The following is a 456,154-nucleotide window of genomic DNA, read 5'->3' on the forward strand; positions in this document are numbered from 1 at the left end:
CGACCAGGGGCAGTTGCTCGCGGTGGTGGCGCCCGCGCTGGGGTGGTTCGTGCCGTTCCTGCTCTTCGGGTTCGTGCTGCTGGCCGCGATGTGGGCGGTGACCGGGTCGATGGTGAGCCGGCAGGAGGACCTGGGTTCGAGCATGGGCCTGGTGGTGCTGCTGGTGATGGGGCCGTACTTCGCGGTGTCGTTCTTCTCCGACAACGCGGCGGTGCTCGCCACGCTGTCCTACATCCCGTTCTCCGCCGCCGTCGCGATGCCGGTGCGGATGTTCACCGGGCAGGCGCAGGCGTGGGAGGCGCTGCTCTCGCTGGGGCTGCTGGCCTGCTCGGTGGTGGTGGTCGTGCTGCTGGCGGCCCGGCTGTACGAGGGGTCGCTGATGCGCACCGGCGGCAAGGTGGCGCTGGCGAAGGCGTGGGCGCGGCAGGACTGATCTTCGTGACCGGGCTCTCAAGCCCGGGCTGTTGCCCCTCTCCATTTGTTGCCGATATTTTGCAACAGCAGGAGAGGGGCAACAGTGGTGCGCGGGTTTTCGGGGTGGTTGGCCGCGGCGGTCGTCGTCGTGGTCGGTGCGGCGGGGTGCTCCGCCGGTGGTACGAGCGGTGGGCCGGCGCCCACCGAGCTGCGGTTGGCGATCGGCGGCGAGTCCGAGGAGGGCTACGACCCGACGCTGGGCTGGGGCCGTTACGGCAACCCGCTGTTCCAGTCGACGCTGCTGGCCCGGGACGCCGACCTGAACGTCGTCAACGACCTGGCCACGCGCCACGAGGTGAGCCCGGACGGTCTGGTGTGGACGGTCGACGTCCGGACCGACGCGCGGTTCAGCGACGGTCGGCCGGTCACCGCGCGCGACGTCGCCTACACCTTCACCACCGCGGCCCGCAGCGGCGGCCTCACCGACGTCACCGTGCTGGTGGAGGCCGTTGCCGTCGACCAGGACACCGTCGAGCTGCGCCTGACGAAGCCGCAGAGCACGTTCGTCAACCGGTTGGTGTCGCTGGGCATCGTGCCCGAGCACGCGCACGGCCCGGACTACGCGCGCAACCCCGTCGGCTCCGGTCCGTTCGTGCTGGAGCAGTGGGACGAGGGGCAGCAGCTCATCGTCCGGCGCAACGAGGGCTACTACGGCCGCAAGCCCGCCTTCGAGCGGGTCGTGTTCGTGTTCACCGGCGAGGACGCCTCGCTGGCGGCGGCCCGGTCCGGCCAGGTCGACGTGGCCGCGCTGCCCTCCTCGCTGGCCTCCACCGACATGCCGGGCATGAGGCTGCACCGGGTCGAGTCCGTCGACAACCGCGGCATCGCGTTCCCCTACCAGGCCGACACCGGCCGCAGGAGCGCGGCCGGCCACCCGATCGGCAACGCCGTCACCTCCGACCCGGCGGTGCGGCGGGCGGTCAACGCGGCGCTGGACCGGCGGGCGCTGGTCGACGGCGTGCTGGACGGGTACGGCCGCCCGGCCACCGGGCCCGTGGACGGCCTGCCCTGGTACGAACCCGCCGGCGCGGCGCCGGACGACGACCCGGACGCGGCGCGCCGCCTGCTCGACGAGGCGGGGTGGCGCGACGCCGACGGGGACGGCACCCGCGAGCGCGACGGCGTGCGGGCGGAGTTCACCCTGCTCTACCCGGCGACGGACTCGCTGCGGCAGGGGCTCGCGCTCGCCGTGGTCGACATGCTGGCGCCGGTCGGGATCGCGGTCACCGCCAAGGGGGAGAGCTGGGAGGTCATCCGGACCCGGATGCACGCCGACCCGGTGCTGTTCGGCTGGGGCAGCCACGACCCGACCGAGATGGTCAACCTGTACTCCTCCGCGCAGGCCGGCACCGAGCTGTGGAACCCCGGCTTCTACGTCGACGCCGAGGTGGACGCCGCCCTCGACGCGGCGATGGCCGCCACCGACCCCGAGGTGGCCACCGCGCGCTGGAAGGACGCCCAGCGCGCCTTCGCGCCCGACGCGCCGTGGGCCTGGCTGGTCAACCTCGACCACACCTACTTCGTCGACTCCTGCCTGGACGTCGGTCCGGTGCAGGTCGAGCCGCACGGCCACGGCTGGCCCATCACGTGGGCCATCACCGGCTGGCGCTGGACTTGCTGACCGCGCTGCGCGGCGCGACCCGGCTGGCGCTGCTGCTGGCCGCGGTCGCGGTGGGTTCCTTCGCGCTGGTGGTGAACTCGCCGGTCGACCCGGTCGCGGCCTACGTGGGCGCGGACGTGGCCGCGCTCGGCCCGGCGCAGCGGGCGTTGATCGCACAGCGGTGGGGGCTCGACGACCCGGCGCCCGAGCGGTTCCTGGCCTGGCTGGGCAACCTGGTGCGGGGCGACTTCGGGTTCTCCGCGACGTTCAACCGGCCGGTGCTGGAGGTCATCGGGGACAAGTTCCTCGCCAGCCTGGCGCTGATGGCCCTGGCGTGGCTGCTGTCGGGCGTGCTGGGCTTCGCACTCGGCCTGGTGGCCGGGGCCCGGCAGGGGCGCCTGTCGGACCGCGCGATCACGTGGTGGTGCTACACGCTGGCGTCCGCGCCCGCGTTCTGGGTGGGGTTGCTGCTGCTGTACGCGTTCGCGGTGTCGCTGAACTGGGCGCCGGTGTGCTGCGCGGTGCCGATCGGCGTGCCCGCGGCCGAGGTGACCCCGCTCGACCGGCTGCACCACCTGGTGCTGCCCGCGCTCACGCTGAGCGTGGTGGGCATCGCCCCGGTCGTGCTGCACACGCGGCGGGCGGTGGTGGAGACGATGGCGGCCGACCACGTGACCTTCGCCCGGGCGCAGGGCGAGCGCGGCCTCGGCCTGGTCGTGCACCGGGTGGCGCGCAACGCCGCGGCCCCGGCGCTGCTGCTGCAGTTCGGCTCGCTCGGCGAGCTGTTCGGCGGGTCGGTGCTGGCCGAGCAGGTGTTCTCCTACCCGGGCCTCGGCGCGGCCACCACGGCCGCCGCGCTCGGGCAGGACGTGCCGCTGCTGCTGGGGATCGTGCTGTTCACGGCGGTGCTGGTGTTCGCGGGCAACGCCGTAGGCGACCGCCTGCACGCCGCGCTGGACCCGCGGGCCGCGCTCGCCGACGGCCGGGGGCGCTCGTGAGGGCCGCGCTGTCGAACCGGGTGCTGCCGGACCGCCGCACCCGCACCCTGGTGCAGCTCGGGGTGTCCGGACTGGCCGTGCTGGCGGTGCTGGTCGCCGGGACCCTCGCCGAGGACGCCGCGCAGACCACCGGGCTGGGCGAGCGCAACCGGCCGCCGTCGGCCGGGCACTGGTTCGGCACCGACTGGCTGGGGCGCGACGTGCTGGCCCGGGTGCTCGCCGGGCTGCGGCTGAGCCTGCTGGTGGGCACCTCGGCGGCGGCGCTGTCGGCGGTCGTCGCGCTGGTGCTGGCCTGCGCGGCGGCGGTGGGCGGGCCGCGGGTGGACGCGCTGGTCGGCCGGCTGGTCGACCTGTTCCTGGCGCTGCCGCACCTGGTGCTGCTGATCCTGCTGGCGTTCGCCCTGGGCGGCGGCACCGGCGCCGTGGTGGTCGCGGTCGCGGCCACGCACTGGCCGACGCTGACCCGGGTGCTGCGGGGGCAGGCGCGGCAGGTCGTCGGCTCGGACTACGTCGCGGTGTCCGCCCACCTGGGCCGCGGCCGGTGGTGGGTGGCGCGGCGGCACGTGGCCGGGCACCTGGTGGGGCAGTTCCTGGTGGGCCTGGTGCTGCTGTTCCCGCACGCGGTGCTGCACGAGGCGGCGCTGTCGTTCCTGGGGCTGGGCGTCGACCCGGGCGAGCCGTCCACCGGCGTGCTGCTGGCCGAGTCGATGCGGTTCCTGTCCGCCGGCGCGTGGTGGCTCGCCGTGCTGCCCGGCCTGTGCCTGCTGCTGGTGGTCAAGGCGGTCGACGGCATCGGGGAGAACCTGCGCGCCCTGCTGGACCCGAGGAGCCACCACCTGTGAGCGCGCTGCTGGAGGTCGCCTCGCTGGCCGTGTCGTTCCACCGGTACGACCGGGGCCTGCGCCGCCGCGCGGTGGTGGCGCTGTCCGGGATGGACCTGACCGCCGACCGGGGTGAGCTGGTCGCCCTGGTCGGGGCGAGCGGCGCGGGCAAGAGCCTCCTCGCGCACGCCGTGCTCGGCATGCTGCCGCCCAACGCGCGGGAGAGCGGCGAGGTCCGCTTCGACGGCGTCGCCCTCGGCCCGGCCGCCCGTCGCGCCCGGGCCGGCCGCGGCACCGCCCTGCTGCCGCAGGCGGTGACCTTCCTGGACCCGGTCGCGCCGGTCGGGCGGCAGGTGCGGCGCTCGGCGGAGCTGGCCCGCCGCCCCGACCCGCGGGCGGCCGCGCGCGCCGCGCTGGCGGACCGCGGCCTGGGGCCCGAGGTGGGCCGCCGCCACCCGCACGAGCTGTCCGGCGGCATGGTCCGGCGCGTCCTGGCGGCCATGGCGATGATGGGGGACCCGGAGCTGGTGCTGGCCGACGAACCGACCCCGGGCCTGCCGCCGGACGCGGTGCGGGCCGTGCTGGACGGGCTGCGCCGCACCGCCGACGAGGGCCGCGCGGTCGTGCTGATCACCCACGACCTGCCCGCCGCGCTGGGCGTCGCCGACCGGGTCGTCATCTGCCACGACGGCCGCACCGTGGACGAGGCGCGCCCGGCGGACTTCCGCGGCGACGGCGCGGCGCTGTCCCACCCGTACACCCGCGCGCTGTGGCGGGCGCTGCCCGCCAACGGCTTCCACCTCCCGGAGGACCCGTGACCCTGCTGGCCGAGGACGTCTGGTTCCGCTACGGCAGGCGGGGGCCGTGGGTGGTGCGCGGCGCGTCGCTGGCCGTGGCGCCGGGGGAGGTCGTCGGGCTGCACGGGCCCAGCGGGGCGGGCAAGAGCACGCTGGGCGGGTTGCTGGCGGGGCTGGTGGCGCCCTCGCGGGGGCGGGTCACGGTGGACGGGGTGCCGCCGCGACCCGACCGGCGTGCCGGTCGGCCGAACCCGGTGCAGTTCGCGCACCAGCACGCCCACCTGGCGATGGACCCGCGGTGGTCGGTGCGGGAGGTGCTGGCCGAGGCCGGGGCCGGGGAGGTCCCGGCGGAGCTGGTGCCCGCCGCGCTGCTGGACCGCTTCCCGCACGAGATCAGCGGAGGCGAGGCGCAGCGGGTGAACGTGGCGCGCGCGTTGCTGGCGGGGCCGCGGTTCCTGGTCGCCGACGAGATCACGGCCAGCCTGGACGCGATCGGGCAGGCCCGGGTGTGGCGGCTGCTGCTGGCGCGGGTGCGGGCCCGGGGGATCGGCGTGCTGGCCATCTCCCACGACCGGCCGCTGCTGGACGTCGTGGCGGACCGGGTGGTGGCCTTCGCGGACCTGACCGCGCCGGCCGGCGCCGAGCCGGACGGGACGTCACCCGATCGGGCGATCACCGGTTCGTGGTAACCCCAGTCGGGGATCCCCAAGGTCCACCACTGGTTGGACGATTGGGCCGTCGGTCGGTGCTTTCCTCGTCCACGACCCAACCGACGGAGCAAGGGGGATGACGATGTCGGGAACGCGTCTTGCCGTGTCCATCCGGACCGAGGGGGCGGCGCAGCCCCACGGGGGCGACCTGGTCCCGGGCTGGCTGGTCGAGCCCGACCGGGTGGTGGTGCCCGACCCGCCGCCGGGCCTGCTCGACGGGGACCTGCGGGTCGAGGTCCTGCTGGCCGGCCTGGGGGAGGGCGAGGTCGAGCGGATCTCACCCGCCGGGGTGAACGCGGTGCGGGTCGGCGGGGCGCAGCTCGCCGTGCTCGACCTGGAGTCGGCGTCGCGGTACGCGCCCAACGCGGTGATGCCCGAGCTGGTCGAGCTGGCGGCCGCCATCGCCGCGCACGGCGGTGACGTGCGCAAGGCGTTCGAGTCCGCGGGCGCGCCGGGGGACGTCGGGCCGCGCAGGGTGGGCGGCGCCTGCACGGCCCACAACGTGGTCAACTGCGAGCGCTGTCAATGACACCGGGCCGCCTCAGGGCGACCGTCACGGACGTCACGCTCGCCGCGACCGCGTGCGCGATGGACGTGATCCTGTTCTCCGACGCACCGCTGCGGGTGGGGGACCGGCGGTTCTGGTCCACCATGGGCTACCTGGGGCTGGTCCTGACCGTCCTGCTGGTCCGGCGCAGGCGCCCGGCGGCGGTGTTCGCCGCGGTGCTGGTGCTGGCCGTGCTGGCCGAGCCGCTGAGCGGGTTCGACTTCCGGCCCGAGATCGTGGTCTACCTGGGGCTGTTCACCGCGGCGGTGCGCTGCCGGATCGAGGTCGCGGTCGGCGCCCTGGTCTGCATGCTGCTGTACGTGATCCGGATCGCGACCCTGCACTTCGACATCCACTCGCCCGAGGACCTGGTGGTGGAGCTGGCCGCGGCCGCCTACCTGACCATGCTGCCGGTGTCGGTGTGGGCGACCGGGCGGTGGGTGCGCACCAGCCGGGAGCACGCGCGCGACCTGGAGGCGCGCCGCGAGCTGGAGGCCCGGCAGGCGGTGGTGGAGGAGCGGGCGCGGATCGCGCGGGAGCTGCACGACGTGGTGTCGCACGCGGTGACCGTGGTGGTGCTCCAGGCGGCGGGCGGGCGGCGCGTGCTCGACCGCGACCCGGCGCGCGCCCACCGGGTGTTCGACACGATCGAGCGGGTCGGCGAGGAGGCCATGGGCGAGCTGCGCCGGATGCTGGACGTGCTGCGCACCGACGGGGTGACCGGGCCGGCCGAGCCGCGGTCCGGGGTGGCCGACCTGCCCCGCCTGCTCGACTCGGTCCGCGCCGTCGGGGTCGGCGTGGCGCTGCGGGTGACCGGCGAGCCCCGCACCGTCGCGCCGAGCGTGGACCTCGCGGTGTACCGGGTGGTGCAGGAGGGGCTGACCAACGTCACCAAGCACGCCGGCGCGGACGCCAGCGCCGAGGTCCGGCTCACCTGGGCGGGTGACCGGGTGGAGGTGGAGGTGACCGACGACGGCGGTGGTGCGGCGCCCCGGCGGGGGCTGTCCACCGGGCACGGGCTGCCCGGCCTGCGGGAGCGGTTGGCGGTGCTCGGCGGCGACCTCACCGCCGGTCAGCTGCACGGCGGCGGGTTCCGCCTGACCGCCGTGCTGCCGGTGGCGGACCGGCTCGCGCTGTCGAGCTGATCCGCCCACCCGTCCGGTGTCGGTCCTCGTGCCCCGACCGGCACCGGACGGGCCCTCGGGCGTGCCGAGGGCCCGGGTTCGGGTGTGTTCGGAGTGGGCGTACCCGGGTTCAGGCGTGCCCGGGGTCCGGGCGTACCCGGGCGCAGGCGTGCCTGAGGTCCGGGCGCGCCCGAGGCTCGGGCGCGCCCGAGGTTCAGGTGTACCCGGGTTTCAGGCGTACTGCGGCAGGGTGGCCGCGACCTCCCGCGGCGACGGCATGCCGGCCACCTCGGCGGCCAGCGCCTTCGCGGCGGCGCGCACCCCCTCGTCGGACAGCAGCCCCCGCGCCCGCGCGGTGATCGCCTCGGCGGTGACGTCCTCCCCGAGCAGCCGCTCGCCCAGCCCGTGCTCGGCCACCGCCTCGGCGTTGGCGAACTGGTCGGCGCCCTGCGGCACGACCAGCTGCGGCACCCCGGCGCCGAACGCGCCCAGGGTGGTGCCGCTGCCGCCGTGGTGGACGACCAGGTCCACATGCGCCAGCAGCTCCGCCTGCGGCACCCACGGCAGCGCGACCACGTTGTCCGGCACGTCGCCGATCGCGCCCTCCGGCACCGCCGGTCCGGTGGCCACCAGCACCCGCGCGTCCAGCGCCCCCAGGCCCTCGATCGCGGTGCGCAGCACCCCGGCGTCGCCGAAGGCGGTGCCGAGCGTCAGGTAGACCAGCGGCTCGCGGTGCTCGCGGACCCACCCGGGCAGCTCGCCGGGCTCGGCGAACGGCACGGGCCGCAGCTCGATGCGGTCCGCCAGGTCCAGGGCCCCGGGGAGCTGCACCGAGGGCGGGCAGATGTCGATGTACGGGTTGCCCATCACCATGGTCAGGGGACCGCCGGCGGGCACCTCCGCGCCCAGCTCCGCGCCCAACCGCCGGAGGTGGTCGACCACCACCTCGGACACGGCGTTGTCGCCCGCCCACACGCGGCCGAAGCCGTGGCACAGCGCGGGCACGCCGGCCACCTGCGCGGCCATGGCCGCACCGGGGTTGCCGATCTCGTGCACCACCAGGTCGGGCCGCCGCTCGGCGAGGACCGGTGCGACGTCCTGGGCGAAGGCGCGCGGCATGACGCTGCCGAACACCTCGGCGATCAGCTCGGTCGGGACCTCCTGGGGCCGCATGCCAGGGGGGAGCAGGGAGGCGAACCCCGCGCGCGTGCTGAGGCCGCCGGGGATGTGCTCGATGCCGTGCGCGGTCAGGGGCTTCTCGAAGGACTTGTCCGTGACGTAGAGGATCTCGTGCCCTAACTCGCGGGCGGCGATCGCGAGCGGGATCAGCGGGTAGGTGTGCCCGTGCGTGCCGAGGCTCGAAAACAGGATCTTCACCGGTTCGAGCCTACCCACGTTTTTCCACAGCGGGTGAATTTTGACGGGGTGTTAGCGCGGTTGTTCCGGCAGCGCTGCCCTAACGGCCACCGTAGCGTCCACGCTCACCGCGAGGAACCGGGCCACGACCTCCTTGTCCGCGTCGCTGAACCCGGCCCACGCCTCGGTGAACGCCTCGTCGAGCGGGCTGAAGAACTCCCGGCCCAGCCGCAGCGCCTTCTCGTTCACGCGCAGCTCGACCTTGCGCCGGTCCTGGGCGCTGCGGGCGCGCTGGACGTGCCCGGACGCCTCCAGGCGGTCCAGCACGGAGGTGGTCGCGGACGGGCTCAGGTTCATGGCCTCGGCCAGCCTGCCCGGCGTCATCGGCTCACCGCCCCACCGCGCGTCCATGATCAGGGCCAGGGCGTTGAGGTCCGTCCGGTGCATCCGCTGCCGCTCGCCGAAGATCTCGGCGAACCGGTCGGTTTCGACGGTGAGCTGCCGCAGCAGCCTGACCAAGGTCGAGTTGTCGACCATTCACCCTCCCGGTAAATTTCGACCGTCGAACTATCCGATGATCGAACTACGTGGTCCCGGAGGACATTCTCCCGTGCACGCGACCCGTTCCCGCACCCGCTGGTTGCTGCCCGCCCTGGTGGCGGTCGCCTGGCTCGCCCTCGGCGGCTTCTCCGGTCCCTTCGCGGGCAAGCTCAGCGAGGTCTCGGTCAACGACAGCACCGCCTTCCTGCCGTCCTCCGCCGAGGCGACCGAGGTCGCCGAGCGGGTCCGGGCCTTCGGGGACGGCCAGGGCCTGCCCGCCGTCGTGGTCGCCGAGCGCGCCTCCGGCCTCACCCCGGCCGACCGCGACTGGCTCGCCGGCCGCGAGCTGCCCGGCGAGGCGTCCCCGGTCATCCCCTCCCGGCAGGACGACCAGGCCGCCCAGCTCGTCGTCGTGGTCGACCGCGCGGACCCGGCCGGCGCGGTGGACGGGATCCGGTCGGCCCTGGCCTCGCCGCCCGACGGGCTGACCGTGCTCGTCACCGGGCCCGCCGCGCAGGTCGCCGACCTCAAGGAAGCCTTCGGCGGCATCGACGGCCTGCTGCTGCTCGTGGCGGGCGCGGTCGTCGCGGTGATCCTGGTCCTGGTCTACCGCAGCCCGCTGCTGCCGCTCGTGGTGCTGCTGTCCGGGGTGTTCGCGCTGGGCCTGGCCAGCCTCGCGGTCTACCTGCTCGCCGACGGCGGCGTGCTCGACCTCAACGGCCAGAGCCAGGGCATCCTGTTCATCCTCGTCTTCGGCGCGGCCACCGACTACGCCCTGCTGCTGGTGTCGAGGTTCCGCGAGGAGCTGCGCGACACCGAGGACCGCTACCTGGCCGTGAAGGCCGCCTGGCGCGCCACCGTCGAGCCGATCGCCGCGTCCGCGGGCACGGTCGTGCTCGGCGTGCTGTGCCTGCTGTTCAGCGACCTCAACTCCAACAAGGGCCTCGGCCCGGTCGCCGCGATCGGCATCGGCGCGGCGTTCCTGGCGTCGGTGACCTTCCTGCCCGCGGTGCTGGCGCTGCTGGGCCGCGCCGCGTTCTGGCCGCGGCGCCCCGCGCACGGCTCACCGCACCCCGAGGCGAGCGGCCGGTGGGCGCGGGTGGCCCGCCTGGTCGCCACCAGGCCGCGCGCGACGTGGGTGGTCACCACCCTGGTGCTGCTGGTCGGCGTGGCGTTCGTGCCCCAGCTCAGGGCCTCCGGCACGGCCCAGTCCGACGTCTTCCTCACCGACGTCGACTCGGTGGCCGGGCAGGAGGTGCTGTCGCGGCACTTCCCCGGCGGCAGCGGCTCGCCGGCCGTCGTGCTGGCCGACGCCGGGCAGGCGCGGGCCGTGGAGCGGGCGGCGCGGGTCGAGGGCGTGTCCGAGGTGCGGCCCGCCGGCGAGGCCGAGGGCCTGGTCCGGCTGGACGTCGTGCTCACCGACCCGGCCGACTCCGAGGCGGCCGTGGGCACCGTCGAGCGGCTGCGCGACGCCGTGCGGGCGGTGCCGGGCGCCGACGCGAAGGTCGGCGGGCCCACCGCCACGCAGCTGGACACCCAGAACACCTCCGAGCGCGATCGGCTGGTCATCATCCCGATCGTGCTCGTGGTGATCTTCCTGGTGCTGGCGCTGCTGCTGAGGTCCCTGCTCGCGCCGCTGCTGCTGATCGCCACCGTGGTGCTGTCGTTCGCGGCGACGATGGGCGTGTCCGCGCTGGTGTTCAACGGGCTGCTCGACTTCCCCGGCGCCGATCCGGTGGTGCCGCTGTTCGGGTTCGTGTTCCTGGTGGCGCTCGGGATCGACTACAACATCTTCCTGATGACGCGGGTGCGCGAGGAGGCGGTGTCGCTGGGCACCCGCGAGGGCGTGCTGCGCGGCCTGACCGTGACCGGCGGCGTGATCACCTCGGCGGGGGTGGTGCTGGCGGCGACGTTCTCGGCGCTGGCGGTGCTGCCCATCCTGTTCCTGGCGCAGATCGCGTTCATCGTGGCCTTCGGGGTGCTGCTGGACACGTTCCTGGTGCGGTCGCTGCTGGTGCCCGCGCTGGCCGTGGACGTGGGCAGGCGGATCTGGTGGCCGTCACGGCTGGGGCGCGGGAAGGACTGACCTGGCCGGCTCGGGGGTGCCGACGAGGTCGTGCACCTCGGTGGCGCGCCGTCGTGCGGCTTCGGCCGCGGGCGCGTCGCCGAGCCGGTGCAGCAGATCGGCGAGGCAGTCCAGGGCGTGGGCCTCGCAGAACACGTTCCCGACCTCCTGGTGCGCCTCGATCGCCCGGCGGAAGTGCGTCGCGGCGTCGTCGAGCCTGCCCAGCAACTCGTAGGTCGCCGCCAGGCTGTTGAGCACGAGCCCCTGACCGTGCCGGTCCCCGATCCGCTGCCGGATCTCCGACGAGCGGCCGAGGTGGTCCAGCGCCTCGTCCAGCCGCCCCAGGTCGCGGTACACCGAGCCCAGCTGGTTCAACGTGGCCGCGAGGCCGTGCTGGTCGTCGGTGCGCTCGCGGAGGGCGAGGGACTCGTGGAGGCAGTCCAGCGCCTCGGAGAAGCGGCGCAGCGAGCGGTAGACGGTGGACAGGCTGGTCAGGGTGCCGGCCTCGTTGCACCGGTCGCCGTTCTCGCGGCTGGCCGCCAACGCCTCCCGGTGCCGGGCGATGGCGCGGTCGTGCTGCCCGAGTTCCTGGTGGACGACGCCGAGGCTCCAGAGCGCGTACACCTCCGCGTGCCGGTCACCGACCGCACGGGCGCTGACCAGGCTGCTCTCGAACATCGGCAGCCAGCCGTCCCAGTACTTGCGCAGGCCGAACAGGGCCCACAGCGACATGGGGAACCGGCCGGCGAGGTCGTGCGCGCCGCTGGTGGCGGCGAGGCCGACGGAGGCCACCAGGTTGGCCCGTTCCACCTCGCACCAGTGCAACGCCGCCACCCTGTCGATGAAAGCCTGCGGTGTGACCTCGGTGGCGGGGAGGGGGTGCTGGCAGTGCGAAGGTATGAGGGTGTGGTCGGCCGCCGCCACCGTGTGCAGGTACCAGGACAGGACGCGGCGGATCGCGCCGTCGCGGCCCGGATCGTCGTTGGCCAGCTCCACCGCGTAGGCGCGGAGCAGGTCGTGCACGCGGTAGCGGTCCCTGGCGGTGCGCTGGACCAGGTGCGCGGCCACCAGGGCGTCGACCGCGCGGCGCGCCCGGCCGACCGGCGTGCCCAGCAGCGCGGCCACGGCGGGCAGCGACGCCTCGGCGGTCGGGTGCAGCCCGAAGGCGCGGAACGCCCCGGCGACCTCCTCGGACAGCGCCCGGTAGGACCAGGAGAACACGGCCCGCACCGCCGACGACTCGTCCTCCTCGTCGGACAGCAGGTCCAGCCGGTCCTCCTCCGCGACCAGCTCGGCGGTCAGGCCGGCGAGCGTGGTGAACGGGTCGGCGGCCACGCGCTCGGCCGCCACCCGCAGCGCCAGCGGCAGGTAGGCGCACTGCTCGGCCAGCCGCGCGGCACCCTCGGGGTCGGCGTCCACGCGCTCCGCGCCGGCCGTCGCCCGGAGCAGGGCCACGCACTCGGCGGACGGCAGCACGTCCAGGCCCACCCGCACCGCGCCGTCGCGGGCCACGAGCCCGGCCAGGCGGTTGCGGCTGGTCACCAGGACGGTCCCGGAAGCGGGCAGCAGCGGGCGGACCTGCTCGGCGGTGCAGGCGTTGTCCAGCAGGACCAGCAGCCTGCGGTCGTGGGTGAGCGAGCGGTACAGGGCCGCCTTGTCCTCGTCGGACACGGGGATCAGCTCGGCGGCGACGTTGAGCGAGTGCAGGAAACCCGTCAGCGCCTCACCCGGCGTCACCGGGCCGCGCGACGAGTGGCCGCGCAGGTCGACGTGGAGCTGGCCGTCGGGGAAGTCCGCCAGGTGGTGGTGGGCCCAGTGCACGGCGAGCGAGGTCTTGCCCACCCCGGCCGTGCCGGTGATCAGCACCAGGGCGCCCTTCCGCGCGTCCAGGCGGGCCAACTGCTCGCGGCGGCCGGTGAAGCAGGACGCGTCGGCGGGCAGCTGCCGGGGCACGGGACGGGTGGGCCTCGGGGCGTGCAGGTGCACGCCGCCGTGCAGGGTGCCCGCCTGGACGGCGGTCCCCTCGACCCGGCCCACCTCGTTCACCGCGCTCCACCTCTCGGCAGGGACGAGTGCACCTCACCGCCGGCGCGGGCGCACCGCAGAAGTGCGGGTCGGGTCCGGACCACCGGGTCAGGTCTGGGGCCACGTCGAGTAGACGACGTCGACCCCGTCCGAGCACACCACCTGCGGCAGCGCCGGTTCGGGCACCTGGTTGCAGGTCATCGGGCCGACCGCCAGCGGCGGCAGGCCGGGGGTCGGGTCGCGGCGCTCGGCGTAGTAGTCGAACAGCACCGCGGCGGCCTGGTCGCAGTCGAGCCGACCGGAGGGGGTCTCGACCACGACGGCCAGCATCGGCTTGCCCAGGGCGCCCGCGAACGGCTGGTCGCAGTACTGCGCGGGCGCGCCCTCGTCGATCGTCGGCAGCGGCACCGGGTCGGCGTCGGGGGTCGGCTCCGCAGGGGTGGTCTCCTCGGGGGTGGTCTCCACCGCGGTGCTCTTCTTCGCGGTGGTCCTGCCGGCCGTGGTGGTGGTCGCGGTGCCGGCACCCGAGCCCGTCACCGTGGTGGCACAGCCCGTGACCAGGACCAGCAGCAGGGCGAACATGATCTTCACGCCCGTGGACTCGCTCGAACGGGCGGTTCCGTTAGCCGCCCTGTCACAGGCGCGCCCGCCGCACCGTCCTCCAGGTGACATGGTTTCCACGGAGACTGGGACGCAGAGATGAAGATCGCGGTTGCGGGTGGCACGGGTGTCGTCGGGCGCAAGGTCGTCGAGGCGGTGGGCGCGGCCGGGCACGAGGCCGTGGTGATCGGCCGGTCCACCGGCGTCGACCTGATCACCGGCGCCGGGCTCGACGAGGCGCTGGCCGGGTGCGGTGCGGTGGTCGACGTGTCCAACGCCGCCGTCTGGACGCGCGAGGAGGCGGAGCGCTTCTTCGGCACCGTCACCACCAACCTGCTCGCCGCGGCCGGGCGCGCGGGCGTGCGGCACCTGGTGGTGCTGTCCATCGTCGGCGCCGACGTGGTCGACCTGGACTACTACTTCGGCAAGCGGCGCCAGGAGGAGCTGGTCGCCGCCGGTGACGTGCCGTGGACGGTGCTGCGCGCCACCCAGTTCTTCGAGTTCGCCGGGCAGGTGCTGGCCCAGGCGAGCGGCCCGGTCGCCCAGGTGCCCCCGATGCTGTCGCAGCCGGTGTCGACCGAGGACGTCGCGGCCAGGCTGGTCGAGCTGGCCGCGGGGGAACCGCGGGGGTTCGTGCCGCCCATCGCCGGTCCCGAGCGCCTGCGGCTGGTCGACATGGCGCGGCAGGTCGTCGCCCGGCGCGGCGACGACCTGCGGGTCGAGGAGCTGGCCGAGGGGCCCGCGGGGCTGGCCACCGGGGCCCTGACGCCGCAGGGGGAGTACACCGAGGGCCGGCGGACCTTCGCCGACTACCTGGACTCGGTGCGGTCGTGAGCCGCGTCGCGCGGCTGGCCGCCGAGTACACCGGCGTCCGGCCCCGCCTGGTGGGCATCGCCTACTCCATCGTCGGCACCCTGGCCGAGGCGCAGGACGTGGTCTCGGACTGCTGGCTGAAGCTCGTCGAGGCAGACGGCCGCGACCCCGTCCTGGACGTGGAGGGCTGGGCCGTGGTGGCGGTGGCCCGGCGGGCGGTGGACGTGCTGCGGTCGGCGCGCGTGCGGCGGGAGCGGTACGTCGGGCCGTGGCTGCCGGAGCCGCTGGTCGACACCCGCTCGCCCGACCCGGCCGAGCGCGTCACCCTGGACGACAGCGTGGGCTTCGCGCTCATGGTCGTCCTGGAAACCCTCACCCCGGCCGAGCGCACCACGTGGGTGCTGCACGAGGTGTTCGGCATGCCGTTCCCCGAGATCGCCGAGGTGGTGGGCCGCAGCCCGGCCGCGGTGCGGCAGCTCGCCGTGCGGGCCAGGGCGCACGTCACGGCCCGCGCGCCCCGGGTGGACGTGGCGGGACCGGAGCACCGCCGGGTGGTGGACGCGTTCCTCGGCGCGGTCCGGGGCGGCGACCTGGCCGCCCTGCTCGGCCTGCTGGACCCGGACGTGGTGCTCACCAGCGACGGCGGCGGCCTGCTCGGCGTGGCCCGCCGCCCGGTCCTGGGCGCCGACCGCGTGGGCCGCTTCCTGGTCGGCGTGGTCCGCAAGATCGCCGCAGGCGAGCACCTGCGACCGCTGACCGTCAACGGCGGCCCGGGGTTCGCCGTGCTGCGCGCCGACGGCAGCACCCGCTACGTCTGCTCGTTCACCCCGGTCGGCGGCCTGGTGCGGCGGGTGGACTTCGTCGTGGCGCCCGACAAGCTGCCGCGCGCCGTGGGGCCCTACCCGCCGGGGGTCACCAGGCCCGACTCGTAGGCCAGCACCACGGCCTGCGCGCGGTCCCGGGCGCCCAGCTTCGCCAGCACGCGGCTCACGTGGCTCTTGGCCGTCTGCCCGGCGATGGTCAGGGCGTCCGAGATCTCGGTGTTGGACAGGCCGCGGGCGACCAGCCGCAGCACCTCCAGCTCCCGCGGCGTCAGGTGGCGCAGGACCGCGTCGTCGGGCCGGTCCCGCGCCCGCGCGGCGAACGCCGCGACCAGCCGGGTGGTGACGGACGGCGCGAACAGCGAGTGCCCGGCCGCCACCACCCGCACCGCGTTCACCAGGTCGACCAGCGGCGCGTCCTTGAGCAGGAAGCCGCCGGCGCCCGCGCGCAGCGCGCGGTAGACGTACTCGTCGAGGTCGAACGTGGTCAGCACGAGCACCCGCGGCGGGTCGCCGGGGCGGTCGAGGATGCGGCGGGTGGCCTCCAGCCCGTCCATGACGGGCATCCGGACGTCCATCAGCACCACGTCCGGCGCCAGCCGCGAGACCAGCGACAGCGCCTCGGCGCCGGTGCCCGCCTCGCCCACCACCTCCAGGTCCGGCTGCGCGCCCAGCGCCACGTGGAAGCTCTCCCGGATCATCGCCTGGTCGTCGGCTATCAGGACCCTCGTGGTCATCCGTTCCCCCCACCCGTCAGCGGCAGCTCCACCACCACCGCGAAACCCCCGTCCGGCGTGGCCCGCGCCAGGAACGAGCCGCCCAGCACCCGCACCCGCTCCGCCATGCCCGCCAGGCCCTGGCGCGGCCGGTCGGCGCCGCCGTCGAGCGCGGGCCGGGCCGCCGCCGGGTTCGACACCGTGATCCGCAGCGCGTCCCCCGCCACCACCAGGCCGACCGCGACCGGGGCGCCCGGCGCGTGCCGCGCGCAGTTGCTCAACGCCTCCCGCACCACCCGGTAGGCCGAGGGCCCGACCCCGACCGGCAGCGGCGCGGGCCCGCACCGCACGTCCAGGTCGATCTCGGTGCCCGCCGCGCGGAACTGCCCGACCAGCTCCCGCACGTCGTCCAGGCCCGGCTGCGGCGCGGTCGCGACCTCGTCGTCGGGCGACCGCAGGGCGCCCAGCATGCGCCGCATCTCGGTGAGCCCGTCCCGCGCCAGGTCCTGGAGCAGTTGGAACTCGGCGCGGACCTCGGGCGCCAGGCCGGGCAGGCGGTAGGTCGCCGCGTCCGCGCGCAGCACGAGCACCGACATGTGGTGGCTGACCACGTCGTGCAGCTCCCGCGCGATGAGGGCGCGCTCCTCCAGCGCCACCTCCCGCGCCCGCTCCGCCACCCGGCGCCGGTCGGCCTGCCTGCGCAGGCGCGTCGAGTGGCCGAGCAGCGCCGCGCAGGCGACCAGGGCGGAGGCCAGGACGAGGTCGCGCCAGTCCGGCAGGTGCGGCGCCGCCGCCACCGCGGTCAGCGCCCAGGCGGTGACCACCACCGGGCCGCGCTCGCCCTCCGCCAGGACGTAGAAGACGAAGCCGACGGTGACCGCCAGGCCGACGGTCCAGGGCCAGCCCCAGTCGATCCTCAGCCGGCCCGAGTTGTGGGTCTGCGGCACGACCAGCAGCAGCAGCGCGGTCATCCGCCACGCGTGCAGCGGGTGGGTGGTCGACACCAGCACCGGCACGGCGGTCAGCAGGGCGCCCAGCGCGAGGCGGCCCTCGGGGCCCGCGCTCAGGTACACCGGGAACTGCACCAGCGCCAGGAACACCACCGAGACGGCCACCGCCCAGCGGAGGCGGCGCAGGCCCAGCGAGGTGACCGGCGTGCCCGGGGCGCGGAAGAGGACGAGCGCGAGGAGGCGCGTCGCGGCACGGGCGCGACGCGCCCAGACCTTTTCCCCCGAACCGGTCATCCGTCCACCGTATCGGGTGGTGCGGTCCTCCCGGGGTTCGTCGCCTGCCTGCTGCCGGGCGCCGGGAGGGGTGGCCCACCGCGCCGACCCGGCCACCGGCCCGGCGCGAACCCACTAGGGTGGTGAGCCGGACCAGCCCCGAGGAACCGCCATGTCGCACGTACCCGATCCGCCCGCGCCCGTCCGCGTGGTCCTGGTCGAGGACCACCACCTCGTGGCCGAGGCGATCCGGCTGGCCTGGGAGGACTCCGACGAGGTCGAGGTGGTCGCGACGGCGGGCTCGGTGGCCGCCGCCGTGGCGGAGGTCGGGCACCACCGGCCCGACGTGGTCCTGCTCGACCGCCGACTGCCCGACGGCGACGGCCTCGACGCGGTGCCGAGCCTCGTCGGCGCCGGGGCCCGGGTGCTCGTGCTGACCGGCGAGGCGACCGTGTCCGCGGCCTCCCGCGCCGCCGAGTCCGGCGCGGCCGGCCTGGTGCTCAAGTCGTCCCGGCTGGACGAGCTGACCGCCGCGGTGCGGCGGGTGGCGGCCGGCGAGGTGGTGTTCGACGGCGCCCTGCTCGCCGGTGTGCTGGGCCGGCTGACCGGGCGCACCGCCCCCGCGGGCGTGGCGCTGACCACGCGGGAGCGGGAAGCCCTGCTGCTGCTCGCCGAGGGCGCCAGCACCGACGAGATGGGCGAGCGGATGGGCGTGGCCCGCAACACCGTGCGCAACCACGTCCAGCGGGTGCTGGAGAAGCTGGGCGCGCGGTCGAAGCTGGAGGCGGTGGCCATCGCGCGTCGTGCCGGGTTGCTCGACTGAGGGGCTGGTGGTGGGCTCGTCCCGGGCCGGCCATCGCACCTCGGGTCGTTCGGCCGACGGGCCGGCTGGTGCACCTGCACCAGCCGCACCGGTGACGCTGCGTCTGGGCCGCCGGCCCCCCGTGCCCCATCGTGGTGACGTGGACCTCTCCTTGTCGAACCCCGTGGCGGAGTTCAGCGCGCCGATCGGGAGGGGCGCGGCCGCGCTGGCCCGCGAGTTCGTGCGCAAGACCCTGACCGACTGGAACTACCGCGGCAACCACGACGACGTCGTCCTGGTCGCCTCCGAGCTGGTCACCAACACCCTGCGCCACACCGCGGGTGCCCCGCTGCTCCGGCTGGCCGGCCTGGCCCGCGGCCTGCGGATCGAGGTCTCCGACGACAGCCCCGTGCTGCCCGCGCCGCGCGCGGTGGGCGCGTCGGGCGGGTGGGGGCTGGCGCTGGTCCAGCGGTTGACCGCGCGCTGGGGCGCGGAGCCCCGGCCGGGCGGCAAGGTCGTGTGGTGCGAGATGCCCGCGCGCTGAGCGTCGCGGCCCGGGTGACGACGCAATTCGCCGTGGTGGACAGTGTGGCCATGTCCACCGACTTCCCCCATCCGCTCGACCCCTACGGACGTCCACCGGTGGAGGCGTACCGCCTGCTCGTCGAGAGCGTCGTCGACTACGCGATCTTCCTGCTCGACCCGTCCGGTCGGGTGGTGAGCTGGAACGCGGGCGCGGAGCGGATCAAGGGCTACCGGGCCGAGGACATCGTGGGCAGGCACTTCTCCGTGTTCTACCCCGCCGAGGAGCTGGCCACCCGCAAGCCCTGGTACGAGCTGGAGGTGGCCGCCGAGGTCGGGCGGTTCGAGGACGAGGGCTGGCGGCTGCGCAAGGACGGCTCGCGGTTCTGGGCCAACGTGGTGATCACCGCCCTGGTCGACGACGCCGGGCGGCTGCGCGGGTTCGCCAAGGTCACCCGGGACCTGACCGAGCGGCGGCGCACCGAGCAGGCGCTGCACGAGCAGCGCAGGCTGGTCGGCCACCTGGTGGAGGCGCAGGAGCTGGAGCGCCGCCGCATCGCGTGGGACGTGCACGACGACTCGATCCAGGCCATGGTCGCGGTCGGCATGCGGCTGCAGCTGCTGGCCGACCGGCTGCCGGCCGAGCACGTCCCCGCGGTGCGCCGGCTCGACGAGACGGTGCAGGAGGCCATCACCCGCCTGCGCGGGCTGGTGTTCCGGCTGCGGCCCCCGGAGCTGGACCGGTACGGCCTGGTCGAGGCGCTGGACCGCTACCTCGCCGACGTGACCGCCTCCTGGGACCTCGGCTACCGGCTGCGGCACTCGCTCGACCACGAGCCGCCCGCGGACCAGGCGATCACCATCTTCCGCATCTGCCAGGAAGCCATCAGCAACGTCCACAAGCACGCCCGGGCGACCACGATCGACATCACGCTGTCCTCGGTCGACCGCGGCACGCTCGTCGAGGTCGCCGACGACGGCGTCGGGGTCGGCGCGCCGCCGGACCGCAACGCGTTCGAGCACTTCGGCACCATCGAGATGCGGGAGCGGGCGGAGACCGCGGGCGGCTGGTGGTCGCTGACCGACCGGCCCGGCGGCGGCGCCTCGGTGCAGTTCTGGCTCCCGACACCGGAGGGGGGCGACGGGTGACGCCCGACAAGCTCAGCGTGGTCATCTCCGACGACGACGCCCTGATCCGCGACGCACTGCGCGAGGTCCTGGACGCCGAACCGGACCTGGAGGTCGTCGGGGTCGCCGCCGACGCCGACGAGGCCATCGCCCTGACCAGGCGGTACGCGCCCGCGGTCGTGGTGCTCGACGTCCGCATGCCCGGCGGTGGCGGTGGCCGCGCGGCCCGCGAGATCAGCCGGTTGGCGCCGGGCACCGGCATCCTGGCGCTGTCCGCCCACGCCGACCAGGCCGCCGTGGAGGAGATCCTGCGCGCCGGGGTGGCCGAGTACGTGGTCAAGGGCGCGCCCAACCGTGACATAGTGGCTGCCGTCCGTCGGCTGGGCACTGGTAGAACGTCGGGGTGAGACCGCAGCCCACCGCGGGAGCCGCCGTGATCGAGCAGTTCGAGCCAGTGCCGTTCGACCTGGAGGTGCGCGTCGCCCGGGTGGGCACCACGCACGTCGTCACCGTTTCGGGTGAATTAGACGTGGATACCGCGCCACCGGTCCGCAACGCCGTCGACCGCGCGCTGGACGAGCGGCCGCCGTCGCTGGTCCTGGACCTGACCGGGTTGGCGTTCTTCGGCTCGCCGGGCCTGTCGCTGCTGGTGTCGGCCCGCGAGCGGGCCGAGGAGGCCGGCGGGGAGTTCGCGGTCGTGGCCACCGGCCGCGCCGTGCTGCGCCCCCTGGAGGTCACCGGCGTCCTGGGCCTGCTCGACGTGCGGGCCAGCCTGGCCGACGCCCTCTCGGGGTGACCCGGGGCCGTGTCGGCCGGATCACCCCCGTGAGGCGACGCACACGGGCCCGTTCGTCGTGCGGGTTCGTCGGTCCGCCTCGGACACTGGAGGGGTGACCGCACAGCCGCCGCTGATCTCGCCCACCCGGATCTACCTGGAGCCCGCCGCGGCGGAGCTGCCGCGCGGCCGGGAGGTGCTGGACCGGTTCCCCGACGCCGAGCTGGTCGAGGTGGCGGGCCACTGGCAGATCCCGGAGCTGCACGGCGACGAGGCCAACGCCCGCCGCTGGGTGCGCATCAAGCGGGAGGCGCTGGTGCTGGGGGTGAAGAAGTCGCTCAGCGCCCGGCCCAACGGCCGGTCGGCGCACTTCATCGCCCCGTCCACGGCCAACGGGTGCGCGATGGCGTGCGCGTACTGCTACGTGCCGCGCCGCAAGGGCTACTCCAACCCGATCACGGTGTTCGCCAACATCGAGCAGATCACCGGCTACCTGGCCCGGCACGTGGCGCGGCAGGGGGCCATGGCGCAGCCCGACCAGGTCGACGACCGGGCGTGGGTCTACGACATCGGGGAGAACTCGGACTGCTCCGTCGACGCGCTGGTCAGCGACAACGTGCGCGACCTGGTGGAGCTGTTCCGCGGCCTGCCGACGGCCAAGGCGTCGTTCGCCACCAAGTACGTCAACCGGGACCTGCTGGACTGGGACCCGCGAGGCCGGACCCGCGTGCGGTTCTCGCTGATGCCCGAGCGCACCGCCAAGCTGCTCGACATCCGCACCAGCCCGGTGGCCGAGCGGCTGGCCGCCCTGGACGACTTCCGCGCCGCGGGCTACGAGGTGCACGTCAACCTCAGCCCGGTGGTGGTGCACGACGGGTGGCTGGAGGACTGGCGGGAGCTGCTGGAGGCGCTGGGTGACGCGGCCTCGCCGGAGACCAGGGCGCAGCTGGCGGCGGAGGTGATCATGCTGACGCACAACCGGGCGCTGCACGAGGTGAACCTGCGCTGGCACCCGCGGGCGGAGGAACTGCTCTGGCGGCCGGGGCTCCAGGAGGTCAAGCGCAGCGAGGGCGGCGGGGTCAACGTCCGGTACCGGGCGGGGCTCAAGCGGGGGCTGCTCGACGAGCTGCTGGCGCTGATCGACCGGCACGCGCCTTACCTGCGGGTGCGCTACGCGTTCTGACCGACCGGCGGCTGGGTCTCGTGCAGCGGGGGTGAGGCTCGACGGGGAGGGGCATCCCTCCGTCAGGTGGGCAGGGTTGCATGGCGGAACTCACGGACCGGTCGGGAGACGAGCACCGGGGGCAGCAGCGGATCGGTGAAGTCCACCAGCACCGGACGACCCGGTTCCGGCGCGCGGTGAAGCAGTTGGCCGCTGCCGCCGGGAAGTACCCGGAGATGGTTGACGTGCGGGACCTGGTGCGGCGGATCGAGCGGACAACAGGAGCGATGACCTCCGCGTAGTCGGTCGGCCGCCCGTGCGAGCCACCAGCCGGTCCACGTCGCGTCGCCGCAACGCGACCGCGCGGTCCGGTTTGGGCGAGCAGCGGGTGGGACGTGCCCATCAGTCCTCATCGGAATCGCGGCACTCGGCCGGGTCGGCGCAGAGCGAGGCGCGGGAGGTGCCGGCCGGGCGGCGACCCTCGGTGCCGCGCCGCGCAGGGGCAGCCGAGGACTTGACCACCCGGCCGGACGGGGTGCGGGTCGGGTGGTTCAGCCCGCCCTCGGCCGGCACCCGAGGGCCGATCCCGCCCATCGCGCCACCGACCCGCCGGCTGGTCGGGTTGCCGGGCACCACGGCCTTCAACGCGGTGGGGATCGCGTCCGCTGCCATGGCGCCAAGCCCGGACGGGTGTCCGGAACGTGGACGAACAGCCCGAACCCCGGGCGAAGCGACCGCGGTGGTTTCGCCGGCAGCGGAACCCCTGCCCCGGGCCGCCGCGCAGGGGCCAGGATGGCGCCATGGCGGACATCCTCCCCTTCGACCGCGAGCGCACCCGTGAGCGCAGCCGGGAACGCGCCGCAGAGCGCACCCGCGCGCCGGAACCCCTGTGGCGCGAGGTGCTGGGCCGGAGCCTGCGGGCGGCCAGGGAGGAGCGGGGCAGCCGCCTCGTCGACGTCGCGGAGCGGGCGGGCATCTCGCCCCAGTACCTGTCGGAGATCGAGCGCGGCCGCAAGGAGCCCTCCAGCGAGATGATCGCCGCGGTCACCGGGGCGCTCGGCGTCGACCTGGCCGACCTGCTCGTCGACCTGGCGCACCACGTCCGGCGGACCCGGGGCGCGGGCACGGGTCCCGCGGTCGACCGCCGCCCCTCGGGACCCGTGCTCCTGGCCGCCTGAGCCCTCAGGCCCGGCGGTCCAGGACGTGGTCCGCGAGGCCGTAGGCGACGGCGCCCGCCGCGTCGAACACGCGGTCCCGGTCGGTGTCGTGCCGGAGCTGCCCGACGTCGCGGCCGGTGTGCCGGGACAGCACCTCCTCCAGCTGGGTGCGCACCCGCACGACCTCGTCGGCCTGCAGGATCAGGTCGGGGATGGTGCCGCGGCCCCGCGCCGCCGGCTGGTGCAGCACCACCCTGGTGTGCGGCAGCACGAAGCGGTGCCCGGCCTCGCCCGCGGCCAGCAGCACCGCGCCCGCCGCCACCGCCTGGCCCACGCACGTCGTCGTCACCGGCGCCTTGATGTAGCGCATGGTGTCGTAGAGCGCGAGCATCGCGGACGGGTCGCCGCCCTCGCTGTTGATGTAGAGGTTGATCTCCCGGTCCGGGTTGTCCGCCTCCAGGTGCAGCAGCTGGGCGATCAGCGCGTTGGCCACGCCGGAGTCGATCGCGGTGCCGAGGTAGACGATCCGCTCCGACAGCAGGTGCGAGTAGACGTCCATGATCCGCTCGCCGCCCACGCCGCGGGTGATCACGTTGGGGATGGTGTAGGTGCTCATACGCGCGCCCCCCGCGCCGAGCCCAGGCCCAGGTCGTACGTGCGCACCGGCACGATCTGGTCGAGGCGCTGCACGACGTGGTCGATGAAGCCGTACTCGCGGGCCTCCTCGGCGGTGAACCAGCGGTCGTGCAGGGAGTCGGCGAAGATCCGCTCGACCGGCTGGCCGGTGTCCTGCGCGATGAGCCCCAGCACGGTGTCGCGGGTGTGCCGCAGGTCGTCGGCCTGCACCTCCACCTCGACCGCCGACCCGCCGATGCCCGCCGAGCCCTGGTGCATCAGGACGCGGGCGTGGGGGAGGGCGAAGCGCTTGCCCCGCGTGCCCGCGGACAGCAGGAACTGCCCCGCGCTGCACGCCAGGCCCAGCGCGAGCGTGGCCACGTCGCACGGCACCAGCCGCATCGCGTCGCGGATGGCCAGCATCGCGGGCACCGAGCCGCCCGGCGAGTGGATCCACAGCGCGATGTCCCGGCCGGGGTCGTCGGCGGCCAGGGAGAGCAGCTGGGTGGCCAGCACCGTGCCGTTGTCGTCGTCGAGCGGCCCGTCGAGGACCAGCACCCGCCGGCCGAGGAACCGCTCCCGGATGCGGTGGTCGAACAGCGGCTGTTTCGGGTTGTCGTCCATGCCCGCAACGATGCCGACCGCGCGGCGCCGCGCACGGGTCCCGCTGCTGTGGGCGGATCAGCCGACGGCGGACGGATCGGCGGACGGCAGGCGGATCGGCGGACGGCGGGCGGCGGGCGGCGGACGGATCAGCCAGCGGCGGGCGGATCGGCCGGTAGCGGGCGGGGTCAGAGCCCGACCGCGCCGTCGATGCGCTCCCGCAGCAGGTCGGCGTGCCCGTTGTGCCGCGCGTACTCCTCGACCAGGTGGACCAGCACCCAGCGCAGCGACACCTTGCCGCGCCACTCGTCCTCGCCCGTCACGCCCAGGTCGGTCGCGCGGGCCGCGAACCCCTCGGCGAACGCCACCTCCTCCCGCCACGCCGCCCACGCCTCGTCGACGCCCGCGGGCGTCGCGCCGTCGAAGTCGCCGTCCGGGTCGCTCGCCGAGGAGAACCGCGGCGGCGCGTCCCGCCCGGCCAGCACCCGCCGGAACCAGCGGCGCTCCACGTCGGCCAGGTGCCGCACCAGCCCCAGCAGCGACAGCGCGGACGGCTCGGCCGACCGCCGGGCCATGGCCTCGGCGCCCAGGCCCGAGCACTTGATCTCCAGCGTGGCCCGCTGCACGGCCAGCGAGTCGACCAGCAGCGCCCGCTCGTCGCCCGTGGCGCTGCGGCCGAGCCGGGGGTCCTGCTCCTCGGGGACGAAGAACTCCGCTCTCCTGCGCGTCATACCGCCATCATCACAGCAGTTCCGGGTCCTCCCCGGTCTCCACCAGCAACCGGGCCAGCTCCCGCAGCTTGGTGTTGCGCCGCTGCGAGGCGGTGACCAGCCGGTCGAACGCGACCTGGTCGGTCAGCCGGTGCCGCTCGATCATGATGCCCACGGCCTGCCCGATGACCTGGTGGCTGCGCACGGCCTGGCGCAACTGCTGCTCGGTGTCGGCGTGCCGGGCCGCGCGGCGCGCCCGGTCCAGCGCGGTGGCCAGGTTGGCGGCCAGCACGTCGGCGAGGATGCGCTCGTCGGCGCCGACCGCGCGCGGCCGGGGGAAGTGCACCCAGAACCGCCGGTCGCCCGCTTCGAGCAGCAGGCCGGGCACGGGGGCGCGGTGCGCCTCGGCGGGCACCGCGATGTCGGGGCCCAGCGGCACCACCTCGCCGTCGAACACCTCGCCGAAACCGGCGGTCGCGGCGTCGAGCAGCGCCACCGGGTCCAGCAGCGAGGTGAACCGGGTGGCCAGCTCCACCGCGGTCGCCCGCCGGGCGCGGGCGCCGTGGTCGCGGGTGACGTCGCGGACCGTGCCGACCACCAGCTCCCGGTGCCCGCACCGGTCCGCCACCACGCTGGTGGACACCTCCACCCGCACCGCGCCGCCGTCCCGCCGGCGGAACTCCAGCTCGTCGGTCGGCCGCGCGGGTTCCCGGCCGTCGGGCAGCCACGGCAGCGGCGGGGCGTACGGGGCGTCGGCCGGGCCCCAGCCGGTGATCCGCTCGAACGCGTCGTTGACCTCCAGCACCGTCCCGAACGCGTCGGCGACGAACACCCCGTCGTGCAGGGCGCGGACCACGGCGGCCCGCCACGCGGCGTCACGGGTGCGCTCGCCCGCGCGGACCAGGTTCGCCCGCAGCCGGGCCACCAGGTCCACCGAGGAGAACGGCTTGACCAGGTAGTCGTCGGCACCCGCGGCGAAGCCCCCGGCGGCGGCCTCCTCGCCCGCGCGGGCCGACAGCAGGACCACCGGCAGGTGCCGCGTCCCCGGGTTCGCGCGCAGCTCGCGCAGCAGGCCGAAGCCGTCCAGGCGCGGCATCATCACGTCGGCCAGGACCAGGTCCGGCGGCCGGCGGCGGACCCGCGCCAGCGCGTCCTCGCCGTCGCCGGACAGCTCGACGGAGAAGTGCCCGGCGAGCAGGTCCCGCAGGTAGCGGCGCAGGTCGGCGTTGTCCTCGGCGACCAGCAGCCGCGGCAGGTCGCCGTCGACCTCCTCGAACGGGGTGTTGGTCCAGGTCGCCGCCTCCTGGAGGTAGGGGGCGACCGCGTCGGCCGCCGGGGTGGCGTGCCCCGCCGCCGGGGCGCCCTCGCCGTAGGGCAGCAGCGCGGTGAACACCGAACCGCGGCCGGGTGCGGACTCCACCTCGATCGAGCCGCCCAGCAGGTGCAGCAGCTCCCGGACCATGGCCAGGCCGATGCCGCTGCCCTCGTGCGAGCGGCCCTCGGTGCCGCGCACCCGGTGGAACCGCTCGAACAGCCGGGGCAGCTCGTCGGCCGGGATGCCCACCCCGGTGTCGGCGACGGTCAGCCGCACCCGGTCGCCCGCGTCGCGCAGCGCCAGCCGCACCTCGCCCGCCGGCGTGTACTTCACCGCGTTGGACAGCAGGTTGAGCACCACCCGGTCCCACATGTCCCGGTCCACGTGCACCGGGCGCGGCAGGTCCGGGCAGTCCGCGGTGAACGCCAGGCCGGCGCGCTCGGCGGCGGGCGCGAAGTTGACCACCAGGTCGCGGGTCACCGCGGCCAGGTCGACCGCCACCCGCTCGGGCCGCAGCCTGCCGCCCTCGATGCGGGCGAAGTCGAGCATCCCGTCGACCAGGCGGCGCAGCCGCTCGGCGTTGCGCCCGGCCACCTCCAGCCGGGCGCGCTGCGCGTCGGGCAGGGGGTGGTCCCGGTCGGCCAGCGCGTCCTGCACGGGACCGGTGATCAGGGTCAGCGGGGTGCGCAGCTCGTGGTTGACGTTGGAGAAGAACACGGTCTTGGCGGCGTCCAGCTCGGCCAGGGCCCGGGCGCGCTCGCGCTGCGCCGCGTAGGCCCGCGCGCCGCCGACCGCCGTGCCCACGTGCCCGGCGATCAGGTCCACGAACGAGCGGTAGTCGGCGTCGAACGGCCGCCGCTCGTTGACCCCCACCACCAGCACCGCGCAGGCACCCGCCGAACCGGGCTCGACCACCGGGGTCGCGCGCACCGCGCCCCGCGCGGCGGCCCGCCCGGTGGCGGCGACCTCGGCGACCAGGTCCGCCACGTCCGGCGCGGCGCCCGTGGCCGCCACCCGGCGCGGGCCGGCGCCGTCGAGGAGGTGGATCTCGGCGAACCGGACGTCCTCGGCGTGCCGGGCGAGCACCGCCGCGGCCCGCGCGCACGCCTGGTCCACGTCGGTGCTGTCGACCAGCCCGGCGGCCAGCTCGCCCAGCGCGGCCAGGCGGCGGGTGCCGACGACCTCCTGGGTGGTCTCGGTGACGGCGCAGAACACGCCCGCGACGCCGGTCCCGTCCCCGATGGGGCTGTAGGAGAAGGTGAAGTAGCACTCCTCCAGGAACCCGTTGCGGTCCAGCAGCAGGAGCTGGTCCTCGGACCAGGTGGCGCCGCCGCCGGCCAGCACCCCGTCCAGCATGGGCCCGATGAGCGGCCAGATCTCCGGCCACACCCGCTTCCCGGGCGAGCCCATCGCCGCCGGGTGCTTGGAGGTGCCGAGCACCGGGCGGTAGGCGTCGTTGTAGATCATGACCAGCTCCGGGCCCCACCAGAGCAGGATGGGGAACCGGGAGGACAGGCACAGGCCGACGGCCGTGCGCAGGTCCCGCGGCCACCCGGCCATCGGTCCGAGGGGCGTCGCGGACCAGTCGAGGTCGCGCACCAGCCGTCCCGCCTCGCCACCCGCGGCCAGGACGTCCCGGGCCCAGTCGGGTGCACTGCCGCCTGCCGTCACCGCGGCCTCCCTACGCCGATCTCCGCAGCGACGGAAAAGTCTATAGCAAGTGCCCGCGGCCCGGCAAGCGGCCACCGCCCGCGGTCACCGGGTGCCGCGGCCGATCCGGACCGTCGGGGTGAGCGGGCGCAGCAGGTCCAGCACGGAGGAGAGCCGGGGGAGCGCGCCACCGGGCCGGCGGACCCACCGCACCGGGCCGTCGGCCGTCACGCTCGGCGGCAGCGGCAGGTAGCGGCCCCCGGTGACCAACCGCGCGTACGGCGGCAGCACGGGCGCGTGCACGCCGATCACGTCGACCAGGAAGGCCCACAGGACCGGGGTGAGCGCCAGGGCGGGCAGCTCGACGGGCACCTGCGCGGCGAGCCGGGCGTCCACCACCAGGCCGGCGATGCCCCGCCCGGTGGGCAGGTGCACGTTGCCGTCGGCCAGGACCAGTGGCCACCGCCTGCCGATGGCCAGGTCCTCCACGGTGGCGTGCAGCTCGTTGGCGTAGCGGGTGGCGGTGCAGGCCGCGGTGTCCTCCATTGCTCCCCCTTCGACAGGTGCGCTCGAACGGGGTTCGCGGGCGGGGCGGTCGCGGTTCGCCGTCGGGGTGGATGGGGCCGACGGGGTGAGCGGTGCCGGGGCCACCGGTTGGCGTGCCGTGCCCGGAACGGCCGGTGGCCCGGGGCCGCGCGCGACCCCGGGCCACCGCTCGCCGGTGCTAGAACGCCTGGTTGGCGAAACCGCGGCGGGCCGCCGCGGACAGGAAGGTCTGCCACGCCGAGGTGCTGGTGTGCGGGTCGCCGGTGACGCCCAGCCGCGACTTGGCGGTGGTGAACGCGCTCGTCGTCAGCGGGCCCCAGATGCCGTCCACGGCCAGGCCGGAGTTCATGAAGTTGTTGCACAGGGACTGCACGAACTTCGTGTCGCTCTCCGAGCCGGTGACGCAGCGGGCGGGCAGCCCGCCGAAGTCGGAGTGGATGTGGTCGGCGTGGTCGGCGTTGTACCAGCCGTCCAGCACGTACCGGAACCGCCGCCGGCACACCGCGTCCACCGCCAGGTACCGGCGGCGCGTGGCCTGGGTGCCGGAGGCGTGCTCGCGGTCCAGCGGCGAGCAGGTCTGGCCGCCGCTCCACCGGACGTGGTCGAGGTCCATCGCGGTGCCCGCGCCGTGCTCGCCGGGCTTGTTCACGTAGAAGCCCGCCGACACCAGGTAGGTGATGCTGCCGTAGGCCGACGACAGGGACCGCAGGTCCCGGATCCACAGCACCAGGCTGTCGTAGAACTCCTGGGTCGCCTGCCAGTTGCGCAGCGTGGTGTCGCCGCGGCTGGAGCGCCAGTAGTAGACCGGCGTGCCGTCGATGCGCTGGAACGTGATCATCGGGTCGCCTCCGCGGTGATCAGGCGGCCACCGGCCAGCCAGGCCGAGCGGGCGCCCACGACGCCCAGCGCCTTCGCGTCCGCGGGCACGGCGGGCTGCCGCCGGTCCGCGTCGAGGAAGCCGGTCAGCGGGACCGCCTCGACCAGCTCGTTGCCGACCCAGTGCACGCCGCCGCCGAGCGCGGCCAGGCCGCGCACCGCGACGCCGTCCAGCCGGGGCCGGGCGGTCCAGTTCACGCCGTCGGCGGAGGTGTGCAGGACGGTGCCGACCCGGTCGACCGCCGCCGCGACCCAGCCGCCGGGGGTGCGGGCCACCGCGGTGGCGGCCAGGCCGTCGGTCCACTCCAGGCCGCGCACGCGCACGGTCGCCCAGCCGGAGGCGGTGCGGCGGGCCGCGATGCGGACCACCGAGGCCCGCTCCTGCTTGACCACGGAGCCGAGCGCCAGCCCGCCGCCGACGGCGGTGAACTGCGAGCCCACGCCGTGCAGGCGGCGCACCTCGTGCCAGGCGGTGCCGTCGGTGGACTCCCAGATCGCCGCGACCGGCTGGTCGCCGCCGAGCGAGCCGACCGCGACCAGCCGGTCGCCGTCGACGGTCGCGTCGACCAGGTCCGCGGTGCCGAGGCCGGTGGTGATGCGCACCGAGCCGCTCTCGTCGAGCAGCGCCCACTGGCCGTCGACCCGCGTGAGCGCGGCGGGGGTGCCGTCCGGGGCGAGCAGCGCGCCCGCGGTCTCGCCCGGTGCGGCAGCCGCCGCGCGGGCCGGTGTTGCGGTGGTGGTGACCAGGGCCGCGGTCGCCGCGGCTCCCAGCACGAACGTTCGCCGATCGAGCACGTCAGTCCTTTCGGGGCAGGGGGAAGTGCTGACGTGGCGCAGGGCCGGTTGGAAGATTTCCAACGACGAGTATTGAACCGGCCGGGAGCGAGGGCAATGGTCCGTTCCGCCCAAAACATCAACAACCGCCGGCGGTGAACGGGCGTGCGCGGAGTAGGATGGCACCCGTTCGCGACTGGCGTGCCGAGGGTGGAACCGACCACCGGGGAGCGAGGCCGGAACGCACCGCGCGCCTGGGTGCCACGGCAGCGCTCGCGCGCGCGTGGAGGCAGTCGTGCACGAACCCGCCATCCCGTCGTTGACCGGTGCCGACCCCGAGGTCGCCCGCCTGGTCCAGGCCGAGGCCCGCCGCCAGTTCGAGAAGGTCCGGCTCATCGCCTCGGAGAACTACGTCTCGACCGCCGTGCTGGAAGCCACCGGCTCGGTGCTGACCAACAAGTACTCGGAGGGCTACGCCGGTCGGCGGTACTACGAGGGCCAGCAGGTGGTCGACCCGGTGGAGGAGCTGGCCGTCACCCGGGCCAGGACCCTGTTCGGGGTGGACCACGCCAACGTCCAGCCCTACTCCGGCTCACCGGCCAACCTCGCCGTGTACCTGGCGTTCCTGGAGCCGGGCGACACCGTCATGGGCATGGCCCTGCCCGCCGGCGGCCACCTCACCCACGGCTGGGGCGTGTCGGCCACCGGCAAGTGGTTCCGCAGCGTCCAGTACGGGGTGCGCAAGGAGACCGGCGTGGTGGACCTCGACGAGGTCCGCGACCTGGCCCGCGCCGAACGCCCCAAGGTGATCTTCTGCGGCGGCACGGCCATCCCGCGCACCATCGACTTCCCGGCCTTCGCCGAGGTCGCCCGCGAGGTCGGCGCCGTGCTGGTGGCCGACATCGCGCACATCGCGGGCCTGGTCGCCGGCGGCGCGCACCCGTCACCGGTCGGCCACGCCCAGGTGATCACCACGACCACCCACAAGACCCTGCGCGGCCCGCGCGGCGCGATGATCCTCAGCGACGCCGAGCACGCCAAGGCCGTGGACAAGGCCGTGTTCCCCGGTTTGCAGGGCGGCCCGCACAACCACACCACGGCGGCGATCGCGGTGGCGCTCGGTGAGGCGCTGGACCCGGGGTTCGGGCTCTACGCGCACGCGGTGGTGCAGAACGCCAAGGCGCTGGCGGCCGCGCTGGTCGAGCGCGGGTTCGAGCTGGTGTCCGGCGGTACCGACAACCACCTGGTGCTGGTGGACCTGACGAGCAAGGGGATCGGGGGCAAGCCGGCCGCCAAGGCCATGGACCGGGCCGGGATCGAGGCGAACTACAACACGGTGCCGTTCGACCCGCGCAAGCCGTTCGACCCGTCCGGGGTGCGGCTGGGCACGGCCGCGATCACCACGCGGGGGTTGACGGTCGAGCAGATGCCGCAGGTGGCGGCGTGGATCGACCGGGCCGTGGCGGCGGTGGGGGACGAGGGTGAGCTGGACCGGATCGCCGCGGAGGTGGCGGAGCTGATGGCGGGGTACCCGATGCCGGGCTGGGCCTGAGGTTTCGGGGCGGCTGCCTGGGCTGGGGTTGAGGTGCCCGGCCCGGTGGCGGGTTGGTGCCCGGTGGCGGGTTGGTGCCCGGGGGTGGTTGGTGCCCGGTGGCGGGTGGCGGGTGGCGGGTGGCGGGTGGCGGGTGGCGGGTGGCGGGTTGGCCGGCCCGGGGTGCCGGCCTCCCCTCAGCCCAGCCCCGGCCGGGCGCAGCGGACCGCGTCGGCCAACCGCGCCACGTCCTCGCGGAACGTCTCGTGCCGGACGGTGACGCACCCGGTGCCCGGCAGCGGGTCGGCGGGCGGCTCGGCCCCGTCGACCAGCACCGGGATCACCGGCACCGACCGGGTCCGCGCCGCCTCGACGTGCCCGAGCACGGCCTCCGTCGGCGCCCAGCCCGGCCCGATCACGGCCAGCAGCACGTCGCACTGCGCCACGTCGCCCACCACCGACCGGCCGATGTCGTCGAGCCGGTCGGCGATCCGGCCCGCCAGGTGCAGGTCCTGCGGCCGGTGGCTGAGGAACAGCCGGGCGGGCCGCTCGGCGGGCGGCAGCTCGATCCCGGCCAGCACGGCGAACGCCCGGTCCCGCACGTCGGCGGTCGGCACCCCGGAGCGCGCCAGCACGTCCGGCGCCACGCCGTCGTCCTCCGCGAGCAGCCCCAGCAGCAGGTGCTCGGTGTCGACCCGGCGGTGCCCGAGCGCGAACGCCTCCCGCACCGCCGCGGCCAGCGCCCGCTTGGCGCCGGGGGTGAAGGGGAGGTGGCCGGGCACCGGCAGGCTGCCCCGGCCGTCGAGCGCCCGCACGTGCGCCCGGCAGCCGGGCAGCGACAGGCCCAGCGACCCGAGCACGGCCGCCGCCGCGCCGCCCTGGCCGAGCAGGCCCAGCAGCAGGTGCCCGGTGCTGATGGAGGTGTGGTTGAGCCCCCGCGCCTCCTGGAGCGCGAGCGCGGAGACCCGTTGCGCCCCGTCCGTGAACCGCTCCGACATCAGTCCTTCGCCACCGCTCGACCCGGCACGGGTGCTTCCAGGCGACGCACCCCGAGCGGACGCGTCGCAAGCCACCGCGTCGCAAGCCACCGCGCCCCGAGCCACCGCGCCCCCGGGCGGCGCCGCTCCCCGCCTCCGGGCCGGGGAACCGAGGTGCCCCCGGGGGTGCGTTCGGTCGATGTGTCAGGCACCCCGGCCCCCTCCGCGCTCGGCCTGTGACCAGTCCATCGCACAGAGTTTCCGGGTGTTACCGGAATTTGTCAGTAGCCAGGACGCGGGCGGCCGTCATCGCGTCGTTCCCGCCGTGGTCGGTGTCGGGGATCATGACCAGCTCGGCGTCGGGCCACGCGTGCACCAGCCGCCACGGCGTGCCGATCAGGTTGCCCAGGTCGAGCACACCTTGAACGATCACGCCCGGGATGCCCCTGAGCTTCCACGCCTCCTCGATCACGACCCCCTCGCGCAGCCACGACCCGTGGGCCCAGTAGTGGGTGACGAGCCGGGCGAACGCCAGCCGGAACCCCGGCGGGTCGAAGCGGTCGTTGCCGGGCGCCGGGGGCACGATGGCGTCCTCCCACCGGCACCACTCGTCGGCCGCCGCCTGGTGCACGGCCGGGTCGGGGTCCAGCAGCAGCTCCAGGTAGGCGGCCGACAGGTCGTCCCCGTGGGGCGCGTGGGCGCGGAACCGGGCCCACGCCTCCGGGAACAGGGGTGCCAGGCCCCTGGTCAGCAGGTCGGTCTCCTCGCGCATGCCGGTGGCCACGCCCGCGTGCACCATCTCGCTCACCCGGTGCGGGAACCGCTCGGCGTAGACCAGGCCCAGCACCGAGCCCCACGACGCGGCGAAGACCAGCCAGCGCTCGATCCCCAGGTGCTCGCGCAGCAGCTCGATGTCGGCCACCAGGTGGTCGGTGGTGTTGGTGGACAGGTCGACCGAGGGGCTGCTCGCGTGGGGCGTGCTGCGGCCGCACCCGCGCTGGTCGAACAGCACCACCCGGTAGGCCGTGGGGTCGAAGTAGCGGCGGGCCCGGGGTGTGCAGCCCGCCCCGGGCCCGCCGTGGAGCACGAGGGCCGGTTTGCCGTTCGGGTTGCCGCACACCTCCCAGTGCACGAGGTGACCACCGCCCACGTCGAGCATGCCGCTGTCGTGGGGCTCGATCTCCGGGTACAGCACGTCCGACCTCCTCGAAGAGATACAACAGTGCTGTTACATTAGCCCGGACGCCTCCGGGAGCGGAGGGAATATCGAGCGCACGTCCGCGCCGCCGACCCACAGCCCGATGGCGAACGCGGTCGTGGCCTCCAGCAGCTCGGCGCGCTCCAGCGGCCCGCCGTCCACCGGCACGCACCCGATCGAGCGCACCAGCTCGCGCACCACCCCCAGCGCCGCCGCCGAGTCCCCGCACAGCGGCACGCCCAGCGGTCGCCCCTCGAAGACCAGCGACGGCAACCGCCACACGCCCACGTGGCACAGGTTGAACGCCTTGACCACGTGCGCGCCCGTCCGCTCGGCCAGCCGCACCGCGGCCCGCGGCTCGTCGAGCGCGAAGCGCCCCGGCACCACCGAGTTGGTGCAGTCGACCACCACCCGCCCCGGCGCCGGGCCCAGCACCTCGGCCGCCACCGCCGCGGGCACCGCGAGCAGCACCGCGTCCCCGAACGCCACCGCGTCCGCGGGCGACCCGGCGACCGCCCCGACCCGCGCGGCCACCGCGCGCGACCGCTCCGGCGACCGCCCGCCGACCAGCACCTCGTGCCCCGCGGCGACCCACCGGCCACCCAGCGCCTCGGCCATCCCGCCCGAACCGAGCACCCCGATCCGCATCCGCTTCCTCCCGTGGTTGGCTGCGGACCACGTTAGGGAGCGGTACGGGCACCGAACGGTGCCCGCGAAAGGTGGATCATGGCCTTCCTCGCCGACTGCCGCGCGCGGCTGGCGTTCGACCTGCTGGGCAACACCTGGCACCCGGTCCTGCTGCACGCGCTGCGCCACGGCCCGCGGCGCCCGGCCGACCTGCGCCGCGCCATCGGCGGCATCCGGCCGAAGGTGCTCACCGAGGCGCTGCGGCGCCTGGAGGCGGCCGGCCTGGTCGACCGGCGGGTCGGGCGCGACCGGGTCGAGTACGCGCTGACCGGGCTGGGCCGCAGCCTGCTCGACCCGATCGACGCGCTCGGCCGGTGGGCGCACGAGCGCGGCGACGAGGTGCGCCTGGACGACCCCGACGACGAGGTGCTTCCGGGCGGCCCCGGGATCAGCCCTCGATCGTGATCACACCGCCCTGGTCGTCGACGTGCTGGGCGTCGCAGTCGTCAAACCACTGGCCGTCGGAGGCGAGGTAGCGGAAGCGGTGCGTGCCCGGCGGCAGCACGACCGCCACCGTGCGCGTGCCGTCGCGGCGGGGGATGAGTTCGTGCACGCCGGGCGTCCAGTCGTTGAACGACCCCACCACGCTGACCGGGCCGTCCGGCCGGTCCAGCGGCAGCGAGAAGGTCACGTGGCGCTTGCCGCCGAACAGGCGGGTGCTGCGGAGCATCGCGGTCCCTGCGGGTCGATCTTGCTCGTGGGGGTGCCCACAGCTTCCCGGTGGCGCGCTCCTGTTTCAAGTGGACGGTCACACGTCCGGGTGAGGTGGAGCGGGGACCCGGTCGGCCGAGTCGGCGGCGCGGTCCCACGTGGCACCGCGGACGAACACCCGCACCGGGACGGTCGTCCTGGCCGTTGTCGTTGCGCGTGCGACGGGAGAGGCAGGTCACAAGCTTGCAGTGCCTGCAAAGTTGCAGTGACTGCATCTTTTTCTCTACGCTGTCCCGGTGACCAAGTCGACGGGCGAGGGGCTGCGCGACCGCAAGAAGCGCCAGACCCGCAAGGCGCTCAGCCGGGCGGCCGTCGACCTGGTGGCCGAGCGCGGGCTCGACCACGTGACGGTGGAGGACATCAGCGCCGCGGCCGACGTGTCGCCGCGCACGTTCTTCAACTACTTCGCGAGCAAGGAGGACGCCGTCCTCGCGCCCGACCCGGAGGCGGGTGCCCGCCTGCGGGCCGGCGTGCTGGCCCAGCCCGCCGGGCTCTCCGCCGTCGAGGCGGTGCGCGAGGCGCTGCTGGCCGAGGTGTCGACCGAGCTCAACGAGGACCGGGAGTTCTGGGGCAGGCGGATGTGCGTGGTGCAGCGGTACCCCGTGCTGCTGGCCAAGGTGCTCGCCGGCGGCGAGCAGGTCGAGCGCGAGGTCGTGGCGGGCATCGCCGAGCGCGTGGGCGTGCCCGCCGACGCCACCCACCCGATGCTGCTGGCCGCGGCCGCGGGTGCGGCGTTCCGGGTCGCGGTCGTCCGCTGGTCGGCCACCGCCGGGGACGCGACGCTGCCCGCCCTGCTCGTCGAGGCGTTCGACCTGCTGGCCGGTGGCCTCGCCGACCCGCCGCGGTCCTGATCCACCGCGGTCCTGCGCCGCCGCACCCCTGCACCGCCGAGAGCACCTCCGCACCACCGAGAACACCCCTGCAGCAACGAAAAAACCTCTGCAGTTCGAAAACCGGGGGGACCATGACCACCGAAACCGGCACCCGTTCGCGCCGGGACGTCCTGCAAGCCATGTCCGGCCTGATGATGGGCATGTTCGTGTCCATCCTGGCCTCGACCATCGTGTCCAACGCGCTGCCGCGCATCATCGCCGACCTGCACGGCTCGCAGTCGGTCTACACGTGGGTCGTCACCACCGAGCTGCTGGCCATGACGGCGACCGTGCCGCTGTGGGGCAAGCTCGCCGACCTCTACAGCCGCAAGCTGCTCATCCAGCTCTCGCTGGGCCTGTTCGTGGTGGGTTCGCTCATCGCGGGCTTCTCGCCCAACGTCGAGGTGCTGATCGCCAGCCGCATCGTGCAGGGCCTGGGCGCGGGCGGCATGACCGCGCTGGCCACCATCGTGATGGCGGCGATGATCCCGCCCCGCGAGATGGGCCGCTACGCGGGCATCTTCGGCGCGGTGTTCGGCGTCGGCACGGTCGCCGGCCCGCTCATCGGCGGCCTCCTGGTCGACACCTCGTGGCTGGGCTGGCGCTGGTGCTTCTTCATCGGCGTGCCGTTCACCCTCGCCTCGATCTTCCTGCTCCAGCGCACGCTGAACCTGCCGGTGGTGCGCAAGGAGGTCCACATCGACTACCTGGGCGCCGCGCTGATCGTGGGCGGCGTGTCCACGCTGCTGGTGTGGTCGACGCTGGCCGGCCAGCAGTTCGAGTGGGTCTCGGGCTGGACCGCGCTGCTGGTCGGCGCGGGCGTGGTGCTGCTGGCCCTGGCGGTGTGGGTGGAGGGCCGGGTGAAGGACCCGATCGTGCCGCTGACCATCTTCGCCAACCGCACCGTCACCCTGACCACCCTGGCCAGCGCGCTGGTCGGCGTGGCGATGTTCGGCGGCACGGTGTTCCTGTCCCAGTACTTCCAGATCGGCCTGGGCAAGACGCCGACGCAGGCGGGCCTGATGAGCCTGCCGATGATCTTCGGCCTGCTGGTGTCGTCCACCGTGGCCGGCCAGCTCATCACCAAGTGGGGCAGGTGGAAGGCGTTCCTGGTCGCCGGTGGCGTGATCATGATCGGCGGCATGCTGCTGCTGGCCACCATCGACGCGAACACCAGCGTGCCCGTGGTCTCGGTGCACATGGCCGTGCTGGGCATCGGCGTGGGCATGCTGATGCAGAACCTGGTGCTGGCGGCGCAGAACGACGTGCCCGCCAAGGACCTGGGCGCGACCACGTCCACGCTCACGTTCTTCCGCTCGCTCGGCGGCGCGATCGGCGTGAGCGCGCTCGGCGCGGTGCTGGCCAACCGGGTGGAGAGCCTGTCCGCGGAGAAGTTCGGCCCGGTGCCGGGCGGGCAGAGCGGCGAGGTGCCGGACCTGGCGCTGCTGCCGGAGCCGGTGCGGGCGATCGTGCGGGACATCTACGCCACCGCCACCGCGGAGCTGTTCCTGATCGGCGCGCCGATCGCGCTGCTGGCCCTGCTGGCCGTGCTGTTCATCAAGGAGAAGCCGCTCAAGACGCTCAGCGGTGACGAGCGGCTGGCGGCCGAGAGCCAGGTGGCCGCCGCCCACTGACCGCGGCCACGGGGCAGGACACGGTGTCGCATCCGCCCGGGTTGCCCCGGGCGGATGCGACACTTCCCGCATGTCCGGGCTTCGTGAACGCAAGAAGCAGGCCACGCGCGCCGCGCTGGCCGAAGCGGCGCTGCGCCTGTGCGTGGCGCACGGCCTGGACGGGGTGACCGTCGAGCGGGTCGCCACCGAGGCGGGCGTGTCGCTGCGCACGTTCTTCAACTACTTCTCCTCCAAGGAGGAGGCGATCGTCGCCGGCGACGTGGCCACCGCCACCGCCTTCGTGCGCGCCTTCGCCGAGCGGCCCGCCGCCGAGCCGGTGCTGGAGGCCCTGCGGCGGGCGCTGGTCGAGGTGGTGCCCGAGCGGGTCGACCCCGGGAAGGTCGCCCAGGTGCGGGCGCTGCGCGGCACCCCGGCCCTGCTGGCGCACCAGGTCGCGGCGTTCAGCGCGCGCGAGCGCGAGCTGGCCGCGGCGGTGGCCGAGCGGGTCGGCCTCGACCCCGAGGCCGACCTCTACCCGGCGCTGTTCGCGGCCACCGTGATGGCCACCCTGCGGGTGGTCGTGGGCCGGTGGTTGGAGGAGCCCGAGCGGCCGCGGCCGGCCGACCTGGTCGACGGGCTGATCGACCGGCTGGCCGCGGGCTTCGCTCACGCGTCCCAGGCGACCGGGAGTTCGTGCACGCCGTAGATCAGCATGTCGGTGCGCAGCGGCACCTCGCCGGGTTCGACGGCGAGCCGCAGGCCGGGCAGGCGGCGCAGCAGTTCGGTGAACCCGACGGTCATCTCCACCCGCGCCAGCTGCTGGCCCAGGCACTGGTGCACGCCGTGCCCGAAGGACATGTGCGGCCCGCGCGGGCGGGTGACGTCGAGCGTGTCCGGTCGGTCGAACACGCGCGGGTCGTGGTTGGCCGCGGGCACCGAGATCATCACCGACGAGTCGGCCGGGATGACGTGGCCCGCGACCTCCACCTCCTCGGTGGTGACCCGGAACAGCCCCAGGTGGATGATCGACAGGTGGCGCAGCAGCTCCTCGACCGCGCCGTCGACCAGGGTCGGGTCCGCGCGCAGCCGGGCCAGCTCCTCCGGCCGCTGCAGCAGCGCGAAGGTGCCCAGCGCGAGCATGTTCGCGGTGGTCTCGTGCCCGGCGATCAGCAGCAGGTTGGCGATGCCGATCAGCTCGTCGTCGGTGAGCGTCGGGTCGGCCTGGACCAGCCCGGAGAGCAGGTCGTCGGTCGGCTCGGCCCGCTTGCGCCGGACCAGCCCGCCCATGAACGCGCGCAGCTCGTCGCGGAGCCGCCCGAACTCCTCCACGGTGGTGGTCAGGCTCAGCAGCCGCGCGCTGCGCTCCTGGAACTCGCCGCGGTCGGCGTAGTCGACCCCGAGCAGCTCGCAGATCACCAGCGAGGGCACCGGCAGGGCGAACGCCCGCACCAGGTCCGCGGGCGGTCCGGCGGCGATCATCGCGTCGATGTGCTCGGTGACGATCTGCTCGACCCGGGGTACGAGCTGCCGCATCCGCCGCACGGTGAACTGGCCGGTCAGCAGCTTGCGGTAGCGGGTGTGGTGGGGCGGGTCCATGGTGATGAACCCGCCCGCGCGGGCCCGCGGGTCCAGCACCTGCGCCCGCATCGGCTCGGGCAGCCGGGCCAGCAGGCGCGGGCTGCGGAACCGGTCGGAGCTCAGCCGCGGGTCGGTCAGCAGGGCGCGGCCCTCCTCGTGGCCGGTGACCAGCCACAGCGGGTCGTCGCCGCGCATGGCGACCTGGTGCACCGGGCCCTGCCCGGCGAGCCGGACGAGCACTTCCGGCAGGGCGAACGGGCCCTGCTCGCGCGCGGTGAACTCGGGGGGGAGGCGCAGCAGCGCCTGGTTGGTGGGTGCGGCGTCCTGCCGCTGGGAAGCGGTGGTCATGACCTGATTTCCGTTCCCGACCCGGAGCACGGCGGGTCGCTGCTCGGCTACGTGGTGTGATCCACGCTACGCAAAACATGCACGCCGTGCAGCTTTTTTTCGGGCCGGCCCGGGGCTGGACCGTTGATCTGCCGCGTCGCGTGGCACACGCTGCACGCCACGTGCGCATGGTGCGGCCCTAAGGTTGTGCGTCCTGCTCCGGTCGGCCCAGGGCCTCGGCGACCACCTCGGCGAGCGGCACGTCCGGGTGCTCCAGCCAGTGCTGGGTGGCGGCCCGCAGCGCGGCCAGGAACGTGGCCGCGAGCACCCGGGCGCGCAGCGGGTCCCCGACCTCCTGTCGGCGGGTGATCTCGGCCACCAGGTCGCGCTCGACCGCCGCGTAGGCGGTGACCACGTGCGCGGCCAGGCCGGTGTGCCGGGCGACCTCCCGGCGCCGGGTGAGCCAGCGCGGGTCCAGCACCTCGTCGACCAGCGCGGCGGCGGCGCCGACCAGCGCGGCGCGCGGCGGCCCGTCGGGCTGGGCGCGGACCAGTTCCAGCAGGCGGCGCAGGCGCACCAGGTCGCCGTAGAAGATCGCTTCCTCTTTGTTGGCGAAGTAGTTGGAGAAGGTGCGCCGCGACACCGAGGCCGCGTCCGCGATCGACTCGACCGTCACCCGGTCGGGGCCCAGCTCCAGGGCCAGCCGCAACGCCGCCTCGTGCAGCGCCATGCGCGTGGCCGACTTCTTGTGCTCCCGCAACCCGCCCATCCCGGTCGAGTCTACCGAAACTTCGCACTGGGCAAACTTGCACACTGCGCAAGTTTGGTGAATACTTGTATGTGGCAAGCAATGCGGAGAGGGGGCGACGTGGACGTCGTCACGCGTGAGCTGGAGGACCGGATCCGCGACCTGCTCAGGGTCGTGCGCCTGGTCAAGCAGCAGCGCCACGCCGGCATGCCACCCGGTCTGGTCGGCATCCTCGGGCTCATCGAGCGCGAGGGCGCCAACGCCACCGGGTGCCACGCGAAGCAGCTGGCGGTCCGCGCCGGGCTCGACCCGTCCACGGTCAGCCGGGCGGTGGGCGCGCTGGTCTCGCACGGCCTGGTGGAGCGGCGCGCCGACCCCGCCGACGGCCGGGCCAGCGTGCTGGTCGTCACCGACCGGGGCCGGACCGAGCTGGCCGACACCCGCGACTGGTACGACGCGCTGCTGGGTCGTGCCCTTGCCGACTGGACCCCTGAAGAGGTCACCGCCCTGACCACCGCGATCGGGCGCCTGGCCCAAGACGTCGAAGGAGCCATGAGCTCCACCTGGGAGGCCGCGCGATGAGCGCACCCGCCACAGCCACGCCGACAGCCGGCGCGATGAACCACCGCCAGGTGTTGGAGGCCCTCAGCGGCCTGCTGCTGGTGCTGTTCGTCGCCATGCTCAGCGGCACCGTGGTGTCCACGGCGCTGCCGCAGATCATCGGCGCGCTCGAAGGGTCGCAGACCCAGTACACCTGGGTGGTCACCGCCACCCTGCTGACCGCCACCGCGAGCACGCCGATCTGGGGCAAGCTCGCGGACCTGTTCAACAAGAAGACCCTCGTCCAGGTCGCCATCGTGGTGTTCGTGGCGGGCTCGATCGTGTCCGGCTTCGCGCAGGACGCCGGCCAGCTCATCGCCGCCCGCGCGTTCCAGGGCATCGGCGTCGGCGGCCTGCAGGCGCTGGTGCAGGTGGTGATCGCGGCGATGATCCCGCCCCGCGAGCGCGGCCGCTACAACGGCTACCTCGGCGGCGTGATGGCCGTGGCCACCGTCGGCGGCCCGCTGCTGGGCGGCCTGATCGTGGACACCTCGTGGCTGGGCTGGCGCTGGTGCTTCTTCATCGGCGTGCCGGTCGCGGTGATCGCCCTGCTGGTGCTCCAGGCCACGCTGAAGATGCCCACCACGCGCCGCGAGGACGTGAAGATCGACTACCTGGGCGCGGGCCTGATCGCGGCGGGCGTGAGCGTGCTGCTGGTCTGGATCTCGTTCGTGGACGACTCGTTCGCCTGGCTCTCGTGGCAGACCTTCGCCATGGTCGGCGCCTCGGTGGTGCTGCTGGGCCTGGCCGTCCTGGTCGAGGCGCGCGCCGCGGAGCCCGTCGTGCCGCTGGAGATCGTCAAGCGGCGCACCACGGCCCTGGCCATCCTGGCCAGCCTCGCGGTCGGCATGGCGATGTTCGGCGGCGCGGTGTTCCTCGGCCAGTACTTCCAGATCGGCCGCGGCTACACGCCCACCGAAGCCGGCCTGCTCACCATCCCGATGATGGCCGGCGTGCTCGGCGCCTCGATCATCAGCGGGCGGATGATCACCAAGTCGGGCAGGGTCAAGCCCTACATCGTGGTGGGCGCGGCCGTGCTGGTCGTCGGGTTCCTGCTGCTCGGCCAGATCGACCACGACACCTCGCTGGTGTTCGTCGGCGCCGCGATGCTGCTGGTCGGCGCCGGGGTCGGCATGAGCATGCAGAACCTGGTGCTCGCGGTGCAGAACACCGTGCCGCTCAAGGACATCGGCGCGGCCAGCTCGACCGTGGCGTTCTTCCGCTCGCTCGGCGGCACGATCGGCGTCTCGGTGCTGGGCGCGGTGCTGGCCCGGCGCGTGGAGGACGCGATCACCCGCGACCTGGCCGCGGCGGGCTTCCCGGCCGGCGGTGGCGGTGGCGGCAGCCTCAACATCGCCGCGCTGCCCGACGCCGTGCAGCACATCGTGCGCGCCGCCTACGGCGACGCCACCGGGCACATCTTCCTGATCTCGGCGGCGATCGGGGTGGTCGGCGTGGTCGCGGCCCTGCTGCTCAAGCCGATCACGCTGCGCAGCAGCCTGGACCTGTCCGAGGGCAAGCCCGGCGCCTGACGCGCCGACCGGGGGCCCGGCCGCTCACCCGAGCGGTCGGGCCCCCGGCGTGTCACCGGGTCAGAAACCCATGCGGCAGCCGGACAGGACGATCTCCTGGCCCAGCAGGGTCACCACCCGCACCGCGTACTGCGCGCGCTGGCCGTTCGGCCCGACCACGGTCTGGTTCAGGTAGACCGTGGCCACGCCGGGCACGCCGACGGTGGCGGGCCCGGTGCCGATCGGCCGGCCGTTCAGCGTGCCCACGCGCGACGAGCTGGACAGCCCCTGCTCGTTGGCGACGCAGCTGGTCTCGATGTCGGACACGGTGATCACGCCGCCCAGCAGGCTCGCGCTCGACACCTCGGCACCCGCGTCGGTGCGCCCGGTGGCGGGGTCGAGGTGGCAGTCGGCGTGCAGCGCCTGCACCGAGGCCAGGGCGGGCACCGTGATCGAGGCCGTGGTCAGGTCCGAGGACGGCGGGCAGGTCGCGTGCGGCGTCTTGGTCACGTTGATCAAGCCCGAGGCGCTGAGCGACCACGCCTCCGCGCGCACGTGGGACACGACCCGAACCACGGCGGTGGCGGACCCGCCGTCGTCGTCGGTGACCGTCACCAGCACGTTGTGCGCGCCGACGCCGGTGTAGGAGTGCGTGGCGGTGCAGGTGCCCGAACCGGCGCCCTGCGCGACCGAGCCGGTGACCACGGGCGTGCCGTCGTCGAAGTCCACCGTGCACGTGTGCGTGTCGTGCGTGGCGATGTCGGTGAACGGCGCGGTGACCGTGATCGGGGTGTTGCGCGGCACCAGGGTGTTGTTCGCGGGGGAGGAGATGCTCACCTGCGGGGCGACGTTGGTCAGCGTCAGCGTGGTCGTGGCGACGACGTCGGGGTGCAGGCCGTCGTTGGCGGTGAGCCGCAACGTCCACACGCCGTCGTCATTGCACGTGACGGTGGTGTTCAACGCCGCGGGGGCGGAGAAGGTGCACGTGGTGCCGGGGTCCACGCCGGACTGCGGCGTGATGCTCCACTGGCTGGTCAGCGACGGCCCGTCGGGGTCGGTCACCGTGCCGGCCAGGGCCACCGGGGTGCCCTCCTGGCCCGCGTAGGGGCCACCGGTCGCCACCACCGGCGGCGCGTTGACGATGACCGTGGTGCAGTCGGTGACGGTGCCCGCGCCGCCGCCGTCGGTGCCGTGCGCGGTCACGCACAGCTCGTGCGTGCCGGAGGACAGGGGAGCGGTGTCGACGGTGTAGGTCACCGAGGCGGGACCGGTGCGCGGCAGCGCCGGCGTGACGTTGGTGATCTGCGTGGCCGGCCCGTTGTCCACGCGGAGCGTGAGGTCGGTCAGCTGCGACGCGATGACGCCGGGCACGACGTTGGGGAGGTTCGCCGGGTCGGGGACCGCGGTGCAGGTGCCGCCGGTCAGGTCGGCGATGGCCTGGAGGCTGGCGTTGTAGTCGCCGCTGTTGCACGCGGAGCCGGGGCCGACCGCGAAGGTGAAGTAGTCGACGTTCGCCGGGACCGCGCCCGCGACGCCGGTGACGTCGCCGGAGGCGAAGCCGTCGGACAGGAACAGCACGATCTTGCGCGGCTGGCTCTGGGCGTTGGTCACGGTGGTGGCCGACTGCACGGCGGGCACGAACGTGGTGCCGGTGCCGACGGGCTTGCCGGTGAACAGGCCGACGCTGCCCTGGACCATCGAGCCCACGGCCTCCTCGACGTCCCGCGCGCCGTTGCCGTTGGCGTCGGTCCCGGGCTCGGTCAGCAGCTGGTCGCCCGGCGCCGGGCCCACGTCCACGGTGGCCGCGGAGCTGCCGAACGCGACCGCGCCCACGCTGCCGACCACGGTGTTCGGGGCCGCGGCGATGGCGTTGAGGTTGTTCACCGCGGTCTGCTCGCAGGTGAGGATCGTGCCGCCGGCGCAGGCGGACGCGGTGCTGCCGGACACGTCCACCACGTAGGTCAGTGCGGTGTCCCGCACCGCGACCCCGGTGCCGACGGACGCCGTGCCGGTGACGGTCACCGGGCCCGGCGGCACCACGGTGTTCGGCGCCGGGCCGGTGACGGCCACCGAGATGCTGGTGCCGCCCGGCAGGTTGCCGTCCACGGCCTGCGCCTGGATCTGGCTCGCCACGAGGACGGCGACGGCTAACGCGCCCGCCCCGGCGAGGTGCTTGGGTCTCACGTGCCCACTCCCCCTTCGACTGTGTGCTGACTACCGGGAAGTCGAGAGGTGTGAACGGAGGGTTACTGGGCCATTCCGGTGAGAACTTTCCGTCAGCGGCGTCGGCCCGAACGGCTCCGCTCCGCTGCGCCGTGGGAGGTCGGCGGGCGCGGGTGGACCGACCTGCGGTGGGCAACGACCCGAAAAGTGCTGATCCGCTCGGAGTGCCGACCCGCTACCGCACCGCGCCGGGAGAGGGCTCGCCCGGACCGGCGGTCGGGTGGACGGCACCACGCCACCGGCGCCGGGTTGACGGACCGGTGCGCGCGGGCTGGATGCCGTGAACGGGCGGGCACTAGCCTGGTCGCCGGTGCACGCGACGGCGCCGGGAGGGGCACCGGTGACGATTCCCGAACCGCGACGCGACCCCGACGAGGTCGGCAACGAGCTCGCCGCGACCTCGGTCGAGAACGCCTTCCAGATCGGGGTCGTCCACGGCGACGTGCGGGTCTCCGGGAGCGCCGGGCGCGGCGCCCCGCGGGAACGGCCCGCGCCGCGCCGCCCGCCGAACCCGGTCCGGGTCGCGGAGACCCGGCCGCGGCTGCTCGGCGTGCACGCCGCGATCCGGGTGCCGGAGGACCAGGAGCCGGACGAGCTGCCCGCGTACGTGCCGCGCGACCTCGACGGCGCGCTGCGCGCCGCCCTCGGCGCGGCCGCGCGACGGGGCGGGTTCGTGCTGCTCGTCGGCGGTTCCTCGGTCGGCAAGACCCGGTCGCTGCACGAAGCCGTCAAGGCGGTCGTGCCCGACTGGTGGCTGGTGCGCCCCCACGACGCCGACGCCGTGCGCGACTTCGCCGCGAACCCCGCCCCGCGCACCGTGGTCTGGCTCGACGAGCTCCAGCGCTACCTCGACCACCCCGGTGGCGTGCCCGCCGGGGTGCTCCGCGACGTGGTCACCGCCGGCGCGCTGGTCGTGGCGACGCTCTGGCCGGACCAGTACGGCAAGCGCACCGCGCCCGCCGCGCCGGGCAGGCACCCCGACCGCTACGACAACGACCGGGAGCTGCTGGGCATGGCGGAGGTCGTGGCCGTGCCCGACGGGTTCAGCCCGGCCGAGCGCCGGCGGGCGGAGGCGCTGGCCGCCGACCGGCGCGTCCGGCTGGCCCTGGACACCTCCGACGCGGGGTTCACCCAGGTCCTCGCCGCCGGTCCGCACCTGGTCCACCACTGGGAGCAGGCGCCCGAGGACCAGTGCTGCGGCCGGGCGGTGATCACCGCGGCGCTCGACGCCCGCCGGGTCGGCACCAGGGCGCCGCTGACGCGTGAGCACCTCGCCGCGGCGTGCCCCGGCTACCTGACCCCGGCGCAGCAGGCCACCGCACCCGCCGACTGGCTCGACCGGGCCCTGGCCTACGCCACCGCGCCGCTGCACGGCGCGACCTCCGCCCTCGTCCCGCTGCCCGCCGGCATGGGACGCGTCGCCGGCTACGAGGTAGCCGACTACCTGCACCAGCACGCCACGCGGGTGCGCCGCGGCACCCACCTGCCCGACACCGCCTGGCGCGCCCTCGTCGAGCACCACCACGCCGACGACGCGCGTGCGCTGGCCGACAACGCCGAGCGCCGGGGCAGGCACGCGGAAGCCGAGGCCGTCCACCGACGCGCGCTCGACCGCGCCGGGGACGACCCGGGTCCCGCCCGCCGGCTGGCGGACTTCCTGGTCGGTCGGGACCGGGTGGACGAGGCCGTCGCGGTGTTGGGCCCGTACGCGAACGCCGACGTGGACGTGGCCCTCGAACTCGCCCACCTGCTGACCCGGCGAAGCCGCGCCCAGGCCGTCGCCGTGTTGCGCCCGCACGCCCGCGAGCACCCCCGCGCCGCCTGGCCGCTCGCCCACCTGCTGCGCGAAACGGGGCGCGTCGACGAGGCCGTCGCCGCCCTGCGCCCGCACGGCGACACCGACGCGCCCACCCTGGAGCGGACGGCCGGTCTCCTGGCCAGGTGGGGGAGGGTCGACGAGGCCGTCGCCGCCCTGCGCCCCCGAGCCCGCACCGATGTCGAGGTCGCCTGGCGGCTCGCGCCCCTGCTGGTCCGGCTGGGGCGGCCCGACGAGGCCGTCGCCGCGTTGCGCCCGCACGCCCGGCGCGGTCGCACGGCGGTGGGGGACCTGCTGGCGGACCTGCTGGTGCAGCGGGGCCGGGTGGACGAGCTGACCCGACGGGCGGACGACGGCGAGTCCTCCGCGGCCGAACGGCTGGCCCGCCTGCTGCACGAGCGGGAACGCGTGGGCGAGCTGACCCGGCGCGCCGACGGCGGCGACGACTCGGCCGCCTACTGGTTGTCGCGCCTGCTGGTCCGACGGGGCGACGTCGGCGAGCTGACCCGGCGCGCGGACGGCGGCGACAGCGCGGCCGCCGACGGCCTGGCCCACCTGCTGATCTCGCGGGGGCGCACCGACGAGCTCGCCCGGCGGGCCGCCGCCGGCGACCGGTACGCCGCCTACCCGCTGGCGAGGCGGTTGGCGGAGGAGGGGCGCGTCGAGCAGGCCATCGCGGTGCTGCGCCCGTTCGCCCCGGGCCCCGCCACCGGGACGCGCCGCCTCCGCGCCCCCGTGGTGGACCTGCTGGTCGACCTGCTGGCCGGGCACGGGCACGTCGACGAAGCGCTCGCCCTGCTGCGCCCGCGGGCCGCCGCCGGCCACGGGCGGGCCGCCCACCGGCTGGTCGAGCTGCTGGCCGGGCACGGGCGCGTCGACGAGGCGGTCCCGCTGCTGCGCGCCCGGGCCGACGCGGGCAGCCGGCAGGCGGCCGACCACCTGGTCGACCTGCTGCGCCGCCACCACCGCACCGACGAACTCGACGCGGAGGTGGCGGCCGGGACCCACGGCGCCGTGGCCGCCCTCCACGCCGCCACCGGGAACTAGGAGCTGTTCGGGGCTCGGATCTGGGTCGGGTCCGGTGGTGTGCCGGTTGGTGCTGGTGGAACCCGGGTGTGGCGCGATGTGATCTGACCGATGCGGAGTGGGCGTTGATCGAGCCGCATGTGCCGGTGGCGGCCACGGGGCCGTTGCCGCGGCGGGTGCGCGAGCGGCTCAACGGCACCCTGTGGCGGTTCCGCACCGGATCGGGCTGGCGTGACGTGCCCGAACGGTACGGGCCCTGGTCCACGGTCTACCCCCGGTTCCACGCCTGGGCGAAGGCGGGGGTGTTCCGGAGGTTGATGGACGCGTTGATCGCCGAGGCGGCCTCCCGCGGGCAGGTCGGGTTGGAACTGGTCGGTGTGGACTCCACGATCGTGCGGGCGCACCACGAGTCGGCCGGGCTGGCGATCGCCGGGGAGACCCTGGATGCGCTGGAGCAGGCGTTGACCGAGGAAAAAGGGGCTCCGTTGCCCACCCAACAGAGTGTGCTGCGGGTGGTTCAGCGGGGTCCGCGTCGGACACGGCCGGTGCGGCCGGGTCTGCCGCTCGGGATCGTGCCGCCCTCCGGCATCGCCGGGAGGCGCGGGCCAAGGCGGCCGGGCTCGGCCGGTCCCGGGGCGGGCTGAGCAGCAGGATCCACGCCGCGGTGGAGGCGGGCGAGCTGCCGTTGGCGCAGCAACGTCGAACGCTGCTTCCAGCAGATCAAGGCATGGCGTGGGTTGGCCACCCGCCGTGACAAGTCACCGGAGAGCTGTGCGGCCGGACTGCGCCTGCGAGGAGCGATCATGTGGCTGAAGACCCCGACCCCAACCACGTGATCCGAACCTCGAACAGCTCCCAGCCGGACATCAGTGCGCGCCACCGCAGCACTCGTGCGGCGCCTCCGACTCCAGCGGCCGCAGCACGCCGCCCACCGCGGGCTCCACCAGCAGCACCAGTTCGCCGTCGCGGTGGACCGGGCGCAGGAAGCCCCGCGTCTCCACCAGGTCGGTCGGCGAGACCGGCACGCCCACCCCCACCACCCGGTCGATCGCCGACGACGCCACCACCTCGCCGACCGCGTGCGTGCCGGTCAACACCGACTGCCCCGGGAAGCGGACGCAGCGGTCCAGCACGGGCGAGGAGACCGCGGTGACCGGTCCGCCCAGCGCGGCCGACACCGCCTCCGCGTCGAACCCCCCGACGACCCGCGCGGACACGGCGGTCACCGCCACCGGCCCACCGCGCTCCACCCGGGTGAACACCAGGTCCGTCGCGACGCACGAGTCCAGCGCGGCCAGCAGCAGCGCGTCCAGGTGCGCCGCGCCGTGCCCGCCGGGCAGGGCGGGCACGGCGTCGAGCCAGGCCATCAGACGACGTCGACGAACACCGGGTTCGCGTAGAACCACAGGTCCGACCACGGGTCCGCGTCACCGACGACGTCCATCACCGGGCCGCCGTCGGAGGTGAGCCGGTTGCCGTCCGAACCGCGCAGCCGCAGGTAGAAAGCGGTGTCGACGTTGCGGAAGGTGTGCGTGAACCTGACCGTGCCGCGCGCGGTGCGGGACACCTCGAAGGTCTTGACGACCCCGGTGCCGGGCGCGGCCAGCGCGTCGCGGTCGGTCGCCGGGCCGGTGACCGGTCCCGCGATCAGGTCCACCTTGGCCAGGCGCGGCACCGCGCCGGAGAAGTTGGCGCCCCGCGCCAGGTCCACCTCGATCGCGACCTCGACGCTGTCCCCGCGCCGCACGAACGTGCGACCGCCGATGGTGACTCCCCGGTTGTCGCCCTCGCCCAGCGACCGCACCCGCAGGTTCAGGCCGTCGATGAGCCGGCCGTGCACGGCGATCACCCGACCGCCCTGCATACCGCGCATGATGTCCACGTAGGACCGCGAGTCGGCCCCCACCAGCGTGGAGCTGTAGAAGCCGGGCCAGTAGTCGCCGTAGACCTGCGGCTTGCCGGTGTCCACGGGCGCGCCGCGGCTGCCGGTGGCGTTGTGGTCGCCGCTGCCCTGCACGTGCGTGTCGAGGTGCACCTGGTGCGAGTCCGAAGTGGCCGTCACCCACCACGGCCTGCCCTCGGCGAGCAGCGAGTCCCACAGCCCGCCTACCTTGGCGGTCATCCAGTCGAACCCGCCGTAGGTGCGGTAGGGGTTCTCGGTGGCGGTGGGCGCGTAGCCGGGGAAGCTGTCCTGGTTGGGCGAACCGTCGTAGTACCCGCGCGCGGTACCGCGCCCGCCCGCCGCGGTCGGGATGCCCGCGGCCTGGTGGCCGGGCGCGCCCTCCATGCCCACGGCCACCCCCGGCGCGGCGTCGCGCCAGTTGCGGATCTCGTGGGGGCTGTCCACCCCGCGCCGCGCCGGGTGGTTGGCGAACATCAGCGCGATCTCGGTGCGGCCGGACAGCACCTGCGCCTCCAGGTAGCGCAGCGCCGCCAACGCGTACGGCTCGCCGTCGGCCGAGGTGGCGCGGGCGATCAGGCCCCGGCCGCCCTGGGCCGCCGGGGTGGACAGCACGCCGCCGTCGTAGGCCGCCTCGAACGCCCGCAGGATGTCCACCGTGGACTTGCCGGGCGGCAGGAACACGGTCGCGTGCTCGGCACCCGGGATGTTCCACTCCAGGCCCTGGTAGACGAGCACGTCGCGGTACCGGCTCCGGGCGCGCTCGATGTCCGGGGTGACCTGGTCGATGGAGAACTTCTGGTGCGCGACACCGCCGTGGTCGGTGATGACGACCCAGTCCAGGCCGTACTGGCGGGCCTTGGCGACCTGCTGGGCCACCTCGTACTGGGCGTCGGGGGAGTACTGGGTGTGGATGTGGTGGTCGCCCGCGTACCAGCGGTTGCGCCCGCTCCACGGGTTCGTCGGCCGCGCCGGCCCGCCGTCGTGGGCGTGGGCCGGGACCGCGCCGAGCGTCGTGGCCACCCCGGCCGCGCCCAGGCCCGCCAGGAACCTGCGCCGCGCCACCGACAGCGGGCGGTCGTCCTCGGCGTCGCGCCAGCCGTCCCCCACCTCCTCGTGGTGGTGCTCGTGGCTGTGGTCGTGGTGGTGGTGGTGCGACATGGCGGCGGCTCCGATCCCGTCCCGACTGCGGCAGGCCGAAGTATCGTGAGTCCGCTATGCGTTGTGGCGGGGCCGGAGATCGAACAGGAGGTGAACACTTCGCCCGGCGGGTGCTCGGCCGAGCAGCCCGTTGGCCGGGTACGCCCCCGGCTCCAGCCGCGAGCCGCCGGCCGGGCTGGTGCGCTCGACCGGGCCGGCGGGGGAGCCGGTGGACCTCGACACCCGCGGTTCGCGCGGCCCCTCGTCGGTCGGCTCGTGGTCGGCCCCCGCCGTCCTCTTCGAGCAGCGGGCCCCCGCGCAACGCCCGCCCCGGCCTCGCCGCGGGTCCTGCTCGCGTGCTCCACCCGGCCCTCGGCCGCGCGGGCGGCCGGGCACGAGCACACTGAACCCGTGAACGGCAAGCGCAAGCGCGGGGAGCTGCGGATCTACCTGGGCGCGGCGCCCGGTGTGGGCAAGACCTTCGCCATGCTCGGCGAGGCCCACCGGCGCCGCGACCGGGGCACCGACGTCGTGGTCGGCCTGGTGGAGACCCACGGGCGGGACCGGACCGCCGCCCTGCTCGACGGCCTGGAGCAACTGCCCCGCCGGCCCGCCCACCACGGCGCCGAGCCGGCGGAACTCGACGTCGACGCCCTGCTGGCCCGGCGGCCCGAGGTCGCGGTGGTGGACGAGCTGGCGCACACCAACGCGCCCGGCTCCCGCAACGCCCAGCGCTGGCAGGACGTCGAGGAGCTGCTCGACGCGGGCATCGACGTGCTGTCCACGGTCAACGTCCAGCACCTGGCGTCGCTCAACGACGTGGTCGAGCGCATCACCGGCGTGGCCCAGCGGGAAACCGTGCCCGACGAGGTCGTGCGGCGCGCCGAGCAGCTGGAGCTGGTCGACATCACCCCCGAGGCGCTGCGCCGCCGCCTGGCCCACGGCAACGTCTACGCCGCCCACAAGATCGACGCCGCCCTGGGCAACTACTTCCGCGTCGGCAACCTCACCGCCCTGCGCGAGCTGGCCCTGCTCTGGCTGGCCGACCAGGTCGACGTGGCCCTCCAGCGCTACCGCTCCGAGCAGCACATCACCGACACCTGGGAAACCCGCGAACGCGTCGTGGTGGCGATCAGCGGCGGCCCGGAGAGCGAGACCCTGATCCGCCGCGGCCGCCGGGTCGCCCTGCGCGCCGGCGCGGACCTGCTGGTCGTCCACGTCCTGCGCGGCGACGGCCTGGCCGGGGCGTCACCGCAGCTCGTGACCGGTTTCCGGCGCGTGGCCGAGGACCTGGGCGCGACCTTCCACACCGTGGTCGGCGACGACGTGCCCACCGCCCTGCTGGAGTTCGCCCGCGGCGTCAACGCCACCCAGCTCGTCCTGGGCACCTCCCGCCGCCCGCGCCTGACCAGGGTGTTCGCCGAGGGCATCGGCTCGGCCGTGACCCAGGCGTCCGGCCCCATCGACGTGCACATGGTCACCCACGAGGAGGCCCGCCGCGGCCCGCGGTGGCGGCCCGCGCACAACGCCCTGTCCCGGCACCGCAGGCTGGCGGGCTGGCTGCTGGCCCTGCTGCTGCCGGGCGCGGTGACCGGCCTCGGCCTGGTCGGGCACGCCGACATGGGCTTCTCCACCGACCTGATCGCCTTCTTGCTGGCCACGGTGCTGGTCGCCCTGGTCGGCGGCGTGGGCCCGTCCGTCGTCGCGGCCTTCCTCGGCGCCGGCCTGCTGAACTTCTTCCTCACCCCGCCCCGCTACAGCCTGGCCGTGGCCGGACCGGAGAACCTGATCGCCCTGGTCGCCATGCTCGTGGTGGCGGTGCTGGTCGCCGTGGTGGTGGACCGGGCCGCCCGGCTCGCCGTCCAGGGCGCGCGGGCGCGCACCGAGGCCGCGCTGCTCGCCTCCTACGCCCGCACCGTGCTCACCAGCCCCCACCCCGTGGCGCGGCTGCTGGAGAAGGTCCGCGAGAACTTCGGCCTGGAGTCCGTGGCGCTGCTGGAGCGGCGCGAGGGGGAGTGGACGCGGGTGGCGTGCGTGGGGCCGCGGCCGTGCGACGAGCCGGACGACGCCGACGTGGACGTCCCGGTCACCGCGGACGTGCACCTGGCGCTGCGCGGGCGGGCACTGCCCGCGGGCGACCAGCGGGCCCTGGAGGCCGCCGCCGGCCAGGCGGTGCTGGCGCTGCGCCACCAGCGGATGGCCGCCGAGGCCGCCGAGGCCCAGCGCCGGGCCGAGACCACCGAGCTGCGCACCGCGCTGCTCTCGGCCGTCGGCCACGACCTGCGCACCCCGCTGACGTCCATCAAGGCCGCCGTGGGCAGCCTGCGCGACCCGGACCTCCGGCTGTCGGCCGGCGACACCGCGGAACTGCTGGAGGCCGTGGAGGTCTCGGTCGACCGCCTCACCGGCCTGATCGACAACCTGCTGGACTCCTCCCGGCTCGCCACCGGCGCCATCGCGCCGCACCTGCGGGCCGTGACCTACGACGAGGTGGTGGCACGAGCCCTGGCCGGCATCGACGAACGCGCCGCGGTGGCCGTGGACGTGGCCGAGCACCTGCCCCCGGTGCTGGCCGACCTGGGCCTGCTGGAGCGCGTGGTGGCCAACGTGGTCGACAACGCCCTCCGCCACGGCAGGCCGACCCCGCGCCGGGCGGCCGGCGGCACCACCGCGGACGAACCGGAGGTGGCGATCCGGGCCAGCGCCTACGGCGACCGGGTCGAGCTGCGCGTGGTCGACCACGGCCAGGGCCTGCCCAAGCACGCCAACGAGACCGCGTTCGCCCCCTTCCAGCGCCTGGGCGACCGCGACGCCACCCCCGGCGTCGGCCTGGGCCTGAGCGTGGCCAAGGGCTTCATGGAGGCCATGGGCGGCACCATCGCCGCCGAGGACACCCCCGGCGGCGGCCTGACCGTGGTCCTCTCCCTGCCGGTGGCCCGGCTGGTGGTCGCATGACCACGATCCTGGTGGTGGACGACGACCCGCAGGTCTTACGCGTGCTGCGGATCAACCTCACCGCGCACGGCTACGACGTGCACACCGCCGCCGACGGCGCCGCGGCGGTGCACGAGGCGCGGAACGGGGCCGACCTGGTCCTCCTGGACCTGGGCCTGCCCGACGTGGACGGCGTGGAGGTGATCACCCTGCTGCGCCGGTCGAGCACCGTGCCGATCGTGGTGCTCTCCGCCCGCCAGGGCTCGGCGGACAAGGTGCGGGCCCTCGACGCCGGCGCCGACGACTACGTCACCAAGCCGTTCGGCATGGACGAGCTGCTGGCCCGGGTGCGCGCCGCGGTGCGCCGCAACGCCCGCCGCACCGACCGCCGCCCGGCCGCGGAACCGCCGGTGCGCACCGCCTCGTTCACCGTCGACCTGACCGCGAAGAAGATCCTCCGCGACGGCCGCGAGGTCCACCTGACCCCCACCGAGTGGGGCCTGCTGGAGGTCCTGGTCCGCGCGGGCGGCGAGGTGGTCGACCAGGTGAGCCTGCTGGAACGGGTCTGGGGCCCCGCCTACACCTCGGCCACCCACTACCTGCGCGTCTACCTGACCCAGCTGCGCCGCAAGCTCGAACCCGAGCCCTCCCGCCCCCGCCACCTGCTCACCGAACCCGGCAAGGGCTACCGCTTCCGGGCGTGACCCGCGCGAACGGGTGGACTTCCCCACGAGCACCGGCAGTTCACGACCGGCGGGAGCGGCGCGGAAGAGCCACCCGAACCGGATGGGGACCCGGCCGCTGCGACCACGTCCACCCCGTCACGAACCCACTGGACCCACGCGTCCGCGGTCGGCCACGCCGTGCGCACCAGGGCCGCGGTCGGGACGGGCCGGGTGCCGGTCGAGCACCAGCGGGGCGCGGGCCGCGACTTCGCCGCGGAACAGCGGCGAGGCCATGCCACCTCCGCGGCTTCTGCCAGGCCGATGGCTTCGACAACGGCGTGGTGGAGCACGCCGGCAGCCCGCGGCGCCACCCCTGATCGGGCGGCCGGGCGCCCCGGCGCGGACCCGCCCGCGCACCGGGCCGGACGACGCCCGCGGCCCGAACCCACCGCGGTTGTCGGCCAACCAGCGGTAGGAGCACCCCCGGTTCCTTCCCTAGCCTGATCCGTTGTGCCGATCTCACAGGGTGACGACGCGGTTACCGAATGGGCAGTGGCGGCCGGGTCCGGCGACCGGGCCGCGCTGGAGCGGTTCATCCGCGCCACCCAGCGCGACGTCTGGCGCCTGGTCGCCCACCTGACCGACCCCGGCCGGGCCGACGACCTGGCCCAGGAGGTCTACCTGCGCGTCCTGCGCAGCCTGCCGAACTTCGAGGCCCGCTCGTCCGCGCGCACCTGGCTGCTGTCCATCGCCCGGCGCACCGTGGTCGACCACCTGCGCGCGGCAGGCTCCCGCCCGGCCATCGCCTGGTCGGTGGACCACGAGCAGGCCGCCGAGCGCGCCGCCGCCCCGGGGCGGGCCGGTTTCGAGGACGTGGTCGAGCTGAACCTGATGCTCGCCGACCTGGCCCCGGAGCGGCGGGAGGCGCTGCTGCTCACCCAGGTCCTCGGCCTGTCCTACGCCGAGGCCGCCGAGGTGTGCGGTTGCCCGGTGGGCACGATCCGCTCCCGCGTCGCCCGCGCCCGCGAAGACCTCCTGCGCGACCAGGGCAACGAGGGCACCAACACCGGTTAGCGGACCGGCCCCGCCGCGGGCACGGTCCACTTCACAGCCTTGACCACGTTGGCGGAGTCGGTGCTCTCCCCGACCACCACGCCCCGGTTGTTCAGGGCCACCGGCCGGCTGCGCGTGCCGCCGAGCGAGCCGAGCCAGGTGACCTTCCCGGCACGCCACAGGAACGCGCGCGGCGAGCTCGAACCGGACCAGCCGACCACGTCGCCGAGGTCGTTGACCGCCACCGCCTCGGACGGCCCGGGCACGCCCAGGTCGACCGGCTTGCCGCCGGCGGGCCACAGCGTCGCCCGCCGCACCCCGTTCGCGTCGGCCGCCGAGCCCACCGCGTCGCCGCGCTCGTTGAGCACCTGCGACCCGTACGCCACCCGGCCGGGCGAGAGCACGGTCACCTGGTCGCCCTCCCAGCGCAGCACCCGGTCGTCGCGGTTGCCGACGACGACGCCGGCCTCGTTGATCCCCCGCACCTCGTACCCGTCGGTCCCCGGCACCTCCGCCAACCGCGTGCAGGTGGTCCCCGCGCAGCGGAACGCGTACCGGTCGCCCTCGAACATCGGCAGCTTCGACCCGACCACCACGCCCGCGTCGTTGATCGCGCTGATGAACAGGTGCGGCCCCGACACGGGCAGCGCCACGTGCGTGCCGTCGCGCCACACCGCCGCGTTCGTCTGGTGGTAGCCCGAGGGCGACGAGGAGTACGACATCGGCACCTCGCCCCTGCCGTTGATCGCGGCGGCCGAGACCCACCCGGCCCCGGACGGCCCGACGTCGACGGCCTGACCCGCCTGCCAGACCCGCGGCCGGTTGACGTAGTAGCCGCCGCTGGTGGAGGACTGCGAGATCAGCACCTGGCCCTGCTGGTTGATCGCGCCGGGGCTGCCCGCGCCGAGGTCCGCGGCAGCCCCGCCGGGTGTCCAGTGCACGGCGCGGATCGGGCCGTTGCCCTCGGCGGTGCCGATCACCTGGCCGAGGTCGTTGACGCCGGCGGCGCGGTGCGTCGGGTACCCGGGCAGGCCGGGCAGCTCCGCGATCAGCACGTCGGCCCGCGCCGCGGGCACCACCACCAGCGGCAGGGCCGCCGCCAGCACCAGCGCACCCGCGGGCACGCGTAACTTGGAGAAGACTCCGGGCATGGTTCGCTCCATTGCGAGATGTCCAGGTGGGGAAGGTTCTTCTGAACCGATTCGCACGGTAACCCGGACCGGACCGGGGCGGCGACCCCCGGACAGCCGAACCGTTGGGGGCCAACGGGTCCCGGAGGAAACCCGCGGCACGAGGCCGGGCCGGCCAAGATCCGGTACGCCACCGCGGTGACGGGGGCCGGATGACCCGCGGGACGACCGCGTTGCCGACCGCGGCCGTGCGGCACCCGGACCGCTCGCGTTCCCGGTGTGCGTGCAGCGCACCACGAGCCCGGTCGTCGGGCGTCCGCGCGGCGGTGCGGGTGCCCTACGACGACGGCGCGACCCGGCGCCCCGTGCCGCCGGTGAAGCCGGGCGACCGTCGCACACCCGGCGTCCGCGCGGTTCGTCCCGCCGCGCGCCCGGACCCGTGACGCCGCGGGCAACCCGGTGGACCAGGCGATCCTCCGGGCCCGCGCCCTGAGGTGACCCGCCCGACCCGCCCGGTCACCGACCTGCCCGGTCACCGACCCGCCCGGTCACCGGGCGGGCAGGTCCAGCGGGTTCTCCCGCACCCGCCGCGGCCAGTCCGACGCCACCAGCCCGGCCGCCGCGCACCCCGGCTTGCGCGCGGCCTGGTCGGCGAACCGCGCGGTGAACGCCTCGACGAACCCCAGCCGCGGGTACCGCTCGACCACCTCGGCCCGGAACTCCGGCGTGAACTCGCCCACCCGGCTGCCGGACACGTCGGCGCTCACCGCGACCTGGAGCAGGTGGCCCTCCGGGTCGTCCTCGGCCGGCACGTCGTCGCCCATGTGCAGCACGATGACCTCGGCCAGCCGCTTGCGCCGCGCCCGGCCCCACCCGGCACCGGCGGCGAACACCCAGGCCAGGTGCCCGCCGGCCTCCTCGAACGGCAACTCGTGGCTGTCGAACGGCGCGGTGAGCGCGAGGTCGTGCAGCAGCGCCGCGACGTACAGCAGCTCGCCGTCGTGGGCGATGTCCTCCTGGGCCGCGTACGCCTTCGCCCACGCGTGGGCGCGCAGCGAGTGGTGCAGCAGCCAGGGCTCGGTGTACTCCTGGCACACCTCCAGCGCCGCCGCGGCGGCCCGGGAGTCGGGGGCGGTGAAGAAGTCCACGCCGCGCAGGGTAGATCACCCGGGTCAGATGCCGGCCGCCAACCGCGTGCCCTGGTCGATCGCGCGCTTGGCGTCCAGCTCGGCCGCCACGTCGGCGCCGCCGATGACGTGCGGGGCGACCCCGCGCCCGACGAGCGCGTCCACCAGGTCCCGCACCGGCTCCTGGCCCGCGCACACCACGACCGCGTCGACCTCCAGCACGCGCGGCCGCTCGCGCCCCGGGCCGAAGGTGACGTGCAGGCCCGCGTCGTCGATGCGCTCGTAGTTGACGCCGGTCAGCTGCTCCACGCCCTTGGCCCTGAGCGCCGCCCGGTGCACCCACCCGGTGGTCCGGCCCAGGTCGCGGCCGATGCGGGTGGTCTTGCGCTGCAACAGGTACACCTTGCGCGCGGGCGCCGCGGGCACCGGGCCGGTGACGCCGCCGCGCACCAGCGCGGGATCGGTGACGCCCCACTCGGCGCGCCACCCGTCGAGGTCCAGCGGCCGGTGCGCCAGGAACTCGCTGACGTCCACCCCGATGCCGCCCGCGCCGATCACCGCGACCCGCTCGCCGACCTCGGCGCCGTGCCGGACGACGTCCACGTAGGACAGGGCGCGTTCGATGCCCGGGATGGCGGGCACGCGCGGCGCCACGCCCGTGGCGAGCACCACCTCGTCGAACCCGACCAGGTCGTCGACGCCCGCGCGGCGGCCCAGGTGCAGCTCGACCCCGGTCACCTCGATGCGCCGCCGGTAGTAGCGGATGGTCTCGGCGAACTCCTCCTTGCCGGGGATGCGGCGGGCGATGGCGAACTGGCCGCCGATGTCGTCCTCGGCCTCGAACAGCTCGACGGCGTGGCCGCGCTCGGCCAGCGCGGTGGCCGCGGCCAACCCCGCGGGCCCCGCGCCGACCACCGCGACCCGCTTGGCGCGGCGGGTGGGCAGCAGCCGCAGCGTGGTCTCGTTGCCCGCGCGCGGGTTGACCAGGCAGGTGGCCTTCTTCAGGGCGAAGGTGTGGTCCAGGCACGCCTGGTTGCACGCGATGCAGGTGTTGATCTCGTCCGCGCGGCCGGTCGCGGCCTTGCGCACCCACTCCGGGTCGGCCAGGAACGGGCGGGCCAGCGACACCAGGTCGGCGTCGCCGCGGGCCAGCACCTCCTCGGCCACCTGCGGCATGTTGATCCGGTTCGAGGCGACCACCGGGATGCCCACGTGCGGGCGCAGCCGGCCGGTGACCCCGGCGAACGCCGCGCGCGGCACGGAGGTGGCGATCGTGGGCACCCGCGCCTCGTGCCAGCCGATGCCGGTGTTGAGGATCGTGGCGCCGGCCTGCTCGACCTCCTGGCCCAGGCTCACCACCTCGTCCCAGCTCTGCCCGTCCTCGACCAGGTCGAGCAGCGACAGCCGGTAGACCAGGATGAAGTCCGGGCCCGCGGCCTCGCGGCAGCGGCGGACGACCTCGGTGGCGAAGCGGCGGCGGTGCTCCGGGCTGCCGCCCCAGCGGTCGGTGCGCCGGTTGGTGCGCGGCGCGAGGAACTGGTTGACCAGGTAGCCCTCGGAGCCCATGATCTCGACGCCGTCGTAACCGGCCTCGCGGGCCAGCTCGGTGGCGCGGGCGAAGGCGTCGACCTGCCGGCGCACGCCCCGGTCGGACAGGGCGCGCGGGGTGAACCGGCTGATCGGCGCCTTGAGGGCGGACGCGGACACGCTCAGCGGGTGGTGGGCGTAGCGACCGGCGTGCAGCAGCTGGAGGGCGATGCGGCCGCCGCTGTCGTGCACGGCCTGGGTGACGGCGGTGTGGCGGCGCGCCTCGCGCCGGTTGGTGAGCTTGGCGGAGAACGGGTAGAGCCAGCCCTCCCGGTTGGGGGCGAAGCCGCCGGTGACGATGAGGCCGACGCCGCCGCGGGCGCGTTCGGCGAAGTAGGCGGCGAGCTTGTCGAAGTCCTTGGCGCGGTCCTCGTTGCCGGTGTGCATGGAGCCCATGAGGACGCGGTTGGGCAGCGTGGTGAAGCCCAGGTCCAGGGGCTGGAGCAGGTTGGGGTACTCGGTCACGGCCGGGTGTCCTCCCGCAGCGCGGTCAGCACCTCGTCGCACCACTCGACCATCGCGCGCTCGGTGCGGATGCCGCCGCTCAGGACCAGGTACTGGTGCAGCGGCCGCCCGGTCAGGGTGGTCGGGTCGGGGAAGTCCTGCGCGGCCATGGCCAGGTAGGCGTCGAGCCGCTCGGCGTGCCGGGCGCGGTGCCGCCCGACCTCGGCGACCAGCGCGGCGGCGTCGCCCAGGGACGCGCCGCGCACCTTGACCGCCAGGTCGTGCCGGAAGTGCTCCGGCCCGCCGGGCTCGGCCAGCCACCGGCGCAGTTCGGCCTGGCCGGGCCCGGCCACCGCGTAGACCTTCTTGTCCGGCCGGCCGTGCTGCGCCACCTCGCGCACCGACACCCAGCCGAGGTCGGCCATCCGCTTGAGGGTCCGGTAGATCTGCTGGTGGGTGGCCGCCCAGAAGAAGCCGATCGACTTCGCGAAGCGGCGGGCCAGCTCGTAGCCGGTGCCCGAGCGCTCGTCGAGCGACACCAGGATCGCGTGCTCCAACGCCATGCCGCGACCGTAATGTGCAACAAGGCTCAGTGCAACTAGTTGCACATTAGGATGTGGTCATGGCCACGCACCCGTTCCGCCAGGTCGACGTCTTCGGCTCCGCCGCCTACACCGGGAACCCGCTCGCGGTCGTCGCGGCGGCCGACGACGTGACGGAGGAGGACATGCGGCGCTTCGCGCGCTGGACGAACCTCGCCGAGACGGTGTTCCTGCTCGACCCCACCACGGCGGGCGCGGACTACCGGGTGCGGATCTTCACCACCACGGTCGAGCTGCCGTTCGCCGGCCACCCCACCCTGGGCTCGGCCCACGCCTGGCTGGCCTGGGGCGGTCGGCCCGTGCGGGACGACGTGGTCGTGCAGGAGTGCGCGGCGGGCCTGGTCGAGGTCCGGGTGGCCGGCGACCGGCTCGCGTTCGCCGCGCCGCCGATGACCCGGTTCGAGCCGGTGGCCGAACCCCTGGCGGCGCGGGTCGCGGCGGGCCTGGGCGTCGGGCGCGACGCGGTGCTGGGCTGCTCGTGGCTGGTCAACAGGCCGGAGTGGATCGGCGTGCGGCTGGCCGACGCGGAGCGGGTGCTCGCGCTGCGGCCCGACCCGGGCGTGCTGGCCGGCCTGGAGGTGGGCGTGGTCGGCCCGCACCGGGCCGGCGCGGGCGCCGACTTCGAGGTCCGCGCGTTCATCGCGGCCGACGGCTCCGTGGTCGAGGACCCGGCGACGGGCAGCCTGAACGCGGGGCTGGCGCGGTGGCTGGTGGGCGAGGGGGTCGCGCCGGCCGGCTACGTGGTGGCCCAGGGGACCGCGATCGGCCACGCCGCCCGCCTCCACGTGGACGTCGGGGGTGACGCGGTGTGGGTGGGCGGCGAGGTCCGACCGGGGATCACCGGGACGGTCGAGATCTGAGAGAGGGCTTCGGATCGGCCCGGTCCCGACCGGGCCGGGCGCGGCGGGCCCGACCCGGACCCGGGTTCACACCAGCTCGACGTCCACCGGCACGGGGTTGCGCAGCGTGTGCCCCACCGGCGAGGTGGCGACCACCTTGCGGTGCAGCTCCTCCAGGGCCTCCCGCGGCGCGGGGGAGTCCAGGTGGACGCGCGCGGTGATCGAGCCGAACCCGGCGTGGCCCTCGGCCAGGCCCAGGAACACCCTGAGGTCGATGTCGCCCTTGAGGTCGACGGTGAGCCGGTCGATCGCGATGCCGGCGACCGTGGCGTTGGCGGCGTAGCCCACGGCGAGGCAGTTGCCCAGCGCGCTCAGCAGCTGCTCGACGGGGTTGGCCGCGGTGTCGCCGCCGCCCAGCCCGGCCGGCTCGTCCGACGGCGTCGGGTCGAACCCGCGCACGCGCGCCTCGGACCGGAACCCGCCGGTCCAGGTGACGTGGGCGGCCCAGGTGGTGCGCGCCTTGGCCTCGTCCCGACCGATCGCCTCGACGAGGGCGCCCACCGCTTCGATGGCGACGTCGTTGAGGCTGTGGCTGACTTCTGCGGTCATGGTGGTGCTCCCGTGGCTGTTGGGGGGTTCCTGGCAGGAGGATCCCGCCGTTCGCCGGGCGCGGGGAGGGGCGACCGAGGGCTGGGAAGCGGTGCCGGCCGGCGCGGTCCTGTGCTAGCGGCGGGGCTTGTCGGGCCCCGCCGCGCGCCGTCGGAACCGCCGGCCGTCAGAACTGGAGCGACCAGCCGTTGATCCGGCCGACGTCGGCGGAGGCGACGTCGCGGACCCGCAGCACCCACGTGCCGTTCGCGACCTCGCCGGAGGCGTCGACGGTGTAGGTGGTGACGACGTCGTCACCGCTGTCGTTGTCGGAGTCCTTCAGCCGGAACGCGGTGCCGTCCGGGGCGACCAGGTCGATCACCAGGTCGCCGCGGTAGGTGTGGGTGATGTCCACGCCGACCGCGAGCGCCGCGGGCGCGTTGCCCGACACCCCGGACACCGGGATCGGGCTCTGCACGGTGCTCAGGTCGGGGATGGTGACGTCCTCGGGGTTCTCGAACCGCGGTCCGGGCGGCGTGCCGGCGCCCGCGAGGTTCCACAGCGCGATCGCGATGGCGTCGCTGTTGCGGTCCAGGGCGGTGGCGTCGATGTTGCCGGTGGTGTCGCACGAGCGGTGGTAGCAGCGGTCGAACGCCACGCCCGAGGTGCCGCCCCACTTCTGCGCCTGCGCCGCGGTCTTGGTGACCTCCGCGCCGGTGAACGTGCCGCCGACCGGGATGCCCGAGCGGGCGAACGCCGCGTGGTCGGACCGCCCGCCGACGCTGGTCAGCTCGGTCGGCACGGTGAACGCCGCCTGCAGCACCTGCTGGATCTGCAACGACCCCGACGGCTGGCCCGAGGCGCTGTAGACGAAGTAGCCGGGGTTGGGCGAGCCGATCATGTCGAAGTTCAGGTAGCCCTTGATCTTCGACCGCTCGGTGGTGGGCAGGTTGTTGACGTAGTACGTCGACCCGATCAGGCCCAGCTCCTCCGCGCCCCACCAGCCGAACCGGATGTGCTTCTGCGGTGCGAGGCGCTCCCGCGCCACGGTGAGCGCGACCTCCAGCAGGCCGGCCGAGCCCGAGCCGTTGTCGTTGATGCCCGGCCCGGCGGTGACGCTGTCGAGGTGGCCGCCGAGCATGAGCACGCTGTTCGGGTCGCCGCCGGGCCAGTCGGCGATCAGGTTGTACCCGGTCGCGCCGCTGCTGGTGAACTGCTGCACCGAGGTCTGGTAGCCGGCCGCGTCGAGCTTGGCCTTGAGGTGGTTGACCGACGCCAGGTAGCCGGGGCGGCCGTGCGCGCGGTTGCCGCCGTTGGCCGTGGCGATCGACTGGAGGTCGTTGAGGTGCGCCTGGACGTTGGCCAGGGAGATGTCCGGCGCGGCCAGGGAGTGGACCGGGGCGGCGGTCGAGACCGGTGGGCTCAGCAGGGCCGCGGCGAGCACCAGGGCGCCCGCCGGCGGGATCGTCCTCTTCAGGGACATGGCTGCCTCCGCAGGGTGTTGGGAAAGCCATCCCGAGCCTGCGGGTTACCGGGCGCGCGGCGGTACCGACCTTCGTCGTGGCGCGTTCGGCTCAACCTCGGCGGCCTCCATGACTTCAGTGTTGCCCGAAAGCAACACCTCACCGTGCTCGGAAGGCCGCCTGTCCAGGGAAAACAGCAGGGAGGTCACTCACCGCGCAGTGCGCGTGCGCGCCGCTTCCCCTCGTGCATGGCCTGCACGCGGGCGACCGGGATGGTGTGCCCCTCGGCGACGAGGTCTTCGGGCAGCCGCTGGGGCGCGGGCATCCGGCCGTGCCACGGGTCGTCGGCGCCGAGCAGCCCGGGGACGGTGCGGACGGTGAAGTCGGCGGGGGTGACGGAGGCGAGGTCGTCCCAGGTCACGGGGAAGGACACGGTGGCGCCGGGGCGGATGCGGGGGCTGTAGGCGGCGGCGACGGTCGCGCCGTGCGCGCGGGTGGGGTCGAGGAAGACCCGGCCGCCGCGGTCGTCCTTGATGAACGCGGTGGTGGCGGTGGCCGGGTCGAGGCGTTCGGCGCGGGCGGCGAGGGCGCGGGTGGCGGCGGCGACGTCGTCGTCGGTGCCGTCGACGGGCACGAAGACGTGGACGCCCTTGGAGCCGCTGGTCTTGACCAGCCCGGTGAGCCCTTCGGCGTCGAGCGCGCGGCGGACGAGCCCGGCCGCGGTGACGACGGCGTCGAACCCGGCGCCCTCGGGCGGGTCGAGGTCGAGGACGAGGTGGGTGGGGTGGTCGAGAGCACCGGCGAGCCCGAGGGTGACGTGGTACTCGACGGCGCGCTGGTTGGCGAACCAGAGGAGGGTGCGGCGGTCGTCGCAGAGGGCGTAGCGGATCTGGCGGCGGGAGGTCTCGGCCCACAGGGTGGTGGAGGGGACCCAGGCGGGGGTGTACTTGGGGAGGTTCTTCTGCACGAAGGGTTCCTGGCCGGGGCGCACGCGCACGACGGACAGGGGGCGTCCGGCGAGGCCGGGGATGATCCGGTCGCGGACGGCGTCGAGGTAGTCGACGAGGTCGCCCTTGGTGGCGTCGGCGCCGTCGAACAGCGGTTGGTCGAGGTTGGTCAGCGCGACGCCGTCGCGTTCTTCACCCATGTGCCAACCCTCTCGGGTCGGGGCGCGGTGGGCAAGCCGGGCCCGCCCCCGGTGGCGGGGCGGGCCGCGGCCGGGGTCAGGGCAGGCGCCAGAGCTGGTTGGTGCCGGCGGTGCAGTCCCAGATCTGGAGGCGGGTGCCGTCGGCGGAGCTGGGGCCGGTGGCGTCGAGGCAGCGGCCGGAGGCGGGGTTGCGCAGGGTGCCGTCGGCCTGGGCCTGCCAGGTCTGGGCGCCGGTGCCGTTGCAGTCCCAGAGCTGGGTGGTGGTGCCGTTGGCGGTGCCGGCGCTGGTGACGTCGAGGCACTTGCCGAGGGCGCGCAGGGTGCCGTCGGTGCCGGCGGTCCAGGTTTGGGCGTTGGTGCCGTTGCAGGTCCAGAGCTGGATGGCGGTGCCGTTGGCGCTGTTGGCGCTGGCGACGTCGACGCACTTGCCGGCGATGCCGGTGATGGGGCCGGTGCGGCCGGGCGGGGTGGTGCCGCCGCCCGCGGTCTCGTAAATGGCGTTGAGCAGGGAGGTGCTGCCGGTGGTGTCCTGGGACAGCTCCCAGTTCATGATGCCGCCGGCGTTGGCCAGGGCCCACTGGGTCTTGCGGCGGATGGTGGGCAGGCCGTTGTAGCACTGCTGGGCGCCGTTGACGGTGGTGCAGTCGCGGTTGGCGTTGGCGGGGTCCATGGCGACGAGCTGGGCGTAGGTGTAGTAGCCGGGGCGGCTGTAGAAGGGGACGCCGAGGACGGTCTTGGCGGCGGGCAGGCCGCGGGACTTCCAGTAGTTGGCGCTGGCGATGGACCAGTCGTAGTTGGCGTGGGGGCTGCCGCCGTCGTAGGCCATGATGTTGAGCCAGTCGACGTGGCCGAACACGGCGGTCTGCACGCCTTCGGCGGTGCCGCCGCCGGAGACGACGGCCGCGGTGAGGAGCTTGCCGCGGCTGTGCATGGCGGTGGAGAGCTGGCCCATCAGTGCGGTGAAGTTGGCGGCGGAGGTGCCGGGGTCGGGGTACTCCCAGTCGATGTCGACGCCGTCGAGGTTGTACTGGTTGACGGTGTTGACCACGCTGTTGACGAAGGTGGTGCGGCTGGTGGCGTTGGCGGCCAGCGCTTCGAAGGCGGAGTCGTTGCCGTCGTTCCAGCCGCCGATGGCCAGGGACACGCGGACGCCGTTGGCGTGGGCGAGGTTGACCAGGGACGTGAGCTTGGCGGTGTCCGGGATGGCCTGCAGGGTGCCGTTGGCGTTGGGCAGGGCGAACGAGTAGTTGATGTGGGTGAGCTTGGTGTACTGGACGGCGTTGACGCTTCCCGCCCAGGAGGGCAGGTAGCCGACGCTCTTGAAGCCGGCGGGCGGGGCGGCGTGCGCGCCGGGGGTGGTGAGGGCCGCTGCCGCGGTGGCGAGGGCGAGGGCGGTGGCGCTCCACCGCGATCGACGCCGGGGTGTTGCCGAGAAGCGCATGGGTGTCCCTTTCCGGGGTGGCGCTGGCGGCAGCCGGGACGAACCTTATCGGAGACCTTGATTCAAGTCACGATGTAAGTGGGCGCGGGCCGGTCCGCCGCGGCCGGGCGCTCCCTCGGGGGCGGCCCGGCCGGCATCCCGGTGGGACCGTGGCACCGCGTTCCCCGATGTCGATTTCACCCGGTGGAATGACCTCCGGTGGATCGCGTTCGCCGGTGCGCGGTTCCGCCCCCTCAATTCACCGGAGATGCCCGGCCGCTTCCGGGATCAATTGCGCGCGGCCTTCGATCTTGTCCAACCGCGCCGCTGACCTGCCGCTTCTCCGACAATGCGCGGACGTGAAACCTGTTCCACCCTTTTAGGTAAGGCTCGCCTAAATGTTTTCGTGTTGCAGGTCCGGGTATCCGGTGGCAGCGTCTGGTTCACCGAACCCGTTGTCCGGAGGAGCTGTCATGACCACCACGGAAATGCCCGCCGTCAGCGAGTGCACCGTCACCGGTTGTTCCTACAACCACGACGTCCACTGCCACGCCTTCGCCATCACCGTCAGCGGTGAGGACGGCGCGGCCGACTGCGGCACCTTCATCCCGCTGGCGCGCAAGGGCGGCCTGCCCAGGGCCGTCGCCCAGGTCGGCGCGTGCTCGCGGGCGGACTGCGTCCACAACAGGGAGCTGGAGTGCACCGCGCCCGGCGGCATCCGCGTCGCCCCCGGCGAGGGTGGCCACGACGCCAACTGCCTGACCTACGACCGCGGCTGAGGCACGTGGGGTGCCGCACCGGTACGGGCGCGGCACCCCCGCCCGCTCAACCCGGCAGGTCCGCCACGAACGCGGCGAACTCGCGCTCCACCCGCTGCCGGTACCCGATGAACAGCCGGTTGGCCAGCGGCACCGCCCACCGCCCCCGGCGCGCCACGTTGCGCACCCGGTGCGTCAGCCGCGCCCCGTCGCCGACCGCGTCCACCCGCCACTCGCCGCGGTACCACCAGCCGCCCTGGATCGCGGCGGCCCGTCGGACCTCGTCCACCTCCAGCGTGACGTACCCGGTCCCGGCGCCGCGCAGCACCTGGAGCACCCGCGCCCACACCGCCTCCGGCGAGGTGGTCACGACCGCGCTCACCTCGACCAGCGGCTCCCCGTCCGCCATGCGCTCCCCCTTCGAACAGTGTTCGTCCCACGAACGATGGTCGTCGTCGAACACCGTTCGTGTCAAGTACGGTGTTCGCATGGAGTCCCCCGAGCCGCCCTGGCGCGCCGTGCCCGCCCGTCCCGCGGTCAAGCCGCGGCTCTCGCGCGAGCTGATCGTGCGGACCGGCCTGGACGTGCTGCTGGCCGAGGGCCTGGACGCGGTGAGCATGCGGCGCGTGGCCCAGGCGCTGGGCACCGGCCCGGCCTCGCTGTACGCCCACGTCGCCACCAAGGACGAACTGGTCGAGCTGATGCTCGACCGCGTCCTGGAGGACGTCCCGCTGCCGGCACCGGACCCGCGCCGCTGGCGCGACCAGGTCAAGGACCTGCTGCGCGGCCAGGTCCGCGCGATGGCGGCGCACCCCGGCATCGCCCGGGTGGCCTGGCAGGTGGCCGTGCCGGTCGGCCCCAACGCCCTGCGCCACGGCGAGGCGCTGCTCAGCCTGCTGCGCGCGGGCGGCCTGCCGCTGCGCGAAGCCGCGTACGCGTGCGACGCGCTCTCGTTGTACACCAAGGCTTTCGCCTACGAGAGCAGCACGTGGGCCTCGGGCGCGGTCGACCACGCCGACGTCGCCGCCCGCGGCAGGCAGATCGTCGAGTACATGGACTCGATGCCGCCCGGCGCGTTCGCCAACATGTCCCGCATCGGCGACCTGTTCACCGCCGAGACCGCGACCGAGCGCTTCGAGTTCGGCCTGGACATGCTCCTGAACGGCCTGGACCGCTGATGCGCCACCGGTCGGCCGGCCCCCTCCGCCGACCGACCGGTGACCCCGCGCTCACCGCCGCGACGCGACCACCACCGCGGCCGTGACCAGCACCAGGTTCTTCACCACGAACTCACCCGGCACCGTCAGCAGCAGCGGGTTGCCCCCCTGGAAGGCGACGCCCGGCTGCACCACCAGCACCAGGAACGTGCCCAGCAGGTGCAGCGCCACCAGCCCCGCCACCACGCGCGCCCCCACGCCCGCGATCAGCGCCAGCCCCGCCAGCACCTCGAACACCCCCACCGCCGGCACGAACCACCGCTCCGGCAGGAACGGCACCGTGTCCGCCACCAGCCGCCACACCGGCGTGGCCCCGGTGATCTTCAACGCCCCGAACCACACGAACACCACGCCCAGCGCGATCCGCAGCCACACCGCGCCCCGGTCGCGCACCCGGCGGGCCGGCGCCTCGGGCACCTCCAGCAGGTCCTGGCTCATCCCCGCTCCCGCCCGCCCGCGGCCGCCAGGGTCGTCCCCACCGACCGCAGCACCTCGTCGGTGCGCGCCACCTGCCCGGCCACCGCCTCCAGCGCCCGCCCGAGCGCCGGCCGCACGACCGCCGCCCAGTCCACCCCCGCCACCCGCTCGCGGGCCTGCTCGGTGGGTTCCGGGAACTCCGCCGCCACCGCGTGCACCACCGCGCCCAGCACCGCGTCGAGCACCAGCTCGGGCAGCAGCGACGACACCAGGTTCGGCAGGTGCCCCGGCTGCTCGTCCCCGGCGCGCGGCAGCCACGGGTCCAGGCTCGGCCGCAGCTCCTCCCACAGCCGCGCGTCCACCGCCCCGACGCCGAACCGGCCGGCCCACTGCAACGCGTCGGCCCGCGTCGCGGTCGCCGCCAGCACTTCTCGCACCTCGGCCCCGATCCGCAGCAGCTCCGGCAGGTCCGGCGCGCCCAGCGAACCCGGCCGCAGGTCCATCGACACCCGGTGGTGCCAGCGCGCCGCCCACACCGCCCGCCACCACATGTCCTCCTGGGTCGCCGGGCGGGCCAGCCACACCGCGATGTTGCGGTAGTAGGTCTTGATCTCCTCGAACGCCGCCAGCCCCGCCGCCGACGCGGCGAACCCGACGCTCTTGACCGGGTCCTGCGGCACGGTCGGGTCGCCCACCAGGTTGACGTTGAAGAAGTGGTGCCACGTGGCGTCCACCGCCACCCGGCCCACCCCCGCCCGGTGCCCGTCGTAGGCGCCGACCGCGCCGGACGTCCGCGCGTTGAGCCTGCCCTTGCGCGGGTCCAGCTCCGCCGGCCGCGCCGCGATCGTCGACCACGCCACCACCTCCGGCGCCAGGCCGCCCGGGTACTCGGCGGTGTCGTAGCCGTCGAAGGTGAACGTCCGGCCCAGGTCGTCGGGCACGTAGCACTCGCCCTCGTGCGGGTGGTCGGGCAGCACCCGGATCGGCCCGCGCGGCCCGCACAGCAGCGGGTGCGGGTGGGCCTGGTGCGCCCACCTCGGCGAGTCCGACGTGGCGTACATGCGCGGCGTGACCACCTGCGGCACGTCGTCGGACTGGTCGTTGAGCTGGAACAGCGGGTCGTGGCCCTCCGACAGGGTGTCGCGCCGGTCCGGCCCGTCGATCGACGGCGCCACCGGCTCGCCGTTCGGGCCCGGGTCCGGCCAGTGCCACTTGCGCATGCTGCGCACCCGCGGCACGCCGCCGCACATCGACACGCCCAGGTCCTCGTGGTCGCCGGTGGCGAACACGCCGCCACCGCCGTCCATGAACTCCGCCACCGCCCGCAGCTCGGTCTCCTCCAGCGGCGGGCGGCCGCCGCGCGCCACGGCGAACATCCAGATCTGGTCGTAGGCCGACAGGTCGTGCCGGTCGAAGCGGAACGCCGGCAGGTCGGCGCTCAGCGCGGGCAGGTTGCGCTCGCGGTGCGCCTTGGTCACCTCGACCCGCGCCCACGGGAGGGCCGGGGCCTCCAGCACGTCCACCACCGTGGCCAGGCCGAAGTCGGCCCGGTCGAAGCTCGCCTCGCCGTCGGTCACCATGAGCACCCGGATGGTCCGGGGCGGGGCGAGGACGGACGTGGTCGCGCGGTTGTCGTTCACGATGCGATCCCTTCGATCTCCACCAACAGGTCCGGCCGGCAGACGTCCACCGCGAACACGGCGAACTCGGCCCGGCGGGAGAACTCCTCGCGGCACAGCCGCGTCACGGTCGGCACGTCCTCGGGGCGCTTGACGTAGACCTTGACCTGGCGCAGGTCGCGCAGCACCCACCCGCCCGGCAGCCCGTGCCGGGCCAGGTTGTCCCGGCCGACCAGCGCGGCCAGGTTCGCCAGCGTCACCTGGCACTGCCGCACCACGTCACCCGGGCACACCGTGGCGTCGTCGAGGATGCTCGCGGTGCCCGACACGTGGAGCACGCCCTCCAGCCACGTGGCGCGGGCGAAGCTGGGCGACCGGGGCCCGTAGCGCCGCGGGTACTCGTGCGCGGGCACCTGCAACGGGTTCTCCAGGTGCACGACCCGGCCCGCGCGGTGCGCCACGAAGTAGAACGAGGCGCCGCCGCCCAGCGCGCCGATCCCGGTGGCCGCGGGCATCGGCCGCGGCGACTCCTCGAACGCCCGCGCCCGGCCCACGCAGAACTCGGCGTAGACCTCGGTGCCGCGCCCGTCGCGGTCGGTGATGCCCTCCAGCGCGTTCCACATCCGGAACAGGTGCGGGTACCCCAGCCGGTCGACCAGCTCGAACGCGGCCAGGTACGCCTCCCGCGCGGCCTCGCCGCACCCCGCCGACGGCCCGATGTGCCCGGCGGCGAACAGGACCTCGCCGTCGTGCGCGTAGTGCAGCCCCCGGTGCTCGCCGGTGCGCACCGGCCCGGAGGCCGCCCACACCTCGACCACCTCCGGCCCGCCCGGCCGCACCATGTGCAGCGGCAGCACCGGGCAGCCGTGCTCCCAGCCGACCGGGCCGGCCCCGGTGGTGTAGCGGACGGCGCCCAGCACGCCGTCGCCGGCCAGCCGGTCGAAGTCCTCAGCGGTCCGCAACGAGCACCGCGACGAGGTGATCCCACCCGTGCGCAACATGTCTGCCTCCTCAGAAGTCCGCGGCGTGCCACGCCGCGACCACGGCGAGCGCCTGCCAGGGGTTGAGCCGGGGGTCGCACAGGGTCGTGCGCGGCCCCGAGCGGGTCGCCGAGCCGTTCCACCGGCACTCGCCCACCTGCTCCGGCGAGGTCTCCAGGTGCAGGCCGCCCGCCACCGCGCCGGCCGACCGCACGGCCGCCCGGAAGTCCACGACCTCCCGCGCCACCGCGTCGACGAACCGCGTCTTGTGCCCGTCGGCGTCGACGACGGTGTTGCCGTGCAACGGGTCGCACAGCCAGATCACCGGGTGGCCCGCCGCCCGCACCGCGGCCACCAGCGGCGGCAGCAGCGCCGACACGCGCTCCGCGCCCAGCCGGGCGATCAGCGCCAGCCGACCCGGCACCCGGTCGGGGTCCAGGCGCTCGCACAACGCCACCAGCTCGTCCGGCCGCATGCCCGGCCCGACCTTGCACGCCACCGGGTTGGCCACCGAGGCGAGCAGCTCGACGTGCGCGCCGCCGAGGTCGCGGGTGCGGTCCCCGATCCACGGCCAGTGCGTGGAGGCCAGGAACACCCGGCCCCGCTCGTCGCGGCGCACCAGCGGCAGCTCGTAGTCCAGCACCAGCGCCTCGTGGCTGGTCCACGTCCACGGGCCGCCGCCGCGCAGGAACTCCGTCGCCGCCCGCGCCGCGTGGTAGCCCGCGACCAGGCGCGCCGGGTCGGCCCGCCGGGCCCGCGCGTCGGCCTGCGGCGCGTTGACCAGGTCGCCCCGGTACACCGGCAGCTCGACGCCGTCGACCACCTCCGTGGGCCGCGACCGCGGCTTGGCGAACTGGCCCGCGATCCGACCCACCCGCGCCACCGGCCGTCCCCGGCCCAGGGCGCGCGCCAACCGGTCCAGCAGCGCGGCCTTGCGCGCCAGGTGGTGCGGCGTGCACTCGGCGAACGGCTCGGCGCAGTCACCGGCCTGCAGCACCAGCCGCCCGCCCGCCGCCACCTCGGCCAGCGCCGAGCGCAACCCGTCCACCTCGTCGGCCGTCACCAGCCCCGGCAGCGCCGCCAGCCGCTCCCGGAACCGCCGGGCCCGGTGCCCCGGCCACGGCGGCTGCTGGGCGGCGGGCCCCACGGGCGCGGACCACACCGGCCCGGAACCGCGCGCAATGATCTCGATGGACATCCCCCGGTCGCCTTCCCCTCGCACGTTCTGCACTCGCGTTCGATTTCGACGGTCATGTTTCCGATCGGCGGGGGTGTTTTTCGTCTGCCCGGGGTCTGATCCGCGGTGTCCTCCTCCTCCCGCGTGTTCCCTCGATCGAGGTAAGACCAGGGTCCGACGGTCAAGATCGGACCCTGGTCGGACGACACCCCGGGAAGATCGTGATTCCATTGTTCGGCGCACCACGAAAACCGTCCTGCGCCGAACGCGAGGGCCACGGAACAAGGGGCAGAAAAATGTTCACTTCCACTGCGCGACAGGGGCACGTCCCGTTCCCGCCGGTGCCCGGGCGCGTCGGGGACCGCACGGGGGAGAAGCCCTGATGGACGAGCGGCGGCGGGTGCCCCGGGCACGCGTGGTCGACCTGGCCGTGACCGCGTCGGCGGGCCTGGCGGACGCCTATGCGTTCGCCGCGCGGGCCGAACGCGGGGCGGAGGGCGCCGACGGCTGGCCGGCCGCCGCGCTCCTGCTGGTCGCCGCCCTGTCCCTGCTCGGGCGCCGCGGGCACCCGGTGGTCGTGTTCGCGCTCGTGTGGGCGTGCGGCGTGCTGGCCGCACCCCTGGGCGGCGGCGCCCTGCACCTCACCGCGATACCGTGCGCGGCGCTGTTCACCGTCGCCCTCACCCGCCCGGCCACGGTGTCGGCCGCCGCGCTGGCGGCCTGCTCGGTGCTGGCGCTGCCCCCGGTCCTGTTCCTCCACCTGCTGCTCTACGCGGGCGTCTGGACGGCCGGGCGGTGGACCCGGGTCACCAGGCGCCGCGCCGAGCGGGACGCGGTGCTGGCCGAGCGCGCCCGCATCGCCCGCGAACTGCACGACATCGTGGCCCACGCGGTGACCGCGATGGTGCTGCAGGCGGCCGGTGCCCGCCGGGTCCTGGCGACCGACCCGGCCCGGGTGCGGCAGGCGCTCGGGCACGTCGAGGAGACCGGCGAGCAGGCGATGGGGGAGCTGCGCCGGATGTTCGCCGCCCTGCGCCCCGACCGCGCCGCGGGCGAGGGCCCCGGCGCGGTCCCCGACCGCCCGCAACCGGGCCTGGCGGACCTGGACCACCTGGTGCACGCGGTCGCGGCGGCGGGCGTCCGCGTGCACACCAGGGTGGAGGGCCAACCGCGGCACCTGGCCGCCAGCGTCGACCTCGCCGCCTACCGGGTGGTGCAGGAGGCCCTGACCGACGCGACCAGGCACGCCGGACCGGGCTCGACCGCCGAGGTGCGGCTCCGCTGGGGCGAGGCGGACCTGACCGTGGAGGTCACCGACAACGGGCGCGCCAGGCGACCGGACCGGGGGCGCTCCGCCGACCACGACCTGTCCGGGCTGCACGAGCGGCTGGCGATCGTGGGCGGCCGGCTGGTGACCGACCTGCGGCGGGGCGACGGGTGCCGGCTCGCCGCCGTGCTGCCGGTGAGCACCCCGCGACCGGCCCCGGCACCCGTCACCGCGAAGGACCGCCGGTGATCCGGGTGATGCTGGTGGACGACCAGCCCCTGGTGCGGGCCGGCCTGGTCATGCTGCTGGAGACCGAACCCGACATCGAGGTAGTCGCCGAGGCCGACGACGGCGCGGCCGCGGTGGCGCGCGCCGCCGAACTGCACCCCGACGTGGTGCTGATGGACGTGCGCATGCCGGGCGTCGACGGCGTCGAGGCCACCCGCCGCATCATCGACGCCGACCCGGCCGGCGACGACCACGCCACCAAGATCATCATCCTGACCACCTACCACGTGGACGAGGCCGTGTACGCGGCGCTGCGGGCCGGCGCGTCCGGCTTCCTGCTCAAGGACGCCGTGCCGCGCGAACTGGTCGACGCCGTGCGCACGGTCGCCTCCGGCGAGGCGTGGCTGGACCCGACCGTCGCGAAAGGACTGATCCGCGAGTTCGCCAACCGCCCGGGCGGGACCGCCCCCACCGCCACCGAACTGGGCCAGCTCACCACGCGGGAGCGCGAGGTGCTGGTGCTCGTCGCGCACGGCCTGTCGAACCCGGAGATCGCCGCGCACCTGGTCGTGGGGGAGGCGACGGTGAAGACGCACCTGGGCCGCATCCTGATGAAGCTGGGCCTGCGCGACCGGGCCCAGGCCATCGCCGCCGCCTACCACAGCGGCCTGGTCCAACCGGGCAGCCCGCCACCGCCACCGGCCGGTCGCCCCTCGTGAACACCGCCCCGGCGGAGTACCGTGGGGCGATGCGCATCCGACCGCGCATCGAACACCGTCGTTCACCGAAGAGCGTGCGGCTCGACCCGGTGGCGGCGGAAGCGGTGCGCCTGGGCACGCTTCTGGAAGTGGTGACCAGGGCGGTCGCGTTGCAGGACCAGGCGGACAAGGTCATCCGCGACTGCGCGGAACCCGGCGAGGTCCCCACCGAGGTGGCCCGGTGCGGCCGGTCGGTCGCGAGCGAGTACGGCAGGCTCAGCGGTTGGGCGGCGGACCTGGCCTGGACCGACCCGGCGCCCCAGCGCATCGGCGCACTCCTGAGCTACCACCTGATGATGCTGGACACGGCCCTGAAACTGGCCTTCCCCCGCTGCCGCACCGAACGCCTGGAACGCCACCGCCTGGCCCTCACCGGCCTGGGCCCGCCGGCGGACGAACTGCGGGACTGGGAACGCGTGCTCGAACGCCGCCTGGCCAACCTCGACCACCCCACCGGCTGATCACGGCCGCCGGCCCCGGCCACACCGGCCGACTGCGTGGACCGGCCACGCCGGCCGGCCGTGCCGCCGACCACGTCAGGCGACTGCGCGGGCCACCAGCACCGGCCACCAGCGCCGGCCACCAGCACCGGCCGACCGCGCCGGCCACCAGCACCGGCCGATCACGCCGGCCGATCACGCCGCGTCACGCCCGAATCGCGCCCGACCCACGGTGTCGCGAACCACCGGCGGGTTCACCCGACGAACCGGGCCCCCGGTCCCGGCGTCCGGCGCACGTCCTCGGCCCGCAGCGGCCCGTGCCCGGCCGCGCACTCGACGACCACCCGGACCGGCTCGTCGCAGCAGCCCCCGTCGGGCCCGCCCGCGTGGCGCGGAACGACCGACGGCCCCTCCGGATCGGCCAGGTACCTGTCCCCCCACTGCAACAGCGCGATCAGCACGGGCCGCAGATCCGCGCCGCGTTCGGTCAGGTGGTACTCGTACCGCAGGCGGTCGCCCTTCTCCCGGTACGGCACCCGCGTCATGACCTCGGCCTCCACCAGGGTCTCCAGCCGCGCGGTGAGGAGGTTGCTCGCGATGCCGAGGCGGGTGCGGAAGTCCTGGAAGCGGCGCACCCCGTCGAACGCCTCCCGCACGATCAGCAGCGTCCACCGCTCCCCGACCACGGCCAACGCCCGCGCCACCGAGCAGTTGACCGAACTGATCCGCTCCTCCACGACGACCATCGTACTCCTGGGTTGAGTTCTTCAACTCAGCCCTCTACCGTGAGTTGAGAAACGCAACCCAGGAGGTCCCCGTGCCGATGCTCGACGTCTACGTCCCCGAGGGAGCGCTGCGACCGGAAGCGGAGGCCGCCATGATCAGCCGCCTCACCGACATCCTGATCCGCCACGAGGGGTTCGACCCCGAGGACCCGCGCGCCCGCGCCGTGTCCTGGGCGTTCCTGCACCGCCCCGCGGCCGTCCACGTCGCCGGGCAGCCGGCGCGGGTCCCGCGGTACAAGGTCGTCGCGACGGTCCCCGAAGGTCAGCTCGGCCCGGACGCCCGCGCCGCGGTCGTCGCCGAGGTGACCGAGGCCGTGCTCGACGCCGAACAGGGGGCCTGGCCACGCGACAGCGGCCGGGTGTGGGTCTTCCCCGTCGAGATCCCCGAGGGCCACTGGGGCGGACGCGGGACGATCACCCACCTGTCCACCATCCTGCGCCGCATCACCGGCGACGACGAGGACAGGGCGCGCACGCTGGCCGCGCAGCGCATCGCCGCGGCCCGAGCCGAACGCACGCGCATCCCCGACCAGAACCCGACCGACGGCTGACCCCGCTCAGAACGCCCGCCCCGCTCGAACCCGCCTCGGCCCCGCCCCGCCCGAACCCACCCCGCGCCCGACCCCGTTCCGGTCCCGACCCAGCCGCAACCGCCCCGTCGCCGCCGACCCACTCACCGAACCGCCGGCGCCGTGCGGAGCCCGCCCCAAGCCCACCCAGCGTCGCCGCCCGCCGAACCGCTCACCGAACCGCCGACACCACCCCGGCGGTGACGTCCGGGGACAACCCGGTCGCGTGGACGAACCGGTCCGGCCGCAGCACCACCACGTCCGTCCCATGGCGGGCGAACCACGCGCCGAGCACGCCGTCCACGTCCACCACCTCGGCGATCCCCGACCCCGTGCCCCCACCCGGCGGCACCACCCGCACGAACCGCGCCGCCGGACCACCCCACCCCGTCGCCACCGCCAGGTCCACACCCGGCCCGAGCACCGCGAACTCCGCGCCCAGCACGTCGTCCAGCAACCGGCGCTCCCCGCCGACCAGCACCTCGGGCTGCGGGAACATCGACCCCACCGCCCCGCGGCTGCCCGGCAGCGCCGGCCGCGGCTTGAACTCGAACCGGCGGATCGCCCGCCGCACCCGCGGCACCGCCTGCACCGCCCGCAGCAGCACGTCCCGCGCGAACGCGGCGAACCGGTCCCGCACCAGGAACACCCGACCCAGGCGGACGCTGGTGCGCGCCATCTCCTCGGTGTGCGGCCGGCGCTCGGCCTCGTAGGTGTCCAGCAGCGCGTCGTCCGCCTCGCCGCGCAGCACCAGCGCCAGCTTCCACGTCAGGTTCGCCGCGTCCCGCAGCCCGCTGCACAGGCCCTGCCCCAGGAACGGCGGCATCTGGTGGGCCGCGTCGCCGACCAGGAACACCCGCCCCGCCCGCCACCGCTCGGCCACCAGGTGGTGGAACGTGTAGACCACCGAACGCGTCACGGTGAACCGCTCCGGGTCCACGTACGGCGCGATCAGCCCGGCGAACCCCTCGGGCCGCGCCACCAGCTCCGGGTCGTCCCCGTCGGCCAGCATGAACTCCAACCGGTAGGTGCCGAACGCGCCGGGCGAGACGAACGCCGGCCGCCGCCAGTCGCACACGAACCGCGTCGTGCCCACCCGCACCCCGCCCGGCGCCACCTCCCCGGACACCGCCAGCCACGGCTCGGCGTAGGAGGTGCCGGCCAACCCGACCCCGGCGGCGACCCGCGTGGTGCTGCGCGCACCGTCGCACCCCAGCACGTACCGGGCCCGCACCTCGCTCTCCGCGCCGGTGCCCACGTCCCGCAGCACCAGCGCGACCCCGTCACCGTCCTGCGCCAACCGCACCAGCTCGACCCCCGTGCGCAGGGTGACCAGGTCGCCGAAGCGCCCCAGCCCCGCCCGCAGCACCGCCTCCAACCGGGGCTGGTCGAAGAAGTGCAGCGGCGCCGCACCCAGGCCGAAGTCGACCTCGTCCAGCGCGATCGTGGCGAACGCCCGCCCCCGCCCGTTGACGTACTCCGCGGCCGACGGCCGGTGCAGCCCCGCGGCCACCTCCTCCCGCAACCCCGCCTGCTGGTAGATCCGCAGCGCCTCGTCGTCGCAGGAGAACGCCCTGGCCTGCCCGTGCGGTCCGGTGGCGCGCTCCACGACCAGGGTGCGCACCCCGCGCACGCCGAGCAGGTTGGCGGTCAGCGCCCCGACCGGCCCGCACCCGACCACGACAACGTCGAACATCTCGTCCCTCCGGTTGGTGTCACCACCCATGCCACCGGAGGGCTGTGGAAATCGTGTGGAGGCCGACCTCCACACGATCAGAACCGGGCCGCCAACAACCGCGCCCCCTGCCCGACCGCGATGCCCGCACCCAGGACCAGCTCCTCCCGATCCCCGAGCGCCACCCCGCGCACCCGGTGCAACTCGGCCAAGAGCACCCGTTCCCCCACCGCCGCGGCCGCCGCCAGCCCCTCCCCGGCCAACCGCGCCGCCTCCTCGAACCGCCCCACCGCCAGGTGCGCGTCCGCCACCGCCGCCATCGTGATCGTGCGGGTGGACCGCAACCCGAGCCGGTAGATCCCGTCCGCGGCCGCGCGCATCGCCGCCAACCGCGAGTCGTCACCCCCGCGCACCACCGCCCACTCGACCAGGAAGTCCCCGACCGTCACGAAGTGCGGCATGTTCTGCCCGGCACCCAGCTCCCGGCACCGCAGGCCCGCCTCCCGACCGCCGACCACGTCGTGCTCCTGCAACGCGGCCCACCCGGCGAACAGCGCGGCGTTCGCCCGGCCGTACGGGTCCCCGGTGCGCTCGGCCAGGTCGTGCGCGGCACGCAGGTCCCGCCGCGCCGCGTCGGCATCACCGCGCAAAGAACGAACCAGGGCCCGGAAGTCGTACGTGGCGAGCGCGGGCGTCCGGCCGGTCCGCCCGACGAGCGACCGGGCGTCCAACCGCTCGACGGCCGCCGTCAACAACTCGTCGGCCTCGGCCAGGCGACCGGTGAAGTAGGCGGCCACACCCAGCAGGTACCGACCCGCGACCCCGGTCACCCCACCGTCCCCGGCACCACCCTCGGCCTCGACCAGGCGCACCGCCAGCTCCCGCGCGATGTCGAACTCCGCGCGGTTGCAGGCGAGTTCGCCGAGCGTCCACAGGGCCAGTCGCGGATCCGCGCCCAGTGCCGTACTCGAACCCGCCTCCGCAGCCGCGGCCCTCACAGCCGAAAGCCCGGCGTCCGAAAACCCCGCCGTCCCGCGTCCCCACTCCGCGAGCAGCTCCCGCGCCCGAGCCGCCGCCCGGTCCACCGCGTCGCTGCCGACCCCCACCGTGATCTGCAACAGCGACACCCGCTTGAGCTGCACCGCCAACTCCGCCGCACCCCCGGTCAACCCCGCCGCCCGGTCCAAGTGCGCCAACGCGTCCTCATAAGCCAACCGCCGCGTGGCGTCCTCGGCGGCCTCCAACGTCCAGCGCAGGTGCTCCGCCTCCCGACCACGCGCCCGCCCGTAGTGGTGCGCCAGCTCCGCCGGGCTCAACACCCCGCGCCCCGCGTCGGCCAACCGCCCGTGCAGCGAAGCCCGGCGGGTCGGCCCCAGCTCCGCGTACACCACCTCGGCGAACAGCGGGTGCCGGAACCGCACCGCGCCCGGCCCGGTCTCCACCACCAGGTGCCCGACCCCCGCCAACCACCCGGTCCCCGCCCCGAGCACCGCCACGTCCACCTCCCGCCCGGCGACGGCCAGCAGGTCCACCCGCTCCCGCGTCGCCCCGTCCAGGGCGTTCAGCCGGAGGCGGACCGCGTCCCGCACCCCCGGCGGCGGCTCGTCACCGGGCGACGCCAGCAGCTCGGTGATGAAGAACGGGTTGCCGCCCGTCCGCGCGACCAGGCCGTCCACCACGCCGTCGGCCGGGCGAGCGCCGGTGCGCGCGAGCACCAGCTCCGCCACCGCCGGCGCGGCCAGCCCCGCGGGCCGCACCTGCCGGAAGCCCGGCCCGCGGGCCAGGTCGGCCAGCGTCGCCACCAGCGCCGGGTCGTGCTCGTAGGGGCGCAGCGTGGCCACGACCAGCGCGCGCGTGGTGGGCAACCCGGTCGCCACGTACCGCAACAGCAGCAGCGAGTCGGGGTCGGCGGCGTGCAGGTCGTCCAGCACCAGCACCAGCCCGGCGGGTTCGGCGGCCGACCGGATCAGCTCCGCCACCGCCTCGTAGGCCCGGAACCGCGCGGCCGGGTCGACCGGGCCGGACCGCGGGCCGCCGGAGAACCCCGCCAGCGCCGGGTCGTCCGCGCCGGGCGCCAGCGCCCGCACCACCTGCGACCACAGCCAGAACGGCGGCGCCTGCCCCAGGTCCGGGCAGTGCCCCCACACCACCGGCACCCGCCCGGCGCGCTCGGCCACCGCCCTGGCCAGGCTGGTCTTGCCGATGCCGGCCTCACCGACCACCGCGACGCACCGGCCACCGCCGCCCACCGCCGCCGCGAGCTGGTCGTCCAGCACCGCCAGCTCCGCCGAGCGCCCCACCAACCGCGCCGAACGCGCGACACGCGGTGCCCCACCGGAGGACACGCCGCCGACCCCGCGCGTGTCCTCCACTCCGGCACCGCGTGTCCTCCACCCCGACACCGCGAGTTCCACATCCGGGGGCGGCACCGCGTGGTCGAGGACCTGCCGGTGCAGCGACCTCAGCTCCTCACCCGGCTCGACCCCGTACTCCTCGACGAGCAACCGCCGCCCCTCGTCGAACACCGCCAGCGCCTCCGCCTGCCGCCCCGCCCGGTAGAGCGCGAGCATCAGCTGGGCACGCGCGTGCTCGCGGTCCGGGTGGGCGGCCACGAAGCGGCGCAGCTCCGGCAGCGCGGCCCGGTGCCCGCCGGAGGCCACCGCGGCGGTGAACCGGCACTCCCACGCGGTCAACCGCGCCTCCGCCAGGCGCGCCACGTCCGGCCGCACCGCCGCCAGCCCGGCGACCGGCACCTCACCGCGCCACAACCCCAACGCCTCGCCGCACCACCGCTCGGCCGCCACCGGGTCGCCCCCCGCCAACGCCCGCGCACCCGCGTCGGCCAGCTCGGCGAAGCGCACCGCGTCCACCGCCCCGGGCGGGACGTGCAGCTCGTAACCGCCGGTGTGCCCGCGCAGCACCTCACCGGGCACGCGCTGACCGCGCCCGGGCTCCAGCGCCCGCCGCAGGCCCGCGACGTAGGTCCGCAGGGTCACGTGCGCGCTCGCCGGCGGCCGCCCGTCCCACAGCGCGTCCACCAGCCAGTCCGCGCTGAGGAACCGGTTGGCCCGCAGCACCAGCAGCGCCAGCAGGTCCCGCTGCTTCGGCCCGCCGACCGCCACGACCTCGCCGTCGCGCTCGACCCGCAACGGCCCGAGAACCCCGAACCGCACGGCACGACCCCCTGGCAGCAGTGCCGCGAGCCTACCCGGCCCTCACTGGATCGGATGACGTGCGCTCATCCGATCAGCCGATGACCGGGGTGCCCCGCCCTCCCGACAATCGGGCCCGGACCACGAGACGGGGAAGCCATGACGGTGCCGGACCGCGAACACCACCGACGCGCCCCGCGCCGGACCCCGCCACCACCCGCCGCACCGCACCTCACCGGCCTGCACGCGCTGCAACGCCTGGCGGGCAACGCGGCCGTCACCTCGATCGTCCAGCGCACCTGGGCCGTCGCGGACGCGAAGAGGGTGCCGGCCGAGGAGGCCCGCGCCGCCGGGCAGGCCGTCGAGCGGCACCGCGGGTACCGGAGACGCGTGCTCGACGTCCTGGAGGAGGGCGCGGCGATCCCCGAACGCGCCACCAACGACGACTACGACCGGCGTTGGCGCAACACGGCCCGCTGGCTGCTCCAGGGCACCAGCCCGCTGTTCGTGCTCTCGCGGCCGCACGACCACGAGCACCGCCGCCTCGACCCCCACCAGGGCGAGATGTGGTTGAAGAGCGCGGTGCGGCCCGACGTGGAACCCGCCGCCGACTACGAACTCCACCCGAGGCACGGCGGGCTGGCGCGGGTCGTCGTCGGCGGCGTGCCCGCGTTCGTCCGGGGCGGCCTCATCCACCTCGTCGACGGCGACCGCACGCGCGAGGAGGTGGTGAAGTTCCTCGTGCACGAGGTCCAGCACCTCGCCGACGGCAACGGCGAGTGGGACCGCCTCGACCACACCTCCCGCGACCACGGGCTGGACGAGGCGTGGCAGATCTACGCGACCGAGTACCGCGCCCACTCCTACCAGGCGCGGGACGAGTTCCCGGACGACGAGCGGCCGGCCGCGGAACTGGACGGCTTCCGGACCGCGCGGCAACTGGCGATCTTCCGCGACATTCACGGCGGATCGGCCTACCCGCAGGTCACGGCCGCCTGGGACGGGGAGGAGGGCCAGGCCCGGCAGCCGTTCCGGGACCGCGTGCGCGGGCACGTCGAACCGGAGTCGCTGAACCCGCTCAACTCGCCCGCCCTCCACGAGTTCCACCGGTCGTTCCGCTACAGCACCACGCCGTGGGAGACCTTCCGGGCCACCTTCGACCGGCTCGACCGCCGGGACACCGCCGCCCTCCGCGACTCGCTGGCGACCCACCCCCTGCTGCTGGAACGCCTCGGCGAGTTCCTCGCCCGGCACGCGCCCGGCTCGCCCGGCATCCGGGAGGCGGTCCGGGCGAAGGAGGAGGCGAACCGCTCGGCCTGGGCCGCCGAGCAGGACGACGAGGACGCGCGCGACCGGCGCTTCACCGCGGTGCGTGACCGGGCGAGGGCGGCCGAACGGGCGGAGCGGGAGCGGGACCTCCGGCTGCGGGAGGAACGCGAGGCCAGGTGGCAGGAGCGACGCGCGGGCAGGTCGCCGCAGCCGGTGTCCCAGGAGGAAGAGGAGGAGCGCCGGCGGCGGATCGAGGCACGGCGCCGCGAGCGCGACGCGCCCGGGAAGGTGCGGGAACAGTAGCCGCCCCGCCACCGGTCTCACCCCGGAAGTGGTCCAGGTCACTCGGGCGCCACTTGGCGTTCGAGCGCGCCTCAAAGCCAGTCGCGGCGCTTGAAAGTCGCGTACAACCCGCCCGACAGCACCACCATCACCACGGTGGACGTCCAGAACCCCCACGGCCGGTCGTACCCCGGGTACGGCACGTTCTGCCCGTAGAAGCCGGTCACCGCCGTGGGCAGCGCGATGATCGCCGCCCACCCGGTCACCTTCTTCATGATCAGGTTCAACCGGTTGCCCTGGATGTTGAGCTGCGTGTCGCGGATGGTCGCCACCAGGTCGCGCAGCGACTCGGTCCACTCCGAGGCCCGCAGCACGTGGTCGTAGAGGTCCTGGAAGTACGGCGCCATCGGCCCGTCGACCACCTCCAGGTCGCGGCGCATCAGGGTGTTGACCACCTCGCGCATCGGCAGCACCACCCGGCGCAGCGTCACCAGCGACCGGCGCATGGCCAGCGACCGGCGCTGCACCTCGGTGGTGTGCGGGCGCTCGTCGAACACCATGTCCTCCAGGTGCTCGACGTGGTCGTCCAGCGCCTGCACGGCCTCGAAGTGCCCGTCCACCAGCACGTCCAGCAGCCCGTGCACCAGGAACCCGACGCCGCTGCCGGCCAGCAGCGGCGCGGAGTCCCAGCGCGCGGTGACCAGACCGATGTCGAACCGGTCGTCCGCGCGCACCGTGACCAGCGCCTTCGGCGTGAGGAACGCGTCGACCTCGGCGGTGGCCAGCCGACCGGTCGCCCGGTCCAGGCGCACCGCGTAGGCGGTCAGGAAGCTGTGCGTGTCGTACCGGTGCAGCTTGGGGCGCTCGTGCTCCTGGAGCGCGTCCTCCACGGCCAGCTCGTGCAGCCCCAGCTCCTCGGCCAGCAGCTCCAGCTCCGGCCGCGACGGCCCGCACAGGTCGACCCAGGCGGTCACCCCGTCCTCCGCCAGCCGTGCGGAGACCTCCTCGACCGGGAAGCCCTCGGCCTCCAGGACGCCGTCGCGGTACAGGCGGGTGTGCGGCACGGGCCGAGGGTAGCGGGGAACGCCGGGTGATCACCGCCGCGGACCGGTGACGCGCCCGGTCCGCGCTGGTTCACTGTGGACCATGACGACACCCCCAGTCGCCCGCGCCTCGATCCTGACCGTGGACGACGACCCGAACGTGTCCCGGGCCGTGGCGCGCGACCTGCGCCGCCGCTACGGCGGGGACTACCGGGTCGTCCGCGCCGAGTCCGGGCCCCAGGCCCTGGACGCGCTGCGCGAGATCAAGCTGCGCGGCGAGGAGGTCGCCGCCCTGCTGGCCGACTACCGGATGCCCGGCATGAGCGGCATCGAGTTCCTGGAAGCCGCGATGGACCTGTTCCCGGCCGCGCGGCGGGTGCTGCTCACCGCCTACGCCGACACCGACGCGGCGATCCGCGCGATCAACGTGGTGGACCTCGACCACTACCTGCTCAAGCCGTGGGACCCGCCGGAGGAGAAGCTGTACCCGGTGCTCGACGGCCTGCTGGAGGCGTGGGCGGTCAGCGACCGCGGCTCGGCGCGGCAGGTGCGCGTGGTCGGGCACCGCTGGTCGGCCCGCTCCTACGAGGTGCGCGACTTCCTGGCCCGCAACTCGGTGCCGTTCCGCTGGCACGCCGTGGACGACGGCGACCCGGAGACCGGGCGGCTGCTGGCCGCGGCCGGGCAGGACGGCGCGCGGCTGCCCGTCGTGGTCACCGCCGAGGGCCGGGCCCTGGTCGAGCCGGGCGACGCCGAGCTGGCCGCCGAGGTCGGCCTGAGCACGCGCCCGTCCACCGACTTCTACGACCTGGTCGTGGTCGGCGGCGGGCCCGCGGGCCTGGGCGCCGCGGTGTACGGCGGCTCGGAGGGCCTGCGCACCGTGCTGGTCGAGCGCCGCGCCACCGGCGGCCAGGCGGGCACCAGCAGCCGCATCGAGAACTACCTGGGCTTCCCCGACGGCGTGTCCGGCGAGCAGCTGACCGAGCGGGCCCGCAGGCAGGCGCTGAAGTTCGACGTGGAGGTGCTGACCGCCTGCGACGTGGTCGGCCTGGAGGCCCGCGGCGCGGCGCGCGTGGTGCGGCTGGGCGACGGCACCGAGCTGGCCGCGCACACCGTCATCCTCGCCACCGGCGTGTCCTACCGCAGGCTCGACGCGCCCGGCCTGGGCGCGCTCACCGGCCGCGGCGTGTACTACGGCGCGGCCACCACCGAGGGCCCGCACTGCGCCGGCCAGGACGTCTACCTGGTCGGCGGCGCCAACTCCGCGGGCCAGGCCGCGCTGTACTTCGCCGCCCACGCCACCCGCGTGGTGCTCGTGGTGCGCGGCGACTCGCTGGAGCGGTCGATGTCGCACTACCTCGTCCAGCAGCTCGCCCGGGTGCCCAACATCGAGGTCCGCACCTGCACCGAGGTCGTCGGCGGCACGGGGGAGGAGCACCTGGAGACGCTGACCCTGCGGCACAACAAGACCGGCGAGACGACGACCGTGCCCGCGTCGTGGCTGTTCGCGTTCATCGGCGCGGCACCGCACACCGACTGGCTCGACGGCACCGTGGCCCGCGACGAGCGCGGGTTCGTGCTCGCCGGGCCCGACCTGGTCGCCGACGGCCGCCCGCCCGCGGGCTGGGGCCTCGACCGGCCGCCCTACCACCTGGAGACGAGCCTGCCGGGCGTGTTCGCGGCGGGCGACGTGCGCGCCGAGTCGGTCAAGCGGGTCGCCTCGGCCGTGGGCGACGGCGCGATGGCCGTGTCCCTGGTCCACCGCTACCTGGAGCGCTCCTGATGGACGCCGACGACCTGCGCGGGCTGTTCCTGTTCGAGCACCTGTCCGAGGAGCAGCTGGCCTGGCTGGTCGCCCACGGCCAGGTCGAGACCCACCCGGCGGGCACCTGCCTGCTGCGCGAGGGCGAGCCCGCGACCTGCTTCTTCGTGCTGCTCGACGGCACCGTCGCGCTCGGCCGCACCATCGGCGGCCAGCGGGTGGAGACCAACCGCACCTCCCACCGCGGCGCCTACTTCGGCGCCACCCAGGCGTACGTGAGCGCGGACCTCCCGGCCGGCAAGACCTACGAGATGACTGCGGACGCGGTCACCGACGTGCGGCTCTACCAGCTGCCCGCCGACGACTTCGGCGAGATGTTCCGCACCTGGTTCCCGATGGCCATGCACCTGCTGGAGGGCCTGTTCTTCGGGATGCGCAACACCCAGCGGATCGTGGGACAGCGGGAGCGGCTGCTCGCCCTGGGCGCCCTGTCGGCCGGGCTGACCCACGAGCTGAACAACCCCGCCGCGGCCGCCGTGCGGGCCACCGCGGCGCTGCGCGAGCGCGTGGCCGGGATGCGGCACAAGCTCGCCCTGCTCGCCGGCGGGTCGATCGACCCGAAGACCCTGACCACGCTGGTGCGGCTCCAGGAGAACGCGGTCGAGCAGGTCGCCAAGGCGCCCAAGCTCGGCCCCATGCAGGCCGCCGACCTGGAGGACGAGGTCGGCGACTGGCTGGCAGGCCACGGCATCGACGGCGGCTGGGACCTCGCGCCCGTGCTGGTCGCGGGCGGCCTGGACGTCGAGTGGCTGGAGCGGGCGGTGGGCGAGTGCCCGGCCACCGCCACCGAGGCCGCCGTGCGCTGGCTGGCCTACACGGTGGAGACCGAGACCCTGATGAACGAGGTCGAGGACGCCGCCACCAGGGTGTCCACCCTGGTCGGCGCGGCCAAGCAGTACTCGCAGGTCGACCGCGCCCCGTTCCAGGTCGTCGACGTGCACGAGCTGCTGGACTCCACGCTGGTCATGCTCGGCGGCAAGCTGGGCGACGGCGTCCGGGTGGTCACCGACTACGACCGGTCCCTGCCGCCGCTGCCCGCCTACGCCGCCGAGCTGAACCAGGTGTGGACCAACCTGGTGGACAACGCGGTGGCCGCCATGGACGGCCGCGGCACCCTCACCGTGCGCACCGCCCGCGACGGCGACCACCTGCTGGTCGAGGTCGGCGACACCGGCACGGGCATCCCGCCCGAGGTCAAGCCCAGGATCTTCGAGCCGTTCTTCACCACCAAGGCGGTGGGCGAGGGCACCGGGCTGGGTTTGGACATCACCTGGCGCATCGTGGTCGAACGCCACCGCGGCGACATCCGCGTCGAGTCCCGGCCCGGCGACACCCGCTTCCAGGTCCGGCTGCCGCTGTCGGCGGGACCCGCGTCGGACGGGGCCGGAGGCGTCGCGTAGCGCCACCGAGGTGACCGGGCACGTCCCGGAACGGAGTGCCCGCCCCTTCCGCGAGGTTGTGGGCGGGCGGTTCCGGGGTTCACCGGGAGTCGTGGCCCGCTCGTCGGCGTCGGCGTCGGCGTCGGCGTCGTGGTCGGGCGGGGCGGCCTGACCGACGAGAGCGTCTGCTCCCAGCACCGGGAGGAGTGCCGCGTCCCGTGCACCGAGCGGGACGTCCCGACCAGGCCGGCGGAGGTCGAGCACGCCCCGCCCCCAGCCGGACGTCGGTCGAGCCCTGGGTCTGCGCGGTCGGCGATAGCACGCTCAGCGCGGTTCCGGCTGAAGAGCGTTCGGTGGGCCGCCACCACGCATGATCTTTTGCCAGTTGACCGAATTAATCGCGACCAATAAAGACGGCGCATTTCACGCGCGATGTGGCGCACGTTACTTGACCTGTCCGCCGAGAAGCGGTTTTACTTCGGCTGCGCGTTCCGCTACCGGCCAGTAGATGATCTGCGCACATCCAGCCACGAGGGCGGGCGCGCCCATTGTTCCCCTGTCGCGGGCGACATCGTCGCCGTGATCGACGGTGGGTGCCGCCTGCCGTAATGGGAGTTCGGCATGACCCTGCCCAAACGAAATGAACGCGCTCGGCGCCGCTTCGCGCGACGCGGCCGGACCCGCACGACCCTGGCCCTCATCGCGGCCGTCGTGACCGCGGCGGCGCTCGTGACCCCGACCGCGGCGGCCATCCCCGACCCGGCCGCCGCCCCGGTCGGGGGCGGCCGGGTCCAGTCGTTCTGGCTGCACTGGAACAACACCGCGGTCTCGGACGCCACCCTCGCCCGCGAGGCCCAACGGCGCGGCTACGTGGTGCTCAACGCCTGGGAGGGCGATCTGGCCGCGAGGTTCAAGGCCGCCAACCCGGCGATCCGGGTGTTCGTCTACAAGGACCTCTCCTCGACCCGGTCCTACGCGTGCCACAACGGCGTGGACGACGCGCACCTGCCCGCCGGCATCGGTTTCTGCGCGGCCGAGCGCGACCACCCCGAGTGGTTCCTGCTCGACCCGCAGGGCCACCGGTTCGAATACAGCGGCTATTCCGGCCACTGGCAGATGGACGTCGGCAACACCGCCTATCAGGACGCGTGGGCCAAGAATGTGATCGCCAGTGCCCGGGCGGGCGGCTTCGACGGCGTGTTCATGGACAACGCGCTGTTCCCCTGCGACGCCTACCACGAGGGCGTGTGCCCGGCGAAGTACCCGACCGACGCCGCCATCCAGGACGCCTACGAGTCGATGCTGGCCAACACCCGCGACGATTTCGTCGCCGCCGGCCTGAAGACGGTCGCGAACCTGGCCAACGCGCGGCTGCACGCCGGCGCCTGGGACGCCTACACCGAGCACCTCGACGGCGGCTTCGACGAGTGGTGGCTGACCTTCGGCGACGGCGACCTCCTCTCCGAGTACCCGGAGGGCTGGAGCAGGCAGGTCGCCGAGATCGCCTCCAACGAGGCGCGCGGCAAGATGACCTGGGTGCAGCCGCACTTCAGCGCGGGCGCCGAGCGGCCCTACCGGTACGCCCTGGCCAGCTACCTGCTCGCCGCCGGCGGGCGGTCCGCGATCGCCGAGATCGACCGGACCGACGGCTACGGTGACGCCTCGCCGTGGCACGCCGAGTACGACTGGGACCTCGGGGCGCCCATCGGCGCGTACCGGGCGGTGGCGCGCAACGTCTACCAGCGCGACTTCGCCTGCGGCACGGTCGTGGTCAACGCCAACCGGACGGACACGGCCGCGGTGACCGTGCGGGTGGACGGCACCCACACCGACGAGCGCGGTTCCTCGGTGACCTCCGTGGCGCTGCGCGGCACCTCGGGGTCGATCCTGCGCAAGCGGTGCTGACGGCCGAATCCGCCCGGGCACCGCGGTGCGCGGCGTCGACGGTGGTGAATTCGTGGGTGGGAGTTCGTTTTGGGAAGGATTTTCACCCGTCAGCCGACAAAGAGGTCATGAACGTCCGGCGCGTACGCGCCGCGGCCGAAGCGCACGTCGGCGCAGCCGACGAGCACCAAGCCCGCCAGCAACGGCAGGATCGTGGCCCCCTCGACCGCCAACGCGCTCACCAGCGCGAACCACAGCAGCAGTCTCATGAGAGAAGAGTAGGGAGATTCCGCTCACACACGTAGAGAATTTGGGGAAGATTTGAGGTAAGGCCCCGCGGGCCGCAATTTTGCGGCCCGCGGGGCCCGCTTCGTTTCGTTGCGAATACACCGCGCGACGCAGGGTCACCGCGGACGTCGTCCGGCGCGGACCGGGGCCCCGGCCGGGGGCGGCGCGCCCGGACACCCGGCTCCGCCTGCCGCGCCCCTCCACTTCCACCCCGGTGATCACGGCCCGGTTGCGAACCCCCGGCGCTGATCTTTTTGTCGGACCCCGTCGCTAACCTCCCGCCAAACGTCGTGAACGAATCGCAGGAGGAACCGTGGGCTGGCTCGACGCCGCGTCCGGGTACCAGGTGCGGCTGGGGGAGAACGGGCGCGTCCAGTGCCGCAACGGCAAGGGCAAGCTCCTCTCCTCGGTACCCGCTTCGCTCAAGGACGACCCGCGGGTCGTCCAGCTGCGCCAGCTCGCCGAGTGGCTGGCCCGCCACGAGGCCGAGTGCCTGTCCACAGTGGACCAGTGGATGGTGCGCTCGCTGCCGGTGCCCACCGCCCTGCTGGCCGAGGTCTGGGCGGACGCCGCGTGGGCGTCCGCCCTGCGCGACCTCGTCGTCATCGCCGCCGACGAGGTCGGCTTCCTGCGCGACGCCGACCCCGAGCGCGGCCTCGGCCTGGTCAACCTCGACGGCGACACGGTCCGGCTCCGCCCCGACACCGTGCGCGTCCCGCACCCCGTGCTGCTCGACGACCTGGGGGAGCTGCGCGAGTTCGGCGCCGAGCTGGGCGTGGAGCAGAAGGTGCAGCAGCTGTTCCGGCAGACCTTCGCCCGCCCCGCCGAACCCGCGGCCGGCACGTCGGTCGGCGACTACCGGGGCGGGAGGTTCGAACAGCTCAACCACGCCCTGGGCCGGTGCCGCTCGCTGGGCTACCCGGTGCGCGGCGGCGACGCGGTCTACGCCGCGTTCGAGGGCGGCCGGGTCGTGGAGGCCCGCTACTGGCTCGGCTCGGACTACCCCGAGGGCGAGACCTGGACCGGTGACCTGCGCTGGGTCCTGGAGGACGGAACCGCGCTGCCGCTCGCCGACGTCGGGCCGGTCGCGTGGTCCGAGGGGATGCGCATGGCCTCGGCGATCCACGCCGGGCGCGTGGTCGAGGAAGCGGCGGTGGCCTGATGGACGACAAGGCGCTGATCAACGCCGGGGCCGTGCTGCCCGGCACCGGCACGGCGGGTGAGGACCGCGACGCGGTCACCGCCCGCCACTACACCCACCCGGCGCTGGACGACCGCGTGGTGGTGCGGCTGACGCCCGCCGTGCTCGGCGCGGCCGAGGACCTGACCTGCGAGTACCTGGGCTTCGCGGCACCGGCGAGGGTCGCGGAGGTGGGTACCGGGCGGCGCAGCGCGCTCGGCTTCCCCGCCTGGGCGCTGGTGCACGACCCGGCCAACGCCCACCACGCGCTCAACCTCGTCAAGGACGTCGAGCGCCTGGCCCGCACCGCGAAGTCCCGCGCGGGCGCGGCCAAGGACGGCTTCACCGCGCTGGGCGACATGCTCGGCCGCTCCGCACCGCACTTCCTGCCCACCTTCTACGAGCAGGCCGGCCGGATCTTCCTGGAGCACGGCAACCAGAACTACGCGGCGAGCATGTTCGGCAAGGCCCGCGAGGCCGAGCGGGTGCACGACCTGGCCGTGGACCCCGAGCGGACCCGCGAGGTGTTCCTGGAGTTCGCCTTCGCCGGCGCGCTGACCGCCAAGGCCCTGTCCGAGTACTCGAAGAGCCTGGCGCGCAAGCACGACCCGGACTCGGCCTACGAGCTGTTCCTCACCCTGTGCGTGGAGCGCACCCGCGGCGGCCTGCCGCCCTACACCGGGATGCCCGAGGACCTGCGCCGGCTGGCCAAGGCCGCCAAGCGCACCGCGCGCGCCGAGGACGAACGGCTGCTGCGCGCGATCCTCGACAGCGCCGCGATCAACCGCGCGGGCGCGGCGTTCTGGAAGTCCTACCGGGACTCCCTGGTCTCGATCGCCAAGGCCGACGCCGGGGTGCGCGCGCGGCTGCTCGCGTTCGTGCCCGACTCGACCGCCGCGCTGGACCCGTGGTTCGACCTCCTCGACGAGTGCGGCGCCACCCGCGCGCTCACCGGACCACCGGGCGAGGTGCCCGCCGACCCGGCCGGGTGGCTGGCGTCCGTGCTCGCGGTGCGCTCCGGCGGCTGGCGGGAGACCGGCCGCTCCACCAGGTTGCTGGACCTGGTCGGGCGGATGGTCGACCGGCTGGTCGCCGACGGCGTGCCGGTGCGCGCGCTGCGGTCCTGGCGGCAGGGCGAGCTGGACCTGCTGGACCTGCTGGTCGCCCACGGCGTGCCGATCGCCGCCGGGAAGCGCTGGAACAACCAGTTCGACGTCGACGGCTGGCTGGGCGACCAGAACCCCGGCCGCCGCGACCTGACCGCGCTGGCCGCCTCCGAGCGGTTCGTGGGCGCCCTCGCCGAGGGCCTGGTCTCGCACTTCCAGCGGCACGCCGGGCAGAAGGCGGTCGACGCGGAGGCGCTGGGCGCCGCCGTCGCCGTGCCCGGCCTGCGCACCGCGCTGCGGCACTGGCTCACCGAGCGCGCCGCGCGGGTCACCGCCACCGGCCTGCCCGACCTCGAACGGCACCTCTCCCGGCTGGCCGTGGTGCGGCTGCCCGAGGCGTTCGCCGACGTGCCCGAGGCGGCCGAGGCGATCGCCCGCACCGACGTGGCCGCCGCCGTGCACCGGACGCTGCGCGCCGGCCTGTTCGACGAGGTGGGCTGGCCCGCCCTCGACGAGGCGGTCGCCCGGCTCGACGGCACGAAGGGCAGGAACGCCACGCTGTCCGTGCGCGGCGAGGGCTGGCCCGCGCTCGTGCTGCGCGCCGGGGAGGACGTCGTCGTGGTCGGCCCGGACGGCGTGCTCGCCGAGCACGTCCTGCGCGTCCCGGCCGACGCCCGCGCCCGGTGGGGCTACGAGCCGACCGCGTACTGGTTCGACGGCGTCCTGCTGGTGCGCTGGCACGGCCCCGAGGGCGAGCTGGCCTACTGGAGCGACGCACCCGACCGGATCTTCGCCCCCACCGGCACGAGGTACCACTACACCCGCGAGGTGTCCTTCGCGTCGATCGCGATGCCCGACGGCGCCCGCTTCACCGGGCGGCGGGTCGTGCACCCCGGCGACACGGGCATCCCGGTCGGCCAGGCGGCCTTCGGCGACGGCGTGAACCTGTGGACCCTGGAGCACGACGACCGGTGGCGGTGGCGCGAGGTCGCCCCCGCGACGGGCGAGCTGGGTCGCGCCGGCCTGCCGCGGTTCCTGGAGGACTTCGCGCTCGACGGCGCGTCCCTGGAACTCGACCGCTGCGACCTGAGACCGGCGGTGCCCGCCACCGCCGACAGCCTCCTGGGCACGGCCGACGGCCTGCACGGCTGGCGGGTGCGCCGCGAGGCCGACCGGTCGTGGACCGGCGAGGGGATCGACGGGCGCCGCGTGCGCCTGCCCGCCGACGCGCCGTGCCCGATCGGTGTGCTGCGCCTGCCCGGCGCGGACCTGCCGCTGGGCGAGGCGGGCGAGGAGGTCGTGCTGCTCGCCGAGGACGGCACCGAGCTGGGCCGGGTCACCGCGGGCGGGCACCGCCCCCGGTACGCGGCCGGCACCCCGGTCGTGCCGCCCGGCCCCTGGTGGCACCTGCTGCGCCCGCGCGACGAGGCCGGTTCCGCCGCGCTGCGCGCCGTGACCAGGCAGGCCGTGGACGACCTGCTCGCCGTCGCCCTCGCCGGGGAGAGCGGCCGGCGCACCGTCCGCGCCCGGCTGGACCTGCTGGCCCGCGGCGAGCGCGACGAGCTGTGCGACGCCGTGGTCGCGGCGCTGCCCGGCATCACCGACCAGGCCCTGGTCCTGGGCGTGGCGGACGTGGTGCACCGCGCCGCCGACGTGCTGCGCTCCTACCGCGGCTACGCCGAGGTCGCCGAGGCGGCCCGCGAGGTCGGCCCCCGGCTCGCCCCGACCGGTCCGGCGGTCACCGCGCAGGACGTCGAGGACGCGCTGGACTGGTTCGCCGGCCGCCACTCGTACCGGTCGCCCAACCCCGTGCCCACGACCCTGCCGCGGCTGATCACCGCGCTCGGCGAGGCCGCCGCCCGGACCGAGGCCGGGCCGCTGCCCGAGAGCCAGAGCTCCACCTGGTTCCGGGCGCTGCCGAACCTGGCCGCCCTGCTCCACCGCGCCGCCTCGCCGCTCACGCCGGACGAGGAGCGCGACGCGCTGGTGCTGGTGCTGCGCTGCCTGGCCGACAGCGGCCTGGCCGACGGGCACTGGCGCGAGGTCGGCGTGCTCGTGCCACCGGGCCAGGGCGCGGTGCAGCACCGGGTGCTCCCGGTGGGCGACGGGTTCCTCGCCCTGTTCACCACCTCCTGGACCTCCGACCCCGGCACCCGGCTCGACGGCCTCCAGTTCACCCGCACCCCGGGCCGCTACGAGCTGCCGCGCGACTGGCGGCTCACGCACGCCCACGAGCCGGGCACCCCGCTCGGCGCCGGGCGCGTCCACCGCTTCCTCGACGCGCTGGCCGAGCGCGGCCCCGCGCCGTGGCGCCCGGAGGCGGTGCCCGCCCTGGCCGAGGCCGCCGGCCTGGGCACCGCCGAGGCGACCGTGCTGCTGGCCGGGATGCCCGGCGTCACCGGCTGGGAGGCCAACTACCTCGACCCCGACCACCGGCGGCTGCTCGGCCTGTCCGCGGCGGCCGCGAAGGCGGCCAAGGCGCGGCTGCGGTCGCTCGACACCCCCTACCGCCACCGGCTGCTGGCCGCCGCCGTGCCCGCCGACCCGGTGGAGCTGTGGACGCGCGGCCCGGACGTGGCCGCGGTGGCGGAGGTGTGGACCGCCCGGCACGGCCGCCTGGTGCCCGTGCCGGACGACGTGCTGGAGGACGCGGTCAGGCAGCTCGGCGTGCCGCGCCCCGCCGAGTACGTCACCGGCGTGGTCAACCCCGACCTGGTGCCCTGGCTGACCACCGACGCGAACCTGCGCCTCGACGGCACCGAGCTGGTCGGGGCGGACGGCGAGGCGTTCGACCGCGCGGCGATGTGGATCGTGCCGCAGGTGCTGCTGTGGCTCGCGCAGCGGCTCCCGGCCGGCTCACCGCTGCGCGCGCGGCTGCCCGAGGCCCTGGCGCAGGTGCGGCGGCGCGTGGCCCACCCCGGGTTCGCGGTCGAGCTGAACGGGTGGACCCCCGCCGCGGACGTGCGCGCGCTGCTCGGCATCGACGCGCCGCCGACCGGCACCGCCCACCGGCACCGCGACTGGCTCGACGTGATCACCGTGCAGCACGACTACTGCCGGTTCGTGGTGCGGCCCGGCCTGGTCGGGCCGCGGGACCGCCCGCTGCTGGAGCTGCTCGCCGAGGTCGCGCACGGCGACGACGTGCTGCGGGCGCTGGACCTGCTCGCCGACGACGGCCTCACCGCCGCCTGCGCCGCCGGCGCGCCCGAGGGCGTCGACCCGGCCGCCTACCACCAGGACCCGACCACGTCGGCGCCGCACCTGGTGGCCGAGGTGGCCGGGCGGTTCGACCTGCCCGAGGACGCCGCCGTGCTCTACCTCCAGCTGCTGGCGCTGCCCGACCCGACCGACGCGAACGTGGCCCGCTGGACCGGGTGGAAGCCCGCCCGGCTGCGCGCCGCCCGCACCGCGCTGGCGGGCACCGACCTGGTGCTGACCGCCAAGCGCGCCCGCGCCGGCCGCTCGCTGTTCCTGCCCGGCGGGTGGCTGGCGCTGACAGCTCCCCACCTGCCGCTGGAGGCGTGGAAGGCCCCGATGTTCGGCTACACCGGGGACCCGAGGGCCGCCATCGTGCCCCGCGAACCCGTCGCCGACCTGTTCGCCCGCGCGTGGCGGCGCGTGCTCGACGGCGACGCGCCCGCCTACGAGGAGCTCAAGACCGGAGGACGCAGGTGACCGCACCCAGGCAGGTCGACCCGGCCGAGGACGCCCACCGCGAGGAGCTGGCGTTCCTGGCCGCCCACGACGACGGCCCCCGGCCGCCGGGCTGGCGGCTCACCCCGCGGGCCGCGGTCACCTTCGTGCTCGGCAGCGACGGCCCGCTGGCGCTGCCGGAACCGGTGCCGGGGCTGCCCGCGCGCCTGGCGATCAGCCCGAAGTTCGTCGGCGAGCGGGCCCTGGTGGAACGGGCCGTGGTCACCCTCGCCGGCGAGCGCGGCCTGCTGCTGGTCGGCGAACCGGGCACGGCCAAGTCGATGCTGTCGGAGCTGCTGGCGGCCGCCGTGTCGGGCAGCAGCCAACTGGTCGTCCAGGGCACCGCGGGCACCACCGAGGACCAGCTCCGCTACGGCTGGAACTACGCGCTGCTGCTGGCCGAGGGCCCGAGCCCGCGGGCGCTGGTGCCCTCGCCGGTGCTCACCGCCATGCGCACCGGTGCCGTGGTGCGCGTCGAGGAGGTCACCCGCTGCCTGCCCGAGGTGCAGGACGCGCTGGTGTCGATCCTGTCCGACCGGCGCATCGCCGTGCCCGAGCTGTCCGGCACCGACGCCGCCACCGTGCACGCCGCGCCCGGCTTCACCGTGATCGCCACGGCGAACCTGCGGGACCGGGGCGTGTCGGAGATGTCGGCCGCGCTCAAGCGGCGGTTCAACTTCGAGGCGGTCGGCCCGATCGGCGACCTGGCCGCCGAGACGGCGCTGGTGCGCAGGCAGGCGAGCAGTGCCCTGGAACGGGTCGGCGCGCCGTTCGCCGTGGACGACGTGGTGCTGGAGGTGCTGGTCACCGCGTTCCGGGACCTGCGCAACGGGGTGTCCGAGGAGGGGTGGTCGGTCGAGCGGCCCTCCACCGTGATGAGCACGGCCGAGGCGGTGTCGGTGGCGACCTCGCTGGGCTTGGCCGACGCGTACTTCCCCGGCGACCGCGACCCGCTGTCGCTGCTGCCGGGGCACCTGCTGGGCGTGGTGCGCAAGGACGACCCCGGCGACTCGGCCCGGCTGCTCGGGTACTGGGATGGTGCGGTGCGCCGCCGGGCCGAGCAGGGCGCCCGCACCTGGCGGCGGCTGTGGGAACTGCGCGATGTCCTCGACGCCTGAGGGGACCGGTCTGCCGTCGAACGACCGCGAGCCGCCGGCCCCCGCACCCGCCAACCACCGGGAGCGGTTGACCGTCGCGGAACTCGACCGGTTGGTCGGGCACCGCGACCCGTTCCTCATCGGGGTGCGGCACCACTCGCCCGCGCTGGCGGCGGCGGTGCCCGCCCTGCTGGCGGCGTGCGCGCCCGAGGTGCTGCTGGTCGAGCTGCCCGAGGAGCTGGGGGAGTGGCTGCCGCACCTGGCGGCGCCCGACCTGGTGACCCCGGTCGCCCTGTCCGGTGCCGCGCGCGACGGCGGCGAGCTGGCGTTCTACCCGTTCGCGGACTTCTCCCCGGAGCTGGCCGCGATCAGGTGGGCGTTCGCCAACGGCGTCGAGGTGCGGCCGTGCGACCTGCCGCTGGCCCTGCGCGGCGACGGTTACCGCGCCGGCGACCGGGGTGCGACGCCGCTGACCGACGCGCTGCGCCGGGCCGCCACCGGGCGCGACGGCGACGACCTGTGGGACCGGCTGGTCGAGGCCGCCGCGCCGGGGCAGGCCGCCGAGGCGGTGCGGCGGGCCGCGCTGCTGGTCGGGCGCGCGTTGCGCGAGGACGCGGCGGTGACCGGGGTCGACTCGTTCGACCTGCGCCGCGAGGCGTGGATGCGGCGGGTGGTGGCCGAGGTGGGCGGCCGGCGCTGCGCGGCGGTGGTCGGCTCGTTCCACGCCGCCGCGCTGGTGGACGGGGCTCCACCCCCGTTCCCGGGTGGCACCACCCCACCTCCGCCACCGGGGATCGTCACCTCCCTGGTGCCCTACGGGTTCGCGCTGCTGGACGAGCGCTCCGGCTACCCGGCCGGCATCCGCGACCCCGAGTGGCAGCAGGCCGTGCTGGAGGCGGGCGGCGACCCGCTCGCCGTGGAGGCCGCCGCGGCGTCGGTGATCGTGCGGATCTGCGCGCGCGTCCGCGAACTGGGCCACCCCGCCGGACCGGGCGAGGCGCGCGAGGCGTTGCGGGTCGCGGTCGACCTGGCCCGCCTGCGCGGCCTGCCCGCACCCGGCCGCGGCGAGGTCGTGGAGGCCGTGCAGACCGTGCTGACGCACGCCGAACCGCTCGGGCGCGGCCGGGTGGTGGCGCGGGCGGCCGGGGACGTGCTGGTCGGGCACCGCACCGGCGCGCTCGCCCCCGGCACGCCCCGCTCGGGCCTGGCGCCCGCCGTGGAGGAGCTGGTGGCCTCGCTGCGGTTGCCGGGGCCCGGCTCGCGGACGCCGGTCGACCTGCGGCTGGACCCGTTGCGCTCGCCGCTGGACGCCCGGCGCGAGGTGGCGTTGCGGCGGCTCGGGGTGCTCGGCGTCAGCTACGCGACCGAGACCGCCACCACCGGCGTCGGCGGCGGCGACGCGCTGACCACCCGGTGGTCGGTGGCGTGGACCCCGGCGACCGCGGCGACGCTGCCGGTGGCCGGCCTGTGGGGCGCGACCTTGGAGACGGCCGCGCACGGGCGGTTGCGCGCCCGCCGGTCCGAGCGGGAGCAGCGCGGCGGGCCCGCACCCGCCGACGTGCTGGCCGACCTGGCCGACGCGGCCGCGTGCGGGCTGCCCGCGCTGGTCGGGGACCTGCTCGGCGACGTGGCCGCCGTGCTGCCGTCGGCCGGGACCCTGCGGGAGCTGCTGGCGGCCCTGGGCCTGCTCGACCGGGTGCGCGCCGGTCACCTGGCCGGCACGCCCGGCGACGTGCTGGACGCGCACCCGCTGCTGGTGCGGGAACTGGAGACCGCCGCGGTGGCGCAGCTCGACGGGCTGGCCGGGTCGGAGGACCCCGCGGACGCGCGGGCCCTGGTGGAGCTGGGGCAGCGGCACGACGGGCACGGCACCGGCCTGCGGCTCGCCGCCGGTCTGCGCCGGCTGGCCGACGAGGGCGCGCCGCTGATCGCCGGCGCGGCGGGCGCGGCGCGGGTGCTGCTGGGCCTGGTGCCGCCGTCGGCGCTGGGTGAGCGGGTCGCGTCGTGGGTGGACGGTGCCACCACCGCGCCGCTGCGCGACGTGCTGCGGCGGTCGCTGACCGGCGTGCTCGCGGCGGCCGGGGCGCTGCTGGAGACGCCGGAGGCGCTGGACCCGTTGCTGGAGCGGGTGGAGCGGTTGGCCGACCGGGACTTCCTGGAGCGGCTGCCCGCGCTGCGCGGCGCGTTCACCTCGATCGGCCCGGCCGCGCGGGCGCGGGTGCTCGCGGTGGTCGAGGAGCGGACCGGCGCGGTGGTCGACCGGGTCGGGGCGCCCGACCCGGAGCTGCTGGCGGTGTGGCTGGAGGCCGAGCGGGCAGGGGCGGAAGCGCTGCTGACGCACGGGATCGAGCGGCCAGAGTCCGTTGTGGACGGTCGGGTGGTGGCGCCTCGCGCCGCGGTGGAGCCTGCGGGACCGCCGGTGACGGACCCGGCGGGCGTGTCGGCGGTGGGTCCAGCGGACCCGGCGGGCCTGCCGGTGGCGGTGCGGTGGCACCTGCTGCTGGGTGCGCGCGGCGAGCGGCCGGCCGGTGCGGCGCGGTACGCGGCGGCGCTGGACGAGCTGTACGGCGCGGACCGCGGTGAGGGCGCCTCGACCGGCGGCCTGGGCGGGGACCGCTCGACGCCGTTCCCGGGCGTGCGGGAGTGGTCGGAGGAGCTGGGGGAGCTGTTCGGCGAACGGGTCCGCGAGGAGGTGCTGGCCGCGGCGGTGGAGGCCGGTCGGCTGGACGCCGCGCTGGAGGTCGACCCGGGTTCGGTGCGCCCCTCGGTGGAGCTGCTGCGCAACGTGCTGTCGCTGGCGGGCGGGCTGTCCGAGCAGACCGTGGCCCGGCTGCGCCCCCTGGTGGCACGCCTGGTCCGGGAGCTGACCGCGCAACTGGCCAACCGCGTGCGCCCCGCGCTGACCGGCCTGCGCCTGCCCGCGCCGACCCGGCGGCCGGGCGGTGGCCTGGACCTGCCGCGGACCCTGCGCGCCAACCTGGCCACCGCGCGCCGCGACCCCTCCGGGCGGGTGCTGGTGGTGCCCGAGCGGCCGGTGTTCCGCACCCGCGGGCGCCGGGCGGCCGACTGGCGGCTGGTGCTGGTGGTGGACGTGTCCGGGTCGATGGAGGAGTCGACCGTGTGGGCGGCGCTGACCGCGTCGGTGTTCGCCGGCGTGCCCGCGCTGTCGACGCACTTCCTGGCGTTCTCCACCGAGGTGGTCGACCTGACCGGCCGGACGGCCGACCCGCTGTCGCTGCTGCTGGAGGTCCGGGTGGGCGGCGGGACGCACATCGCGGGCGCGCTGCGGCACGCGAGGTCCCTGGTGACCGTGCCGGAGCGGACCATGGTGGTGCTGATCAGCGACTTCGAGGAGGGCGGCCCGGTCGCGCCGCTGGTCGCGCAGGTGCGGGAGCTGGTGGCCTCCGGCGTGACCGTGCTGGGATGTGCCGGCCTCGACGACAAGGGCAGGGCGCGGTACTCGACGTCCGTGGCGGGCGCGCTGGTGGCCGCCGGGATGCCGGTGGCCGCCCTGAGCCCGCTGGAACTGGCCCGCTGGGTGGGGGAGAAGGTGCGCGGATGACGCCGAGGACCGAGCTGCCGCCGGTGGCGCCCGCCGTGGTGGCGGACGTGCTCGACGCCCTGCCGCCGCGCCTGCGCAAGCGCGTGGACGCGGCCCTGGACCAGGCGTCCGACTGGGAGGTGACCCGCGAGGGCGACGTGGCCCGCGCCGCGCCGACCCCGGAGGCCACCCTGACCTGGACCCTGCACGACGGCGTGCTGGCGACGGCCGACGAGCTGGTGTGCAGTTGCCTGCTGGCGCCGAGGTGCCTGCACCGGGGCGTTGCCGTGGCGGCGGCCGGGATCGCGGAGGCGCCGAACCCCGACCCGCCCACCAATGTTCCCGACCCCGCTGCCCCCGACCCCGCTGCCCCCAACTCAGCTCCGCCTGCTCCTGCCCCGCCCGCCGCCGGTGTACCCGCCGGGCTAGCTCCCGCCTCCGCCCCCTCTCCCGCCACTCCCGCACCCCCTTCCCCCACCCCGATCCGCGAGGACGAGCGAACCGCCGCAACCGCCCTGTGGCAGGCGTGCGCGACCGTCCTCCGCTCGGGCGCGACGGGCAGCGGCGCGGTGGTCCGGGCCGAACTGCTGCGGGCCGTCCACCGGGCCCGCCTCGCCGGCCTCCACCGGGCCGCCGCGAACGGGCTCCGCATCGCCTCGTCCCTGGCCGCCGCGCGGACGGGTGACTCGTCGTTCGACCGCGCGGTGCTCACCGCCGAACTGGTCGAGCTGATGCTGCTGTGCCACGACCTCCGCGCCCCCGCCCCCACCGACCCCGCCGAACTCCGGGGCACCGCCCGCCGCGAGTACCACCCCGTCGGCTCCCTGCGCCTCCACGGCCTGTGCACCGAACCGGTGGTCACCACCTCCGGCTACGGCGGCGTGGTCACGCACCTGGTGGACGAGAACAGTCGCTTGTGGACAGTCCAATCCGTACTCCCCGGCGGCCCCGAACGCGTCCCGGCCGCCGCCGGGGGCCCCGTCGCGGTCGGTGAGTCCGGTCTCACCCACCGCGAACTGGGCCGCTCGGGCCTCCTGCTCTCCGGCGGCACCGGGTCACCGGACCACCGGCTGGGCGCGGGCAGGTCGGTCCGCGCGGTGGCCGCCGCCGGCGCCGCCTGGGACGCACCGCCCCTGGCCGACCTGTGGGCACCGCCCCTCGCCGACCAGGTGGTCCGCGCCTTCCACGCCCGCAGCCGCCCGGACGGCCACCGCCCCGCGGCCGCCGACCTGCTGTTCCTCGACGCCGTGGTGCTGGGCGTGGCCGGGCCGGCGCTGCGCGTGGACGCGGGCGGCGCGCACGTCGACCTGGTCGGCGACGGCGAACGCGCCCGCGACAACCTCCGCGTCCTGGCCGGTGCCGGTGGCCTGCGCGTCAAGGTCGTGGCCCGCCTCCTGCCCGACCGGCCCGGCACCGCCGCGGCCCTGGCGGTGGCCGGCGACCTGGACCTGCCCGCGGACCTGCGCCACCACGTCGACCTGGGCCTGGACCGCCTCCAGCGCTCCCACGTCGCGGGCGACGGCACCCGCGCCCTCCCGCCCCGGCCCGCACCGGCCGACCACCTGCCGCAGCCGCTGCGCCCGCTGGTGAACGTGCTGCACCGCATCGCACTGGGCGGCCGCGCGGTCGCGGCGGTGGCGTCGGCGGCGCGCGACGTGTCCGCGCTGACCCGCACCGGCCTGACCACCACCGCCGACCTGCTGGCCGACCTGGCCGCCACCTCGCGCGACCGGGAGCGCGACGCCTTCGGCCGGGTGGTGCGCGACGCGGGCGACGACTTCCCGACGGCCTGGCTGCGCGCCGGCGTCCACGTCCGCGAGTTCACCCGCGCCGCCGCCCGCCGCGCCTGGCTGGACGCCGTGACCACCCCTGACCGGACGCCGTGAGCTGACTTCACACGATCGAGGCACGCAGCCGTCCCGGGCCGATCCCCGGCCGCATGCTGTGCCGCATGGACGACCTTCGGCAGCTCTACGAGCAATGGGCACCCTTCTACGACGAGAACGCCGCGCTGCGGCCGTTCGAGCGGCACGGGGGGTGGTTCCACGAGCTGGCGCAGCGGTACGGCGCGCCGGGGGAGCGGTTGCTGGACCTGGGCTGCGGCACCGGTCTGAGCAGCCTCGGGTTCGCCGCCCTGGGCTACCGGGTGACCGGCTGCGACCTGTCGGCCGCGATGCTCGCGGTGGCCGAGGGCAAGCCCGGGGCCGAACGGGTGCGGTTCCGACTGGCCGACCTGCGCGACCTGCCGGACCTGGGCGTCCACGACGTGGCCTGCGCGGTCACCGACCCGATCAGCCACCTGCTCACCGACGCAGACCTGGCGGCCGCGCTGGCCGGCGTGGCGCGGTCGCTGGTCCCCGGCGGGGTGCTGGTGTTCGACCAGGTCAGCGAGCGCGGCTACCGGTGCGCCCGGGAACGGGTCGTGGTGGACGACCGGCCGGGTCACTTCGCCACCTGCCGGACCACCCGCCTGGCCGGGGACGAGCCGGTGTTCGACTCCCACTGGACCCGCTTCCTGGCCGCCGGTGACGACCGCTGGCGGCGGGTGGAGCAGCACGCGTTCTTCCGGTACCGGCCCGAACCGCTGCTGCGGCGGGCGCTCGCCGAGGCCGGGCTGGAGTGCGTCGCGGTGCACGGGCTGCGCGCGGGCGAACTCCGGGCAGGCGCCGACGACCACGCCGACGACGCCCTGCTCTACGTGGCGCGCCGCCCGTGAACGGTATTCCGATCTGACGCTGGGTCATTTCACCGGTGGCCGTTCACCCGCAGGACCGATCATCTCATTCGGCCGGGACGCATCGGTTTCGCGGATCGTCGGTGCGCCGGCCCCGCTGGTGTGGTTTACGCAGGTCCAGCCAATGCATGGGCTCCGGGCGGGCTAGCTTGGACGTGCGGTACCGCTGGTCTGGAAGATCGCAGGAATTGAGGTGATCATTGTGCGGAACCTGGTGTTGCGCGTTTTCGGCATGCGTCGGGGAATGACTCCTGGTCGCTACTGGCCGTTCTACTACGACGACGGAATGTGAGCCGTGAGGGTGGTGCGCCGGTCATCCCGGCGCACCACCCGTTCCCCGAGAGGACGTGCGACCGTGGCCGAGCGACTGGACCTGCCGGGCCCGCGCAGGCACCCGGGCCGGGACTACGAGACCGACCCCGTCGGCTACCTGCGGGAGTGCGTGCACCGGTACGGCGACGTGTTCCGGATGGGCAACCACGCGGTGGTGCTGAACGACCCCGCGCTCGTGCGGCGGCTGCTGGTGCGCACCAACCGCGACTCCGTGCCCAACCCGGACCTGCTCGACGGCGGACGGCTGCGCACCGACGACGAGGTGCGCGAGTGGATGGCCGTGCGCGAGGCCATCGGGCGGGTGATGAAACCGGCCGGGGTGCGCGCCAGGCAGGACCTCGTGGACCGGGCGATCCGCGAAGCGCTCGCAGGGCTGGCGGGCCGCCCGTTCGACCCGGTGGAGGTGACCTGGGAGGTGGGCCTGCGCAGCGCGCTGCCGGTGTGCGCGGGCGAGCCGACACCGGACCTGGTGCCCGTGCTGCTGGCGTCGTCGGCCGCGGGCCGGGGGCTGGTCGACGCCGCGATCCGGGTACCGCGGTGGTGGCCGAGCGCGCACCGCCGCCGCATCCGCGCGGCGAACCGGCGGGTGCGGGCGGAGGTGGCCCGGCTGATGGCGGACGACCGGCCGGAGTCGTCCCCGCCGTCGCTCGTGGACGTGGTCCGCCGCACCGGTGGCCGGGCGGCGGGGCGCGTGGTGGCCACCGGTCTGCTCAGCGCCATCCCGGCGGCCGGCGGGGCGTGGTGCTGGCTGCTGCGCGAACTGGGCCGCCATCCCGACGAGGTGCGGCTCCTGCGCCGCGAAGCCGCCGCCGGCGGCGACCTGCCGCACACCACCGCGTTCGTCCGCGAGGTGCTGCGGCTGCACCCGCCCGCGTGGCTGCTGGGCCGCAACACCAGCACACCCCTGGAACTGGCCGGCGCCGCGATCCCGGTGGGCACGTCGGTGCTGTTCAGCCCCTACCTGCTGCACCGCGACCCGCGCTGGTGGGACGAGCCCGGGCGGTTCTCGCCGCGGCGGTGGTCGGGTTCCGGCGCGCCGGACGCCTACCTGCCGTTCGGGGCCGGACCGCGGGTGTGCACCGGTGCCCACCTGGCGCTGACGATCATGGTCCGCACGGCGGCCCACCTGGTCTCGCACTACGACTTGGCGGTCGAGGGCCCCACGGGCACCTGCTTCGGCTCGGTGCTGCTGCCCACGGGCATGCGGTGCTCGTTGACGCCCCGCATCCCGGAGGCCCGGTCGCCGGAAGCCCGACGACCGTCCCTGTTGGACGGTCGCCTGGCCTCGTTCGCGGTACCCCCGCCGGGATTCGAACCCGGACCGTCCGCGTCCTGAACGCGGTGCCTCTGCCGTTGGGCCACGGGGGTGTGCCCGCCGACCACCGGGGTGGTCGGCGGTGGTGCGGTTCCGGGGATTCGAACCCCGACTGGACCGGCCCTCAACCGGACGCCTCTGCCGTTGGGCTAGAACCGCACGAGCGCCGGTGCGCCCGTCGTACCCCTGCCGGGACTCGAACCCGGGACCTCGACGTTCGTAGCGTCGCGCTCTGCTCCGACTGAGCTACGGGGATGGGTGGAACCGCTGCCGGGAAAGGAAGAGCCGCCCGGATCGGTTTCCCGATGAGCGGCTCCCCGTCGTCCGACGCGCGCGGCGTCTACGGCGGGGAGGCCGCACGGAGGCGGAGGAGCAGCGCCGCCCGGCGGAGGAGCAGCGCCGCCCGGCGCAGCGCACCCCGCTCCAGCGTGCTCACCATGACCCCGTCCTCTCCTCGTGCGCCCCCAGTCTGCGGGTCGCGACATCCACGCCGCAAACCCTTTTCCGCCAAGGCTCCTACCGCGTCAGCCGGCTGTGCGCCAGGGCCAGCAGGCGGTCCGGGCGCAGCGCGTCCGACCTCCGCCACAGGGCCGGGTCCACGGCCTCGTCCAGCGTGGCGTGCCGGGTGGCGGTGAAGCCGTGGCCGGCGAGCAGCGAGGCGAGGTCGGCGGGGTCGAGGCAGGTGAGCCACGGCTCGCCGCCGTCGGCCGCCGCCTGGGCGACCGCCCGCGCGTAGCCGTTGCCGCCCTCGTCGCGCAGGTGCGGCGGCAGGACGTGGTCGAGCACGAGTTCGCTGCCCGGGGCCAGCCCCGCCAGCGCGGCGACGGTCCGGTCGACCGCTTGCCGCGTCAGGTACGTGGTCACGCCCAGCCAGCTGACGAACGCGGGTTGCGCGGGGTCGAAACCGGCGGCGGTGAGGCGGTCGAGCAGCGGGTCGCGTTCGAGGTCGGCGGGGACGTGGGTGGCGGAGGTGGGGATGCCCGCCTCGGCGAGCCTGCGGCGCTTCCACGCCTGGGTGGCGGGGTGGTCGACCTCGAAGACCCGCGGGTCCGCCGACGCCCGGCGGCAGGCGAACGTGTCGAGACCGGCCCCGAGCACCACGTACTGGCGCGCACCGGATTCCGCCAGGCGGTCCTCGGCGTACCGGCTGCGCACCACGGCCTGCGCGCGGGCACCGGCGAGGACCGGGTGGTCGCCGTGCGCGCGGTGGTAGCCGACCAGCTCGTCGGCCAGGTCGCCCAGGAGCCGGTGGGCGACGTCGTCGGTGAAGATCAGTGGCGCCCGGTCCACGACCGGGTGGGCGGCGCGGGCCGCCGCGGCCATCAACGCCGTGCGGCTGGGTTCTGCTGAATTCACGCGGTCACCTTAACAACCGCATTTCGCATCATATCACAAAAAAGAAATAAATGCAATTTTCCCGGGGTTGATCAGGTGGTGCGGTAGGTCAGGTTGGTGCCGGAGGTGGCGCGTTCGGCGGTGATCACGGTGTCGCCCACCAGCAGCGCGCGGTCGTCCACCAGGGGGACGCCGTCGTCGCCGCGGCTCAGCCGGCAGCTGAGCAGGGCCGGTGAGCCCGCCGCCAGGCCGAGCACGCCCGCCTGCCGCTCGGTCAGCGCGACCGCGCGGATCGTCTCGCTCGCCTCCCGCACCGGCGTGCCCAGCTCCTCCAGCAGCCGGTAGAGCGAGCGGTGGCGCAACTGGTCGACCTCGACCCGCGAACCCACCCCCGGCGACAGGTACGAGGTCTGCAGCAGCAGCGGCGAGCCGCCGGCGCCGCGCAGCCGCTCGACGGCCAGCACCCGCCCGCCCGCGGGCACGCCCAGCCGCGCGCGCACGTCCGCGGGCGGCTCCACCGGCTCCGCGCCCAGCACCTCGGTCTCCAGCTCGATGCCCTGCTCGACCAGCTCCTGCGCCAGGCTCCGCAACCCGGTCAGGCCGTAGGAGAACCCGGGCTGCCGGACGAACGTGCCCACCCCGTGCCGCGTCTCCAGCAGCCCGTCGGCCTCCAGCGCCCCGATCGCCTGGCGCACGGTCATCAGCGAGACGTCGAACTCCTCGACCAGCTCCCGCTGCGCGGGCAGCGGCGCGCCCGCCGGGTAGTGCCCGGTGCCGATCCGGTCGGCCAGCACCCGGTAGATGGCGAGGTACTTGGGCACCCGCGACTCCAGGCCCGCCCGCCGGACGTTCACCTCAGGGCACTCCCTCGTCCTCCCGCGGGACTCATTCCCCCGGGGAGGCCGAGGATAGCGCGGCGCGGAACCCGGCCACCGCGTCGACCACCGCCCCGACGCCCGCGCCGTCGACCAGCACGCGCATCAGCGCCGAACCGACGACCACGCCGTCCGCGTCCGCGCACGCCTGCACCGCCTGCGCAGGGGTGGACACGCCGAAACCGGTGATCACCGGCAGGTCGGTCATCGCCTTGAGGCGACGGGCGTTGGCCCGCGCGCTCGACGCCAGGTGCTCCTGCTCGCCGGTGATCCGCATCGAGCTCATGCAGTACACGAACCCCGACGACGCCCGCGCGATCTCCCGGCACCGGTCGTCGTCGCACGACGGCGCCGCCAGCAGCACCGCGTCCACCCCGACCTCCGCCGCCCGCGCCCGGTACTCCGCGGACTCCTCCAGCGGCAGGTCCGCCACGATCGCGCCGCGCACGCCGACCCCGGCCAGGTGGTCGACGAACCCGGCCACGCCGCGCCCGGGCACCAGCGTGGTGGCGATGTTCGCGTAGGTCATCACCACCAGCGGCACGCCCGCGTCGAGCCCGGCCAGCTCGTCGAGCAGCGGCCGGGGCCGCGCGCCCCGGTCCAGCGCGCGGGCCGCCGCCCGCTGCACGGTCGGCCCGTCCAGCATCGGGTCGGAGAACGGCAGCCCGACCTCGACCGCGTCCGCGCCCGCCGCCGCGACCTCCCGCACCAGCTCCACCCAGTCCGGCACGACGCCGGCCATCACGTACGGCACCAGCAGCGGCCGCCCGGCCGCCTTCAGGTGCTCGGCCACCCCGGCCACGGCAACGCTCATCGCAGGTGCTCCCGGATCTGCTGGACGTCCTTGTCGCCCCGGCCGGACAGCGTGACCAGGACCGTCGAGCCGGCCGGCAGCTCACCGGTGCCGGCGGCGTCGACCACCCACGCCAGCGCGTGCGCCGACTCCAGCGCGGGCAGGATGCCCTCCAAGCGCGTCACCAGCCGCAACGCCCGCAGCGCCTGCTCGTCGGTGACGCTGGGGTACTGCGCGCGGCCGCGCTCGGCGAGGTGCACGTGCTCGGGCCCGACGCCCGGGTAGTCCAGCCCGGCGGAGATGGAGTGCGCCTCCAGGACCTGCGACTCCTCCTGGAGGAAGTGCGAGGTGAACCCGTGCAGGACGCCGAGCACCCCCTTGTCCACGGCGCTGCCGCCCGCGGCCTCGACGCCCACCAGCCGGGCGGGCGTGCCGACGAACCCGGCGAACGTGCCCGCCGCGTTCGACCCGCCGCCGACGCACGCGACCACCACGTCCGGCACCGCGGTCGGCAGCAGTTCGGCGCACTGGGCGCGTGCCTCGTCGCCGATGACGCGCTGGAACTCGCGCACCATCCACGGGTAGGGGTGCGGGCCCATGACGGACCCCAGGCAGTAGTGCGCCTCCTCGGTCTCGTTGACCCAGGCGCGCAGCGCGGCGTTGGTGGCCTCCTTCAGGGTGCCGGCGTTCGTGGCGGAGGAGACGGGCACGACCTCCGCGCCCAGCAGCTCCATCCGGAACACGTTGAGCGCCTGGCGCCGCACGTCCTCCTCGCCCATGTAGACGGTGCAGGACAGGTCCAGCAGCGCCGCCGCGGTCGCGGTGGCCACCCCGTGCTGCCCGGCGCCGGTCTCGGCGATCAGCTTGCGCTTGCCCGTGCGGCGGGCGAGCAGCGCCTGGCCCAGCACGTTGTTGATCTTGTGCGAGCCGGTGTGCGCCAGGTCCTCGCGCTTGAGCAGCACCCGCACGCCGAGCGCCCGGGACAGCCGGGCGCACTCGGTGACCGGGGTGGGTCGACCCGCGTAGTGGGTCAGCAGCCGCCGGTACTCGGTGGTGAACGCCGGGTCGGCCCACGCCTCGCGGAAGGCCGCCTCGACCGCTTTCGCGGCGGGCATCAACGCCTCCGGCAGGAACCGCCCGCCGAACCGACCGAACCGGCCGGTGGCGTCCGGTTCGGTCATCAACGGGATCTCATCGACAGACACATCTAGAACTCTAGATGTCTTATCGCCCGCGGGCAAGTGCGCGGGCAGCGCGCCCGACCGGAGGCGGGCCCCGGTCCGGGGCGGTGTTCGTCAGCAGGCGGGTCGGAGCGCTCAACCGGGCCGGTGCACCCGCGCGACCAGCTTCCGCGGCGCCGAGACGCAGTAGCTCTCGGTCAGCAGCTCGGCCACCTCCTCCCAGTCCGAATCGCCGTCGAGCCGCAGCCCCACCACGTTCACCGCCCACGGCGGCTTGAAGAACGGGGGACCGGCGTGGCCGAGCGCGGCCAGCTCCGGCCCGGCCGACCGGAACGTCAGCACGCTCGCCGGCCCGTCGGTGCCCGCCGCCAGCGCGTAGGACCGCGGCCTGCCGTCCCGCACCTCCAGCACGTGCGCGAACGCCGTGCTGCGCACCCGCCACCGCGTGCCGCGCCACGCGTGCTCCTCGACCACCTCCGGCAGCGCCGCGCAGATCCGCCGCAGCCGCCCGACCAGCTCGTCCGGGTCCACGACGGGCACGCTACCGGCACCCACCGACAAACCCGCCGATCGCAGGGGTGCCCGAAAAGCCCGCCGGTGCTTCCATGGGGGAGAACTCCGGCGGGCGCACACCGGCGGGGTGCACCCCGCCGGGGGCCGGGACCTCCGACGAAGGAGCCTGGGATGGTTCGCTGGACGGCCAAGCTGCTCACCGCGGTGCTGGCGCTGACCGCGCTGACGGCACCCGCGCACGCCCTGCCCGCCGACACCTGCGCGGTGAAGTCCAAGCCCGCGGGCAAGGTGCTGCACGGCTACTGGGAGAACTGGGACGGCGCGCTCAACGGCGTGCACCCGCCGCTGGGCTGGATCCCGATCACCGACAGCCGCATCCGCGCGCACGGCTACAACGTGGTCAACGCCGCGTTCCCGGTCATCCGCGGCGACGGCACGGTGCTGTGGGAGGACGGGATGGACACCAACGTCAAGGTGCCGACCCCGGCGGAGATGTGCCAGGCCAAGGCGGCCGGCCTGACGATCCTGCTGTCCATCGGCGGCGCGGCCGCGGGCATCGACCTCAACTCCACCGCCGTGGCCGACCGGTTCGTCGAGACCGTGGTGCCGATCCTGCAGCGCTACAACTTCGACGGCATCGACATCGACGTCGAGACCGGCCTGGTCGGCAGCGGCCGCATCGGCACGCCGTCCACCTCGCAGGCCAACCTGATCCGCATCATCGACGGCGTGCTGGCCCGGATGCCCGCGAACTTCGGCCTGACCATGGCCCCGGAAACGGCCTACGTGACCGGCGGCAGCGTCACCTACGGCTCGATCTGGGGCGCCTACCTGCCGATCGTGAAGAAGTACGCCGACAACGGCCGCCTGTGGTGGCTCAACATGCAGTACTACAACGGCAACATGTACGGCTGCGCGGGCGACTCGTACTCGGCCGGCACCGTCCAGGGCTTCACCGCGCAGACCGACTGCCTCGACCGCGGGCTGGTCGTCCAGGGCACCACGATCCGGGTGCCGTACGACAAGCAGGTGCCGGGGCTGCCCGCCCAGCCGGGCGCGGGCGGCGGCCACCTGTCCACCGGTCAGGTCGCGCAGGCGTGGAACAACTACCGCGGCGCGCTCAAGGGCCTGATGACGTGGTCGATCAACTGGGACGGTTCGCGCGGCTGGGGCTTCGGCGACAACGTCAGGTCCCTCCAGGGCCGCTGACCCCGCCGGGACCGCGTCCCGAGCACCGCCGGTGCGGTGGGGGCCCGGCCAGGACCCCCACCGCACCGGGTGCGCCCGGAACCGGCGGGCTTCCCCGCCGGTCGGTCAGGGGCGCCCCGCACCGGCGCCCGGCCGCCGCAGCAGCGGCCGGACCAGGTGCCCGGCCAGCCACCGGACGTGCCGGGCCCCGGCGATCACGCGCCGCGGCAGCGGGTCCGCCTCCGGGACCACCGCGCCGGGCCCCGGCGGGCACACGCCGCCGGTGCGCAGCACGTCCAGCGCGAACGCGGCGACGTAGCGGTGCCCGCGGCGGTTGGGGTGGAGCAGGTCGAGGCTGAGCATGCCGCCGGCGCGCAGCGGTGCGACCGCGCGCGCGTCCAGCACCCACGTGCCGTGGCGCGCGGACACGCGCTCGACCACTTCGTTGGCCCGTGCGATCCGGTGGCGCAGCTCGACGCGCCGCCCGCGGGGCAGCGGCAGGCCGACGGTCAGGTCGTGCAGGGTCATCGTCAGCACACCGGCCCCCGCCGCGCCGACCAGGGTGGCGACCACGTGCTCGTAGTCCCGCTCGAAGGCCGCCGCGTCGAACCGGCCGGAGAGCACGTCGTTCACGCCCACCACGCAGGTCACCACGTCCGGCGCGGCCGCGACCGCCCGCTCCAGCTGGTGCCGCCGCACGTCGGCCACCGTCGCGCCCGTGCGGGCCAGGTTGGCCACCAGCTCCGGCCCGTCCGGCCCGCTGGTCAGGTAGTGCACCCACCCGCGCAGACCACCGGGGCCGGGATCGCCCACGCCTTCGCTGAGGCTGTCGCCGACCGCCACCAGGCGAACCGGAGCCACCGCACCCCACCCCCCCGAACCGGGCGACTGCCCGGTGACGCGAGGTCCCGGGTTGGTGTCGCGATGGTAGGGCGGTGTGGTCGTCGCGGCCGACACCGGGTGGGGCGCGGGGGCCGGGTCACTGGAAGCCGCGGCCGAGGACGGGCACCAGGGCCAGGGGCCGCACCTCGGCGGCGAAGGTCGACGCCCCGGCCGGGCGTTCCGGCAGCGGACGCGGTTCGGGTCGGTCGAAGGCGCCCTCGGCGAACAGGTCCTCGACGAACGCGTCGATCTTCTCGGCGGTGACCGAGGGCATGACGAACACGTGCGCGTAGTGGCGCAGTTCGCCGGAGTTCATCACCATCGGCTGGCAGGACAGCGACCACTTCTCGATGATCGCGTCGACGGGTTGGCGGAAGCGCACGGTCAGCGCCAACGGGCTGCGGTCGATGTGCAGGCCGCCCGCGGGCAGCCGGTCCTCCCAGTCCAGGCGGTCCTCCAGCTCGCGCAGCGAGCTCTCCAGGTAGCGGGTGAGGCGCAGCGCCCCCACCGCCGCGGCCGCGTGCTCGCGCAGCGACTTCGACGCCAGGTGGTTCCACAGCACCAGCGGCGACAACCCGTTGCGCGACCCGGCGAAGGTCGTGTCGGGTGACCCGGTGTAGGCCGGCGTGGAGGGCGGCTCCACCCGGAACTTGTTCCTGGTCATGAACACCCCGCACGGCCAGGGCGCGCCGGGCCACTTGTGCCCGCTCATCACCAGGGAGCTGACCACGTCGACGTCGTGGACCCGCAGCCCGAAGTCGAACTCGGGCACCCTGTCCTTGATCTCCCGCCGCAGCTGCGCGCCCAGCTCGCTGCCGCGCTCCTCGGCGGCGGCGATGCGCAGGTACGGCATGAAGCCCGCGCCCAGCGCGCCGTCGACGTGCACCCAGAAGCCCCGGCGGCGGTCGGTGCGGCCGGGTTCGAACTCGATGTCGCGCTCCAGCAGGCCGTGCTCGGCGAAGACCGGCACGAGCCGCGCGGCGATCTTCTCGACGTTGTCGTAGGCGCCCTTGAACGTGGTGCCGAAGTTGAGCAGCAGCAGGACCGGGTGCCCGCGCTCGGCGAAGAACCGGACCAGCGGCTCCAGCACGTCCACGTCGATCTCGCCGCTGCCGTCCGCGCCGCCCTTGGAGGGCACCTCCATCGGCCACTCGTCGGCGATCGGGCACTGCCCCGGGTAGTCGCGCCTGCCGATCGCCGCGAAGGTCTCGATGGCCAGCGTCCGGACCGCCTTGATCACCGAGTAGTGGGTGTCCTCGGAGTAGAACGCCACCGGCCGGTAGGCGTTGTCCGGTGCCGCCCTGCCGTCGCCGGCCGGCGGGGCGGCCTGCACGTACACCATCTGCCCGCCGCCGGGCTCGCTGATCAGCTTCCGGCCCGACAGGTAGTCGCGGGCCGTGGCCAGCGCGTACAGGTTGCCCTCGGTGGAGCCCATGGTGAGCACGTAGCCCCAGTAGCTGTCGGGGTTGTCGGCGTCGTAGGGCCACTGCGCGCGCCACAGCGAGGCGTAGTGGTCCAGCACCGCGCGCTCCACGATCTTGGTGTTGACCTTGTAGTTGCCCTGCTGGAACGGGTCGCCGACGTTGTTGAGGTGGAACTCCAGGAACCGCGCCAGGTCCTGCTGGTAGTTCGCCATGTCCTGGTTGCCCTGGAACCCGACCATGGTCTCGTGCTTGCCGACCAGGTAGGTCTCCAGCCGGTTGAGGGCCCGCTTGCGCTGCTGGGCGGTCAGCCCCTCGGCGGGGATCTCGAACTCGCCGGTCTCCAGGTCCGGGTCGCTCGGGTACGCCTGCCGCGGGTCCCCGGACGGACCGGCGACGACCGGGGCGCGCCCGTCGCCCGGCCCGGCCGAGGACAGCAGCGCGGACCAGGGCGCGTCGCGGGGGAGGTCGGGTTGCTGCTCGGTGGGGTGCACGCTCATGACGCCGCCTCTTCCGGACCCGGGCGGGGGACCGTCCGCCCGGGTCCGCCGTCACCGTGCGTCGGAGCGTCCCACCGGCATGATCCCGGCCCGTACGCAGTTTTCGCGTACTCGCCTGTTCGTGGCGGAAGTTCACCCGATGGCCGCAGGGATTCCCGACCTGGTCTCGCCACTCGTCACGAGCGATGTCCGAGAAGGGCCCGCCTCGTCGCTCATGTCGGGCGCAGCCGCCCCGGCGTGGCCAGCGCCGGGATCTCCGGGTGGTCGCGCAGCGCCGCGACCACCGCGTTCACCGCGGAGCGCTGGGTGGTGCCGCGCCGCACCACGACGGTGACGTTGCGGTGCACCGGTGTGCTCAGCTCGCGGGTGACCACGGCGTGCTCCGGGGTGACGGCCAGGGCGGGCAGCAGGGCGATCGACCGGCCCGACTCGACGTGCCGCAGCAGCATCAGGTAGTTGCCGAACCGGCACGCCACCCGGGGTTCGAACCCCGACTCGCGGCACAGCCGGGTGGTCAGCTCCGCCATGTACGACCGCGGTCGGTCGCACGCCCAGGTCTCCGCCCGGCACGCCGCGAGGTCCACCGACGTGCGGTGGGTGAGCGGGTGCCCGCGCGGCAGCACCAGCACGACCGGGTCGGCGCCCAGGGGGATCGTCTCCAGGTCCGAGCCGAGGGCGAGGCCGGCGTAGTCGGTGGTGGTGACGATGACGTCCACCTCGCCCGACCGCAGCGCGGGCCCGCTCTCGTGCGGCTCCAGCTCGATCAGTTCCAGGTGCAGGTGCGGGTGGGTGGTGGCCAGGCGCGTCGCCGCGGGCACCGCGAGGGTGTAGATCGCGCTCTGGAACACCCCGAGCCGGACGGTGCCGGCCGGTTCGTCGTTCAGGGCGCGCAACTCGGCCTCGGCCTCGGCCATCCGGTCGAGGATCTCCCGGCCCCGGCGGGCCAGCAGGAGACCGGCCTCGGTCAGCCGCACCCGCCGCCCGCTGCGCTCGAACAGCCGGCACCGGGTCTCGGTTTCGAGCAGGGCCAGTTGCTGGGACACCGTCGACGCGCTCAGGTGCAGGGTCTCGGCGACCGCGCGGACGGTGCCCAGGCTTTCGAGCAGGCTGAGCAGTCGCAGCCGGGACGAGCTGAGCACGGCCCGATTGTACGGTTTCACCGAACAAAACAGTCGGATTTGTGCGATGGACGCGCGCAGTCGACGTCCTTAACGTCGGTCCCATGCCTCCTGGGACAACCCCCGTCGACCACGAGCGCCACCTCGTGCGCTACTCCGGCCGCGCCGCGTTCTCGCCGGAGCTCGTCGCGCGTGCCGCGGGCACCTCGGTGTTCACCGAGGGCGGCCGCGAACTGCTCGACTTCACCTCCGGCCAGATGAGCGCGATCCTCGGCCACTCCCACCCGGAGATCGTCGCGACGGTCCGCGAGCAGGTCGCCTCCCTGGACCACCTGCACAGCGGGATGCTCAGCCGCCCGGTGGTCGACCTCGCCCGCCGGCTCGCCGGCACCCTGCCCGCGCCCCTGGAGAAGGTGCTGCTGCTGACCACCGGTGCCGAGGCGAACGAGGCGGCGGTGCGGATGGCGAAGCTCGTCACCGGCCGGCACGAGGTCGTCTCGTTCGCCAGGTCCTGGCACGGGATGACCCAGGCCGCCGCGAACGCCACCTACAGCGCCGGCCGTCGCGGCTACGGACCCGCGGCACCGGGCAACTTCGCCCTGCCCGTCCCGGACCGCTTCCACCCCGACGTCGTCGACGCCGGGGGCGCGCTCGACTGGCGCCGCCAACTCGACCTGGGCTTCGACCTGATCGACGCCCAGTCGGTGGGCAGCCTCGCCGCCTGCCTGGTCGAACCGATCCTCAGCTCCGGCGGTGTCGTCGAACTCCCGCCGGGCTACCTGGCCGCCCTGGCGGACAAGTGCCGGGAGCGGGACATGCTGCTGATCCTCGACGAGGCCCAGACCGGCCTGTGCCGCACCGGCGACTGGTACGCCTTCGAGCACGACGGCGTCGTCCCGGACATCCTCACCCTGTCCAAGACGCTCGGCGCCGGCCTGCCCCTGGCCGCCGTGGTGACCGGCGCGGAGATCGAGCAGCGGGCACACGACCGCGGGTTCCTGTTCTTCACCACCCACGTCAACGACCCCCTGCCGGCCGCCGTCGGCAACACCGTCCTCGACGTCCTGGTCCGCGACCGCCTCGACGAGCGCGCCCGCGAGCTCGGCGCGGCACTGCGCACCGGTCTCGACGGGATCGCCGCCCGCCACGACACCGTCGGCGACGTCCGCGGCCGCGGCCTGCTGCTGGGCGTGGAACTGGTCGGTGACCGGGTCCTCGGACCCGGTGGCGCCGACCGGCTCGGTGCCACCGTCACCCGGCGCTGCTTCGAGCTGGGGCTGCACATGAACATCGTCCAGCTACCGGGGATGGGCGGCGTCTTCCGCATCGCACCCCCGCTGACCGCGAGCGACGACGAGATCGCCCGCGGTGTGGCCGTCCTCGACCAGGCCCTCGCCGACGCGACCCGCGACCTGTGACCCCGTCCCACCGCGCACGGGGGTCGTGACCTCCGTCGTGGTGGTGCGTCAACCGCCGTGGTAGCGGCAGAACTCGACGGTGTCGCCGGTGTAGTCCGCGGTGAAGCAATCGCCCCCGTCGCCGGTCAGATCGGTGTAGACCCTGGTGTTCAGCGCGTTCTCGACGGTCAGCGTGTCGCCGTCGACGGAGTAGAGGTAACCGTTGCTGGACGGCACGGCGACACCGTTGTCCATCGGGTTGCCGACACCGACACCCCGCGGCCAGAACTGGAACACCGCGCCGCCGGTCCGCCCGTTGAACGTCCAGAACTCCTCGCCCGGTGCGGCGTAGGGCAGCTTCGCCACCCACACGCCCGGCAGGACGTCCGACCAGTCCGAGGTGGGCTCCTCGTACTCCTCCTCGTCGTAGTCCTCTTCTTCCTCCTCGTAGTCCTCCTCGACCTCCTCCTCCGGAGACGGCTCGGTGGTTGTCGTCGTGGTTTCCGTGGTGGTCGTGGTCTCCGTCGTTGTCGTCGTGGTGGTGGTCGTGGTTTCCGTGGTGGTGGTCGTCGTTTCCTGGGCCGCCGGCTCCTCGGACGTCCCGCACCCGGATAAGGTGAGGATCACGCATGTCGCGGCGATCAATGGCCTCATGACCCCCGGATCGGGGGCGTTCCCTCGTTCGTTAGCTGTCAACGCGGTAACGAATCGACGCACCCCGTCGGAGGATCAGCGCCCCACCGAGTCGACCATGAACTTCAGCCCACGGGGTTCCAGCCGTCGGAGCCCGCCAGGTACCTCTGCGGTGTGTACGTCGCGGCCTGCGAGGACGACAACTGCGGCCGGTTGGCGTTCACGCCCGCCCCCGAGCCGGTGTTGGCGTACTCGGAGAACCGCGCGGACCGCCACGTCGTGGACCCCATGTCCGTCCACGGCTGCGCGGTGCGGACGTGCGCGCCCAGCGAGGACTCGCGGATGACCACCTGGGCCTGGTTCGCCGTGCCGTTCGGGCTCCACGGGCGACCCAGGTACACCGTGCCGGACGGGGCGTTGGACGTGAACCTGCTCCGGTGGAACAGGAACCCGTACGGGTTGTCGCGGTCCGTCGCGGCCGCCGTGACGTAGCCGTTGTTGCTCGACGAGCCGCGCGACAGCGAGTGGATCGTGCAGTTGTCGAACACCATCGTGCCGAGGCCGAAGATGAAGTCGACGTCGCCCTCCACGTAGGAGTCGCGGAAGTACTGCCGGTGGCGCGAGGTGTAGGACGGGCCCCACGACAGCAGGGTGTCCTGGTTGCCCAGCACGCGCACGTTGTCGTACACCTGCCGGTCGCCGTTGGCCGCCAGCGCCACCGCCTGCTCCGAGGACGCGCCGGTCTCGGCGAAGTCGTTCTTCACGGTCAGCGCCCGCACCGCGGTGTTGGGCGCGTTGACCGTGAGCGTCGCCGACGTCAGCGTGCTGCCGGTGTCCTTGGCCGCCTTGTTCATCACGACCACCACGTCGGCGGGGTTGCCGGTCGCGCCCCGGACGACCAGGCCGGACTTGGCCGCGGGGACGGTCACGGTCTCCCGGTAGGTGCCGCGGGCGACGGTGATGGTCGAGCCCGCGGGCACCGCGTTCACCGCCGCCTGGAGCGTGCGGTAGTCGCCGCTGCCGTCGGCCGCCACGGTCACCGCCGCGGCGTGCGCGGTGGCCGTGGACAGCCCCAGCACCAGTGCCGCCACCGGGACGGCCGCGAGGACCCTCACGTGGTCACCGAGTAGCTGTTGGACACGAAGTCCAGGCCGCCCGCCGACGAGGTGATCTCGAAGCCGAACTGCACCTCGCCCACCGTCACGTCGCCGTACCAGCCGCGCGAGCCGATCCACCTCAGCACCGCCAGCACGTCGACCGTGCCGGCGTTGGTGTTGCCGGTGCGCAGGAACGAGAACACCTCGTTGGCGCCGTTCGAGCCGCGGTACACGTCCCAGGTGTGGCCGCCGACCGACACGGTGGCCTGCCTCGACCCGATCGGCCCGACCGCGCCCTGCTTGTTGACCCAGATCATGATCTCGTAGGCGTTGTTGTTCGCCCAGATGTCGTAGGACGTGGCGTAGGAGCCCGAGCCGGGCCGGCTGACGTTGAACGAGCTGGACAGCCTGCCCAGCGCGCTGAGCTTCCTGTTGATCGCCTTGGCCGAGTGCGGGTACGACTTCACCCCGCCGGTGTTGGGGTGGTCGGCCCACACGCCCCAGTTGCTGTAGGAGTTCGCCCAGATCGTCTGCGGTCCGACGCCGCTGCCCCACACGTCGTTGCGGACGGTGTAGCCGCCGTTGGACCACGTCCCCCACTTGTCGGTCGACGACCAGGCGGCCGCCTGCGCCACCCCGGTCGTGCCGACCAGGCTCAACACCACGACGGCCGCCGCTGCGGCAGACCGGATCCTGTTGCCCATGGCTCTGCTTTCCCGGGCCTCGTCGCCCAAGTAATCGCGCCCGAGCCGGGCGCGCCGGTCGGTCGCTGAATTGCCGGTTCGGTGTCGGCGGTACCGGGGAGTGTCGCAGTCGGGCCGGGCGGTGGTCAACCCGGCGCCAATTGATACGGACATTCTTCGGAAATGTTCGCGCATTCGATGAATTCGATTCGCGCATTCGACTGCGTTCGTCGGTCGCGGCGTGCCTCCGCTATGGCGGGAATGCCGCCCGGGGATGTCGCGGAATTGGTCACGAACTGGTCGTGACCGGCTCGTGCCGGACGGGGAAGTTCACCGAGTTGGCGATGAAGCACGCGTCGTGCGCCTGCTCGTGCAGCGCCGCGACCTGCTCGACCGCGGCCGGGTCGGCGACGGTCACCTCCGGCCGCAGCACGACCTCGGTGAACCGGCCGCTGTTGCCCGGCTCCTCCCGCATGACACCGCTGGCGGCGTCGACGTAGTCGGTCACCGCGATGCCGGCCCGCGCGCACAGCGACAGGAAGGTGAGCATGTGGCACTCGGACAGGGCGGCGACCAGCAGCTCCTCCGGGTTCCACCGCTCGGGCGCGCCGCGGAACGCGGGGTCGGCGCTGCCCTTCAGCACCGGCTTGCCCTCGACGACCACGTCGTGGTCCCGCGAGTAGTCGCGGTAGCCGGCCCCGGTGTCGCCGCGCCAGCGCACCGTGACCCGGTAGTCGTGCTGCTTGCTCACGTTTCTCCCCCTTGTTCGGCGAGGACGGACATCGTGGCCAGGACGTGTTCACGCGCGTGGGCGGCGGCCCGCTCCGGGTCGCCGTTGGTGACGGCTTCGATCAGCCGCCGGTGCTCGTCGTCCACCAGGGCGGGCCGGACCGGCGCGGTCAGCGAGGCCCGCGTGGAGACGGTGATCTGGTCCCAGATCCGGTCCAGCACCTCCGACGCCGCGGGGTTGTCCGCGAGCGCGGCGACGTACTGGTGGAACGCCCGGTTGTGCCGGGCGCCCGCGACCAGGTCGCCCCGCCGGGTGGCCTGATCGGCCAGGTCGGCGTGCTCGACGAGCCGGGCGACGCTCGCCGGGGACAGCTCGCCGTCCCGCTGCCGACGCGCGGCCAACTCCGCGGTCAACGCCTCCAGGGAGGCGCGCACGAGGTAGGCGTCCCGCAGCGCCTTGGCGTCCAGCTCGACCACCGTCACGCCGCGCCGCGCGGCCCGCACCAGGCCGTCGCCCTCCAGCCGCCGCAACGCCTCCCGGACCGGCGTGCGGCTGACGCCGAGCCGTTCGCACAGCTCCAGCTCGGTGACCGGCCGCCCGGCGGGGTACGTGCCGAGCACGATCAGGCTGCGGACCGCATCGTAGACGTCCATTGCATGCAATGTATACAAAGAATACGTCGAGCGGAAGGCGACTTGCCGAGCCGGGCGGGCACGGCGGCGGCAGCTCGGCCGTGCCTGAACTCCGCGCGGGGCACCGGGCCGCTTGCGGTCCCTCCCGATCGATCGCCGTGCGAAAGCCGGCGGTCGGCGGTCGGGAGGGACCGGGGCCGGGCGGTGCGGGTCAGCCGCGCCACTCGTTCGGGCGACCGGTTGCGGCGCGGGTCCACTCGTTGGGGCGGCCGGTGCGGGGGGAGGCGGGGCGGATGATCATGGTGCTCTCCTGGGGTGCCGGTGACGGATCGTGGCTGGTCGGGTCCCCCGACCAGGCCCTGACAGGGGAGGCCGCCGCGGTTACGGTGGTCTCTCCTGTCCCTAGAATCGGGGGTGAGGCGTGCGTTGGCCGAGCCGACACCGCCCGTCTCTATGGTCACTGCCGGGTGGGCTGCGCGCGTACGTGGTGGCCGTCGTCGCCGCGGCGGTACTCGTCGTGGCCGCGACCGCGTGGACGACGCCGGCCCCGGCGTGGTCGTGGGGCTGGCTGGGGGTGCTGGCGGCGGCCTCGGCGCTGCACCTGGAGGCGTCCCAGGGCATCGAGCGGACCCGGGTGGTCGCGGTGGAGGGCAGGCCGTACGCCCACCTGCAGTCGATCTGGTTCTTCGCCGGGGTCCTGCTGCTGCCGCTGCCGGCGTTGGCGCTCCTGATCGGATCGGGCTTCGCCCACGAGTGGTTCCGGGTCTTCCGCGGCAAGGTGCCGCCGCACCGCAAGGTCTTCTCCGCCGCGACCGTCGTCCTGGGCTCGTGGACGGCGCAGCTGGCGATCACCGCCCTGCACCCGGGCGGGTCCGGGCTCGCCAGGCTGGACGGCCCGGGCGGCGCGGCCGCCCTGCTGACCGCCGGCCTGCTCTACTGGCTGGTCAACTACGCCCTGGTGGTCGGCGCCATCATCCTCAGCCACCCCGAGCAGCCCGCCCGCAAGGCCCTGGGTTCGCCCAGCGACCAACTGGCCATCGCCGCGGCCTGCGGCATGGGGTGGCTGATGGCGCTGGCGATGCACCACCAGCCCTGGGCCGCCCCGATCGGCCTGGTCACCATCCTGGCGCTGCACCTGGGCCTGCTCTACCCGCAGTACCGCCGCGCCGCCCAGACCGACCCGCTCACCGAGCTGGTCAACACCCGGTGGTGGCACGACCGGGCCCGCGACCACCTGCGCCGCGCCCTCGCCGAGCACACCCCCCTGGCGGTCCTGCTGATCGACCTGGACCACTTCAAAGAAGTCAACGACACCCACGGCCACCTGGTCGGGGACACCGTGCTGCGCGCCGTCGCCGACACGCTGCGCCGCACCGTGCGCGGCACCGACCTGGTGGGCCGGGTCGGCGGTGAGGAGTTCGCCGTCCTGCTGCCCGACACCACCCTGACCGCCGCGGCGGCCACCGCCGAACGCGTCCGCACCGCCGTGGCGGCCCTGGCCGTCCCGCTCGACCAGGGCGCGGAGGCGGTCACCGGCCTGACGGTCTCCATCGGCGCCGGCGCCGCCCCCGACAACGGCACCACCCTCGACCAACTCCGCCAGACCACCGACCTCGCGCTGTACGAGGCCAAGGAAGCGGGCCGCAACGCGGTGCGGCTGGCTTCCGCCGTCGTCGAGCCGATCGTGGAGACGCCCCGGTGACGCCTCAGCGGTCGAGCGGGTCCCAGTGCTCGGCGTAGCGCAGCAGCGACCGGGCGAGGTCCGGGTGGGTCGCCGCCCACCGGGTGTCGAACAGGAACCACTGCTGGTGGCCGAAGGAGTCGCCGCAGTGCATGGCGAGCTGGGCCAGGTGGTCGCTGACGAGGAGGCGAGAGGTCTCGGGACGCCGGTCGTCGAGGTATTCGGCCTGCTCCAGCACTTCCAGGGCCCGGCGGTGGGCGACGTCGTGGTCGTCGGGCAGGTCCGGCCAGGGGTCGGCGTTGAGGTTGAACCCGGGCCAGCGGTTGCAGCGCTCCAACGCGGGGGCGAGGTCGTCCTCTGCGGGGCCGATGAGCGCTTTCAGGACCAGCAGTTCGGGCTGCCAGGTGTCCCGGGTGGGCGTGGTGCGCAGGTGTCGGGCGAGGTTGGGCAGGTCGACACCGGGGAACGCCAGCGGTGGGCAGCGGGCCATGCTCTCGCCGTCGTAGAAGGTGAGGAACACCGCGTAGGTGGTTTCGTCCCCGCCGGCGGGGGAGAGGGCCGTCACCGGGACGTCGGGGGTGAACGGGCCCGGCCGGTCGGCGTGCGCCGGCAGCGGCCACTCGTGCAGCAGGTAGGCCAGCCGGTCGGGTGCTTTGGACGCGGTGTCGTCGTCGAGGAAGAAGTAGGCCAGTTCGACTTCGTCGTCGTCGGTGCGCACGCGGAGGGTGTGCTCGTCGAGCCGGATGCAGTCGTCGGGGTCGTACTCGACGTAGAGGTGTTCGTGGAGCAGGGCGCGCAGCTCGTCGGTGGTCTGCGGCGGGGGCAGTCGCGACTTCTGGACCCCGACGAAGAAGTCGTCGAGGCCGTAGACCTCGACGCCCAGGTCGTCCTCGACCCACTGCTCGGGGTCGTCACACGCCCAGCCGCGCCGGAACCAGGCCAGCACGGTCGGGTCGGGTAACCGCCGGACCCACTTGCTCATCAGGCCCTCGTAGTGCGATCGGTACACGAAATGCATGGCGCGGAACGTACAGCGCCGCTCGACAGTGCTCCGCGACCGTGTTCGGCGCTGCTCGGATTTGGTATCCAGGAAGGATGGTGACGAGCCCGGAGGCCGGTGGACCGCCACCGATCACGTGGGGGGTGCTGGGCGAGGCGGAGGTCCGGCTGCACGGTCGGCCCCTGCCCCTGGGGCACGCCCGCCAGCGGTCGGTGCTGGTGGCGCTGGCGGTCGAGGCGGGGAGCGTGGTGTCGGTGGACGCCCTGGTCGACCGGGTCTGGGGTGAACGGCCGCCCAGCCGCGCGCGTTCGGCGCTGAGCACCTACCTGACCCACCTGCGCCGGGCGCTGGCCCCCGCCGAGGTCGCGATCACCCGTCGGGGGACGGGCTACCTGCTGGACACCACGCCCGACACCGTGGACCTGCACCGCTTCCGCCGGTTGCCGGTCCGGGCCCGTGAGCAGCGGGAGGCCCGGGAGGCGCTGGCGCTGGTGGAGGACGCGCTGGCGTTGTGGCGGGGCGAGCCCCTGGCCGAGTTGGACAGCCCGTGGGCGCGGGCCGTGCGGGAGCGGCTGCACCGGGAGCGGGCCGCGGCCGAGGCGGACCGGGTCGACTGGGCGCTGGCTTGCGGTCGCCACCACGGGGTGCTGCCCGAGTTGACCGCGCGGGCCGATGCCGAGCCGCTGGACGAGCGGGTGGTCGGCCAACTGATGCTGGCGCTGTACCGGTCCGGTCGGCAGGCCGACGCGCTGACGCGCTACCAGCGCACCCGCCACCACCTGACCGAGCAGTTGGGCGCCGATCCCGGGCCGGCGTTGCGGGACCTGTACCAGCGCATCCTCGTCGCCGATCCGGGGTTGACGCCCGCCGGCCCGGACGCCGGTGTCCGGGCCGGTGCCGTGACCGGTCCGGTGGTGGTGCCGCGGCAACTGCCCGCCGCGCCGCGCTCGTTCACCGGCCGCGCCGGTGAACTGGCCGCCCTGGAGGCCGCGACGACCTGCGTGATCGGTGGCGCCGGCGGCATGGGCAAGACCTGGCTCGCGCTGACCTGGGCCCACGAGCACCTGGACCGCTTCCCGGACGGGCAGCTGTTCGTGGACCTGCGCGGCTTCGGCCCGGACGGCACGCCCACCGACCCGTCCGCGGTGCTGCGCGGGTTCCTCGACGCCCTGGCCGTGCCCCCCGATCGCGCACCCGCCGACCAGGACGCCCGCGGTGCGCTGTTCCGCAGCCTGGTCAGCGACAAGCGGGTGCTGGTCTTCCTGGACAACGCCGCGTCCACCGACCAGGTCGTCCCGCTGCTGCCCGGCGGGAACTCCTGCACCGTCCTGGTCACCAGCCGCAACCACCTGCCGGGCCTGGTCACCGCCCACGGTGCCCGGCACCTCGCCCTCGACGTCCTCACCGACGCCGACTCCCACGCCCTGCTGGCCGCCCGGCTCGGCACCGGGCGCACCACCGCGGAACCGGCCGCCACGGCCGAACTGGTCGGGCTGTGCGGCGGGTTCCCCCTGGCGCTGGGCATCATCGCCGCCCGCGCCCACACCCACCCCGACCTCCCGCTGGCCGAATTCGCCGCCGAACTGCGCGAGGCGGGCCTGGCCGGGCTGGACGACAGCGACCCCGCCGCCAGCCTGCCCACCGTCCTGTCCTGGTCCCTGCACCACCTGACCGCCGAGCAGCGGACCGCGTTCGCGCTGCTGGGCATCGCCCCCGGCCCCGACATCGGCCCACCCGCCGCCGCCAGCCTCACCGGCACGCCGCCCGCGCGGACCAGAACGCTGCTCAACGGGTTGGTGCAGGCGTCACTGCTCACCCGAACCGCGCACGGCCGCTACCGGATGCACGACCTGCTCCGCCGCTACGCCGTCGACACCGCCCACCGCGACCTGACCGGGCGGCAGCGGGAGGCGGCGCTGCGGCGCGTGCTCGACCACCACCTGCACACCGCCTTCGCCGCCGAACGCCTCCTGTCCCCGCACCGGCAGCAGGTCCGGCCCGCGCCGCCCGCGCCCGGCACCCACCTCCAACCGCCGGCCGACGCCCGGGCCGCCGTGGTGTGGTTCGAGGCCGAGGACCGGTGCCTGGCGGCCGTCCAGCACGTCGCCACCGCGCTGCGCCGGCACGACGCCGCGTGGCAACTGGCCTGGCACCTGGACACCCTCCGCCGGAGGCGGGGACGCCTGCACGACCAGCTCACCGCGTGGCGCGCCGCCCTGGTCGCCGTCGAGCACCTGGCCGACCCGGCCCTCCACGTCCTGGTCCACCGACGCCTCGGCGCGGCCTGCACCGACCTGGGGCGGCACGACGACGCGATCGACCACCTGCGCCACGCCCTCGCCCTGGCCGAGCGGCACCACGAGCCGGCCGACCGGCACCGCGTCCACCAGGCACTCGCCTGGGCCTGGGACGCCAAGGGGGACCACCGCCAGGCCCTGCACCACGCCACCCGCGCCCTGCACGACCACCGCGCCGCCGGGAACGCCGTGTGGGAGGCCCGGGCGTTCGCGCTGGTCGGGTGGTGCCTGGCCCAGCTCGGCGACCACGACGCGGCCCGCCGGCAGTGCCGGGACGCGCTCGCGCTGTTCCACCACCACGACGACCCCGAGGCGCAGGTGTTCGCCCTCAACCGCCTGGGCCACATCGACCACCGCACCGGCCGCCACCGCGAAGCCGTCCGCCACTACCGGCAGGCCCTCGCCGTGTGCCGCGACCTCGGCGACGCCCTCCTCGAAGCCGACACCCTCGACCACCTCGGCCACCCGTGCACCGCCCTCGGCCGGCACCGAGAGGCCCGCGCGGTGTGGCGCGAAGCGCTGGGGTTGTACCGGGCGCAGGGGCGCGACGCAGACGTCGCGCGGGTACGACGGCGGCTCGACGCGTGCGACGGCGACCAGTCGCTCACGGTCCTGTCGGGATCGTGAGCACCCGGTCCGGTTCGGGACTGTTCGCGAATTGCGGTTCGACGGGTTCCCGTCGAAAAAGGGGGAATTCGTGAAGAGATCTGTCGTCGCAGTGGCGCGCCGTCCACTGGTCACCGGCGCGGCGGTGCTGACCTGCCTGGCGGCGTCCGGGCTGTTCGCCCCGTCGGCGCACGCGCAGTCCGACTGGTCGGTGACCGGCACGTCGGAAGGGCGGCCGGGGCCACGCCACGTGGCACAACTCCTCGTCGTCCGAGCGCTGCCTGTGGGACCGGGGTGTCGTCGACTGACCGTGGTGATGGGCGAGGTGACGTCGTTGGCGGGTCTGCCCCACCGACTGACTGACGTCCCGGCTGTCCCGCCGGCGATTTGCCGGCCTGTCGGCGGCGTCACCGCGCACGCGGCCGGGCCGACACCTGCGACGGCGGCGGTTCCCGGCGGTGGCCGCAGTCGCGGGAGGTGCGGCGGCGGGGGTGACCGGTTCCGGGCGGGTGCGGCGGTGATCCCGCCCCGTGGCCCGGGTTATCGTGCCCGCGTGGACATCCGCGAAGGCGACCTGGACGACCTGCCCGCGATCATGGCCATGCTCGACGGCGCCGTGGCCTGGCTGGCCGCCGCCGGGCGCACGGGGCAGTGGGGGAGCGAGCCGTTCTCCGCCAACCCGTCGCGGGTGGAGGGGATCGCCGACAAGATCCGCACGGGGACCGCGTGGGTCGCCGAGGTGGACGGGCGGCCCGCGGGGGCCATGACGCTCGCACCGCGACCGCCCTCCTACGTCGCCCCGGCGGACGAGCCCGAGGTCTACGTGACCCTGCTGGTGACCGACCGGCGGTTCGCGGGGCTGGGCGTGGGCGGCTCGTTGCTGGCCCACGCACGTGAGGAGGCCCGGCGCGCGGGGGTCGGGCTGCTGCGCGTGGACTGCTACGCGGGCTCGGAGGGGCGCCTGGTCGACTACTACCGGCGCAACGGCTTCGAGCCCGTCGAGCCGTTCGTGGTGAACGGGTGGCCGGGGCGGTTGCTGGTTCAGCGGGTCGCCACCTGACCGGGTGAGTCGGCAACCCGTTCGGGGGTTCGAACACCGTCGGTAACCGCATTCCTGCGCAGTCGCGGGGATATTCGCGGATTTTCGGTAGGAATCGCGCTCACCCCATCGGGGTGTGGCTGTCCGTCCATGATCAGAGTACGGTTCGTTCCGAGATCGGCCATCTCTCCTGTCATTTTCGCGGCGTGCCGCGGTGTTCGGCGAACAGCGCCGGAATGAGAGGTGCCCTCATGACCCTGGAAGTCCTCGACCTGCTCAAGAACGGCCTCCCCGACAGTTCCGCGCCCAAGCGGCGAATCGTCGTCGTCGGCGCCGGCATGGCCGGGCTGACGGCCGCCCTGCTGCTCAAAGACGCAGGTCACGAGGTCACCGTCCTGGAGGGCCAGAACCGCCTCGGCGGCCGCATCCTGACCCACCGCGGTTTCGCGGGCGACATGTACGGCGAGTTCGGCGCGATGCGCTTCCCCGAGCAGCACCCGCTCGTGCAGCACCTGATCCGCGACCGGTTCGGCCTGGAAACCAGGCCGTTCCCGATGTACGACGAGGACACGTTCGTGTACCTCCAGGGAAAGGGCGTGCGCCGCGGCGAGTTCAGCGCCGACCGGTTCGACTTCGACCTGCTGCCGGACGAGGCGGGCCGGACGCCGCACGACCTGCTGCGCGACACCGTGCGACCGCTGGTCGACATCATGGAGCAGGAGGGCGCCGACAAGGGGTGGCACCGCATCCTGACCGACTACGACCGGTACACGGTGCTGGGCTACCTCAAGGAGCGCGGCCTGAGCGACGGCGCGCTGGCCATGCTCGGACCGCTGTTCAACCTGGAGGGCCGCTACCACTTCTCGCTGGTCGAGTGGTTCTCCCACTTCTATGAGGACGTCTTCGGCGACCTGGTCTACATCGTCGACGGCGCCGACTCGCTGCCCCGCGCGTTCGAACCGCACCTGATGGACCACATCCGGTTCGGCGCCCAGGTCCACGCCGTGGACCAGGACGAGGGCGGCGTGCGGGTGCACTACCGGTCCGGCCGCCACTCGCACGTGGTCGACGCCGACGAGTGCATCGTCACGGTGCCCTTCGCGAGCCTGCGGCACATGGAGATCAGCGGCCTCGACCCGGACAAGTGGTACGCCATCCGCAACACCTACTACGGCCGCGCGCACAAGCTGTTCATGCAGTTCAGCGAGCGCTGGTGGGAGAGCGGGTACGGCATCACCCACGGCCTGACCGTGACCGACCTGGCGATCCGCAACGTGGTCTACCCGCCCGCCGGCCAGGACCCGCGCTACCGCCGGGGCGTGCTGATCGCGTCCTACTGCTGGGAGCAGGACAGCATGCCCTACACGCCGCTGGCCGGCGACGAGTGCGTGGCGCAGGCGCTGGAGGACCTGGCCAAGATCCACCCCGAGGCGCGCGACACCTTCGAGTTCGGCGTCTACAAGGACTGGGCGCTGGACTGGTACGCCTGCGGCATCGGCCCGCTGTTCCGCGCCTTCGAGATGAGCGAGGGCAACTACGAGGACGTCATCCGGCCGGTCAACCGGGTGTGGTTCGCCAACGACGCGTGCGACCGCCGCCACCGCCGGTGGGTGGAGGGCGCGCTGAAGGCCGCCGTCAAGAACGCCTACGCGATCAACGAGGGCATGCGCGACCAGATGCCCTGGAAGGACTGAGGACCCGGGGAGGGAGGCTGGGGGCGTCGGCGCCCGCCCGGCACCGCGCGGGTGCCGGGCGGGCCCCGGTCAGGCCGTCACCACCCCGGTGGTGGTCAGCAGCAGGGCCACGGCGGGCAGGAAGTTGTTGACCTGGTGGGCCACCACGGAGGCCAGCAGGTTGCCGGTCAGCAGGCGGGCCAGGCCGAGCGGGACGGACAGGACCAGCAGCAGCGGGGTGCGCAGCAGCTCCAGGTGGGCGATCGAGAACACGGCGCTGGTCACCGCGAGCACCACCCAGCGGTGCCAGCCCCAGCGCTCCAGCGCCCGCCACAGCACACCCCGGAACAGCACTTCCTCGCCGATCGGCGCGATCAGCCACACCGCCAGGAACGCCACCGCGGCGGGCACCAAGCCCAGCTCGCGCCCGGCGAACGCGTCGCCGACCGCGGAGGACGCCCGCTCCTGGCCCACCCACGCCGACCACAGGGCCGCCGCGGGCAGCGTCAGCGCCAGCCCGCCCAGGCCCAGGAGCAGGCCGACGCCCAGGTCCCGGCCGCTCCAGCGCAACGCCAGTTCCCGCCGCGCCCGCCCGGCGCGCGGCCCACCGCCCAACCACGCCGTCCCGGCCACCGCGACGAGCGCGGCCAGCGCGGTCGGCACCACCAGCAGCGCCAGCAGCGGCCACGGCGGCAGCCTGCCGCCCTCGTCGAGGACGCCCGGGTCGGCGGCGAACGGCAGCAGCACCAGCACGGACGCCAGCACCATGGTCACCTGCGCGGCGGCGAAGACGGCGAACATCAGCAGCCCGGCCCGCGGTCCCCGCTCGGAGGGCGGTGAGGGCGGCGACGGGTCGTTCTCCGCAACGGTCACAACCGTGGATAACCCGGACCGCCGAGATCACGCAACCCGGGGCGACGAGGTGACCGGGTGCGGCTCGCGACTGGGCCGGGGGTCGGCGCGGCCGGCGGGCCGGGTGGGGGGAGCGGTGGGCCGGGCGGGGAGTGGCGGGCCGGGCGGGGAGTGGCGGGCCGGGCGAGGGAGCGGTGGGCCGGGCGAGGGAGCGGTGGGCCGGGCGGGGAGTGGCGGGCCGGGTGGGGAGTGGCGGGCCGGGCGGGGAGTGGCGGGCCGGGCGAGGGAGCGGTGGGCCGGGTGGCTGGTGCGAGCGGTCGGGCAGCAGGCGGCGTGGGCGATGCGGTGCGCGCGACCAGGGCACGGGCAGGGCGGCTTACGGGCCCGAGCAGGCCCCGGACCCGGCTCGACCCGCGGCCCGGGAGGACACGCGCGCGGAAAACCCCTTCCCGTTGTGTGAACCGACCCCGCGCGGGGAAAGATTCCTGCCATGCGTCGGATGCTCCGGTCCGAGGCGGGTGTTCCGGTGGAGGTGGTCCATGGGGGATGACACCCCGAGCGGTGCCGTGGTGGACCCGGCCGAGCTGGTGTTCCCCGGCCGCGGCCGGATGGCCGCCCGCATGCGCGAGCACCCGTGGTCGACCAGCCCCACCGGCGACCCCGGCACCTGGCCCGCCGCCCTGCGCACCGCCGTGCGCATCTGCCTGACCTCGCGCTTCCCCATGATCGTGTGGTGGGGCGAGGAGCTGAGGTTCCTCTACAACGACGCCTACCTCCCCCTGCTGGGCGGCAAGCACCCGGCGCTCGACAAGCCCGGCGAGCAGGTGTGGACCGAGATCTGGCAGACCATCGGCCCGATGCTGCGGTCGGTGATGGCCTCCGGCGAGGCCACCTGGTCCGAGGACCTCCTGCTGCCGATGGCCCGCCACGGCTACTGGGAGGAGACCTACTGGACCTACTCCTACAGCCCGCTGCACGACGACGACGGCGTGGTGCGGGGCGTGTTCACCGCCGTCACCGACACCACCGAGCGCGTGGTCGGCGAGCGCAGGCTGGCCGTGCTCCAGGACCTCGGCGCGCAGGCCGGCAACGCCCGCACCGCGGCGGAGGCGTGCGCCCTGGTCGCCGAGGTGCTGACCCGGGCCGGCGCGGACGTGCCGTACGCCGCCGTCCACCTGTGCCCGCCCGGTGCCACCGAGCCGGTTCTCACCGCGGTCAGCCCGGCCGGTGCCCGCGCGGGCGACTGGCCGCTGCACGAGGTGCTGCGCACCAACCGGCCGGTGGTGGTGCGGGGGTTCGGCGAGCTGCCCACCGGCGGCTGGCGCACCCCGCCCACCGAGGCGGTGGTGCTGCCGCTGCCCGGTGACGCGGGCGGCGAGCCGGTCGGCGTGATCGTGCTGGCCGCGAGCGCGGGCCGGGCGCTGGACGAGGCGTACGAGTCGTTCCTGCGCCTGGTCGCGCAGCAGACCGCCGCGCTGGTCAACGCCGCCATCGCCTACGAGGCCCAGCAGCGGCGCGCCGAGGAGCTGGCCGAGCTGGACCGCGCCAAGACCGCGTTCTTCTCCAACATCAGCCACGAGTTCCGCACCCCGCTCACCCTGATCATGGGCCCGGTGCAGGAGCTGCGCGAGCGGCTGCCCGCCGACGTCGACGGGCGGGTGCGCGAGGAGCTGGACGCCGTGCACCGCAACGGCCTGCGGCTGGGCAAGCTGGTCAACACGCTGCTGGACTTCTCCCGCATCGAGGCGGGCCGGATGCGCGCCCGCTACGAGCCGGTGGACCTGGCCGCGTTCACCACCGAGCTGGCCAGCGTGTTCCGCTCCGCGGTCGAGCGCGCCGGGCTGGCGTTCGAGGTGGACTGCGCCCCGCTGCCCGGTCCGGTGCACGTGGACCGGGAGATGTGGGAGAAGGTGGTGCTGAACCTGCTCAGCAACGCCCTCAAGTTCACCTTCGACGGCTCGGTCCGGGTCGTGCTGCGCGCGGACGGCGACTCCGCCGTGGTGACCGTCGCCGACACCGGCATCGGCGTGCCCGAGCAGGAGAGGGCGCGGCTGTTCGAGCGGTTCCACCGCATCGACAACGCCCGGGCGCGCTCCAACGAGGGCAGCGGCATCGGGCTGGCCCTGGTGCGCGAGCTGATCGGCCTGCACGGCGGCACCATCACCGCCGACAGCACCGAGGGGGTGGGCACCTCGTTCACCATCCGGCTGCCGTTCGGCCACGCCCACCTGCCCGCGGACGCGGTCGTGCCCGACGCCGAGGTGCTGCCGGGTGAGCCGGGCGTCGTGGTGTCGAGCACCGCGGAGCCGTTCGTGCAGGAGGCCATGCGCTGGCTGCCCGCCGACGGCACCGCGCCCGACCGCCCGGCGGTGGACGGCGCCGCGCTCCAGGTCACCCGGCCCGACGGGGGCGACGCGCGGACCCGCGTGCTCATCGCCGACGACAACGCCGACATGCGCGACTACCTGCGGCGGCTGCTCGCGCCCGGCTACGACGTCACCACGGTCGACGACGGCCGCGCCGCCCTGGAGGCCGCCCGGGTCCAGCGGCCCGACCTGGTGATCAGCGACGTGATGATGCCGCGGCTGGGCGGCCTGGAGCTGGTGGCGGCCCTGCGCGCGGACCCGCGCACCGCCGGCGTGCCGGTGCTGCTGCTGTCCGCGCGCGCCGGGCAGGAGGCCGCGATCGAGGGCCTGGAGGCCGGTGCGGACGACTACCTGGTCAAGCCGTTCGCCGCGGCCGACCTGCTGGCCCGGGTGCGGGCGAACGTGCAGCTGGCGCGGCTGCGCAACCACCACGCGGCGTGGCGCACCGCGCTGACCGACTCGCTGCAGGAGGGGTTCTTCGTCTGCGACGAGGCCGGCACCGTGGTCGAGGTCAACGCCGCGTTCACCGAGATCCTGGGCTACGGCCCGGAGGGCCTGCCCTACGCGGTGCCGCACCCGTGGGGGCCCGACGTCCCCGACCTCGACGCCGAGCTGGCCGAGATGCTGGAGAAGGGCACCGGCACCGGCACGGTCCCGGTGACCCACCGCGACGGCCACCGCCTGTGGGTGGCCGCCGCCTACAGCCGGGTCAACGACCCCGACACCGGTCGTCGCATGTTCGTGGGCACCTTCCGCGACGTCACCGCCGAGCACCACGCCGTGCAGCGCGACTCGGCGCTGGCCGCGCTGAGCATGCGGCTCTCGCGCGCGGACACCCTGGACGAGGCGCTGCACGGCGCGCTGGAGGAGCTGCGGTCGCTGTGGGACGCGCGCCGCGTCGTCGCGCTCACCTCCGGGCCGGGCGCGGTGGAGGTGGCGTGCGCCGGTGACGCGGTCCGCTGGGAGGACCTGCCGCCGTCGCTGCACGCGTCGACGGAGGCGCTGCGCGCCGGGCCGCCGCTGATCCCGCAGGTGGACGCCACGGGGTGCGCGGGCATTGCGCTGGAGCACCCGCGCGGCGTGCTGGTGCTGTGGGTCGACCTGGGCGAGCGGCCGTTCTCCGCGGAGGACCGGACGCTGCTGGTGCTGCTCGCGGGCCACCTGGGCCAGGGCCTGCACCGCGTGCACCAGATCGACCAGCAGCGCGAGACCGCGCTGGCCCTCCAGCACGCCATCCTCGGCCCGCCGCACCTGCACGACGGCTTCGCGGTGCGCTACGAGCCGGCCACGCGCCCGCTGCGCGTCGGTGGCGACTGGTACGACACGGTGGGCCTGCCCGACGGGCGCATCGGCATCGTGGTCGGCGACTGCGTCGGCCACGGCCTGCAGGCGGCCACCGTGATGGGGCAGCTGCGCAGCGCGTGCCGGGCGCTGCTGCTGCAGAACTCCGGGCCGGCGCAGGTGCTCGGCGCCCTGGACCGCTTCGCCGCGCTGCTGCCCGGCGCCCAGTCCACCACCGTGTTCTGCGGGGTGCTCGACCCGTCGACCGGCACGCTGGTCTACTCGGCCGCCGGGCACCCGCCGGGCGTGGTCGCCCACCCCGACGGCACCACCGAACTGCTCGACGGCGGCCGGTCGATCCCGCTGGCCGTGCGCCCGGACCGGCCGCGGCCGGAGGCCACCGCGGTGGTGCCGCCCCGCGCGACCCTCGTGCTCTACACCGACGGCCTGGTGGAGCGGCGGCGGCGCCCGCTGGACGAGGGCATCGAGCGCGTCGCCGCCACCCTGCGCGACGGCCGGACCAGCCCGGTGGACGAGCTGGCCACCCGGCTGATGACCGACCTGGCGCCGGAGGGCGGCTACGAGGACGACGTGGCGCTGCTGGTCTACCGCCACCCGGCGCCGCTGGTGGTGGAGTTCCCGGCGCACACCTCGCAGCTCGCGCCCACCCGCCGCGCCCTGCGCGCGTGGCTCACCCGCTGCGGCGTGCCCGAGGACCAGGTCCACAACGTGCTCATCGCCGCGGGCGAGGCGTGCGCCAACGCCGTCGAGCACGCCTACCGCGACCTCCCCGCGGGCACCATCAGCCTGCGGGCGTCGGTGGAGGGGGACCGGCTGCACCTGACCATCACCGACCGCGGGCGCTGGAAGCGCGCCGCACCGGACCCGAACGACTACCGCGGCCGGGGCCTCGTGCTGATCCGCGCGCTCGCGGACGACTACACCATCACCCCGGACCCGGCCGGGACCACCGTCGAGATGCACCTGGGGATTCCCTGATGAGCGCGGAACTCACGCTGAGCACGGCCACCGGACCGGACGGCGCGCCGCTGCTGACCGCCTCCGGCGAGATCGACCTGTCCAACGCCGACCGGTTCGCCGAGGCCGTGGCGGCGGGGGTGGCGCGCGGCACCCCGCTGACCGTCGACCTGGTCTCGGTGGCCTACCTCGACAGCGCCGCGCTCAACGTGCTGTTCAACCACGCCGGCCACATCCGCCTGGTGGCCACCCGGCTGCTGGTGCCGGTGCTGCGGGTGTGCGGGCTGACCGAGCTGGTGGAGGTGCGGCAGGCCGAGCCCGCGGGGGAGTGAAGCCCGCTCAGCTCGGCGGCCGGACCTGCTGGAACGGGTCGATGCTCGGGTAGGAGGGCGGTTCGGCGCCGCCGCGCAGGAAGGCGACGATCGCGAGCAGCGCCGCGACCTGCGCCAGCACGAAGGTGAGCTGGCCGACGGCGTTCTGCATGCCGTACGCGGCCAGCAGCGCCTGCCTGGGACGAGACCACGCGGAGCTGAGCGGCCGCAGCGTGGCCAGGTCCATCAGCAGCCCGACGACCGTGACGACCACGAAGTAGACGAGGCAGTCGAGCAGGTGGTTGAAGTTCAATTCGTCGCCTACCAAGAAGGCGATACCGAACCCGCCCAGCAGGACCAACCAGTACATGAGCACCACCAGCAGCACCTTCAGCGGTCCCCGTTTGCCCGGCAAGTACCGCCATAGCAGACCGATGACGACTCCGGTGAAGTACCACTTCAGCCCCGCCCACGCCAGGTCGAGTCCCAGGTCGTGCAGGTACCAGTACGGGCGCTCGGCATCGGTGAGCCTCTCGCTCCACCGCCATATCCGGATGCCGGCGTCGACGGTAAAACCGAGCCGGAACGTGTAGCGGACAGCGTGCTCGACGTTGCCGATCACACGGGTGCTCGGGCCCATGGCCAGTAGCACGTCGATCGGGGTGAAACCGCCTAGCGGGACAGGCCGCGCCAGCGGGGGCGGCGTCCGCCGCAAGAAGTGCCAGCGGCGGGCCCGAGTGCCCGACGCCTCCTCAACCACTCTGGACCGGTATCCCTCATGGTCCAGCCCCCCGTTGCCGAAGGCCACCTCGGCTGCCTTTGCCCGTTGCACGTAGAGACGCCAGTCCTTCGCCCGTTTCCGCAAGTCGTCCACGCTCGTGCGGGCGAGCGCGTCGCGCAGCGGGGGAGCGCCTGGCTCGCCCGGTCGGTCGAGCAGGGAGCGGAGCGCCCGAAACACCACCAGCAGCACCGCGATGTGCACGGCCCATAGCGGGACCAACCACCCCCACACGTAGTCGCCCACACCCACGACCGCGAGGTAGAAGATCGCTGCGGCGTTGTCCCGCAACCATCGGGAGTCGACCTGGTCCGCCACGGTGATCCGGTGTCGAACCAGTCCCCACACCACCAGCGCCGGAAGCAGCACCAGCGTGTTCGCCGCGTTCTCGGCCAATTGGGCAGGCAAGCGGTCATAGGTGCAGCAGATGCTCCGCGCGTCTAGCGGGACGGGAGAGAGCCACCGGTCTCGCGTGCTGTTGACCACATCCGCGAGGAGTCGGTCCCCCACGACCAGCACGGCTGCGACCGCACCGATAAGCCATGAGACGAATACGTTTACCTTGGAGCCGTCCAGCGCGAGGGCGATGCGCAGCGCCTGCGCCACTCCCGAGTACAGCAGGCAGGCGATCAACAGCGTGACCGCCGCCTTGAGCGCGACCCGGAGCGGACTGTCAGTGGCGACCTCTGGCCACTCGCGCAAGGCTCCGACCAGCAGGGTCGCCAGCACCGCGCTGCCTGCGGCCACGGTCGATGTGATCGGCGCCCACCCCGCCCGCCACCGCAGCGCGCACCACGCCAGCAGCAACAACGCCGCCGACGCTTCGACCCACGACGTGATGTTCCACAGCCACAGGCTGACAGTCGAGCCCTGCACTGCCCAGGTGCCTACATCACTTACCGCGATGACCACGTTGAGCACCGTGAACGGGACGACCAGGCGCCGGGCCTCGACCTGTTTCGCCAGGAATCCACTGTCCACGCCTCCGGGTGGTGGCGTCCGCAGACGCCACCACGCCAGCCACAGCCAGGCGAAGTTGACCAACCACCACAGCGCCAGGCCGGCGACCGACCAGGGATGGTCACCGGCCGCCAAGAGCACTCGGAACCGGGTGTTCGGCACTAGGGTGACGGATACGCCCGCATCCTGCCCGTCCCGGGGCCGCCACGTGGTGCGGGTGCCGCCCCTGTCGTGCGGTGGCCAGGGCTCAGGCGTCGCCGCCCACCCTGCGGGGGTGTCGATGGACACTTCCGTCCATGTCGCCCCGACGAGGGCCGGCGGCACTTGGAGTGAGAGCCGCCAGCGACCGTCCGGGGTACCCGTCGCCCGCGCTACCCCGATCGAGGTGTCCGGGGTACCGGTGAAGTCCTGGCGGACCTGGTCCTCGACGTGGACGCGGCCGTCCCGCACCGCCACGGAGGTGGGCGACGAGCGGATCTCACCGAGGCGGTCGTCATCGGCGGCCCGGCCGAACAGGCACCTGAGCGCACTCCGGTAGGCGGGGTCTGCCGGCGCGGTCAGCAAGGGTTGTGCCAGGTGGTTGTCGGTCGGCAGGCTCAGCCGGAGCACGCTGGACACGCGGACCGAACTGCGCCGGCCGGCCGTCACGGTGATGTGGGCGCTCACCTCTGCGCCAGCCATCAGCTCAGGGGTGCACTCGAACTCACCGTAGGTCTCCAGCCCTTCCCGGCTCGCGGCGAGCAGATAGACGCCGACCACCGCCGAGGCGAGCAGCAGCGGCACCGCCGAAATCCGTAATAGTCGTCGCCACAAACGAGCGTCCCCCAATCCACCTGGTGCGGTCACCGGGGTAGATCGGGGGACGCGTGCGGGTGTTTCGGCCTTGTGCCGATTCGTGACAGGGCGGCCCTACGCGGCCCGCTCCCCGGCCGCGTCGCGCACGTGCGGCGCCAGGGCGTCCGCGATGAGCGCGTACCCGGCGGCCGAGGGGTGGAAGCCGTCGGCCGAGAACAGCGCCGGGTCGGCGCGGAAGCGGTCGAACAGCTCGGTGCCGACGGCCGCGATGGTGCCGCCGGCCACCCGGACGGCGTCGGCCTGCGCCCGCGCGTACATCGCGCTGGCCTGGCTGACGAGGTCGCGGTAGGCGGGTGGCACGCGGGAGACGATGCCGAGGTCCGGTGCGGTCGCCACGACGACGCGCGCGCCGGCCCGGCGGAGGTTGGCGACGGCGTCGTGCAGCAGTCGGGCGCCGATCGCGGGTGGGGTGAACGAGGTCAGGTCGTTGGCGCCGATCACCAGCAGGGCCAGGTCGACGCCGGTGGGCACGGCCGCGCGCACCTGGGGTGCCAGGTCGATCGACCGCGCGCCGGGCACCGCGTGGACGCCGAGGTCGACGCGGTGGCCGTCCGCTCGCAGCACGTCGGCCAACCGGTGCCCCAGCGTCTGGTGGGCGGTGGTGCAGCCGACCCCGGCGGCGAGCGAGTCGCCGAGGACGCGGAAACGGAGGGTGTGAGTCATCACCACCTACAACGCGCGGGACACCCGCCGCAGTCCCCGCGGCCGGCGAAGTCACATACCGGTTCGGTTACGTCCGGTAACTCCTTGTCTGTCCACAATGGAGTATTCCACCAGGTCGCGAATGTGCGACCGGAACGGGTGAACTCGCCGCGATCCGGTTGCCCGCACCGCCCGTCCTGGCATGGTCGGGGAGCGAACCCCCCGACCCCGGAGCCGACGTGCGCCTGTCCTACCTCACCTACCGCGACGCGCTCAGCCCGATGGGCGACCCCCGCGCCGAGGCCGTCGTGGCCGACCTGCCCGGACCGGGGGTGCTCGACGGCCACCCCGCGGCCGTGCCGCCGCCGGTGCGCGCGTTCCTGGAGGACGCACCCCGGCTGCCGCCGTGGGCGCGGCCCGAGCGGTTGCGGCGCATCGCCTCGTTCTTCCGGCGCCACGGTGCCGCGGTCACCGCGGTGCAGGCGACCGCCGGGCTCGTCGGCACCTACCTGTCGCCGTCGACCGCCCGCGCCCTGCACGCCGCGCGGGGGCCGGGCCGGCCGCACCGCCGCGTGGCCCGCGCCACCAGGCTGCTCACCGGCATGACCCACCCGGAGGCGTTCAGCGGCGGCCGGGTCGTCCCGCTGTGCCGCCGGATCCGGCTGCTGCACGCCGCGGTCCGCCAGCAGCTCGCCCGCTCGGGCCGCTGGGACGGCGACGTGCCGCTGTCCCAGCGCGACGTCGCGGGCGCGGTGCTGACCCTCTCCCTCGGCGGGGTGGACGCGCTGGACCGCCTCGGCGTCCCCACGACCCCGCAGGAGCGGGAGGACCACCACTACGCCTGGCGGCTGGTCGCCCACTTCCTCGGCGTCCCGGACGAGTACCTGCCGGACTCGGAGGCCGAGGCGCGCGAGCTGTGGGCCGAGGTCCGCGAGCACGAGTGGGGCCCCAGCGGCGCGGGCACCCTGCTGGCCCGGGGCACGGTCGAGCTGCACCAGCGCACCGTGCCGCCCGAGCTGCGCGCCGCCGTGCCCGCCTTCGTGCGCCGGGCCCTGGGCGACGGGCCCGCGGACCTGGTCGAGGTGCCCCGGGGGATCTTCGACGACCGCGTGGTGGGCGCGCTGCGGGTCGCCGTCGAGCGGGTGGGCCGCTCCCCGAACCTGCCGCGACCGCGGGCCGGGGAGGCGGTCGGGCGGGAGATCACCACCTGATCGTGGCGCTTGGGCGTCGGCCCAGCGGGAAGACACGAACGGTGGAACTCCTCGGCATCGATCCCGTGCGCGCCGTCCGGGGGCTGGTCCGCCTCGCCCTCACCCCGCCGGAGCGGGCCGCGCACCGGGACCGCCGCAACGCGTGGTCGTGCCCAGGGCGCCTGCACGTCGAGGTCCACGGCGTCCACGGCCCCCGCGGCGGGCTGGTCGCCGAGCGGGTCGAGCGGCTGCTGGAGGGCCACGGCGGCGTCCGGTGGGCCAGGGTCAACGCCCCGTCCGCGCGCGTGGTCGTCGCCGTCACCGACCCGCCGCCGCCGACCGAGGAGCTGGTCGAGCTGGTCCGGCGCGCCGAGGCCGACCCCGCCACCGACGAGGAGCGCCTGGTCGAGGACGAGCTGCACCACCCCGCGGACGGCGTCCGGGGCACCCGCCTGCTGCCCACCCTCGCCGCCGACGCCGCGGGCCTGGCGCTGGCCGCGGTCACCAGGGTCGCGCCGTGGGCGCCGGTGCCCGCCGAGCTGACCGCGCTGGTCTCCGCGGTCGACCTGCACCCCGGGCTGCGCGCGCTGGTCGCCGGCCGCTTCCGGGGCCGCGAGCGCGCCGACTCGGCCACCTCGATCCTCGCCGCCCTGGTGCACGGCCTGGCCTCGCGCGGCGAGGGCACCCTGCTCGACCTCGCCCAGCGCGTCCAGCAGTGGCGCGAGGTCAGGGCCCACGAGCGGGCGTGGTGCGGCGCGGAGGACGGCCTGATCAACGGGCCCGAGGACGCCGCGGCCGAACCGGTCGTGGTCGAGCGGCCCCGGCCGTTCCCGGAGGGGCCCGTCGAGCGCCACGCGCGCCGGTCCCTGGCCGCGGGCGCCGCGGCGGTGGCGGCCGCCGCACCGCTGACCGGCCTCCGGCGGGCCGCCGCGCTCGGCGTGGCGAGCCTGCCCAAGGCGCCGTCGGTGGGCCGCACCGCGTTCGCCGCCCAGCTGGGCCGGGTGCTGGCCCGGCGGGGCGCGCTGGTGATGGAGCGGTCCGCGCTGCGCCGGCTGGACGCGGTGGACGTGCTGCTGCTCGACGAGGCCGCGCTGTGCCCGGACCGGTGGGTGCTCGGCGACCTGGCGCCGCTGCCCGGCGCGGACACCGGCGAGTTGGCCGGGCGCGCGTTCGCCCTGTTCGACCCCGAGGACCCGACCGCCGCGCGCCGGGACGGCGGCTGGGTGCTGGGCCCGCTGGACCGGCTCGACCTGCGCGGCAGCCGGGGCGCGCGGGAGCGGCGGCCGTTCACCGGGCGCGCCGCCGTGCTCGGGCTGGCCGAGGGGCAGCGGCTGCGGGCCGTGCTGGCCGCGGACGTGGAGACCCCGCCCGCGGTCGACGCCCTCGCCGCGGCCGCCCGCGAGGCCGGGTTGCGCGTGGTGGTGGCCACCGACCGCGACCGGGCCGCGGTCCGCTCCGCCGACGGCGCGGTGCCCTCCGGCGCCGCCCTCGTGGCCGCGGTGCGCGGGTTCCAGGCCGACGGGCACGTCGTGGCCGTGGTCTCGGACGACCGGCGGGCGCTGGGCGCCTCGGACTGCGGGGTCGGCCTGCACCGGGACGGCTGCCCGCCGCCGTGGGGCGCCCACGTGCTGGTGCGCGACCTGGAGGCGGCCGTGCTGCTGGTCGAGGCGGTGCCGGCGGCGAAGCGGGTGAACCGGGACTCGATCGTGCTGGCGCAGGTCGCGAGCGGCGTCGGCGCGGTCGGCGCGCTCGGCACGCGGGTCGGGGTGCCCGCCCGCAGCGCGGCCCGCGCGGTCGACGGCGCGTCGGCCGTCGCGTTCGTCGACGGGGTGTGGCGGGCCGAGGCCGTCGCCCGCACCGCCGCCGCGCCGACCTCGGCGACCGCGCGGCCGTGGCACGTGATGCCCGCGGACGCCGTGCTCGACGCCCTCGGGTCGGGCCGCGACGGGCTGCCCGAGCGCGAGGCGCGGCGCAGGCACCGCACCTCCGCCGGGCGGCAGGCGGTCGGCACGAGCCTGGGCAGCGCCTTCCTGGCCGAGCTGGCCAACCCGCTCACGCCGGTGCTCGCCGGCGGCGCGGCCCTGTCCGCGGCGGTCGGCTCACCGGTCGACGCCGCGCTGGTGGCGGGCATCGTGGGTGTGTCGGCGCTGATCGGCAGCGCGCAGCAGGTGGCCACCGACCGCGCGTTGGCCGCCCTGCTGGCCCGCTCGGCGGTGCGCGCCACCGCGGTGCGCGACGGGCGCGACCGCGAGGTGACCGCGGAGGAGTTGGTGCGCGGCGACGTGGTTCGGCTGGGCCCCGGCGACGTGGTGCCCGCCGACTGCCGGCTGCTGACCGGCGAGGGGCTGGAGGTCGACGAGTCGTCGGTGACCGGCGAGTCCCTGCCGGTGCCCAAGGACCCGGCGCCGGTGGTGGCCGCCGAACCGGCCGACCGGTCGTCGATGCTCTACGAGGGCACCACGGTCGCGGCGGGGGAGGCGCTGGCCGTGGTGGTGGCCACCGGGGACGCCACCGAGGTCGGCCGCGGCATGGCGACGGCGCGGCGCAACGCGCCCACCACCGGCGTGGAGGCGCGGCTGGCCGAGCTGACCCGCAAGGCGCTGCCGGTCGCGCTGGGCTCGGCCGCCGCGGTGACCGGGGCCGGGCTGCTGCGGGGCGTGCCGCTGCGGCAGAGCCTGGGCGCGGCGGTCAACCTGGCCGTGGCCTCGGTGCCCGAGGGGCTGCCGTTCCTGGTCAACGCCGCCCAGCTCGCCGCCGCCCGCAGGCTGGCCGAGCACGGCGCGCTGGTCCGCAACCCGCGCACCATCGAGGCGCTGGGCCGGGTGGACGTGCTGTGCTTCGACAAGACCGGCACGCTGACCGAGGGCAGGCTGAGCGTGAGCCGCGTCGACGACGGCCGGCGCGGCGCGGACCCGCGATCGCTGACCGACGGGCTGCGCCGCGTGCTCGCCGCCGCCGTGCGCGGCACCCCCGGGGCCGACGACCCCGCCGACCTGGCGCACCAGACCGACCGCGCGGTGCTGGAGGGCGCCCGGCGGGCCCGCGTGCGCGCCACCACCGGCGCCCGCGGCTGGACGCGGGCGGACGCGCTGCCGTTCGAGCCCTGCCGCGGCTACCACGCGACGCTGGGCCGGGTCGGTGAACGGGTGCTGCTGAGCGTGAAGGGCGCGCCCGAGGTGGTCCTGCCGCGCTGCGACCTCGACCAGCGCGCCCGCAGGCGCCTGGCGCAGCGCGCGCACCGGCTGGCCGGGCAGGGGCACCGCGTGCTCGCGGTCGCCGAGCGGGACGGCGGTTTCGAGCGGGGTGGCGGTCCCGGCTGCGACGGCGGTCCCGGCTGCGCCGACGAGGACGTGCGCGGGCTGACCTTCCTGGGCTTCGTGGCGCTGGCCGACCCGGTGCGCGAGGGCGCGCCGCCGGCCGCCGCCAGGCTGCGCGAGGCGGGCGTGCGGATCGTGGTGGTCACCGGCGACCACCCGGCCACCGGCGAGGCCATCGCCGCCGAGGTCAACGGCGCCGAACCGGTCACCGTGGTCACCGGCGCCCAGGTCGACGCGCTGCCCGACGACGAGCTGGACGCCCTGCTGCCCACCGCCGACGTGATCGCCCGCTGCACCCCGGCGCAGAAGGTCCGCGTCGTCGAGAGCTACCAGCGCGCCGGCCGGGTGGTCGCGATGACCGGTGACGGCGCCAACGACGCGCCCGCGATCCGGCTGGCCGACGTGGGCATCGCCCTGGGCCGCCGCGGCACGCCCGCCGCCCGCGCCGCGGCCGACCTCGTGGTCACCGACGACCGGCTGGAGACGATCACCCACGCCCTGGTCGAGGGCCGCGCCATGTGGGCGTCGGTGCGCGAGGCCCTGGCCATCCTGCTCGGCGGCAACCTCGGCGAGATCGCGTTCAGCGTGCTGGGCGCGGGGCTGACCGGCCGGTCCCCGCTGACCGCGCGCCAACTGCTGCTGGTCAACCTGCTGACCGACCTGGCGCCCGCCATGGCCATCGCGCTGAGCAGGCCCGACCGCGAGGCCGTGCCCGACCTGCTGCGCGAGGGGCCCACCACGTCGTTGGGCGCGGCGCTGACCCGTGACATCGGCGGGCGGGCCGCGGTCACCGCGCTGGGCGCCACCGCCGCGTGGACCGCGGCCCGGTTCACCGGCCGGTCGCGCCGGGCGAGCACGGTCGCGCTGGCCGCCCTGGTCGGCACCCAGCTCGGCCAGACCCTGCTCACCGGCGGCCCGGACCGGTCGGTGCTGGCCGCCGGGATCGGCTCGGCCGCCGCGCTGGCCGCGGTGATCCAGACGCCGGGCGTCAGCCACTTCTTCGGCTGCACGCCGCTGGGGCCGGTGGGCTGGGGCATCGCGCTGGGCGGCGCGACCGCCGCGAACGCGCTCGGGCTCGTGCTGGGGCGGGTCACTCCACGTGCTGGGTGACCGTGCCCCGCACGAAGTACCGCTGCGCCACCAGGAACAGCAGCACCATCGGCACGGTGGCCACCGCGCTCGCCGCCAGCACCAGCTCCCACTGCGCCTCGCCGCCCTCGCCGAACCGGTCCAGCACGGCCTTCAACCCGCGCGGCAACGTGTAGAGGTCGGGCTCGCGCAGGTAGATCAGCGGTTTGATCAGGTCCGTCCAGGCGGCCTTGAGCTCGAACACGAACACCACCACCAGCCCCGGCCGCGCCAGCGGCAGCCCGAGGGCGGTGAACAGCCGCCACGCGTTCGCGCCGTCGACCTTGGCCGCGTCGAACACCTCGCCCGGCAGGCCCAGGAAGAACTGGCGCAGCAGGAAGATGTAGAACGCGGAGCCGAACAGGTTCTGCGCCCACAGCGGGATCTGCGTGGTGGCCAGGCCCAGCGCGTGCCACTCCAGGTACACCGGCACCATGGTCACCGCGGCGGGCAGCATCATCGTCGCCAGCACCACGCCGAACAGCGCGTCGCGACCGGGGAACCGGAACATCGCGAAGCCGAACGCCACCACCGCGCTGGCCGCCGTGGCCGCGACGGCCGCCGCCAGGCCGACCGCGACGCTGTTGCCCACCCACGTCAGCAGCGGCACCGCCCGCCACACCTCGACGTAGTTGCCCGGCGAGAACGGCCTGGGCAGCAGCGCGTTGTCGAACACGTGCGCCCGGTCCTTGAGCGACGCGCTGACCAGCCACCAGAACGGGTAGCCGAACGCCAGCGCGACGACCAGCAGCCCGGCCCACACCCCGACCCGCTTCACGGCCGTTCCCCCTCGTAGTGGACGTACCGGCGGGACAGCCGCACCTGCACGGCCGTGACGAGCGCGATGACCAGGAACAGGCCCCACGCCAGCGCGGAGGCGTACCCCATGCGCAGCGACCCGAACGCCTCCTGGAACAGGTGGATCACGTAGAACAGCGCGGCGTCGCCCTCGGCGGACTGCTTGGCGCGGGCGCCGAAGAACATCGCGTACGCCTCGGTGAAGACCTGGAGCGAGGCGATGGTGTTGACCACGACGGTGAAGTAGACCGTGCCGCTGATGCCGGGCAGCGTGATGTGCCAGAACTGCCGCCACGGGCTCGCGCCGTCCAGCCGCGCCGCCTCGTAGCGCTCCAGCGGCACGCGGGTCAGCGCCGCCAGGTACAGCACCGCGGTGCTGCCCACCGTCCACAGGCTCATCACCACCAGGCCCGGCTTGATCCACGTCGGGTCGGTGGTCCAGTTCGGGCCGGTGAAGCCGAACCAGCCCAGGAACGCGTTGATCGCGCCGTTCTGGCCGTTGAGCAGCAGCAGGAACAGCGCGGCCAGCGCCACCGGCGGCGTCATCACCGGCAGGTAGACCACGGTGCGGAAGAACCCGGCCGCCCGGCCCGCGCGGCGCAGCAGGCTCGCCAGGGCCAGCGCCAGCACCACCTGCGCGGGCACGTGCAGGGCGGTGAAGAACACCGTGTTCCACAGCGCCGTGCCGACCCGCTCGTCGGTCAGGGCCTCGCGGTAGTTGTCCAGGCCGACGTAGGTCGGTGGGCGCAGCATGTCGTAGTGGGTCAGCGACAGCCACAGGCTGAACAGCATCGGGCCGGCGGTGAAGGCCAGGAACCCGATGATCCAGGGGGACAGGAACAACCACCCCGCGCGAGCTTCGCGTCCGGTGACCGACACGGCCCTACCTCCCGCCCACCCGCTTGAGCGCGCGTTCGGCCTCGCGCTGCGCCTGCGCCATCGCGTCCTCCGGGCTCTGCTGCCGGTTGAGCACCCGGTTCACCGCGCCCTCCCAGGCGCGCACCAGCTCGCTGGCGGCCGGGCTGGGAGGCAGGGCGAACGCCTGCTCCTGCAACGCCAGCACGGTCGGCACGCCCTGCTGGAGCACCCGGTTGCCCTTCGGGTCGAACACCTCGCGGAAGATCCGCTCGTCGGCGACCCGGTTGGCGGTGAACGTGCCGCCGTAGGGCTTGCCGGCGCGGGCCAGGGCGTCCCGGCGGGCCTTGGCGGCGGTGACCCACGTGTCCGGGTGGGTCAGGGTGGTGATGAAGCGGCACGCCGTGTCCGGGTGCCGAGCGCCGCGGGGGATGGCCCACGCCTGGCCGCCGGACTCGGTGAGCGGGTTGCCGGCGCGGTCGGTGAACGGCACGACCGTCACGTCGACGTCGGGGGAGTTGGTGGCCAGCGTGTTGAGGTACCAGGAGTCCATCGGCATCGCGGCCAGCTGGCCCGTGACGTACTGGTTGTTCGCACCGAACTGGTCGAAGGTGTCGCGGAACGCCTTGAACGACGCCCAGCCGCCCTGGCGCTCGACCAGGTCGGCGGTGACGCGGACCGCCTCGACCACGCGCGGGTCGTCCAGGCGGGCGTCCGGGCCGATCAGGTCGGCGCCGTTGGCCTTGGCCCACAGCGGCAGGAACTCGGGCATCTTGGGGTCGAAGCCGATGCGCTGCGGGCGCCCGCCGGTGACGCGGGCCAGCCGGTCGGTCAGGGCGGGCAGCCCGGCCCAGTCGGCGGTGGAGAGGGTGGCGGGGTCGAGGCCCGCCTCGCGCACCACCGGGTTGTTGATGATCATGAGGCGGACGCTGGAGAACTCCGGCAGGCCGTAGACCCGGTCGTCGTGGGTGACCTGGCGCAGGGCCGCGGGGCGGAACGCGGCGAGGTCGACGCGGTGCTCGGCCAGGCAGTCGTCCAGCGGCTGCACCGCGCCGCGGGCGGCGTAGCCGCCCAGCTTGCGCCGCTCGGCGTAGACCAGGTCGGGCGGGTCGCCCGCGGCCACCGCGGAGAGGAACTGCTGCTCGTCGAACGCGCCCTCGTTGATGCGGACGTCGATGTCGGGGTTGGCGTCGCGGAAGACCTGGACGCGGGCGGTGGCGTGCTCGTCGGGCAGGCCGAAGCCCATGGTCACCAGGGCGTTGGGCGCGTCGCCCGCGCGGTTGCCCAGCCCGCCGCACCCCGAGAGCGCCGAGGCGACCAGCAGCACCAGCGGGGGGAGCAGGGGTCCGCGCATGACCGCCTCCAGTGCCGATCGACAACGGGACGGTTCCCCCTCGGCGTGGTGCTCACACGCAAGTCGCTCGGATGGCCTAGTGCGGTCCTGTGTGGAGTGTCGGGTTCAGCGGTGCCGGGTGCATGACTCGCGGGTGCTGAGTGCATGACACGCGCGGGTTGAACGCAGGACACGCCGGGGTTGAGTGGAGGACTCGCGGTGTCCGGGTGGAGGACACGCGGTGTCTGAGTGGAGGACACGCGGGGTGGAAAGGTGGTGGTTAGGGGGTGGGGGTGGTGGCTTCGGCGGTGGCGTCGGTGGCCTCGTCGAGGTCCAGGGTGCTGCCGGTGAGCTTGCCGCGCACGGTCAGGGCCTCGGCCAGGCGGGTCAGGTAGGTGCGGCGGGTGGGGTGGGAGCGCGGGGTCTTGTGCGCCGCGGTGCGGTAGCGGCTGATGGCCTCGTCCAGGTCGGCGCGCCGGCCGGTCCTGGCGTAGCGGCGGCCGACCAGGTCGCCCAGGGCGGCCTGGCAGGCGGTGCGGTCCCAGGTCGAATCGGCGCGCGGGGCCCGCAGCGCGTCCCGGTAGGCGACGATCGCGTCGTTGAGGTCGTTGGCGCTCCCGGTGGCGTGGAAGCGCTTGGTCAGCACGGCGCCCAGCGCCTCGGCGTGCGCGGCCCGGCGCACGTCGGCGACCGGCGTGTCCCGCAGGGCCCGGCGGCACAGGGCGACGGCCTCGTCGACCACCTCGGCGCAGCCGTTGGCCTCGTAGTCGGCCACGAGCTGCCTGCCCAGGTCGACCAGCGCGGTCGCCCGGGCCGGGTGCCCCTCGGGCGGCAGGCGGGGCAGCACCTCCGCCCGGACCAGTTCCAGCACCGCGCGGTCGGCCTGCCGGTCGGCGCCGGGCGCGGGCCGTTCCGGCTGTTCCTGGCCCCACCACGTCGTCATGGCCCTCCCCGCGTCCTCGCCCGGCCACCGCGTCGCGGCCGTCCAGGCACAGCCGCGGCGGTTGGGCGTCAACCCTACTCGCCCGGAGGAACACGGCGGGTGACGGGGAGGGGCCGGCACGGCGGCCCGCGGGGTGACGGGAAGCGGGAGTGCGGGGCGGGTTCAGGGGCTGGGGGTCCGTTCGCGCTCCTCGTCGGTGATCTCCGGCCGCCACACGGCGTAGCGGAGCTCGGGTGGTGAGCGCGGTCAGGTCGGCCCGCGGGTCCGCGGTGGCGAAGAAGACGGGCGCCGGCGCGGACATCACGAAGGTGCGCAACGGCGCCGGTCGGGCATCCGACCACCACGCCGAGCCCCGGCCCGGCCGGCCCGGGCCGGGGGTCGGCTCTTGCGGCGCACCACACCCGAACCGACGGGCACGCCGGTGAACGCGACCGCGTGGGCGGAAAACGCCTCCCCACCTCGTTGCGGCGCGGCGCTGCGCCACCGGCGGGCCGCCGGGTGGCGGGCTACGCTCGGTCCGTGAGCGACCCATCGAAGTCCGCGGCGACCGGAGCCGACCCGGAGCAGGGCAACCCGGAGCACGGCCGGGCAGGCACCTACTCGGTCAAGGGCAAGGAGTACACCCGCGACACCCGCTACATCACCACCCGCATCACCGCCGACGGGCGCGACGGGTTCCCGGTCGAAGCCGGTCGCTACCGGCTGGTCGCGGCGCGGGCCTGCCCGTGGGCGAACCGGGCGATCATCGTGCGGCGGCTGCTCGGCCTGGAGGACGCGCTGTCGATCGGCCTGCCCGGGCCGACGCACGACGCGCGGTCGTGGACGTTCGACCTCGACCCCGGCGGGCGCGACCCGGTGCTGGGCATCGAACGCCTCCAGGAGGCGTACTTCAAGCGCGACCCGGACTACCCGCGCGGGATCACCGTGCCCGCGATCGTGGACACCACCACCGGCGCGGTGGTCACCAACGACTTCGCGCAGATCACCCTGGACCTGTCCACCGAGTGGCGGGCCCACCACCGCGAGGGCGCGCCCGACCTGCTGCCCGAGGCGCACCGCGACGAGATCGACGAGGTCAACCGCCGGGTGTTCACCGAGGTGAACAACGGCGTCTACCGGTGCGGGTTCGCGGGCAGCCAGCAGGCGTACGACGAGGCGTACCGGCGGCTGTGGACCGCGCTGGACTGGCTGGAGGAGCGGCTGGCCGACCGGCGCTACCTGGTCGGCGACACGATCACCGAGGCCGACGTGCGGCTGTTCACCACGCTGGTGCGCTTCGACCCGGTCTACCACGGGCACTTCAAGTGCAACCGGAACAAGCTGGCCGAGATGCCGGTGCTGTGGGCCTACGCGCGGGACCTGTTCCAGACGCCGGGCTTCGGCGACACGGTCGACTTCCGCCAGATCAAGGAGCACTACTACCTGGTGCACACCGACCTCAACCCGAACGGGATCGTCCCCTGTGGACCGGACCTGTCCGGGTGGGTCACCCCGCACGGGCGCGAGGCGCTGGGCGGCCGCCCGTTCGGCGACGGCACGCCGCCGGGGCCGGTGCGCGAGCCGGTGGACCCGGCGCACACCCCACTGTCCACAGTGGACTGACCGCTGCGGGGCGGGTCGCCGCCCGCCCCGCACCTCACCACTCCTGGCGCGGCTCCACCAGCGGGCCCCACTCCCGCGCCAGCGCGGCCGCCAGCTCCAGGTTCGCCGCCGCCGCCTCGACCGTCCGGCGGCCGTACCCGCAGGCCGCCGCCACGCCGGTGACCGGCGCGCCCAGCGCCTCCACGGTCAGGTACAGCGCCCGCCGCGTCGCCGCCGGGTGGGACTCGGCGACCACCCCGGCGATCACGTCCACGCCCCGCCGCAGCCGTCGCAGCGCCTCGAAGAAACCCGGGTCCGTCGGCGGCGGGTCGTCGCCGCTGGTCACCGGCAGGTGCACGGTCGGCATCGGCAGGCGGTGCCGGTCCAGCAGGTCGGCCAGCCCGTTCAGGAACTCCACCGCCGGGTCCAGGTCCGTCGGCGCGAACACCGGCACGTGCTCCAGGTCGCCGTAGCACAGGTGCAGCACCCAGCGCGCCCGCGGCGCGGCCCGCAGCACCTCCGCGACCTGGGCGGCCAGGTCGCGCGTCAGCATCGACCACGCCTCCCGCGAGGTCCGGTGGTAGGCCACCAGCACGGCCGGGGTCTCCAGCTGCAACTGCACCCGGTCGCCCCAGGTGGCCGCGATCTGGGCGACCTCGCCGAGCACGGCCTCCCGCACCACCGGCATCCAGTCGCGGGCGGCCGTCACCGAGCCCGAGGCGAACAGCGCCAGGTCCAGCGGGTTGGGGATGCCGACCTGCACCCGCGCGTCGCCCGCGCCGGCCGCGCCCAGCGCGGCGAACGCCGCCTCGGCCTGCGCCGGGCGACCCGGTGCCACGTCGCCGGGCACCAGCCGCCGGCCGGGCAGGACGCGGTAGTGCGGCATGTCGTCGTAACCCCGGCTCGCGCCGCCGCGCACCCGCTCCAGGGCCGGCACGGCGGCCAGCCGGTCCAGCCAGTCGATGATCCACCGCGGGTCGCGGTCGTAGGGCAGCGCGGTCAGCTCCGCGCCGCGGCGGTGCCGGAGGAACCAGCCCATCGCGGCGGCCGGGTCCTCGCACAGCGGCGGTGGCAGGGAGCCCACCAGGTGCACGGGCAGCGGGCGGGACGTCCAGTGGGCCGGCGTAGCCCGGGACTCGCGGATCGTGGACATGCCGGTTCCTGCTTTCACCAGAGGTCGTGTTCCGGTCACATGCTGGCAGCTCCGCGCGGGCCGGCAAGATCCGTTACCGGGTCCCGTGAAGATCGTCCACGCGATCGTGTGACGTGCGGGCCACCGGGGCGTGGAATCCCTGGCGGACACCGGAAAGCCCGTTGCGGTGGCACTTTCGTCACTCACACGAGTGGAAAGGCCCGGGAAGGGCCTCCCCGGGCGGACGGAGGGCGTCGGCTGTGCTGCACTCGAAGGGGCACGACACCGCGGGAACCCGCGGTGGTCCCGACGCGAGGAGGCCGAGATGCCCGTCCGGGAGCGGTCGCGCAGGGGGAGGGCAGGGCCCTCCGGCGCGAGCTGAGACCGGGCGCGGTGCCGTGCGGTGCCGATGTCGGCGTCCACCCGGGACCACGGGTCCGCGGTGGGCGCCGCTCCCGATCCGGCCGGTCGCGCGGAGCGCGGTGCGGGCAGTCGACGGCGTGGGGTTGGCCGACTGCCCGCCCCCCGCGCGGACGACCGGCCAGGGGGCGGTTCGGCTGGTGGGTGCGGATGCTTTCTGCCGCTATGTGGAGCCGAACCGCCCCCGGTCCGCCCCGGGGCGACCACCTCGTCGCGCGAAGACCCCGACGTGCCCGACCGGCAGGCCGACCGGGCCGCCGACGAGCAGCCGAGACGCGACCACCCGCGCCGCCCGGTCGGCGACCGCGCGGCGGTGAACCGGTCGACGACGTGCTCACGGATCAGCCGGGGTCGCCGCGGCGCTTGCGGTGGGCGACCCAGGCCAGGTCGACCGCCGAGACGACCGCCAGCACGACCAGCAGCACGGCCAACCAGGCCAGGCCGGCCCGCCACGCCAGGACCGCGGCCACGCCGCTGAAGACGATGCCGAACCCGGCCAGCCACAGCCGCAGGGTCAGCGCGCTGCGCGGCGGGGCGGGTGGTGGGAGTTCTTCGGTCATGGTGGACCAGTCCTCACGCGGGGTGCCCCACCGCCCGCGCCGGGGCGGTGGGACGACGGTCGCGGGGTGCGCCTCAGGCGTCCTCGCGGTCGGGGCTCTCCAGCTGGAAGAAGGTGCTCGGCGAGCCGTCCGAGCGCTGCTCCTGGTAGATGAAGTTCAGCCGGCGCTCGTCGAACGTGGCGAACCACTCGTCCCAGTCCACGTGGCGCAGCCCGTCACCCCCGTGGCCCGGGAAGTCGAACCGCAGCACGCCCAGGTGGTCGCCGTGCTCGGTGCCCGGCACGGTGGCCGGCGTGGCGTCGCGCGCCTCGGCCCACTGCCGGATGACGTCGTGGTTGGTGGTCACCAGGCTCCGGCCGGGCCGCTCCGGCTCGTCGTCGGTGGAGCGGACCTCCTGGGAGTACTTCAGGCTCTTGGAGGTGCCCTCGCCGGTGCGGACGCCACCCCGGTCGTCCCCGCTGCGGGGCTCCGGCGCGCCGCCGCCCATCGCGTCGGCGACGGCCCGCACCAGCTCGGCCTTGTGCATGTCGTGGGAGCCGCGCACGCCGAGCTCGGACGCCTTGTGCCGCAGCTCGTCGACGGTCATGTCGGAGAGCTTGCCCGCGTCGGCCCGGCTGCTCTTGTCCTGCGTTCGCTGCTTGCTCATCTCGCCTCCTCGCGCAGTGGGCTACCCGCGCGGGACGAGCTGATGCGGCCGGATCGGATTCCCCGTCGCGGGTCCCCGGGTCAGTCCCGGGCGAGGTGCCGCTTGGCGGCCTCGTAGCCCAGGTGCAGCCAGTCGGAGGTGCCGACGGCGGTCAGCGCGGTCATCGCCAGCCGGGTGGCGCGGGGCGCGAGCACGTGACCGGCGGTGAGCGCGGTGGCGATCCAGACGCCCGAGCAGAACGGGCAGGTCACCAGTTCGCCCACGGCGTGCCGGACGCCGTCGCCGCGCACGGACTCGTTGACCTCCGCCACCCCGGCGGGTTCCTCGTACCGGGTGAACGGGGCGCGCAGCGCGGCGGTGACGGAACTCTTGGTCAGCAGCCGGCTGGCCTTGTGGGTGGCCATCGACAGCAGCGCCACGTCACCCGCCGACACCCGCTCGGGCAACCGCGCCCCGGTGCGGCGGCCGATCAGCGCGGCCGCGCCGACCAGTGCCGCGTACGAGCCCATCGCGGACAGGTACCCGGCCAGCGGCCTCCGCTCCCCGTTGGAATAGGCGGTGCGGACGCGTTCGAAGCTCCGGGCGATCGACATGCGCGGTGAATTGCCCCTGTGGGGGAGTTCAAACCGTGGTGCCGGTCGCGCCGGCCGCGACCCCCGGGACAGCGCGACCGGGCGGACCTCGCGGGTCCGCCCGTCGTGTCGGCCGCGCCCCGTGGGACAGCGCGACCGGGAGAACCTCGCGGGTTCGCCCGTCGTGTCGGCCGCGCCCCGTGGGACAGCGCGACCGGGCGGACCTCAGCGGTCCGCCCGGTCGCGTGTTCGAGCCGGTCGTGTTCGGGTGGTGCGTCAGCCGGTCCAGGCCAGCAGGGCCTGGCTGCGCTCCGGGCTGCGCAGGTGCCGCAGCGACTCCTTCTCCAGCTGGCGGATGCGCTCGCGGGTCAGGCCGACCTCGGCGGCCACCTCCTGGAGCGTGCGCGGCCGGCCGTCGGTCAGGCCGTAGCGCAGGGTCAGGATCAGCGCCTGCCGGGGCGGCAGGGTGTGCACCAGGTTGAGCAGCTCGGCGACCATGCCGTTGTGCTCGACCACCTCGTGCGCCTGCACGGCCTCGACGTCCTCGATCAGGTCGGCCACCGACGTGCTGCCGTCGTCGCCGACCGGGGTTTCCAGGCTGATCGCCGACCGGCCCGCCTCCAGCAGCTCGACCACGCGCGCCAGCGGGGTGCCCGACGCCTGCGCGATCTCCTCGTGGGTCGGGTCGCGGTCCAGCTCCAGCCGCAGCTTGCGCTCGACCTTGCGCAGCTTGGACAGCTCCTCGAACACGTGCACCGGCAGCCGCACCGTGCGGGTCTGCTCGGCCACGCCGCGCTCGATGGCCTGGCGGATCCACCAGATCGCGTAGGTGGAGAACTTGTAGCCCTTGGCGTAGTCGAACTTCTCCACGGCCCGGATCAGGCCCAGGTTGCCCTCCTGGACCACGTCCAGGAACGGCAGGCCGCGGTAGGCGTGCTTCTTGGCCACCGACACCACCAGGCGCAGGTTGGCCCGGATCATGTGGTCCTTGGCACGCCGGCCGTCCGCGGCCACCTCGCGCAGCGCGCGTCGGCGGTCGAGCTCCATCGGCGGGCCCTCGCCGGCGTCGGCGGCGCGCAGCAGCTCGGCGGCGTACACGCCCGCCTCGATGCGCCGGGCCAGGTCCACCTCCTGCTCGGCGGTCAGCAGCGGCGTGCCGCCGACCTCGCGCAGGTAGTGGCCGACCAGGTCGGCGTCCTGCGACCACTCCCGGCGGGACGCGTCGGCGCGCTGCGGGCGGGTCTTCGTCGTGGTGGTCGTCGAGGACATGTCTTCTCCTTCTGGATCAGCCCGCCCAGGGGGCACGGGGGAGTGGTGGACTGCGCTTCACGATGTGGTTGGACGATCCCGCGGCCGCTCCGGCGGCTCTCGTCCGCGCCCTGATCGGGCGACACCCCGTTCAACGGAGCGTGACGCACGGGCATTCCCCATCGGGTTACCCGATCGAGGGCGACCCCGAACACACGACCGGAACGGGTAATCGGTCTTCGACCGGGTAGCCGAAGGAGATGGGTGGGTGTGGGGTGAAGCACAGACCGTGAGCGCGCGGGCGGCCGTCACGCCCGGTGACCCCCGCGAGAGGTCATGGTCCGCTACTTCAGGTGCCCGCGCACGCCAATAACGCCACGGGGAAATCTTCACCTGTTCGGACCACGGCGACCGGGATCAGGCGGAGGTCTCCTCCTCCCGCGACCGCCCCCGCGAGGCGTCCCGCTCCGGCTCGGCCGGCGGCGTGTCCGAGGGCTCCTCGGGTCCGCTCTGCCGGTCGATCACCTCGCCCAGGTACCGGAGCACCACCGCGGCGGTCGCCGCCGCGGGCACCGCCAGGAACGCGCCGGCGATCCCGTAGAGGCTGCTGCCCGCGGTCACCGCCAGCAGCACCACCGCGGCGTGCAGGTTCAGGCTCTTGGACTGGAGGATCGGCTGGAGCACGTTGCCCTCCAGCTGCTGCACCAGCACCACGACCACCAGCATGATGATCGCCGTGGTCAGGCCGTTGCTGACCAGGGCGACCAGCACGGCCAGCGCGCCCGCCACGAACGCGCCCACGATCGGCACGAACCCGCCCAGGAACGTCAGCGCGGCCAGCGGGACGGCCAGCGGCACCCCCGTCACGACCAGGCCCAGGCCGATCAGCACCGCGTCGACCAGGCTCACCACGGCCTGGGTGCGGATGAACCCGCCCAGCGTCGCCCACACCCGGTCCAGCACGACCGACAGGTGGCTGCCCGCGCGCTCGCCGACCACGCCGCGCAGCCACGGGGTGAACCGCGGGCCGTCCTTGACGAAGAAGAACGCCAGCAGCAGCGCGACCAGGCCGGTCACCACGCCCGACGTCACCGTGCCCACGCCGGTCAGCAGGCCGTTGGCGATCGAGCCGATGCTGGACTGGAGCTGGTCGGTGCCCTGGTCGACCAGCCGGTCGAGCTGGCCCTCGCCGAGGTTGAGCGGCGGCCCGGACAGCCAGTCGCGGGCCTGCTGGAGCGCCTTGGTGGCGCTGTCGGCGATCTGCGGCACGCCCGAGGCGATCGACGTGGTGATCAGCGCCAGCACGCCGCCCAGCACGGCCAGGCCGCCGAGCAGCACCAGCGTCGCGGCCAGCGCTGGCGGCAGGCCGCGCGAGCGCAGCCACCGGGCGGGCGGCCACAGCACCGTGGTGATCAGCAGGCCGAGCAGCACCGGCATGACGATCACCCACAGCTTGCCGATCAGCCACCACACCAGCACGAACCCGACCGCGGCCAGCGCCAGGCGGGTGCTCCAGCGCGCCAGCCAGCTCAGCCCGTGCCCGATGGCGTCACCGCGGTCAGCCCAGCGGCGGTTCCCTGCACCCACGTCGCCCCGTCCCCTCAGGTGCGCCGCTCGGCGCGGCGCTTCGCGGTGCAGCCTGCCAGACGCCGCCGACCGGCTCGAACACCTCGGCGGACCGGTTGTCGCTCGTCCGGGTGGAGTCGGTGCGGCGCGAGCCGATGGCGCCCGTCACCGGCACGCCGCGGGGTCCGGCGCGGGGACGTGGCCTGTGCCGATCATCACCGGCCGAACGGCCCAACGCTGATCGCGCCGAACCGCTCAACCTCGTACGGTGTGCCTGAACGCGGCGAGGGGGCGCACCCGCCCGTGCCGGGACCAACCCCGTGCGGTGTGCCTGAACGCGGCGAGAGAGGAGCGGGACGTGGGCATCGTGTCGCCCGGCTTCCACGGCCGGCGCAGGCCCGCCGTGGAGCTGCCGCCCGGCCAGTACCTGACCGAGGACTTCCCGGTCCTGTCCGCGGGCCCCACCCCGCGCGTCCCCCTGGACCGCTGGCGGTTCACCGTCACCACCGAGACCGGCGAGGAGCACGGCTGGTCGTGGCGCGAGTTCCAGGCCCTGCCCGCCGAGTCGGTGACCACCGACATCCACTGCGTCACCAAGTGGTCCAAGCTGGGCACGCACTGGCGCGGCGTCTCCCTGGACACCCTCCTGTCCGACGTGGACACCGCCGCCGACTTCGCCGTGGTCCACTCCTACGGCGGCTACACCACCAACCTGCCGCTGGAAGACCTGCTGGACGGCCGGGCGTGGCTCGCGCACCGCTACGAGGGCGAGGACCTGACCCCCGAGCACGGCGGCCCGGTGCGGCTGCTCGTGCCGCACCTGTACTTCTGGAAGTCGGCCAAGTGGGTGCGCGGCATCCGGCTGGTCCTGGAGGACGAACCGGGCTTCTGGGAGACGCTCGGCTACCACGAGTACGGAGACCCATGGCGGGAACAGCGGTACCAGGGCGACTGACCTGGCGGGTGGCCACGCTCGTCGACGCCGTCGAGGAGACGCCGACCGCGCGCACGCTGGTCCTGGAGGTCCCGGGCTGGCCCGGGCACCTCGCGGGCCAGCACGTCGACGTGCGGCTGACCGCCGAGGACGGCTACCGCGCGCAGCGCAGCTACTCGCTCGCCGCGCCGGCGAAGGGCGACCTGGTGCGGATCACCGTGCAGGAGCTGGCCGACGGCGAGGTGTCGCCCTACCTGGTCCGCGGGCTGTCGATCGGCGACCCGGTGGAGCTGCGCGGACCGGTGGGCGGCTGGTTCGTGTGGCGGCCGACCGACCCGAGCCCGGTCCTGCTGGTCGCGGGCGGCTCGGGCGTCGTGCCGCTGGTGGCGATGGTGCGCGCCCGCCGCGAGGCCGGCGTTCGCACGCCGTTCCGGCTGGTCTACTCGGTCCGGAGCCCGGGGGACCGCCTGTACGCCGACGAGCTGAACCGGCCCGAACCCGGCCTCGACATCAGCTACGTCTACACCCGCACCACCCCCGAGGGGTGGCCCGCGCCACCGCACCGGATCGGCGTCCCGGACGTCAACAGCGGCGGGTGGCCCGCCGAGTTCGAGCCCGCCTGCTTCGTCTGCGGGCCCACCGGCTTCGTGGAGAAGGTGGCCGACATCCTCGTCGCGCTGGGGCACGACCCGCGGCGGGTCAGGACCGAGCGGTTCGGAGGCTGACGTGGACGGTGGCACCGAGTTCGTCGACGGCAACGCGCTGGCGGGCACCCTGGCCGAGGTCTTCGCGGTGGACGTCACCGCCGCCCTGGCCCGGTGCGGGTCGTGCGGCGAGACCGGTCCGCTGGCGGGCCTGCGCGTCTACGGCCGGGCACCGGGGCTGGTCGCCCGCTGCCCCGGCTGCGAGTCGGTGGTGCTGCGGGTGAACCGGGGCCCCGGCGCGGCCTGGCTCGACCTGCGCGGCGCCACCTGCCTGCGCGTCGACCTGCCGGACTGACCCGGGACCGGCCGGCCCGGGACCGGCCGGTCTAGGACCACCGTTCCAGGTACAGGCAGAACAGGTCCGGCTGCCCCGAGCCGACGCCCAGCGGCTCGGCCAGCGCGTCGGCCCGCCCGTACTCGCCGAGCACGTGGTGCTCGCCCGGGTCGAGCCGCACGGTCCGCGCGGGCAGGCCGTCGACCGAGGGGCACGCGGCGGAGCCGCCCAGCGGCGGGAACGACGGCGGGCAGTCGCCGCAGCCGGGCAGCGTGAACTCGTGCGCGGTCGACCCGGCCACCCGCACGGTGACCGGCGCGCTCACCCCGTTGACGAACGTCACCGGGATCGAGCCCTCGGCGCCCAGCGGCGCGGGCACCGGCACCCGCGCGCCCGTGCCCGCGGCGACCTTGGCCGAGATCAGCGCGGAGCGGGCCCGCGCCGCGTCGCCGTGGTCGGGGAAGGTGCCGACGAACCGCTCCAGCGCGGTCACCGCGTCGTCCGACCGGCCCTCCCGCAGTTGCCCGAGCCCGCACTCCAGCACCGCGCGCGGGAAGTGGGCCCGGGCGTCGGCCGCCGCCTTCGCCAGGGCCGGGTCGGTCAGGCCGGCGAAGTACTCCAGCGCCGGGGCCGCGGCGCAGAACTCGCCCCGCCCGAGGGGTGCGGCGGCCGCGCCGTAGACGGCGTCCAGCGCCGCGGGCACCTCGGCGGCGGCCGGCGTGCCGCCGAACTCGCGGACGACCACCAGCAGCGCGTCCACCGAGCCGCGGGCCCGGGCGACCGCGTCGGTGCCGGCGGGTGGGGCGGCGCGGGCCAACCGCAGGTAGGCGTCGGCGACCTCGTCGCGGAACGACGCGTCCTCGCGCAGCAGGTCGCGGTAGACCTCGACGGCCTCGGCGGGCTTGCCGCCGTCCCGCAGGCCGCGCGCCCACGTCGCGTAGGTCTCCACCAGGTCCTGGTGCACGTGCGGGTCCAGCGGGCTGCCCGGGTGCTGTTGGCGGAAGTGCCGGTAGCGGGCGACGGCGGTGGCGTGCTCGCCCGCGCGCTGCGCCTCGGTCGCCCACGTGTAGGCGCCGCACTCGGTCAGGCCCCGCGCGGCCGCGGCCACGTCGGGGCTCAGCGTCAGCTCGTAGAACCCGGTGACCGCCTCGAACTCGTCGACCGCGGCCGCGCAGTTCCCGCCGGCCTGCGCGGCCAGGCCGGCGGTGTGGGCGGCGTGCCCGGCCAGGCCGTAGCCCGCGTAGGCGCCCGCGACGAGCACCACGGCCAGGGCGCCGGCCAGGACCGGGGTGGCGCGGGCCGGCGGGCGGGGGTGCCGGGTGGCGATCCGGGCGGCGTCGAGGGCCAGGGCGGCGAACCACGCCACCGCCACCAGGCGCCACGGGCCGGGCGAGTTCGCCGCGTCGGTGGCGTAGGCGACGACCACCAGCGCCACCGCGCCCGCCGCCGCCACCGCGGCCCGTGCCCAGCGGCCCAGGTAGGCGTAGCCCAGGCCGAGGCCGGTGAGGTTGAGCAGCACGGCGGCCGGCCCGGAGCGCGGGGGAGCGGGCGGGAAGAGGGCGGGGAGCCGGGGATCGGTGGGCGCGTCGTCGACCCACGCCGGTCGGTCGGGTCGCTCCGGGTGGTCGACCCACCGCGCCTGGTCGGGCGGCTCACCGTCCTCCGAGGGGTCCTCCGGCCATCGCCCGCCCATCCCGCCCCCTCAGCGCTCGCCCGCACCAGCAGACAGCAGACCACGGAACGCGCCACCGGGGGCACCTCGCCGACCCCCGGCCACCGGAACGGCCCAGGGGCGCCGCCACCGGTCAGGCGCCCGCCGACACCAGGGAGTCGAGCCGGTAGCGGGCCAGCCGGTGCAGCATCTCGGCCAGGGCCCCGGGCTGGATCTGCCCCTCCAGGTCCTGACGCGCGCCGAGCACGGTGCTCGTCACCACCGTCTCGGGCACCAGCCCCTTGAACTCGTCCGCGAGCCTGTCCACGGCTTCGCGGCAGCACGGTTCCTGCGCGTAGCGGTCGACCACAGCTGCTCCTGAATTGTCCGGTTCTCCGCCTCCATTGTGCGGGCGCCCGCAACCGGGTTACCTGACGGTGAGCTGACGATCCGCTCAGCCGGACGCGCTGGTCGCGGCCGTCGGCGAGGTGGTGGTCGGCGACGCGGTGGCGGTGGTCGGGTCCGGCCGCTGGGTGAGCGTCGGCGTCGGCGCGGGGTTGACCGTCGAGGTGACCAGCGGCTGGGGCTCGTCCTGCGCGGTGACGCCGCAGCCGGCCGCCACCAGCAGCACCGCGGCGGGCACCACCGCGAGCGCGGGCGCGGCCGATCTCATGACGCCGCCTCCGGGATCTCCACGACGAACCGCGCCCCGCCACCGGGGCGCTCCTCGACCCGCACCGTACCGCCGTGCCGCTGCACGTGCTGCGCCACCAGCGCCAACCCCAGCCCGCTGCCGGTGGCCGCGCCCCGCGACCCGGCCCGCTCGCCCCGGTTGAACCGCTCGAAGATCCGGGTGCGCAGCCCCGCGGGCACGCCCGGCCCCTCGTCGTCCACCTCCAGCCTCGCCCACCCGCCCCGGCGCAGCACCGCCACGCGCACCGCGCCCCCGGCATGGTGCTCGGCGTTGTCCAGCAGGTTGTTGACCACGCGGTCCAGCCGGCGGCGGTCGCCCAGCACGTGCGGCGCGGGTCGGTCGGCCGCCAGCGGCACCGGGCCGCGCGGCCGCGCGGCCAGCACGTTGGTCACCAGCGCGACCAGGTCGATCGACTCCGGCGCCGAGTCGTCCCCCTGCTGGTCGGCCCGGGTGATCTCCAGCAGGTCCACGACCATGCGGGCGAACCGGTCGACCTCGGAGGTCAGCAGGTCCAGCGCCCGGCCCGCGGTGCCCGGGATCTCACCCCGGCGGCGGCGCAGCACCTCGGCCGCGTTGACCATCGTCGTCAGCGGTGAGCGCAGCTCGTGGCTCACGTCGCCGGCGAACCGCGCGTCCCGCAGCACCCGCTGCTCCAGCGCGTCCGCGGTGGTGTTGAACGTCGTGGCCAGCGGCGTCAGGTCCGGGTCGGTCTGCTCGGGCAGCCGGGCCCGCAGGTCGCCGCCCGCGATGCGCGACGCCGCGTCGGTCAGCGCGGTCAGCGGCCGCAACGCGCGCCTGCTCGCCCACGACCCCAGCGCGACGCCGAGCAGGCCGCTCACCACGGTTCCCGTCACCAGCACCGCGCTGAGGAACCGGAACGTCCGGTCGAGCTGCACCATCGGCGCCATCTCCACGTACACGCCCTCGGCGTGCGCGATCGGCAGCGTGACCGCGTACACCGGTATCCCGCCGACCACGAGCCGCTGGCCCGCGGGCACGCCGTCGCGCGCCAGTTGCAGCAGCTTCGGCGGCAGCACCGCCGGGTCGACCTGCCTGCCGCTGGTGAGCACCTGACCGGGCCGGAACAGCAGGATCGTGGTGTCCGGGCCGGCGGTGAGGCCGGTCAGCAGCTCCTCCAGGCCGTCCGAGGCCGCCCGCAGCGACTCGTCGACCAGGCGCACGTCCACCTCGGCCTGCCGGACCGCGCTCTGCTCGCGCTGGCGCAGCATGTACCCCGACGCGAGGTTCCACACCACCAGGGCCAGCACGCTGGTCAGCAGCAGCGACCCGACACCGAGCACCATCGCGACGCGCCAGCGCAGCGAGAACCGGTGCGCCCGCCTCACCCGTCGCCGCCCAGCCGGTAGCCGGAGCCGCGGACGGTGACGACGAGCTTCGGGTCGTCGGGGTTGTGCTCGACCTTGCGGCGCAGGCGGCGGATGTGCACGTCGAGCAGGCGGGTGTCGCCGTAGTAGTCGTAGCCCCAGACGCGTTGCAGCAGCTGCTCGCGGGTGACCACCCGGCCGCCCGCCGAGGCGAGTTCGACCAGCAGCCGGAACTCGGTGCGGGTCAGGTGGACCTCGGTGCCGTCCCGGTGCACGGAGCCCGCGTCCGGGCGGACCTCCAGGTCGCCGACGCGCAGGACCTCGTCGTGGCGGCCGGTGCGGCGCAGCAGGGCGCGGATGCGGGCGGCGAGGACGGAGGCGACGAGGGGTTTGGTGACGTAGTCGTCGGCGCCCGCTTCCAGGCCGGCGATGACGTCGGCGGCGTCGGTGCGGGCGGTGACGATGATGATGGGCAGGTCGCCGCGGGCGCGCAGGGTGCGGCAGACCTGCAGGCCGTCGACGCCGGGCAGCATCAGGTCCAGCAGCACCACGTGCGGCCGGACTTCGTCCAGCAGGGCGAGGGCGTCCTCGCCGGAGACGGCGTCGGTGACGGCGAAGCCCTCGTCGGCCAGGGCCAGGCCCAGCGCCTGCCTGATGTGCTCGTCGTCCTCGACCAGCAGAACCGAGAAATCCATGTCGCCGGCAATCCTCCACCACGCGACCGGTCCACGCGGCCATCGCAAGGTGATCGCAAGGTTGGCGCGCGGGTGGACCGGGGCGCGAGCCTAGTGGAGGAGTCGACCGGGGGCAGTGCGGCGGCGCGGGCAGGCCGGGGGTCGGTGCGGCTCGTGGAGGGCTGACCCGGGGTTCGCGGCAGGGCGCCGGACTCCCAGGCCCGGCGGTCACCTCGTCCGGGCCGACCGCTCCAGCCGCTCGACCAGGTCCGCCCGGTCCACCCGGTCCACCGGGGACGGCAGCGCCGCCCGCTCAGACCGACCCCCGGCCACCGACTCCGCGACGAACCGGGCGACCGCCTCCGGGCCGGGCACCACGTCACCGCCGCGTCGGGCGAGCACGATCGGGCGCTCGGCCGGTCCGGTCTCCACCGACAGCTCCCAGCCCCGCCGCTCGGTCCAGACCAGCATCAGGTCCCGGTCCGGGTGCTCGGGCGCCCGGCAGCTCAGCGCGACGTAGGCGGTCACCGTGTCGGTGACCTCGTGGGTGGTGCCCTCGGGCGGCACGCCGAGCGCGTCGGCCACGGCGCGCACGTAGTCGCCCAGGGCCAGCGCCAGGGCGTGGTTGTCCTCGGGCGAACCGGCGGGCAGCAGGACCGGTGACAGCCACCCGATCGGGGTCTCGCCGGTGAAGGGGAGGGCGGCCGGGGCCGACCGCGTGAGGACGTCGCTGCGGGCGAGGGCGCCGGTGCCGCGCTCGGCGAGGCTGCCGCCCGGGTCGATGAGGCTCATGTGGACTCCGTTTCCCTGGTGGGCCGCCGGGGGTGGCACCGGGACCGGCGGGAGCGCGGCCACCGGGGCCCGGTGGCCGTCATCCGCATCGAGGCAGGGGAGCGGAGGGAGAGGCGGCCGCGGTGCCGACAGGTGGTGGGTGGCCCTGAAACGTGCGTGAGCAGGAGTTCGGTGCGCCGTCTCCCCGGCGGGGAAACGGCCGAAGTGGTGGGGAGATCGGGGTTACCAGCGCTGGTTGGCCCGACCCGTACGACCGTACCGCATCACGGATCGGATGACCGGGTGACACACCGGGGATTGGTCCAATTAACGTCATGTGCGCCGGAAAACGTGAGTACCGCACTCGATTCAGCGCGGTTTTGCGGCCGGTGCCCGGGGGTCGGGCCGGAGATTCTGCGGCCGGAGTTCGGTGCCCGGTTCGGTATCGCGGGAGCGCTGTGGCCGTCGCATTGGGGGCGCCATCGCAGGCGTGGTGTCGCGGGCGCGGCGAGTGCGGCGCGGAGGGGTGGGGCGGGCGCGGCGCGGAGGGCGCGGCGCGGCATGGCGGGCGCGGTGGCGCGGTGTGGCAGGTGCGGCGGCGCGGGCGTGGCGGAGTCGCGGCGGGGTGCTGTCGTCAGCGCGGGCCGTCGCGAGTGCGCGGACCTACAAGTGCGTGCCGGAGTGCCGGGGCACCGGGAAGCCGGCGCCCCGCAGCGCCGTGAGGGCGTGTGCCACGGTCGGGTGAACGTCGAACAGCTCGTCCACCAACGTCATCTCCAGGGTGCGCAGCACCGCGCGCTGACCGGTCGCCACCGCGAGGGCCGTGCCCTGCTCCTGCGCCCTGGTGTAGACCTCGACCAGGAGCCGGATCCCCGTCGAACCGAAGAACTCGACCCGCGTCAGGTCCACCACCAGGCCGGTGGGCTGGCGGTCGAGCTGGGCGCCCAGGGCGGCGCGGATGTCGGCCTCGCAGGCCATGTCGACCTCGCCGATCACCGCGACCGAGGGAATGCCCCACTGGTCGGTCGTGACCACCGTTGTCTCAGGAACGGTGTACGCACAAATATCGCTCAACCGGGGCTCCTCGGGCTGGTGCGCAAACCAACAACCGAGCTTCTCTTCAACCCGAATCGTCGCTCCGCGTAGCGGTTATGCAGACAACTCAACCGTACGGCGCCCGACCCGCCCTGGCAACCACCCGGTGGAGTGGAACGCAACACGGCGCACGGGAGTTCACCCGGTCGGTAGGCGCCCGGCCGGTCGGCGCGCTCCCGGAAACCCGTGCGGCGCAGCGGTTCCCGGGAGCGTGCAACCGCCGCGCCCGCGCGTGTCGTCCTCAGGGGGACGGCGGTGGCCGCGCACCGCGTCCGACGCGCCCCGCCTGGGTACCCCGTCTCATCGGGGTCGGGTGCCGAGAGGAGACGCCGATGTCCGGCGAACGGGTCGTCGCGGGTGTCGACGGCACCGACGCTGCCCTGCGCGCGGCCGGGTGGGCGGCGCGGCAGTCGGTGGCGTGGGGCCTGCCGCTGCGGCTGGTGCACGGGCTGCGCTGGCCGCTCTACGAGCAGGTGCACCTGCACCAACCGGTCGACGTCGCGGGCGAGGAGGCCATGCGGCAGTGGGCGCGCGACGTGCTCGACGAGGTCGCCCGGCGGTGCCGGGCCGCCGGCGCGGCGGACGTGCGGGCCGAGGTCGTGCCCGGCGACCCGGCGGACGTGCTGGCGCGCGAGGCCGAGCACGCGGCCTTCGTCGTGGTCGGGCACGCCGACGGCGGCGGGGTCACCCGCGCCCTGCTGGGGTCGACCTCGGCGCAGCTCGTCCAGGCGTGCACCCGACCGGTGGTGATCGTCCGGGCGGAGGCGACCGCGGAGCGTGGCGGTCCGGTGGTCGTCGGCGTGGACGGTTCACCCGTCGACGGTCCGGCCGTCCGGTTCGCCCACGAGTTCGCCGACCGGGTCGGCGCCGGGGTGGTGGTCGTGCACGCGTCGGACGAGGGGGTCCACCCGGCCGGGGTGGAGGCAGACCTGGCCGACTGCGCGCGCCGGCACCCCGGCGTCCGCGCCCGGCTGGAGGTCGTCACCGGGGCGCCGGTGGACGCGCTGCTCGCCGCGGCGCGTGACGCCCGGCTGGTCGTGGTCGGCAGCCACGGCGCGGGCGTGGTGCGGCGGGCCCTGTTCGGTTCGGTCGGCCACTCGGTGGTGGACCGGGCGACCTGCCCGGTCGCGGTGCTGCCGCCGCACGCCGCGCCCTGAGGTCAGGCCACGAAACCGACCGTGAGCAGCACGTTGGCGTAGAGCCGACCGTCGCCCGTGGCCACGCACACCGCCAGCTCGGGGCTCCGGCACGCGTCGTAGAAGTCCTGGCGGGCGAGTGGCCGCAGCGGCAGGTCGGGGCCGAGCAGCCGCTCGTAGTCCGCCCACACCTCGGGGGTGCCGCCCTCGTCGGGGCGCATGGTGTGCACCGCCTCGACCGGGATGGCCGTCAGCACCGGCTCCAGCACCTCGTCCACGGTCACCAGGCCGGGCCGGAGGTTCAGGTGGACGACCTCGGCGCGGTGGTGGACGTTGGTGCGGTGCGCGTAGTTGGAGTCCGCGAGCAGCACCCGGCTCCCGTGGCCGGCCGAGGCCAGGGCGGCGAGCAGCGGCGGGTGCAGCAGGGGGTAGCGCAGCATGGGACGGCCTTTCGGTGCGACAACGGCGGGCGGGCGCCCGTGTTATCGCTAACAAGTAGCACGCTCACCCTCGACTGGCCCAGAGCTGTTAGCGCTAACGACTGAGCTTGGCCGACAAAGCACGACGCGGTGCGCGGGAATCCTCCCGCACACCGCGTGCACGCTTCGGGGTGGTCCTGCCGGGGTTACCGGAGGCTGGTGCGACGGCCGCCCGAGATGCCCTCGGCAACGCCGATCAGCAGCACGGAGGCGATCACGGCCACGATGAAGCCCAGCACGTTCAGCTCGAAGATGTTGCCGGTGCCGAGCAGGTTCGCGATCGTGCCGCCGATCACCGAGCCGACCAGCCCGAGCAACAGCGTCGCCACGATGCCGAGGTGCTGCTTGCCGGGCTTGATCAGTCGGGCGAGCGCGCCGATGATCAGACCGGCGACGATGAACCCGATCATGTCATCCTCCCGGTTGTCGATGACTGTCGACGTTCGAATACCCGGTCCCGCGGCGGCGCAACCCACCCGCGCGGGACCGATCCAGCCGAACGCCGTGACGCGCGGCACGTGAGGAGCGCCGATGACGGGCGACCGCGAACCGGACTACCGGTTCACCATGGCCAACGAGCGCACGTTCCTGGCCTGGGTGCGCACCGCGCTCGGCCTGCTCGCGGCCGGTGTCGCGGTCCGGCAGGTCGTGCCGCCGTTCGGGGTGCCGGGTGCGACCACGGTGCTCGCCGTGGCGTGCGTCGCGCTGGCGGCGCTGGTCGCGGGCACGAGCTTCCCCCGCTGGCGGCGCGTGCAGGCGGCCATGCGGGCCGGCGGGCCGCTGCCGCCCAACCGGATGGTGGTGGTGCTGACCGCGGCGGTGCTCGTGCTGGCCGTGCTGGTCGCGGTGCTGGTGGTGCTCGGGTGAACCCGGACCCCGGCTTGCAGCCGGAGCGCACCGGGCTCGCCTGGAAGCGCACCGCGCTGACCGCCGCCGCGTGCACCCTGCTGCTGGCCGACGCGGCGGTCCGGCAGGGCTGGGGCGCCCTGCCCGCGGTGCTCACCGGGACCGCGGCGGTGGTCCTGGCCGCGGGAGGGCAGCGGAGGCACCGCGACGGAGCCGAGGCGCCGGTGGACGTGGTCGCCCTGCTCCTGGTGGCGGCGCTGGTGGTCCTGGCGTGCCTGGTGGCACTGTTCTCGCTGGTGTAAGGGGGTGCGCGCCCAGGGGGCCGGGCGCGCACCGCGGGTCGGTCAGCAGCCGGAGCAACAACCGCAACCGGGTCCGGTGCAACCACTGCAACAGCTGCAACCACCGGCGTGCGGCTGGGGCGGGGTCGTGGTCTCTGGGGTCATGTGGGCCTCCCGTTCGGACGGTTCGGGCAATCGCGTCCACGGTGAGCCGTTGCGGCGGAGAGGGTAAGGGCCCTCACCCGTCTGCGGGGTGCTCCTACCGGAATGGCACAGCCGCCCGCCGGCGGGGGATCGACGACCCCGGTCGGGCGGGACCCGGACGGCGGTGCGCGCCTCGCCCCGGGCGCTGGACCGGCCGCAGGCGTGCACGGGCGGCCACCGGAACCGCTCCCGGCGCAGGTCAGGTGGCTGTTCGCCGGTCCCGCGCCGGGAACCGCTCCCGGTGCGGGACCGGCGGCACGCCCGAGCAGCCCACCACCAGCCCACCGCCGACCCCCACCGCCCCCGCATCAACTCACGCCGTCCCGACCGCGGCCCGCCCCGCAGCGGCCGGCACCGGCAGCGGGATCTCGAAGTGCACGGTCTGGTGGCGTTCCACATCACCGTCGCGGGCGTCGTGCACCTCGACCGCGACCGACCGCCAGAACGCCTCGGCGCCCGCCACCCGCGTGTCGGTGTGCAGGTAGATCCGCTCGTACCCCGGCGTCTCGGCGACGAACCGGACCGCGGCGCCGACCAGCGCCCGCGCCAGCCCCCGCCGCCGGTGCGACGGCCGCACGTACACCCGGAACAGCTGCGCGGTCCCCGCACCGGAGTACCGCTCGGCCAGCCAGGCCGGGTGCGGCGGGCTGGCCGGTCCCTGCGCCCGCACGGCCGTGGTGGCCACGACCTCGTCCCCGTCGACCGCGACGAACAGCGCGTGCCGGGGCGGTCGCAGGTAGGCGCCCTCCAGGTCGACCACGTCGGCGTGCCACTGCGGCCGGTAGCCGTGGCCGAACTCGCGGTAGAAGGTGTCCAGCATGACGCTGCGCGCCCCGGGCAGGTCGGCGGCGGTCGCCAACCTGACCTCGTGGGCGTGGTGGTGCTCGTTCACTTCATCCTCTCCTCGGCTCCGTTCAACACCGCCGCCGCCGGACCGTGCGCGACGACGCGTCCCGCGCGGAGCACGACCACCCGGTCGGCGAGCCCGGCCACGACGTCCAGGTCGTGGCTGATCAGCACGAGCGCGCACGGCACGCCCGCGAGCAGGTCGAGCAGGCCGGCGCGGGTCACCGCGTCCAGGCCGGAGGTGACCTCGTCGCACACCAGCACCTCCGGCTCGGCGAGCAGGGCGCGCACGAGCGCGGCCCGCTGGAGCTCGCCGCCGGACAGCCCGCGCGGCGGCCGCACCGCGGTCGCCTCGTCCAGGCCGACCCCGGCCAGCGCGGCGAGCGCCCCGGCCCGCGCCGAGGCGGGTGCCGCGCCGCGCAGCCGCACCGCGGTGCGGGCCACCTGGTCGAGCACGGGCCGGTGCTCGTCGAACGACCCGCGCGCGTCCTGGAACACGTACTGCACGGCGGCCAGGTCGGCGCGCGGGCGGCGGCGCAGGGACCGGGCCAGCGGCCGGTCGTGCAGCAGCACCTCGCCGGCGACCGGCCGGTGCAGGCCGGCCAGGCAGCGGCCCAGGGTGGTCTTGCCGCTGCCGGAGCGGCCGACGACGGCCAGGCGCTCGCCGACCTCCAGGTCCACCCCGTGCAGGGCGGTGGCGTCGCGGTACCGGGCGGTCAGGCCGCGGACCCGCAGGCGCGGCGCCCGTCCGGGCACGGCGGCGGGCACCGGGGGCGCGGTGCCCAGCAGGGCCCGGGTGTAGTCCTCGCGCGGCGCGGTCAGCAGCGCGTCGGCGGGACCGGCCTCGACCACGCGCCCGGCGCGCAGCACCACGATCTCGTCGGCCAGCGCGCGCACCACCTCCACGTCGTGGGTCATCAGCACCAGCGCCGCGCCCCGGGCGACGACGGCGGCCAGCTCGTCGACGACCTCGGCGCGGGTCAGCGCGTCCTGCCCGGTGGTCGGCTCGTCGGCCACCAGCACCGCGGGGTCGCCGACCAGCGCCTGGGCGAGCACGACCCGCTGCTGCTGGCCGCCGGAGAGCTGGTGGGGGTAGCGGTCCAGCAGCCCGGCCGGCACCCGCGCGCGGCGCAGCGCCCTGGCGACCAGCTCGTCGGGGTCACCCCCGTGCCGGGCGGCGACCTCGCGGAACACCCCGCGCAGCCGGCGCACCGGGTTGAGGGCCGACGCGGGCTGCTGCGGTACGAACCCGACGCGCCCGCGCACCTCGACGCGCCCGTCGACCGCCACGCCGGGCGCGTGCTCGCCGAGCAGGGCCAGGCCGGTGGTGGTCTTGCCGCTGCCCGAGGCGCCGACCAGGGCCAGCACCCGGCCCGCGGCCAGGGCGAAGTCGACGCCGTCGAGCAGCAGCCGGTCGCCCGCCCGGGCCCGCAGGCCCGCCACGCGCACGACGGGGCTCACCCGCGCACCCGCCGCAGGGCGCGGTCGAACACCAGGTTCGTCCCGACGGACAGGGCGACGATCAGCAGGGCGGGCACGACCACCGCCCACGGCTGGAGGAACAGCCCGCCGCGGTTGCGGTCCACCATCACGGCCCAGTCGGCGGCGTCCGGCGGCACCCCGACGCCGAGGAAGGCGGCCGACGCCACCAGGTACAGCGCGCCGGTCAGCCGGACGCCGAGGTCGGCGGCGAGCGTGCGCAGCACCGACCGCCCGGTGTAGACCACCGAGGTGCGCCACCACGACTCGCCCTGCATCCGCATGGCCTCCACCGCCGGCCGCCCGGCGACCTCCAGGGCAGCCGCGCGCGAGAGGCGGGCGACGTCGGGGAAGTTGACCAGCGCGACCACGCCGACGAGCACCGCGAGCCCCTGCCCGGCGACGGTCGCCACGAGGATGAGCACCAGCAGCGACGGCACGGCCAGCAGCACGTCCAGCGGCCGCATCAGCACCTCGTCGACCAGCCGCGGCCGGGCCGTGGCCGCGACGACCCCGTAGGGCACGCCGACGGCGTAGGAGGCGGCGGTGGCCAGCAGCGCCACCAGCACGACCGCCTGGCCGCCGGCCAGCACCTGGTACCAGGCGTCGCGGCCGACGAAGTCGGTGCCCAGCGGCCCCACCGGAACGAACGGCGCGCCGCGGGTCTGCTCCGCCGGCACGAACAGCGGTCCCAGCAGCGCCAGCGCCAGCGGCACCGCGACCAGCGGCCCGCCGAGGCCCACCCGCCTCACGCCGCCACCTCCGCGCGCGGCGCCAGCCGGAACGCCACCAGGTCGGCCAGCAGGTTCACCACCACCGTGGTGACCGCGAAGACCACCGCCAGCCCCTGCACGACCGGCAGGTCGCGCGCCGCCACGGCGTCGACCAGGGTGGTGCCCAGGCCGGGGACCACGAACACCGCCTCCACCACGACCACGCCGCCCAGCAGCCAGTCCGCGGTGCGCGCGACCTGCTGGACGGCGGGGGCCAGGGCGTTGGGCAGGGCGTGGGCGAACCGCACGCGCGCCTCGCCGAGCCCGAGGCGCCGGGCGTGCCGGACGTAGTCCGAGGCCAGCGCGTCGACCATGCCCGCGCGCACCAGCCGGCTGATCGAGCAGACCGGGCGGGCCAGCAGCACGACCAGCGGCAGCACCAGCACCTCGGGCCGCGCGAGCAGGTCCGCGCCCACCGCGGTGGGCGGCAGCCACGCCAGGTGCACGCCGAACACCGCGATCAGCACCACGGCCAGGGCGAACTCGGGGATGGCGTGCAGGGCCACGGCGACCGAGGTCAGCGCCCGGTCCAGCGGTCCGCCCTCGCGCAGCGCGGCCAGCACGCCCACCAGCACGGACAGCGGCAGCAGCAGGACCAGGACCAGCACCGCGAGCACGGCGGTCGGGCCGGCGCCGTCGACCAGGAACTCCGCGACCGGCCGCCCCGAGACCACGGACTCGCCGAGGTCCAGCCGCGGCAGCCCGGCCAGCCAGTCGGCGAACCGCTCGGCCGCCGGGCGGTCCAGGCCCATCACCGCGCGGATGCGCTCGATCCGCTCGGGGTCGGGGTTGTCCCCGGCCAGGGCCACCGCCGCGTCTCCGGGCAGCGCCAGCACCAGGAAGAACACCCCGGTGACCACGGCGAGCACCTGGACCAGGCCCAGGGCCGCCCGCCGGGCCGCGTAGGCGCGCAGGCTCACCCCAACCACACCTTGTCGAACCGGGCCCAGTCCAGGGTGTTGGCGGGCGCGGTGGAGATGCCGCCGACGTTCGGGGCGGTGCCCACGAGCCAGTCGGCGAAGCCCCACATCAGGTAGCCGCCCTCGGCGTGCAGCACCCGCTGCATCTCGCGGTAGACCCCGGCGCGGGCGCCCTGGTCGGCGGTGGACACGGCCTTCTCGTAGAGCGCGTCGAACTCCGGTCGCGCCCACCTGGTCACGTTGGTGCCCGACCCGCTGAGCAGGCGCTGGGCGAGGTGGGTCTCGATCGGCATGGCCCCGGACCGGAAACTGGACAGCGAGCCGGACTTCAGCGTGTCGGCCCAGTAGCTGTCCTTGTTGCCCACGGCGACCTCGACGGTCAGCCCGGAGCCCTTGGCCTGGTCGGCGAACACGGTGGCGGCCTCGACCATGCCGGCCGCGGCGGTGGAGGTGTCGAGCCGGACGGTCAGGCCCTCGGCGCCGGCCTTGCGGATGAGGAACCTCGCCCGGTCCAGGTCGCGCTCGCGCTGCGGGAGGTCGTCGGCGTAGTACTGGTAGCCCTTGCCGAACAGGTCGTTGCCGACCTGGCCGCTGCCCGCCAGCACCGACTCCACCAGCTGGGGGCGGTCGGCGAGCAGGAACACCGCCTCGCGCAGGTCCCGGTTGTCGAACGGGGGCCGGTCGACCTTCATGGCGAACGCCTGCACCGCGCTGTTGGGCGAGCGGTGGACGGTCATCCGGTCGCTGCCGGCGTGGCTGCGGGCCGTGGTGGGCGTCAGGTCGTGCGCGTACTCCACCTGGCCGCCCAGCAGCGCGTTGGCGCGCGCCGACTCCTCGTTGGCGATGACGAACTCCAGCTCGTCCAGCAGCGGCGCGCCCTCCCAGTGGTCGGGGTTGCGCTTGAGCAGCACGGACCGGCCCGGCTCGAAGGACACGAACGAGAACGGGCCGGAGCCCACGGGCCGGGTGAAGTCCTCGGTGCCCTCGGGCACGACGTACGCGCCGAACGCGGCCAGGGCGTTGGGGAACTCCACGAACGGCCGCTTGAGCGCGAACTCCACCGTCCGGTCGTCCACCGCGCGGCTGTTCGGCAGGTCGACCAGCGCGAGGCTCGACCTGGCGCGGAACGCCCGGTTCGGGTCGAGGATGCGCGCGTAGCTGGCCAGCACGTCCTGGGCCCGCACCGGTCTGCCGTCGTGGAACGCGGCCTCCCGCAGGGTGATGCGCCAGCGGGTCAGGTCGGCCGACGGCTCCCACCGCTGCGCCAGGCGCGGCTGCGGCGAGACGTCCCCGCCCAGGTCGGCGAGCTTGTCGAACACCGCCTTGGACCGCGCGGCCTCCACGAACAGGTTGGCCAGGTGCGGGTCCAGGACCTCCTTGGCCCCGCCGCCCGCGAACGCGGCGCGCAGCCTGCCGCCGGTGCGCGGGGCGGTGGTCGAGGCGGGTGCGCCGGCGCACCCGGCGAGGGCGGCGGCGGTCAGGCCGGCGGTGAGGCCGAGGAAACCGCGGCGGTTGACGGTCACGGGCATTCCTTTCACTGGTGGGTGCGCAGGCGGGCCACGAGGTGCAGGCGGTCGCCGGACAGCGCCTCGCCCAGCGGCGCGTCGGCCGACCACGGCGGCTCGGTGCGCGGACCGGGCGCGTCGAACAGGGCCACCACGTCGAACCCGGCGAGGTCGAGCAGCAGGCGCAGCTCCTGGGGGAACAGCAGCCGCCACGCCGACCGCTGCACGAGCGGTTCGCCGCGGCCGGGCCACTCCCAGGTCCGGCGGCGGCGCAGCAGCTGGGCGGCGTGGTCGATCCACAGCTCGGTGTGCGAGGTGTAGGTGGTGCCGCGCCAGGTCACCGCGCGGGTGCGCACCCCGTCGAGCAGTTCGGTGCTGCCCAGGAAGAACGCGCCGTTGCGCATCTCGGCTACGAGCAGGCCGCCGGGCCGCAGGTGCGCGCGGCACCGGCCCAGGAAGGCGGCCAGGTCGGCGTTGGTGTGGCAGTACAGCATCGCGCTGTCCAGGCAGGTGACCACGTCGAACCGGCGGTCCAGGGCGAAGGCGCGCATGTCGCCGACCGAGACCGCCACCTCCGGGTGGTGCTCGCGCACGTGCGCCACCATGCGCTCCGAGCTGTCCACACCGGACGCCCGGTAGCCGTTGCGGGCCAGCCACGCGGCGTCGCGCCCGGTGCCGCAGCCGACGTCGAGCAGGTCCCGCCCGCCGCCGAAGCGCGTCACCACGTCGTGCACGAACCTCGCGGCCACGTGGTCGGGGTCGGGGAACTGGTGCTCGTACAGCTCGGGGTTGTCGGTGAGCAGGTTCACGCGGTGACCTCCAGGACGCGGCGGCGGTGCAGCCGGAGCACGCCGCCGGCGCAGGCGAACCCGACCGCCGCGCACAGCAGCGCGGCCGGCCGGTCCCCGGAGCCCAGGACCCACCCGACGGCGGCGTTGCCGAGCGCGGCGGCGATGCCGGAGCCCAGGTAGAACACGCCGAAGTAGGTGCCGGCCAGGGCGTCCGGGCCGAACGAGGGGACCAGGTCGTTGACGAACGGCTGGGCGATCACCACGCCCAGCGCCAGGCCCACCGCCGCCACCAGCACGGGCACCAGGCCCGACCACAGCGCGGGCGCGACGAACCCCGCGCCCGCGACGGCCAGGCCCGCCGCGATGACCGGGCCGCGCGGCCGGCGTGCCAGCCGGCGCGCGACCGGCACCTGAGCCAGCAGGGTGACGGCGGTGGACATCAGGAACAGGGCGGCGACCACGCCAGCCCACCCGGTGGCCCGCTGCGCCTGGACCGGCAGCAGCAGGTAGAGCTGGTTCTGGAGCACGAACAACCCGCTCAGCACGCCGGTGAACGCCAGGAACCGGCGGTCGGACAGGCACTCCCGCCAGTCGCCCAGCACCGAACCGCCGCGGCGCTCCGCCGGTCGGGCGGGCAGCACCGCGGCCTGGACCGCGGTCAGCGCCGCGAAGATCCCCGCCGCCACCACGGCCGAGACCCGGAAGTCCCACAGCAGCAGCACGCCGCCGAGCACCGGCCCGACCAGCGCGCCGGCCTGCCCGTAGGCGTTGAACAGGGCGAACGCCGCGGTGCGCGCGGCACCGGCCTCCAGCGCCACGTACGCCCGCACCGCCGGGTTGAACAGCGCGCCGGCCAGCCCGCTCAAGGCGGACGCGGCCAGCACCACGGCGAGCGAGTCGCCCACCGCGAACAGGCCGAACCCGACCGCGCGCAGGCCGCAGCCGGCCAGGATCGCGGTCCGCGGCCCGAGCCGGTCCGCCATCGTGCCGCCCAGCGGGAACAGGCCCTGCTGGCTCAGCGTCCGCACGCCGAGCACCACGCCGACCACCGCGGCCGACATGCCCAGCCCGCCCAGGTGCGCGGCCAGGTAGGGCACGAGCAGGTAGAAGCCGGTGTTCACGGCGAACTGGTTGACCAGCAGCAGCCGCACCGGCGGCGGGAACCGGGTCACCGCCGCACCACGCCCAGCCCCGGCGCGCCCGACAGCCGCAGCACGCCGTCCTCACCGCCGATGCCCGACCACGGGTCCGCGGCCAGCAGCAGGTGCCCGTCCAGGTCGACCCACCGGGCGTGGCCGGTGAGGTGCACGGCGGGCGCCAGGCCCAGCGAACTGGCCACCAGGCAGCCCAGCATGACGTCCAGGCCCGCCTCGCGGGCCGCCGCGACGACCTCCAGCGCGGGCCGGATGCCGCCGCACTTGGCCAGCTTGACGTTGACCCCGTCCACCGCGCCCGCGAGGTCGCGCACGTCGGCGACGGTCGCGGCGTCCTCGTCGGCGACCAGCGGCGCCGGGCAGCGCTCGCGCACCCACGCCAGCGCGTCCGGGTCGCCGGGCGCGATCGGCTGCTCCACCGCGTCGAGCACGACACCGGCCGCGGTGATCCGCTCGACCACCCGCACCGCCTCGTCCGGGGTCCAGCCGCCGTTGGGGTCGAGCACCAGCCGGGCGCGCGGCGCGGCGGCCCGGACCGCGGCGACCGCGGCGACGTCGCGGTCCGCGTCGGCGCCGGCCTTGACCTTGAGCACCGAGAAACCGCTCCCGGCCAGGGCGGCCGCCCGCGCACCGGCGTCCTCGGGCGAGGTGATGCCGATGGTGTAGGCGGTGGGGGTGTCGTGCCACTCCGGGACACCGGCCAGGACGTGCACCGGCACGTCCCCGCGCAGCGCGAGCAGGTCGTGCAGCGCCGCGTCGACCGCCGCCCGCACCCCGGCGGGCAGGCCGGCGTCGCCCAGGGCGTCCAGCGCGGTCCGCGGGTCGGGGCCGAGCAGCGGGCGCAGGTCGGCCAGCAGGGACGTGATCCGCTCCACGTCCAGCCGGTAGTAGGTGCTGGTGACCACCTCGCCGTGGCCGCGCAGCCCGTCGTGCCCGATCACGACCCGCACCGCGTCCCGGCGGGCCATCACCGACCTGGAGATGCGCAGCGGCGTGGCCAGGTCGAGGCCGTAGACCTCCCAGTCGAGCCTCACGCGGGCACCGCCGGTCGGGGCGCGGCGACCCGGCGGGACCGCGTCCAGCCCGTCGCCTCGGCGCGGAGCGGGTCGCCGACCTCCACCGGCCGGTCGGCGGGCCGGCCCAGCAGCCCGCGGGCGCGGCAGAAGTCGTCGTCGAAGATCGTGCCGAGGTAGCGGTGCGGGCCGTCGGGGAACACCGCGGCCACCACCGCGCCGGGCTCGACGCGGGCCGCCCACGCGGCCACCAGCGCGACCGCGCCCGTGCTCCACCCGCCGGTGACGAACGCGTCCCGGGCCAGCCTGCGGCAGGCGTCCACCACCTCCACCGGGCCCAGCCAGTGCACCTCGTCGAACTCGGCGTGGGCCACGTTGCGCGGGTGGATGCTGCTGCCCAGCCCCCGCATCACCCGGGGCCGCGCCGGTTGGCCGAAGATGGTCGACCCCACCGAGTCCACGCCCACCAGCCGCACCCGCGGCCAGTGCCGGCGCAGCTCGGCCACGACGCCCGCGCTGTGCCCGCCGGTGCCCACGCTGCACACCAGCACGTCGACGGGGTCCACCTGCTCCACCAGCTCCCGGGCCAGCGCCGCGTACCCCCGGGGGTTGTCCGGGTTGTTGTACTGGTCGGGCCAGTAGGCGTCGGGGAACTCGGCCAGCACCGCCCGGAGCCGGTCCAGGCGCGCCTGCTGCCAGCCGCCCACCGGGTGCGGTTCGTCGACCACCTCCAGCCGGGCGCCGTGGGCGCGCAGCAGGGCGCGCATCGACGGCTCCAGCTCGACGTCCACCACCAGCACCACGGGGTGGCCCAGCGCCTGGCCCGCGAAGGCCAGGCCGAGGCCCAGCGTGCCGCTGGTCGACTCCACGACCACCGCGCCGGGGCGCAGCTCACCGCGCCCGCGGGCGGCCTGGAGCATGGACACGGCCGGGCGGGCCTTCATGCCGCCGGCGCTCAGGCACTCCAGCTTCGCCCAGAACCCGCCGTGCGGGTGGGGGAGCGGGGTGTCGATGCGGGCGACCGGGCTGCGGCCGAGCAGGTCCAGCAAATGCCGGTTCCGGCGGGGGATCAGCACGCGGGGCGCTCCGTGTAGTGGTGGATCGTCGTGGGACCGCCGTCGAGCCAGAAGAACGGGTACGGCTCGGCGGACACGGCCCGCACCCCGGACCCGATGAACCACGGCAGCACCGCGCTGGCCGTCTGCGCGAACAGCACCACGGGCTTGCCGGCGGCGTGGCGCAGCAGGGGTTCGAACGTGCCGTTGCCGAGCGTCATGCCCGAGGCCAGCACGAGGTCGCAGCCGGGCAGGGCGGACAGGGCGTCGGGGACGATCGGCTCGCCCCACTCCGTGCTGCCCGGCCTGAGGTCGCACGGCACGTAGGTCGCGCCGCGCTCGCGCAGGTGGTGCAGCAGCGAGTTCACCACGCCGACCACCAGCACCCGGTCGCCCGGCGCGGGGTCCAGCAGGTCGACCACGGCGGCCGCGCGGGCCATGGACTTCGCCAGCGAGTCGCCGGGGTCGATGGTGACGGTCCTGGCGTTGGAGCGGGCGTGCGGGCGGGCGTGCATGAGGTAGGCGTCGAGCGCGGCGGTGCGCACGGCGGGAGCCGGGTGATCGAGCAGGTCGGCCACGGTGGCGCCGACGCAGTCGTGCACCTCGGCGTCGGCGATGTCGTCCACCGCGCAGGAGCCGACCGCCTCGGCCACCCGCAGGCTGATCACGGTGTTGCGGTAGGACTGGTCGCGGGTGGCGTGCCTGACGCCCTGCCGGGTGGTGAAGGCGACGCTCACGGCGCACTTCGCCGGGTCCGGGCCCAGGGTGCCGCCGCGGACGAGGTCGACGAGGTCGGCGAGGGTCACGCCGCCCCCTCGGCGGGGGCTTCGGTGGTGGTGTCGGTGCCGGTTCCGACGCGGTTCCCGGCGCCGGGTTCCGCGTAGTCCACCGACAGCCCGGCGATCAGCCGCTCCGCCCGCGCCCGCGCGCCCGGACCGGCCGGGTCGGTCACCACGACGTGCCCCAGGTAGCTGTTGTTGCTGGTCGGGTCACCGGCCCGGTGGCCGGGCGGCCGCACCGCCCAGTCGACCACGTCGGGCGCGTCGGCCAGCGCCTCGGCACCGCGGACGCGGGCCACCGCCCCCGACCGGGGCGGCAGCAGGAAGGAGATCGCGGCGCTGCGCACCCCGGTGTCGGCCGGGCGCAGGTCGGGCCGTTCACCCACGGCGAGCTGCGCGTGCACGGCGGGCAGGTCGATCCCGGTGACGCGGCGGACCAGCTCGGTGATCTGGTTGCCCGCCGGGCGGGGGTTGACCTCGACCAGCCGCGGGCCGTCGGGGGTCAGCTTGATCTCGGTGTGCGCGACGCCGTTGTCGAGCCCCAAGGCGTTCAGCGCGGCGACCGCCACTGCTTCGGCGCCGTCGGTGGGCAGGTCGGCGGGGAACATGTGCCCGCTCTCCACGAACCACGGCTCGCCCGCGACGCTCTTGTCGGTGACGCCGACGACGCGGGTCTCCCCGCCGGCCGTGACGGTCTCGACGCTCACCTCGGGACCGGTCAGCAGCTCCTCCAGCAGCACGGTCCGCACCCTGGGCTGGTCGCGGGCGTTGACCGGGAACGCCTCCAGCGCGGCGAACGCCTCGCGCAGCTCCTCCTCGTCGCGGACCTTGCGCACGTGCATCCCGGCGCACAGGTCGACGGGCTTGACCACCAGCGGGTACCCCAGCGCCGCGGCGGCCCCGGCGGTGGCGGGCCAGTCCTCGGCCAGGGCGAAGCGCGGGCCCGGTACGCCCGCGTCGCGCAGGGTGGTGCGGGTGAGGTCCTTGCGGCAGGCGCGCTCGACCGCGCGCGGGTCGGGGCCGGGCAGGCCGAGGTGCGCGGCGATCCGCGCGACGGTGGGCAGGTAGTAGTCGCAGGAGGAGATCACGCCGTCGAAGCGCAGGACGTCGTGCAGCCGGGCGACGTGGGCGAGCAGGGCGGGGACGTCGTTGGTCTCGGCGGTGAGCACGTTGTCGGCGGCGAGCAGGGGGTGGGGGTGCGCGGGGGCCGAGCGCAGGTAGTGGTGCAGGTCGCGGGTGAGGAAGGTGAAGCGGTGCCCTATCTCGTTGATCGCCCGGGGCAGCAGCGAGCTCATGGCACCGACCCAGCTCTCGACCATCAACAGGTGAGCCACGCGTCCTCCTCGGCGGGACCGTTGCAGCGGTGGGGGAGATGACAATCATTGTCGATCAGGCTTGGCGGTGGAGACCTTAGAGGGAAATGATTTTCAGTTCAAGTTGCTTCGGGGGTGGGTAGGGGAGGCCCGCGCCGCCGCGCCCCGCCATACCTCCGCCCCCCGCACCTCGCCCCCGCGCCTCGCCCCTGCCCCCGCGCCTCGCCCCTGCCCCCGCACCGCGCCCCGGACCACCGCGCCCCGGACCACCGCGCCGCCGCGCCCCGCACCGCCGCGCCCCGCACCGCCGCGCCCCGCACCGCCGCGCCCCGCACCGCCGCGCCCCGCACCGCCGCGCCTCGCGCCGCCCGCCTCGCGCCGCCCGCCTCGCGCCGCCCGCCTCGCGCCGCCCGCCTCGCGCCGCCCGCCCCGCGCCGCCTGCCCCGCGCCGCAGCGCCGCCACCCCCGCGCTGCCTCGCGTCCCGCCGCCTCGTTCCGTGCCGCACCGCCCGTGCCGCACCGCCCGCCCCCCGCTGTCGTGATCGGACAGTCGGTAAGGGACCACCCAGCGTGGCCCGGTAGGCACCTCCGGCGGCGAGCCGATCTCGGATGGCTCACGAAATGGTCAACAAACCACGGCTCGCCCGTTCGGCTGACAGAGTCCCCCGCCGTGACCGGTCGGGACCCCCGAGTGGACGATGGGCGTCCACACCCCGCCGGTTGCCGGAAGGAACAACGGTGAACCAGAGCGACGCGTCCGTGGGCGTCATCCCGGCGATCATCGGCCTGGCGGTCGCGATCTTCATGATCGCGGCGCTGTGGAAGGTGTTCACGAAGGCGGGTCGACCGGGCTGGGCCGCGATCATCCCGATCTACAACCTGTACGTGCAGTTGAAGATCGCGGGCCGCCCGGGCTGGTGGCTGGTGCTCTACATCATCCCGGTCGTCAACATCATCATCTCGATCATCGTGTCGCTCGACCTGGCGAAGTCGTTCGGCAAGAGCTCGGCCTTCGGCATCTTCGGCCTGTGGCTGTTCGGCATCATCGGCTACCCGGTGCTCGCGTTCGGCAGCGCCCGCTACCAGGGCCCCGCGGCCGCCTGACCGCACCGCGGCCTCCCGCGCCCCCGACCGCGCGGGAGGCCCGCCGACCCCTGTTCCACAACGCCTCCACCACCCCCACCAGGCACTCCGACCCTCCACACCGGACCGGCCCGCAGGATGCGGTCGGCTTTCCGCCGCTCGTCGGCAGGATGGCGGTCGACGACTCTGCGAGGGGAGGGCGCGCGATGAAGCTCGCGCGTGCGCTGGTGAAAGCCGTCCGGGGAGCCGCGTCGGTGGTCCGCGACCCGCTCTACGTACCCGCCGGGCACTACTACTCGCCCGTGCCCGCCAGGCGTGACGTGGAGCGGGCCGTGCGGGTCGACCGCCGGGTCGGCCGGTTGCCGGGCATCGAGTTGCACGAGGCGCGCCAACGGGAACTGGCCGTGGAGTTGGCGCCGCTGTGGGCCGACGTGCCCACCGGTCACTTCGCCGACTGGCGGTACCGCCCGGACAACCCCATGTTCGGCCTGGCCGACGCGGCCCTGTACTACTCGCTGCTGGCCCGCCTCAGGTCCCGCAACGTGGTCGAGGTCGGCTCCGGCTTCTCCTCCGCCATCGCGCTGGACGCGACCGACCGGTTCGCCCTGGAATGCGCTTTCACATTTGTCGAGCCCTACCCCGAACGCCTGCTGGGCCTGCTGCGCCCGGAGGACCGGGCCCGGTGCGAGGTGGTGCCGACCCCGGTGCAGGACGTGCCGCCGGAGGTGTTCGACCGGCTCGGGCCCGACGATGTGCTGTTCATCGACTCCACCCACGTCAGCAAGGCGGGCAGCGACGTCAACCACCTCTTCTTCGAGGTGCTGCCCCGGTTGGCGGCCGGGGTGGTGGTGCACGTGCACGACGTGTTCTGGCCCTTCGAGTACCCGGTGGACTGGCTCCGCGAGGGGCGCAACTGGACGGAGGACTACCTGCTGCGGGCGTTCCTGTCCTACAACTCCGCGTTCGAGGTCCTGCTGTTCGGCTCCTGGCTGTGGCAGGTCGAGCGGGACCTGGTGCGCGACGTCTGGCCGCGCGCCGCGGGCCAGACCCCCGGGAGCATCTGGTTGCGCAAGACCGCGACCTGAGACGCGCCAGTCCCTCACGGCGCTGCGGCGAGGCCATAGCATCTGCGGCGTGACGTACCCGGACCCCTTCCACGTGCTCCTCGTCGAGGACGACGCCGGCGACGTGCTGCTCGTCCGGGAGGCCCTGGACGAGGAGGACGGCCGGCCGACCCGCGTGCACGTCGCGCGCGACGGCGCCGAGGCCCTGGCCTTCCTGCGCCGCGAGGGCGAGCACGCCGGGGCACCCCGGCCGCGGCTGGTCCTGCTGGACCTCAACCTGCCCGGCGTGGACGGGCGCGAGGTGCTGGCCCGCGTCAAGGCCGACGAGTCGCTGCGCACCATCCCGGTGGTGGTGCTGACCTCGTCGTCGGCCGACCAGGACCTGCTGACCAGCTACGGCCTGCACGCCAACGCCTACGTGACCAAGCCCGTGGAGCCGGAGGACTTCATCGCGGCGGTCCGGCTGGTCGACGGCTTCTACGCCACGGTCGCCAAGCTGCCCCGCTGAGACGCCGGGACGCCGGGACGCTCCCGTCACCCCCAATTCACCCGGCGTTCGACTGGTGGACCCGTTCGCGGGCAAGCCTCGCCCCGTGGTGGGAGAGGCGCGCGAACTGGCCGGGGACCTGCTGGGCGGCCTGGGCGACCGCTGGCGGCACACCGTCGCGGTGGCGGCGCGGGCCCGCGAGCTGGCCGTGACGGTGCCCGCCGAGGACCGCGACCTGCTGGTGGCCGCCGCGTGGCTGCACGACATCGGCTACGCCGAGCCGGTCGCGGACACCGGGTTCCACCCCCTCGACGGCGCCCGCCACCTCGACCGGCTCGGGTGGCCCCGGCGGATCAGCGCGCTGGTCGCCCACCACTCCGGCGCCGGGCTGGTGGCCGAGGCCGTCGGCCTGGGGGACGAGCTGGGCGCCTACCCCCGGGAGGACGGGCCGGTCGCCGACGCCCTCACCTACGCCGACCAGACGGTGGACCACCGGGGCCGCCGGGTCACCGTGCCGGAGCGGCTGGCCGACGTGCTGCGCAGGCACGGGCCCGACTCGGCCAACGCCCGCGTGCACCACCTGCGCGGGCCGCGCCTGCTGGCCGTCGCCGAGCGCGTGGAGCGCCGGTTGGGGTGACGGCCGGCCGTCCACACAGGAGCCCCCGATCCTGCCGGCGCGCGGGCCGGCGCGCCCGGCGGCGGTCCCCGACACGCGTGGCGGGTTCACCTGACGGATGGTCCTGCCCGCTTGGACTACCTGGCGCGGGTGACCTGTGGTTCCCTCAGGTGGTGGCAGCGGAGTACAGCGATCCGACCGGCGCCACGCGCTGGCTGCTGCGGCAGGCCACCCGGCTGCTCGCCCCCGTGCTGGACCGGGCACCGGTCGGCTTCGCCGTGCTCGACGCCGGCCTCCGCTACCTCTACGTCAACCGGGCCCTGGCCGACCTGCACGGGCTGCCGGTGGCCGGGCACCTGGGCCGCACCGCCGCGCAGGTGGCCGGGCAGGCGGACCCGGTCGTGCCCGGCCTGCCGGAGGTGGTCGCCACCGGCGCGGTGCACCGGGACGTCGAGCTGGACCTCGTGGTGAGCGGCAGGCCGCGGCACTTCCTGGTCAACCGGTTCCCGCTGCTGGACGAGCGCGGCGCGGTGCTCGCGGTGTCCGTGGTGGTGCAGGACCTGACCGAGGCGCACCGGCTGGCCGCGCTGGAGCACGAGCGGGCCGCGCGCCGGCTGCGCTCCGAGTGGACCGGCCGCCTGGAGCAGGCCCAGCAGCTCGGCGGGGTGGGGTCGTGGGACGTCGACCTGCGCACCGGCGAGGTCTCCTGGTCGGCCAACATGTGCCGGATCGCCGGGTTGCCGGGGTCGCCGCGGACCGTGGACGACGTGCTCGCGCTGATGCACCCCGAGGACCTGGACCGCGCCCGCGCCTACTACGACGACCTGGTGGCGGGCGCGCCCGCGGCCGGCGCCGAGTTCCGGCTGGTGCGGCCCGACGGCGGCCAGCTGGTGGTGTCCTCCACCGCCGAGGTGGTGACCGACGCCTCCGGCGTGGTCGCCGGCCTGCGCGGGGTGTGCGTGGACCGCACCGCCCAGCGGCAGGTCGAGCAGGAGGCCAGGGAGGCGCGGGTCCGGGCGGAGCTGGCCGGCGCGGAACTGCTCGCCGAGCAGCAGGTGGTGCTGCGGCTGCAACGCGCGCTCCTGCCGCCGCGCATCCCCCGGGTCGGCGGGGTCGAGCTGGCCGTGGCCTACCAGCCCTCCGACCGGGCCGCCGGGGTCGGCGGCGACTTCTACGACGCGTTCCTGCTGCCCGACGGCCGGCTGGGCATCGCCGTGGGAGACGTGGTCGGCCACGACGTGGAGGCGGCGGTGACCATGGGCCGGGTCCGCAACGCCATCCGCGCCTACGCGGTGGAGGCCCCCGGGCCGGGCCGGCTGCTCGGCGCGCTCAACCGGCTCGTCCACCGCGACCCGGACCTGGCGCTGACCACAGCGTTCTACGGGGTCTACACGCCGGGCACGGGCGAGCTGGCCCACGCCAACGCGGGCCACCCGCACCCGTTGCTGCGGCGCGAGGGGGTGGTGTCGGAGCTGGCGCACCGCCACGGGCTGATGCTCGGGGTCGAGCCGACCGCCCGGTACGCCACCCGCCGCGTCACCCTGCGGCCCGACGACGTGCTGCTCTGCTTCACCGACGGCCTGGTCGAGCACCGCGACCTCGACCTCGACCGGGGCGTGGAAGCCCTGCGCGACGCCCTGGCCGCCCCCGGGCCCCGCGACCTGGACCACCTGGTGCGCCGGCTGATCGCGGAGGTGGCGCCGCACGAGGGCCGCGACGACATCTGCGTGCTCGCCCTGCGCCGGGGGCCGGCCGGGTCAGCCGGCTGAGGCCGGCCGGCCCGGCGTCGTGCGCACCCGGAACGCGTCGTTGCCCGCCACGCCGCGCAGGCCCGACATGGTCAGCACCCGGGCGGGCGCCGAACCCTCCTCGACCACGACGATCAGGTCCCGCTCGACCAGCGCGGCCTGCGCGGAGGCCGCCAGCAGCAGTGCGATGCCCGAGCTGCTCACGTAGCCCACGCCGGTCAGGTCGACCTCCACCGGGCGCCGGTCGGCGGCGTCGATGCGGGCCAGCAGCTGGTCGCGCAGGCGGTTGGTCGTGGCCAGGTCCAGGTCGCCGGTCAGGTGGAGCACCTGGGCGCCGTCGGGACCGCCGGGCACACCGGGACCAGCCGACCCGCCGGGCGCACCGGAGCCGCCTGGTCCGTCGGTCCCACCGGTCGGAGTGGTCGCCTCCGGACCGGTCGTCACCGGCGCGGCCGTGCCCGGCTTCACCGTCCCCGGCTTCACCGTCCCCGGCTCCGCCGCCCCCTGCTCCAGCGCCATGTCGAACTCGACGGTCGTGCCGTCCTCGCCGCGGTGGAACCCGACCCGCTGCGCCACCGTGCGGATGATCTGGATGCCGCGTCCGCGGTGCCCCTTGTCGGCGGGCTCCGGCCGCCAGCGCCCGTGGTCGCGGACCAGGGCGTGCACGCCGGTCGCGGTGGTGGCCACCTCGTAGTCGAAGTCCCCCGCGCCGTCGGGGTAGGCGTGGTCGATGGCGTTCGCGGCGGCCTCGCCGAGGGCCAGTTGCAGGTCGTCGACCAGGTCGGCGGGCAGGCCCGCCAGCGCGGCCCAGCCGCGGACCCGGGCCCGCATGCCGCTGAGCGCGTCGGGCACCGCCGGCACCCGCTCGCGCAGCGGCTCGGGCAGGTAGCGGGCGACCACGATGGCCACGTCGTCCTCCCGTTCGGCGGCGGACAGCTCGCCGGTGATCGCGGTGACCAGCGCGTCGGGTGCCAGGCCGTGCAGGTCGCGGGCGGTGTCGGCGAGGCGCTCCAGCCCGGCGTCGATCGACGCGCCGCGCCGCTCGACCAGGCCGTCGGTGTAGAGCACCACGGACGTGCCCGGCGCCAGCCGCCGGTCGTGGGTGCGGTACGGGCGCCTGCCCGCCACGCCGAGCACCGGGCCGTTCTCGCCGGTCAGGAAGTGGGTGCCGGTGGCGGCCACGACCAGCGGCGGCGGGTGGCCGGCGGCGGCCCAGGCCAGCACGCCGGTGGCCCAGTCCAGGGTCAGGCAGGCGCACGAGCTGCCCGCCGCGCCGCCGACCCGCGCGGCGAACGCGTCCAGCCGCTCCAGCGCGGCGGCGGGGGAGTGGCCGTCGAGCAGGAAGCCCTCCAGCGCGGTGCGCAGCTGGCCCATGACCGCGGCGGCCTCCGGTCCCTTGCCGACCACGTCGCCGACGGCCAGCGCCACCCGGGTGCCGCCCAGGGCGATCACCTCGTACCAGTCGCCGCCGATGCGGGTGTGGTGGGCGGCGGGCAGGTAGCGGGCCGCGGTCGCCAGGCGGTCCAGCGCGGGCAGCTCGCGGGGCAGCAGGCTGCGCTGGAGCGCTTCGGCGATCTCGTGCTCGCGCTGCCGCAGCAGCTCCCGCTCCGCCTCGGCCCGCTGCCGCTCGGTGACGTCGCGGCCCACCGCCTGCACGCCGGTCGGCGTGACCTGGATGCTCAGCTCCAGCGCGAGCACCTGCTCGGCGGCGCGGCGCAGGTTCCACACCTCGGTCACGACCTCCGGGGCCGCGCCGCCGAGCAGGTCGGCCAGCCGGGCCACGTCCTCGGCCGCGGCGAAGTCGGCGATGCGGCGTCCCAGCAGGTCGTCGCGGTCGAAGCCCAGCACCGCGCACGCGGCCGGGTTCACCTCGACGAAGCGCAGGTCGCCGTCGAGCACCCAGATGACGTCGGTGGCGCGCTGCACCAGCAGCCGGTGCCGCTGCTCGCTGTCGCGCCGCGCCAGGTCGGCGTGGACCCGCTGGACGGACTCCCAGCAGCGGTTGACCACCACCGACACCAGCTCGACCTCCTCGGCCGACCAGCGCCGGGGCGTGGCCTGGTGCACCGCGAGGCCCGCCACGAACCGCCCGTCGCGCAGCACCGGCACGCTCACCACCGCGCGGATGCCGGTGGCCTCGTAGGCGTCCCGGTCGTCGGCGCCCAGCCGCTGGTCGGACCGGCTGTCGGCGACCACCCACGGCTCGCCCGCGCGCATCGCCCGCAGCGCCGCCGCGCCGAACCGCGACATGGCGAACCGGCCGCGCAGCGGGGGCAGCCCGGTGGCGTGGCCGCCGCTCATCACGAAGTGGTCCTCGTCGTCCTCGACCCGGGCGTAGGCGCAGCGGTCGGCGTGCAGGTGCTCGCCCAGCAGGCGGGTGGCGACGGCCATGACCTCCTCGGCGTCGTCCAGGCGCTGCAGGTCCTGCTCCAGCAGGGTGAGGAGCCGGCGTCTCTCCTCGCCGCCGCGCTCGGGCGAGACGTCCACGGCGGCACCCGCGAGCCGCCCGCCGGGCGCGGGGTGCACGCGGTCGCGCAGCCACACCAGCCGCCCGTCGGCGGCGACCACCCGGTAGACCACCTCCTGCTCGGTGGTGGCGGTCCACCGCTGCGACCACAGCGCCAGGTCCTGCGGGTGCACCAGGGAGGCGGGGAAGCCGGGCTCGCCCGACCAGCGCGCCGCGGGGTGGCCCAGCAGCGCCTCGGCGGCGGGCGAGACGTAGGTGTAGCGGCGGCTCCGGGCGTCGGCCTCCCACAGCAGCAGGCCGAGCCGGTCCACCAGTTCGCCCGGGTCCGCCGTACCACCGTCGGATGTGGTGCCCATGCGCCGACTCTCCCCCGCACATCCGCGATCGTTCCGCTGAACGGGGCCAGTCTTTCACGCGATCAAGGCAGGCGCTCGTGGCCCGGTCGGTCGCTCACCGCGATGCCCAGGGCGCGGGCCAGTGCGGGGGCCAGCTCCAGGGCCTGGTCGGGGCTGATGGTGGCGCCGCGCAGCGAGCCGTGGCCGTCGTGCAGGCTCAGCGCGGAGGCCGCGCGGAAGTCGACGTCGGCCAGTCGTGCCTGGTCGAACCGCACGTCGTCGAGCACCGAGCCGGGGAAGGACGCGCCGGTGATCGCGGCACCGGAGAAGTCGACGTCGCGCAGCACCGAGTCGACGAAGACCACGTCGCGCAGCACCGCGCCGCGCAGGTTGACCGAGACCAGCTTGCAGCCGAAGAACGCCACCCGGGTCAGCCGGGCGTCGAACGCCTCGGCGCCGGCCAGGGCGCTGCTGACGAACTCGGCGTCCAGCCAGGTGGTCTCGGCCAGGTCCGTGCCCACGACCTGCACGCCGTGCAGCCAGGTGTCGTTGAACCGGGCGCGGCGCAGCGAGCCGTCGGTGAGCCGGGAGGCGGAGAAGGCGCACTCGGTGAACCGGCTGTTGCCCGCCTCGAACCCGGTGAACGCCCGGTCGTCGAAGTGGACGACGTCGTGGTCCTCGTCGCGGCGCAGTTCGGCGCCGTCGTGCTCCTCCAGGTGGCCGACGTAGGGGAGGTCGGCGAGGGTGCGGGGTTCGGGCATGTCCACCTCGGGCTCGTCGCGGCGTCCGGGCGCCGAGCCTAGGGGGTCGCCGCGCGGGCGCCCCGGCGGGTGGGCGCGTCATCCGATGGGGGAACGGGGCCGCCGGCCGGCCGGACCGGCGGCGAGGATCACCGGTGTGCGAGCCGCGGACCGGGTGCTGCTGATCGATGTCGGGAACGTCGTCGGCGTGGCCGAGCCGTGCCCGCTGGCGGTGGGCCCGGACCTGGTGCGCGCCCGGGTGGGCGCGGTGCTGCGCGCGGCGGGCCCGGTGCACCACGTGATGGCGTGCTACGCCAGCGCGGAGCGGGGGATGGACCTGCTGGGCAGCGTGCTCGCCGAGATGGGCGTGTGCAGCCGGACGGTGCCGCCGGGGCGCGGCGCGGTGGAGGACGCCCTGCTGGCCCACGCCCGCTACGCCCACGGCCGCGGGTGCCGCACCTTCGCCGTGGCGGCGGGGGAGGGGTTCACCGCGCCGCACGAGCTGGGGCGGTTCGAGGTGGTGCGCCGGCGGACCGTCGTGCCCGGCTCGCTGCTGGCGGTGCTCGCTTTCGGGATCGGCGTCGCAATCGGGCACGCGCTGACCGGGTGGGTCGTCCGCGCCGTGGTGAAGTCCTTGCGCGGAAACGATTCCGAAGGTCGTTCGCGTTGGGGTGGCCCGCGGCGGTAACCGGGCGGTGCCGCTGCGCGACCACGTCCGACGACCTCGTGAGCAGGACGAAACGGACCCTTGACGGTAACGCCGTCGTCATCTTAGGGTCCGGCAACTCGAAATTTTTCACCGAGAAAAGCGAAAGTTTCGAGATGTCATCGCGAGGAAGCGAGAAACCCTGATGAAGTCGACCCACCTGGTCACCGCCGCAGTCGCCGCGGTGGCGTTGTCGGTGCCGTTGACGCTCGTGGCCTCGGCCGCGCCCGACGTCGCCGACCGGCCGGGCCACGCCAAGAAGGACACCCTGCGCCAGGCGGCCCCCAAGGGCTTCTACATCGGCAGCGCCGCCGCGGGCGGCGGGCACCACGAGGAGCAGCCCTACCCCGACCCGTTCACCTCGGACCAGGAGTACCGCAAGCGGCTCGCCGCGGAGTTCAACTCGGTCTCGCCCGAGAACCAGATGAAGTGGGAGTACCTGCGCCCCGAGCGGGGGACCTACAACTTCGGCATGGCGGACAAGATCGTCAAGTTCGCCCGGCAGAACCACCAGGTCGTCCGCGGGCACACCCTGCTGTGGCACAGCCAGAACCCGGCCTGGCTGGAGCAGGGCGCCTTCTCCAAGGAGGAGCTGCGCGAGATCCTGCGCGAGCACATCTTCACCGTGGTCGGCCGCTACCGGGGCCAGATCCAGCAGTGGGACGTGGCCAACGAGATCTTCAACGAGGCCGGCCAGCTGCGCACCGAGAACATCTGGATCCGGGAGCTGGGCCCGGGCATCATCGCGGACGCGTTCCGCTGGGCCCACCAGGCCGACCCCAAGGCGAAGCTGTTCTTCAACGACTACGGCGTGGAGAGCGTCAACGCCAAGAGCAACGCCTACATCGCGCTCATCAAGGACCTGCGCGCCCAGCGGGTGCCCGTGCACGGGTTCTCCGCGCAGGCGCACCTGAGCACGCGGTACGGCTTCCCCGGTGACCTGCAGGCCAACCTGCAGCGCTTCGACGACCTCGGTCTGGAGACCGCGATCACCGAGCTGGACGTGCGGATGGACCTGCCGGCCGACGGCAAGCCCACCGAGGCCCAGTTGGCGCAGCAGGCCGACTACTACCAGCGCACGCTCGCCGCGTGCCTGGCGGTCGACGACTGCAACTCGTTCACCATCTGGGGCTTCACCGACAAGTACTCCTGGGTCCCGGTGTTCTTCCAGGGCGAGGGTTCGGCGACGGTGATGACGGAGGACTTCAGCCGCAAGCCCTCCTACTACGCGCTGCGCGACACGCTGGCCAAGGCCGGTCGGCGGTAGTGCCGCGGGAGTAGCGGCCGTCCTGAGTGGACGGCTTTCGGGGAGGGTCGGCCGCACGGTCGGCCCTCCTTCCGTGTTCCGGCCCCGGCGTCCGGGCCCCGGCGGTCAGGTCCCCTCGACCGGCACCTCGTCGATCAGCTCGGCGGCGATGGCCGAGGCGGTGTCGCGGTACCGGGCGTCGAGGGCGTGGAACAGCTCCTCGGCCTCGATGGCGGGCCAGTCCTCGTCCAGGTGCTCGGCCGGCAGGTGGGGGTCCTGCCGCACGAGTTGCAGCCAGTCGGTGTGCAGCACCAGCAGGCGCGCCAGGTCGTCGGGCAGTCCGGGTGGCGGGGTGCGACCGCCCCAGCGGGCGGTGAAGGCCCGGTAGCGCGCCGCGATGGCGGCGGTGTCGAACACCCGGTGCACCAGGTCGGCCGACTCGGTCGGCTTGGCGTGCTGCGCGGTGAACACCGTGACGTGGTCCGCCAGCCCCAACCGGTCGACGATGCCGGCGGCGTCGCGGGTGCCCGGCGCGATCCACAACCCGTTCTGCAGCATGCCGAAACCCGCCCACACCAACTGGGAGCGCAGGTCGTGGCGGTCGCCGCGGCGGCTGTCGGGCAGGGAGAACCCGACCAAAGTCCAGTTGCCGTCCCAGGCGCGGTTGACCGCGCCGGTCTCCCAGATCCGCCGCCTGCCGTCGCGCAGCACCTCGGTGGCGTGGTCGGTCAGGCCGAAGTGGACGCGCCTGCCCCGGCGCTGCCGGGCGAGCAGGCCGCGGCCGACCATGCGGCTGAGCGTCGAGCGCACCGCCTCCTCGGACACGCCGACGCGGTCGAACACCTCGATCACGCTGCCCGAGTACACCGCGATGTCGCGGTCGAGCACGTACAGGCCCAGGAAGGCCAGCATCAGCGACTGGGGGCGGGGGTGCTGGGGGTTGTCGTCGACGTGCTCGGTCACGGGCCCAGGGTAGCCGGCGCCTCATGTTGTGCACAGTCTGGACGGCCGTCACAAATCTGCCGTATGTTGATCGCACGGCAGCGGAGCGCGAGGAGGCGCCGTCATGGACTTGCTGGACAAGGTCGCCGTGGTCACCGGCAGCGGTCGGGGGCTCGGGCGGGCGTACGCGGAGGCGCTGGCCCGGGCCGGCGCGGCCGTCGTGGTCAACGATGTGGACGCCGAGGCCGCGAACGCGGTGGCCAAGGGCATCGCCGGCAACGGCGGCCGGGCCGTCGCCTCGGTCGGCGCGGTCGGCCCGGCGGAGACCGCGGACGAGCTGGTCGCCACCGCCGTGCGCGAGTTCGGCCGGCTCGACGTGATGGTCACCAACGCGGGCGTGCTGCGCGACAAGGTGCTGTGGAAGATGACCGACGAGGACTTCGACACCGTGGTCGACGTCCACCTGCGCGGCACCTTCACCTGCGCCCGCGCCGCCGCCGCGCGCATGCGCGAGCAGGGCGAGGGCGGCAGCCTCGTCCTGATCTCCTCGCCCGCGGGCCAGCGCGGCAACTTCGGGCAGACCAACTACGCCGCGGCCAAGGCGGGCATCGTCGCGATGGCCCGCACCTGGGCGATGGAGCTGGCCCGCGCGCGGATCACCGTCAACGCCGTGGTCCCGGTCGCCGCCACCGAGATGACCAGGACCATCCCGGCCTTCGCGCCGGTCATCGAGGAGGCCGAGCGCACCGGCGCGCCGCTGCCCGGGTGGCTGCGCCGCGCCCACGGCCTGGGCACCGTGGAGGACGTCGCCCCGCTGGTCGTCTTCCTCGCCTCCGACGCGGCCCGCGACATCACCGGCCAGGCCATCGGCGTCGGCGGCGACCGGCTCGCGCTCTGGGCGCACCCCAAGGAGAAGGCCGTGGCGTTCGCCGAGGGCGGCTGGACCGCGGACGCCCTCGCCGAGGCGTGGGGGACCGGCGTGGGCGCGGAACCCGAGACCTACGGCATCCCCGCACCCAACCCGCCGGGGGCCTGACGTGCCGATCGACCTCGACGCGATCGTGGCCATCGACGTCCACACCCACGCCGAGGTGTCGCGGGACGGCCACCCCTCGCTGCCCCGGGAACTCCTCGAAGCCTCCGAGAAGTACTTCAAGGCCCACGGCCACCGGCAGCCCACCATCGCCGAGATCGCCGCCCACTACCGGGAGCGGAGGATGGCGGCCGTCGTGTTCACCGTGGACGCCGAGCACGCCACCGGGCACCCGCGCATCCCCAACGAGGAGGTCGCGCAGGGCTGCGCCGAGCACGCCGACGTGCTCATCCCGTTTGCCTCCGTCGACCCGTGGAAGGGCCGGGCGGGCGTGCGGGAGGCGCGCCGGCTCGTCGAGGAGCACGGCGTGCGCGGCTTCAAGTTCCACCCCAGCCTCCAGGGCTTCTCGCCCGACGACCGGATGGCCTACCCGCTCTACGCGGCCATCGAGGAGCTGGGCGTGCCCGCCCTGTTCCACACCGGGCAGACCGGCATCGGCGCGGGCGTGCCCGGCGGTGGCGGCATCCGGCTCAAGTACTCCAACCCGATGCTCGTCGACGACGTGGCCGCCGACTTCCCCGACCTGCGGATCATCCTGGCGCACCCGTCGTTCCCCTGGCAGGACGAGGCGCTGGCGGTGGCCACGCACAAGCCGAACGTCCACATCGACCTGTCCGGGTGGTCGCCGAAGTACTTCCCGCCGCAGCTCGTCCGCTACGCCAACTCCCTGTTGCAGGACAAGGTGCTGTTCGGCTCGGACTACCCGGTGATCACGCCCGACCGCTGGCTGGCCGACTTCGCCGCGCTCGACCTCAAGCCCGCCGTCCGACCCAAGATCCTCAAGCTCAACGCGGCCAGGCTGCTGGGCCTGGCCGCCGACGACCCGGAGCGCCCATGACCACCCCCGCAGCAGCGACCGGCACCACCGACGCACCGACCAGGACCACCGCCGACGGGCTCGACGGGCTGCTGGCGCTGGCCGGCCGCGACCTCGGGCACACCGCGTGGCGCGAGATCACCCAGGACCGCGTCGACACCTTCGCCGACGCCACCGACGACCACCAGTGGATCCACGTCGACCCGGCGCGTGCCGCGTCCGGGCCCTTCGGCCGCACCATCGCCCACGGCTACCTCACCCTGTCGCTGATCATCCCCCTGTTCGGGGAGCTGCTGGAGATCAACGGCGTCCGGATGAGCGTCAACTACGGCCTGGAGAAGGTCCGCTTCCCCAGCCCGGTGCCCGTCGGCGCCCGCATCCGCCTCTCCGGGCGGGTCGCCGAGGTGACCGCGGTGGCGGACGACGGCGTGCAGATGGCGCTGGACTTCACCGTCGAGCTCGACGGTTCCGACAAGCCGGCGTGCGTCGCGCGCGCCGTGTACCGGCACTACGCCTGAAACCGGGGTCCCGCCATGCCGAACCCGCAACTGCGCCGCGCCGTCGCGTCCAGCTTCCTCGGCAGCGTGATCGAGTACTACGACTTCCTGCTCTACGCCACCGCGTCCGCCGTGGTGTTCAACAAGGTGTTCTTCTCCTCCCTCGACCCGCTGGTCGGCACCATCGCCAGCTTCGGCACCTTCGCCACCGGCTACCTGGCCCGCCCGCTGGGCGGCGTGGTGTTCGGGCACTTCGGCGACCTGTTCGGCCGCAAGCGGGTGCTCGTGGCGACCATGGTCCTGATGGGCGTGGCCAGCACCCTCATCGGCGTGCTGCCGACCTACGCCCAGGTGGGCGCGCTCGCACCGGTCGGCCTGGTCCTGCTGCGCGTGCTCCAGGGCATCGCCGTGGGCGGCGAGTGGGGCGGTGCCGTGCTGATGTCCACCGAGCACGCCACCGGCCGGCGCGGCCTGTGGGCGGGCTTCACCAACGCGGGCGCGCCGTGCGGGATGGTGCTGTCCACCGCGGCCCTGGCCGGCACCTCGGCGCTCGTCGGCGAGGCCGCGTTCCTCGACTGGGGTTGGCGCGTCCCGTTCCTGGCCAGCGTCGTGCTGCTCGGGGTGGGGCTGTTCGTCCGGCACCGGGTGGAGGAGACGCCCGCGTTCCGCGCGATCGAGCGCACCGGTCCGCGCCGCCCGCCCGTGTGGGAGGTGCTGCGCCACCACCCGCGCGTGCTGCTGCTGAGCGTGGGGGTGGGGCTGGCCGCGTTCGTGGTGCAGTCCACGCTGACCACCTTCGTGGTGGCGCACGGCGTGCAGGTCGGCCACGCGCGGCAGACCGTGCTCAACGCGCTCACGCTCTCCTCGGCCGTCGCCGTGGTCGGCATCCTCGCCTGGGCGGCCGCCTCGGACCGGTTCGGCAGGCGCCCCGTCGTGCTGGCCGGCGCGATCGCCATGGCCGCGTACGGCTTCGTGCTGTTCCCCCTGGTGGACAGCGGCAGCACGGCCCTGCTCGTGTTCGCCCTCGTGCTGGGGCAGGGCATCGTCCACCCGATGGTCTACGGGCCCCTGGCCGCCCTCTACAGCGAGCTGTTCAGCGCCGAGCACCGCTACACCGGCGCCTCGCTGGGCTACCAGCTCGCCGGTCTCGGCGCCGGCTTCGCGCCGCTGCTGTTCGCCTGGGTGCAGCGGAGCACCGGCGGCGTCACCCCGATCTCGTTCGTCATCGCGGGCTTCTGCCTGCTCAGCGCGGTGTGCGTGCTCGCGCTGCGCGAGACCCGCGACCGCCACCCCGTCGCCTGAGGAGGACGAAGTGCCGAACGCGGGACTGGGCGGCTGGCCCGCCCGGCGGGCGCTGATGTCGCCCGGCCGCACCGCCCTCGTGCACGACGGGCGGTCCACCACCTACGCCGAACTGGCCGAGCGGGTCCACCGCCTGGCCGACCGGCTCCGCGCCGCGGGCGTCGGCGCGGGCGACCGGGTCGCCTACCTCGGGCCCAACCACCCGTCCTTCGTCGAGGCGATGTTCGCCGCGCACGCCCTGGGCGCGATCTTCGTCCCGGTCAACTTCCGGCTCACCGCACCGGAGGTCGACCACGTGCTCACCGACTCGGGCGCCTGGGCCCTGGTCTACGCGCCGTCGTGCGCGCGGGTCGTGCGGGACCTGACCGCCGCCCCGGGCGTGGTGGTCGCGCTGGCGGACCCGGCCCCGGGCGAGCACGACTACGAGACCTGGCTCGCCGGTGGCTCCGCCGAACCGGTCGAGGTCCCCGTCCACCCGGACGACCCCGCCTTCATCCTCTACACCTCCGGCACCACCGGGCGGCCCAAGGGCGCCGTGCTCACCCACGCCAACGTCGTCTGGAACACCTACAACCTGCTGGTCGGCGTGGACGTCACCAGCACCGAGCGCACCCTGGTGTCCGCGCCGCTGTTCCACGTCGCCGCCCTGGCCCAGACCCTGCTGCCCACCCTCGTCAAGGGCGGCGCGGCCGTGCTCACCTCCACCTGGGACGTCGACCAGGTCTACGACCTCGTCGAGCGCGAGCGCATCACGCTGGTGTTCGGCGTGGCCACCATGTTCGCCGACCTGGCCGCGTCGCCGCGCTGGTACACGGCGGACCTGTCGTCGCTGCGCCACCTGCTGTGCGGCGGCGCGGCCGTGCCCGAACCGCTCATCCGCGCCTACCAGGAGCGCGGCCTGACGTTCTGCCAGGGCTACGGCCTGACCGAGACCGCGCCCGGCGCGACGATGCTGGAGGCGGGGGAGAGCGTCCGCAAGGTCGGTTCCGCGGGGCCGCCGGTGTTCTTCGCCGAGGTGCGGGTGGTGCGCGCGGACGGCGTGGACGCCGAGGTGGGCGAACCCGGCGAGGTGCTGGTCCGCGGCCCGAACGTCACCCCCGGCTACTGGCGCGACCCGGTCTCGACCGACGCCGCGTTCCTGCCCGGCGGGTGGTTCCGCACCGGCGACCTGGGCCGGTTCGACGCCGACGGCCACCTGCACGTGGTGGACCGGCTCAAGGACATGTTCATCTCCGGCGGGGAGAACGTGTACCCGGCGGAGGTGGAGAACGCGCTGGCCGAGCACCCGGCCGTGGTGGAGGCCGCGGTGGTGGGGGTGCCCGACCCCCGGTGGGGTGAGGTCGGGCGGGCGTTCGTGCGCTACGCGGAGGGTGGTGGGCCGAGTCGGGAGGAGCTGCGCGAGTTCCTGGCGGCGCGGCTGGCCAAGTACAAGGTGCCGGTGCACGTCGAGGTGGTCGGGGCGCTGCCGCGCACCGGGTCCGGCAAGGTCCGCAAGTCCGAGCTGAGGCGGCTGCCGCTGCCGTGAGGTCGGGGGCGGGGCGGGCGCTTCGCCGGTCCGCGCGTCGGGTTGATCGGGGATCGGTCGCGGGGGATGCGGCTGTCGTGACGCCGCGTCCCCCGCCGGGCGATCCGCTCGGGCACCGGCACGTCCGGTGACCACGTGACGGGGCCGCTGCTCGAACCGCCTCACCGCACGGGCAGCAGCACCCCGTGCTCCTCGACGGGCCGCGGCCCCGGGATGCGGCGCTCCTCCGCGGCGATGCGCACGTCGTTGATGCTCGCCTCGCGGCGGCGCATGAGGCCGTCGTCGGTGAATTCCCACAGTTCGTTGCCGTAGCTGCGCCAGTACCGGCCCTCGTGGTCGTGCCACTCGTACTGGAAGCGGACGGCGATCCGGTTGTGGCGGAAGCCCCACAGTTCCTTGCGCAGGGCGTAGTCCAGTTCGCGGGCCCACTTCCGGCGCAGGAAGTCCACGATCTCGGCGCGGCCGGTGATGAACTCGTCGCGGTTGCGCCACACCGAGTCCTCGGTGTACGCCGCCGCCACTCGTTCGGGGTCGCGGGTGTTCCAGGCGTCCTCGGCGGCCTGGACCTTCTGCGCGGCGGTCCGCTCGTCGAACGGCGGGAACGGTGGGCGCGGGCTCATGGTGCTCCTCCTCAAGGAGAGAACGGTCGTTCTCCGCAGTATCGTAGAGAACGATCGTTCTCTCAAGGAGGTGTCGTGGACCACGACGAGGCGGCCACCCGGGTGCTGGACGCCGCCGAGGCGCTGTTCTACGAGCGCGGCGTGCAGGCGGTGGGCATGGACGCGGTCCGCGCGGCCAGTGGGGTCTCGCTCAAGCGCCTCTACCGGTGCTTCCCCTCGAAGGACCACCTGGTGGCGGAGTACCTGCGCCGGCGCGACCTGCGGTGGCGGGAGTCGCTGGCCTCGTTCGTGGCACAGCGGTCGGCGGAGCCGGTGGCGGCGGTCTTCGACTGGCTGCACCGGTGGTTCGCCGAGCCCGGTTTCCGCGGGTGCGCGTTCATCAACTCCTTCGGCGAGCTGGGCGCCGACTCCCCGGTCGTGGCGGACCTCGTCCGGCACCACAAGGACGAGCTGAGGCGTTACCTGGCCGGGCTGCTGCCCGCGGATTCCCCCGACGCGGCGGCCGAGCAGCTCCTGCTGCTCGTCGAGGGCGCCATCGTCACGGCGTCGATCACCGGCGACCCGACCGTCGCCCACCGGGCCGGTGCGGCGGCCGAGGTCCTCATGACCAGCGCGTGCCGTTTGACGGCACCTGGGTAGGTCAGGGGCGCGCCCCGCGCCCCTGACCCGGCCGGTCAGCTCGCGGTGCAGGACGCCGTGGGCGCGCTGTTGGTGCCGCGCGACGACGCGGTGAAGCCGAACGCGGTGCTCGCGCCGGCGGCGAGGTTGCCGTTGTAGCCGGCGTTGCGGGCGGTCACGGTGGCGCCGCTGCTGGTGACGGTGGCGTTCCAGGCGTTGGTGACGGTCTGGCCGTCGGCGAAGGTCCAGGTGACCGTCCAGCCCCTGATGGCCGAGGTGCCCGCGGTGACCCGGACCTCGCCCTGGAAGCCGCCCTGCCACTGGTTGGTGACCCGGTACGCGGCGGTGCACGAGGGGCCGCCGGGCCGGGTCGTGGTGGTGGTCGTCGTCGTGGTGGTCGTGCTGGTGGTGGTCGTGGTGCCGCTGTAGATGGTGGCTTCCCTGGCGGTGGCCTTGATGCCGTTGGCGCCGTTGAAGACGCGCTGGCCCCAGGTGGTCAGGCGGGCCGGGTCGAACTCGGTGGCCATGTCCAGGACCGGGTCGGTGTTGCCGCTCCACGACCAGGCCAGGTAGCCCAGGCCCCGCTGCTGCGCCTCGCTCAGGATCGTCTCGTGGTCGACCTCGCCCGCGGCGAACTGCCAGCCGAACTCGCCGATCACCAGCGGCCAGCCGTTGGCCTGGAAGCGGTCGAGGTAGTCGGTGATGGCGGAGGCGGTGTTGAACACCGAGTACATGTGGATCGACAGCACGGTGTTGCGCTGGGTGTCGGCGTCCAGGACTTTCTGCGCGTTGTCGCGCATGACGTACTGCCAGTCCTGGCCCCAGTTGGGGGCGTCCACCATCAGCAGGTGCTGGAAACCGTTGGTGCGCATCTTCTTGACCGCGTTCACGGTCGCGTCGGTCCACTGCGCGGCGTTGACGTTGCCGATCGGCTCGTTGCCGATGTTGATGACGACGTGGTTCTCCTGGCCCACCAGTGCGCTCTTCTGGCTGATCCAGTAGTCGACCGCCTCGTCCAGCGACGCCGCCGCGCCCTCCTCGCCGTAACCGGTGGTGTCGTGCACCTCCAGCACGCAGATCAGCCGGTTCCGCTTGCACAGGTCGATCACCGCGGCGGTGTCGGTGGACGGCCCCCACCGCTTGCCGCTGCCCAGCACCACCCGCACGGTGTTGGCACCCAGCGCCTTGACGTCGGCGAACGAGCTGGTCCGACCGGTGAACCACACGTGCGGGTGGTTCACCCCGCGCATCACGAACGGCTGCCCGTTGGCCTCGACGACCCTCGTGCCGCTGACGTGCAGCCCCACCGCCGCCTGCGCCCGCGGCAGGGCCGTCACCCCGAAGCCCGTCGCCGCGAAGCCCGCGATCGCGAGCAGCGCGGCGCCGATCATGGCGATCTTCCTTCTCATGGCCGTCCAACACCCTTCGTGCCGATTCGTCATTGATCGGACGCGATCGAGGATGGAGGCCGAATTGCGGTTCGACAACCCGTCGAATTCTTCGACGGCAATGGTCGAAGAATTCGAAGGTCTTACCGCGCCAATTCGGTCCGCAGGAACTCCCGCAGCGGCACCGGCGGACGGCCGAGCAGGCGGCCCAGGGCCGGGTCGACTTCCGCGAACGCGCCGCGCCTGCTCGCCGCGAACATCCCGAGCAGCAGGTCGGCGGTCGGGTGGGGCACGCCGTGGCCCAGCAGCCCCGCCCGGTACTCCTCGTCCGCCACGACCACCCGGCGGATCGACCGGCCGGTCAGCTCGGAGGCGATCGCCGCGACGCCGGCCAGGTCCACCGCCTCCGCGCCGGTCAGGGCCGGGGTCACGCCGTCGAGCGCGTCCCCGGTCAGCGCGGCGACCGCCGCCTCGGCGAGGTCGTCGTGGGCCGTCCAGGACACCGGTCCGTCCTCCGGCGCGGCCAGCTCGCCCGTCCGCAGGGCGGTGCCGAGCAGCATGAGCGCCGACGCCGCGTAGAAGCCGTTCCGCAGCGAGGTGAAGGCGGTGCCCGAGTTCCGCAGCACGGCCTCGGTGGCGGCGTGGTCGGGCATCGGTGGGAAGGGGGAGCCCGGGTCCGCGCCCAGGTGGCTGGTGTAGACGACGCGGGCGCCGGCCGCCCCGGCCGCCTCGATCGCGGTCCGGTGCAGCTCCACCGCGGCCTCGCCGGTGGTGTCCACGGAGACGACGAGGACCCGTGACGCGCCCTCGAACGCGTGCGCCAGGCTCGCCGCGTCGGCGAAGTCGCCGCGCCGGACGCGGACGCCCCGCTCGGCCAGGTCCCGCGCCCGGTCCGGGTCCCGGACGCACGCGCCGACCCCCTCGGGCCCGATCCGGTCGAGCAGGCGGGTCGCGACCGCCCGGCCGAGCTTCCCGTTGGCCCCGGTGACGATGATCATGTGGATGCGTTGTCCTTCCGCTCTTGGCTCTTGGCTCTCGGCTCTCGGGGCAAACCCTGCCGCCCGGCGGGAGCGGGGTGAAGGATCATCGCGGTCCCGGTTGTTACCCTGGGGGACATGCCGAATTCCGGGGGTGGGTCGTGGAATCCCGACCGCTGCGCTACTTCGTCGCCGTCGCCGAGGAGCTGAACTTCACCCGCGCGGCCGAGCGGCTGGGCATCTCCGCCCCACCGCTGTCCCGCGCGATCCGCGCGTTGGAGGCCGAGCTGGGCGCCGTGCTGTTCGAGCGCACCACCCACAGCGTCGCGCTGACCCCGGCCGGGACCGTGCTGCTGGAGCAGGCGCGCATCGCCCTGGACGCGCTGGACGCGGCCGGGCACCGGGCCCGCCGCGCCGTCGAGCCGAAGCTGGTGCTGGCGGTCAAGGCCGACAGCGGCGGCGGGCTGCTGGAGGGCATCCTCGCCGGGTACGCGGCCGACCCCGCGGCCGTGCCGATCGGCGTGCGGCTGTGCGGGTGGGGCGAGCAGGCGTCGCTGGTGCGCCGGGGTGAGGCCGACGCCGCCCTGGTCCACGAGCCGTTCGACCACACCGGGCTCGACGCCGAGACCGTGGCCGTGGAGCCGTGCGTCGCGGCGCTGCCGGTCGGGCACCCGCTGGCCGCGCGGGAGGCCGTTGCCGTGGCCGAGCTGGGGTTGCCGTTCAGCGCGCCGGTGAGCGCCGCGGAGCTGCACCGGTTCCAGGTCGGGATCGTCGAGCGGCACGGCATTCGGGACCTGTCGCAGATCTTGGCGCTCGTCGAGCTGGGTGAGCTGGTCACGCTGCTGCCGGTGTCCGTGGGTGAGCGCTACCCGCGGCCCGGGGTCGCCTACGTGCCCGTGCCGGACGCGCCGCCCGCGGTGCTGCGGATCGTGTGGCCTAGGGAGTCGCGGTCCCGGGCTGTTGCGGCGCTCGTCCGCGCCGCTGCGGGGCGGAGGGACTGAGTCCGCCGGGGTCAGCCGCGCTGAACCCGGCGCAGGAAGCCGACCGACCTGCGCACCGGGCCCGCCACATCCGGCGCGCCGTGCCGCAGGTGCCCGGCGCCGGGCACCAGCTCCACCGGCGCCCCCGCGGCCAGCGCCCGTCGGCCGCGCAAACCGAGCCGGTCCACCACCGAGCCCCTTCCACCGGGTCCGCCACGATGGGGCGGCGGTAGGACGGGCCGTGGTGCGGGGAGGACGACCGTGCCATTGGTCGGCAAGCCCGATCCGGGGGTGACTAGGTCCAGGCGGACAGCGCCAAGCGCTCCACCTGCGCGATCAGGTCCCGCGGCGGCACGTCGAGGTTGAGCGCCCACGTGGTGATCGTGATCGGGGAGTTCAGGATCCGGTGCGACGTGGCGTTGGCGCTGTCACCTGCGTAGACGAGCCAGGCGCGGTCCACCCGGAGCGCGGTGCAGTAGGCGAGCACCTGGTAGAGGTCGGTGTTCGGGTAGCGCCCCGACCTGCTTTCGAGCTTGTACTTCGCATCCACGACGAACCGGGGCACGTCGTCCACGAGGTGCACGACGTCAACGCTCATCGAGACCGCACCACCGGTGTCGAGCTTGACGGGGTACTGGCCCTCGGTCCGACCGGGGCCGGTGCTCCACGCCTCGGTGAGCGCGGTGGTCACGAAGTCCTCGAAGACCTGCTCCATGTTGACGACGAACGAGGCGATCGACAGGCCGTCCTCACCCACCTCGAACGACATCGTGTCCAGCACCAGCTTCGCGATGCGCAGCGCAGGTTCGTAGCGGGCGTTGAGCCGGCTCGGTCGCCATCGCGGCAGAACGGCTCCGCGCGCCGGTGGTGAGACACCGCTGAATCGGTTGAGCAGGTGGCGCAGCCGGGTTCGCACCGCATCGTCGACGCGGGGGAGCGCGAGCACCCGGCTGACCGCGGCCCGCAGGATGCGGTTCTCGGGGGTGTCCACCGTGAACTCGTCGTGCGTGACCTCCACCGGCATCATGCGACCGGGCCGCCTGGCGAGCTGGTCGCCGACCCGGACCCGGCCGCGCACCACGGTGCTCGTGGTGTGCTCGGTGGTGTAACCGAGGAGCACGCCGCGGGCGAGGGCTCGTTCGACGTTGCGGCACAGGGTCTCCGCGACGACCGCCCACAACCCGTCCGCCTCCACGCCCTCGACGTTCTCCGGGAGGAACCCGGGGTTCACGGCGTAGCCGAGCATGAACAGCAGGCGGGGGATGCGGACCTTCGGCTCCACCACGACGTCGAGCCCGTGGGCGTGCACGGCGCCGACCCGCTTGGCCTTGGGCACCAGCGTGAAGGCCCGACCGCTCGACCGGACCTCGACCAGTCCGCACCTGCGCAGGTGGTCCACCTGCGCGGGGGTGAGCGACACGGTCTCGCCGGTGCCGGTGTTCTCCTTGAGGACGATCACGGGAGGTTGCGGATGGCGTCGAGGCCGAAGGTGTCGTGCACCCGTCGACGCGACATGCGCTCGTAGAAGTGCTCCTCCAGCAGCGGCAATATCGAGTGCTCCCACACCAGGTCGAGCCCGTGGTCCGCATCCGGCTTCATCAGGTAGGACGGACCGATCTTGAACTCGCGGTCGGCGCCGATCAGCCGGTTGAGCTTGTCCAGCAACGTCGCGCGTCCGTCGTCCTTGCCGTGCGCCTCGGCCCACCGCGCCAGCACGCCGCTCACCGGCGGGTGGTCCGGGTGGAGTTCCACGAAGGCGAACCGGCGCCGCATGGCCGCGTCCACCAGGGCGATCGAGCGGTCGGCGGTGTTCATCGTGCCGATGACGAAGACGTTGGCCGGTAGTTTGAACCGGTCGCCGGGGGAGTACTGGAGGTCGATCGCCTCGTCCCGGTACTCCAGCAGGAAGTACAGCTCCCCGAACACCTTCGGCAGGTTCGCCCGGTTGATCTCGTCGATGATCAGGAAGTACGGCCGGCCCTTGTCAGCCTCGGCGTCGGTGGCCAGGCGGCGCAGCGGACCGTGCACCAGTTCGAAGGTCGCGGTGCCGTCCTGGAGCCGCGGTCGGAACCCCTCGAAGAAGTCCTCGTAGGTGTACGAGGGGTGGAACTGCACCAATCGGATCGCGTCGGGAGCGGTGACGTGACGTGCCAGCTCCCGCGCCAGGTGGGTCTTGCCGGTGCCGGGCGGTCCGTAGAGCACGACCTGCTTGCGGTGCTGCAACAACGTGATCATCTTCTGCAACCAGGACAGGTCGAAGTGCAGCCGGTCGGCCAGCTCCTGCGTTGCGTCGGGCAGCTCGACGCCACCTGCGGGCTGGGCGGAGGGCTGCGACAGGTCTGCGGCCAGCCGGGCCGCGTCGCCGGGACCGTACCCGGGTACCCGTAACCGGAGCCGGATCTGCTTGGTGTTGTTGCCGTCCTGGTTCTTGCCGATCCGGCCCTGGGCGCGCCCCAGCTTCCTGCGGAACTGCTCGATGTCCGTCACGTGCTCCAGCACGACGGGCGAGTCCAGGATCCGCCGCTCCGCCTCGGGCAGGTTCCGGACCCGGTTGGAGTCGACCAGCCCGCTCTCCAGCACGGCCCCGCGATCGCGAAGTCGACCGAGCAGCAGTTCGAGGGCGTGGTTGTACTGGGGGTTGATGCCGTTCGGGTACCTGGGGGACCTGCCGCTCGCGCTCCGCATGACCAGCGCGAGCCCGTCGCCGTCCGGCTCGACCTCGAACTCGGCGTTGAGCACGGCGCCCGTGTCGTCCGTTGCCTGCACGCAACCATCATCCCATTGGTCGGCAGGCCGGCGGTCCCCGCACGACGTCCCGTCTGTACGACGCCATCGCCGGTGGTCCCCGCGCGACCGGCCCGCAGCTGTTCCGCCTCACCGACGACGATGGCCGGCGGACCGGGCCGTTCAACGCGATGCTGTTCGCCCCACCGCTGGGCCAGGCCCTCCAGTCCCTCGGCGCCGCCGTCCGCCACGACACCTCGCTGACCACCCCGGTGGGCTACTACGCGACGGGCGCGTGCCCAAGACCGGCCCAACAAGGGCATCGCGTTCTTCCGGAACGTGGACGCCATCGTCGGGCCCGACGACTCGATCGAGCTGAACGGGACAGCCGTCCAGCGCGACCGCGCGAAAACATGCTCTTCACCGTGCCGGACCTGGTCGCCCGGCTCTCCGCGGTCTGCCGCTGCTGCCCGGTGACCTGCTCTTCACCGGCACCCCGTCGGGGTGGGCAACCGGATGGACCCGTCGCGCTACCTCATCACGGACGATGTGCTGGTCAGCCGGGTCGAGGGGATCGGTGGACTGGCACCTGCTTCCACTGACCGCAGCCGCCCACACCGATGCGAGGAGTGAGGCAAGTGCGCACGAGGTACCGCCGGCGGGGGCTCGCCGCCCTCGCGGCCACGCTGGCGGCCGGGTCGCCCGCGACCACGAGCCCGGACCCGGCCGTGGCGGTCACCGATACCGGGGCGGTGCCCGGCGGGTTGGCCACCACCCCCTGGAGCAGGTGCGGCGGTGGCCGGGCGGTTGGGGTGCGCCGACGTGGCAACCGTCGCGGCGTGCCTGCCGCTGGAACCCAGGCGGGCGATCACCTCCGGCCGGTTCAACCGGGTTGGTCGAGGCCGCGTTCCACGCGGTGGAGTAGCAGGTCGGCCGTGGCCGGAGCCGGGGACGGGGGCATCCGACCAGTCGACTGCGGCCGGTCGGGCACCACCGCGGTCTCCGGGCGGGACGCGCCGGACGGCGCGGCGGCCAACGCGGCCACCGCGCCGTCCGGCGAACGATCAGCTCGCGCTGCAGGACACCGTCGGCCAGGTCCAGTTGCCGTTGGCCTGGATCGTCACGCCCCAGTTGTTGCCGCTGCCGTTGGGCCTGGCGCTGAGCACCTGGGCGCTCGGGTAACTGGCGCTGACGTTCCAGGTGGAGAGCACCTTCGCCGGTGACGGCACGTTCATCGTCACGGTCCAGTTGCTCGACCCGCTGACCGCGACGTTGAGGTTGTACCGGTCGCTCCACCGCTCACCGGCGGACAGCGACGCGGTGCAGCCCCCGCCGCCGGGGTTGCCGCCGGGGTCGCCGCCGCCGCTGGTGCTGCCCAGCGTGATGTTGGAGCTGCCGCTGCTCTGGTAGCCCTCGGTCGCCAGGATCATGTAGTCGTGGCTGCCCAGGTTCATCCCGTTGCGGGCCCACGCGTCGAAGTGGTTGCCGGAGGTGATGGTGCCGCCGGTCTTCTTCTGCTGCCGGACGCTCCAGAACTGCGGGAAGGTCTTGTTGCCCTCGATGGAGGGGGCGTTGTACCGCATCGTCTGGTAGATGTCGTACGTGCCGCCGTCGCTGGTGACCGTGCCCTTGTACGTGCCGGTGGGCCGGTAGGTGCCCCAGTTGTCGACGATGTAGTACTCGACGAGCGGGTTCCGCGTCCACCCGTACAGGGTCAGGTAGGCGTTGCCGGACGGGTTGAAGCTGCCCGAGTAGCTGACCGTCCGGCGCCCGCCGGTGCTCCAGCCCTTGCCCGCGACGAAGTTGCCGGTGTTGCGCCACGAGGTGCTGTAGTTGCCGCCGGACCCCAGGTCCATGGAGACCGTGCCCTGGCTGTCGGTCCAGAACGAGTAGAAGTAGCCGTTGTTGGTGCCGGTCTGGTTGGTGGTGATGGCCGCCTGCGCGATGCCGGGCGTCAGCACCGCCAGGGCGGCGGCCGCGGCCAGGACGCCGGTGCGGCCGAGGAGCGACCTGGTGCGACCCCGTCTTCTCGACCGTGCAGGGACGTCGTTCATGTGCGTGCTCCCTCTCCGTTGAGGTGGTGAAATGCCACGTGAGACGACGGAAAACGTCGGGTCGACAGTGTTTGTCCGGTACGCTGGACTGTCAACAATTGTCGAAACATTGCGAAAAGATTCGCGGGGTTTTGCGAAACCACCCCTCGCGGGGGATTCTCCCGGGTGTTTCAGGCGCGGCGCGCGCCGCGCCCGCGGTCCTCGGCGGCGTCGGCGAGCCGGCGCGCGATGCCCTCGGCGGCGGCCCGCAGGTCCGGTGCCAGGCGGTGCAGGTCGGCGCGCACCGAGCGCACCACGATGCCCAGCGCCGCGGCGCTCCCCGGGATGGCCACGGCCACCGAGCACGAGCCCAGCGTCATCTCCTCGCTGGTCAGCGCGTAGCCGCGGGCGGCGGTGGCGCGGACCTCGCGCAGCAGCCGGCCGCGCTCGGTGATCGTGTACGGGGTGAAGCGCCCCAGCGGGCGCTCGACGTACTCGCGGACGAACTCGGCGTCGGCGTGCGCGAGCAGCGCCTTGCCCACGCCGGTGGGGTGCAGCGGCAGCCGGGAACCGGTGCGGGAGACGACGGGCACCGAGCGGTGGCCGCACAGCTTCTCCACGTACAGCGCGTCGAACCCGTCGCGGACGGCGAGGTGGACGTTCTCCCTGGTCGCCTCGTACAGGTCCTGCATGAACGGCAGCGCGGTCTCGCGCAGCCCGGCCGAGACCGGGGCCAGCGACGCGGTCTCCCACAGCCGCAGCCCGACGTGGTAGCAGCCGGACTCGTCGCGGTCCAGCGCCTGCCACGCCGCCAGCTCGGCGGCCAGCCGGTGCGCGGTGGCCAGCGGCAGCCGGGCGCGCCTGGCCAGTTCGGTGATGGTCAGCCTCGGGTGCTCCGCGTCGAACGCCGCGAGCAGGGCCAGCGCCCGCCCGGTGACCGACCGCGGCCCGGCGCCGCCGTTGCCCGCCATGCGCCGTCCCCCTCGTCGCCCGGCACCAGTGGCCACGACCCTAGCCGCGGGCCGGGTGCCGAATCTGCCCGTCCTTCCACTGAGCGGAAGGACTTCCTGGCGGTCGGCGGTGCGCGCCCGTTGGCTTGACCACCATGCGAACCAGAGTCGGGATCGTGGGCGCCGGGCCGGCCGGCCTCGTGCTGTCCCTCCTGCTTGCCGAGCGCGGGATCGAGTCGGTCGTGGTCGAGACGCGCGGCCGCGAGGAGATCGAGCGGACCATCCGCGCCGGCGTCCTGGAGCAGGGCACCGTGGACCTGCTGACCGACCTGGGCGTCGGCGCGCGGGCCCGCGCCGAGGGCGCCCGCCACGAGGGCGTCGAGCTGCGGTTCGGCGGGCAGGGGCACCGGATCGACTTCGCGGGCCTGGCCGGCCGGGCGGTGTGGCTCTACCCGCAGCACGAGGTGCTCAAGGACCTGATCGCCGCCCGGCTCAAGGGCGGTGCCGACATCCGGTTCGGCGCCCGGGACGTGGCGCTGCGCGACGTCACCTCCGACCGGCCGGTCATCTCCTTCACCGACGCCGACGGCACCCCGGTCGAGCTGCGCTGCGACGTGATCGCCGGCTGCGACGGGTCCGCGGGCGTCAGCAGGCGCACCGTGCCCGACGACGTGCGCACCGACTACTTCCGGGCCTACCCGTTCGGCTGGTTCGGCATCCTGGTCGAGGCGCCGCGCTCCTCGGAGGAGCTGGTCTACGCCCACTCCGAGCGCGGGTTCGCCCTGATCAGCACCCGCACGCCCGACGTGCAGCGGATGTACTTCCAGTGCGCGCCCGACGAGCGGCCCGACGACTGGAGCGACGACCGCATCTGGGCCGAGCTGAACGCCCGGGTCGCCGGCGGCGGTTTCACCCTCAAGGAGGGCCGCATCTTCGACAAGGGCGTCATCGCGATGCGCAGCTACGTCTGCGAGCCGATGCGGCACGGCCGGCTGTTCCTGGCCGGCGACGCCGCGCACGTCGTGCCGCCCACCGGCGCCAAGGGCCTCAACCTGGCCGTGGCCGACGTCGTGGTGCTGGCCCGCGCGCTGGAGCGCTTCTTCACCGCCAACGAGACCGACCTGCTCGACGCCTACGGCCCCACCGCCGCGCGCCGGGTCTGGCGGGCCCAGCACTTCTCCTGGTGGATGACCTCGATGCTGCACCTGGACCCGGCCGGCTCCGCGTTCGACCTCAAGCGGCAGCTCGGCGAGCTGGAGCTGGTCACCGGCAGCACCGCGGCGGCCACCCACCTGGCCGAGTCCTACACCGGCTGGCCGATCGAGCTGTAGCCCACGCCGCCGAGACCTCCCGGAGGAGCCCATGACCACCACGCCACCGCGGCTCGCGCTGCCGAGCTACCGCCGCGACCACGACAGCCACCCGCCGCTGGACTCGCCGGAGTACCGGTCGACCTCGCTGCGCCACCCCAAGCAGCCGCTCGTGCTGCTGCCGCACCTGCTCACCGAGGTCACCGGGCCGGTGCTCGGACCGGGCCGGATCGGCGAGCTGGACCACGACCTGACCCGGCAGCACGACGGGGAGCCGATCGGGCAGCGGATCGTCGTGCACGGGCGCGTGCTGGACGGCGACGGCCGCCCGGTGCCCGACTCGCTGGTCGAGATCTGGCAGGCCAACGCGGCCGGCCGCTACCGGCACACCGGCGACCGCTGGCCCGCGCCGCTCGACCCGAACTTCGACGGCGTCGGCCGCACCGTCACCGACTCGCGGGGGCGGTACGAGTTCGTCACGGTCAAACCAGGCGCCTACCCGTGGCGCAACCACGACAACGCCTGGCGGCCCGCGCACATCCACTTCTCGCTGTTCGGCCGGGCGTTCACCCAGCGCCTGGTCACCCAGATGTACTTCCCGGACGACCCGCTGTTCTTCCAGGACCCCATCTACAACTCGGTGCCCGAGGCCGCCCGGCCCCGCATGGTGTCCCGCTTCGACCTGGCGCGCACGCGCCCGGAGTGGGCGCTGGCGTTCGAGTTCGACATCGTGCTGCGCGGTTCGGCGGCCACGCCGTTCGAGGAGGAGGACGAGGATGACGAGCACTGACCTGCCGACCACGCCGTCGCAGACCGTCGGCCCGTTCCTCCACATCGGACTGGTCTGGGACGACGGCCCGCACGTGGTGCCCGAGGGGACGCCCGGCGGGGTGTGGCTGCGCGGGCGGGTGTTCGACGGCGCCGGCGAGCCGATCGCCGACGCCCTGGTCGAGACCTGGCAGGCCGACCCCGACGGCCGGTTCGACCACCCGGACGACCCGCGCGGCCCCGTGCCCGGCTGGCGCGGCTTCGGCCGCTGCGACACCGTCGCGGGCTCCTACGCGATCCACACCGTCGTGCCGGGCCCGGTGCCCGGACCGGGCGGCACGACCCAGGCACCCCACCTCGACGTGTCGGTGTTCGCCCGGGGCATGCTGCACCGCGTGGTCACCCGCGTCTACTTCCCCGAGCACGCCGACGCGCACGCCGACGACCCGGTGCTGCGCTCGGTGCCCGAGGACCGCCGGCACACGCTCGTCGCCACCCGAGTGGACGACGGCTACCGCTTCGACGTGCGGTTGCAGGGCGACGGGGAGACCGTGTTCTTCGATGTCTGACCTCTTCGACGGCGTCCTGGCGGCGGGCCCGGTGCGCGAACTCGTGGCCGACGCGGCGTGGTTGCAGGCCATGCTCGACTTCGAGGCGGCGCTGGCCCGCGCCCAGGCCGAGGTCGGCGTGGTCCCGGCGGAGCACGCCGAGGCCATCGCCGCGCAGTGCCGCGCCGAGCACTACTCCGCCGCCGACGTCGGTGCGCGGGCCGCGGGCATCGGCAACCCGGCGGGACCGCTGGTGCGCGCCCTCACCGCCCGGGTCGGCGGCGCGGCCGCCGGGCACGTCCACCAGGGCGCCACCAGCCAGGACGTGGTCGACACCGCCGCCGTGCTGGTCACCCGCGCGGCGGTGGGCGCGCTGCTGGCCGACCTGGGGGCGTGCGGGGACCTGCTGGCGCGCTTGGCCGCCGAGCACGCGGAGACCCCGCAGGCGGGCCGCACCCTGCTCCAGCAGGCGCTGCCGGTGACCTTCGGGTTCACCGCCGCCGGGTGGCTGTCCGGCCTCGACGCCGCCGCCGCGCGGCTGCGCGCGCTCGGGCCCCGGTTCGCCGTGCAGTACGGCGGCGCGGCGGGCACCCTGGCCGCGCTGGGTGAGCGGGGACCGGCCGTGCTCGCCGCCCTGGCCCGGCGGCTCGACCTGGCCGAACCGGTGCTGCCCTGGCACACCGAGCGCGGCCGGGTGGGCGAGGTGGCGGGCGCGCTGGCCGCGGTGTGCGGTGCGGTGGCCAAGGTCGCGGGTGACGTGGTGCTGCTCGCCCAGACCGAGGTCGCCGAGGTCGCCGAGCACGGCCCCGAGGGGTCGGGCGGGTCCTCCACGCTGCCGCACAAGCGCAACCCGGTGGCCGCGGTGGCCGCCTCCGCCGCGGCGGCCCAGGCACCCGGCCTGGTCGCCACGCTGCTGGCCGCCGCCGCGCACGAGCACCAGCGCGCCGCCGGGTCGTGGCACGCCGAGTGGCGGCCGCTGACCGGGCTGCTGCGCGCCACCGGGTCGGCGGTGTGGTGGCTGCGGACCTGCCTGGAGCGGCTGCGCGTCGACCCGGCGCGGATGCGCGCCAACCTGGACCTGACCGGCGGGCTGCTGCTGGCCGAGCGGGTCACCGCCGCGCTGGTGGCGGAGGGCGTCGGCCGGCTGGACGCCCACGACGCGGTGACCGCGTGCTGCCGCCGCACGGCCGGGGGCGGCGGGCCGCTGGTCGACGTGCTGGCCGGGGACCCGCTGGTCGGCGCCCACCTCGACCGCGGGCGGCTGGCCGGCCTGCTCGACCCGGCCACCGGCACGGGCAACGCGCGGGTGTTCGTCGAACGGGTGCTCGCCGCACGGGAGGCCGAGAAGTGACCGAGCCCGACCCCACCGAGCCCGACCGCACCGAGCCCGACCGCACCGAATCCGACCGCACCGAATCCGATCCCGCCGGTTCCACCCCGGTCGACCTCCACTTCACCGAGCACGGCCCCGCCGACGGTCCCACCGTGCTGCTCTCCGGCTCCCTGGGCAGCAACCTGGACATGTGGGACCCGCAGGCCGAGCCCCTGGCGGCCGCCGGGTTCCGCGTCGTCCGCCTCGACCACCGCGGCCACGGCAAGTCGCCCGTACCGCCCGGCCCGTACCGCCTGGCCGACCTCGCCGGCGACGCGACCGCCCTGCTCGACCGCCTCGGCGTGCGCCGGGCGCACTGGGTGGGCCTGTCGCTGGGCGGCATGGTCGGCATGTGGCTGGCCGCGCACCGCCCGGACCGGGTGGCCACGCTGGCCCTGTGCTGCACCTCCACCGCCCCGGGCCCGCCCGAGGGCTGGCTCGACCGGGCCGCCACCGTGCGCGCGGAGGGCACGGTGGCGATCGCGGACGCCGCCGTGGCGCGCTGGTTCACCCCCGGCTGGCGGGCCGCGAACCCCGACCGCACCGCGCACCACCGCGCCATGATCGCGGCCACGCCCGCCGAGGGCTACGCCTCGTGCTGCACCGCCATCGCCACCATGCGCCTGACCGGGGTGCTGCCCCGCATCACCGCGCCCACCCTGGTCCTCTCCGGCGCCGAGGACCCGGCCACCCCGCCCGACCACGGCGAGCGCATCGCCCGCGCCGTGCCGGGTGCCGCGCTGGAGGTGGTGCCCGGCGCGGCCCACCTGGGCAACGTCGAACAACCCGGGCGCTTCACCGCGGCACTGCTGCACCACCTGGAGGGCAATCCGTGAACGAACGGCACGAGCAGGGCATGAAGGTCCGCCGCGAGGTCCTCGGCGACGCCCACGTGGACCGCGCCACCGCGGCCGCGACCGACTTCACCCGGCCGTTCCAGGACTACATCACCGAGGCGGCCTGGGGCTCGGTCTGGACGCGCGAGGGCCTGGACCGCCGCACCCGCAGCTGCCTCACCCTCGCCGTGCTCACCGCCCTGGGCTGCCACGAGGAACTGGCCATGCACGTGCGCGCCGCCGTCGGCAACGGCCTGACCCCCGAGGAGATCGGCGAGGTCCTGCTGCACACCGCGGTCTACGCGGGCGTGCCGCGGTCCAACGCCGCCTTCGCGATCGCCCAGCGAACGCTGGACGAACTCGGGGTGTCCCCAGTTGAGACTCGAAACATCCGCGAAACCCCTGGATGAGGTCCCCTCCCGATCGGATAGTTGTCGCGCCCGTCCCGCGGCCGTCCGACGAGAGAGGTGCCCCGATGCGGTGGAGAGCCGTTGTCCTGACCACCGGCCTGGTGCTCGCCCTGGCCACCGGTACGGCCCAGGCGGAGGAGGCGAAGATCATCGACTCGACCCGGCACGGCGGCAGGACCGTCGCGCTCACCTTCGACGACGGCCCCAACCCCGCCGACACGCCGCGCCTGCTGAAGGTGCTGCGCAAGCACCACGTGCGGGCGACGTTCTGCCTGTGGGGCGACTACGTCGAGCAGCACCCGCAGCTCGTGCGCTCGATCGTGGCCCACGGGCACCTGCTGTGCAACCACAGCATGCACCACGACGACATGGGCGCCTGGACCCCCGAGCAGGTCGAAGCCGACCTCAAGCAGACCAGCGCCGCCATCCGCCGCGCCGTGCCGGGCGTGCCGATCCGCTACTTCCGCGCCCCCTACGGCAGCTGGGGCCAGACGCCGCAGGTCGCCGCGAAGCTGGGCATGAAGCCGCTGGGCTGGCAGCTGGCCATCGGTGACTGGGAGCCGCCGGGCACCGACGAGCTGGTGCGGCGCATCCGCGAGGGCATCACCGAGGGCGGCGTGATCCTCATGCACGACGGACCCGACGACCGCGCCCAGACCGTGGACGCCGTCGACCGGGTCATCCCGCTGCTGCGCGCCGACGGCTGGCGCTTCGACCTCCCGGCCAAGCGGTGAGCCGGGTGAGGCGCCCCTGGGCGGCGCTGCTGCTGGCCCTGCTGGTGCTGGTGCCGTTCCCGGCGACCGCCACCCCCAGGGGCATCGGGTCGTGGGTCGGCGCGTGGGGCACCTCGCCGACCACCGTGCCCGCCTCGGACACCACCTCGTTCGAGGACCAGACGCTGCGGCAGGTCGTGCACCTGTCGGTCGGCGGCAGCACCCTGCGGGTGCGGCTGTCCAACGAGTTCGGCACCGAACCGCTGGTCGTCGGCGAGGCCCGGGTGGCCCGCAGGTCCGGCACCGGGTCCGCGATCGAGCCCCGCACCGACCGCCGGCTCACCTTCGGCGGACGCGCCTCGGTGACCGTCGCGGCGGGCACGCCGCTGCTCAGCGACCCGGTCGTGCTGCCCGTGGCGGCGGACTCCGACCTGGTGGTCAGCATCTACCTGCCCCAGCGGACGGCCGGGCGGACCGTGCACGCCTTCCCGTACCAGGACGGCTGGGTCGCGGCGGGCAACGTGACCTCGTCGGCCGACATCACGCCGACCGGCGCGCTGGGCAAGTGGCACTTCCTGACCGGCGTGAGCGTGGCCGGGCGCGGCGAGGCGGTGGTGGCGCTCGGCGACTCGATCACCGACGGCGCCGAGACCACCCGCAACACCAACCGCCGCTGGCCCGACCAGCTCGCCCGCCGGTTCCAGCAGGACCGGGGCCTGCGGCACCTGGGCGTGGTCAACCAGGGCATCAGCGGCAACCGGCTGCTGCACGACCCGAACCCGCCCGCGGGCACCCCGGCCGAGGGCTTCGCGGCCCACTTCGGCCAGGCCGCGCTGCGCCGCTTCGACCGGGACGTGCTGGCCCAGCCGGGCGTCGGCCACGTCGTGGTGCTGCTCGGCGTCAACGACCTCGGCCAGGCGGGCTCCATCGCGCCGCCGTCGGAGAAGGTGACCGCGGAAGACGTCATCGGCGGCCACCGGCAGCTCATCGCCCGCGCGCACGCGCAGGGCGTGCGCATCTACGGCGGCACGATCCTGCCGTTCAAGGGTGACACCTTCGGGTTCTACAGCCCGGAGAACGAGGCCGCGCGGCAGCAGGTCAACCAGTGGATCCGCACCAGCGGCGAGTACGACGGCGTGATCGACTTCGACCGGGCGATGCGCGACCCGGCCGACGCCGAGCGCCTGCGGCCCGCCTACGACAGCGGCGACCACCTCCACCCGAACGACGCAGGCATGGCCGCGATGGCCGAGGCGGTGCCGCTGCGCCTGTTCCGCTGAGGCGGTCCCGGGACGGCGGCCGGCGGGGCCGCCGTCCCGGGGCGTCACGGGACGATGCCGCCGAGGTCGCGGAACGGCGTGCCCGAGCGCCAGGGCAGGACGTGGCCGAGCTGGACCAGCTTGCCGTAGGTGGCCGGGTCGACGGGCCCCAGCAGCCGATCGAGCAGGACCTCGGCGGCTTGCCCCGGCGTGCGGGACCGGCTGAAGTCGTCGAACCACGGCCGGGACGCCCTGGTGTCGATCAGCCCCGGGCACACCGCGGCGACCAGGGTGTCCTGTGCCAGGTCGGCCTCCCGGCGCTCCCGCGCCACCGCGCGCACGGCCGCCACCTGCGCGACCTTGGACGGCACGTTGATCCACCGCGGCCAGCCCGCGGCCGCGGCCGTGCCCGCCTGCACGGCCGCCCGCCACCGCTCGACCGCCCGCTCGACGCCGTCCAGGTCGACCCCGTCGAACAGGGGGTGCAGCCGCGGGTCGAGGTGACCCAGGGTGCCCAGCCCGCTGGCCACCACGAGCAGCCGGCCACCGGGCCGCAGCCGGGGGCCGAACTCGCGCAGCACGGCGTGCGTGGCGCCGTTGCCGACGGCGACGAACCCGTCGACCTGGGCGGCCTGCGACTCCTCCCGGCGCAGCGGCACGGCCGCGTTGGAGACCACCACGTCGACCTCGCCCAGCTCGCGGGCCAGCGCCGCGATCGCGCCGGGGGCGGAGACGTCCAGCACGCGCCCCTCGACGCGCGCCTTCCCGTCGACCCGGGCGACCGCCTCCCGGACCCGCCCGGCGTCGCGCCCGGTGAGCAGGACCAGGTCGTCGGGGTCGAGCCGGGCGGCGAGCTGTTCGACGAAGGCGAAACCGAGCCCCTGGTTGGCCCCGGTGACCACTGCGGTGCGTGTCATGGCGCCCACGCTAGGAACGCCCGGCACATGCGTGAAGTGAAAGACCGGCACACCTGGTATGCGTAGTCGTCATGGCCTTGTCCGACGCGTCGCCGACCACCCTGCGGGTCTTCCGGGAGGTCGTGGAACGCGGCACCCTCACCGCCGCCGCGGCGGCACTCGGCTACACCCAGTCCGCGGTGTCCCGCCAGGTCGCCGCCCTCGAACGCGCCGCGGGCGCGGTGCTGCTGGAACGGCGGCACGACGGCGTCGGCCCCACCGCGGCCGGGCACGTCGTGCTGCGCCGCGCCGCGGCCGTGCTCGACCACCTCGACGCGGCCGACCGGGAGCTGGCCGGCCTGCCCGCCGACGCGGGCACCGTGCGGCTGGGCTGGTTCGCCAGCGCCGGCGCCGCCCTGGTGCCGCGCGCGATCGCCGCCCTGCGCCGCACCCACCCCGCGGTCACCGTGACCACGCGGGAGGGCTCGACCCCGGCGCTGGTGCGGGCGCTGCGCGCGGGCACCCTCGACCTGGCCGTGCTGGCGTCCGCGCCGCCGTTCCGGCCGTTCGACGAGGGGACGCCGCCCCTGCGGGTGCGGGTGCTGGCCGAGCGCCCGCTGCGCGTCGCCGTGCCCGCGACCGACCCCCTGGCCGCTGCGGACGCGGTGTCCCTGGCCGACCTGCGCGGCCGCCGCTGGATCGCGGGCCGCTCGGGCCCCGACGAACTGCTGCTCGGCGCGTGGCCGGGGCTCGACGAACGCCCGGAGGTCGCCCACGTCGCCCGCGACTGGCTGGCCAAGCTCCAGCTGGTGGCCACCGGGGCGGGCATCACCACCGTGCCGGCGTCGCTGGCCGCGGTGCTGCCGCCGGGCGTGAAGCTGCTGGCCGTGCGCGACGGGCCGCGCGAGCAGCGGCGGGTCGTGCTGGCCCGGCTGCCGGGACCGCTCGCCGAGCCCGCCGTGCTGCTGGCGGAGGCCCTGGCCGAGGCGGTGGGGTGAGGGGGCGGTGGGTCACCGCCAGGGTGCGGGGTTCTCCGGCGTGGCGGACCGCCGCCCGCCCGCCTGCACCGCCGCCGGCAGCCCCAGCACCACCACCAGCGCCGTCGCGACGAGGAACGCCGCGCGGTACCCGCCGGGGTCCTGCGCGGTGCCCGCCGCGGTGGCCAGGACGGTGGCGTAGGCGGCCGCGCCCAGCGCGCCGCCGAACAGGTGGTTGGCGGTCTCGAACACACCCGACGCCAACCCGCGCTCGTCGGGCGGTGCGTCGGCGACCGCCTCGTGGGTGGCGACGACGAAGATGGCCGACAACGCGGCACCCAGCACGACCAGCGGTGCCATGAGGTCGGTGGGGTAGTCCGCCGGGACGGGCACGCGGGCGAGCCACAGCAGGGCCGAGGCGGTCAGCACGAACGCCCCCGACAGCGCCGCCCGGGGCGAGCGCCGGGCGAGCGGACCGCCGGCCAGCAGCGCCACGAGGAACGCGGCCACGTCGATGGGCAGCAGCGCCATCCCGGCCCGCAGCGCGCTGTAGCCTTGGACGTTCTGGAGGTACTGCGTTCCCACGTAGACGATCGACGTGAACGCCAGGGCGTTGACCCCGATGCCCAGGGACGCGGCCCTCAGCCTGCCCAGCCGCAGGATTCGGAAGCGCACCAGCGGTTCCCGCGCCCGCCGCTCCCGCAGGACGAACCCCGCCAGCAGCACCGCGCCGGCCACCAGCGGGACGAGCGCGCCCGCCGCGGCGAACCCGTCCGGAGCCGCGCGGGTCACGCCGAGCACGAACGACATCAGCCCGGCGGCCAGCAGGACCGCCCCGGCCACGTCCGGCGGGCCCGAGCCGCGCTCCGCGGCCCGCGCCTCGGGCAGCACGCGGGCCGCGGAGACCGCCGCGGCCACGGCCGGTGCCGCGGTCAGCAGGAACACCCAGCGCCAGCCGACCAGGTCGGTGACCAGGCCGCCCACCACCAGGCCGCTCATGATGCCGACCGTCGCCATGGCGCCGAGCAGGGACAGCGCCCTGGTGCGGCCCCGGCCGGGCGGGAACACGCTGCTGATCAGGGCGAGCGCGGCGGGCACCGCGGCCGCCGCGCCCAGCCCCTGCACCAGCCGCGCCGCGATCAGCGGCACCAGGCCCGGCGCGACCCCGGCGGCCAGGCTGCCGCCCGCGAACAACGCCATGCCGAGCACCAGCAGTCGGCGGCGCCCGTACAGGTCGCCCGCGCGGCCCCCGAGCAGCAGGGTGCCCGCGAAGGCCGAACCGTAGGCGCTGAGCAACCACTGCGCGTCGAGCGCCGGCACGCCGAGGTCCTGCTGCACCGAGGGCAGGGCGATGGCGACGGCCAGGCCGTCCGCGCCGATCAGGAAGTGCGCCGTGCACAGGACGGCCAGCCCGGCCGCCGCGCGCGTTCCGGTCTGCTCGGGGGAGAGCGTCGCCACCTCTTCCGGGTATCCACGGGGCGAACCGGTCAACCCGGGACCGGGAAGTCCTATTCGCACCACCCGTCCGGAGTGCGCCTGACGCCGATATTCCACATTTTGTGTCACCACCGCTATTCCAAATGGCGCGGACATCCTGGCGGGACAAGGCGAAGTTCATTCGTGTGGGTGACGCGGGGAAAGTTTGGGCGCACCGGAAACCGGCAATTCGCTGGGCCAGCAGCGCGCCGTCCCGGGCGGTGCCGGCGGAACGCCGTCCGGCGCGGGTCCCGCGCCCGCGCGGGGAGTCCGATCGCGACGGTGCCGCGACGGGGTGCGGGGCACCGGTCACGTCACCGGCGACCCGGCGGAGGCGAAGGGGGTGCGAGGATGCCTTGGCGCACGGGGCACTTGAGCCGGGGGCGGTTCGCCCTCATCTCGCTGACGCTGGCGGTGACGAACTTCCTGATGGTGTTCGACGGCCTGGTCGTCACCGTCGCGCTGCCCGCGATCCAGCGCAGCCTGGGCATGGACGCGCTCGACGCCCAGTGGGTCCTGACCGCCTACACGATCCCGCTGGGCGGGATGCTGCTGCTCGGCGGGCGCTGCGGTGACCGGTTCGGGCGGCGGCGGGTGCTCGTGGTCGGCATGGGCGTGTTCACCGCCGGCCTCGTCGGCGCCGGTCTCGCCCAGGCGACCTGGATGATGCTGGCCGCGCGGGCGCTCCAGGGCTTCGGTTCGGCGCTGGCCATCCCCAACACCTACGCGTTGATCAGCGCGATCAGCCCGGTGCGCCGCCGCCACAAGGCGTTCGCGGTGGTGGCGGTGGCCGGCGGCGGCGCCGCGGTGTGCGGCGCGGTCATCGGCGGGCTGGTGGCGGACACCCTCGGCTGGCGGCAGATCTTCTTCCTCAGCGCGCCGCTCGCGATCGCCGCGGCGGTCGTCGCACCACGCCTGCTGGAACCGGGGCGCAGCCACGACGGGCCGCAGCGGTTGGACGGCGTCGCGGCGGCGCTGTCCACCGGCGGCCTGGTCCTGCTGGTGTACGCCGTGACCAACCTGGAGCGGGCGGGCCTGTGGTCGAGGTCCACGGTGGCCGCGGTCGCCGCGGCGGCGGCCCTGCTGGGCGGGTACGTCCTGCGCGAGTGGCACGCGCGCACGCCGCTGCTCAAGCCGGCGATGCTGCGGATCCGCTCCCTGCGCGCGGCGATCGCCGGCATGCCGAGCCAGGTGGCGGCCTACGTGGGCACGGTGTTCCTCGGGCTGCTGTTCTTCCAGCAGGTCAGGGGTTATTCGGCGCTGGAGGCCGGGTTGGCCTTCGCGCCGCTCGGCGTCGCGGCGGCGGTGGGCTCGTCGGCCGCCAACCGCGTGCTGTCCGCGCGGCACTGGGCCCTGTTCGCCGGCGGCGCGGGGGTGCTGTGCACGGCGGGGCTGCTCTGGCTCGCCCTGGCGCCCGTCGACGGCTCCTACGCCACGTCCTACCTGCCGGGCCTGGTCCTCATCGGGTTCGGCATCGTGGGCGCGGTGCCGCTGAACGCCGCGGCGGGCAGCGAGGTGCCGCCGGGGGACAAGGGCACCGCCTACGGGCTGTTCGAGACGAGCACGCACATCTCCAGCGCGCTGGTCATCGCCTGCCTGGCCACGATCGCCGCCGTGCAGGCCCGGCGGTCGGCCCCGGCGGGCGAGGTCGCCTCGCTGGCCGCGGGCTACCAGTTGGCGTTCGGGATCACCGCCGGGTTCGCGCTGATCGGCGCGGTGGTCACGGTCGTGCTCGGGCTGCGCGCCGACCACAGTGGACGCGCCGCGCTGTCCGCGTCGCCGGACCTGCCCGTCGGCGAACCGGCCGCGCGCGAGGGCTGAACCGCGCGGGGACTGGAGCGCGCGGGGGCCGGAAGGCGGGGGCTGGACCGCGCGGAGGATTGGAAGGTGGGGCCTGGGGCGCGGGGAGTCGGACCGCGCGAGGGCTGGAGCGCGGGAGGCCGAACCGCGCGGGGGCTGGACCGTGCGAGAGGGTCGAACCGCCCGCGTGGCACCGGTCCACGCACCGGTCGCCGCGAACCGGTCCCGAACACCTCTCGTCCGCCTCCGACCACGACCTCCGCTCACCCGTACAGGGCGTCGTCCAGCCGCACCCAGGTCCGCAGCAGCAACCGCGGGTGCCCGGATTCGTCCTCGAACTCGGTGCGCCCGTGCAGCAGCGACAGGTTGTCGAACAGGGCCAGTTCGCCCTCGCGCAGCTTGCCGGACCGGGCGATCCGGTCGGACTCGACGACCCGGTCGAGCAGGTCCAGCGCGGCCACCTGCTCCCGGCTCAGCGGCGGCACGTGCGGGTGGGCGTGCCCCTTCTCGACGTAGCTCCGCAGGTAGGTGACCGCCGGCCGGCCCCGCTGCTCGAAGAGCACCGGCTTGGCCGTGGTCGGCGGCTCGTCGGGACCCTGGTCGCCGCGGCGGTCGAAGTGGAACGGCTCGCGCAGCACGGCGAGCAGGTCGGGGTGCCCGGACAGCTCGCGCACCAGGTCGCGGACGTGGACCAGGCGCAGCGCACCGCCGCGCTCGGACTGGCGGACGCAGAACAGCGTGAACACGTCGGGCGCGGGCAGCGGGGCCTCGGCCCCGTCGGTGTGCGGGCTGCCGCCGAGCCGGGAGTCCGAGTACCGCGCGCGGCTGCCCTCGCCGATGGCCGTCCCGCGGTCGCGCACCTCGCGCACCAGCTCGCCCTCGCGGTTCTGCGGCAGGGCCGAGCCCAGCAGCCCGGTCACCCGCAGCACGGCGCGCCGGGCCGCCCCCGGCTCGGTGGGCAGACCGGTCAGCACCAGCGCGCCGGGTTCGCCCAGGAGGTGGCGCGCGACCAGGTCGGCCAGCCGGTCCCGGGCCGCGGCGGTGTCGGTGCCGCCGGTGCCCGGCCGGGTCAGGAAGTCCTCCAGCGGGCCGCTCACCGGCACGCGCACGGGGTCGAAGCAGTCCGGCGTGCCGGGCACGGCAGTGTCTGTTGTGGACATCGAGACCTCCCGGGCGGGGTCCGCGGTCTTCCAGGCTGTGTACAACCACCGGGCCTCGCCGGTAAACACGCACCGCGTGCTACCACACGAAAGGACCAGTGCGCCGGTCGCGCCGGTCGGGTTGCGCACCATTCCATTCCAGCTGTTATCCGTCCGGTCGAATGTCTCGAATGTCGGGGGATCTGGTTCTGAGGCTTGACATTGCTCGCTACCATGGTCCGAAACGAGTCCATGCCCATTCGTTCCGCATTGGGTCGCCAGGTCGACCGTGATGCGTCGGCCACTCCGGTCGGCCCTCGTCGCGGCGGTGTTCCCGGTGTCACCGAAACCCGGTCGACGGTGCGGGGCGGCACTCCGGTGCTTTCTTCGTGGTGTGGCTGAGGGGGGCAAGTTGATGTCGTCCACTGATGGTGTTTCGCTGCGGGCGCTGCTGGAAAGCGGTCGCCTGGTGCGCGCGGTGGGCGCGCACAACGCGTTGGGCGCCCTGCTGGTGGAGGAGGCGGGGCTGGACGCGGTCTGGGCGTCGAGCTTCGAGATCTCCGCGGCCCGCTGCCTGCCCGACGCCGGCCTGCTGACCATGACCGACTACCTCCAGGTCGCGGCGCAGATGCAGGAGTCCTGCTCGATCCCGGTGGTGGCCGATGTGGACACCGGCTTCGGCGGCCCGATGAACGTCGCCCACATGGTCCGCCAGTACGAGCGGGAGGGGATCACCGCGGTCTGCATCGAGGACAAGGTGTTCCCCAAGATGAACAGCTTCGTGGCCACCGACCACACCCTGGTGGCCACCAAGGATTTCTGCCACAAGGTCGAGGTCGCCAAGAGCGTGCAGCGGACCTCCCGGTTCTGCGTGATCGCCCGCACCGAGGCGCTGATCGACGGCCGGGAGGTGGCCGAGGCGCTGGACCGGTGCACGCGGTACGCGGAGGCGGGCGCCGACGCCGTGCTGGTGCACTCGAAGTCCACCTCGAACGAACCGATCCTCCGGTTCCTGGCCGGGTGGGGTGGTCAGGTGCCCGTGGTGATCGTGCCCACCACCTACCCGGACTGGAACGCGGTGGACGCGCACGGCGCGGGCGTGTCGATGATCATCTACGCCAACCAGTCGCTGCGCGCCGCGATCCGCTCGGTCCGGGAGACCCTGCGGACGATCCGGGACGAGGGCACCTCGGTCGCGGTGGAGGGCCGGATCGCGCCGATCTCGGAGATCTTCGAGCTGCAGCGGCTCGACCGGTGGCTGGCGGTGGAGCGGTGATCCCGGTCGGGGAGTTCGTCGACGCCCTGGACGCGCACGGGATCGGGCACCACACCGGGGTGCCGTGCTCCTACCTCGCGGGCCCCATCGCCCACCTGAGCCGGCGGGGCCGCTACCTCCCCGCCGCCAACGAGGGCGCCGCCGTAGCGCTGGCCGCCGGTGCCTGGGCGGGCGGCACGCCGACGGCCGTCTTCGCGCAGAACTCCGGCCTGGGCAACATGATCAACCCGCTGACCTCCCTGGTGCTGCCCTACCGCCTGCCGCTGCTGGTGTTCCTGAGCCTGCGCGGCTGGCCGGACCCCGACGCCGACGAGCCCCAGCACCGGGTCATGGGTCGCGCCACCCACCGCCTGCTCGACACCCTCGGCGTCCCGCACTGGACGCTGGCCGGTGACCTGGCCGCGGTGCTGGCACCGGCGGTCGAGGCGGCGTCGCGGGGCGGACCGGCGTTCGTCCTGGTCCCGAAGGGCGCCATCGGCCGCGCCGAGCCCGGGACGGCCCCCGGCCCGCCCCGGCCGGCGGGGCTGCCCACCAGGGCCGAGGGGATCGCCATGGTCGTGGACAGGCTGCCCGGCGCCCTGGTGGTGGCCACCACCGGCTACACCTCCCGCGAGCTGTTCGGGCTGGCCGACTGCGAGCGGTTCTTCTACATGCAGGGGTCGATGGGGCACGCCGGCGCGTTCGGGCTCGGTGTCGTGCTCGCCCAGGGGGACCGGCGCCACGTCGTCGTGCTCGACGGCGACGGCGCGGCCCTGATGCACCTGGGCTCGATGTCGGCGGTGGGCGCGGCGGCCCCGACCCGCCTCGTCCACGTCATCTTCGACAACGGGGTCTACGAGTCGACCGGCGGCCAGCCGACGAGCTCGGCGACGACGTCGTTCCGGCAGGTGGGTGCCGCGGTCGGCTACCGCACCGCGGTGGAGTGCGCGTCCCGGGACGAGGTCGGCCGCGCCCTCGACGCCGCGGCGGGCAGCCCGGGGCCCCACCTCGTGGTGATCAGGGTGGCCGCCGGTGCCGGCGGCGTGCCGCCCCGGGCGACCTCGGCGGTGCCCGCGCCGCAGATCCACGCCAGGTTCGCCGCGGCCGCCGCGGCCGCGCCGTGACCTCGCCCTCCCCGGTGCGGACGGTGCTCGGCGCCGGGGTCCGGCACCTGCTGCCCGACGTCGTCCGGGACGCCGGGGCCAGGCGGCTGCTCGTGGTGGGCAGCGAGCGGGCGGTCCGGGCCGCGGGCGTGCCCGCCGCGGTGCGCGGGCTGGACGTCGAGTGGTTCTCCGGGGTCAGGCCCAACCCGGTGCTGGAGGGCGTGCTCGCCGGCAGCGCGGTCCACCGCCGGGTGAAGCCCGACCTCGTGGTCGCCGTCGGCGGCGGCAGCGCCATCGACACGGCGAAGCTCGTGCGGTCGCTCCCGCCGGAGCGGGGCGCGGCCCTGCCGCTGCTGACCGGCGAGGCCGAACCGGCGCCCGCGCACCGGCGGCCACCGCTGGTGGCCCTGCCGACCACCGCGGGGTCGGGCAGCGAGGCCACCCGCTTCGCCACGGTCTACGTCGACGGCGTGAAGATGTCGCTCGACCACCCCGCGGTGGCGCCGGAGTACGCGCTGGTCGACCCGGAACTGCTCCGGACGTGCCCGGCCCGGCTGGTGCGCAGCTGCGCCCTGGACGCCCTCTGCCACGCCGTCGAGTCCCACTGGAGCCGCCGCTCGACCGCGGCGTCCCGGCGGCTGGCGCTGCGGGCGCTGGAGGGCGTCCTCACCGCCCTGGGCGGCGGGGCCACCGGTGACGAGCGGCTGGCCGCGCTCGCCGCCGCGGCGACCACGGCCGGGCAGGCGATCGACCTGACCAGGACGACCGCCGCCCACGCGTTCTCCTACCGGCTGACCGCCAGGTTCGGCGTGCCGCACGGCGTGGCCTGCGCGCTGAACCTGATCTGGCTGTTCGAGCACCACCTGGAGCACCGGCGGGTCCGGGACGACCTGTCGGCCGTGACCGCGGCCTTCCGGCGGTCCCACCCCGGCGAACCGGTGCCCTCGGCGCTGCGCGCGCTGCTGACCGGGGCCGGTTTCCCCGACCGGATGAGCGGCTACGGCGTCCGCCCGGCCGACGTGGCCGACCTGGTCGACGCCGGCCTGGCGTCGGGCCGGGCGCGCAACAACCCGGTCGAGGTGGCGCGCGACCAGGCCGTCCGACGGCTCTCCGCGATGCTCTGAACGCGTGCCCGGAGCGGCACGCCCGGCAGGAAGGGACGAGGGGATGGCGCAGTTCCGGCCCCGCCGCACCGGCCGCTTCGCGTCGATGGGCTTCGACCTGCACTACCGCAACCTGGCGTGGGTCGGACCCCGGGACGTCGTCATGCCCAACGTCGCCGGGGCGGGCTCGTCGCTGGTGGGCAACCTGCTGCTGGAGCTGGGGCTGGGCTACGTCGACCTGAACCGGGACGTGTTCCTGCCCGACGGCTCGCTGCTGCCACCCGCCGATCCCGTGAGCCGCCGCATCCGGACCGCCCGCAGGCCCGAGGACGCGGCCCGGGGCGGCCGCGGCGAACCGCGGTTCATGAAGACCCACCTGCCCGTCGAGGAGTTCGAGGGGTGCGAGTTCGGGCAGGTCTGGCTCATCGTCCGCGACCCCCGCGACGCGATCTACTCCTGGCACCGCTACCACCGGAACTTCGGCGAGCTGGAGTGGGAGAAGGTGCCCGAGGAGTTCGAGGAGTTCCTGCGCCGGCCCTTCTTCCTCGGCCCGCCGCCGGTGGACAACTGGTGGACCTACTACCGGGACTGGTTGCGCTACACCGACGACCGCGGGATCCCCGTGGAGGTGATCCGGTTCGAGGACATGAAGTCCGACCCGGTCGGCCGGACGACCGGGCTGCTCCGCGCCGCGTCGTGCCCGCTCCCGGAGGAGGAGGTCGTGCGCGCCTGCCGGGACAGCAGCTACGAGGCGATGCGGGCGCGGGAGGAGGCCGCGGTCGGCGCGGACGGCACGGCCGGCGGTGCCGGGGTCCGGGTGATGCGCCGCGGCCAGGTGGGGGAGTGGCGGACGTGGATGACGCCGCGGCTGCGCCCGTACTTCGCCGGGGCGGAGCTGCGGGCGGTGGCCGCCCGGCTCGGGTACCACCTCGACGAGCCGGCCGGTGAGCCGGCTGGTGAGCCGCCCGACGGCGCCGGGCGCTGAACCGCCGGGGCGCGCGGACCACAGGAGGGTGATGCGATGCGAGTGATAATCCCGGCGGCGGGCCGCGGCACCAGGCTCCTGCCGCACACCGCGCGCCGGCCGAAGTGCCTCGTGCCGGTGGGCGGGGTGCCGATCATCGAACGCCTCCTGGCCCGGTTGCACGACGCCGGCGCGGGCGAGGTGGTGTGCGTGACGGGCTACCGCGCCGACCAGTTGGAGGACCACGTCTCCGGGCTCGCCCACCGCCCGCCGGTCGCGTTCGTGCGCAACCCCGACTACGCGCACACCGACAACATCGTGTCGCTGCTGGCGACGGTCGACTACTTCGACCGCGAGGTGGTCGTCATCGACTCCGACGTCCTGCTGTCCCGGCGGCTGGTCGACCTGCTGGTCAACGGCCGGGGCGACGCCGTCCTGGTCGACCCGCACCGGCCGCGGTCCGAGATCGACATGGCGATCGAGGTCCGGGACGGGGCGGTGTGGCACCTGGACAAGGAGCTGGCGCCCGACCGGACCAGCGGCGAGTTCTTCGGTTCCTCCCGGTGGACCGCCGAGGGCGGGCGCCTGCTGGTCGACACCGCCCGCGCGCTGGCGGCCTCCGGGGCCACCGGCACCTGGTACCCGTTCGCCATCCGGGAGCTGGCCAAGCACCGGCGCATCACCCCGCTCTACGTCGACTCGGACGAGTGGACCGAGGTGGACAGCACCGACGACCTCGCCCTCGCCGAGGCCGCCTGCGCCGGCGGGGCGCGGTGGGCGCGGTGACCGCGTCGCGCCGGGACCGCGCGGCGGAGGTGCCGCACGGGGTTGCGCTGCCGCGCGGGGCGGAGGTGTCGCACGGGGTTGCGCTGCCGCGCGGGGCGGAGGTGCCGCACGGGGTTGCGCTGCCGCGCGCGGCGGAGGTGCCGCACGGGGGCGCGCTGCCGCGCGGGGCGGTCGTCTGGATCACCGGCCTGTCCGCCGCGGGCAAGTCGTCGGTCGCCCGCCAGGTGGCGCGGCGGGTCGAGGACCGGGGCGTCCGGCCCGTCCTGCTCGACGGCGACGAGCTGCGGGAGGTGCTGGGCGTGACCGGTGCCCACGACCTGCGGTCCCGCAGGCGGCGGGCGTTCGTCTACGGGCGGCTGTGCCGCCTGCTCGCCGACCAGGGCCACGTCGTCATCTGCGCCGCGATCGCCCTCTTCCACGCCGTGCACGAGTGGAACCGGCAGCACCTGCGCAACTACGTGGAGGTCCTGTTGGACGTACCGCTGGAGGAGCTGGAGCGGCGCGACCCCAAGGGGCTCTACGGCCCGACCGGTGACCGGGCCCAGGTCATCGGCGTCGGCCTCGCCGCCGAGTTCCCGACCGCGCCCGACCTGGTCGTGCCCAACTTCGGGGACACCACGCCCGCCTCGGCCGCGGAACTGATCATGCACGCCCTGCTGGCACAAGGAGGTCGCCGACCATGAGCCACCACGCGCTCGACTGGGACTACACCCGCCTGGCCCCCTCGTACTCGTACCGGCCGCGGTACGCGCCGCGGACCGTCGACCGCATCGTGGCCGCCTGCGGGAAGGAGCGCCCGCTGGCGGCCGACATCGGGGCCGGCACCGGGCACCTGACGCTCGACCTGCTCGAACGGCACTGCGTCGTGGACGCCGTCGAGCCGAACGAGGCGATGCGGGCGATCGGCGTCGAGCGCACCGCCGGTCGCGGCGAGGTGCGGTGGTCCGTCGGCGTCGGCGAGGACACGGGCCTGCCGGGGGACCGGTACGACCTGGTGGCCTACGGCTCGGCCTTCAGCACCACCGACCAGCCCCGCGCCCTGGTCGAGGCGGCGCGGATGCTGCACGACCGCGGGTGGTTCGCGTGCGTGTGGAACCACCGCAGGCTCGACGACCCGCTCCAGGCGGAGATCGAGGAGCTGATCCGCGCGCACGTCCCCGGCTACTCCTACGGGCGCCGGCGGGAGGACCACGGTCCGCTGATCGAGCGGAGCGGCCTGTTCACCCTGGTGACCAGGGTGGAGGACCTGGCCGTCCACCGCCTGCCGGTCGACGACTGGCTCACCGCGTGGCGCTCGCACGCGACCCTCCAGCGCCAGGCGGGTCCGGCGTTCGAGGACGTGCTGCGCCGGATCGACGAGCTGGTGCGCTCCCGGGCCGGGGACGAGGTGGAGGTGCCCTACCGGACCGTCGGGTGGCTCGCGGCCCGCGTCCGGAGGTGACCGGGTCCGGGCTGTTACCGTGCCCGCCGTGTGCGTTTCCAGCGACCTGGCCGAGTTCGCCGGCACCGTGCTCTACGCGGGCCGGTGCCACCACCGGGTGCACGGGCGGATCGAAGTGCTCGGGTACCAGAACCGGGCGGTGAACCTGGCCGACGGGCCGAACTCGATGGTGCTGCACGTGCCCGCGTCGGGCGTCACGCGCGGGAACTTCCTGTCGGCGGGGCGCGACGGCCGGGTGCTCACCAGGATGCTGGAGGCCGTGCGCCCGGTCGCCGCGGCCGCCGGCGGTGCGGCGGCGATGGACTGGACGGGCGGCGAGGTCGAGGTGTTCGAGCACGACATCTACACGGTCGTGCTCGCCTCGGACCCGACGCGCATCCCGCGGGCGCTGGAGGAGGTCCCGCCGCACAAGCGGCCCCGGCTGCGGCCGGAGCTGTTCGAGTTCTACGCCGACGTCTTCCCCGGCCACACGATCGTCCTGTGCTGCTTCGACAACGCCGAGCTGCGGCAGGCCAAGCCCCTGCTGCTGTGGTACCGCCCGACCGACCTGGACCGCCTGGTGCTGCCCGCCCTGGACAGCCACACCGGTGACGTCCCGGACCTCGACGCGTGGGTGCACCCGGACCACTGGCTGCTGTTCGGCACCGACGAGGCCGGCCCGGACTGGGGGTACCCGGTCGACCACGGCAGCACCATGCGGCACGAGCTGCGCGAGTTCCTGCCCGACCGGGTCGTCGGCGCGGAGTTCTCCTACGGCCGCGTGCCCAACGGCGACTTCGCGCTGTCCCGCGACGACCTGCTGCGCGGCGACCTGTCCAAGGTCGAGCGCGTCCGCCCGGTCAGCTCTCCAGGGCCTGCTTCATGACCTGGGCGCCGCGCTCGACGCGGGCCCGGACGTCGCCGGCCACCTCGTGCGGCAGCACGTCGGTGATCCAGACCAGCCGGCAGCGGTCCTCGCCCTCGGGGAAGACCTGGAACGACGCGTGGTGGTGCGTCAGCGGCAGCCGGAAGCCCTCGACGGCGGAGTAGGCCAGGCGGCGCTGCTCGTCGTCGATCGCCACGATCAGCTCGCGCACCACGTTGCCGCCCGGCACGGTCAGGTACCGGACGTCACCCTCCACCCGCGTCGCCAGCACGTAGCCGGGGACGAGGCGTTCGTGCACGGCGGCGACGTCGCGCACCGCGTCCCAGACGTGCTCCGCGGCGGCCCGCACCTCGATGTCCTGCCGGATGGTGGCGATGGCACGACCTCCCCAGTGAGTAGGTCTTGATCGTAACAGCGGTGTGACGACGGTGGCGGTGCGGCCGGTGTCGGGCCCGGCTCCCGTCGCCGCACCCCGCCGACGGTCGGCGTCACCACGCTGGTGTCCACAGAGGACGGTTTCGCGGCCGGTTCGGTGCCGGGCCGGCTGTGCGCGTCGACCCGGCCGTCGCGAATGCGCGCGACGTGGTCGACCGGTGCAGGTCCACCACGGCGCGGATCGGCGGGTCTGCGCAGCAGGGCACAGGTGGGGCGGTTGGCGGGCTTTGGTTGGCCGCGCGGTGGATCGATCGGTGGTGGATCAGGTGGCGCCCAGCGCCCGCGACACCTCGGCGGCCGCGCGCACCACCAGGTCGGGCAGCTCCCGGGGCGCCTCGGCGAACTCCACCAGCGAGGCCGCGGACACCGCGCCGACCACCTCGCCGGTGTGGTTGAACACCGCCGCGCCGACCGCCCGGACCCCCGCCTCGTTCTCCTCGCGGTCCTCGGCGTAGCCGCGGGCCCGCACGTCCGCCAGCTCCAGCAGCAGGTCGTCCGGGTCGGTGATGGTGTTGGGGGTGCGGGCGGGCAGCCCGGCGCGCCCCGCCAGGGCCCGCACCTCGTCGTCGGGCATGGCGGCCAGGATCGCCTTGCCGATGGAGGTGCAGTGCAGCCGCAGGCTCATGCCGACGCGGGAGGCCAGGTGGTAGGGCCGGGTGCCCTCCAGCTTGACCACGTACACCGCCTCGTCGCCGGACAGCAGCGCGAGGTGGACCGTCCAGCCGGTGCGCTCCTGCAGCGCCCGCAGCGTCGGCCGGACGTGCTCGGCGAGGTCCAGGCGCTGGAGGAAGCGGCCGGCGAGGCTGAGGATGCGCGGGCCGCCCAGGTAGCCGCCCCGGCCGTCGGAGCGCGCGAAACCGCGCTGGACCAGGGTTTGGAGGATGCGGTGCACGGTCGGCTTGGGCAGGCCCGAGGCGTCGGCGATGTCGGCGATGCGCGAGTGGTCGGCCAGCGCTTCCAGGACGCTGAGCGTCTTCTCGGCCGCGGACAGCGGGGCGTCGCCACTCATGGCCTCAATGTAGGCCAGGTGGGATCGCCGAGACCTGCGCGACGGCGGTGCGGTTGGGCCGGGTGGGGCATTCGGGTTGTTCCGGTGGCCGGTGCGTGACGACCCGGGCGGGCCGGCCTGCTCGACGGGGCAGGCCCTGCCCGAAACCCGGCCCGTCGAAGCACGACCTGCCGGAGCACGACCTGCCGGAGCACGACCTGCCGAGCTTCGGTCCGCCGACCCGAGGCCCGTTGCGCCGGCGGTCGGTCGGCAGCGCGAAGACGTCGAGCCGCCGGCCGACGGCGCCGTCGCGGAACCCGTACCCCGCACCGCCGGGGAGCGGTTGACGCTCGACCGGCGCCTGACCCTGGTCGTCGGTTTCGCGGGCACCGTCCTGGCGGCCGTGATCGGCGTGCTCGGCTCGCTGGTCGCGGCGCGCCCCTTGACAGGCAAGTCGCCACTTGCCTATAACTGTGCGGGTGGACGCGGACGCCGATCTGTTCAAGGCCATCGGTGACGCGACGCGGCGCATCATCCTGGACGAACTGACCGAAAGGGACGGTCAGACGCTGTTCGAGCTGTGCAGCCGGCTGACGATGAAGCACGGCCTCGCCTCGTCGCGCCAGGCCATCTCGCAGCACCTGGCCGTGCTCGAACAGGCCGGCCTGGTGCGCACCTGCCGGCAGGGCCGGTACAAGTTCCACCACCTCGACACGAGCCCGCTGCGCTCGATCGTCGCGCGGTGGCCCATCGACCGAGAGGCACCCGACCTGTGATCCGCATCAACATCACCAGCGTGCTCGTCGACGACCAGGCCAAGGCACTGGCCTTCTACACCGAGAAGCTGGGGTTCATCAAGAAGACCGACGTGCCCGCCGGCGAGGCCCGCTGGCTCACCGTGGTGTCCCCGGCCGCCCCGGACGCCGTCGAGCTGGCGCTGGAGCCGTCCGGCCACCCGGCGGTGGGGCCGTTCAAGGAGGCGCTGGTGGCCGACGGGATCCCGTTCACCCAGTTCGCCGTGGACGACGTGTACGCCGAGGTGGAGCGGTTGAAGGGGTTGGGGGTCGTGTTCACGCAGGAGCCGACCGACTTCGGGCCGGTGGTCACCGCCGTGCTCGACGACACCTGCGGCAACCTGATCCAGCTCGCCACGGTGAAGTAGCCGTCCACGCCGGAGGGGACCGCCGCGGTCGTCAGGACGCCCTCGGGTAGAGCAGCCGCAGGCCCAGGACGCAGACGGCCTGCGCGGCGAGCGCGATCGCGGCGTGCACCGCCCAGGCGCCGACCAGCGTGGGGCCACCCCACGCACCGCCGAGGTCCGGGTTCGCGGTGAAGGGGTGGTCGAGGGCGACGACGGTGTCCGGCCACAGCGGGTACAGCCAGCCGCGGGCCACCAGGTAGGTGGCCAGGAGCACGAGGGGCGCCGCGGCGAGTGCGCGGGCGAACCCCCGGCGCGGGTGGATGCCCAGGCGGGCGGGCAGTGTTCTCATGGCCCGGGAGGCTAGGCGCGGGGACGGCGGCGGGGCGTCATACCGCGGTGCCGTCTTCTCCGTCGTACCGCGGTACTCCTGCCGCCTCGGCACGACCCGGTGGTACCCCTGCCGCCTCGGCAAGACCCGGCCGGGGGCCGGTCAGCGGCGGCGCTTCTTCAGGTATGCGGCGAGTTCGTCGTAGGCGCCGGCGTCGTTGCCGTACAGGGCGTAGTTGCGGGCGGTCTCCATCCACTCGCCGATGCTGGGGCTCACGGACTTCACCGCGTCCTGGAGGTGGCGCTGGGTGATGGGCCGCACGCGCCCGGTCGCCATGGACTCCTCCATGGCGGTCTCGGTGGCCTGCTCGCAGACCAGGGCGAGGTCCGCGCCGGACATGCCGTCGGAGACCTTGGCGATCCGGGCGAGGTCCAGCCGCTCGGCGGGCTTGCCGCGCAGGTGCAGCCGGAGGATCGCCTCGCGCGCCTCGGCGTCCGGCGGCAGCACCAGCACGGTGCGGTCGAAGCGGCCCGGTCGCAGCAGCGCCGAGTCGACGTCCCACGGGTGGTTGCTGGCGGCCAGCACGAACAGGCCCTCGTTGTCGGTGGTGGCGCCGTCCAGTTCGGCCAGCATCTGGTTGACCACGCCGCGCATGGCCGAACCGCCGCCGCGCAGGTGCGAGCGCTTCTGGCCCAGCGCGTCGATCTCGTCGAAGAACAGCAGGCACGGGCGGTTGCGGCGGGCGGTGGCGAAGATGTCGCGGAGGTTGCGCTCGCTGCTGCCGATCCACATGTCCAGCACGTCGCTCAGGCCGATCTCGTAGAAGCTCGCGCCCAGCTCGCCGGCCAGCGCGCGGGCGATCAGCGTCTTGCCGCAGCCGGGCGGGCCCCACAGCAGCAGGCCACCGCGCAGGGACTTGCCGAACCGCAGGCGCAGCTCGGGGTTGCGCAGCGGCGTGAGGAACGACATGTCCAGGCGCTTCTTCACGTCGGCCAGGCCGCCGATGTCGGCCAGCGTGATGCCGGCCGCGCCCATCGTGCCGAGGGCGGGTTCGGCGACCGGGTCGCTGTCCGTCCACTGGCGCAGGATCTCGTCGGCGGTGTCCGGGACGGCCGCGGCGACCGGGGCGGCGGGAGCTGCCGGGACCGGGGTCGGCGGTGTCGCCGGAGCCGGGTCGAGGGCGTCCGCGAGCCGCCGGTACGAGGCGGCCCTGGTCCCGTCGCCGACCGCCCGCGCCGCGTCGGCGGCCGTGCGCAGCGCCGCCACGTCGTCGGGCACGGCGGCCAGCACGGTCGTGGCGTGCGCCAGCGCCTCGTCCGCGCGGCCGGCGTCCAGCAGCAGCCGCGCGACGTGGGCCCGCACCGGGTGGTTGTCGGGGTCCGCGGTCAGCGCCGCGAGCAGCGCCTCGATCACCGGGTCATGCGTCACGCGACGACACGGTAGCCGATCGCACCGCGTTGACCAGGCAGATCCTCGTCTCTACGGTATGCCGGACGAACGCGGTGATCGCCGGGGTGGGGGAATGGACGACGTAGTCGGTGTTGCGGTGCGGCGCGGCCAGGCGCTGCTCGACCTCGGCCGCCACCGGGAGGCGGAGGCGCAGTTCCGGACCGCGCTCGCCGCCAGCCCCGGCGACCCCGTGACGCACACGCTGCTCGCGCAGGCGTTGCTGCGCCAACAGCGCTACGACGAGGCCCGCGACCACAGCCGCGCGGCGCTCGCCGCGGACCCGGAGCACGTGCCGGCGCACTCCGCGCTCGCCGCGTCCCTGGGCGGGCTGGAGCAGCTGCCCGAGGCGCTGGAGGTGGTGCGGCGCGCCCTGGACCTCGCGCCCGGGTTCGCGGGCCTGCACCTCCAGCACGCGTACGTCCTCATGGCGCAGGACCGGCCCGCCGAGGCGCTGGCGAGCGCCGAGCGCGCCCGCGCGCTGGACCCGGAGGACTCCGACACCGCCACCGCGCGGGCGGCCGCCCTCCACGAGCTGCGCCGCTTCGACGAGGCCGACGCCGCCGTGGCGGAGGCGCTGCGGCTCGACCCGCAGAACGCCGAGGCCCACCGCCTCAAGGGACTGCTGGCGCTGCGCCGCGGCGGCAGCGGGTCCGCGGTCAGCGCGCACCGCACCGCCCTGCACCTGGACCCCACCGACCGGCACGCCCGCGAGGGCCTGTCGCTGGCGCTGAAGTCCCGCAACCCGCTCTACCTCGCGCTGCTGCGGTTCAACCTCTGGCTGAACTCGGTGCCGACCGGGGTGCGCGTCGCGGTGGCGCTGCTGCCGTTCCTGCTGACCCGCTTCCTCAAGCCGTTCAGCGGCCAGGCGTGGGCGACCGCGCTGGTGGTCGTGGTCATCGGCCTGGTCGTGCTGAGCTGGACCCTCGAACCGCTGATGAACTGCGTCCTGCTGCTGGGCCGCGACCGGCACCTGCTCGGCCGGGCCGCGCGCCGGGCGACCTTCACGTTCCTGGGCTTCGCCGCGGCCGCGATCACCGCGGTGGTCCTCGCCACCGCCGGCGGCCCCGGTCAGCTGGTGGGGCTGGCCTTCGGCCTGGGCCTGTGGGCGATGGCCACCGGCTCTGGCCACACCGTCCGCGAGGACCGGCGCGGGCTGCTGAACGTCGGCTCGGCGGTGGCGGCCGTGCTGGGCGCCACCGCGTTCGCGGCGATCCTGGCGGGCGCGCCCGGCGCGACGCTCGCCGTGGGGCTGGTGCTGCTCGGCGGCGTCGTGGCCACCTGGGTCACCGTGCTCTCGTGACCCGCCAAGCGAGACGGGAGGGCCGTGCCTGGTCCGGGCGGCCGAACCGGGTGAATGCGTTTCGTCGGGTACTTTGGTGCAACATCGAAGTGAGACGGAATTTTTCCTTGTCCGGGTAAACGGCCGGTTGGTAACCATGACGGTGACCGCTCGTCGGGCGAACCCGGGAGGAATACGTGGGACCGATTCGTCGCGCCTTGTCCGCCATGCTGATGTTCGCCCTGGTGGGAGCCGGTGCCACCCCGGCCGCAGCCGCCGGCTCCCCGACCTGGGAGCTGCGCGACATCGGGCAGCGGATGTGCGTCACCTCCGATTTCGGCCACCCCGGCGCCTATTTCCTCATCCCGCTCTACGGCGACTGGTCGAAAACCATCACGACCGGGATGCGCAACCTCCCGCCCGGTACGCGGGTGGTGGGCAGCCCGACGCTCCCGCCCGGCTCGCACCACGAGGACTACATCATCGGCGGCGTCCACATCGCGATCGCGCCCGCCCCGGTCGGCGTCTACCGGGCGGAGGTCTGGGCCTCGGACGGCGAGGTGACCCAGGCAGTGCCGGCCGTGATCAACGTGAAGGAGCGCTGCTGAGCCCTGGCGGCAGCAGCACTGCCGGCGGCTTCAGCGGGCTTCCGACAAGCTCGTCCGGAGAACCCGTTGAGGCGGTGGTGGCGCGGGCGGCGTCGGGTGCGGCCGGTCGTGCTGCCACCACCAGGCGATGGACGGGATGGGCGGGGGTTCGGTGGAGTGGTCCCGGGGTGTGTCGCGCATGCCGCTCGCCTCGAACATGCGCCGGCCGTCGACGTAGAGGTAGCGCTCGGTGACGAGCGCCCAGTCCAGCGAGCCGCGGATGTAGTGCTCCAGGCCGGACAGGTAGTCGGTCAGGTCCGGCCGCCGCCGCCTGAGCCGGTCGCGGAGCCGGATGAACAGGGTGGTCGTCCGGTCCATGAGGACCATCGCCCGCTCGACGGCCTCGGCCTCCGTGCAGCCGGTCTCGGTGCGCACCACGTCGAGCAGGTTGAACCCGTCGGGTGAGCGCTCCTCCTCCTTGGCCCGGGAGACGACGCTGATGCTCCAGGCGGAGAGCATCGCGGCGACCTCGGTGACCGCCGCGGCCGAGCGGTCGTGCAGCAGGTGCGGCGGTGGCGCGGCGGAGCAGTTGATCGCCGCCGCCAGACCGGCCAGGGCCAGCGGGCCGCCCGAGCGCAGCATCGTCATGCAGTACGCGTCCAGGCTCGGCTTCTCGTCGCGGGCCAGGAAACCGGACCTGGTGGCCTCGGAGTGGAAGTAGCCGAGCATGGCGTTGACGAAGCGGTCGCTCTCGGCAGGCGAGCCCCAGCGCGCGAGCCGAACGCGCAGGTCGCGCAGGCTCATGCCGTAGCGGTCGCCCTCGTCCACGGGTTCCTCCAGGACGTCCGCGCAGCGGTGGATGCGCTCCATCGCCCAGGCCAGCTCCCCCGGGCGGTCGTGCAGCTCGCCCTCGTCGCAGTACTCGTCGTCGAAGGCGGTGATCCACATCGTGAAGTCGGAGGCGACCTGGCGCAGCTCGTCGCCTGCCAGGGGCGCCATCCGCACGACCATGTGCCCGACCCCGCTCCGCGCCAGGCGCTCGCGGTGCTCGTCGTCGGCGCCCAGGCCGTAGCGGCGCATCCAGGCGATGGACCGCCGGTCGAACAGCTCGCCGCGCGGGAGGTGGATCGACGGGAAGGGGCAGTAGAACTCGGGCAGGCGGGTCGGGGCCCCGTCCTGGTCGCTTCCCGCGGCGCCCGGCCGGGCCTGGGCGTCGGGCGGGGTGCCCGGGCGGACCCCGGTGTCGGGCGGGGCGGGTGGGCGCAGGCCGTTGAGCGCCTGGAGGCTGTGGATGTCGGCCAGGCTCGGGTAGTGGTAGGGGTGCGGCCGGGGCGCGGCCTGGTCGGCGATGGACGGGAAGCTGCCGTCGGCGCGCTGCTGCGCGCGCAGCCAGCGGCCGGCCCGGTCCAGGGGCGCCGTGACGCCCCGGTGGGCCAGGGCCGTGACGGCCTGCGCGGTGGACAGCACGTCGCTGGGGTCGCCGGGGTGCCGCCCCCAGCCCCCGTCGCGGTTCTGGGTGGTGCGCAGGCGGCGGGTGCTGGTGTCCGTGACGCGCCGGACGCGCTCGTCGGAGTCGGCGCCGGGCACCGCGTGCAGCGCGTCCAGGACGTGGCAGATGACGCTGGACTCGCTGAGGGTCCAGCTCACCGGGAAGGTGCCGTCGGCACGGCCCTGGCCCACCAGGTAGTCCACGGCCGCGTCGAGCAGGCGGGCGTGGCGGTCCCGGGCGGGGCTGAGCGCGATGACCGCGCCGGCGGTCATGTCCGCCTCGGAGGCGTGCCCGGCCAGGTAGGTCGGGAAGCCGCCGTCGGCCCCCGCCATGCCCACCAGGTAGTCCTCGGCCGCGGCGATGGTGCCGCGGTGGCGGTGGGCGTCGACGGCGCGCAGGAACTCCACGCAGCGCGAGGTGTCGTCCACGTCGGTCTGGGTGGTCTCGCTGCAGTAGCCCCACCCGCCGTCGGGCAGTTGCGTGGCGGCGATCCAGTCGGCCATCCGCGCCACCACGTCGCGTCGTTCACCACTGGCGGCCAGGGCGATCCCGGCCATCGCGGTGAGGTAGGTGTCCTGGGAGCTGACGAAGGGCACCCCGCCGTCGGGGCGGCGGGTGGCGGACACCGTGGCGATCCCGGAGGCCAGCAGCGGCCCCTTCGGCTGGAAGGTGCGCAGGGCGTGCAGCGCGATCAGGTGCGTCAGGATGTTGCCGTGCAGGGGCCTGCCCGGCACCGTGGCCGCCAGGCGGCCGACCAGGAAAGCCTGGTCGGCGGGGTTGCTCCGGCCGCGCGCGTGGTCGCCCAGGATGTTGTTGGCGCACAGCACCAGTTCGGTCCAGACCGCCTGGCCGCGGTAGTCGACGGTCGGCAGGTCGGCTTTCGGCACCAGGTCGAACAGGGAGAACACGGTGCCGATCAGGACCCGCTTGCGCTCTCCGGTGGCGTGGGTGAACGTGGCGCGGAAACGGGCCGCGCGGGCGGGGTCGGGGTTGCCCAGCGCGGCGTCGCGGACGATCGTGCTGCCCTCGTCGGGTGCTTGCGTGGCGACCAGGTACCTCCGCAGCGACTGCCGCTCGCCCGAGTGGGTCCCCCCGCGGTCCACGTCCTCCAGCAGGCGCAGGAACACCGCCGACTCCACGACGCGGCTGGTGCAGGTGTCGATCAGCCGACCGTCCGGCGCCACCCTCCCGACCAGGGAGTCGATCAGCCGCAGCCGGGCGTCGCCGTCCGAGGGGGGCGCCTGCGCGGTGCCCCCGAGCCCGGACCACCCGGCCAAGCCGATCGTCGGGGTGCCCCGTCCCGCGGGACCGGGCAGGACGCGCACGGGTTCGCTCATGCCTTCACCTCCGGTGCGGTGGTCAGGATCTTCAGGGCGGACTGCCGCGCGCGGAACGGGAAGGTCGGGTGGTAGGTCGGCTCGGACAGGTCGGCCGGGGTCAGCCGGGGGAGGGCCGTGCGCATCTCCTCCAGGGCCACGCGCAGCATCATGCGGCCCAGCGGGGCGCCGACGCAGAAGTGCTCGCCGAGGCCGAAGGCCAGGTGGGGGGTCGGGGTCGGGTGGCCGGGGTGGAAGCGGTCGGGGTCGGGGAACCTGGCCTCGTCGCGGTTGGCCGAACCGTAGGCCAGCAGGACCCGGCTGCCGGCGGGGACGCGGGTGCCGCCGATCTCGACGTCGCGCAGGGCGGTGCGGTACATGCCGAAGATCGGGCAGTCGTAGCGCAACCCCTCCTCCACGAGGTCGTCCACGCGGACGCTCCCGTCGACCACGGCGGCCCACCCGCCCGGCGCCCGCACCTGGTTCCACACCGTGGTGGTGAGCGTCTCGGCCGCGGTGCGGTAGCCCGCGGTGATCAGGGTGGGCACCTGCGCGATGGCCTGCCGGACCGGCAGGTCGCGGACGAGCGCGCTGATGAGGTCGTCGCGCGGCCGGAGCAGGCGGTGGGCGATCAGCCGCTTGGCGAACGCGCCGTAGTCGGCCAGGCCGCGGGCGCAGGCGCGCAGGACCTCCGGGTCGGTGTCCTCGCGCGCGGTCATGATCCGGATCCGCTGGTCGGTCCAGGTGTCGAACCGCTGGTAGGTGCTCGTGGGGATGCCGAGGACCCGGAGCACGACCATGAGCGTGAAGGGCTTGGCGAAGTCCTCGGCGAAGTCGAACGCGGGGCCCGCCGCGAGCCGGCGGAGCAGGCGGCGCGCGATCGCCCGGGCCCGGGGCTCGGTGTTGCCGATCACCCGGCGGGTGAAGCCGGTGCGCACCACCGCCCGGACCCTGGCGTGCTCCGGCGGGTCGAGCGACCCCAGCGGCAGCGCGTCGCCCCGCCAGGCCGCCACGACGTGCTCGACCTCCGGGGGCAGGGTCGCCGTCGGGCGGGGGTTGTGCTCGCGGACCGAGAAGCCGTCCTGGTCGCGCAGCACGGCCGCGATGTCGTCGTACCGGGTCACGCACCACGCCCGCAGCGACTCCGAGTAGAACACCGGTCGCGTGCACCGCGCGTCGCGGAAGAACCCGAACGGGTCGTCCCGGTGGGCGTGCCGGGGGTCGAACACCCCGTCGGTCGATCCGGGTTCAGCCATGGCGGCCCCCCGAGTGGCGGTAGTCCGGGTCCAGGTGGGTCATGGCGAGCAGCACGAAGTTGTTCGCCAGTTCGGTGACGCCGTGCGGCAGCGGGCGGGGGGCGGCCTGGTCGGGGATCGAGGTGTAGCCGCCGTCCTCGTCCTGCTCGCGCAGCAGGTAGGCGGTGCCGGCGCGGACCACCCCGCTGTCGCGGTGCTCCGCGGCGAGCGCGACGAGGCTGTAGGCGGTGCTGATCGGGTCGCTCGGGTCGCCCGGCGCCTGCCCCCAGCCGCCGTCGGGGTTGGCGGTGGTCAGCAGGCGGCGTTGCGCGGCCCGCACGGCCGGGCCGATCCGCTGCTCGTGCGCCATCGGGTCGCGCCGGTGCACGAAGCGCAGCGCGGCCAGGGCGCGGAAGACGGCTTCGGCCTCGCTGAGGCTCCGGCCGCGCCCGAAGGTGCCGTCGCAGCGCTGGGCGCGCAGCACGAACCCCGCCGCGCGCTCGATCAGCGGTCGGTGCGCGTGGGCGTGCGGCGCGAGCGCCAGCACGGTGTCGGCGGTCGTGGCCGGCTCGGCCGGGTGCCCGGCGAAGTAGGTGGACACCCCGCCGTCCGGGCCGACCCGGTCGCGCAGGAACCGCCGCGCCCGCTCGCCGTGGGCCCGGTAGCGGTCGGGGTCGACGGCGTGCAGGAACGCCACGACGTGCGCGGTGTCGCCCGCATCGGTCTGGACGACGTCCTCCGCGTTCGACCAGCCGCCGTCGTCGGCCTGCCGACCGGCGAGGTAGTCGCCCATGGCGAGCAGGACGCGCCGGTCGACACCGGCGCGGGCCAGGGCCAGGCCCGCGGTCGAGGTGACGAGGACCTCCTCGGTGGTGGCGAACGGCATCCCGCCGTCGGTGTTCAGACAGGCGGCCAGCGCGTCCACCCCGGCGCGCACCACGGGGTGCCCCGGCGCCACCCGGGTGAGCGCCAGCAGCGCGAACAGGTGGGAGAACGCCTGCCGCTCGATGACGCCCCGGCGCTGGCCGACCTCGGTCAGCCGCAGCAGCCGCGCGGTCAGCTCGGGTGCCACGGGGTCGGCCGAGTTCAGGTGGTGGATCGCCATCATCCGCAGCCGGGTCCAGGTCGCCCCGTCCCGGTGCTCGAACGCCTCCGCCGGCGCGTCCACGTGGAACGGCTCGGGGCCGACCGCGGCCAGAATCGCGGCCAGCGCGAGCCTGTGCCGGGGCGAGGGGTGCTGCGCGGAGCCCTCGAAGGTCTTGTCGATCAGCCGTTCCCGGTCGGGCACGGGCGTGCCGTGCAGGGTCGAGGCGATGACGGCGGCGTCGAACGGGCCGGCGCCCGGGGCGCGGGCGAGGAGGTGGACGCGCAGCGCGTGCTGCGCCGCGGGGTGCATGTTCTCGCGACGCAGCAGGGTGAGCATGAGCGCGGACTCGGTGACCCGGCTCTGCGTGGTGCCGGGGATCGAGCCGGCCGGGGTGACGCCGCGCAGGACGTGGTCGACGAGGCGGTCCGCGGCGGCGCGCAACCGCGGCGGGCCGGTCGGTGCGGGCGGCGGGGCGGGGCGGGGGGAGGGCCAGTCGAGGCCGAGCCGGTCCCGCACCACGGCGGGCAGGTCGTGGCGGTCGGCCACGTGCCACGCGTGGTCGCGCGCCAGGGCGAGCAGCGCCGGCGACGGCTCGAACGCGATCGGCTGCCCGACCTGCCGGAACAGCTCGACCTCGCCGAGGGAGTTGCCGATGGCCAGCGACCGGGACCAGGCGACGGCCCCGTCGGCCAGGTCGAGCGCGACCTTGTCCTTGACACCCTCCACCGTGGACTCGACGAGTCCGGTGTAGAGGTCGTCCTCGACGGCGAAGCGGGTGCCGCGGAAGCGCTCGACACCCAGCTCCGCGGCCAGGTGCGCGACCAGTTCCTCCGGACCGCCCGAGATCAGCACCGGGGTGTACCCGGCGCCCCGCAGGGCGGCGACCAGGGGGCGCGTGAAGTCGAACAGGCGCTGCCGCCGCTCCTGCCACAGCCCGGCGATCAGCGCGGACACCGCCCGGACCGGCACGTCGGTGAACAGCGCCGCGAACAGCCGGTGCACGACCTCGGGCGGGGGCGGGTCCTCCGGGCGGCCGGTGGCGACCACGTCCCGGAGCCGGGCGGCGCGGTCGCGCGGCGTCAGCCCGGCGTCGACGAGCAGGGCGGGCAGCGGGTCGGCCAGCGCGCCGGGCAGCAGCGTGCCGTCCACGTCGAGCGCGGCGATCTTCACGTCCTGCCCCCGCTCCCCGCGACGAGCAGCCGGTCCAGGAACGGGTTGCCGAAGACCCGGTGCGGGTCCAGCGCGTCCAGCCGGGTCACCACCCGGTTCCACGAGGCGCCGAACGCGGCGGGCACCGCGCCGCCCAGCACGGCGGCGTCCGCCCACCCGGCCGAGGTCGTGTAGCCCCAGCCCTTGGCCCACTCCGGTCGCACCACGGCGTACGGGGGCCGGTAGTGGTCGAAGGCGAACCGCTCGAGGTCGCGGTGGAAGCTCTCCGCGTGCCCGGTGCCCGGGAAGCCGAGCACGCTCACCCAGACCGCCACGTCCCAGTGCGGGTGGTCGGGGTCGGCGGCGACCGGGGACAGCGTCGGCCCCCCGGCGTGGTCCACCCCGGTGACCCGGAGTTCCACCGGCCCGTTCGCCGGGTACCGCTCCCGGTCCCGGTAGCCGTCGCGCAGCTCCCGGTAGCGGACCGCGAAGTCGTGCACGACCCGCTGGAGCTCGGCGCGGCAGGTGACGATCGCGTGGCCGCTCCAGGCGTAGCGCAGGACGTTGGGCCGCGAGTACAGCAGCAGGTCCTTCGACCGGCCCCACAGGTCGGCCGAGGCGGTGGCGGCCAGTCCGGCCACCGACGCGGCGTGCTGGGCCTCGCCCAGCCCGAGGGCGTACCGGGGGTGCTCGCCGACCACCCGCGAGACCACGCGGGAGACGGCTTCCGGGATGTGGTCGGTGAACGGGTAGTTGTACGGCCCGGTGACGGCGCGGGACGTCGGCGGGCGCACGGGCGCCGGTTCGAACGTCCTCAGCCACGTCCGCTCGGAGTACGGGAACCAGAGCACGTCCACCGCGCCGCAGCGCTCGACCAGCGCCGCCACCGAGCGGGGCGCGGCGGCCTCCGGCGCGGCGAACACCTCGCCGGAGAGCGCCGTGGTGTCGCTGGCGCAGCGCAGGGTGTGGTCCGCGACGGCGGCCAGCGTCACCTCGGTGACGAACGCCCGGCCGACGTGGGTCAGCAGCGCCGCGGTGTCGGGGTCGCCGCGGCGGAAGCCGCGCACCGCGTACCGGCCGGAGGCCGCGTCCCACACCACGGCGTCCAACGCGACGACGAGGTCGCTCATCGTCCCGTGCGCGGGCGCCGCCGCACCGGTGCCGTGCCCGCCGACGGCGAGCGCGCCGCCCACGGTGAACTCGCCGCACCCGGTCGTGCAGGGCAGCGCGAGCCCGTGGCGCGCCAGGTGCTCCAGCAGCGACCGCACCGACGCCCCGGGGCCCACCCGGACCAGGGGCGCCTCGCCGGGCAGGACCTGGACGTGGTCGAGGTGGTCCCGGGTGTCGGCCAGCACCACCCGTTGCGCGTCGGGTTGCCGGTCGGTGAGCACCAGCGGGCCGACGCTGTGGCCCTCGCCCGCGGCGCGCACCCGGTACCCGTGCGACCACGCCCAGTTCGCCAGCGCCACCACGTCCTCGGCGGTCCTCGGCGAGCACGTCCACACGTCGTCCACGTGGATGCGGTCCACCCAGTTGCGGTAGGGCCGCCGGCGCACCGGCAGGGCGCGGGGGAAACCCGGTGGGGCGTCGTGCGCTCGCCCGCTCAACGCTCTGGTCACGGGCCGACCTCCGATCGGCTACGAGCAGGAGGAAGGATTTTCGGAAAGCACGCGGAGAAGGCCGCGTCAAAGGCGATCGACGCCGATTCCGGCGACACGTCGCACGGTGACGGGCAATGGCGAAGGTAGCACCGCCTTTCGCCGTCGTATAAGCGACCGAAAGAGTGACCGGGTAACATGTGGAACACTCGGTTCGGTGTGCCAAAGTTTTTTCTCCGCACTGTGGAATTCCCCAGCAGAGCCCTGCGACAAGTGCTGCAACAGAGCTATTCGGGGCCGCGTAGCTGCGGATATCACTCCGATGGCGGCTGATCATGGAAAACGTTTTGAGGGTACTCGGACAATTATTAACAAGTCGATCACCGCATTCCTGCATGCCCCGGAGGGGTGATGTCGACGCCACTTCGGCGCGGTTCATCAGAATGGCCCTACCGGTCCTCATTTCGAGGTGGATACCGTCTCGGCTCATTGTCTGGCCGACTTCTGATTGGCGGTGCACCGGTGACTGTGACCGATTCGCCCACCCCCGAGGTGGACACCGAGCAACCCCGCCTGAGCCTCGGCACCGCCGCCGCCAGGAACCTGGCGACGACGACCAAGACCGTGCCGCAGATGCAGAACATCACCTCGCGCTGGCTGCTCAAGGTGCTGCCCTGGGTGCAGGTGTCAGGCGGTGTCTACCGGGTCAACAGGCGGATGACCTACGCCCTGGGTGACGGGCGGTTGACGTTCTCCAACATCGGCGCCGAGGTCTCGGTCGTGCCGCGGGAGCTGACCGAGCTGCCGCTGCTGCACGGTTTCGAGGACGACGAGGTGTTGTCGAGCATGGCCGGCCGCTTCGAGCAGCGCGAGTTCGCGCCCGGCGACGTGCTGGTGGAGCGGGGGCAGCCGGAGGACCAGGTGGTCCTCATCGCCCACGGCAAGGTCGAGAAGGTCGGCGTCGGCGAGTACGGCGACCGGACCGTGGTCGGCGTACTCGCCGACGGCGACTACTTCGGCGACCGCGTGCTGGCCGGGCCGCGTGACGCGTGGGAGTACACCGTGCGGGCGATCACGCAGGTCACCGCCCTGGTGCTGCGGTGGCAGGACTTCGAGCAGCTCAACGGCGCGGCCGGCGGGCTGCGCGCCCACATCCAGCAGGCCCTCGGCGCCGAGGGCCGCAAGCAGAACGCCCAGGGCGAGGCGTTGATCGAGCTGGCCGCGGGCCACGAGGGCGAGCCCGACCTGCCCGCGACGTACGTGGAGTACGAGCTCTCGCCGCGGGAGTACGAGCTGAGCGTGGCGCAGACCATCCTGCGGGTCCACAGCCGCGTCGCGGACCTCTACAACCACCCGATGAACCAGACCGAGCAACAACTCCGGCTCACCATCGAGGCCCTGCGCGAGCGCCAGGAGTACGAGATGGTCAACAACCGGGGCTTCGGGCTGCTGCACAACACCGACCTCAAGCAGCGCGTCCGCACTCGCAACGGCGCGCCGACCCCGGACGACATGGACGAGCTGCTGTCGATCGTGTGGAAGCAGCCCACGGCGTTCCTGGCCCACCCCCGCGTCATCGCGGCGTTCGGGCGCGAGTGCAACAAGCGCGGCCTCTACCCGTCCACCGTGGACTTCAACGGGCACCACGTGCCGTCCTGGCGCGGTGTGCCGGTGCTGCCGTGCAACAAGATCGAGGTCACCGAACGGCGGACCAGCTCGGTCATCCTGCTGCGCGCGGGTGAGGAGAACCAGGGCGTGGTCGGCCTGCACGAGGTCGGGTTGCCCGAGGAGGTGCAGCCCGGGCTGTCGGTGCGGTTCATGGGCATCGACGACAAGGCGATCATCTCCTACCTGGTCAGCGCCTACTACTCCGCGGCGATCCTGGTGCCCGACGCGGCGGGCGTGCTGGAGAACGTGCAGCTCGGCACCGAGGACTGACCCGGGCCGGTGGAGGGGAGGCGACGTGACCTCGACGGAGCCGCGCGGCCAGGGCACCGCGGAGCCGCGGAACCCCGGCACCGGGCAGCCGCGCAGCCTGGGCACCGCGGCGGCGCGGAACCTGGCCACCACGACCAAGTCCCCGCCGCGGATGCGGGCCGTCACGCCGCGGTGGCTGCTGCGGGAGCTGCCGTGGGTGGCGACCGAGGCGGGCTCCTACCGGGTCAACCGGCGGCTCACCGTCGCGGTGGGCGGCGGTCGCGTGGCCTTCACCGGCGTGGGTGACGGCATCCGGCCGGTCCCGCAGGGCCTGCGCGGACTGCCGGTGCTGCGCGACTTCCCGGACGACGGGGTGCTCACCGCGCTGGCCGACCGGTTCGAACGGCGGGAGTACGCCCGGGGCGAGGTCGTCGCGGCGGCGGGCGACCCGGCCGGGGCGGTGTTCCTGATCGCGCACGGCAGGGTCGAACGCGCCACGCGCGGCGAGTTCGGCGAGCGGGCCGTGCTCGACACCCTGGCGGGCGGCGACCACTTCGGCGACCGGGTGCTCACCGGTGCCGAGGAGCACTGGGAGTTCACCGCCACCGCGGCGACCTCGGTGATCGCGTTCGTGCTGCCCGGGACCGCGGTGCGGCGGCTGGGCAGCCGGGCGGACGCCCTGCGCGCGCACGTCGAGGGGGTCGCGCGCGGGGCGTCCAGGCCGCGCAACAGCCGCGGTGAGGCGGATGTCGGGATCGCCTCGGGCCACGACGGCGAACCTGACCTGCCCGCGACGTTCGTGGACTACGAGCCGGCGCCGCGGGAGTACGAGCTGGAGGTCGCCCAGACCGTGCTGCGCGTCCACACCCGCGTCGCGGACCTCTACCGCGGCCCGATGGACCAGACCGGGCAGCAGTTGCGGCTGACCGTCGAGGCCCTGCGCGAGCGCCAGGAGCACGAGATGATCAACAACCGGCGCATCGGGCTGCTGCACAACGCCGACCTCGGGCAGCGCGTCCACACCCGCACGGGGCCGCCCACCCCCGACGACCTGGACGAGCTGCTGTCGCGGCGGCGCAGGACCGCGTTCATGCTGGCCCACCCGCGCGCGATCGCGGCGTTCCACCGCCAGTGCACCGCCCGCGGCGTCCGGCCGGGGGTCGCGGACGTGGCCGGCACGGCGGTCACGACGTGGCGCGACGTGCCGCTGCTGCCGTCGGACAAGATCCCGATCAGCGGGCGCGGCACCACGTCGGTGCTGGCCCTGCGCGTGGGCGAGGCCGACGGCGGGGTGGTCGGCCTGCACCAGCCCGGCATCCCCGACGAGGTGCGGCCGAGCCTGAACGCCCGGTTCATGGGCATCGACGAGAAGGCGATCACCTCGTACCTGGTCAGCGCCTACTACTCGGTGGCCGTGCTGGTGCCCGACGCGCTGGGCGTGCTGGAGGACGTGGCGGTCGACCGGTGCTGAGAACGTGCGAGGAGGGTGGCCATGACCGACCTGGACGTCACGCGGACGGCAGCGGAGGTGCTGGGCTGGAGCCGCGCCGCGGTCGACCCGCCGCTGCGCGCCGCGGTGGCCCGGCTGCCGGCCTCGGTGCGGGGAATCGCGGCCTACCACCTCGGGTGGTCCGACGAGCACGGCGGGCCCACCGGCGCCGACGCGGGCAAGGCCCTGCGCCCGGCGCTCGCGCTGCTCGCCGCCGGCGTGGTGGGCGGCACGGCCGAGCAGGCGCTGCCCGCGGCGGTGGCGGTGGAGCTGGTGCACAACTTCTCGCTGCTGCACGACGACGTGATGGACGGCGACACGACCCGGCGGCACCGGCCCACGGCGTGGAGCGTGTTCGGCGCGAACCCGGCGATCCTCGCCGGCGACTCGCTGCTGGTGCTGGCGCTCGACGTGCTCGCGGACAGCGGGCGCCCGGCCGCCGGCCTGCTGGCCGCCGCGGTCCAGCGGCTCATCGACGGCCAGAGCGCCGACCTGTCCTTCGAGCGGCGCGCCGACGTGCGGCCGGAGGAGTGCGTGCGGATGGCCGAGGACAAGACGGGAGCCCTGGTCGGCGCGTCCTGCGCGCTGGGCGCGCTGTTCGGCGGGGGCCGCGCCGACCAGGTGGACCGGCTGCGCCGCTTCGGGGAGGGGGTGGGGCTGGCCTTCCAGTTCGTGGACGACCTGCTCGGCATCTGGGGCGACCCCGAGGTGACCGGCAAGCCGGTGCACTCGGACCTGCGCAACCGCAAGAAGTCCCTCCCGGTGGTCGCCGCGCTGAACTCCGACGACGAGGCCGGCCGGGAGCTGCGGGCGCTCTACCACCGCGCCGGACCGCTGTCCGAGGCCGACCTGGCCCGCGCCGCCCACCTGGTCGAGTCCTGCGGCGCCCGCGCGTGGAGCCAGGCGCGGGCCGACGACCTGCTGGCGCGGGCCACGACCCACCTGCGGGCCGCGGGCCCCGGCGAGCGCGCGGCGCGCGAGCTGGACGCCCTCGCCCGGCTGGCCACCCGCCGGGACCACTGACCACCAGCCACGTCGAGCAGGGAGCGCGCATGTCCTTCCCCGTCAAGCAGATCGTGCACAACACCCGCGCGGTGGCCGAGCCGGAGGTGCGCGGCGCGGTGCTCGGGACCACCCGCGAGGACGTCCCGGGGGCGGTGAGCGGGAGATGACGCTCCTGGAGGCCGTCACCGGGCCGTCCGACGTGCGGTCGCTCCCCGCGTCGGCGCTGCCCGCGCTGGCCGGGGAGATCCGCCGGTTCCTGGTCGACCGGGTGACCCGCGCGGGCGGGCACCTGGGCCCCAACCTGGGCGTGGTGGAGCTGACCATCGCGATCCACCGGGTGTTCGACTCCCCGCACGACGTGGTGCTGTTCGACACCGGTCACCAGGCGTACGTGCACAAGGTCCTCACCGGCCGCGCCGGCGCCTTCGACACCCTGCGCCGCGCCGGCGGCCTGTCCGGCTACCCCTCCGCCGCCGAGTCCCCCCACGACGTGATCGAGAACTCCCACGCCTCCACCGCCCTGTCCTACGCCGACGGGTTCGCCAGGGGGCTGCGGCTGCGCGGCTCCCGCCGGCGGGTGGTCGTGGTCGTCGGGGACGGCGCGCTCACCGGCGGCATGGCCTGGGAGGCGCTGAACAACCTGGCCGGCGCGCGGCACCCCGTGGTGGTCGCGCTCAACGACAACGGCCGCTCCTACGCGCCCACGGTCGGCGGCCTGGCCGCGCACCTGGCGGAGCTGCGCGCCGGGCGCCGCCCCGCGCTGTTCGAGGCCCTGGGCCTGGCCTACCTCGGGCCGGTCGACGGGCACGACGTCGCCGAGGTGGAGCACGCCCTGGCGCGGGCCGCCGAACTCGGCCGGCCGGTGGTCGTGCACTGCGTGACCCGCAAGGGCGAGGGGCACCCGCCCGCCGAGCGGGACCGGGCCGACCACCTGCACAGCGTCTCCCCGGCCGGTGCCCGCGGCGCGCCCACGTGGACCGACGTGTTCGGCGCGGAGATCGCCGCCCTGGGCGCGGCGCGACCCGACCTGGTGTGCCTGACCGCCGCCATGCGGGGCCCGACCGGGCTGGACACCTTCGCCGCCCGCTTCCCCGACCGCCTGTTCGACGTGGGCATCGCCGAGCAGCACGCGGTCACGTCGGCCGCGGGCCTGGCGCTGGCGGGGCTGCACCCGGTGGTCGCGGTGTACGCCACGTTCCTCTCCCGCGCCCTCGACCAGGTCCTGCTCGACGTGGCGCTGCGCCGGCTGCCCGTGACGTTCGTGCTCGACCGCGCCGGCGTCACCGGACCCGACGGACCCAGCCACCACGGCATGTGGGACGCCTCCCTGCTGCCCGTCGTGCCCGGCCTGCGGCTGGCCGCGCCCCGGGACTGCGCCTCGCTGCGGGAGCTGCTGCGCGAAGCCGTCGACGTGGCCGACGGACCCACCGCCGTCCGCTACCCCAAGGCCGAGGCGGGCGACGACATCCCCGCGCTCCGCCGCGTCGGCCGCCACGACGTGCTGCGCGCCGAACCCGACGCCGCCGGGCTGATCATCGCGGTCGGCCCGATGGCAGGCCCCTGCCTGGACGCCGCCGACGAGCTGGCGGGCCACGGCGTGCCGGTCACCGTCGTGGACCCGCGCTGGACCGCGCCCCTGGACCCGGAACTGGTCAAGCTCGCCGCCGGCCACCGGCTGGTCCTCGCCGTCGAGGACACCACCGCGCCCGGCGCGCTGGGCGGGCGCCTGGCGCAGGCGCTGGCCACCGAGGGATCACCCGCCCGCGTCGGCACCTTCGCCCTGCCGCCCCGCTTCCTGCCGCACGGCACCCGGGCGGACATCCTGCGCGCGCACGGCCTGGACGCGGCCGGCATCGCCACCGCCGTCCTCAAGCGCACCGGGAGGCGCAGTTGACCACCCTCGGGCTCCCCGCGCCCGCGCGACGGCGCAGGCCGTCGCGCCGGCTGTCCGTCGGCGGTGTCGCGGTCGGCGGCGACGCGCCGGTGACCGTGCAGTCGATGACCACCACGCCCACCGCCGACGTGGACGCCACGCTCCGGCAGATCGCGGAGCTGACCGCGGCCGGCTGCGACATCGTCCGCGTCGCCGTGCCCTCGCAGGACGACGCCGACGCCCTGCCCGCCATCGCCCGCAAGTCGCCCATCCCGGTGATCGCGGACATCCACTTCCAGCCCCGCTACGTCTTCGCCGCCATCGACGCCGGCTGCGGTGCCGTGCGGGTCAACCCCGGCAACATCCGCAAGTTCGACGACCGGGTCGGCGAGATCGCCCGTGCCGCCGCCGGCGCGGGCACCCCGATCCGCATCGGCGTCAACGCGGGCTCGCTGGACCAGCGCCTGTACCGCAAGCACGGCGGGGCCACCCCGGGAGCCCTGGTCGAATCGGCGCTGTGGGAGTGCTCGCTGTTCGAGGAGCACGGCTTCACCGACATCAAGATCTCGGTCAAGCACCACGACCCCCTGACGATGATCTCGGCCTACCGGCAGCTCGCCCGCGCCTGCGACTACCCGCTGCACCTCGGCGTCACCGAAGCCGGACCGCTGGTGCAGGGCACGGTCAAGTCCTCGGTCGCCTTCGGCGTCCTGCTCTCCGAGGGCATCGGCGACACCATCCGCGTCTCCCTGTCCGCGCCGCCGGTGGAGGAGGTCAAGGTCGGCGCGCAGATCCTGGCCTCCCTCGGGCTGCGGCCGCGCAAGCTGGAGATCGTGTCCTGCCCGTCGTGCGGCCGGGCCCAGGTGGACGTCTACCGGCTCACCGAGCAGGTCGCCGCCGCCTTCGAGGGCTTCCCCACCCCGTTGCGGGTGGCCGTGATGGGGTGCGTGGTCAACGGCCCCGGCGAGGCCCGCGAAGCCGACCTCGGCGTCTCGTCCGGCAACGGCAAGGGCCAGATCTTCGTTCGCGGGCAGGTCGTGCGCACCGTGCCCGAGTCCGGGATCGTCGAGGCGCTCCTGGAGGAAGCGGCGGCGCTGCAACCCGAAGGGGGGTGAACGCCCTGAACGGTTCGTCGCGCGTGCTCAGTAGGTGCCGCGGATCTCGTGGAGCTGGTCCAGGTACGCCTTGGCATCGGCTTCGCCGGAGAACCGGTTGGCCAGTACGGCGGCCAGGTCTTGGGAGACCATCGCCAAGGATGGCAGCGACTTCCGTCCTCCGGCCAGGGCCCTGCGGCCGAACGTCACCGCTCCCTCGAGATCGCCTGATCGTGCCGCTGCGACGCCGAGGGTGATTCGGGCTTCGGCGATGCGCATGGGTGCGCGTTCGAACCCGTTGAAGTCGGTCGCGCCGCGGATGACCTCGTCGGCGAGGGTGCTCGCAAGCCGGTCGTTGCCGACGTGGCGGTAGCAGTCCATGGCGTAGAAATCGAACTTGAGGGGGTCGACCACGAAGTGGTTGTCGATGTTGTCAGGGTAGGGCATGGAGTCCAGCAGTACCCGTCCGCGTTCGAGCGCGTCCTCCATCTCGGTCTGCTGGCCCATCCGCGCCCACGCCTTGGCCTCCTGGGCGACGAGCTGCACGCCCACCGAGTGACTGCCTGATGCGCTCTGGCCGGCCTGGGCCGCTGCGATCACGCCTCGGTAGTCGCCTGCGGTGAGGGCGAACCAGGCCTTCATCTCGTGCGCCCAGCCCAGGATGCCGGCGCTGCCGACCTCCTGGCCGAGGCTGAGCGCGGACTGGCGGGTGGCTTCGGCGGATCGGCGGTCGCCCATGTCGTATTCGAGGCAGCCGACCAGCAGTGCGAGCCAACCCGCCAGTTCCAAGGTGTCGCGGCGCTGGGCGAAGCTGAGTCGCTGTTCCTGCATCTCTACGATCCGTCGCAGCCAGCGGCGTCCTTCCACCACCAGTTCCTCGGGGCGGCTGTGGGCGTACTCCGAGCACAGTCGGTCGACCGTGATGCGCAGGGCCTGCAGGGTGGCCTCGTTGACGGAGGAGGCTTGTAGCCGCGACATGATCTCCATGGTGTCCATGCCGGTGGCGTTCACGATCTCCAGTCCCGACTCCTTGCGGTCGTCGGGCGGGAAGAGTGCGGTGGTGACGGTGTGGAGGGTAGCGGCGATGAGCGGGGCGTAATGCGGACTCGGCTTGTTCTCGCCGAGTTCCCACGCCTTCCACCGGCGGAGCAGGTGGTCCGGTTCGGGGAGCGCTTCCTCCGCGTGGCGGCGCATCTGCTCCGCCGCCTCGGACTGCGACCAGCTGCGGGCTTCGCGAAGGGCTCGAATGCGTCGTGCCCAGTCAGGGACGTCACCGCTCATCGTCGCCCTACCTCCTCGCGTTGCGCCTCCGCCGAGTGTCCCACCGGGCGCGAGGTGACGTCAGGTGCTGCGTTGGTGACCCGCCCTCGTCACCGTGTCACTGCTGCTGGCACCGATCCGACACTGTGCTGGAAGACGTCGACGCTCGACACTTGAGTTGTGATTGGTTTCCTCATTGAGTGTTGATTGCGTTTGTCGAAGGAGATTGTCCGTGTCGGCTGCAGGGGTGTGGCGCATGCCTGTGCGACGGCGAACCGTGGAAGTGTCAAGCCGCTCCGCCGCGCGATTGAGTTTGATCGCCGGGTGTAACGGTGCGGCAGTTTCACCGAAGAATTCTTCGGATGCGTCGGGCGCCTCTCTACAGTTTGATGCCCGCCCATCGGGCGAATCCGGAAAGCGAATCCGATCGACGGCGGTCGTGAGCGGCCAGGGTCAGCAGGGTTTCGCGGACCTGGGGGTTGTACCGGGTTTGCTGCGGCGTGGTCTTGCGGGCCTTGTGCAGGACTGCCAGGGCGCGGTCGCGGTCGCCGTGGAGTTGGTACGCCCTCGCCAGGTCGATCCAGTGGTGCCCGACGCGTTCGCGGGGCGTGGTGGCGCTGAACCGCAGGCCCTGCGCGCGTTTCACCGCCTCGGTGCCGTCCTGGCGCTCGACCGCCAGGCCGACGGCCCAGATGTCCACCGAGTCCCTGTCGAACGCCAACCGGTAGTGGTCGCTGCCCGGGGTGACTCGCTTGGCCATGCCGCGGGCTTCGGCCAGGTGGGCGTCGGAGGTGGAGGCGTCGCCTGCGCGGGCTGCGGCGAGTCCGGACTTCAGGTGCAGTACGCCGTGCATCGCCAGGGCCGCCTCGTCGTTCGAGCGGAGGTGGTCCTCGATGCGGCTGCGTGCGCCGTTCAGGAAGTCCAGGGCGGTGAGCCACTGGGCGGTGGCGATGAGTTCGCCGGCGACGTAGAAGTCGGCTGCCGCGGCGGCCAGTGGATCCTGCGACTGGTACGACGCCCACTCGATGCGGTCCGTGATCAGCGACGAGAGGTCGGCGTAGCCGAGCTTCCAGGCGACCTGACCTGCCGCTGCGTACGTTTCGGCCAACAACGCGAACAGTTGTTCGCGGTCGTGTCCTTTGGCCTCCGTGATGGCGGTCCGGATCTCTGCCAGCAGGGCCGGGAGTTCGGCGCCCAAGGCGTCCAGGGTCGCGGAGTGGCGCAACTTCGATGCTTTGGCCACTGCTCTCGCGAGCTGCGGAAGCGGGCGTGGGTGGACTCCGGCCTCCGCTGGTATGCGGTATGCGGCGACCTCACGTCGGAGGGCGGGCACCACGGCGTGGACGCGGTGCCCTTCGCCGTCCTCGGCCCGGCGCGGCTGGCCCAGCAGGTAGGTGCTGTCGGCCTTCAACGCGCGGGACACCGCGGCGACGAAGGCGGGGGAGGCCGGTACGCGGCCTTGCTCGACCGCCTTCACGAGGCTCAAGCTCACGTGCGCGCTTGTCGCCAGGCGGCGTTGGGTGATTCCGGCGAGCAACCTCGCCCGCTTGACGCGTGCGCCGATGCTGTCGTTCTGCTCTTCAGCTGGCATGAGGACCTGCCTCGCACTCGGGACGACCGAGACCAACGGTACAACGGATCCGGGCAGGAGGTGTTTGTCCCCGCCATTAGCCCTTCAGGCCCTTTTTCTGACTTACCGTCACGTGAAGCTGCGTGACGTAGCCGCTGATCTTGAGTGCATTCGGTGGTCGTGGGAGGTCACCCGTGAGGAAGCGTCATTCGAACGGACGGGTTCTGCGAGGCGGCCGGCCGTGACGCCGCGGATTGAGCAATCGGCTGATTGCGCCCCGATGTTCGAGAACCCTGCTGCGTTCCGTCACGCCAACCTGTTCTACGCCGAGCGAGGGCACTACGGGCTGGCCCGCTGGATGGGCATCCACGAGTTGGCGGTGTGGCGGGCCAGGGCGGACAACGAGCCAGTGCTGCAGGAGCGGACGCTCGTCGGCTACCGGGACGCATTGGGCTCGCTGGCGCGGATCGACCGGGCGACGGGCTGTCTGCACGAGGTGGCCGACTGCCTGGACGAACTGCTGGAGCTGCTGATCCGGCACGGGCGGGCGGTGGACGCGCGCTCGGCGTGGACGCTGCGTGAGCTGGGGGCGGTGATGCTGGAAGCGGGTCGTCCCGAGGCCGCGCTGGATCACCTGGTGCGTGCCGACGCCTGCTACGGGCAGTTGGGCAAAGCGATCCCGGACGTGCGGCAGCACGCTGTGTGCCTGGTTCTGCTGGGACTGGCGTACCGGAGCCTGGGGCGACGTGCCCAGGCGGACAAGAGCTTCAACCGCGCCCTGGCCGCCTTGCTCCCGATCGTCCCCGAGAGCGCGGCGGCTGTGCGCGGGCTCGTCGACGTCATCCCTGTGCCGGGCGAACTACCTGCGGTGGACGGGCTGGCCTTGGCCGAGTTCGGGTTACCCGCGTGGCCGTTGCCCGATCTGGTCCCCGCCGGAACCGTCTGATCACCTTGTCGCCGCATGTGCGGCATCCGAGTACATCAGGAATGCCGATGGACACCGAGAAGAGCGCCGAGCACGCTGCCGGGAATAGCTGGGCGCGGTTGACCACCGCCCGCAGCAGGGAGCTGGGCGAGGAGCTGCGCCGGATCCGCCGCCAAGCCGGGCTGGCCCTGCCGAGGGTCGCCAAGGGGTTGGGTTGGTCGGCGGGGAAGCTGAGCAAGTTGGAACTGGGCAGCCGGGGCACCAGCCTGTGGGAGATCGGCATTCTGATCGGCCGCTATGGCGTGGACAAGGCCACCCGGGACCGCGTGCTGGCGTTGGCCGACCAGCGGGCGGACATCCACAACTTCCTGCGGCTGCACACCCCCTGCCCGGACGCCCTGACCGTGCTGACCCTCCACGAGGCCAACGCGGCCACCGTCACCGCCTACGAGCCCTTCACCGTTCCGGCACTGGGTCAGACCGAGGACTACGCCCGCGCCCTGATCGACGACCAGGATCAGGTCGGTGCCCGGATGAAGCGGCAGCGGGTGCTGCACGCGGTCAACGGCCCGCGGGTGCTGCTCTACGTGCACGAGGCCGCACTGCACATGGGGCTGGACGACCCGGTGGTCATGCGCGACCAGGCGCTGCACCTGACGCTGATGTGCGGCTGGCCCGGCGTCACCGTGCGCCTGGTGCCCATGACTACGGGGACGCGAACCAGGCTGCGGCACCCGGCGACCCTGATGACCTTCCCCGACCCGATCCGACCGGTCGCCTGCGCCGAGACCGACACCGCCACCGTCTTCCACGACGACCCAAAGGTGGTGGCCGAGTACCACCTCAAGATGTGGCGGTTGGGCGTGTTGGCGCTCGGTCCGGATGAGTCGCACGAGCGGTTGGCCCGTTGGGCCGACCGCTACGACCGGGGGAGCCACTGATGTCGATACGCCCGTTCCGCTGGCTGCCCCACGACGGCCAACGCCACGCCGTGAAAGAGGACGCGGTCGCCTTCGAGGACACCGCCACCCTGTGCGGCGAGGAACTGACCATCCCCGCCGCACACCCCACCAAAACGCAGTGGTGCTGGCCCACCTGCACCACCTGCGACACCGTGTGGCGACAGCACGAAGGCATCCCGCTGTTCCCACGTCCGCGTACTTCCCATGCGAGCACGCGAGGTGGGGGCAGGGCCGTGGCTCACGCCTGAACCGCCGATTGCCGTTGACGCGGGGTCGGGAGCGCAGGACTCCCGACCCCGCTCGCTCCAGGAATGGGACCACGATGTCCGGCACTGTCAAACTGCGGGTCAGGGTCTTCACCATGGCCGCCACGAACGCGAACTTCCGGTCGGATTACGCGCTGGCCAGAGCGATGGGGCTCAACCGCTCCACCGTCACGCGCGTCGTGGCGGGCGTGCTCCAGCCCGGTCCGGCGTTCATCGCCGGAGCGCTGACCGTGCTCGCCCCGCTCCGCTTCGAGGACCTGTTCGAAGTGGTCCTCGACAACCCGACGGAGGCGGAGTTGGACAGGCTTCGCGTTCAGGCGGGCGGTTGAGTCAGGGAGCAGATCAGGCTGCCGTCGGACGCGGTCAACAGCCTTGGCGGGATCGGGACGTAGTAAGCGTTGCTGACGTGCATGTTCGGGTAGAAGCGCACGGAGCCCCAGGGATCGACGCACTGGTGACGGCTGCCGTCTGCGGTGTCGACGCGGATGAGGATGAACGAGTCGGCGCAGTGGATGTACAGCGCGGTGGCACCGCCGTGGTGGTCGGGGTTGACGTGCCGGAAGCCGCAGCCCTCGCTCCTCGGCAGGTCCTGTGCCGTGGCTGGCGAGGTGCTGAGCATGGCGGCGAGTGCTGCTACGGCGGCAGCTGCGAGGCGGGCTCGGGTGGTGCGTCGACGTGTCGTGGTGGTCATGATCGCTCCTCGGTTCGAGTGGAGTGGCGATCACGAGCATCCGGCGAATTCGAGCGCGTCGGAAGATTTTCGGGTTTTCGAATAGGAAAGAATAGGAATACGGCCTGTTTTTATCTGTCCGGTTCGCCGAGGTAGACGGTTCCGCCTGTCGACATGACCTGTTGTTGGAGCGTGCGGTTGTCCTCCAGCATCCTTCGCAGGGCGATCGGGTCGTCCGGTGGTGCGGCGCGCAGGATGGAGAACAGGAAAGCTGTCGGTGTGGCGGGAAGCCGGACTTGCGGTGTGCTGATCCGTGCGCGTGGCACCGGGTAGATGATGACGACGCCGCTCTCACCGATGTCTTGAGGGCCGAGCGCGGACAAGATCTCGGCCAGGGTCTGCTCGGCGGCGTGGTCTGGGAGAAACAGGTTGAGCCACGGGTGGGGGTGCTGCCACGGGCCGAGGGTGCGCAGCAGGGCCACGTCGTCGGCCAGGCGGTTCTGGAACCCGTGGTAGGTGAGGTCGTTGGCCTCCAGGGCGTCACGGTTGTCCGCGAGGCCCGTGAGCAGGCGGTTCTCCGCTGGGGCGTCGGGTTGGGTGAAGTACGCGACGCCGTCGATGCAGTAGGTCCAGGTCCCGTTGGCCTGCGGTTTGGCCTGCCCTTCCAGGTGGTGAAAGCGTCCTTCGGTCATCAGGGTTCGCTGGTCGGCGAGGAAGGTGGCGAGGTGGTCGTAGCGCAGGCGGAACCAGCGGGCGTGGGAGTGGGCGGGGATCAGGCGCAGCGTCGCCCGCACGATCACGCCATGGCGGCCCTTGCCGCCGCGGAGGGCGTTGAACAGGTCGGGGTTCAGGGTTGGTGAGCAGGTGACGCGGGTGCCGTCGGGGGTGACGGCGTCGAGTTCCAGGACGTTGTCGGTCTGGAGGCCGTGCTGGTGGGTGGCGCCGCTGATGCCGCCGACCGAGAGGGTGCCGCCGACCGACAGGTCCAGGTAGTCGGTCAGGACCGGGGGAGCGGCGCCGAGGGGCAGGGTGGCGTCGAGGATCTGGCTCCATCGTGCGCCAGCGTCGACCACGACGCGGTCGTCGGTGATGTCGTGGATGGTGTTCAGGCCGCGCATGTCCAGCGCGATCCCGTTGGGCGCTTGGGCTTGGCCTGCGGTGGAGTGGCGCTCTGCTTGGGGGACCATGAGGAGGTCGTGCTTGGTGGCGAAGCGCAGGATGGCGCTGATGTCGTCGGCCGAGGTGGGGCGGGCGACGGCGAGCGGGCGGGCGGGGGTCGTGGTTCGGCCGAAGTCGTCGGCGGCCTCGGTGAGCGCGGCGTCGTCGGTGGTCAGGAGGTCGTGCTGGTTGAGGGCTGGGTGCCAGGGGGTGGGGTCGGGCACGGGCACCCTCCTCAGGTGCGGCATTCCTGCCGCGGGGCCGGAACGGTCTCGGTGACCAGCAGGGCCAGTTGGGCGCGGATGCCGGTGGCTCGCGCGTCGCCCAGCGCCTCGAACAGTTGTACCGCGTTCTCCCACGCTTGACGTGCTTCGTCGTGTTCGTCGAGTTCGTGGTGGACGTCGCCCAGCTTGTGCTGGAACGCCGCCTGTCCCCAGAGGTCGGCTACCGAGACGCTGGCGGCCAGTGCCTGTTCGAGGTAGGCGAGGGTGTTGTGGAGGTCGCCCAGGTCGTGGTGGACGTCGGCGATCTTGTTGAGCGCGCAGCTCTCGGCTTGGTGGTCACCGAGTTCGCGCAGGGTGGCGGCGGTCTGTTCCAGGCTGTCGAGTGCGGCGTCGTACTTGCCCAGGGCGCGGTGGGCGTCGGCGAGGTAGGAGGTCGCGATTGCCCACGGCCACCGTCCGCCCAGCTGTGAGGAGGTGGTTTGGGCGAGTTCGTAGTGCTCGGCGGCGAGGTGGTGCTCGTTGCCGGCTTGGTGCACGCGGCCGATGCCGATGTAGGCCCACATCTGGCCGCTGTGGTCGTCGAGTTGGTGGCAGAGTTTCAGTGTTTCGGTGAAGCACTGCATCGCCTCGTCGAACCGGTGTTGGTCGAGGTGACCGTTGCCGAGGTTGGTCAGGATCCATGCCTGGGCGGCGAGGTCTTGCTGTCGTCGGGCTTGGGCCAGGCTCGCGTTCAACGGTGTGAGCCAGGTGCTCCACGGGTTGCGTCGGTAGAGGTAGGTCGACAGCCTCGCACCACCGCACGGCGTCGTTGGACGTGGCGAAGGTCGGTGAGCCGGTTGTGGTGAACTGGGGGAACGGCCGGTTGGGCGACATGGTTCGGTTCGCTGACGTCGCCGCCTGGAGGTACCACCGGAGGATGCGGTGCCTGGCTGCGGTGATGTCCTCGGCTGGTTCTCCGGAGAGTGCCTGCTCGGTGGCGTAGTCCCGCAGCAGGTCGTGGAAGCGGAAGCGGCGGTGGCCGGTTTCCTGGAGGAGGTGCCCATTGGTGAGGGTGTCGAGCAGGTGAGTGGTCTCGGCGGGTGGGTAGCCGGTGAGCACTGATGCCGAGTCGACGCCGAAGTCGCGGCCTGGGTGCAGGCTCAGGAGGCGGAACAGGCGGGTGGCCTTGGGGGCGAGGGCGTGGAAGGACCAGGAGAACACGGCGCGCACGGCGACGTCGCTGGGGGAGAGGACGTTGAGGCGCTGGTTGACGTCCGACAGATCCTCGGCGAGACCTTCGAGGGTCAGGTGTCGGCTGGCCGCGATGCGTTCGGCTGCGACCCGCACCGCCAGGGGGAGGCCCCCGCAGAGTTCGACGATGCGGTGGGCGGCTGTGGGGTCGGTGTCGATGCGTGTGGTGCCGACGACTTGCCGCAGCAGTGCGAGGGCGTCGGGGTTGTCGAACGGGTCGATGGTCAGGCAGCGGGCGCCGTGGCGTACGGCCAGGGCGGACAGGCGTTGTCTGCTGGTGACCAGGACCAGGCAGCCGGAGGTGGCTGGGATGAACGGGGTGACTTGTTCCGCGCGGGCTGCGTTGTCCAGGACGAGCAGGGTGCGTGAACCGTCCAGCCTTGTGCGTAGGAGGGCCGAGCGGCGTTCCGCGGTGGCGGGCATGGTGTCGGGTGGGACGCCGAGGGCTTTGAGGATGTCCTCCAGCACTTCGGCGGTGTCGACAGGGGCGGCTTCGGGGGAGTAGCCGTGCAGGTCGACGAAGAAGACGCCGTCGGGGAAGAGCGCTTTGACCTGGTGTGCCCAGGCGACTGCCAGGGAGGTCTTGCCCACGCCGGCTTGGCCGTCCAGGGCGATGACGCCGGCGGAGTCGGTGTCCTGGTGTTGCCAGAGGTGTTCGTCCAGCGCCTTCAGGACGTCGGTGCGGCCGACGAGGCGTGGTGAGGGTGGGAGTTGTGCTGGTCGGGTGCCTCTGGTGTGGGTGGTTCGGGTGGAGGTGCGCAGGAACAGGGTGAGGAGGGCGCCGCCGGTCGCCAATGCCGTGTCGCAGGCCTTGGCGAAGTCCTCGGTGGGCAGTTTGGTGCCGTGTTCGACGTTGCTGATGTGGCCTGAGCTGAAGTGGATCGGTTCGGCCAGGCGTCGGATGGTCATCGTTCCGCGAAGCCTGCGCAGCTCCTCGCCGAAGGACTGCGTCGGGCCGGGCGCCTCCGTGGTGTTCGTTGTTCCGCTCATTCGACGCACCCTCCCCCTGCTGCGCTCCTGGGGAGCACATCACCGTTGGCGACTGTTGTGGTGTCGTTGTCGGTGATCAAGAGGAGTTCAGGATATGCGGGTGGGGCGGGGGCCGGTGGGCTAACCGGCCTCAAGACACCACCATCGAGTGAACGGCGGGCTGTCTGAGGTGTGGTTCATGCGGTCACGCCGCCTGTCGACATCTCTGGTGTCGGCAGGTCCAACGCCACTGGACGCCCCGCTACGTGGGAGGGGCAGCGGAGGTAAGACCAAATCTCATTTGGGGTTGTTGTGGGTCAGCAGGTCCAGCTTGACGGCTCGGCGGTAGCAGATCACCGCGCGGGCAAGTTGGGCGAACGCCATGAAGTGGGCGGCCTTGCGCTCGTAGCGGCGGGCCAGGCGTCGGAACCGGGAAACCCACTCCAGGGTCCGTTCGATGACGTACCGGTGGCGGCCCAGCCGCTTGGCGGACTCGATGCCGCGGCGGGCGATCCGGGCGGTGACGCCCCTCCTGCGTAACCCGTTCCGGCAGGTCGGACAGTCGTAGCCCTTGTCCGCGTGCAGCGTGCGCGGCCGACGACGAGGACGTCCGACGGGCCCCTTGATCGGGGTCACGGCGTCCACCACGGCCTCGAACAACAGGTGGTCGTTGCGGTCGGCCGACGAGACAACCACGGTCGGCGGCAGGCCGCCGCGGTCGCCCATCGCGTGGATCTTCGAGCCTGGTTTGCCCCGGGCGACCGGGCTCGGGCCGGTCAGGCCCCCCCTTTGACCGCACGGACGTGCATGCTGTCCACCGACGCCCGCGAGCAGTCGATCGCCCCGGCGACACCGAGCAGGTCCGGCGTCGCCCGGTGCGGCCGGGCGAACACGTCCGCCTCGACCCACTCGGTGAACCGGCGATGCGCGGTGGGGGAACCGATCCCGAACGAGGCGGGCAACGCCGACCAGGCACACCCGGTCCGCAGCACGTAGCAGGATGGCCGCCAACACGGTCCGGTCGTCCGGCCGACGCCGGCCGCCGCCCTGGTGGCGTTGCGGCGCGTCGGGCAACAGCGGCTTCGCCAACAGCCACAACGGCTCCGGGCACCACTTCTCCACGTCGTTCATCGATGATCGAGACATCGGCCGCCCGACCGCACCCCAAATGAGATGTGGTCTAAGGGGCGACCTCGTCCGCTCAGTACGGACCACCCCCGCGTGTGCGGGGAAGACGTGGAGCGAGCTGATGGCCGAGGTGGGCGATTACCGGGCCGCGGTGGAGGGCTACGAGCACGCCGTCGAACTGCTGGACACCCTTGCCTGGCGTGACCTGAGTCGCCATGACCAGGAACTGCTGCTGACCAGGTTCGGTGGCGTCGCGAGCGAGGCGGCTGCCGCGGCGATCTCCGCCGGCCTGCCGGAGCGCGCGGTCGAACTGCTGGAGCAGGGGCGTTCCGTGTTGTGGAACCAGGTGGTCGGCGTCCGCCGGGACCGGGCCGAGATCCTACCCGAGACCATCTCCCGGTTGGAGCGGCTGAGGACCGCGCTGGACGGTTCGACGGGTGATGCGGACCGGCGTACCGCGTTGGTCACCGAGTGGGACCGCCTGGTCGCGTCCGTGCGGGAGGACGGATTCCCGGACTGCCTGCACGCACCGTCGTTCGACCGGCTCCGGGCGGTCGGCGACCACGGGCCCGTCATGGTGGTCAACGCAGCGTCGAGCCCGTGCGACGCCCTGGTCATCGCCGATGGCCGCGTCGAGGTCGTAGAGCTGGATCGGTGCTCTCAAGCGCATATCAGCTCCCGTCTATCAGCGATGATGACCTGCAAGTGCCACAGGGTCACCGTGTGGGCGTGTAGTGCCAGAGCGTGTCGGCCTTGCCGTCGGCGATCCACAGGGAGCCGTCCTGGGCGGAGGCGAGGCCGATGAGCTGCTCGGCGCCGTCGATTGGGTGCAGCGTCATCTGACCGGAGGTGGTGAGGCGGCCGATGCTGCCTTGGTCGGTGGTGAACCATAGCGCCCCGTCAAGACCGAAAGTGATGTCGAACGGTCGGGTGCCTGGTGGGATGGGGAAGTCGCTGATGGTCCCGTCGACGGTGATGCGGCCGATAGCCCGGTCCGTGGTGAACCATAGGGCGTCGTCGGGACCGGCGGTGATGCGGCTGGGGCCGGTCATGGCGTCGGAGAGTGCCCAGCGGCGGTACTCGCCGCCCGTGGTCATCCGGCCGATGCCCCGCGGGCCTTCGGGGAAGAAGGACGTCTCGATGAACCAGAGGGCGCCGTCAGGGCCGGTGGTAATGCCGGGCATCGTCGGGGAGGACCCGGTGGTCTGAATCGGGTGGTGGGTGATTGATCCCGTCGGCGTGATCCGGCTGATCGTCGGTGGTTCCTTCTCGTTGGTGTACCAGAGAGCTCCGTCCGGCCCGGAGGCCATGGCCTTGGGCAACCCAATGCGACGGTCCTCCCAACCCTCCAGCTGTTGATCGGCGGTGATCCGGCCGATCACCTGGAACCCGACGAACCAGATCAGGCCGTCGGGACCGTGCACGACGTCGGCCGGGCTATTTGAACTACCAGGGATGCGCACATGGCTGACCGAGCCGTCGGTGCCGATGCGCGCGATAGCCTCGCCGGAGCTCTCGCTGCACCACACGGTGCCGTCGGGTGCGACGGTCGGGAACCGCGGGAACGTCCCCTCGGGTAGCCGTATCGCGATGACCTTCACCTCCTCGGCTGCGGGTCCAACGGTTGGCAGAGCGGAACCCGTGCACGCGGTCAGCAGCGCACCGGCTGCCAGCAACATCGGCATCAACATCGTCCGGAACATGGTCGCCTCCTGGTGAGCCCGTTCAGGCACTGACGTCGTGCCGAGGACTGCTGCCGTTACCCGCGTAACGCGTTGTGCCTCGCCGACGACCTCCCCGGTACTACTTCAGCGAGAACGGATGCCGGTGGAGAGCAGCGAGCCGCAGGGATACGACGCGTTCATCTCCTACAACCACGGGGCTGACGACGGGACGGCAGCGCGCCTGCAACGCCTGATTCGCCGAGTTGGGCGACCGTGGTACGAGCGTAGTGTGCTTCGGATCTATCGAGACGAGACCAATTCGCTTATGTCGGAAAGCCTGTGGGGATCGATCGAGCAGGAACTGCGACGATCCCGCCACTTCATCCTGCTGGCCTCACCTGGAGCAGCGAAGTCGTTTTGGGTGCGGCGGGAGGTCCGGTTCTGGCGGGAGAACCGGGATCGCTCGACCTTCTTCATCATGCGCGTCGATGGGACGATCTCCTGGCAGGGTAAGGACTTCGACCTAGGAGCGGACAGCAACGCCGTGCCGCCTGACCTGGCTGGCTGGTTTACCTCGGAGCCGCACTGGAAAGATGTCGCCGTCACGGCGAACGGTAGGCGCGCCCGGCGAGAGCGGGCTGCGCGGGTGCGCGACGCCGCCCTGACGATTGCGGCGAGTCTCTACCGCGTAGATAAGGATGAGCTGCACGACGAGGACGAACGACAGCGGCGCCGGGCGCGCCGCAGAACTGTCACAGCGGTGGCCCTGTTCTCCGCTCTTGTCCTGACCTTGGGGATCAGCGCCATCGTGCAAGGGAACAAGGCCGATTCTGAGGCGCGGATCGCCTTGGCGCGCAAGCTCGCTGCCGCGTCCGACAGCCAACTGGCCGCGAACCTGGATGTAGCTAACCTGTTGGCGGTCAAGGCTTTTCGCGCCGATCCCAGTCCGCAGACCAGGGGCGCGCTGTTCCGTGCCGTCACCGCGAGCGGGTCGCTGGTACGCATGCTGCCGTTCGACGCGGATGTCGTCCAACTCACCGCCAGTGCAGACGGAGGCACGGTCGTCGTCGGTCTGCGCGGCGGGGCGGTGCTGCGGTGGCGCCTCGCCGACAGCGTTCCCGAGCTGCTTCTCACATTGGACGACGAACCGCGCAGCCTGTCGGTGAGCGCCGACGGCGGTACCGTGATCGCAACCGATGGCGACACCTCCCATCTGATGCGACCGGGCCGACCGGTGGAGTCGATCCCGGTACGCCCAGGGTGGGAAGTCCGCGCGGTCGCCGTGTCGCTGTCGGGCCGCACGGCGGTGATGTCGACAGGGGAGAAGGTGTACGCGGGACGGGCGATGACCAACGTCCTCGCGCTCGACGGCGACGTGCTGCGCAGCGTGGACCACGATCAGGGCGGCGAACGCCCGCTTGCAGTCGACCTGATCACGACCTCCGATGAGGAGACGTTCCTCATCGACAGCGCGTATGGCCAGTGGGAACGCAGGCGACTCGCGGATTGGTCGATGCTATCGGGTTCTTCCGCAGGTTTTGGCACCGCGAACTATGGCGTTACCGCGTCGGCGGACGGCCGCGCTTTCAGCTACAGCAACGGCGCCGACACGTTCCGTGTGTGGAGCACCGATCGGCCGACCGAATTCGATGCTCCCGACCTTACCGCGAATGCGCCGATCAAAACCCCGGAGGCGATCGAGCTCAGCGCAAACGCCTCTTACATCGCAGTCGCCGAGGACAACACCATTTACGTCGCACCTGTGCGGCAAGCTGGCACTCCATCGGCGGAACCCATCCGGCTGACCGGAACGGGCACGATCACGCGGCAGGGCCTGCGGTTCCTCGGCACGGATGGCACGAAACTCGTTTCCGCGTCGGGCAACCGGGTGGCGGTGTGGGATCTGGCGCAGACCGATCGAATCAGCCACACCTTCCCGATCGAGGTATCCGCCGGGTGCAACGCATGTGGCCCGCCGGACGTCGCGGTGTCGCCCGACGGCTCGCGCCTAGTGGTCATCGACGGCTCCGGGTGGGGCGGCGTGGCCGGTCCGACAGCACAGCCGCAGGACATCCGCACCCTGCCCAATCTCGGCCTGCCCGGCCGGTACGGCCCGGCGGTGTGGGAACGGGATGGCAGCCTCGCCACAGTGCTCGTGCAGCCACCGCTGGGAGGAACGGAGGTATCAGTACCCGATGGGTGGCCGGTCTCCGTTCGCGGTGTACCGGCAGGGCAGCGCGGCGAGGGTGTGTTGTCGGCGGCACTGACTGCCGACACTCGTCAGGTGGTGGTCGTCGAGGACGACGGCGGGATCGAACTGATCGACCTCTCGACCGCCGCCACCCGCAGGGTGTTACCTGATCCGGACGCGCCGCCCGCCCCCAGGGCCCCTCGAGTCCAAGCGGCGGCGATCAGTTCGACTGCTGATCTGGTCGCGGTAGCCGACGAGGACTCTGTGATGATCCGCGCGGCGCACACCGGAGTCACCGTCGGCGAGATCGCGTTGCGCGACGTGAGGTACCTAGTGTTCGTGCCTGGTCGTCTGCTGGTGCAGCGGAAGTCCGGGGACCTGGAAATCTGGGACGAGCGGGGCGGGGAGCGCCGCGGGACCGTCGCGGGTGACCGCGGCTTCGTGTACCGGCCCGCCTCCAACGGTTCGCTGGTGGCCCGCACACGTGACGATGGGACCATCGTCGTGGCGGACCTGGACACCGGAGCCGTCCTCGGCCCGCTCCCTGCAACCTTGTCTGGAGGTCGGGTGGGTGTCGCGTTCTCCGGTGACGGCATCCGGCTCGTCACGGTGACCGAGGGAGCTGGCACCGGCCTCGGGAGGGCGGTGCACCGCGACATCTCCGACGAGACGATGGTGCGTACCGCCTGTGCGACGGCGGGCCGGGACCTGCGTGCCGATGAGTGGAACATGCTGGTCGGCGAACCAGTGCCGGAAGACTTGATGTGTCGATGACTAAATTAGGGCTTACTGACCTTCAATTCGTGGTGTCGGTCGAGGTCAGGTGGGGTGGAATTGGAGACCGGTGCCGGTGAGGCAGCCGTTGATGATGTCGCTGCGGTACTGGATCTTGCGTAGGCCCTGTCGGACCGTCCGAACGAGATGGTCGAGGGTGGTGAAGGCGACGTTGGACAACCAGCGACGCCGCAGCACCGACCAGATGCCCTCGACCGGGTTGAGGTCGGGCGCGTAGGCCGGAAGCCGGTCAACCAGTCCGTGCCGTCGATGAAGGCGAGCATCTCGTCGGAGCGGTGGGTGGGCAGGTTGTCCCACACGAGCACGATCGGCCCGCCGAGTTGGCGGTGGGCGGCTACGAGCAGGTCGCGGTAGTCGGTCCAGGCGAAGCTGCGGCGCCCTCCGCGTCCGGTGTCCAGCCGGGGCCGGTGGATCAGCCGCGAGCGCTCGCCAGGCTTGTAGCAGGCCAGGGCCGCGACCGACAGTCGGCGGCGCAGCCTGGTGCGCACCCGGACCACCGGGGTGCGGCCACGCGGTGCCTAAGTGCGGGCAGTGGGCGGCGTCATCGACATCCCGGACTCGTCCTCGAAGACAATCCAGGCGTCGAGCGCCGCCGCGGTGCTTCCACCTGCGGCCACGTGTCCTTCCCCCAGTCGGCCACCGCCTGGTCGTCGCGTTCCACCGCCCGCCGCACCGGCACCTGGCGCGTCCAGCCGTGCCGCCGCAACAGCAGGTGAACCCCCCTGCACCGTGTAGCCCACATGGAACCGGCGCCCAATCAGGGTCCTGATCCGCGACAGCGTCCAGATCTGGTCCGGCCAGCCGTGCGCCGTCGGTCCTTTGCGCAACTCCTGTTCCAGCCGGGCGAACTTCGCCTCGTCCAGCCGGGGCAACGACGCTGCTCCGGCCGAGGCCAATGCCCGGGGACCGCCCGCAATCCAGGACCGTCGCCACCGCTGCACCGACCGCACGCTGACCCGCAGGTCTTTGGCGATCGCTGCGTTCTCCTCGCCTGCGGCAAACCGCTCGGCCGCCTACAGGCGCAGCCGTTCCCGGAACTCCCGCCGCTCGGCGGTCATCCCACCACCCTGCGCATACCGCATCCCACCGGCATACCGCAACGATCAAGATATGTCAGCACCAACGATAACACGAATTGAAGATCAGTAGAGTGGTAGCGCAACAGCCCTGTCTTGGGTGAGGGATCGGGTTCTGTGGAAGGAAACCGACCCTACCCAGGCAGGGCTGTTGCGCTATCTCCGCAGGTTAACATTTCTGAATAGCGCTCTTCGAGTCCGAGGGCGCGCCTCTTCGCATGTCATCAGTTCGGCGAGCGGAGGGGCCCGCCGCACACCACTGTCGCCGTGAGGAACCACTAACGGGACGGATCTGGCTTACGGCCCAAGCCCGGCGGACTGGAAGCGCGGTTCGGCTACCGCTTTGGGCGTGGCCGACGGTGTCGTGCTGGTTTCTGGTGCGCCTTGGCGGTGATGGTGCTGACACGACTCGACTGCGAGGGCCTGGTGCAGGATCGACGCCGCCGACGATCTGGACGACGAGGTCGCCGATCTGCGTCGCGCCTATCCTGACCTGCAAGTCCCGGAGAGCTGCATCGGTGAAGGGTCGTGGAACGACCCGCACGTTCAGTTGCGGCGGTGAGCAGAAGCCAGACTGCCCTCAGGCCCATCAGGTATGGACACTGCAAGCGCGGCTGAGCCCGCATTCGACGCCAAGCGCGGCCGTCCACGGCGTGGACCACAGCCCATCACCTGGACGGGCCGGGTGACCGGGTTGCGCCATCTGCGGGTCTCGTCGCGTCCGCAGGTTCAGTCCTTGGTGCTGGCAGGTGGGGTGGACTCGCCTTCCTTTTGGCCGCCTTGCCCGGGGCCAGCTGGCATTGTCGGGAGATTGAAAGGGGTGTTGGGAGCGATGTAGCCCCCGCGCTTCTGGCTTTCGTTAACTCGCTCGTCGGCGGGATTCCTGGGGGTGTCCTGGTTGTCCCGTGTCTTGCTCATGTTCTGTACTCCTTGATGTCGATGTACTCGATCTCGGCCCAGCGGACCAGGAGCCCGCGCTCGCCCGGGACGGGCGTGGGCTTGTTTTCTCTATCGAGGGTGAGCTCGCCGGTCGCTTGATCAACGACGAAGGCCAGGGCGAGATAGAGGTCGCCCTCTTCAGGGTGGCCGGCTGCGTAGGAGTAGCGCCCGTCGGGGGTGCGGCCGAAGTATCCGGCCAGCCAGGTTCCAGACTTGAGTCTGATCAGGACGATGGCCTGCACGGCGTGGCGCCAGAGGTAGTCCCAGGCCCGAGGCTCGGGGGCGTCGCCGACCAGGGCGACGGCCCACTTCTTGTGGGTCTTGTGTCCCCAGCCGACCAGGCTGCCCACTGCGGTAGGCAGCAGGACGTAGGTCAGGGCGACGACTTCCAGCAACCACCAGGTCACGGTGCCGTTCTGAAGTCGCTTCTCGACGACGAGGTACCGATAGAGCAGGTGCTCAGGGGCGGCGAAGACGGCGTGCAGCAGCGCCGAGGATGCCAGGAACCGGATCAGGCGGTCGGAGAAGCTGATGCCGTAGCTGCCTGCGACTCGCTCGTAGGCGAAGGTGTAGGACGCGCCGGGCAGCAGCGCGAGCAAGGCAACCAGCAGACCTTGGAACGTGGCGATCATGCGCGTTGCACGCCCTGTGGCCAGCTCACCAGCACCTCGCGGCCGAGCATGCGGGCGTGGGCGACCGCGTCGCCCGTGCCGCCTAAGCCGCGGGCAGGTTGCCCGTCCCAGACAGCCACCAGCAGGTCACAGTGCTCGACGATGTAGTTGCCCGCCGCGTGGTAGGCAGATTCGTCGGGCACATCGAAGGGCAGTCGGGTGGTGTCCGCCGCGGCGTCGAGCAGTCGAAGGTAGGTATCGAGGGCGTTTCCTCGGAAGGTGGTCTCGTAGGCGAGTGAGGGTATGACGGCGTGCAGCTTGCCCCCGGCGGCGAGCACCAGCTCTGCGAACAGCTGGTCGGCTCCCTCCGCCAGACTCGCCATGCCGGTGAACGGCTCGTGCTGCCCCCTCAGCAGCGCCCGTATGTCATCCTCGGCGCGACGACGCGCAGCCTCGGGCAGGTTCTGGTGCCCGCTGATCCCGATGATCATCATAGGTATCCTTTGTCAACCATGTGCCAGTAGTGCTTGCCCAGCGGGGTGAGACGACAGCCAAGATTCTGCATCGCGGCGTAGTACATGTGCTCGTGCCCGACGGGCTCGAGAAGCTTGCTCGCACGGCACAGCTGGAGCTGCCTAAACACCTCTTCATGCTCGGGGTGCGGCGGTAGACCGCTTTGGCTCTTGTCTGGCTCATAGGTGGGGTCGAGGGGGAACTCGTGGTCGGGTGTGGGGAACCAGGTGGTCAATTGCTGAAGCGTCGTCACGGGCACGTCGGGTTTGCAGCTGCGCAACGGGTGGAGCCGGTCGACGTTGGTCTTGAAGGTGGGACGCTGATCCCAGGCCCCGAAGGACTCCGACAGGTAGGCGTACAGACCGGCCACGGTGACGTGGCCCAGCACGTCGGCCGCCCCGCCGTCGAGAGCGCCCTCCAGGTAGGTGGAAAAGATCCCCCGCCCGTTCAGTTCATCGGAGGTCTGGTCGGAACGACTGGCGGTCAGGATGGACACGCCGTTGCGCAGGACTGCAGCCTTGTCGGCAAGCAGGGACACTGTGCCCGCGCCACCGGAAAAGCAGCAGTCCAGGATCACTACGACCTCACTGACGGGGGAGTTCTTGACGAACTCGAGGATCTCACCGAACCGAACGCCAGGGGTGTTCCCCTGCCCGTCGGTGGTGGCCAAGGCAACGTCCCCGCTCACAGGCCTTCCGTGGCCCGCGAAGTACAGCAGCGCGAAGTCCGCCCCAGGCGCCAGCAACTGTTGGACTGCAGCCAACAGTTCGTCTCGGGTCACCCTGCCGATCAAGGACCGGCAATCGAGGTTGCGGCTGTTGTCCTCGTTGCGCGACAGTAGGGGTTGCAACGCATGAGCGTCGTTCTCACACCCGCCCAAGTCGCTGGTGTGGTCGTAGCGGTCGATCCCGACCAGCAGTGCCCGCCGCATCTCAGAGCCCGTCGATGAACTGCGCGACCGTGTCCCACGTCCACGCCTTGCACGGGGCGCTGCCCATCTCGGCGGGCTTGGTCCGGTAGTCTTCCAACCAAATGCCCAGCAGAGGCTTGCGCTCCTCCACCGCGCACTTAATCTCCCACAACTCTCCGGTGGCGCGTGGCGTGGAGGCACTGATTAGCGCGATCACACCATCGGATCGGCGAATACGCGTCCGCACCCGCTCCTTCCACTGCGTCTCGTAGGGCTCCTTCACCGACATGTCGATGAACTCGAACGGTGTCCGCGCGCTCACGCGCTGCCCCGTGAACAGGTTACGGCTTGCCTCGTCCTCCTTGGCGAAGGCGATGAACACCGTTTTCTTGCCGGACATGAACTTCTCCCGCTTCTTCCGCACCTGTGGCGCAGATTATGGTTGATGGCGGGCCACAGTACACCGAGACACCGACACACCGGAGGCACCGACAACCTGGCGGCGTGGTGACCGCACCCTCAACTCGGTCGTGCGCCACCTGCACAGGGCTGGCATACACGGTTCATAGACCTCCTAGCTTGAGTTTTAACCTGTTCGGCGGGGTCATGGGTTGCTCGACTTGGTCTTCCTGCCGCGTGTGGGTTTCTGCTTGTTTGTGCTGGTGACGGTGTGGACGTCGTGGCGTGCCGCGGGCTGGTGGTTGGACAGTCCCGTGGGGCGTCCCGGGCCGGGTCGAGAGGGTTTCGGGACACGGGCCGGACAGGCCAGTTGTGGACGTAGGTTCCGAAACCCCGGCGGATCCGTGACGGGCTCAGTCGCTGGGTCGGCCGGGGTTTCTCCCAGGGGCGACGCAGGTCGGTGGCAAGTTTGCGGGCGAGGCGGAGCTGGGTGTAGGCGGCCAGCAGTAACCAGGTCCAGCGGTCGGCCGCGTCGGGTGAGGGCAGTTTCGGGGTGGTCCAGCCGAGGGTTTGCTTGAGCATGCGGAAGGTGTGCTCGATGTCGAAGCGGCGCAGGAACGCCTGCCAGGTCAGATCGACCTCGGCGCGGGTGAGGCCGGTGCGGGAGTGCCAGAGCCACACGGGTTTTGGAATCGCGCCCGAGGGCAGACGCTCGACCTGCAGCCAGATCACGGTGCCTTCCAGGATCGGCAGCTCCCCGTCATGGGCGGCCCAGGCGATGTGGTGGGTCAACCGTGGGTGCAGCCGGTCCCAGGCCCGGACCAGCGCGGGGCCGTAGAGTCGGGTGGTGGTCTCGCTGGTGATCTCCGGCTCGGCCCAGGTGGCCCGGTCGCCGAAGACGAACTCGCCGCCGTGGCGGCAGGGCCTGCCCCTCGTGCCGGGCGGATGAGGCGGGGCCGGGCGGCGCAGGACCCGGTCCGACCGCATCCTCACCAGCACCGCGATCGAGAGATCGGCCAGCACGTGCGCCAGTCGCGGTCCGTCGTAGCCTGCGTCGGCGACCGGCAGAATCTCCGGATCACCCGGCGACCAGTGCCCGGCGGCGATCAGTCGGGCCACCACGTTTCTGATCTGTCGGGCGGTCACGCTCGCGGCGTCGTCACCGGGCGCGAGCCGGACCGCGTCCAGCGGCGCGGTCCACGAGTGACGCCCGGTTTCCAGGGCGACGACGATGGAGTAGGGCCAGCCCGGGACCATCATGTGCTGGTCCTTGCCCCGGCCGTAGGTGTGACACAGGATCCGCTGCGGGCAGGTGTGTGCCTCCGGGCGCAGCCAGCAGGTCACGTCCACCGCCAGCACCAGCCGGCCATCCGCGGCACGAGGCAGCGACACCGCAGTCAGCGCTGTCCGCAACCTGTCGATGTCGACACGCCCTCGTGCCAGCGCGGCATAGCCACTGCCATGCCCGCGGCGATGCTCGCCTGTGAACGACAACTCCGCGATCGAGCGGACCGGCCCGTCGGTGCACAACACCGCGTCGGTCAGCTCGAACAAGGCGTCCGTCCGCCGGGTCAGGCACCGGTAGTACTCCTGTCGCAACTCGGACAGCTCCCCGGCCGCACCGGCGTCACGGGCATGGTGCACACTGATCAACTGAAGCCCTTGGTTCGATCTTCTTTCTGTCGCAAGAAGAATGATCAATCAAGGGCTTCACTCGTGATCAACCAGGGTGTCAGCCGACCCCTCAGAGGTTGAAACTCAAGCTAGTGGTCGCAGTTCTGCGAACGTTTCTACTGGCGATGAGTTGTTCACGGTGGAGCGGCTGGACGCTGCACGCCTGCGCCACACGGCCGTGACCTGCGCGCCGAAGGTGGCATGGCGCCCCGACAGTTCACAGCGTGGGTAGGACTCGCAGCGGGCGTCCAGAACATGATCTGGCGGGGGAGCCTTTGGGTCGCAATCGGTTCTGGTGACATTCTGGCCGCTGGTCACACGTGGGCGTTTGAAGGCGAAGGTGGTATTGGGCCTGCGTACATCCGCTGCCGTGTCGGGTGACGGTGTGGCGGCGGACCACTGCGCATCCAGGGTCGGCGGTGTCAGCGTGGAGCAAGGTGTGGGCTACGAGGGGAATGGCCGATCGGCGGGTTACCGCGGTCGGACACGGTGACGGAACTGGTTAGTGTCCGATTGTCCGACGAGTTCCCAGGGGGGTGCAGCTTCATGAGTGAGCAGGTCGAGATTGCTCGACACATCATCGTGTAGAATGTCCGGCGGCACGGTGATCCGTGTCTTAATGGGAGGAGTCTGCTCGGATGTTCGGGATCACGACAGGTACTTCGTTAACTTAATGGACCTTATCCCCGGTACTCACAAACTCTCCTTCGGTGATGCTGTCATCGAAGGGGTATGTGCCGGACTGCGGCGACTGGTTCTGCAATATGAGGAAGGAGCATGAGTTGTTGATGCTTAGCTCGCTAATGATGGCGAGCGACGGTGCGCTCGAAATCAAGTAGATTTTTAAGTGCGGGTCGTAGTGCTTTCTGTAGAGATGGTCCAACGATTCCGAATATCTCCAGCGGTAAAGGCTCGAATTTATTAATTCGAGATTCCCGGATTGAAGGGAAGTGAATCACGGCGCTATAGAAGGTCGTGCCGCTCAGTTGGGACATGCTTGTCGGGCGTTCAATCGAGGGAATGTAAGGCAATTTCGGAGGGGGCCATCGCTTGCCGGTTCGACGGAAAAGTGCAGTAGACTTTTTTCTTAGTAGTTTATGTGACATTCTACGAAAAGTTTCATAAGTTTTGGAATCTGGTGGAACTAGTAGTATTAACCGTTGGGGTGCTATTGTGTAAGTCGCTTCGACGAACTCCCACAACGTCCCGGGGGTCGGATCCATCGCGAGAACAACTAATCTTGCTCGTCGCATAAGGTTGCGAACCTCATCTTGCCACGAATGTGGCGACATCTGTAGGCGTCCGGCGCCGACTGGGGGCAGTTTTTCGCCAGGAGTGCCCACTGTAATTACCGGTCCTATGCGTCGTAGACTCTTAACTAAATGCTCTTCGCCAGTTTTGCCGTGTGCGAATAGAGAGTAAATAAGTCCAAGTGGCGAATGTTGATGTATGCTTAACGGTGCGAAAATCTCTGTGTCGCCGCGACTGGCGTCCTCCTTGAAGCCTCTTAGGTATAGGACAAAGTTGACATCCTCGACGGGCATGGAAATTGGCATGGATGCTCGATGTCTGCGTGCGAGCAGTAAGGTTCGTCGTCCTTCGTTTGATGTCCAGAGTGACAGAGTGTTCAAAATCATGTATGTTGCCCACTTCAAGCCTGTGGGTTTTTCTATATAAAGAATCTGCAGGAGTAAATGCCAAGAGAATATTGCACTAGAGGAAGTGCCTATAGCGGTTATCAAGAGGCCTGTTATGGCGAGCCTCTCGGTTCGGCCACGTAGCATCTTGTCTAGAAAATTCGGCACGCCGGATATGTTCATATGCAATGACCTTGATTGTAGTATTGGGGTGTAGGTTTGAAGATGAGGGCTGATCTTGGTGAGTAGGAGTGGTCGGGCAAGGCGATTCAGGCGGTGTCTCGCAGCTCCTTCGCCCGCACCGGCATCGGCCGGAACGTCGCGGGGTCGAGCACCCGAAATGACGGACCACCTCGTCGAAGACCCAGCGCGAGACCACCAGCGTGGCCAACCTGGGCGACTCCTTAAGCGCCGTGCGTACCGACGGCGCGTCCAGCAGTCGGAAGGCGGTGGTCAGGGAGGTGGCGCCGTGGCCGTCGAAGGCCACTTCGCCGGCGTGCACGGCCATGCGTAATCGCGCGCGTTGCGCGGCGGGGTTGGTGTCGTTGTGCGCGCAGCGCTCGCGCCAACGCCTCGGGCATCACCTCGACCAGCAGCGCCTTGGCGTATTCCGGCGGGATAAGGACGAGCACGCTGTCGCCACAGTCCTCGTGGTAGCACGCCTCCCACGGCACCGCAGCTGCGTGCAGGGCGCCGGTGACGGTCCGGTACAGGCCCGCACGGGTGCCCAGTTGGTGGGGTAGGGTGCGGCGCGGATCGCCGAAGCCCTCCACGTCGACCACGACGATCGTGCGAGGGATCACCTGCCTTGCAACCACCATGCTGGCCTCCGAACGGCCCGAGCGTCGATCCGGTCATGCACGGTTGTACCGGCTCGCGGACCGGTAGTCCTACTGCTGGCACACAGATCACCCGCCTGGCACCATGTCCCGCCGGGCGGTCTGGGCGCCCCAGGACTTCGCTACGACCGGATGGCAAACCGTCGGTTCGACCGAACCGATTTCGTCGTCAGCCCCACAACGTGGATCCGGCCGTTCGGTTCCGACGGAGTGGTCGACTGCTCGCGTTGCCGTCACTGCGATATCCCGCGACTTCCGAGCTGAAGGCGGCAGTCGGGATCGCGGCTGTCTCTGCATGGCTGCACGATGCAGTGGGCGCGACGGCGTGAAGATCGTGGACGGAGGGCTGGAGGTTTCAGCGGAATACCAGAACCGCGAAGGAACCGGTGTGGCTGCGCGGGTGATCATCGCTCTAGCGTCCGTCCAGGACTGGGCCCACTGATTACCTGGGCCTTCACCCCGGATGGTGGACACTGGGTTATGCGGCGTGGGTCAGCGTAGCCGATGTCGGTAGGAGGCTGTTCTCGTAGTCGATCGGGGACGTCTGGCCAAGGTGGGAATGGCGGCGTCGGGTGTTGTAGCGGTGCAGCCAGCCGAAGGCCGCGAGCCGTGTCTCCCTTGCGCTGCTCCAGGTTTGGGCGCCTTGGAGGGCGGGACTTGACCCTGGATGTTGGACACCAGAAACACTTGGATCCTGACGATCCTGACGGACAGGAGTCCCGTTCAGATGGTGATGAAGCACTACCCGCCGGAGTTTCGGGCCGAGGCGGTCGCGCTCTACCGGTCCCGCCCCGGCGCGACGATCAAATCGGTGGCCCGGGATCTCGGAGTCAACCACGAGACGCTGCGCAACTGGATCCGGCTCGACGACGGACAGCGCACCGGGGCGCCCGCCGCCACGGCGAGCGCCCCGGCGCCGGTCTCGCCGGAAGACGAGAACGCCGCCCTGCGCAAAAGGATCCGCGAGTTGGAGGAGGAACGCGACATTCTGCGCAAGGCGGCCCGGTATTTCGCGGGGGAGACGTGCTGGTGAACCGCTTCGGGTTCGTCTCCGAAAACCGACGCCGGTATGGCGTGAAGCGGTTGTGCCAGGTCATCGGGGTCGCCCGGTCCAGCTACTACCGCTGGATGGCCACCACGGCCGATCGTGCGGCCCGGGTCGCGGACGACGCGCGCCTGGCCGCCCGTATCCGGGGTGATCCACCGCGGGTCGGCGGGTACCTACGGCGTCCCACGGGTTACCGCCGAACTGCACGACACCGGAGACTGCGTCAACCACAAGCGCGTCGCCCGGGTGATGCGCGGGGTCGGGTTGGTCGGGCTGCGGTTGCGCCGCCGGCACCGCACCACCACGGTCGACCCCGCCACGGTCAAGGCCTCCGACCTACTCACACGTGATTTCACCGCCGACACTCTCAACACCCACTACGTCGGCGACATAACGTACCTGCCGATCGTCGACGGCACGTTTCCTCTGCCTGGCCACGGAGATGGACCTGTGCTCGCGTCGCCTGGTCGGCTGGGCCGTGGCCGACCACATGTGCGTCGACCTGGTCCTCGACGCCCTGCACGCGGCGGAGCGGACACGTGGAAGCCTGGCCGGGGCGATCTTCCACGGCGATCACGGGGCGCAGGGTGGATTCAACTGGTCGTCGCAACATCCTGATCTTGGATGTGTGCGACGTGGTGACGGCGGACTGGAGTAAGAAGACCAGTGATGTTCCCGAGGGTTTGCGTCGGCAGTGGCGTGCTGATCGGGCACTTCGGCCGGCGATGCGCTCGCCTGGCCGGCCGGACCCGTCACGGGTGGTGCAACGCTGGTTCTGGCGGCTGATCGCCACGGGGGTCACGACGGTGGAGGCGTCGTTGGCGGTCGGCGTGTCGTGGCCGGTGGGTACCCGCCGGTTTCGTCATGCTGGCGGCATGCCGCCGATCTCGCTGGCTGAGCCTGCGGGCCGCTACCTGACGTTCGAGGAGCGCGAGGAGATCGCGATCCTGCGTGCGAAGGGCGCCGGGGTGCGCCGGATCGCCCGCTCTCTGCAGCGGGACCCGGGGACGATCTCCCGTGAACTGCGCCGCAACGCCGCCACGCGCGGCGGGACTACCGCGCGACGGTCGCCCAGTGGAAGGCACAGCAGGCCGCCAGGCGCCCGAAGGTCTCCAAGGTCGTCACCAACGACCGGCTGCGCGAGTACGTCCGGGAGCGTCTGGACGGCACTCTGCGCGGCGCTGACGGCACGGTCGTGGCAGGGCCGGGCGCAGCCGAGTGGAAAGGGCGCAAGATGAAGCCCCACCGAGCGGATCGGCACTGGGCGACGGCCTGGAGCCCGCAACAGATCAGCCACCGCGTCAGGCTCGACTTCCCCGATGACGAGTCCATGCGGATCAGCCACGAGGCGATCTACCAGGCGTTGTTCATCCAGGGACGCGGTGCCCTCAAGCGTGGGCTCGTCGCGTGTCTGCGCACCGGACGCGCGCTGCGCGAGCCGCGGGCCAGGGCGCGGAATAAGCCGCGAGGGCACGTCACCGCCGACGTGGTCCTCTCCGAGCGCCCGGCCGAGGCCGCGGATCGTGCGGTGCCCGGGCACTGGGAGGGTGACCTGATCATCGGCACCGGACGGTCCGCGATCGGCACGCTCGTCGAGCGCTCGAGCCGTTCCACACTCCTGGTGCACCTGCCGCGCCTGGAGGGATGGGGCGAGAGGCCGCCGGTGAACAACGGCCCCTCGCTCGGCGGCTACGGCGCCGTCGCGATGAACGCCGCGCTCACGGCCTCGATGACGCAACTGCCCGAGCAGCTACGAAAGACGCTCACCCGGGACCGCGGCAAGGAACTCTCCGGACACGCCCGGTTCGCGCTCGAGACCGGGACCAAGGTGTAGTTCGCCGACCCGCACTCGCCCTGGCAACGGCCGACGAACGAGAACACCAACGGGCTGCTGCGCCAGTACTTCCCCAAAGGCACCGACCTCTCCCGCTGGTCCGCCGAAGACCTCGAAGCCGTCGCACTGGCGGTCAACAACCGGCCCCGCAAGATCCTCGGCTGGAAGACCCCTGCCGAGGTTTTCGAAGAGCAGCTACGCTCACTTCAACAGCCCGGTGTTGCATCCACCGGTTGAACTCACCCAATACGGCACCAAATCCTTCGCCGACGCCTGCCGTGAAGCCGGAGTGACTCGGTCCATGGGCGCGGTGGGCAGTTCCGCGGACAACGCCGCCGCCGAAAGCCTCAACGCCTCCTTCACACGCGAAACCCTCCAAGGCGCCCAAAGTTGGGGCAGTGCAAGGGAAGCACGACTGGCTCTGTTCGGCTGGGCGCACCGCTACAACACCCGACGACGCCACTCTCACCTCGGCCAGACATCCCCGATCGACTACGAGAACAGCCTGCTACCGACACCGGCTACGCGTAACCCACGCCGCATAACCCCGTGTCCAACATCAGGGGTAAAGTCCCCTCAAGTACACCCTTATGGTGTAGTGATCTTGTTGGTGATCCGCAAAAATGGGGAAGACAAACCTGCCTGTAGCTCTCACGTTCGCTAGGTAGGACCCCCGCTCGCGCAGGGAAGATGAGACCGGCGAGGTGTAGTTGGGCGACGACGGACCACCCCCGCTCGCGTGGGGAAGACACTTGCCGACCAGCGACTTCACAGCGCCATGCGCCAGTTCCCGTTCACTTGACCCGAGCCCGCAACGCTACAAGCCCCCACCCGTGTCCCGCCAGGCGGGACCACCAGCCCACCCCTACCGCGAAAACGCCCCCCGGTACTCCCCGGGCGAAACCCCGACCTGCCTCAAGAAGTGGTGCCGCAGGTTGTTGGCCGTCCCCAGCCCGCTCAGCTCCGCCACCTTCTCCACCGGCAGGTCAGTGGCCTCCAACAGGCTCTGCGCCCGCACGAGCCGCTGGTTCAGCAACCACCGCAACGGCGTGGTACCGGTGGCCTGCTGAAGCCGCCGGTAGAAGGTCCGGCGGCTCATCGACGCCCGCCGCGCCAGGTCGTCGACCGCCAACGGCCGGTCGAGGTTCGCGCGGGCCCAGTCCAGCACGGGGGCCAGGCCCCGGTCGTCCGAAGCGGGCACCGACAGGTCGATGAACTGCGCCTGCCCGCCCGGCCTGTGCGCCGGCACGACCATCCGGCGCGCCAACTGGTTCGCGACGTGCGCGCCGAGGTCCCGCCGCACCAGGTGCAGGCACAGGTCCAGCCCCGCGGTCATCCCCGCGCTGGTCAGCACGTCACCGTCGTCCACGTACAGCACCGAGTCGTCGACCCGCACCTTCGGGTAGCGCTCGGCCAACCGGTCGGTGTGCATCCAGTGCGCGGTGGCGCGGCGGCCGTCCAGCAGACCTGCTTCGGCCAGGGCGAAGGCGCCGCTGCACAGGGACACCACGCGGGCACCCGCGTCGTACGCGCGGCGCAGGGCGGTGATCAGTTCGGGTGGCGCGGGCTTTCCCTCGTCGACGACGTCGTCCGGTACCGACGACACGATGACGGTGTCGGCGCCGACGATGTCGTCGATGCCGTAACCGGTGTTCAGGGCGAAACCCGGTCCGCTGCCCGCCGGGCCCGTCCGGCACATCCGCAGGTCGTACCAGGGGTCGGCCAGGTCGGGTTGGGGCATGCCGAAGACCGTGGCGGGGATGCTCAGCTCGTACAGGTCCCAGAACGCGAAGCCGATCTCCGCGGGCACGACGAGGGCGACCGAACCAGCGCTCATGATCGCCATCGTATGGCACGAATTTGGCGGTCACCGTCACCGGTGCCACTGGCGGCGTCCGCGCTGGACCGCGAACCTGGACGCATGAGCACAGCACCTGAACCGGTCACCGTCATCGGGCTCGGCAACCTGGGGCGCGCGTTGGCCGCCACCTTCCTGCGCCACGGCCACCCCACCACCGTCTGGAACCGGTCCGCGGCCAAGGCCGACGCGCTCGTCGCAGGGGGTGCGACGGCCGCTGCGACGGCGGGTGAGGCGATCGGGGCCGGTGAACTCGTCGTCATCGCGCTGCTGGACGCCGCCGCCGTGCGCGAGGTGCTGACCGACGCGGTGCGCGGGCGCACGCTGGTCAACCTCACCTCCGGTGGTCCGCAGGAGGCGCGGGAACTGGCCGACTGGGCCGACGAGCACGGGGCCCGCTACCTCCACGGCGCCGTGTACGCGGTGCCGCAGACGATCGGCACCGCCGAGTCGTCGATCAACTACAGCGGTTCGGAGGAGGTCTACCGGCGTTGGCGGGCGCCGCTGGGGCTGCTGGGCAGGGGCACCTTCCTCGGCCCGGACGCCGGGCTCGCCTCCGGCTACGACGTGGCGATCCTCGCCGGGATGTACGGCATGCTCGGCGGGTTCCTGCACGCCGCGGAGATGGCGCGGGCCGCCGGGGTGCGTGCCGCCGAGCTGACCCCGATGCTGAAGTCGTGGCTGGCGGACGTCTTCCCGGTGCTGTCCGTCTTCGCCGCGGAGATCGACAGCGGGGACTACGGCACCGAGGAGTCGGGGCTGGCGATGAACCAGGCCGGGCTCGACACGATCCTGCGGGCCAGCCGGTCGCTGGGCGTCCCGACCGACACGCTCACGCCGCTCAAGGAGCTGGTCGACCGGCAGGTCGCCGCCGGGCACGGTGCGGTCAGCCTGGCGCGCGCCGTCGAGTCGCTGAGGGGTGCGGCGTGAGTTCGGTGGTGTCCGACTTCGGTGAGCTGGAGGCCGAGTTCAACAACTACATCGGCGCGATCAACTACGCCACGATGGTCACCGTCGACGCGCGCGACCGGCCGCGGACGCGCGTGCTGATCCCGGTGTGGGAGACGGTCGGCGGCGCCCCGCTCGGCTGGCTGGCCACCTACCGGACGCCGGTCAAGGCCGCGCACCTCGCGGGCAACCCGCACACCAGCTTCTCCTACTGGGCACCGGGCAACGACTCGGTCGCCGTCGACGCCGTCGCCGAGTGGGACGACGCCCCGCCCACCAAGGAGCACGTCTGGGAGCTCTACCGCCGGACCAGCCCGCCCGGTGCCGGCTACCCGCTGGGCAGCTTCTGGGAGTCGCCGTCCGATCCCGAGCTGCACGTGCTCCGCCTGACGCCGTGGCGCGTGCAGGTGATCCGGGGGCGCGACCTGCACAGCCGCATCTGGCGGGCCGGGCAGGCGGGGTGACCGGCGCGGGGTCGGTAGGCTCGGGCCGCGTGATCGACGCGCACGCGAAGACCTACCTGCACGACGACCTGCGCGAGGTGCGCCAGGCGGTGGTCGCCAAGCTCGACGGGCTGTCCGAGTACGACGCGCGCCGCCCGCTGACCCCCACCGGGACCAACCTCCTCGGCCTGGTCAAGCACCTGTCCACCGCGGAGGCCAGGTACTTCGGCGAGGTGTTCGGCCGCCCGTTCCCCGAACCCCCGCCCCGGTGGGACGACCTGTCCGCGCGCGGCACCGACATGTGGGCGACCGAGCACGAGACGCGCGCCGGGATCGTCGACCGGTACCGGCGGGTGTGGGACCACGCCGACGCGACGATCGACGCCCTCGCCGTCGACGCGCCCGGCCACGTGCCGTGGTGGCCGCGCCCCGACGTGGTCCTGTTCAACGTCCTGGTGCACGTGCTCACCGAGACCAACCGGCACGCCGGGCACGCCGACATCCTCCGCGAACGGCTCGACGGCGCGACGGCGCTCGACGGCACCGCCCAGCAGAAGGACGCGGCCTTCTGGGCGCGCCGGCACGCCGAGGTCGAACGCGCCGCCCGGGCCGCGTCCGGTCACCCGGACCGGAACTCCAGCAGGCAGCGCTGATCGGTCAGGTCGGTCGCGGAGGCGAGGACCAGGCCGTGCGGCGCGGCGAGCGCGCGGAACTCGTCGAGCCGGCGCTCGCGGCCGCCGAAGACGGCGAGCATGGTCAGGCTGCTCCGGCTGTCGGCCAGCCGCCCCGCGACCCCTTCGAGGACCAGGACCCGCCCGGCCGGGCGGGCGGCCTCGGCGCAGCGGCCCAGGACGCGGCCGGCGTGCTCGTCGTCCCAGTCGTGGAGGATGTCGAACAGCAGGTAGGCGTCCGCGCCGGCCGGGAGCGGGTCGAAGAAGCTGCCCGCGGTCACCTCGGCCCGGTCCGCCAGGCCGTGGGCGGCGAAGGTGCGGCGGGCGTCGGCGGCGGTCGCCCCGAGGTCGACGAGGTGGCCGCGCATCGCCGGGTTCGCGGTGAGGATCGCGGCGAGCAGGCTGCCCTGGCCGCCGCCGACGTCGACGAGGGTGGGGAAGCGGGACCAGTCGAAGCCGACGACGATGCGCGGGAGCTGCTCGTGGAACCGGTGCGTCATCTGCCGGTCGAACGACTCGCGCAGGCGCGGCTGCTCGGCCAGGTCGGCCCAGAAGTCCTGCCCGTAGCGGCGCGGGTAGGCGGCCCGGCCGGTGCGGATGCTGTGGGCGAGTTCGACGTACGCCAGTTCGCCGCGGCCGCCGGCGGTGTTGACGTCCAGCAGGTCGCTCAGGCCGTTGCCGGCGTCGACGCACAGCTGCGCGCCGTGCGCGGTCGTCTTGCAGCCGGTGGGGGTGCGTTCGACGATCCCCAGGGTTGCGAGGTGGTCCAGCAGGAGGTCGAGCGCGACCGGGTCGACGTCGAGTTCGGCCGCCAACTCGCCGGTGGGCACACCGTCGTGGCGCAGCCGGTCGGGCAGGCCCAGGGTCACCGCGACCCGCAGCGCCATCGGGGTGGCCAGGTCGGCGAGGCGGAGGATGTCGTTCGCTTCTTCTGATCTTCCCACGAAAATCCACTGTGTCAGGTGCGTCAAAGGCGATTTCCCCGAATTCGGTCTCACGTGGGGCCTGCCCGAAAGTACGGGCTGGTGGCGCGAAGGCTTGCCCCTGCTCCCCGCCCCGGCCACACTGCACGCCTCTGCTCACGTTGGGGGTACGTCGTGCGAACGTTGCTCGTCACCGCGCTGGCCGCGAGCCTGCTGGTGGTCGCACCCGAGGCGCAGGCGGCGATCGCCTGGCAGCCCTGCCCCGACCAGCCGACCGCCGAGTGCGGCGCGGTGACCGTCCCGCTGGACTGGGCGAACCCGCACGCGCCGAAGGTGGAGCTGGCCGTGTCGCGGGTGCGCGCCACCGATCCGGCGCGCCGGATCGGCGTGGTGTTCGTCGACGCGGGCGGCCCCGGCGGGTCCGGTGCGGAGTTCGCCCGCGCGCCCTACCTGAGCGCCGGGGTGCGGGCCCGGTTCGACGTCGTGGGGTTCGACCAGCTGGGCACGAACGGCAGCTCGGCGATCCGCTGCTCCTCCGAGCTGATGGGGCGCAACCCCGGTGACGACCCAACGGACGAGGCCGCGTTCGCCGCGCTGGCCCGGCACAACCTGGCGGTGCGCGAGGACTGCCGCGCCGGCAACCCGGTGTTCGACCACGTGGACACCGCCCGCTCGGCGCGCGACCTGGACGCGGTGCGCGAAGCGCTGGGGGAGCGGCGGATCAGCTTCTACGGCATCTCCTACGGCACGCTGCTGGGCCAGCAGTACGCGGAGCTGTTCGGGCCGCGGGTGCGGTCGATGGTGCTGGACGGGGTGATCGACCACAGCGCGGACCTGCGGCGCTTCGTGCTGGACCGGGCGCGGGCCGTGGAGGAGGCGTTCGGGGCGTTCGCCGCGTGGTGCGCCGCCGACACCGCGTGCGTCCTGCACGGGCAGGACGTCCACGCGGCCTGGGAAAGGGCCCTGGCCGCCGCGGACGGGACCGGGTTGGGGCAGCGCAACCTGGTCCAGTGGGCGTTCTCCGAGATCCGCGGTGGTGCGTGGGAGGGGCTGGCGTCGCTCATCGCGGAGGTCGGCGCCGCGCGGACGGACTTCGAGCCGAACTACGACTCGCTGCGGTACGCGGTGGTGTGCCAGGACTTCGCGCTGCGGTTCGAGGACTTCGACGAGTACCGGGCGCTGCGCGAGGCCGAGTTGCGCGCGGCGCCCACGCTGCGCGGCACGTACCTCGGGCACGAGGAGGCGGCCACCTGCGTCGGGTACACCGACCGGCCGAGCAACCCGCCGCACCGCCTCGACGTCGACCAGGCGCCGCCGCTGCTCCTGCTGACCAGCCGCTACGACGTGGCCACGCCCTACGAGTGGGCGCGCAACGCGCGGCGGCAGGCCAGGGGCTCGCACCTGGTCACGTTCGACGGTCCCGGGCACGGGGTCTACCACGCCAACGAGTGCACGCGGACCGCCGCGGACGCCCACCTGCTCGGCACCGCGCCGGCCCGCGACCGGACCTGCTGACCGCGCGGGGGCGGCCCCGCGCGTGCGGGGCCGCCCCCGCGGTTCACGGGTGGGTCAGGTTGGCCATGAGCAGGGACACGAAGTGGTCCATGTCGGCCAGCAGGCAGGGCAGCTGGGCGTGCTTGCCGGTGCAGCCCTCGGCCCAGCCGCTGCCGTCGCCGTAGTCGACGAAGGTGTGCGGGATGCCCGCGGCGACCAGGTGGTCGCGGGTGACGACGTTGGTCGCCCGCGCCCGGTTCTCGGTCACCGCCTGGATCGGGTCCACGAGCAGGTCGCCGCCGTTGCCGGTGTACATCGCGACGCCCGTGCCGCGCAGCGGGCCCACGTGCTGGGCCGGGCTCTCCGCGTTCCACACGCCGTCCAGCGGCCAGACCGGGGGGCCGAAGACGGCGTCGACGGGCACGGTCGGGGTGCCGCTGCCGGCCAGTTGCGTGGTGGCCACGACCGCCACCCGCTGCTCCTGGCTCAGCAGGTCCAGCCCGCCGGAGAAGCTGCCGACGTAGCCGAACAGCTCCGGCCGGTGCTCGGCGTAGTGGAACGCGCCGAAACCCCCCATCGAGTGCCCCGAGATCGCCCTGCCGTCCCGGGTCGGGATCGTCCGCAGGTTCGCGTCGATGAACGGGATCACCTGGTCCAGGTGGAAGTTCTCCCAGTTCTGCGGCGCCAGCGCGGCCGGCGGGTTGACCCAGTTGGTGTACCAGCCGCGGCCGGAACCGTTGGGCGCCACCGTGATCAGCGGGACACCGGCCGTGGGCTCCTCGAACAACCGCTGGTTCCAGGCGGTGTCCGGGCGGTCCGGGTGGCCGTGCAGGTGGTACTGCACCGGGTAGCGGGTGGTGCCCGAGTCGGCGTAGTCCTCCGGCAGGGTCACCACGATCGTGTGCTCTCCGGACACCTGGCCCGGGAGCACCGAGTACGCGGGCACCTGGGCGGTGCGCACGGTGAACACGAACGTGCGCTCGTTCTGGTCCACCCACCTGGGTTGCGCCACCACGGTCAGCCCGTGCCCGTCGCTGAACACCGGCGGCGCGCCGGCCGCCGACGCGGTCGACCCGGTGGCGGGCAGGCCGAGCACCGCGGCGACCGCGAGCGCGGTCAGCCGCCTCACGACCGGCCCTCGCACAGCGCGGAGTCCAGCACGTCCACTGCGGACGGCGTGGCGTTGACGAGGTTGGTGTTGGTGACCAGCGACGCGAACCGGCCGTCGTCGGTGACCAGGGTCATCGAGTTGTGGCCGGTGGCCAGGATGCCGTTGTGCCCCCACGCTACGCCGCCGCACGACAGCGGTACCCGGGACAGGGCCAGCCCGTAGTTCTCGGACCGCGGTGAGGTGCGCCGCATCTCGGCCAGCGCGGCCGCCGAGACGACCTCGCCGTCGAGCAGGGCCCGGTAGAACGCCGCGGTGTCCTCCAGCGTGGACGCCATCGCGCCGGCGCTGCTCCAGAACGACAGCTCGACGGCGGTGGTCTGGTCCAGCCAGAAGAAGAACGGGCCCAGCCTGCCGCCGACGTAGCCCGGCAGGTACGGGTCGGCCAGGGTGCGCGCCCGCGGCGCCGGGAACGACGTGTCGGCCAGCCCCAGCGGCGTGATGACCCGCTCGGTGATCGCGGTGCCGACCTGGCGGCCGGTGACGCGCTCGACCAGCAGGCCGAGCACCAGGTAGGCGACGTTGGAGTACCCCTGGCCCGTGCCGGGCGGGAACTGCGCCGGCTCGTCCATCGCCGACCGGACCAGCTCGGCCAGGGAGTAGGAGCCGTCCGGGTTGGCCGCGGCGTCGCGGACGTCCCGGACGAGGCCGCTGGTGTGCTGGAGGAGCTGGCGGACGGTGATGGCGTTGCCGTCGTAGTTGCCGGTGACCACGCCGGGCAGGTAGCGGCCGATCGGCGCGTCCAGCTCGACCGAGCCCTCGTCGACGAGCTGGAGCACCACGGCGGCGGTGAACGTCTTGGTCTGGCTGCCGGTGCGGAAGTGGTCGGCCGCGGTGATCGGGCGGTTCTGGTTCACCGCCCCGGTGCCGCTGCTCAGCGTCCACGCCCCGGTGCGGTCCCCGGCGTGCAGCGCCGCGCCCGGTCCGGCCTGGGACCGGAAGCGGTCGAGCAGGGCCTGGGTGGCGGTGTGGTCCTGGGGTGCGGCGGTCGCGGTCGCCGGGGTGAGGCCGAGGGTGGCGGCCAGCGCGACGGCGGCGGTGAGGGCGGTGGTGAGGGCGGCCGGCCTTCGGCGGGGTGTGCCGGTCATGCGGGTTCCTCCGGGGTCCGGGACGGGGTCGTGGTGGGAGACGTGGTCGTGGTGGGGGCGGGGGACGGGGACGGGGTCGGTGTGGGCTGCGTGGCCGTGGTGGGGGACGGGGCCGTGGTGGGCTGCGTGGCCGGGGCAGAGGACGGGGCCGTGGTGGGCTGCGTGGTCGGGGTGGGCGCGGCGGTCGGTGCTGCGGGTGCGGTGGCCGGGGCGGTGCCGGGGTCGGCGGGCTTGCCGCCCTGGCTCTGCTCCCCGATGAACGACATGACCTCCTTGACCACCTTGAGCACCCCGAGCGCGCCCTCGACGAGCTTGATCAGGTTCTCGCCGCTGGCCAGCAGCGCGGCCAGCTTCCCGGCGATCTCCACCCCGCACTCGACGGCGATCCGCACGCACTCCGGGATCGCCAGCGCGATGCTCTGCCCGAACGTCGCCGGCGCCTCGGCGATCGCCTTGGTCATGATCGGCCCGATCTGCCCGACCGCCTTGGCGACCAGCCCGGTGACGACCTCGACGACCTGCGCCACCACCTCACCGGCACCCACCAGCGCCTTGGCCGCGGTGAGCGAGGTCTCGGCGACGGACAGGACCCCGTCGGCCAGCTCGGTGCCCTTCCGCAGGTAGTCCGACGACGCCCGACCCGACCAGCCGTCGGTCTCCGCGCCCGCCGTGGACCGGTACTCGGCGGCCACGGCCGTCGCGTCGCGGGCCGCCGAGTCGAACTCGCCCGCGCCGGCGGAGACGGCGCCCGGGTCGCCGCGCAGCTGGTCCAGCGGCTCCTCCAGGAACGAGATCATCGGGGTGAGGAAGCCGAGCCCCGCGCCGTCCAGGGCGGACAGCGGGCGCTCGGTCGAGCCGAGGGAGCCGAGCGGGGCGGCCGGTTCACCGGCCAGCTCGTCCGACAGCCACTCCCGGCCGCCGACGGCGTCGCCGGTGGCCCGCAGCTCGGCGAGCAGCGCGGTGATCCGCGTCGCGTCGGACGCCTCCTCGGGCGTGGTCAGTGCCGCGGTCACCGGGCATCCCCGTCCTGGTCGACGCCGGTGAACCCGGCGGCCCGGTCGTCGTCGGTGCGCTGGTAGTCGTCGGCCGCCCGGCGCAGGCCGGTGCCGACGTCGTCCACGGCGGCCGCCGCGTCGGCGAAGGCGCCCAGCGCGCCGGCCATGGCGTTGCCCAGCCCGGCGGTGAGGAACCCGGCGAACGAGCCGAGCGCCCCCTCGCCGAGCCCGGCCGGCAGCCGGGTGCCCGCGGCGGCGAGCCGGTCGGCGTACCCGGCCAGCCGGCCGGCGTGCGCGCGCAGCTGCTCGGGGTCCGCGGTGAAGGTGTCGGGCCTCATCGCGCGACCTCCGCGGGCAGGTGCTCGGTGATCCGCGCCAGCGCCTCGCCCTCGCCGAGGTAGTCCGCCATCACCTCGGCCATCCGCGCGCCGGCCAGCCGCTGCGCCTCGCGCGCGGTGGCGACGATGAGCAGGGACAGGGCGTCCACCTCCAGCCTGCGCGCCGCCGGTGTCAGCGTGACCTGGTCGAGCACGCCACCGGCGGTCACCGTGACGCTGACCTCCCCCCGCGGCGACGTCGCCGTCGCCCCGGCCTCGCGCAGGCTCGCGCTCGCCGCGCGGGCACCGTGCGCCGCGCGTTCGAGGCGTTCCCGGTAGTCCGCCAGCCACTGAGCCGGTTCCATGCCGAATCCCCTTCCTCTCGCCATGTCGTGTTCCCCCCGGTCGCCTCAGGCTCGGGCGACCTCCGCGGCCTCACCGAGGACGCGGACGAGTTCGTGGTGCCGCAACGGGTTGACGCTGGTCCAGCCGGAGGCGCCGCGGTCGACCCGGACCCGGCCGCGCGGGCCGTCCAGCCAGGACAGCTCGACCGGGCGGCCGGTGCCGGAGCGGCAGACGACCCCGAGCTGACCCCGGCCGAGCACGACCGGCAGCAGGTCGATCAGCCGGTCGACCGCGGCACCGTCGCCGCCGCGCGAGCGGACCAGGTCGCGCACGAGCTGCCGGCCGGTCCCGGCCCCGGTGCTCGCGTCGCCCAGCAGCCGCAGCGCGTCGTCGACCACGCCGGGTGGCAGCGTGACCGGCAGGACCGGTGCCGCCGGGACGGCGGGGACCAGGGCGGCCAGCTCGTCGCCCAGCGCGGTGGCCCCGACCGGTGTCACCAGGACCGCGCCGTCCGGCGACTGCCGGCACACCACCGCCCGGTCGCGGTGGACCATCGCCACCGCGCCGGTCACCCCGTCGGCGCCGACCACGACGAGGTCGACCGCGCCCCGGTGGCCGCGCAACGCGTCGACCAGCTCGTCCGCCACGCCGACCGGTCCCCGCCCGGTGGCCAGGCCGCGGGCGCACAGCCCGTGCGCGGCCGAGGCGAGCAGCGCGTCCCGCTCGGGTGCGGTCCGACCCGACGAGGGCACCCGCAGCGGGAACGGGAAGCGCACCCCGGCGTGGGTGGCGAGCAGGTCCAGTTCGACGGGCCCGAAGGTGGCCCCGCGCTCGACGGCGGCGGTCACGACGCGGCCCCGCGCGGCTCGCCGGCGGCCCGCACGGCGGCACCGCCGGCGGCCTCCCGCTCGGCATAGGCGGCCTCGACCTCGGCCAACGTCCGCCGGAACGCCTCGACCTCGCGTTCCGCCGCGGCCACCTCACCGGCCAGGCCGGACCGCCCCGCCGCGGCGCGCAGCCGCCGCGCCAGCTCCACCGCGGGCGGCGCGGTGCCCAGCATCGGCTGCCGCTCGGCCAGTCGGCTCACGCTCGCCACCAGGTCGCCGGTCAGCCGACCCAGCTCGGTCAGCGTGGCGATCCGGGCCTGGAGGCCGTCCAGCTCCACCCGGTACCCGTGCTCCGCGTTCACGGCCGCGCTCCCGTCGTCTCGCCGATGACCGCCGGTGAGGCCGGCGGCTCCACGTCGAACAGGCCGTGGTCGACCGTCGGCATCCGGTTCTCGTGCCGCTCGTCGTCGGCGCCGCCGAGCCGGCCTCCCGGGGGCGGCAGTACGCCGGCCTGGGCGGTTGTTCCCCGGGGTGTCGGTTCGGCGGTGGTGTGGCCGGTCGGCGCACCGGGGCCGCCGATCACGCCGGTGAGCACGCCGGTGCGCGAACCCGCGCCGAGCGGGGCGGCGCGGCCGTGGCCGTGGTCGGGGGTCGGGGAACCGATGACACCCCCGACGACCGGGTTCACGGTCGCGCCGCGGCCGGCGGGCGGTGTGCGGACCGGGGCGGTGCCGAGCAGGCGCGCCCAGGGCACGCCGGCGGGCGGGGTGCCGGTCGTGGCCGGGGGAGTGGGGGCCGCCGGGGGAGTCGGGGCCGGCGGGGGGATGGCGCCGCGCGCGGTGTCGATCAGCCGGCCGCTGCCGGCGAGGCTGGACTCGTAGGCCCGCATCGCGCGCACCGCCTCGGCTTTCCGCTGGTCCGCCGAGACGGCGCCGAAGTAGAAGCTGAAGCCGGCGCTGCCCACCGCGCTGAACGCGGCCGGTGCCGCGGGCAGGGGGATCGTGGGCAGGGGCGGTACGGAGGGCAGTGACGGCGCAGGCGGCAGCGCGGGCATGGTCGGCAGGGTTGGCGTGCTGGGCAATGTCGGCAGGGCCGGTGTCGCGGGCAGGGCCAACGCGCTCAGCGCCGGGACCGTCGCGGCACCCGGGCCGAACGGTGCCGGGCCGAACGGTGCCGGGCCGAACGGTGCCGGGCCGAACGGTGCCGGGCCGGCGGGTGCTCCGGCGAACGGCCCTCCTGCCGACGGCGCCGCAGGGCCGCCCGGCGGTGGCGGCATCACGGCCCTGGCCCTGGCCAGCGCGTCCGCGGCCTCCTGCGCGGCCCGGTGACCCGCCTCGGCCAGCTCGCCGATCCCCTCCACCCGGGCGGCCAGCGCCCCGAGCCGGTCGGCCGCATCCTCGGCCGCCCGCCCCCGCCACCCGTCGAGCAGGGCGGCCCGCTGCTCCCGCAGCACCTCCGCGTGCGCGTCCAGCGCGGCGCGGTGCCGCGCCCACTCGGTGGCGACCGCGCCGACGTCGGCGACATCGGCCTCCTGCCACAGCATCCGGTACAGCTCCTCGTGGCTGTACGCCTCCCAGTTCACCCCGCCCGTCGCCACCGGTTGTTCGATCGACACCCCGCGCCCCCTCCTCGCCGCCGGCCCTCACCGACGCCGACGAATGCTCTCGGCGGGAGGGCGCGGCGGGACAGGCCGGCGGCAGGCCATATTCGGCCGGTGGCCTTGACCAGGGGAAACTCAGGCTTGGCGGCGGTAGGTCTCGGCCAGGTGGTCCTGGAGCCGGGCGTGGCGGAACTGGTAGACCGCGCCGGCCCGGCGCAGCACGCCCCGCCGGTACGCGTCGTCGAGGAAGGCGTGCACGGCCCACGGCAGCCGGCCGGTCAGCGGCAGCCACAGGCGGGCGAACACCAGCCACTGGCCCCACGCGGTCATGCCGAGCACGTAGCCGATCCCGCCGCCGAGCCCGCACACGAGCCCCAGCACCAGGCCGTTCAACGGGGTCCAGACGAGGGTGACCCCGAAGATCCGGTCGCCGGGCAGCGCCACCAGCGCCTGGACGACGAGCCAGGTCAGGCCCATGACGAGGACCGCGAACAGCGGCACGAACAGCACCACCTGGACCAGCACGGTCCTCCGGTTCGCCCGCAGCAGGCCGGTCGGGCTGCCGGCCGAGCGGACGTCCAGCGGTGCCTCCAGCGCCGTGATCAGCGCGAGCACCGACCCGGCCCCGAGCCCGAAGACGGTGCCGAACAGCACGGTGTCGACCACCGCGGTCATCGGCGTCACCGGCAGGTCGAGGACCAGCCACTGCGCCACCTTGCGCAGCACCCCGTAGACGCAGCCGACCAGCGCGCCGAACAGCAGGCCGAGCCTGCCCCGGGCCCGCACCCGCGCCCACCCCGGCTCCGGCCGGCCGCGCAGCCGCAGCCGGACCCGGACCGGTTCCAGCGGTTGACCGCCGACCACGTGCCCGTGCGCCAGCCCGAACCCGAGGCCCGCGACCAGCCCGACCATGACCGCGAGCGCGGGCATCCGCACGGCCGACACGTCCACCAGCGCGCCCTCCACCAGCATGTCCGTCAGGCTCACCACGGCGCAGACGACGAACCCGACCACCAGCGCCCTGGTCGCCCGGCCCGTGGAGGTGCCCAGCCGCCACCAGGCCAGGTCGTAGGTGCCGAGCCGGTGCAGGTGGTCGGCGAGGTGGCCGAGCCACCGCCGGGTGCGGTCGACGTCGGGGGTCCGGTCGGCGCCGGGGTCCTGGTAGACGGCGGGCACGAAACCGGCGAGCAGGTGCCGCTCGATCGACTCCCGCGTGCCGAACCGGTCCGCGTCGAGCAGGTCCGCCGGGTCGTGGTCGGGCGTGTCGCTGTAGATCCGGCGGGCGAGCGACACCATCAGCGGCGTGGTCAGCACGGCCGCGAGGGCGCCGCCCGGGTGCCGGCGCACCTCGTCGAGGACCGGTTGCCACGCGTTGCCGGCACGCCCGGTCTTGCGGGTGGTCCGGGGCAGGTAGTCGGCCAGGTCGTCCGCGGTGAGGTCGACCAGCTCCACCGCGGCGGCCCCGGTGAGCACGTCGGTGGCGTCGACCGCCGCGCGGTACTCGTCGACCCGGCTGGTCAGCAGCATCGGCAGGGTGGTGGCGTTCAGCGCGGCCAGCGCCGCCCGGCGCAGCCCGCCCGCCATCTCGTCGAACCCGTCCAACACCGGCAGCACGCGGTGGTCGTCCACCAGCGCCGCCGCCAGCGTCGACCCGCCGGGGCCGGGCGCGGCCAGGTCCGGGTCGTCGCGCACCAGCTGCTCGGCCAGCCAGTCCCGCAGGCCGGTGCGGGTCGGGTTCCACGAACCGAGGCCGAAGATCACCGGGACCGGGTCGTCCGGGCCGCGGGCGTCCAGCAGGCCGAGGACGAACCGGGTGGTCAGGACCGTCTTGCCGGCACCGGCCCGGCCGAGCACCACCAGCCGGCAGGACGGGATCCGCCGGTAGGTGCCCACGACCTGGTCGAGCCGCCCGCCCAGGTCCAGCCGCGGCGCGGTCTCGCCGGGGCCTGCCATGCCGATGTTGGCCCAGCTGTCCTGGAGGGGGGCGGGCGCCGGGCGCCAGCGGACCGGCAGCGGCACGGGGTCGTGGACCTGCCGCTGCTCCTCCTCCCGCCGCCAGCGGGCGCGCACCGAGTGCGCGAGCGCCTTGAGCGCGTTGACCAGCGGGTCGGCGTGCGGGGCCGGCAGGCCGGTGTCGTCGCCGGAGGGCTGGGCTGCCGGGAGGTCGGACGTGCGCGGCTCAAGGGCCTGGGAGCTGGACGCCCGGGAACCGGGGGTGTGCGGCTCGGTGGCGCTCGGCTCGTCGGGCACCGGTTCGGCCCGCCCCGCCGCCGCGAACAGCTCGGCGCGCTCGGCCCCGGTCAGCTCCAGCGCGTCGGCCAGTAATCGCAGCGTGCCGACCCGCGGGTCGCCCCGCTCACCGGTCTCCAGGCCGCGGATGGTGCGCACGCCCAGCTCGGCCCGCTGGGCCAGGCCCTCCTGGCTCAGGCCGGCCCGTTGCCGCCACTGCCGCAGCAGCACGCCGAACCGGCTCGCCACACCCGCCCCCTCAGCACCGCCCACCCGGACGCACACCCCGTCAACGATCAGGCACACTCGGTTGACATACCGGCGGAATGCATCTTAAGCGCAAAGTTTCGGCCAGCCCGGCATTTCCGGCCCTCCCACCCGCGGCACGGGTGCGGCCGCCGCGAGGTCCACCGACCGGGGGACTACCGGCGCAGGGTGCTGCTGGGCGCGTGGCCGTAGGCGTCGCGGTAGGTGACGGCGAACCGGCCCGCGTTGGCGAAGCCCCAGCGCGTCGCGACGGCGGTGACGGTGACGCCGTCCCCGGGCGTGGCGTCGCGCAGCTCCTGGTGGGCGCCCGAGAGGCGGACCCGGCGCAGGTAGGCCATCGGCGTGATGCCGAGGTGGCGGTGGAAGGCGTACTGCAGCGCCCGCGCCGTGACGAAGGCCGCGGCGGCGATCTCGGTCAGGGTGAGGTCGCGACCGGGGTCGGCCTCGATGAACGCGATGGCGCGCCGCACGGTGGCCGGGTGGGCGTCGCGGCTCTCCCCGGTGGTCGGGGCGGAGGGGGCGGTGTCCGCGAAGACCGCCAGCGCGGTCGCGGCGAGCAGCCGCGCGACGGACGTGGCCACCAGCGGGGAGACGGTGGTCTCGCGGTCCGACAGCAGGTCGTTGACGAAGCGGGCGGTCCGCTGCCACTGGCGGACCTGGCCGGGCTCGGGCCCGCGCGCCGACGGCCGCCACGGCCGGTCGACCTCGCCGGCCAGTTCGCGCAGCAGCGACTCCGGCAGGACGGTGGTCGAGTTGGCCGCGTTCCCGGTCTCGCAGGTCCAGTCGGCCTGCGGGCAGGTCGCGACGAAGACGTCGCCGGGCCCGTACCGCGCGGTGGCCCGCCCGTGCTCGACGCCCACCGGGCCGCCGGCGACCGAGGTGATCATCACCTCGTCCTCCCGGGCGGTGACGGTCAGGTCGACCTCCGCGGACAGCGTGATCGCGCTCGAACTGCACCCGTCGTCGTCGACCCGGACGACCCCCACCGCCCAGTCGCCGCCGGCGGGGTGGCCGACGCTGAGCCGGCCGGCGCCGTGGGCCCGGTCGAAGTACTCGCGCACCTCCGCCCGGCCGAACGCGCCCGAACCGCTGTACTCGGTGTGGCGGGGTAGGGCCGGCGCGCTGCTCATCGGGCCTTCTTCGGTAGGACGGCACCCGTGTCGTCACCGATGCATCAGGGGAAGGTACCCACCGCCGGCACCCGGCAAACCCACCCGGGGGCGAAATCGGGCCGGCGGTTGCGGCGACACCGCCGGGTTCGCGGTCACCGGTCCCGCCGCCGCCCGAGGGGCCCACCGCCCGCCGCGCCCTCCCACCAGCGGTGTGCAGGTGCCCCGACGGGCGCATAACCTGGCCGTGGAGCGAAGGACCGTGAGCGAACGGATACCGCCATGGACGTCATTGACGGGGTGAGCACGGGGGACGTCCACGAGCCCGGTGACCGGGAGCGGTCGGTGTTCATCGCCCAGGCCGCGGCCAAGGCCGCGGCGGCGGAGGACTGGGCGTACCGGCACGCGGAGCTGGCCGATCGCGCGTACTCGATCGCGGTCGAGGCGGAGCGGCGCGCGCTCCGGCGGGCCGAAGCGCGCGGGGCGGGTGCCCGGGCGGACTGAGGTCGGGTCCGCCCGGCGCGTTTCGCTTTTCGGCCAGGTCCGGTACGCGGTGTTCGTTCCGGGCATGTCCGAGGCACCCGCCACCGCGCGACAGTGTTCCTGGCGCTGTCTCGTCGCATGGTCGAAACCACGGCCCTCGGGGCAACGGAAACCGGGAGCACGTGATGGCAGGACACGACGTAGTGGTGATCGGCGCGTCCGCCGGCGGCCTCACGGCCTTGCGGCGGCTGCTGGCCGACCTGCCCGCGGGCCTCCCGGCCTCGGTGCTGGTCGTGGTGCACACGACCGACCGGACCAGGTCGCGGCTGGCCGAGGTCCTGGCCGACCAGGGCCGGCTGCCCGCGGCCTACGCCGTACCGGGCCAACGCCTGACCCGCGGCCTGCTCACCGTCGCACCGCCGGGGCAGCACCTGGTCGTCACCGCCGACGACACCCTGCGCCTGACCCGCGGCCCGCTGGTGCACCGCACCCGGCCCGCCGTCGACCCGCTGCTGAACAGCGCCGCCGAGGTCTGCGGCCCCCGGGTGCTCGCCGTGGTCCTGTCCGGCCTGCTCCAGGACGGCGCCGAGGGCGCCGCCGCGGTGGCCGCCGCCGGTGGCGCGGTCCTCGTCCAGGACCCGGCCGACGCCCACAGCCCGGACATGCCCCGCGCGACCCTGGCGCGGGTGCCCCACGCCGGGGTCCGACCCGCCGCCCGGCTGGGCTCCGCCATCGCCGACCTCGTCGGCGCGGTGCCCCCCGAGGTCGCCCGGCGTGCCGAGCAGGCCGAGGACGTCGAGGAAGCGCTGCGACTGGCGGTGTCGCAGCTGCGCACGCACGCCGCCGCCCAGTACCGCCTCCAACGGCGGTTCGACGACACCGGGCCCCTCGTCGCCCGGTTCGTGGCCCGCGCGGCCCGCGCGCAGCAGGCCGCGGACCTCATCGCGAGCCAGGTCGTGCCCCTGTACCAACCGCGGCGCGTGGACAAGCCGGCCTGAGCCGCACCCCGCGCGGACGTCGGGACGGGACCCGCCCGTTCACCGCTGAACCGCGGCGCGGGCCCCTTGGCGCGATTCCGCTCGGCCGGCACCACCGCGGCGTTGACCAGCCGCGAGCCCGGCACCCCGCCGTCCCAGGAGAGGCCCTTGGTCACCCGGACGGCGTCCGCGGTGTCGAGGCGGTCGGGCAGGCGGAGGCGGGACTCGCCGGTGAGCGACGCGCGGGCCGGTGCCCCCAGCAGGTCGTCGGCGCCCGCCGCGTCCGGCCCGGCCCGCTCGGGGACGCGGGAATCGTCGGCGATCGCGGCCGACCCGGTCCGGATCGGGCCGGCCGGCTCGACCCGGACGGGCGGTGAGAGGTCCGCGTCGCCCGCGAGCCTCCCGGCCGGCTCCTCGCCGGCCGCGCGGTCCACCCGGACGGCGAGTTCCACCGCGGTGGCCCGCCTGCCCTCGCCCGATCCCGGGTGCGGTCGAGATGGCGGTGCAGGCGTTCGGCACGACCGCCGGCGGCAGGATCGTGCGGCCTCGTTCGAGGCCGTCGATCCGCACGCCGACGGGGACGCGTCCGTCTTCGACGACCTCGGTGGAGGTGGTCGCGCCCGAGGTCCTTGGCCACCTCGGCCACGGCCAGGACCGCGTCGACGACGTCCTCGCCCCGCGCACGCCGCGTCGAAGCGGGGCTCGGGGGCGAGGTCGCGGTCGAGCGGGGTGAGCAGGGTCAGGGCGAACTGCCGGACCTTGCCGCCGGTGGTCTGCTCGGCGGTCTCGCGCAGCAGGTCGACCGCGAGCCCCGGGCCGGACTCCTGGACCAGCCGGACGAGCGTGGTGCGGCCCAGTTCGCTGATCCCGGTGTCGCCGAGGAACACCCGCACTCCAGGCCCTCCCACGGCCAGGCACGCCGCGGGGCGAGGTACCGCCGGGCCGCCCACGTGTCCGGGCGCGCTCGTCGACCACCTCGTCGAACCCGTCGACCAGCACCAGCCACGGCACCCCGGGCACCGGGGGAGCGCCCAGCAGTTCCACCAGGGCGTGTGGTCGAGCCACGCCGCGGCCGCCCGGGCGGCGACCCGGTGGACCAGGCTCGACCTGCCCGCGCCGGGGTCGACCAGCTCCGCGCAGGTCAGCACCACGTCGGGGGCGACGAACACGCCCAGGCCCTCGCCGTGCGCGGTGCGGATCGCCGCGGTGGCCTCGTGCGGCGCCCGGTACAGCGGGTCGGGCGCCACGCCGTCGCCGGTGCGCCGGGTCAGGTGCGGGTGGTGGATGTCCCGCGCCCGGACCACGTACTCGGCGACGCCCGCGAAGTCGTTGGTGCGCACCGGCCGGACCCGGACCGCCGGCCGCCGCCGGGTGGCCGGTTCCACACCGGACCGCGGGCCCGCGCGGCTGTCCCCCGGTGGCCACGTCCGCCAGGGGCCAGGGCGGTGGCTGTGCGGGCGCGCGGGCGTCTGCCAGGGTCGTGTCGGACCGTGGAGGGGAATTCATGACCGGACGCGCGGCGCTGGTGACGGGTGCGGGCAGGGGTATCGGGCGGGCGGTGGCCGAGCGCCTGGCCGACCGCGGCGCGGTGGTGGCGGTGCACTACCGGCACGACGACGCCTCGGCCGCGGAGGTGGTGGCGACCATCGCCGCGCGTGGCGGCCGGGCCTTCCCGGTGCGCGCCGACCTGGCCGGACCGGACGGGGTGGACACCCTGTTCGCCGGGCTGGAGGCCGGGTTGCGCGAGCACGTCGGCGAGGTCGCGCTGGACGTGCTGGTGAACAACGCGGGCATCGGCTGCCCGGGCGAGGTCGAGCAGCTGACGCCGGAGCGGTTCGACCGGGCCTTCGCCGTCAACGTGCGCGCCCCGGTGTTCATCGTGCAGCGCGCGTTGCCGCTGATGCGCCGCGGCGGGCGGATCGTGAACATCTCCTCGCTGGCCACCAGGGTCGCCCACCCGCGGATCATCGGCTACGCCATGACCAAGGGCGCGCTCGACGTGTTCGGCCGCACCCTCGCCGAGCACCTGGGGCCGCGCGGCATCACGGTCAACACCGTGTCGCCCGGCCTGGTGGACACCGACTTCCACGGCGACCGGTTCCGCGGCGACCCGCGCGCCGCGGCGGACGCCGTCGCCGACACCGCGCTGGGGCGGATGGGGCAGCCGGGCGACGTGGCCGACGTCGTCGACTTCCTCACCTCCGAGCGGGCGCGGTGGATCACCGGTGAACGACTCGAAACCGCGGGCGGCACGCACCTGTGACCGCACCGCCCGAAGAGAGGACGCCATGCGCCTGAACGACATCTACCTGGACGCGATCGGGGTCCGCCTCGGCCGGTCGGTCGACCTCGCCGACGCCGTGGCCGACGGCCGCTACGACGCCAACGAGTACACCGCCAACGGTCTGCTGCGCGCCGTGGTGGCCGACGACGGGGAGTTCGCCCCCGACATGGCCGTCACGGCGGTGGAGCGGGCGATGGCCCGCAGCCAGGTCGGCCCGGAGGCGGTGCGGATGATCCTGCACGCCAGCATCTACTTCCAGGGCCAGGACATGTGGACCCCGGCGTCCTACATCCAGCAGCACACCATCGGCGGCGCGGCGCCGTCGGTCGACGTCGACCAGAAGTCCAACGGCGGCATGGCCGCGCTCGGCCTGGGCACCACCTTCCTGTCCGCGTGCGACGACGACGCCGCAGTGCTGATCACCACGTGCGACAAGTTCTGCCTGCCCGGCTGGGACCGGTTCCGCAGCGAGACCGGCACCGTGCTCGGCGACGGCGCCACCGCCACCGTGCTGACCCGCCGCCCCGGCTTCGCGCGCGTGCTGTCCGTGGTGATGACCGCCGACCCGACGCTGGAGGAGATGTACCGGGGTGACGGCCTGCGCACCACGCCGGCACCCGGCGACCGGCCGCTGGACCTGCGCACCCGCAAGCAGCGGTACATGCGCCGGCGGCTGCGCGAGCTGGACGAGATCTCGCTGCGCATCGCGCGCGGCGTGGGCGACTCCGTGGTCCAGGCGCTCGACGAGGCCAAGGTCGAGCTCGACGACGTCAAGCGCGTGGTGCTGCCCAACGTGGGCCTGACGGTGCGCTGGTGGGGTCTGCTGAAGGAAATGGGCGTGGGCCCGGAACGCACCACCTGGGACTTCGGCCGCAATATCGGGCACCTCGGTGCGGGCGACCAGTTCAACGGTCTGCACCACCTGGTCGTCGACCGGGCGCTGGAACCGGGTGACCGGGTGGTGCTCGCGGGCAGCGGTCACGGTTTCAACTGGGCGAGCGCCGTGCTCGAAATCCTGGAGGCGCCCGATTGGCGGTGAACGCGGCAATCCGGTTCGGGCAGGAATCCGAGGAAAACGCGACCGTGAATTCCCGACGGGCGCCGGACGGCGGTTCCGGGACGCATACCGCGGCGCGTGGAGCAATGGGGAGTTCCGTGGTGAAAACGGACCAACAGCACACCGGCGCGCGGGCGGGCGCCCCCGTCGACCTCGTCGGCGCCGATCTCGAGGTGCCGCTCGTCCAGGGCGGGACGACCCGCTACGCCAACCTCGACCACGCGGCGAGCACGCCGGCGCTGCGCGAGGTGGTGCACCGCCTGGCCGAGGTGGCGCCGTACTACTCCAGCGTCCACCGCGGCGCCGGGTACGCCTCGCAGGTGTCGACCGCGCTGTACGAGGCGGCGCGCTCCGGCGTCGCGGCCTTCGTGCGGGCGCGCCCGGCGGACGCGGTGGTGTTCACCCGCAACACCACCGACTCGTTGAACCTGCTGGCCGGGTGCGTGCCGGAGGGCGGTGAGGTGGTGGTCCTCGACGTGGAGCACCACGCGAACCTGCTGCCCTGGCGCGGTCTCCCGCACCGGATCCTGCCCGCCGAGCCGACGCTGGCGGCCACCCTGGCGGCGGCGGAGCGGTCCCTGGCGCGCGGTCCCGCGGCGCTGCTGGCGGTCACCGGGGCGTCCAACGTCACGGGCGAGGTGCCGCCGCTGGCCGAGCTGACCCGGATCGCGCACCGGCACGGTGCCCGGATCGCGGTGGACGCCGCGCAGCTGGTACCGCACCGCCGCGTCGACCTCGCCGGGTCCGACGTGGACTACCTGGCCTTCTCCGGCCACAAGATGTACGCGCCGTACGGCGCGGGCGTGCTGGTCGGGCGCCGCGACTGGCTCGACGCCGGGCCGCCGCACCTGGCCGGCGGCGGCGCGGTGCGCGAGGTGGCGGTGGACGGGGTGGCCTGGGCCGCGGCGCCGGAGCGGCACGAGGCGGGCACCCCGAACGTCCTCGGCGCGGTCGCGCTGGCCAGGGCGTGCGAGGTCCTGGCGCACGTGCTGCCGGAGGCCGGGCCGCACGAGGCGGCGCTGCGGGGACGCCTGGTCGCGGGGCTGGCGCGCCTGCCGGGCGTGCGGCTGCACCGGATCTGGTCGGACTGCGCCGACGCCATCGGCGTGGTGACGTTCTCGGTGGCCGGCTACGACGCCGGCCACGTCGCGGCCTACCTGTCGGCCGAGCACGGCATCGGCGTGCGCGACGGCCGGTTCTGCGCGCACCCCGCGGCCGCGAGGCTGGGGCTGCCGCGCGACGGCGCGGTGCGCGCCGGGTTCGGGGCGGGCACCTGCCCGGACGACGTGGACCGGCTCCTGTCGGCCGTGGAACGGCTGCTGGTCGAGGGTCCGCAGTGGACCTACGGCGTCGTGGCGGGCCGGTGGGCCCCGGTGCCGGACCCGCGCCCGCTGCCCACGTGGCTGCCGGTCGGCACCGCCCTGCGACCCCGGCCGTGCGCCTGACCGGGTGCGCCGCCGACGAGGTGTGCCGCGCCAGGGCCCGGCGCGGCACACCCGAGTGCTAGCCGGCGCGGGTCAGCTCCTCGTCGGACAGCCGCTGCGCAGGCACCTCCAGCAGGTCGCTGGCGCGGGCGGCGACCATCCCGGCCTCGAAGCGGCTGGACACGCCCAGCCTGCGCAGCAGCGAGGACACCATCCGCCGCAGCGTGCGCGGTGACACCTGGAGGTCGCGGGCGATGGCGGAGTCCTTCCGGCCGCGCGCCCACAGCTGGAGGATCAGCACCTGCTGCTCGGTCAGCCGCAGCGGCTGACCGGTCCGGGCGCACGTCCTCGGCGCGGCCGGCTCCCGCAGGTCCGTCGTGCGGTCCCAGCAGAACTCGAACACCTGGCGCAGCACGGCGACGGCCGGGCGGGACCGCACCAGGACCAGCCGCTCCGGCGGGTCGGCGGACTCGGCGGGCGCCACCAGGGCCATGGTCTCGTCGACGACCAGCATCCGGAACGGCAGCAGCGGGGCGCTCCGCAGCCGCACGCCCATGTCGGTCAGCTCCTTCAGGTGCGTCGCGGTGCGCGTGCTGTCTGCCGCCGAGCTCTGGTGGATGGCCCGCACGGTGACGTCCTTGCCGCGCGCCATGGCGTTGCGCGCCACGCTGGCGCTGAAAGCGTGCGGCACCGTGGGCAGCGGCCGCATCCACAGCATGTCACCCGTCGCCAGGACCGGCGCGCTGTCCAGCAGCTCCCTGATCCGGTACGGGTTGGTCACCTCCTGGACCCCGCCCGCGTCCGGCGCCTCGGCGTCCACGCCCCGGCCGTAGAGCGCGAGGGCCGAAACCTGGGTCTGGATGGAATGCGCGTGGTCGAACGCGGTCGTCAAGGTGTGCTGCTGCTGTTCCACTAACTTGATCAATGCCTCCCACGGGCAGGTATCGCTTTCGGCGAGCGGGAACGCTGCTTGACGGACCACTTACGGCTCCCCCAGAAGTCGAGGTGTCCGCCCGTGGCCAAGACCGCCACGGGCCACAACCAGGTCTACACCAAGCTCAAGACGTCTGACAAGGTCGGTCACCGAGGTGTTCTTTTCTCTCCGATTGCGCCTCGAATGCCCGGTTCGCCCGGTGTCAAGAAGTCGTGTTGGAGGACGGAAATCACAGTTGCTCCGTGGGCATTGTCCTGATCTCCGGATGAACTCCGGAGAGCGAAGCTAGGGGTAATCGGGTGGAACAATTGACACATGCCGTTTGCCGCGGAACGCCCGCGGCGGCTCCGGGGGTGCTCGCGCCGGCGCGGGCGGCGGACGCGGCGCGGCTGTGGGACCGGATGGCGCTCGCCGCGCGGCAGCCGGGCCGGGCGGTCCGCGACACCGTCCCGCCCGAGCTGGGACCGGTGCTGGAGCTGTTCGACGCGGCGGGCCGGGGCTCGCTGACCGGTGGCCCGTCGGTGCCGTCCGCGGGCGCGCTGTACCCGTACGAGTTCTACGCGGTCGTGCCGGGTCCGCACGGCTGGGCGGTCCACGCCGTGGACGCCGCGCGGCGTCGCTGCCGGCTGGTCCGGCGGGGACCGGACGTGGCGGACGCGCTGCGCGACGCGGGGCTGGACCACCTCGCCGGGCCGGTGGTGGTGGTCGCGCTGCGGCCGTGGCTGTCCATGCGCAAGTACGGCGACCGGGGCTACCTCTACGCCCAACTGGACGCCGCCCACGTCGCGACCCACCTGCTGTGCCTGGCCGCCGAGCGGCACCGGCACGCCGAGCTGCGGACCGGCGCGGCGGCCACCGCGCTGGAGGAGGTGATCGGCCTGGCGGACGGGTGCCGGTTCGCGCACAGCGCGCTGGTGCTGCGCGGCGGCACGCCGTCCCCGGTGCCCGGTTGGTCCTCAGTGGACGGCCTCGGCGGGGTGGCGTGGCCCGAGGCACCGTCGTGGCTGGAGCGCGAGTGCTGGAAGTCGGTGGAGGAGCACCGCCCGGTGCGCCCCGCCGCGCCGGGCACCCCGGTGCGCCCGCACGCCCTGCTGGCCGGCGCCGCGGAGCCGGCCGCGGGCTTCCCCGGCGGCCAGTCGCCGACCTCGCTGGCCGCGCGCCGCAGGTCGACCAAGGACTTCCGGCCCGAGGCGCTGGACGGCGCGACCCTCGACCGGGTGCTGGCGGTGTTGCGGACACCGCTGGCGGTCGACCTGCCGCCCGTCGCCGGGCTGAGCGCCACGCTCGTCGCGCGCAACGTGCGGGGTCGCGCACCCGGCTGCTACCCGGTGCGCGGCACCGGCCCGGTGTGCGGGCCGGAGAGCGCGCCGGTGGCCGCCGCCCCGCCCGAGGACGAGCTGTTGCGGGCCTGCATGGACCAGGAGCACCTGCGGCACGCCGCCGCGCTGGTGCTGTTCCACACCGCTCGGCAGGACCTGCTGTGCCACGGCATCGACGACACCCTGCTGCGCGCGGGCGCGCTCGCCCACCTGCTCTACCTCGGCGCCGCGGGCGAGGGGGTCGCCATCACCGCGATCGGCGGGTTCGACGGTCCCCGCTGGCGCGCGCTGGCCGGGCTGCCCGGCCGGGACGAGGTGCTCTACGTCGTGCTGCTCGGCGGGTCCGGCGGCGCGGCCCTCAAGCTCGACCGGCTCCAGCCGGCCTACGCGCACACCGGGAGGTAGCGCAGTGCTCGCCACGCTGATCCCCGAAACCCTGCGACGACACGGCGACCGCCTCGCCGTGTCCGACGACGACACCGCGCTCACCTACCGCGAGCTGGACGCCGAGGCCGGTGCGGCGGCCCGGCACCTGGCCGCCGCGCTGCCCGCGGGCGACCGCCTCCGGGTCGCGGTGCAGGCCGCCAACTCCACCGCCTACGTCGTGCTGTACCTGGCCCTGCTGCGGCTGGGCCACGTGCCGTTCCTGCTCGACCGGGCGAACTCGCCGCGCGAGACCGCCGCGATCGCCGCGGACTGCGGCCTGGACGCCCTGCTCCACGACGCGGGCGTGGCGGCACCGGAGGGCGCGGCGCCGTCGGGCGCGGTGGGCGGCCTGGCCCTGTCGGCCTTCACCCCGCCGGCCGAGCGGCCGCCGCTGCACGACACCACCGAGGTGTGCCGCTTCACCTCCGGCTCCACCGGCCGGCCGCACTGCATCGAGTTCTCCGGTGCCGCGGTCCACCGCGCCGCCGTCAACTGGGTGGCCGGGACCGGCCTGACCGGAGAGGACCGGATCGCCTGCTTCGCCTCGCTGTCCAACGGCCTGGCCTTCAACACCTCCCTGCTGCCCGCGTTCCTGGCCGGGGCGCGACTGCACCTGGCCCACGGCCTGCCCACGGCGGGCCGCGTGGTGCGGCTGCTCGACCGGACCGGGGCGACCCGCCTGGTCGGGTTCCCGGTGCTCTACGAGTCGCTGGTGCGCCGCTCCGCCTCGGACGGGGCGATCGGGCGGCTGCGCATGGCGATCTCGTCCGCCGCGCCGCTGCCCGAGGAGGTCGGGCGGCGGTTCACCGGGCTGACCGGCGTGCCGGTGCAGAACTACTACGGCGCCGCCGAGGCCGGCCCGCTGACCTTCGCCCGCGACCCGCGGCGCGACCCCGGGCTCGGGCAGCCGCTGCCGGGGGTGTCGCTGCGCGCGGGCACCCCGGGCGACCCCGCGCCCGTCGAGGTCCGCAGCGAGTCGATGGGCACCCGCTACCTCAACGCGCCGGGCCTGCTGGAGGGCCGGGTGACCGCGGACGGCCACTACCGCACCGGCGACCTCGGCCACCTCGACGGCGGCAGCCTGGTGCTGACCGGCCGCACCAGCCAGGTGATCAACGTCGGTGGCCGCAAGGTCGACGCCGTCGAGGTCGCCGCGGTGCTGCGGGCCGCCGACGGCGTGCGCGACGCCGTGGTGCTGGAGGTGACCGACCGGCACGGCGCCGCGGCGCTGGGCGCCGTCGTGGCCGGCGCGGGCGTCGACCCGGCGCTGGTGCGGCGGCACGCCGCCGACCTGCTCGCCGCGCACAAGGTGCCCGCGCTGCTGCGCACCGTCGCCGAGATCCCGCGCGGCACCACCGGCAAACCGGCCATGGCCGAGCTGCGCCGCCTGTTCACGCCCGCCCGGCACGACGGGTGACACCACCGAAGGGAAGTCCTGCCATGCCCGAGACGCCCGACGACCTCCGCGCCCGGATCGTCCGGATCGTGGTCGAGTCCGCCGAGGGCGACCTGTCGCCCGCCGAGCTCGACGCCGCGGGCGGTTCGCTCGCCGGGGTCAGCTACTCGTCGCTGTCCCTGATCCGCATGATCGACACCGTGGAGAACGAGCTCGGCGTCTACCTGGACCCCGAGCACGACGGCGAGCGCCTGACCACCGTGGACGACCTGGTCGCGCTGGTGGCCGAGAACCTGCGGGTGGGCACCGGTGGGTGAGCCGGTCGTCGGCGTCGTCGGCGCGGGCAGGCTGGGGTCGGCGGTGGCGCGCCGGTGCGAGGCCGACGGGCTCGCGGTGCGCGCGCTGGACAGCAGGCGGCCCGAGCGGTGGCGCCTGGGCGCCCCGCCCGACGTCGTCGTGGACTGCTCGGCGCCGCAGGTCACCGTGCCGGTGCTGGACCTGTGCGAGGACCTGGGCGTGCCGCTGGTGGAGTGCGTGTCCGACGCGGACGCCGCCGTGCTGGAGGAGCGCGCCCGGCGCACGCCGGTGGTGCGCGCCACGAACCTGGCCCTCGGCAACTTCCTCCAGCACCGGGTCGTGGACCTGCTCGCCGACCTGGTGCTGGCCCTGGAGCGGGCCGGGGCGGCGGGCGCCGTGCCGGAGGCGGCGGTGCTGGAGCGGCACCCCGCCACCAAGGCGCACCGGCCCAGCGCCACCGCCGACGCCCTGGGCCGCCGCTGGGAGGCCCGGTCGGGCCGACCGCCGTCCGACGTGGCGTCGCTGCGCGCCGGCCCGCCCGTGAGCGACCACGAGGTCCGGCTGACCTGGGCGGGGCAGGGCCTGGTGGTGCGGCACGAGGTCCGGTCGCTGGACGCGGCGGCCACCGGGGCGGTCGCCCTGGCGCGCTGGGTGGTCGGACGCGCACCCGGCCTGTACCCGGCGCACGCGGCTTACGAGGAGCTGGTGCGCGCAGCGAGAGGAGGACGAGCGTGAACAGCATCCCGGTGGAGGGCAAGCCGGTACCGGTGCGGATGGCGGCGCAGCTCGCGTTCGGCGCGCGCATGCTGTCCCTGGACGGGCACGACGACTTCAACCAGGGCCAGATCTCGGCCCGGATGCCCGGCTCGGACACCTTCTTCATCAAGAACGCGCTGTGCGGGTTCGACGAGGCCACCCCCGAGCAGGTGGTGGCGGCCTCGGTCGACCCCGCGGCCCCGGTCGACCCGCTGGCGCCGCCCGAGCTGCCGCTGCACCAGGCGATCTACCGGGCCCGGCCGGACGTCAACGGCATCGTGCACAGCCACGCGCCGCACACCCTCGTGTTCGGCGCCACGGACCTGCCGCTGCGGCCCGTGTCGCACGAGGGCGCGCACTTCACCGACCGGCTCGGGCTGTTCACCGACACCAGCAACACCGTGCTGGACCAGGCCACCGGCGAGGCGATCGCCAAGGCGCTCGACCAGGGCGCGGGCGTGCTGCTGCGCAACCACGGCGGTGTCGTGGTGGGCCGCAGCGTGCGGCACGCGGCGGTGTTCGCGCAGGTGCTGGAGCGCGCCTGCCGGCTGCAACTGCTCGCCGAGCAGGCCGGCGTGCCCTACACGTGGTCCAGCGAGACCGACGTGCGGCTCAAGCGCGACTTCGTCTACGCGGACCTGTCGGTGCGCTCGTACTGGGACTACGCCGTGCGCCGGGTGACCCGCGCGTGGCCCGAGGCGGCCGGGTGGGGGCGCGCGTGACCGGCGACGAGGTGCGCGACCTGCTCGCGCTCGCGGAGGAGCTGGCGGACAAGGAGCTGGCGCCCCGGGCCGACGACTTCGAGGCGCGGGCGGAGTTCCCGCGCGAGGTGCTGCGGACGCTGGGCAAGGCGGGGCTGCTGAGCCTGCCGTACCCGGAGGAGCACGGGGGCGGTGGGCAGCCCTACGAGGTGTACCTGCAGGTGCTGGAGGTGCTGGCCCGGCGGTGGCTGTGCGTGGCGCAGTCGGTGAACATCCACGTGCTGGCGTGCTACCCGGTGGCCGCGCACGGCAGGCCGGAGCAGCGGGACCGGCTGCTGCCCGCCCTGCTGGGCGGTGAGCTGCTCGGCGCGAACTGCCTCTCCGAGCCCGACGTGGGGTCCGACATCGCCGCGATCGGCACCACCGCCGTGCTCGCCGACGGGGAGTACCGGGTCACCGGGACCAAGTCGTTCACCAGCCACGCCGGGCACGCCGACTTCTACAACGTGTTCTGCCGGACCGGCGGTCCCGGCCCCACCGGCCTGTCGCTGCTGGTGGCGGACGCCGACGTGCCCGGCCTGGCGGTGGCGCCGCCGGAGCGGAAGATGGGCGTGCGCTCCTCGCCGACCGCCGCGGTGGTGCTCGACGGCGCGCGGGTGGCCGAGGACCGGCTGGTCGGGCGGCCGGGCAAGGGGTTCCTGATCGCGATGGGCCTGTTCGACCGCGGCCGGCTCGGGATCGCGGCGTGCGCGGTGGGCCTGGCGAGCGCGGCGCTGGACTACGCCGCGCGCTACGCCAGGACGCGCGAGCAGTTCGGCAGGCCGGTGGCCGAGTTCCAGGGCGTCGGTTTCCTGCTGGCCGACATGTCGACGCAGATCAGCGCCGCGCGGGCGCTGGTGCGCGAGGCGGCGCGGACCCTGGACGCGGGTGCGAAGCCGGCGGAGGTCACGGTGGCGGCGGCGCGGGCGAAGCTGTTCGCCACGGACACCGCCATGCGCGTGACGACCGACGCCGTGCAGGTGCTGGGCGCCTACGGCTACGTCCAGGACCACCCGGTCGAGCGGTGGATGCGGGAGGCCAAGCTCCTGCAGATCATCGAGGGCACCAACCAGATCCAGCGCCTGGTGATCTCCCGGTCGCTGTGAACCCGGCGCCGGGTCACGCCAGGTCACCGCGGCCGACCTCCGGCGGCCGGCCGCGGCGGGCGGCGGACCCGGCGCCTGCCGCGGCGGACGGCCAGGTCAGCGGCGTGCACGGGCCCCGCCGGCCGCGGGCGGCCAAGGCCGCGAGGGGCCACCGCGGCGGGTTCTGCGCGACTCCGATCCGTGACAGGGTCGTGTGCCGGCGCAGCGCGCCGCGCGAACGTACGGCTACTTCTCCCGAGGGTGTGACATGGCACGGCGAACCGGTGCGGACCCGACCGCCTCGACGGGGGCACCCGCCGACCGGCTGGACCCGGCGGTGCTGCGCACCGCCGGCGTCGTGCTGCTGGGCAGCTTCACGTCGCTGCTGGACACGACGATCGTCGTGGTGGCGGTGGACCGGCTGGCCGGCGCGTTCGGCGCGGACCTGGCCGCGGTCCAGTGGGTGACCACCGCGTACCTGCTCGCGCTGTCCGCGGTCATCCCGATCACCGGGTGGGCGTCCCAGCGGTTCGGCCTGCGGCGGCTCTGGCTGCTGTCCATCGCCCTGTTCGCGGGCGCCTCCCTGCTCTGCGGCCTGGCCTGGTCCCTGCCCGCCCTCGTGGTGTTCCGGGTGGTCCAGGGGCTGGGCGGCGGCATGGTCATGCCGCTGGGGCAGACGCTGCTCGCGCAGGCGGCGGGCCCGGCGCGGATGGGTCGCGTGATGGCCCTGGTCGGCATCCCGGCCCAGCTCTCGCCGATCCTGGGCCCGGTGCTCGGCGGCGTGCTCGTCGACGGGCCGGGGTGGCGCTGGCTGTTCTTCCTCAACGTCCCGGTGGGCGTGCTCGCCCTGGTGCTGTCGCTGAGGGTGCTGCCCGCCTCGGCACCGGAACCCGGGCGCCGGCTCGACCTGCTCGGCGCGGCCCTGCTGCCGCCCGGCATCGCCGCGCTGGTGTTCGGCCTGACGCAGGTGGGCGAGAGCGGCGGCCGGCTCACCGCGCCCGTGCTCGTACCGCTGGCGCTGGGCGTCGTGCTGACGGCCGTGTTCGTCGTGCACTCGCTGCGCCGGGAGTCCGTCCTGGACCTGCGGCTGTTCGCCCGGCGGGCCTTCACCGCGCCGACGGTCGTCATGTTCTTCTTCGGCTTCTGCTACTTCGGCCCGATGCTCCTGCTCCCGCTGTACTTCCAGCAGGTCCACGGCCGGGACGCGCTCGAAGCCGGGCTGCTGCTCGCACCGCAGGGCGTGGGCGCGCTCGCCGCGGTGCTCCTCGCGGGCCGGTTCACCGACCGCCTGGGTCCGCGCCCGCTGATCATCGGCGGGCTGGTCGTCACGCTGCTCGGCACGATCGCGTACACGCAGGTCGACGCGCACACCGGCGAACTGCTGCTGGGCGCGTCGCTGGTGGTGCGCGGCCTGGGCATCGGCACGGCCGTGATCCCCATCATGGCCGCCGCCTACCTCGGCCTGGACCGCGCGGCCATCCCGAACGCCACCAGCGTCGTGAACGTCGTGCAGCGGGTCGGCGGCTCCTTCGGCACGGCCGTGCTCGTGGTCGTGCTCCAGGGCAGGCTCGCGGGCGCGACCGGAGCGGAGGGCACCGCGGCCGCGTTCGGCCACGCCTTCTGGTGGACCGTCGCGTTCGGCGTGCTCGCCCTGGTGCCCGCGTTCTTCATCCCCGGCCGGCAGAAGTGACAGGAGTGGCGGTGCAGGACTACCCGCGAAGCAGGCTGGACTCGTTGACCGGGGCGCGGTTCCTCGCGGCGTTCTCGGTGTTCCTGTTCCACGTGGCCACGCTCGGCCTGTTCACGCCCGACAGCGGTGTCCCGGCGGTGCTCACCGCCGCCACCAAGGGCATGGGCAGCATCGGCGTGTCCTTCTTCTTCATCCTCAGCGGCTTCGTGCTGACCTGGTCGGCGCGCCCCCGGGACGGCTACTGCGGGTTCCTGCGGCGCAGGCTGGTCAAGGTCTACCCCAACCACCTGGTGACCTTCGCCCTGGCGATGCTGCTGTTCGCGGCGGCCGAGACGCCGCTGCCGACCGCGCTGGCCAACCTCGCGCTGCTCCAGGCGTGGGTGCCGGACCCGGGCACGTTCCTCAGCGTCAACGGGCCGAGCTGGTCGCTGTCCTGCGAGCTGCTGTTCTACCTGCTGTTCCCGCTGCTGCTGGCGGCCACCGGGCGGATCGCGCCCCGGCGGCTGTGGTGGTGGGCGGGCGGGGTCGCCACCCTGATCGTGCTGGCGCCCTTCGCGGCGCGGGCGCTGCTGCCCGCCGAACCCACGTTCGGCGACGGCCTGGAGGGCACCGTCCTGCACGGGCAGCCCATCACGCAGATGTGGTTCCTCTACGTCTTCCCGCCGGTGCGCCTGCTCGACTTCCTGCTGGGCGTCCTGATGGCCCGCCTCGTGCTGTCGGGCCGGTGGACCGGGCTCAAGGTCGGCCACGCGGCGCTGCTGACCGCGCTCGGGTACCTCGCCGGCCTGGCGACGCCCCTGCTGTTCACCGTGGACGCGGTGACCGCGGTGCCGCTGGCGCTGCTGATCGCGGCGCTGGCCTCGGGGGAGGCGCGGGGCCGGCGGGGGCTGCTGGGCAGCCCGGTGGCGCGCCGCCTCGGTGAGGCGTCCTTCGCGTTCTACCTGGTCCACGAACTCGTGCTCGTGCTCGCCCGCGCGGTGGTCGGCTTCGACCGCCGACTACCGCCGCTGCCCGGCCTGCTGGTCGTCGTGGTGGCCTTCGCGGTCAGCCTGGCACTGGCGTTCCTGCTGCTCACCTGCGTGGAGCGGCCGGCGATGCGCAGGTGGGCCGTGCGGCGCCGCGGCACGGTCGCGGCCGAGCCCACCGCGGCCCGACCGGTTCCCGACCGCTCGTCCTGACCGCTCGTCGAAAGGGTGCGTCCCGTGAGAGTCCTGTTCGTCACCGGCGGGAGCCCGGCGACCGTCTTCCCGCTCACCCCGCTGGCCACCGCGGCCCGCAACGCCGGGCACGAGGTGTTCGTGGCCTCCACCGACGAGACCATGCCCGCCGTGGCCGGTGCGGGGCTGCCGGGCGTCCCGGTGTCCGCCACGCCCATCCGGCGCTACATCACCACCGACCGGTCCGGTGCCCCGGTCGAGGAGCCCACCGACCCGCTGGAGCACATGCACTACATCGGCCACGGGTTCGGGCGGCTGGCCGCCGGCTGCCTGGACCCGCTGCTGGAGCTGGCCCGGCACTGGCGGCCCGACGTCGTGGTGGGCGGCATGCTGTGCTTCGCCGCCCAGCTGCTGGCCCACCGGCTCGGCGTGCCCTGCGTGCGGCACTCGTGGGACTCGGGCGAGCCGCCCGTGGTGGACGTCGCGGCCGAGGTGGAGCTGAGGCCCGAGCTGGAGCGGCTGGGCCTGGACCGCATCCCCGCCGCCGACCTGTGGATCGACATCTGCCCGCCGAGCGTGCGCCCGCCGGACGCCGGCGAGGCGCAGCCCATGCGGTACGTGCCGTGCAACCTCCAGCGCACGCTGGAACCGTGGATGTACCGCAAGGCCAAGTCGCGGCGGGTGCTGGTCACCGCGGGCACGAAGGTGGCCCGGGACAACTTCTACACCTACCTCGTGGAGCTGGTGGAGAAGGTGAGGGAGCTGGACGCGGAGGTGGTCGTCGCGGCGCCGGACCGGGTCGCGGACGAGCTGACCGCCACCCTCGGCGTGCCCGCCGGGTGGCTGCCGATGGACGTGGTGGCGCGCAGCTGCGACCTGATGGTCCACCACGCGGGCGGCGGCACCGCGCTGACCGGCATGGCGTTCGCCGTGCCGCAGCTGCTGATCCCCAACATGCCCAAGCTCGTCGGACCCTCCCGGCGGCTCGCGGACTACGGCGCGGCGCGGGTGCTGCTGCCGGGCGAGGACACCCGGGAGGCCATCCTGGCCGGGTGCGAGGCGCTGCTCACCGAACCCCGCTACCGGGAGCGGGCCGCCGACCTGGCCGGGGAGATCGCCGCGATGCCGTCCCCGGTCGAGGTCCTGAGCGTACTGGAGAAGATGGTATGACCTCCTTCTACCACATCTGCTTCGTCGTGCCGGACGTCGAGCGCGCCATGGCCGACCTGACCCGCGCGGTCGGCGTCGAGTGGGGCGGGGTGAAGGACGACCAGGTGGGCGAGTGGGCCTACCGCATGGCGTTCTCGCGGACCGGCCCGCCGTACTTCGAGCTGATCGAGGGACCGGCGGGCAGCCCCTGGGACTCCACGCTGGGCGCGCGCTGCGACCACATCGGCTTCTGGACGAAGTCGGTCGACGACAGCGCCGGGCGCCTGGCGGCCGAGGGCTACCCGGTGGACTTCTCCGGGTGCCCGTTCGGCCGCCGGTACAGCTACCACCGGGTGGAGAGCCTGGGGGTGCGCCTGGAGATGATGGACATCTCGCGCCAGGTGCCGTTCCTGGCCACCTGGAATCCCGGCGGCGCGGCGATGCCCGCGTTCGACGATCACTGACCCTTGGTGTATCAGCGGGCACCGCGCGTCCTCCGATTGGACAGGGTCGAGGGAAGCGGGTGTCGCACGTGGTGGATCTCTCTCGTCGGCGCACCGCCGTGCTGCTGTCGATCGGCTATGCGGTGCTGCTCGTCGTCTTCACGCTCCAGGTGAAGTCCGAGCCCGGACAGGTGGTGTTCAACCTCATCGCGGACTTCGGGTTCGGGTACGGCATGGGGTACCTGCTCCGAGGCGGCACACGACGGACGTTCGCGGTGTTCGCCGGTGCGCTCGTCCTCGCTGGCGGCGTGTTCCTGGGCGACGCGGCAGCGCGGAAGAAGGTCACGGTGAACGCGGCGGCGCTGTCGGCCGCGGCCACCCTCGCGGGCGCGATCCTGACGCTGCTGGAGTAGTCGACCGGCTCGGTAGCATGGCGGGATGACGGCAGCGCGACCGACGCCCACGCGGGACGACGTGCTCGGGTACTTCGGCACGCTGTCGAACTGGGGCCGCTGGGGCGACGACGACGAGCTGGGCACCCTGAACCACGTCACCGACGACGTCCGGCTGGCGGCGGCGCGGGCCGTGCGCCACGGCAGGAGCGTGTCGTGCGCGTGGGAGGTCGCCGTGCCGGACGAGGCGGAGCGGGCGACGACGACGTGCCCGTGCGCCGCCGACATGCCGGGTGCCGAGGACATGCCGCTGCCCGGGTTCCGCGACGACCGGCGGTGGGGCTTCTCGATCGAGCGGCTCGGCTTCACCTTCCACGGCAACACCGTCACCCACCTCGACTCGCCGTGCCACCTCTTCTGGGACGGCGCGATGTACAACGGGCGGCCGCACTCGCTGGTCGACGCCGGGACGGGGTCGGCGTGGGCGGCCGTCACGGCGGCGGCGAACGGGATCGTCACGCGTGGCGTCCTGCTGGACGTCGCGCGGGTCCGCGGCGTGCCGTGGCTGGAACCGGGGGAGGGCGTGCACCCCGAGGACCTGGAGGAGGCCGAGCGCCGCCAGGGCGTGCGGGTGCGGCCCGGTGACGCGGTGCTCCTGCGGACCGGCCGCGGTCGCGTCCGGCACGAGTCCGGCGCGGCCGGCGGTGCCGCGCAGGCCGGCTGGCACGCGTCGTGCCTGCCGTGGCTGCACGAGCGGGGGGTCGCGCTGATCGGCGCCGACAGCCCGCAGGACGTCCTGCCGTCGGGGTACGACGGCGTGCTGATGCCGGTGCACGCCGTGGGCCTGGTCGCGATGGGGCTGTGGCTGCTCGACAACTGCGACCTGGAGGCGTGCGCGGCGACGGCCGCCGAGCTCGGTCAGTGGGACTTCCAGCTCGCGGTCGCGCCGGTCCGCTTCGCCGGCACGTCCGGCAGCCCGGTCAACCCGATCGCCACGTTCTGACCGCGGTACCGCGTCAGGGACGGCCCAGGATCGCGCCGAGGGCCCGGCGCAGCGCGGTGCGGGGGTCCTCCGGCAGGGACGCCGCGCGCCAGCCCACGAAGCCGTCGGGCCGGACGAGCACGGCCCCGGAGGCCGTGATGCCCGCGGTCCGCTCCCACCGCGCGTCCAGGTCCACCAGGTCGGTGCCGATGCCCGGCGCGTCGACCGGCACGCCCAGTTCGGCGGACACCTCCGCGGCGGCGGTGGCCCAGGGCGCGCCGTCCGCGCCGGCGAGCAGCGTGAAACCCGGCCCGAGCAGGTCCAGGGTGGACACCTGTCCGGTGTCGGACTTCAGCCACACGTGCGGCACCCGTGACCCGGGGGCGCCGTCGAGGTCCAGTGCGACGTCCTCGGTGGAGGGCAGCGCGGCCGGCGGGTCCACCACCGCCGCGGAGGAGTAGCGGTAGCCCAGGTGCACGACCGGCGCGTTGAGCGCCCCGGCCGCCGCCCGCTTCGCGGCTCCCTCCGGTCCCCGCGCCCAGTGCAGCGACGGGTCGCCCAGGCGCAGCACCGACTGCTCCAACGCCGTCCGCGCGACCGGCAGGCGCTCGGCCTCGTAGGTGTCCAGCAGCGCGGGGTCGGCGGTACCGCGCAGGACCAGCGCCAGCTTCCAGGCCAGGTTGTGCGCGTCGGCGGCCCCGGTGTTCAGGCCGAACGCGCCCACGGGCGGGATGGCGTGCGCGGCGTCGCCGACCAGGAACACCCGCCCGGACCGGAACCGGTCGGCGACCTGGCCGCGCGCCTGCCACGGCAGCACGCTCACCACCTCGACGGCCACGTCCCGGCCGACCGCGGCGCGCACCAGCTCCCGGCAGCGGTCGGGGGTGAAGTCCTCGAACGAGCGGCCCCGCGCGGGGTCGTACCGCGTGTGGTAGATCCACTCGTGCGCGCCGTCGACCGGCAGCAGCCCGCCGGGTGCCTCCGGTGTGGTGACGTCGCAGACGACGAAGGTGTGCCCCCGGGTCAGGTCGTCGAGGTCGGCGCGGAACAGCACGCTCACCAGGGGCAGGCCCAGGGCGCCGGGGCCGGAGGTGGGGATGCCCAGCCTCGTGCGGACCCCGCTGCGCACGCCGTCCGCGCCGACGAGGTAGTCCGCGCGCACGACCCGTTCGCCGTCCGCGTCGCGGACCACCGCCGCCACGCCGCCGGTGGTCCGCACGAACGACACCAGCTCGAATCCGAACAGGACGGTCGCGCCGTGCCGGCGGGCCGCGTCGACCAGGACGCCGTCCAGCCTGCTCTGCGGGCAGGTGCCGCGCAGCACCCGCGGGGTGACCTCGTCGAAGTCGGCGGTGCGGGGTGGCGCGGCCGCGGCCAGGGCGGGCAGGTCGGCGTCGGCCAGCGTGCGCGCGGAGAACATCTGGAGGTTGCTGCCGGACATGTCCACGCACGCCGCGTCGACCTCGTCGGCCAGGCCGGCCTCCCGCAGCAGCTCCACCGTGCGCGGTCCGATGCCCATCGCCCTCGGGTGCACCGGCGGGGCGGGGTTGCGGTCCACCGCCAGCACCCGGACCCCCCGACGGGCCAGGAACAGCGTGGTGAACAGGCCGACCGACCCGGCACCGGCGACCAGGACGTCAACGTGGTTGTCGGGTGCGGGCATGCTGATGGGTCCTCCTCGTCCACGCCTTCTCCACCACCATAGGGACTTCCGCGACCCGCCCGGGTGCCCGCGCTGTCCGCCCCTGGCCACGTCCGCCACGGGCCACCGCCGCGTCTACACGCCGCTCCCGATCCCTGCCAGTGTCGTCCCGGGTTGCCGAGGACCGGGGGAGGGCGAGATGGTGTCGGACCGCATCGCGGGCACGGCGGACGCCCACCGGTCCGGGCCCGTGCCGGACCCGGTGGGCCTGCTCACCGCCGCGGCGACTACCGCCGCGCACCAGCCGGAGTGGAGCAGCCCGTGGCTCGCCGGGCAGGTCCGCGAGGACCTGTCCCGCCTACCGGGCCTGGTCTCCGCCGAGGACGTGGCCGCCCTGCGGGCGCGGCTGGCGCTGGTGGCGTCGGGCGGGGCGCTGGTCGTGCAGGCCGGCGACTGCGCGGAGGACCCCGACCGGTGCGAACCGGTGCACGTGCGCGCCAAGGTCGCGCTGCTCGACGCGCTGGCCGAGGTGGTCACGGCCCGGTCGGGCTTGCCGGTGGTGCGCGTCGGCCGGCTGGCCGGGCAGTTCGCCAAGCCCCGTTCGCGGCCCACCGAGCGGGTGGCCGGCGTGGAGCTGCCGGTGTACCGCGGCGCGATGGTCAACGACCCCCGGCCGGACCCGGCCGCCCGGGTGCCCGACCCGCTGCGGATGCTGGACTGCCACGAACTGTCCACATCGGTCGTCGAGGCGTTGGCGGCCGAGCGCCGCGACCCCGGCGCCGAGGTGTGGACCAGCCACGAGGCGCTGGTGCTGGACTACGAGGTGCCGTTGTTGCGCCCCACCGACGGCGGGCTGCTGCTGGCGTCCGCGCACCTGCCGTGGATCGGGGAGCGCACCCGGCAGGTCGACGGCGCCCACGTGCGGCTGCTGGCCTCGGTGGTCAACCCGGTCGCCTGCAAGGTGGGGCCGACCACGACCGCGGACGAGCTGCGGCGCCTGTGCGCGGTGCTCGACCCGCACCGGGAACCGGGCCGCCTGACGCTCATCGCGCGCATGGGCGCCGACCGGGTGCGCGACGTGCTGCCGGGCCTGGTGCGGGCTGTGCGCGAAGCGGGTCACCCGGTGGTGTGGCTGTGCGATCCCATGCACGGCAACACGGTGACCGGCCCGGACGGGCTCAAGGTGCGCGTGGTCACCACGCTGGTGCGTGAGCTGGAGGGCTTCCAGGACGCGGTGCGCGCCCAAGGCGGCGTCGACGGCGGCGTGCACCTGGAGGCGACACCGGAAGAGGTGGCGGAGTGCGCGTGGACGGCCGACGAGCGGCCGACCGGACCCCGCACCACCCTGTGCGACCCGCGGCTGTCGCGCCGGCAGGCCGTGGCGGTGCTGTCGGCGTGGCGAGCCTGAAGGAGGAGGCATGAGGACCGAGGAGTTCGCGGGCAGGGTCGCGATCGTCACCGGAGCGGCGGGCGGGATCGGGCAGGCGGTGGTGCTGGCCCTGGTCGACCTGGGCGCTGCGGTGGCCGCCGTCGACCTGGACGGCGAGGCGCTACGAGCCCTGGAGCGCAAGGCGAACGTGGGGCGGCAGGCCGTGCGCGGCTTCACCGCCGACGTGCGCGAGCCCGCCGACGCCGTCGTGGCCGAGGTCGAGCGGCGACTGGGCCCGGTCGACTTCCTGGTCAACGGCGCGGGCGTGCTGCGCCCCGGCCCGGCGCTGGAGATGGGCCCCGACGACTGGGACGCCGTGCTGTCGGTGAACGCGGGCGGGGTGTTCCACTTCTCCACCGCCGCGGCCCGCCGGATGGTCGAGCGCGGTCGGGGTGCCGTCGTGACGGTCTCCTCGAACGCGGCGGGCGTGCCGCGCACCCGGATGTCCGCCTACTGCGCGTCGAAGGCCGCGGCGACGGCGTTCACCAAGGCCCTGGGGCTGGAACTGGCGGTGCACGGCATCCGGTGCAACGTCGTGGCGCCCGGCTCCACCGACACCGCGATGCTGCGCTCGCTGTGGACCGACGACAGCGGCCCGGCCAACTCGCTCGCGGGGTCGCTGCCCGAGTACCGGGTCGGCATCCCGCTGCGCAAGTTCGCCACGCCCGAGGACATCGCGGACGCGGTCGTGTTCCTGCTGTCCGACCGCGCCGCCCACATCACCTTGCAGGACCTGTACGTCGACGGCGGCGCCGCGCTCGGTCGCTAGGCCCGCACACGAGGGAAAGGGCGCTCGCCTTGGGGATCCCCACCATCCAGCCGTACCCGATGCCGGGTGCGGGCGACCTGCCGCGCAACACCGCCGACTGGACCCCGGACGGCGGCCGGGCGGCGCTGCTGGTGCACGACATGCAGAAGTACTTCGTCCGCCCCTTCCCCCGGCACCTCGAACCGGGGGGCGCGCTCGTCGACAACACCCGGGCGCTGGTGCGGCGGGCCCGGGCGTGCGGCGTCCCGGTGCTCTACACGGCCCAGCCCGGCCGGATGACGCCGGAGCAGCGCGGGCTGCTCAAGGACTTCTGGGGTCCGGGCATGACCACGACGGCCGACGACCGCGAGGTGATCGACGAGCTGGCCCCGGACGGGGACAGCGCGCTGTTCACCAAGTGGCGCTACAGCGCCTTCCACGGCAACGGCCTGCTGGAGCACCTGCGCGCGACCGGCCGCGACCAGCTCGTCGTCTGCGGTGTCTACGCGCACGTGGGCTGCCTGATGACCGCCGTGGAGGCGTTCACCCACGACATCGAGACCTTCCTGGTCGCCGACGCGGTGGCGGACTTCTCCGCCGAGCACCACCGGATGGCGCTGGAGTACGCGGCGAGCCGCTGCTCGGTCGTGCTCACCACGCACGCCGTGCTGGCCCACCTCGACCGCACCGGCCTGGTCGCGCGCGCGGCGGGCGAGTCGTGACCCGCGCCGAACCCGGCTTCGCCGACCTGCTGGCCCGGGTGCTCGGCCCGGCGGCGCCCGACTTCGCGCTGGTGCACCGCCCGGAGGCGGTGGGCGACCGCGTCGAGCTGCTGCTCGGCGATGTGGCGAGCGTGCCGCTGCTGGCCGACCTGCCGCTGCCCGAGCCGGGCCCGGCCGGTTCCCCGCGCCACGACCTGTTCGCGCTCGTGCCCTACCGGCAGGTGGTGGAGCGGGGCTTCGAGTGCCACGACGACGGCGCGCCGCTGCTGGCGATGTCGGTGCGCGAGCAGGTGTCGACCACCCTGTCGACCGCCCTGGGGCTGCTGCCCGACGAGCCGATCACCCTGCGCGACCCGCACTTCGACGTCGACGACGACGAGTACGCCTCGATCGTGCGGTCGGTGCTGACCGAGGAGATCGGCCGGGGCGTGGGCGCCAACTTCGTCATCAAGCGCTCGTTCACCGCCGAGGTGCCCGACTTCTCCCGGCGCAAGGCGCTGTCGCTGTTCCGCAGGCTGCTCAGCGGCGAGCGCGGCGCGTACTGGACGTTCGCCGCGCACCTGGCCGGGCGGACGTTCGTCGGCGCGACGCCGGAGCGGCACCTCAGCCTGTTCGACGGCACCGCGGTGATGAACCCGATCAGCGGCACCCACCGGCACCCGCCGGGCGGCCCGTCGTTGGCCGGGCTGCTGGACTTCCTCGCCGACCCGAAGGAGACCGCCGAGCTGTACATGGTCCTCGACGAGGAGCTGAAGATGATGGGGCGCGTCGCCGAGGGCGGCGGCCGCGCGGTGGGGCCGTTCCTCAAGGAGATGGCGACCCTGAGCCACACCGAGTACCTGATCGAGGGGCACGTGCCCGGCGACCCGCGGGACGTGCTCAGGGAGACGCTGTTCGCGCCGACGGTCACCGGCAGCCCGGTGGAGAGCGCCTGCCGCGTCATCCGGCAGCACGAGCCCCGCGGCCGCGGCTACTACAGCGGGGTGGCGGCCCTGGTCAGCCGCGACGTGAACGGCGGCCGGTCGCTGGACTCGGCGATCCTGCTGCGCACGGCGGAGGTCGTCGACGGGCGGCTGGCCATCGCGGTCGGGGCGACCCTGGTGCGCGACTCCGACGCCCGGTCGGAGGTGGCCGAGACGCACGGCAAGGTCGGGACGATGCTGCGGGCGCTCGGCGTCCGGGCCGGGTCCCCGGCGCACCCGGCCGGCGCGCCCGACCCTGCCGCCCCTGCCGCCGCTCCCGCGCCCGCTCCGGCCGCCGCTCCCGTCTCGGCCGCCGCTCCCGTCTCGACCACCGCCCTCACCCCGGTCGCCGCGTCCACCCCGATCGACCTGGCCGCCCACCCCGAGGTCCAGGCCGCCCTGGCGGACCGCAACTCGCGGCTCGCGCCGTTCTGGCTGGACCGGTCGGGGCGGCGGGTCCACGTCGTGCCGCACCTGGTCGGCCGCCGGGTGCTCGTGGTCGACGCGGAGGACACGTTCACCGCGATGCTGCGGCACCAGCTGTGCGCGCTCGGCCTGGACGCGGAGGTGCGCCGGTTCGACGAGCCGCACCCGGTGGGGGAGCACGACCTGGTCGTCATGGGACCCGGCCCGGGTGACCCGCGCGACCGCGCCCACCCCCGGATCGCCCGGGTGCGCGAGTCCCTGGCGGAGCTGCTGCGGGCGCGGCGGCCGTTCCTGGCCGTCTGCCTGAGCCACCAGGTGCTCGGCACCCTGCTGGGCCTCGGGGTCGTCCGCCGGGAGCGGCCGGACCAGGGCGTGCAGCGGGAGGTCGACTTCTTCGGGCGGCGCGTGCGCGTGGGCTTCTACAACACCTTCGCGCTGCGCTGCGACCGCGACGAGGTCGACGGCGTGGAGGTGTGCCGCGACCCCGTCGACGGGCAGGTGCACGGCCTGCGCGGACCGCACTTCCGCTCGTTCCAGTTCCACGCGGAGTCCGTGCTGAGCGCGGACGGGCTGGCCGTGCTGCGCGACGCGGTGACCTCGTTGCTGCCGGCGCCCGTGGCCTCGGCCCACCGGGACCGGTGAGGCGGCGGTGGCCAGGTTCGTCGTCGTCGGTGGCGGCATCGGCGGTCTCGCCGCGGCGTTGAGCGTCGCGCGGGCGGGCCACGAGGTGGAGGTCCTCGAACGCGCTCGTGAGTTCGCGGAGCTGGGCGCGGGCATCCAGCTGGCGCCCAACGCCTTCCACGCGCTGGACGTGCTCGGGGTCGGCGCGGAGGTCCGGGCCGCCGCCGTGCACGTCGAGGAACTGCGGCTGGTGGACGGGCGCTCCGGTGGCGTGCTGGCCCGGATGCCGGTGGGCGAGGGGTACCGCGGGCGGTTCGGCAACCCCTACGCCGTCGTCCACCGGCCGGACCTGCACACCCCGCTGCTGCGCGCCTGCCGGTCCGAGCCCGCGATCCGGCTCCGCGCCGGCTGCGCGGTGGTGCGGTACGAGGACTCCGGCCGGGGGGTGACCTGCGAGCTGGCCTCCGGCGAGCGGGTGACGGGCGACGCGCTGGTCGGTGCCGACGGCATCCGCTCCACCGTCCGCGGGCAGCTGCTCGGCGACGGCGAGCCGCGGGTGACCGGCCACACCATCTTCCGCAGCGTCGTGCCGATGGACTCCGTGCCGCCCGGCCTGCGGTGGAACGCGGTGTGCCTGTGGGCCTTGCCGGGCGCGCACCTGGTGCACTACCCGATCGCGGGCGGCCGGAAGCTCAACCTCGCGATCACCCGCGACGACGGCGCGCGCACGGCCGTGTCCGGCCTGCCCGCGGACCGCGCGGACGTGCTCGCGGCGTTCACCGACCTGCCCGCCACCGCGCGGGAGCTGCTGGAGCTGGGCCGCGACTGGCACCGGTGGGTGCTGTGCGACCGCGACCCGGTGCCGCGCTGGCACGAGGGCCGCGTGGTGCTGATCGGCGACGCCGCCCACCCGATGCTCCAGTACGCCGCCCAGGGCGCCTGCATGGCGCTGGAGGACGCGGTGGTGCTCGGCGCGCTGGTGCGCTGCGGCCCCGACGCGGTGCCCGACCGCTTCGGCCGCTTCACCGCGCTGCGGCGGGACCGCACCGCACGCGCCCAGGAGGTCGCCCGCTGGCTCGGCGAGGCGGTCTACCACGCGGCGGGCGACCGGGCGCGGTCGCGGGACGCCCTGCTCGCCGGGCTGTCCGCGGAGGACCTGTACGAGGCGGTGTCGTGGCTCCACGCCGCGAAGGTCGACGCACCCGCCGCCGCCCGCTGACGAAGAACAGGAGTGCCATGCCGTACCCAGCCCTGGCCGCGCAGGTGGACGACCTCGACGACGAGTACGTCCGCCGCACGGCCCACCAGCTGATCCTGGCCGACGTCGGCGCGATCGGCCAGCGCCGGTTGCGGGGCGCGCGCGTGCTGGTGATCGGCGCCGACGAGGTCGGTGCCGCCGCCCTCGTCCAGCTCGCCGACGCCGGTGTCGGCACGCTCGGCGTCGTGGACGGCGCCCGGCTGCACCCGTGGGACCGGCACGCCGGCCTGCCCGCGGACCACGGCACCCGGGCCGCCTCGTGGGCGAAGTCGCTGATCCCGACCCACCCCTGGCTGACCGTGCACGCCTGGGAGAGCCGCTTCGACCCGGCGCTCGCCGCCCGGGTCGCGGACTACGACCTGGTGCTCTGCGCGGTCGAGGACCCCGCGCTGTGCTACCTGGTCGACGACGCCTGCGCGCGGGAGGGCAAGCCGTGGGTGTGGGGCGGCATGGACCGCGCCGAGGGCCGGGTGAGCGTGTTCTGGGACGCGCACGGCCCGACCTACCGCGACCTGTTCCCCACCCCGCCCGCGCCGTACTTCCGCGGCATGGCGGGCACGCTGACCGCGCTGGGCCCGTGGATCGCCGCCGTCATGGCGGCCGAGGCGGTGAAGCTGCTCGCCGGTTCGGGGGAGCCCCTGCTGGGGCGCGTGCTGGAGTACGACGCGATGCGCGGCGACTGCGGGACCCGGTCGCTGGTGCGCGGCGCGTCGACCGCGCGGCCGGCCGAGCTGACCGCGCACGAGCCGTTCTTCGGCCTGCTCTCCCCGCAGGCGGCCGAGGCGGCCCGGGAGGCCACCATCTCCGCGGTCGAGCTGAAGGAGCTGATGGACGGCGGCGTGCCGCTGCACGTGGTGGACGTGCGGGAGGCCGACGAGCACGCCTTCGTGGACCTGCCCGGCTCGGTCCTGGTGCCCAAGGCGGAGTTCCTGGAGGGCGACGCGGCGGCGCGCCTGCCCCGGGACCGCAAGGTGGTGCTGTTCTGCCGGATGGGCATCCGCTCCGCCGAGGCGCTGGCCGTGGTGCGCGCGCAGGGCCACCCCGACGCGGTGCACCTGGGCGGCGGCATCCTGGCGTGGGCGCAGCAGGTCGACCCCGACCTGCCGACGTACTGAGGGGGCCGCGATGACCCCGAGGGAGACGGCCCCGGAGGACACCACCGCCGAGGAGCTGCTGCTCGCCCGGCTGGCCGAGCAGGAGGAGCGGCTGGTGTTCGGCCGCTTCGACAACGACACCGCCTACGCGCTCGGCGACCGGATGGTGTGCGAGGCCCGCCGCCGCGGCCTGGCGATCACGGTCTCGGTGCGCCGCGGCGGCCAACTGCTGTTCCACGCCGCGCTGCCCGGGACGTCGTTGGACAACGAGGAGTGGGCGGAGCGCAAGAGCCGGGTGGTGGACCGCTACGGCCACAGCTCGTACCTGGTGGGCACGCGGTTCCGGGTCCGCGGCTCGACGTTCGACGCGCGCTCGCGGCTGGACCCCGCGCGGTACGCGGCCAGCGGCGGTTCGTTCCCGGTCGTCGTGCGCGACGTCGGCCCGGTCGGCAGCGTGACCGTGTCCGGCCTGCGCGAGGAGGAGGACCACGCGTTCGTGGTCGAGCAGCTGGCGGCCTTCCTCGGCGTCGACCCGGGGTGGCCCCGGCAGGCGTGACCGCGGCCGGCGCGGACGTCCCGGCAGGAGGGGGACGTCCGCGCCGGCCCGCGTTCAGCGCCGCTCGTCCTCGTCGAGCCGGTCGCCGGCGCGCAGGTGGAACCTGCCCTCCAGGTGGACGGCGGGCACGCGGCCGGCGCGGGTGCGGTGGCGGCCGCCCGCGGGGCGGCACCGGGCGCGCAGGCAGGTGGTGACGAGCAGGGTGACCAGTGCCGCGCCGGTGGCGAGGGCGGCCGAGACGTCGTCGGTGGCGAGGTCGCCCGGCAGGTCGGGCGGTGCGGTGAGGGGGAGGGCGAGCGAGAGCAGGGCGGCCACGGCGGCGCCGGCGGCGAGGGCCGTGGCGGTGTGCCCGGCGAGCGCCAGGCCGACGACCACGCTCAGGCCGGGGCGGCCGGGCGGGCCGGTGTCCGGCGGGCAGTGGCACCCGGTGGTCCGGTGGTCGGGTGGTGGACGACGGTGCATGGTGTCCTCGTCTCCGCGCCGCGACGGCGCTGTGCGGTTGCCTCCACCGGGAGGGGGAACCGTCAGGCCATGGCGGACAGTTCGCGGGTCGCGGAGTCCAGGCGGGAGCGGTCGGCGAGCAGCACGGCGGCCGAGCGCTCGGTGAGCAGGCCGTGCTCGACCAGGTGGGCGATGCCGGTGCGCAGCGCCTCCGCGGGTGCCGCCGGGTGGCCGCGCAGGGCCTCGACCAGGATGGCCACCGCCTGCGCGTCGGCCTCGGCGGCGGCGCCGTCGACGCCGGGCGGCAGCTCCGCGTCGGCGCCCGGCAGCGTGGAGATCGGCCGGGTGGTGCGGCGCGGCCGGCGGCCCAGCGGGCGCTCGACGTAGCGCTCCCACCAGGTGACGTACTCGGGGTGCTCCTTGGTGCCCGCGTTGACCCTGGGCCCGGACCGGCACTGCCGCTCGACCACGGCCACGCCGTCGGCGACCCGGTCCAGGTAGTGCTCCGGGGTGCCCTCGAACTCGCGCGCGCACCGGGCGGCGAGCCGGTGCAGGAGGTCGTGCTCGTCCTCCAGCGGTGCCATCGAGCCCGCCTCGTCCACCAGGTACTCCAGCAGCGCGCGGTGGAAGTCGTCCGGCAGGCCCCTGGCGCGGGAGCAGGCGCGGACGCGGTCGGCGCGGGCCTGCGCGCCCATGGCGGCCCGCCGGGCCCGGTTCCAGTCGGGCGCGGCGCGCATGCGGACGTGGATGCGGGCGGCGCCCGCCGGGTTGCGCAGCTCGCCCGGGTGGGCGGCTAAGAGGCGGTGGCACTCGACGATCATGTCGACCAGGAAGTCCCGGCACGCGCACTCGCCGTCGAGCCGGATCGCGTGCGGGCCGCCCGGGGCCCGCGGGGACGTGCTGACGCGCAGGTCGCAGCGGTCGGTGAACAGGGACCGGTGGATGGCCCTGCGGTAGCTGTGCGACTCGTGCCAGATGGCGGCCACCACCTCCGGGACGTCGGGCAGCTCGCGCGCCCGTCCGTCAGTGAGGTGAAGAGTAGTCATATTTTCACTGCGGGTAGCGGTTCGCATGACTCGTAATCTTACGAGAACGTAAGGCTGTGAGAGCGCAGGGTTGCGAAAAAATGGTGGAGTAAGATCCACTTCCGCCGTACCAGCCAAGGAGCGAACATGGGCCTGCTTCCCGCCGAGATACCGGACATCCCGGAGATCAGGTCCGAGATCGTCCCGGCCCGGCTGGCCCGCAAGGTCGCCCCGCTGTTCGGCATCCCCTGGGAGCGCGGGCCGTTCGGGACCCGCACCTGGATCTGCGACTACAACAAGATCACCCTGTCCGAGATCGCCCGCGGCGCGCCGCAGCCGGGGCGGGGCCAGGCCCGGCCGGTCGAGCCGGGCGGGTGGGCCGTGGTCGACCGGGTCGCGGTGACCGGCGCGGGCGGCTCGCTGCCCAACGAGATCCCCAACGCCACGCTCAACCGCTTCGGCCCCGACACCAAGGCCGCGGTCGTGCTCACCGCCGCCAACCGGCTGCTCGCCCCGGTCACCGCCGCCGTCGAGTCGGCCCTGGGGCTGCTGGTCGCGGCCGACGGGTCGGCGCTGCCGCTCCGGCTGCGCCTGGCCGCCTGGGCCGCCCTGGTGCTGGAGGTGTTCCGGACGCAGCCCGCGCTGCTCGCGGCCGCGATCCACGCCCGGACCATCCAGCGCGAGCTGCTGGTGGAGTGGTACCTGCCGCTGGCCGCGCCCATCGCCGACCTGCCGCTGGCCCGCTGCGAGGTGGGCGCGCCGCACGCCGACGCGGGCGGCGGCACCTCGTCGCGGCCCCGCGACCTCGACGTCGCCGACCGCACGGTCCGCTGCCTGGAGGTCACCGCGCCCGACGAGGTGGTCGACCGGCTGCTGCGCCGGCTGATGGCCGTGGGCACCCAGCAGAGCTCCAGCCACCTGTGGCTCAGCGAGCGGGTGCCCGGCAGGCTCGCCGTGGAGGCGCTGGTGCCGCCCACCGAGCTGGTCGGCCGCTACATCGCCGAGCTGGACCACCTGCTCGACGCCGAGCCCGCCGACCGCCGGGCGCTGCCGCGCGTGCCGTCCGCCGCCGAGGTGGGCGGGCTGCCGCTGCCCGCGCGCCGGGCCGTGCTGATCGCCCTGCTCACCGTGCTGCGGCAGGTGCGGTTCGACGCGGAGCTGCGCGAGCGGACCCGGGAGGCGATCGTGCCGCTGCTGGCCGAGGTGGCGCTGCTGGCCACCGAGGTCCTGGGCCCCGACGACCCGCTGACCGCGCTCGGCCGGTGCCGGGCCGCCGACATGCTGGTGCACACCCTGCGCCACGACCGCCGCCACGACCTGGCCGAACCGGTCGCCGAGCTGATGGCCCAGGCCGAGCGGTGCGTGGAGCTGGCCGAGGCCGGGGTGGTGGACCGCGGCGCCGCCGCCGAGGCGATCTCGTCGGCCAACGTCGAGATCAACATCGTGCGGCGGACCAACGCCACCGATCCCGGCGCGAAGCTGCCGCCGCCCGAGCACCTGGACGCCTGGCTGCGCCGCAGCTGGGACGCCTACCTGCGCATCCTCGAACTCGCCCCGGACTGGCCCGGCGAGGGCGACCGCGCCTCACGGCTGGCCGTCGGGCACCACCTGCACAACTACGCCTCCTACCTGACCACGCACCCCGACGACGAGGCCGACCTGCTCGCCGCCGTCGAGCTGTTCGAGACCGTCGTCATCCCGGCCCGCGAGCTGTACTGGAAGCGCACGCACAGCTTCCTGCCGCTGCGGCAGTCGCTGCAGATCGCCTCGCGCGCCGCGGCCGTGCTGACCAAGCGCGCCGCGCACCCCGAGGAGGCCCGCCGCTGGGCGGCCAAGGGGCACGCGTGGATCTCGCGCGCGCTCGACGACCGGGAGACCACCGAGCTGCTGGCCGGGTCCAGCGAGCCCGCCGCCCACTTCTGCCTGCTCGCCGCGCCCGCCCTGCTCACCGCGGTCGAGCACGGCGTGCCGGGCACCGGGCCCGGCGACGTGGCCCTGGCCGGGCGGCTGCTGGCCGTGGCCGAGGGGTGGGCGCGGCGGGTCACCGGCGGCGACGAGACCAGCTACAGCCACCACGACCGGCTGGTCGAGCTGCGGCGCCGGATCGCGTCGCTGGGCTGAACCACCGGGTGGCGGCTACCGGGTGCGGACGGGGTGGCGCAGGACCGTCCTGAGCTTCGCCGGGTCGGTCCGGCGGGGATCGCCCACGTAGACCTCGTGGTGCAGGCCGGTCAACCGCAGGCCGTTGGCCGCCAGCCACTCGTGGTGGAGCCTGGCCAGCACCGGCCCCTCGTCGTCGTAGGGCCCGATGTGCAGCACCTGGGCGCTGGTGCCCTCGTGCAGGACCTCGGGGCGCACGGCCTCGATGGCGGGCAGGCCCTTCTTGGCCGAGGCGATCCGCTTGGCCTCGTCGATCCGCTCGTCGGTGACCCAGTCGGGTTGGCTGATCAGCATCCGCCAGTGCCAGCGGTCCTTGTCCCGGGTGATGAAGACCTCCGGGTCGTCGGCCCACCACAGCCCCTCCAGCGGCCCGACGACGAAGTCGCGGCCCTCCCGCTTGCTCGCGAACTTGACCGTGTAGGCGACGGAGTAGAGCGCTTCGACGGCGCGGGCGTAGTCGGGGCTGGTGTTGGGGTTGCCGTGCCCGTCGACGGCGATGAACCGCTGCTCGGGCACGTCGACCAGCGCCCAGTCGGTGTTCCTGGGCGCGTAGAGCCGCTTGAGCTCCCGCTTGACGTCGTAGCGGTCCGGGCTCATCCGATGTCCTCCTGGTACGCGGCCAGCCAGCGCTGCTCGGCCTCCAACTGGGCCAGCGAGTAGTCGAAGACCGCGCGGGCGAAGCGGGGCGCGTGCGGTTGGGCGGCGACGGCCGCGCGCAGCTCCGCGATCTTCGCGGCCACCGCGGCGGCGCGCCGGGCGAGCGCGGCGCGCAGCCGTTCCGGCGGGATGACGGGCTGGTTCGCCAGTCCGACCAGGACGGGCGGGAACACCGGCCGCAGCCGCGCCACCGCCGCCTCGGCCGCCTCCGCGCACGCCCGGCGCCCCTCCGGCGTCGGGCCGAACACCTTGCGCGCCCTGCCCCGGCCCGACCCGGGCGCGTCGACCTCGGCCACCAGGCCGCGGTCGCGCAGCTTGGCCAGCAGGTAGTAGATGGAGCTGAACCCGATCTCGGTCCACTCCCGCATGCCCCGGGCGGTGATCACCTCGTCCAGCTCGTAGCCGTGCCGCGGTCGTTCCACCAGCAGACCCAGCAGGGTCAGTTCGGCGGGGGTCAGTTCCGGGGGCACCCGCTTATCCTAGTACTAGAGCAATTCTGATCCGTCAGGGCCACAGCAGTTCGCGCCAAGCCCCCTGGTAGCGCTCCAACTGCCTGCGGACCGCCTCGCTCGTGGCCCCGGCCGCCGCGCCGAGGGTGCGGTAGTTCTCCACCCAGCCCACCTCGCCCCACGGCCGGTGCGGGCAGACCTCCTGGTAGTGCACCGGCTCGCGGGGCCGACCGCCGGGCGACCAGCCGCCGCCCGCCGCGTCCGGGCAGCACGGCTCGGCCGGCGGACCCGACGCCTTCTGCACGAACTGCACCGGCGCCCGCACGCCGTGGGCGGCCACCAGCACCGCCTGCACGGCCGCGCTGCGGTGCCCGCCCAGCAGCACGCGCAGGTGGGAGGTCACCAGCAGCACGGCGGGGCGGCGGCGCGTCCACAGCGGCGGCAGCGCGGAGAGGGTGACCAGGCGGGCGGCGGCCAGCGCGTCGTCGGTGACGTCGGCGGGGGCGACGGTGGCGGCCAGCCGGGCGGTGAGCGCCTGGAACCGGCTCTCGGGAACCCCGGCCGGCCGGGGCGGCCGCGACGCCGGTGCCCGGTCGAGCACGGCGGTGGCGACCCGCAGCCGGCGCACCAGCAGCGCCAGGTTCCGCGCCTCGTCGGGCACCTGCTTGCCGTCGAGCCACTGGAGCAGGGGTTCGCGGGCGTCCGGGCCCGCGCCGCGGAACAGCGCGGCGATCAGCCAGCCCACCAGGTGCTCCACGTCCGGGCGGGTCTCGGTCGCCGACGACGGCGGGGGAGCGGAGCGGAAGTCCTCGACGACCACGTGGTCGGGCTTGTCGCCCAGGCCCAGGCGGTGGCTGAGCACCGAGTGCACCGCCTTGACCGCCCGGCGCCCGGCGGCGGTCCCGCACGCCTCGCCGAGGTGGCCCGCGTAGTGGCCGAAGGCCGACGCCACGTCGGGTTCGCCGGGACCGCGCCAGTGCGGCCCGCCGGCCGGGTGGTTCATCGCCCTGCGCAGGACGGCGACGAGGTCGTCCGCCGCCCGCCCGACCGCGTCCGCCGGCACGGCCGCGCCCCGGCGTTCGTCCAGGGCGACCCGGTAGGCGGCGATCCGCACCAGGAAGTCGGTGTTGCCGGCGACCGGGAGGCCCGTGCCGGTGGACCGGCGGGTCGCCCGGTGGGCGGCCGCCAGCTCGGCGCCGCGGGCGAGCACGTCGAGCGCGGCGCCGACGAGCGCGGCACCCGCGTCCGGGCCGGCCGGCCGGTCCGGGCCCAGCGCGGCCACGATCGCCGGGACCACCATGTTGAGGATCAGCTCGGGTTCCTGGTCCGCGCCCGCCTCGGCCAGGCCGGCGCGCACCCGCAGGCTCAGCGCCAGCAGCGCGGCGGTCCGCTCGTCGTCGGGCACGACCCGGTCGGTGCGGACCAGGTAGTTGAGCGGCACGTCGACGAACCGCCGGTAGCGCAGGAACTTCCTCGCCGCGTGACCGCTGTTCCTGGCCACCCCGCCCCTGGTGCCGCTCCAGGTGAAGCAGGCGGCGACGAGCAGGTGGCACTCCCGCGGCCCCACCGCGTCGGCGGTGCCGGCGAGCCTGCGGACCACCGCCTCGGCCCGCTCGACCACCTCGTCGCGCAGCTCCGGCCGCGAGCCGGCCCCGGCCACCAGCGCGGCGAGGTCGTCGGGGTCGAGCGCGTCGAACACCTCCTCGGCGCACGCCGCCAGCGCCTGCCTGAGCCGCTCGCGGTCCGGGTCCCGCCTCATGCCGTCCTCCTGGTCTCGGAGCGGAAGCGCACGCTCACCGCCTCGTCGAAGCCGGTCAGCCGCGCGCGCAGCCCACCCGCGCCGTCCGCCTCGAACGGCACCCAGCGCTGCGACCCGTCGTCCACCCCGGCCTGGAGCACCGCGCCGGCCGGTCGCCCGGTGGGCCGCGCCAGCAGCTCGACCACGGCACCGCCCGGTCCGCCGAGGCGCAGCTCCCACGCCACCTCCGGCGCCACCCCGACCGCCGCGGCGAGCGCGTCGGGCAACCGCCAGGTCCCCGACGGCACCCCGGTGGGCGGCGTGCCGTCCGAGCGGACCGGGCCCAGGGCGTGGGCCGGCTCGCCGAGGGACCGGAGCAGGTCGCGCCACCCCCGGACGCCCAGGCACGTCCACAGCTCGCCCGCCCACGACCCGAGCGCGCCCGACGTGGCCCGCGGCCCGCTCTCCAGCGCCACCCCCCGGTACGGCGCCCAGGCCGCGGCGAGGTCGTCGACCTCGACCAGGTCGAGCTGGAGCCACCGCCCCCGACGGCCCGTCGCGAGCAGCTCCGCCACCGCCGCCGCCACCCGCGGGCCCAGCAGCGCCACCACGTCGTCCGGCAGCCGGCCGTCCTGCAACGCGGCCGCGACCGACGCGGGCGGGCCGTGCGGGTCGGCCGTGACGAACCCGGCCACCAGGCCGGCGCGCAGCCGCACCTCGGTCGCGGGTTCGACGGTGACCAGGGTCAGGGTCACCGTGCCCGCGTCCGCGAGGTGGTCGATGCGCAGGTGACCGTCCCAGGTGGTCATGACCATGCGGGAACCGCTCCCTCCGAGCCGTTGACCCCGCACTGACGGACCGCGGTGCCGGGGCGCGTCTCGACAGGCGGCGACCGGTGGCGGCGGGTGGCCCCGAGGGCGGGTTGTCCGCCGGAACGCGACGCACCGCAACAGGGTTGCCCGGCCCCGACGACCACGACGGTCGCCGCGGACCCTGCCGGGACCGACCCGAAGGGAGCCCGTCATGCGCGGTGGATCAGACGACAACCCGTGATCGCGGCCGGTCCCGTCACCGGAACGCCGGAGCGTCCGGTGACGGTCCGTCAATGCGAGGGCATCCGGGGGACACCGGGTCTCGGCACCGAGGGGGAAGGCGGATGGGCGCAGCAGCCCGGGTACGGCGCTCGGCCGCCGCGTGCCTGGTCGCGCTGGTGGCGGTGGTGACCGGCTGCACCGACGCGGCACCCGGCCGCGGTGACCCGTCGTACCTCGTGGTCGGCTACCGCGACGCCGCCCAGCGGCTCGCCGCGCTCGACCCCCTGGAGGCCGGCGACCAGCTCGCGGACTGGGCCAGGCTCGGCCTGGCGGCGTCGCTGGGGATGAGCCGCGACCAGGTCGTCGACGCCCTCTACGACACCACCCCGGTGCGGGACCCGGGCTTCACCGACCTCGTCGACCAGCCCGTCGGACCGGGCCGCGGGCTGTTCGACGGCGAGACCCTGCACGTCCTGGTGGAGGAGGGCGACCCGCACGAGTCCAGGACCACCGGCCTGGTCCTGGACCAGTACCGGGCCGACGCCGGCGCCGACCCCGCGCGGGTCCGCCTGCACCACTACCGGGTCGACACCGGGCACCAGCGCGTCGAGCTGCGCCCCGACCCGCCGGCCGCCACCGCCGACGTGCGCCGGGACCACGGCTGGCGGGAGGCCCGGGTCGACCAACCCGAGGGCCTGGCCGGCTTCCTGGCCGACACCGACCACCTGGCGCGCCTGGAGACCAGAGGTGGGGAGGTATGGGCCGGCGGGTGGCGCTGGGAGGACGCGCCCGCCGCCCGGATCACCCCCGACGACGTCGCCGTGCTCCAGCGCGGCTACGACCGGACCACCGGGCCGCTGCCCGGGTTCTCCCTGGACCCCGTGCCCCCGGCGGGCGTCGACGACATCCGCGCCGCCGTCCCCGACCTCGCGCCGGACCTGCTGGCGGCGATCGGCTCGGGGAACTGGGCGGGCACCGGCCACGCCTCGGCCGACGACCTCGCGGGTGCCGTGGAGCAGCAGCTCCTGCAACCGGGGGGACCGGCCGACGGGCTGCCGCAGGACCGCACGCAGCTGTGGGCGCTGCGCAGCGCCCTGACCGGCGGACCGCTGTTCAGCCAGGCCCGCTACGACGGCGGCCTGGCCGGCACGGAAGTCGGCATGACCCTGTTCTACACCGACCTGACCGCGAAGCTGTGGGTCACCGGGGTCGGCGACGGGGTGCCGTCGCCGGAGGTGCCCGGCTTCGTGCCCGACCCGGACGCGCCGACCCCGCCCGACCTGTGCCCCCGCCGACCGCGGCAGGAGCGGGGGAGGCTCTGGTACGGCCAGAACGACGCCGCGTTCGCCTTCTCCGACACCGGTGTCGACATCGGCGCGCAGGCGACCCGCCTGTTCTCCCGCTCCAACGGCGCCGACGGCACCGAGGTGGAGCCGAGCTACGGCTTCGCGCGCGGGCTGCGGTTCTGGGACCGGCACTACCTGGAGGTCGCCGACTACGAACCCCAGTACCACCGCCTCGAACAGCTGATGAGGTGGAGCGGGGCCCTCGAGTGGCTCACCGCCAAGAGCACCGCCCGGCTGCCGATGTCGCCGTCGGGCACGACCGACCCGTCCTTCGCCGACTGGTACGCCCGCCACACCGAGCTGCGCGAACGCGCGCCGCTGGCCCTGGTGGCACCGCCCTCGGCGCAGGGCGAGGCGGTGCTCGCGGTTCCCTCGAAGACCACCGCGGACTGCGACCTGCTGTCGATCTCCGGCGGTGTGTCGCTCGCGGACGGGCTGGCCCGCGCCGGGGAGACCCCGTCGGGCACCGCCGCGCTGCCCGCCGGGGCGCGGCGGGCGGACCCGGTCGACCCGGCCACCGTCCGGGTCGACGCCGCCACCGGCGCGCAGCACTTCGACCGGGTGGTGCGCGGCGGTGACGGCCGGGTCGGCGAGCGGTTCACCTTCGACCGGGCGCAGGAGCAGGACGCCACGTCGGTGCGGATCACCGGCGGTCCCCGGGAGTCGGTGCCGTTCGCCGACGCCCCGCTGCACACCCCGGGCGGCGAGCGGGAGTTCCGCACCGAGGTCCGCGCCGACGGGCCGAACCTCGTCTTCGACACCGAGTTCCAGCACGCCTCGTTCGCGTCCACGTGGGTGCGGGACGTGCCGGTCAGCGGCGCGCCGCACCGCCAGGTCGACATCACCGTGCTCCCCGGCCAGCTCGGCCTGCTGGAGCGGGCCGCCGGGTACGTCAGGCAGGACCCGGTGAACGGCCTCGCCAACGCCCCCGAGCACGTCCAGCACTACACCGCGGGTGACGGGGAGGTCGTCTACCGCATCGGCGACGCGTGGGTGGCGGTCCACACCGGCCACCCGTCGTCGCGCGTGCTCGCCACCAGGGAGGTGGTGACGCCCGCCGGGGTCGTGCAGGTCAGCCTGGTCCTGCCGCGCCGGCTGACGGGCGAGGACGTCGGCTCGCTCCGACCGGTCGACGAGGGCGTCGCCCCCGCGGCCGAGATCCCCGGCAGGATCCCGGTGGGCGCCGCCGTCTACCAGGCGGACCCGGCGTCGGTGGTGGGCGCCGAACCGCCGGGCGCGGTGCCCGCGCCCATCCCGGCCGACGCCAGGGTGCGGTTCGTCGTCGCGCGCCCGACCCGCGAACCCGGCCCGGCACCGTCCCTCCCGCCGCGCCCGGAGTGGGTCCTCAGCGACGGCACCCGCTTCCCCGGCGGCCCCGCCGACGGCCGGGCCGACCCCCGGTTCGACCCCCGGACCGGCGCCTGGACCGGTGTCCGCGCCGACCCGGCCGGCGGCCGGTACGGGGGTCGGCTCGGCAGCACCCTGCGCGGGCCCGGCGGGTGGGTCGTCCTGCTCACCGTCTGCTCGGAGGAGGAGCAGCAGTCGGCGCCGCCGTCGACCACCACCGCCGCGCCGCAGGAGGAGGTCTGCCGGTGAGGACCGAGGAGTTCGAGGTCGTCGTGGGTTCGCCGCTGGCGCTGGCGATCTCCCGGGCGCGGGCGGCCGCGGAACGCCGGGACGCGGCCGGGATGGCCGGCGCGTACCCGGAGGCCGTCCGGTTGGCCCGCGCCTCGGCGGCGCTGCGCGACGCGCTCGCCGTCGAGCACGTCACCAGGCTGCGCGCGCTGGGCGACAGCGCCGGGGCGCTGGCCCACTGCGACACCTACCTGTCCGAGCACGGCGACAGCGCGGCGCTGCTGCTGGTGCGGGCCGAGACGGACCTGACGCGCGGCGACCACTCGCGCGTGCAGGACGACCTGGCCGCGGTCCGCCGGGTCGCGGGCGGGCGACCCCGCGGCGAGGCGGACGCGCTGCTGTCCAGGTTGGAGGGTCTGGCCGAAGCCCGTGGCGGCCGGCTCTCCTCGGCCGAACGGCACCTGCGCCGCGCCCACGGGCTGTACTCGGCGCTGGGGGACGAGGCGGCCACCGCCGTCGTCGCCGACGACCTCCGCATCGTCGCCGCACGGCAGGACGCGCGCTCCGCCGGGCGCACGCCGTCCACCGGGCGGCCGGCGGGTGCCGGGCGTGCGCCGTCCACCGGGCGTGGAACCCCCATGACACGCTCGCCGCACGCCCGGCTCACCCGCTCCGAGGAGCTGCGCGTGGTCGGCCGCTACGAGGAAGCCCTCGCCGTGCTCGACCCCGCCCTGGCCGGGCCGCTCGACCCCGCGCTGCGGTTCTTCTTCCTGGAGGCGCGGGTCCGGCTCCTGCGGCTGCTGCGGGACGACGACACCGCCGACGGGGTTGTGCCGGAACTCCACCGCGCGGCCGGGGAGTCCGCGCGGCCCGCGGAGAACCGGGTCGCGGCCCGCCGCCTCGAACGGAGCCCGGGGCCCGAGGCCCTGGCCACCGGCGACCACCACCTGCAGCACATCCGGTGGCTGGTCAAGCACGGCGACCTCGCCGCGGCCGAGGAACTCCTGCCGGCCGCCGAGCACGTCCCGGCCGAACCCGACGAGCGCCACGCCGCCGAGTGGAACCTGGCGATGGCCGAGTTCCTGCACGCGGTCGCCCGCCGCACCGGCAAGGCCGAGATCGCCGGGCAGGCCGTCGCGCACGGCGAGCGGTGCCTCCGGTACGCCGACTCGGTCGCCCCCGTCCGGGTGGCGGCCCTGCGGCTGCTCGGCCACACCCACAAGGCGTTCGGCCGGCCGGAGGACGCGGTCAGGTTGTGGGCCGACGCGCACCGCGCGGAGGAGGCGGTGGCCGCGCTGCAGCCGAGCGACCACGTCCGGCTGCGCATGCTGCACGCGGTGCCCACCGAGTTCGACGAGCAGGTCCTGTGGGCCTGCGAGCAGGCCGCCGGGGCCGGCGGCCGGGCGGCGGCGCTGGTCGCGATCGCCGTGGAGGCGGCCAGGGGCGCGCAGGTGCTGCCCCGGGTCCGGCCGGACCACCCGCCGCGGGCGCTGCCCGAACCCGGTGACGTCGCGGGCGCCCGTCGCTGGGTCCGCCGGGCCGTGCGCGGGATGCCCCGCTCCCAGGTCGTGTGGATGCTGCACGCCACCCAGCACGACGTGCACCACGTGCTGGTCGAGCGGACGCCGTGGGACGTGCGCGTGCGGCACGAGGTCCGCCGCTGCGACCGGCACCGGCTCGTCGACGCGATCGACGCGATGGCGGCGTGCCTGGCCGGCGGCGGGGCCCGGTGGCTGGCGGGGCAGCCGCCGGGCACGACGGAGTTCGACGACCGGCTGGTCGAGATCGCGGACCTGCTCGGCGTGCCCGGGTTCCTGGAGCTGCCCCGGCGCGTCACGCGGATCGCCGTGGTGGCCGGGGGCGAGCTGGCCGACATCCCGTTCGCGCTGCTGCCGCTGCCCGGCGCGGACGGCGCGCTGATCGGCCGCCGGTACGCCCTGTCCAGCCTGCCGTGCCTGGCGCTGCGGACCCCGCTGCGCCGCCGTGCGCGGGGGCAGCGCGGCACGTGCGGCGAGCAGATGCTGGTGCTGCGGGGCCCGGCGCGCGACGGGCAGCCGATCAGCCCCGCGGCGCACGTGCCGGGCCGGGTGGTCCTCGACGGCGCCGCCGCGACCGCGGCCGGGCTGCGCGCGGCGCTGGGCACCGGGGCGTTCCGGCAGGTCCGCATCGACAGCCACGGCACCTTCGGCGACGACGCGTCGCAGGCGGCCCTGTTCCTGGTGCCCGGGGACGGCGGCGACGGCCGGCTGGGCCCGGGTGAGTTCCAGGGGATGGACCTCGGCGCCACCGGCACGCTCGCGCTGGGCGCGTGCGAGACGGGCATGGCCGAGCGGATCGGCCGCGACGAGCGGGCCGGGTTCGTGCGCGCCGGGTTCCTCTCGGGCGCGTCGGCGGTGCTCGCGGCCCGCTGGGAGGCGCTGGACGAGGTGGCCGCCCGCGTCCTGGACCGGTTCGAGCAGCTCCTCGACCGCCACCCGCGCGACGTCGCGCTCTTCCTGGCCCAGCGCGAGGAGGACACCGCCGACGGCCACCCCACCCGGTGGGCCGCGCTGACCCTGCACGGCGACACCGGTCACCAGACCGACAACGACCCGCTGGCGCGGTGGCACCGCCGCCGGTGGCCCCTGGCCGCGCCGACCGGCCCGGCACCGAACCCCGGGGAGCAGCGATGAGCACGTTCGGACCCGCCGGCCGGTGGTCGGCCCGGGTGGCGCTGGTGGCCGCCCTGCTGGCCGGGGCGGCGACCACCGCACCGGCCCGCGCGCAGGAACCGCCGCCGCAGCTCCAGCCGGTGCGGATCGTGGTCCTGGTCGACCAGTCGGGCAGCCTGACCGACGAGGACGTCGCCGCCGAGCGGGACGCGGTGCGCGTCATCGTGCAGGGCGAGCCGTCGCCGGGGTCGACGGTGTCGGTGGTCGGCTTCGCCAGCGCGGACCGGTCCGAGCAGTCGGCGGTCGACGTGGTCTGCCCGCCCACGGCGCTGGACACGCCGCAGCGCCGCCAGGTGCTCGCCGACTGCGTCGGCGGGCTGCGCAGGCGCACCGAGGCCGAGGGCGACGGCACCGACCACGTGGCCGCGCTGAACACCGCGCTGGGGTACCTCGACGCTCCCGGCGCGACCGACCAGCGCAAGATCGTGTACCTGCTCACCGACGGCGAGCTGGACGTCAGCGACAGCCCCGCGTACGGCCCCGGCCCCGGCGCGGACCGCAACGCCGCCGCGCTCGACCAGGTGCCCGGCCTGCTCGACCGGCTCGCCGCCGCGGGCGTGGCGGTGTGGCCGCTCGGGTTCGGCAAGGCCAACCCCGACCTGCTCGCCCGGTTCGCCACCGGCGGGGCGCAGGACCGCTGCGGCGTCCGGACCCCGGCACCCGGGGCGACCGTGGTCACCGGGTCGGCCGACCTGCTGCGGACCATCGGCGACGCGTCCCGGCGCGCGCGCTGCGCGAGCGTCGGCGACCCGGTGACCGGCGAGCTGCCCGACGGCGGCAGCCTGGACCTGCGGGTGGACGTGCCGGCCATCGCCAGCGCGGGCTCGATCCTGGTCTACAAGCGCGACCCGCGGGTCGTGGTCGGCTACCTCGACCCGAACGGCGACCAGGTGCCCGTCAACGGCGGGTCGGGCGTGTCGCGCTTCGAGCTGAGCGGCCAGGGCACCGAGACCGAGGCGCTGCGCATCGTCAACCCGGAGCCGGGGACGTGGACCGTGCGGTTGTCCGCCCCACCGGGCGTGCCCACCCGCAACGTCGGCACGGTGGCGATCTTCCAGGGCGCGGTCCGCGCCGTCATCGGGCTCGACCCGCCCGCCCCCGAGGCCGGGGCCACGGTCGAGGTGACCATGCAGGTGCGCGGTTCGCGGGGCGCCATCACCGACCCGGACCAGTTGCGGGGGCTGACGCTGACGGCCGAGCTGAGCGGCGACGGGTTCCCGCCGGTGCCGGCCGTGGAGCTGGCCGACGCGGCGGGCGACGGCCAGTACCGGGGCGCGCTGACCGTGCCGAGCAGCGCCACCGGGCGGCTGGACTTCCTCGGCAGCGTCACCGGCGTCGGGGTGAGCGGCGACCGCCGCCCCTACCCGACCCGGGTCTCCGCCGGCGCGGCCGGGCTGACCGGCGTGCTGACCCTGGCGGGTGAGGACGACGAGGTCGTGCCCGGTGAGTCGCTGGCGGGCCGCGCGGACGTCACCAACGCCACCGGCGAGGCGCGGGCGCTGCGGCTGGAGCTGGTCGACCCGAGCGCGGGCGCGGTGATCTCGGCCGAACCGGCGCTGTTGCAGGTGCCCGCGGCGGGCAACGCCGTGCTGGACTTCTCCGTCCGGTTCGACCCGGCCACCACCCTGGGCCCCAACCAGGCCCGGTTGCGGCTGGTGGACGAGGCGGACGGCGCCGTGGTCGCGGAGCTGCTGTTCGCCCGCGACCTGGTGCCGGTGCCGACCCTGTTCGAACGCCTGTGGTGGCTGTGGGCGCTGCTCGCGGTGGCGGTCGCCGCGGCCGCGGCGGTGGTGCTCCGGCGGGTGCGGCGCGCGCGGGCCGAGCGCGACGTGCGCGGCGTGCGGGTCGAGCTGCGCCGGCACGGGCAGACCGTGCAGTCGATGCGCGCCCAGCACCGGGGCGACGAGTTCCGCTTCGCCGTCCGCCAGGGGCCGGGTGCGGAGGTCGGCCTGACCACCGGCGGCGGCGCGGCCCGGTACGCGGTGCGCCGCGACCGGGGCGGGGCCACCCTGCGCGGCCCGTCCGGGGCACCGGTCGCCCTGGGCCCCGGCGGGGTGCTCGACCTGGGCGACGGCGTCGAACTGGTCCTGCACGACCGCCCGGCGGCGGGCACCGCGCCCCGGCCGCGGCGCCGCGAGGACCCCTACGCCGCCAGCGGGTCGGGACGCCGGTCGAGCCGGCCGGAAGACCCCTACGACAACACCTGATCGCCGCCGGGCGCCCGGAGTGAGGACACGACCATGAAGATCCACCAGCCAGTGCTGTTCCTCGGCCTCGGCGGCACGGGGTGCCGCGTCGGCCGGGAGCTGGAGCGGGTGCTGCGCGAAGCGCTGTGCGGACCGGACGGCACCGAGCTGGTCGCGCGGATGCGCGGCCACGACTACCTGCCCTACCAGCTGCCGCCGTGCGTCCAGTTCGTCTACGCCGACCTCAGCCTCACCGAGCTGGGCAAGGTGCTGCCGAACGTGGTGCCCAGCGCCGACCACCACGCGGCCGCCCAGCACACCACGCACCTGATCGCCAACCTGGTGCCGCCCAACCACCACAACAGCGCCCAGCTCGCCCAGTCCCTGCGGATCACCCTGGACGCCGACGTGGTGGGCTGGCTGCCGCCGCCGAAGACCGACCCGCGGGTCGCGCCGCTGGACGCGGGCGCGGGCCAGCTGCCGACCGTCGGGCGCGCGGTGCTGTTCGAGACGATGCGCCAGGGCCGCGGCCCGAACGCCGTGCTGCACGGGGTGACCGCGGCGATGCAGCGGATCAACGCCTCCGGTGCCGCGATCCACGAGCTGGGCGGCGCCCTGGACAACACCCTGGACGTGTTCGTCGCCTTCTCGGTGGCCGGCGGCACCGGCTGCGGCATCTTCCTGGACTACCTCTACCTGGTGGGCGAGCACGTGCGCCAGACCGGCGCGCGCGCCCGCATCCACCCCCTGGTGCTGATGCCCTCGGCGTTCGAGGAGGGCATGGGCGGCGGCCGGGCCGCGGTGCTCAACTCCGGTTCCGCGCTGGTCGACCTGTTCCGCCTGGTCGACGACCAGAACGCGCAGGACGTCGAGGACGAGGTGGGGGAGGGGCGGCCGGAGCGGGGCCCGCTGTCGATCCGGCTGCCCGGCGAGCAGGGCCCGATCAGCCTGCGGCCCGCCACCGTGCAGACCGCGTTCCTGTTCGGGCGCCCGGACGACGGGGTGAGCGGCGCGGACCTGGTGCGCTCCATGGTCTCGCTGATCACCGCGCTGGTCAGCGCGGGCCCGGAGGGCGGCACGTCGTTCGCCGAGCACTTCGTCAACACCACCACCAGCCGCTCGGCGCTGGCCGAGACCGGCATCGGGCGGCGCGGGGTGTCGACCGCGGCGGTGGCGTCGCTGACCATCCCGCTGGCCGTGCTCGCCGACGTGGTCAGCTCGCGGCTGCTGGCCGACGCGGTGCGGGCCATGCGCGTGACGCCCACGGCGGCCGGGGTGCAGAACCGCGACCTGCTCCAGCGCTTCGACATCACCTCCGGGCTGGAGGGCTTCTTCTCGTGCGCGCCGCTGGAGGACTTCGCGGAGGCGCCCGACGAGCCGGTCGGCTACGACGCGATCGTGCAGGCCCTCAACGCCCGCGCCCGCAGCATGCAGGACGGCCTGGAGCACAACGAACGCCTGCTCGGCCCGCACATGGGGCGGCTGGCCAAGGACTTCTCCCCGGTCCGGGCCGCCGAGGAGCTGTCGCGCACGGTCGACCCGTTCCAGCTCCGCCGGCTGGTGCGCGGTGACGCCGGCTACCCCGAACCGCTGGACCGGGGCGGTTTCGAGAAGGTCCTCACCGACCGGCGGGAACCCCACCGCGCCCCGGCCGGCTCCGACTTCGGCCTGCACCCGCCGCAGCCCGAGGCGGTGCGCAAGCGCCGCTCGCTGCGCAGGCTGCGCTGGACCGACCCCAGCGTCCAGGAGGCCGTCGACGAGCAGGACACCTGGTACCGGTGGCGGGTGCGGCGGCAGTGGCACGAGGCGTGGGCCCGCAACGAGCAGATCTGGGGACCGCGCTGGCGCTCGTTCCGCGACCAGCTCACCGCGATCACCGACGAGTTCGTCGCCCACGTGGCCACCGACGACCGGCAGTTCGGCCTGCGCAGCGCCCAGCTGTTCGCGTCCCGGCTCGGCGTGTCCTACCTGCTGCCGCCCGACGACGGCGGCATGGCCGGCTTCTACCACCGCGTGCTGGCGAACCTGACCAACCGCCACCGCGCCCGGCTGGGCCCGAACCCCACCGCGGCCGACCTGGTCGCGCTGATCCTCGGCGAGGACGGCTGGCTCGACGCCTACCGCGCGGGCCGGGACCGGCCCGAGGCGGCCGTGCACCAGGTGCGCCAGCGCATCCGCAGCGCGGTGTCGGAGTGCTTCCGGCCGGGCGGCGGCGAGCGGCCGCTCATCCCGGCGATGCACGACCTGCTCTCCGCGGTGGTCGGCCGGGCCGACACCAGCGTCGACGACGCCGACGTCGCCCACTTCCGCAACAAGCTCGCCGGCCTGGTCCCCGGCGGGTACGCGCCCGCGGGCGAGGGCGAGCTGCGCGTGCTGATCACCTACCCGGCGGGTGCGCGCGACAGCGAGGTGGAGGCGTTCCTCCAGCGCGTGCTGCTGCTGCCCACCGACGCGCCGTCGGTGGAGTTCCGGCCCAGCGAGTCCGACTCGCTGGTCGTGGTGCTGTTCCGCACCGGCATGGGCATCACCCAGGTGCCCGAGGTGCGCGAGGCGATCCGGCTGCGCAGCGAGGCGCTGCGGCACGAGCGCCCCGGCGACCGGCTGCCGTGGCGGCAGCGGCTCGGCGACGTGTCCGGCTACCCGGCCTCCACGCCCGCCGACCGCGCGGTGGTGCTCCAGGGCTTCCTCAACGCCGCCTGGAACGGGTGGATCCGGGTCGAGGGCGCCGACGAGCGCAGCCCGCGCCGCATCCGCGTCCACATCGGACACCCGGACGCCCCGCCGCTGTCGCTGCCGCTGACCCCGTTCCGGGAGCTGTCGTCCTGGGCGAGCCTGCTCCAGGCGTACGAGGAGTGGGCGCTCAGCGACGGCAGCAGCACCCGGCGCAGCCTCGCCGGCGAGCTGGTGCGGACGGTGCCGCACAACGTCGACCGCGACCCCGAGCCGCCCGCGCCGCTGTTCACCACCCTGTGCGAGCTGCCGGGCAAGGAGCTGCAACTGGTCGAGGAGCTGCGCGCCCGGCCCGGCATCGACTCGGCGCAGCAGATCGACCTGATGGAGGAGTTCTGGGCGACGACCTGGCCCGCCGCGTTCGACCTGCCGTTCCGGGGCGTCCAGTCGCCGTTCCCCAACCTGCGGGGCATGGCCGACTACTTCGCCCACGCGCTCCCGGCGGAGGGGCGATGAGCACGCGCGGAGTCGTCGTCCTGGACCTGCGCGAGGGCGCGTGCGACGTGCGGGACGCCCAGGGGTCGGTGCTGGTGCTCGACCGCGCCGAGTCGGCCGCCGAGCACGACGAGGTCTACCAGGCGCTGCTGGGCAACCCCCTGGTGTCCGGGGTGATCTGCCTGGCCGTGGACGGCGGGCGGCCCGACGGGGAGGTGCGGGTGCGGCCCGCGCCGTCGCTGGCGCCGGTGGACCGGGCGGCCACGCTGTGGATCGGCGACCGGCACGGCGTCCGGTGGCGGCCGGCCGACCACTGCGCGCGGGGCGTGCGGCCGGCCGAACCGTCCGGGCTGGACCAGCTCGTCGACGCGCTGGCCGAGCCGGTGGTCTTCGACGCGGTGCTCAAGGCCGTCGGCGCGCTGCCCTTCAGCACCGCGGGCATCGGCCTGGCGCTGGAGCGCACCAGCCTGGGCGACGCCGAGCTGCGCCGGGTGCAGGACGAGGCCATCACCCACTTCACCGACCCGCTGGCCGGCCGCGCCACGCTGCCGGAGCCGCCGCGCGAGGAGTTCCGCGCGGCGGTGCGCGCGGTCATCGAGGTCAACCGGGCCGAGGACGTGCTGGTGCCCGGCGGCGCGCTGGACGCGGCCCGCGCCCGCGCCGCCGCCACGATCACCGCGGCCAACCACGAGCTGACCCGGCTGAACCACCCGCTCGCGCCGCTGCCCCGGCAGCGCGCCGGCCTGGTCGTGGGCGCCGCCGTGGCCGAGGCCCGCGAGGCGGCGCGCGACCTGCACGACAAGGTGACCCGCCAACTGCTGCACGTCGACGACGCCCTGCGCGGCCGCGCGGCCGGGCCGGAACCCGGGCTCGGCGCGGTCGCCCCGGTGCCGGCCCGCCCCCGCCAGGTCCGCGACGACGCGCGCCACCTCGTCGAGGGCTGGTTGCGCCGGTACCGGTCGATCCCGCACCTGCTGGCCGACCTCGGCGAGGCCGGGGTGGAGCAGGAACCGCAGGGCTGCCTGGGGGCGCTCGAAGAGCTGGCGGGGCTGGCACCGCCGAAGGGCCCCGGTCCGGCGTTCGAGGTCCGGCCGCTCCAGTCGACCGCGCTGCTGCTGGCCGTGTCCACCGCCGTGCTGACCGTGGTGGGCGCGGCCCCGGCGGTCTTCACCGGCGGCCTGGCGCTCGCCTGGTTCGGGCTCGGCTGGCTGCTGCACGCGCGGCGCCCGACCGCCACCGGCGAGGTCGGCCCGCGCCGGGGCTGGAAACCGGCGCTCGCGTGGGCGCTGCCGGGCCTGCTGACGTGGGTCGTGGTGCTCGTGCCGGGCGCGCCGGAACCGGCGCCCTGGGCCGCGCTGCCCACCCTGCTCGCCGTGCTGGTCTTCGCCTGGACGGCGCTGACGGGCTGGCGGCGCGCGGTGCGCCGGTGGCGGCGCGCCCTGGACCTGGACGACCTGCGCGCCCGCGTCACCGGGACCGAGCAGCTGCTGGACGCGGTGCTGCGCACCGAGTGGCGGCAGTCGTCCCGGCGGGCCCTGTTCGCCGAGGGGCTGCGCCAGGTGGGGGAGGGGCTGACCGCGATCAGGCAGGTGCTGGCCGACCGGGCGGACGACCTGTTCACCCCGCCCGCGGACCGGGACGACCCCGGGCACGACGACGGGCCGGAGCGCGACGTCTACGAGGAGGTGCGCGACGTGGTGGTCACCGACCTGGTCGACCTGACCACCGCGGCGCTGCGGCCGTGCTGGGCGGGCATCGAGGCCGGGCGGCCGGGCGAGCGGGCCGACTTCGCCGCGCGGGCGGGCCGCCTGGTCGACACCTACCGCGGGCACGTGGAGGACCACGGCCTGCTGGCCGCGCCGCCGTTCGCCTCGCGCCGCGACCACGCCCACCGCGACACGCTCGCGACCAGGCTGTGGGCCGGGTCCCGGGTCGAGGAGGCGCTGTCGCGCGGCGTCGAGGACGAGATGACCCAGCTCTGCCACGCCCGGCACCTCGGCGCGGTGAGCGCCCTGGCCTCGGGGGCCCGGCTGGTGCGCTTCGCCTCGACCGCGGTCCGGGGCGTGACCCCGGACGCGGGCGGCCCCGGTCCCGCGGTCACCTGGACCGGGGACACCGAGATCGCGGGCACCCTGCGCCTGGTCCCGCTGCGCCAGGGGGTGTTCGGATGACCGCGCCCACCCGCGTCCGCTGCCGGACCGTCGACGGCACCCCGCACGTGCTGCACCTGACCGTCGTCGGCGAGGCGGGGACCACCGGGGAGCTGCCGGCCCGCCTGGTGTCGGTCGACGGCGGTCCGCCGCTGCTGCAGAAGTGGGTGCCGCGCACGCCCGCGGGGCGGCCGGGCCCGCTGGGCCCGCTGGACCGCGAGATCCGGGCGGTGCACCGCTTCGCCGAGGTGTTCCCGCCCGACGCCTACCCCGTCGAGCTGCCCCGGCTGCGGTACTACGACGTGGATGGCGAGGACCCGTTCGTGCTGCTCGACCCCTACCGCGGCGTGCCGGCGACCGAGGCGCTGCCGGGGCTGACCGCCCGGGACCGCTACCGGCTCCAGGTCGGGCTGCTGCGCGCGCTGCACCTGGCGGGCGCGGCGGGCATGGCGCACGGGCGGGTGGGCCTGGACGTGCTGCGCTGGGACGCCGCCGCCGGGACCGCCCAGCTCGTCGACTTCGGCCACGCCGCGCCCGCCGCGCCGCACGCCGACGTCCGCGCCGCCGGGCTGGCCCTCTGGCGCACCGCCCACCCCGGCGACGCGGCACCGGACCCCGCCGCGGCCGACGGCGCCCTGGGCACCCTGCTCGCCGGGGTGTTCGCCGACCCGCCCGCCACCCCGCCCACGCCCGGCGAGCTGCTGGCCCGGCTGCGCGAACCGACCGGCGGCCACGCCGCCGACCCGCACGCCCGGCTGGCCGCGGACGTCTACGCGTTCGAGGCGGAGGTGCGGCGCAAGCGCGCCCGCCGGGTCCCCGAGCGGGGGCCGGGCCGGTGGGACCGGCTGCGGCGCCTGGTCGGGCCCGCACCGGTGGAGCCCCCGGCGCCGGTGCGGTGCCCGGTGTGCCTGGACTCCTACCCGCCGCCCGACGACGGCCTGTGGCGCCGCGACGACGACGGCAAGTACCACGAGCTGATCCAGGCGGGCGAGGACCCGCTGAAGCGGGGCGCGGACCTGGTCAACACCTACCGGCGGTGCCCCAACCCGTCGCAGGACACCGCCGAGCACTACCTCCCGGCCAACTACTTCGCCCACGACCCGCCGCTGGTGGTGGCCCTGGTCGGCAGGCCGGGCGCGGGCAAGACCCACCTGCTGGCCGCCATGGTCCGCGGCGTGGTCGAGCACAACGGCCTGACCCGCCACGGGCTCACCGCCGTGCCCATGGACCTGCACCGCCACGACGCCTACCGCACGTCGTTCCTGGAACCGGTCGGCCGGGGCGAGCGGCTGCCGGGCACCCCGGAGCGGCTGACCGACCCCGTCGAGATCCTGCTGCTGCGCGGCGCGCGCGGCACCCGACCCCTGGTGCTGTTCGACGTGGCGGGCGAGGACCTCCAGGCGGTCGGCGACGGCGACCTGGCCCGGTTCCTCGTCGGCACGGACGCGCTGATCTTCGTGCACGGCCTGGAGCCCGTCCCCGACGGCCGCGGCGACCAGGCGCTGGAGATGTCCCTGGCCCGGCTGCAGGCCGTGCCCGACCTGGCACGCCTGCCCGCCGCGATCGTCGCGACCAAGGCCGACCGGCTGCGCTACCACGCCCCGGTCGACGGCTGGCTGCGCTTCGAGCACAGCGGCCCGGACGCGCCGGACCCGCGGGTGGTGCACCTGGAGAGCCGCGACGTGTACGCGTTCCTGCACCACCGGGGCGAGCACGGCGCGCTGGCCCCGTTCAGCGTCTTCGACCGCTGCACCCTGCACTTCGCGTCGGCCAGCGGCGGCGAGGCGGCCCCGGACCGGCCGGTGTTCCCGCGCGGCTTCGCCCCGTCGCGCGTCCTGCAACCGCTGGTGGCCGTGCTCGCGATGACCGGGGTCCTGGACGGGCCGGGGGTGGCGGAGGTGGGGAGCTGAGCGGGGTGCCCGGAGTTCCGCCCGCGACCGGTGCGGCCCGGTGAGCGACTCCCGGTGCCCGGCGGCGGTCGGGTTGGCGTGGACGTGTGGTGGGCGCATACTGGCACCGGCCTCGTCGGGTCGGTTCGCGCGTGGCGGCCGAACCCCACCGCGACGAGGCTTTCACGTCGATCTGCACCGGGTGCGGACAGAACTCCGGGCAACCTGCTTGGCGCGCGAGCCCGACGAATCCCACCCTGTCGCAGCGAGGACCGAGAGGGAGTCCTGTGAAGTCGAGAACCCGAGTTTTCGCGCTCATCGCGTTCACCGCGTCCCTGGCCCTGGTCGGTACCGCGCCGGCGTCCGCCACCGCCGCCCGGACCGTGGAACTCGCCGCACCGGCCGGCAGCGGCCTCCCGCCCTACGTCGCCGTCATCAAGCCGGTCACCGCCAAGCGGCTCGCCTCCAGCTGGCGCGAGGGCTGCCCCGTCGGACCCGGTCAACTGCGGCTGGTCAGCCTGAACTTCGTGGGCTTCGACGGTGCGGTGCACCGCGGCGAGCTGGTGGTCAACGCCGCTCTCGCGGTCGAGGTCGCCCGCGTCTTCGCCGACCTGTACTTCGACCGGTTCCCCATCCAGCGGATGGAGACGATCGAGAAGTACGACTCCGACGACGACGCGTCGATGGCGGCCAACAACACCTCGGCGTTCAACTGCCGGCCGATCACCGGCGGCACCGCCTGGTCCAACCACTCCTACGGACGGGCCATCGACATCAACACCGTGCAGAACCCCTACATCTCCCGCAGCGGCGCGGTCTACCCGCCCAACGGCGCGCCCTACGTCGACCGCACCCAGGACCTGCCCGGCATGATCCACGCGGGCGACGCCACCGAACGGGCGTTCACCACCCGCGGCTGGACCTGGGGCGGCTCCTGGACCACGCCGATCGACTACCAGCACTTCGAAAAGCCCTGACACCGACCCGAGAAGTCCTCGACGCGCCGCACCGGGCAATACCGACAGCACCCGCGATCACCGCCGGAGCAGCGGCGCCGGTCCCGGGCGCCACGACGCCGTCCAGGACCGGCTCCCCGGGTGCGTCCGCACACCCGGGGGCTGCCCGCCGGCTCAGGTGTCGATGCCGAACACGGCCTTGCGCATGTTCGTCAGGGCGTCCTCCGCGTCGACGAGCGCGTGCAGGGTCAGCACGGTGCCCCGGTCGACGCCGAGCAGTTCCGCGGCGCGGTCGACCTTCGCGCGCTCGGCCTCCCCGTAGGCGCCGTCGGCGCGGCAGATCCGGATGGCGTGGTAGACGAGGTGCCGCTCGGCCTTCCAGGTGGGCACGTCGACGCGGATGTCGGCCAGCAGCCGGTCGATGTCGGCGGCGCGGTGGTCGAAGGAGGCGTAGTCGTCCAGGACGTGCTGGGGCGCCCCGAACTTGCGCTGGTGGTGGAGCAGCCAGTCCAGTTCGGCGTGCGACACCTCGCCGTCGGCGCCGGCGATCGCCAGCAGCACGTACCCGTAGTTGCGCATCGCCGTCTCGGTCACCGCGTTGATGCCGTAGTCGTCGCGGGCGAACTCGCTCGCCGGGACCATGGATTCGGTAGTCATGACTTCCCCTCTCGCGTCGGCGTCCAAGTTCTCACGGCCGGGGGGACCGGAGGGCGACGACGCGGCGGCCTGACACCCGTCCGGGCGACAACTTTCGGGCCGGGTCCTCCTGGTGGCGTAGGCGAGGGGTGAACACCGGGCCGGCCGTACCCGCGGGTGGGTCACCCGGCCGTCGGTGGTGAGGCCGACCTGGTGGAGGTCTCAGCCGGGCAGGTCCGCCAGCTTCCGCCGCACCCGGTCCGCCGCCTCGGCCAGGTTCTGCTCCCGGTACACCGCCAGCGCGCGGGACCAGGTGAGGTGCGCTTGCCCGTTGTCCCCCGAGGACACGTGGATACCGCCCAGGCGCTCCAGGGTGGTGGCCATCTCGAAGGCGTAGCCGTGGCGCTCGAACTCCTCGACGGCCTCCCGGTAGGCGGCCGCGGCGGCGGGGAGCTCGCCGGTCCGCTCGTGGATGTAGCCGATGCTGTCCAGGGTTTCCGCGCGGGTGGAGCTGGTGCCGTAGCCCCCGGTGTCCAGGGCGGCCCGGCAGTGGGCCAGCGCCTCGTCGTACTCGCCGCGCAGGGCGGTGATCCAGCCGAGCTGGTTGAGCGCCGACGCCTCGTACTGCGGGCACCGGGCCTCCCGGTAGTCGCGCAGGGCGGCGGCGGCTTCGCGCTGGGCCCGGCGCAGGTCGCCCTGCTGGCCGTGGGCGCGGGCCAGGCCCAGGCGGGCGTGGCCCCGGCTGGTCGGGTCGTCGTCGGTGAGCTCGACGCAGCGCCGGAAGCAGCGCACGGACTCGGCGTTCAGGCCGGCGCGGGTGCCGGCGTGGCCCAGGTTGCACAGCAGCCGCACCTGGACCGCCACCTCGCCGGCGGTCTCCGCCGAGGTCAGGCCGGCGCGTAGCACCGCGACGTGGTCGGCGCTGCGGCCCTGCTGCCAGTGGAAGGAGTCCAGCGCCAGCGCCAGCTCCCACACCTTGTCGTGCCACCCCCGGTCGGCGGCCGTCGCCTGCGCCGCCAGCAGGGCCTGGTGTTCGGCGGTCAGCCAGGCGATGGCGTGCGCGCGGTCGGCCAGGCGGGTGCGCACCACGCCCGGCGCGGGCGGGCCGGCGGTGAACGGCGGGCGCGCGGGGTCCAGCAGGCGGTCGGCCGCGAGCGCGGTGTGCAGGAAGCCGTCCACCAGCCGGCGCAGGGCGTCCTCGTCGGGCGGCGCCTGCTCGGCCGCGTAGAGCCGGACCAGGTCGTGCAGCCGGTAGCGGCCGGGGGCCGACCTGGTCACCAGGTGGGCCGCTTCGAGGACGTCCAGCAGGTCCCCGACGTCGCCGCCCGCCAGCGAGGCGATGGCCTCCGGGGCCAGGTCCAGCGCGGGCGCGTGCCCGAGCAGGGCGAACAGCCGCGCCGCCGCCGGCGGCAGCGCCTGGTGGGACCACGACAGCACGGCCCGCAGGCTCAGGTTCGCCTCGCCGGTGTCGAGGGCGTCCAGCCGCGTGGTCAGCAGCGCCAGTTCGGCGGCGATCGCGGCGAGGCCCAGGTCGGGGCGGGTGGCCGCGCGAGCCGCCACGATGCCCAGCGCCAGCGGCAGGCCCGCGCAGTGCCGGACGACCGCGTCGGCCGCGCGCCCGGTCCGCGCCGCGCCCAGCCGCCGGGTCAGCAGCGCGTGGGCCTCGTCGTCGGAGAGCACGTCCACCGGCACCGGCAGCGCCCCGTGCACGGCGACCAGCCCGGTCATCGGGTTGCGGCTGGTGATCACGGTCGTGCACGCCCGGCCGCCCGGCAGCAGCGGCTCCACCTGCGCGGTGCCCACCGCGTTGTCCAGCACCACCAGCACCCGCCGGTCCGCGATCGTGCTGCGGTACAGCGCCACCTGCTCGTCCGGGTCGTCGGGCACCGCGTCGGGCGCGACGCCCAGCGCCACCAGGAACCCGCGCAGCACGGTCGTCGGCGCCACCGGGGCGGCCGTCGGGTCGAACCCGCGCAGGTTGGCGTAGAGCTGCCCGTCCGGGTACCGGGCCGCGTGCCGGTGCGCCCAGTGCACGGCCAGCCAGGTCTTGCCGATGCCGCCCGCGCCGCGGATCGCCGAGATCACCACGGTCCGCTCACCACCCGCGAGGGCCGCGTCCAGCGCCGCCAGCTCCCGGGCGCGCCCCAGGAAGTGCCGGGGTGCGGGCGGGAGCTGGCGCGGCACCACGGGCGCGCCGCCGTCGTGGGCGGTGAGGACGCGCCGGAAGACCTCCTGCACCTCCGGCCCCGGGTCCACCCCGAGGTCGTCGGCCAGGTGGCGGCGCAGGGTGTCGTAGTGCGCGAGCGCCTCGGCCTGCCGGCCGCCGTCGGCCAGCGCGCGCAGCAGCAGGCACGCGACCCGCTCGTCCAGCGGCCGGGCCGCCGCCAGCGCCGTCAACGGCGCCACCGCCTCGGCGTGCCGGCCCAGGCGCACCCCGGCGGTGAAGCAGTCCAGGCTCGCCTCGACGTGCTCGGCCACCAGCGCCTCGCGCACCTCGGTCGCCCACGCCGAGTCCGCGCCGGTCAGCGGCTCGCCCGCCCACAGCGCGAGCGCGTCGCCCAGCAGGGCGGCCCTCCGCTCGTCGCCGGCGCCCGCGGCCGCCGCGGTCAACGCCCGGAACCGGTGCAGGTCCACGGTCACCGCGTCGGCTTCGAGGACGTAACCGCCTGCCCGCTTCACCAGGCGGGCCTCCGGCACCTCCGCCAGCGCCCCGCGCAGCCGGGACAGGTAGCTGTAGATCGCCTCGCGCGGCCGGCGCGGCAGCCGCTCACCCCACACGCGGTCGGCCAGCGCGTCCCCGGACACCACCTTGTTCACGTCCACCAGCAGCGCCGCCAACACGCACCGCACCCGCGCGTGCCTGATCACCACCGGCCGCCCGCCCACCGCGCCGACTTCGCCGAGCAGCCTGAACCTCAACTCCCCCATGCAGGCCAGTGAACACCACCACGTGCCAGGTCCGTGCAAGGTCGGGCCGGCAACCTCCCGGGAGGCAGAAGGTCGAACCTCGACAAGGGGGATCAATGAGGATCGGACGGGTCGCGGCACTGGTCGTCGCGATGGTGGCCGGGATGCTCGGTGTGGTGGCGCCGTCGGCGTCGGCGGCGACGGTCTGGACGTGGCAGAGCGGCTGGGACAGCGGCTGCCTGGACCACAACTCCACCGACGGCGTGCACACCCGCACGTGCAACGGCGGCGACTGGCAGAAGTGGGAGGTGACGTCGTACCCCGACGGCACGAAGCGGTTCATGAACGTCGCGACGAAGATGTGCCTGGACAACAGCGAGTACGGCGTGCGCGGCTGGGGCTGCAACGACGGCGCCTGGCAGCGCTGGCGCATGGGCAACTGGGGCGGCGGCAAGTACGAGCTGGTCAGCCAGTGGAACAACCTCTGCCTGGACAACAGCGTCTACGGCGTCCGGACGGTGGGCTGCAACGGGCTGAGCTACCAGATGTGGTCGTGAGGTGAGCGCGGGCACCCCCACGGGCGCAGGGGGTGCCCGCGCTGCCCGGCCGGGCCGTCACGAACGGGACCGGCACCGGGACCGTCCCGGTGGCCCGATGCGTTGGCGGGGCCGGGCCTGTACCGGGTGCGGGTGTGCGCGGGCTGCGCGGCGGTCGAGGCGGTGTGGCGGCTGTGCTTCCGGCCGGTGGCCGGGGTCGAGCGGTTCGGCGACGGCACGGGGCTGTGCCACCGGTAGGCTCTGCGACCCGACCCAGCAGGAGTTCAAGGAGCCTTGATGACGGACCTCGCGGCCTCGGTCGAATCGGTGGAGCAGCTCGCCCTGGTCTGGCGCGGCGCGGTCCTCGACCGGGACCCGGGTGCCGACGTGCGGGACCTGCCGGGCATCGCCGTCCGCTGGGCCGACTGCCGGTTCGCGTTCTGGAACTGCGTCACGCTGACCGAGGTCGGCATCGACGCGGACGTCCTCGACCAGCGCCTGGCCGAGGCGGCGGACGTGATGCGCTCGAAGCGGCACCCCGGTTTCCTGTGGCTGTTCGAAGACCTCCTGACCGACGGCGCCCGCACCGCCCTCGACGCGGCCGCCGACCGCGCGGGTCTCCGGCACGCCTTCCCCGGCACCGGCATGGCCGCCGAACCGCTGCCCGCCGCCGAACCGGCCCACCCCGACCTGACCTTCGAGCGCGTCACCACCGACGAGCAGTTGCGGGCCTACGCCGACCTCAACTCGCGCGCCTACGGCTTCCCCCTCGAAGACGGCCGCGACGGCCTCGTCCCCGGCTCCGCCCTGTGGAAGACCAGGGCGCACGCCTACCTCGGCCTGCGCGACGGCGTCCCCGTCACGTGCGCCGCGGCCGTCGAGGCGGACGGCCGCCTGTTCGTCGCCCTGGTCGCCACCGACCCGGACCACCAGCACCGCGGCTACGGCGAAGCGGTCACCCGCAAGGTGATCCACGAGGGTGCCCGGGCCACCGGGCTGGACCGCGCCACCCTGCACGCCACCCCGGCCGGGGCGCCGGTGTACGCGCGGATCGGCTTCGAGCCGAACTCGACGGTGCACTTCTACGGCCTCAAGGGCTGACCCCGTCCGGTCCGCCGACCGCGGCGGGACCGGGCGGGGTCGATCCCCGTCAGGAACAGCGGTACTGCACGGGACGGCCCCCGTCGCTCCCGACGAGCGTGCCCTCGTCGTCGCTGATCCACCGCAGCGTGAAGGTCCACGGCACCGCGGAGAGCTGGTCGACCACCACCCCGTCGCGCCACAGCACCGTCCGCTGCCCCGAGCTCACGGACGTCCGGCCGCCCACGGTGCCGTTGCCGCCGATCGCCGACGCCGAGGTGGCACCCGGGAAGACGCGCACCAGCCCGCCCCGCGCGTTCCACTCGGTGGCGACGTGGCCGCTGTCCGTGCCCTGCGACCCCACCACACGACCGCCGCGGATGGCACTGGGGTTGGCGTACCCGCCGGTGCCCTGCGCGACCGGCACGCGCCACTGCCCGTCGGTGTCCCGCACCAGGGCACCGCCCGACGCCGAGCCGGTCAGGGCGAGGATCCGGCCCTGCTCGTCGACGTCGATGGGCTGGATGAAGGACACGTCCGGCGAGGGCAGCTCGCGGTACGTGCCGGGCGCCGAGGCCGGCCACACCACCACGACGTCCCGGGAACCGGCGTCCGCGTACCCGATGACGTCGCCACCAGCGGTGATCAGCTCGGCCGAGTACGCCTCCCACGCGGAGTTGCCCGGCAGCACGGTGGTCCGGCCGTCACGGGCCACGGTGACGGCGACGCGCCTGCCGTTGACCACGTCGTAACCGACGATCAGCCCGGCGGCGCTGACGTCGAGGTAACGCGTCGTCGTGCCGGTGGCCCGCAGCGCCACCTTCCCGTTGTCCCACAGCGTTCCGCGCGGGTCGGTCATGCCGGTGAACGGCACGTACCTGCCGGTCGTGCCCACCGCGTACCGGCTGCCGCTGTAGCCCTCCAGGATGCCGCCGTTGGCCTCGGCCGGCAGGTCCCACGTGGTGCCCTGCCACGTGCAGGCCGCCGCCTGGGCGGTCGGCGACACCAGGCCCAGGCCCAGCGCCACCGCCGCGGCGAGCACGTGTTTGTTCCGTCGAATCGACATGCGAGGTCGTCCTTCCCCCAGGAATTCGGCAGCCGGATCCTGACAACCACCGGGGGACGGGGACAAGGAGCCGGGGCCGGCGACCGCGCGACGGGTGCGTGAACCCGTACCCGCGCCGTCAGGGCACCAGGCCGCGCCGCAGGCACACCAGGTCGGGGCGCTCGTCCCAGGACTCGGTGACGGTGAAACCGAGCCGCTCGTACAGGGCGATGGCCCCGGTGCGCCACTTCCACACCGACAGCCGCGCCTCGCGCACACCGGCACGGGCCAGGTGATCCAGCGCGGCGGTGACCAAAGCGGACGCCACACCGCGCCCCCGGTGCCCGGGGTCGGTCCACAACCGCTTCACCTCGGAGGCGCCGTCGACCGGGGCGGTGACGACCAGGCAGCCGATCGCGGTGCCGCCGTCGCGGGCCAGGAGCACGACGTCGTCGTCGAACGCGGCGGCCGGGTCCGCGATCTCGGCGCGGTAGCGCTCGGGCAGGGCGTGCGCACCGTCCACCGGCACGCCCTTCTCCGCCTCGGTCCGCAGGTGGTAGGCGGTCAGCAGCGCGGTCAGCCCGGGGTCCGGCCCACCCCGCCAGCGCACGACGTCGGTCACCGGCCCATGATCACACGACGGGCGCCGAACGCGGACGTGGTGCCCGCCACGGACCTCCGCGACGGGCACCGCGGTGCAGCCGGTCGAGGCCGCGCAGGGTGGCCGGGGGTGGCGGGCCGGCGCGCCGAGGACGGTGCGGGTGACCAGCAGGGCGAGGGGCGGGCCCGGGCATGCGTGGGGCCCGCGACCGAACCGGGGGTGCGGGTTGGGCCGGCGGTCGAGCCGCAGCGAGTCCGGCTCCTCGAAGACGCGCGTCCCGGTTGGTCGCCGCGATCAGGACGGTCACGACCTCACCGCGGCGGACCGGGTGCCCGTTGACCTCGGTGTCCTCGACGCACCCGCGTGCCTCGGCCCCGCGCACCGCACCAGCTCGGCCAGGGCGGCACGTCCCGGTTCGACGGTCTCCGGGCGCAGCGCGTAGTCCGTGGAGTCGACGATGTCCGCCGAGATCGCGGGGAACCGGTGGTCGTCGGGGGGAACCACGCCGAGGAAGTCGGTGGTGGTGTGCAGGGACCAGCAGCGCTCGGTAGCGCGAAGCCCTTGGTGGGAGCAGGTTTTCGACCGGGTCGCGCACCGGTGAGCCGATCACGGGAACCTCCGGCTCCCGATCGGGAACACCGGTCAACACCGCACGACCCGGACAACCCCGAGCGCACCGCTTTCACCCGTCTGCGACCTCGACCGCCCACCTGCGGGTGTCCCGCACCACCGAATCCGCCACGGTCCGCGTCGCCGCGTCCCCCGACCTTCGCAAGACCGAAGTCGGGGGCGGTGACGGCGGGCCGGGCGCCGCGGCGGTGGGACCCACCGCGGCCCGCGGCCCGACCCCGACCCGCGGGCGACCTACAGCGGCCCGTAGAGCCAGTTGCCGTCGGCGTCGGGGTCCTCGCTGGTGAAGTACTCGACGGCGGCCGCGCGGATCTCCTCGACCCGCAGCCGGCCGTCCTGGTCGTGGTCGAGGCGCTGGAACGCCATCGCCATCTCTTGCGGGGGGATGCCGCCGATGGCCTGCCCCACCTGGATGTACTCGTCCACGCCGAGCAGGCCGTCCCCGTCGGTGTCGAACAGGGCGAACCAGGCGACGACGGTGTCGTTCAGCGCGTCGACGAGGCCGGCGGAGTCCTCGGCGATCGCCGTCCGGACGCCGCGCTCGTACTCGGCGGGCTCCAGGCGACCGTCGCCGTCCGCGTCCATCCGGCACAGGTGGGCGTCCCAGATGTGGCGCAGCGCCCCGCGCAGCACCTCGACCTTCGCCGGCTGCGCGGAGAACGGCACGGCCAGGGCGTCGGCGAGGGCGGTCATGTCCTCGGCGGTGAGGTGGCCGTCGTGGTCGGCGTCGAGCATGTCGAACATGTGCCGCAGCTTGCGGGTCAGGATGGTGGCGATGTCGGTGGTCACAGCGGTTTCTCCTTGTCGGTCGGGCGGAACGGCCGGCGCGGCGCGGCGGTCGCGGTCTTGAGGGGTCGGGGGCGCGTGCCCCAGGCGGTCACCATGGCCACGGCGGTGGCCGTGAAGCCGGGGGTGCGGTGCAGGGCGCGCACGGCCTCGACGTCCTCGGCCCGGAGGGAGCCGGTGGCGAGGTGGGCGGGCACGGCCTGCTCGAAGGTCGCCGTCCAGAAGGCGTCCGCGGGGCTGCCGTCGCCGACGGTGCCCGGCGTGCTCAGGGACCGGACGTCGTGGAGACCGGCGTCGCGCAACCGCTCCGGCAGGGCCCGCGCCCAGCGCAGGTCGGTGCCGACAGTGGCGCGGAGCAGTTCCTCGCCCGCCCGGGTGACCTGGCGGAGCAGCGGGTGGGCGGAGTCGTCGACCGGCTCCACGGTGAGGTCTTCGACGACGAGCCGGCCGCCGGGGCGCACCCAGCGCGCGGCCCGCCGCAGCACCCGGTCGCGGTCGGGCAGGTGGCTCAGCAGGGCGCGGGCGTGCACGAGGTCGAACGAGGCGGGCGGGAAGTCCTCGGTGACGACGTCGTGCCGCAGCACCCGCACCGGCGCGGTGGGCGCGAAGCGGAGGAAGCGGGTGTCGGTGTCGGTGGCGACGACGCGCCCGTGGGGGCGGTGGGCGGCCAGCCAGGCGGCGACGGAACCGGCGCCCGCGCCGAGTTCGAGGCAGACCGCCGTTTCCGGCAGGTCCAGGCCGTCGAGGACCCGGGTGGTGACGGGGTCGAAAGCGGCTTCGAGGGTGCCCAGGCGCGACCGCTCGCCCGGGACGTGGTGGGCCACGCAACTGGTGCCGTACGCGGGCGGGGTGCTCACAGGGCCACCTCCAGGCGCGGCGGGCAGCGCTTGACGAAGCCGACCGGCGCGGGGGAGAACCCGGGTGCCCAGCGCAGGTCGGGGAAGGCGTCGAGCAGCACGCGCAGGCCCGTGGTCAGCTCGGCGCGGGCCAGGTGGGAGCCGAGGCAGAAGTGGCGGCCCGCGCCGAACGCCAGGTGGGTGGACGCGGCGCCGTACTCGCGGTCGAGCCCGTCGGTGCGGTGCAGGTCGAACTCGTCCGGGCGGGAGAACCGGTCCGGGTCGCGGTTGGCCGACCCGATCAGGCAGGCGACCGTCGCCCCGGCCGGCACGGTCCCCGAGGGCAGCTCCACCGCCTCGGAGGTCTGGCGCAGCACCAGCTGCATGGGCGCGTCGCGGCGCAGGGTCTCGGCGACGGCGCGGTCGAGCAGGTCGGGGTCCCGGCGGACGGCGTCGCGGACCCCGGGCTCGTCGAGGGCGTTGACGATGAGGTTGGCCAGCCCCGCGGTGCTGGTCTCGCTGCCGGCGGTGAGCAGGATGGCGCAGCAGCCGCGGACGTACTCCTCCGACAGCGGCCGCCCGTCCACGGTCGAGTCGAGCATCGCCGAGATGAGGTCGTCGCCCCGCCGTTCGCGGCGGGCGTCCAGGTGGGGTTGGAGGTAGGCGTAGAAGTCGTCGCGGTTGGCCGGGCCGCGGGTGAGCACGCCCGGGTCCTGGCGGTAGTTGCTGAGGTAGGCGAAACCGACGCGGGTCCAGCCGTGCAGGCGGGCGACCTGCTCGGGGGTGTCGGCGGGCAGGCCGAGCGCGCGGGCGATCACGCGGACGGGCAGCGGGGTGCCGAACTCCGCGACCAGGTCGGCCCGGCGCCGGCCGCGCAGCCTCTCGACCAGCGAGGTCGCCACCTCGGTGATGGAGTCGCGCAGGACGGCCAGGGCGCGGCTGCGGAACTCCGGCGTGAGCAGGGCCCGGTGCGCGGTGTGCTCGCCGCCGTCCATGGACACGATGCTGTGGCCCAGCAGCGGCGCGATCTGCCACCTGTAGTTGGCGTTGGTGAACCGGGGGTCGGTCAGGGCGGTGCGGACGTCGGCGTAGCGGCTCAGCAGCCACGTGTCGGTCGGCTCGTCGTAGGCGACGGGGAAGGTGGTGCGCAGCTCCGCGTACAGCGGGTGGGGATCGACCTCGAACCGGCGGGACTTCAACGTCGGCGGCGCCCCACCCACGCGCACCGGTCCGTCGTTGCCCGGTCCGTCGTTGCCCGGCCCGTCGTTGTCCGGTCCGTCGTCGCGCGGTCCGTCGTCACCTGGCCTGCTGTTGCCCGGCCTGCCGTCGCCCGGCCGCTCATCACCGCGCCCGTTGTCACCCGGCCGGTCGTCACCGCGCCCGTTGTCGCCCGGCCCGTTGTCGCCCTGTCCCGGGACCGCGGCCCGGAGGTGGTAGCGGGAGGTGGTGCGGTGCCAGTCCGCGCAGGCGCCCATCACCTGCTCCAGCCGACGCACCGCCCGGACGTCGACCCCGTGGCCGCGGTGTTCCCGCTCGACCGCGACGAACTCCCGCGCCGCCGCCATGAGCATCGCGTGCGCGGAGCCCACCGCCGACCGCGCGGTCAGCCCCCGCTCCCGCGCCAGCACCGTCACGAGGTTGAACCGCTCACCCAGCACCACGTCCTTGGCCACGGAGTGCAGGTCGTTGGTCCACGACACGACGTCGGCCGCCCGCTCGCGCAGCACCGCCCAGCACCCCCGCCCGCACGGGTCGGCCGGCGGCACCGCACCGTCGACCGCTTCGACCAGGTCGAAGAACAGCGGGGCGCCGAACGCGTCCCGGCGGGTGCGCACGTAGTCGTCGACCCCGAGGTCGCCCGCACCCACCAGGGCGCGCTGGGCGTCGAGGTGGCGCAGCAGGTTCCCGCGCAACCGCTCCGGCCACCCCCCGTCGGCCAGGGCGACCGTGCGCGGCCACAGGTCGTCGGCCAGCGCCGTCAGCATCGGATCGCGGACACCGACCCGGTCCCCACCGGTGATCGCGCCCACCTCGGCCGCGAACCGGTCCAGCACACCGCCCTCGGCCCACGGCCCGTCGTCCACCCGGTCGTCCAGGACGACCGCCCAGAGGAACCAGTCCACCAGCACGGCCGCCCGCTCCGGCGGCGCCGCCCCCGTCAGCGCGATCCCCAGGCCCAGCAGCGAACTACCGGCCAACCGCGTCCCGCCCCGGGGCCCGATCAGCCCGTGCTCCTCACCCCACCGGATGGCGTGCGCCCGCAACCGCTCGGCGTCGGGCCGCGCGGTGGGCGCGTCGAACGGCAGGCGCACCAGGGGGATCGTGAACGGCTCGGATCCGATGAGGACTGGTGATGCCACAGAACCGCACGCTACCGCCGGTACACCCGCATTCGGAGAACCGGAAAGGGTGAAGCCCCGCGACACAAGGGTGAATCCGGACCGTCAGGTCCGGGGGAGCGGGGTGGTAGCGGGCCCACACGGCGCCGCCGTGGGGGTGTTGACCACGGCCTGCCCCCGGGCTTGGGCTGACCGCCTGTCACCCGGACAGGTGGTCGAGGAAACGCCGCAGCGCCGAGGAGAATCGATCAAGTTGTCCTTTGTGGACAAAACGTGACCCATCCCACAGACGGCTTTGCTTGGCAAGGCCCCCGAACTGTGACGGTGGACGCGCCCGGACGGCGGTAGGTCGACCCCTGCGCGCTCGACAGACTGAAGAGGTCCAGACCAATCGTGAAGTGGAGGACCTGTGCGGAGTTCCGCCAGTCACAAGCTCACCACCCGGACCCTCGCCGCCGTTGCCGCGGCCGTCGGCGCGCTCACCCTCACGGCGGGCCCGGCCCTCGCCGCCCCGACCGGCGCCACCGCGGCTTCCGGCTGCACCACCACCGACATCCACCTCGACCCGGCCGCCAGGGAGGTCGGCTGGACGGTCGAGTGCACCGACCGCCGGTACGTGTTCGTCGACATCACGATCTTCGCCGGCGGGGTGGCGCACAGCAACCCGACCGAGGCGCGGTGGGTCGACGCGGGGGGCACCTGGCAGGACCTCAACGTCTACCCGCAGACCAGCCCGGCCATCGACCACTTCTGCGCCCACCTGGTCAGCTACGTGGACCCGACCAACCCGCTGGAGCAGCCGCAGGTCATCGGCCACTCCTGCATCTGACGGGCGCGACCCGCTGACAGGTGCGCCCCGCCGGCAGCGCGCCGCGGCCGACCCGGTGGGGGCCCCGGGTCGGCCGCGGCACCCCGTGCCGCGCCGGGACCTCACTCCCGCGCGACGCCCAGGAGGTGGTGGTGCCAGGGCGGCAGGGACACGAACAGCCCCTCGTCGGCGAGTTCGTCCCCGTCGCGGTAGAAGGTCTCCTCGCGCAGCAGCTCGGTCAGGCCGTGGCGGTGCCCGCGCAGGTCGGACCACGGCAGCGGGACGCGGGCCTGGGACGGCGTCCCCGACAGGTTCACCACGACCAGGTGGCGCCGCCCCCCGAGCGCGGTCCACGACCAGGCCAGCACGTTGTGGTGGGTCTGGTTGTCCGGCCAGCCGCGCGGCTCGGCCAGGCGCCACGTCCCCGTGCGCACCTCCTCGGAGGCCACGGTGAACACCAGCTCGTCGTACCACTCGGCCAGCTCGCGGTCGACCGGTTCGCCGGGTGCCCGGCGCAGGAACACCGGCAGCCGCGTGCGGCGGCCCTCGAACTGGCCCTCGTGCCACAGCGTCGCGCCCGGCAGGGTGGCCACCGCCACCGCCGCCGCCCGCCCGGCCTCCCGCGGGAGCCGCTCGGCGACCCGCGGTTCGTCGTGGTTCTCCAGGAAGCGCAGGAGGTGGTCCTGGTGGTCGACGTCCGCGCGCAGGTGGTCGCGCACGCCGCCCGGGTCGAGGCCCACCAGGCGGTCGTAGAGCCGCTTGTCGTAGCAGTAGTCGAAACCCTGCTGCCGCAACGCCCACTCCATGTCCCAGTACACCTCGCCGATGAGCACCACCCCGGGGTGCCGGTCGCGCACGGCGGCCAGCACCGCTGGCCAGAAGTCCTCGGCCGGCGCGGGCCCGGCGCGGTCGCCCCACGTCCGGGCGAACACCTCGTTGGTGGGCAGCATCGCCATGTCGCAGCGGATGCCGTCGCACTGGTCGGCGATGTCGGTCAACGCCTCCACCGCCGCCGCGCGCGCCGCGGGCGAGAAGGCGTCGAGCTGGACGACGTCCGGCCACGGCGGGAAGTACGGGTCGCGGCCGCGGGCGAGCACCTGGTCCCCGACCACCAGCCAGGCCGCCGGGTCGGCGACCAGGTCGTCCCGGTCGCCCCGCACGAACGCCTCCGGGCACTGCGCCACCCACGGGTGGTCGGGCGCGACGTGGTTGGGCACGTAGTCCAGCACCAGCCGCGCACCGCGCTCCGCCAACGCCGAACGCGCCGCCGCCAGCCCCGCCGGGCCGCCGAGCGCCGCGTCCGCCACGTACCGGCGCACGCAGTACGGCGAGCCCACCACGTCCTCCTCCCGCAGGTCGGGCAGCGCCTCCCGCAACGACGCCCGGGTGTCGGCGTCGACCAGGTCGAGGCCCGCCCGGCTGCGCTCCCACACCCCCATCAGCCACACCGCGTCGACGCCGGGCCGGGCCACCGCGTCCCACTCGTCCTCCGGCACGTCGCCCAGCGTCACGGCGCGCCCGGCGGCGCGGGACAGCCCGGCCAGCCACGCCGCCGTGTTCACCTCGTAGACCACCGGCCGCGCGGGCCACCCCGTCATCGCCGCACCCCCGACCGCTCCAGGCCGCGGAACAGCAGCGGCAGCAGCGCCACCGTGCCGGTCCACCCGGTCTGGTGGCTCGCGCCGAGCCCGGTGCCGTCGTCGCCGTGGAAGTACTCGTGGAACAGCACCAGGTCCCGCCAGTGCGGGTCGTCGCGGAACAGCGCCCGCCTGCCGTTCGCCGGTCGCGCGCCGTCGGGGCCGGGCAGGAACAGGCGGGTGAGCCGGTCGCCGATCTCCCGGGCCACCTCCCGCAGCGTCATCGACCGCCCCGAGCCGGTCGGGCACTCCACCTCGAACCCGTCGCCGAAGTAGGCGTGCAGGTTCAGCAGGCCCCTGATCAGCATGACGTTGACCGGGAACCACACCGGACCACGCCAGTTGGAGTTGCCGCCGAACATGCCGCTGTCGGACTCGGCGGGCAGGTACCCGACGCGGTGCTCCCGACCGTCCACGGAGAACACGTACGGGTGATCCAGGTGCCACCGCGACACCGAGCGGATGCCGTACGGGCTGAGGAACTCGTCCTCGTCGAGCACCCGCGCCAGGATCCGCCGCAACCGCTGCTCGTCGAACAGGGCGAACAGCGCCGGGCCGGACCCGTGCGCCTGCCCGCCGTGCGCCCACAGCGCGGCCGTGACGGCCGGGTGCCGGTCGAGGAAGTCGGCCGCGCCCCGGACCAGCCCCGGGAACCGGGTGCGCACCGCGCCGTCCACGACGGTCGCCGCGGCCAGCGGCACCAGCCCCACCACGGACCTGACCTTCAGCGGCACCGAGGTGCCGTCGGGCAGCCGCAACACGTCGTAGAAGAAGCCGTCCTCCTCGTCCCACAGGCCGACGCCGTCCGCGCCGACGTGGTTGGTGGCCGCCGCGATCCAGGCGAAGTTCTCCAGCAGCACCTGCGCCTGCTCCAGGTACGCCGGGTCGTCCTCGGCCAGCTCCAGCGCGATCCGGACCAGGCTCTGCGCGTAGAGCGCCATCCACGCGGTGCCGTCGGCCTGGTCGATGCGGCCCCCGGTGGGCAGCGGCGCGTTGCGGTCGAACACCCCGATGTTGTCCAGGCCGAGGAACCCGCCCTGGAAGACGTTGCGCCCGTCGGCGTCCTTGCGGTTGAGCCACCAGCCGAAGTCGCGCGTCAGCTTGGCGAAGGCGTCGACCAGGAACGCCCGGTCGCCCTCGCCCCGCGTCGCCTTCTCCAGCTCGTGCACGAACAGCACCGCCCACGCGTGCACGGGCGGGTTCGCGTCCCCGAAGTTCCACTCGTAGGCGGGCACCTGGCCGTTGGGGTGCAGGTAGCGCCGGTCGAGCAGCAGTTCGAGCTGGCGCTTGGCGAACGCGGGGTCGACCACGGCCAGCGCCACCGCGTGGAAGGCCAGGTCCCACGCGGCGAACCACGGGTACTCCCACTTGTCGGGCATGGAGATGACGTCCTCGGCGACCAGGTGCCGCCAGTCGTGGTTGGGCAGCGGCGAGGTGGCCAGCGGGTCCGCGCCCCGCTCGGTGAGCCAGCGCTCGACGTCCAGCGCGTAGTACTGCTTCGACCACAGCATCCCGGCCAGCGCCTGGCGCACCACCGCGCGCTCGTCGTCGGTGAGGTCGCCCGCGGTGATCTCGGCGTAGAACTCGTCGGCCTCCGCGCGCCGCGCGCCCAGCACGCCGTCGAAGTCGCCGAACACGTCCTCGACCTGGCCCAGGCCCGCGCGCGGCGAGTCGGTCAACCGCACCCGCACCGACGCGCTGCCCCCGGCGGGCACCCGGAACGCGCAGTGCACGGCCGCCTTGGTGCCGATCCCGCTCGGGTCGATCCCCGACATGTCCCCGTGCACGACCGCGCGGCCGATGCCGTCCTTGACGTACGGGGTGGCGTTGGGCGAGCCGAACACCCGCTCCTCGTCGGTCTCGTTCCCGGTCACCAGCACCGGCGCGGCGCGGTCGACGTAGAGCCGGCGGCTGCCCAGCTCGGCGCTCTCCGCGCGCACCACCGCGGGCCCCGCCGACCCGGCGACCGCGCCGAGCACGGGCCGCTCCGCGCCACCGGCCCACGACCAGGTGTGCCGGAACCACAGCGTCGGCAGCACGTGCAGGTCGGCGGCCACGGGACCGCGGTTGTGCGCGGTGACGAGCATGAGCACGTCGTCCGGGCCGGCCTTCGCGTACTCCACGACCACGTCGAAGTACCGGCCGCCGTCGAAGACCCCGGTGTCGAGCAGCTCGTACTCGGGGTCGGACCGCCCGCGCACCCGGTTCGTCGCGACCAGGTCGGCGTAGGGGAACTCGGCCTGCGGGTACTTGTAGAGCATCTTCAGGTACGACGAGGTGGGGGTGGCGTCGAGGTAGAAGTAGCACTCCTTGACGTCCTCGCCGTGGTTGCCCTCGCCGTTGGCCAGGCCGAACAGCCGCTCCTTCAGGATCGGGTCGGCGCCGTTCCACAGGGCGGGCGCCAGGCACAGCAGCTGCCGGTCGTCGCAGATCCCGGCGAGCCCGTCCTCGCCCCACCGGTAGGCCCGGTAGCGCGCCTGCTCGTGGGTGAACGACGACCAGGCGTCGCCGCCGCCCAGGTCCTCGCGCACCGTGCCCCACTGCCGCTCGGCCAGGTAGGGGCCCCAGCGGCGCCAGGGCACCCCCGCCGCGGCCTCGTCGAGCCGCCGTCGTTCCGCTCGCATGCTCTGCTCCTCGTCTCCGCGGGTCACCGGGTGCGCGCGACTTCCGAGCCGTGCACCACGACGGCCCACACGACCACGACACACAGTCCGATCACGACGGTCGACCACACCGGTTGCAGGGCCACGAAGCCGATCTGCACGATCGCGTTGGCCGCCGCGAACACCACCGCGACGACCCGCGCCCACGCCGCACCGGTGAACAGCGCCGCCCCCGAGATCGCGATCAGGCAGCCGAGCACCAGGTGCGTCCAGCCCCACCCGGTCAGGTCGAGCACCAGCACCTGCTCCGGGCCGACGACGTAGAAGTCGTCGTCGAACAGCGCCACCACGCCCTCGATGACGCCGAACACCCCGATGATGATCATCATGATGCCCGCGAAGCCGATCCAGCCGCTCCACGGGCTGTACCGGGGAGGCCGGCCCTCCCACGAGTGGTAGCCGGTCGCGCGGCCCGCGTCCTCGGTCATGTCGGTTCCTTCCGTCCTGATCCGCCGTTGCCCCGACCACGCTGGTCGTCGGGCGGCGGGACCTCTTCCCCCGCGGCGGACGACCCGCCGTCGTCGCGGGTGAACCGCGAGCGCGACCTCAGCAGCGCGGCGACCCACCCCGCTCTCGGGTCCACGTCCACCAGCACGGCGGTGACCAGCAGCGTCGCCGGGACCGCGAGCAGCATCCCCAGCGGCCCGAGCACCCAGCCCCAGAACACCAGCGCCACGAACGCGGTCGTCGCCGACAGGCCCACCGCGTCCCCGGTGACGCGCGGCTGCACCAGCGACTGCGCGACGAAGTTGACGACCACGTACACCGCGCACACCACCAGCGCCTGCCGCACCCCGGCGCCGAGCAGCGCCAGCAGCGCGGGCGGCACGAGCCCCAGCAGGAAACCGATGTTGGGGATGTAGTTGGTGACGAAGGACAGCAGGCCCCACAGCAGTGCCAGCGGGACCCCGATCACCGCCAGGGCGACGGTGTCGGCCACCGCGACCAGCGCGCCGAACAGCGTGGTGACCGCCAGGTACCGGCGCGTCCGGACGGCGAACGCGCGCAGCGCGCCGCCGAGCAGGGGCCGGTCGACGGCGATCTCGGCCAGCCGGGCGTCGAAGCCACCCGCCTCGGCGCTGAGGAACAGCAGCAGCGCCAGCAGGAACACCAGGTTCGTCGTCAGCCCGGCGAGCCCGCCGAGCAGCGAGCCCAGCGACGACAGCACCCGCACCGGGTCGACGTGCTCGACGACCTCGCGCAGCCGGCCGGGATCGCCCGCGACGCGCCCCAGCAGGTCCGCGCCACCCACCACGAGCCGCCGCCCCCGGTCCGCGTACCTGGGCAGCAGCGCGCCGAGCCGGGCGACGGACACGACCACCACCAGCCCGAAGGACACCAGCACCCCGTACACCACGACGACCGTCGCCGTCGTCGCGGCCCACGACGGCACGCCGCGCCTGCGCAACCGGTGGTGCACCGGGGCGGCCGCGACCACGACCAGCAGCGCCAGCAGGACCGGCGCGAGCAACCAGGCGGTGGCCCGGATGCCGGCGACCACCACGACCGCCGACGCGCAGCCCAGCAGGACCACCAACCCGCGCGGTGCCACTCCGCGCTCCACGAGGTTCTCCGCCACGACGCCTCCGTCCGTCCGGGGAGGACACCGTGGCACGCCGTCGAACCGGCGTTCTTCACCCGCCGGGGGCGAAGGGCTCCGGCGGGTCACCCCGTCCGTGCGGGGTCGGGGGAGCACGCGCCGCGCAGGGTGGTCGGCATGGAGACCCCACAGCAGCAGGACCACCCGCGGATCGCCGACCACGGCCTCATCGGCGACCTGCGGACGGCGGCCCTGGTGGCCACCGACGGCACCGTCGACTGGTGGTGCGTGCCGCGCTTCGACTCGCCCACCGTGTTCGCGGCGCTGCTGGACCGCGACGGCGGCCACTGCCGGATCCGCCCCGCCCGGTCCCGGGCGCCCGGCAGGCAGCTCTACTTCCCCGACACCGCCGTGCTGATCACCCGGTTCACCACCGACGAGGGCGTCGGCGAGGTGGTCGACTTCATGCCGCCCTCACCCGACCCGGCCACCGCCACCCCGAGGTGGCTGGTCAGGATGGTGCGCTGCGTGCGCGGCCGCGTCGAGTTCACCCTCGACGTCGCGCCGCGCTTCGACTACGGCCGGGCACCGCACCGGACCACCGTCACCGACGAGGGCGCGCTGTTCGAGGGCCCGGACACCGCCGTGGTGCTGCACACGGTCCGCGAACCGGGCGACACCGGCGCGGCCGAGGTGCGCCTGGACGGCGGCGGTGACCTGCACGCCGGGTTCACCCTGGGCACCGGGCAGGTGCGCGGCATCGTGCTGGAGCCGAACCCCGCCGGCCCGCCGCGGGCGCTGCGCGTGGCCGAGGTCGAACGCGCCTTCCGGGACACCGCGCGGTTCTGGCACGACTGGCTGGCCCGCTCCACCTACCGGGGCCGGTGGCGCGAGGCGGTCGACCGGTCGGCGGTGACCCTCAAGCTGCTCACGCACGCGCCCAGCGGCGCCCTCGTCGCCGCGCCGACCGCGGGCCTGCCCGAGCAGCTCGGCGGCGAGCGCAACTGGGACTACCGCTACACCTGGGTCCGGGACGCGTCGTTCGCCGTGTCGTCGCTGCTGGACCTCGGCTTCACCGACGAGGCCGCGGCGTTCGCCCGGTGGCTGGCCGACCGCTACGAGGAGGCCGGGACCGGGCCGGGCGGCCCGCTGCGCGTCCTCTACCGCGTCGACGGCTCCGCGGACGTGCCCGAGCACGTCCTCGACCACTGGGCGGGCCACCGGGGCTCGGCGCCGGTCCGGATCGGCAACGCGGCGGGCGACCAGCTGCAGCTCGACGTCTACGGCGAACTGCTCGACGCGCTGCACCGCGCCCACGGGCGCGGCCTGCGGATCGGGCACCGCGGCTGGCAGGCGCTGCGCGGCGTCCTCGACTGGCTGGCGGACAACTGGGACCGGCCCGACGAGGGGATCTGGGAGACCCGCGGCGGCCGGCACGACTTCACCTACGGCCGGGTGATGAGCTGGGTGGCCTTCGACCGCGGCCTGCGCCTCGCGGCGGACCAGGGCCTGCCCGCGCCGGTCGAGCGGTGGCGCGAGGCCAGGGACCTGGTGCACGACCAGGTGTGGCGGCGCGGCTGGAGCCCGCGGCGGCGCGCGTTCACCCAGCGCTACGGCGCCGACGTGCTCGACGCCTCGCTGCTGCGCATGGCCCGCGCCGGGTTCGTCGCGCCCCACGACCCGGCGTGGCTGGCCACGCTCGCGGCCGTGGAGCGCGACCTGGTCGTGGACGGCCAGGTGCTGCGCTACGACCCGGTCGCGTCCCCGGACGGCCTGGCCGGGGCCGAGGGCACGTTCTCGCTGTGCACCTTCGACTACGTCTCGGCGCTGGCCCGCAGCGGGCGGGTTCCGGAAGCCCGGCTGCTGTTCGAGAAGGCGCTCACCCACGCCAACCACCTCGGCCTGCACGCCGAGGAGATCGGGCCGACGGGCGAGCAGTTGGGGAACTTCCCCCAGGCGTTCACCCACCTGGCGCTGATCGACGCCGCGATCACGCTCGACGGCGGGGTGGCGGGGGAGCGGTCGTGGGTGCCGTGGTGAGCGGGGGAGCGGTGGTGGTGTGGGGTTTCGGCACCGAGGACGGCGCCCGGGAGGCGTTGGAGCTGCTGGAGGAGCGGTGGGCGGCGGGTGGACCGGCGTTGTGCGACGCGGTGGTGGTGCGGTGGCCGAGCAGTGGTCGTCGGGCCGTGGTCCGGCGGCCGGGGCGGGTGGTGGGTGATGCCGTGCTGGGGGGTGCGGCCTGGGGCGTGCTGCTCGGGTTGGTCGTCCCCGGGCCCCTGCTCGGGGTGGTGGTGGGCGCGGGTGTGGGTGCCGGGGTCGGTGGGCTGGTCGCCTTGCTGACGCGGCCGGGCATCCCGGTCGGCGCGGTCGACGAGGTGCGCCGGCGGGTCGTGCCGGGGACGTCCGCGCTGGTGCTGCTGCCCGCCGACGCCGCCGACCGGTTGTCACGGGCCAGTGGCGCGGAACCGGGCCGGCACCCGTGATCCGCTGGGTCGGGACGGTGGCCGCCGTCGTCGTCCTGGTGGCCGCGTACCGCTGGTTGCCCGACGCCGGGCCGACCGCCCCCGGCGTCGGCGTCCGGTGGGCGATCGGCCTGGCGGTGGTGGCCGTCGTCCTGGCCTGGCAACTGCGGGCCGTCGCCCGGTCCCGCCACCCCGTCCGGCGGGGCCTGCGGGCGCTGGTGCTCGTGGTCGCGCTGTTCCTGCTCGTCTTCGCCAAGAGCTACCAGCTGCTGGCGCTCGCGCACGACGGCGCGTTCTCCGAGCCCCTGGACGAGGACGACGCCCTGTACTTCACCGTCACGGTGTTCGCCACCGTCGGCTTCGGCGACCTCGTCCCGCTCTCCCCGCCCGCGCGGCTGCTCGTCACCCTCCAGATGCTGGGCGACCTGGTGGTCGTGGGCGGCGCGGCGCGGCTCCTGGTGATCGTGGCGCGCAACCGGTCACGAGGGCTGGGCACCGGACCGCCGGGGCAGCAGCAGCGCCACGCCGAACCCCGCGACCGCCACGCCCCCGAGCACGGCCAGGGCCGCGGCGAAGGTCCTCCCGTCCGCCGACCCGGCCACGACGGACCCGGCCAGCGCGGTACCGAGTGACGCGCCCAGGTTCGACGCGCTGCGGGAGACCCCGGAGATCGCGCCCTGCGCGTCGGGCGGCCACGCCGACTGGACCAGCGTCACCGACGCCGTGAGCATCGTCCCCAGCCCGGCGCCGAGCACCAGCAACCCGGGGACGAACGACAGCAGCGTGGTGTCCTTGCGCACCAGCGCCAGCAGCAGCGCCACGCCCGCGACGGTCGCCGCGAACCCGATGCGGATCAGCCGCCGCTGGGGGTGCCCGCGCGCCGCCCGCTCCGCCACCGCCGCCGCGAGCAGCACCCCGGCCGTGGCCGGCAGCAGCACCAGGCCGGTGCCGATCGCGTCCAGCCCGCGGACCTGCTGGAGGTACACCGAGACCACGAAGAACGCGCCCTGGAGCACCAGCCACTGCACCAGTTGCGTGACCAGGCCGAGGTTCGACCCGAGGTCGCGGAAGACCCGGGACGGGCACAGCGGGTCGCGGCCGGCGCGCTCGCACGCCCGGACGTGCCGGGAGAAGCACCACAGCACCACGACGCCCAACCCCACCGACGACCACACCCGCCACGAGGACCAGCCGTGCGCCCCGGTCCCCAGGACACCGATCACGACCAGGGCCAACCCGGCCGCCGACAGCACCGCGCCCCGCACGTCGAACCGCGGCCGGGGCCCGCGCGGCACCGGGTCGGTGACGCGCCGGGACCACACCAGGACCACCACCACGACGGCCACCTGGAGCAGGAACGACGCCCGCCACCCGACGCCGCTGGTGACCAGCCCGCCGATCAGCGGCCCGGCCGCCGCGCCCAGCCCGCCCGCGGCGCTGACCACCCCGAAGTTGCGGGCCCGCGCCGCGAGGTCGTCGAACAGGACCGTGACGAGGATGTAGATCGGCGGGATCATCAGCGCCGAACCGACGCCCTCCAGCACCGAGTACCCGAGCGTCATCAGCCACGGCCCCGGCGCGAGCGCGGCGAGCAGCGCGCCCGCCCCGTACACGACGAGCCCGCCGACGAAGCACGCCTTGCGGCCCAGCACGTCGGTCAGCCTGCTGCCGGGCACCATCAGGGCGGCCATCGTCAGGGTGAACAGCGTGATCGTGGTCTGCACGCCGGCCACCGTCGTGCCCAGGTCCGCGGCGATCGCGCTGATCGACACCGTCATGGTGGTCGCCGCGTAGCTCGCGATGAACTGCGCCAGCGCCAACGGCGCCACCACCGCACGTCCCCGTTCCGTCACACCGGCCTCCCGTCCGCGTCGATGACCCCACCGTGGCACCGGGCCGCGCACCGCCTCGTCACCCGCGGCGGGCGACCCACCACCCGGTTTCACCTGCGGCGGGTGTCGTCCGCGCCGGCGCCCGCGGGTGACCCTCCAGGTCCGCAGTCGAGCACTGGAGAGGAGATCCGTGCGCACACCAACCCTTGTGGACGGCCGTGACCTCGTCGACGTGGTGCGCCCCGTTCACCCGGTCGCGTCCGCCTACCTCGGACCACCGCCCGACCTGCCGTGGCGCACCCGGCTGGGCGCCCTGGTGGACCGCCTGCGCGAGGACGGCGCCGACGAGCCGACGGTCGACGACGTGGTGGCCGCCCTGCCCGACGAGCCCGGCACGCCCCTGGCCGTGTTCGCCGACGGCGGGCACGTCCCGGCGGTCTTCGCCACCCCCGGCTCCACCGGCCCCGACCTCGTGCGGGTCGGGGGCCCGGCGCACGTGCTGCCCCTGCTCGCGTGGGCGCAGGACCGGCCCTCGTGCGTGCTGGTGGTCGAGGGGCGCGCGGCGGTGCGGGTGGCGGTGTTCCCGGGCCACCTGGAGCAGGCGGTCGCCGCCGAACCGGTGCGGTGCGCGCCGGGCGCCACCGTGGACGTGTGCCGCGCGGCCCTGGGCAGGTCGCGCTCGCGGCTGGTCGCGGTGCGCGGCGGCGTGCGGCTCGTCGAGCGGATCAGGACCGCGTTCGCCCCGGACGTCACGGTCCGGCCGGTGCGCACGCCCTCCGCCGAGCGCCTGGCCGAGGTCGCCCGGACCACGGCCGCGCTGTGGAGCGCGCAGAGCGTGGCCGACCTGGCGGACCAGGCGCGCCTGCCGGGCCACGCCGCCCAGGGCGTCGACGCGACGCTGGACGCGCTCGCCCGCGGCACCGCGCGGGAACTGCTCGTGACGACCGGGCCCGGCAGCGGCGCGACCGCGTGGTTCGGCCGCCGGGCCGAGCAGGTGCGCCCGGACGACCCCGTCCCGCCGCCGTGGCCGGCGCGGCGCGGTGCGGCGGTCGACGTCGCCGTCCGCGCGGCCCTGCTCGGCGGTGTCGCGGTCCGGGTGCTGCGCCCCGGCCTGCCCGGCGCGCCCGCCGGTGGCCTGGGCGCGCTGTGCCGCTTCCCGTTGAGCGTGGTGCGACCGTGACCGCCGACCTGGTGCCGCTGCACACCGACTTCGACGTGGCGTGGCGTGGTTACCGCCGCGGCCAGGTGCGGCGGTACGTGCGCGAGGTCGAAACCGAGCTGCGCCTGGTCACCGCGGACCGCGACGCCACGGCCGAATCCCTCGACCTGGTGGTCGCCGGGCTGGCGGCGGCCCGACGCGAGAACCACGAGCTGCGCGAACGCCTCGACCGGGTCTGCCGCGCGCCCGTCGACCCCGCCGGGACCTCCGAACGCCTGCGCCACCTGGTGGACCTGGCCCACGAGGAGGCGGCGGAGATCACCCGGCGGGCGCGGGCCGCGGCCGAGCGGTCCTGGGCCGGCCTCCGCGCCGCCGAGGCCGGCTACCGCCGCCGCCACGAGTGGCTGCTCGCGCAGTTGGAGGCGCAGCGCGCGCACGCCGAGACCGAGCACCGCGCGGCGCTGCACCGCACCTGCGCGGCGCTGGCCGTCCTCACCCGACAGGCCGAACAGCGGCGCCGCGAGCTCGACGCGCGGGCCGAGCGGCTGCGCGAGCAGGTCCGGCTCGACTTCGACCTGGCGATGTCCGGCCGCCGCGCCGAGGCGTTGCGCGCGCTCGACGCCCAGCGGACCGCCGCGCGCGAGCACGCCGAGCGGATCGTGCGCGCGGCCGAGGAGCGGGTGACCGTCCTCACCGGCCGTCGCGACCGGATCGCCGCGGACCTGCGGGCCGTCGGCCGGCTGCTCGTCCGCGCCCAGGCGGTGCTCGGACCGGGGCCGGACCCGCTCGGTTCGGCGAGGCCCGAGTTGCCCGGCCCGCGCGAAGGGCACCGCCGATCGCCCACGCCGGATGATGCGCCGGCACCCGCGCTCCCAGTGGACTGACCTCCGTCCCCACACGACGAGACACAGGAGACGGTGGCATGGCTACCTTGACCATCTGGCGGTTCGACACGGCCGCCGGCGCGGACGACGCCGCGAGGGTGCTGGCGACCCTGGCCCGGCGCGAGCTGATCAAGATCCACGACGCGGCCGTGGTCGCGTGGCCGGCCGACCGCAAGAAGCCGAAGATCCGCCAGGTCAACGACCTGCGGGGCCGCGGCGCGCTCACCGGCGCCTTCTGGGGCACCCTGCTGGGCCTGCTGTTCCTGATGCCCCTGGTCGGCGCGGCGGTCGGTGCCGCGGCCGGCGCCCTGACCGCCGGGCTGGCCGACTTCGGCATCGACGACGACCTCATCAAGGAGGTCCGCTCCCGCGTCACGCCGGGCTCGTCGGCGCTGTTCGTGCTCAGCTCCGACGCGGTGATCGACAAGGTCCGCGACGTGTTCGCCGGGGGAGAGCAGCCCGAACTGCTCTACACCAACCTCTCCGAGGAGCAGGAGAGGGCGTTGCGCGAGGCGTTCGCCGACGACTGACCACCCACCACCCGCGTGCCGCCCCCGTTCGTCGGGGGCGGGGGCGGCACGCACCCCCGCACCGATCGGTACACCCGAACGGAGTCCACATGAGACGCAAGACCAACCACCAGAGACGGCTGGTCGTGTTCTGCTTCCTGCTCGTGCTCGTCCCGCTCACCACCCAGCGCGCCCAGGGTGGACCGCCCTGCCGGACCACCGGCGCGGAACTGCTCGCGGCGCTGTTCCTCCCGCTGGCGGTGCCCAGGTCGGCGTGGCGGTTGGCCCGCCTGGCGGAACTCGTTCCAGGGCACGTGGCCGAGCGGTCGGAGCCGGACCGGGGAGGCGAACCGTGCCCGACGGGGAAGCCGTAGCGGTGCCGCGCCGGCGGCTGCTCGACGTGCTCGACGGCTGCCTGTCGCGGACGGGCACCCCGCCGGTCGCGGTGGTCTGCGCGCCCACCGGCGCCGGGAAGACGGCCCTGCTGACGACGTGGGCCCGGCACCGCGCGGACCCGGACGCGCCGCGCACCGCCTGGGTGACGCTCGACGCGCGGCACGGTCACGCGGACCACCTCCGGTCGGCCATCCGCGACGCCGTGCTGCCGACCGCGGCACCGGGCGGGTTCTCGCCGGTCTGCCTGGTCCTCGACAACGCGCACGAGCTGTCCGGGCGCCCCGCTGCGCGGGAGCTGGCCCGCCTGGTCAGCCGCGCGGAGGTCCGGCTCGTACTGGCCGGCCGGTTCCCGTTCCCGCTGTCGCGGCAGTGGCTGCGGGACCGCGGCAGGCTCCGTGAAATCGGCCCCGAAGACCTGGCCTTCACCGCGCCGGAGGCCGCCGAGCTGCTGGGGGCCCACGGCATCCGGCTGCCCCCGGCCGAACTGGACGTGCTGCTGCGCTGCACGAAAGGGCAGGCCGCCCGGTTGCGCCTGGCCGTGACGTCCCTGGTGGCGCGGGGCAGGCCGGTCATGGGCGCCCCGGTCGCGGTGCCCGTGCCGAGGCGGTCGCCCGCGGGGGCCACGACTGTGAACCCGGCCACCCCGCTCGGCGTGGCCCGCGCCCGAGGTCTGTGAACATCGGCCCGCATCCGTCACCCACAGCGGATGAGGACCGTTCGGCTTCACCACCTCCATGATCGGTACGGCCCCCACCGCCGGACCCCGCTCCGGGCGGAACCGGCGATCGCGGTGACCCGCGCACCTGACGGTTTCGAACGCATCGCGGATCAGGAGGACATCGAGCATGGCTGACCGGCAAGCCCCGTCGGAACCCGACCCCGCCCGTACGGTGGCGCCGCCCAAGCTCCGCGTGCCGACCCCGGCCCCGCCGGTGGTGAAGCGGGACCGCCTGCTCCGGGCGCTGGACGAGCACACGTCGGCCGGGTCCGCGCCACCGCCCATCACCGTGGTGACCGGTCCCGCCGGTTCGGGCAAGACCACCGCCCTGGCGACCTGGGCGGCGCGGCGCGCGGCGACGAACCCGGTCGGCTGGGTGAGCCTGGACGCGCACGACAACGCGCCCGCCTACCTGTGGACCGCCATCACCGAGGCGTTGCGGACGGTCGTGCACCCCCCGAACCACCCGGCGTCCCTGCCACCCGCGACCTCGGCGGCCGAACCGGACCACCCCGCCGCCGTGATCGCCGCGCTCGACCGGGCCACCACACCGGTGTGCCTGGTCGTGGACGACGTGCACGTGCTGACCGACCGCACCGCCCTGCGCGGCCTGGAACTGCTCGTGCGGCACACCCCGGCGCAGCTGCGGCTGGTGCTGGCCGGTCGCAGCACGCCCCCGCTGCGGCTGTCCCGGCTCCGGCTGGAGGGCAGGCTGCGCGAGGTCGACGGGCGGCAGCTCGCGTTCACCAGGCAGGAGGCCGAGGCGCTGTTCACCGGCCACCACGTGGAACTGGCACCGGACGACGTGGACCTGGTGCTGCGGCGCACCGACGGGTGGACCGCGGGCCTGCGGCTCGTCGCCCTGTCGGTGGCCGCCGCCGGGTCGGGTGAGGACACCCCGCTGCAGGGCGCCGTGCCGATGGTCTCCGAGTACCTGGCCGAGGAAGTCCTCGGCCGCCAACCGGAGCACGTCCGGGAGTTCATGGTGAGCACCAGCATCTGCGACACCGTCTGCGCGGACCTGGCCGCCGCCGTGTCCGAGCAGCCCGGCACCGGACCCCTGCTGCACGACCTGAGCCGCGCCAACTCGCTGGTGACGGCCGTGGAGGGCGCCGAGGGCTGGTACCGCTACCACCCCATGCTGCGCGAACACCTCCTGGCCGAACTGGACAGGTCGAGACCGCGGGACCGCCCGCGGCTGCACCACATCGCCGCGACGTGGCACCGCGACGCGGGAAGACCGCTGACCGCTCTGGAGCACGCCGTCCAGGCCGAGCACCCGGACCTGATCGGCGACCTGGTCGGCGCGGCCGGCCTCGGCGAGATCCTGCGCAGCGACGGCGACCGCCTGCACGACCTGCTCAAGCTCATGCCAGCCACCGCGTTCGGCCGCCCCGTCGTGGCGCTGATCGCGGCGTTCGCCGCGCTGGAGCGGGGCAACGTCCCGCTGGCCGACTGGCTGACGGCCCAGGTCGACAACCCCGCCCGCGCGCTGAAGAGCGACCACGCCCGGGCGCTGCACGCCACCGTCCGCCTGCGCCGCGCCCGGTTCGACGGCGAGTGCGCCGAAGCCCTCGCCGCCATGCGCACGACCACGGCGGGCCGGACCGGCGACCTCGACCTGGACGTCGCCGCCCGCCTCAACCGGGGCATCGCCGAGCTGTGGCGGGGCGAGCACGAGGCCGCCGACGAGGACCTGTACCAGGGCCTGAGGCTGGCCGCGGAACAACGGCTCGACCACGCCGTCCTGCTGAGCCTGGTGCACCTCGCGGCGCTGGCGTGCGCCCGCGGCGACCTCGCCGTCATGGTCGAGCACGCGAGCCGGGCGGTCGAGTTCGCGGTGGAACGCCACTGGGAGCGCAAACCCGGCACCGCCCTGGCGTACGCGCTCCTCGCGGTCGCGGCGCACCAGCGCCTGGACGACGTGGAGGCGTCCCGCTTGGCGTCGCTGGGCGCGGAGGTGCTGTCCGAACCGACCGATCGCACGGTGGAGCTGACCGTGGCCAGCGCGCACGCCGTCACCGCCTTCCAGGACGCCGGCGACCCGCACGCCGTGGTGGCCGCCCTGTGGCGGCAGTGGGACGGTTTCCAGCAGCCTTTTGTCGCGGCGCACCTGGTCGCGTCCGTGGCGCCCGCGGTCCAGCGCATGGCGCTGCGGGTGGGGGAGCACCAGTGGGCGGGCGCGATGGCGCCGAGGATCGAGGCGGCACTGGGTCCCTGCGGGGAGCACGCGCTGCTGTCGGCCACGGTGCAGTCGCACCGGGTCGGCCAGGCCCGCAAGCTGATCGAACCCGTGCTCAGCGGCGAACTGCCCTGCGTCGCCGCGTCGACCCTGATCGACGTGTGGCTGCTCGAAGCGACGCTGGCGGAGCGCGAAGGCGCCGCCCAGCAAGCGCACGAGGCCGTGCGCAGGGCGTTGAGCGCCGCCGAACCCCTCAACGCCGTCCGCCCGTTCCTGGAGGCGGGCAAACCGATCCGCGACCTGCTGGCCACGGGCGCCGGGCGGTTCGGCAGGTTGGACCGCTACGCCACCACCGTGATGCTGGCCCTGCCGACCGCCGGCACGGGCACGGTCGACGGCCTGACCGTCCGGGAACGCGACCTGCTGGTGGAGTTGCCGTCGATGCGCACCGCCGAGGAGATCGCCAACTCGATGTTCGTGTCGGTCAACACGGTCAAGACCCACCTGCGCGGCATCTACCGCAAGCTCGGCGTCAGCCAACGCCGGGACGCCGTGGTCGTGGCCCGCCAACGCGGGTTGATCTGACCCGCCGGGCGCGGATTCCCGCGCCCGGCGGGCCCGTCAGACCTCCTTGGCGCGGTTGACCGCGGCGACGACGGCGTTGACCGACGCGGTGAGCACCGAGGTGTCCCACCCGCACCCCCACCACGGCGCACCGTCCACTTCGCACCGCGCGTACGCCGCGGCGTGACCGTCCGAACCCCCAACGGAGTGCTCGCGGTAGTCGAGGACGTCGACGGTCACACCGATCCCGCGCAACGCGTCGGTCAGCGCCGACAGCGGCCCGTTGCCGATGCCCTCAACAGAGTGCTCGACCCCGTCGACGCGCAACCGGCAGGTGAAGCGGTGCACGCCCGGCGAGACTTCCGCGGTGGACCAGGGGGCCACGGTGACGCGACCCTCCAGACCGGGGACGACGTAGGTGGCCCGGAACAGCTCCCACAGCTCCTCACGGGTCAGCTCGCGCCCGGTGGCGTCGGTGACCCGCTGCACCGCCCGGGCCAGCTCCGGCCGCAGGGCGGGCGGCAGCTCCAGGCCGCGGTGGGCGTGCAGCAGGTGCGCGATGCCGCCCTTGCCGGACTGCGAGTTGATCCGGATGACCTCCTCGTAGGTGCGGCCGATGTCACCGGGGTCGATCGGCAGGTACGGCACGGCCCACGGCGCCTGCTCCGGCGGGACGCCCAGCTCCGCCGCCTGCTTGGCGTGGTGGGCCAGGCCCTTGGCGATGGCGTCCTGGTGGGTGCCGGAGAAGGCGGTGTGCACGAGGTCGCCCGCGTAGGGGTGGCGGGGGTGCACGGGCAGCCGGTTGCAGTGCTCGACGACCTCGCGGACGGTGTCGATGTCCGAGAGGTCGACCATCGGGTCCACGCCCTGGGCGTGCAGGTTCAGCGCCAGGGTGACCAGGTCGACGTTGCCGGTGCGCTCGCCGTTGCCGAACAGGCAGCCCTCCACCCGCTGCGCCCCGGCCAGCACGGCGAGTTCGGCGCACGCCACCCCGGTGCCCCGGTCGTTGTGCGGGTGCACGGACAGGATCACCGAGTCCCGACGGGCCAGGTGCCGGTCCGCGTACTCGATCTGGTCGGCGTAGACGTTCGGCGTGGCGACCTCCACCGTGGCGGGCAGGTTGTGCACCACGGGCCGGTCGGGGCTCGCGTCCCACAGTTCGGTGACGCTGTCGCAGACCTCCAGCACGTAGTCCGGTTCGGTGAGGTTGAAGACCTCGGGCGAGAACTCGAACCGCACGCCGGGCCGGTCCCCGACCCGGCGCAGCAGGTGCCCGGCCGCGTCCAGCACGAGCCGGTGGAGTTCGGCGCGGGAACGGCCGAGGACGACGTCCCGCCAGACCGGCGCGGTGGCGGTGTAGAGGTGGATCAGTACGCGGGGCAACCCCTGGACGGCCTCGGCGGTCCGGTCGATCAGGTCCGCGCGGGCGGCGGTGAACACCGAGACGGTGACGTCCTCGGGCAGGTCGTCACGCTCGGCGAGGTGCCGCACGAAGTCGAAGTCGGTCTGGCTGGCCGAGGGGTAGCCGACCTCGATCTCCTTGTAGCCCATGGCGACCTGGAGGTCGAACAGGCGGCGCTTGCGCGCGGTGTCCATCGGCTCGGCCAGCGCCTGGTTGCCGTCGCGCAGGTCGACCGGCACCCACAGCGGGGCGCGCTCGATGCGCCGGGCGGGCCAGGTGCGACTGGAAGACGGAAGCGGCACGCGCTCGTGGACGGGCAGGTAGCGGTGGCTGGGCATGGAGCTGCGCCGTTGCGGGTTCCAGGCGGGCGCGTCGGCGGGCACGTCCCCGGCAGGGGTGCGCACCGTGGGGAAGGTCGCGGTCATCGGTGGTTCTTTCCGTCGATCGGGGGACCGGCGCAGCCGTGAACCCGCTGCGAGGGGCCGGTCTGGGTCAGACCCCGCAGCGGCAACCGAGGAGGGCGGTCAAGCGCACGACCGGTACACTAACAACTCCTCAGACAAGTAGACAACCTGAGAGGTTGACGCGGATGCCCCTGGACCCCCTGCGCCCCGCCCCGCTGGTCGAACAGGCCGCCGCCCGCCTGCGAGCCCACATCGCCGACGGCGAGTGGGCCGTCGGGACGAAGCTGCCCGGCGAAACCGCACTGGCCAAAGCCCTGGGCGTGGGCCGCTCAACCGTGCGGGAGGCGCTGCGCGCCCTGGCGGGTGCCGGGTTGGTGCGGGCCAGGCAGGGCGCGGGCGTGTTCGTCATCGCCACCGAGCCGCTGGAGGACTGGCCGACCCGCCTGCGCCGCTCGGCCGTCGCCGACGTGTACGAGGTGCGCATGATGATCGAGGTGCAAGCCGTCCGACTGGCCGCCGCCCGCCGCACCGACGCCGACATCACCGCGATCCAAGCCGCCCTGGAGGCACGCCGCGCAGCAGGCGCCCTGGACGACGACCAGTTCGTCCGAGCCGACATCGCCCTGCACGCCGCCGTGGTGGCCGCCGCGCACAACACCGTCCTCGACGACCTGTTCGCCGAGTTCGTCCCGGTCCTGCACCGCGGCCTGGTCGATTTGGTGACCCTGCTCGACCTGCGTGCGAAGGAACCGGACTGCGGGGACCGGTCCCATACCGCCCTGGTCACCGCGGTCGTCGCGGGCGACGCCGAGGTGGCGGGCCGCGTACTGGACGAGGAGCTGCGCAACACCCTCGCGCTGATCACCGCGAGCTGACGTTCGCGTTGGCCGGTCCTGGGCAGCCGAGGGACGCACACCGCACCGGTGTCCACCGTCCGATACGCCATCATGTAGGCGACCTGGTACTTTCGGCTCAATAAAGGACCGCAAACAGCGTGTTACGGCGGACCCGGGCGGCAGCGGGCTGGTCTGTCCGGTCGCGGTGGTCGTGAACCATTCGGTCCGGGTTGGCGACACGGCATAAGCTATTACATTTCCCATGGTCATCCGGCATGTCGGCCGTGACTCCCTTCGGTCTATTCCGGCGGAACAGGGTGCGGGCTAGCCTGCCCTGGTCGAAATCCCTCAGTGCGACCTGCGGACTGCTCGCGGTCGAGGAGGTCGGGTAGGCATGACATCCAATGCGGCGCGTTCATTGGGCGAGGAGCTGCGGCGGGTTCGGGTGGCCGAAGGTCTTTCGCTGCGCGCCATGGCCAGGCGGTTGGGATTGAGCGCCCACAGCGCTCTGGTCGACTTCGAGCGGGGGCAGCGGGTGCCGTCGCCGGCGGTGCTGGCGGGGTATGTGCGGATCGACGGCGTCGACGCGGCGGTGCTGCGGACGATGCGGGAGGCGGTGGTCCGCGAGCGGCTGCGGGAGCGGTCGGGTGAGCCGGTCGTCGTGGTCGGGTCGCAGGTCGGCGGTCGTGTCGGCGGTCTGTGCGCGGTGCTGCGCGCGGCGGCGCGCCTGCTGTCGCGGTGCGCGGCGTGCGTGGAGGCCGCGGCGCGGTGGTTCGAGAAGCGCGGCGGCCGGGTGTGAGCCGCCCGGCTAAACCCATTTTTTAGCCGTTCGCGCCGGCGCGCCCGGTGGTGTTCTGCGTCGTTCCGGACTTGTTCTGTTCCTGCTTCGCCCCGTTGAGAACGACCGAAAGGCGCTGTTAGGAATTCGTTCCAGGCGTCCCGAGCGCGTTCGGGCGTCGCAGTGGGGAACGATCGCAAATGGGGGTGAACCATGAAGAAGATCACCATGCGCAAGGTGGGCACGGTCAAGCTGACCAGCGCGGCGACCGCGCTGTACGGCGGCGGCCCCTGCCCGGTCTGATCCGGGAGCTTCCCGATCGCGCCGGCGGCGGGTCCGCGCGACCCGCCGCCGGCGTCCGTCCCGGTCCCGGCACCCGAGCAGGAGCACACCGAGCAGGAGCACACCATGCCGGAGAACGCGACCCACCCGGACGACGCCGCGCTGCGGTTCCACGCCCTGGTGTTCCACGACGAGGCCGACGGCGAGGTCACCGTGGGCCGGGTCGACACGGGGTCGTTCGTGGTGCTGCCCGCCGACGGCGCGGCGCTGTTGCGGCGGCTGGTGGGCGGCGCGCCGCCGGCGGAGGCCGCCCGCTGGTACGCCGAGACCTACGGCGAGCCGGTCGACGTGGTCGACTTCGCCGCGGACCTGGCGGAGCTGGGCTTCGTGCGCGGCGAGGGCGAGGCCGCCGCGACGCCGGCGCCGCTGCGCTGGACCCGGTTGGCGCGCGTGCTGTTCTCCCCCGGCGCGGCCGTCGCCTTCGTCGCGCTGCTGGCCTGCTGGGCGTGGGCGATGGCCGTCGACCCCGATCTGGTGCCGGGTTACCGGCACCTGTTCTTCACCGACTACCTGGCGGTGGTCGTGGTGACGATGTACCTGGGCCAGCTCCCGCTGATCCTGCTGCACGAGGCCGCGCACGCGTTGGCCGGTCGGCGGCTGGGGCTGCCCTCGACGCTGTCGATCGGGCGGCGGCTGCACTTCGTGGTGTTCCAGACGACGTTGAACGGCCTGGTGGGGGTGCCGCGCCGCAAGCGGTTCGTGCCGTTGTTGGCGGGCCTGTTCACCGACCTGGCCGTGATGGCGGCGTTGACGCTGTTCGCGTCGTGGGCCCGCCACCAGGGGCCGGCGCTCGCCACGGCCGCGGGCGTGGCCCTGGGCCTGGTGTACCTGACCCTGCTGCGGGTGGTGTGGCAGTTCTGGTTCTTCCTGCAGACCGACGTGTACCACCTGATCGTCACCGTGCTGGGGTGCGTCGACCTGCACACCACCGCCCGGCAGGTGCTGGCCAACCGCGTGGCCGCCGCGCTGGGGCGGCCACGTCCGCACGACCCGGCGTCGTGGCACCCGCGTGACCGCGCGGTGGCCCGCTGGTACTCGGTGCTGGTCGTGGCCGGGTACGCGTTCATGGTCACCGTGCTGGTGACGACGCTGCTGCCCGCGGCGGTGCACGCCACCGGGACCGTGGTGCTGCGCCTGGTCGACGGCGGCCAGGGCCCGGGGCTGCTCGTGGACAGCCTGCTGTTCCTGCTGTTCAGCGTCGGCGAGGTGGCGCTCGCCGGGTTCCTGTACCTGCGTGAGCGGCGCCGGGCGCGTCGCGCATGACCACCCGGAGGCACCCCATGCCCGAACGTCCGACCGGCCACGTGCTGCTGCTGGGCGGCCTGCGCCGCGACCGCGCCGAGGCCGCGGCCCGGCTGCCGCTGCCCGAGCCGTTGACGGGACCGATCTCCGCCGACCGCCGCACCCGCGGCCCCTACACCGCCGCCGGGCACCTGCTGCGGCTGCTCGTTCCCGACGCGGTGCGCGAGCAACCCGACCTGGTGCGCGCCCACGAGGTGGAGATCCTCAGCGTCGCACCGGAGTTGCGCGACCTGGTGCCGGCGTCGGTGCGCACGCTCACCTCGCTGGCGGTGCCCGAGGAGCGCACCCGCTTCTACTCGCGGATGCGGACGCTGCGCATCGCCCACGGCCTGGTGGAGTTCCTGCGCGACCGCCTGGCCGCGCTGGGCCGGCCGCGCTCGGTGGTGGTCGAGGACCTGCACGCCGCCGACCCGACCGACCGGGAGTTCGTCTCGGTCCTGGTCCGCCGGGTCGACCCGGCGCTGCTCACCGTCGTGGTCGGCGCGGCGTCGGGGGACTCCGGGCCCGAACGCGCCGACGCCGCGTCGGCGGAGACCGCGCGGTGGTGCCGGACCGTGCGGGTGCGGACCGTCGCGCGCCCGCCCGAGGCGGACCCGGCGACCCTGGCCGAGCGCTACGTCGCCGCCGACACCGCCGAGGACGACCCGCACGCCGTGGCCGCCTACGCCGCGCTGCCCGACGACGTGCGCCGCGCGTTGCACGACCGGCGGGCCGACGAGTTGACCGCGCAGGGCGGCTCTCTGCTGTGGGGCGCGGTGCCGCTGCACCGCCGCCTGGGCGGCGACCCGCTGGGCGCGGGGGTCAAGGCGCTGCTGTTCGCGTTGGACGACTGCATGAAGCTGGGTTTCTACGAGGCCACCGTCGAGCTGTGCCACCAGGGCCGGGCGCTGGTCGACGCCGCCGAGCACCCGGACCTGTGGTGGTCGTTGACCACGAAGCTGCCCACGTCGCTGTCGGCGCTGGGCCGCGCCGCGGAGGCCGAGGCCGTCTGCGACGAGGCCAGGGCGAACAGCGTGCGCACGGGCATCCACCTGCAGTGCGCCTACGCCACCGCGATGCTCTACACGCGACACCACGAGCCCGAGCGCCGCGACCACGACAAGGCGCTGGGGTGGATCAACGAGGCCATCGTCATCGCGTCCCTGCTGCCCGACCCGGCGCAACGCGCGTTCAGCCAGGTCTTCCACCACAACGGCCTGGCACTGATCGAGGCGCACCGCGGCCGGCCGCTGGTCGCGCTGGACCTGGTCACCCGCGGCATCGCCGAGCTGGACCGCGCGCTGGGCGCCGACGAGCACCAGTTGCACCGGTCGGTGCTGCGCTACAACCGCGCCCAGGTCCTGGTGGGGCTGGGGCGGCTGGAGGAGGCGGCGGCGGAGTACCGGGCGGTGATCGCCGCGGACCCCGACTACCCGGAGTACCACTTCGACCTGGGCACGGTCCTGCGCCGGCTGGGCGACCTGGACGGCGCGATCGCCGAGTACACCGCGTGCACGCGCCTGGGGCCGCCGTTCCCCGAGGTGTTCTACAACCGCGCCGACACCTTCGCCGAGGCGGGCGAGCACGCGCGGGCCGTCGCCGACTTCGAGTACGTGCTGGAGCTGGAGCCCGACCGGGTGGAGGCGCACCTCAACGTGGCGGCGCTGCACCTGGAGGCCGGCGACCCGCCCGCCGCGCGGGCGGCGGCCGAGCGCGGTTTGGGGCACCACCCGGAGCACGCGGGCCTGGTGGCCGTCCTGGCGCAGGCGCACGCCGACCTGGGCGACCCGGTGGCCGCGCGCCGCGGCTTCGACCGGGCGTTGGCCGCCGATCCCGACCTGGTCACGGCGTTGTCGGGGCGTGCGGCGCTGGCGCACGACACCGGTGACCGCGACACCGCGCTGGCGGATCTGGGGCACGCGATCGCGTTGGAGCCGGAGGACCCGGTGCTGCGGTTCAACCGGGCCTACGTGCACGTCCAGGCCCAGGAGTGGGACGAGGCGCTGGCGGACCTGGACGAGGCGGTCCGGCTCGCGCCCGGGGACCCGGACATCGCCGCCGCCCGTGCGGACTGCCTGGCGCGCCTGTCCTGAGCGGCTGTTCCCGACCTACTGGGATTGGGTGAGTCGGCGGCTGGTGATGCGGATCATGGACCAGCGGACCATGGCCTCGTGGTGGCGAGGCAGTCGTTCGTCGTCGCGGACGCAGCGGCGGTGTCCGGTGACCCACGCCAACGTGCGCTCCACCGCCCATCTGCGGGGCAGCACGGTGAAGTGGGGCAGCGTCTCCCGGCGGTGTCGCGCATCCGGCGCGGCAGGCTGCGGGCGGCGACCCGGTCCTGCGTCGAGGCCGGGGTCACCAACACCGCCACCAGCAGGCCCAGGGTGTCCACGACGATGTGCCGCTTGCGGCCCGCGACCTTCTTCCCGCCGTCCCAACCTCGGGTGGCCTTCCCGACGGTGGCGGCGGCGCGCGCCGATCGGGAGTCCACGCCGGCCCTCCACCAAGCGGACGCGGTCACGCACCGCGTCGAGCAGTCGCTGCGACGCACCAACCTTCTTCCGGGCGGCGAAACGCTGGTAAACCGTGGTCCAGGGCGGGAAGTCCACGGGCAGCGCCCGCCATTTGATCCCGTTGCCGACCACGTACGGGATCGCGTCCACGATCACCCGACGGCAGGGCTTCTCCCACCGCCCGCCCCGACCCGCCAGGCACGCCGGATCGGGCAGCAGCGGGTCCCGCTCGGCCCACCGGGCGTCGGTGGGATACCGCGCCGCCCGCACGGCGGGCCGGTGGGACGCGGCCAGGCGGCAGCAGGGGGCACCCACGGTGGACCCGCCCGCGGGCATCGGGCACGACAACAACGGAACTCCTGGCAGAGCGGCGCTTCGACAACGTCCGATCTACCAGGAGTTCCCCCGTCTACGCACCAAAGGCCCTTCATCTGCCCAAGCCCGGAAACGGCCACTAAGAACACCTACGTCCCCGAGTCGACCGCGCACCCGGCGGACACGTCGTCATCACCATCCGCGCCTGGCGCGAACACGCCGAACTGATCGACCCACCCGCCCAGATCCTCGCCTGCGGCCGGACCTCCGGACTCATCCCCGTCGAACACAACGTCGCCCTGCTCGCCCGCGGCAGCTTCTTCCAACGCGACTTCATCCGCACACCAGGCCACCGGCGGGTCCGCGGCGTGCACGACCGACCGAGAGCAGCGCCGCTCGACACGGGCACGGAACCGAGCCGCACGACCCGGCGCCGTCCATCCCGGCCGTCCGGTGCGCAAGCGACACCTCCGTTCGTTCTCGCCGCACCCTGGTCAGTCCGCGAGGGGAAGCCAGTCCCCCGTTCGGCGATGACGACCAAGCCCGACCGCGTCGAACTCGTCGAAGTGGCCGCCCCTGGCGACACCGAGCCGCCGCAGTGCCCGAGAGATCGGATTACCCTCAGCGGGGTGTGGTTCGTCCTCCACGTGCAGAGGACCGAGGACCACTTCTCCCCGTTCCCAGACCTGCGCGGACTGCACTCCGACCCCGCCGAAGAACTCCGCCTCGACATAGGCCACAGGGCCGACCGCCGAGCACGCCGCCAGCACGGCCTCGAAGCCGGCGGGGATCTTCCGGAATCCGTCGAGCCGGGGAGCCCCGGCGACGGTGACCGCGTCGGAGAACGCGTCGGTCATCGGCAGCAGCGACACGTGCCCGTCCAAGGCGACGATGCGAGCCTGCCGCACGGAACCGGCCAATTCGCGGAGCACCGCTTCACCGGCGACGACCGCTTCCAGGCAGTACATGTCCTCATTCTCGTCCGGCCGCGGGAATCAGCGGGAACAGGGGGTACGGGGACCCACCGGCGCGCCGCCGGTCACCTGGTCGACCTCGACCGCCGTGCGCGGCCGTGCGGAAGACCGCGGGACGTCCACGACACCGGCGGGGACAAGTCTTCGGGCATCGCGACGGACTGCGGTGTCCGTCTGTGCCGTCGTCGGGTCGCGGTGGCCGAGCAGGAACGCGGCAACGCCAAGCCCGTCTCCAACGACAGAGCCTCCACGCCAGGCCCTACCGTGTCCTCGGTCTCTACGACCACCCGCCGGACAACGGACGCGTCATCTGCGTCGACGAGTTCGGCCCGCTGCGCCTCCAACCACGCCCGGCCCACACCCAACCCCGCCGCCACGGCGTGATGTACGTGCGCCGCGCTCGACCTGACGCCGCCATCGCCGCCTACATCCACCGACCCAACGACCAGACCTCCGGGACCGACGGGATCGCTACTCGGCGAGTCCGGTGGTCCGGGCGGGTCGGGTTCCGCCGAGGTCGTCGAGTCGCCGCTGGACGCGGTCGGCGTCGGTGTCACGGCCCTGCTCCCGGTACAGCTCCAGGGCCGCCCGCCACGCCGTGCGGGCCCGGTGGGGTTGGTCGAGCGCCGAATGGGTGTGCCCGAGGCGTTCCAGGGTGTCCGCCGCCTGGTGGGTGTTGTCGGTTTCCCGGAACAGGGCCAACGCCTCGGTGTAGCGGTCCAGCGCGGCCTCGTGGCGGCCCGTGGAGCCGGCGGTGGTGCCGAGGACGCTCAGCGTGGACGCTTGGCCGGTGTGGTCGCCGTGCTGCCGTTGCACGCTCAGCGCCCGGGTGCAGCGGCTCTCCGCCGCGCGGTGGTCGCCCGCGACGCCGCGGAGTTCGCCCAGCAGGGCCAGGGCCGCGGCCAGGCGCACCGGCTGTCCGACGTGGCGGTAACCGCGCACCGCGTGCCGGGCGTGGACGAGGCCGTTGGCCACGTCGTGGTGGCGCAGGGCGGCTTCGGCCAGGGCGTAGTGGGTGTGGGTCCGCTGGACTTCGTCCGGTGCCACCAGCAGCGAGCTGCGGAGGTGGACGAGTGCGTCGGCGTAGCCGCCGGTGTGCGAGTGGGCCAGGCCGAGACCGCGCAGGGTGGTGACTTCGCCGGTGGGGTCGTCGGAGTGCGGTGCCGCGGCGTGGCCGACTTCCCACGTGGTGAGGTGGTCGTCGAGCAGGCCGCGGCGCAGGAGGTACTTCCCGAGGACGACGGCGAGCTTCCAGGCGTGGTCGTGTTCTCGTTGGTCGAGCGCGTGGCGCTGGACGGCGAGCAGCGTCGGGTGTTCGGCGTCGAACCAGCGCATCGCCTCGGCGCGGGTGCTCGCGGGGTACAGCGGAGCCGATCCCGTGGTGGGAGGTGTGAGTGGGACGGGGTCCCGGGTGGGCGCTAAGGCGCGGTAGGCGTTGTGCGCCGTGTGCAGGTAGAAGTCGAACACCCGGTGCAGTGCGGCCTGCCGGGTCGGTTCGGGCAGCTCCCGGGCGGCGGTGATGGCGTAGGCGCGGACGAGGTCGTGCATGCCGTGGCGACCGTTCGGGCGGCGCTCGACCAGCGAAGCGTCCTCCAGGGCGCGCAGCACCTTGCGGGTTTGCGGGACGGACGCCCCGATGAGCGAGGCCGCGGCCGCGAGCCCGTGGTCCGGTCCGGGTGCGATGCCCAGCAGCGCGAAAGCGGTGCGCTGCTCGTCGGTGAGGTGGCGCAGCGACCAGGACAGCACCGCGGGCAGGCTCGCCGTCGGGTCGTCGTCGTCCAGCGCGTCGAGCCCGGTCTCGCGCAGCTCGGCGGCCAACTCGGCCAGTTCCCGGCCCGTGCGGGCCGTGAGGATGCCCAGGGCCAGCGGGAACCCGCCGCACAGCGCGATCAGCTCGTCGGCGGCCCGCTCGTCGGCGGTGACGCGGTCGGCGCCCAGCAGCGCGCGGGACTCCGCCGCGGTGAGCACGTCCAGGGACAGCGCCCGGGCACCGTGGCGCGCCACCAGCGTCGGCAGCCGGTGGCGGCTGGTGACCAGCACCGTGCAGGAGGCGGTGCCGGGCAGGAGCGGGACGACCTGGTCGGCGGTGGCGGCGTTGTCCAGCACGATCAGCATCCGCCGGTCGGCGACCAGGCTGCGGTAGCGGGCGGCCTGGGCGTGCGGGTCGACCGGTAGGTGGGCGGGGGTCACGCCGAGCGCGTCGAGGAACCCGCGTACCGCCACCGCCGGGTCCATGGGCGGCCCGTCGGGGCTGAAGCCGCGCAGGTCGACGAACAGCTGCCCGTCGGGGAAGCGGTCGATGTTGCGGTGGGCCCAGGTCAGGGCGAGCCAGGTCTTGCCGATGCCGCCGGCGCCGCCGATCGCGGAGATCACCGTCGTGCCGCGGTCGTCCAGGGCCGCCAGCTGGTCGGTGCGGCCGATGAACGAGCGGGGGACGGAGGGCAGTTGCCGCGGTACGGCTGGGGCCTCGGTGTCGGCGGGGGACAGGGCGGGGTCGGCGGTGAGGATGCGCTGGTGCAGCTCTTGCAGCGCCGGGCCGGGATCGGTGCCCAGTTCGTCGGCCAGATGTCGTCGGACGCGGTGGTAGTGGGACAGGGCGTCGGCCTGGCGGCCGGACCGGTACAGCGCCAGCACCAGCCGCCCGGCGACCCGTTCGTCCAGCGGCTCGGCCTCGGCCCGCGCGACCAGTTCGGGCAGCAGTTCGTGGTGACGGCCGCAGGCCAGCGCCCAGTCGGCCCGGTCCGCCTCGGCGGCGTCCCGGTCCCGGCGCAACCGCTCCCGGACCGCTTGCGCCCACGGGGTGTCCAACTCCGCCAGGGGCTCGCCCCGCCACAGCTCCAGCGCGTCCTCGACCTGGCCCAGGGCGGTGTGGGGGTCCGGCTGCCGGCGGGCCGAGGCCAGCAGCCGGTGGAAGCGGTGCAGGTCGACGGTGTCCGGGCCGGTGTCCAGCAGGTAGCCGCCGTCCCGGCGGAGGATGGCGAGCCCGGTCGGGGCCAGGGTTCGGCGCAGGTGGGTCAGGTACGTGCGCAGGGTTGAGCGGGCCCTGACCGGTGGCCGCTCACCCCAGACGCGGTCGACCAGCACGTCCGCTGGTAGCAGGCGCCCCGCGTCGACGGCCAGTGCGGCCAGCACCGACCGTCGTCGGGCGTGGCCCACCGGGAGTTCCCGGTCTCCCTGCCGGGCCTCCAGCGTGCCCAGGACGCCGACCACGACACGGTGCACTTCCCCCACCGTTCTTGGATACCGGCTGTTACCGGGGACTTCAACTGGGGGTGTCGGCGACGCACACACGATCGCCCGATCAGGTCCACCGGAACCGTCGCCCACTCGTCCGGGCGTTGTGGCCCTAGGTTGAAGCCATGCGCGTGTGCGTCTACTGCGGTTCCTCCAGCGCCGGCCCCGTCTACCTCGCGGCCGCCCGTCAGGTAGGGGCCACCCTCGCCCGCCGGGGCATCGAGCTGGTCTACGGCGGCGCCCGCGTTGGCACCATGGGCGCGGTGGCCGACGGTGCCCTCCAAGCCGGTGGTCGGGTGATCGGGGTGATCCCGCAGTCCCTGACGACCTGGGAGCTGGCCCACAACGGCCTGACGGAACTGCGCGTCGTAGCAGGTCTGCACGAGCGCAAGGCGACGATGACCGAACTGTCCGACGCCGTCCTGGCGTTGCCGGGTGGAGCGGGCACGCTGGACGAGTTGTTCGAGGCGTGGACGTGGGCACAGCTGAAGGTGCACACCAAACCGGTCGGGGTGCTCAACGTGGCCAACTTCTTCGACCCGCTGCTGGCGATGGTGGACCACATGGCGGCCGAGGGGTTCCTCAAGCCCGCCTACCGGGAGATGCTGCTGGTCGACGACGACGTGGACCGCCTGCTGGACCGCTTCGCCGACTACCGCCCACCCGACTACACCTGGTCGGACGACCCGGTGGACGCCGGCCGGTAGCCGGCCCGGGCCTGCTCCCGGTCGTCGAACGCCAACTCGGCCCGTTTCGTCCCATTCGCGGCGCAAGTCCGCTTGGTTACTCCATCCGGGCGTAGAAGTGGTCTAGACCTGAATCTAGCGTGGTCTGAACCATGCTGCCAGCACGAGGAGAACCATGTCGATGAAGAGGTGGGGGGCCGCCTTCCTGGCCGGCGCCCTGTCCGTCGGGTTGTCGGTCGCCGCGTCACCGGCACAGGCCCACGACCGCCACGGCGGCAGCGCCGTTCGCACCGTCGGGTACTACACGCAGTGGAGCTTCGCCGATCGCGGCATCCCGGTCCGCTACCTCGTCGAGAACGGCACCGCGGCCAAGCTCACCCACCTCAACTACGCCTTCGGCCTCCTCGACGAGCAGGGCCGGTGCGTCAGCTCCGACCCGGTGGCCGACTACCAGCGCCAGATCCCGGCGGACCAGGCCGTCAACGGCCGCGCCGACCGGCCCGGCCAGGCGCTGGCGGGCAACCTCAACCAGCTCAAGCAGCTCAAGCAGAAGTTCCCGAAGCTGCGCGTCTACATCTCGCTGGGCGGCTGGACCGGCTCGGCGTACTTCTCCAACGCCGCGCTCACCCCGCAGTCGCGTGCCGCGCACGTGAAGTCCTGCATCGACCTCTGGCTCAAGGGCAACCTGCCCGGGGCGCCCGCGGGCGCGGCCAAGGGCGTGTTCGACGGCATCGACCTGGACTGGGAGTGGCCGTCCACCGAGGGCAACGCCGGCAACGTCGTGCGCCCCGAGGACAAGCAGAACTTCACCGCGCTGCTGCGCGAGTACCGCACGCAGCTGTTCAAGCAGGGCCTGAAGGACCGCAAGGTCTACGACCTCACCGCGTTCCTGCCCGCCAACCGCGACGCGCTCGACCGCGGGTACGAGGTCGCCGAGGTCTACCGGCTGCTGACCTTCGCCACCGTGCAGGGCTACGACTACCACGGCACCTGGGAGAGGACCACCAACCAGCAGTCGGCCCTCCGGGTGCCCGAGGGCGACCCGACCACGCCCCCGGACAGCGGCGAGATCGTCGTCGACGCGCACATCCAGCGCGGGGCGCCCCGCCACAAGATCACGCTCGGCGTGCCCTACTACGGTCGCGGCTGGACCGGCGTGACCAACCGGAACAACGGCCTGTTCCAGCAGTCCACCGGCGCGGCCCCGGGCACCTACGAGGCGGGCTTCGAGGACTACCGGACGCTCAAGACCCTGCTGGCCGGCGGCACCTACCGGTTGTACCGCGACCCGGAGGCCGGTCACGCCTGGCTGTTCGACGGCACCACGTTCTGGAACTACGACGACCCGATCGAGCTGGAGCGCAAGGGCCGCTTCATCCGCGACCGCAAGCTGGGCGGCGCGATGATCTGGTCGCTGGACGGCGACACGCCGCAGGGCGAGCTGATCAACGGGCTGCACGCCGGTCTGCACCGGCGCTGAGCGGCACCGCGGTCGTGGGGCGGGCCCGCGGTGGCCCGCCCCACGTTCGTCTTCACGGGCAGCGCATCCGCAACCGCCGACCTCGACACGGATGGCGAGTGGCCCCGCCCGCCCCCCGGTGTGAGGTTGGTCGGGACCGTGCCTCGCATTCGCCCTCGTCGCCGGAGGTGGGGCCTGGTGGCAGGTGGACCTGCCGGCTCGCTCGCCGACTCGTTCGGCACGCGCGCGTCGGCGGCGGCCCTCAGGGTGCTCGTCCACGCCGAGCGGGCACCGGACCCCCGGGACCACCAGCGCCAGCACATCAGGGACCTGCGGTGACCGGAGCCGGTCGGCGGCCCGGAGGGGCACCACCCCGCGATCGGGGCGGTGGGTCGCCGCCCGGCGGTCCGAACGCCGTCGCTCGCTGCCACAACCGTTGAGCCTGCTGCCGCTTCGCCCGGGCGAGTGCCCGCATCCGCTCCCGGTGCTCCACCGGCCAGCGGAACTGCTGCCCCCGGACCTGCACGGACCACGCGAGGTCGTCGTGGATCAACGCCATCTCCGCGCTCGCGGCGGCCCGACTCATCAGTTCCAACGATCGCCGCAGGGCCTCGGCCGGTTGCCTCGCCGCCGGCGACCGCCTCGATGCCTGTGTCACGGCACGAGTTTCGACGATGGTGCGGTGGGTGGACAGCGCCAAAGCGAACACCGCACAGCGCCAAAGCGAACACCCGCGCCCGGGCCTGCCCGAGCGGCGGATCGGCATCGGCGTCCCCGCCGAGCGGTTGCGCCGTCCCGAGCGGGTCGTCGCACCCGACCTGGCCTCACCACCGGGAATCCCCGCCGACAACGGTTCCGCGGCGTCAGGGCGTGCCGTGCGGCGTCTGGGGCGTCGCCGCCCTGCACCACCTGGTCGCGCTGCACCGGACCAGGGCGAACACCATGCCGCCCGTCATGGGGCCGTAGCCGTAGTACCAGTGCATCACCACTCCTCTCGGATGCGGTCGCGTCGGTCGCCCGTCACGACCCGTGGGTGACGTCGGCGTTGAGGTAGTCGAACTGGGCGTAGGTGAACGGTTCCCCGGGCAGGTGCCACACGGCCGTGGCGCGGCGGGGGCGGATGCGCCCGGCGACCAGGCACCAGCCGTCGACCGGGGTGGACCAGCGGGTCCTGACCAGGCCGCCGGGCAGGTCGGCCCAGCGGTCCTCGGTGGTGAACTCGCGGGGTGCGCCGCGGTGGTCGACGGTGACGCGGGCGGTGACGGTGTTGTCGTGGTCGGTCAGCGCCAGCTCGAAGGTGTGGTCGTCGACGCCGGTCCACCGGACGGGCAGCCGGAGCAGCATCGACGGGGCCAGCAGCACGGCGTCGTCGAGGAAGGTGACCAGTTCGCCCAGGTCGAACTCGGGGCCCTGGCCGTCGGCGAGGGTGAACACGCCCAGGGCGGTGGCGTGCATGCGGCCGTGCCCGTGCGCGTAGACGTCCGTGGCCTGGACGGGGACCAGGTGGGCCATCTTCAGGCGCATCCGGAACTCGCGGGTGAGGTCGTCCGCGCTGTTGTGCTGCTCGCTGACGCAGGCCAGCCAGTTCTGGTCCGGGCGCAGCCGGAAGTAGCCCGGCACGGTCGCGCGGAACCACCGGTCGGCGGGGCGGCCGGGCACGCGCGTGAACCCCAGGTAGCGCCGCGCCGGTTCGGGCAGGTGGGCGAGGTCGTCCTCGGTGATCGGCTCGGCCCGCGTGTCGATGTGCGTCATGGTGCACCTCCGCCTCCCAGGCTGTCCGAGGCGGCGGGGGCGTGGCAGGGCCGAAGGCAACGACCGGGCAGGGACCTCCGGCTGCGGCGCCGGCCCGGTCGTGGGTGATCACGCGGTCACCGGGTGCGGTCGGCATCCTGCTTGACCGACCGCAGCACCGCGCGGGCCGGCAGCCCGACGAACGGGGCGGCCGGTCGCCAGTAGCGGCGGAAGCGCTGCCAGGAGCGCGGGTCGGTCAGGGTCGTGTGCGTCTCGAAGGTCACCAGCGTGCGGCCCTGCCGTACGGGCAGCGCCGCACGCTGGTGACCTTGCCGTGACCCGGTGCGGCGAACTCGGCGAAGCCGCGGGCCTCGACGTCGTGCACCGCGCGGTAGGTCTTCTCCGGATCGGCGTCGACCACGACGTGCGCGGTGCTGGTGAAGTCGGCGCGCGGTGCGGGTTGGTCGATCAGCAGCGGTTGAGGTCATGACGGGTCACCTCCGCGGAAACGGGGGCGTGCCCCGCGGTCACCCGGCAACAGGGGCGGGGGTCGTGGTCGCGCGGGGTCGAAGGCCCCGGGCGCGGGGTGGACGCCGCCGCGCCGCACGCCGTGGGCGGCTCGACGGTCTTCGGTCCCGACCCGGTGGGGACCAAGGACCGCTGCCCGGCCCGGGTCCCCTGCCTAGCGTCGGGGTCGAGGGCCCCGCGTCAGCCGCTTCCCGCGGGGTGCGGTCGCCGACATCGGACTGGGAGAGGAACCCGTGATGAGTGCCCCGATCGTGGTGGGAGTGGATGGTTCGGCGTCGGCGTTGACCGCCGCCAGGTGGGCTGCCGGGGAGGCCGCCCGCCGCCGGGTGCCGCTCGTGCTGGTGCACGCCTGCGTGCTGCCCGCCGCCGGTTACCCGGAGCTCGTCGTGACCGGTCCGGAGGTGCGGGAGGCGGTCGAGCGGCAGGGCCGGCAGTGGCTGGCGGAGGCCGAGGACGCCGTCCGCGCCGTCGCACCGGACGTGTCGGTCGGGACCGCCCTGGTCGCCGACCGCCCCGCCGCGGCCCTGGTCGACGCCTCCCGCGAGGCCCGGCAGGTGGTCCTCGGTTCCCGGGGGCTGGGAGGCTTCTCCGAGCTGCTGGCCGGTTCCGTCGCGGTCGCGGTCTCCGCGCACGGCGCGAGCCCCGTGGTGGTGGTGCGCGACGAGTTCCCGGCGGACGGCCCGGTGGTGGTCGGGGTGGACGGCTCGCCCACGAGCGAGGAGGCGATCGCCTTCGCGTTCGAGGAGGCGTCCCTGCGCGGTGCCCCGCTCGTCGCGGTGATCGCCTGGACCGACTTCCTGGTCGACAGCGCCTACCACTCGCGCTTCACCGTGGACTGGTCGCAGGTCGAGCAGGAGGAGCTGCGCGTGCTGGCCGAGCGCCTGGCGGGCTGGCAGGAGAAGCACCCCGACGTCCGGGTGGAGCGCCGCGTGATCCACGACCGCCCCGTCCGAGGTCTGCTCGGCGTGGCGGAGGGGGCCCAGCTGCTGGTCGTGGGCAGCCACGGCCTGGGCGGCTTCGCCGGCATGCTGCTGGGCTCGACCAGCCAGGCCCTGGTCCACCACGCCCCGTGCCCCCTGGCCGTCGTCCGACCGGTCGAGGCCGGGCGCTGAGGGCGCGGATCGGCGGCGGACGGGAACCCCTTGCCCGTCCGCCGCCGTCGTGCGCGCGACCCGCCCGGTGCGGCAGGGGACCTGCGTCACCGGCGCGGCGGGCACATCCGCACTGTCGGGCGCCGGTGGGGGCGCGGACCGTTGCCGGTATGAACGCCGCAGATGTGATGACCAGGCCCGTGTACACCGTCGAACCCACCGTCACCGTGCGCGCCGCCAGCGCGCTGCTGGTCGACCACGGCTTTTCCGCTCTCCCCGTCGTGGAGCCCGGTGGCCTGCTGGTCGGCATCGTCTCCGGTTCCGACCTGCTGGTGGCCAACCTGGAGCGGGCCGCCACCACCGTCGACCGGATCATGACCGCCCCGGTGATCAGCGCGCCGCTCACCGCCTCGCCCACCGAGCTGGCGAGCGCGGTGCTGGGCCACCGCCTGCGCTGCCTGCCGGTGGTCGACGCGCGGGGGTCCGTGGTCGGCGTGGTCAGCCGCGGTGACCTGCTGCGCGTGCTGACCCCCGACGACGACGTCCTCGCGGTGCGCGTCGACCGGCTGCTGACCGCCTACAGCCGCACCCGCCGGTGGGACGTCGAGGTGGCCGGCGGCACCGTCGTGGTCGCCGGGCCGTTCGACGACGAGGCCGAGCGCCGCGTGGTCACCGCCCTGGTGCGCACCGTCCCCGGCGTGGCGGGCGTGGAGCTGCGGCCGGCCCTCGGCCCGGTCCGCGCGAGCTGATCGCCGGCCCCGTGATGAGGGGCGAAGGTCCCGGCTTCCGCAGGACCGTGGCACCTGACCTCCGCCTTCGCCGGCCGGGAGGCTGGGGGGTGAAGGCGGAGGAGGAGAGATGGACGACCAAACCGTCGAGGCCCGGGTGGGTGGCTCAGGGACCACGGGTGCGACCGAGCGCCTCGACGACCGCGCGCTGCTGGCCGACGGGTCCGTGGTGGCGCTGCGCGAGCTGGGCCCCGACGACGCCGACGCCCTGCTGGCCCTGCACCGCGGCCTGCCGCCGGACGACCGGTACCTGCGGTTCTTCAGCACCTCACCCCGGCACCTGGAGGACTTCGTCGCCCGGCTGACCTCGCCGGACGAGCCGCGGCACGTCGTGGTCGGCGCGTTCGCGGGGAACGTCCTGGTCGGTGCGGCGAGCTACGTCCTGCTCGACGGCGACACCGCCGAGGTGGCGCTGGTGGTCGCGCACGACCGGCAGTCGCACGGCGTGGGCACGCTGATGCTGGAGCACCTGGTCTCGCTGGCCCGCACGCGCGGTGTGCGGCGGTTCTCGGCCGACGTCCTCACCGCCAACTCCCGGATGCTGCGCGTGTTCGCCGACCTGGGTCTGGTTTGTACGTCCACTGTGGACAAAAGTGAGGTGCGCGTCGACCTCGGGCTGGACGTCGGTGAGCGCTACCTGGAGGCCGTCGCCGACCGCGAGCTGGCCGCCGACGTGGCCAGCCTGCGCGCCGTGCTCAGGCCGTCCTCGATCGTGGTGGTGGGTGCCGGGCGCAAGCGGTCCTCGGTCGGCAACGCCGTGCTCTACAACCTGGTCCTCGGCGGCTACCCGGGCGCGCTGTACGCGGTGAACCCGCACGCCGACCGGGTGCTGGGCGTCGACTGCCACGGCTCGGTGGCCGACCTGCCGGAGGCACCGGAGCTGGCGGTGGTGTGCGTCCCGGCCGAGGCGGTGCCGCGGGTCGCCGAGGACTGCGGACGGCACGGGGTGAAAGCCCTGGTGGTGATCACCTCCGGGGTGGACCCGGAGCGGCTGTCGGACGTCGTGCGCCGGTACGGGATGCGCCTGGTGGGCCCGAACTGCGTCGGCGTGTCCGGCACCGACCCCGACCTGCCGGTGAACGCCACCTTCATGGCCGGTCGCCCCGCCGCGGGCGACATCGGGGTGGTCACCCAGTCCGGCGGGATCGCGATCGCCGTGGTCGAGCGGCTGCGCGCGCTCGGCCTGGGCACCACCGAACTGGTCTCCACCGGCGACAAGCACGACGTGAGCGGCAACGACCTGCTGCTGTGGTGGGAGCGCGACGAGCGCACCCGCGCGGTGGTGCTGTACCTGGAGTCGTTCGGCAACCCGCGCAAGTTCTCCCGCCTGGCCCGCCGGGTCGCCCGGCACAAGCCGGTGCTGGCCATCCGCGCCGCGAGCAGCGAGGCCGGGCAACGCGCCGCCGCCTCGCACACCGCCTCCACCGCCACCCCCGCGGTCACCCGGGACGCGCTGTTCCGGCAGGCCGGGGTGACCGCGGTGGACGGCGTCACCGACCTGGTGGAGGTGCTGGCCGCGCTGCACGCCACCCCGCTGCCCGCCGGCCGCGCCGTGGCCGTGCTGTCCAACGCGGGCGGGCTGGGCGTGCTCGCCGCCGACGCCTGCGCCCGCCACGGCCTGTCGATCGCCGAGCTGGGCCTGGGCACCACCGCGGCGTTGGAACTGCTGCTGCCCGGCACCGCGAGCACGCGCAACCCCATCGACACCACCGCCGCCGTGGACGAGGGCACGTTCGCCCGCTGCCTGGACCTGGTCGCGGCCGACCCGGCCGTGGACGCGGTCGTCGCGGTCACCGTGCCCACCGCCGTCGGCGACCCGGCGGCCGGCGTCCACCGCACCGCCAAGCCGGTGCTCGCGGTGGGCGCCGACCAGGACGGGGCGGTGTCGCTGACCGGGGACGGCATCGCCCGCTACGCCGACCCCGCCCGGGCCGCCGCCGTGCTGGCCGCGCTGGCCGACCGCGGCGAGTGGCTGCGCCGCCCCGCGGCCGAGCCCGCCGAGCCGCCCGGCGTCGACCTGGCCGAGGCCCGCGCCGTCCTCGCCGGGCAGGACGGCTGGCTCTCGCCCCACCGCGTGGTCCGGCTGCTCGGGGCGTTCGGGCTGCCCGTGCTCGGCGGCGTGCTGGTGGAGGACGCGGAGTCCGCCGTGGCCGCCCAGCGCTCCTTCGACGTCCCGGTGGCGCTCAAGGCCGTGGCCGACGACCTGCTGCACAAGAGCAGGGGCGGCGGCGTGCTGCTCGGCCTCGCCGGCGCCGACGCGGTCACCCGCGGCTTCGAGGAGCTGCGCGACCGGTTCGGCGACCGCCTGACCGGCGTGTTCGTCCAGCCGATGGCCGAGCGCGGGCGCGAACTGCTCGTCGGCGTGGTCACCGACCCGCGGTTCGGGCCGCTGGTGGTCACCGGGCTGGGCGGGGTCGACACCGACCTGGTCGACGACCGGGCCGCCGCGCTCGCCCCGCTGTCCGAGGCCGACGCGACCGACCTGCTGCACCGCTTCCGCGCCGCGCGGGAGGTGTTCGTCGAGCACGACGAGAGCGCCGTGCTCGACGTGCTGCGCCGCGTGTCGCTGCTGGCCGAACTGCTGCCCGAGGTCGTCGAGCTCGACCTCAACCCCCTGGTCCTCACCCGTGACGGGGTCGTCGCGGTGGACGCGCGCGTGCGCGTCGCCCCGGTCGAGCCGGTCGACCCGTTCCTGCGCAGGCTGCGCGACCCCCGGAGGACGCCATGAGCACCGGTCCGATCGTCGTCGGCATCGACGGCACGCCTGCGGGTGCCGTTGCACGTGGTCAACGCCTACGCCTACGAGCCGCTGGCCGAGTGGGCGATGACGAGTGAGCAGGAGGCGCGCGCCCGCTCGGAGGAGCTGATCGGGGAAGCGCTGCGCAGCGCCCCCGTCGTGGACGGCAGGCGCCTGGTCGGCGTCGTCACCCGGCGGGACATGCTGCGCGCGGTCAGCCGCGACGACCGGGCGCTCGGAGCCGAGGTGCGGCGCCGCCCCGGCCGCTACGCCGACGCCGACCGCCTCGCCGGGGAGGGCCTGCGCGTGCCGGCGTTCGCCCGCGCCCGCGTGCCCGAGGGCTTCGAGCTGACCGAGGAGGCGTTGCACGGCGCGGAGTTCCCGGGGTTGCAGGCGATGCACGACCCGCCCCGGCCCGAGGCGGTCGACGCCGTGCGGAGGAGGCGCGCACGGCCGCCGTGAACGTCTTCGTCGCCGCCCAGATCGCCTACTCGTCCAACTCGCGCTCGCTGGAGCGGTTCCGCCCGCACGTCGGGCTGCGCGTCACCCCCTGGCTGCCCGCCGGCAGCGCGCTCCAGCTGCTGTTCACCTAAGCGCCGGCCGTCCTGGCGTACGCGGTCGTGGAGGTGGACGAGTGGTGGTGCCGGGGGCGCACCTGACCGGCAGGTGACCGGATCGGCGTGACGCTACTCGGTCGTCCTGCCCCCGTTCTCGCGCACCCGCGTGGTGAGCGCCGCCAGCCGGTGGCTCAGCCGGACGGGGACCGGCCGCGCGCCGCGCAGTTGCCGCGTCTCCGGGGGCAGCCACAACGCGTCGACGCGGAAGCACTCGCACGCGTCCGCCACCGCTTCCGCCGCGGTGCGCACCGGCCCGGTCCGGCGACCGGCCGTCATGACCGGCACCAGCAGCGGCTCACGGCCCGCGGGCACCGGTTCGTCGCGCGTGGCCAGCACGTCACCCTCCGCGGCGGTGCCCCGGTGGACCTGCTTGGCGCCCGGCGTGGTGGTCCGGCCCCGGGACGGCCCCGCCACCGGCCTGCCGTCGTAGTCGACCAGTTCGCAGGCGCTGTCCAACAACGGTGCGTCGGCGCACACGCCCAGGCGGGTTCCCACGCCGAAGACGTCGATCGGCGCGCCCGCCGCCACGAGCGCGGCGATGCCGTGCTCGTCGAGCCCGCCACCGACCACGATGCGGGTGTCGTGCAGCCCGGCGGCGTCGAGCAGTTCCCGCGTTCGCACCGACAGCTCGCCGAGGTCGCCGGAGCCCAACCGCACCCCGGCCGGCCGGCCGGACTCGATCGCGGCCCGCACCCCGGCCAGGGTGTCGTAGGTGTCCACCGGCAGCACGGCGTCGGGGTGGTCCTCGATGAACGCGCGGAACGCCGCCCGCTCGTCGCCGAACGCCAGCACGGCGGAGTGGTCCACCGTGCCCGCCGCCCGCAGCCCGTACCGGTGGGCGGCGGCGAGGTGGCCGGTGGCGTCGAACCCGGCGATGGCGGACGCCCGCGCGACGGCCATCGCCGCGGAGGGCCCGTGCGCGCGGCGGGCGGCGAACTCGACCAGTTCCGCGCCGTCCGCGGCGAAGGCGCAGCGGGCCGCCTTCGACGCCACCGCGGTCTGGAACGTCACCAGGTTCAGCAGGGCGGTGCCCACCAGTTGCGCCTGCGGGAGCGGCGCGGTGACCTCCAGCAGCGGCTCGCCGGCGAACACCACGCGCCCCTCGGGCACCGCCCGGACGCCCCCGGTGAACCGCAGGTCCTCCAGGTCCACCGCGTCGATGCCCGAGCTGTCCAGGTAGTCCAGTTCGTCCCCGGTGAACCGGAACGCCTCCAGGAAGGCCAGGCAGTCGGCCAGGCCGGCGGCCACCAGGAAACCGCGCCCGACCGGGAGGGTGCGGACGAACAGGCTGACCGTCGCGTCGCCGGTCATCCCGCGCCGCAGGTAGCTCGCCGCCATCCGGACCTCGTGGAGGTCGCTGCGCAACCCCGTCATACCCCGATCGTGCGCCTGGTGGCGGGCGGCCGGCAGAGGACGAAGTCCTTGCCGGGGCAGGGACCGGCGGCCCGGTCGCCGGGCGTGCCGCGCGAGGTGGGGCAGTGGGTTCCCCGACCACCACGCGCACCGGCACCACGACGGTGACCACCAGGGCGATCGGCACCGCCACCACCGCGGTCACCGCGCCCCGCGCCGGCCCGGGGCGCGGTGAGGTCGAACGGGAACACCCGGCGCAACCGCCGATCGGCTGACCGGCGCGGCGCGCGGTCGTGCGATTCGGTCGTTCCGCGGTCGTGGTCGTGGTGGCCTCCCGGGGCCGGCCGGCAGGCGCGCCGGCGTCTCCGGTGTGGCCGGGTCGTGGACCGCCACCACCTCCAGGCCCGTGCCGGCGCGGTCGAAGGCGGAGCGCAACCAGCTCTTCCCCCGGCTCAGCGCCCCAGGTTCGCGAGCCGGTGCCGCAACCGGTCGTGGAGCAGGTCCACCGCCTCCCGGTAGGTGCCCGCGGTCGCCTGGGCGTTGACCGGGGTGCCGTTGACGTCCAGCCCGGCGTGCGCGGCGATCGACCGCGGCCCGTCTGCGGGTGCGTACTCGGCCACCGCGGTGACCTTGTCACGGGCGTACCCGGCGGCGTCGACGGGGACGCCGGCGGCCAGGTCGGGGCGGGGGTTGAGGATTTCGGGTGTTCCGCTCACACGTCCAGCCTCGTCCTTCACCTGATCGGGGGGCAGGGACCGGAGGTCTCACCCGTCGGGGCCTTCGGTCCCTCGCCAACGGTGGGCGGCGGGCGCAGGATCGGCGTCATGACGAAGAAGTGGAGCGAGCTGTCCCGCTCGCGACAACGCGCCGCGGTGGCCCTGGCCACCGCGCAGGTCGGCTTGGCGGCGGCGTGGACGGACCTGGCCCGCCGGCCCGCCTCGGCCGTCAACGGCCGAAAAGGACTGTGGGCACTGGTCATCGGCGTCAACTTCATCGGCCCGCCGGCCTGGTTCCTCTGGGGGCGCAGGTAGGCCACCGGGCGGTGCACCGCGCCGGTGACCGGGTGGGTGCCGCGCCCGGCGTCGCGACCACCACCGGACCTGCCGCCCGCAGCGCTGGTCAGGTGGGTGGACGGGACGGTGCCCGTGTCCGGTTCACGGTGTCCTCCGACCCGTTCGCCTCGGTCCCCAGGTCGTCGACCGGCGCAGGACCCCGCGCAGGGACACCGTGATCGCGATGCCGATGGCGACGTTGAGCACGGCCGTGGTGACGCGGCTGGGGGCGGGCACGTCCAGGCTCAGCGGCAGCACCGCGGTGATGGCCGTGACCAGCAGGGCGATCCGGGTGAAGAAGCGGAGCGCGTCCGGGGTGGTGCTCAGCAGCAGCTGGGCCAGTGCGGTCGCGACGAACGCGCAGCCCGCCGCGACCAGGGGGTAGCCGGTGGTGTCGGCGTCACCCCAGGCGCCCGCGCCGTCGGGGGCGAGCACGGCGATGCCCAGCACCCCGCGTGCCAGGAGGATGCCGACGACCGCGAGCAGCCCGGCGACCAGGGCGGTGGCCGCGCCGCCCGCCCACAGCCGGCTCGCGACGGGGGCGCGTCCCGGCTCGGGACGGTCCGCCGGCTCGTCCGCCGCGGTGTAGGGCAGGATCACCGTGTCCGGCGGCTCCAGTGCCGTGCGGTGGTGCTCCCGGCGGTCGAGCATGGCGGTCCTCCTTCCTGGAGGTCTTCACCCCGAGTGTGGAGCCGCTTCGGGAGTGGTGCCAGGGGATGAAGGCCCGCGTCGGCGGGACTTTCGTCGAGGCCGCCCCTCGGTGGGGTTGGGGCGCGTTCACTGATCGGGCCACGGGACCGCGTGGAAGTCGTGGGCCGCGGGGACGAACGCGTCGCCGTCCTCCCGGGATCACCACGAGATGATTTCCGTCCTGGGCGTTACGACTCCTCCGGCTCCTCGACCACGCCGTCGACGGGGCGTCGGGGTGAGAGCAGGCCGTCGCGCACGCGGTCGCGCGTGGCGGCCACCTCCAGTGGTTGGCTGAGCGGGCAGGTCGCCAGGCCGGCGTTCGTGGCTTCGAGCAGGACGGCGCTCATGGCCTCGCCGGCGCGCAGCGTGGACAGGTGGTCGTCCGAGGAGGTGCCGAGCAGCAGCAGCGCGCCGTCCTCCTGCTCGCCCGAGGGCCGGTCGACCGGTTCGCCGCCGGGGAACTCGCGCAGCCGGACGTCCCGCGTTGCGGTGCACCGCTCGGCGCGTTAGCCGCGGGCACGCCCTCGGTGCCAGCGTGCCCGCGCGGCCGCCTGGCCGATGGCGGTCGCCGGCTCGAACCGGGCGCGGTCGTCGCGACCTCGGCCCTGGTCGGTCCGCGGCGGGTGAACTCGACTGCGGCGAGGTGGTCGGGGTCGGCCGGGTTGGGCAGCCGGTGCACCACGCCCGCCAACCCAGGCCGGCCAGGGCGGTGCGCGGGTGCACCCTCCGGTCGCCGACGCGCCACCGCCTGGGCTGCGTGTTGTGCACCGACGGCGCGCGGCACGTCGGCGCCACCGCCGCGTTGATCGTCTCCCGGTCGGGTTGGCCCCGTTCCACGACGGCTCACCTCCGCCACTCTCGTGTCCACCACCGACCGCGGCACCGCCGCCGCGGCCGATCGCAGGGTCGGAGGTCCCGTCCCACCGGGGACCGCCCGGACGACCAACGACTCTGTGCCGCCCCGCGCACCGCGACGAGGCTGGGGTCACCGGCCAGCCGAGGAGGTCGAGCAGTGGACACCGAGCCCGTCGCGCGCCTGGCGCGCAACCTCTTCCCGGGGCGCAACCCGCTCGCCCGCGTCGGCGACCGCCTCGAAGGCGTGGCCGCCGTGGCGTCCCTGCTGGTGACGCTGCTGGGCCTGCCGGTGGCGGCCGCGCTCGGCTCGGAGTCGTACGTGCGGCAGGCCGCGCTGTCCGAGCAGCAGCTGGGCGCCCGGCACCAGACCGGGGCCGTGCTGCCGGCGGACTCGCCGGTCTCCGCCGGCGCGGCGGGTGCCGGGTCCGCCGTGGCGACCGCCGGGGTCCCCGCCGAGTGGCAGGTGCCCGGTGGCGGTGCCCGGCGCGGTGAGGTGACCGCGAGCCGCGACCTGCGCGCCGGGACCGTCGTGCGCGTCTGGGTGGACGACGACGGCGCGGTCGTGCCCGCACCGCTGACCGCGGAGGGCGCGGTCGTCGGTGCGGTGGCCCTGGCGCTCGGCGCGTGGATCGCGCTGGGCGGGGCCGCGGCCCTGTTCTACGTCCTGGTCCGGTCGGTCCACCACCGGCTCCAGCTGCGCCGCTGGGACGCCGGGTGGGAGGCCGTCGAACCGCTGTGGAGGAGGTTGGCGTGACCACGTACCCGGTGCGCGTGACCGCGCACGCGGACCCGAGGCTGAACCGGTGGCTGTGTCGCCGGCGTCGTGCTGCTGTCCACCGGTCGCCACCCGCAGGGCGTGTTCGACTTCGTCCTGGGCACGCCTCCGCCGGCCGGCACCGCGAGGCGCGTCGTCCCGGCGGTGCTCGGCGTGCTCCTGCTCCTGGAGGGCATCGGGTGGCACTGGGGGTGCGGGCCGACCAGACCCGACGCGACGCCACCGGAGCCGCCCCCGCCCGGCACCTGCACAGCGACGGCTACGCCCTGGAGATCGGCGTGAACCGGACCGAGGCCGGCCGGGTGGTGGGGGAGGACTGGCTCGGCCGCGTCGGCGTCGGGGCCGACCCGGACGTGTTCGTGGGCATCCGCGGCGACCCCGCCCGCGCTCGCGCCGCTGTCCTGGGTGCTGCCGGGCACCGGTGCGGCACTGCTGTTCCTCGGCGGCGGGCCGGTCCTGTTCGCCGCGACCCGGACCACGACCACGAGCAGGGGAGAGGGCAATGCGTGAACCCACCGTCGCCTCGCTGATGACCCGCGAGGTGGTCAGCGCCGGTCCCACCACGCCGTTCAAGGACATCGCCGCCACCCTCATCGGACGGGAGTTCGCCGCCGTGCCGGTGGTGGACGACGACGGCCACCCGATCGGCGTGGTGTCCGAGGACGACCTGCTGCCCGAGGAGGAGTACCGCGGCGGCATCGAGGCGGCGCCCTCGTCGTTCGCCGGGCACGAGGCCAAGCGGCGTTGGCATCGTGCGCACGGCACCACCGCGGCCGACGTGATGACCGCGCCGGTGGTCACCGTCGGTCCCGACGAGCCGGTGAGCGCGGCCGCGCACCGGTTGGCCGAGGCGGGGGTGCGCGGGCTGTTCGTGGTCGACGCCGGGGGCCGGCTGGTCGGCGTGCTGTCGCGCCGCGACCTGCTGCGGGTCCTCCTGCGCCCCGACGACGAACTGCGCGACGAGATCACGCGCGAGGTCCTGGGGCGCGCGCTGTGGCTGGAACCCGCCGCGGTGGAGGTCGGCGTGACCGACGGCGTGGTCACGCTGCGCGGGCACGTCGAGCGGCGCAGCGAGGCCGACATCGCCGTCCGGCTCACCCGGGCCGTGCCCGGTGTCGTCGACGTCGTCGACCAGCTCACCCACAGCTGGGACGACACCGACACCAGCTACCGGTTCGGATGACGACGCATCCGGCACGGCGAAGTCCACGGGTGGCCCCGGCTCGGCCGGGGTCACTCCCCGCCCGTGCTGCCGCCGGAGCGGTTCGCTCCGGCTTGTTCCCGGCCCGGCGTTGGCCGCGGTGCCGGTCCAGGTCGTCCTGCCGACCGACGCGAACGAGAAGCTGACGAGGAGGCGATCGAGATGACCGGACCCGTGGTGGTCGGTGTCGACGGCTCGCTGCCCGCGCTCCAGGCGGTGCGGTGGGCGACGGAGGAGGCCCGCACCAGGGGAGTCCCCCTGCGGCTGGTGCACGCGGAGATGCCGCTGCCCGCCGACGTGCCCGACCTCACCGGGCGCGCCCGCGCGGGACTGCACCACCAGGCGTGGCGGTGGCTGCGCGAGGCCGCCGACGCGGCCCGCGCGGTCGACCCGGACGTGGCGCTGAACCTGCACGTCGAGGTCGCCGACCCGGTGCCGCTGCTGATCGCCGAGTCCGCCGACGCGGGCCTGGTGGTCCTCGGCTCGCGCGGCCTCGGCGGGTTCACCGCCCTGCTGCTGGGCTCCACCGCCATCGCGGTGACCGGCCGCGGCGGGTGCCCGGTGGTCGTGGTGCGCGGTGCCGCGGACGCCGGTGGCCCCGTGGTCGTCGGGGTCGACGGCGAGCACCCGGCCGTGCTGGGGCACGCGTTCGAGCAGGCGGCTGTCCGTGGGGTGCCGCTGGTCGCCGTGCACGCCTGGCACGCCCCGCCGGAGGCGTTCCGCGACGCGATGGCCGACACGCTGGGCATCGACGTCGCCGACCACGACGCCGCGCACGGCGGCAGGCTCGCCGCGGCGCTGGTCCCGTGGCGGGAGAAGCACCCGAACGTGCCCGTGGAGCTGGTCGTGGCCCACGGCAACGCCGCCCGCGCCCTGCTCGCCCACGCCCGCGACGCCTCACTGGTCGTGGTCGGCTGCCACGGTCGGAGCACGCTGACCGGGTGGCTGTTGGGCTCCACCAGTCACGCCCTGCTGCACCACGCGCCGTGCCCGGTGCTGGTGATCAGGGAAGCGGGCGCCATGCCGTGACCCGCGCGACGGTCGAGGGCCCGGTCGTGGGGGTGGCGAGGGCACGATCCCGGCGGTGGTGTGCCGCAGGCAGTGCGTGAGGCCCCCGCCCGGCACCACGTCGACCAGGGGGTTCCCGCCGAGCACCAGCAGCGTCGCCCGCCGCGGCCCCGGCCAGCACGTGGCCGGTGTCGTCGGCGGCCACCACCTCGCCGACCGGCGGCGCGTCGGGCACCAGGGCCCGCGCCTGCTCGACGGCGGTGTGCGGTTCCCGCGCCGGGTGCCGTCGCCCCGGGTTGTCGGCGTGCGGGGCACGCCCATCGACACCGCCGCGACGAACTCGGGCTCGCGCAGGCACGCCGTCCTCCCATCTCCACCCCTCAGCGTCCGTCCCCCTGGCTCGGTCGCAGGAGAGCCGTAGGTGCCCCTGCCCCTGCTGCACGTGCGCCCGTGTCCCACGGTGCTGGCCTGCTCGTGGTCGGTGCACACGGGCCTCCGCCTTCGTCGGCGCGCTCCTCGGTTCCACCAGCCAAGGGCTGGTGCTGCACGTGCCGTGCCCGCTGCTCGTCGTGCCGCGACCCCGTCCGCAGAGGAGCGGGGCGACGCGGAGTTACGCGGACACCGGGGCTGGTGCTGCGACCCATGAGCGCGGTGGTGTCGGAGTACGCGTTCCAAGTCGTCCGGCACGCCCGGTGATCGGGTGGTCCCGATCGGGGCGCGAGCCGGGGGAGCGCCGCGCCTGCCGGAGCCGGGTGCGGGCGCCCACCGGCAGCCGGGATCACCGGTCGGCCTGCTCGGGTGGGCGTGGTTTCGGTGTGGTCCAGCTCGGGGGCGGCACATCCCACCGCGATCGCGGCTCAGCCCTCTCGGCTGTCGGCTGTTCGAGTGAAATGAGGCCCGCGGGGAGCAGATGCGCGATTCCACCCGGCGCCCGCACCGGCCGGGGTCGATGCTGACCGGTGCGGGAGTCGGCGGGGCCCTCACGGGCCGCGGTTGTCACGAACCTGTGCGCCGGGATGCCCCACCGACTTCCGCCCACACCACCGGGCGTTGCGACGATCAGGTGAAACGGTGACGTCGCCGCCGTCACCCGCGGTCGGCCGTCGAGCTGATGAAGTCGCCCGCGGCGTCCTGCGGCGCACGCTGTGGCCGGAGCCTGCCGCAGGCGAGGTCGGGCTGCGCGGGCATGGCGAGCGGTGCGACGAGGCCGACAACGCCGTCCGGCTCACCCGTGCCGTGCCCGGTGGATCGTCCCGCAGGCTCGCGGTGCCGCTGCGCGTGGTGGTGCGCGAGGCGGGCGAGCGGCGGTGACCGGGGGAATCGGGGAGCGCTTGCGCCGTCCCGCCCACAAGGCCGAGCCGCTGCGGTTGCAGGCGGAGTCGGTGAAGGCGCGTGTCGAGCGGGTCGGGCTGGTGGTCGTGTTCGAGGTGCGCGACGCGGCGGGCAAGGGCGGCACGATCAAGCGGATCACCGGATACCTCAACCCGCGCACCGCCGCTTCCGGCGCCGCCTCGACGACGCGATGCGCCGCTGGAAGCTGTCCCCGGCCGACCTGGACTCGATCACCCGGTGGGAGGACCACTCCCGCGCCAAGGACGAGGTGTTCGTCCACACCGACACCGCCGAGTGCCCCTGGTACGTCGTCGACGGCGACGACAAGCGCCGGGCTCGGATCACCATGATCGCCCACCTGCTGTCCACGCTGCCCCGCTACGCCAGAACTTGGGACAGCAGGGCCGTCCCCTGCACGGTCCGTCCGGGCAGCAGGAGGTCCGGCGCCCCGGCAGGCGGCCCAGGACCTCGACCAGCCTCGGTGCCTCCCCGCGCCCGCAGGTCGGGACCACCGGGGTCCGCAGGGCGCGGAAGACCGGTCGTTCGAAGTCGTGCGGGTCGCGGGTGCTCCGCCGCGCAGGACCACGCCGAACAGCGCGGCGGCACGCCCGACGGGGGCGAGGACCGCGCGGAACCGGCTCGCACGCGCCCGCCCCCGCGGGGAAACCAGCCGAACAGCTGCGCCACGAGGGGCGAACCCGACGACCGGGACCAGCACGGCCGTCGACGGTGCACCCGGTACCCGATCGCACCGTCGTGCGGTTCCTCCCGCATTCAGGTCGTCCGCTTGAAGCGGTGGCGCGCCGGTGCGAGGCCGCAGGGCACGCCGGCCAGCAGGGCCGAACCGCGTGAAGGCGTCCGCGCCCTCGACCAGACCGCCCAGGACAGGCCCGCCGTCCACCACCGGCCCCAGCGCCTCGACGGCCTCGTGCAGGGCCCTGCGGTGCGCGCTGTGGAACGCGTTCCCGCCGCCGCAGACCTCCGGGAACACCCGGCAGACCGACACGGCCAGCACGGTCCCGCCGGCCTCGGCGTGCCGCGTCCGCTCACGGCGCGTCTCCTTCCCCGCGGTTCGCGGCGGGCGGGCCGCCCGGCCCGCCCGCCCGGGGCACCGTCACCGCAGCCAGGCGTGGTCGCGGACCACCGGGAGGCCGGCCCACCAGCGGCCCAGGCCCCAGGTGGCGCCCGCGCCGGCGAAGGCGACGGCGATCAGCGCGACGGCGTAGACGATGTGGTAGTCGACGATCGGGTTGGTCGACATGCTGGGCTCGCCGGCCGAGGTGAACCGCGCCAGGGGCCACTCGGCGGCCCACATCAGCAGCATCATCAGCGTCCCGGCGACGGCGGCGACGCGCAGGCCGATGCCCGCGACGACGGCGACGCCGATGGCGAGCAGGCCGAGCATGAACAGCCAGTCCGCCCACCAGGCGCCGGCCATCGCGTGGAAGGTCGACTCCAGCGGGCCGACCGCGACCCGGCTCAGGAAGCCCTTGGTGGGCGACCCGCCGTTGAGCCACGCCCCGGCGTCCTTGGTGGCGTAGCCCAGGCCGAACAGCTTGTCGAAGAACGCCCAGAGGAACACGAACCCCGTCGTGATCCGCAGGACCGCGAGCGCGACGGCCCCGGCGTCGGCGCGCGTCGCCGTCGTGGCGGCCGCACGGGCCTCGACGCCGCTGGTGCCCCTGGAGTGGGCGAACGCTGTCATGGCTCTCGTCTCCTTCTGCCGTGGTCTTCGAGGTCGAGCCTCGTCCCGGCGCCGACCCGGCGACGCGGGCGAAGGTCCCTGATCACCCGGGACGTCCGACGCCTGACGCGATCCGGGCGACGAGCGCCGGGCCCGCGGCCACCGCCGGGGGAGCCGCCGGGATTCGGGTGGTCGCCGCGCGAGGACATCGGGATCGCGGCGGAGACCGGGGGGCGCGTCGACCTCGACCTCGGCCTCGTCGTCGAGCTGCGACTCGCGCAGGTCCGGAACCGCCCGCCGAAGATCGCCGGGACGTCGGCGTGGGACAGGTGCTCGGACCGGCCGCGCACGTCACCGCTGCCGAAGCCGAGCCCGACGATCGCCACCGGCCACCGGTCGGTGAGCACGACGGGTCGCCGACCGCCAGGGCCTGACGTCCGCTCCCCGAACCCGGCGCGGTGGGGGATCGGACGGGCGCGGCCGTTCAGGCGGTATCGGACCCGCCGGGACCTTGGCCCCTGGTGGACGACGCACGGTGAGCGGACCCTACGAGCCCGCGCCGTCCCGTCCGCAGCGCGTTCGACCGGGACGAAGAACCGGGCACGCGGTCCGGCGACGCAAGTCGGGACCTGAGAGGTGGGACGAGAGGGGAGCTGTGATGTCCTGGTCGCACCGCGGCGCCGGCGCGCTGCTGCTGACCGCCGTCCTCGCGACGGGCACGTCGGTGGGCCCCGCCTCCGCTGCCGGCACACCACCCGAACCCGCACCCCCGCCGACCGCGGCGGCACCACCCCCGCCCGCCCCCGACGCGGAAACGACCGACCTGCGGATCTCCGCGGCCTTCGACCGGCCCACCTACGCCGTGCACGAAACGGTCACCGCGCGGGTCCGGGTCACCAACGGCGGCGCCACCGCAGTGCGGATCTCCGTGCAGGTCACGGACGGTCTGGTGCTCCCCTCCTGGGACGCGCCGTGGGTGGGCGCGCCGGTCGAACCCGGTCAGGCGCCGGAAGGCACCCTGACCGGGCAGGTGCGCAACGCCGACCAGGACGTCCTCACCCTCGTGCTCACCGTTGCCGCGGGCGACACCCCCGACGTCGACCCCACCGACAACTCCGCCACGATCAGCGTCCCGCTCACCCGGGTCCGCGGCAGCTCCACCGGAACCGCCTACGGCGACCTCGACGGCGACGGCACCCCGGACCCGGGCGAAGCGCTCGCCGGCCTCCGGGTGACCATCGACGGTGGCGTGCCCGACGGCGAGTACTCGACGGTGACCGACGCCGAGGGGCGCTTCGGGTTCCGCGACCTCCCCGCCGGCTCGTACCGGCTCGCCTTCGACCCGGCGAGCCCGTGGTGGCTGCCGGGGCAGAGCCAGTACGTGGACGGGGTCGACGACCCGGACGTCCTGGTGCGCGGCGTCGGCAGGGTCTCCGGCGCCGTCAGCGTGGCCCTGTCGTTCGACCGGCAGGACTACCGCGAGGGCGACCTGGCGCGGGTCACCGCGACGCTGACCAACGGCGGACCGGTCCCGATCCACGGCCTCGTCGGCGAGTTCTACGCCGGCACGGGGGCCCCGGTCGACCACGGGGAGCTGGGGACCGGCTTGTCACTGCCCGCCGGGACGACGCGGAGCACCACCGCCTCGCTGCGCGTCGACCGCACCGCGTGGGAGTGGGGGCACGTCTCGGTGTCGCTCCGGGTCGGCGCGCCGCTGTCGGGCAACGCGTCGCCCACCCACTACGCGTACGCGGCGGTGCCCGGCGGCCGGGCGCCGCTGGTGGTCGGGGCGCTGACCGAGGAGGACGAGTCCGGGAGCCGTCCCCGGCCGGGTGCCCCGCTGCCCGGCCTGGTCGTCTTCCTGCGGGACCTGGTCACCGGGGTGGTGGTCGCGCGGACCACGACCGGCGGGAACGGCGGGTTCGCCTTCCACGACCTGCCGGCGGGCGCGTACGGGTTCTTCGTCGTCGGCCCGTGGCAGGTCGACAGGTGGTACGGCGGGTGGCCGTTCACGGTGCGCGCCGGCGAGGACGGCGGGTTGTGGCACGCCGTCATGGTCGTGCCCGGCCAAGGTGAACCCGATCCCGGTCCCGTCGGGCCGCCGGGCACCGAGCCACCCCCGGCACCGGGTGGCGGCGCGGCGACACCTCCGCTGGCCGCCACCGGTGTCGGCGTGTCGTGGTTGGCGCTCGGCGGCCTGCTGTCCCTGCTCCTCGGCATCGCGCTGGTCCACCGCTCGCGGTCGGCGCGCCCACGCCGGTGACCCGGGCGGGGGAGCGCGGGTCGACGCGCCGGGCACGACCGCCCGGCGCGCCGACCGCGGGCAGGTCCGGGGCGCGGCCGACTCGCCCCGGCAAGGCCCGGCCGTCACCGGTCCCGCGTCAGCCCAGCCACATCAGGGCGCGGGTCTGCCCCACGTCACCCGGGCCGAACCCCCAGCCGATCACGGTGCCCCCGCCGTTGACCCGCCGCGCCCCGCTCACGGTCGAGCCGGGCAGCGCGCCGAGGTCGGTCACCCGGCCGGCGCGGTCCCACCGCAGCGCGTGCTGGAAGCCCGCGCCGACCACGAGCCCGACCACCGCGCCGTGCTCGTTCACCGCCACGGCCCGCATGCTGCCCGCGGTCGCTTCGAGCAGCGTCGGCCGTCCGTGCCGGTCCCAGCGCACGCCCCGGTACGCGCCGTCCACCGGCAGGGCGTTGCCCACCGCGGTTCCCCGGCCGTTGACCGCCACCGCCTCGGAGATCTGGAGTTCGGCGCCCACGCCCAGCTCCTCGATCCGCCCGTCCCGGTCCCAGCGCACCGCGCGGTACACGCCATCGGCGCCGACGGCCTGGCCGACCACCACGCCCCGGTCGTCGATCCCGACGGCGGAGCTGGACCGCCCGCCCGGCAGCGGGCCGAGTTCGACCACGTGCCCGTCGCGGTCCCACCGCGCGGCGCGGGTTTCCAGCATCCCGCCGGGTATGCCGGTGTAGCAGGTCCCGGCGGCGGTGCCGTCGTCGTTGATCGCCTTGGGCGCGCAGGACGCGTAGGGCGGCAGGGTGGGCAGTTCGGTGCGGTGTCCCCCGGTGTCCCAGCGGACCGCCACGTTCGTCCCCGTCCCGTCGCCGTCGATGCCGACCACGACGCCGTGTTCGTTCATCGCGATGGCCTCGGAGGACCGCCACGACGACTCCAGCAGGGCCGGGTTGCCCCCGGCGTCCCAGCGCACCGCACGCGAGTACGGGGGCATTCCCTGGTTGCCGGCGATGAGACCGGCGTCGTTGACGGCGACCGCGGTGCTGCTGATGTCGCCGCCGGGGGGTAACGCGAGCCGAGCCCCGTGCCCGTCGCGGTCCCACTTCACCGCATGGGTGGCGTAGGGGGGTTCGCCGTCCCTGGAGTACCCCACCACCACGTCGTGGTCGTTGAGGGCCAACGCGTCACCCGGGCCCAGGTCGACGAGCCTCGGCGCTGCCGCGGACGCCGGGGACGCGGGTGCCAGCACACCCAGCGCCACCACACCGGTCGCGACGATCGCCTTGTACCTTCCCGTCATCGTCATCACTCCGTTCTCCAGCCTGCTTTCGGGTTCCCGCCCCGATGTGGCGGTACGGGCGGTGCGGCGGGCACCCGGCGGACCGGGTGCCGAGGTCGGGTGTGCACCGGGTTGGTGAACGGCTCGCCCACCTGATCGCCGATCGGGGTCCGGCACGTGGTGGTCGGGGCCGTGGAAGACCACGGCGTCCCTCCTGGCAGGTGTGCTCCGATCCTCCTCCCGCGGGCGGCACGGGGAGTAGAGCCGGGGGACCCGGCCGGTCGCGGCGAAGGTCCCGCCGGAGACGGGGCGGTTCGCCGCTGTCCGGCCGCTGCGGTCGCGGAGCACCGTGAGGGCGAGAAGGAAGGTGGTCGGTCGTGGCACGGGCACTCGTGGTCTACGAATCCATGTTCGGCAACACCGAGGTCATCGCCGAGGCGATCGGACAGGCCCTGGCCGCCGAGGTCGTCGAGGTCTCCGACGCCCCCGACGTGCTGCCCGACGACGTCGGGTTGCTGGTCGTGGGAGCGCCCACGCACGTGATGGGCCTCAGCCGCCCGGTCACCCGCCGGTCGGCCGCCGACCAGGCGACCGAGGGGCTGGTGTCCACCGGGCGCGGCGTGCGCGAGTGGCTGGACACCCTCGCCCCGCTCGGCCACCACGTCACCGCGCACGCCTTCGACACCAGGGTCGGGACCGGGTGGCCGGCCGGCTCCGCGGCCAAGGCCATCGCCAAGCGGTTGCGGTCCCTGCACTTCACCGTGCCGGGCAGGCCGGTGTCCTTCCACGTCGGCGGTACCCCGGGCCCGCTGCTGGTCGGCGAACCCGCCCGGGCGGCGGCGTGGGCGCGGTCCGTGCTCGCCGGGAACCCGGCGTGAACGCCGTCGTCACCGAGGGCCTGCACCGCAGGCTCGCCCACGTGCCCGGCGAGGTCACGCTGTGGCCCAACCTCACCGGCGGCGAGGTCCACGGATCTGCTGGGCCGGCTGCGCGGAGGTCTCGACCCGACCAAGAAGTGCCGCGCCTACTCCTCCGGCAACCGCCGGAAGGTCGCCCTCGTCGCCGCGCCGGCCTCCGACGCCGAACTGCTCGTCCTCGACGAGCCCACCACCGGCCTCGACCCGCTCATGCAGGCCGTGTTCGAGGACTGCGTGGCCTAGGGGGTGGGCATCATCCGCGCCGGTCGCGTCGTGGACGCCGGGTCGCTGACCGAGCTGCGCCACCTGACCCGCACCTCCGTGGACGCCGACCTGGTCGGCTCGCCCAACGGCCTGGCCGACCTGCCCGGCGTGCACGAGTGCCACCCGCCCACCCTGGAGGAGCTGTTCCTCCAGCACTGCGCGGGAGCCGACGGATGACCTCCCCGACCGGCACCGCCACCCTCGTCCGCCTCGCGCTGCGCCGCGACCGCCTGCTCCTGCCCGCCTGGATCGCGGTGTTCACCCTGCTCGCCGTCACCTCGGCGGACGCCACCGCAGGGCTGTTCCCGACCACCGCCTCGCTCGTGCGCGCCGCTCGCGGCATGAACGCCACACCCGCGATGGTCGCGGTGTACGGGCACGTCTACGACGAGACCCCGCCCGGCGCGGTGGCCCTGCTCAAGGCCCTGGGCACCGGCGCGGTCCTGCTCGCCGTCTTCGCCGTCACCCTGGTCCTGCGCCACACCCGCGGCGAGGAGCAGCGGGGACGGCTGGAGCTGGTGCGCGCCGGCGTCGTCGGCCGCCACGCGCCCCTCACCGCGGCCCTGCTCGTCACCGCCGCCGTGACCGCCGCCCTGGCCGTGCTCACCGCCGTCGGCCTGACCGCCACCGGGCTGCCGCCGGCAGGCTCGATCGCGTTCGCCCTGGCCTGGACCGGCATCGCGCTGTCCTTCGCCGGCGTCGCCGCGGTCACCGCCCAGCTCGTCATCGGCACCCGCGCCGCCACCACCGGTCCGGGCCTGGCTGACGTGGCTGTCCCCGGTCGGCTGGGGCCAGCAGGTTCGCCCGTTCGCCGGCGACCGCTGGTGGGCCCTCCTCGCCGCGGCCGCCTCCACCACTGCCGCCTACCGCCTGGAAGTCCGCCGAGACCTCGGCGCGGACCTGCTGCCCGAGCGCGCCGGTCCGTCCCCCGCCGGCCCCGCCCTGCGGGGCATGCCCGGCCTGGCCTGGCTGCTGCTCACCTGGACCGCGGGCTTCGCCCTCTGCGGCGTGCTGGTCGGCAGCATCGTTCGCCCTGCTCGGCGTCCTGGTCTCCGCCTATGGCGTCCACACCGCCGCGCGCGGCGGACGAGGAGACCCCGGCGCGGCTCGACCTGGTCCTGACCACCCCGACCAGCCGCACCCGCTGGGCCATCGCCCTGGCGACGGCGCGGCGTCGGGACATCGCCCGTGCGCCCATGCCGACCTCCTTCGGGCACCAGTGTCGCTCCCGGCCGCCGGGTGCACTGCTCCGCCGCCCGCCCAGGCGGCCGGCACGACCACGACGGGGCAGGTCGTGGTGACGCCGTCCGCCTCGTGACCACGACCGCCGATGACGAGCAGATCGGCCCGTGGCAGGCCCCGACCAGGGCCGGTGGCTAGGTCGCCCACGACGGTGATCTCGGTGACCGGTGGTGCGTCGGGCACCTCGGCGCAGATCTGCCGCACGATCGAGTGCGGTTTGCGCGGCCACGCCACGGTCGCCTCGACGGTGTCGCCGGTGCGCACGGCGTGGCGCAACGCCCAGCGCAGCGCTCCGCGGCCCTCGGCCGACCCGTCCACTCCCACCACCCATCCTCGGCCCCGGCGCGCGGTGGGAGGGGGGTTCGGGCCAGGGACCGACGTCACCAGGACAGCGGGCTTCCGATCCAACGGGGGCGAAGGTCCCTGCTCTTCCGGGACAGCGGCCACTGACCCCGGCGCGCCCCGGCGGGCAGCCTCGGGACGAGCCCTCGGGAGGAGAACCATGGACGACAAGATCGTGATCGGTGTGGACGGATCCCCGGCCAGCCGGACCGCGTTGCGCTGGGCGGTCGAGGAAGCGAAGCTGCGCGGATGCGCGGTGGACGCGGTCCTCGCCTGGCACGTGGACTACGGCATGGTCATCGGCTCGCTGTCCACCGCGGTCGCCACGGGCATGAGCCGCGAGAAGGTGGAGGAGAGCTACCGGTCCCTGCTGGCCGAGGTGGTCGCCGAGACCGGCGAGGAGGTGACGGCGGTCCTGGCGGAGGGTGATCCGCGCGAGGTGCTGGTCAAGGCGTCCGGGAACGCGGCGCTGCTGGTGGTCGGCAGCCGGGGCGCGGGGCCGTTCCGGGAGGTGCTGCTGGGCTCGGTCAGCTCCTACTGCGTGCACCACGCGCACTGCCCGGTGGTCGTCATCCGCACCCCCAAGGCACACGCCGAGCCGGTCGAGCCGAAGCCGGTCGTCACCCCGGGCCCGCTGCTCTGACCGAGACCGCCCGTGACAGGAGCGGGAAGTCCTGAACGGGCAGGGATTTTCGCCCCGGGAGCGGGCACCGGCGCCTCTGCTGCGCGGGTGCTCGCCGGGGAAGGCCGGGAGCGGAGACATCCGAGGGATCGCACACCGGGAGGGAGTGTCCCGAGATGTCACGCACGAAAGGATCGTTGGGTGCACTGCTGTTGACCACAGCGCTGTGCACCGGGATGTCAGCGGGGCCGACGTTCGGGCACGACACCACGTCACCCGAGCCGACGGCCACCACCGAGCCGACCGAGCCCCAACCGGCCACGGCGCCGGGCGAGACCACCGAGCCGCCCACCACCGACCACCCACCGGCGGACGAACCCGATCCGGGAGTGGTGGACCTGCGGCTGGAGGCGTGGCTCGACAAGGCCGGCTACCCCATCGAAGAAGAGGTCACCGTCCACGCCCGGGTCACCAATGTCGGCACCGCGACCGCCAGCTCACCGTCGAGGTCACGGCCGTGGCGATCGACCAGGACGATGCCAACCCGGCCGACAACACCACCACGGTGACCGCAACCTCAACGGCGTCATGGAGCCGAACGAGGTCTTCGCAGGTCTGGCCGTGACGGTGTGGGGTGGGGTGCCCTACCAGTCGTACTCGGCGATCACCGACGCGACCGGCCGCTTCGCGCTCCGCGGCGAGTACCTGCCGGACCGGCGCCTCACCGCGACGGCCGCGTTCGACCGGCGGACCTAACGCGTCGGCGACACCGCGGTGCCGGCGCTCAGGGTGACCAACGCCGGCCGGGGACCGGTCGCGAACCTCGCCGCGGAGGTGCGCACCCATGCCCCGATCCCCATGGACCTCGGGGAGTTCGACATCTCCGGTCCCGGCGTCACGCTGCCCGCCGGGGAAACCCGGGGAATCGACGTGCGCTTCACCGTCGACGACCGCATGGCCGACCTGGGGACCATGAAGGTGACCGTCGTCTTCGGCGCGCCGCCGTGGGGTGCGGGGAGCACCGAGACCTCCGCGGTCGCGCGGGTCCCGGGTCGGCGGGTGCTGCCGAACGCGAAGGTCCACCTGCGGGACCAGGTCACCGGTGAGGTGATCGCGCGGGACATCACGGACGGTGAGGGCCGGTTCGGGTTCTTCGACGTGCCGGTCGGTCTGTACACCGCCGGCGTGGTCGGTCCCGACCAACCCGACCCGGATCAACCGCCGTCGACCACCCCACCGGCGGCCACCCCGCCCGCGGGGAGCGGCCCCGGGCAGCAGTTGGCCGAGCAGCGGTTGGCCGAGACGGGCGCCGGCGTGACGTGGCTTGCCCTGGGCGGGCTGCTGACCCTCGCGGCCGGCGCCGGCCTGGTCACCGGACGAAGCGCAGCCGGACCTGACCGCCCCGCCGTGGCCGGGAAGCGGTGGCCGCGGGCGTTGACGCGTTCGGTCAGCGCCAAGTCGTACCCGCTGTCCGAGGTGGGGCCGCAGCCCATCGACGCGCAGAAGCACACCTCGCCCGGCTCGGTGCACCAGGCGGCGACCCCGGTGACCTCGTCGAGCACGATCCGCTGTCGCGGTGCACGGGTCCGACGACCCGGTACCCCTGGAAGCCCAGCTCCCGGACCAGGGCGGCCAGGGGCGGGTGGCAGTGGCCGAGGCCCCGACCGCCTGAGCCGTCGGTCCCGTCGGCGGGCCGGGTGGTCGGGCGGGACGAGCCCACCCGACCACCCGGCGTCGTGGGTCAGCCGACGTGGTCGGGGCGGTGTGTCACCCGGATGGCGTTGACGATCGGGTCGCCGACCCGTCTGGCCAGTCGCAGGTTGAGCTGTCCGTCGGTCACTTCCGCGTACACCGTCCGGTGCAGGGCGGTGAAGCTGCCGGCGGCCAGGGCGACGTCCACCGCGGGCAGTACCACCCGGTCCTCGGCCAGCACGTCGAAGACCCTGGTGTCGGGTCGGGTTCGGCGCAGTTCGGCGAATTCCAGGTCGATGGCGTACCAGCCGTTGGGGACGTTGTCGAAGCGGTATTCGTAGGCGTTCTCGCGTTGGTCGCGGTAGAGCTGTTGCTCGTCGGTGCCCGAGATGGGCATGGCCGTGCGGAGCACCCGGGAACGCCGGTTGTCCAGGTACCCGAAGCCGCCGGCGGTGTAGGCCCGGTCGGCCTGCCAGGTGTCGCCGAGGGCGTCGACGCGGGCCGTGCCGCCCGCGTTGACCCCCGCCTGGTAGCCGGGGACGACCAGGCGGACCTGCACCGCGCGCACCGGCTCGCGGGCGCTGTTGCTGGTGAAGAACAGCAGCGCCCCGTACACGCCCGGCGCGAGCCCGGTGGTGTCGACCCGCACCTGGACGTCCTGCGTCGCGCCGACGGCGAGCCGCCCGGAGGCCGGCTCGGCCCGCAGCCACGGCACGTCGGTGAAGTCCGGCAGGCCGCTGTCGACCAGGTACGCGGTCGACGGGCCGCCCTGCGAGACCATCCAGAGGTTGCCCGCGGGATCGGTCTCCAGACCCGCGCCCGAGAACGGGGCGGAGTCCGGGGGCGCGATCGTGCGCAGCGTCTCGCACGTGTCCGGGTTCAGGCCGTACACGGTGTCGGTGGGCGTGTTGGTGGCGGCCCACAGCAGCCCGTGCGAGCTGTTCCAGGCCAGGCCGGAGATGCCGGGGTCGGCGGGGGAGCAGCGGCCGACCACCGCGCCGCGGTCGGGGTGGGACAGGCCCTTGACGTGGTAGATCACGCCCTCGTTCCAGCCGCCGACGTAGAACGTGTCGTCGTCGGGGCGGTAGGCCAGCCCGCGCTGGGAGGTCGCCGTCCACGGCAAGGAGCCGGTGATGCGCTCGGTGACCTGGCCGGTCGCGGGGTCCCAGCAGTGGATGCCGTTGTCACCGCCGACGGCGACCTGGCACATCAGGCCGCGTGCGGCGACGTAGGCGGAGTCCGCGGGCCAGCCGCCCGTCCACGGCGTGGGCCACGTCGTGCCCGGGTCGCCGGTGGTGGTGAAGCGGCGGTTGGCGTTCGCCATGCCGTCGGAGATCCAGGGGCCGTCCTGCACGCCCACGCCCCAGCCGAGCTGGAGCCCCGTCGTCGGCCACTGCCGGATGACCTGGCCGGGCGCGGCGGTCCGGGCGTCGGCGGGTGTCGCCGAGGGCAGGCCCCGGCTCGTCCGCGCGGAGGTGTCGACGTCCGCGGCCCGCTGGACCGCGGTGGCCTGCCGCACGGCTCCGCCACCGCCCTCCTCGGCCTCCCACCGGGCCTCGGCGCTGCCGGGGTTGGACAGCGTGATGGTGCGCGTGCGGCTCTGGTCCCGCGGTACGACGAAATCCAGGCTCGTCGTGCTCACCCGGAGCGCCGCGGTGCGCAACGCGAAGTCCCGCTCGGCCGGCCGGTCCGCCCGCAGGTCCACGTCCGTCTCGGCCACGTCGTAGTGCGGGCTGGCGACCTTCAGGTGGGCGTCGCCGGTCCGCGCGCGCAACTGGTAGTAGCCGTCCCGGTCGGTGCGGGCGACCCGGTCCGGCCGGTCCGGCTGGGTCGCGGTGACCTCGGCGTCCGCCACGGGCCCCTGGTCGGTGGCGTCGACCACGCGTCCGCGCACCAGGCCGGTGTCGGGGACGCGGAAGGTGATCTCCTTGTTGTCGGACAGCACCGGCAGCTCGTTGGCGTACTCCAGGGCGTCGGTGCCGGTCTCGTCCTCCACGCCGACGGTCGCGGAGGAGCCCGCCTCCCGCGGGTTGTCGCCGATGCCGCGGTAGCGCAGCGAGATCGGCCCGTTCTCGTGCAGGACGACCTCGAAGTCCACCCGGACCTCCGGCGGCTCGCCGAGGATGCCCACGTTCCGCCACTCCACGACGAACTCGCGCTGCCCGGCGGTCCCGGTGGTCCTGGTGCGCACGGAGGCGGCGCCGTCCACGTACAGGTCGTCCCAGAACGCGTACACGGCCGTGTTCGGCTCGGAGGGGTTGGGGAGGCGGCCGTTGACGAAGAACGGCAGCGCCGTGGTGAAGCTGAGGAAGCCGTTGGTGCTGACGTGCACCCGGCGGTAGGACTGGTCGTAGAGGTTCACCGGGAACGGCAGGTCCACGGGGACCGACACGTCGTCGCCCTCCAGCGGCAGCGCGGTGTCGGCGTCCGTCCACGGCGCCGGGGCCCCGACGGCGCACACGTGCCCGATGCCGTCGGTCCTGGCGGGCAGCGCGAAGTCGACCTGCTCGTCGCCGTCCACCTCGACCTGCTCGCGCTGCGGGAGCCGGCACCGGTCGCCCTCGGCGGTCAGGTCGTAGCGGCCCACCGGCACGTCGGGCAGGCGGTAGCGGCCGTCGGCGTCGGTGGTGACCGGCGGCAGCGGCGTGCCCGCCGCGGTGACGGTCGCGCCGGGCACCGGTGCGCCGTCGGCGCCGCGCACCTGACCGGAGACGGTGTGCCGCGGTGCGGCGGCCAGCTCGAAGTCCACCGCGGTGGTGGTGCCCTCGGTGATGGTGACCCGCCGGGACGCGGTGAGGTAGCCGAAGGTGCTCGCCGTCGCCGTGTGCTCGCCGACCGCCAGGCTCGGCAGGGTGTACGTGCCGTCGGCGGCGGTCCGGGTGGAGCGGACCAGGCCGTTGTCGAACCGGACCAGTGCGTCGGCGACCGGGTGGCCGCCCGCGCGGACGGTGCCGGTGGCGGCGCCGACCGGGCCCCGCGGTGCTCGGGTGACGGCCTCGTAGGCGTCCAGCCTGCCGTGGCCCCAGACGTTGTTGTCGGCCCCGGTGCCGCCGCAGCTCCGGTCGTCGACGGGCACGGCCGTGCCGTCGAGCAGTTCGCGGCTCAGCGGCACCTGGTTGCGGACCTGGGCCGACGCCGACCACATCAGGGCGACGGCGCCGGTCACGTGCGGCGCCGCCATGGAGGTCCCGCTGTTGAGGCCGTACTGGCCGCCGGGGAGGCTGGAGCGCACCTCGTCGCCCGGTGCGGTGATGTCGGGCTTGGTGCCGCCGTCGATGACGCTCGGTCCGCGGCTGGAGTACCAGGCGATGCCGTCGGCCCGGGTGGACGCGCCCACGGCGTAGGCGGCGGCGTAGTCGCCCGGGGAGCCGACGGTGGAGCAGCCCGACCCGCCGTCGTTGCCGGCGGAGAACACGGGGAAAATCCCCGCGGCGACCCACGTGTCCACCATGTCGCGGTAGAACGGGTCGCCGGGACCGCCGCCCCAGGAGTTGTTGATGACGTCGGGCGCCAGGTCCGGGCGCGGGTTCGCGCCGTTGGCGTCCCTGGGCGCGACCATCCACTCGCCGGCGGACAGCAGCGCGGAGGTGGAGCAGGTGTCGGTCTCGCAGCCCTTGGCGGCGATCCACTGCGCGCCGGGCGCCACGCCGATCTTGTTCTCGCCGCCGTCGTCGCCGACGATCGTCCCCAGCACGTGGGTGCCGTGGCCGACGTTGTCGCACGGCGCGCTGGACGGGTTGCCGCACACCAGCGACGGGTCGTACCAGTTGTAGGAGTGGTCGGGGGCGCCGGACCGGGCGCCGCGGTACTGGCGGGCGATGGCGGGGTGGTCGAACTGGGCGCCGGTGTCGATGGTGCCCACCACGATGCCCTCGCCGCGGGTGCCGTAGGTCTGCCAGACCTCCGGGGCGCGCACCCGGTCGATGTTCCACTCGACGGCCTGGGTGCCCGGCGCGCCCTCCTGGCGCACCGGCTTCGTCAGCCGGTAGGTCCGGTCGGGCAGGATCTGCGCCACGTCGGGGTGCCGGGCCAGCTCGAACAGCAGCTGCTTGTCGCCGGTGACCTTGATGGCGTTGGTGATCCAGTAGGGGGTGAAGGGTGCCTTGCGCGCGGTCAGCACCGCGCGGAGGCCGGCCTGGGACTGCTCGGCGTGCGCCTTCTTCGCCTCGTACACCCGGCGGACGCGGTCGGTGCGGTCGGTGGCGCCCTGGCTCGCGTCGAGGTGCGCGCCGGACTTCAGGCGGACGAAGAACGTCGTGGTGCCGGGCAGTTCGGTGCGCTGGCGCACGACCGGGTCGATCGGGGCGGTCTCCGCGGGGGCCGCCGCGGCGGCACCGCCGAGTGCGGGGGCCGCCGCGGCCACCAGGCACAGGGCGGTGCACAGCGCGACCGCCCGGCCTCTCCTGAACAGGGACATGGGTCTTCCTCACTGGCTTTTCGCGGAGCGACTTCGCCCGCGCGGCGGAATTGAATGAGCCGGTTGGATTTTTCCGGCCGTATCGGGACAGTGCAGTGAGTGTCAACGAAAAAAGGTCCCGCGTCTCTGGTTTCAGGGTACAAAGCCCCTGTTCTTAGGCCGGTCGGCGGATGCTTGTTATTATCGTCAATGAATCTGTGCGACGCCTCGGCGGACGGCTGCGGGCTGTTTTCCGGTCTCGCGGAAATGAACCCCGGTATACGAATGTGCACTGGTGTGCAAATGTGCGTTCCCGGTCGTTGGTGATCCCCGCTTCCCCGGGGCGCCCGGCGGGGCGACAATCCAGTGCATGGCCGACTCGGTTGCCGTCAACGGGTTGCGGGTGGTGCGCGGCGGGCGCGAGGTCGTGCGCGGTGTCACGTTCGAGGTGCCCGAGGGGTCCGTCACCGGCCTGCTGGGCCCGAGCGGCTGCGGCAAGACCACGCTCCTGCGGTGCGTGGTCGGCGTGCAGGTGGTGGCCGGCGGGACGGTCACCGTCCTCGGCCACCCGGCGGGCAGCCCCGTGCTGCGCGACCGGGTCGGCTACTCCACGCAGAGCCCGTCGGTCTACGCGGACCTGACCGTGCGGGAGAACCTGCGCTACTTCGCGTCCGTGCTGCGCGCACCGGCCGCCGACGTCGAGCGCGTGATCGGCGAGGTCGGTCTCGAGGAGCGGGCGGACCAGCTCGTGGGCACCCTCTCCGGCGGCGAGCGCGGCCGGGCCGGCCTGGCCGCGGCGCTGCTGGGCCGACCGGAGCTGATCGTGCTGGACGAGCCGACGGTGGGCCTGGACCCGGTGCTGCGCGAGGAGCTGTGGTCCCTGTTCCACCGGCTCGCGGACCGGGGCGCCGCACTGCTGGTGTCCAGCCACGTGATGGACGAGGCCGCGCGGTGCGACCGCCTGCTGCTCATGCGCGACGGCGCGCTGCTCGCCGACGACACCCCGCAGGCGTTGCGCGACCGCACCGGCACGGCCGACCTGGAGCAGGCGTTCCTGGCGCTGGTGAGGACCGCATGAGCACCCTGGCCACCACCCGGCGCATCCTGACGCAGCTGCGGCACGACCACCGCACCGTCGCGCTGATGGTCCTGCTGCCGTCGCTGCTGCTGGTCCTGCTGCGGTACGTGTTCGACTCGGAACAGGTCTTCAACCGGGCCGCGCCCGCGCTGCTGGGCGTCTTCCCGTTCGCGATCATGTTCATCGTCACGTCGATCACCACGCTCCGGGAACGCCTCACCGCGACCCTGGAGCGGTTGATGACCATGCCGATCGGCAAGCTCGACCTGCTGCTCGGCTACGCCCTCGCGTTCGGGCTGGTGGCGGTCGTGCAGGTGGTGGTGGCGGCGACCCTCGCGCTGACCTGGCTGGGGCTGGAGGTCGAGGGCCCGGTGGCGCTGCTGGTGCTGATCGCCGTGCTGGACGCGGTGCTCGGCATGGCGCTGGGCCTGTTCGCCAGCGCGTTCGCCAGGACCGAGTTCCAGGCGGTGCAGTTCATGCCCGCGATCGTGATGCCGCAGGTGCTGCTGTGCGGGCTGTTCGCACCTCGCGACGGGATGGCCGGGGTGCTGAACGTGATCTCCGACCTGCTGCCGCTGTCCTACGCGGTGGACGCGCTGACCCAGGTCACCCGGTCGCCGGAGGTGGACGGGACGCTCGTGCGGAACCTGCTGGTCGTGGCGGGCTGCGCGCTCGCGGCCCTGCTGCTCGGTGCCGCGACCCTGCGCCGGCGGACCCCGTGACCGGGTGGACGGCGGGTCGGTCTTCGCTTCGGTCCGTTCCAGGTCGACAGCCACCGCGCGCGCAACGGATCAAGCCCGCCACACGGTGCCGCGCCGCTCGTACTCCATGATCGTCTCCACCTGCTGAGCCGTCCTGGCACCGAGGAACCGCTCCACCAGCCACAACGCCACGTCCAACCCGGAAGTGACACCGCCACCGGTCACCAGGTCGCCGTCGTCGACCACGCGAGCATTGATCACCGTCGCCCCCCGGGCCGCCAGATCCGCTTTCGCGCGCGAGTGGGTGGTGGCGTTGCGCCCCCTGGCCACCCCGGCGGCCGCCAGCACCATGACCCCGGTGCAGATGCCCACGCGCAGCACATCAGCAGCTGCCAGGCGGCGCAGGAACTGCTGGTCGGCCATGAGCCTGCGGACGCCGGGGCCGGTGGGGTCGGTGTACCGGCCGCCGCCGGGAACCACCAGCACCTCCGCCTCGTGCGGTGACCAGCCCTGGGTCACCTCGACGCGCGCACCGAAGTTGCACGTCACAGTAGCGGGCCTGCCGGTGGTGACCAGCGTGGTGGTGAGTGCGCCGTTGCTCATGGCGCCGGCCATGCCCAGCACCTCCGCCGGTGCGGCCCAGTCCTGTTCCTCGACCCCGTCGAACATCAGCACCTGGACCCGCAGCGGGCTCGACGCCGACGCCGGCGCCCCGGCTGCCAACGCGCCCGCTGACAGGGCCGAGGCGTGCAGGAAAGTACGACGCTCCACAATGACCTCCTGGATTTCCGTTGTCTTCAACAGGAGTCGTGTCATGGGTGCGACCGGTTCCCGGCGTCGCGCGTCGTGCCCGATGGTGCACGAGGAGATCACCCCCGCGAAGCGGGCGGCCCCGGAACCGGTGAACGCTCCTTTCCCCCCTCACGTGGTGGGACGACGAGGAAGGTGAAGTCCTCGCGCACCTTGGCGTCGACGCCCGCGGGCAGGTGGATGCGCCCGGAGTCGACCATGCCCCTCACCGCCGCTCGACTCAGGCCGAACCCGGCGGTGAGCAGCTTCCCGACCCGGACGGGTGCCGGGAGCTCGAACCTGACGAAGACCTCCAGCGGCGACGAAGCCTGTTCGAGGTCGTAGAACGGCAGGTCGGTCTCCAGCTCCCACGCACCGCTCCAGTCCAACCGGTACGAGGCCCTGCCGGCCAGTGCCGCGTCCATGGCCAGGTGCCGCACCATCACCGGGTCGTTGGCCTCGAACCGCAGCAGCCGTTCGTGGTCGAGCGACTGGACGTGGATGCGCTCGTGGACGGGGATCTTCGACGTGCGGCCGCACAGCTCGCAGCTGATCAGCATCCAGACGTCGAGGAGTTTGCCGTTGGCGTTCACGCGGAACTTGCCGGCGGGGTGGTGGCGGGTGGACCGGCACGAGACGCAGGTCTTGACGATGGTGGGCAGGCCCAGTTCCCTGACCACCCACAGGGACTTCCCGTTGCCTTCGCCGGGCACGCGGGTACTGCGGAAGCGATTCATGGTTCGCCGAACTCCGAGGTTGGCGGAGGCGGTCCGCAGTGGACCGCCCCCTGGATCCAGTGGCGTGTGGCCGGCATGCCGGCGAGCGCGACGTCGTGCACCGACGTCGCGTGGAAGAAGCCCGTGCGAAGGTGGACGGGAACGACTCGACCCCGTCTTCAACCCCGCGCGTGCGCCACTGGTCACAGACCCATGTGCGTGATGATGTTCAACCGGAGGCCGTCGGGCAACAGGTTTTCCGGGCCACGACCGGACGGCGAGCCCCTCGGGTCACCGCGAGCCCCTCGGGTCACCGCGAGCCCCTCGGGTCACCGCGAGCCCCTCGGGCCACGGCGAGCCCTTCAGGCCACGGCGAACCCCTCGGGCCACGGCGAGCCCCTCAGGTCACCAAGCCCCGGCGGTAGGCGTAGACCACCGCCTGCACGCGGTCGCGCAGGTCGAGTTTGGTCAGGATGCGCGACACGTACGTCTTCACCGTCTCCTGGCTGATCACCAGCGCCGCGGCGATCTCGCTGTTGGACAGGCCCTCGGCGATCAGGCGCAGCACCTCCAGCTCGCGCGGTGCCAGGGGCACGTCGCCCGGGGTGCCCTCGGCGGGCCGGATCCGCGCGGCGTACCTGCCCACGAGCTGCCGCGTCACCTCGGGGTCCAGCAGTGCCGCGCCGGCCGCCACGGTGCGGATGCCCTGCAGCAGCTGGGCGGGCGGGGCGTCCTTGAGCAGGAACCCGGCGGCGCCCGCGCGCAGTGCCTCGTAGACGTACTCGTCGAGGTTGAACGTCGTCACCACGAGCACCTTGACGGGCTCGGCCACGCCCGCGCCGGCCAGCAGGCGGGTGGCCTGGATGCCGTCGAGCACCGGCATCCGCACGTCCATCACCACCACGTCCGGGCGCAACCGGCGGGCCAGCTCGACCGCGGCCCGGCCGTCCGCGCACTCGCCCACCACCTCCAGGTCGGGCTGGGCGTCGATGATCGTGGCGAACCCGGTGCGGATGAGCGCCTGGTCGTCGCAGACCAGGACCCGGATCGGCGCGGTCACGACGATCCGCCCGCGGGGACGCGGGCCCGGACGACGAAGCCGCCGCCGGGGCGCGGGCCCGCGGTGAACTCGCCGCCGAGCGCCTCGACCCGTTCGCGCAGCCCGACCAGGCCGCGCCCGCTGCCGCCGGGTGACGTGGTGCCCGGTCCCTCGGTGGTCACCTCCACGGTGGTCTCCCGGGCGCCGTGGTGGACGTGGACGGCGGTGCGGCTGCCGCGGGCGTGCTTGAGCGCGTTGGTCAGCGCCTCCTGCACGACCCGGTGGACCGTGACGTCGGCGGTGACCACGGGGTCGCCTTCCCGGGTGAACTCGACGGGCTGGCCCGCCTGCCGGGTCCGCTCGACGAGGGCGTGGAGGTCCCCGGGCACGCCGTGGTCGGGGTTGAGCAGGTCGAGCAGGTGCCGCAGGTCGGTGATGGCGCGGCGGCCGGTGTCGGTGACGGCGGTCAGGGCCTGGTCCAGGCGTTCGGGGGCGGCGGTCAGGTAGCGGGCCGCCTCGGCCTGGACGACCATGGCCGTCACGTGGTGGGTCACCACGTCGTGCAGCTCGCGCGCGATGCGGGTGCGCTCGGCGGTGCGGGTGGCCTCGGCGAGGTGGTCGCGGCGCTCCGCCTCGGCCGCCCGCGACAGCCGCAGCCACGCCCCGGCGCCCCACGCCATGGCCAGCGCCAGGTAGAACGTGACGTACCCGACCAGCCCCTCGCCCGCGCCCAGCCGGTCGAGCGCCACCGCGAGCGGCACGTACGCCGCGCTGGCCAGGACGGCGGCGGTCCGCCGGTGGTGTTCGAGGTGGAGGCCGGTGCTCAGCAGCGCGACGGGCAGCGCGATGGTCGCGAAGGTGTGGTAGCCGCGGAGCTGGTCGACGGCGAAGCCGAGCGACACCAGGGCGAGGCAGGCGGCCGGCCACCGCCTGCGCACGGCGAGCGGGAGGGCTTCCAGCGCGACCGCCGCGACGGTCAGCGCGTCGAAGGGGTGCTGGGGCGAGTTGCCGAGCCGCGTCCCGTAGTTCTCCAGCCCCGGCAGGAGCGCCGCGACGGCGATCAGCAGGGCGAACGGGAGGTCCCGCGCGGTGACGCCGCACCGCGACCACGGGTCCCGGAGCCGCCGGACGTCGATCACCCGACGAGCGTAGCGGTGGCGCCGCGGCGCGGGACCAGGTGACCGCGTCGGTGCGCCACCACCAGGAACACGACCGTCAGCAGCGCACCGGCCGCCACGGCGAACAGGCTGCCCTCGGGGCCGAACGCGCCGCCGGTGAGCGGGGCCGGGCCCGAGAGCGTCGCGTCCAGCAGGCCGTGCGTCGCGCCGTTGCCCGAGACCTCGGCGCCGAAGACGCCGGCCAGGGCGAAGTTCCAGCCGAAGTGCAGCCCGATCGGCAGCCACAGGGTGCGGGTGGCGGCGTAGGCGGCGGCGAGCATGAACCCGGCCTCGATCGCGATGGCGATCGCGCCCCACGCAGTGGCGTTCTGGTTGAGCAGGTGCGATGCCCCGAACAGCACACCGGTCAGCGCCAGCGCGACCCACGTGCCGGTGCGCTGCTCGACGACCCGGAACAGGACGCCCCGGAAGATCAGCTCCTCCGTCACGGCGGCGGCGGCCATGAAGCCGACCAGCCCCACCGCGCCCGTCACCGGACCCGGGCCGTCCACCCGGTAGCCGCCGAGCAGGGCGATGGCGGCGATGACGGCCCCGCACATCACGACACCGATCAGCAACCCGCGGCCGATGGCGGCGCCGGCTCCTTCGCGGGCCACCTCCGCGGGCGCGCGGTGCTCGGTGCGCCGCACCACCCACGCGTAGGCGAGCACCGCGAGCCCGGCCGTCGCGACACCCAGGACCAGCGCGAGCCAGGGGTCGCCCGCCACGGCGGCGACGCCCTGACTGCCGACAACGGCCACCGCCGCGACGACCAACAACTGCTTCACCAGGCGCACTGCCACTCCTCCTGCAACGGTCCGCGACCGGGCGTCGCGGCTGTGGTGAACGCTAGGGATCGGGCGGTCCCGGATCATCCCCGCGCGGTGGACATCCGCGTGTAGCTCGCACGGGGGACACGGCCCCGGCCCTCCACTACGGGACACGTGGGCGCCGTTGCGGCACCGGCCCGGCCGGGGGCCAAGACCCCCTCCGACCCGAAATCACCCCGATGGACCACCTGCCACGCCCGCCGCGGTCGTGTTCCCGGCTCGGCGCGCCCGATTGCCCGAGTGCCCGTGGTCATCCGCACCCGTGGCCGGTGATCGGATCGGCGGCACCCCGTGCGGAGGACCACCGGCCGCCCCGCGAAGTCCGGCCGGAGAGCCGTAACGAGCGGTCTCGGGAGCCCGATCCGGACGTACGAGCGGGCCCACCCGGGTCCGGAGGGGGAAAGGCGGAACCATGCCCTCGTCACGCACCACCCGGCGCAGAACGCGACACCGGTTGCCCACCCTCGTCGTCGCGGTCGCCGCACTCGTCCTGCCCGTCGCGCCCGCGCACGCCGACGCGGCCGCCCCGACCACCACCTCCCCGCTCGCCGGCGCGGGCAGCGTGGGGCTGACCCCGACCGTGAGCGCCACCTTCGACGGGGTGCTCGCCGCACCGCCCGCGCGGTTCGCGCTCACCGGGCCCGACGGGGCGGTGGCGGGCCAGGTGTCGCTCGCCGACGGCGGCACGACCGCGCTGTTCGCCCCGACCGCGCCGCTGTCCCCGGGCACCGCCTACACCGCGTCGGTCCAGGTCGACGACGCGGCGGACGCGCACAGCTGGACGTTCACCACGGGGTCGACGCGGCCCGCGGACTGCCCGTGCACGATCTGGGACGACTTCGCGGTGCCCGGCTCGACCGCCGTCAACGACGCCAACGCGGTGGAGCTGGGGAACAAGGTCTACTTCACCAGCCGCGGCGAGGTGCTGGGCGTCCGCTTCTACAAGGCGGCGGGCAACACCGGCACGCACACCGGCTCGTTCTGGTCCGCGACCGGGCAGCTGCTGGCGACCGGCACGTTCACCGGCGAGACCACCACCGGCTGGCAGACCTTGCTCTTCGACGCGCCGGTGGTCGTGGAGACGGGCACGAACTACGTCGTGTCGTACTTCGCGCCCAACGGCCGCTACTCGTTCGACCACTGGTACTTCAACAGCTTCCCCAAGGTGGGCTACGGGCACATCGAGGCCGTCAACACCGGCCAGCCCAACTGGAACGGCCTGTTCCGGTACGGCGCGGGGATGCCGACCAACGGGTTCCGCTTCACGAACTACTGGGTGGACGTGGTCTACCGCCACGGCACGAACGGCGACCACACCCGCCCGGCGCTCGAAACCCGGACCCCGGCGCCGGACGCGACGGACGTCGGGGTGGGCGACCCGGTGACCCTGCGGTTCGACGAGCCGATGGACCCCGCGGCGACGCAGGTCCGGCTCACCGACGACGGAGGGGCGCACCTGTACGGCACCACGACGGCGTCCGCCGACGGCAGGACCGTGACGTGGCGGCCGAACGCCAGGCTCACCCCGGGCACCCGCTACACCGCGCGGGCGCTCGGCGTCGACCTCAACGGCAACGTCATGGCCTCGACCGCGACGTGGTCGTTCACCACCGGGCCGCAGGCCGCGTGCCCGTGCTCGCTGTTCAGCGAGGCGGTCGTCCCCGACGAGACCACGAGCGGCCAGGGCACGCCGGTCGAGCTGGGCGTGCGGTTCGGCTCCTCCACCGCGGGCGCCGTCACCGGCGTGAAGTTCCACAAGACCGCGCGCGACACCGGCACCCACACGGGCTCGCTGTGGACCGACGAGGGCGTCCTGCTGGCGACCGGCACGTTCACCGACGAGACCGCGACCGGCTGGCAGACCCTGACCTTCGCCACCCCGGTCCCCATCGAGGCGGACCGGGTCTACGTGGCCTCCTACTTCTCCCCGACGGGGTACTTCGCCGTGACCAACCAGTACTTCGGCGCGCGCCCGCAGGTCCACTCGCCTCCGCTGTGGACCGCGCCCGGCGCGTACGCGAACGGCCGGTACCGCGTGGGGACCGGGTTCCCGACCGAGCACTACATCGGCAACAACTACTGGGTGGACGTGGTCGTCACGACGTGAGCCGGACCGGCCACCACGGAGGTGGTGGCCGGCCCGCCCGAGTCCCGGTGCGGTTCACCCACCACCTGCGGCACGGGGATCTCGCACCGGCCCCGCGGTCGCGCGGCTTCCGCGCGGGGGACCGGTGGGACGCCGGAGCGCCCCACCGGTCCGGTTCGGCTCAGCCCAGCACGCAGAGCAGGGAGCAGGCGGTCGCCGACGACCACGCCGAGTACGACGGCGGTGTGCCGGCGGGCGAGTTGCGCGGCACGTAGCCCGCCTTCGCCTGGTTGGTCAGCGGGAACAGGGTCAGCAGGGCGTAGGTGGAGCAGTAGAAGCGCTTGGTCTCACCGGGTTGCAGGGTGAAGGTCCCGGCTGCGGCCTCGCAGGCGGGCTCCTCGTAGTCCACGACGCGGGCGTCGGTGATGGCCACCGGGCCCTGGTTGGTCACCGTGATCCGCCAGTAGGCGGTCGCGTTGAGCAGGCCGAGGGTGCCCACGGGCGCCTTCTTCGCCCACGGCCCCGAGCCGCCCGGTCCGCAGTGGGACGCGGTCTTCGAGGCGCAGATCTCCTTGTCCACCGTCACCACCGGCCGGCAGGCGGGCCCCGGCGCGACCGGGACGGTGACGGTGTTGGAGGTGAACGAGCCGGTGGTGTCGGTGCCGGTGGCGGTGTTGGCGACGTCGGCCACCGCGCAGTCCGCGCTGATCGTGGTGCGGAAGCACACCTGCGGCGGGTCGCCGGTGAAGTCGACGACCAGCCGGGGCTGGTTGCCGCCGCCGAAGTCGGCGCCGCTGGTCAGCACCAGCGTGGTGGTGACCGAGATGGTCGGGTGGGCGGTCGGGGACACGCCGCTCAGGTCGACCGACCCGTCCGGCGCGAAGCCGGGCGTGGCCACGGTGGCGCCGTCCTGGTCCACCACGGTCACCCGGGACGCGCCGAAGTCGACGTTGCCGGGCGTGACGCCGACGAGCCGCGCGGAGCCGTACCCCTGCACGTGGCCCGCACCGCCGTCGCAGTAGAAGTCGCCCGGGGTGAGCGAGACCCGGCCGCCCGAGCGCACGCACGGCGAGCTGCCGGTGAGCGGGTCCATCGAGAACAGCACGCCCGCGTCGCCGAGGCCGATCATGCAGCCCGTCGGCACGTCGTAGGTGTAGCCGTAGTCGCGGGTGACGCCGCCGTTGACGGTCGGGTGGGTGATCGGGTTGGGCACCCCGGCGCACGCCGACGCGGTGGTCCAGTCGTGGCACACCGCCGCGCCGGCGTACGGGCCGCCCCAGATCGCCACGTAGCTGCGGACGTGGCCGTTGGCGTCGGTGACCACCTCGGGGTTGAACGCGATCACGCCGGCGGGCAGCGCGGCCAGCGGGGAGGGCGCGGGCAGGGCCGAGCCGTCCAGGGCGTAGCAGGTGGTCACGCCGGGCGAGGACCCGCTGGTGGTGGAGCAGGCGCCGACCTGCGCGCCCGACGTGCTGTACGCGGTGTAGGCGTTGTAGGTGTAGTTGCCCACCGGGCCGATGGGGCGGGGTGACGCCCACCCGGCGCACGCGGTGGCGGTGGCCGGGTCGAAGCAGCCGATGGCCGCCTGGCTGCCGGTGTTGGGCCGGGACGACGAGGCGAACACCTTGCCCGCGACGACGGTCAGCGCGCCGTAGAAGTACAGGCTGGAGGGCGTGTCACCGCTGGGCGGGACGATCGGCGCGTACGGCTGGCCCGGGCACGCGGTGCGGGTGGCGACGGTCCAGCACAGCACGGTGCCCGTGCTGGCCACGCCGTAGAGGTTGCCGCCGACCTCGACGAACCCGGCGAGGTTGTAGACACCGGACGGCGAGCCGCCGGCGCCCACCAGCGGCCAGTAGCCGCAGTTCGCCGCGGCCGCCAGGTCGAGGCAGCCCACGCCGACCGACGAGGCGGTCACCGCGGTGTAGAGGACCTGGGAGGGCGCGGCGGGGTCGCGGAAGTACTGCTGCGTCATCGGGCTGCCGATGTCACCGGTCGCGCCGCTGCCCAGCGGCCCGGGAGCGGTGTTGAGCGGCTTGGGCCACGGCCCGCCCGCGCAGGGCTGCCCGGTGGCCAGGTCGCTGCACACCACCTTCGGCGTGGCGGGTGCCGCGTGGTGGTAGATGTTCCACGCCTGGAGGGCGCCGGTGGGCGTGCGGTGCAGCAGCGGGGTGAACCCGTCGCCGCCGGTCGCCGTGGTGCTGGCCTGGACGGGCGGGGTCAGCAGGCCCGACAGCGACGTCCCGCCGGGCGCGGCGACGGGGTTCTGCGCCCGGACCGCGACCACGCCGGAGCCGGGTTCGGCGGTCTGGAAGGTGCTCCCGTCGGTGGACCACGACGGCGTCCACCCCGGCGGCACGTCCAGCGAGCCGGTCACGTAGGACTGGCCGGGGCCGACCGCGTCGGTGACGGTGGCCGAACCGACGCCCGTGCCGTTGTTGTCGTACTCGACGACCCAGGTGGCGGTGGCGCCGTGGTCGGCGGGGGTGGGGACGCCGCTGACGGACTTGGTCAACGTCGACGTGGCGGCGGGGGCGGGGTCGGCCGATGCGCCGGGAACCACCAGGGCGGCGGCGACGAGCGCGCTCGTCGCCGACCAGATGACCACGCGTCTTCGCATGACGATCCCTCATTTCGCTCTGCCGGAACACCGGTCGTCGTCGCCGGGGTCCCAGGCACGCTAAGGACTTGCGCCGGTGCGGGAGCGTTGTGTCACCCGCCTGCTGCGCACGAGCATCCCGACAGTGCAGCACCCGGTGGACCGCCCCTGCGGGGGTGGGTCATTCCAGGTGGGGGGCGCACGGGATTTCACCCGGATGTCTCCGAATTCGGCGTACCGGGATTCGCGGGGAGGCGATAGGGCGCCCGACGACCAGGTGAGACGTGCTCCCACGGCCGATCGGGTGAACGGTTGTCCGATCCGGGACAGGGGTGTTGACGATCGCGAGCCCCGGCACGGACGGTGCCTGGGTCTGGGAGCGTTCCCAGACCCAGGCACAACGTTCCCAGACCCGGGCACAAAGGAGTGTCGATGCCGGTAACAGGACAGAAGCGACGTGTCGCGCTCGCGGTGTCGGGCGCCGCGGTGACCCTCGCGGGCGCGGTGCTGTCGACCACGGCGGAACCCTGGACCACCGACGCCGCCGCCGCCTCGGCGTCGTTCGCCTGCAAGGTCGACTACTCGGTCCACGACTGGGGTTCGGGCTTCGGCGCGAACGTGACCATCAGGAACCTGGGGTCCACCCCGGCCAACGGGTGGACCCTGACCTACTCGTACCAGGGCAACCAGACCCTCCTGCAGGGCTGGAACGGGATCTGGTCGCAGTCCGGCAAGCAGGTCACGGTCACCAACCTGACCTGGAACGCCAGGATTCCGGCCAACGGCAGCGTCGGCCTCGGGGCGAACTTCTCCTACGGCGGGAGCAACGCCGCACCGACGGACTTCGCCGTCAACGGCGCCGCCTGCACCGGTCTCCCGCCGACGACGACCACCACCCCGCCGCTCCCCGGCCCCGCGCCCGCCTTGCGGGTCTCGGGCAACAAGCTGGTCACCGCCGCCGGCACGCCCTACCGGCTGCTCGGCGTCAACCGGTCCAGCGGCGAGTTCGCCTGCGTCCAGGGCAAGGGCATGTGGGACAGCGGCCCGGTGGACCAGGCGTCCGTCGACGCGATGAAGTCGTGGAACATCCGCGCGGTGCGGATACCGCTGAACGAGGACTGCTGGCTCGGCCTGTCCGGCTCGCCCAGCGGCCCGGCCTACCAGCAGGCCGTCAAGGACTACGCGAACCTGCTGGTCGCCAACGGCATCAACCCGGTCCTCGACCTGCACTGGACGCACGGGCTCTACACCGGCAACATCTCGGCCTGCCCGGACGTCAACGCCACGTGCCAGAAGCCGATGCCGGACATGCAGCACACGCCGACGTTCTGGACGCAGGTCGCCACCGCCTTCAAGGGCAACGACGCGGTGGTCTTCGACCTGTTCAACGAGCCCTACCCGGACGCGTCCAACAACTGGTCGGACATGGCCGCGGCGTGGCGGTGCCTGCGCGACGGGGGCACCTGCACCGGCATCGACTACGAGGTGGCCGGGATGCAGGACCTGGTCGACGCGGTGCGCGCGACGGGCGCCACCAACGTCGTCATGACCGCCGGGCTGACGTGGACCAACGACCTGTCGCAGTGGCTGGCCCACAAGCCGGTCGACCCGACGGGCAACCTGATGGCGTCGTGGCACTCGTACAACTTCAACGCCTGCGTGACCGAGTCCTGCTGGGACACCCAGATCGGCGCGGTCGCCGCGCAGGTGCCGGTGCACGCGGGTGAGATCGGCCAGGACACGTGCGCCCACGACTACATCGACCGGGTGATGTCCTGGTTGGACGCGCACGGCCTGGGCTACACGGCGTGGACGTGGAACCCGTGGGGCTGCAGCGGCGGGAACGTGCTGATCGAGGACTACAACGGCACGCCCACCCGCACCTACGGCGAGGGCTTCCGGGCGCACCTGCGCGCGGTCACCCCGTAACCCGCACCCGGCCTGCCCGCCGCGTCCGCGTTCCCGCTCGCGCGGCCCTCGGTCACCTGTACCGTCGGCTGAGCACGCCCGCGGTCCCGTGGTGCCACACCGCGGGACCGCGCGGGCGCGAGCGTCGACCACCACCCGGACGGGAGCCCACCTTGACCACCGCGCTGATCGTCGGCGACCTCCAGCGGGGCATCACGGACAACCACCCGTTCGCCGCCCGGGTCGTGCCGGCGGTCACCGACCTGCTCCCGCGGGCCCGCGCGGCCGGCGCGCTCGTCGTGTTCGTGCGCTTCGCCTTCCGCCCCAACGGCGCCGACCTGCTGCCCGACAACGGGCTGCACCGGTCGTTCTACGACGCCGGGGACGCCTTCCACGAGGGATCGACCGGGACCGGGATCGCCCTGCCGGTCGCCGAGGAGGACGTCGTCGTGCTCAAGCGCCGCGCGAGCGCGTTCGCGGGCACCGACCTCGACCTGGTGCTGCGCGCCCGAGGCGTCGGCACCCTCGCGGTCGCCGGGGTCGCGACCAGCGCGATGGTGGCCGCCACGTGCTACGACGCGGCCGACCGCGGCTACCGGGTCACCGTGCTGCGCGACGGCTGCGCCGACGGCGACCCGGCCGTGCACGACTTCTTCGTGGACACCGTCTTCCCGAGCCGGGGTTTCGAGGTCGTGACCTGCGCCGACTGGTCCTGCTGACCACCGGGGCGGTCAGCCCTCGACGTCGGGGCTGCTGATCGGGCGGCGCTGGTGCTGGTGCTGGTGGTCGGGGAACATGCTGATGAAGTACTCGCTCCAGCCGCCCATGCGCACGCGCAGCAGGTCGTACTGCTCGGGGTCGCGGCGCGCGGCGGCGAGGGTGTCGGGGTCGGCGCAGGTGATGGTGAGCAGGTTGGAGCCGGTGCCGCGGGCGAATGCCTCGATGACGCGCACCAGGTCCTCGTGGGGGAAGTCCTCGCGGATGGTGAAGTCGGTGGGGGCGGCGTCCCACAGGGCCTCCGCGCCGTCACCGCTGAAGCCGGACAAGGAGGCGAGGATGCCCTCCTCCTGGTGGTCCACCGGCCGGTCGACCGGGCTCGGGGTGGGGCTGAGGTCGGAGGCCAGTGTTTCGCCGCGTCGTCGTCCCTCGGGCGAGGCGCCGGTGGCCGCGCCGAATTCGAGGTAGTTCTCGAAGGTGCCCACGCCGGGTTGGAGCTGGATGCCGAAGGGGTGTTCGGGGGTGCCGATGCGCTCGGCGAGGGTGACCATGGTGCGGGCGGTGGAGGGGGCGGGGTCGGTGAGGACGGAGACGACGGTGTCGGAGACGCGGCGCAGGAAGCGGTTGCCGAAGGCGTCGACGTCCTCGTTGCCGCGGCCGTAGCGGGGCAGGGTCAGGGCGGCCCCGCGCAGGTCGCGGAAGCGCTCGGCGCGGGCGGCGGTGCGGCCCTCGCCCACCAGGGAGTTGGTGAAGGGCTCGGTCATGGACTCGCCCCAGTCGCACATCAGCGCCTCGACCAGTTCGGGCAGGGAGGTGGCCGCGGTGGTGGGGTCGTAGACGAGGTGCTTGATCGCCAGCAGCGAGTTGATGGCGTTGGGCAGGGCGATCAGGCCCGGGGCGATGACGTTGTACCGGGCGCCGCCCGCGTAGTAGTCCAGGCCGGTCTCGACGCAGTCGTCGACGAAGCAGGACAGCAGCGGTGACGGGCACACCTCGCTCATCTGCCCGAACGCGGCCAGTTGGCCGTCGACCTGCTTGGCGTACATCCGGGACAGGTGCTTGAAGTACAGCTCCAGCACCTGGTCGAACGTGGTCAGGTCGGCGGGTTTGGCGGAGGTGAACGACACCCGCTGGCCCCGGAAGTACATCGGTCCGGCGGTGAGCCAGGACTTGCCCTGGTTGAGGGTGGCCTCCAGCACGTGCAGCATGTTGACCTGGCCGAGGGTGAACCAGTTCTTGCCGGGGAACTGCGGCTCGTAGCAGCCGTCGCAGGCGTAGTCGCGGGCCACGTCCAGCGGGACCTCGCTGTGCCAGCGCCCCCGGGCCTTCTCGCGCACCGGGGTGAACTCGGTGGGCCGGGTGCCGTCGCCGATGCGCTCGCCGCTGCGCACCAGGCCGGGGATGATCTTGCGGTCGTCGAGCAGGATGGGGTGGGCGCCACCGCTGAGCAGCGCGCGGGCGGCTTCCTCGGCGTACTCGCGGGGCATGTCCGGGCGCACGCGCAGCGACAGGCAGGGCGCGTTGAGCGGCAGCCTGCGGGCGGCGAGCAGGCACAGCATCGTCGTGGCGTTGTAGGCCGGCGTGCCCTCGCCCTCGGCGTCGTCGGCCACCGTGCCGCCGACGGTGACCTGCTGGACCCACTGGTTGTTGGCGCCGCCCTGGGGGTAGTTGCCGCTGAAACCGCCCATGGCCATGTTGCCGAAGGGCTGGTGGTCCTCCACGAACGCGCGGTTCCACAGGACCTTCTCGCCGAGCTTGACCCACAGGCAGTCGATGATCTCCTGCGCCTGGTCGTCGTCGATCAGGCCCAGTTGGCGGTCGTTGGCGCGGAAGGGTTCCAGGAGCTGGTCGAGGCGGCCGACGGCGGTCGGTTCACCCACCAGGTGCAGGCACGAGTGCAGGGTGAAGACCAGTTGGGCGGCTTCGAGCATCGTGTCGGGCGGTTGGTGGGCGAGCTTGCGCATCCGGCCGTGGATGGCCAGCAGGTTCTCCAGCTCCGCCCGCTGCGACGGCCGCGTGTCGTGGGCCAGCTCGGCGGCCAGGTCGGCGTACGCCAGGCAGTGGTCGCTGACGCCCTCCAGGGCCAGCACGATCGCGCGGTAGAACTGGCGTTTGCCCTCGTCGTCGGTCGTGTCGAGCTTGGCGGTCACCTCCGCGATCAGGCCGTCCAGGCCCTTGTCGAGCAGGCGCTGGTAGCCCGGGACGACGTGCCCGACGCCGGAGGCGGCGCTCAGGCCGCGGAAGAAGTTCTCCAGCTCCTCGTCCTCGCGGGTGTGGTCGATGACGTACTTGCCCTGGCCCAGGCCGAGGTTGGGCATGGCGCCGACGATCAGCTCGGCCGGTTCGACGTGGTAGGTGTCGGCGCCGTTGACGGTCCGGCCGTCCCGGTGGCGCCGCCCGCGGAAACCGTAGTCGTGGCCGGCGAAGACCTTTCCGAGGCCGATCTTGATCGCCCAGCCCATCCGCTCGACCACCGGCAGCGCCATCACCCGCCGCGCCTGCTCGACCCCGTGGTACCGCTCGACGTAGGCCGACAGGTGCTCCAGCTCCTGCTGCGCGCGGTCGAAGTACCAGCCGTCCTGCCACCGGGAGAACATCGTCTCCAACAGCCGCAGCACCCGGCGCGAGGGCGGTCGGCAGTGGTCCCGCTGCTCGGCCGGCACCGTCGCCATGCGGTGCATGTAGTCGTGGTGGTTGTAGTACATGTAGCCGTTGGCCGAGCGCCGGTCGAAGTGCCGGTCCAACCGGTCCCAGTCCACGCCGGGGAAGTCGCGCCACGACCGCGCCAGGTCCGGCACCGGCGTGGGCGGCAGGTCCAGGTTGAGCTGGCTGGGGATGAAGTAGAAGCCACCCAGGTCGGACCGGACGTTGGACAGCAGGCGGTCGGCCATGAATCCGTCGGTCCGCCCGATCTGCCGGTCCATGATCCGCTCCAGCACCTCCGCCGAGTTGGCGAACCCGGCGAAGTAGATGCCCCGCTCGTCGCGGCGGCTGGCACCCTTGGCCAGCAGGTCGTCGTCGTCGAGCGCGTCGGAGGTGCCGTAGGGCAGGCTCAGCCGCAGCAGCGGGGTGGTGTTGCCCATCTCGTCCTGGGCGCGGGAGCGGCTGATGTGGTTGCGGTCGTCGTGGGAGGGGATGATGACGTCGTCGGCGGTGCGGCCGACCAGGTCCTCGACCTGGTCGGGGTTCATGTTCAGCAGGTTCGACCAGTTGATGGTGAAGCGCTGCGCCAGCACGAACGACGCGCCGAGGTAGTCGGGGTCGTCCAGCCCGACCAGGGTGTGCTTCTGGAAGCTCACCGGGCTGGTGGGGTTGTTGAGGTTCTCGGAGAAGCGGCAGCCCACGACCTTGCCGCCCCGCTTGTCCGCGCGCACCGACTTGGTGGCCGCCTCCTGGTGCACCGTCCGGGTGGGGTCGACGCCGCCGGTCTCCGCCAGCATCGCGCTGAGCCGCCGGAACACCTCCGGGCAGTGCTCCCGGTCGTCGGACTTGAGGTGGAACCACAGGTCGGCGCCGGAGTCGACGAAGGTGCCGTTCGACCGCTCGAACACCTTCGACGGCGCGAAGCCCTCGTCCACGCCGGGCTCGCCGGAGGGGTGGCGCAGCCGCATGCCCCGCGGTGGCCTGCGCCCCGTCTCGCGGCACCACTCGTGCCACAGGCGGAAGCCGACGCCGGTCACCACGGTGGTGTTGGCGCTGCCGAGGTACCGGTGGATGTGCTCCCGCAGCTCCGACAGGATCGCGGACAGCTGGGCCGGGGTGGGTGCCCGGCCGTCCTCGGCGCGCCAGAAGGTCGCGAACAGCGCGTACGGGGACGGGTAGATCAACCCGCGCTGGACGTGCTCCCACACGTCGTGCCCGACCGGTCCGTCGTCGGCGGTGAACAGGGCCTGCACCTGCGGCGCGTCAACGGGGGACTTCGACAGCGTCACGGTCTTCTCCTCGGGTCTCTTCGCCCGGACGGGCGCGTACCCGATGCTGGCGAAGCGCCCGTTCACGGGGCGGGTCGGACGGGCCGCACCACTCCGACAACACCGGACTTGACCCGGACGTGGCGTGCCGATCACGGTCAGCAGACCGTCGATGTGCGGACAGAACACCCGGGAGTGGAGCCGCGGCGGCGCGTCTTAGCGCGATTTTTACGCCGGACAACCGCTGTCTTCACCTCGCCGGAGCCCGGGGGGAAGTTGACTGCCCGCTGTGCCCCGGCGCCGTCCGGGCGCTCGCCGCGCACCGGGTGCGCGGTGGCGGCACCCTGTAACCGACGAAGTGATCACCACGGGAGACCCCGCAATGTCCGACGCACCGGAGTTCGCCGTCCCCGAACGGGTGGCCAGGCCGGTCCCGCCGTCCCCGCCGTCGAGCCGGTTGGGGCGGTGGTTGCTGGAGCACCGGGTGCAGCCGGTGGGCCCGGCCGGTGCCGAGCAGCACGCCAGGCCCACGGCGTGGTGGAAGGTCATGTGCCTGACCGGCGTGGACTACTTCTCCACTTTGTCCTACCTGCCCGGTATCGCCGCCCTGGCGGCCGGGGCGATCTCGCCGCTGGCGACGCTGCTGATCGTGGCGCTGACCCTGTTCGGGATGCTGCCGATGTACCGGCGGGTGGCCCGCGAGTCGCCGCACGGCCAGGGCTCGGTGGCGATGCTGGAGGACCTGCTGCCGTTCTGGCGGGGCAAGCTGTTCGTGCTGGTCCTGCTCGGGTTCGTGGCCACCTCGTGGATCATCACCATCACCCTGTCCGCCGCCGACGCCACGGTGCACGCGCTGGAGAACCCGCACGTGCCGGAGTTCCTGCACGGCCACGAGGTGGTGGTCACCGTCGTGCTGCTGCTGGTCCTGGGCGGGGTGTTCCTGCTCGGCTTCAGCGAGGCCGTCGGCGTGGCCATCCCGCTGGTCGCGGTGTTCCTGCTGCTCAACGCCGTGGTCGTGGTGGCCGGTGTGCTGGAAGTGGTCTCCGAGCCGGCGGCCCTGGACCGCTGGCTGGACGCCCTGACCTCCGCAGGCGGTGGGCTGTTCGGCGTGGTCGGGCCCGCCGTCCTGGCGTTCCCGCTGCTCGTGCTCGGGCTGTCCGGCTTCGAGACGGGCGTGAGCATGATGCCGCTGGTGGCCTCCGACGGGCGCACCGACGCCGAGCGGCTGGAGGGGCGCATCCGCAACACCCGCAAGCTGCTCACCACCGCCGCGGTGATCATGTCGGTGTACCTGGTCGCGACCAGCTTCGTGACCACCGTGCTGGTGCCGGTGGAGCAGTTCCAGCCCGGTGGGGAGGCCAACGGCCGGGCCCTGGCGTACCTGGCCCACGAGCTGCTGGGGGAGTGGGTCGGCACCGCCTACGACGTCAGCAGCATCCTCATCCTGTGGTTCGCCGGTGCCTCGGCGATGGCCGGGCTGATCAACATCGTGCCGCGCTACCTGCCCGCCTACGGCATGGCGCCGGAGTGGTCGCGCGCGGTGCGGCCGGTCGTGCTGGTCTACACCGCCGTCTGCGTCCTGATCACCCTGATCTTCCAGGCCGACGTCAACGCGCAGGCCGGCGCCTACGCCACCGGCATCCTGGCCATGATGGTCTCGGCCTCGGCCGCGGTGACCCTGTCTGCCGCGCGGGCCCGGCGGCGGGGTGCGGCGACCGCGTTCGCGGTGCTCACGCTGATCATGCTCTACGCGCTGGTGGAGAACGTGATCGAGAAGCCCGACGGCATCACCATCTCGTTCTTCTTCATCCTGGGCATCGTCGCGGTCTCGCTGGTGTCCCGGATCAGCCGGACCACGGAGCTGCGCGCCGACCACATCGAGTTCGACGAGACCGCCCGCCGGTTCGTCACCGACTCCATCGCCCACGACGGCGCGCTGACCATCATCGCCAACCGGCGGCAGGCCGGCGACACCGCCGAGTACGCCGAGAAGGAGGCCGAGCAGCGCGGCGCGAACCCGGTGCCCGGCGCGGCCGACGTGCTGTTCCTGGAGGTCGACGTGGTCGACCCGTCGGACTTCAGCGACGTGCTCAAGGTCCGCGGCGTGGAGGTGGGCGGATACCGGATCCTGCGGGCGCAGAGCCCGGCCGCGCCCAACGCCATCGCGGCGGTCCTGCTGGCCCTGCGCGACACCACCGGCGTGCGCCCGCACTGCCACTTCGCCTGGAGCGAGGGCAACCCGCTGGGCCACCTGTTCCGCTACCTGCTGCTCGGCCGCGGCGACACCGCCCCGGTGGTCCGCGAGATCATCCGCAAGTCCGAACCCGACCCGGACCGGCGCCCCGGCATCCACGTCGGCGGCTGACGGGGCGCCTCACCGGGGCTCGGGTTCGGCGTGGAGGACCGTCGACGCGGTGAGGTCGACCAGCATGTGGGCGATGTCGTCGAGGGCGACGATGCCGTTGACGATGGCGTCGCGGCCGATGGCCGCCTCGGGCATGGCCGAGGCGGCCGAGGTCGTCGGGTCGGCGACGAGGACCACGCCGCCGAAGCGGTGGACGGCGGTGGCGCCGGTGGCGGCGTCGTTGCCGTGCCCGGACAGCACCACCGCGACCACCCGCGGCCCGGCGACCACGGCGAGGGTGGCCAGCAGCAGGTCGGCCGAGGGCCGGTAGGGCGGCACCGGGCCGACGGGGATGGTGGTGAGGGTGCCGTCGGCGGTGGCCAGCAGGTGCCGGCCTGGTGGGGCGACCAGCACGTGCCCGGGCAGCAGGCGGGCGCCGTCGACGGCGGGGGCGACCGGCAGGGCGGTGCGCCGGGCCAGGATGTCCGGCAGCGCACCGGGCGCGTCGGGTGACGTGTGCTGCACGACCACGACCGCGGCGGCGAAGTCGCCGGGCAGCGGTGCCAGCACCCGGCTGACCGCGTCCAGTCCTCCCGTCGAGCAGGCCAGCACCACGATAGGGAACTCCACCACCACCACCACCGGCCCCCGGACGGGACCGCACCCCACCACTGTGCTCCTCGGCCGCCCCGTCCGGCGCGAACGTGCCCGGGCGTGCCCGAAGCGTCCTCGGCGGGGCTGGGTGGGCCCCGGGTACGGGGTCACCCGATCGTGGCGGAGGTCGACCGGGCAGCATCTCGGCATCGGATGTCCGCCCAGGGGGAACGGAGTGGTCGGGTGCCTGTGACGCCGGCGGTGAACGCGGCGGTGGGCGAGGTGCTCAACGAGTACGCCGCCAGGAGGGACGCGGACCTGCGCGGTCGGGCGCTGCTGTGGGAGATCGACGCCCGGGGCGCCTGGGTGGGCACGGCGCCGTCCTCGGCTTCGCCTGCCGCGACCCTGCACACCCTGGCGCAGTGGGCCGCGTTCCTGGACCTGGTCCTCGACGCGCCGGACCCCGGCAGGCCGGGCGTGTTCGTCTTCCGCGGCTACCTGGAGGACCGGCCGGTGGAGATCCGCGGCGTCGGCCGGGCGGTGGCGGACCCGGCCGACCGCGCGGTGCGCGGCGGGGGTGCCCAGCACGCCCCGTTCGAGGCCGGCCGGCCCAGGCACGCGATCGAGGGGGACCGCTCGCGCGGTCGGGCGGCCGGCCCGACCACCGGGCCGGAGGAGCCGCGGCGCACCGCGGTGGCGGACCCCGCGGGCGCGTAGGCGTGGTTCACAGGGCGGGCAGCAGGGTGAACTGGTCGGTGGTGGTCCACTCCAGCAGCAGCAGGGTGGCGTCGTCCTGAAGGTGGCCGTGCTGGTGGTCGAGCACGGCGCGCACCACGCGGCGCAGCGTCTCGGGTGCGGGCAGGCCCGCCTGCTCGTGGCGCTCGGTGAGGTCGACCAGCCGGTCCAGGCCGAAGAACTCGCCGTGCGGGTCGCGGGCCTCGACCACGCCGTCGCTGTAGAACAGCACGCGGTCGCCCGGCTGGAGCTGCTCGCGCCCGACCTGCGGCTTGGTGGTGTCCATCTCGCCCAGGCCCAGCGCGGCGCGGCCGGGTGAGTCGAGCGTGCGCACGACCTGCCCGTCGCGCAGCACCACGGGCGGCGGGTGCCCGGCGTTGAGGTAGGACAGCTCGCCGGTGCCCAGGTCCAGGTGCGCCAGGAACGCCGTGGCGTAGGTGAACGCGTCGACCGGGCGGTGGGCGGTGATGGTGTCGTCGGCCAGCCCGGCGGCGGCGACCAGGTCGGCGCCTGCGCGGCGGGCGTTGCGGGTGGCGGCCAGCGCGATGGAGGTGGTCAGGCCGGCGTGCAGGTCGTGGCCCATCGAGTCGAAGATCGCCACGTAGGCGCAACCGTCGTCCACGGCGTAGTCGTACCCGTCGCCGCCGACCTGGTCGTAGGGCTCCATCGCCGCGGCGATGACCACCTGCTCGGTGGCGAACACCTTCGGCGGCAGCAGCTGCCACAGCAGCTCGGCGGCCACCGACAGCGGCCGGGTGCGGCGGACGCGGTGGAACAGGTCGCTGTAGAGCTGCTTGCTCAGCACCAGGTGCGCCAGTTGCCCGGCCAGGGCCCAGCAGTACCCGCGCAGCACCCGGTCGTGCGGGTCGGCGTCCCCGGGCAGGTCGATCCGCGCCACGCCCAGCCGCTCGGTGCCGTCGAGCACCGGCACCCACAGGTGCGGCGACTCGCCCTCGGCCGCCGAGACGGCGATCTCCGACCGGGCGAACGCCAGCCCGGCCAGGGTGGCCTCCACCGACAGCGACGGGCCCGCGTCCCGGCGCACCGGGTGCAGCTCCCGCAGCCCGAGGTCGATCAGGTACAGCTCCACCGACACGCCGACCGGCGCCGTCGCGTCGTCGATGATGCGCACCAGGTCACCGGCGGTGGCCAGGTGCGACTGGTTGAGCAGGCGGGCGAACACCGCCTGCCAGGAGCGGTCCTCTTCGGGCATGGCAGAAGGGTAGGACAGCGGTGGCCGCGCGCACCGCTCCCGGTGCACGCGGCCGCGTCGTCGTCAGAGGGGGCTCGCGGTCCTGGGGCGCACGGCGAGCCCGAGGACGACCATGCCGACGCCCAGGACGAGGTGCAGCCAGTTGTCGGCGGTGTTGAGCGGGACGAAGTTGGCGGGACCGTCGTGGTCGACGACCAGCCCGTAGAGCCACAGCAGGAGATAGCCGGCGCCACCGCCGACCAGGAAGGCCACGGCGCCGCCCGCGGTGCGCGACAGGGCGAGGCCGGCCACGCCGAACAGGAGGTGGACGACGTTGTGCAGCACGGACACCGCGAAGACCCCGAGCAGCAGGGCGCCGGAGTGGTGACCGGCGAAGGCGAGCCGGTCGTAGTCGGTGGTGATCCCCGGGACGAAGCCGAGGACGCCGACGAGGAGGAACACCGCGCCGACCGCCGCGGCCGTTCGCCGGGCGGGTGTGCCGGTGGTGGAGGGGGTGGGGAGTGCCGAGGTCATGGTGCTCGCCTTCTTCCTGTCGTGGCTGATGAGAGGTGTTCGTCGCACCGTCGTGCGCGGATCGGTTCTCCTCGGTTCCGCGTGGCGGGGGTCGTGGGTCGTCTGCTCCCTCGCCCGACCCGAGCCCACCGGTGTCGACCACCGGCTTCTGCGGCACCGCGGTGGGGTCGACCGACCAGAACTCCAGCGTGTGCACGCCGGGCGAGGTGACCGTGAACGTGGTGGGGGTGCGGTTGACCGCCACCCGGCCCTTGTTCGTGGTCGTGTGGTCGGCGCGGGCCTGCCCGGTCACGGTGCCGGCGGCCCCGGTGGCGATCAGCCGCGGCACGGACGGCGTGACCCGGTAGTCGAACGGCTCGGCACCCCGGTTGAACACCTCGACGTACTGGGCGGGCGCGGTGTGGTTGCGCGTACAGGTCCGCGGGCGTCCCTTGGGTGTGGCTGCCAGGCCGCACGTGGACGGCGGGGTGCCGGCGGGCGGGCACGTCGTCGAAGTAGTGCCACGGCGACACCCCGATGCGCCGGGAGACGTCGTAGACGTCGAAGGCGGTCCCGCGCGGCAACCAACCCACCGATTCGCCGGCACCCTGTAGTCCCATGGGCCACCGTTTCGTCGACAGGCACGAGTCGGATGCGGTCCTCCCCGCCGGGGTGGTGAGCGGGTGGCGGTTCGCGGTCAGCACCCTGGGCGCGCCCGGCCTGCCGGTGCGGGACAGCGCGCGGCTGGCGGCCGAGCACGGGTGCGAGGGCCTGGAGCTGCGCGTGCACGCCGACGAGGAGGTCCGCCTCGGGCTGCCGGCCGCGGTGATCGGGCGGGTGCGCCGCGAGGTCGCCGAGGCCGGCCTGGAGGTGGCCTGCCTGGCCGGGTACGCCGAGGTCTGCCGGCCGGGCCCGGACGGGCCGGTGGTCGACGAGCTGCGGGCCCTGGTCGACCTGGCCGCGTCGCTCGGCGCACCGGCCGTCCGGGTGTTCCCGGGCGGCGAGGTGTTCCGGGGTGCCGGGGCCGGTCGGGTGCTCCCGGGTGCCGGTGGAGGCCAGGCGTCCCGGGGCGCCGGGAACGGCCGGGCGGTGGACCGCATCGCCGCGGTGCTGCCCGACCTGCGCGCGAGCGGCGTGCGGCTGCTGGTCGAGACCCACGACTCGCACCCCACCGGCGAAGCGGCGCTGCGCCTGGTGGAGCCGTTCGGCGAGCCGGCGCGGGTGGCCGTGCTGTGGGACGCGGTGCACCCGTGGCGGGCGGGCGAGCCGCCGGGGCGCACGCGCGCGGTGCTGGGCGACTACCTGGCGTACTTCCAGGTCAAGGACGTGGCCGCGGACGGCCCGACCCCGGTGCCGCCGGGGGAGGGCGCGGTGCCGCTGGAGGAGTGCGGGCGGCTGCTGGCGAACTGGTCGGGCTGGGTGTCGCTGGAGTGGGAGCGGGCCTGGTACCCGGACCTCGCCCCGCTGCCGGTGCCGCTGCGCGCCGCCGCCGACTGGTGCGACCGGTGGCGGCCGGGCGGTCAGGTGCGCGCCGACCGGGGCACGACGAGGCCGGTCTCGTAGGCCAGCACGACCAGTTGCGCCCGGTCGCGGGCGCGGAGCTTGGTCATGGCCCGGCTGACGTGGGTCTTGGCGGTGAGGTGGCTGATGGTCAGGTGCCGGGCGATCTCGTCGTTGGACATGCCGGTCGCCACGAGCGCGAGCACCTGGCGTTCCCGGTCGGTGAGCGCGTCGAGCGCCGGCGGGGCGGCCGGGCCGGGCGGGGTGGCGGCGAACTGCTCGATCAGCCGCCTGGTCACCGAGGGCGCCAGCAGCGCGTCGCCGCGCGCGACGACGCGGACGCCGTGCAGCAGCTCGGCCGGTTCGACGTCCTTGACCAGGAACCCGGCGGCCCCCGCGCGCAGGGCGGCGAAGACGTACTCGTCGAGGGCGTAGTTGGTCAGGATGACCACGTGCACCCCGACGAGGGCGGGGTCCCCGGCGATGCGGCGGGTCGCGGCGATGCCGTCGAGCCCCGGCATCCTGATGTCGAGCAGGGCGACGTCGGGGTGGTGCGCGCGGGCCAGGTCGACGGCCTCGGCGCCGTCGCGGGCGGCGGCCACGACGGTCAGGTCGGGTTCGGAGTCCAGCAGCGCGGTGAACGCCGCCCTGATCAGCGGCTGGTCGTCGGCCAGCAGGAGGCGGATCACCGGGGCGGCCCTCCCGGGACGGGCAGCACGGCTGCCACCAGGAAACCACCGCCGGGTGCCCGGCCGGCGGAGAACGAGCCGCCGAGGGCGAGCGCCCGTTCCCGCATGCCGATCAGGCCCGAGCCGGGGGCCGCCACGACCCCTGGTGGCCCGTCGTCGAGGACGCGGAGCAGGACGGCGTCGCGCCGGTGCTCCACGGACACGGTGACGGCGGCCCCGCCGGCGTGGCGCAGCGCGTTGGTCAGGGCCTCCTGGGCGATGCGGTAGGCGGCGCGGCCGACCGCGTCGGGCACGGGGCCCGGTGCGCCGTGCCCGCGCAGCTCGACGGCCAGGCCCGCCCGGCGCGCCCGGTCCACCAGGACCGGCAGCCCGGCCAGGCCGGGTGCGCCGCCGTCCTCGTCGACCCGGCGCAGGACGCCGAGGGTGGCCCGCAGCTCGCGCAGCACGTCCCGGCTGGTCTCCCTGATCGCCACGAGACCCTCGCGGGCGCGGTCGGGGTCGCGGTCGAGCAGGTGCGCGGCCACGCCCGCGTGGACGTTGATCACCGAGATGCTGTGGGTGATCGTGTCGTGCAGCTCCTGGGCGATCCACAGGCGTTCCTCGCCGGCCCGGCGCAGCGCCGCCTCCTCGCGGGTGCGCTCGGCCTCGGCCGCGCGCTGCTCCACCGCGTCCAGGTAGGCGCGGTGGCCGGCCACCATGGCGCCGATGACCACCGCGGCGGTCAGGAACCCGGCGTTCCACGCCACGCCGCCGTGCGGGAGCGCGGTACCCGTCGGGACCGCCACGACCAGGTACAGGGCGGCCACGAAGGCCGCGGCCGCGGTCACGCCCCGGCCCGGGCGACCGGCGGCGACCAGGGTGTAGACGGCCAGCAGCACCGGGGTGGAGGCGAAGATCCCCGGGTACCGCAGGCCGTAGTAGGCGACGCAGGCCGCGGCGGTCGCCCAGGCCACCGCCAGGGGGAACCGGCGGCGCCGGGCCAGCGGCAGCGCCCCGGCCACCAGCAACGCGCACCCGACGGCGTCGAGCGGCTGCTGCGCGCCGGTGCGCGGCACCAGCAGGGTGCCCAGGACCACCCCGAGGCAGGTCACGGCCGCGGCGCCGGCGTCCGCCCTCGATTCGACCACCGGGGCACGGTAGCCGGGCGCCGGCCGGCGGGTCGTCCTCCTGCGGGCGTACTCCCGGCGCGGTAGGCGCGGCGCGGACCGCCTCGCCCGGGAGCAGCCGTGATCGCCTTCGCCGGGACGACGACCGCGGTGGCCCCGGCGCGACACGATCCGGTGGTGGAAATCGAGAAGCGCGGAACGGCGGTCGGGCGGCTGCGGGTGCTCACCGCCCTCTGCTCGGCGGTGTTCGCCGTCGGCACGGTCCTGCACGGCTGGTTCGTGGTCACCCCGGACACGCTGGAGGCGATGATGCGGATGAGCGGCCGGACGGCCGCGCAGGCGGCGGCGGAGGCGCCGGGGTTCCTGGTCGGGTTCCGGGTCGTCGCGGCCGCGTACGTCGTCGGCAACGCCCTGGGCCTGCTCGCCCTGCGCGGGTGGCCGTGGACCTTCTGGCTGGTGGTCCTGGTCAACGCCACCCAGGCCGCGGGACCGCTGGGGCTGATCCCGCCGGTGCTCTACCGGGCCGCGGTGGAGGCCCACGGCCCGGTCGGGCTGCTCCCGACGGTGGTCACCGACGGCGGTGCGCTCGTCCTGGTGGTCGTCCTGGTGACCCGCTTCCTCCGCACCCGCGCCACCTGGGCGCGGGCCTGACCCGGGCGGTGCGACGGCGCGCTCAGTCGAGGGAGCGCGGGTCGACCTCCACCTCCCGCTGGTCGACCTCCAGCCACAGGCGGTCGACGTGCAGCAGGTAGAAGCCGCGCGGGCCGCCGTCGCGGAACTCCTCGACCGGCACGGCGTCGGCCGGCCCCGACCGGTGGTACGCCTCGTGGCCGTCCGCCACCTCGTGGGGTTCGACGGCGCGGGCCGTGCCGGTGAACCGCAGGCCGTCGGCGCCCGGGACGATGCCGGACACCCCGGGGTGGCTCTCGACGTCGCGGGAGTGGCGGGCCTCGCGCGGGGAGTGCCACAGCAGCCGCAGGGGGGCGTGGAGGGGGACCAGGTCGACCGCGCAGACCCACGGGGTGGTGCCGTCGGTGGTGACGAGCGTGGCCCGGCGCGCCCCGGCCAGCAGGCACCGGGCGCGTTCGAGGGGATCGGCGCCGCGGGTGATGCCGACCGGGACCGGCGGGTCGCTGAGCAGGCCGGCGTCGAGCAGGGTCCACCAGTGCCCCTGCTCCACGCGCCGCCGCTCCCAGGCCGGGTCGCGACCGCGGGCGGCGACCTCGCGGCGGTAGCGCCCCCACGCGGCCTCGTCGGCGAAGGTGACGGTGTGCTCCAGGGTGTGCACGCCCTCGCCGACGGTCCGCACCCGCCACCGGGTGGCCACGACGGTGTCGAGCCCGTCGTAGAACCACCGCTCGCGCTCCTGGACCCAGGCCCAGAACGCCCGCGGGTCCTGTTCGGCGGCCGGCGACGGCTTGATGCGGTAGACCAGGTGCAGCACTGCTCCTCCTCCCACGCGGAACCGCTCAGCGGCCCCAGAGGTCCCACTCCGGGCTGTACGCGCCGGGGCGTCCCGGTGCGAGCGCGCGCCACGCGCGGACCGCCCCGGCGTTGTGCTCGGCGGCGCGGCGCGCGGTGCGGGTCAGGCCGTCCAGGGGGAGGACCACCGCGGCCAGCGGGGAGAGCACCGCGCCGCGCCGGACCTTGCCGCGCCAGGCCGAGACGCCCAGGTGGCAGCGGCGGAACCCGGCCTCGGCGGCGTGCCGCAGCGGCACCTGGTGCCACAGCAGGAAGTACTCGCCCGCCGGGCGCGACCGGGCGTAGTCGAACCCGAAGTAGCGGGCGTGCAGCCGGTCGCCGCGGCCGTAGCAGACCAGGATCGCGCGGGGCCGGCCGTCCCGGGTCGCCACGCAGGCGTGGGCGTCGGCCAGCAGCCCCGCGGCCCGCTGGCCCGCGAAGACCCGCCGCATCCACCCCTCGTCCGCGGTGCCCCCGTGGCGGGACCGGTTCTGGGTGATCAACCGGACGGCGTCGGCCTCCAGGTCGGGGGTGAACGGCCGCCAGTCGACCTCGACCCCGGCGTCGCGGGCGGCGCGCTCCTCCCACCGGCGTCGGCCCCGGTCCCGCCGGGGCAGCGCGGCCAGGTGGGCCTCCAGGCCGCCCGGCGGGATCGGCAGCACGGCGTCCGCGCTGTGCAGGAGCGCCTGGGCGCGCGGGTGGGCGGCGGCGAGCAGCAGCGCGTGCCGGGTGGGCAGGTAGGGCATGACCAGCCCGGCCCGCCCCTCCTCGCGGGCCAGGGCGAGCGCGTGGTCCAGCAGGGCGCGCAGCACCGGCCGCGCCCGGCCGACCAGCTCGTTGCGGGTGGCCCGGCGGGCGCCCAGCCACAGCCAGTCCGCGGTCGCGGCGGGCAGCACCCCGGGCAGGTCGAACAGGCCGGACCCGTCGTGCTCGCCCGGCCACGTGGGCAGCCCGCCCAGCAGCCCGCCGTCCCGGTCCTCGGCGACCAGGACCCGGTCGGGCCCGAAGGCGTGGTGCAGGCCGTGCAGCCAGCGGTGCGTGGTGTAGAAGCCGTCGGGACCCACGAGCCGGTCCCACGCCCCGCCGGGCACGTCGGTGATGCCGGGGACCACGCGCGTGGACACGCGGTCACCGGTGGTCCGGCGCTCGGTCCCCGTCCTCGTCGATCGCGTCGTCATGGCGGCTCGGCTTTCCCTTCCGGCAGGTGACGATCGCGGCGTGGGGGCGGCGCAGGTACGCGGACCAGAACCCGGCCCCGTGCGCCCGGACGCCGTCGGGCGAGACCTGGAAGCCGGGCCAGGCGAGGTCGGTGAACCCGGCCTCGGTCAGGGCCCGGTGCAGGGTGCGCCGGGTCCAGCAGCGGGCCGTGATGGTCTCGCGGTGCGCGCCGAACTCCAGGTCCAGGGTGACCTTCGAGGCGTCCCCGCGCGTTTCCGCGTCGTGGAGCCGGAACCCGTAGCGCGCGTAGTAGTCGGGCCGGTGGTCGTAGTCGGGGTTGACCGGCAGGGTGACGAACCGGCCGCCTGCGCGCAGGGCGGTGCAGGCGACCCCGCACAGCCGCACCAGGGACCGGTAGTCCTCGGCGTAGGGCAGCACGTACACGCCCAGGACGATGTCGAACGCGTTGGCCGGCGGCGGTTCCACCGCGTACTCGACGCCCAGCGCCTCCCGCGCCTCGCGGGCCGCGGCGTGGGCGATCATGCCCGCGGAGGTGTCGTGGCCGACCACCCTGGCCGCCCCGGCCCGCTTGAGCAGCCGGCAGTAGTCGCCCGCGCCGCAGCCGAGGTCCAGGACGGCCTTGCCGGTGAGGTCCCCGAGCAGCCCCAGCACCGTGTGCGACTCCAGGTACCGCCGCCAGGGCAGCTCGAACATCTCCTCGTAGACCCGCGCCAGCCCGTCGAACCGCGTCACCCCTCGGACAGCGGGTTGCCCAGCAGCCAGTTGCCCGGCGCCTCCGGGTCCGTGCCGAGGTAGAACTCCTCGATGGCGGTCCGGAACTCGTCGTGGCTGATGCTGCCGCTGCCGTTGCGGTCCAGGCGCCGGAACGCGGCGGACGAGGTCTCCGGGGGAATCCCCAGGGCCTGGTACATCCGGACGTACTCGTCGCCGCTGAGCTCGCCGCTGCCGTCGGTGTCCAGCGCCCGCATGAGCGCGTCCACGATGCCCAGGATCAGGCGCTCGAAGTTCTTCGGCTCGGTCACGCCGGTCCGCATGGCCTCGATGAACTCCCGCCTGCCGACGCGCTCCTGCGCGTCCACGGCGCCGATGTCGCGCAGGACGTCCCACCACGCCATGAACGCCTCGCGCATGGCGCCGCGGTTCTCGTGGTCGTCCGGGCGGGCGACCGCGGTGAACACGTCCGCCATCTGCTCGAAATCCGCTCGGGTGAGCCAGTCGTCGTCGGTGTGGTCGAACCAGTCGAAGAGGATGCTGAATTTCCGCTCGGTGATCTCGGTGATGTCGTGAGCCATCGGGTCCACCTTGTCCCGGTGAGTGGAGGATGGTTTTCTCGGCACTGTTCGCGCTATCGCGCGCCGGCCGCGATCGGTCGATGAGCACAGCCTACTGCGCGGCGGGCCGGCCTGGGAAGGGCCTGAATTCGTTTCCAATTGTCCTGGAAAGCGCGGGCGGGCGATTCCAAGCGCATTCGCTTTCCGGTTCGACCGGCAATGCGTGATGAGCGTTCCTAACATGACGCGCGTCGTGCGGGCGGCGGTGCTCAGGACTTGGCCAGGTGGGTGAACCGGGCCGTGCCGTCGGGCTGGACGCGCATGATCGGCACCGCCTTGGCGATCGGCGAGCCGTGCTCGTCGAAGGAGAGCCAGCCGCTCGCGCCGGGTACGGCGTACTCGCCGTGCAGCCGGTTCTTGACCTGGAGCAGGTCCTCCGCGGTCACCGCGTGACCGGGCCGGTTGCCGGAGAGCCGGGCCGTGCGCACCGCGGTCAGCACGGCGTCGTGGGCCATGATGGCGCTGGCGTCGTCGAGGGTGTCGTCGGGGAAGAGCACCGGGAAGCAGACCGTGCACACCGAGTCCCGCAGGTAGTACGTCGCCTGCGGGTCGAACTCCGCCGGGGCCGCCCGCCACGCGTCGGGGTGCGCGAGCGCGGTGAAGAGCACCTCGACCCCCGCGTTGGCCGCCCGCTGCGCCAGCTCGGCGGGGAACGGCACCGCGGACAGGTCGTCGCCGGTCAGGATCCTGATCGGGCGCTCCTTGCAGTGGCGCTCGACCAGCTGCGCCACCAGCACCAGGAGCTGCTCGCCGCGGCCCGCGAAGTACAGGACGTCCGGCGCGGCGGTGCAGATGTTCGGGATCATCTGGAGGAAGGTGTTGCCGACCCCGCCCAGGCGGGAGTCGAAGAACTCGGTCTGCCCGGCGAAGCGGTGGTCGGCGTCGGCGAAGGCCGCCGAGAACGACTCCGCGAGCGTCCTCGGGTACAGCTCCGCCGCGGTGTCGTCCTGGACCAGCAGCGCCGTCCGGGCCTCCGCCTTGATGTGGTTCGCCGCGGCCCGCGCCTGGGCGGCGTTCGTCGGTGCCATGCGCAGCAGGCCGTCGATGTCGACCAGGTCGTCGGAGCTGGGTGTCGAGGCGAACACCGGGATCTTCGCCGCGGACAGCCGCTTCATCGCGTCCCGGGACGTGGCCAGGCTGATCCCGATGCCGGCGACCGCGACGAGGCGGTCCGGCGCGGCCCGCCTGCGCTCCAGCTCGGCCACCACCGGCTCCCAGGAGGCCAGCCCGCTGCCCGGGTTGGCCAGCAGCAGGCGGATCAGCGGCTGGTCGCCGGTGGCCGGGTCGTGGTTGGCGCGGTACTGCGCCACGTAGGCGCCCTGCATGTGGTGCCTGACCCACTCGACGGGCATCGAGTCGTCCTCGGTCAACGTCATCGGGATCATCAGGGCGATGCTGACGAACGGCTTCCCGCCGCCCGCGACGGCGTCGTTCTCGGCCTCGATCAGGCCCTCCACCTCGGCCAGCTCCGGGGCGAAGGCGTAGCCGCCGTCCGTGACGCCGACGCACTCCCCGGTGTCGGTCTCCAGCACCCCCTCGGCGCACCGGTCGGCCGCCCGCACCACCATCGGCACCACGATCACCGCCGCGACGACGACCAGCACCGCGCCCGCCACGAGCCACCACTTGGGCTTGCGCCAGGGAGGGCGCGGGATCTCGGGAAAGTCCTGCCGTGCTACCTCCACCGTGCGTACTCCTCCACGCGGTCCTGCAAGACGATGGCGCCCTCACCGCGGGCCTGTCCCGCGATGACCTCCACGCTCGTGGCGATGGTCGACCTCAGGTGCTCCGCCGGGTCGCCCGTCGGGTCCTGCTGCAACCAGCGCGCCACGACCAGCCTGGGCAGCGCGCCCTCCGAGCCGAGGCCGGCGATGAGGTGCTCGACCTGCCGGCGCGGCTCCTGGTCCTTGGGCAGGCGGTTCGGCGCGGCCGTGATCGCCTCGAAGGCGTCGACCCACGCCCACCCGGCCGACCGGTCCAGCGGTTCGCGCAGCATCCCGGCGAGGTGCGCCACCACGGCGTCGACGTCACCGAGGGCCAGCCCGTGGTAGAGGGCGTCGACCGGGTTCCGCCGCGCCTGGTGCAGGCGGCAGCGGGAGTGCACCTTCTCCCAGCTGTCGCGGTGGTCGTCCGGCCGCTCGGCCAGCCGGTGCAGCAGGACGCGGCGCAGCCAGGGCTGGAGGACCAGCCGCGCCGGTTCGCCGTCCGCCCGGTGCAGCAGGAAGTTGTTGACCAGCTTGGCGCGCAACGCCTCCGCCGACCAGGACGGCCCCGCGCCGGGCAGGCCGAAGTCGCGCGTGGCACTGGCCACGACCAGGTCCTCCACCTCCGACAGCGAGAACCCCTCGTCCAGCAGCAGGTACCGCTCGCTGCGGTCCGCGAGCGTCGAGGTCCGCTCCCCGTCCTCCAGCGGAATGGTGAACAGGGTGCGTAACACCTCCGGGGGAGCGTCGCGCGGCAGCGCGCGGGCCGCGTCGAGGACCTGGTGCACCGCCCACGGGAGCCCGCCGGTGAGCCGGTGCGCAAAGGAGGGGGCCCTGGCCAGGACCGAGTCCTCCCCGCGCCCGAGCTCCTGGACGTCCCGCCGGGACATCTCGCCCACCCGCACCAGGAACCACGGCGGCGGGGGAGGGGTGCCCCGGTCCGACACCCGCGCCACGCCCGCCGGGAGCGGCAGGTCCGCCGCCCGGGTGGCCGGGATGCCGGGGCGCTGCCACTGGACGTCCCACGCCGTGTTCCACTGGCCGCCCGCCGCGACGACCACCACCGGGTCCGGCCGCTCGGCCGTGGCGGCGAGCGCCTTGAGGAAGTCGCGCCCCGCCGGCCGGTGCACGTTGTCGAGCAGCACCAGGCAGTTCGCCGTCCGCCGGTTCCGGTCGAACCACCCGGCGAACGCGGCCCGCAGGTCGGCCCGGAACGCCCCGGCGACCACGCGGTCCACCACCTCCTGCCCCACCGCGCCGTCCTTGAGCGCTTCGCGCAGCGCCACCATGACGTCCCGAGCGTCCCCCTCGCCGCGCGCCACCGTGCCCAGTCGCCGCAGCACGCGGCGCCGGTTCGCGATGTCGACGACTTTCATCAGCGCGTCGACCGCCGACAACCACTCGGTGGACCCGAGCGCCAGGTCCAGGATGGGCCGGACCAGCTCGCGCACGGCCCGCGAGTCGTGCCCGGGAGGCCCGTCGCCCGTCGCGCCCACCGCGAGGCAGATCTCGACCAGCGGGAAGGGGAGCCTGCCGAACTGCGGGCAGTACCGCCCGAGGCCGACGGCGAGGCGGCGGAAGACCTCGGCGCGGGTGATGTCGACCGGCATCGTGCCGAAGTCGAGCAGGACGCGCGGGACCCGGTCGGCGTACCGGGCGTCGACCTCTTCCAGCAACGCGGTCTTCCCCGCGCCGCGCGGACCGACCACCACGACCACGGGCAGCGGGCGGCTCTGTTTGCCGGGGCGTTCCAGGAGGACCGCGACGAGTCGTTCGAGCTCCCGCACCCCGACCAAGCCGGACCCGTTTGCCGACATGCGCCCCTCGTGGTTCTGCCTCGAAACAGAGGTGAACACTATTGCGAAGTCAATCTTCTGCGGTCAAGGGTTTCATGCTTTTGCTATTTGAATACGAAAATTGCGGACATCATTTGGGTGGGGTGAACCCCGAGTGCGGGGAGGACGGGTAACCCGGCCGGGCCCGCCACCCGAACCGGAGGACACCGGGGCGGCCGACGCCGGGGCGCCCAGCCGATCCGGCCCCCTTCGCGGGCATCACCGACGAGGGCGCCGAGCACACCCGCCCCATGCTCGACGGCGCGCGGACGGCACTCGACGATGTCAACCGATCGGGTGGAACCGCCGGCCGCCGTGGTCAAAGCGACGCGGACCTTCCAGACCTCCTGCGGCTACCGGCCCGACCGGCAAGCCGCCACCGCCTACGACGCGGTGATCGCCCTGATCCGCGCCCCGCGCACCCCCGGCTTGCGCTTCACCGCCGAGAGCCGGGCCGCCGACCGGGCGTCGAGTCGTAACCGCCTCCTTCTTCCCCCATGGCCGACCCGGGCCCGGAATCGGCAACACGTTTACTTTCATGCGCAACTAACGAAGGCGGATTTCGGCTTTTGCCCGGTGTGGTGGGGTGACCTGCGCGGCAAGCGGCTATGGTGACGTCAGTCGCGGCATGGTTGACGGATCGAACATGCGGGTATCTCCGCGCCGTCCAACGTCTTCGGCGGAGAGGACGTGAGGCGCGTGACGCTCCTCGAGGAGAACGAGGGCGGTCCCAGAGCGCTGGCCCTGGAGCTGACCGACGAGGTCCCGCCGCTGGTGCGGGTGCGTCGGTGGGCGGGCGACGTGCTGGCCGACCTGACCGACGACGAACTGGGGGACTGCATGCTGGTGGTCACCGAATTGGTGGCCAACGCCTACGACCACGGCGAAGAGCCGCGTCGGGTGCGGCTGCACCGGTCGTCGGACCCGTGCTCGGTGCGGATCGAGGTGGACGACGGGTCCTCGGGCGAGGTGGTGGTGGGCCGGTCGCGGCTGGGGGCCCACCGGGGGCGGGGCATGGTGCTCGTGGCGAACCTGAGCGCGTGCTGGGGCGTGGAGCAGCGCGAACGCGGCAAGACGGTGTGGGCGGAGGTGGCCTGCTCCGCGCCACCGCCCGCCGACTGGGGCTGATCGGGCGGCGCGACGGTGCCGCCGCGACGGCACCGTGACGGCTTGGTCGTCGGCGCTCCGGCACCTCGGCGACCGCTGGATCGCCGGCGTTCCAGCGCCGCCCCGGCCGTCAGCGCGTCAGCACCGCCGTGACCGCCTGGTCGACCGTGCGGCGCACGGCGATCTCCCGGTCCAGTTCGGTGATCCGCATCGGCAGCAGCACGGCGCGGTGCTCGGCCGCCACCGCCAGGACCGCCCCCAGGTCCCGCGCGCGGGTGATGGCCTCGGCCAGCATCTGCAGGCCGGTGGAGCCGATGAAGTCCACGCCGGACAGGTCCAGCACCAGCCCGCGCGGGTGGCGGTCGAGCTGGTCGAACACCTGCTCGCGGACCGGTTCGACGGTGGTCGAGTCCACCTCGCCGGTCACCACCACCACGGGGGTGCCGCGATGGCGGGTGGTATGGACTGTGGTGTCGGTGTCGAGCATGGGGGGCGCCTCTCGTCGGAACCCACGAGAACCGGCAGCCGAGCTGTTGCTCAACCCGTATGTCGCTCCGCGGCGGATCGGTGGTGAATCACCGGGTTCAACAGTACGTGCCCGCCACCACCCGGCACAATCGACCGGGCGAGCGCTGCGGTAACCGGTTACCACCACCCGATGGTGCGGCCCGGAGCGGATAGTTCCCGAATTCCACCCGCCGACGCCGCGAATCCCGGTCGTGATCACCGGGCCGGGAGCGGTCCGTAAGGTGTGCGCGGCGGTGGTGAGGCGGGAAGGACGGGTGAACCGGTGACCGAGGTCGGGAGTCTGGTGGCCGGCCGGTACCGGGTGCGCGAGCGCCTCGGCGGCGGTGCGATGGGCGTGGTGTGGCAGGCGTCCGACGAGCGCCTGGGGCGCGTGGTCGCGCTCAAGCAGCTGGTCGTGCCGCCGGGCGCGGACCTGGCCGAGGCGGTGCGGCGGGCCGAGCGGGAGGGCCGCATCGCGGCGCGGCTGCAGCACCCGAACGCGGTCACCGTGCACGACGTGGTCGAGCAGGACGGCCGCCCGGTGCTGGTCATGGAGTACGTGCGGGCGCGCAGCCTGGCCGAGTCGGGGCGGCTGGCGCCCGAGCGGGCGGCGCGCGTCGGCGCCCAGGTCGCCGGGGCGCTGGCCGCCGCGCACGCGGCCGGGATCGTGCACCGCGACGTCAAGCCGGGCAACGTGCTGATCACCGCGGAGGGCACCGCGAAGATCACCGACTTCGGCATCGCCCGCGCGGTCGGCGACGTCGCGGTGACCCGCACCGGCCTGCTCGCCGGCACGCCCGCGTTCCTGTCCCCGGAGGTGGCCCGCGGCGGCGAGCCGGGCCCGGCCTCGGACGTGTTCTCGCTGGGCGCCACGCTGTACGCGGTGGTGGAGGGCAGACCGCCGTTCGGCGACGGTGACAACCCCATCGCCCTGCTGCACACCGTCGCCGCGGGCCGCTTCCCGCCACCGGCGCACGCCGGGCCGCTGACCGGGCTGCTGCTGGACATGCTGCGCACCGACCCCGCGACCCGCCCGACCATGGCCCAGGTCGCCGACCGGCTGGCCGCTCCGGCGGTCCACGCGCCACCACCCGCCACTCACGCGGTTCCGGGGCCTGCGCCGTTGGCCGCCACCCGGGCGGTCCCGAGACCTACTGCCGCCCTGCCGGTCCCGAGATCCGCCCCACCGGCGGGTATCCGCAGGCCGCGCGTGGCGGTTCCGGTCGCCGTGGCGGTCGTCGGTGCCGCCGCCCTGGCGCTGGTGCTGACCGACGGCGATTCGACCCCCTCGGCGACGAACCCCTCCAGCACGTCCGCGGCACCGTCCAGCACGACTACCGCCGGTGTCGACCCGCAGGTGCTCACGCGGGCGGTGGCCGACTACTACGCGCTGCTGCCCGAGCACGCCGACCGGGCGTGGGCCAGGCTCGGGCCCGGTCTCCGGGGGCAGGACAGGAAGCGGTACGAGCGGTTCTGGCACGAGGTCGAAGACCTCACCGTCGACGGCCCGCCCCAGGCCGCCGGTCCGGACTCGGTGACCGTGGGCATCACCTACACCGTCCCCGACCGGGGCCGGTTCACCGAAACCCACCGGCTGGGCCTGCTCGTCGACGGTGATTCGGTGCTGATCGACTCCGACGAGGTCCTGTCCTCCCGGCAGGTCGACGACGGGAAGAAGGACAAGAAGGGCGAGGGCGAGAAGAAGGGCAGGGGTTAGCGCTCACCGCGCGTTCGGGTAGGGCCAGTCCTGTGGCGAGCCGTGACCGCCGGCGGCTTCGAAGGCGGCGGTGGTGGTGCGGTGGTCGGCTCCTGTGGTGAGCAGGCCGTGGAGGAGGATGCGGGCTTTGCGGGGGTCGAGGAAGCCTGCGCGGATGAGGCCGCGGGTGAGCAGGTCGTGTTCGGAGCCGGGGAAGGCGTAGGTGTTGGCCAGGGTGGGGCCCGAGCCGGTGCGGGAGGCGAGCACGACCGGGATTCGGGCGGCCAGGTCCTGGAGGGGTTGTGTCCAGGTGGTGGGGACGTGGCCGACGCCGAAGGCGGCGACGACCAGGCCGTCGAGGTGGTCGGCCAGGGCGGGCAGCAGTTCTCCGGTGTCGCCGAGGGTGGCGGTGATCAGGCCGACCCGGGCCTGTCGTGTCGTGCCGGTGGGCAGCAGTGGGCGGTCGGGGAGCCGGTTGAGGAGGGTGGGGTGGCCTTCCACCACGTAGCCCAGGGGGCCGCCGTCGGGTGAGGCGAAGGTGGCGGTGCTGGTGGTGTGGGTTTTGCGGGCGCGGCGGGCGGCGTGGATCTCGTCGTTGAACACGACCAGGCAGCCGAGGTCGCGGGTGGTGGGGTGGGCGGCGGTCTGGATGGCGGCGAGGATGTTGGCGGGGCCGTCGGCGCCGGCGAGGGTGGGGTTGCGCATCGCGCCGGTGACGACCAGGGGTTGGGGTGCGGTGTGGCGCAGGTCGAGGAAGTAGGCGGTTTCCTCGATGGTGTCGGTGCCCTGGGTGATCACCACACCGTCCGCCCCGGCGGCGCACTGGTCGTGGACCTCGTCGACCAGCGCGGTCAGGTCGGCGAAGGTCAGCGAGGCGCCCGGTACCCGCCGGAAGTCCACGACCTCGACCTGGATGCCGGTGTCGGCCAGTCCCGGGACGGCGGCCACCAACTGCCGGGCCGACAACGCGGGAACGACGCCTCCGCCGTCGGCGGAGGTCATGGCGATCGTGCCGCCCAAACCGATCACGACCACACGACCGGGTGAAGCAGGTCCCTGGGAAGGTGACACGAACGTCCTCCTGCTGATGTCGGGCTCCTGAGCGCGGGGGCGGGCCGGATGTCGTAGGTGCCGGTGCTCGGTCCGCACCACCGGTTGGTGTGAACGGGGCAACCTGGCCGGAAAGCCGCACCCGGCACCCTGCCGGTCGGTTCCCTGGTCGTTCGAGACCGAGGGGGCAACACTATGGTCAAGCGTTCACTCACCGCACTGGTGGCCGGCGTCTCGCTCCTGCTGGGCGGGCAGGCCGCCGCGTCCGGGGCGGAGCCGGTCCCGCGGCTCCGGGTCGACCCGGCGCTGGTGTTCCCGTCGGGCCGGGCGGGGACCGACCGGGTCGCGGTCGCCCGCGACCGCGAGGCCAAGGCGCGGGCGCGGGGACAGCGGGTCGACGCCCGGGCGGCCCTGCCCTACCGGGAGCGGGAGCCGGTCGGCACCAGGGGCGGCAACGACACCCCGGCGACGGCCGAGCACGTCGCGGGCTTCGGCACCGGCCGCGGCACCAGCCCGAAGGTCGCGTTGACCGGTGACCTCAGGCCCGACGACACGATCCCGGTGCTGCCGGCGTTCCCCGAGACCGACGACGCGATCGGGCTCGCGAACGACACCGGGATCGGCGGCACCCGCCCGGCCCTCCGCGTCGGCGGCGTCATCGGCGACGGCCCGTACGGCAGCGCCGGCGACGGGACGGGCGACTTCGACTTCTACCGGCTGGGCGGGGGCGCGTCCGGGGTGACGTTCACCGCGCGCACGTCGACCCCGACCGGCGACCTGGACACGCTCCTCGCGCTCTACGACGACCGGGGCAACCTGTGGGACGTCAGCGGCGACGCGGGCGGCACCACCGATTCCGCCATCACGTTCACCATCCGCCCGGGTCGGGACTTCTTCCTGGTGGTGGGTTCGGACCCGGACCTGTTGCCGCGCGACGCCACCACGCCCGGCACCGGCGCGGGCATCGGCAGCGAGGGCCCGTACGAGCTGCTGATCACGAGTGGCCGCAGCGGCGGCGACCTCGACCGCTACTCGTTCGACCTGCGCGCGGGCGACGTGCTCGGCGCGTCCGTATCCGGCGGCGGGACGCGGCTCGCCGTGTACGACCCGGCCGGTCGCGAGGTGTTCGGCTCCTCCCAGGACCTCACCTACGTCTTCGCCGCCGACTCGCCGATGCCCGGCGGCGGCAACGCGGTGGTGGACTTCGTGGCACCGGCGGACGGCCGGTACCAGCTCGGCGTCGAGGCGGGCGAGGGCGCGTACGACGTGGAGCTGGAGGCGTTCCGCCCCGGCACGGAGACCGCGCCCCGCGGCAGCGTGCACACGATCTTCCTGGACTTCGACGGCGCCCGGGTCAACACCGCGATCTACGGTGGCGGCGGCGGGCTGCGCGACTTCCGGCCGCTGGCGGACTTCCTGCCGGGGTGGGGCCTCGCGCCGCGGGACGAGCGCGCGCTGGTCGACGCGGTCACCGCGACCGTGCGGGAGAACCTGGAGCGGGACGTGGCCGCCAAGGGCACCAACCCGGGGTTCGCGCTGCGCATCCTCAACAGCCGCGACCACGCCGACCCCTGGGGGCGGCCCAACGTCAGCCGCGTCGTCGTCGGCGGCAGCTCCACCGAGACGGGTATCCACGGCATCGGTGTCGCGCAGTCCATCGACGCCGGGAACTTCGGCCGGGAGGAGACGGCGGTGGTGGTGCTCGACGAGCTCAGCGCGCCGGCGGGACCGGAGTGGTCGCTCAACACCTACCTCCCGCCGGGCGGCGAGCGGATCCGGTTCATCGGTCGGGCGCTGGGCAATGTCGTCAGCCACGAGGCCGGTCACATGTCGGGCAGCTGGCACACCGACGAGCTCAACGGCGTCCACGGCGTGATGGACCCGGGCGGCGACCCGGCCGTGATGTTCGCGGTGGGGCCCGACCGCGTCGGCGGCACGGCCGACGACCCCGACCTCGACCTCGTGGCGGACGAGCTGAACCCCGCCGAGGGGTTCAGCGGCACCGAGGACACCCTCAACCGCACCGCGTGGGCCTTCGTCCGGGGAACCGGCTGACACCCACCTGGCGACCAGCGCCGCCATCGTGAACCGGGCGCGGTCGGTGATGGAGTACGGGTTGCCGCCCGCGCAGCAGACGCACGAGCTGGTGAAGGTGCCCGGTGTGCCCGCCGACGGACATGGGACGTCGCGCCCCGGGTGGTGCGCGCGATCGAGGTGCCCGGGACGCGCACTACGTCGGCGAGTACGGCGACCGGTCGTGGGTCGGCCTCAAGACCGGCAACCACGTGCTGTCCGTCGGCCTGGTGGCCGACCGACCTGTGGGTGGCCCCGCTCGGCAGCCGGGAGGGCGGCACGGGCACCTTCGGGCGCATCGACACGGTGCTGCCGACCCGGCACCGCAAGGCCCACCGACCCCAATCCCGGCGACCCCAGCCGATCCCGCCGGTCACGGGCGGTGGCGGAACCGGCGGGTGCCGGTGGCGATCCGGGGGACGGGACTACGGACGGTCGGACAGCTCTTGCCCGGCCCACTCCGCGAGCAGTTCCCGGTACCGGGTGCCCGCCGGGAACCCGCGGTGGAACAGGACGTGCCGGATGCCGGCGGTGTGCGGGTACGCGGAGAGCAGGGCCAGCACGCGCTTCTCCACTCGTTCCGGGTCCGCGCCGCGTTCGGGTTCGACGCACACCACGGGCACCTGCCCACCCGGCTCGCCCACACCGACCAGCGCGCTGCGCCGGACCCCGCGAACGGTGTTGACGACCGGCTCGACCTCCTCGGTGCCCAGTTCACCGCCAGGGGCCCGGACCCGCTGCGACTTGCGACCGTGGAACCACAGCCTGCCCTGCTCGTCGAACCGGCCGAGGTCGCCGGTGCGGTGCACGACGCGGTCGCCGTCGCGGACCCAATCCAGCGCGGTCTCCCGGTCACGGCCGGGGTGGCGCTCGCCGGTGCCCGGTCCGGCCACGGTGATCTCACCGACCGCCCCGACCGGCACCACCAGGTCGTCGCTCCAGGTCTCGACCGGTCCGTCGGCCACGCGGATGACGCGCACGGTGTTGCCGTCGAACGGCCGACCCAGGCAGGTGCCCTGGCCGCGCTCGGCGGCCCGGCGCACCGCCCCGAGCAGGTCACGGCTCTCGATCGCGCTGATCAACGAGCTCTCGGTCGTGCCGTAGACCGAGTACAGCCGGGCGTCCCGGGGCAGGCACCGGCGCAGGCGCTCCGCGACGCGCGGGTCCAGCGGCGCGCCCCCGGCCAGCACCACGCGCAGGGAGTCCAGCACCACGCCGCGCCGGGACAGGGCGTCCAGTTCGGCCGGGGAGGCGAACACGCCGGCCACCCCGAACCGCCGGATGGTCGCGGCCGGCAGCCCGGGGGCCTCGTCCGGCACCACCAGGCGCAGCCCGGACAGCGGGCCGACCAGGGCGAGCGCCGGGGAGGTCGACAGCCATGCCTCGCCCGGACCCAGGTCCAGCAGGTCGTCGACCAGGCGTGCCCGCGCGGCCAGGTGCCGGGCCCGCAGCTCCACGGGCCGGGACCCGGAGGTGAACGCCACGGCCGCCACGGCGTCCGGGGACGGTTCGGGCAGCCTCACCCGCCCGGCCGTGGCGACCAGCCGGTCCAGGGTGTGCCCTCCCCAGAACCACCGCCGGCCCACCGTGATCCGCACGCCCGGCCGACCCCGGCGCCGCAGCACCCGGGCCGCGTGGGCGCGCGGGGTGCCGATGACCACCTCCGGCGCGGCCCCGGGCACGTCGACGACCACCGCCTGCAGCCGGGCCAGGGCGAGGGCCAGGGCGATCGACTCCGGACCCGGCGGCACCAGCACGCACACCCGCGTCCCCGGCCGCACCCCCGCCGACGCCAGGGCGTGCACGCAGTCGTCGGCGAGTCGGCCCAGCTCGTGGAACGTGACCCCGGCGTGCCGCCCGCGCCGGGTCGGGTGGTGGACGGCGACGGCGTCGGGGCGCCGCGCGACCTGGTCGGCGAAGCGGGTCACCAGGTCGGTGTCCAGGGGTTCACGCGACGGGGGAGAGGCAAGCACGGATCCCACCCACCGGTTCGTCGCGCGAGGACAGCGTGTACCGGCGGGCGTCCTCGGCGGGCTCGGACGACGGGCCCGTGCCGATGTGGTCCGGCGCCGGGCAGCGGTGCGCGCCGGTCAGGTCGCGCCGCAGGTGGCCCCGGCCCGGGTCGCCGTGCACCGGCGGCACCGGCGGCACCGGCGGGTCGTCGCCCTCGTCGAGGTGGTGCTGCCGCAGGTCCCCGCGCTCGAACCGGCGCGAGCGGAACCCGCGCAACACCGCACCGCCGACTTCAGGCATCCACCCGCACCCTCTCGATCCACCGCGCACCGGACGGCACACCGTGGCACGGTTGATCGTCCGCGGTGAGGGCTCCCGTCCCCTGAAGGTGTGATCCGGGGCGGAATTCCACTCGTCCAGGTGCGGTGGCCGCCCTCCGGTGGTGGCACGCGACCCGCCTCGAACCGCGCGGTACGGTCGGGGTTGGTATGGACCTCCTCGGCCGTGACGACCTGCTGGCCACCGTGCGGGCCGCGCTCGCGCGGGGTGCCGTGCTGCTGCACGGGCCGGTCGGCATCGGCAAGACCGCCGTGCTGGACGCGGTCGTGCCGACCGGCCCGGTGGTGCTGCGGAGCAGCCCGGCGGAGGCCGACCGGCGGGTGCCGCACCTGGTGCTGGCCGACCTGCTCGCCGACGTGCGGGTCGAGCTGCCCGCGCCGCAGCGCGAGGCGGTGGACCGGGTGCTGCGCCGCCGCGCCGGCGAGCCGGACCCGCTGGCGCTGCGGCGGGCCGTGCTGACCGCGTTCCGCGCGGTGGACCCGGTGGTCGTGGTCGACAACGGGCAGTGGGTGGACGAGGCGTCGGCGCGGGTGCTGGCGTTCGCGGCGGCCA

At 74.4% G+C, this 456,154-nt stretch carries 395 protein-coding genes, 3 tRNA genes, 13 pseudogenes and 1 riboswitch (2 of these 412 running past the window's edge); of the genes and pseudogenes, 210 read left to right on the forward strand and 201 right to left on the reverse strand.

What is annotated here, in order from left to right:
* The 8 genes from EKG83_RS19845 to EKG83_RS19880 form a co-directional block, all read left to right on the forward strand.
* A protein-coding gene (locus tag EKG83_RS19845; protein WP_051766408.1) for an ABC transporter permease crosses the window boundary here: on the forward strand, window positions 1-433 show its 3' portion. The gene continues 584 nt to the left of window position 1, outside the view; 433 of the gene's 1,017 nt are visible here — the last part of the coding sequence; its start codon lies off the left edge, out of view; it ends in the stop codon at window positions 431-433.
* An 87-nt stretch (window positions 434-520) separates the two neighbouring features.
* Window positions 521-2,095: an ABC transporter substrate-binding protein gene (locus EKG83_RS19850; protein ID WP_051766409.1), complete on the forward strand. Its 1,575-nt coding sequence runs from the start codon at window positions 521-523 to the stop codon at window positions 2,093-2,095.
* Complete coding sequence (locus tag EKG83_RS19855) at window positions 2,062-3,072, forward strand: ABC transporter permease (protein ID WP_228122711.1); 1,011 nt, start codon at window positions 2,062-2,064, stop codon at window positions 3,070-3,072. Before EKG83_RS19850 ends, EKG83_RS19855 begins: the two co-directional genes overlap by 34 nt.
* Window positions 3,069-3,914 (forward strand): ABC transporter permease, encoded by an 846-nt coding sequence (locus EKG83_RS19860; RefSeq protein WP_033433110.1) that lies wholly within the window; start codon window positions 3,069-3,071, stop codon window positions 3,912-3,914. Before EKG83_RS19855 ends, EKG83_RS19860 begins: the two co-directional genes overlap by 4 nt.
* Window positions 3,911-4,711, forward strand: coding sequence for an ATP-binding cassette domain-containing protein (locus EKG83_RS19865; protein ID WP_033433111.1), 801 nt, complete (start codon window positions 3,911-3,913; stop codon window positions 4,709-4,711). The genes EKG83_RS19860 and EKG83_RS19865 overlap by 4 nt, the downstream gene beginning before the upstream one ends.
* Entirely contained in the window at window positions 4,708-5,379 is a 672-nt protein-coding gene (locus EKG83_RS19870) for an ABC transporter ATP-binding protein (RefSeq protein ID WP_033433112.1), read from the forward strand. Before EKG83_RS19865 ends, EKG83_RS19870 begins: the two co-directional genes overlap by 4 nt.
* A gap of 124 nt (window positions 5,380-5,503) precedes the next feature.
* Window positions 5,504-5,929, forward strand: coding sequence for a hypothetical protein (locus EKG83_RS19875; RefSeq protein ID WP_033433113.1), 426 nt, complete (start codon window positions 5,504-5,506; stop codon window positions 5,927-5,929).
* The gene (locus tag EKG83_RS19880) at window positions 5,926-7,092 is read left to right on the forward strand and encodes a sensor histidine kinase (RefSeq protein ID WP_051766396.1); all 1,167 of its coding nucleotides are present in this window, start codon (window positions 5,926-5,928) and stop codon (window positions 7,090-7,092) included. The genes EKG83_RS19875 and EKG83_RS19880 overlap by 4 nt, the downstream gene beginning before the upstream one ends.
* Window positions 7,093-7,302: 210 nt before the next feature.
* On the opposite strand, the gene EKG83_RS19885 is transcribed toward EKG83_RS19880, so the two are convergent.
* On the reverse strand, window positions 7,303-8,448 hold the full coding sequence (locus EKG83_RS19885) for a glycosyltransferase (RefSeq protein ID WP_033433114.1): 1,146 nt from the start codon (window positions 8,446-8,448) through the stop codon (window positions 7,303-7,305).
* 51 nt (window positions 8,449-8,499) lie between these two features.
* A complete protein-coding gene (locus EKG83_RS19890) occupies window positions 8,500-8,964 on the reverse strand; it encodes a MarR family winged helix-turn-helix transcriptional regulator (protein ID WP_033433115.1) in 465 nt (154 codons plus the stop codon).
* A 73-nt stretch (window positions 8,965-9,037) separates the two neighbouring features.
* Between EKG83_RS19890 and EKG83_RS19895 the strand changes: the two genes are divergently transcribed.
* Complete coding sequence (locus EKG83_RS19895; RefSeq protein WP_033433116.1) at window positions 9,038-11,053, forward strand: MMPL family transporter; 2,016 nt, start codon at window positions 9,038-9,040, stop codon at window positions 11,051-11,053.
* On the opposite strand, the gene EKG83_RS19900 is transcribed toward EKG83_RS19895, so the two are convergent.
* On the reverse strand, window positions 11,027-13,078 hold the full coding sequence (locus EKG83_RS19900; RefSeq protein ID WP_051766398.1) for an ATP-binding protein: 2,052 nt from the start codon (window positions 13,076-13,078) through the stop codon (window positions 11,027-11,029). The genes EKG83_RS19895 and EKG83_RS19900 overlap by 27 nt on opposite strands.
* An 87-nt stretch (window positions 13,079-13,165) precedes the next feature.
* Window positions 13,166-13,648: a hypothetical protein gene (locus EKG83_RS19905; protein WP_033433117.1), complete on the reverse strand. Its 483-nt coding sequence runs from the start codon at window positions 13,646-13,648 to the stop codon at window positions 13,166-13,168.
* Window positions 13,649-13,756: 108 nt separating this feature from the next.
* On the opposite strand from EKG83_RS19905, the gene EKG83_RS19910 reads away from it, so the two are divergent.
* The gene (locus tag EKG83_RS19910; RefSeq protein WP_033433118.1) at window positions 13,757-14,491 is read left to right on the forward strand and encodes an SDR family oxidoreductase; all 735 of its coding nucleotides are present in this window, start codon (window positions 13,757-13,759) and stop codon (window positions 14,489-14,491) included.
* Complete coding sequence (sigJ, locus tag EKG83_RS19915) at window positions 14,488-15,402, forward strand: RNA polymerase sigma factor SigJ (protein ID WP_051766399.1); 915 nt, start codon at window positions 14,488-14,490, stop codon at window positions 15,400-15,402. The genes EKG83_RS19910 and sigJ overlap by 4 nt, the downstream gene beginning before the upstream one ends.
* On the opposite strand, the gene EKG83_RS19920 is transcribed toward sigJ, so the two are convergent.
* Window positions 15,369-16,028 carry a response regulator transcription factor gene (locus EKG83_RS19920; RefSeq protein ID WP_033433119.1) on the reverse strand — a complete coding sequence of 220 codons (660 nt, stop codon included), beginning with the start codon at window positions 16,026-16,028 and terminating at the stop codon, window positions 15,369-15,371. The two genes, sigJ and EKG83_RS19920, sit on opposite strands and share 34 nt — an antisense overlap.
* On the reverse strand, window positions 16,025-17,251 hold the full coding sequence (locus tag EKG83_RS19925) for a sensor histidine kinase (RefSeq protein WP_051766400.1): 1,227 nt from the start codon (window positions 17,249-17,251) through the stop codon (window positions 16,025-16,027). Before EKG83_RS19925 ends, EKG83_RS19920 begins: the two co-directional genes overlap by 4 nt.
* A gap of 151 nt (window positions 17,252-17,402) precedes the next feature.
* Here EKG83_RS19925 and EKG83_RS19930 point away from each other — a divergent pair, with 151 nt between their 5' ends.
* The 7 genes from EKG83_RS19930 to EKG83_RS19960 all read left to right on the forward strand — a co-directional run bounded on the left by EKG83_RS19930 (window position 17,403) and on the right by EKG83_RS19960 (window position 21,921).
* Entirely contained in the window at window positions 17,403-18,053 is a 651-nt protein-coding gene (locus EKG83_RS19930; protein WP_033433120.1) for a response regulator transcription factor, read from the forward strand.
* 139 nt (window positions 18,054-18,192) lie between these two features.
* Entirely contained in the window at window positions 18,193-18,576 is a 384-nt protein-coding gene (locus tag EKG83_RS19935; protein ID WP_051766401.1) for an ATP-binding protein, read from the forward strand.
* A 50-nt stretch (window positions 18,577-18,626) separates the two neighbouring features.
* Window positions 18,627-19,703, forward strand: coding sequence for a PAS domain-containing sensor histidine kinase (locus tag EKG83_RS19940; RefSeq protein ID WP_033433159.1), 1,077 nt, complete (start codon window positions 18,627-18,629; stop codon window positions 19,701-19,703).
* Window positions 19,700-20,089: a response regulator gene (locus tag EKG83_RS19945; RefSeq protein ID WP_228122712.1), complete on the forward strand. Its 390-nt coding sequence runs from the start codon at window positions 19,700-19,702 to the stop codon at window positions 20,087-20,089. The genes EKG83_RS19940 and EKG83_RS19945 overlap by 4 nt, the downstream gene beginning before the upstream one ends.
* A gap of 65 nt (window positions 20,090-20,154) precedes the next feature.
* On the forward strand, window positions 20,155-20,478 hold the full coding sequence (locus tag EKG83_RS19950; protein WP_228122894.1) for an STAS domain-containing protein: 324 nt from the start codon (window positions 20,155-20,157) through the stop codon (window positions 20,476-20,478).
* A 94-nt stretch (window positions 20,479-20,572) separates the two neighbouring features.
* Complete coding sequence (locus tag EKG83_RS19955) at window positions 20,573-21,640, forward strand: spore photoproduct lyase family protein (RefSeq protein WP_033433122.1); 1,068 nt, start codon at window positions 20,573-20,575, stop codon at window positions 21,638-21,640.
* Between the two features lie 80 nt (window positions 21,641-21,720).
* Window positions 21,721-21,921 (forward strand): hypothetical protein, encoded by a 201-nt coding sequence (locus EKG83_RS19960; RefSeq protein WP_033433123.1) that lies wholly within the window; start codon window positions 21,721-21,723, stop codon window positions 21,919-21,921.
* Between the two features lie 100 nt (window positions 21,922-22,021).
* Here EKG83_RS19960 and EKG83_RS19965 read toward each other — a convergent pair whose 3' ends face one another.
* A complete protein-coding gene (locus EKG83_RS19965) occupies window positions 22,022-22,291 on the reverse strand; it encodes a hypothetical protein (RefSeq protein WP_033433124.1) in 270 nt (89 codons plus the stop codon).
* 128 nt (window positions 22,292-22,419) lie between these two features.
* On the opposite strand from EKG83_RS19965, the gene EKG83_RS19970 reads away from it, so the two are divergent.
* The gene (locus tag EKG83_RS19970) at window positions 22,420-22,797 is read left to right on the forward strand and encodes a helix-turn-helix domain-containing protein (protein WP_033433125.1); all 378 of its coding nucleotides are present in this window, start codon (window positions 22,420-22,422) and stop codon (window positions 22,795-22,797) included.
* 4 nt (window positions 22,798-22,801) lie between these two features.
* Here EKG83_RS19970 and EKG83_RS19975 read toward each other — a convergent pair whose 3' ends face one another.
* The 7 genes from EKG83_RS19975 to EKG83_RS20005 form a co-directional block, all read right to left on the reverse strand.
* Window positions 22,802-23,392, reverse strand: a complete 591-nt coding sequence (locus EKG83_RS19975) for a ClpP family protease (protein ID WP_033433126.1) — start codon at window positions 23,390-23,392, stop codon at window positions 22,802-22,804.
* Complete coding sequence (locus tag EKG83_RS19980) at window positions 23,389-24,015, reverse strand: ClpP family protease (protein WP_033433127.1); 627 nt, start codon at window positions 24,013-24,015, stop codon at window positions 23,389-23,391. The genes EKG83_RS19975 and EKG83_RS19980 overlap by 4 nt, the downstream gene beginning before the upstream one ends.
* A gap of 167 nt (window positions 24,016-24,182) precedes the next feature.
* Window positions 24,183-24,725, reverse strand: coding sequence for a DinB family protein (locus EKG83_RS19985; protein WP_033433128.1), 543 nt, complete (start codon window positions 24,723-24,725; stop codon window positions 24,183-24,185).
* A 10-nt stretch (window positions 24,726-24,735) separates the two neighbouring features.
* Window positions 24,736-27,690, reverse strand: coding sequence for an ATP-binding protein (locus EKG83_RS19990; protein ID WP_051766402.1), 2,955 nt, complete (start codon window positions 27,688-27,690; stop codon window positions 24,736-24,738).
* An 84-nt stretch (window positions 27,691-27,774) separates the two neighbouring features.
* Window positions 27,775-28,215: a hypothetical protein gene (locus EKG83_RS19995; protein WP_033433129.1), complete on the reverse strand. Its 441-nt coding sequence runs from the start codon at window positions 28,213-28,215 to the stop codon at window positions 27,775-27,777.
* Between the two features lie 178 nt (window positions 28,216-28,393).
* Window positions 28,394-29,053, reverse strand: coding sequence for an extensin family protein (locus EKG83_RS20000; protein ID WP_033433130.1), 660 nt, complete (start codon window positions 29,051-29,053; stop codon window positions 28,394-28,396).
* The gene (locus EKG83_RS20005; RefSeq protein WP_033433131.1) at window positions 29,050-29,886 is read right to left on the reverse strand and encodes a hypothetical protein; all 837 of its coding nucleotides are present in this window, start codon (window positions 29,884-29,886) and stop codon (window positions 29,050-29,052) included. Before EKG83_RS20005 ends, EKG83_RS20000 begins: the two co-directional genes overlap by 4 nt.
* A 161-nt stretch (window positions 29,887-30,047) precedes the next feature.
* A riboswitch (ZMP/ZTP riboswitch) is annotated at window positions 30,048-30,132 on the forward strand.
* A gap of 28 nt (window positions 30,133-30,160) precedes the next feature.
* Between EKG83_RS20005 and EKG83_RS20010 the strand changes: the two genes are divergently transcribed.
* On the forward strand, window positions 30,161-31,417 hold the full coding sequence (locus EKG83_RS20010) for a serine hydroxymethyltransferase (protein WP_033433132.1): 1,257 nt from the start codon (window positions 30,161-30,163) through the stop codon (window positions 31,415-31,417).
* A 176-nt stretch (window positions 31,418-31,593) separates the two neighbouring features.
* Here the strand turns inward: EKG83_RS20010 and EKG83_RS20015 are convergent, their stop codons facing one another.
* From EKG83_RS20015 to EKG83_RS20025, 3 genes are all read right to left on the reverse strand, one after another.
* Window positions 31,594-32,394: a Clp protease N-terminal domain-containing protein gene (locus tag EKG83_RS20015; RefSeq protein ID WP_033431648.1), complete on the reverse strand. Its 801-nt coding sequence runs from the start codon at window positions 32,392-32,394 to the stop codon at window positions 31,594-31,596.
* 247 nt (window positions 32,395-32,641) lie between these two features.
* On the reverse strand, window positions 32,642-33,568 hold the full coding sequence (pip, locus tag EKG83_RS20020; RefSeq protein ID WP_033431649.1) for a prolyl aminopeptidase: 927 nt from the start codon (window positions 33,566-33,568) through the stop codon (window positions 32,642-32,644).
* Window positions 33,569-33,601: 33 nt separating this feature from the next.
* On the reverse strand, window positions 33,602-34,219 hold the full coding sequence (locus EKG83_RS20025; protein WP_033431650.1) for an NADPH-dependent F420 reductase: 618 nt from the start codon (window positions 34,217-34,219) through the stop codon (window positions 33,602-33,604).
* 78 nt (window positions 34,220-34,297) lie between these two features.
* Between EKG83_RS20025 and EKG83_RS20030 the strand changes: the two genes are divergently transcribed.
* The gene (locus EKG83_RS20030; protein ID WP_051765998.1) at window positions 34,298-34,663 is read left to right on the forward strand and encodes a winged helix-turn-helix transcriptional regulator; all 366 of its coding nucleotides are present in this window, start codon (window positions 34,298-34,300) and stop codon (window positions 34,661-34,663) included.
* Here the strand turns inward: EKG83_RS20030 and EKG83_RS20035 are convergent.
* Complete coding sequence (locus EKG83_RS20035) at window positions 34,647-34,928, reverse strand: isoamylase early set domain-containing protein (protein WP_033431651.1); 282 nt, start codon at window positions 34,926-34,928, stop codon at window positions 34,647-34,649. The genes EKG83_RS20030 and EKG83_RS20035 overlap by 17 nt on opposite strands.
* 277 nt (window positions 34,929-35,205) lie before the next feature.
* Between EKG83_RS20035 and EKG83_RS20040 the strand changes: the two genes are divergently transcribed.
* The 3 genes from EKG83_RS20040 (at window position 35,206) to EKG83_RS20050 (ending at window position 38,160) form a co-directional block, all read left to right on the forward strand.
* A complete protein-coding gene (locus tag EKG83_RS20040; protein WP_033431652.1) occupies window positions 35,206-35,820 on the forward strand; it encodes a TetR/AcrR family transcriptional regulator in 615 nt (204 codons plus the stop codon).
* A 113-nt stretch (window positions 35,821-35,933) separates the two neighbouring features.
* Window positions 35,934-37,475, forward strand: a complete 1,542-nt coding sequence (locus tag EKG83_RS20045) for an MDR family MFS transporter (RefSeq protein WP_033431653.1) — start codon at window positions 35,934-35,936, stop codon at window positions 37,473-37,475.
* Window positions 37,476-37,545: 70 nt separating this feature from the next.
* Window positions 37,546-38,160, forward strand: coding sequence for an acyl-CoA-like ligand-binding transcription factor (locus tag EKG83_RS20050; RefSeq protein ID WP_051766002.1), 615 nt, complete (start codon window positions 37,546-37,548; stop codon window positions 38,158-38,160).
* Here the strand turns inward: EKG83_RS20050 and EKG83_RS20055 are convergent.
* Both EKG83_RS20055 and EKG83_RS20060 read right to left on the reverse strand, forming a co-directional pair.
* The gene (locus EKG83_RS20055) at window positions 38,121-39,380 is read right to left on the reverse strand and encodes a cytochrome P450 (protein WP_033431654.1); all 1,260 of its coding nucleotides are present in this window, start codon (window positions 39,378-39,380) and stop codon (window positions 38,121-38,123) included. The two genes, EKG83_RS20050 and EKG83_RS20055, sit on opposite strands and share 40 nt — an antisense overlap.
* A gap of 178 nt (window positions 39,381-39,558) precedes the next feature.
* The gene (locus EKG83_RS20060; protein WP_033431655.1) at window positions 39,559-40,128 is read right to left on the reverse strand and encodes a TetR/AcrR family transcriptional regulator; all 570 of its coding nucleotides are present in this window, start codon (window positions 40,126-40,128) and stop codon (window positions 39,559-39,561) included.
* 99 nt (window positions 40,129-40,227) lie between these two features.
* On the opposite strand from EKG83_RS20060, the gene EKG83_RS20065 reads away from it, so the two are divergent.
* Both EKG83_RS20065 and EKG83_RS20070 read left to right on the forward strand, forming a co-directional pair.
* Entirely contained in the window at window positions 40,228-40,689 is a 462-nt protein-coding gene (locus EKG83_RS20065) for a MarR family winged helix-turn-helix transcriptional regulator (protein ID WP_228122714.1), read from the forward strand.
* On the forward strand, window positions 40,686-42,239 hold the full coding sequence (locus tag EKG83_RS20070) for an MDR family MFS transporter (protein WP_033431657.1): 1,554 nt from the start codon (window positions 40,686-40,688) through the stop codon (window positions 42,237-42,239). Before EKG83_RS20065 ends, EKG83_RS20070 begins: the two co-directional genes overlap by 4 nt.
* Before the next feature lie 60 nt (window positions 42,240-42,299).
* Here EKG83_RS20070 and EKG83_RS20075 read toward each other — a convergent pair whose 3' ends face one another.
* Window positions 42,300-44,402 (reverse strand): vWA domain-containing protein, encoded by a 2,103-nt coding sequence (locus EKG83_RS20075; protein ID WP_033431658.1) that lies wholly within the window; start codon window positions 44,400-44,402, stop codon window positions 42,300-42,302.
* 379 nt (window positions 44,403-44,781) lie between these two features.
* Between EKG83_RS20075 and EKG83_RS20080 the strand changes: the two genes are divergently transcribed.
* Window positions 44,782-47,304: a tetratricopeptide repeat protein gene (locus EKG83_RS20080; protein WP_051766003.1), complete on the forward strand. Its 2,523-nt coding sequence runs from the start codon at window positions 44,782-44,784 to the stop codon at window positions 47,302-47,304.
* 68 nt (window positions 47,305-47,372) lie between these two features.
* Window positions 47,373-47,591, forward strand: a pseudogene (locus EKG83_RS49660) (transposase); the annotation flags it as partial.
* Between the two features lie 558 nt (window positions 47,592-48,149).
* Here the strand turns inward: EKG83_RS49660 and EKG83_RS20095 are convergent.
* Together EKG83_RS20095 and EKG83_RS20100 are read right to left on the reverse strand one after the other, a co-directional pair.
* Window positions 48,150-48,650: a hypothetical protein gene (locus EKG83_RS20095; RefSeq protein ID WP_051766004.1), complete on the reverse strand. Its 501-nt coding sequence runs from the start codon at window positions 48,648-48,650 to the stop codon at window positions 48,150-48,152.
* The gene (locus EKG83_RS20100) at window positions 48,650-50,344 is read right to left on the reverse strand and encodes a PHP domain-containing protein (protein ID WP_033431660.1); all 1,695 of its coding nucleotides are present in this window, start codon (window positions 50,342-50,344) and stop codon (window positions 48,650-48,652) included. Before EKG83_RS20100 ends, EKG83_RS20095 begins: the two co-directional genes overlap by 1 nt.
* 390 nt (window positions 50,345-50,734) lie before the next feature.
* Here EKG83_RS20100 and EKG83_RS20105 point away from each other — a divergent pair, with 390 nt between their 5' ends.
* From EKG83_RS20105 to sigC, 3 genes are all read left to right on the forward strand, one after another.
* Window positions 50,735-53,278 (forward strand): DUF4118 domain-containing protein, encoded by a 2,544-nt coding sequence (locus tag EKG83_RS20105; RefSeq protein ID WP_153278239.1) that lies wholly within the window; start codon window positions 50,735-50,737, stop codon window positions 53,276-53,278.
* A complete protein-coding gene (locus EKG83_RS20110; protein WP_033431661.1) occupies window positions 53,275-53,961 on the forward strand; it encodes a response regulator in 687 nt (228 codons plus the stop codon). The genes EKG83_RS20105 and EKG83_RS20110 overlap by 4 nt, the downstream gene beginning before the upstream one ends.
* A gap of 471 nt (window positions 53,962-54,432) precedes the next feature.
* Window positions 54,433-54,996, forward strand: a complete 564-nt coding sequence (gene sigC / locus EKG83_RS20115; RefSeq protein WP_033431662.1) for an RNA polymerase sigma factor SigC — start codon at window positions 54,433-54,435, stop codon at window positions 54,994-54,996.
* Here sigC and EKG83_RS20120 read toward each other — a convergent pair.
* The 4 genes from EKG83_RS20120 to EKG83_RS20135 form a co-directional block, all read right to left on the reverse strand.
* Window positions 54,993-56,126: a hypothetical protein gene (locus tag EKG83_RS20120; protein WP_153278240.1), complete on the reverse strand. Its 1,134-nt coding sequence runs from the start codon at window positions 56,124-56,126 to the stop codon at window positions 54,993-54,995. The genes sigC and EKG83_RS20120 overlap by 4 nt on opposite strands.
* Before the next feature lie 527 nt (window positions 56,127-56,653).
* Window positions 56,654-57,253 (reverse strand): HD domain-containing protein, encoded by a 600-nt coding sequence (locus EKG83_RS20125; protein WP_153278241.1) that lies wholly within the window; start codon window positions 57,251-57,253, stop codon window positions 56,654-56,656.
* 24 nt (window positions 57,254-57,277) lie between these two features.
* Window positions 57,278-59,284, reverse strand: a complete 2,007-nt coding sequence (locus tag EKG83_RS20130; RefSeq protein ID WP_033431665.1) for an NADPH-dependent 2,4-dienoyl-CoA reductase — start codon at window positions 59,282-59,284, stop codon at window positions 57,278-57,280.
* Window positions 59,281-59,826 (reverse strand): PadR family transcriptional regulator, encoded by a 546-nt coding sequence (locus EKG83_RS20135; protein ID WP_033431666.1) that lies wholly within the window; start codon window positions 59,824-59,826, stop codon window positions 59,281-59,283. The genes EKG83_RS20130 and EKG83_RS20135 overlap by 4 nt, the downstream gene beginning before the upstream one ends.
* Window positions 59,827-59,885: 59 nt before the next feature.
* On the opposite strand from EKG83_RS20135, the gene EKG83_RS20140 reads away from it, so the two are divergent.
* Window positions 59,886-60,725 (forward strand): PhzF family phenazine biosynthesis protein, encoded by an 840-nt coding sequence (locus EKG83_RS20140; RefSeq protein WP_033431667.1) that lies wholly within the window; start codon window positions 59,886-59,888, stop codon window positions 60,723-60,725.
* 66 nt (window positions 60,726-60,791) lie between these two features.
* Here the strand turns inward: EKG83_RS20140 and EKG83_RS20145 are convergent, their stop codons facing one another.
* The 4 genes from EKG83_RS20145 to EKG83_RS20160 form a co-directional block, all read right to left on the reverse strand.
* Complete coding sequence (locus EKG83_RS20145) at window positions 60,792-61,313, reverse strand: OsmC family protein (RefSeq protein WP_033431668.1); 522 nt, start codon at window positions 61,311-61,313, stop codon at window positions 60,792-60,794.
* 166 nt (window positions 61,314-61,479) lie between these two features.
* Window positions 61,480-62,775, reverse strand: coding sequence for a M28 family metallopeptidase (locus EKG83_RS20150; protein ID WP_033431669.1), 1,296 nt, complete (start codon window positions 62,773-62,775; stop codon window positions 61,480-61,482).
* 185 nt (window positions 62,776-62,960) lie between these two features.
* Complete coding sequence (locus tag EKG83_RS20155; protein ID WP_153278242.1) at window positions 62,961-63,902, reverse strand: DNA polymerase domain-containing protein; 942 nt, start codon at window positions 63,900-63,902, stop codon at window positions 62,961-62,963.
* A gap of 76 nt (window positions 63,903-63,978) precedes the next feature.
* Window positions 63,979-65,343, reverse strand: a complete 1,365-nt coding sequence (locus EKG83_RS20160; RefSeq protein WP_033431671.1) for a glycosyl hydrolase family 18 protein — start codon at window positions 65,341-65,343, stop codon at window positions 63,979-63,981.
* Window positions 65,344-65,795: 452 nt separating this feature from the next.
* On the opposite strand from EKG83_RS20160, the gene EKG83_RS20165 reads away from it, so the two are divergent.
* A complete protein-coding gene (locus EKG83_RS20165) occupies window positions 65,796-66,101 on the forward strand; it encodes a DUF1540 domain-containing protein (protein ID WP_033431672.1) in 306 nt (101 codons plus the stop codon).
* Between the two features lie 46 nt (window positions 66,102-66,147).
* On the opposite strand, the gene EKG83_RS20170 is transcribed toward EKG83_RS20165, so the two are convergent.
* The gene (locus EKG83_RS20170) at window positions 66,148-66,489 is read right to left on the reverse strand and encodes a hypothetical protein (RefSeq protein ID WP_051766005.1); all 342 of its coding nucleotides are present in this window, start codon (window positions 66,487-66,489) and stop codon (window positions 66,148-66,150) included.
* A gap of 79 nt (window positions 66,490-66,568) precedes the next feature.
* On the opposite strand from EKG83_RS20170, the gene EKG83_RS20175 reads away from it, so the two are divergent.
* Window positions 66,569-67,258: a TetR/AcrR family transcriptional regulator gene (locus tag EKG83_RS20175; protein WP_153278243.1), complete on the forward strand. Its 690-nt coding sequence runs from the start codon at window positions 66,569-66,571 to the stop codon at window positions 67,256-67,258.
* Window positions 67,259-67,309: 51 nt separating this feature from the next.
* Here the strand turns inward: EKG83_RS20175 and EKG83_RS20180 are convergent, their stop codons facing one another.
* From EKG83_RS20180 to EKG83_RS20195, 4 genes are read right to left on the reverse strand one after another with little or no spacing between them, the layout of a single operon-like run.
* Window positions 67,310-67,735, reverse strand: a complete 426-nt coding sequence (locus EKG83_RS20180; protein WP_051766008.1) for a DoxX family protein — start codon at window positions 67,733-67,735, stop codon at window positions 67,310-67,312.
* Window positions 67,732-69,354, reverse strand: coding sequence for a hypothetical protein (locus EKG83_RS20185; RefSeq protein ID WP_051766010.1), 1,623 nt, complete (start codon window positions 69,352-69,354; stop codon window positions 67,732-67,734). Before EKG83_RS20185 ends, EKG83_RS20180 begins: the two co-directional genes overlap by 4 nt.
* Window positions 69,351-70,334, reverse strand: coding sequence for an FkbO/Hyg5 family chorismatase (locus EKG83_RS20190; protein ID WP_084716497.1), 984 nt, complete (start codon window positions 70,332-70,334; stop codon window positions 69,351-69,353). Before EKG83_RS20190 ends, EKG83_RS20185 begins: the two co-directional genes overlap by 4 nt.
* Window positions 70,335-70,344: 10 nt before the next feature.
* Window positions 70,345-71,511, reverse strand: coding sequence for a 3-deoxy-7-phosphoheptulonate synthase (locus EKG83_RS20195; protein WP_051766012.1), 1,167 nt, complete (start codon window positions 71,509-71,511; stop codon window positions 70,345-70,347).
* Window positions 71,512-71,872: 361 nt separating this feature from the next.
* On the opposite strand from EKG83_RS20195, the gene EKG83_RS20200 reads away from it, so the two are divergent.
* From EKG83_RS20200 to EKG83_RS20210, 3 genes are read left to right on the forward strand one after another with little or no spacing between them, the layout of a single operon-like run.
* A complete protein-coding gene (locus tag EKG83_RS20200) occupies window positions 71,873-73,006 on the forward strand; it encodes a sensor histidine kinase (protein WP_051766014.1) in 1,134 nt (377 codons plus the stop codon).
* The gene (locus EKG83_RS20205; RefSeq protein ID WP_033431673.1) at window positions 73,003-73,704 is read left to right on the forward strand and encodes a response regulator; all 702 of its coding nucleotides are present in this window, start codon (window positions 73,003-73,005) and stop codon (window positions 73,702-73,704) included. Before EKG83_RS20200 ends, EKG83_RS20205 begins: the two co-directional genes overlap by 4 nt.
* A gap of 29 nt (window positions 73,705-73,733) precedes the next feature.
* Window positions 73,734-74,204 carry a hypothetical protein gene (locus EKG83_RS20210; protein WP_153278244.1) on the forward strand — a complete coding sequence of 157 codons (471 nt, stop codon included), beginning with the start codon at window positions 73,734-73,736 and terminating at the stop codon, window positions 74,202-74,204.
* A 233-nt stretch (window positions 74,205-74,437) separates the two neighbouring features.
* Here EKG83_RS20210 and EKG83_RS20215 read toward each other — a convergent pair whose 3' ends face one another.
* A complete protein-coding gene (locus tag EKG83_RS20215) occupies window positions 74,438-74,929 on the reverse strand; it encodes a winged helix-turn-helix transcriptional regulator (protein ID WP_033431675.1) in 492 nt (163 codons plus the stop codon).
* A 71-nt stretch (window positions 74,930-75,000) separates the two neighbouring features.
* On the opposite strand from EKG83_RS20215, the gene EKG83_RS20220 reads away from it, so the two are divergent.
* Window positions 75,001-75,519, forward strand: a complete 519-nt coding sequence (locus EKG83_RS20220) for a hypothetical protein (RefSeq protein WP_033431676.1) — start codon at window positions 75,001-75,003, stop codon at window positions 75,517-75,519.
* Window positions 75,520-75,709: 190 nt separating this feature from the next.
* Here EKG83_RS20220 and EKG83_RS20225 read toward each other — a convergent pair whose 3' ends face one another.
* A complete protein-coding gene (locus EKG83_RS20225; protein ID WP_211269127.1) occupies window positions 75,710-77,233 on the reverse strand; it encodes a bifunctional 3-(3-hydroxy-phenyl)propionate/3-hydroxycinnamic acid hydroxylase in 1,524 nt (507 codons plus the stop codon).
* Window positions 77,234-77,310: 77 nt separating this feature from the next.
* Complete coding sequence (locus tag EKG83_RS20230; RefSeq protein WP_033431677.1) at window positions 77,311-80,385, reverse strand: AfsR/SARP family transcriptional regulator; 3,075 nt, start codon at window positions 80,383-80,385, stop codon at window positions 77,311-77,313.
* A 138-nt stretch (window positions 80,386-80,523) separates the two neighbouring features.
* On the opposite strand from EKG83_RS20230, the gene EKG83_RS20235 reads away from it, so the two are divergent.
* Window positions 80,524-81,936: a hypothetical protein gene (locus tag EKG83_RS20235; protein ID WP_033431678.1), complete on the forward strand. Its 1,413-nt coding sequence runs from the start codon at window positions 80,524-80,526 to the stop codon at window positions 81,934-81,936.
* Between the two features lie 71 nt (window positions 81,937-82,007).
* Here EKG83_RS20235 and EKG83_RS20240 read toward each other — a convergent pair whose 3' ends face one another.
* The gene (locus tag EKG83_RS20240) at window positions 82,008-82,979 is read right to left on the reverse strand and encodes a magnesium transporter CorA family protein (protein ID WP_228122716.1); all 972 of its coding nucleotides are present in this window, start codon (window positions 82,977-82,979) and stop codon (window positions 82,008-82,010) included.
* Window positions 82,980-83,061: 82 nt separating this feature from the next.
* Here EKG83_RS20240 and EKG83_RS20245 point away from each other — a divergent pair, with 82 nt between their 5' ends.
* From EKG83_RS20245 to EKG83_RS20255, 3 genes are all read left to right on the forward strand, one after another.
* Window positions 83,062-84,741 carry an FAD-dependent oxidoreductase gene (locus EKG83_RS20245; RefSeq protein ID WP_033431679.1) on the forward strand — a complete coding sequence of 560 codons (1,680 nt, stop codon included), beginning with the start codon at window positions 83,062-83,064 and terminating at the stop codon, window positions 84,739-84,741.
* The gene (locus tag EKG83_RS20250; RefSeq protein ID WP_033431680.1) at window positions 84,741-86,180 is read left to right on the forward strand and encodes an ATP-binding protein; all 1,440 of its coding nucleotides are present in this window, start codon (window positions 84,741-84,743) and stop codon (window positions 86,178-86,180) included. The genes EKG83_RS20245 and EKG83_RS20250 overlap by 1 nt, the downstream gene beginning before the upstream one ends.
* Window positions 86,181-86,780: 600 nt before the next feature.
* Window positions 86,781-88,064 (forward strand): putative glycoside hydrolase, encoded by a 1,284-nt coding sequence (locus EKG83_RS20255; protein WP_084716499.1) that lies wholly within the window; start codon window positions 86,781-86,783, stop codon window positions 88,062-88,064.
* 89 nt (window positions 88,065-88,153) lie between these two features.
* On the opposite strand, the gene EKG83_RS20260 is transcribed toward EKG83_RS20255, so the two are convergent.
* A complete protein-coding gene (locus EKG83_RS20260; RefSeq protein ID WP_153278245.1) occupies window positions 88,154-88,312 on the reverse strand; it encodes a hypothetical protein in 159 nt (52 codons plus the stop codon).
* A gap of 332 nt (window positions 88,313-88,644) precedes the next feature.
* On the opposite strand from EKG83_RS20260, the gene EKG83_RS20265 reads away from it, so the two are divergent.
* From EKG83_RS20265 to EKG83_RS20290, 6 genes are all read left to right on the forward strand, one after another.
* Complete coding sequence (locus EKG83_RS20265; protein ID WP_033431682.1) at window positions 88,645-89,493, forward strand: DUF4132 domain-containing protein; 849 nt, start codon at window positions 88,645-88,647, stop codon at window positions 89,491-89,493.
* Window positions 89,493-94,292, forward strand: a complete 4,800-nt coding sequence (locus EKG83_RS20270) for a hypothetical protein (protein ID WP_033431683.1) — start codon at window positions 89,493-89,495, stop codon at window positions 94,290-94,292. Before EKG83_RS20265 ends, EKG83_RS20270 begins: the two co-directional genes overlap by 1 nt.
* Window positions 94,289-95,428: an ATP-binding protein gene (locus EKG83_RS20275; protein WP_033431684.1), complete on the forward strand. Its 1,140-nt coding sequence runs from the start codon at window positions 94,289-94,291 to the stop codon at window positions 95,426-95,428. Before EKG83_RS20270 ends, EKG83_RS20275 begins: the two co-directional genes overlap by 4 nt.
* Window positions 95,412-98,969 (forward strand): DUF5682 family protein, encoded by a 3,558-nt coding sequence (locus EKG83_RS20280; protein ID WP_084716501.1) that lies wholly within the window; start codon window positions 95,412-95,414, stop codon window positions 98,967-98,969. The genes EKG83_RS20275 and EKG83_RS20280 overlap by 17 nt, the downstream gene beginning before the upstream one ends.
* Entirely contained in the window at window positions 98,966-100,834 is a 1,869-nt protein-coding gene (locus tag EKG83_RS20285) for a hypothetical protein (protein ID WP_033431685.1), read from the forward strand. The genes EKG83_RS20280 and EKG83_RS20285 overlap by 4 nt, the downstream gene beginning before the upstream one ends.
* 65 nt (window positions 100,835-100,899) lie before the next feature.
* A complete protein-coding gene (locus tag EKG83_RS20290; RefSeq protein ID WP_170191853.1) occupies window positions 100,900-101,664 on the forward strand; it encodes a class I SAM-dependent DNA methyltransferase in 765 nt (254 codons plus the stop codon).
* Window positions 101,665-102,108: 444 nt separating this feature from the next.
* Here the strand turns inward: EKG83_RS20290 and EKG83_RS47955 are convergent, their stop codons facing one another.
* A complete protein-coding gene (locus EKG83_RS47955) occupies window positions 102,109-102,717 on the reverse strand; it encodes a hypothetical protein (protein WP_033431686.1) in 609 nt (202 codons plus the stop codon).
* Here EKG83_RS47955 and EKG83_RS49665 point away from each other — a divergent pair.
* Complete coding sequence (locus EKG83_RS49665) at window positions 102,626-103,351, forward strand: cytochrome P450 (RefSeq protein ID WP_407690784.1); 726 nt, start codon at window positions 102,626-102,628, stop codon at window positions 103,349-103,351. The two genes, EKG83_RS47955 and EKG83_RS49665, sit on opposite strands and share 92 nt — an antisense overlap.
* Here the strand turns inward: EKG83_RS49665 and EKG83_RS20300 are convergent.
* From EKG83_RS20300 to EKG83_RS20335, 8 genes are all read right to left on the reverse strand, one after another.
* Window positions 103,311-103,383, reverse strand: a tRNA-Leu gene (locus EKG83_RS20300). The two genes, EKG83_RS49665 and EKG83_RS20300, sit on opposite strands and share 41 nt — an antisense overlap.
* 30 nt (window positions 103,384-103,413) lie before the next feature.
* Window positions 103,414-103,489 (reverse strand) — tRNA-Leu (locus EKG83_RS20305).
* 22 nt (window positions 103,490-103,511) lie between these two features.
* Window positions 103,512-103,586: transfer RNA gene (locus EKG83_RS20310), tRNA-Arg, on the reverse strand.
* A gap of 260 nt (window positions 103,587-103,846) precedes the next feature.
* Window positions 103,847-104,686 carry a class I SAM-dependent methyltransferase gene (locus EKG83_RS20315; protein WP_228122718.1) on the reverse strand — a complete coding sequence of 280 codons (840 nt, stop codon included), beginning with the start codon at window positions 104,684-104,686 and terminating at the stop codon, window positions 103,847-103,849.
* Between the two features lie 71 nt (window positions 104,687-104,757).
* A complete protein-coding gene (locus EKG83_RS20320; protein ID WP_033431688.1) occupies window positions 104,758-105,519 on the reverse strand; it encodes a GntR family transcriptional regulator in 762 nt (253 codons plus the stop codon).
* A 31-nt stretch (window positions 105,520-105,550) separates the two neighbouring features.
* Complete coding sequence (gene trpA, locus EKG83_RS20325; RefSeq protein ID WP_033431689.1) at window positions 105,551-106,354, reverse strand: tryptophan synthase subunit alpha; 804 nt, start codon at window positions 106,352-106,354, stop codon at window positions 105,551-105,553.
* Window positions 106,351-107,514: a tryptophan synthase subunit beta gene (gene trpB / locus EKG83_RS20330; RefSeq protein WP_033431690.1), complete on the reverse strand. Its 1,164-nt coding sequence runs from the start codon at window positions 107,512-107,514 to the stop codon at window positions 106,351-106,353. Before trpB ends, trpA begins: the two co-directional genes overlap by 4 nt.
* A 135-nt stretch (window positions 107,515-107,649) precedes the next feature.
* Complete coding sequence (locus EKG83_RS20335; protein ID WP_228122720.1) at window positions 107,650-108,045, reverse strand: MmcQ/YjbR family DNA-binding protein; 396 nt, start codon at window positions 108,043-108,045, stop codon at window positions 107,650-107,652.
* Window positions 108,046-108,198: 153 nt separating this feature from the next.
* On the opposite strand from EKG83_RS20335, the gene EKG83_RS20340 reads away from it, so the two are divergent.
* On the forward strand, window positions 108,199-109,236 hold the full coding sequence (locus EKG83_RS20340; protein WP_033431692.1) for a chitinase: 1,038 nt from the start codon (window positions 108,199-108,201) through the stop codon (window positions 109,234-109,236).
* A gap of 105 nt (window positions 109,237-109,341) precedes the next feature.
* On the opposite strand, the gene EKG83_RS20345 is transcribed toward EKG83_RS20340, so the two are convergent.
* From EKG83_RS20345 to EKG83_RS20355, 3 genes are all read right to left on the reverse strand, one after another.
* Window positions 109,342-110,076, reverse strand: coding sequence for an SGNH/GDSL hydrolase family protein (locus tag EKG83_RS20345; protein WP_153278247.1), 735 nt, complete (start codon window positions 110,074-110,076; stop codon window positions 109,342-109,344).
* 118 nt (window positions 110,077-110,194) lie between these two features.
* On the reverse strand, window positions 110,195-112,018 hold the full coding sequence (locus tag EKG83_RS20350; RefSeq protein WP_051766021.1) for a PLP-dependent aminotransferase family protein: 1,824 nt from the start codon (window positions 112,016-112,018) through the stop codon (window positions 110,195-110,197).
* Window positions 112,019-112,230: 212 nt separating this feature from the next.
* Window positions 112,231-113,157 carry a LysR family transcriptional regulator gene (locus EKG83_RS20355; protein ID WP_033431693.1) on the reverse strand — a complete coding sequence of 309 codons (927 nt, stop codon included), beginning with the start codon at window positions 113,155-113,157 and terminating at the stop codon, window positions 112,231-112,233.
* An 83-nt stretch (window positions 113,158-113,240) separates the two neighbouring features.
* Between EKG83_RS20355 and EKG83_RS20360 the strand changes: the two genes are divergently transcribed.
* Window positions 113,241-114,554 carry an aspartate aminotransferase family protein gene (locus EKG83_RS20360; RefSeq protein WP_033431694.1) on the forward strand — a complete coding sequence of 438 codons (1,314 nt, stop codon included), beginning with the start codon at window positions 113,241-113,243 and terminating at the stop codon, window positions 114,552-114,554.
* A 48-nt stretch (window positions 114,555-114,602) separates the two neighbouring features.
* Here the strand turns inward: EKG83_RS20360 and EKG83_RS46965 are convergent, their stop codons facing one another.
* The 5 genes from EKG83_RS46965 to EKG83_RS20385 all read right to left on the reverse strand — a co-directional run bounded on the left by EKG83_RS46965 (window position 114,603) and on the right by EKG83_RS20385 (window position 118,329).
* Window positions 114,603-115,187: a hypothetical protein gene (locus EKG83_RS46965; RefSeq protein ID WP_407690768.1), complete on the reverse strand. Its 585-nt coding sequence runs from the start codon at window positions 115,185-115,187 to the stop codon at window positions 114,603-114,605.
* Window positions 115,188-115,291: 104 nt separating this feature from the next.
* Entirely contained in the window at window positions 115,292-116,281 is a 990-nt protein-coding gene (locus EKG83_RS20370; protein ID WP_051766023.1) for a pectinesterase family protein, read from the reverse strand.
* A complete protein-coding gene (locus EKG83_RS20375; protein ID WP_033431696.1) occupies window positions 116,278-116,967 on the reverse strand; it encodes a glycoside hydrolase family 12 protein in 690 nt (229 codons plus the stop codon). Before EKG83_RS20375 ends, EKG83_RS20370 begins: the two co-directional genes overlap by 4 nt.
* 268 nt (window positions 116,968-117,235) lie before the next feature.
* Window positions 117,236-117,697 (reverse strand): OsmC family protein, encoded by a 462-nt coding sequence (locus EKG83_RS20380; protein ID WP_033431697.1) that lies wholly within the window; start codon window positions 117,695-117,697, stop codon window positions 117,236-117,238.
* Window positions 117,694-118,329 (reverse strand): GntR family transcriptional regulator, encoded by a 636-nt coding sequence (locus tag EKG83_RS20385; protein ID WP_033431698.1) that lies wholly within the window; start codon window positions 118,327-118,329, stop codon window positions 117,694-117,696. Before EKG83_RS20385 ends, EKG83_RS20380 begins: the two co-directional genes overlap by 4 nt.
* A gap of 463 nt (window positions 118,330-118,792) precedes the next feature.
* Between EKG83_RS20385 and EKG83_RS20390 the strand changes: the two genes are divergently transcribed.
* A complete protein-coding gene (locus EKG83_RS20390; RefSeq protein WP_228122724.1) occupies window positions 118,793-120,010 on the forward strand; it encodes a sensor domain-containing diguanylate cyclase in 1,218 nt (405 codons plus the stop codon).
* Between the two features lie 4 nt (window positions 120,011-120,014).
* On the opposite strand, the gene EKG83_RS20395 is transcribed toward EKG83_RS20390, so the two are convergent.
* Window positions 120,015-121,007 carry a hypothetical protein gene (locus tag EKG83_RS20395; RefSeq protein WP_033431699.1) on the reverse strand — a complete coding sequence of 331 codons (993 nt, stop codon included), beginning with the start codon at window positions 121,005-121,007 and terminating at the stop codon, window positions 120,015-120,017.
* A 77-nt stretch (window positions 121,008-121,084) separates the two neighbouring features.
* Between EKG83_RS20395 and EKG83_RS20400 the strand changes: the two genes are divergently transcribed.
* From EKG83_RS20400 to EKG83_RS20410, 3 genes are all read left to right on the forward strand, one after another.
* Entirely contained in the window at window positions 121,085-123,913 is a 2,829-nt protein-coding gene (locus EKG83_RS20400) for an AfsR/SARP family transcriptional regulator (protein WP_051766028.1), read from the forward strand.
* Window positions 123,914-124,445: 532 nt separating this feature from the next.
* Window positions 124,446-124,952, forward strand: a complete 507-nt coding sequence (locus EKG83_RS20405; RefSeq protein WP_033431700.1) for a GNAT family N-acetyltransferase — start codon at window positions 124,446-124,448, stop codon at window positions 124,950-124,952.
* Between the two features lie 230 nt (window positions 124,953-125,182).
* Window positions 125,183-126,625, forward strand: a complete 1,443-nt coding sequence (locus EKG83_RS20410) for a flavin monoamine oxidase family protein (protein ID WP_051766029.1) — start codon at window positions 125,183-125,185, stop codon at window positions 126,623-126,625.
* A 69-nt stretch (window positions 126,626-126,694) separates the two neighbouring features.
* Here EKG83_RS20410 and EKG83_RS20415 read toward each other — a convergent pair whose 3' ends face one another.
* Window positions 126,695-127,477: a CPBP family intramembrane glutamic endopeptidase gene (locus EKG83_RS20415; RefSeq protein WP_033431701.1), complete on the reverse strand. Its 783-nt coding sequence runs from the start codon at window positions 127,475-127,477 to the stop codon at window positions 126,695-126,697.
* Between the two features lie 518 nt (window positions 127,478-127,995).
* Between EKG83_RS20415 and EKG83_RS20420 the strand changes: the two genes are divergently transcribed.
* The gene (locus EKG83_RS20420; RefSeq protein ID WP_051766032.1) at window positions 127,996-132,102 is read left to right on the forward strand and encodes a SpoIIE family protein phosphatase; all 4,107 of its coding nucleotides are present in this window, start codon (window positions 127,996-127,998) and stop codon (window positions 132,100-132,102) included.
* Entirely contained in the window at window positions 132,102-132,413 is a 312-nt protein-coding gene (locus tag EKG83_RS20425) for an STAS domain-containing protein (RefSeq protein WP_033431703.1), read from the forward strand. The genes EKG83_RS20420 and EKG83_RS20425 overlap by 1 nt, the downstream gene beginning before the upstream one ends.
* Window positions 132,414-132,420: 7 nt before the next feature.
* Here EKG83_RS20425 and EKG83_RS20430 read toward each other — a convergent pair whose 3' ends face one another.
* Window positions 132,421-134,913 (reverse strand): DUF6185 family protein, encoded by a 2,493-nt coding sequence (locus EKG83_RS20430; protein ID WP_033431704.1) that lies wholly within the window; start codon window positions 134,911-134,913, stop codon window positions 132,421-132,423.
* Window positions 134,914-135,039: 126 nt separating this feature from the next.
* Window positions 135,040-135,648: an SGNH/GDSL hydrolase family protein gene (locus EKG83_RS20435; protein WP_033431797.1), complete on the reverse strand. Its 609-nt coding sequence runs from the start codon at window positions 135,646-135,648 to the stop codon at window positions 135,040-135,042.
* A 218-nt stretch (window positions 135,649-135,866) separates the two neighbouring features.
* Here EKG83_RS20435 and EKG83_RS20440 point away from each other — a divergent pair, with 218 nt between their 5' ends.
* On the forward strand, window positions 135,867-136,838 hold the full coding sequence (locus EKG83_RS20440) for an oxygenase MpaB family protein (RefSeq protein WP_033431705.1): 972 nt from the start codon (window positions 135,867-135,869) through the stop codon (window positions 136,836-136,838).
* 65 nt (window positions 136,839-136,903) lie between these two features.
* Complete coding sequence (locus EKG83_RS20445; RefSeq protein ID WP_228122725.1) at window positions 136,904-141,244, forward strand: cation-translocating P-type ATPase; 4,341 nt, start codon at window positions 136,904-136,906, stop codon at window positions 141,242-141,244.
* Here the strand turns inward: EKG83_RS20445 and EKG83_RS20450 are convergent.
* The 4 genes from EKG83_RS20450 to EKG83_RS20465 all read right to left on the reverse strand — a co-directional run bounded on the left by EKG83_RS20450 (window position 141,225) and on the right by EKG83_RS20465 (window position 145,191).
* The gene (locus tag EKG83_RS20450) at window positions 141,225-142,040 is read right to left on the reverse strand and encodes a carbohydrate ABC transporter permease (protein ID WP_051766033.1); all 816 of its coding nucleotides are present in this window, start codon (window positions 142,038-142,040) and stop codon (window positions 141,225-141,227) included. The genes EKG83_RS20445 and EKG83_RS20450 overlap by 20 nt on opposite strands.
* Window positions 142,037-142,939 (reverse strand): carbohydrate ABC transporter permease, encoded by a 903-nt coding sequence (locus EKG83_RS20455; protein WP_033431707.1) that lies wholly within the window; start codon window positions 142,937-142,939, stop codon window positions 142,037-142,039. The genes EKG83_RS20450 and EKG83_RS20455 overlap by 4 nt, the downstream gene beginning before the upstream one ends.
* A 4-nt stretch (window positions 142,940-142,943) precedes the next feature.
* The gene (locus EKG83_RS20460; protein ID WP_033431708.1) at window positions 142,944-144,269 is read right to left on the reverse strand and encodes an ABC transporter substrate-binding protein; all 1,326 of its coding nucleotides are present in this window, start codon (window positions 144,267-144,269) and stop codon (window positions 142,944-142,946) included.
* Between the two features lie 259 nt (window positions 144,270-144,528).
* Window positions 144,529-145,191, reverse strand: coding sequence for a hypothetical protein (locus EKG83_RS20465; RefSeq protein WP_033431709.1), 663 nt, complete (start codon window positions 145,189-145,191; stop codon window positions 144,529-144,531).
* Window positions 145,192-145,830: 639 nt separating this feature from the next.
* Between EKG83_RS20465 and EKG83_RS20470 the strand changes: the two genes are divergently transcribed.
* Window positions 145,831-146,793, forward strand: a complete 963-nt coding sequence (locus EKG83_RS20470) for a glutathione S-transferase family protein (RefSeq protein ID WP_211269133.1) — start codon at window positions 145,831-145,833, stop codon at window positions 146,791-146,793.
* A 34-nt stretch (window positions 146,794-146,827) separates the two neighbouring features.
* Here EKG83_RS20470 and EKG83_RS20475 read toward each other — a convergent pair whose 3' ends face one another.
* From EKG83_RS20475 to EKG83_RS20500, 6 genes are all read right to left on the reverse strand, one after another.
* Window positions 146,828-147,925 carry a hypothetical protein gene (locus EKG83_RS20475; protein WP_033431710.1) on the reverse strand — a complete coding sequence of 366 codons (1,098 nt, stop codon included), beginning with the start codon at window positions 147,923-147,925 and terminating at the stop codon, window positions 146,828-146,830.
* Window positions 147,926-148,665: 740 nt separating this feature from the next.
* Window positions 148,666-148,884, reverse strand: a complete 219-nt coding sequence (locus EKG83_RS20480) for a DUF6343 family protein (RefSeq protein ID WP_051766035.1) — start codon at window positions 148,882-148,884, stop codon at window positions 148,666-148,668.
* A 73-nt stretch (window positions 148,885-148,957) separates the two neighbouring features.
* Complete coding sequence (locus EKG83_RS20485; RefSeq protein ID WP_051766037.1) at window positions 148,958-149,530, reverse strand: hypothetical protein; 573 nt, start codon at window positions 149,528-149,530, stop codon at window positions 148,958-148,960.
* Window positions 149,531-149,610: 80 nt separating this feature from the next.
* Window positions 149,611-150,123 carry a DUF1360 domain-containing protein gene (locus EKG83_RS20490; protein WP_033431711.1) on the reverse strand — a complete coding sequence of 171 codons (513 nt, stop codon included), beginning with the start codon at window positions 150,121-150,123 and terminating at the stop codon, window positions 149,611-149,613.
* A 255-nt stretch (window positions 150,124-150,378) separates the two neighbouring features.
* Window positions 150,379-151,371 (reverse strand): sigma-70 family RNA polymerase sigma factor, encoded by a 993-nt coding sequence (locus EKG83_RS20495; RefSeq protein WP_033431712.1) that lies wholly within the window; start codon window positions 151,369-151,371, stop codon window positions 150,379-150,381.
* A 396-nt stretch (window positions 151,372-151,767) separates the two neighbouring features.
* Entirely contained in the window at window positions 151,768-152,937 is a 1,170-nt protein-coding gene (locus EKG83_RS20500; RefSeq protein WP_051766038.1) for an AI-2E family transporter, read from the reverse strand.
* Window positions 152,938-153,274: 337 nt separating this feature from the next.
* Here EKG83_RS20500 and EKG83_RS20505 point away from each other — a divergent pair, with 337 nt between their 5' ends.
* Genes EKG83_RS20505 through EKG83_RS20515 form a run of 3 tightly spaced genes read left to right on the forward strand, consistent with a single transcriptional unit; the run spans window position 153,275 to window position 154,849 of the window.
* Complete coding sequence (locus tag EKG83_RS20505) at window positions 153,275-153,871, forward strand: sulfite oxidase-like oxidoreductase (RefSeq protein WP_033431713.1); 597 nt, start codon at window positions 153,275-153,277, stop codon at window positions 153,869-153,871.
* On the forward strand, window positions 153,841-154,575 hold the full coding sequence (locus tag EKG83_RS20510) for a ferredoxin reductase (protein ID WP_033431714.1): 735 nt from the start codon (window positions 153,841-153,843) through the stop codon (window positions 154,573-154,575). Before EKG83_RS20505 ends, EKG83_RS20510 begins: the two co-directional genes overlap by 31 nt.
* 1 nt (window position 154,576) lies before the next feature.
* Window positions 154,577-154,849 (forward strand): DUF6510 family protein, encoded by a 273-nt coding sequence (locus EKG83_RS20515; RefSeq protein ID WP_033431715.1) that lies wholly within the window; start codon window positions 154,577-154,579, stop codon window positions 154,847-154,849.
* A 31-nt stretch (window positions 154,850-154,880) separates the two neighbouring features.
* On the opposite strand, the gene EKG83_RS20520 is transcribed toward EKG83_RS20515, so the two are convergent.
* From EKG83_RS20520 to EKG83_RS20550, 7 genes are all read right to left on the reverse strand, one after another.
* Window positions 154,881-156,521: a tetratricopeptide repeat protein gene (locus tag EKG83_RS20520; RefSeq protein ID WP_033431716.1), complete on the reverse strand. Its 1,641-nt coding sequence runs from the start codon at window positions 156,519-156,521 to the stop codon at window positions 154,881-154,883.
* Between the two features lie 112 nt (window positions 156,522-156,633).
* Window positions 156,634-156,849: a hypothetical protein gene (locus EKG83_RS20525; RefSeq protein WP_033431717.1), complete on the reverse strand. Its 216-nt coding sequence runs from the start codon at window positions 156,847-156,849 to the stop codon at window positions 156,634-156,636.
* A gap of 84 nt (window positions 156,850-156,933) precedes the next feature.
* The gene (locus EKG83_RS20530) at window positions 156,934-157,152 is read right to left on the reverse strand and encodes a hypothetical protein (protein WP_033431718.1); all 219 of its coding nucleotides are present in this window, start codon (window positions 157,150-157,152) and stop codon (window positions 156,934-156,936) included.
* Window positions 157,149-158,477 carry a HAMP domain-containing sensor histidine kinase gene (locus EKG83_RS20535; protein ID WP_051766081.1) on the reverse strand — a complete coding sequence of 443 codons (1,329 nt, stop codon included), beginning with the start codon at window positions 158,475-158,477 and terminating at the stop codon, window positions 157,149-157,151. Before EKG83_RS20535 ends, EKG83_RS20530 begins: the two co-directional genes overlap by 4 nt.
* Before the next feature lie 38 nt (window positions 158,478-158,515).
* Window positions 158,516-159,193 (reverse strand): response regulator transcription factor, encoded by a 678-nt coding sequence (locus EKG83_RS20540; protein WP_033431720.1) that lies wholly within the window; start codon window positions 159,191-159,193, stop codon window positions 158,516-158,518.
* Window positions 159,194-159,400: 207 nt separating this feature from the next.
* Window positions 159,401-159,964, reverse strand: coding sequence for a DUF6292 family protein (locus EKG83_RS20545; protein ID WP_228122727.1), 564 nt, complete (start codon window positions 159,962-159,964; stop codon window positions 159,401-159,403).
* A gap of 642 nt (window positions 159,965-160,606) precedes the next feature.
* Complete coding sequence (locus EKG83_RS20550; RefSeq protein WP_051766040.1) at window positions 160,607-160,978, reverse strand: STAS domain-containing protein; 372 nt, start codon at window positions 160,976-160,978, stop codon at window positions 160,607-160,609.
* Between the two features lie 392 nt (window positions 160,979-161,370).
* On the opposite strand from EKG83_RS20550, the gene EKG83_RS20555 reads away from it, so the two are divergent.
* Window positions 161,371-162,195, forward strand: a complete 825-nt coding sequence (locus tag EKG83_RS20555; protein ID WP_033431721.1) for a universal stress protein — start codon at window positions 161,371-161,373, stop codon at window positions 162,193-162,195.
* Between the two features lie 2 nt (window positions 162,196-162,197).
* Here EKG83_RS20555 and EKG83_RS20560 read toward each other — a convergent pair whose 3' ends face one another.
* Window positions 162,198-162,614: an RbsD/FucU domain-containing protein gene (locus EKG83_RS20560; RefSeq protein WP_033431722.1), complete on the reverse strand. Its 417-nt coding sequence runs from the start codon at window positions 162,612-162,614 to the stop codon at window positions 162,198-162,200.
* A gap of 185 nt (window positions 162,615-162,799) precedes the next feature.
* Window positions 162,800-163,171 carry a GlsB/YeaQ/YmgE family stress response membrane protein gene (locus EKG83_RS20565; RefSeq protein ID WP_228122729.1) on the reverse strand — a complete coding sequence of 124 codons (372 nt, stop codon included), beginning with the start codon at window positions 163,169-163,171 and terminating at the stop codon, window positions 162,800-162,802.
* Window positions 163,172-163,184: 13 nt separating this feature from the next.
* On the opposite strand from EKG83_RS20565, the gene EKG83_RS20570 reads away from it, so the two are divergent.
* Both EKG83_RS20570 and EKG83_RS20575 read left to right on the forward strand, forming a co-directional pair.
* Window positions 163,185-163,520, forward strand: coding sequence for a YidH family protein (locus EKG83_RS20570; RefSeq protein WP_033431724.1), 336 nt, complete (start codon window positions 163,185-163,187; stop codon window positions 163,518-163,520).
* Window positions 163,517-163,801 carry a DUF202 domain-containing protein gene (locus tag EKG83_RS20575; RefSeq protein WP_033431725.1) on the forward strand — a complete coding sequence of 95 codons (285 nt, stop codon included), beginning with the start codon at window positions 163,517-163,519 and terminating at the stop codon, window positions 163,799-163,801. The genes EKG83_RS20570 and EKG83_RS20575 overlap by 4 nt, the downstream gene beginning before the upstream one ends.
* A gap of 496 nt (window positions 163,802-164,297) precedes the next feature.
* Here the strand turns inward: EKG83_RS20575 and EKG83_RS20580 are convergent, their stop codons facing one another.
* Genes EKG83_RS20580 through EKG83_RS20630 form a run of 11 tightly spaced genes read right to left on the reverse strand, consistent with a single transcriptional unit; the run spans window position 164,298 to window position 175,633 of the window.
* Window positions 164,298-164,876: a GNAT family N-acetyltransferase gene (locus tag EKG83_RS20580; RefSeq protein ID WP_033431726.1), complete on the reverse strand. Its 579-nt coding sequence runs from the start codon at window positions 164,874-164,876 to the stop codon at window positions 164,298-164,300.
* A complete protein-coding gene (locus tag EKG83_RS20585) occupies window positions 164,873-166,291 on the reverse strand; it encodes an ABC transporter ATP-binding protein (RefSeq protein ID WP_170191855.1) in 1,419 nt (472 codons plus the stop codon). The genes EKG83_RS20580 and EKG83_RS20585 overlap by 4 nt, the downstream gene beginning before the upstream one ends.
* Window positions 166,288-167,061, reverse strand: coding sequence for an ABC transporter permease (locus tag EKG83_RS20590; protein ID WP_051766043.1), 774 nt, complete (start codon window positions 167,059-167,061; stop codon window positions 166,288-166,290). Before EKG83_RS20590 ends, EKG83_RS20585 begins: the two co-directional genes overlap by 4 nt.
* Window positions 167,058-168,002, reverse strand: coding sequence for an ABC transporter permease (locus EKG83_RS20595; protein WP_033431727.1), 945 nt, complete (start codon window positions 168,000-168,002; stop codon window positions 167,058-167,060). The genes EKG83_RS20590 and EKG83_RS20595 overlap by 4 nt, the downstream gene beginning before the upstream one ends.
* Window positions 167,999-169,525 (reverse strand): ABC transporter substrate-binding protein, encoded by a 1,527-nt coding sequence (locus EKG83_RS20600; RefSeq protein WP_228122731.1) that lies wholly within the window; start codon window positions 169,523-169,525, stop codon window positions 167,999-168,001. Before EKG83_RS20600 ends, EKG83_RS20595 begins: the two co-directional genes overlap by 4 nt.
* 11 nt (window positions 169,526-169,536) lie before the next feature.
* A complete protein-coding gene (locus tag EKG83_RS20605; protein WP_033431729.1) occupies window positions 169,537-170,316 on the reverse strand; it encodes a methyltransferase domain-containing protein in 780 nt (259 codons plus the stop codon).
* Entirely contained in the window at window positions 170,313-171,470 is a 1,158-nt protein-coding gene (locus EKG83_RS20610; RefSeq protein WP_033431730.1) for an MFS transporter, read from the reverse strand. The genes EKG83_RS20605 and EKG83_RS20610 overlap by 4 nt, the downstream gene beginning before the upstream one ends.
* Window positions 171,467-172,486 (reverse strand): enolase C-terminal domain-like protein, encoded by a 1,020-nt coding sequence (locus EKG83_RS20615; RefSeq protein WP_033431731.1) that lies wholly within the window; start codon window positions 172,484-172,486, stop codon window positions 171,467-171,469. Before EKG83_RS20615 ends, EKG83_RS20610 begins: the two co-directional genes overlap by 4 nt.
* The gene (locus tag EKG83_RS20620) at window positions 172,483-173,541 is read right to left on the reverse strand and encodes a PLP-dependent cysteine synthase family protein (RefSeq protein WP_033431732.1); all 1,059 of its coding nucleotides are present in this window, start codon (window positions 173,539-173,541) and stop codon (window positions 172,483-172,485) included. The genes EKG83_RS20615 and EKG83_RS20620 overlap by 4 nt, the downstream gene beginning before the upstream one ends.
* Window positions 173,535-174,326 carry a Rossmann-like domain-containing protein gene (locus EKG83_RS20625; RefSeq protein ID WP_033431733.1) on the reverse strand — a complete coding sequence of 264 codons (792 nt, stop codon included), beginning with the start codon at window positions 174,324-174,326 and terminating at the stop codon, window positions 173,535-173,537. The genes EKG83_RS20620 and EKG83_RS20625 overlap by 7 nt, the downstream gene beginning before the upstream one ends.
* Entirely contained in the window at window positions 174,323-175,633 is a 1,311-nt protein-coding gene (locus EKG83_RS20630; protein ID WP_194283043.1) for an ATP-grasp domain-containing protein, read from the reverse strand. The genes EKG83_RS20625 and EKG83_RS20630 overlap by 4 nt, the downstream gene beginning before the upstream one ends.
* A 717-nt stretch (window positions 175,634-176,350) precedes the next feature.
* On the opposite strand from EKG83_RS20630, the gene EKG83_RS20635 reads away from it, so the two are divergent.
* The 5 genes from EKG83_RS20635 to EKG83_RS20655 all read left to right on the forward strand — a co-directional run bounded on the left by EKG83_RS20635 (window position 176,351) and on the right by EKG83_RS20655 (window position 180,631).
* Window positions 176,351-176,716 carry a DUF5684 domain-containing protein gene (locus EKG83_RS20635; protein WP_033431734.1) on the forward strand — a complete coding sequence of 122 codons (366 nt, stop codon included), beginning with the start codon at window positions 176,351-176,353 and terminating at the stop codon, window positions 176,714-176,716.
* A 185-nt stretch (window positions 176,717-176,901) separates the two neighbouring features.
* A complete protein-coding gene (locus EKG83_RS47960; protein ID WP_051766045.1) occupies window positions 176,902-177,780 on the forward strand; it encodes a class I SAM-dependent methyltransferase in 879 nt (292 codons plus the stop codon).
* Between the two features lie 49 nt (window positions 177,781-177,829).
* Complete coding sequence (locus EKG83_RS47965) at window positions 177,830-178,267, forward strand: response regulator (protein WP_033431735.1); 438 nt, start codon at window positions 177,830-177,832, stop codon at window positions 178,265-178,267.
* Between the two features lie 85 nt (window positions 178,268-178,352).
* Window positions 178,353-178,883 carry an HD domain-containing protein gene (locus tag EKG83_RS20650; protein WP_033431808.1) on the forward strand — a complete coding sequence of 177 codons (531 nt, stop codon included), beginning with the start codon at window positions 178,353-178,355 and terminating at the stop codon, window positions 178,881-178,883.
* A 152-nt stretch (window positions 178,884-179,035) separates the two neighbouring features.
* Window positions 179,036-180,631: a PP2C family protein-serine/threonine phosphatase gene (locus tag EKG83_RS20655; protein ID WP_170191856.1), complete on the forward strand. Its 1,596-nt coding sequence runs from the start codon at window positions 179,036-179,038 to the stop codon at window positions 180,629-180,631.
* Here EKG83_RS20655 and EKG83_RS20660 read toward each other — a convergent pair.
* Together EKG83_RS20660 and EKG83_RS20665 are read right to left on the reverse strand one after the other, a co-directional pair.
* Window positions 180,620-183,433, reverse strand: a complete 2,814-nt coding sequence (locus EKG83_RS20660; RefSeq protein WP_051766051.1) for a SpoIIE family protein phosphatase — start codon at window positions 183,431-183,433, stop codon at window positions 180,620-180,622. The genes EKG83_RS20655 and EKG83_RS20660 overlap by 12 nt on opposite strands.
* A 62-nt stretch (window positions 183,434-183,495) precedes the next feature.
* The gene (locus EKG83_RS20665; RefSeq protein ID WP_033431811.1) at window positions 183,496-184,173 is read right to left on the reverse strand and encodes a pentapeptide repeat-containing protein; all 678 of its coding nucleotides are present in this window, start codon (window positions 184,171-184,173) and stop codon (window positions 183,496-183,498) included.
* A 136-nt stretch (window positions 184,174-184,309) separates the two neighbouring features.
* Here EKG83_RS20665 and EKG83_RS20670 point away from each other — a divergent pair, with 136 nt between their 5' ends.
* Window positions 184,310-184,840: a hypothetical protein gene (locus EKG83_RS20670; protein WP_033431736.1), complete on the forward strand. Its 531-nt coding sequence runs from the start codon at window positions 184,310-184,312 to the stop codon at window positions 184,838-184,840.
* A 163-nt stretch (window positions 184,841-185,003) separates the two neighbouring features.
* Window positions 185,004-186,125: an endo-1,4-beta-xylanase gene (locus tag EKG83_RS20675; protein WP_033431737.1), complete on the forward strand. Its 1,122-nt coding sequence runs from the start codon at window positions 185,004-185,006 to the stop codon at window positions 186,123-186,125.
* A gap of 105 nt (window positions 186,126-186,230) precedes the next feature.
* Here EKG83_RS20675 and EKG83_RS20680 read toward each other — a convergent pair whose 3' ends face one another.
* Window positions 186,231-187,067: a PaaX family transcriptional regulator gene (locus EKG83_RS20680; RefSeq protein WP_033431738.1), complete on the reverse strand. Its 837-nt coding sequence runs from the start codon at window positions 187,065-187,067 to the stop codon at window positions 186,231-186,233.
* A 103-nt stretch (window positions 187,068-187,170) separates the two neighbouring features.
* Here EKG83_RS20680 and EKG83_RS20685 point away from each other — a divergent pair, with 103 nt between their 5' ends.
* From EKG83_RS20685 to EKG83_RS20705, 5 genes are read left to right on the forward strand one after another with little or no spacing between them, the layout of a single operon-like run.
* On the forward strand, window positions 187,171-188,082 hold the full coding sequence (locus tag EKG83_RS20685) for an SDR family oxidoreductase (protein WP_033431739.1): 912 nt from the start codon (window positions 187,171-187,173) through the stop codon (window positions 188,080-188,082).
* Between the two features lies 1 nt (window position 188,083).
* Window positions 188,084-188,977, forward strand: a complete 894-nt coding sequence (locus EKG83_RS20690; RefSeq protein ID WP_407690769.1) for an amidohydrolase family protein — start codon at window positions 188,084-188,086, stop codon at window positions 188,975-188,977.
* Window positions 188,974-189,474, forward strand: coding sequence for a MaoC family dehydratase (locus EKG83_RS20695; protein WP_051766054.1), 501 nt, complete (start codon window positions 188,974-188,976; stop codon window positions 189,472-189,474). The genes EKG83_RS20690 and EKG83_RS20695 overlap by 4 nt, the downstream gene beginning before the upstream one ends.
* A 15-nt stretch (window positions 189,475-189,489) precedes the next feature.
* Entirely contained in the window at window positions 189,490-190,755 is a 1,266-nt protein-coding gene (locus tag EKG83_RS20700) for an MFS transporter (RefSeq protein ID WP_033431740.1), read from the forward strand.
* Window positions 190,756-190,765: 10 nt separating this feature from the next.
* Entirely contained in the window at window positions 190,766-192,280 is a 1,515-nt protein-coding gene (locus tag EKG83_RS20705) for an acyl-CoA synthetase (RefSeq protein WP_033431741.1), read from the forward strand.
* Between the two features lie 161 nt (window positions 192,281-192,441).
* On the opposite strand, the gene EKG83_RS20710 is transcribed toward EKG83_RS20705, so the two are convergent.
* Window positions 192,442-192,900, reverse strand: a complete 459-nt coding sequence (locus EKG83_RS20710; RefSeq protein WP_033431742.1) for a nuclear transport factor 2 family protein — start codon at window positions 192,898-192,900, stop codon at window positions 192,442-192,444.
* A 75-nt stretch (window positions 192,901-192,975) separates the two neighbouring features.
* Here EKG83_RS20710 and EKG83_RS20715 point away from each other — a divergent pair, with 75 nt between their 5' ends.
* Window positions 192,976-193,539, forward strand: coding sequence for a TetR/AcrR family transcriptional regulator (locus EKG83_RS20715; protein ID WP_033431743.1), 564 nt, complete (start codon window positions 192,976-192,978; stop codon window positions 193,537-193,539).
* Between the two features lie 35 nt (window positions 193,540-193,574).
* On the opposite strand, the gene EKG83_RS49055 is transcribed toward EKG83_RS20715, so the two are convergent.
* A complete protein-coding gene (locus EKG83_RS49055; RefSeq protein ID WP_033431744.1) occupies window positions 193,575-194,927 on the reverse strand; it encodes a cellulase family glycosylhydrolase in 1,353 nt (450 codons plus the stop codon).
* 122 nt (window positions 194,928-195,049) lie between these two features.
* Window positions 195,050-195,904 carry an SDR family oxidoreductase gene (locus tag EKG83_RS20725; RefSeq protein ID WP_033431745.1) on the reverse strand — a complete coding sequence of 285 codons (855 nt, stop codon included), beginning with the start codon at window positions 195,902-195,904 and terminating at the stop codon, window positions 195,050-195,052.
* Window positions 195,905-196,044: 140 nt separating this feature from the next.
* On the opposite strand from EKG83_RS20725, the gene EKG83_RS20730 reads away from it, so the two are divergent.
* The gene (locus EKG83_RS20730) at window positions 196,045-196,884 is read left to right on the forward strand and encodes a LysR family transcriptional regulator (RefSeq protein WP_033431746.1); all 840 of its coding nucleotides are present in this window, start codon (window positions 196,045-196,047) and stop codon (window positions 196,882-196,884) included.
* Between the two features lie 11 nt (window positions 196,885-196,895).
* On the opposite strand, the gene EKG83_RS20735 is transcribed toward EKG83_RS20730, so the two are convergent.
* The 5 genes from EKG83_RS20735 to EKG83_RS20755 form a co-directional block, all read right to left on the reverse strand.
* The gene (locus tag EKG83_RS20735; RefSeq protein ID WP_153278249.1) at window positions 196,896-197,051 is read right to left on the reverse strand and encodes a hypothetical protein; all 156 of its coding nucleotides are present in this window, start codon (window positions 197,049-197,051) and stop codon (window positions 196,896-196,898) included.
* 107 nt (window positions 197,052-197,158) lie between these two features.
* Entirely contained in the window at window positions 197,159-198,322 is a 1,164-nt protein-coding gene (locus tag EKG83_RS20740; RefSeq protein WP_051766056.1) for an McrC family protein, read from the reverse strand.
* The gene (locus tag EKG83_RS47980) at window positions 198,319-199,629 is read right to left on the reverse strand and encodes an McrB family protein (protein WP_051766057.1); all 1,311 of its coding nucleotides are present in this window, start codon (window positions 199,627-199,629) and stop codon (window positions 198,319-198,321) included. The genes EKG83_RS20740 and EKG83_RS47980 overlap by 4 nt, the downstream gene beginning before the upstream one ends.
* A 1,022-nt stretch (window positions 199,630-200,651) precedes the next feature.
* Window positions 200,652-201,641, reverse strand: a complete 990-nt coding sequence (locus EKG83_RS20750) for a glycoside hydrolase family 11 protein (protein ID WP_033431747.1) — start codon at window positions 201,639-201,641, stop codon at window positions 200,652-200,654.
* Between the two features lie 170 nt (window positions 201,642-201,811).
* The gene (locus EKG83_RS20755; protein ID WP_033431748.1) at window positions 201,812-202,591 is read right to left on the reverse strand and encodes an IclR family transcriptional regulator; all 780 of its coding nucleotides are present in this window, start codon (window positions 202,589-202,591) and stop codon (window positions 201,812-201,814) included.
* Window positions 202,592-202,725: 134 nt separating this feature from the next.
* Between EKG83_RS20755 and EKG83_RS20760 the strand changes: the two genes are divergently transcribed.
* The 8 genes from EKG83_RS20760 (at window position 202,726) to EKG83_RS20795 (ending at window position 209,807) form a co-directional block, all read left to right on the forward strand.
* Window positions 202,726-203,901: a 4-hydroxybenzoate 3-monooxygenase gene (locus EKG83_RS20760; RefSeq protein WP_033431816.1), complete on the forward strand. Its 1,176-nt coding sequence runs from the start codon at window positions 202,726-202,728 to the stop codon at window positions 203,899-203,901.
* A 31-nt stretch (window positions 203,902-203,932) separates the two neighbouring features.
* Window positions 203,933-204,670, forward strand: coding sequence for a protocatechuate 3,4-dioxygenase subunit beta (gene pcaH, locus EKG83_RS20765; protein ID WP_033431749.1), 738 nt, complete (start codon window positions 203,933-203,935; stop codon window positions 204,668-204,670).
* On the forward strand, window positions 204,657-205,217 hold the full coding sequence (gene pcaG / locus EKG83_RS20770; RefSeq protein WP_033431750.1) for a protocatechuate 3,4-dioxygenase subunit alpha: 561 nt from the start codon (window positions 204,657-204,659) through the stop codon (window positions 205,215-205,217). Before pcaH ends, pcaG begins: the two co-directional genes overlap by 14 nt.
* On the forward strand, window positions 205,210-206,547 hold the full coding sequence (gene pcaB, locus EKG83_RS20775) for a 3-carboxy-cis,cis-muconate cycloisomerase (protein WP_033431751.1): 1,338 nt from the start codon (window positions 205,210-205,212) through the stop codon (window positions 206,545-206,547). The genes pcaG and pcaB overlap by 8 nt, the downstream gene beginning before the upstream one ends.
* Window positions 206,544-207,404 (forward strand): 3-oxoadipate enol-lactonase, encoded by an 861-nt coding sequence (gene pcaD, locus EKG83_RS20780; RefSeq protein WP_084716516.1) that lies wholly within the window; start codon window positions 206,544-206,546, stop codon window positions 207,402-207,404. Before pcaB ends, pcaD begins: the two co-directional genes overlap by 4 nt.
* Window positions 207,401-207,814 carry a 4-carboxymuconolactone decarboxylase gene (pcaC, locus tag EKG83_RS20785; RefSeq protein ID WP_153278250.1) on the forward strand — a complete coding sequence of 138 codons (414 nt, stop codon included), beginning with the start codon at window positions 207,401-207,403 and terminating at the stop codon, window positions 207,812-207,814. The genes pcaD and pcaC overlap by 4 nt, the downstream gene beginning before the upstream one ends.
* Window positions 207,815-207,879: 65 nt before the next feature.
* The gene (locus EKG83_RS20790) at window positions 207,880-208,548 is read left to right on the forward strand and encodes a polysaccharide deacetylase family protein (protein WP_084716518.1); all 669 of its coding nucleotides are present in this window, start codon (window positions 207,880-207,882) and stop codon (window positions 208,546-208,548) included.
* 5 nt (window positions 208,549-208,553) lie between these two features.
* On the forward strand, window positions 208,554-209,807 hold the full coding sequence (locus EKG83_RS20795) for an SGNH/GDSL hydrolase family protein (RefSeq protein ID WP_228122732.1): 1,254 nt from the start codon (window positions 208,554-208,556) through the stop codon (window positions 209,805-209,807).
* A 44-nt stretch (window positions 209,808-209,851) separates the two neighbouring features.
* Here the strand turns inward: EKG83_RS20795 and EKG83_RS20800 are convergent, their stop codons facing one another.
* Entirely contained in the window at window positions 209,852-210,703 is an 852-nt protein-coding gene (locus EKG83_RS20800; protein ID WP_033431820.1) for an SDR family NAD(P)-dependent oxidoreductase, read from the reverse strand.
* A 71-nt stretch (window positions 210,704-210,774) separates the two neighbouring features.
* Between EKG83_RS20800 and EKG83_RS20805 the strand changes: the two genes are divergently transcribed.
* Complete coding sequence (locus EKG83_RS20805; RefSeq protein ID WP_033431753.1) at window positions 210,775-211,680, forward strand: LysR substrate-binding domain-containing protein; 906 nt, start codon at window positions 210,775-210,777, stop codon at window positions 211,678-211,680.
* Window positions 211,681-211,692: 12 nt separating this feature from the next.
* Here the strand turns inward: EKG83_RS20805 and EKG83_RS20810 are convergent, their stop codons facing one another.
* The gene (locus tag EKG83_RS20810; RefSeq protein WP_051766059.1) at window positions 211,693-213,117 is read right to left on the reverse strand and encodes an MFS transporter; all 1,425 of its coding nucleotides are present in this window, start codon (window positions 213,115-213,117) and stop codon (window positions 211,693-211,695) included.
* A gap of 369 nt (window positions 213,118-213,486) precedes the next feature.
* On the opposite strand from EKG83_RS20810, the gene EKG83_RS20815 reads away from it, so the two are divergent.
* Complete coding sequence (locus EKG83_RS20815) at window positions 213,487-214,956, forward strand: MFS transporter (RefSeq protein ID WP_084716522.1); 1,470 nt, start codon at window positions 213,487-213,489, stop codon at window positions 214,954-214,956.
* A gap of 242 nt (window positions 214,957-215,198) precedes the next feature.
* Here EKG83_RS20815 and EKG83_RS20820 read toward each other — a convergent pair whose 3' ends face one another.
* The gene (locus EKG83_RS20820) at window positions 215,199-216,095 is read right to left on the reverse strand and encodes a TauD/TfdA family dioxygenase (protein WP_170191857.1); all 897 of its coding nucleotides are present in this window, start codon (window positions 216,093-216,095) and stop codon (window positions 215,199-215,201) included.
* A 394-nt stretch (window positions 216,096-216,489) separates the two neighbouring features.
* On the opposite strand from EKG83_RS20820, the gene EKG83_RS20825 reads away from it, so the two are divergent.
* From EKG83_RS20825 to EKG83_RS20860, 8 genes are read left to right on the forward strand one after another with little or no spacing between them, the layout of a single operon-like run.
* Window positions 216,490-217,350, forward strand: a complete 861-nt coding sequence (locus tag EKG83_RS20825) for an isocitrate lyase/phosphoenolpyruvate mutase family protein (RefSeq protein ID WP_033431756.1) — start codon at window positions 216,490-216,492, stop codon at window positions 217,348-217,350.
* On the forward strand, window positions 217,347-218,453 hold the full coding sequence (gene aepY / locus EKG83_RS20830) for a phosphonopyruvate decarboxylase (protein ID WP_033431757.1): 1,107 nt from the start codon (window positions 217,347-217,349) through the stop codon (window positions 218,451-218,453). The genes EKG83_RS20825 and aepY overlap by 4 nt, the downstream gene beginning before the upstream one ends.
* Window positions 218,450-219,556: a phosphonoacetaldehyde reductase gene (locus EKG83_RS20835; protein WP_051766060.1), complete on the forward strand. Its 1,107-nt coding sequence runs from the start codon at window positions 218,450-218,452 to the stop codon at window positions 219,554-219,556. Before aepY ends, EKG83_RS20835 begins: the two co-directional genes overlap by 4 nt.
* A 43-nt stretch (window positions 219,557-219,599) precedes the next feature.
* On the forward strand, window positions 219,600-220,520 hold the full coding sequence (locus EKG83_RS20840; protein ID WP_033431758.1) for a sulfotransferase domain-containing protein: 921 nt from the start codon (window positions 219,600-219,602) through the stop codon (window positions 220,518-220,520).
* A gap of 36 nt (window positions 220,521-220,556) precedes the next feature.
* Window positions 220,557-221,285 carry a phosphocholine cytidylyltransferase family protein gene (locus tag EKG83_RS20845; protein WP_084716526.1) on the forward strand — a complete coding sequence of 243 codons (729 nt, stop codon included), beginning with the start codon at window positions 220,557-220,559 and terminating at the stop codon, window positions 221,283-221,285.
* On the forward strand, window positions 221,282-221,968 hold the full coding sequence (locus tag EKG83_RS20850; RefSeq protein WP_170191858.1) for an adenylyl-sulfate kinase: 687 nt from the start codon (window positions 221,282-221,284) through the stop codon (window positions 221,966-221,968). The genes EKG83_RS20845 and EKG83_RS20850 overlap by 4 nt, the downstream gene beginning before the upstream one ends.
* On the forward strand, window positions 221,965-222,726 hold the full coding sequence (locus EKG83_RS20855; RefSeq protein ID WP_033431760.1) for a class I SAM-dependent methyltransferase: 762 nt from the start codon (window positions 221,965-221,967) through the stop codon (window positions 222,724-222,726). Before EKG83_RS20850 ends, EKG83_RS20855 begins: the two co-directional genes overlap by 4 nt.
* Window positions 222,727-222,754: 28 nt before the next feature.
* Window positions 222,755-223,591 carry a hypothetical protein gene (locus EKG83_RS20860; protein ID WP_033431824.1) on the forward strand — a complete coding sequence of 279 codons (837 nt, stop codon included), beginning with the start codon at window positions 222,755-222,757 and terminating at the stop codon, window positions 223,589-223,591.
* Here EKG83_RS20860 and EKG83_RS20865 read toward each other — a convergent pair.
* Both EKG83_RS20865 and EKG83_RS20870 read right to left on the reverse strand, forming a co-directional pair.
* Window positions 223,566-223,940, reverse strand: a complete 375-nt coding sequence (locus EKG83_RS20865) for an SRPBCC family protein (protein WP_211269130.1) — start codon at window positions 223,938-223,940, stop codon at window positions 223,566-223,568. The two genes, EKG83_RS20860 and EKG83_RS20865, sit on opposite strands and share 26 nt — an antisense overlap.
* Before the next feature lie 348 nt (window positions 223,941-224,288).
* Window positions 224,289-225,035: an IclR family transcriptional regulator gene (locus tag EKG83_RS20870; protein WP_033431762.1), complete on the reverse strand. Its 747-nt coding sequence runs from the start codon at window positions 225,033-225,035 to the stop codon at window positions 224,289-224,291.
* A gap of 458 nt (window positions 225,036-225,493) precedes the next feature.
* Here EKG83_RS20870 and EKG83_RS20875 point away from each other — a divergent pair, with 458 nt between their 5' ends.
* Both EKG83_RS20875 and EKG83_RS20880 read left to right on the forward strand, forming a co-directional pair.
* A complete protein-coding gene (locus EKG83_RS20875) occupies window positions 225,494-225,790 on the forward strand; it encodes an ArsR/SmtB family transcription factor (protein WP_033431763.1) in 297 nt (98 codons plus the stop codon).
* Window positions 225,787-226,176 (forward strand): VOC family protein, encoded by a 390-nt coding sequence (locus EKG83_RS20880; RefSeq protein ID WP_033431764.1) that lies wholly within the window; start codon window positions 225,787-225,789, stop codon window positions 226,174-226,176. The genes EKG83_RS20875 and EKG83_RS20880 overlap by 4 nt, the downstream gene beginning before the upstream one ends.
* A 31-nt stretch (window positions 226,177-226,207) precedes the next feature.
* Here the strand turns inward: EKG83_RS20880 and EKG83_RS20885 are convergent, their stop codons facing one another.
* A complete protein-coding gene (locus tag EKG83_RS20885; RefSeq protein ID WP_051766064.1) occupies window positions 226,208-226,504 on the reverse strand; it encodes a hypothetical protein in 297 nt (98 codons plus the stop codon).
* A gap of 141 nt (window positions 226,505-226,645) precedes the next feature.
* The gene (locus tag EKG83_RS20890; RefSeq protein WP_033431765.1) at window positions 226,646-227,911 is read right to left on the reverse strand and encodes an AAA family ATPase; all 1,266 of its coding nucleotides are present in this window, start codon (window positions 227,909-227,911) and stop codon (window positions 226,646-226,648) included.
* Window positions 227,912-228,005: 94 nt separating this feature from the next.
* Here EKG83_RS20890 and EKG83_RS20895 point away from each other — a divergent pair, with 94 nt between their 5' ends.
* Together EKG83_RS20895 and EKG83_RS20900 are read left to right on the forward strand one after the other, a co-directional pair.
* Window positions 228,006-229,232: a tetratricopeptide repeat protein gene (locus tag EKG83_RS20895; RefSeq protein WP_170191859.1), complete on the forward strand. Its 1,227-nt coding sequence runs from the start codon at window positions 228,006-228,008 to the stop codon at window positions 229,230-229,232.
* A 176-nt stretch (window positions 229,233-229,408) separates the two neighbouring features.
* Complete coding sequence (locus EKG83_RS20900) at window positions 229,409-229,819, forward strand: DUF5980 family protein (RefSeq protein ID WP_033431767.1); 411 nt, start codon at window positions 229,409-229,411, stop codon at window positions 229,817-229,819.
* Window positions 229,820-229,849: 30 nt separating this feature from the next.
* On the opposite strand, the gene EKG83_RS20905 is transcribed toward EKG83_RS20900, so the two are convergent.
* From EKG83_RS20905 to EKG83_RS20920, 4 genes are read right to left on the reverse strand one after another with little or no spacing between them, the layout of a single operon-like run.
* Window positions 229,850-232,624, reverse strand: a complete 2,775-nt coding sequence (locus EKG83_RS20905) for a terpene synthase family protein (protein ID WP_051766068.1) — start codon at window positions 232,622-232,624, stop codon at window positions 229,850-229,852.
* Entirely contained in the window at window positions 232,621-233,859 is a 1,239-nt protein-coding gene (locus tag EKG83_RS20910) for a cytochrome P450 (RefSeq protein WP_033431768.1), read from the reverse strand. Before EKG83_RS20910 ends, EKG83_RS20905 begins: the two co-directional genes overlap by 4 nt.
* Entirely contained in the window at window positions 233,852-236,095 is a 2,244-nt protein-coding gene (locus tag EKG83_RS20915) for a haloacid dehalogenase-like hydrolase (protein ID WP_051766070.1), read from the reverse strand. The genes EKG83_RS20910 and EKG83_RS20915 overlap by 8 nt, the downstream gene beginning before the upstream one ends.
* Window positions 236,092-237,693, reverse strand: coding sequence for a cholesterol oxidase substrate-binding domain-containing protein (locus EKG83_RS20920; RefSeq protein WP_063741353.1), 1,602 nt, complete (start codon window positions 237,691-237,693; stop codon window positions 236,092-236,094). The genes EKG83_RS20915 and EKG83_RS20920 overlap by 4 nt, the downstream gene beginning before the upstream one ends.
* 501 nt (window positions 237,694-238,194) lie before the next feature.
* Here EKG83_RS20920 and EKG83_RS20925 point away from each other — a divergent pair.
* The 5 genes from EKG83_RS20925 (at window position 238,195) to ispG (ending at window position 245,071) form a co-directional block, all read left to right on the forward strand.
* Window positions 238,195-239,610 (forward strand): family 2B encapsulin nanocompartment shell protein, encoded by a 1,416-nt coding sequence (locus EKG83_RS20925; protein ID WP_033431770.1) that lies wholly within the window; start codon window positions 238,195-238,197, stop codon window positions 239,608-239,610.
* A 25-nt stretch (window positions 239,611-239,635) separates the two neighbouring features.
* Window positions 239,636-241,060 carry a family 2B encapsulin nanocompartment shell protein gene (locus EKG83_RS20930; RefSeq protein ID WP_033431771.1) on the forward strand — a complete coding sequence of 475 codons (1,425 nt, stop codon included), beginning with the start codon at window positions 239,636-239,638 and terminating at the stop codon, window positions 241,058-241,060.
* A gap of 21 nt (window positions 241,061-241,081) precedes the next feature.
* A complete protein-coding gene (locus EKG83_RS20935; protein WP_033431772.1) occupies window positions 241,082-242,101 on the forward strand; it encodes a family 2 encapsulin nanocompartment cargo protein polyprenyl transferase in 1,020 nt (339 codons plus the stop codon).
* Between the two features lie 145 nt (window positions 242,102-242,246).
* Window positions 242,247-243,977 carry a 1-deoxy-D-xylulose-5-phosphate synthase gene (locus EKG83_RS20940; protein WP_033431773.1) on the forward strand — a complete coding sequence of 577 codons (1,731 nt, stop codon included), beginning with the start codon at window positions 242,247-242,249 and terminating at the stop codon, window positions 243,975-243,977.
* Window positions 243,974-245,071: a flavodoxin-dependent (E)-4-hydroxy-3-methylbut-2-enyl-diphosphate synthase gene (ispG, locus tag EKG83_RS20945; protein WP_033431774.1), complete on the forward strand. Its 1,098-nt coding sequence runs from the start codon at window positions 243,974-243,976 to the stop codon at window positions 245,069-245,071. The genes EKG83_RS20940 and ispG overlap by 4 nt, the downstream gene beginning before the upstream one ends.
* A 27-nt stretch (window positions 245,072-245,098) precedes the next feature.
* Here ispG and EKG83_RS20950 read toward each other — a convergent pair whose 3' ends face one another.
* Together EKG83_RS20950 and EKG83_RS20955 are read right to left on the reverse strand one after the other, a co-directional pair.
* Window positions 245,099-246,331 (reverse strand): helix-turn-helix domain-containing protein, encoded by a 1,233-nt coding sequence (locus tag EKG83_RS20950; protein WP_228122733.1) that lies wholly within the window; start codon window positions 246,329-246,331, stop codon window positions 245,099-245,101.
* Between the two features lie 358 nt (window positions 246,332-246,689).
* The gene (locus tag EKG83_RS20955; RefSeq protein WP_051766091.1) at window positions 246,690-247,901 is read right to left on the reverse strand and encodes a helix-turn-helix domain-containing protein; all 1,212 of its coding nucleotides are present in this window, start codon (window positions 247,899-247,901) and stop codon (window positions 246,690-246,692) included.
* 112 nt (window positions 247,902-248,013) lie between these two features.
* Between EKG83_RS20955 and EKG83_RS20960 the strand changes: the two genes are divergently transcribed.
* The 4 genes from EKG83_RS20960 to EKG83_RS20975 all read left to right on the forward strand — a co-directional run bounded on the left by EKG83_RS20960 (window position 248,014) and on the right by EKG83_RS20975 (window position 250,362).
* Window positions 248,014-248,826, forward strand: coding sequence for a tetratricopeptide repeat protein (locus EKG83_RS20960; RefSeq protein WP_194283044.1), 813 nt, complete (start codon window positions 248,014-248,016; stop codon window positions 248,824-248,826).
* A gap of 47 nt (window positions 248,827-248,873) precedes the next feature.
* Entirely contained in the window at window positions 248,874-249,746 is an 873-nt protein-coding gene (locus EKG83_RS20965; protein ID WP_194283045.1) for a helix-turn-helix domain-containing protein, read from the forward strand.
* Window positions 249,746-250,015 carry a zinc finger protein gene (locus EKG83_RS20970; protein ID WP_153278255.1) on the forward strand — a complete coding sequence of 90 codons (270 nt, stop codon included), beginning with the start codon at window positions 249,746-249,748 and terminating at the stop codon, window positions 250,013-250,015. The genes EKG83_RS20965 and EKG83_RS20970 overlap by 1 nt, the downstream gene beginning before the upstream one ends.
* 113 nt (window positions 250,016-250,128) lie before the next feature.
* The gene (locus EKG83_RS20975; protein WP_322746679.1) at window positions 250,129-250,362 is read left to right on the forward strand and encodes a transcriptional regulator; all 234 of its coding nucleotides are present in this window, start codon (window positions 250,129-250,131) and stop codon (window positions 250,360-250,362) included.
* On the opposite strand, the gene EKG83_RS20980 is transcribed toward EKG83_RS20975, so the two are convergent.
* The 5 genes and pseudogenes from EKG83_RS20980 to EKG83_RS21000 form a co-directional block, all read right to left on the reverse strand.
* Window positions 250,347-250,724 carry a DUF6355 family natural product biosynthesis protein gene (locus EKG83_RS20980; RefSeq protein ID WP_153278256.1) on the reverse strand — a complete coding sequence of 126 codons (378 nt, stop codon included), beginning with the start codon at window positions 250,722-250,724 and terminating at the stop codon, window positions 250,347-250,349. The genes EKG83_RS20975 and EKG83_RS20980 overlap by 16 nt on opposite strands.
* Window positions 250,725-250,834: 110 nt before the next feature.
* Window positions 250,835-252,085: an FAD-binding protein gene (locus tag EKG83_RS20985; RefSeq protein WP_228122734.1), complete on the reverse strand. Its 1,251-nt coding sequence runs from the start codon at window positions 252,083-252,085 to the stop codon at window positions 250,835-250,837.
* Window positions 252,086-252,096: 11 nt separating this feature from the next.
* Window positions 252,097-252,819: a tetratricopeptide repeat protein gene (locus EKG83_RS20990; protein WP_033429712.1), complete on the reverse strand. Its 723-nt coding sequence runs from the start codon at window positions 252,817-252,819 to the stop codon at window positions 252,097-252,099.
* Window positions 252,820-253,438: 619 nt separating this feature from the next.
* Window positions 253,439-254,305: pseudogene (locus EKG83_RS49670) on the reverse strand (helix-turn-helix domain-containing protein); the annotation flags it as partial.
* 276 nt (window positions 254,306-254,581) lie between these two features.
* Window positions 254,582-255,415, reverse strand: a pseudogene (locus tag EKG83_RS21000) (IS5 family transposase).
* Between the two features lie 118 nt (window positions 255,416-255,533).
* On the opposite strand from EKG83_RS21000, the gene EKG83_RS21005 reads away from it, so the two are divergent.
* The gene (locus EKG83_RS21005; RefSeq protein ID WP_153278257.1) at window positions 255,534-256,217 is read left to right on the forward strand and encodes a hypothetical protein; all 684 of its coding nucleotides are present in this window, start codon (window positions 255,534-255,536) and stop codon (window positions 256,215-256,217) included.
* Here EKG83_RS21005 and EKG83_RS21010 read toward each other — a convergent pair.
* Window positions 256,129-257,115: a Vgb family protein gene (locus EKG83_RS21010; RefSeq protein WP_051765240.1), complete on the reverse strand. Its 987-nt coding sequence runs from the start codon at window positions 257,113-257,115 to the stop codon at window positions 256,129-256,131. The two genes, EKG83_RS21005 and EKG83_RS21010, sit on opposite strands and share 89 nt — an antisense overlap.
* A gap of 118 nt (window positions 257,116-257,233) precedes the next feature.
* Here EKG83_RS21010 and EKG83_RS21015 point away from each other — a divergent pair, with 118 nt between their 5' ends.
* A complete protein-coding gene (locus EKG83_RS21015) occupies window positions 257,234-260,041 on the forward strand; it encodes a TIR domain-containing protein (RefSeq protein ID WP_033429708.1) in 2,808 nt (935 codons plus the stop codon).
* A gap of 45 nt (window positions 260,042-260,086) precedes the next feature.
* On the opposite strand, the gene EKG83_RS47985 is transcribed toward EKG83_RS21015, so the two are convergent.
* The 8 genes and pseudogenes from EKG83_RS47985 to EKG83_RS21050 all read right to left on the reverse strand — a co-directional run bounded on the left by EKG83_RS47985 (window position 260,087) and on the right by EKG83_RS21050 (window position 266,154).
* Window positions 260,087-260,359, reverse strand: coding sequence for a transposase (locus tag EKG83_RS47985; RefSeq protein WP_228122735.1), 273 nt, complete (start codon window positions 260,357-260,359; stop codon window positions 260,087-260,089).
* A gap of 244 nt (window positions 260,360-260,603) precedes the next feature.
* Window positions 260,604-260,804 carry a winged helix-turn-helix domain-containing protein gene (locus EKG83_RS49675; RefSeq protein WP_407690785.1) on the reverse strand — a complete coding sequence of 67 codons (201 nt, stop codon included), beginning with the start codon at window positions 260,802-260,804 and terminating at the stop codon, window positions 260,604-260,606.
* A gap of 169 nt (window positions 260,805-260,973) precedes the next feature.
* Window positions 260,974-261,036 (reverse strand): annotated as a pseudogene (locus tag EKG83_RS50010) (hypothetical protein); the annotation flags it as partial.
* Window positions 261,037-262,052: 1,016 nt separating this feature from the next.
* Window positions 262,053-262,709: a DUF6338 family protein gene (locus EKG83_RS21030; protein WP_033429707.1), complete on the reverse strand. Its 657-nt coding sequence runs from the start codon at window positions 262,707-262,709 to the stop codon at window positions 262,053-262,055.
* Entirely contained in the window at window positions 262,706-263,179 is a 474-nt protein-coding gene (locus EKG83_RS21035; protein WP_211269041.1) for a hypothetical protein, read from the reverse strand. Before EKG83_RS21035 ends, EKG83_RS21030 begins: the two co-directional genes overlap by 4 nt.
* Window positions 263,179-264,132: a caspase family protein gene (locus EKG83_RS21040; RefSeq protein WP_033429705.1), complete on the reverse strand. Its 954-nt coding sequence runs from the start codon at window positions 264,130-264,132 to the stop codon at window positions 263,179-263,181. The genes EKG83_RS21035 and EKG83_RS21040 overlap by 1 nt, the downstream gene beginning before the upstream one ends.
* Before the next feature lies 1 nt (window position 264,133).
* Window positions 264,134-264,511, reverse strand: coding sequence for a TIR domain-containing protein (locus EKG83_RS21045; RefSeq protein WP_033429857.1), 378 nt, complete (start codon window positions 264,509-264,511; stop codon window positions 264,134-264,136).
* 119 nt (window positions 264,512-264,630) lie between these two features.
* Window positions 264,631-266,154 (reverse strand): NF041680 family putative transposase, encoded by a 1,524-nt coding sequence (locus EKG83_RS21050; protein WP_228122895.1) that lies wholly within the window; start codon window positions 266,152-266,154, stop codon window positions 264,631-264,633.
* 3,233 nt (window positions 266,155-269,387) lie between these two features.
* Between EKG83_RS21050 and EKG83_RS21055 the strand changes: the two genes are divergently transcribed.
* The 5 genes and pseudogenes from EKG83_RS21055 to EKG83_RS47990 form a co-directional block, all read left to right on the forward strand.
* Complete coding sequence (locus tag EKG83_RS21055; RefSeq protein ID WP_033429856.1) at window positions 269,388-269,693, forward strand: transposase; 306 nt, start codon at window positions 269,388-269,390, stop codon at window positions 269,691-269,693.
* A 162-nt stretch (window positions 269,694-269,855) separates the two neighbouring features.
* A pseudogene (locus EKG83_RS49685) lies at window positions 269,856-269,987 on the forward strand (IS3 family transposase); the annotation flags it as partial.
* Between the two features lie 145 nt (window positions 269,988-270,132).
* A pseudogene (locus EKG83_RS49690) lies at window positions 270,133-270,366 on the forward strand (DDE-type integrase/transposase/recombinase); the annotation flags it as partial.
* A 67-nt stretch (window positions 270,367-270,433) separates the two neighbouring features.
* Window positions 270,434-271,779: pseudogene (locus tag EKG83_RS21070) on the forward strand (IS30 family transposase).
* Window positions 271,780-271,786: 7 nt separating this feature from the next.
* Window positions 271,787-272,041: pseudogene (locus tag EKG83_RS47990) on the forward strand (integrase core domain-containing protein); the annotation flags it as partial.
* 366 nt (window positions 272,042-272,407) lie between these two features.
* On the opposite strand, the gene EKG83_RS21080 reads toward EKG83_RS47990, so the two are convergent.
* On the reverse strand, window positions 272,408-273,283 hold the full coding sequence (locus EKG83_RS21080; protein ID WP_211269053.1) for a GlxA family transcriptional regulator: 876 nt from the start codon (window positions 273,281-273,283) through the stop codon (window positions 272,408-272,410).
* A 180-nt stretch (window positions 273,284-273,463) separates the two neighbouring features.
* On the opposite strand from EKG83_RS21080, the gene EKG83_RS21085 reads away from it, so the two are divergent.
* The 3 genes from EKG83_RS21085 to EKG83_RS21095 are packed head-to-tail and all read left to right on the forward strand — an operon-like array spanning window position 273,464 to window position 275,444.
* Window positions 273,464-274,330 carry an NAD(P)-dependent oxidoreductase gene (locus EKG83_RS21085; protein WP_033429704.1) on the forward strand — a complete coding sequence of 289 codons (867 nt, stop codon included), beginning with the start codon at window positions 273,464-273,466 and terminating at the stop codon, window positions 274,328-274,330.
* A complete protein-coding gene (locus EKG83_RS21090; RefSeq protein WP_033429703.1) occupies window positions 274,327-274,812 on the forward strand; it encodes a pyridoxamine 5'-phosphate oxidase family protein in 486 nt (161 codons plus the stop codon). Before EKG83_RS21085 ends, EKG83_RS21090 begins: the two co-directional genes overlap by 4 nt.
* Before the next feature lie 29 nt (window positions 274,813-274,841).
* The gene (locus EKG83_RS21095; RefSeq protein ID WP_033429702.1) at window positions 274,842-275,444 is read left to right on the forward strand and encodes a DinB family protein; all 603 of its coding nucleotides are present in this window, start codon (window positions 274,842-274,844) and stop codon (window positions 275,442-275,444) included.
* Here EKG83_RS21095 and EKG83_RS21100 read toward each other — a convergent pair.
* The gene (locus tag EKG83_RS21100; RefSeq protein ID WP_033429701.1) at window positions 275,411-276,406 is read right to left on the reverse strand and encodes a methyltransferase; all 996 of its coding nucleotides are present in this window, start codon (window positions 276,404-276,406) and stop codon (window positions 275,411-275,413) included. The genes EKG83_RS21095 and EKG83_RS21100 overlap by 34 nt on opposite strands.
* 153 nt (window positions 276,407-276,559) lie before the next feature.
* Here EKG83_RS21100 and EKG83_RS21105 point away from each other — a divergent pair, with 153 nt between their 5' ends.
* A complete protein-coding gene (locus EKG83_RS21105; RefSeq protein WP_033429700.1) occupies window positions 276,560-277,900 on the forward strand; it encodes an alpha/beta hydrolase in 1,341 nt (446 codons plus the stop codon).
* Between the two features lie 43 nt (window positions 277,901-277,943).
* Here EKG83_RS21105 and EKG83_RS21110 read toward each other — a convergent pair whose 3' ends face one another.
* The 10 genes from EKG83_RS21110 to EKG83_RS21155 all read right to left on the reverse strand — a co-directional run bounded on the left by EKG83_RS21110 (window position 277,944) and on the right by EKG83_RS21155 (window position 287,845).
* The gene (locus tag EKG83_RS21110; protein WP_051765236.1) at window positions 277,944-279,008 is read right to left on the reverse strand and encodes an alpha/beta hydrolase; all 1,065 of its coding nucleotides are present in this window, start codon (window positions 279,006-279,008) and stop codon (window positions 277,944-277,946) included.
* On the reverse strand, window positions 279,005-280,135 hold the full coding sequence (locus tag EKG83_RS21115) for a serine hydrolase domain-containing protein (RefSeq protein ID WP_033429698.1): 1,131 nt from the start codon (window positions 280,133-280,135) through the stop codon (window positions 279,005-279,007). The genes EKG83_RS21110 and EKG83_RS21115 overlap by 4 nt, the downstream gene beginning before the upstream one ends.
* Window positions 280,132-281,148 carry a hypothetical protein gene (locus EKG83_RS21120; protein ID WP_063741284.1) on the reverse strand — a complete coding sequence of 339 codons (1,017 nt, stop codon included), beginning with the start codon at window positions 281,146-281,148 and terminating at the stop codon, window positions 280,132-280,134. The genes EKG83_RS21115 and EKG83_RS21120 overlap by 4 nt, the downstream gene beginning before the upstream one ends.
* Window positions 281,145-281,468 carry a type VII secretion target gene (locus tag EKG83_RS21125; protein ID WP_033429697.1) on the reverse strand — a complete coding sequence of 108 codons (324 nt, stop codon included), beginning with the start codon at window positions 281,466-281,468 and terminating at the stop codon, window positions 281,145-281,147. Before EKG83_RS21125 ends, EKG83_RS21120 begins: the two co-directional genes overlap by 4 nt.
* Entirely contained in the window at window positions 281,465-281,812 is a 348-nt protein-coding gene (locus tag EKG83_RS21130; RefSeq protein WP_033429696.1) for a YbaB/EbfC family nucleoid-associated protein, read from the reverse strand. Before EKG83_RS21130 ends, EKG83_RS21125 begins: the two co-directional genes overlap by 4 nt.
* A gap of 45 nt (window positions 281,813-281,857) precedes the next feature.
* The gene (locus EKG83_RS21135; protein ID WP_033429695.1) at window positions 281,858-282,640 is read right to left on the reverse strand and encodes an ESX secretion-associated protein EspG; all 783 of its coding nucleotides are present in this window, start codon (window positions 282,638-282,640) and stop codon (window positions 281,858-281,860) included.
* Complete coding sequence (locus tag EKG83_RS21140; RefSeq protein ID WP_033429694.1) at window positions 282,637-282,981, reverse strand: hypothetical protein; 345 nt, start codon at window positions 282,979-282,981, stop codon at window positions 282,637-282,639. Before EKG83_RS21140 ends, EKG83_RS21135 begins: the two co-directional genes overlap by 4 nt.
* Window positions 282,978-284,234 (reverse strand): hypothetical protein, encoded by a 1,257-nt coding sequence (locus tag EKG83_RS46985; RefSeq protein WP_037330439.1) that lies wholly within the window; start codon window positions 284,232-284,234, stop codon window positions 282,978-282,980. The genes EKG83_RS21140 and EKG83_RS46985 overlap by 4 nt, the downstream gene beginning before the upstream one ends.
* Before the next feature lie 120 nt (window positions 284,235-284,354).
* Window positions 284,355-286,697 carry an NACHT domain-containing protein gene (locus EKG83_RS21150; protein WP_033429693.1) on the reverse strand — a complete coding sequence of 781 codons (2,343 nt, stop codon included), beginning with the start codon at window positions 286,695-286,697 and terminating at the stop codon, window positions 284,355-284,357.
* A 173-nt stretch (window positions 286,698-286,870) separates the two neighbouring features.
* Window positions 286,871-287,845, reverse strand: coding sequence for a helix-turn-helix domain-containing protein (locus EKG83_RS21155; protein WP_051765233.1), 975 nt, complete (start codon window positions 287,843-287,845; stop codon window positions 286,871-286,873).
* 261 nt (window positions 287,846-288,106) lie between these two features.
* Here EKG83_RS21155 and EKG83_RS21160 point away from each other — a divergent pair, with 261 nt between their 5' ends.
* From EKG83_RS21160 to EKG83_RS21180, 5 genes are all read left to right on the forward strand, one after another.
* Window positions 288,107-288,328: a hypothetical protein gene (locus tag EKG83_RS21160; protein ID WP_033429692.1), complete on the forward strand. Its 222-nt coding sequence runs from the start codon at window positions 288,107-288,109 to the stop codon at window positions 288,326-288,328.
* 164 nt (window positions 288,329-288,492) lie between these two features.
* Complete coding sequence (locus EKG83_RS21165) at window positions 288,493-289,305, forward strand: chemotaxis protein CheB (protein ID WP_084716225.1); 813 nt, start codon at window positions 288,493-288,495, stop codon at window positions 289,303-289,305.
* A 1,483-nt stretch (window positions 289,306-290,788) separates the two neighbouring features.
* Window positions 290,789-291,547, forward strand: a complete 759-nt coding sequence (locus EKG83_RS21170) for an SDR family NAD(P)-dependent oxidoreductase (protein ID WP_033429691.1) — start codon at window positions 290,789-290,791, stop codon at window positions 291,545-291,547.
* A 25-nt stretch (window positions 291,548-291,572) separates the two neighbouring features.
* Window positions 291,573-292,607, forward strand: coding sequence for a ketoacyl-ACP synthase III family protein (locus tag EKG83_RS21175; protein WP_033429690.1), 1,035 nt, complete (start codon window positions 291,573-291,575; stop codon window positions 292,605-292,607).
* A gap of 119 nt (window positions 292,608-292,726) precedes the next feature.
* The gene (locus EKG83_RS21180) at window positions 292,727-294,070 is read left to right on the forward strand and encodes an aminotransferase class V-fold PLP-dependent enzyme (RefSeq protein ID WP_051765278.1); all 1,344 of its coding nucleotides are present in this window, start codon (window positions 292,727-292,729) and stop codon (window positions 294,068-294,070) included.
* A gap of 58 nt (window positions 294,071-294,128) precedes the next feature.
* On the opposite strand, the gene EKG83_RS21185 is transcribed toward EKG83_RS21180, so the two are convergent.
* Window positions 294,129-294,941 (reverse strand): helix-turn-helix transcriptional regulator, encoded by an 813-nt coding sequence (locus EKG83_RS21185; protein WP_228122736.1) that lies wholly within the window; start codon window positions 294,939-294,941, stop codon window positions 294,129-294,131.
* 395 nt (window positions 294,942-295,336) lie between these two features.
* On the opposite strand from EKG83_RS21185, the gene EKG83_RS21190 reads away from it, so the two are divergent.
* The 12 genes from EKG83_RS21190 to EKG83_RS21245 all read left to right on the forward strand — a co-directional run bounded on the left by EKG83_RS21190 (window position 295,337) and on the right by EKG83_RS21245 (window position 306,836).
* Window positions 295,337-296,707: a nitroreductase family protein gene (locus tag EKG83_RS21190; protein ID WP_051765227.1), complete on the forward strand. Its 1,371-nt coding sequence runs from the start codon at window positions 295,337-295,339 to the stop codon at window positions 296,705-296,707.
* Window positions 296,708-296,711: 4 nt separating this feature from the next.
* Window positions 296,712-298,145, forward strand: coding sequence for a class I adenylate-forming enzyme family protein (locus EKG83_RS21195; protein ID WP_033429688.1), 1,434 nt, complete (start codon window positions 296,712-296,714; stop codon window positions 298,143-298,145).
* Window positions 298,146-298,168: 23 nt separating this feature from the next.
* Entirely contained in the window at window positions 298,169-298,441 is a 273-nt protein-coding gene (locus EKG83_RS21200; protein ID WP_153278262.1) for an acyl carrier protein, read from the forward strand.
* A complete protein-coding gene (locus EKG83_RS21205) occupies window positions 298,434-299,156 on the forward strand; it encodes a dihydrodipicolinate reductase C-terminal domain-containing protein (protein WP_033429686.1) in 723 nt (240 codons plus the stop codon). The genes EKG83_RS21200 and EKG83_RS21205 overlap by 8 nt, the downstream gene beginning before the upstream one ends.
* A complete protein-coding gene (locus EKG83_RS21210; protein WP_033429685.1) occupies window positions 299,153-299,899 on the forward strand; it encodes a class II aldolase/adducin family protein in 747 nt (248 codons plus the stop codon). Before EKG83_RS21205 ends, EKG83_RS21210 begins: the two co-directional genes overlap by 4 nt.
* Window positions 299,896-301,023: an acyl-CoA dehydrogenase family protein gene (locus tag EKG83_RS21215; protein ID WP_033429848.1), complete on the forward strand. Its 1,128-nt coding sequence runs from the start codon at window positions 299,896-299,898 to the stop codon at window positions 301,021-301,023. Before EKG83_RS21210 ends, EKG83_RS21215 begins: the two co-directional genes overlap by 4 nt.
* Window positions 301,024-301,270: 247 nt before the next feature.
* A complete protein-coding gene (locus tag EKG83_RS21220; RefSeq protein WP_051765225.1) occupies window positions 301,271-302,692 on the forward strand; it encodes a DHA2 family efflux MFS transporter permease subunit in 1,422 nt (473 codons plus the stop codon).
* Window positions 302,693-302,703: 11 nt separating this feature from the next.
* On the forward strand, window positions 302,704-303,870 hold the full coding sequence (locus tag EKG83_RS21225) for an acyltransferase family protein (protein WP_063741282.1): 1,167 nt from the start codon (window positions 302,704-302,706) through the stop codon (window positions 303,868-303,870).
* 24 nt (window positions 303,871-303,894) lie between these two features.
* Window positions 303,895-305,019: a nucleotide disphospho-sugar-binding domain-containing protein gene (locus tag EKG83_RS21230; RefSeq protein ID WP_033429684.1), complete on the forward strand. Its 1,125-nt coding sequence runs from the start codon at window positions 303,895-303,897 to the stop codon at window positions 305,017-305,019.
* Window positions 305,016-305,462, forward strand: a complete 447-nt coding sequence (locus tag EKG83_RS21235) for a VOC family protein (protein ID WP_033429683.1) — start codon at window positions 305,016-305,018, stop codon at window positions 305,460-305,462. The genes EKG83_RS21230 and EKG83_RS21235 overlap by 4 nt, the downstream gene beginning before the upstream one ends.
* A 59-nt stretch (window positions 305,463-305,521) precedes the next feature.
* Window positions 305,522-305,854: a hypothetical protein gene (locus EKG83_RS21240; protein WP_153278264.1), complete on the forward strand. Its 333-nt coding sequence runs from the start codon at window positions 305,522-305,524 to the stop codon at window positions 305,852-305,854.
* A 25-nt stretch (window positions 305,855-305,879) separates the two neighbouring features.
* Window positions 305,880-306,836, forward strand: a complete 957-nt coding sequence (locus EKG83_RS21245; RefSeq protein ID WP_033429681.1) for a cyclase family protein — start codon at window positions 305,880-305,882, stop codon at window positions 306,834-306,836.
* A 13-nt stretch (window positions 306,837-306,849) separates the two neighbouring features.
* On the opposite strand, the gene EKG83_RS21250 is transcribed toward EKG83_RS21245, so the two are convergent.
* Window positions 306,850-308,478 carry an FAD-dependent monooxygenase gene (locus EKG83_RS21250; protein ID WP_033429680.1) on the reverse strand — a complete coding sequence of 543 codons (1,629 nt, stop codon included), beginning with the start codon at window positions 308,476-308,478 and terminating at the stop codon, window positions 306,850-306,852.
* A gap of 178 nt (window positions 308,479-308,656) precedes the next feature.
* On the opposite strand from EKG83_RS21250, the gene EKG83_RS21255 reads away from it, so the two are divergent.
* The 7 genes from EKG83_RS21255 to EKG83_RS21285 are packed head-to-tail and all read left to right on the forward strand — an operon-like array spanning window position 308,657 to window position 316,273.
* A complete protein-coding gene (locus tag EKG83_RS21255) occupies window positions 308,657-309,865 on the forward strand; it encodes a 3-deoxy-7-phosphoheptulonate synthase (protein WP_084716223.1) in 1,209 nt (402 codons plus the stop codon).
* A 10-nt stretch (window positions 309,866-309,875) separates the two neighbouring features.
* Complete coding sequence (locus EKG83_RS21260; RefSeq protein ID WP_033429679.1) at window positions 309,876-310,655, forward strand: 2,3-dihydro-2,3-dihydroxybenzoate dehydrogenase; 780 nt, start codon at window positions 309,876-309,878, stop codon at window positions 310,653-310,655.
* Window positions 310,656-310,684: 29 nt separating this feature from the next.
* Window positions 310,685-311,356, forward strand: a complete 672-nt coding sequence (locus tag EKG83_RS21265) for an isochorismatase family protein (protein WP_282916585.1) — start codon at window positions 310,685-310,687, stop codon at window positions 311,354-311,356.
* Window positions 311,353-313,386 (forward strand): anthranilate synthase family protein, encoded by a 2,034-nt coding sequence (locus tag EKG83_RS49060; RefSeq protein ID WP_033429678.1) that lies wholly within the window; start codon window positions 311,353-311,355, stop codon window positions 313,384-313,386. The genes EKG83_RS21265 and EKG83_RS49060 overlap by 4 nt, the downstream gene beginning before the upstream one ends.
* 7 nt (window positions 313,387-313,393) lie before the next feature.
* Window positions 313,394-314,584 (forward strand): 3-hydroxybenzoate 6-monooxygenase, encoded by a 1,191-nt coding sequence (locus EKG83_RS21275; RefSeq protein WP_033429677.1) that lies wholly within the window; start codon window positions 313,394-313,396, stop codon window positions 314,582-314,584.
* A gap of 17 nt (window positions 314,585-314,601) precedes the next feature.
* On the forward strand, window positions 314,602-315,738 hold the full coding sequence (locus EKG83_RS21280; RefSeq protein WP_033429676.1) for a ThiF family adenylyltransferase: 1,137 nt from the start codon (window positions 314,602-314,604) through the stop codon (window positions 315,736-315,738).
* Window positions 315,739-315,748: 10 nt separating this feature from the next.
* Window positions 315,749-316,273 carry a heme-degrading domain-containing protein gene (locus tag EKG83_RS21285; RefSeq protein WP_051765223.1) on the forward strand — a complete coding sequence of 175 codons (525 nt, stop codon included), beginning with the start codon at window positions 315,749-315,751 and terminating at the stop codon, window positions 316,271-316,273.
* Window positions 316,274-316,327: 54 nt separating this feature from the next.
* Here the strand turns inward: EKG83_RS21285 and EKG83_RS21290 are convergent, their stop codons facing one another.
* Together EKG83_RS21290 and EKG83_RS21295 are read right to left on the reverse strand one after the other, a co-directional pair.
* Window positions 316,328-316,735 (reverse strand): hypothetical protein, encoded by a 408-nt coding sequence (locus tag EKG83_RS21290; protein ID WP_033429675.1) that lies wholly within the window; start codon window positions 316,733-316,735, stop codon window positions 316,328-316,330.
* A 62-nt stretch (window positions 316,736-316,797) separates the two neighbouring features.
* On the reverse strand, window positions 316,798-317,760 hold the full coding sequence (locus EKG83_RS21295) for a hypothetical protein (protein ID WP_153278265.1): 963 nt from the start codon (window positions 317,758-317,760) through the stop codon (window positions 316,798-316,800).
* A 126-nt stretch (window positions 317,761-317,886) separates the two neighbouring features.
* Between EKG83_RS21295 and EKG83_RS21300 the strand changes: the two genes are divergently transcribed.
* Window positions 317,887-319,860, forward strand: a complete 1,974-nt coding sequence (locus EKG83_RS21300) for a hypothetical protein (protein WP_051765222.1) — start codon at window positions 317,887-317,889, stop codon at window positions 319,858-319,860.
* Window positions 319,861-319,875: 15 nt separating this feature from the next.
* Here the strand turns inward: EKG83_RS21300 and EKG83_RS21305 are convergent, their stop codons facing one another.
* Genes EKG83_RS21305 through EKG83_RS21320 form a run of 4 tightly spaced genes read right to left on the reverse strand, consistent with a single transcriptional unit; the run spans window position 319,876 to window position 323,558 of the window.
* Window positions 319,876-320,496 (reverse strand): GyrI-like domain-containing protein, encoded by a 621-nt coding sequence (locus tag EKG83_RS21305; protein WP_033429673.1) that lies wholly within the window; start codon window positions 320,494-320,496, stop codon window positions 319,876-319,878.
* Window positions 320,493-321,026 carry a PadR family transcriptional regulator gene (locus EKG83_RS21310; protein ID WP_228122737.1) on the reverse strand — a complete coding sequence of 178 codons (534 nt, stop codon included), beginning with the start codon at window positions 321,024-321,026 and terminating at the stop codon, window positions 320,493-320,495. Before EKG83_RS21310 ends, EKG83_RS21305 begins: the two co-directional genes overlap by 4 nt.
* A gap of 34 nt (window positions 321,027-321,060) precedes the next feature.
* Window positions 321,061-322,764 (reverse strand): ATP-binding protein, encoded by a 1,704-nt coding sequence (locus EKG83_RS21315; RefSeq protein WP_033429672.1) that lies wholly within the window; start codon window positions 322,762-322,764, stop codon window positions 321,061-321,063.
* Entirely contained in the window at window positions 322,761-323,558 is a 798-nt protein-coding gene (locus EKG83_RS21320; RefSeq protein ID WP_033429671.1) for a hypothetical protein, read from the reverse strand. The genes EKG83_RS21315 and EKG83_RS21320 overlap by 4 nt, the downstream gene beginning before the upstream one ends.
* A 341-nt stretch (window positions 323,559-323,899) precedes the next feature.
* On the opposite strand from EKG83_RS21320, the gene EKG83_RS21325 reads away from it, so the two are divergent.
* From EKG83_RS21325 to EKG83_RS21355, 7 genes are all read left to right on the forward strand, one after another.
* Window positions 323,900-326,719 carry a hypothetical protein gene (locus EKG83_RS21325; protein ID WP_033429670.1) on the forward strand — a complete coding sequence of 940 codons (2,820 nt, stop codon included), beginning with the start codon at window positions 323,900-323,902 and terminating at the stop codon, window positions 326,717-326,719.
* Entirely contained in the window at window positions 326,716-329,370 is a 2,655-nt protein-coding gene (locus EKG83_RS21330; protein ID WP_033429669.1) for a CHAT domain-containing protein, read from the forward strand. Before EKG83_RS21325 ends, EKG83_RS21330 begins: the two co-directional genes overlap by 4 nt.
* Complete coding sequence (locus tag EKG83_RS21335; protein WP_153278266.1) at window positions 329,367-331,616, forward strand: vWA domain-containing protein; 2,250 nt, start codon at window positions 329,367-329,369, stop codon at window positions 331,614-331,616. Before EKG83_RS21330 ends, EKG83_RS21335 begins: the two co-directional genes overlap by 4 nt.
* Before the next feature lie 33 nt (window positions 331,617-331,649).
* Window positions 331,650-334,781: a tubulin-like doman-containing protein gene (locus tag EKG83_RS21340; protein ID WP_033429668.1), complete on the forward strand. Its 3,132-nt coding sequence runs from the start codon at window positions 331,650-331,652 to the stop codon at window positions 334,779-334,781.
* A complete protein-coding gene (locus EKG83_RS21345; protein WP_033429667.1) occupies window positions 334,778-336,931 on the forward strand; it encodes a hypothetical protein in 2,154 nt (717 codons plus the stop codon). Before EKG83_RS21340 ends, EKG83_RS21345 begins: the two co-directional genes overlap by 4 nt.
* Window positions 336,928-338,820, forward strand: a complete 1,893-nt coding sequence (locus tag EKG83_RS21350; protein WP_051765217.1) for a hypothetical protein — start codon at window positions 336,928-336,930, stop codon at window positions 338,818-338,820. Before EKG83_RS21345 ends, EKG83_RS21350 begins: the two co-directional genes overlap by 4 nt.
* A 266-nt stretch (window positions 338,821-339,086) precedes the next feature.
* A complete protein-coding gene (locus EKG83_RS21355; protein WP_033429666.1) occupies window positions 339,087-339,776 on the forward strand; it encodes a M15 family metallopeptidase in 690 nt (229 codons plus the stop codon).
* Window positions 339,777-339,929: 153 nt separating this feature from the next.
* Here the strand turns inward: EKG83_RS21355 and EKG83_RS21360 are convergent, their stop codons facing one another.
* Window positions 339,930-340,412, reverse strand: a complete 483-nt coding sequence (locus EKG83_RS21360) for a TerB family tellurite resistance protein (protein WP_033429665.1) — start codon at window positions 340,410-340,412, stop codon at window positions 339,930-339,932.
* Between the two features lie 201 nt (window positions 340,413-340,613).
* Complete coding sequence (locus tag EKG83_RS21365) at window positions 340,614-343,319, reverse strand: AfsR/SARP family transcriptional regulator (protein WP_033429664.1); 2,706 nt, start codon at window positions 343,317-343,319, stop codon at window positions 340,614-340,616.
* Window positions 343,320-343,414: 95 nt separating this feature from the next.
* Between EKG83_RS21365 and EKG83_RS21370 the strand changes: the two genes are divergently transcribed.
* The 3 genes from EKG83_RS21370 to EKG83_RS21375 all read left to right on the forward strand — a co-directional run bounded on the left by EKG83_RS21370 (window position 343,415) and on the right by EKG83_RS21375 (window position 344,935).
* Complete coding sequence (locus EKG83_RS21370) at window positions 343,415-343,855, forward strand: RICIN domain-containing protein (RefSeq protein WP_033429663.1); 441 nt, start codon at window positions 343,415-343,417, stop codon at window positions 343,853-343,855.
* 102 nt (window positions 343,856-343,957) lie between these two features.
* On the forward strand, window positions 343,958-344,092 hold the full coding sequence (locus tag EKG83_RS49065; RefSeq protein ID WP_265590342.1) for a hypothetical protein: 135 nt from the start codon (window positions 343,958-343,960) through the stop codon (window positions 344,090-344,092).
* 39 nt (window positions 344,093-344,131) lie between these two features.
* Complete coding sequence (locus tag EKG83_RS21375; RefSeq protein WP_033429662.1) at window positions 344,132-344,935, forward strand: GNAT family N-acetyltransferase; 804 nt, start codon at window positions 344,132-344,134, stop codon at window positions 344,933-344,935.
* Window positions 344,936-344,984: 49 nt separating this feature from the next.
* Here EKG83_RS21375 and EKG83_RS21380 read toward each other — a convergent pair whose 3' ends face one another.
* The 6 genes from EKG83_RS21380 to EKG83_RS48005 all read right to left on the reverse strand — a co-directional run bounded on the left by EKG83_RS21380 (window position 344,985) and on the right by EKG83_RS48005 (window position 351,172).
* Window positions 344,985-345,980: a hypothetical protein gene (locus EKG83_RS21380; protein WP_153278267.1), complete on the reverse strand. Its 996-nt coding sequence runs from the start codon at window positions 345,978-345,980 to the stop codon at window positions 344,985-344,987.
* Window positions 345,981-346,098: 118 nt separating this feature from the next.
* A complete protein-coding gene (locus tag EKG83_RS21385) occupies window positions 346,099-346,581 on the reverse strand; it encodes a GNAT family N-acetyltransferase (protein WP_033429660.1) in 483 nt (160 codons plus the stop codon).
* 282 nt (window positions 346,582-346,863) lie between these two features.
* Window positions 346,864-347,064 (reverse strand): hypothetical protein, encoded by a 201-nt coding sequence (locus EKG83_RS21390; protein ID WP_033429659.1) that lies wholly within the window; start codon window positions 347,062-347,064, stop codon window positions 346,864-346,866.
* Between the two features lie 360 nt (window positions 347,065-347,424).
* Window positions 347,425-347,979: an EF-hand domain-containing protein gene (locus EKG83_RS21395; protein WP_033429658.1), complete on the reverse strand. Its 555-nt coding sequence runs from the start codon at window positions 347,977-347,979 to the stop codon at window positions 347,425-347,427.
* Window positions 347,976-348,833, reverse strand: a complete 858-nt coding sequence (locus EKG83_RS21400) for a class I SAM-dependent methyltransferase (RefSeq protein ID WP_051765211.1) — start codon at window positions 348,831-348,833, stop codon at window positions 347,976-347,978. The genes EKG83_RS21395 and EKG83_RS21400 overlap by 4 nt, the downstream gene beginning before the upstream one ends.
* On the reverse strand, window positions 348,830-351,172 hold the full coding sequence (locus EKG83_RS48005; RefSeq protein WP_228122739.1) for a cytochrome P450: 2,343 nt from the start codon (window positions 351,170-351,172) through the stop codon (window positions 348,830-348,832). Before EKG83_RS48005 ends, EKG83_RS21400 begins: the two co-directional genes overlap by 4 nt.
* A gap of 388 nt (window positions 351,173-351,560) precedes the next feature.
* Here EKG83_RS48005 and EKG83_RS21410 point away from each other — a divergent pair, with 388 nt between their 5' ends.
* Window positions 351,561-351,980, forward strand: a complete 420-nt coding sequence (locus tag EKG83_RS21410) for a hypothetical protein (protein ID WP_033429657.1) — start codon at window positions 351,561-351,563, stop codon at window positions 351,978-351,980.
* 101 nt (window positions 351,981-352,081) lie between these two features.
* On the opposite strand, the gene EKG83_RS21415 is transcribed toward EKG83_RS21410, so the two are convergent.
* Genes EKG83_RS21415 through EKG83_RS21430 form a run of 4 tightly spaced genes read right to left on the reverse strand, consistent with a single transcriptional unit; the run spans window position 352,082 to window position 357,838 of the window.
* Window positions 352,082-353,557 carry an alpha-amylase family protein gene (locus EKG83_RS21415; RefSeq protein WP_033429656.1) on the reverse strand — a complete coding sequence of 492 codons (1,476 nt, stop codon included), beginning with the start codon at window positions 353,555-353,557 and terminating at the stop codon, window positions 352,082-352,084.
* On the reverse strand, window positions 353,554-356,220 hold the full coding sequence (locus EKG83_RS21420) for an MGH1-like glycoside hydrolase domain-containing protein (RefSeq protein ID WP_228122741.1): 2,667 nt from the start codon (window positions 356,218-356,220) through the stop codon (window positions 353,554-353,556). Before EKG83_RS21420 ends, EKG83_RS21415 begins: the two co-directional genes overlap by 4 nt.
* Window positions 356,221-356,243: 23 nt before the next feature.
* A complete protein-coding gene (locus EKG83_RS21425) occupies window positions 356,244-356,687 on the reverse strand; it encodes a DUF7144 family membrane protein (protein WP_051765208.1) in 444 nt (147 codons plus the stop codon).
* Entirely contained in the window at window positions 356,684-357,838 is a 1,155-nt protein-coding gene (locus EKG83_RS21430; RefSeq protein ID WP_170191796.1) for an AI-2E family transporter, read from the reverse strand. Before EKG83_RS21430 ends, EKG83_RS21425 begins: the two co-directional genes overlap by 4 nt.
* A gap of 138 nt (window positions 357,839-357,976) precedes the next feature.
* Here EKG83_RS21430 and EKG83_RS21435 point away from each other — a divergent pair, with 138 nt between their 5' ends.
* The 3 genes and pseudogenes from EKG83_RS21435 to EKG83_RS48010 all read left to right on the forward strand — a co-directional run.
* Window positions 357,977-359,839, forward strand: a complete 1,863-nt coding sequence (locus EKG83_RS21435; protein ID WP_033429833.1) for a glycoside hydrolase family 15 protein — start codon at window positions 357,977-357,979, stop codon at window positions 359,837-359,839.
* Window positions 359,824-360,282, forward strand: coding sequence for a DUF1269 domain-containing protein (locus EKG83_RS21440; protein WP_051765206.1), 459 nt, complete (start codon window positions 359,824-359,826; stop codon window positions 360,280-360,282). The genes EKG83_RS21435 and EKG83_RS21440 overlap by 16 nt, the downstream gene beginning before the upstream one ends.
* Window positions 360,283-360,485: 203 nt before the next feature.
* Window positions 360,486-360,668: pseudogene (locus tag EKG83_RS48010) on the forward strand (ion channel); the annotation flags it as partial.
* Window positions 360,669-360,740: 72 nt separating this feature from the next.
* Here EKG83_RS48010 and EKG83_RS21450 read toward each other — a convergent pair.
* Window positions 360,741-362,114 (reverse strand): MFS transporter, encoded by a 1,374-nt coding sequence (locus EKG83_RS21450; protein ID WP_153278268.1) that lies wholly within the window; start codon window positions 362,112-362,114, stop codon window positions 360,741-360,743.
* Window positions 362,115-362,283: 169 nt separating this feature from the next.
* Between EKG83_RS21450 and EKG83_RS21455 the strand changes: the two genes are divergently transcribed.
* From EKG83_RS21455 to EKG83_RS21480, 6 genes are all read left to right on the forward strand, one after another.
* Complete coding sequence (locus tag EKG83_RS21455; protein WP_153278269.1) at window positions 362,284-363,273, forward strand: hypothetical protein; 990 nt, start codon at window positions 362,284-362,286, stop codon at window positions 363,271-363,273.
* Complete coding sequence (locus EKG83_RS21460) at window positions 363,270-364,136, forward strand: hypothetical protein (protein ID WP_051765205.1); 867 nt, start codon at window positions 363,270-363,272, stop codon at window positions 364,134-364,136. Before EKG83_RS21455 ends, EKG83_RS21460 begins: the two co-directional genes overlap by 4 nt.
* A 38-nt stretch (window positions 364,137-364,174) precedes the next feature.
* Window positions 364,175-364,666 (forward strand): DUF1269 domain-containing protein, encoded by a 492-nt coding sequence (locus tag EKG83_RS21465; protein WP_033429652.1) that lies wholly within the window; start codon window positions 364,175-364,177, stop codon window positions 364,664-364,666.
* Window positions 364,667-364,755: 89 nt separating this feature from the next.
* Window positions 364,756-365,019 (forward strand): hypothetical protein, encoded by a 264-nt coding sequence (locus tag EKG83_RS21470; RefSeq protein WP_033429651.1) that lies wholly within the window; start codon window positions 364,756-364,758, stop codon window positions 365,017-365,019.
* The gene (locus tag EKG83_RS21475; RefSeq protein ID WP_153278270.1) at window positions 364,998-365,717 is read left to right on the forward strand and encodes a hypothetical protein; all 720 of its coding nucleotides are present in this window, start codon (window positions 364,998-365,000) and stop codon (window positions 365,715-365,717) included. The genes EKG83_RS21470 and EKG83_RS21475 overlap by 22 nt, the downstream gene beginning before the upstream one ends.
* A 169-nt stretch (window positions 365,718-365,886) precedes the next feature.
* On the forward strand, window positions 365,887-368,526 hold the full coding sequence (locus EKG83_RS21480) for an AAA family ATPase (RefSeq protein WP_051765203.1): 2,640 nt from the start codon (window positions 365,887-365,889) through the stop codon (window positions 368,524-368,526).
* 36 nt (window positions 368,527-368,562) lie between these two features.
* Here EKG83_RS21480 and leuA read toward each other — a convergent pair whose 3' ends face one another.
* On the reverse strand, window positions 368,563-370,332 hold the full coding sequence (leuA, locus tag EKG83_RS21485) for a 2-isopropylmalate synthase (protein ID WP_051765201.1): 1,770 nt from the start codon (window positions 370,330-370,332) through the stop codon (window positions 368,563-368,565).
* Window positions 370,333-370,496: 164 nt separating this feature from the next.
* Between leuA and EKG83_RS21490 the strand changes: the two genes are divergently transcribed.
* From EKG83_RS21490 to EKG83_RS21505, 4 genes are all read left to right on the forward strand, one after another.
* The gene (locus tag EKG83_RS21490) at window positions 370,497-371,186 is read left to right on the forward strand and encodes a FadR/GntR family transcriptional regulator (RefSeq protein WP_153278271.1); all 690 of its coding nucleotides are present in this window, start codon (window positions 370,497-370,499) and stop codon (window positions 371,184-371,186) included.
* Between the two features lie 355 nt (window positions 371,187-371,541).
* Window positions 371,542-371,946: a helix-turn-helix domain-containing protein gene (locus EKG83_RS21495; protein WP_084716219.1), complete on the forward strand. Its 405-nt coding sequence runs from the start codon at window positions 371,542-371,544 to the stop codon at window positions 371,944-371,946.
* Window positions 371,947-372,333: 387 nt separating this feature from the next.
* The gene (locus tag EKG83_RS21500) at window positions 372,334-373,530 is read left to right on the forward strand and encodes a hypothetical protein (protein ID WP_033429647.1); all 1,197 of its coding nucleotides are present in this window, start codon (window positions 372,334-372,336) and stop codon (window positions 373,528-373,530) included.
* Window positions 373,531-373,547: 17 nt separating this feature from the next.
* Window positions 373,548-375,641 (forward strand): tetratricopeptide repeat protein, encoded by a 2,094-nt coding sequence (locus tag EKG83_RS21505; RefSeq protein ID WP_033429646.1) that lies wholly within the window; start codon window positions 373,548-373,550, stop codon window positions 375,639-375,641.
* 53 nt (window positions 375,642-375,694) lie between these two features.
* Here EKG83_RS21505 and EKG83_RS49695 read toward each other — a convergent pair whose 3' ends face one another.
* From EKG83_RS49695 to EKG83_RS21525, 4 genes and pseudogenes are all read right to left on the reverse strand, one after another.
* A complete protein-coding gene (locus EKG83_RS49695) occupies window positions 375,695-376,099 on the reverse strand; it encodes a transposase (protein WP_407690786.1) in 405 nt (134 codons plus the stop codon).
* Window positions 376,095-376,397 (reverse strand): annotated as a pseudogene (locus tag EKG83_RS49700) (transposase); the annotation flags it as partial. The gene EKG83_RS49695 and the pseudogene EKG83_RS49700, both read right to left, overlap by 5 nt.
* Window positions 376,398-376,870: 473 nt before the next feature.
* On the reverse strand, window positions 376,871-377,344 hold the full coding sequence (locus tag EKG83_RS21520; RefSeq protein ID WP_033429644.1) for a hypothetical protein: 474 nt from the start codon (window positions 377,342-377,344) through the stop codon (window positions 376,871-376,873).
* 477 nt (window positions 377,345-377,821) lie between these two features.
* On the reverse strand, window positions 377,822-380,572 hold the full coding sequence (locus EKG83_RS21525; protein ID WP_033429643.1) for an AfsR/SARP family transcriptional regulator: 2,751 nt from the start codon (window positions 380,570-380,572) through the stop codon (window positions 377,822-377,824).
* A gap of 137 nt (window positions 380,573-380,709) precedes the next feature.
* Here EKG83_RS21525 and EKG83_RS21530 point away from each other — a divergent pair, with 137 nt between their 5' ends.
* The 3 genes from EKG83_RS21530 (at window position 380,710) to EKG83_RS21540 (ending at window position 383,068) form a co-directional block, all read left to right on the forward strand.
* Window positions 380,710-381,291, forward strand: a complete 582-nt coding sequence (locus EKG83_RS21530) for an LOG family protein (protein ID WP_033429642.1) — start codon at window positions 380,710-380,712, stop codon at window positions 381,289-381,291.
* 154 nt (window positions 381,292-381,445) lie between these two features.
* On the forward strand, window positions 381,446-382,750 hold the full coding sequence (locus EKG83_RS21535; protein WP_033429641.1) for a glycoside hydrolase family 18 protein: 1,305 nt from the start codon (window positions 381,446-381,448) through the stop codon (window positions 382,748-382,750).
* Between the two features lie 177 nt (window positions 382,751-382,927).
* Window positions 382,928-383,068: a hypothetical protein gene (locus EKG83_RS21540; protein WP_153278273.1), complete on the forward strand. Its 141-nt coding sequence runs from the start codon at window positions 382,928-382,930 to the stop codon at window positions 383,066-383,068.
* 681 nt (window positions 383,069-383,749) lie between these two features.
* Here EKG83_RS21540 and EKG83_RS21545 read toward each other — a convergent pair.
* The 3 genes from EKG83_RS21545 to EKG83_RS21555 all read right to left on the reverse strand — a co-directional run bounded on the left by EKG83_RS21545 (window position 383,750) and on the right by EKG83_RS21555 (window position 384,881).
* Window positions 383,750-384,481, reverse strand: coding sequence for a DUF6544 family protein (locus EKG83_RS21545; protein WP_033429639.1), 732 nt, complete (start codon window positions 384,479-384,481; stop codon window positions 383,750-383,752).
* A 116-nt stretch (window positions 384,482-384,597) separates the two neighbouring features.
* Window positions 384,598-384,744: a hypothetical protein gene (locus tag EKG83_RS21550; protein WP_153278274.1), complete on the reverse strand. Its 147-nt coding sequence runs from the start codon at window positions 384,742-384,744 to the stop codon at window positions 384,598-384,600.
* Window positions 384,741-384,881: a hypothetical protein gene (locus EKG83_RS21555; RefSeq protein ID WP_153278275.1), complete on the reverse strand. Its 141-nt coding sequence runs from the start codon at window positions 384,879-384,881 to the stop codon at window positions 384,741-384,743. The genes EKG83_RS21550 and EKG83_RS21555 overlap by 4 nt, the downstream gene beginning before the upstream one ends.
* A gap of 343 nt (window positions 384,882-385,224) precedes the next feature.
* Here EKG83_RS21555 and EKG83_RS21560 point away from each other — a divergent pair, with 343 nt between their 5' ends.
* From EKG83_RS21560 to EKG83_RS49070, 5 genes are all read left to right on the forward strand, one after another.
* Window positions 385,225-386,100, forward strand: coding sequence for a universal stress protein (locus EKG83_RS21560; protein ID WP_033429638.1), 876 nt, complete (start codon window positions 385,225-385,227; stop codon window positions 386,098-386,100).
* 149 nt (window positions 386,101-386,249) lie between these two features.
* A complete protein-coding gene (locus EKG83_RS21565; RefSeq protein WP_033429637.1) occupies window positions 386,250-386,828 on the forward strand; it encodes a CBS domain-containing protein in 579 nt (192 codons plus the stop codon).
* A gap of 109 nt (window positions 386,829-386,937) precedes the next feature.
* A complete protein-coding gene (locus tag EKG83_RS21570; RefSeq protein WP_084716218.1) occupies window positions 386,938-389,595 on the forward strand; it encodes a bifunctional acetate--CoA ligase family protein/GNAT family N-acetyltransferase in 2,658 nt (885 codons plus the stop codon).
* A gap of 42 nt (window positions 389,596-389,637) precedes the next feature.
* Complete coding sequence (locus EKG83_RS46990) at window positions 389,638-390,066, forward strand: CBS domain-containing protein (protein ID WP_051765197.1); 429 nt, start codon at window positions 389,638-389,640, stop codon at window positions 390,064-390,066.
* Window positions 390,063-390,197 (forward strand): hypothetical protein, encoded by a 135-nt coding sequence (locus EKG83_RS49070; RefSeq protein WP_265590343.1) that lies wholly within the window; start codon window positions 390,063-390,065, stop codon window positions 390,195-390,197. The genes EKG83_RS46990 and EKG83_RS49070 overlap by 4 nt, the downstream gene beginning before the upstream one ends.
* A 93-nt stretch (window positions 390,198-390,290) precedes the next feature.
* Here EKG83_RS49070 and EKG83_RS21580 read toward each other — a convergent pair whose 3' ends face one another.
* A complete protein-coding gene (locus EKG83_RS21580) occupies window positions 390,291-391,595 on the reverse strand; it encodes a nicotinate phosphoribosyltransferase (RefSeq protein WP_033429636.1) in 1,305 nt (434 codons plus the stop codon).
* 104 nt (window positions 391,596-391,699) lie between these two features.
* On the opposite strand from EKG83_RS21580, the gene EKG83_RS21585 reads away from it, so the two are divergent.
* The gene (locus EKG83_RS21585) at window positions 391,700-391,849 is read left to right on the forward strand and encodes a hypothetical protein (RefSeq protein WP_153278276.1); all 150 of its coding nucleotides are present in this window, start codon (window positions 391,700-391,702) and stop codon (window positions 391,847-391,849) included.
* Window positions 391,850-392,026: 177 nt separating this feature from the next.
* Here EKG83_RS21585 and EKG83_RS21590 read toward each other — a convergent pair whose 3' ends face one another.
* Window positions 392,027-392,290 (reverse strand): hypothetical protein, encoded by a 264-nt coding sequence (locus EKG83_RS21590; RefSeq protein WP_033429635.1) that lies wholly within the window; start codon window positions 392,288-392,290, stop codon window positions 392,027-392,029.
* 108 nt (window positions 392,291-392,398) lie between these two features.
* On the opposite strand from EKG83_RS21590, the gene EKG83_RS21595 reads away from it, so the two are divergent.
* On the forward strand, window positions 392,399-392,605 hold the full coding sequence (locus EKG83_RS21595; protein ID WP_033429825.1) for a PLDc N-terminal domain-containing protein: 207 nt from the start codon (window positions 392,399-392,401) through the stop codon (window positions 392,603-392,605).
* Window positions 392,606-392,728: 123 nt separating this feature from the next.
* Here the strand turns inward: EKG83_RS21595 and EKG83_RS21600 are convergent, their stop codons facing one another.
* Window positions 392,729-393,277 carry a DUF6069 family protein gene (locus EKG83_RS21600; RefSeq protein WP_228122743.1) on the reverse strand — a complete coding sequence of 183 codons (549 nt, stop codon included), beginning with the start codon at window positions 393,275-393,277 and terminating at the stop codon, window positions 392,729-392,731.
* A 227-nt stretch (window positions 393,278-393,504) separates the two neighbouring features.
* A complete protein-coding gene (locus EKG83_RS48020; RefSeq protein ID WP_228122745.1) occupies window positions 393,505-393,663 on the reverse strand; it encodes a hypothetical protein in 159 nt (52 codons plus the stop codon).
* A 665-nt stretch (window positions 393,664-394,328) separates the two neighbouring features.
* Between EKG83_RS48020 and EKG83_RS21610 the strand changes: the two genes are divergently transcribed.
* The 7 genes and pseudogenes from EKG83_RS21610 to EKG83_RS49420 form a co-directional block, all read left to right on the forward strand.
* A complete protein-coding gene (locus EKG83_RS21610; protein ID WP_033429634.1) occupies window positions 394,329-394,925 on the forward strand; it encodes an Rv1733c family protein in 597 nt (198 codons plus the stop codon).
* A 200-nt stretch (window positions 394,926-395,125) separates the two neighbouring features.
* The gene (locus tag EKG83_RS21615; RefSeq protein WP_033429633.1) at window positions 395,126-395,476 is read left to right on the forward strand and encodes a hypothetical protein; all 351 of its coding nucleotides are present in this window, start codon (window positions 395,126-395,128) and stop codon (window positions 395,474-395,476) included.
* Window positions 395,449-396,129, forward strand: a complete 681-nt coding sequence (locus tag EKG83_RS21620; protein WP_033429632.1) for a CBS domain-containing protein — start codon at window positions 395,449-395,451, stop codon at window positions 396,127-396,129. The genes EKG83_RS21615 and EKG83_RS21620 overlap by 28 nt, the downstream gene beginning before the upstream one ends.
* Window positions 396,130-396,309: 180 nt before the next feature.
* Window positions 396,310-397,176, forward strand: a complete 867-nt coding sequence (locus tag EKG83_RS21625; RefSeq protein ID WP_033429631.1) for a universal stress protein — start codon at window positions 396,310-396,312, stop codon at window positions 397,174-397,176.
* Window positions 397,177-397,252: 76 nt separating this feature from the next.
* Entirely contained in the window at window positions 397,253-397,576 is a 324-nt protein-coding gene (locus EKG83_RS21630; protein ID WP_153278278.1) for a hypothetical protein, read from the forward strand.
* A 650-nt stretch (window positions 397,577-398,226) separates the two neighbouring features.
* A complete protein-coding gene (locus EKG83_RS21635) occupies window positions 398,227-398,466 on the forward strand; it encodes a hypothetical protein (RefSeq protein ID WP_033429630.1) in 240 nt (79 codons plus the stop codon).
* A gap of 211 nt (window positions 398,467-398,677) precedes the next feature.
* Window positions 398,678-398,803, forward strand: a pseudogene (locus EKG83_RS49420) (polyphosphate kinase 2); the annotation flags it as partial.
* Window positions 398,804-399,601: 798 nt separating this feature from the next.
* Here the strand turns inward: EKG83_RS49420 and EKG83_RS21645 are convergent.
* Window positions 399,602-400,192, reverse strand: coding sequence for a DoxX family membrane protein (locus EKG83_RS21645; RefSeq protein WP_033429628.1), 591 nt, complete (start codon window positions 400,190-400,192; stop codon window positions 399,602-399,604).
* A gap of 637 nt (window positions 400,193-400,829) precedes the next feature.
* Here EKG83_RS21645 and EKG83_RS21650 point away from each other — a divergent pair.
* A complete protein-coding gene (locus EKG83_RS21650) occupies window positions 400,830-402,434 on the forward strand; it encodes a carboxypeptidase regulatory-like domain-containing protein (protein WP_033429627.1) in 1,605 nt (534 codons plus the stop codon).
* A 118-nt stretch (window positions 402,435-402,552) separates the two neighbouring features.
* Here the strand turns inward: EKG83_RS21650 and EKG83_RS21655 are convergent, their stop codons facing one another.
* Window positions 402,553-403,710, reverse strand: a complete 1,158-nt coding sequence (locus EKG83_RS21655; RefSeq protein WP_153278279.1) for a hypothetical protein — start codon at window positions 403,708-403,710, stop codon at window positions 402,553-402,555.
* 356 nt (window positions 403,711-404,066) lie between these two features.
* On the opposite strand from EKG83_RS21655, the gene EKG83_RS46995 reads away from it, so the two are divergent.
* The 7 genes and pseudogenes from EKG83_RS46995 to EKG83_RS21685 all read left to right on the forward strand — a co-directional run bounded on the left by EKG83_RS46995 (window position 404,067) and on the right by EKG83_RS21685 (window position 408,861).
* Entirely contained in the window at window positions 404,067-404,567 is a 501-nt protein-coding gene (locus EKG83_RS46995; RefSeq protein WP_228122747.1) for a flavodoxin family protein, read from the forward strand.
* A gap of 20 nt (window positions 404,568-404,587) precedes the next feature.
* A pseudogene (locus EKG83_RS47000) lies at window positions 404,588-405,047 on the forward strand (ATP-binding cassette domain-containing protein); the annotation flags it as partial.
* The gene (locus EKG83_RS21665; RefSeq protein WP_051765194.1) at window positions 405,044-406,171 is read left to right on the forward strand and encodes a hypothetical protein; all 1,128 of its coding nucleotides are present in this window, start codon (window positions 405,044-405,046) and stop codon (window positions 406,169-406,171) included. The pseudogene EKG83_RS47000 and the gene EKG83_RS21665, both read left to right, overlap by 4 nt.
* 443 nt (window positions 406,172-406,614) lie before the next feature.
* Window positions 406,615-407,097, forward strand: coding sequence for a universal stress protein (locus EKG83_RS21670; RefSeq protein ID WP_033429625.1), 483 nt, complete (start codon window positions 406,615-406,617; stop codon window positions 407,095-407,097).
* A 191-nt stretch (window positions 407,098-407,288) separates the two neighbouring features.
* Window positions 407,289-407,645 (forward strand): hypothetical protein, encoded by a 357-nt coding sequence (locus EKG83_RS21675; RefSeq protein ID WP_153278280.1) that lies wholly within the window; start codon window positions 407,289-407,291, stop codon window positions 407,643-407,645.
* 19 nt (window positions 407,646-407,664) lie between these two features.
* On the forward strand, window positions 407,665-407,832 hold the full coding sequence (locus EKG83_RS21680) for a hypothetical protein (RefSeq protein ID WP_153278281.1): 168 nt from the start codon (window positions 407,665-407,667) through the stop codon (window positions 407,830-407,832).
* A gap of 33 nt (window positions 407,833-407,865) precedes the next feature.
* The gene (locus tag EKG83_RS21685) at window positions 407,866-408,861 is read left to right on the forward strand and encodes a carboxypeptidase-like regulatory domain-containing protein (protein ID WP_153278282.1); all 996 of its coding nucleotides are present in this window, start codon (window positions 407,866-407,868) and stop codon (window positions 408,859-408,861) included.
* On the opposite strand, the gene EKG83_RS21690 is transcribed toward EKG83_RS21685, so the two are convergent.
* The gene (locus EKG83_RS21690) at window positions 408,818-413,185 is read right to left on the reverse strand and encodes a S8 family serine peptidase (RefSeq protein ID WP_153278283.1); all 4,368 of its coding nucleotides are present in this window, start codon (window positions 413,183-413,185) and stop codon (window positions 408,818-408,820) included. The two genes, EKG83_RS21685 and EKG83_RS21690, sit on opposite strands and share 44 nt — an antisense overlap.
* A 349-nt stretch (window positions 413,186-413,534) precedes the next feature.
* Between EKG83_RS21690 and EKG83_RS21695 the strand changes: the two genes are divergently transcribed.
* Together EKG83_RS21695 and EKG83_RS21700 are read left to right on the forward strand one after the other, a co-directional pair.
* A complete protein-coding gene (locus tag EKG83_RS21695) occupies window positions 413,535-414,242 on the forward strand; it encodes an ABC transporter ATP-binding protein (RefSeq protein WP_033429622.1) in 708 nt (235 codons plus the stop codon).
* The gene (locus tag EKG83_RS21700; protein ID WP_033429621.1) at window positions 414,239-414,964 is read left to right on the forward strand and encodes an ABC transporter permease; all 726 of its coding nucleotides are present in this window, start codon (window positions 414,239-414,241) and stop codon (window positions 414,962-414,964) included. The genes EKG83_RS21695 and EKG83_RS21700 overlap by 4 nt, the downstream gene beginning before the upstream one ends.
* A 69-nt stretch (window positions 414,965-415,033) precedes the next feature.
* Here the strand turns inward: EKG83_RS21700 and EKG83_RS21705 are convergent, their stop codons facing one another.
* From EKG83_RS21705 to EKG83_RS21725, 5 genes are all read right to left on the reverse strand, one after another.
* Complete coding sequence (locus EKG83_RS21705; RefSeq protein WP_033429821.1) at window positions 415,034-415,714, reverse strand: DJ-1/PfpI family protein; 681 nt, start codon at window positions 415,712-415,714, stop codon at window positions 415,034-415,036.
* A 98-nt stretch (window positions 415,715-415,812) separates the two neighbouring features.
* Window positions 415,813-416,445, reverse strand: coding sequence for a DUF1062 domain-containing protein (locus EKG83_RS21710; RefSeq protein ID WP_228122748.1), 633 nt, complete (start codon window positions 416,443-416,445; stop codon window positions 415,813-415,815).
* Window positions 416,446-416,848: 403 nt separating this feature from the next.
* The gene (locus EKG83_RS21715; RefSeq protein ID WP_033429620.1) at window positions 416,849-417,508 is read right to left on the reverse strand and encodes a response regulator; all 660 of its coding nucleotides are present in this window, start codon (window positions 417,506-417,508) and stop codon (window positions 416,849-416,851) included.
* On the reverse strand, window positions 417,505-418,626 hold the full coding sequence (locus tag EKG83_RS21720) for a sensor histidine kinase (RefSeq protein WP_033429619.1): 1,122 nt from the start codon (window positions 418,624-418,626) through the stop codon (window positions 417,505-417,507). The genes EKG83_RS21715 and EKG83_RS21720 overlap by 4 nt, the downstream gene beginning before the upstream one ends.
* Window positions 418,623-419,441, reverse strand: a complete 819-nt coding sequence (locus EKG83_RS21725) for a CPBP family intramembrane glutamic endopeptidase (RefSeq protein ID WP_033429618.1) — start codon at window positions 419,439-419,441, stop codon at window positions 418,623-418,625. Before EKG83_RS21725 ends, EKG83_RS21720 begins: the two co-directional genes overlap by 4 nt.
* Window positions 419,442-419,928: 487 nt before the next feature.
* On the opposite strand from EKG83_RS21725, the gene EKG83_RS21730 reads away from it, so the two are divergent.
* Window positions 419,929-421,581: a DUF4082 domain-containing protein gene (locus EKG83_RS21730; protein WP_051765188.1), complete on the forward strand. Its 1,653-nt coding sequence runs from the start codon at window positions 419,929-419,931 to the stop codon at window positions 421,579-421,581.
* Between the two features lie 160 nt (window positions 421,582-421,741).
* On the opposite strand, the gene EKG83_RS21735 is transcribed toward EKG83_RS21730, so the two are convergent.
* On the reverse strand, window positions 421,742-424,180 hold the full coding sequence (locus tag EKG83_RS21735; RefSeq protein ID WP_033429617.1) for a DUF7617 domain-containing protein: 2,439 nt from the start codon (window positions 424,178-424,180) through the stop codon (window positions 421,742-421,744).
* Between the two features lie 411 nt (window positions 424,181-424,591).
* Here EKG83_RS21735 and EKG83_RS21740 point away from each other — a divergent pair, with 411 nt between their 5' ends.
* Both EKG83_RS21740 and EKG83_RS21745 read left to right on the forward strand, forming a co-directional pair.
* Window positions 424,592-426,088 (forward strand): cellulase family glycosylhydrolase, encoded by a 1,497-nt coding sequence (locus tag EKG83_RS21740; RefSeq protein WP_033429616.1) that lies wholly within the window; start codon window positions 424,592-424,594, stop codon window positions 426,086-426,088.
* A 152-nt stretch (window positions 426,089-426,240) separates the two neighbouring features.
* Entirely contained in the window at window positions 426,241-426,786 is a 546-nt protein-coding gene (locus EKG83_RS21745) for a cysteine hydrolase family protein (protein WP_033429615.1), read from the forward strand.
* 12 nt (window positions 426,787-426,798) lie between these two features.
* Here the strand turns inward: EKG83_RS21745 and EKG83_RS21750 are convergent, their stop codons facing one another.
* Complete coding sequence (locus EKG83_RS21750) at window positions 426,799-430,716, reverse strand: Dyp-type peroxidase (protein ID WP_228122750.1); 3,918 nt, start codon at window positions 430,714-430,716, stop codon at window positions 426,799-426,801.
* Window positions 430,717-431,077: 361 nt separating this feature from the next.
* Here EKG83_RS21750 and EKG83_RS21755 point away from each other — a divergent pair, with 361 nt between their 5' ends.
* Complete coding sequence (locus EKG83_RS21755; RefSeq protein WP_033429614.1) at window positions 431,078-433,060, forward strand: APC family permease; 1,983 nt, start codon at window positions 431,078-431,080, stop codon at window positions 433,058-433,060.
* A gap of 9 nt (window positions 433,061-433,069) precedes the next feature.
* On the opposite strand, the gene EKG83_RS21760 is transcribed toward EKG83_RS21755, so the two are convergent.
* Window positions 433,070-433,669, reverse strand: coding sequence for a chemotaxis protein CheB (locus tag EKG83_RS21760; RefSeq protein ID WP_228122751.1), 600 nt, complete (start codon window positions 433,667-433,669; stop codon window positions 433,070-433,072).
* Between the two features lie 207 nt (window positions 433,670-433,876).
* On the opposite strand from EKG83_RS21760, the gene EKG83_RS21765 reads away from it, so the two are divergent.
* On the forward strand, window positions 433,877-434,350 hold the full coding sequence (locus EKG83_RS21765) for a hypothetical protein (RefSeq protein ID WP_153278285.1): 474 nt from the start codon (window positions 433,877-433,879) through the stop codon (window positions 434,348-434,350).
* Between the two features lie 7 nt (window positions 434,351-434,357).
* On the opposite strand, the gene EKG83_RS21770 is transcribed toward EKG83_RS21765, so the two are convergent.
* The 3 genes and pseudogenes from EKG83_RS21770 to EKG83_RS49705 form a co-directional block, all read right to left on the reverse strand.
* Window positions 434,358-435,581, reverse strand: a complete 1,224-nt coding sequence (locus tag EKG83_RS21770; RefSeq protein WP_033429612.1) for a PP2C family protein-serine/threonine phosphatase — start codon at window positions 435,579-435,581, stop codon at window positions 434,358-434,360.
* 63 nt (window positions 435,582-435,644) lie between these two features.
* Window positions 435,645-436,094 (reverse strand): DUF4383 domain-containing protein, encoded by a 450-nt coding sequence (locus EKG83_RS21775; protein ID WP_033429611.1) that lies wholly within the window; start codon window positions 436,092-436,094, stop codon window positions 435,645-435,647.
* Between the two features lie 178 nt (window positions 436,095-436,272).
* A pseudogene (locus EKG83_RS49705) lies at window positions 436,273-436,680 on the reverse strand (hypothetical protein); the annotation flags it as partial.
* A gap of 11 nt (window positions 436,681-436,691) precedes the next feature.
* Here EKG83_RS49705 and EKG83_RS21785 point away from each other — a divergent pair.
* Complete coding sequence (locus EKG83_RS21785) at window positions 436,692-437,636, forward strand: sugar phosphate isomerase/epimerase family protein (protein ID WP_084716212.1); 945 nt, start codon at window positions 436,692-436,694, stop codon at window positions 437,634-437,636.
* Here the strand turns inward: EKG83_RS21785 and EKG83_RS21790 are convergent.
* Window positions 437,594-438,262, reverse strand: coding sequence for a response regulator (locus EKG83_RS21790; RefSeq protein WP_033429609.1), 669 nt, complete (start codon window positions 438,260-438,262; stop codon window positions 437,594-437,596). The genes EKG83_RS21785 and EKG83_RS21790 overlap by 43 nt on opposite strands.
* Complete coding sequence (locus tag EKG83_RS21795) at window positions 438,259-439,389, reverse strand: sensor histidine kinase (protein WP_051765185.1); 1,131 nt, start codon at window positions 439,387-439,389, stop codon at window positions 438,259-438,261. Before EKG83_RS21795 ends, EKG83_RS21790 begins: the two co-directional genes overlap by 4 nt.
* 156 nt (window positions 439,390-439,545) lie before the next feature.
* Here EKG83_RS21795 and EKG83_RS21800 point away from each other — a divergent pair, with 156 nt between their 5' ends.
* Window positions 439,546-440,019 carry a hypothetical protein gene (locus EKG83_RS21800; RefSeq protein ID WP_228122753.1) on the forward strand — a complete coding sequence of 158 codons (474 nt, stop codon included), beginning with the start codon at window positions 439,546-439,548 and terminating at the stop codon, window positions 440,017-440,019.
* A gap of 22 nt (window positions 440,020-440,041) precedes the next feature.
* Here the strand turns inward: EKG83_RS21800 and EKG83_RS21805 are convergent, their stop codons facing one another.
* From EKG83_RS21805 to EKG83_RS21830, 6 genes are all read right to left on the reverse strand, one after another.
* Window positions 440,042-440,812, reverse strand: coding sequence for a pyridoxamine 5'-phosphate oxidase family protein (locus EKG83_RS21805; protein WP_063741280.1), 771 nt, complete (start codon window positions 440,810-440,812; stop codon window positions 440,042-440,044).
* A 25-nt stretch (window positions 440,813-440,837) separates the two neighbouring features.
* The gene (locus EKG83_RS21810; protein WP_033429608.1) at window positions 440,838-441,953 is read right to left on the reverse strand and encodes a GNAT family N-acetyltransferase; all 1,116 of its coding nucleotides are present in this window, start codon (window positions 441,951-441,953) and stop codon (window positions 440,838-440,840) included.
* Window positions 441,954-441,957: 4 nt separating this feature from the next.
* Entirely contained in the window at window positions 441,958-442,740 is a 783-nt protein-coding gene (locus EKG83_RS21815; protein ID WP_051765181.1) for a class I SAM-dependent methyltransferase, read from the reverse strand.
* Window positions 442,737-443,300, reverse strand: coding sequence for an EF-hand domain-containing protein (locus EKG83_RS21820; RefSeq protein WP_033429607.1), 564 nt, complete (start codon window positions 443,298-443,300; stop codon window positions 442,737-442,739). The genes EKG83_RS21815 and EKG83_RS21820 overlap by 4 nt, the downstream gene beginning before the upstream one ends.
* Window positions 443,301-443,548: 248 nt before the next feature.
* Window positions 443,549-445,024 (reverse strand): type 1 periplasmic-binding domain-containing protein, encoded by a 1,476-nt coding sequence (locus EKG83_RS21825; protein WP_153278286.1) that lies wholly within the window; start codon window positions 445,022-445,024, stop codon window positions 443,549-443,551.
* Entirely contained in the window at window positions 445,015-446,859 is a 1,845-nt protein-coding gene (locus EKG83_RS21830; protein ID WP_084716211.1) for an AAA family ATPase, read from the reverse strand. The genes EKG83_RS21825 and EKG83_RS21830 overlap by 10 nt, the downstream gene beginning before the upstream one ends.
* A gap of 300 nt (window positions 446,860-447,159) precedes the next feature.
* Between EKG83_RS21830 and EKG83_RS21835 the strand changes: the two genes are divergently transcribed.
* Window positions 447,160-447,492, forward strand: coding sequence for a hypothetical protein (locus EKG83_RS21835; RefSeq protein WP_153278287.1), 333 nt, complete (start codon window positions 447,160-447,162; stop codon window positions 447,490-447,492).
* 84 nt (window positions 447,493-447,576) lie between these two features.
* Window positions 447,577-448,005 carry an ATP-binding protein gene (locus EKG83_RS21840; protein WP_033429604.1) on the forward strand — a complete coding sequence of 143 codons (429 nt, stop codon included), beginning with the start codon at window positions 447,577-447,579 and terminating at the stop codon, window positions 448,003-448,005.
* Window positions 448,006-448,114: 109 nt separating this feature from the next.
* On the opposite strand, the gene EKG83_RS21845 is transcribed toward EKG83_RS21840, so the two are convergent.
* Window positions 448,115-448,471 carry an STAS domain-containing protein gene (locus tag EKG83_RS21845; RefSeq protein ID WP_051765177.1) on the reverse strand — a complete coding sequence of 119 codons (357 nt, stop codon included), beginning with the start codon at window positions 448,469-448,471 and terminating at the stop codon, window positions 448,115-448,117.
* A 303-nt stretch (window positions 448,472-448,774) separates the two neighbouring features.
* Here EKG83_RS21845 and EKG83_RS21850 point away from each other — a divergent pair, with 303 nt between their 5' ends.
* Window positions 448,775-450,208: a serine/threonine-protein kinase gene (locus tag EKG83_RS21850; protein WP_033429603.1), complete on the forward strand. Its 1,434-nt coding sequence runs from the start codon at window positions 448,775-448,777 to the stop codon at window positions 450,206-450,208.
* Window positions 450,209-450,211: 3 nt separating this feature from the next.
* Here the strand turns inward: EKG83_RS21850 and EKG83_RS21855 are convergent, their stop codons facing one another.
* On the reverse strand, window positions 450,212-451,216 hold the full coding sequence (locus EKG83_RS21855; protein WP_211269039.1) for an asparaginase: 1,005 nt from the start codon (window positions 451,214-451,216) through the stop codon (window positions 450,212-450,214).
* Between the two features lie 216 nt (window positions 451,217-451,432).
* Here EKG83_RS21855 and EKG83_RS21860 point away from each other — a divergent pair, with 216 nt between their 5' ends.
* The gene (locus tag EKG83_RS21860) at window positions 451,433-453,292 is read left to right on the forward strand and encodes a PPC domain-containing protein (protein WP_033429601.1); all 1,860 of its coding nucleotides are present in this window, start codon (window positions 451,433-451,435) and stop codon (window positions 453,290-453,292) included.
* 443 nt (window positions 453,293-453,735) lie between these two features.
* Here the strand turns inward: EKG83_RS21860 and EKG83_RS21865 are convergent, their stop codons facing one another.
* Together EKG83_RS21865 and EKG83_RS21870 are read right to left on the reverse strand one after the other, a co-directional pair.
* Window positions 453,736-455,283: an AMP-binding protein gene (locus EKG83_RS21865; RefSeq protein WP_170191795.1), complete on the reverse strand. Its 1,548-nt coding sequence runs from the start codon at window positions 455,281-455,283 to the stop codon at window positions 453,736-453,738.
* Entirely contained in the window at window positions 455,258-455,563 is a 306-nt protein-coding gene (locus EKG83_RS21870; RefSeq protein WP_153278288.1) for a hypothetical protein, read from the reverse strand. The genes EKG83_RS21865 and EKG83_RS21870 overlap by 26 nt, the downstream gene beginning before the upstream one ends.
* A gap of 188 nt (window positions 455,564-455,751) precedes the next feature.
* On the opposite strand from EKG83_RS21870, the gene EKG83_RS48030 reads away from it, so the two are divergent.
* Window positions 455,752-456,154 carry the 5' portion of an ATP-binding protein gene (locus EKG83_RS48030; RefSeq protein ID WP_228122758.1) on the forward strand. 767 nt of this gene lie beyond the right edge of the window, so 403 of the gene's 1,170 nt are visible here — the first part of the coding sequence; the start codon lies at window positions 455,752-455,754; its stop codon lies beyond the right edge, outside the window.

The sequence above is a fragment of the Saccharothrix syringae genome (assembly GCF_009498035.1).
In the GTDB taxonomy this organism is placed as follows: domain Bacteria; phylum Actinomycetota; class Actinomycetes; order Mycobacteriales; family Pseudonocardiaceae; genus Actinosynnema; species Actinosynnema syringae.

What these genes read in the sequence shown, in the direction of transcription:
- EKG83_RS19880 (WP_051766396.1), top strand. Translation starts at nt 5,926, where the DNA reads ATGACACCGGGCCGCCTCAGGGCGACCGTCACGGACGTCACGCTCGCC.
- EKG83_RS19890 (WP_033433115.1), bottom strand. Translation starts at nt 8,964, where the DNA reads ATGGTCGACAACTCGACCTTGGTCAGGCTGCTGCGGCAGCTCACCGTC.
- EKG83_RS19910 (WP_033433118.1), top strand. Translation starts at nt 13,757, where the DNA reads ATGAAGATCGCGGTTGCGGGTGGCACGGGTGTCGTCGGGCGCAAGGTC.
- EKG83_RS19920 (WP_033433119.1), bottom strand. Translation starts at nt 16,028, where the DNA reads ATGACCACGAGGGTCCTGATAGCCGACGACCAGGCGATGATCCGGGAG.
- EKG83_RS19925 (WP_051766400.1), bottom strand. Translation starts at nt 17,251, where the DNA reads ATGACCGGTTCGGGGGAAAAGGTCTGGGCGCGTCGCGCCCGTGCCGCG.
- EKG83_RS19930 (WP_033433120.1), top strand. Translation starts at nt 17,403, where the DNA reads ATGTCGCACGTACCCGATCCGCCCGCGCCCGTCCGCGTGGTCCTGGTC.
- EKG83_RS19940 (WP_033433159.1), top strand. Translation starts at nt 18,627, where the DNA reads ATGTCCACCGACTTCCCCCATCCGCTCGACCCCTACGGACGTCCACCG.
- EKG83_RS19960 (WP_033433123.1), top strand. Translation starts at nt 21,721, where the DNA reads ATGGCGGAACTCACGGACCGGTCGGGAGACGAGCACCGGGGGCAGCAG.
- EKG83_RS19965 (WP_033433124.1), bottom strand. Translation starts at nt 22,291, where the DNA reads ATGGCAGCGGACGCGATCCCCACCGCGTTGAAGGCCGTGGTGCCCGGC.
- EKG83_RS19970 (WP_033433125.1), top strand. Translation starts at nt 22,420, where the DNA reads ATGGCGGACATCCTCCCCTTCGACCGCGAGCGCACCCGTGAGCGCAGC.
- EKG83_RS19975 (WP_033433126.1), bottom strand. Translation starts at nt 23,392, where the DNA reads ATGAGCACCTACACCATCCCCAACGTGATCACCCGCGGCGTGGGCGGC.
- EKG83_RS19980 (WP_033433127.1), bottom strand. Translation starts at nt 24,015, where the DNA reads ATGGACGACAACCCGAAACAGCCGCTGTTCGACCACCGCATCCGGGAG.
- EKG83_RS19985 (WP_033433128.1), bottom strand. Translation starts at nt 24,725, where the DNA reads ATGACGCGCAGGAGAGCGGAGTTCTTCGTCCCCGAGGAGCAGGACCCC.
- EKG83_RS19995 (WP_033433129.1), bottom strand. Translation starts at nt 28,215, where the DNA reads ATGGAGGACACCGCGGCCTGCACCGCCACCCGCTACGCCAACGAGCTG.
- EKG83_RS20000 (WP_033433130.1), bottom strand. Translation starts at nt 29,053, where the DNA reads ATGATCACGTTCCAGCGCATCGACGGCACGCCGGTCTACTACTGGCGC.
- EKG83_RS20015 (WP_033431648.1), bottom strand. Translation starts at nt 32,394, where the DNA reads ATGTCGGAGCGGTTCACGGACGGGGCGCAACGGGTCTCCGCGCTCGCG.
- EKG83_RS20025 (WP_033431650.1), bottom strand. Translation starts at nt 34,219, where the DNA reads ATGCGGATCGGGGTGCTCGGTTCGGGCGGGATGGCCGAGGCGCTGGGT.
- EKG83_RS20030 (WP_051765998.1), top strand. Translation starts at nt 34,298, where the DNA reads ATGGCCTTCCTCGCCGACTGCCGCGCGCGGCTGGCGTTCGACCTGCTG.
- EKG83_RS20035 (WP_033431651.1), bottom strand. Translation starts at nt 34,928, where the DNA reads ATGCTCCGCAGCACCCGCCTGTTCGGCGGCAAGCGCCACGTGACCTTC.
- EKG83_RS20045 (WP_033431653.1), top strand. Translation starts at nt 35,934, where the DNA reads ATGACCACCGAAACCGGCACCCGTTCGCGCCGGGACGTCCTGCAAGCC.
- EKG83_RS20050 (WP_051766002.1), top strand. Translation starts at nt 37,546, where the DNA reads ATGTCCGGGCTTCGTGAACGCAAGAAGCAGGCCACGCGCGCCGCGCTG.
- EKG83_RS20055 (WP_033431654.1), bottom strand. Translation starts at nt 39,380, where the DNA reads ATGACCACCGCTTCCCAGCGGCAGGACGCCGCACCCACCAACCAGGCG.
- EKG83_RS20060 (WP_033431655.1), bottom strand. Translation starts at nt 40,128, where the DNA reads ATGGGCGGGTTGCGGGAGCACAAGAAGTCGGCCACGCGCATGGCGCTG.
- EKG83_RS20070 (WP_033431657.1), top strand. Translation starts at nt 40,686, where the DNA reads ATGAGCGCACCCGCCACAGCCACGCCGACAGCCGGCGCGATGAACCAC.
- EKG83_RS20095 (WP_051766004.1), bottom strand. Translation starts at nt 48,650, where the DNA reads ATGGCCTGGCTCGACGCCGTGCCCGCCCTGCCCGGCGGGCACGGCGCG.
- EKG83_RS20100 (WP_033431660.1), bottom strand. Translation starts at nt 50,344, where the DNA reads ATGTCGCACCACCACCACCACGACCACAGCCACGAGCACCACCACGAG.
- EKG83_RS20110 (WP_033431661.1), top strand. Translation starts at nt 53,275, where the DNA reads ATGACCACGATCCTGGTGGTGGACGACGACCCGCAGGTCTTACGCGTG.
- EKG83_RS20120 (WP_153278240.1), bottom strand. Translation starts at nt 56,126, where the DNA reads ATGCCCGGAGTCTTCTCCAAGTTACGCGTGCCCGCGGGTGCGCTGGTG.
- EKG83_RS20135 (WP_033431666.1), bottom strand. Translation starts at nt 59,826, where the DNA reads ATGGCGTTGGAGCACGCGATCCTGGTGTCGCTCGACGAGCGCTCGGGC.
- EKG83_RS20140 (WP_033431667.1), top strand. Translation starts at nt 59,886, where the DNA reads ATGGCCACGCACCCGTTCCGCCAGGTCGACGTCTTCGGCTCCGCCGCC.
- EKG83_RS20145 (WP_033431668.1), bottom strand. Translation starts at nt 61,313, where the DNA reads ATGACCGCAGAAGTCAGCCACAGCCTCAACGACGTCGCCATCGAAGCG.
- EKG83_RS20150 (WP_033431669.1), bottom strand. Translation starts at nt 62,775, where the DNA reads ATGTCCCTGAAGAGGACGATCCCGCCGGCGGGCGCCCTGGTGCTCGCC.
- EKG83_RS20155 (WP_153278242.1), bottom strand. Translation starts at nt 63,902, where the DNA reads ATGGGTGAAGAACGCGACGGCGTCGCGCTGACCAACCTCGACCAACCG.
- EKG83_RS20160 (WP_033431671.1), bottom strand. Translation starts at nt 65,343, where the DNA reads ATGCGCTTCTCGGCAACACCCCGGCGTCGATCGCGGTGGAGCGCCACC.
- EKG83_RS20165 (WP_033431672.1), top strand. Translation starts at nt 65,796, where the DNA reads ATGACCACCACGGAAATGCCCGCCGTCAGCGAGTGCACCGTCACCGGT.
- EKG83_RS20170 (WP_051766005.1), bottom strand. Translation starts at nt 66,489, where the DNA reads ATGGCGGACGGGGAGCCGCTGGTCGAGGTGAGCGCGGTCGTGACCACC.
- EKG83_RS20175 (WP_153278243.1), top strand. Translation starts at nt 66,569, where the DNA reads ATGGAGTCCCCCGAGCCGCCCTGGCGCGCCGTGCCCGCCCGTCCCGCG.
- EKG83_RS20180 (WP_051766008.1), bottom strand. Translation starts at nt 67,735, where the DNA reads ATGAGCCAGGACCTGCTGGAGGTGCCCGAGGCGCCGGCCCGCCGGGTG.
- EKG83_RS20190 (WP_084716497.1), bottom strand. Translation starts at nt 70,334, where the DNA reads ATGTTGCGCACGGGTGGGATCACCTCGTCGCGGTGCTCGTTGCGGACC.
- EKG83_RS20195 (WP_051766012.1), bottom strand. Translation starts at nt 71,511, where the DNA reads ATGTCCATCGAGATCATTGCGCGCGGTTCCGGGCCGGTGTGGTCCGCG.
- EKG83_RS20200 (WP_051766014.1), top strand. Translation starts at nt 71,873, where the DNA reads ATGGACGAGCGGCGGCGGGTGCCCCGGGCACGCGTGGTCGACCTGGCC.
- EKG83_RS20210 (WP_153278244.1), top strand. Translation starts at nt 73,734, where the DNA reads ATGCGCATCCGACCGCGCATCGAACACCGTCGTTCACCGAAGAGCGTG.
- EKG83_RS20215 (WP_033431675.1), bottom strand. Translation starts at nt 74,929, where the DNA reads ATGGTCGTCGTGGAGGAGCGGATCAGTTCGGTCAACTGCTCGGTGGCG.
- EKG83_RS20225 (WP_211269127.1), bottom strand. Translation starts at nt 77,233, where the DNA reads ATGTTCGACGTTGTCGTGGTCGGGTGCGGGCCGGTCGGGGCGCTGACC.
- EKG83_RS20235 (WP_033431678.1), top strand. Translation starts at nt 80,524, where the DNA reads ATGACGGTGCCGGACCGCGAACACCACCGACGCGCCCCGCGCCGGACC.
- EKG83_RS20245 (WP_033431679.1), top strand. Translation starts at nt 83,062, where the DNA reads ATGACGACACCCCCAGTCGCCCGCGCCTCGATCCTGACCGTGGACGAC.
- EKG83_RS20250 (WP_033431680.1), top strand. Translation starts at nt 84,741, where the DNA reads ATGGACGCCGACGACCTGCGCGGGCTGTTCCTGTTCGAGCACCTGTCC.
- EKG83_RS20255 (WP_084716499.1), top strand. Translation starts at nt 86,781, where the DNA reads ATGACCCTGCCCAAACGAAATGAACGCGCTCGGCGCCGCTTCGCGCGA.
- EKG83_RS20260 (WP_153278245.1), bottom strand. Translation starts at nt 88,312, where the DNA reads ATGAGACTGCTGCTGTGGTTCGCGCTGGTGAGCGCGTTGGCGGTCGAG.
- EKG83_RS20270 (WP_033431683.1), top strand. Translation starts at nt 89,493, where the DNA reads ATGGACGACAAGGCGCTGATCAACGCCGGGGCCGTGCTGCCCGGCACC.
- EKG83_RS20280 (WP_084716501.1), top strand. Translation starts at nt 95,412, where the DNA reads ATGTCCTCGACGCCTGAGGGGACCGGTCTGCCGTCGAACGACCGCGAG.
- EKG83_RS20285 (WP_033431685.1), top strand. Translation starts at nt 98,966, where the DNA reads ATGACGCCGAGGACCGAGCTGCCGCCGGTGGCGCCCGCCGTGGTGGCG.
- EKG83_RS20290 (WP_170191853.1), top strand. Translation starts at nt 100,900, where the DNA reads ATGGACGACCTTCGGCAGCTCTACGAGCAATGGGCACCCTTCTACGAC.
- EKG83_RS49665 (WP_407690784.1), top strand. Translation starts at nt 102,626, where the DNA reads ATGGCGGACGACCGGCCGGAGTCGTCCCCGCCGTCGCTCGTGGACGTG.
- trpA (WP_033431689.1), bottom strand. Translation starts at nt 106,354, where the DNA reads ATGAGCGTTGCCGTGGCCGGGGTGGCCGAGCACCTGAAGGCGGCCGGG.
- trpB (WP_033431690.1), bottom strand. Translation starts at nt 107,514, where the DNA reads ATGACCGAACCGGACGCCACCGGCCGGTTCGGTCGGTTCGGCGGGCGG.
- EKG83_RS20340 (WP_033431692.1), top strand. Translation starts at nt 108,199, where the DNA reads ATGGTTCGCTGGACGGCCAAGCTGCTCACCGCGGTGCTGGCGCTGACC.
- EKG83_RS20350 (WP_051766021.1), bottom strand. Translation starts at nt 112,018, where the DNA reads ATGAGCGTGCACCCCACCGAGCAGCAACCCGACCTCCCCCGCGACGCG.
- EKG83_RS20360 (WP_033431694.1), top strand. Translation starts at nt 113,241, where the DNA reads ATGCCTCCTGGGACAACCCCCGTCGACCACGAGCGCCACCTCGTGCGC.
- EKG83_RS46965 (WP_407690768.1), bottom strand. Translation starts at nt 115,187, where the DNA reads ATGAGGCCATTGATCGCCGCGACATGCGTGATCCTCACCTTATCCGGG.
- EKG83_RS20375 (WP_033431696.1), bottom strand. Translation starts at nt 116,967, where the DNA reads ATGGGCAACAGGATCCGGTCTGCCGCAGCGGCGGCCGTCGTGGTGTTG.
- EKG83_RS20385 (WP_033431698.1), bottom strand. Translation starts at nt 118,329, where the DNA reads ATGGACGTCTACGATGCGGTCCGCAGCCTGATCGTGCTCGGCACGTAC.
- EKG83_RS20395 (WP_033431699.1), bottom strand. Translation starts at nt 121,007, where the DNA reads ATGCATTTCGTGTACCGATCGCACTACGAGGGCCTGATGAGCAAGTGG.
- EKG83_RS20400 (WP_051766028.1), top strand. Translation starts at nt 121,085, where the DNA reads ATGGTGACGAGCCCGGAGGCCGGTGGACCGCCACCGATCACGTGGGGG.
- EKG83_RS20410 (WP_051766029.1), top strand. Translation starts at nt 125,183, where the DNA reads ATGACCCTGGAAGTCCTCGACCTGCTCAAGAACGGCCTCCCCGACAGT.
- EKG83_RS20420 (WP_051766032.1), top strand. Translation starts at nt 127,996, where the DNA reads ATGGGGGATGACACCCCGAGCGGTGCCGTGGTGGACCCGGCCGAGCTG.
- EKG83_RS20425 (WP_033431703.1), top strand. Translation starts at nt 132,102, where the DNA reads ATGAGCGCGGAACTCACGCTGAGCACGGCCACCGGACCGGACGGCGCG.
- EKG83_RS20435 (WP_033431797.1), bottom strand. Translation starts at nt 135,648, where the DNA reads ATGACTCACACCCTCCGTTTCCGCGTCCTCGGCGACTCGCTCGCCGCC.
- EKG83_RS20460 (WP_033431708.1), bottom strand. Translation starts at nt 144,269, where the DNA reads ATGCGCGGACCCCTGCTCCCCCCGCTGGTGCTGCTGGTCGCCTCGGCG.
- EKG83_RS20465 (WP_033431709.1), bottom strand. Translation starts at nt 145,191, where the DNA reads ATGACGACGTGGTGGGGCCAGGAACAGCCGGAACGGCCCGCGCCCGGC.
- EKG83_RS20475 (WP_033431710.1), bottom strand. Translation starts at nt 147,925, where the DNA reads ATGTCCACGATCCGCGAGTCCCGGGCTACGCCGGCCCACTGGACGTCC.
- EKG83_RS20480 (WP_051766035.1), bottom strand. Translation starts at nt 148,884, where the DNA reads ATGACCGAAGAACTCCCACCACCCGCCCCGCCGCGCAGCGCGCTGACC.
- EKG83_RS20485 (WP_051766037.1), bottom strand. Translation starts at nt 149,530, where the DNA reads ATGAGCAAGCAGCGAACGCAGGACAAGAGCAGCCGGGCCGACGCGGGC.
- EKG83_RS20490 (WP_033431711.1), bottom strand. Translation starts at nt 150,123, where the DNA reads ATGTCGATCGCCCGGAGCTTCGAACGCGTCCGCACCGCCTATTCCAAC.
- EKG83_RS20495 (WP_033431712.1), bottom strand. Translation starts at nt 151,371, where the DNA reads ATGTCCTCGACGACCACCACGACGAAGACCCGCCCGCAGCGCGCCGAC.
- EKG83_RS20510 (WP_033431714.1), top strand. Translation starts at nt 153,841, where the DNA reads ATGGCGGGAACAGCGGTACCAGGGCGACTGACCTGGCGGGTGGCCACG.
- EKG83_RS20520 (WP_033431716.1), bottom strand. Translation starts at nt 156,521, where the DNA reads ATGGGCGGGCGATGGCCGGAGGACCCCTCGGAGGACGGTGAGCCGCCC.
- EKG83_RS20530 (WP_033431718.1), bottom strand. Translation starts at nt 157,152, where the DNA reads ATGAGATCGGCCGCGCCCGCGCTCGCGGTGGTGCCCGCCGCGGTGCTG.
- EKG83_RS20535 (WP_051766081.1), bottom strand. Translation starts at nt 158,477, where the DNA reads ATGGTGCTCGGTGTCGGGTCGCTGCTGCTGACCAGCGTGCTGGCCCTG.
- EKG83_RS20540 (WP_033431720.1), bottom strand. Translation starts at nt 159,193, where the DNA reads ATGGATTTCTCGGTTCTGCTGGTCGAGGACGACGAGCACATCAGGCAG.
- EKG83_RS20545 (WP_228122727.1), bottom strand. Translation starts at nt 159,964, where the DNA reads ATGAGCCTCATCGACCCGGGCGGCAGCCTCGCCGAGCGCGGCACCGGC.
- EKG83_RS20555 (WP_033431721.1), top strand. Translation starts at nt 161,371, where the DNA reads ATGTCCGGCGAACGGGTCGTCGCGGGTGTCGACGGCACCGACGCTGCC.
- EKG83_RS20560 (WP_033431722.1), bottom strand. Translation starts at nt 162,614, where the DNA reads ATGCTGCGCTACCCCCTGCTGCACCCGCCGCTGCTCGCCGCCCTGGCC.
- EKG83_RS20570 (WP_033431724.1), top strand. Translation starts at nt 163,185, where the DNA reads ATGACGGGCGACCGCGAACCGGACTACCGGTTCACCATGGCCAACGAG.
- EKG83_RS47960 (WP_051766045.1), top strand. Translation starts at nt 176,902, where the DNA reads ATGAAGCTCGCGCGTGCGCTGGTGAAAGCCGTCCGGGGAGCCGCGTCG.
- EKG83_RS20660 (WP_051766051.1), bottom strand. Translation starts at nt 183,433, where the DNA reads ATGGGCACCACATCCGACGGTGGTACGGCGGACCCGGGCGAACTGGTG.
- EKG83_RS20665 (WP_033431811.1), bottom strand. Translation starts at nt 184,173, where the DNA reads ATGCCCGAACCCCGCACCCTCGCCGACCTCCCCTACGTCGGCCACCTG.
- EKG83_RS20675 (WP_033431737.1), top strand. Translation starts at nt 185,004, where the DNA reads ATGAAGTCGACCCACCTGGTCACCGCCGCAGTCGCCGCGGTGGCGTTG.
- EKG83_RS20685 (WP_033431739.1), top strand. Translation starts at nt 187,171, where the DNA reads ATGGACTTGCTGGACAAGGTCGCCGTGGTCACCGGCAGCGGTCGGGGG.
- EKG83_RS20695 (WP_051766054.1), top strand. Translation starts at nt 188,974, where the DNA reads ATGACCACCCCCGCAGCAGCGACCGGCACCACCGACGCACCGACCAGG.
- EKG83_RS20700 (WP_033431740.1), top strand. Translation starts at nt 189,490, where the DNA reads ATGCCGAACCCGCAACTGCGCCGCGCCGTCGCGTCCAGCTTCCTCGGC.
- EKG83_RS20710 (WP_033431742.1), bottom strand. Translation starts at nt 192,900, where the DNA reads ATGAGCCCGCGCCCACCGTTCCCGCCGTTCGACGAGCGGACCGCCGCG.
- EKG83_RS49055 (WP_033431744.1), bottom strand. Translation starts at nt 194,927, where the DNA reads ATGAGAAGGAAGATCGCCATGATCGGCGCCGCGCTGCTCGCGATCGCG.
- EKG83_RS20725 (WP_033431745.1), bottom strand. Translation starts at nt 195,904, where the DNA reads ATGATCATCGTCACCGGGGCCAACGGGAAGCTCGGCCGGGCGGTCGCG.
- EKG83_RS20750 (WP_033431747.1), bottom strand. Translation starts at nt 201,641, where the DNA reads ATGAACGACGTCCCTGCACGGTCGAGAAGACGGGGTCGCACCAGGTCG.
- EKG83_RS20755 (WP_033431748.1), bottom strand. Translation starts at nt 202,591, where the DNA reads ATGGCGGGCAACGGCGGCGCCGGGCCGCGGTCGGTCACCGGGCGGGCG.
- EKG83_RS20760 (WP_033431816.1), top strand. Translation starts at nt 202,726, where the DNA reads ATGCGAACCAGAGTCGGGATCGTGGGCGCCGGGCCGGCCGGCCTCGTG.
- pcaH (WP_033431749.1), top strand. Translation starts at nt 203,933, where the DNA reads ATGACCACCACGCCACCGCGGCTCGCGCTGCCGAGCTACCGCCGCGAC.
- pcaG (WP_033431750.1), top strand. Translation starts at nt 204,657, where the DNA reads ATGACGAGCACTGACCTGCCGACCACGCCGTCGCAGACCGTCGGCCCG.
- pcaB (WP_033431751.1), top strand. Translation starts at nt 205,210, where the DNA reads ATGTCTGACCTCTTCGACGGCGTCCTGGCGGCGGGCCCGGTGCGCGAA.
- EKG83_RS20790 (WP_084716518.1), top strand. Translation starts at nt 207,880, where the DNA reads ATGCGGTGGAGAGCCGTTGTCCTGACCACCGGCCTGGTGCTCGCCCTG.
- EKG83_RS20800 (WP_033431820.1), bottom strand. Translation starts at nt 210,703, where the DNA reads ATGACACGCACCGCAGTGGTCACCGGGGCCAACCAGGGGCTCGGTTTC.
- EKG83_RS20805 (WP_033431753.1), top strand. Translation starts at nt 210,775, where the DNA reads ATGGCCTTGTCCGACGCGTCGCCGACCACCCTGCGGGTCTTCCGGGAG.
- EKG83_RS20815 (WP_084716522.1), top strand. Translation starts at nt 213,487, where the DNA reads ATGCCTTGGCGCACGGGGCACTTGAGCCGGGGGCGGTTCGCCCTCATC.
- EKG83_RS20820 (WP_170191857.1), bottom strand. Translation starts at nt 216,095, where the DNA reads ATGTCCACAACAGACACTGCCGTGCCCGGCACGCCGGACTGCTTCGAC.
- EKG83_RS20825 (WP_033431756.1), top strand. Translation starts at nt 216,490, where the DNA reads ATGTCGTCCACTGATGGTGTTTCGCTGCGGGCGCTGCTGGAAAGCGGT.
- EKG83_RS20840 (WP_033431758.1), top strand. Translation starts at nt 219,600, where the DNA reads ATGGCGCAGTTCCGGCCCCGCCGCACCGGCCGCTTCGCGTCGATGGGC.
- EKG83_RS20845 (WP_084716526.1), top strand. Translation starts at nt 220,557, where the DNA reads ATGCGAGTGATAATCCCGGCGGCGGGCCGCGGCACCAGGCTCCTGCCG.
- EKG83_RS20855 (WP_033431760.1), top strand. Translation starts at nt 221,965, where the DNA reads ATGAGCCACCACGCGCTCGACTGGGACTACACCCGCCTGGCCCCCTCG.
- EKG83_RS20870 (WP_033431762.1), bottom strand. Translation starts at nt 225,035, where the DNA reads ATGAGTGGCGACGCCCCGCTGTCCGCGGCCGAGAAGACGCTCAGCGTC.
- EKG83_RS20885 (WP_051766064.1), bottom strand. Translation starts at nt 226,504, where the DNA reads ATGAGAACACTGCCCGCCCGCCTGGGCATCCACCCGCGCCGGGGGTTC.
- EKG83_RS20895 (WP_170191859.1), top strand. Translation starts at nt 228,006, where the DNA reads ATGGACGACGTAGTCGGTGTTGCGGTGCGGCGCGGCCAGGCGCTGCTC.
- EKG83_RS20905 (WP_051766068.1), bottom strand. Translation starts at nt 232,624, where the DNA reads ATGAGCGAACCCGTGCGCGTCCTGCCCGGTCCCGCGGGACGGGGCACC.
- EKG83_RS20910 (WP_033431768.1), bottom strand. Translation starts at nt 233,859, where the DNA reads ATGGCTGAACCCGGATCGACCGACGGGGTGTTCGACCCCCGGCACGCC.
- EKG83_RS20935 (WP_033431772.1), top strand. Translation starts at nt 241,082, where the DNA reads ATGACCGACCTGGACGTCACGCGGACGGCAGCGGAGGTGCTGGGCTGG.
- EKG83_RS20940 (WP_033431773.1), top strand. Translation starts at nt 242,247, where the DNA reads ATGACGCTCCTGGAGGCCGTCACCGGGCCGTCCGACGTGCGGTCGCTC.
- EKG83_RS20950 (WP_228122733.1), bottom strand. Translation starts at nt 246,331, where the DNA reads ATGAGCGGTGACGTCCCTGACTGGGCACGACGCATTCGAGCCCTTCGC.
- EKG83_RS20955 (WP_051766091.1), bottom strand. Translation starts at nt 247,901, where the DNA reads ATGCCAGCTGAAGAGCAGAACGACAGCATCGGCGCACGCGTCAAGCGG.
- EKG83_RS20965 (WP_194283045.1), top strand. Translation starts at nt 248,874, where the DNA reads ATGGACACCGAGAAGAGCGCCGAGCACGCTGCCGGGAATAGCTGGGCG.
- EKG83_RS20970 (WP_153278255.1), top strand. Translation starts at nt 249,746, where the DNA reads ATGTCGATACGCCCGTTCCGCTGGCTGCCCCACGACGGCCAACGCCAC.
- EKG83_RS20975 (WP_322746679.1), top strand. Translation starts at nt 250,129, where the DNA reads ATGGCCGCCACGAACGCGAACTTCCGGTCGGATTACGCGCTGGCCAGA.
- EKG83_RS20980 (WP_153278256.1), bottom strand. Translation starts at nt 250,724, where the DNA reads ATGACCACCACGACACGTCGACGCACCACCCGAGCCCGCCTCGCAGCT.
- EKG83_RS21005 (WP_153278257.1), top strand. Translation starts at nt 255,534, where the DNA reads ATGGCCGAGGTGGGCGATTACCGGGCCGCGGTGGAGGGCTACGAGCAC.
- EKG83_RS21010 (WP_051765240.1), bottom strand. Translation starts at nt 257,115, where the DNA reads ATGTTCCGGACGATGTTGATGCCGATGTTGCTGGCAGCCGGTGCGCTG.
- EKG83_RS21015 (WP_033429708.1), top strand. Translation starts at nt 257,234, where the DNA reads ATGCCGGTGGAGAGCAGCGAGCCGCAGGGATACGACGCGTTCATCTCC.
- EKG83_RS49675 (WP_407690785.1), bottom strand. Translation starts at nt 260,804, where the DNA reads ATGTGGGCTACACGGTGCAGGGGGGTTCACCTGCTGTTGCGGCGGCAC.
- EKG83_RS21030 (WP_033429707.1), bottom strand. Translation starts at nt 262,709, where the DNA reads ATGATCGCCACGTTCCAAGGTCTGCTGGTTGCCTTGCTCGCGCTGCTG.
- EKG83_RS21035 (WP_211269041.1), bottom strand. Translation starts at nt 263,179, where the DNA reads ATGATCATCGGGATCAGCGGGCACCAGAACCTGCCCGAGGCTGCGCGT.
- EKG83_RS21040 (WP_033429705.1), bottom strand. Translation starts at nt 264,132, where the DNA reads ATGCGGCGGGCACTGCTGGTCGGGATCGACCGCTACGACCACACCAGC.
- EKG83_RS21045 (WP_033429857.1), bottom strand. Translation starts at nt 264,511, where the DNA reads ATGTCCGGCAAGAAAACGGTGTTCATCGCCTTCGCCAAGGAGGACGAG.
- EKG83_RS21055 (WP_033429856.1), top strand. Translation starts at nt 269,388, where the DNA reads ATGGTGATGAAGCACTACCCGCCGGAGTTTCGGGCCGAGGCGGTCGCG.
- EKG83_RS21080 (WP_211269053.1), bottom strand. Translation starts at nt 273,283, where the DNA reads ATGCCCCAACCCGACCTGGCCGACCCCTGGTACGACCTGCGGATGTGC.
- EKG83_RS21085 (WP_033429704.1), top strand. Translation starts at nt 273,464, where the DNA reads ATGAGCACAGCACCTGAACCGGTCACCGTCATCGGGCTCGGCAACCTG.
- EKG83_RS21115 (WP_033429698.1), bottom strand. Translation starts at nt 280,135, where the DNA reads ATGACCGGCACACCCCGCCGAAGGCCGGCCGCCCTCACCACCGCCCTC.
- EKG83_RS21125 (WP_033429697.1), bottom strand. Translation starts at nt 281,468, where the DNA reads ATGAGGCCCGACACCTTCACCGCGGACCCCGAGCAGCTGCGCGCGCAC.
- EKG83_RS21130 (WP_033429696.1), bottom strand. Translation starts at nt 281,812, where the DNA reads ATGGAACCGGCTCAGTGGCTGGCGGACTACCGGGAACGCCTCGAACGC.
- EKG83_RS21155 (WP_051765233.1), bottom strand. Translation starts at nt 287,845, where the DNA reads ATGAGCAGCGCGCCGGCCCTACCCCGCCACACCGAGTACAGCGGTTCG.
- EKG83_RS21160 (WP_033429692.1), top strand. Translation starts at nt 288,107, where the DNA reads ATGGACGTCATTGACGGGGTGAGCACGGGGGACGTCCACGAGCCCGGT.
- EKG83_RS21165 (WP_084716225.1), top strand. Translation starts at nt 288,493, where the DNA reads ATGGCAGGACACGACGTAGTGGTGATCGGCGCGTCCGCCGGCGGCCTC.
- EKG83_RS21170 (WP_033429691.1), top strand. Translation starts at nt 290,789, where the DNA reads ATGACCGGACGCGCGGCGCTGGTGACGGGTGCGGGCAGGGGTATCGGG.
- EKG83_RS21175 (WP_033429690.1), top strand. Translation starts at nt 291,573, where the DNA reads ATGCGCCTGAACGACATCTACCTGGACGCGATCGGGGTCCGCCTCGGC.
- EKG83_RS21200 (WP_153278262.1), top strand. Translation starts at nt 298,169, where the DNA reads ATGCCCGAGACGCCCGACGACCTCCGCGCCCGGATCGTCCGGATCGTG.
- EKG83_RS21220 (WP_051765225.1), top strand. Translation starts at nt 301,271, where the DNA reads ATGGCACGGCGAACCGGTGCGGACCCGACCGCCTCGACGGGGGCACCC.
- EKG83_RS21235 (WP_033429683.1), top strand. Translation starts at nt 305,016, where the DNA reads ATGACCTCCTTCTACCACATCTGCTTCGTCGTGCCGGACGTCGAGCGC.
- EKG83_RS21245 (WP_033429681.1), top strand. Translation starts at nt 305,880, where the DNA reads ATGACGGCAGCGCGACCGACGCCCACGCGGGACGACGTGCTCGGGTAC.
- EKG83_RS21250 (WP_033429680.1), bottom strand. Translation starts at nt 308,478, where the DNA reads ATGCCCGCACCCGACAACCACGTTGACGTCCTGGTCGCCGGTGCCGGG.
- EKG83_RS21255 (WP_084716223.1), top strand. Translation starts at nt 308,657, where the DNA reads ATGGTGTCGGACCGCATCGCGGGCACGGCGGACGCCCACCGGTCCGGG.
- EKG83_RS21260 (WP_033429679.1), top strand. Translation starts at nt 309,876, where the DNA reads ATGAGGACCGAGGAGTTCGCGGGCAGGGTCGCGATCGTCACCGGAGCG.
- EKG83_RS21280 (WP_033429676.1), top strand. Translation starts at nt 314,602, where the DNA reads ATGCCGTACCCAGCCCTGGCCGCGCAGGTGGACGACCTCGACGACGAG.
- EKG83_RS21285 (WP_051765223.1), top strand. Translation starts at nt 315,749, where the DNA reads ATGACCCCGAGGGAGACGGCCCCGGAGGACACCACCGCCGAGGAGCTG.
- EKG83_RS21290 (WP_033429675.1), bottom strand. Translation starts at nt 316,735, where the DNA reads ATGCACCGTCGTCCACCACCCGACCACCGGACCACCGGGTGCCACTGC.
- EKG83_RS21295 (WP_153278265.1), bottom strand. Translation starts at nt 317,760, where the DNA reads ATGACTACTCTTCACCTCACTGACGGACGGGCGCGCGAGCTGCCCGAC.
- EKG83_RS21300 (WP_051765222.1), top strand. Translation starts at nt 317,887, where the DNA reads ATGGGCCTGCTTCCCGCCGAGATACCGGACATCCCGGAGATCAGGTCC.
- EKG83_RS21305 (WP_033429673.1), bottom strand. Translation starts at nt 320,496, where the DNA reads ATGAGCCCGGACCGCTACGACGTCAAGCGGGAGCTCAAGCGGCTCTAC.
- EKG83_RS21315 (WP_033429672.1), bottom strand. Translation starts at nt 322,764, where the DNA reads ATGAGGCGGGACCCGGACCGCGAGCGGCTCAGGCAGGCGCTGGCGGCG.
- EKG83_RS21320 (WP_033429671.1), bottom strand. Translation starts at nt 323,558, where the DNA reads ATGGTCATGACCACCTGGGACGGTCACCTGCGCATCGACCACCTCGCG.
- EKG83_RS21325 (WP_033429670.1), top strand. Translation starts at nt 323,900, where the DNA reads ATGGGCGCAGCAGCCCGGGTACGGCGCTCGGCCGCCGCGTGCCTGGTC.
- EKG83_RS21335 (WP_153278266.1), top strand. Translation starts at nt 329,367, where the DNA reads ATGAGCACGTTCGGACCCGCCGGCCGGTGGTCGGCCCGGGTGGCGCTG.
- EKG83_RS21340 (WP_033429668.1), top strand. Translation starts at nt 331,650, where the DNA reads ATGAAGATCCACCAGCCAGTGCTGTTCCTCGGCCTCGGCGGCACGGGG.
- EKG83_RS21345 (WP_033429667.1), top strand. Translation starts at nt 334,778, where the DNA reads ATGAGCACGCGCGGAGTCGTCGTCCTGGACCTGCGCGAGGGCGCGTGC.
- EKG83_RS21350 (WP_051765217.1), top strand. Translation starts at nt 336,928, where the DNA reads ATGACCGCGCCCACCCGCGTCCGCTGCCGGACCGTCGACGGCACCCCG.
- EKG83_RS21360 (WP_033429665.1), bottom strand. Translation starts at nt 340,412, where the DNA reads ATGACTACCGAATCCATGGTCCCGGCGAGCGAGTTCGCCCGCGACGAC.
- EKG83_RS21365 (WP_033429664.1), bottom strand. Translation starts at nt 343,319, where the DNA reads ATGGGGGAGTTGAGGTTCAGGCTGCTCGGCGAAGTCGGCGCGGTGGGC.
- EKG83_RS21370 (WP_033429663.1), top strand. Translation starts at nt 343,415, where the DNA reads ATGAGGATCGGACGGGTCGCGGCACTGGTCGTCGCGATGGTGGCCGGG.
- EKG83_RS21375 (WP_033429662.1), top strand. Translation starts at nt 344,132, where the DNA reads ATGACGGACCTCGCGGCCTCGGTCGAATCGGTGGAGCAGCTCGCCCTG.
- EKG83_RS21380 (WP_153278267.1), bottom strand. Translation starts at nt 345,980, where the DNA reads ATGTCGATTCGACGGAACAAACACGTGCTCGCCGCGGCGGTGGCGCTG.
- EKG83_RS21415 (WP_033429656.1), bottom strand. Translation starts at nt 353,557, where the DNA reads ATGACGGGGTGGCCCGCGCGGCCGGTGGTCTACGAGGTGAACACGGCG.
- EKG83_RS21420 (WP_228122741.1), bottom strand. Translation starts at nt 356,220, where the DNA reads ATGCGAGCGGAACGACGGCGGCTCGACGAGGCCGCGGCGGGGGTGCCC.
- EKG83_RS21425 (WP_051765208.1), bottom strand. Translation starts at nt 356,687, where the DNA reads ATGACCGAGGACGCGGGCCGCGCGACCGGCTACCACTCGTGGGAGGGC.
- EKG83_RS21435 (WP_033429833.1), top strand. Translation starts at nt 357,977, where the DNA reads ATGGAGACCCCACAGCAGCAGGACCACCCGCGGATCGCCGACCACGGC.
- EKG83_RS21465 (WP_033429652.1), top strand. Translation starts at nt 364,175, where the DNA reads ATGGCTACCTTGACCATCTGGCGGTTCGACACGGCCGCCGGCGCGGAC.
- EKG83_RS21470 (WP_033429651.1), top strand. Translation starts at nt 364,756, where the DNA reads ATGAGACGCAAGACCAACCACCAGAGACGGCTGGTCGTGTTCTGCTTC.
- EKG83_RS21480 (WP_051765203.1), top strand. Translation starts at nt 365,887, where the DNA reads ATGGCTGACCGGCAAGCCCCGTCGGAACCCGACCCCGCCCGTACGGTG.
- leuA (WP_051765201.1), bottom strand. Translation starts at nt 370,332, where the DNA reads ATGACCGCGACCTTCCCCACGGTGCGCACCCCTGCCGGGGACGTGCCC.
- EKG83_RS21490 (WP_153278271.1), top strand. Translation starts at nt 370,497, where the DNA reads ATGCCCCTGGACCCCCTGCGCCCCGCCCCGCTGGTCGAACAGGCCGCC.
- EKG83_RS21495 (WP_084716219.1), top strand. Translation starts at nt 371,542, where the DNA reads ATGACATCCAATGCGGCGCGTTCATTGGGCGAGGAGCTGCGGCGGGTT.
- EKG83_RS21500 (WP_033429647.1), top strand. Translation starts at nt 372,334, where the DNA reads ATGCCGGAGAACGCGACCCACCCGGACGACGCCGCGCTGCGGTTCCAC.
- EKG83_RS21505 (WP_033429646.1), top strand. Translation starts at nt 373,548, where the DNA reads ATGCCCGAACGTCCGACCGGCCACGTGCTGCTGCTGGGCGGCCTGCGC.
- EKG83_RS21520 (WP_033429644.1), bottom strand. Translation starts at nt 377,344, where the DNA reads ATGTACTGCCTGGAAGCGGTCGTCGCCGGTGAAGCGGTGCTCCGCGAA.
- EKG83_RS21530 (WP_033429642.1), top strand. Translation starts at nt 380,710, where the DNA reads ATGCGCGTGTGCGTCTACTGCGGTTCCTCCAGCGCCGGCCCCGTCTAC.
- EKG83_RS21535 (WP_033429641.1), top strand. Translation starts at nt 381,446, where the DNA reads ATGTCGATGAAGAGGTGGGGGGCCGCCTTCCTGGCCGGCGCCCTGTCC.
- EKG83_RS21545 (WP_033429639.1), bottom strand. Translation starts at nt 384,481, where the DNA reads ATGACGCACATCGACACGCGGGCCGAGCCGATCACCGAGGACGACCTC.
- EKG83_RS21560 (WP_033429638.1), top strand. Translation starts at nt 385,225, where the DNA reads ATGAGTGCCCCGATCGTGGTGGGAGTGGATGGTTCGGCGTCGGCGTTG.
- EKG83_RS21565 (WP_033429637.1), top strand. Translation starts at nt 386,250, where the DNA reads ATGAACGCCGCAGATGTGATGACCAGGCCCGTGTACACCGTCGAACCC.
- EKG83_RS21570 (WP_084716218.1), top strand. Translation starts at nt 386,938, where the DNA reads ATGGACGACCAAACCGTCGAGGCCCGGGTGGGTGGCTCAGGGACCACG.
- EKG83_RS21580 (WP_033429636.1), bottom strand. Translation starts at nt 391,595, where the DNA reads ATGACGGGGTTGCGCAGCGACCTCCACGAGGTCCGGATGGCGGCGAGC.
- EKG83_RS21595 (WP_033429825.1), top strand. Translation starts at nt 392,399, where the DNA reads ATGACGAAGAAGTGGAGCGAGCTGTCCCGCTCGCGACAACGCGCCGCG.
- EKG83_RS21600 (WP_228122743.1), bottom strand. Translation starts at nt 393,277, where the DNA reads ATGCTCGACCGCCGGGAGCACCACCGCACGGCACTGGAGCCGCCGGAC.
- EKG83_RS48020 (WP_228122745.1), bottom strand. Translation starts at nt 393,663, where the DNA reads ATGAGCGCCGTCCTGCTCGAAGCCACGAACGCCGGCCTGGCGACCTGC.
- EKG83_RS21620 (WP_033429632.1), top strand. Translation starts at nt 395,449, where the DNA reads ATGCGTGAACCCACCGTCGCCTCGCTGATGACCCGCGAGGTGGTCAGC.
- EKG83_RS21625 (WP_033429631.1), top strand. Translation starts at nt 396,310, where the DNA reads ATGACCGGACCCGTGGTGGTCGGTGTCGACGGCTCGCTGCCCGCGCTC.
- EKG83_RS21645 (WP_033429628.1), bottom strand. Translation starts at nt 400,192, where the DNA reads ATGACAGCGTTCGCCCACTCCAGGGGCACCAGCGGCGTCGAGGCCCGT.
- EKG83_RS21650 (WP_033429627.1), top strand. Translation starts at nt 400,830, where the DNA reads ATGTCCTGGTCGCACCGCGGCGCCGGCGCGCTGCTGCTGACCGCCGTC.
- EKG83_RS21655 (WP_153278279.1), bottom strand. Translation starts at nt 403,710, where the DNA reads ATGACGGGAAGGTACAAGGCGATCGTCGCGACCGGTGTGGTGGCGCTG.
- EKG83_RS21665 (WP_051765194.1), top strand. Translation starts at nt 405,044, where the DNA reads ATGACCTCCCCGACCGGCACCGCCACCCTCGTCCGCCTCGCGCTGCGC.
- EKG83_RS21670 (WP_033429625.1), top strand. Translation starts at nt 406,615, where the DNA reads ATGGACGACAAGATCGTGATCGGTGTGGACGGATCCCCGGCCAGCCGG.
- EKG83_RS21680 (WP_153278281.1), top strand. Translation starts at nt 407,665, where the DNA reads ATGGAGCCGAACGAGGTCTTCGCAGGTCTGGCCGTGACGGTGTGGGGT.
- EKG83_RS21690 (WP_153278283.1), bottom strand. Translation starts at nt 413,185, where the DNA reads ATGTCCCTGTTCAGGAGAGGCCGGGCGGTCGCGCTGTGCACCGCCCTG.
- EKG83_RS21695 (WP_033429622.1), top strand. Translation starts at nt 413,535, where the DNA reads ATGGCCGACTCGGTTGCCGTCAACGGGTTGCGGGTGGTGCGCGGCGGG.
- EKG83_RS21700 (WP_033429621.1), top strand. Translation starts at nt 414,239, where the DNA reads ATGAGCACCCTGGCCACCACCCGGCGCATCCTGACGCAGCTGCGGCAC.
- EKG83_RS21735 (WP_033429617.1), bottom strand. Translation starts at nt 424,180, where the DNA reads ATGCGAAGACGCGTGGTCATCTGGTCGGCGACGAGCGCGCTCGTCGCC.
- EKG83_RS21740 (WP_033429616.1), top strand. Translation starts at nt 424,592, where the DNA reads ATGCCGGTAACAGGACAGAAGCGACGTGTCGCGCTCGCGGTGTCGGGC.
- EKG83_RS21755 (WP_033429614.1), top strand. Translation starts at nt 431,078, where the DNA reads ATGTCCGACGCACCGGAGTTCGCCGTCCCCGAACGGGTGGCCAGGCCG.
- EKG83_RS21770 (WP_033429612.1), bottom strand. Translation starts at nt 435,581, where the DNA reads ATGCCCGAAGAGGACCGCTCCTGGCAGGCGGTGTTCGCCCGCCTGCTC.
- EKG83_RS21775 (WP_033429611.1), bottom strand. Translation starts at nt 436,094, where the DNA reads ATGACCTCGGCACTCCCCACCCCCTCCACCACCGGCACACCCGCCCGG.
- EKG83_RS21785 (WP_084716212.1), top strand. Translation starts at nt 436,692, where the DNA reads ATGGGCCACCGTTTCGTCGACAGGCACGAGTCGGATGCGGTCCTCCCC.
- EKG83_RS21820 (WP_033429607.1), bottom strand. Translation starts at nt 443,300, where the DNA reads ATGGCTCACGACATCACCGAGATCACCGAGCGGAAATTCAGCATCCTC.
- EKG83_RS21830 (WP_084716211.1), bottom strand. Translation starts at nt 446,859, where the DNA reads ATGTCGGCAAACGGGTCCGGCTTGGTCGGGGTGCGGGAGCTCGAACGA.
- EKG83_RS21835 (WP_153278287.1), top strand. Translation starts at nt 447,160, where the DNA reads ATGTCAACCGATCGGGTGGAACCGCCGGCCGCCGTGGTCAAAGCGACG.
- EKG83_RS21845 (WP_051765177.1), bottom strand. Translation starts at nt 448,471, where the DNA reads ATGCTCGACACCGACACCACAGTCCATACCACCCGCCATCGCGGCACC.
- EKG83_RS21860 (WP_033429601.1), top strand. Translation starts at nt 451,433, where the DNA reads ATGGTCAAGCGTTCACTCACCGCACTGGTGGCCGGCGTCTCGCTCCTG.
- EKG83_RS21870 (WP_153278288.1), bottom strand. Translation starts at nt 455,563, where the DNA reads ATGCCTGAAGTCGGCGGTGCGGTGTTGCGCGGGTTCCGCTCGCGCCGG.